Below are 456411 nucleotides of genomic sequence, written 5' to 3'. Positions count from 1 at the left end.
TCGTCTAGTCCAGGTAGGTGCCGGCGAAGGCCCCGTCGAAGCCGAGCGCGGCGAGGCCCTGCTCGACGCTGGGGTAGGTCGTTCCGTCCGGGACGGCGATCAGGGCATCGAAGTCGGCTCGGCTGATCTCGGGTTCGAGCCACTGGTTGCTGCAGCGGCAGCAGACCCAGACGTTCCGTCCGTGGTTGATGAGTAGCCAGTCGCGCCGGGCACGGCAGGCCGTGCACATCACCGGGATACCACGAAGGGCCAGGGCACTCGGGTGGCTGAGGCAGCGCGTCGCGCCGGGGCCGCTGGGCGGCTGCGTCTCGTACTCGAGTTGCAGCAGGGGATCGGTGCGGGCGGGGAGGACGGGCAGCACGGGTGTCGGCTCTGCGGGGCGGTCGGTGGTTCTGAGCACGAGCGTCATCTCCCGGTCGAGGTGCTTCTGTTTCCATCCGTAACAGCCGGTGGAGCTGCTTGTCCAGGGGTTTCTCGAAGGCCGGCGGGCCGGTCACACGGCCCGCCGGACCCTCGTCATCGGCGCGGTGGGCGGTTGCGTGGGTCGGAGGCGGTGGGGCGAGCTGCTGCCGTGGGTGCCGTCCGGTTGTTGGTGCGACTGGCCGGGGCCCTCGTCTGGCTGGTGCCGGCCTGCGGGCGGCGCGTCGCTTCACCCGGGTGAGCGGGAAGCTGGGCAAGGCGGCGCAGTCGCCAGACAAGCACGTCGTTCACGTCGTCAGCCGTGTCGAGTTCGCGCATGTCGATGGCCTGCTGGAGGAGGGCCTTGGGGTCGTGGCCTGCGTGCTCGGCCTGGGCAAGTGTGGCGGTCAGGGCATCGGTCGTGGACGAGCTGTCTGCTCGCATCACCCCGTCGGGTAGTGCTGCGCGGATGGTGGCTTGGTGGGCGCGGCGTTCGGATTCCGGTAGAGCGCGACCTTGGTCGTGTAGCGCCTGCATGGGAGTGGCAGCGGCCTGTCGGTAGGCGGCTCGCAGATGCTCGGCGGTCTGTCGGGAAGCGTGAGCCTGCTGGGCGTGTCCACGGGCGGAGTGCCAGCGGGCGGCGGCGATCGTGACCAGGACCAGGGTGGAGAGGAGCATGGCGGTGGTGCCACCGTCCTCGCCACGTCCGAGGGCGCTGCCAGCCTGGATGATGCCCCGGGCCGCCGAGCGGATCGCCCGCGTGTCGGCATGCTCCGCTCGGACGTGGCTGCGGGTGGCACGCTCGAAGGATCGGGCGGCGGCGCCCAGCTCGGCGCGGGTGGCGGCCGGGGAGGTCTGTGTCACCGCGTCCAGGAGTTCGCCGATCCCCACCAGTTGACCTGCGGCTTCGTCGTCGTCGCTGTCGAGCAGGACGGCGGCGCGCTCGGCGATACCGGTGGCGTTGCGTCGTTCCCGGGCGGGCGGGGACCAGTCCGGTCGGCCGCTGGTCGCTGCCGGGTGCGTCGTCTGGTCAGCGGTGCCGTCGGCCAGGCGGCGGCGGATCTTGGGGAGTGAGAGGTCGGGGGCCAGCTTGGATCCGGGGTACCAGATCGGTGCGCCGTCGCGGTTGCGGTCACCGGGAAGCGCGACGTTGTAGCCGATGGCGTCGCCAGACGGGGCGTTTCGGACCTTCACACGGAGGCCCGCCTCGCGGAGCCTGGTGAAGAACTCCTCTTCGGTGGCCGCCCCGGCGAGGGCTTGGCGCACAGCTTCGCGGAGGCTCTCGCGGGGGGCCTCGGGCCGACTGGTGCGCTCGGCCTTGAAACGCTCCGCGCTGGTGGGGGACTTCGCTCCGGTGCCGTCGCCGGGCCTGAGCTGGCGGAACCCCATCTCCTTCTCGATGCGGCGGCATTCGGCCTGGGCCTTCTTGAAGTCGTAGTTCATCCTCGGACGGCGCAGGTCGCCTCGGACCATAGTGGCCAGGATGTGGATGTGGTCGTCGGCGTGCCGTACGGCGACCCAGCGGCACCCGTCGGGATCGCCTTCGGGGGCGAGGTTGACGGCGTGGACCAGGCGGCGGGCGACGGTGTTCCATTCGGCGTCGGTCAGGTGTCGGTCGCCGGGGTCGGTGCGGACCGAGCAGTGCCAGACGTGCTGGGCAGGTGCCGTGGCGCCGGCCTGCTTGACCCGCAGGTCCAGCGCTGCGGACAGGCGGGCGAGGGTGACCTTGGGGTCGGGGTCGGGGCTGGTGTCTCGTCCGGGGTCGGGGGCGAAGCCGTCCCAGCTCCCGACGAGGTGCGCGTCGGTGTGTTCGTCGCGTTTGCCAGGGCCGTACAGGTAGACGAGCAGGCCGTGGGTTCGTGAGCCGCGTCGGATCTTGGGGACCATCAGAGTCGCTTCTTCACCAGGGTGTCGGCCACGTCGTCAATGCGGGCTAGGAGTCGGGTCAGGGTTGTGAGGGCGTGTTCGAGTTCGCCGGGCCTGGGCTGCCCCCCGGCGTTGTGGACGTAGGCGATCTGGTTGATGTTGTTGCCGACCCGTGAGAGGGCGGTGCGCAGGGCGGCCAGCTCGTCGATGGCGGCGTCGAGCTGTTCGTTGGTGTGCAGGGTGGTGGAACCGCGGGCGGCGGCGAGGCCGGCGGCGGCGAGGAATCGGGCGACGGTGACGCTGCGCTGCGCGGCGGCGACGGCGATCTCGGCTTTCTCGTCGTCGGAGAGGCGGGTGGTTATCTTGCGGGTGCGCTCGGTCGGGTTGCGGCTGCGGCGGCGCGGCTTGCGCTCGGGGAAGGGGGACGTGCTTGGGCTCGGCTGCTCGCGGTCGCTGTGGCGGTCTGCTTCTCCCCCCGCGTCTGGCACCCCCTGGTGCCGGGCGTCTGGCTGGTCCCCGAGCGCCCTCGCTCGGGGACCAGCCAGACTTCCCCCGCCCCCCTGGGCGAGGGCAAGTGCGTACGACGGGCCGTAGGACCGTCGTACGCGACAACTTGCTCCGCCAGGAGCCGTCGTGGGGTCACGCTGCTGTCCGGCGGTGGTGACCACCGGATCGTTGGCCGTCACCGACTCGTCTCCGGATTCTCCTGCCGCAGTTCGCGGACGAGTTCCTCGATCCAGTCCATGGCCAGGACCGGGTGGTGGAGGGTCCAGGGCCGACTTTCGCGGGTTCGCTGCACGGTCCAGGTGTTGTCGGGGGCGGACTGGGCCCGGTACAGGTGGCCGCGCTGGTGCAGGACGGTCAGCCAGGAGTTGATCTCGGTGGGTGTGGCCGGGTGGGTGCGCATGGGGTTGCTCTCCGCTTCGTGTCGGAAGGATGTGGGGCGCGTGTCCGGGGGCGGGTGACCGGCCGTGGTGTCCGGCTCGGTCACCCGCCTCGTGCTGTCCTGTCAGTTCCGGCCGAAGGTGACCGGCTGTCCGTGCTGAGCGCGGAGCTGAGCCATCAGGGTGGTCAGGGTGTCGCTGGACAGCGGTATCTGCTGACCCCGGATCGCCTGGGCGACCACCTTCCGGGTCAGCTTGTCCTCGGCCCTGACCGCTGACCGGGCGATCTTCAGCAGTTCCTCGGTGTCCGGGTCACTCCGCCGGTCAGTGGCCGTCCGGGGGTCCCGGTCAGTGACCGGCGGCGGAGTGACCGGCCGGTCGGTGTCCGGCGCGTGGCCGTCCGGGTTGCCGGTGACCGGCTCGGTGCCGACCGCGCGGTCAGTGACCGGCGGCGCAGCGTCCGGCTGTCCGGGCAGGTCAGGGGCCTCGTGCGGCTGTTCGCGGTCACCGGTGACCGGGCTGCTGTCCGTCGGGGCGCTGTCCTCGGTCAGTGACCGAGGACTCGGGGCCTGCTTGTTCAGGACCGGTCGGGGCCGGTCGGTCAGGGCAGTGACCGACTGCCCGGCGCTGACCTGACCGGGCTGCGGCTGCTGCTGACCGAGCCGGTCAGCCCGGGTGACCGCGATGCCCTCGGGCCGGTCAGCCTGACCGAGGTGACCGGCCTGACCGAGGTCCTCCCGGTCACTCTCCTTGACCGGGCCCCGGGCGATCAGGATGTACAGGTGGACCGCTCCGGCCAGCGCGAGGGGGGCGATGGTGGACAGCACTGCGACCACCATGTCTCCGAGTCGGAGACCGGTGCCGGCGACCGCTTCGTCGTTGAGCCGGACCGCGTGTAGGGCGTTGGCCCAGATGCTGGCGGCGGTGGCCGTGCCGAAGAGGGCCCAGACGTAGAGCCGGGCGCGCAGGGGCGCGTCGCGCAGGACCAGGAGTGCCCGGATGCCGTAGGCGATGAAGCCGTCGATCACCAGGGGGAAGAGGTAGGTCAGGAAACCGCGGACGTGGATGGCGACGGCCATCTGCTGGAGGGCGTCGTACGACAGGGCGCACCCCGCGCCGCCCAGGGCGATGACGACCGCGCGGTCCCAGCCGGTGATGTGCGCCGTCTTCGGCGCGCTCGCGGTGCTCACGCCGCCGTCCCGAAGTCGTCGCGGCCCAGGTGCTCGCCGTCGGTCTCGGGGGGCGAGGTGGTCTTCGTGGTCTGCTCCAGGTCTCGGTTGCGCAGGGCGCGGCGGGTCTCGCGGTAGAGCTTCTGGGCGTGCTCCTCGGTGATCTTCAGGAGCCAGGCCAGGCGCTGCTCGGTCACCCCGTGGCGGTAGGCGGCGTGGACGACCGCGCGGCGCTCGGCCTTGGTGAGGTGGACGTCCCGTCCGGCGATGGTGGCGTTGACGCGGCTGTAGTCGAGGCGGTTGGCGAGCTTCTCGTGCAGCGGCCCGCGCTCCTCTTCGGTCAGTCCGCCCCGGATGCCGTCGGTGTCGCCGCTCTCCAGGGCGGCGTCCAGGCAGACGCGGCGGACAGGGCACTGGCCGCAGAGCGACTTCGCGGCGGTGATCTTGTCGGTCTCGTCGGGCTCCGGGAAGAAGATTTCGGGGTCCACCGGGTTGTACTCGGTGCTCTGGCAGACGGCCTGGTCCTGCCAGGTCTGGTCGCCGAGCGACCGGTGGCGGGCAGGGCTGATCGTCGTGGTGGTCATGCGGGTTGCTCCGATCGCTCTCCACGCGCAGGGGCGTCGGCGGAGAGGTGCGCTGGGTCGGGAGGTGCATGGGGCGGCGCGCGGAGGGCGCGGCCCGGCGTGGTGGCCTGCGGCGGATCAGGCTGCGGCGCGGTGGCGTCTGCGGTCGACCGGCTCGAACTCGACCCGTGTGGTCATCTGCGCAAGGCGGGAGGCGATGCGGTCGCCGACGTAGGCCCGGAGGTCCTTGATCGCCAGGTTGGTGGTGATCAGGGTCGGGAGTTCGTAGTTGTACCGGCGGTTGATCAGCCGGTATGTCACTTCCTCGACCCACTCGCTGGCCTTGGCCGCGCCGAGGTCGTCGATGATCAGGAGCGGGCAGCGGCTGACGGCCGCCAGCTCCCGCTCGCTGTCCACCCCGGGCCGGGGCCGCAGGTCGGCGTACAGGTCGGCGGCGGTGGTCGCGCGCCAGCGCACGCCGACTCCGCCCTGTACCAGTCGCCTGACCGCCCCGTACGCCTGGTGCGTCTTGCCCGCGCCGACGACTCCGGCCATCAGCAGGCTGGGGCCGGTGGTGACCTGTCGCCGGGCTCCCACGCTGGGGGCGATGGCTGCCTCGGCGACGTCCCGGGCCCAGGCCAGGACCTGGGGGTGGTCGGCGACAGCGGCCTGGTAGCGCGGCGGCATCCCCGCCAGCAGGGCATCCAGCGGAGAGAACGGCTCGGGCTCGTCGACCACTGCGGCGACGGCGGCCGGGTCGATGTTGCGGGCGGCCAGGATCCGGGCCATCCGGTCCAGGGTGCCCTCGCTGCCGATGGTCTGCGGTTCGCGGGTACGGGTGCGCATCACAGCTCCTCGGCGTAGGCGGCGGCAGCGTTGGCCGGGTTGGTCCACGCCTGGTGAGCGGGCACGTTAGGCCGGATTCCCGGCCGCGCCAAACCGCCCGAGCGTGCGTTCATGGCCTCGTTGACCATGCTGGTCAGGACGCTCGGGTGCTTGGGGTTGGCCGCGAAGTTCTGCAGCCCGCCCCGGATGTGCTCCGGGGCGATGCCCTCGCCCAGGAGCTTCTTGGCGATCCGCCCGAGGTGCCCGATCACGTCGCTGGGCGGACGCTCGTCGCAGGCAGCGATGTACTCGCCGACGAGTTGGTTGGCCGAGACCGTGGCTGCGGGCGCTGTGCGCCCCGTAGGGATAGAAGATCCAGGATCCAAGATCCTAGATCCAGGCGCCGAGCCCTCTCCGAGGTTTCGGGGAAGGTTCGGGGAAGCCTCGGAGAATGCCGCCTGACCTGCGCTTTTCGGGTCAGGGGGGCTAGGAGTGCCGGCCATGTCGTCGAAGGCGTCCTGCTGGACGGTGTGAGCCCGGTCGGCGTTGGCGTGAGGTGTCACGAGGGGCTGCGCGGGCAGATCGAGGGCTCGGGGAGCGTTCGGCGAAGCCTCGGCGAGCCCTCGCGTAGGGGTGGGCGACTCCTCGGCCCGCTTGGTGCAGGTCCCCTTGCAGGGCGCGCACCGGTCGGCACCGTGGTGCTGCGGGCAGGTGGGCAGTCGGGACTGGCTCGGCTTGTCGATCTTCTGGTGCGCGGACCAGGTCACGATGTGGAGGTACCGACGGCCGTCACAGCCGGTGTACCGGCAGATCAGGCCAGCGGTCGCGAGCTGGTGGAGGTCGTCTTCGACGTGGACCGAGGTGTGCTCGGCGCGCAGGGGCCAGAGCAGCCCGGCGATGATCGCGGCGTTGTCGCGGTGGCGGCCGTGGTCGTCGGCCTGGGTGAGCAGGCCGAAGAAGGTGCGCTCTGCCTCGACGCTCACTTCGGCGAGCGACTCGGAGACGAATGCCTCCGGCTTGATCGTTCGGATTCGCGCCATGTCAGCGGCCCCGACCGGCGGCGATCAAGTCGCTGCGGGTGAGGGTCGCGAGGGCCAGGTCGAAGGTGTGCGGCCGGGTCCAGTCCATCTCCGGCCAGACCCGCAGGATCCAGCGGGCTGCGACCCTCGCGGTCGTCCGCCCCAGCTCCAGGGTCTCCCCGGCCGCGTCCTTGACGATGGCGTGCGGGTGGGGCCACGCCTCCTTCGGGTCGTTCAGGCTGACCCGGATGGTGGCCGCGCCCGGAATCATGTCGGCGAGCTGGGCGGCGAGGCGGCGCTTTCGGTCAGCGTCCGGGCAGGCCGGGGTTCCGCTCGGCATGGCGAGCATGCGATACTCCGTTGTTCGTAGGAGTGCGGTGCGGCGGTTTTCGTGCAAGAAGCCCCGCCGCCCGCGTGATGTGAATTGGCGCCCCTCGGGGTGCCGGCCCGGCGCTTGGGAGTTGGTAGCTCCCGGGCGCCGGTTTGCTTTGCTGCGCTACGTCACGGACCGTGCGCTCGCATTCGCACCACCCCCTCCCCCCTGCCTTCCACCTGCTCGTTTCGCCCCTCCCCGGGCCGCTGCCCGGCGGGGGACCACGAACATACGTAGACACCCGCGGACAAGTCCATCCCTGGCGCTAACCCGTCGTACAAGGGTGGCGACGGCCGGTATCGAGGACGCTGCCCCAGCGATCGGTCGACAACAACTGGGTACCGAACGCGTGGGGACGTTGCGCGAGTGGCCGCAACAACGCAACATGCATAGAGGTCTCCCAGGGGCTGGCACACTTGAGGGTCGGGGCCGATCAACAGGTGCGATACAGGAACGTACGTTAGTTATGCGGATGTATCAAGCCTGGATTACAGTTGCCCTAGACGCCGCCCCGACCCGCCCGACCGCCCCGCCGCAGGAGTTCATGTGCCCCCACGTCAGTTCGACGGCAGTCGCGTGCGTGCTGTCCGCCGGGGCAGGGACCTTGGCCAGAAGGAGTTGGGGGCCGAGGTAGGCGTCAGCGGCCCCGCCGTCGCGCGGTGGGAGAGCGGTCAGGATTTCCCCAAGGGCGAGAAGCTCCCCGCGATTGCAGCGGCGCTCGGACAGCCGCTGGACGTTCTCTTCCCTCACGATGGCCCGCCGGACCTGCAGCTCCTGCGGTGCGACGCCGGCCTTAGCGTGGCGCAGGCTGCTGCGGTCATCGACGCGAGCCGCACACCAGTCAGCAACGCCGAATCCGGTCGGCGCAGACTCGCCGACGCCTACGTGCAGCCGCTCGCAGTGGCGTACGGGGTGACCGAAGCGGAATTGCTGGCCGCCCAGGACTGCTCGTTCGGCCTTCGTCCCAGGACTTCGCGTGACGAGCAGGCATCCGCGCCCCGCACGATCGGAGAGAAGATCAACTATCTCCTGCGGCACGGGTACGTGAGCCAAGAGGCGCCCTCTGACGAGGCAATCGCGCGGGCCGTCAATGCACACGCAGGCAGAACGGCCGTCACCACGGACGACATCGTCGCCCTTCGCACGGGTGCCGCAACCGAGGCTTCCGACGCAGTGCGGGCCGGCCTAGCCGAGGCGCTTCAGGTCGACACCGCCCTCTTCCAGGACGATGCCGAGGTCAACCCTGCGGCCCGCGAGCTCCTGGAAGCGATCCGCTTCCTTGGCTCGATTCACCGAGGCCAGATCCTTGGCCTGGCTGCCCGCGGCAACGGGAGCGGCCTGTCGGCCGAGATGATGGCCAACATCAACAACCTCGTCGGAGAGCTGAAGCACAAGCTGCCAGAGGTGCAGGACGGGGATTGACGGCACCCGGCAGCTCGCGTACCCGAGACGCTTCTGCTGCGGCCTGCTGTCCGAGCGTGGAGCAGGTCGGCACGCTGCGCTACAGGCAAACAGGAGCCGACACGGCGAAGGGACTATGGCGTCACCCCATGATCAGGGTGACGCCATAGTCCCTTCGCTGTGTCGGTGGCCTCTTCTCAGAGGACCGGGCATGCGCTCGGCCGATACCTGGCTAGGACGCCGCGAGGTCCACGCCAAGAAGCTCAGAGAGAACCGTGACCGTCTGCTTGGGGTCCTTGTTGTGCACTCCGGCGAGGCCGAGCTGCTCCGCTGCATGAACGTACGCTTCGGTGTCATCGACGAAGATGCACTGCTCGGCGGGCATATCCATGAGCTTGAGCGTGACCTCGAAGAGGCTCGGGTCAGGCTTGCGCATCAGGTGCTGCTCGGAGATCACCACGACGTCGTACAGCGTCTCCAGCTCGTAGCCCTGATACAGGTCCCACGGGGCCAGTCCAACGCTGTTCGACAGGATGCCCACCTTGATCCCGGCTCGCCGCGACGCCGCAGCCGCGTTGATCAGTAGCGGCTCAGGGCGCAGGTCGCCGAAGATGCGACCCATCAGGTTGTCGGGGGCCACCCCCAGCATCTTGCCGGCGAAGTCGTTCCACTGGTCCTGGGAAACCGCTCCTCGCTCAAGGTCGCTCGTGATCCGGACGCCTTCGTCGTCCTTGTACAGGGCCGTGAGGCACGCGCCCTGTGGAAGACCCTCACGCCTCTCGAAGGCGAGCACAGCGGGCAGCAGGGGGGTGGTGAGCACGCCTCCGAAATCGAGGATGAGGCCGGTGCGGTTGGACATGCGGGAACTCCATTGCTGAGATTTCGGACGTCCATCCAGACCGGACAGCGCCACGGACTCGCCTGCATAGGTGGCAGCAGTACTGTGCGCCACGAGGCCGAAGTCCATTCATCAATTACTGGGCGGAGCAGGGCCTATCAGTCCGCTCAACCCACGGTACCAGCCCAGTTCGTGCAGCCAAGAGTGCCGAATCTCACTCGCGGAGCCCTCGCTCAAGATCAATATGAAGATCACCCCCGAGCATCCGATGGCGAGCCTCTGCTGGCTATTGATCCACTTTGGAATCCACTCCTGTGGACTGCTGGAGAAGCCTCTGCGCCTGATCCGTCGTGATGCGCGAGTAGGCGGTGCTGACTCTTACTAGCCATGCCGCTTCGCTGTCGGTATCAACGAACGGCTTATCTCTCAGGGGCGCAGCGGCCTGCGGACAGACTTGCATGGTGTCAGCGGCCAGAAGGGCAGCCTTAATCCAATACGCTTCCGCCGCCGGGTCAGGGTCAGAATGCGAAGCGGTAATGTCTTCTGCGGCGAACATCAGGTTTCGCGGAGCATAATGCCGGAGCTTTTCGCAAGCGTCAGCGATATCCTGAGTCCATCGGTCTAGGCGGACGTCGATTGGGACCCGTATGTGCATGAGTTCAGCTAGGCGCCGCCCAGGCGGGTACAGGCTTGTCCCGGGAAAAGCCCGCACCAGGTCAATCCAGAGCGGATAAGTCCTGTTAAGGGTCTGCCATGTCTTCCATCGGGCCACTGCCGCACGGGTGGTTGGAATGCTCGCCCCTGCGGCAACGATCAGAAAAAGCACGTCCATCCATATTGATGTGACGTCCACGAGGAACTGAACCGTCGAGGGGCGCAGAGGGAAGGCAACCGCGACCCAAAGGATGGCGATACGTGCGACGGTATGAATCAACCCCATCCACATCGAGATTCCCATCAAACCCAGCCCGACGCGCATGCTCGTACTTTCGGCCTGCCGCGCCGCCCTCGTCCACTGATAACCACAGACTGCTGTCGTGATGAGCGGGAAGAAGTAGAAGACGGTCATGTAAACCGCGACTCCCCATTCTCCCGCATGGTCGATGAGGAAATTCTCACTGGGCTTGTCGCGATGCACCACGGTGAAGAATAGGACCGTGAGTAGAATTACGCCTATCGCCCCCGCCTTATACGAGGCGCGGGCTATCCAGCGCGAGACCGCTACGTGTCGAGGCACGACCGCCTCGGCGCTCTTTCCGTAGCTGGTGGCGACGTATGTCAGGGCTGCCATGATCGCTGCAGTACTGGCAAAGTGCCGAAGTAGAGCGCTCAGATCCACCACAGGAACGAGGTCGACAGCATTCATTGCCGCCGGCGTGTAGAGACATAGGGCTACGGCAAATCCCGCGTAGCCGCCCCACAAAGCCCTGCGGTGAGAGTCACCATATCGAACCGCAGGGAATCTCCAGATAGCGATAAGGGTCATGACTGCCGCAGTCAGGTACTGAAAGTATTCGAACACGGAACCAGTGGGTCTCTACGCGGGCTGCATTTTGTCGACCCGCAAGGTCGGTTGAGTGCAGACTTGACTGCCGATAAGGGTTACAAGGCGCAGCAAAGCCTAGGTCAGAAATTGAACCTAGGTGCTCGCCAGGCGATCGCGACTAAACTCGACGCCGTGGAGGAGCAACGGGATGAGCAAGAGAGTTCTCCAGCAGGCTTACCATGTCATCTCCCGTGAACGACTGACGGCGGGCCAATCGCTTTATCAGCGAGGCCGACATCTCGGCTTGCTTTTCCTCGGGACTATCGAAATTCACTCGCCCCTGGACTAGCGTCGACGGAAAACGCCGAAGGACTTCCTGGCGGATTCTTTCAGGCACGTACCGCTCGATCTCGGCAGCCGTCAAACAAGTCCCGTGGTCCAGCCACTCGTGTACCAGCTCATGGAGAATGATGTGCTCGGTCTGATTTCGACTCGACCGCCGACGGTAAAGAATGATCGTGAACTCCGGCGCTTTGACCCGAAGGCCGCACGCTGCGCCGAGACCTCCGTCGGGGTCGTCCAGTGGCACAAGCCGGATCTGGCGGCCCAACAGGACTTCCATATTCCGCACCAGAGCCTCAACGCTGAAAGGTGTGGGAATAGGGAGGCCCGCGAGCAGCCTCTCGCATTCCTTCACGAAGGCGCGCTGTGAAGGGCCTCGACGCCAACGCATAGTCGCTCCCTAGAGATTCCGCCGATATTCGCCGCCAGCTCAATCCCGATACTCGTACGCGAGGCGCTGGTAGCCAGGAGCTTGCGTCTTGGGTGCGTGGTGGTTGGCCAGCACACCTGTCTGCGCCTAACCCTACAAGCAGGAAACCGTGATCCACATGGGAGGGATGTGTAGCGAAGGTCACCTAGGTGCGATAGGCCACAAAGTGGGCACCAAGATCGAAATTGGCCGACCGCCCTTAAGCGATCTTCAAATGGCTCCGGGACGAGACCCCCGACCACTCTGTTTTGTCAGGTGCATTTAACCGGACTTTGTCAGGTCCATTTCGGTCGCTGCGCGCGCGCCTATTGAAAGGATCGGGTCTGGGTCCGCGCACCTCAACCGCCTTTCTGAATACAACTCAACTCCTTTGTTGGTTGGGCCGCCGGGGTTGTCAGACCGACGGGATACAGTCAACGCATGGGCAGTGTCATGTACTTGAGGAGCGTCCCAGGCGCTGACGGGCACACCGATTGGCGCCGCTTCGAGGAAGTCGTGACCAGGAAGGTGGCAGACCTTGACTCGGCAGCGACGGTCACTCACAACGCACGCCTCAAAGGGCGGTTGAGCGGCATCGAGCGGCAGATCGACGTCTTGGTCACCGGAAGGCTGGCCGGAACGCAGATCAAGATCGTCTTCGAGTGCAAGCGCTATGAGAGGTCGGTAGGACTCGCGACGGTCGAGGAGTTCATCGGCAAGCTCCATGACCTCGAAGCAGATCGGGGCGCGTTGTGCGTCTTCGGCGGCATCACAGCTCCCGCCTTCTCACGCCTCGCTCACGCGGCGCATCCGCAAGTCGACCTCTACCTCTGGGAACGGCCGCGCCCCCGGTGGGAGGACCTGGACGAGGACTTCGAGGAGGCCATCCTCAGCCGGGACCCTGCCACGCGCCGGCTGCTCTACGGGAACCCCAAGACCGGCTTGTAGTCAGCGGCGGCGAGCACCGCGGCCGACTGCTGCTCGGGCCCAGGCTCGTGCAGTTCGATGCGCACGCAGTGCCGGCACCCCTCGGCGACGAGGACTGGCTCGAAGGCGGTCGTTGGTCTGGAGCGTCACCGACTGGGTGCCTCTGCACTGCGTTCTGGCGGGCCGCCGGGCGAGGTCGGCCTGTCGGTTTGAAGGCAGAGCCGGCATGCTCGGCTCTGCCTTCGGCTTCAATGGGGGCATGGACAGTGCAGTGGTCGGGTTAATCGGGACTGTCGTGGGCGCGGTCAGTGGCGTGCTGGGGACGCTGGCTACGACCCGCCTCGGTGGGACGGAACAGAGGCGCACGCAGCGCGGTCAGTCCGAGAGGGAAGGCAGATCGATCGCCTATTCAAACCTCGTCACTGAGTGCAGCCGCACCTATCGAGTCGGCTACGCCGCCCACGTGGCGGTTCAGGCAGTCCCAGGTGCTCAACGGTCTCCCCACCTTGCCGACAGCCTCGCTGGGTTCAGGCCGGCCGTCGATGCCGCCCTTGAAGCTGTGAGCCTCGTGAGGCTGCACGGCCCGGACAAGGTCGCCCGCGATGCGAACAACCTGGCCTCGGCCATGACTAGCTGGTGCCGCGAGGTGGAGGATCTGTACGACGGCCAAGGAGACGAGCAACGGGCAAGCGACGCCATCGAGTTGTACGAGGAGATGGAAGAGCGTTTCCTAGCGTCTGGGCGAGAGACGCTCAGTCGTGAATTGGTGCGTTAAGAATCGGCGGCCCGCCCTTACCTACCACCCGGGATGAGCCTCCCGGTGCGCTGGGCAAGGAGGTACGCGGCTCGCGCGAGATCGTCCGGGGTGTCGACTGCTACACCGTCGTCCAGGACATGGATCATCTGAACGGCGTGACCGTGTTCGACGAAGCGCAGCATCTCCACTCCCTCGGCACGCTCCAGGGGTCCCTGCTGGAGCTGTCGGAAGCGTTGGAGGGCTGGGCCGGTGAAGCCGTAGAGGCCCAGTTGGCGGAGGTACTTCGGGCGGTCGCCCTTCGGGTAGGGAATGGGCTGCCGCGAGAACATCAGGGCCTCGCCCTGGGCCGCGACGACGACCTTGACGACGTTGTGATCCAGGACGGAGCCGACGTCGACCAACTCGGTGAACGCGTTCACGGCGAGCGTGCCCGACGGCAGATGCTCCAGGGCCTCGGAGATCGCGTCGATGGCGGTCGGCGAGATGAACGGCTCGTCGCCCTGGACGTTGATGTACGCCTCGGCTTCCAGCCGCTCGGCGACCTCCGCGACGCGATCGGTGCCGGTGAGGTGTTCGCCAGTGCGGATACAGTCGATGCCCAGTTTGCGGCACGCCTCTTCGATGCGTTCGTCGTCGGTCGCTACGACGGCTCCGTCGAGACGTTTGGCCTCCTGGCAGCGCTCGTGGACGTGCCAGAACAACGGCTTGTCGCCGAGGAGGGCCAGTGGTTTGCCGGGGAAGCGTGAAGCGCCCCAGCGGCAGGGTATGACAGCGATGTGCCGGCGCGGTGTGGTGCCGGTCGGTTGGGCTGTGGTGGCGGCCACGGCGTCCTCCTGGTACTCAGGTACGGGTGGGGGCTTCAGGCGAGCTGGGCGAGCTTGGCGCGGACGGTGGGTGAAGCGGCGCTCGTGAACGGCCGCCATTCGTAGCCGCCGACCTCCTCTTCCTGGAGCGTCACCGCGTGGTCTGCGTCGAGGCGGAAGGCCCAGCGGAAGTCCACGTGGTGGTGGGCCGGTTCGTCCTTCCAGGGGTTCGCGTCGATGGCGTGCACGTCGATGTCGAGGGGGACGTCCTCGTAGCCCGAGAACGGGACGACGGCGCTGGGCGGGATGCCGGCCTCCTCGTGCAGTTCACGCAGGGCGGCGTCGCGCAGTTGCCGGTCATCGGATTCGTTGTGCCCGCCGGGCGCCAGAGTCTTCCCGGATGCCTTATGGACGATGTGGAGCATGCGCCGGTTGCCGTCGATGAGGATGGCGCTGCAGGTCACGTGGGCGGGGTACGTCTTGCGGCTCGTGGGGTCGTCCGAGGCGGCGAGCGCGACGAACAGCATTGCGAGGGAGTCGCGTTCGCCCGGGTGCCGGGCGAGGTATGCCTCGGTGACGGAGCGGATGTGGTGGACGGCGGGTGCCACTGCGGATCACCTTTCGAAGTGGTGGAGCCAGGTTCTGGCGATGGCGTTGCGGTCGGACGCCGGCATCTCGTGCAGTCCGGGCTGGAAGCGTGCGTGGCTGAGTGCGGCGCTGGCGGCGAGTATCTCGGCTTGGACAAGGTGGATGTACGCGCCGACAGCGGCGCCGTGCACGAAGTTGACGGCCCCGCCGTCGGCGAGCACGTAAAAGTAGTGGCCGGTGACCTCGTATCGCGTCAACTGGGGTCCAACTGGGATGCGTTCGTAGAGGTCGTGAATGCTGCCGAGTTCGAGTTCATCCTCGGAGGAGGTCACCGATCCGAGGTACGCCCCGTTGCGCAGGGCTGCAAAGTCTCCGTGCCGCAGCGCGAGATTGCCGGTGGCGCACAGGACGAGTTCCGCGTCCCGCACTGCCTCGGTGGTGGACGCGCTGGTGCGGAAGCCGAGGGAGTGCGCCTGGACTCGCTTGATCGGGTCGTTGTCGTAGACGGTGACGCGCAGGTCTTGGGCGCGCAGGGTCTGGGCGATGGCCCGGCCGATCTTGCCGAAGCCGATGACGCAGGCGTTGCGGCTCGTAAGGACGTCCCCGCGGGTACGCACGAGGGCATCGGTTGAGAAGACCACGGAGCGGCCGACGAGGTGGTCTTCGCAGTCCTTGAGCGGGGAGCGGGCCACGGACACGACCGGGCACGGTAGGGAGTCGAGCGCCGCGTACCGCTGGTGTCCGTTCTCGGTGTCCTCGACGACGCCGAGAACCCGGCCGGAGAACTTGTTCACGAGGGTGTGGAGGCTCGCCGCGAAGTAGCCGCCGATGTCCACCAAGACGACGTCCCTGCCGCCCACCGTGTCCTCCAGATAACCCAGGGCCTGGGTCTCGTCGGTGAACCGCTCCCGGGTGAGGTCGTGCACCGGGAAGCTACGGCGGACGGCGTCGAGGGTCGGCCGGTGGATCGACCGGGGCTTGGGCAGCACGGCGCCGACCGTGGACACGGCGGCCATGGCCCGCAGAAACGCGGGCCGCTCGGAGAGCAGATGCGTGATGACCAGCGTCGTGATCGCCTCGCCCGCGGGGAACTGCGCGGTGATCTGCCGGAAGAAGGCGTCCAGCCGCGCTCGCTCGGGACTTTCCATAGCGTCTCCTCTCGGGCTCCGGGTCGCGGGGCTATGCGGCTCGGCTGTAGTTGGGGAGCTGGGCGGCAAGGGCCTGCATATGAGCCCGCAGCCCGTTGTGGAGGTCGACGCGCGGCTGCCAGCCGAGGACGTCTCGGGCACGGCTGGGGTCGGCGCGGGTCAGGAGGACGTCACCATTGCGCGCGTGGTCCTGCTGGAGCTGGATGTCGCGGCCGGTGAGACTCGTGACGATGTTGATCACTTCCAGCAGCGACGCGTTCGACCCGCCGCCCACGTTGATCGCGCCGTTCGCCGTCGGTACGACGGCGGCGGCGATCGTGGCGGCGACCACGTCGTCGATGTAGGTGAAGTCGCGTCGCTGGTGGCCGTCTCCGTACAGACGGAGCGGCTGTCCGGTCAGGGCGGCCTGCAGGGCGCGGTGGGTGAACATGTCGGGGCGCTGGCGGGGGCCGTAGACGGTGAAGTACCGCAGGGCGACGACGCTGGGGCCGAGGGGGCGCTCGGCGTAGGCGAGGCAGAGCTGTTCCTCGGCCAGTTTGGTCACGGCGTACGGGGAGGCGGGCTTCGGCCGGTCGGCCTCGCCGCTCGCGCCGCCGTCGGTCGGGCCGTAGATGCTGGAGGAGGAGGCGACAACCAGTCGCGGGACGCCGAGGCTGGTGCAGGCTTCCAGGACCCGGTGGGTGGCCAGCACGTTGGACGCGACGTAGTCGCCGAACCGCGGCCCCCAGGACGGTCGTACGCCGGGGATTCCGGCGAGGTGGAAGACGGCGTCCGCGTCGATCAGGAGGGGTTCGACCGCGCAGTGGAGGAGGTCGGCGGTGACGTGGTGGTATCCGGAGAGTCCCCGCAGGGCGGCGAGGTTGGCGGCGGCCGTGGGGTCGGTGGACGGGTCGCGGCGGTCGACGCCGATCACGGTGGTGCCGGCCTCGACGAGGGCGCGGGCGAGGTGGGAGCCGATGAATCCGGCGGAGCCGGTCACCACGGCTCGGCGGGGTGCGGCGGCGGTCGGGGGCTGCTCGTGCTGCGGCACGGGAATCTCCAGAGAGGTGTGGTCGAAGAGGGCGAAGGTCAGGTGAGACGGGACAGGACGGTCCGGCCGTGCGCGCTCAGGGTGAGGTCGTTCTCCTTGTGGCCCTTGACCAGGGCGGTGGCCGCCTCGATGGCGCCGAAGGATTCCAGGAGGCGGCGCTCGGAGCCGTTCAGCGGGCGACCGTACCCGTCGAGGAAGGCGGTCCGGAGGTGGGGCGCGGCCTGCCAGCGCCGGAATTCGAGCCGGGCGAAGTCGCGAATGCGGGCGTCGCGTCGCATGTGCTCGAAGTCGTAGATGCCGAACGCGTCGCCGACCAGCCAGTTGCGCGGCTGGTAGTCGAGGTGGCAGACCGCGCTGTCCATGAGGCTGTTGTCCAGGATGGCCGCGTGGTGGTTCAGCAGGTTCCGCTCGGCGGTGTTGATCAGGTCGGCGTGAACAGCCTGGTCGATCCAGCCCTGGAGGCGCTGTGCCAGCGCGGCACCGACGGCGCCGCCCTGGGGCATGGAGGTGGCCCGGTGGAGCGCGCCGAGGACGTGGCCAGCCTCGTGATGGGCCAGCTCCTCCTCGGGTGAGCCCGGTGCCACGGTGTCCGCCCGATCGCCCGCGAGCGCCGTCAGCAGGAGGGTGCGGCTGGCGTCGTACCGGCCGACCAGCGTCGGGGCGTGGCCGCTCAGGTGGGTTCCCCACGTTCGGTAGGCGTGAAGCTCCCGCACATACCGGTCCTGCTCGGCGTGCTGCTTGGCGACGAAGTGCCGCCCACCGGCGTCCACCACCCGCACCACCCGGGGAGGAAGCAGCCGGTCCGGCACGATCTCGACCGCCCCGAGGAGGTCGTGCGCCAACTGGATTCGCGGGTCGTCTGTCACGGTGGTCACGAGGAAGCCTCCGGCGCGAGGTGTGCGGTGTCGTTGTGCCGGTCGAGCATCCAGCGGGTCTGTCCGAGCCGATTGTGGTGCTCCTGCCAACGGGTGATGGAAGCGTGGTTGACCGTGAAACCCGCGGGAGAACCGATCGGGATGTCCAACAGCAGCGTGTGGGCGGTGATCACGGTCTCGCCGTGAGCCGCGAAGAGGACGCGCTTCCCCCGGTGCTGGTCGATGATGTCGCGTAAGGAACTGCCGGCGCGTTCCAGGTAGCCGTTCCAGGTGTCGGAGCCAGCGGCCCACTGCTGGTCCGGGCGAGCGTGGGGGCCGCCGTCTGCTGCGGTCTTCACGGCGGTCCAGGGCTTGCCATCGGCGTCGCCGTGAACGGGGCCGTCAAGGCGTTCGTCGGTGGACATGGGTATTCGCAGTGCCTGGCTGATGATCTCGCCGGTCTGGATCAGCCGGATCCGCGGGCCCGTGTAGACGAGATCGAAGGGCTGCTGCTGGTGCTCGGTGGCCAAGCGGCGTGCCGCTGCCTCGACCTGGGCATACCCGAGGTTGGTCAGTCCGGTGCAGGTGTTCGGGCCCCCGACGAGGCCGTCGGCGTTGCACTGGGCCTGGCCGTGCCGTACGAAGACGAGTTCGGTGGTGATCATGGGGTTCCTCGGAGGTGGGAGCGGAGCGGCCAGCTGTAGCGGTAGCCGTTGCGCCCGACGTACGGGGCGGTCAGCACGGCGTGCAGAGCCAGGAAGTCGTCGAGGCGTTCGCGGTCCGTGCTGCCGAGCCGGGCGCCGTAGCGTCCGGCCGCCGCGTTGTACGCGAGCAGGGCGCCGTTGACGGCTTGGTCCGTGAGAGGCCCGTAGGTCAGGTGGAGCGTCGCGATGAGTTTGGCGAGGTCGTATCCCAGCGGGGCGAGGGACAAGTCGTCGGTGTCGACGGTGACGATGTCCCCTGTGCTGGTGATGATGAAGTTCCGGGGGTTGCTGTCCTTGTAGAAGGCCCATGGCCCCCGGGCGGTCTCCTCCAGCAGGCCGAGCATCGCGTGCAGAGCCGCCTTGTTCGGTAGGTAACCCTGCTCGTGGCGACGCCGGAGCGCGATCTGCCGGGGGCCGAGGTAGTCGTCGAACGTCGTGCCGTCCTGGAAGTGGTGCGGGATGCCGAGCGATGCGGGCTGCAGGTCGCTGGCCCAGGCGGCACCGTGTGCGTGGCCCAGCAGTTCGGCCATGCGCGGGAGGTCCTCGGGGCGTACGGGGCGGCCCTCGATCCGCTCGAACGTCAGGCTGTCGGGTCCGACGGTGTAGAGCGCAGGCTGCTGCAGCGGCTTGGCGTGTTCGTTGATCCACCGGTAGTGGCGCACCGCGCCCGCCGCGCGCTCCGGTGTCGCGTAGTGCTTGGTGAACTGCGGGAGGGTCATGGCCGGCGCCCTTCGTTCGGCTGGGCGACGACGAAGGTGATGCGGGACCGGGTGGTCAGCGGCTGGTCGGGAATGAATTCGTGCAGGGTCGCGGCTAGGGCCCCGGGGTTGCCGTAGAGGCCGGGCGCAAGGTCGTACTTGGGGTTGGTGGCCAGGTACTGGGCCGTGTGGTCGTGGCCGTCGAAGGTGAAGGAGTGCTCCTCGTCCAGGACGGCGATCACGTCGAGCGCGGAGGCGGCCAGGTCGGCGAGGTTGCCGCTGTGGGCTGCGGTGTAGAGGCTTTCGTGCTGGTCGGCCTGCGGGTCGAGGCCGGCGGAGGCGACGAGCCGGTCCATCTCCTGGTAGCTGTCGAGGTCCTTGGTGACGAGCACGGCCAGGCCGCCGGGTGCAAGGATCCTCGCGATTTGCGCGATGACGTCCTTGGGCTGGGGCGAGTGGTAGAGGCAGAACGCGGCGACGGCGACGTCGCACGATCCGGCGGGCAGCGGGAGGTCGTGGAAGTCGCCTTCGACGAACTCCACCGTGGTGTCGGGCAGCTCCTGTGCGCGCTCGCGGGCCTGGGCGAGGAGGGAGGGGGCGGCGTCCAGGCCGACGACGCGCTGCGGCCGGAGCTGCTCGGCGATGACGAGGCTGCTCGTGCCGCGTCCGCAGCCGATGTCGAGCACCACGCCGAGCCGGTCCGGTCGCGCGTGGTGGGTCTGCACGAGGCTGACGATCGTCTCGGGCACGGGGTGGCCGGAGGTCTTCGCGCGCATCAGGGCGCTGGTCCGCCCGGCCAGCCGGGCGGCGTGCCCGTACAGGTCCTGTTGCCGGGCGGGGTCCAGGAACGGGTTCGGTTCGGTCATGCCGCACCCCCGGTCCCGGGGTGCGGGCCGTTCAGGACTGCTCGGCGGCCACCTTCTGCAGCCAGCGGCGCGTCTGGCGCCGGTTGGCCAGCAGCACCACGTCCGCTCCGGAGCCGAACTCCTCGATCTTCGCCATCACGCGGGGCCGCATTTTGCGCCGGTACGTGGCGACGTACTTGATCACGCCCCAGTGGATGCGGTTGTGCACCCCGTTGCCCTTGTGCCCGGCACCGTGCCGGATCTGCCGGGAGAAGATCCCGTACAGGGCCGCCACGGTCGACACGTCCATCAGGACCACCGTGTCGCAGGCTTCGAGCCGCACCTGCAGCGTCGAGTTGTAGTTGCCGTCGATCACGCAGCGCGGCTGCGAGACCAGCTCGCGCTGCAGCTCGGTGAACTTGTCCATGGGCAGCGCGTTCCACTGGTCGTCGTAGAACGCGGCGTCCAAGTGCGTCACCGGGGCGTCGAGGATCCTGCCCAGTTCGCGGGCCACGTGGGATTTGCCGCTGCCTCCGCAGCCGACGATGGCGACCTTCTTCATGGTGCTCCAGCGTAGAGAGGTTCGGGTGTCCGGCGGGGCCATCCTCCCGGACCCGTCCGGATGATCCAGACGGCATGGCCTGTCGAGCGGTCGGCATCAGGCTGCTCCCCGCTCGGTCGCGGTGGCCGGGTCGAGGCCGTGTAGGACGGATTCCAGGGTGTCGACCTGCTTGGTCAGGCCGAACAGGCGCAGGCGGTCCACGCACGCGGCGATCAGGTCAGCGTGCTGCTGGGTGCCGGCGATCTCGCGGAGGTGGGAGAGGCGTTCGGTCACGTCGTCGCCGGAGCGCACGACCAGCTCCTTGGGGACGAACCGGTCGGCGAAGCGGATGTTCGCTGGGGCCAGCGGCAGGCATCCGGCGAGGACGGCTTCGAAGATGCGCTGGGTCATCTGCCCGACGGCGGCGTACCGCTCGGGCAGCATGAGCACCGTGGCCAGGGACCGGCCGTAGACGCCGGCGGCGGCCTCGAACGGGATCCGGCCCACGAACCGGATGTCGGGCCAGCGGTCGGTCTTCGTCCACTTCCCGGCGACCAGGTGCTCGACGTGGGCGGCGGCCGGGGCGAAGAAGCGGTCGAAGGAGTCGTCGCGGTCGTACTGGTTGCCCACGTAGCCGAGGACCAGATCTCGCGGCTGTGCCGCGAGGGCCACGGGGTCCGCCTGGGTGAGGAGGTCCTCGGCGACGGGGAAGAGCAGCGAGTGCGCGCCGAGGGTCGGGGCGAGGGCTGCTTCGCAGACGCGGGTGTGGGCGGTGCGGCGCCACACGCTCTCGGCTCGCAGGGTGCGGTCCTTGTCCCAGATCACGGTGGGTGTCTGGTGCCGCACGGTGTAGTGGTTGATGAGCTGGGCTTGGCGGTGCAGGTCGCATGTGTGGCCCTCGCTCCCGCACGTGGTGGTGTTACGGCCGGGGATCGCCCAGCGCCACTCCAGGAACAGGACGTCGAGGCACGGCAGCCCGTCGTCGAAGGTGTACGCGTCGTCGAGGTCCTCGCCGACTTCGAGGCGGTCGCGGTCGGCCTGCAGGAAGACGATGTCGTGACCGCGGGCGAGGAGGGCGTCGATGAAGGGGCGGCGGTGGCTGCGGCCTCCGTCCGGGGTATCGGTGACGCCGTTGCCGAGGAAGCCCCAGAAGCTGTATCCGATCTTCACTTGGTGATCCACCGCCCTTCGAGGAGCAAGGCGTCGAGCCCGGAGTTGGCCAGGCAGTCCAGGGCCATTCCCGGTGTCCCGCAGATCGGCTTGCCCTTGACGTTGAGGGAGGTGTTGATCAGCACGGGCACCCCGGTCCGGCGGCCGAAGGCGGTCAGTACCTCGTGCATGAACGGGTTCTGCGACCTGGTGACGGTCTGCAGGCGGGAGGTGCCGTTGGCGTGCACGATGGCCGGCACGCGCTCGCGCGTCGTGTCCGTCACGCCGGAGGCCATGGACATGTACGGCGCCTGCTGGCCGAGGGTGAAGAACTCGTCGGCGCGCTCGGCCGGGACCATGGGGGCGAAGGGCCGGAACGGTTCGCGGAACTTCACGGTGGCGTTGAGCCGCTCGACGACGCCGGGCTCCAGCGGGGAGGCGAGGATCGAGCGGTTACCCAGGGCGCGCGGCCCGGCCTCGACGGCCCCCTGGAACAGGCCGACGATCGTGCCGTGGGCGAGCTGGTCGGCGAGGAACTCCGCGGTTTCGATGCCCAGGGTCTTCTGGTGGAGGCCGGGCCAGGGGGCGAGGTCGAGGGGCTGGTCCTCGTAGGACGGGCCGAGGTAGCAGGTGCGGGCGACTCCGGCGAGCGGGCGCGGGCTGCGGACGTCGACGTGCACGGCGAGGGCGGCGCCGATCGCGGTACCAGCGTCACCGGGCGCGGGCGGCACGAACACCTCGTCGTAGATGCCGGCCTCGATAATCTTCCCGATGCTGACGCAGTTCGTGGCGACACCGCCCCCCACGCACAGGCGCGGGGAGCCGGTGAGGACGCGGGCTCGGCGGGCCAGGTGCACCATGACCTGCTCGGTCCGCTCCTGGAGGGCCGCCGCAAGGTCCTGGTGGACCTCGGCCAGAGGTTCGCTCGGGTGCCGCTCGGGGCAGGTCTCGGCGACGAAGCGGCCGGACGTCCGCTCGTATCCCGACGTGAGGGTGCGCGTGGGGAAGTAGGCCGGGTTGATGTGGAAGCCGGTCGCGGTCGTGCGGACGGCCTGGGCGAACAGGTGGCGGAAGCGGGCGGGGTCGCCGAGGGCGGCCAGCGCCATCACGGTGCCTTCCTCGTCGCCCCGGCGCCAGCCCAGGTGCTCGGTGACGGCGCCGTACACGTACCCGAGCGAGGCCGGGTCGTTGATCGCTTCCAGGGTCTGCGTGACAGGGCGGAGCGCGGTGTGCCCGTGGGCGATGGTGGTGGTCTGCCGCTCGCCGAGGCTGTCGACCACGAGCACGGCGGCCTCGTCCCAGCCCGAGGCGGCGAAGGCGGTGAGCTGGTGGGCGCGGTGGTGCAGGACCGGCACGACGCGGGCGGCGGGGAACTGTCGGCCGATCACACTCAGGCGGCGCTGGGTGCGCAGGGCCACCTTGGCGAATCCGTGGGCTCGGGCCAGGGCCCGGTCGCGCGTTGCCGGGGAGAGCGCCAGGCGCAGGGCGGCGGGCGATTCGGCGAGGTAGCGGGCGGGCTGGAAGTTGTAGGCGACGGCGTCCACGTCGGCGGCGGTGAGCTTGGCCTGGCCGAGCAGCCACTCGATGGCGCGGGCCGGGTAGAGCTTGGTGTGCTTCTGCTCGGAGAGGCGTTCCTCCTCGACGAAGCCGATCAGTTCGCCGTCCACCAGCAGGGCCGCCGACGAGTCGTGGGTGAACGAACACAGGCCGAGGACGACCGAAGGGGTGCGCTTCACGGCGGCCGTCACCTCGACCCGGCGGTCGCGACGGGCTTCGACGAGCGGCGCTCCAGCTCGCCGTACCAGGCGGTGAGGGCCTGGCCGAGAGGACCGTCGATCCCGTCGGCCGCCCGCCACGCCTGCTGGCGCTGCCCGTCCTTCCACAGCCGATAGCTGCGCAGCGTCTCCGCCATCGCGTCCCAGCCGGGGTGGCCGGTCACGTCGCGGGCCTCGACCTGGTCGAGCAGGCCGCCGAAGCCCGTCCACGGCGTTCGCAGGTCGGGCATGACCGGGCTCGCCACCAGCGAGGTCAACTCCTCGGCCCGCTCGACGTGCTCCTCGTAGACGTGCAGCGAGCCGACGTGCAGGTGGAACTCGCCCAGCTCCGCGTCGAGCCACCCGGCGACCAGCTCGTGCAGCACGGTGTAGAAGAACACGTCGTACGGCATGCCGATCCACACGTCCTGGCCGCGCATCATGGTCGCCATGTGCAGGCGGCCGGCCCGCAGGTGGAAGCGGAAGCCGAGGGTGCAGGGCACGTCCTTGTGCCCGGCGGCGTCCTGGGCCGGGTCGTAGAGCTGGATCAGAGCACGCCGCGAGTCGGGGTCCTCCTTGAGGATCTCCACGACGCGGGCCAGTTGATCTACCTTGCCGCCCCAGTTCCGCATCCTGGGCCCGTACGCACCGAGCAGTACCCCGTCGTCGGCGTACTGCCGCAGCCGCGTGTTGTAGTCGAATATCCACGGGGCGTCGGAGCCGGAAAGGTGCCAGACGGTCTCGGCGACCGCGAAGGCCGGGTTCACGATTCGGGCCGGGGGTGCATAGAGCAGGCGGGCGCGCGGTTGGGTGAGCAGCAAGTGGACGTCGCGGACTTCGCGGGTGGCCATGCCTCGGGGGCTGACCTGCTCGCCGGACTTGGCCAGCGTGATGGCGCCGGAGAACAGCTCGGCCATGCTGTCGGCGGTGAGGTGTGTCATCGGGCAGGAACTCCTTCGCCCTGGGGCGACGCAGAGGTCGCGCTCGGGGCATCGTGGTGGAGGTGGTCGGATGATCTGGCGCTGGTTTCGGCGCGCTGGGTGATGAGGCGAGCAACCTGGGCCGCGCTGTCACCGCGCCACCGGCACACCGCGTCCAGGGCCGTCTTCGCGACGGGCGTGCCCGGCTCACGCAGGGCGTCGAGCGCTTCGGCGACGTCACCGGCGTTGTGGCAACGGGTCGCGAGGCCGTGGCCGGCCAGGTCCAGCGTGCGTTCGCCCAGCGAGCCGATTTCGAGGACCGGGACGCCGAGCAGCACAGCCTCGATCCCGCACGTCGAGTACGCGCTCGCCAGCGCATCGGCCCCGGCGAGGCAGCCCCGAGCGCCGACCCGCGGGTCAGCCACGGCCACCGGCGGGCCGCCGTCGCGCTTCAGTAGCGCGGCGAAGGCATCGGCGCCCTGCGCCGGGTGCGGAGCGATGACGAGACCCCAGTCGCCTTCCGCCGCGCTCAGGCCCTCCAGGAGGAGGTCCGCCTGGTCCTTGAGGTGACCGGGGCTGAACGGCTGGCAGGCCCACACCGCGATCCGGGCGGGGGCACGGCGGTTGCCCGGCGCGAGCACCTTCTCCAGGTACCGCCGCTGTGCGTCACGGCCGAGGGCGGCCAGGGCATCGAAGCGGGGCTGTCCCAGCACGTGCACCTCGGCGTCAGGGTGGCGCACCCACGCTCGGGCCAGAGGAACGTCCCGTTCGCCCATGACGACGATGTCGCGGCTGTGCAGGGCCGGCCAGGCGACCGACTCTGCCGTCCATGCCCCGTGCTGGACGTGGACCGTGTTCGCGCCGTGCCGCTCGGCTGCGTGCGCGGCCAGCGCGCCCAGCGGGCTGGTGTCGTTGCTCAACAGGACGGTGTGCGGCTGGGTCGCGGCCAGGACGCCGTCGAGCCAGCGCTCTGCGCCGAGCATGGTCCGCCATGACGGCTGCGTGCACCCGCCGCTGGTTTCGAGGAGTACGGACAAGAGCATTACGAGCCGGGCGAGTTGGAGGCTGTGGCCCTTGACGCGGACGACATGCTCGTCGTCCGCCGGGTGTAGGTCCTCTGTGGTGCCGGAGAGGGTGAAGAGGTCGCTCGGCGCCGAGCGCAGGTCGATGCCCGTAGCCGTCGGTGCGGGGCACCGCTCAGCAGGGTCGGTGGCGAGGTCGAGCAGAAGGCTCGTACCTCCGTCGCGCCCCAGCTCGGCGAGCACCGGCATCAGGGTGGCGGCGTGGCGGGAAGTCCAGGACAGTGCCACGACGTCTCGCTGCTGCAGGTCCGCCGGGAGCGGGCTCGGCTCCGTGTTCGCCGTGCCGACACGGGCCCGGTTGCGTAACTGGGCGGAGCGGGTGGGGTTGTACGGGGCGTCCGCTCCGAGCAGGTAGGCGATGCCGGACCAGGTGACGGTGTACGCGAGGTACTCCCGTGAGCTGCTCGAACGCAGGCCGACGCGCCCCTCGTACGGGGCGAGAGCCAGGGGCCCCGGAGCCGACGCGAACGGTACCCAGGCATCGAGGGCCAGCAGCTTGCGCAGGATCTCGGCCACGAAGCGCCGCACGGGAACGTGCTGCACGTGAAGCCAGCCAGCTCCGCCGGGTGTGGACACGAACGGGGTGCCGTAGCGTTCCAGGGCGTCCATGACGTTCTCTACGAGGGCGCGCAGCTCCTTCCGGTCGATGGGGAGTGACTCCAGATCCCCGGTCCGGATGTAATCGGTCTTCACCTGGGCCAGGGCGGCGCTGCCGACGAGAGCCCATCGGGGCTGGCCTGCGAAGTCGGACCGGACCAAGCTCAGGCCACTGGTCGAGCGGGTGCTCACCCCAGGCTCCCCTCGACGAACGGCGTTCCGGGACGCAGGAGTTGCAGCAGCCCCCGTGGTGCGGCGACGGTCTCGGGTGCGGGAGAGGTGGGCTTCCCGTATCCCCACCCCGCGTGGACGTAGGCGACACCGGCGCGGGCCGCCGCTTCCTGGTCGACGGCCATGTCCCCCACGTACACGGCTGCGGCAGGGTCGACTCCGAGGTCGACCAGGGCCAGGAGGAGCGGGTCGGGGGCCGGCTTCGCCCGGCCCGCTCCAGCGGGGGTACGGACGGTGGCGAAGGGGCAGCCGAGGTGGGCGAGGAGCGGCGCGGCGCGATCGACGTGCTTCGACGTCACGACGCCCAGCCGCCAGTCGGCGGCCACGAAGGCGTGGAGCACTTCGACGATGCCGGTGAATTCGTGCGCGAGGTGTGCAGCGGCGACGGATTCCGTTTCATACGTCCGGCGGACCGCGTCGATGTCGGCGATGCCCAGCCGCTGCATGATGTCGCTGAACTCACGCCCGAGGTGACGCTCGTAGTCGGTGAACGGAAGGGTTACGCCGTGGTCCTCCTGGACCTTCCGCCACGCCTTCTGCATCACCGGGCGGGTGTCGAGCAGGACGCCGTCGAGGTCGAGGAGAAGAGCACGCTGCGCGCGCTCGGGTTGCCGGCGCTCGCCGACTTTACTTTCGGATGCGGCCGGAGCCGGTAGAGCTATCGGGGCGGGAACGGTCATGGTCGTCCTCCTCATCGGGGGCTAATGGCAGCGGGGCGGCGAGACTCAAAGGGCCGAGACCGGGTCGAGTTCGCACTCGGGGTACTGGCTGGGCCCGCCGGCCTCCTCGAACGCCGCATTCAGCAACGCCACGTGCATGCGGTCGCGGCGGTTTCTGGATTGCCGGGCGCGTCCGTGGCGGGTCAGGGCCCACGCCTTGAGGGCCACGGGGTCGTTCATGAAGTTCTTGGCGTTCTGCCGCAGCACGGCCGACGTGTACACCCCGAGGTTGAGTCCGGTGCGCCAGAACTCAAGCCACCACTGGCACATCAGCAGCGGACCGGACTCGTCCTCCTTGACGTGATCGGGGTGGTTCCGCACCCAGATCGGGTCCAGGTCCGGATGGGTCGTGGCGACTTCGAGCATGCGGCCGTGCGCCTTGTGCATCTCCAGCTCCAGGAGCTGTCGGTGCTGCAGGTGCCGCTGGGCGGTGTGCACGGCGGACGCGATGGCAACGGTGGCGGCCAGAGCGAGAACGGAACGGTTCATCTGCTACCTCACTTGCTCGTGGGTGGGGGTGTCCGTGACCGTCGTCATGCCGCGTCCTGCGGGTCGTCAGGCGAAACCGGAGGCGTCGGATTCCCGGCAGCGGGCAGGCGAGAGAGGCGGTGGAAGCGGGATAGGTCGAAGCCGCTCCCCCGAACCTCGCCAGCGGGCACGGCGAAGAGATCGATGCCGGCCTCGCTGGGTAGTTCCGGAGTGGCCTCATGGATGGCGAGCAGGGCCTCGCCTTGCTCGCGGTGCGGGAGCAGGCCCGGTGGCCCCTCGATGTGTTCCTCGAACGTCATAGCGTCCCCAGATCAGGTGGAGCGGTAGGCGATGGCGAACACGGCAAACATGGCGAGGACCAGGAGGACCTGGGCGCTGGCCTGTCTCCAGCCCCACCCCTTCGCGTCCATCCAGCGCAGCGGACGCCTTCAAGTCGGTACGGCAGACTCCTCGGGAATGACGAGATGTATGAACGCTTGGTATCGCTCGCCGAGGTGCCTGATCACGGCGTGGTACTCGTCGTCATCAGAGCTGATGTTGTGCCGATCGAGGACGATCACGCCGGTCGCGAATCCACCCGAGATCAGGCGCTCCACTTCGCCCCAGCCGGGGCGCTTCCAGGGAGGCGTGTAGACGCCACGGCTGTCACGCGCGCCAGAGAAGTAGCCCATCGCCGCAGGGACGGCCACGTCGTGGAGCCTGGCTCCTATCGCATAACCGTGCTGCTCAGCCTCGACCTGAAGGGTGTTCCAGTCCTCGTCGGGGCTGGCCCCCGCGCTCAGGACCAAGCTGTATGCCAACAACCGAAGTTGCCGATCACCGGCTCCACGAGCGTGTCGTTCGTTCGCCTCCCGACGAAACTGCTGACGGAGCCGACAGAGTTGTCCGCTGCGGGACGGGCGCACCAGCGGAGCGCCGTGGTGCCACCTTCGGATCGCTGCGTTGTCGACGTCCATCCAGTCGCTGGACACCGGCATCTCCAGCACCGCTTCGCGGTGGACCGTATGCGTCGGCGCGGCTGACGCATACGGTTTTTGATCGTGCGGCGACATGGGCATGCCTCCATATGTCGGGATCGGGTCAGGTGTTTGACTGCCATCACCGGAACCGCGGTCAACCGGGGAAGGCTCGCCTGGGAGAGCTGTCGGCGATCTGTGGGGGCCTGGCGGACGACTACTCCGTGTCGCGCCGATCGCTGGCCGTGCCACTCAGCCGTTGGCCGTACCAGTGGGACTCATCAGGCGACGCGGCTCGAATGGAACCGTCCGGGCGGTGGCGGGGCGTCGCCGCTATCTCCGCCTGCTCGTCGGCGCTCACCATGCGCACTCCGTCGAAGAGACGTTGTTCCCAGGAGGAAAGCTCCCTGCCGAGCCTGGGCGCCGGGCTGACTTCTTCTGTCTCGTCCACGGCTCAGATGCGCCCGACTCCTACGAGCACGCGGCCAATCAGGTTCGGATCGACTCGTGGTGCCCTCAGCTTCCCGGGGCCGGCTGTTGGAGGCCGGTCCGGAGAGCGCGCCGACCTCTCGTCTTCACCAACTCGGTTGGCGGGGTTGAGACCGATCTCGGCCCACACCACCTTGCCGGGCATACCGCGCGCCGGATAGTGACCCCAGCGCCTGCTCATCACTGCAACGATGAAGATGCCCCGGCCCCCCGTCGCCTCCACGCCGACCTGTTTCAGCACCGGTGGCCTCGTGTCGCGATCCCACACCGATACCCTCACCGCGTCGCCGAGGATCTCCAGTGTGAGTTCGAAGGTCTGCACCGTGTTCCGCACCGAGAACAGGGAGGTGTCCTCCTCACCCTCCTTGGGGTGCCGGACGGCGTTCGTGGCCAGCTCCGACACCAGAAGCTGCACGGTCTCGACGATGCCGGCGTGCACGCCCCAGCGGGACAGAACGTCTGCGGTGTGCAACCGCGCCAAGCCGACGGCGTTGGGGATGTCGGCCAACATGAGGCTGTTGCACGGGTGTGGTGCCTGGGACACGGTGTACCTCCCGAGTTGGGAGAGGAGCGCGGGGTGCGTTCGCTGGCTCTCGCTCGTTTCGTGATGGGACCGCCGAACCCGGGCTCGACGTTTGAGTAGCGACAGACGGCATCCCGGGCTCGCGCCGTCTCCGGATCCGCGGGACCGATGCCGACTGATCGCCGACTGCACGGTTGTCCCCGGGCCGGGTACGTCCATAAGAGAACCGCTCCAGCTCCCCGGTAAGAAGGGAGCACGGAGGATGTCTCTGGCCACACGGGTCGGCACGGTTGTTGAGGGGTTGTACGGATGACGAGCACAGAACGTGACCAGGAGAAGCAAGCGGCGACGGGGCGTTTCGAGGGCCGGCGAATTTTGGTGACGGGGGGTTCCAGGGGGCTGGGCGAGCACGTCGTGCGCCTACTGCTGTCGGAAGGAGCACGAGTGGCGACCTGTGCGCGGAAGCCCGAGCCACTGGAGGCGCTTCGTAGTTCACTCGATTCGCCCGACGCACTGTTCGCACGGCCTCTGGACGTCGCTGCGCCGGAACTGCTGGAACGGTTTGTGGACGATGCCGCGTCAGCGCTGGGGGGCCTGGACGGTGTGGTCGCTTGCGCGGGTGGCGCACGTGGTCGGGGTATCGCCGAGGCAACGGCTCAAGACTGGTCGGCAACGTGGGAGATGAACGTCGGCCATGTCGCGCGGCTGGTCGCCACGGGTGCACCGCACCTGCGGACTGCTGGTGGCGGCCCGATCGTCGTGGTGGCCTCGGTCTCCGGTTGGAAGCCGGGTCCACAGGCTCAGTACGGCTCGGCGAAGGCGGCCCAGATCCACATGGTGTCGTCGTTGGCGAGGGAGCTGGCCACAGACGGCATCCGCGTGAACGCGGTCTCGCCCGGGTCGATGCTCATCCCGGGCAAGCGATGGGATCGGATGCGCCAAGAGGACCCATCGGCCTTCGACCGGTTCCGCGCCGAGTTTCCCGGGGGCGAGCTGGTGCGTCCGGAGGAGGTTGCGGACGTGATCGCGTTCTTGCTTTCGGACGCGTCCCGGGCGGTGACGGGAGTCAATCTCCCTGTCGACAAGGGGCAGAACGCGCCGACTCCGGAAGGGTACTGACTCAGCGGGTCAGGCCGCAGTGCCGAGTATGGGCCTAGCCCGGAGTTCGAATTCGCGCACGATCGGCTCACCTCGGTGAGGAGCAAGTCGCGTGCGGAAGTCGCGCAGTGCCTGGACTGATCGCTCGCTGTGGACACCGCTGAGTAGATCCAGGGCGTTGCTGGCGGTGCCGACTGCCTCGTCCAGCCTGTCCTGCTGGAGGAACGCTGTGGCGAGTACCGAGCGGCTGATCGCCTGGCGGCGGCGCCGGTCGCTGTTTGCCTCCACCGACGCGCTCGCGAGGCGCTCGGCCTGGGCTGCCTCGCCGAGGTCACGGTGGACCAGGGCGGCCTCGGCTTCGAGATAGTGGTGGTCCAGGAAGCGGACCCACGGAGATTCCTCGGCCGGCCCCCGGCTGATCTCCAGGCCCCTGCCAGCCGCGTGTAGGGCAGCCGTGGCCTGTCGGGTGTCGCCGAGAGCGGCGTAACCGCGGGCGGCCATGGCGTGCAACCGCATGAGCCCCAGCGGGCTGCCCGACGACTTGGCGGTCGCGATGCCCGCTCGGGCGAGCGAAACGCCTTCAGCGGGGTTGCCGAGGCTGGTAGCGAGGTGGGACATGCCCGCCAGGATCTGTCCGCCGAGCACCCGGTCGCCGCCCTCGGCGCACAGCCTGAGTGCCTGGATCATGTACCGCTCAGCGAGCCCGTAGTCGGCGGTATCGTACGAACACCAGCCAGCGGTCGCCGCCATCTTCGCGGCCGACGTGTACAGGAGCCGACGCTGGTGGCTGGGCATGTTGCGCTGTTGCAGCATCGGTGCGAGCTGGGTGCTCAGGTAGTGCACGATGCTCGCTCGGACTCCTCCGCCGCCGAAGCGGTTGTCCATCTCGTCGAACATCTCGATCATCGCCTGGACCTGCTCGACGGGTCCTCCGTCGGCGACAGCAGCTAGGCGTGGGGCCTGATCGTCCTCAAGGAGCCAGAGGAGCCACTGCCGCTGGGGGTCCATGAGGGCCGTCGCGACGAACGGCACGGCCCCGAGCAGGCTGCGCCGCGAGATGTCGGTGGAGCCGAGCTCCGCGAGCGTGTGCAGTGTTTCACCCACGTCTTCACGGTACGTCAAGGCCCTTGCAACGACCGGACGCTGGCCATGCTCCGAGAACCCGATGTCGGCGGGCGCGATGGGGCGCCCTAAGAAACCGGCCAAGGCAGCGGCGATGAATTCCGGGGCACGATCACGAGGCGTCATACCCTGCAACCACCGGGTCACGGACGCCTTGTCGTAACGCGTGACCACGCCCTGCAGCGCGGCCAGTGCGTTGACCTTGCGGGCAAGGGCGGCATGCGAACGACCGGCCTCCGAGATCACAGCCGCCAGCGCGGCGTTGGTCCCGCCGGCCCCCCTTGCACTTCCCATGCGTCGATGATGCCTTGTCGATCACGCTCTGTCCCAGCCTTTCGACACAGGGGCATGAAAGAACAACCCCCGTACAACCGAACAACCCCGCTGCCCCCTCCTCGGGACCGAGGGCAGCACTGAGACTGGAAGGGCTGCGGGCCGACCGCCCCTCCCAGCGGGGACGCTGCTGGACGTCGCCGATGCCCTCAGCACCGGAGGGAGAACACCATGCAGCCAGTAGTCGTGTTGGACTGCTTCACCGTCGAACCGAGCGGTCTCGGCGTACCGCCGTACCTGTCGACCTACGTCCGGAACGCCTGGTCGGCACTGCGTCGGGCAAGGCCGGAGGCGGACGTCCGGTATGTGACCATCGACGATGTCCGCTGGTGTCTCGCGGGCGGAAGGCCCACCGTCGAACCGCCCCAGAGCGATCCGTTCACGTACTCGACCACCGTCAACCGGGACTCCGCCATTCAGCTTCTGCGGGATGCCGAGATCGTGGTCGTCATCGCCGGAGACGCCGTTCCCTCCGTCCATCTGCACGCTGTGAACGGGTCGTTCGCGGAGATCGCCCGCGCGCTCGCCTGTGCACGCGGCCGTCGGTACCTCCTCGGGCCGTTGTCCACCTACGCCCTGGCCGCTCCTGCGGAGTACGCCGGGCTGTTCGACGCCGTCCACACCCACACGGTGACGTCCGGCGACCTCCTGCTCGGTAGCCACCGCCCCGCCCCTTACGGACAGATGCAGCACGAGCGCGACTCCTTCACCGGCCTCGTCGAGCAGATGCCCTGGCGGCCGATCGCCGAGCTGGAGCTGTACCGCGGCTGCACCCGGCGCAAATTCTGCGACTTCTGCAACGAGCCAGCGAAGTCCCCTCTCGTCGCCTTCCGCGAGGTCGACGATGTCGTCGCCGAGGCCGCCCAGCTCTACGCCGCCGGCGTCCGGAACTTCCGACTCGGGCAGCAGACCTGCTTCTTCTCCTACCGCAACCGGCACGAAGACGCGATCCGCGCCCTGCTCGGCGGTATCCGGGAGCGCTGCCCCGAGCTGGAAGTGCTTCACATCGACAACGCGGACCCCCTCGCTGTGGCCGCACCGGTCGGCCTGCGCATCGCCAAGCTGGTGGCGGACTACTGCACCGAGGGCAACTGCGCGCCGATGGGCATCGAAAGCTTCGACCCGGTAGTCATCGCGAGGAACACCCTCACCTGCACGCCCGAGATTCTGACCCGTGCGGTCGAGCACGTGAACGAGGCGGGCGCAGCCCGTGGTCCCGGTGGTCTGCCGATGCTGCTTCCGGGCCTGAACCTGATCTACGGTCTGCCCGGCGAGACCCACGGCACCCACGTGGCAAATCTCCGGGGCCTGGCGGAGATTCTCGATGCCGGCCTTCTGTGCCATCGGACGAACGTCCGCCTGGCACGGGCCTTCCCCGGTACACCGCTGGCCGCGCTCGGCGAGCTGGAGCCCCTGCCCTCGGCGGAGCACTTCCCCTCCTGGAAGGCGGACATCGACTTCACCTGGGACCAGCCGATGAAGGAGCGGGTGTACCCGACCGGTCTGCGCGTGCCCGGCCTTCACAGCTACTTCATCGGGCAGGGCGGCACCTGGTGGCGACGGCTGGGCTCGTACTCGATCCAGATCGTCGAACGCGACGCGGCGGTGCCGCTCGGCACTACCGGCGACCTGGTGGTGACCGGCCACGCGCCTCGCATGATCTACGGAGAACGTGTTGCATCAGCTTCCTGACGGGACGCTCGCGACGTTGGCAGCCCTGGATGCGGCGGCGGATCGCACCATCCGTGCAGGGCTGCTGCTGCCCTGGGCCAACGTCGCCGTGGAGACCGAATTGACCCGCCTCGGCCTGCGCCACACGGTCTTCCACCATGCGCGGCTCGTGCCCGCGTCCAGGACGACGGCGATCGACGCCTCCTTCTGGCTCGGGCTGCGTGAAGCGTCAGCGCAGGCACTGGACTCCTTGTCCCACATTCCCCTCGATGCAGTGATGCTGGCGTGCACGTCAGCAGGCTTCACCGATGGTCCGCCGCTACCGGGCGGAGTGTTCACCGCTTTCGACGCCCTTCTGCGGGCTCTCGCCGAGGCAGCCGTGGTGCGCGTGGTATTGGTTACGCCCTACCCCGCCCTGGTGACCGAAGCGGAGTCGACAGCGTTTGCCGAGGCCGGCGTGGAGGTCTTGGCTCATGCGAGCCTGGGCCTGTCCGACGGCTATCCCGCGATCACCCCGGATCAGATCCTGTCCCTGGTAGGGCAGTTACCACAGGAAGCGATCGGGGCTGCCGGAGCGGTGGTCTTCTCGTGCACCGGATGGCACACCCTGCCGGTGATCGCTGAACTGGAGCACCGGTTCGGGAAGCCGGTTTTCTCGTCCAACCTCGCCATGGCACTTCTGGCAACCCGAGCCCGTGCTGGAGTCTGTTCATGACGATCGAGAGAGCGAAGGCGACCCCGTTTGAGATCCGGCGCGTCCACCGGCTGGTGGCCTGTGCCGCCGGTCTTCCGGATGTGCAGGCCGAGGTGGAGGCCAATCACGACGAGAACCGGTGGTGGCCGACGTCGATCAGCGATCCACGGGTACGGATGCTCGCTGCTGGCTGGTCCACCCGAGTCTCCTATCGAATGGTGGAGACGTACGCCCGAGTGATCGCCTCGGCGAACGTTCGTGGTTTCGAGAACCTCGTTGCCGCCTCCGACGCCGAGCTTGCAGCGCTTGTACGCCCCATCGGCCTGCCACAGACCCGGATCGACTATCTGCGCTCCCTCGCGGAGCTTCTCCGTGGCTGGGAGAAGGAGGGGACCGACCCGACTGGGGATGTAGCCGACTGCGATGCCTTGGTCCTGGACTTCGCCACGCGGGTGCGAGGTGCGTCCTACAAGGTCGCTCAGTGCGCACTGCTCACCGCCCGCGGGTATCACTGCGGCATCATCCCCGTGGATTCCGGCATGGTCACCAAGCTCGCACCCGCATTGGGCCTCGCCCTTCCGACGGGAGCCGTGGCACACGAACGTATGCGGCACGTCCTTGAAGCGGCCGTGCACGCCCGCTCAGCCGAGTTCCGCTCGCTGGCCACCGACAACGAGTACCAGGTGGCAATCCCCGAGGGGTCGGAGCCAACCTGGTTCGCGCACCTCGTCTTGATCTACTTCAAGCGCCTGTACCTGAACGGTCCCGCTCAGCAGCTCTGCCGTCGGCGACCGGTCTGCTCGAAGGTCGTCGACTGCGCACATCGTGCCCGCCGTGCCTGACCTTCTGGAGGACTCCGTGGAACGGCTTGACGTGATCGGCAACATCAGCCGGGACCGGACCCGCTACCCCGATCGCCGTGGTGGGTACCGGCTCGGTGGCGCGGCTCTGTTCCTGTCTCTGGCGGCGGCAAGGGCTGGCCGCCGGGCGGCTCCGGTCTGCGTTCTCGGGGACGATCTCGCTCATCTCCCGGAGTCGCCGGTGCTGGGCACGCTCGACTGGACGGCCCGCATCCAGGTCGAAGGAGCTTCCACCACCTTCGACTTGGAGTACGACTTGCATGGCGAGTTGGTGGGAGTAGGCACGGAGTACGGCGTGGCCGAGGGTCTGACCGAGCATGCACTCAGGCATGTGGACCAGCACCCGAGCGGCACCTACCACGTCTGCTGCCGCCGGCCTCTGGACGTGGCGGCAGTGCTCGACCGACTCGCCGCGTACGGGAGCGGCTTCAGCGTGGACTTTTTCCTGCCGAGCGCGGAGGACATGATCCGTGTCGCCGCTCCCTGGCTGCCGAAGGCGACCACGCTGTTCGTCAACGCCGCCGAGTACCAGCTCCTGAAGCAAGTGATCGACTCCGGTGCGCTCCCGGAGGTGGTCGTCACCGATGGCCCCCGGGCCGCAGTGGTTCACCGCTTCGGGCGTCAGGTCACCTCCGCCGTGCCTCCGCCGAGCCCGCCGCGCGAAGTCTCTGGTGCCGGAGACACCTTGGCCGGGACCTTTCTGGCCCATCGATCGCAGGGCGCGACGGCCGCCCAGGCACTGGCGGAGGCGACCTCAGCCGCAGGCCGGTACGTCGCGGCCCCGTCCCTTCCGATCCCCGCGCCCCGACGCGGCTGACCTCACGACTTGGGGGCCTCTCCCGGTGTCCGTCTACGTAGCCCACCGGCTCTTTGCCGCGCATGACCGCGCTCTCGCCGCCGACCTGGCCGATCGGCTCGCCGCGAAGGTCGGCCCCGATCGAGTCTTCCTGCCGTTCTGCGACACCGACGAGGAGGACCTGGTCGCCGAGGTCAAAGGCCGCCGCCTGTTCGAGCTGGACCGCGAACGCCTCGGCCGCCTCGACGCCATGATCGCCATACTGCATGGCCCGAGCCTTGACGACGGGGTCTGCATGGAGATTGGATACGCCGCTGCTTCGGGCGTCCCGGTCATCGTGCTCACCACCGACTTCCAGACCTACTCGCTGACCGAAGCCGGCCCTCGCCTCGAATTCCCCGACCCTCTCCTCCAAGCCGTGGCCACGCGCATCGTGCGCGTCACCCGGCTCGGACCGCCAACTCTGCCGTCGACCCCGCCGCAGTCCCGTTTCCCTGGCTTCCAAGCACGCAACATGGCCCAGACGAACACAGCACTCGATGCGGCCGTCGACGCGCTACTCGACCTCCCGGATCGCGCTCCCCGCCTGGTGGGGGCCCCTTCCGTGATCGGCGCACCCGTCTATGTCGAGGCGTCGCCCTACACGGCATGGGGACGAGATCACCTGGCCAAGGCATGCGTCGACGCCGGCCACACAGTGATGGTGCCCCAGCGCTTCACCGCATCGGACCCCGTAGCAGGGGCCCTGGCCGACCTGACCGCGGTGTGCTCGGCTGCTCGGCTACTGGCCGACGTCTCCGGGGCGGAAACACCACCCGGAACCGCCCTGCTCATAGGTGCGGCTGCGGCCAGCGGGGTACGGATCGCAGCGTTCCAACCGCGCCCGACGTTCACGCACGCCCATGGCCGCGAGCCGAACTGGCGGAACCTCATGATCCAGTACGCCGTCGACGCTCACCTCGACAACGGCGACGCAGTCCTGTCTTGGCTGGCCGCATGAACCTTGACAAGATCGTCGGTGAGTACCAGACCCTGGTCCTGGAAGGCTGCGACGGCGTCGGCAAGAGCACGCTCGGTGAGCGCCTATCGACAGACCACGGATTCGTCGTAGTGCACTCCCCGAAGACGCCCGACCATCTCGACCTGGCCACCCGCTACAGGAACATCCTCGCGGGCCCTGGACGGATCCTCTTCGACCGGTGCTTCATCAGTGAACTCGTCTACGGCCCCCTTCACCGGGGCCGGTCCCGGATCAACTGGAGCCAGGCGATCGACCTGGCCGAGAGCGTCATCGAGCGTTCCGGCGTGCTCATCCACCTGACCGCGCCGCCGGCCGTCATACGCCAGCGACTCCTTCAGCGCGACGGCGAGGCGGTCAGCCTGGAGGAGGTGTCCGCGCTGGTGACGGGGTACGACAGGGTCTTCTCCACCCTCGCTGACTACACTCGCGTGCTCACCATCGACACCACGGCTCTCGAACTCCCTTCGGCAGGGTGACGGCCTTCCGAAGCCAGCACACCGACCCGCTGCTCCCGCTAGGCTTCCAAGGCACCTGCTGTACCGCCGCTGGAGGAGTCTTGGAGATCGGGTCCGCCCAGAAGCTCGCCTGGGAAAACAAGACCCTCAAAGGGTTCAACACCACGGACGTCGCCTTGGAGTTCGGGCTTCTCAGCGCCGAGGTCGGCGAAGCCTTCACCGCCTGGCGCAAGGGGCTTCCCGATCTTGGGGAAGAACTAGCCGACGTCTTCCTCTACCTGACGGCCTTGGCCGAGATGAACGGCGTGGATCTGGACTCCGAGGTCGCCCGGAAGATCGAAAAGAACACGCGGCGTACGTACGAACGAAACGAGCACGGGGCTCAGATCCGAACGAGCGACGCCTAGCTAGACCAGGAGACAGTGCCCTCGCCGACAGCCCCTCTCGACGAGCTACTTCACGCTCTCGGCGCGCGTGATCCGGCCGAGGTCGTTCTGGATCTCATGCACTGAGTCGATCTCGGCGCCCAGAACGCGAACCGCCTCGGTGCGTCCCCCCGCCTCCTCCTCGTCCCGCATCCGGATGAGGTTGACTTTGTGGGCCTGGAGGCGCTTGTCGAGGGCCTCGGCGTGCGTCTCGATGAACTGCTCAGGTGTCATGGCCCCGACGATAGCAATCGGTCGAGACCTAGTACTGCAACGGTCTTTGTTCTGATGTGTGGGCAGTTTCTGGTGGTGTGTGGCCGCGTCGTTTGTAGTGGCTGATGCGGGCTTGGAATTGTCGGCGGCGGCGCCAGTGTGACCAGTGCAGGACGTGGTCGGCGAGGTGGGCGCGGGGCCGTGTCAGGCGGGTGGTCAGTCGCCGGATTTCGGGCAGGGTCAGGGGCATGAGCTGGGAGGATCCGTTTCTGCTTTCTCCGTATCGAGGGCGCGGGCCCGCAGGACGGTCAGGCAGGCGTGGGCGGCCATAGCGAGGGTGATGTGGCGGTGCCAGCCGGGGTAGCGGCGGACCTGGTAGTCGTCCAGGCCGCATTCCTGCTTCGCTGTTTGGAAGCACTCTTCAACAGCCCACCGGCTGCCGGCGACGCGGATCAGCTCATCGAGTGTGGTCTCGGCCGGGCAGTAGGCGATGTAGTAGGAGATCTCCTGGGGTCGGCTCACGCTGCGGCGGGCGATGACCCAGTGCCGGCGGTCTTCGCGATGCCAAGGACGGACTTCGACCCTCGCCCAGTCGTAGATCCGGGGCCCGTGGGCGCCGTTGCCGCACGAACGGCGTTTCCACTTCTGTCGGGGCAGTGAGGGAAACAGGTCGTGGACCGGGTGGTCCATAGCCCAGCGGGTGACGACGGTGTCGTGGCGGGTGGTGGCCATGACGTGGAAGACATCGGCCTGCTCGAGCTCGGTCCGCCAGCCTTTGGAGAAGCCGTAGGCGGCATCCGCCGTCACCCACCGGAACGGGATGTTGTCGGTGATCGCCCGGCGGACCATGGCCTTGGCGGTCACCACTTTCGTCTCGAAGGCGACCGTGTCCTCGATCCCCGCGGCCCGGCAGCGTTCCCGGTCATCGGTCCATGACGTGGGCAGATACAGGCGGCGGTCGATCAGCGTGCGACCGCGCGCGCCGGCATAGGCGAGGAAGACACCCACCTGGCAGTTCTCCGTCCGCCCGGCCGTTCCGGAGTACTGGCGCTGAACGCCGGCCGAGCGGACACCCTTCTTCAGGAAACCCGTGTCGTCCACGATCAGCACCGCTTCCGGGTCGCCGAGATGTTCCACGACGTAGTCGCGGACGTCATCGAGGACTTCATCGGCGTCCCAGTCACATCGGTTCAACAGTCGGTGCATGCGATCGGGGGCCGCGTGACCGGCCTCCTCCGCGAGCGTCCAGCCGTTCTTCCGCTCCAACGGAGCGATCAGCCCCTGCATATACGCCAGCGCCGACTCCCGCGGCTCCGACCGGGCGAATCGGTGCACGAACCGCTCATGCAACTCACCCAGACCCGCCGCCCACGACCTGACATCACCCAGTTCCCCACCCATAATCAGACCAACGACTGTCCTGGCCACCAGTCACGCCAAACGCCGTTGCAGTACTAGGGCTCCCCATTGATCAACAGCTCGCGTGAACGACGACGGCGGGCACCCGACCGACGGCCGGGTGCCCGCCGTCGCGCAGGTCCAGGTCGGCACATCGCTCGGTTAACGCCTCTAAGCGGCGAGGCCGTGATGCTCGCTTCTGTCGTCGCTCTGATCTCCACCTGCCTGCGGGCGCTCAAGGCCCAGCAACTTCAGCAGGTCGGCAGTCACCACCCGGTAGGCGTTGCCGAGGCGCAGCACCTTGACCGGATACTCCCCCTGCTTAGCGAGTCCGTATCCCGTTGATCGGCCGATCATCAGCGCTCGGTTTGAGGTGTCGAGGTCGATGACAACAGGAAGGGCAAGCAGCTCGTCGCCCGTCAGTCCTCGCGCCTCACGGGACGAATCCGATGCCGCCATGGTGCCCTCCTGAGAAAATCTAGTGTTGCCGTGACGTCGTAGAAGTATCACGAAGTTGCGGCAGCGCCTTTTGGTTGCCTAAAGTGTCACCATGACACCTGATCAATGGTCGACATCGTTCACCGGTCGGATCGCCCGGCGCCTGCGGGACTCACGTAAGGCCGCCGGCCTCACGATGGCCGAGGTCGCCCAGGGCTGTGCTGACCGCGGCGTGCCGGAGTTCACCGAGCACTCGATGAAAAATCTGGAGTCGGGACGCAAGACGAGCATCACTGTCGCGGAGGTCGTCGTGCTTGCCGACGTCCTCGGCGTCCCCCCGGTGACCCTCCTCTTCCCGCTCGGCTCCTCAGCCACGGTCGAGGTCCTGCCCGGTCGCGAAGTCTCTACGTGGGATGCGCTCGCATGGTTTACCGGCGAGTCGCCCTCGGCCGAACCCGCCCCCGAGGGCTCCGCTCGGGACCTTCTCGGCCTCTTCCGCCAGCACGGTGATCTGGTGGCTGCCGCGATGTCCTCCCACGCCTTGGCCAGGGAAAGGCGACGGGCGGCCAGCACCACCCTGGACCGTTCCCGCAGAGCCACCCTCCTGCAACGCGCCGAAGGCTACGAGGAGCACGCGTTCGAGGACTGCCAGGAACTACGCACGTTCCGTGGCCGGATGCGCGACCGCGAGCTGGCACCTCCGTCCCTGCCTGACGAGCTGGCCTTCGTCGACCAGCCCGAAACATCAACCCCCTCGGAGGACAGCGAGTGAAGAACGGCAACCTCATACGACGGTGCCGCTGCACGGACCCGAAGACCAACAAGGAATACGGCGCTTCCTGCCCCAAGCTCAAGTCTTCGCGCCGACACGGCACTTGGACCGCCGTCCAGGAACTCGAACCCAGCCAGAACGGCGACCGCAGGCGGTTCCGTCGTGGCGGCTTCGAGACGTCCACCAAGGCCCAGGAGGAGCTGGACAAGGTCCGTGCCCTCATGGCCATCCCCGAGGAGGACGACGCGTGGGGCAAAACCCAGATCAGCGACCTCCTGGAGAACTGCGTCAAGGACAAGGACCCCGTCCCGGACTACGACGAGACCCGCCGCCGCTTCAAGACGGGGCAGTCCCTGAACTCCAAGGTCACCGTGGCGGAGTGGCTCGATTCCTGGCTGGCGGGACGCAAGCGTCTGCGGCGCGGTGGAGCGGCCCGCTACGAGTGCGATATCCGCGTCCACCTGAAGCCGCACCTCGGGTATCTGCGCCTCGACAAGCTCCGCGTCCACCACATCGACTCGATGTTCGACGCGATCAACGAGCGCAACATCGAGGTCCAGGAACAGAACGCCCAGCGGCGCGTCGTACGCGACGATCTCAAGGCCACGCCGAACAAGGGTGCCGAGAACCGCGCACGCCGCCGTTGGCTGCGGGCCCAGCTCGACGCGATGCCTCCCTTCCGACGGATTACCGGCCTCAACACCCAGCCCCACATCCGGGACACCCTGCGTGCCGCACTGAACGTCGCCATCGCCCAGCAGGTGATGCCCGCCTTCAACCCGGCGGCGCACGTCGAGTTGCTACCGGGCACGAACCCGAAGGCCCTCGTCTGGAGCGACGAGCGCATTGCGCGCTGGAAGGAGACCGGCGAGAAGCCTTCGCCGGTCATGGTCTGGACCCCCGAGCAGACGGCCGCGTTCCTCGACTTCGTCGAGCAGGACCGGCTGTACGTGCTCTGGCGGCTCATCGCCTTCCGGGGGACACGACGCGGCGAAGGGTGCGGCGTCCGCTGGGAAGACCACTCGGCCAAGGCTCGCTCGCTTGCCATTGCCACCCAGCTCGTGCAGGACGGCTGGGAGGTCCACGAGGGCGCCCCCAAGACCGACAGCGGCATTCGGCTGATCGCCCTCGACGAGGAGACGAACCAGGACCTCCTGTCTCACAAGGCCCGCCAGCAACGGGAACGGGAGGCATGGGGCGAGGGGTGGCAGGACGCCGGCCGGATCTTCACCCAGGAGGATGGCTCCCTTCTTCACCCTGGCAAGGTCAGCGACCTTTTCGAGCGTCTGGTGGAAGCCGCTGGTCTCCCTCCGATCCGCCTCCACGATCTTCGCCACGTCGCAGCGACGCTGATGCTCGCTGCCGGGGTCGACATCAAGGTGGTCTCCGAAACGCTGGGCCACTCGGACACGCGGATCACCCGGGACATCTACCAGTCGGTCCTGGACGACCTCGCTCGTGACGCCGCCGAGAAGGTCGTACAGCTCGTCCCGCACGCCCGGAGGCCCTTGGCGGCGGTGAAGGACGGGAAGCCGACAGCCTCTCCCCGCCGGCCCAGGATGACGCCTCCTCGCAAGAGCGAAAAGGGCAAAGAGGAACGCTCCGCCTGATTCAGGCTGGAAGGAGCCCCGGTCAGCGGGAATCTGACCGGGGCTCCGGCATGTGATGAACGTCACGCACTAGGTGTAGTTGGCCGCGATTGATCGCACAGCGTGACCATCTTCCTCTTTAGGTGCCGCCGTTCCGAGCGGGCTTCCACAGCGGGGATGCCCCTGGTGACCACCGAGCAGCTTTGGGCGAGCCTGCCAGCGCACCGGCTTCCCGCAGACCCCGGCTTACCTCGCCCCCTCGCACTCCATCCACTGCCGCCACGGCCGAAGGTGCGGCCCAGCATCGGTGCAGCCGAACACGAAGAAGGCCGCTTGACGGCGACTCGGAGCCATGCCGGCGGCCCCCCTATATACGCCCACCCCAGGGCTCTGGACCTGACCGAAGCCCTCGCCGACGGCACGGTTGGACAACGGCTTGTAGGGATGGAACAACAAACGGACCGTTGGCCGACCGCTCTCGGCCACCGCCGATGCACGCCGTTTGCACGTTTGGCCACCGGTCGGCCACCGGGGGCCGCATTTCGGAACCTCTGGGCTGACACACCAACAGAAGTAAGGTCACGAAAAGGAAAAAACCCCAGGTCACGGCGAGTGAGTCCTGGGGTTGATCCGAGCCGCCTTCGGGATTCGAACCCGAGACCTACGCATTACGAGTGCGTTGCTCTGGCCAGCTGAGCTAAGGCGGCGCGCTGCGCGAACCATGATGCGATCAGCAGCCCGACCAAGTCTACACAGTTTCGAAGGGTGCTCCGCACGCCCCCTCAGTCGCCCGCTTCGTGCAGGTCAGAGGGGGCGTTGGCCGGTCAGGAGCACCGCTTGGCGTCCTTCGGGGGCGCGCCCTCCAGGAGGTAGACGTTGATCGCCGTGTCGATGCAGTCGCTGCCGCGGCCGTATGCCGTGTGGCCGTCGCCCTCGTAGGTGAGGAGGGTGCCGGAGTCCAGCTGGTCCGCGAGGGCGCGGGCCCACTTGTACGGGGTCGCCGGGTCGCGGGTGGTGCCGACCACGACGATCGGGGCCGCGCCCTTCGCCTCGATGCGGTGCGGTGTGCCGGTGGGCTTGACCGGCCAGTAGCCGCAGTTCAGGGAGGCCCAGGCGAGGCCCTCGCCGAAGACCTGGGAGGTCTTCTCGAAGGCGGGGAGGTCGGCGCGTACCTCGTCGGGACCGGTGAAGGCCGGGGGAAGGTCCAGGCAGTTCACGGCGGCGTTGGCGTACATCAGGTTCGCGTAGCTGCCGTCCTCGGAGCGCTCGTAGTACGTGTCGGCCAGCCCCAGCAGGCCCGCTCCGTCACCGCCCATCGCGGTGGTCAGGCCGTCGCGCAGCTGGGGCCAGGCGGACTCGTCGTACATCGCTGCGATCACGCCGGTGGTGGCGAGCGCCTCGCCGAGGGGGCGGCTCTGGCCGGTGGGGGCGGGCTTGGCGTCGAGCTCGTCGAAGAACGCCTTGAGCCGCTTGCCCGCCTCCTCGGACGTCCCCGTGCCCAGCGGGCAGTCCTTGCGCTTGACGCAGTCCGCGGCGAAGGACTGGAAGGCGAGCTCGAAGCCGCCGGTCTGGTCGCGGTTCATGTCGCGGGCGGGCAGCGACGGGTCCATCGCGCCGTCCAGCACCAGGCGGCCGGCGCGGGACGGGAAGAGCTCGGCGTACGTGGCGCCGAGGAAGGTCCCGTACGAGGCTCCGACGAAGTTCAGCTTCTTGTCGCCCAGGACCTCGCGCAGGACGTCCATGTCACGGGCCGAGTCGACCGTGGAGACATGCGGGAGGATCTTGGTCGAGCGCTTGTCGCAGCCCGCTGCGAAGTCCTTGTACGCGGTGACCAGTTCGCCGGTCTCCGACTGGTCGTCGGGCGTCTGGTCGATCTGGGTGTACGCGTCCATCTCCTTGCCCGTCAGGCATTCGACGGGCTCGCTGCGCGCCACGCCGCGCGGGTCGACGGCCACCATGTCGTACCGCGCGCGGACCGGCTCCGGGTAGCCGATGGCCGCGTACGCCTGGAGGTAGCCGATCGCGGAGCCGCCGGGGCCGCCCGGGTTGACCAGGAGCGAGCCGATCCGCTTGCCCGGACCCGTGGCCTTCTTGCGGGACACCGCCAGCTTGATGTCCCCCTCGGCGGGCTTCGCGTAGTCGAGCGGGGCCTTCATCGTGGCGCACTGGAAGCCGGCCACACCGCAGTCGCGCCAGCTCAGCTTCTGCGCGTAGTACGCCTTGAGCTCGGCCGGAACCGCCTTCTGCGGCACCGACGCCGAAGCCTTCGGCGACGAAGTCCCCGACGAGCAGCCGGAGATGAGCAGGCCCGCGGTGGCGAGCGCGGTGGCGGAGTAACGGAGCAGGCGCCTGATGTCCATCCTCGGAGCGTAGTCCGACCATGACGGAATGTGGCGAGGGGGCCTCGTACGAGTGAGCCGGTGAACCCAAGGTCAACGCCCCCTCGGCACTGGTGGCCGACACCGGTGGCCGGCACTTCCCCCCAACGCCGGTGGCCGGCCGGCGAGCCCGCGTGGAGTTACCCATCCTGGCCCGCGCCTTACGGAGCCCCGCCGCGCAGCACCTCGCCCCGCAGCACACCGCCCCGCAGCACCCCGCCGCGGAGCCTCGCCGCGCAGCACCCCCGCCACAGCCCGCGGCCACGCCCCGGCCCGGACGCCCGCGCCGTACCCCCCGCCCTCAGCCCGCCCGCAACGCCACCGTCATCGCCTCCACCGCGAGCAGCGGCGCCACGTTGCGGTCCAGCGCCTGGCGGCAGGCGATGATCGACTCGATTCGGCGCAGGGTGCGCTCGGCGGTCGAGCTCTGCGCGACGCGGTCCAAGGAATCCCGTACGTCCTCGTTGGCGAGGGCGACCCGCGAGCCGAGCTGGAGCGCCAGCACATCGCGGTAGAAACCGGTCAGGTCCGTGAGGGCGAGATCGAGCGTGTCGCGCTGTGTACGGGTCGAGCGGCGCTTCTGGCGGTCGGCCAACTCCTTCATCGCGCCGGCAGTGCCGCGCGGCATCCGGCCGCCCGCCGACGCGCCCAGCGCCGCCTTCAGGCCCTCGGTCTCCTTGACGTCCACGTCCTCGGCGACCTGCTTGGCGTCCTCCCCGGCCACATCGACCAGCTCCTGGGCCGCCTTGAGGCAACCGCCGATGTCGGCCACCCGCATCGGCAGCTTGAGGACGACGGCACGGCGGGCCCGCGCACGCTCGTCGGTGGCCAGGCGGCGGGCGCGGCCGATGTGACCCTGGGTGGCGCGGGCGGCCGTCGCCGCGGCCTCGGGGTCGATACCGTCACGCCGGATCAGCACATCGGTGACGGCCGCGACCGAGGGCGTGCTGAGCGTGAGATGGCGGCAGCGCGAACGGATCGTGGGGAGCACATCCTCCAGGGACGGCGCGCACAGCAGCCAGACCGTGCGGGGAGCGGGCTCCTCGATCGCCTTCAGCAGTACATTGCCCGCACCCTCCGTGAGGCGGTCCGCGTCCTCCAGGACGATGACCTGCCAGCGGCCGACCGCCGGGGAGAGCTGCGCGCGCCTGACCAGGTCGCGGGTCTCCTTCACGCCGATGGAGAGCAGGTCGGTGCGGACGATCTCGGCATCGGAGTGGGTGCCGATGAGCGTCGTGTGACAACCGTCGCAGAATCCGCAGCCCGGGGCGGCGCCCAGTGCGCGGTCCGGGCTCACGCACTGGAGGGCGGCGGCGAAAGCGCGGGCGGCGGTGGAGCGCCCGGAGCCCGGGGGGCCGGTGAACAGCCAGGCGTGCGTCATCTTCGACGCGAGCGGTGCCTGGAGGACCCCCGTCCGGTCCTGCACGGAGGTCACGAGCGCGTCGGCGTCCCGGGCGGCGGCGGCAAGCTGCGTCTGGACACGCTCCTGCCCGACCAGGTCGTCCCATACCGTCATCGTGCTGCCGCCTTCGCCCCGCGCCGGTGCGCGCTCGCCCAGTGGTGTCCCGTGATGCCGACCGTACGCCGACCGTTCGCAAGGCCGGCTCCGGCTGCCGGCTTCCGTCGCCAGCTTTCGTTGTCGGTTCCCATTGTGGGCGACGGGACTGACAGTCGTCGCCCACGGCCGTCGCCGCGACGTACGAACGGCTCACCCGGGACGCACAGAAGCGCCGGGCGAGCCTGAGAAATCAAGCCCGCCCGGCGCTTCGGATCCGGTTCCCGCTACCCCTACCGGCGGCCCTTGCCCTTGCCGCGCCTGCCGTCGCCCTCGTCGTCACCGTCGTGATCGCCGAGCAACTCGTCGGCCAAGGACGGCAGATCGTCGAGCGGAGTCTCCTCCGCCCAGTCCGACCGCCGACGCGTACGAGGCGTCGGAGCGGACGCCGGGCGCCCGCTCTCCGGGTCGAACTGCGGCAGTTCGCGCGTGCGGTCGTTGCCCTCCTGGGCGGCGCCCGGCGCGTCCTGCTCGTCCCGGAAGAAGCCCTGCGGCATCCGGTCCGACGGCTCGTCGGTGGGCCGTGCGTCCCGTACGGGCGGCAGCACGGCGGTCTCGTCGGCCGACCGAGCCGATCCGGCTGCCCCAGAGGACCCGGCCGAACCGGACGAGCGGGGAGCACTGTCCCGTACGGGCGGCAGCACAGCCGTCTCGTCCATCGCACCCGCCGCACCCGAAACGTCCGGGACCCGCGGCAGCACCGTGGTCTCGTCGTTCCCGGACGGCGCGGCTGTGGCCGGCGCCTTGTTGGAACGCGTCCTACTCGCGGGAGCCCTGCCGGACGGCGCCTTGCCCGAGCGCCCCCGGTCGGCCGGGGCCGTGTCCGCGGGCCCACTCTCCGCACGCGTACTCTCCGCCGACGCACGTCCCTCCGGCGCCTTGTCCGCAGGCGCCCAGTCGGCCGGGGCCGTGTCCGCAGGCGTCCTGTCCGCCGGAGTCACATCCGCAGGTGCCGCCTCCTGCTTGCTCAGATCGAGCTGCGGGGTCGGCACGGTCAGCGTCATGTCGTCGGCCCGGACGGCCGGCATCGGGACGACCGGCGTCGTCAGCGTCCTCTCGCTGTCGCTGAGATCAGGAGCCGGAGCCGGAGCCGGAGCAGGCGGCGGGGTCGGTGCCTTCGCCGCCTCGGCTGCGGCTGCAGCCGTCGCCGCTGCCGCGGATGCCGCCGCTGCCGACTCCGCGAGGCGACGCGCCTCCTCCGCCCGCAGCAGCGCCTCTTCCGCCCTGCGCTGCTTCTCGCGGCGGCGCTCCTCCGCCTCGGCCCGGAGCCTGGCCTCTTCCTCGGCCTGCTTGCGCAGCCTGTCCTGCTCGGCGGCCCGTGCCTTCGCCTCGGCCTCGCGGCGCAGGCGCTCCTCCTCCGCGAGTCGGCGGGCCTCCTCGGCGCGCAGCCTGTCCTCCTCCGCCTGCCGTTCGATCTCGCGCTGCCGCGCCTCTTCGATCTCGCGGCGCTTGCGCGCCTCCTCCTCGGCACGGAGCTTGGCGAGCTGCTCCTGGCGCTCGCGCTCCAGTCGCTCCTCCTCGGCCTTGCGCGCGGCCTCTTCCTCGGCCTTGCGGCGCGCCTCTTCTTCGGCGGCCTTGCGCGCCTCCTCCTGGGCCTTCACCTCGGCCTCGGAGAGCGGCAGCAGCTGGTCGAGACGGTGACGTACGACCGTGCTGACCGACTCCGGCTCCTGGCCGGCGTCCACCACCAGGTAGCGCGCCGGGGCGGCAGCGGCCAGCGTCAGGAAACCGTGCCGCACGCGCGCGTGGAACTCGGGCGGCTCCGACTCCAGTCGGTCCGGCGCCTCCGTGAACCGCTCCCGCGCGGTCTCCGGGGACACATCGAGCAGCACCGTCAGATGCGGTACGAGTCCGTCGGTCGCCCAGCGCGAGATACGGGCGATCTCGGTCGGCGACAGGTCACGGCCCGCGCCCTGGTAGGCCACGGACGAGTCGACGTAGCGGTCGGTGATCACGATGGCGCCGCGTTCCAGCGCGGGGCGCACGACGGAATCGACGTGCTCGGCGCGGTCGGCGGCATACAGCAACGCCTCGGCCCGGTTCGACAGACCGGCGCTCGACACGTCGAGCAGAATCGACCGCAGCCGCTTGCCGATGGGCGTCGCGCCGGGCTCGCGTGTGACGACCACCTCGTGGCCCTTGTTGCGGATCCACTCGGCGAGCACTTCCACCTGGGTGGACTTGCCGGCCCCGTCGCCGCCCTCCATGGCGATGAAGAAACCGGTGGCGGCGGGCGCCTGGTGCGGGTCGCCGCCGCGCAGCGCCTCACGCAGGTCGCGGCGCAGGGTCACGCCCTGCCGGTCGTCCGTCTTGGCGAGGACGATGGCCGCGACGGGCAGCAGCAGCGCGCCGATGAGCATCAGGGTGAAGGCCGCGCCGCCGTGTGCGAAGACGAATTCGCCGCTCGCCAGACGCCGCGGCCCGATGGCGGCGGCCAGCAGCGGGGCCGCGACCGCGCCGAGGGCCATGGAGACACCCACGACGGCCTGCAGGTGCTCGGTCGTACGCGCCCGCCGGAAGTCCTCGGTCTCCTGGTCTATCAGGGTGTGCCCGGTGTTCGCGGCGACTCCGGCGGAGAATCCGGCGAGCACGCCGATGAAGAGCACGGTCGCCGTGTCGGGCACCAGGCCCATGCCGAGCAGCGCGACGCCGGTGACGGCGATCGCCAGGGACAGCAGCCTGCGCCGCGACAGCGTGGGCAGTACCTTCTCCGCCGTGCGGATGCCGATGACCGTGCTGCCCGTCAGCGCCAGGAAGAGCAGGGCGAAGGTGACAGGGCCACCGCCCAGGTCGATGGCGTGCAGTACGGCGACGGCGGCTGCGGCGGCGACGGCCCCGGCGACAGCGGCGCAGGCCAGGACGGTGAGCGGAATCGCTCCCGTACGTCCCCGGTCGATGCCGGTGCCGGTCTTGGGGCGGCGCAGACCCTCCAGCGGGGAGCGCGCGCGGGGCGTCTGCACGCCGGGTAGCTCAAGGAAGTACAGCGTCGATACGGACGCCGCGAAGAGGCCTGCGGCGACGTACGAGCCGAGGGCCGCCTGGTGCAGCGAGAACCAGTCGATGCCGATGCCCAGCAGATTGCCGATCAGCGTCGCGAGCAGAAGCACGGCGCCGGCGGCGGGCAGGGCGACGAAGCTGGTGCGCAGGGAGAGCCGGCGCAGCGCGTCGAGGTGGTCCGGCAACGGCCGTATGGCCGCGCCCTCGGCGGGCGGGCCGGGCACCAGCGCGGGGGCCGCGCCGTCCTTGCAGACGGTCCAGAAGCGCTCGGCGACGCCCGCGACGAAGACGGTGATCAGGAGGAGTGCCTGGGCCCTGTCCGGGGTCCAGTCGATCCACAAGGGTGCGACGACGAACAGGGCGAGCCGCAGCCCGTCCGCACCGATCATGGTCCAGCGTCGGTCGAGCGGTCCCGAGGGTGCGGTCAGTGAGGAGACCGGGCCCAGGAGTACTGCTCCGAAAAGGAATGTGGCAAGGATCCGAGCCCCGAACACCGCGGCGACCGCAAACGCCGCACCGCGGTAACCACCGCCGAACGACCCTTCCGAGATCGCCACCTGAAGCGACAGCAGCAGAAGCACGAGGAGGGCGAGGGCATCGCCGATATTGCCGACGAGCTGCGCGCTCCACAACCGCCGGAGCGGTGGGATGCGCAACAGGGCTCGTACGGCTCGCTCGCGTGAGTCTGCGGCTAGTGCGTCGGAGGTGGGGCTCACGACCGTTGGCTGCTCGGCTCGCGTCATCCGCCCAGCCTATCCGGAGCCCACCGGTCCCCGGAGGCCGCGCCCGAACATGCGTCTGCATGCACGGTCGTACGGTCCGGGCACGGGAGGACATACGGGTCTGCGGAGAGCCGTCTCACTCGTCGGAGGAAGCCTCCGACGCCGCCGCCTTCGATGCCGTCGCCTTCTTGGCCGGGGCCTTCTTCGCCGCCGTCTTCTTGGCCGCCGTCTTCTTGGCCGCCGTCTTCTTCGCCGCCGTCGCCGTGGTCGCCTTCTTCGCGGCGGCCTTCTTGGCCGGCGCCTTCTTCACGGCCTTCTTCTTCGACGGGCCCTTGGCGCGCTTCTCGGCGAGGAGCTCGTAGCCCCGCTCGGGGGTGATCTCCTCGACACTGTCGTCGGTCCGCAGCGTCGCGTTGGTCTCGCCGTCCGTGACGTACGCACCGAAGCGTCCGTCCTTGACGACCACCGGGCGCTCGCTGACCGGGTCGGTGCCCAGTTCCCGCAGGGGCGGCTTGGCGGCTGCCCGGCCCCGCTGCTTGGGCTGGGCGTAGATCGCCAGCGCCTCGTCCAGCGTGATCGAGAAGAGCTGGTCCTCGGTCTCCAGGGAGCGCGAGTCGGTGCCCTTCTTGAGGTACGGGCCGTACCTGCCGTTCTGCGCGGTGATCTCGACACCCTCGGCGTCCACGCCGACGACGCGCGGCAGCGACATCAGCTTGAGCGCGTCCGCCAGCGTCACCGTGTCCAGGGACATCGACTTGAACAGCGATGCCGTGCGCGGCTTGATCGCGTTCTTGCCGGTCTTGGGGGTGCCCTCGGGCAAGATCTCCGTGACGTACGGGCCGTAGCGCCCGTCCTTCGCCACGATCTGACGGCCCGTCTCCGGGTCGGCGCCCAGCTCGAAGTCGCCGCTCGGCTTGGCCAGCAGCTCCTCCGCGTACTCGACGGTCAGCTCGTCGGGCGCCAGGTCTTCCTGCACGTCGGCGCGCTGGTGGTCCTCCGCGCCCTTCTCGCCGCGCTCCACGTACGGGCCGTAGCGGCCGACGCGCAGCACGATGCCGTCGCCCACCGGGAACGAGGAGATCTCGCGGGCGTCGATCGCACCGAGGTCGGTGACGAGCGCCTTGAGACCGGCGAGGTGGTCGCCCTCGCCGTTGACAGCGGCGGTCGCGGTGGCGGCGCCGCCTCCGGCGCCCACGCCGACGCCGACGCCGGCGCCCGCGTTCGTACCGTCACCCTCACCGAAGTAGAAACGCCTCAGCCACGGAACGGACTGGGCCTCACCGCGCGCGATGCGGTCGAGGTCGTCCTCCATCCGCGCCGTGAAGTCGTAGTCGACGAGCCGGCCGAAGTGTGTCTCCAGCAGGTTGACCACGGCGAACGAAAGGAAGGACGGCACGAGGGCCGTGCCCTTCTTGAAGACGTAACCGCGGTCGAGGATCGTGCCGAGAATCGAGGCGTACGTCGACGGGCGGCCGATCTCGCGCTCTTCGAGCTCCTTGACCAGCGAGGCCTCGGTGTAGCGGGCCGGCGGCTTGGTGGCGTGCCCGTCGACCGAGATCTCCTCGGAGGAGAGCGCGTCGCCCTGCTCGACCTGCGGCAGCCTGCGCTCGCGGTCGTCCAGCTCCGCGTTCGGGTCGTCGGCGCCTTCCACGTAGGCCTTCATGAAGCCGTGGAAAGTGATCGTCTTGCCGGAGGCGGAGAACTCGGCGTTGCGGCCGTCGGAGGCCTGGCCGCCGATCTTCACCGTCACGCTGTTGCCGACGGCGTCCTTCATCTGGGAGGCGACCGTGCGCTTCCAGATCAGCTCGTAGAGCCGGAACTGGTCACCGCTGAGGCCGGCCTCGGCAGGCGTGCGGAAACGATCACCCGAAGGGCGGATCGCCTCGTGCGCCTCCTGCGCGTTCTTGACCTTCTTGGCGTACGTACGCGGCTTCTCCGGCAGGTAGTCGGCGCCGTACAGCTGCGTCACCTGGGCGCGGGCCGCCGAGATCGCGGTGTCGGAGAGCGTCGTGGAGTCCGTACGCATGTAGGTGATGAAGCCGTTCTCGTACAGCTTCTGCGCGACCTGCATGGTGGCCTTGGCCCCGAAGCCCAACTTGCGGGAGGCCTCCTGCTGGAGGGTCGTCGTACGGAACGGGGCGTACGGCGAGCGGCGGTAAGGCTTCGACTCGACGGAGCGCACGGCGAACGAGGTGTCGGCGAGGGCGGCGGCCAGCGCTCGCGCGTTGGCCTCGTCGAGGTGCAGGACCTCACTCTTGAGCTTGCCCACGGAGCTGAAGTCGCGGCCTTGGGCGATACGCCTGCCGTCGACCGTCGTCAGGCGGGCGACCAGAGTGGACGGATCGGAGGCGTCACCGATGCGTCCCGTGGAGAACGTGCCGGTCAGGTCCCAGTACTCAGCAGAACGAAACGCGATGCGCTCGCGTTCCCGCTCGACGACGAGGCGGGTGGCGACCGACTGGACGCGGCCTGCCGAAAGCTTCGGCATGACCTTCTTCCACAGGACCGGCGAGACCTCGTAGCCGTAGAGACGGTCGAGGATCCTGCGGGTTTCCTGGGCGTCGACCATGCGCTTGTTGAGCTCGCGCGGGTTGGCGACGGCGGCCTTGATCGCGTCCTTGGTGATCTCGTGGAAGACCATCCGATGGACCGGGACCTTGGGCTTCAGGACCTCTTGGAGGTGCCACGCGATGGCTTCGCCCTCGCGGTCCTCATCGGTGGCGAGGAAGAGTTCGTCGGACTCCGCGAGGAGTTCCTTGAGCTTCCTGACCTGGGCCTTCTTATCGGCATTGACGACGTAGATGGGCTGGAAGTCATTGTCGACATCGACGCCCAGGCGGCGCACCTCGCCGGTGTACTTGTCGGGCACCTCGGCGGCGCCGTTCGGGAGGTCGCGGATGTGCCCGACGCTCGCCTCGACGATATAACCGGGGCCGAGGTAGCCCTTGATCGTCTTCGCCTTGGCGGGCGACTCGACGATGACGAGTCGGCGGCCGCCGTGTGCGGTCTCGCTGGTCGGGGACAACTTGGCTCTTCTCTCCGGTCGACACTCGGTGGTCCGTACGTGACGCTGCGGAGTGTGACGGTACAACCCGCCCCCGTGTCAAACGGTAAAAGCCCGCAACGGCCACTCGAACGGTAACCCGACTCCCGGCATTCCTGCCGCCCGGACCGGCCGACCGGTTCTGCGGCGCCCCCTCGGAGAGCCTGTGGAGAGCTTGTGTGGACCTCTTCCGGTCAGATCCGGCCGAAACACCACACACCGAGGCCGACGAAAACCACTCCGAACAGGGCCGCGAGCGTGAAGGAGGCCACAGGGCTCACTCCGTACGCGACCGGCGCACGATGCAGCGCACGCGCCCCCGTCCACCACAGCAGACCGGCCCCGAACAGGGCAAACGCCGTACCCGCGAAAATCGCCGGTCCGTTCTCCATCCCCGCACCCCTCACCGCTCAGCGCTTCTGTTTCCCGAACGGTGAGGCTGGCACTCCGGGACCACCGCCCGGCGTCAGGGGAGCGAACTGCCGGTGAACGGCGCAAGGGCGGCGCGAGGGGGCACGCGAGCGCACGGCAGTGGGGCAGGGGATCGGGAGTGGACGGACGGACGGGACCGACAGGCGGGGGTGCGGGAGCGGGCGGCGGCGGCGCGGGCCGGGACCGACAAGGTCGGCGCGCCGACCTGCGAAGGAGCCTGTCCCGCGCCCTGCCTCCTACGCTCCGTGCCCCAGCGGCCCCAAGGTGCTTCCCAGCGGTTCGAGGAAGCCCTGCTCGACCAGCAGCCTGATCGCTTCAGGCGTACGGTCGCGCAGCAGCACCGGGTCCTCGCCGAGGAGTTGGCCGATGGCGTCGAGGATGCGGCCGGCGCTCAGCGAGCCGTCCGAGACCCCCGCGAAGCCCGCGCCGACCGTGTCCACCTTCGTCGCGCGTCGCATGCCGCGGTTCTGACGCAGCACCACGTACTCCGGGTCCTCGGCGCCCGGCAGCCCGATCTGCTCCTGGACGACCTCGTCCGCGAGCTTGAAGTGGTCGGCGAGCAGGGCCGCGTCGTCGTGGGTGCGCAGATAGTCCTGGCGCTCGAAGTGGGCCCGCACGACCGGGCCGAGGGGCTGCTCGACGGGGTGCGGCCACTCCTCGATCGTGATTGACGGGACCTCGGCCCCGGACTTGCGCAGCGCGATCCAACCGAAGCCGACACCCTTGGTCTTGCGGGCCTCGAACTCGTCGAGCCAGGCCTCGTAGCGCGCCGCGTACTGGGCCGGGTCGGTGCGGTGGTCACCGCCGTCGCGCAGCCACAATTCGGCGTACTGCGTGATGTCCTGCACATCGCGCTGCACGATCCACGCGTCGCACCCGCGCGGCACCCAGGACCGCAGCCGCTCCTGCCAGTCCTCGCCCTCCACGTGCTGCCAGTTGGCGAGGAACTGCGCGTATCCCCCCTCGTTCAGCCGCTCCCCCGCCTGCTGAACGAGCGTGCGGCACAGATCGTCCCCGCCCATCCCGCCGTCGCGGTACGTCAGCCGGGCGCCCGGCGAGATCACGAAGGGCGGGTTGGACACGATCAGGTCGTACGTGTCCTCGCCCACCGGGTCGTACAGCGAGCCCTCCCGCAGATCGGCCCCGGGCGCCCCGGAGAGCGCCAGGGTGAGCCGGGTGAAGTGCAGGGCGCGCGGGTTCAGGTCGGTGGCGGTGACCCGGGTGGCGTGCTGCGCGGCGTGCAACGCCTGGATGCCGGATCCCGTGCCGAGGTCCAGGGCGCTGGAGACGGGTGTACGGACGGTGATTCCGGCGAGCGTGGTGGACGCGCCGCCGACCCCGAGGACCACGCCTTCGTCACGGGTCCCCGCGCCTCCGGCGCCGCCGACCGCGCGGCCGAGGTCGGAGACGATGAACCAGTCCTGGCCCTCGTCCCCGCCGTACGGCCGTACGTCCACGGTGGCCAGCACGCCGTCCCGCGCGCCGTCGGCCTCGCGCACCAGCCAGCCGTCGGCCAGGCACTGCTCCAGGGGCAGCGCGGCGCCGGCCAGGGCGGGCGGCACCGGCTGCTGGAGCAGGAAGAGCCTGACGAGCGTTTCGAGCGGGCTGTCACCCCGGGTGGCCCGCAGCGCGGGCACGGTCTCGCTGCGCGCCAGGGCGGCGTACGCGGGCGCGCCGAGCAGGTCGAGCAGCCCGTCGGCGGTGAAGGAGGCGGCGATGAGCGCCTCTCGGAGGCGGGCGGAGCTCTCGGGCGCGGGAAGGCTGGGCTTACTCACCCGCCCATTGTCACCGCTGGCGCCGACAAAAGCCGCGCGGCCCGGCACCCTCTCGGGGATACCGGGCCACGCGGCCACTTTGTGTGCGTGCCGTGAAGCACGCCGTGGCGCACGCCGTCGTGGCGGCCGGCGCACGCCGTCATGGCACGCGCCGTACGACTCCGCGGCTACGCCTTGGCGGGCTGCGAGGACGCGCCGGCCTTCCGGCAACCGGGCTGCTTCGACATCGCGGTGCCGACTTCGCCGGACTGGAGCTTCTGCAGTGCGTCGTCGCCACTCTTGCTGATCTTGTTCAGCTCGTCCGCGATGCCCTTGAGGCCGTCCGCGAACTTCGCCTGGTCCTTGGTGTCGAGCGCGTCGACCTTCTTCTTCAGACCGGCGTAGGACGCCGAGGAGGCGTTGAGCTCCTTGGCCGCCTCCTGCTGCGTCTTGTCGCCCCCGTCGACGGGCGGGGCGCCCGCCTTGTCCACGGCGCCGCCCATCGCCTTGTAGGCGTCCGAAATCTGCTGGAAGGCAGCGGAGTCCGTCTTCTGGACGTCCGCGGGCTTGCTGTTGTCCGCGGTCTGCTTCTGGATCGAGGTGTTCGCGTCCGAGATCTTCTTCAACTGGGGCTGCACCTGGTCGCAGACCGACTTCGCCCAGTCGTTCACCTTGTCGTCACTGTCGTCACTGCTGCAGCCGGACAGTGCCATTGTCAGTACCGCACCGCCGGACAGCGCGGCCGCAAGCTTCTTGTTCACCGGATGGGTCCCTTCCAAGGCTCTCGGCCCCGGAACATACACGCCGAACGGGCTACAACCGCATGCCGTACGTCCGTTTCATCATGTATTGAAGCCATTTGCACCAAGGGAGAGACAACTCACGACGCCACTCGGCGGCCACCGTCGGCGCGGAAGTGGGCGGGCGCCGCGCCAAAGCGCGCCGCCCGCCCACTTTTTGAGCAGGTGTTACCGGTGTGGTCGCCGGTGTTACGAGACCGCCCTGGAGGAAGCCACCGGGGGGTCCGCGGGCTTGGGCACCCGCCCCGGTCCGCTGCCGGAGTTGTCGTCGTCACCCACGGCGATTCCGCGCCGCTTGGAGATGTACACCGCACCGACGATGACGACGATGGCGACGGTCGCCACCAGCGCCCGCAGCACGGCGCTGGCGTCGTCGCCGTAACTGAATTGGACGACCGCGGGGGCGATGAGCAGCGCCACCAGGTTCATCACCTTCAGCAGCGGGTTGATCGCCGGACCCGCGGTGTCCTTGAACGGGTCGCCGACCGTGTCGCCGATGACGGTCGCGGCGTGGGCGTCGCTGCCCTTGCCGCCGTGATGACCGTCCTCGACGAGTTTCTTCGCGTTGTCCCACGCGCCGCCCGAGTTGGCGAGGAAGACGGCCATCAGCGTGCCGGTGCCGATGGCGCCCGCGAGGAACGAACCGAGCGCGCCGACGCCGAGCGAGAAACCGACCGCGATCGGCGTCAGCACGGCGAGCAGACCCGGTGTGGTCAGCTCGCGCAGCGCGTCCTTGGTGCAGATGTCGACGACGCGGCCGTACTCGGGTTTCTCCGTGTAGTCCATGATCCCGGGGTGCTCGCGGAACTGCCGCCGCACCTCGTAGACCACCGCGCCCGCCGACCGGGACACCGCGCTGATCGCCAGCCCCGAGAAGAGGAAGACGACCGCGGCGCCCAGCATCAGCCCGACGAGGTTGTTGGGCTGCGAGATGTCCATCTGCAGGCCCAGCTCGCCGGCTCTGGCGCCGACCTCGTCGCGCGCCGTCGCGATGGCGTCCTTGTATGAGCCGAAGAGCGCCGCCGCCGCCAGCACGGCGGTGGCGATGGCGATGCCCTTGGTGATGGCCTTGGTCGTGTTGCCGACGGCGTCCAGGTCGGTGAGCACCTGCGCGCCCGCGCCCTGCACGTCCCCGGACATCTCCGCGATGCCCTGGGCGTTGTCGGACACCGGGCCGAAGGTGTCCATGGCGACGATGACACCGACGGTGGTGAGCAGCCCGGTGCCGGCCAGGGCCACCGCGAAGAGGGCGAGCATGACCGACGTCCCGCCGAGCAGGAACGCCCCGTACACGCCCAGGCCGATCAACAGCGCGGTGTAAACAGCGGATTCCAGGCCGATGGCGACCCCGGCGAGTACGACGGTGGCCGGGCCGGTGAGCGACGATTTGCCGATGTCCCGGACGGGCCGCCGGGTTGTCTCGGTGAAGTACCCGGTGAGCTGCTGGATCAGCGCGGCCAGCACGATGCCGATGGCGACGGCGACGAGTGCGAACACCCGTGGATCACCGCTGTGCGCCTGGACGACGGCGTCGGTGACGCCGTCCAGTTCGGCGTACGAGGACGGCAGGTAGACGAAGACGGCCACCGCCACCAGGACCAGGGAGACCGCCGCGGAGATGAAGAATCCGCGGTTGATCGCGGTCATGCCGCTGCGGTCGCTGCGCCGCGGGGCGACCGCGAAGATGCCGATCATCGCGGTGAGCACGCCGATCGCCGGGACGATCAGCGGGAACGCCAGACCGGCGTCGCCGAAGGCCACCTTGCCCAGGATGAGCGCGGCGACGAGCGTCACCGCGTACGACTCGAACAGGTCGGCCGCCATGCCCGCGCAGTCGCCGACGTTGTCGCCCACATTGTCGGCGATGGTCGCGGCATTGCGCGGATCATCCTCCGGAATGCCCTGTTCGACCTTGCCGACCAGGTCGGCGCCGACGTCGGCGGCCTTGGTGAAGATGCCGCCGCCGACCCTCATGAACATCGCGATGAGTGCGGCGCCGAGCCCGAAGCCCTCCAGCACCTTGGGCGCGTCGGCCGCGTAGACGAGGACCACGCAGGAGGCACCGAGCAGGCCGAGGCCCACCGTGAACATGCCGACCACGCCGCCCGTACGAAAAGCGATCTTCATCGCTTTGTGCGAAACCGCCGTCAGATCCTTTTCCGGCTCGCCCTCCGCCGGAGTGGCTTCACGCGCGGCGGCTGCCACACGCACATTGCTTCGTACGGCGAGACGCATTCCGATGTAACCGGTCGCCGCCGAGAAACCGGCACCGACCAGGAAGAACACCGAACGTCCGGCACGCTGCGACCAGTTGTCGGCCGGGAGCAGCAAGAGCAGAAAGAACACCGCGACGGCGAAAATGCCGAGGGTGCGCAACTGCCGGGCAAGATAGGCATTCGCGCCCTCCTGCACGGCTGCCGCGATTTCCTTCATCTTGTCGGTGCCCTCGCCGGCCGCCAGCACCTGGCGTGTCAGCACCTGGGCCACGACCAGTGCCGTCAGTGCCACCACGGCGATGACGATCACGATGATCCGGTTCCCGTCGGTCAGCACCGCTGCCGCGAGAGTTGAGGGGTGATCTAGCTGATGTGAGGTGAAGAGCCCCGCCATTCGTCCTCCTTGACGCTCAGAGCTCAAGATGTGGACGGATTGTAGGTAGCGGAACCTGATCAAAACAGGGTGCCGCAATCCGAATTGACCTTCGGTTGCTCATCAGCAAATGATCGTCTTCCCGAAAACCCTCCGAAGACGGTAACGGGGCCAACGCATTCATGATTCCGGAATGATCTACCTGCGAAGATCCAAAAAGAGGGGCGAAGATCCAGAAAAAGAAAAAAGGCCCTGCTCAGCAGGGCCTCACGGAAGAGAATAACGGAATTGATCAAGCGTGGCGGAGAGGCGAGATCAGGGAAGTACGATCGCCGGTGTCTTCGGCCACGTCATGCGGATGACACCACCGGACTCGTCCGAGGTGACCTCCACATCGTCGACAAGTCCACTGATGACCGCCAACCCCATCTCGTCCTCACCGTCGGATTCGACGTCGGAACCGACGCCGGAACCCTCCGGACCGGCAGCGCCGCCCGCCCCGGGAACATCCCCGGAAGCAGCAGCGCCGCCCGAAGCGGGCACCTCGTCCCCGACCTCGATGGAGAACGCCTTCTCCTCCTCGGTCAGCACGACCCGGACCGGAGCCGAGATGCCATTACTGCGATGGAGTCCCACCGCACGGGAGCACGCTTCGCCGACCGCGAGGCGGACTTCGTCCAGCACCGCCTCATCCACCCCGGCCCTGCGCGCCACAGCAGCCGCCACAAGACGTGCCGTCCTGACGTGCTCGGGCTGGGCGCTGAAGCGGAGTTCAACGGTGGCCATGCGATCCCCCTCGGACGTACGAGCGTGCTTCGCAAGGGCCCGGGCCATCAGCCCGGTACCCCTGCCTTTTCTTCCGGGTCCTGCCGGAAACCGTCAGTCTGTAGCTGCGACGGCTTCGTCGACCGAGGTGTGGATGGGGAACACCTTGGTCAGACCGGTGATTCGGAAGATCTTCAAAATGCGCTCCTGGTTGCAGACCAGGCGCAGCGAGCCCTCATGGGCACGCACTCGCTTCAAGCCACCCACGAGCACGCCGAGCCCGGTGGAGTCGAGGAAGTCCACGCCCTCCATGTCGACAACCAGGTGATAACTGCCGTCGTTCACCAACTCGACCAACTGCTCGCGCAGCTTGGGCGCGGTATACACATCAATCTCGCCACCGACCTCGACGACCGTACGGTCGCCACCAGGTCCGGAAACATTGCGAGTCGACAGGGACAGGTCCACGGATCCTCCAGCACCTTGCTATCGAGCGGCCGCCCCCCTGAGGTCTCCCCGGCGGAGCCAGAGGACGGAACGCCAGCCGCGATGGCATTCAATCACTTACCAGCAGGCATGTACGACGCCTTGGGACCATTGTCCTTCATGCCGGTGACACACTCGATGCCGATGGCCAAGAAACACCACCCCAGTCGACCGCCGGAGAGCACGGGCCCGCGCCCCTCCCCCCGTACGGTCCTCGACCGGCTCGCCGCAGGCGGGAGCCGGGACACGCGCATCACTCATACGGAGCACTTGCCCCCGAGAGCGGGTCGTCATGCAGTCTGGCCCGACCGCATCCGTGCGGAAGTTGTCGCGGCCATCCAGTCCGCCGGGATCGAACATCCCTGGACACACCAGGCGGACGCCGCCGAGCACGCCCTGGACGGCGAATCCGTCGTCATCGCCACCGGGACCGCGTCGGGCAAGTCCCTGGCCTACCTCGCCCCCGTCCTGTCCGCCCTCCTCGACGGCTCCGAGGCCCCCAACGGGCGCGGCACCACCGCCCTGTACCTCGCCCCGACCAAAGCCCTCGCCGCGGACCAGCGCCGCGCCGTGAAGGCCCTCGCGACCCCCCTCGGCAAAGCCGTACGCCCCGCGGTCTACGACGGCGACACCCCCGTCGAAGAGCGCGAATGGGTACGTCAGTACGCCAACTACGTCCTGACCAACCCGGACATGCTGCACCGCGGGATACTCCCCTCCCACCCCCGCTGGGCCTCCTTCCTGCGCGCCCTGCGCTTCGTCGTCATCGACGAGTGCCACACCTACCGCGGCGTCTTCGGCTCGCACGTCGCCCAGGTCCTGCGCCGGCTGCGCCGCCTGTGCGCCCGCTACGGCGCGAATCCCGTCTTCCTCCTCGCCTCCGCCACCTCCGCGGAACCCGCCGTCGCCGCGGGCCGGCTCACCGGCCTCCCCGTCCAAGAGGTCTCCGACGACGCCTCCCCGAGGGGCGAGCTGGTCTTCGCCCTCTGGGAACCGCCACTCACCGAACTGCACGGCGAGAAGGGCGCGCCGGTACGACGTACCGCCACGGCAGAGACCGCGGACCTGCTCACCGACCTGACCGTGCAGGGCGTGCGATCCGTGGCTTTCGTACGCTCCCGGCGCGGCGCCGAGCTCGTCGCCCTCATCGCCCAGGAACGCCTGGCCGCGGTGGACCGCTCGCTCCCGGGACGCGTCGCCGCCTACCGCGGCGGCTACCTCCCCGAGGAGCGCCGCGCCCTGGAACGCGCCCTGCACTCCGGCCAGCTCCTCGGCCTCGCCGCGACCACCGCCCTCGAACTCGGCATCGACGTCTCGGGCCTGGACGCCGTGATCATCGCCGGATACCCCGGCACCCGCGCCTCGCTCTGGCAGCAGGCGGGGCGGGCCGGGCGCTCGGGCGAGGGCGCCCTGGCGATCCTCGTCGCCCGCGACGACCCCCTGGACACCTACCTCGTCCACCACCCCGAGGCGCTGTTCCGGCAGCCGGTGGAATCCACCGTCCTCGACCCGGACAACCCCTACGTCCTCGCCCCCCACCTGTGCGCCGCCGCCTCCGAGCTCCCGCTCACCGAAGCCGACCTGGACCTCTTCGGCCCGGCCACCGCCGAGCTCATGCCGCAGCTGGAGGCCGCCGCCCTGCTGCGCCGCCGCGGCAAGTCCTGGTACTGGACCCGCCGCGAACGGGCCGTCGACCTCACAGACATCCGGGGCGAGAGCGGCCGTCCCGTCCAGATCGTCGAGGCGGAGACCGGCCGGCTGCTGGGCACGGTCGACGCGTCCGCCGCGCACACCTCCGTCCACGACGGCGCCGTCCATCTCCACCAGGGCCGCACCTACCTGGTGAAGCACCTGGACCTGGACGACCCCCACGGCGCCGTCGCCCTGGTCGAGGAGGCCAACCCGCCGTACTCCACGACCGCACGAGACACCACCGCCATCGCCGTCCTGGAGACCGAAACCGAAATCCCCTGGGGAGCGGGACGGCTCTGCTACGGCTCCGTCGAAGTCACCAACCAGGTCGTCTCCTTCCTGCGCCGCAAACTCATCACCGGCGAAGTGCTCGGTGAGACCAAGCTCGACCTCCCTCCCCGCACCCTGCGCACCCGTGCGGTGTGGTGGACCGTCACCCAGGACCAGCTCGACGCCGCCCGCGTCAACCCGGAGCACCTGGGCGGAGCACTGCACGCCGCCGAACACGCCTCCATCGGGATGCTCCCCCTCTTCGCCACCTGCGACCGCTGGGACATCGGCGGCGTCTCCGTCCCGCTCCACCCGGACACCCTGCTGCCGACGGTCTTCGTGTACGACGGCCACCCCGGCGGCGCGGGCTTCGCCGAGCGGGCCTTCCACACCGCCCGCGAGTGGCTGACCGCCACCCGCGAAGCGATCGCCTCCTGCGAGTGCGAGGCGGGCTGCCCCTCCTGCATCCAGTCCCCGAAATGCGGCAACGGCAACGACCCCCTGAACAAGCGCGCCGCGGTCCGCCTGCTCACCACCCTCATCGCCGATGCACCCGGCGCCCCGGAGGTGCCAGAGGTGCCAGAGGTGCCGGGCGCCGTGGCTGCGCCCGTGGGGCGGGCCCCGGCGGGCGGGCCGGGTGCACTGGATGGATCGGGGGAGCCAGGAGCGCCGGGTTCCTCGGAGGTGCCGGGAGCGCCGGGAGCGTCAGAGGTGCCGGACGTGCGGGGCGCCGTGGCTGCGCCCTCGGGGCGGGGTCCGGCGAAGGGGCCGGATGCCTCGGTAGGGCGGGTAACTCCGGAGACGCGGGACTCGGCGGGGCCTCCGGAGGGCTCTGAGGAGCGGGACCCGGCGGGAACGCCGGACGCGCGGGGCCCGGCCGGCGTTCCGAAGCGACGGCGGGGTGCCGGGGCCCCGTCGGAGCCACTGCAGGCCCCTGAGGCGCCTCCGGAGTGAGGTCGGCAGCCACGGGGCCCGCAGGGCCCGCGCGGGCCCTGACCGCCACGCTGTACGGCCCCACGCCCACCTCCGCCGTCACGTCGGAGATCTCCCCACGCACCACACAGCGCACCAGACGGGCTTCCTGAGCGGCTGCCACGCCCGCCGCCTCGCCGCAGGCCGCGGTCTGCCCGTGTATCCACTGCCCGGCCGCCGCCAGGGCCGCCAGGTCCGCGGCGCCGCCCGCCCGGTGACGGGCCAGCGTCGCCTGCCCCACGGCCAGCACCCCCGCGAAGACCACACCGAGCACGGCGACGGCCACAACCGCCCACACCGTGGCCGACCCCCGATCACCCCCATCCCGTATCCGGCTGCCGCCCCCGGCGCCCCCTTGCCCAGCGGGCCCCGGCCCAGCGCCGTCGACCACATCCCCGCCCGTCGCCCCGCACCTCCCACCGTCCCCTCGGGGGCTCCTCACGCCGCCACCCCCACGGTCTCCTCGGCCAGCGCGACCGCTTCCGCACGCAGCCTCAGCGACAGCCCGCCGAGGCCCGGTGCGGGTGCTTCCACCGCCACCCGCACCTGATCGCCCTCCCTGTCGATCGTGACGACCGCCCCGCGCGGCGCCGCCTGCCTGGCCGCCGCCACCGACGCGCCCTGCGGCTCCTGCCGGGCGACCGCCCGCGCCCCGGCCCTCGCCGCGTCCACGCACTGGATCTGCGCCGAAGTCGCCATCAGCGCCCAGACGAGCGCCATGGTGAACAGCACCAGCGTCGGCACCACCACGGCCGCCTCGGCCGTCACATAGCCAGCGTCAGCCCGCGCGTGCCCTTTCCAGCCGGCCTTGTCCGCCCATGCGCCCCCGTCCCGGCAGGGCCTCGGCTCGGTCTCAGAACGGCACATTGAGCGCCCTCCCGACCACCGACTCCAGGGCCGCCTTCACCACATCGCTCGTGACGACTTTGTAGAGCACCGCCGCGAAGGCACAGGCCGCGATCGTTATCTTGGGTAACTGATCTTGTTCTGTGATGTGAGGCAAGTGGAGTTATTCCTACTTGCCTTCACAGTATCCAAGGGGTTCAAGGCACATTGATCTCATCCACCTCTCCAGGCCGGCGCTACCGTTCAGAACGTGCGGTCTCTGCGGACGGCACCACGTCCAGGGTCGTCGTCAATGAGTCCTTCGAGTTGCATAGCGAGGCGTGCGCGTACTTGGTCGGGCTTCGGGGTGCTGGCCGTTCGTTCAACACCGAGCGGACGTATGCGGGCCGTATCGCCCTGTATCTGACGTACTGCGCGGACCACGGCGTCGACTGGACGCGGCCGAGCCTGCCTCAACTCCTGGCCATGATGCGGTGGCTGGTCGATGAGCCGTTGCCTCCGAAGGGCCGCAGGGTGGCAACGGAGGCCCGCTACCGTGAGGAGAGAACGGCCAACGCGATCATGGGGACTGTCGGCGAGCTGCTGACCTGGTGCTCCTTGCAGGGCTGGGTGCCCGTGACGGTCGTCAGTCAGCTGATCCAGCCGAAGTACCTCCACTACACGCCTCCCGGCTTCGATGCGGGCGAGGACGGCCAGAACCGGAACGTGAAGGGCCGGAGGATCAAGTTCCGGGTGGCGGTGCCGGGTTACGAGTGGCTGTCGGACGACGAGATCCATCGCTTGATCGGCTTCACCACGCATGCCCGTGACCGGTTCCTCGTCTCGCTGCTGGCGGTCACCGGGATGCGGATCGGCGAGGCGCTGGGGCTGCGGCGGGAGGACATGCACTTCCTGCCCGACTCCACCTCGCTGGGGTGCCGGGTCGAGGGGCCGCACGTGCACGTACGGCGGCGGCGCAACAGCAACGACGCCTACGCCAAGTCCCCGGAGCCGCGCTGGATTCCGGTCGAGGCCGACACCGTCGGGGCGTACGCGGAGTACCGGTACGAGCGGGACGAGGTGGCTGAGGCCGTCGCCTGCGACATGGTGTTCGTCAATCTTTTCCGCGCCCCGCTGGGCGAGCCGATGAAGTACCCGAGCACATACGAGCTGTTCAAGCGGCTTGCCGAACGCGCCGGATTCCGGGCCCGTCCGCACATGCTGCGGCACTCCGCGATCACGCGCTGGGTGCGCTCGGGAGTGGCACGGGATGTGTGCCAGGACATGGCCGGTCACGTCTCGCCGTCCTCGATGGACCCGTACACCCACACCACGGACCAGGACAAGCGCGATGCCGTCGAATTGGTGGCAGCCAAGCGGAAGGAAGCCCGCCAGTGACGGCGATGGGCAAGGTCGTACCCCTGCGCCAGCCCCGCCCCGCCTCTCCGGAGGCCGCCGGGGCCGGGATGGGGCCCGAGGTGCTCCGGGGGTGGACGGCGTGGCTGGCCGGGCAGATCGACTCTGCCTGGCGGCCGAAGGAGTGGGACGGCCTCGCGGGGCTGTTCACCGGGGACGTCGATAATCCGGGCACGGTGGTCTACCGGTGCGGGACGGCGGCCTGCGCGAGCATGGCCCGGACCCGTGGCCTGTGCACCACGTGTGAGAAGGCGCTGAAGGCCAGCCCACTGGGGGTGAAGGAGTTCAAGGCGGTCTTCGTTCCGGAGCGCAACCGGGTGATCGCCGGGCAACTGGCCCGGTGCGCTGTTGGCGAATGCCCGCGGGAGTCGGTTCTGTGGGGGCTGTGCAATGCGCATTCCTCGCTCCGCCGCGAGGACATGCTGCGTACGCCCGGCACCGAGCTGGGCGTGTGGGTCGCCCGCCAGAAGCCGTACGGTCCGGCTCCGGCGTGCTCGGTGGGCGGCTGTCGCTACGACGCGCGGGCGACCCGCGGGCTGTGCTCCTTGCACACCCGACGCTGGAACAAGCACCTGGCCGGCCTGCCTCGGGCGGTACCCGGACCGGCGGTGGACTCCGCGTGGCTGGAACGGCAGGCCCCGTTCCTGAACTTCCACCAGTTCTCGCTCGCGCCCTTGCATCCGGTGGCGCGTCTGGAGATGCTCTACGCGCTCCAGCAGCGCGACGGGCGGGGCCAGAAGATCGACCCGTTGGCCGTGCGTCAGGCGGTCGCCCACCTGGCGGACGCGGTGGAGTGCCTCGCGACCGCGTCCGGCGGCCGGCTGCCGCGCAAGACCCAGGCGAACGTGGACGCGCTGGTGCGTGAGAGCCACCGCATCGTCACCGGCGCGTTCGACCGGTTTCAGGGCGTCGACCCGGCGACGCGGCCGGTGCTAGACCTGTCCGAACTGGGGGTGCGGGCCGTGCGGGGCGGGCGGACGTACCGGCCCGGTGATGTGGACGTGTCCGCGCTGCGGCAGCCCTGGCTGCGGAACATCCTGGTGTCCTGGATCAGCGAGACGAAGCCGACAACGGCGGAAGTGCGCCGGGGCAACCGGGCCTGCCAGGCCGCCGCCCGGGCGCTGGACATGCAGCCCGGCGGCGGCCGGGATCCCGCCGCGTTGTCGTTCGCGGACATGAACGCCGTGGTCGACACCTTCCGCCACCTGTTCAAGCTGGACGGCACCGGCCCCATGTCGTCCACGGCCCAGAGCGGCCTGCTGTCCTGCTTCTTCAAGGTCCTCGACTACAGCCGGGCCGCCGGCCACCTGGACGGCATGTCCGCCGGCTTCGCCCGGCACAGCAGCCATGTCATCAAGCGCGAGGAAACCGCTGAGGACGAGGCGGGCCGGGCCCTGCCCGAGTCGGTCATCGCCCAACTCGACTCGCACACACACCTGTTGGGTGAGGGCATCACCTACGGCAGGATGACCGCCGCCCAGATCAACGCCATGGCCACCACCGTCTACGAACTGCTGCGGGACACCGGCCGCCGCCCGTATGAGATCGCCCAGCTGCGGACCACGTGCCTGGAGTACGAGGACGGAGACTGGTCGCTGATCTGGGACAACCGCAAGGGCCGTCGCAACGGCCGCAGACTGCCCATCACCGCCGAGAGTGCCCAGGGCGTCAAGGCATGGCTCACGGTGCGCGAATCGCTCGATCTGCCCACCGGCAGTGCCGCGTTCCTCTTCCCCCCGACCGGGGAGAACGGGATCGTCCGCCACCTGGTGTCCGAGCAGGTGGCGGGCTTCATCCGGTCCTGGGCCGACCGTGTCCCGGTCGTCCTGGCCGAGGAGCTGGGCCCGGACGGGGAGCGACTGCCCTTCGACCGGTCGCTGATCTTCCCGTACGCGCTGCGGCATTCCTTCTGCCAGCGGCACGCGGACGCCGGGATCCCGCCTGATGTGCTGCGGGATTTGATGGATCATCGGTCGATGGCGACGACGCAGGGCTATTACAAGGTCTCGCTCAAGCGGAAGCGGGCGGCGGTCAATGTGATGCGCTTGCACACCGTGGACCGGGTCGGGCGGGCCGCCCCGATGGCCTCGGCCACGGCCTATCAGGCGCGGTCGGTGGGGACGCCGTTCGGCAACTGCACGGAGCCCTCCAACGTGAAGGCCGGCGGCAAGGCCTGCCCGATCCGCTTCCAGTGCGCCGCCTGCCCCTCCTACCGCCCCGACCCGTCCTATCTGCCCGCCATCGAGGACCACGTCCGCACGTTGAAGGCCGACCGCGAGATGGCGGTGATGATGGACGTGGATCCCTTCGTGGTCCGTAACCTTGATGACCAGATCGGTTCCTTCCAGGGGGTCGTGGCCACGATGCGGTCACTGATGGAGGCGATGGGAGTGGACGAGCGGGGCGAGATCGAGGAGGCCGCCGCCGTCCTGCGCAAGGTGCGGGCTGTGGCGGGCACGGGGTCCGTCTCGCTGCCCATGCCCGTCTTCCCGGCCGCCCGCGATGGGGAGAGCGCGTGACGCCGGCCAAGCGCACGCCCGGCGACGTACTGCGCGAGTCCCGCAAGAAGGACAGTGCCGCCAAACGCGCCAAAGTCCTCAGCACCCTGGACGCGATGCGGGCCCGCGGCGAGACGGTCACCTTCCTCGGCGTCGCCCGCACCGCCGGGGTCTCCAACTGGCTGGTGTACTCCGCGGGCATGCGCGAGCACATCGAGGCCGCCATCGCGGGCCAGTCCAAGACCGGGCGCCGCACCCGGCAGGCCGGGGGGCAGGCGTCTTCGGCGAGCCTGGCCACCGACCTCGAACTGCTTCGAGCCGACAACAAGGCCCTGCGCGAGGAACGTGACCGCCTGAAGAAGGCAGTGCAGCGCGGTCTGGGCGCGCAACTGGACCAGGCGGGCACCAAGGAGCTGACCGAACGCGTGGGCGAGCTCCTGACCGCGGTGGAACAGCTCGTGGCCGAGCGCGACGAGGCACGCGGCGAACGGGACGCCCTGCGACGCCAGCTCACCGAGTCCGAGGACGACCTGGTGGCCGCCCGCGAGGCGGGCAAGCGGCTCCTGCGGCAGGTCAACCGCCCGACATGAGACGGCGGCCGGCACCGGGATGAACCCGGTGCCGGCCGCCGCAGCGGGTCATGCGGTCCTACCTTGTTCGTGGGTTGGACGGGCCGTCGTAAGGTCCAGAGACCCAGAGACGCCGGGTATGGCTTTCATGCGGTTGCCCTTGATGGTTCTAGCCACCTGGCCGCCCGGCGTCTCACGACGACTCGGCCGCTGATTAGGAGCTGCGAACGCTTTCGAGCGGATCGCTGAGTAGGACCACGCCGGCGAGGTCGTTCGGGGGAACAGCGCACCATCCAACGACCGGAGGAACTGGTGGCCCAGATCTGGGCGGGTACGGATATCGGCAAGACCCATCACCACTGCGTGGTCCTGGACGCCGAAGGCAAGCGACTGCTGTCGCGCCGTGTGCTGAACGACGAGCCGGAGTTGCTGGCCCTGCTCGCCGACGTGCTGGCCCTCGACGAGGACGTGGTCTGGGCGGTCGACGTCGCCGACGGCATGGCCGCCTTGTGGATCAGTGTGCTGCTCAATCACAACCAGCACCTCGTCTACATACCCGGCCTCGCGGTCAACCGGGCCTCGGCCGGCTACCGGGGCATGGGCAAGACCGACGCCAAAGACGCCACCGTCATCGCCGACCAGGCCCGGATGCGCCGGGACCTGACCGTCCTGCGGCCGGATGATGAGCGCGCCATCGAGCTGCGGGTCCTCACCAACCGCCGGGCCGACCTGAATGCCGACCGCACTCGCCGGATCAACCGGCTTCGCGGCCAACTCACCAGCATCTTCCCGGCCTTGGAGCGAGCCCTTGACCTGGGCAACGTCGGACCGCTGATCCTGCTGACCGGCTACCAGACCCCGGCCGCCCTGCGTAGGACTGGCGGGAAACGGCTGGTGACCTGGCTGCGTAATCGCAGCGTGCGAAGTCCCGAAGCCCTGGCCGAGGCCGCGCTGGAGGCCGCCGAGCGCCAGCACACCGCCGTTCCCGGGGAGAAGGTCACCGCGCAGGTGATCCACACCCTGGCCAGGGAGGTGATGGGCCTCAACGAGCAGATCACCGAGATCGACAAGCTCATTGCGGCCCGGTTTCGCGACCACGAGCTCGCCGAGGTGATCTCCAGCATGCCCGGTATCGGCCCCCTGCTGGGCGCCGAGTTCCTCGCGGCCACCGCCGGGGATATGAGTCGATACGGCACGGCCGACCGCCTGGCCAGCCTCGCCGGCGTCGCACCCGTCCCCCGGGATTCCGGCAACATCAGTGGCAACCTGCACCGCCCCAGGCGCTACCACCGCGGGCTGCAACGGGTCTTCTACACCTCCGCGCTGATCAGCATCCGCAACTGCGACCAGTCGCGCCGCTTCTACGAACGCAAACGCGCCGAAGGCAAGCGGCACACCCAGGCCGTCCTGGCCCTGGCCCGCCGACGCGTGAACGTTCTGTGGGCCCTCATTCGTGACGGAAAGTGCTACCAAAGCAACCTCTCCGTCACGGCCGCGGCTTGACAACATCATTAGGAGGTGGCGGAGGACGTCTGCGTGGACACCTCGGCCAGCTGGGCTTCGAGGTCGGCGATCCGCTGGGCCTGCGTGTTGATCTTTCCTTGCTGCCGGTACACCTGCTGGCCGAGTTCCTCCACGCCGCTGACGGCCGCGATGCAGCCGCCGACCGTCGTGGCCATCTGCCCGAACGCCTGCGGCGCGATGCCGTGGGCGTTGTGGGCCTCGAAGGTGCAGGACCGTTCCATGTCGCTCATCGCGGACAGGGCCTTGCGGGTTGAGAAGACCGCGTCGCGTGCGCTGAACTCGTCGCCCCGGCCGGACAGGCTGAGCCGGGTCACGCTCGCGCGGCGCCGCAGCGGGTCACGGGAGGTCATGAACTGCTCCAGGCGGTGGCCCATCAAGGAGGCCGCGACCCGGGCCTTGGGCAGCGCACGCCGCAGCCGGCTGCCGTCCGCGATGCCCACCCCGCGGGCGATGTCGGCGTAACTCACCTCGCGGCCCGCGTTGTGCACCAGCCACACCAGGACCTCGACCGCGTCCTGTTCCAGCTGGCTGGGGGCTTTCACCTCGTCGCGCACGCTCACCCCAGCTTCTCGCTCTCGTCCATGAACGCCCGCAGCGCTTCGTCGTTCAACGCGGGGTGGTGGCTGGCGGCCAGGTCGCGGATGAACGCGATGGCCGCCTGCGAGGCGGTGCACAACTCGGTGATGGCCTGGCTGCGGTCGTCCGTGAAGTGGACCGTGTGGTGTTGCAGCAGGGCCAGGGCCCGCAGCGTGCCGAGGCGTACGTCCGTCAGCTCGTTGAATACCTTCAGGGCCACGTCCGCCTCGGCGGGCGACTGTGCGGCGCTTCGCACGGCCGCCGCGACCTGATCGACGTCCACCTCGGTGACGTCTTGGGGCGACCACGTGTCCGCGCCGTCCGTACGGTCGCACTCCCGGGCGGGCTCCTCGGCCGTGACACGGGCCGCGTCGCGGACTGTGTGGTCCCGCGCGGCTTCGCGGCGGTCGCATTCCTCGATGGCCTCCCGGGCGGCGGCCTGGGCACCGGGGTCGGCCAGGATCGTCGCCCTGAGTGCGGTGGGGTGCTGGGCCATGAAGACCGGAGCCGTGGGCTTGACGCCCGCCCGTTCCGACTCCAATTCGATCGCGCTGCGTCGCTCACCCGCCGCCATGCTGGCCTCATAGCTGCGGTAGTACCCGTGCTCACCGAAGAAGGGGACCTCCTCCTCGTCCGGCAGCTCGACATGCAGGCCAGGCGCCAGATCGCAGGCCGACGGGACGATGCCGTCGGCGGCGGCACGGTCCCACGCCTCGTAGAAGGCCATGACGCGCTTCGCGCTGGTGCGTGTGCGGCGGGCGAACTCCCGTGCACTGATACGGCGGTAAACGTTTCGGTCGAAACATTTGGACTGCTGTTCGATCGTCTTCCCGCGGCCTTCATCGGGTTCGACGCGGCGGGCGACCAGGCGTGCGCGGGCCCAACCGCCCTTGCGGTCGTGGGTGCTGAACTCCTCGACGTCGGCGGACAGGCTCTCGTCGTTGTCCTCGGTGACCGGCTCCATCACACGGCCGCCGGTACGCGAGACTCGGCCCGGTCGCGACCGGCGCCCGTGGACACACCGAGCCTGACCTGGATCCAGGACACCAGCAGCTCGACCTTCACAAGCGTGTCCTTGACCGCGTTGAGCTGCTCGGCGGAAAGCTCGACCTGATCGGGGTAGCGGTGCATGAAACCGACCGTCTGGTCGCCCAGACGCACCAGGTCCCGCGCCACGAAGGCGCCCTTGCCCGTCGGCGGACCGCAGGTGATGTACCGGTTCCGGTCACGCTCGACACGGCGCTGATCCTCGATGGTCCGGCGGGCGGCCCCCCGCAGCTCGGCGTCCTTCTCCAGCAGACCGCAGACGATCTTCTCGCGGTCGGGATGATTCCCCAGCGCGCCCAGGTACTCCGCGAGCGAGGGACCCGCACCTCCGGACGCGCCCAGCAAGTCCCCAAGGGCCGGCGCGGTGCCCAGGACCCGCTGGTACTGGGCCATACCGACCCGGTCACCGCCCGCAGTCTGCGTTTCCTTCAGCAGCGCGCGCAGTTTCCGGTAACCCTCGTCCACCGCAACGCCCCCGGACCCCGTCCGGGCGCCCTCACGCAGCACGCTGTAACTGACATGGATGCCGCTGGCGGCCACCGCCTTGCGTACCAGCGGCGTGCACAACCGGGCCGTCTGCCGGTAGTCGCGGCCCGTCCGCGCGCTCAGGCAAATGTCGTCGCAGTACGCGTCGAGGACGCCCTCGCCGGCCCCCGCGGTCACGCTCAGCAGCTTGTCACCGATCGCGAGACGGTTGACACGTCCGCCGACCACCAGGCCACGGCCCTCAGCGACATCCTGATCTGAATAGCTCATACGAAATCCTCACCGTAACCAACTCGATGAACACGCAGTGTAATCAGATGGTCGCGGGTCGCGTTCGCGTCAACTCGCCGTTGTGATCACGGGGTTGATGGCCAAGGCCCCTGAGCGGCACCGTTGTGGCACAGCTCCCGCGGCAGAATCACCCGTGAGGGTGGAAGCCGTACCGGCCGCGGGCCCGGGGCGGGCGCGCACGTCAGCGTGTTCGCGGCGCGGGAAGCGCCGGCGGGGCATCCTGACCGTCATGGACGAGACGCACGAGCTCACCGAGGACGAGATCAACGACCTGCTCGGCGATGACGAGAGGGATGCCGGATGGGGTGGCGATGATGACTACGAGTGGGTGCGCTGATCAGCGGCCCGCCGTGGCCGCCGCGTACAGCGCGTCCACGTCGCCGGTGTAGACGAGGGCGTTCTCGTCGGGTGCCGGGGCCTCGAAGCGGTCGAAGAAGTCCTGGAGCGCGGAGGGGGTGACGGTGAGCGCGTTGGCGTCGGCGCGCTGGTTGCGCTCGTTCAGGCGCCGCAGGAGTTCGTCCCTCTCGACCGGCAGGTAGACCAGCAGCCAGTCGCCGCCCGCCTGCTCCACGGTCTTCTTCCAGCCGTCGCGGGCGTCGCGCAGCCACAGGCCGTGGTCGAGGACGACGTCGTGGCCGGCGGCGAGCTGGTCGGCCAACCGCCGGCGGACGTCGTCGACGATGGGGCCCTCCCGCTCGAAGTATTCGTGCTCGGGGTAGTCGACGCCGTACCGGCCGTGGAGGCGGTGGACCTGTTCGTCGACCGACAGGCGGACCATCCCGCGCTCGGCGAGGGAGCGGGCGAGCACGGTCTTGCCCGAGCCGGTGATGCCGACCAGCAGCACGGCGAGCGGTGCGAACGTGCTCACGGTCATCCCTTCGACGGACGGCGTCCTTCCCTTCCATTGTGGCTCTGCCCGGCCCTTCCCGTGCCGGTTTACCGGCGGGTGCCGGTGGGGGTCGCGGGCGGGCGCCACGCGGTGGTGACCGCTTCGGCTTCACGGCTCCACCCCTCGGGCAGCCGGTCCACGCTCACGTGGCGGAACGTGAGGCGGGGGTCGGAGACGTCGATGCGGCCGGCGAACTTCTCGACGTGTTCCAGCAGGCGGCTGGCCTCGTCCCGTACCGCCGGGGTGTGCTCGTTCCAGTCGCCGGCCGTGAACTTCGCGACGCGTCGTCGCAGGTCCTCCAGCACGCCCGCGTGCCATTTGAAGTGGTTCACGCAGGCCAGCGCGGTGGGGTCGGGCTTGTGTCCGGGGGCCCGGTGGTTCCCGGAGGCGACCGGGACGCCGGAGCGGGCCAGGACGATTTTGCGGGGGTCGCCGCGCAGGAGGCGGTGGGTGAGGTGGCCGCCCAGCGGATACGTGCGGTCCAGGCCGGTCTCGGGCCGCCAGGAGGTCAGGCGGCCGTCCGGGGCGGTGCGGTCGAGCATCAGGCCGCCGACCACGCACCGTCCGGCGTGCTCGGCGGCGGCGATCACCTCACCCAGCGGTGCGGGGTAGGTCTGGAACTCGTCTACGTCGGCGAGCAGGTGCCAGCCGGGCCCGGCCTGCTCGCGCAGGGCGTCGCGCAGGCCGGTGTTGGTGTGCTCGTGCCACGGGCCGGTGCTGACCTGGGCGGGCGTGATGCCCAGCTCGTGGGACGCGGCCCGCAGCTGGTGGCGCCGGTCGTCGGGGACGTGGTCGGGGAAGTGGAAGGCGAGCTGGAAGCGTTCGACGCCCAGGCGGCGGTAATGGGCGGTGAAGGCGGTCAGCAGGGCCGGTTCGACGGGGCCGATCACAGCGATCAGCGCCGGAGGCACGGGCAGCATCGTCAGGACTCCTTGGCCGGCAGTTCGGCGTACGCGTGGATGAGGAAGGCGGTCTGGTCGGCCGCCGGGGCCATACCGACTGCCGCGGCGGCGTCGGCACCCGGCCGGGGCAGCGGCTGCCGGGTGAGGGCCCGCAGGGCGTCGGCGAGGGCGGCGGGGTCCTCGGCGGTGAACAGGCGGGCCCACGCCTGCCGGGACAGCCGGGCGGACAACTGCGGATCATGGGCGGAGACCAGCAGGGGGACGCCGTGGCGTACGGCGCCCATCACCAGCCCCGACTCCTTGCCCACTCCCGTCCGGCGGGCGACCAGCGAGGCGTCACAGGCCGCGTACACGGCGCGGAGCCGGGTCTCGCTCGCCGTGCCGGGCGTGTGGTGGACAGTGACCTGCGGCAGTCCTCGCCACCGGTGAAGGACCGCGGCGTCGACAGGGTCGCCGGCGACGAACACGTGCAACGGCCCGTCCAGAAGGGCGAGGGCGGCATCCACGGTGTCCAGGTCCTTGTACGGCCACCAGCCGCCGACCAGGCACACCGCCGTGTCGTCGGCGGTGAGACCGGTGGCGGTCCGGGCCGCCGTGCGTTCGGTGTCGGTGATCCGGTTGCCGTCGTCGACGGCGAAGGCCCGCACCACCCCCGGCAGGCCGGGGAAGGCGGGGGCGGCCTGGTCGCGGACGACGGCCGTCGGGTAGAGCGCCAGCACGCGCCGCTCGCCGCGGCGGGCCAGGCGGCCGATCAGGCGTACTGCCGTGTCCTCGGTGGTGACGGCCTCGTGGACGAACCGCAGGTGAGGCTGCCCGCCGAGGAGGGCGGCGGCACCGTGCAGGGCCTCGCTCGCGCTGAGCACGACCACGGCGGCCGGCTCCGGTGCGATCCGCCGGGCGGTACGCAGGCACGCGGCCTCGGTCAGGCAGCGGGCCAGCAGCGTGACCTGGTGCGGTGCCCGGCGCAGGACGGTCGGCCAGCGCCGTGAGGCGAACACCCGCCGCCCGACCGCCGCGGTCACAGCTACGGCGTTCGCGACCCCGGAGAGCACCCGGGCGGCCGGACCGGACGGACCGCAGACCCGCGCTCCGGCCTGGGCCAGTTCCGCGCGGGCTTCGGCCGGTACCCCGTAGGGGGCGATCACCACGGAGCCTGGCCGGGTCGCGGCGAGCGTGCACAGGGTGCGCTGGTGGTGCCCGCCGAGCCGGTGCGCGAACGGCTCGACGAGCACCAGCGGGCCGGACCTCATCCGGCGACCGCCTGGTCACCGTGGACGGCGGCGAACCGGTCCAGCAGCCATCCGGGATCGTTGAGCCGCCCGAACTCCTCCGGCCGGCGGGCGGCCTGGCGGGCGAAGTCGATCCCCTCCCGGGCCCCGGCCACCGCGTACGGGGCGAACTCGCCGTCGCCTCCGGCCGTCCAGGCGGCCATCCGCTCGGCGGCTTCGGCCTCCTCCATGCCGTACTCGCTGCCGCGCGCGAGCATCGCGCACTCCCTGAAACCGGCCTTCCACGCGTGGTAGGGGCTCTGGTTGATCCGGGTGGTGCCCGCGACCTGGGCGGCGAACTCGGCACGGCCGGGCAGCGCGGCCAGCACGTCGACCGCGTCTCCGAGCTCGCGCAGGGCAGAACGGCGGATCAGCTTGAGGCCGCCGTAGCCGTAGACCAGGCCGTTGAGCGGGTTGACGGCCCTCCACACCCGCATCGAGACGCCCTCGTCCAGCGGCGCGATGTCACGCACGGCGAACTCGGTGGCGATGACGAAGTCCCCGTCGGCGAGGAGGAACTGCTCGGCGTCGACGACTTCGGCGGCCAGCCGGTACGCGCGGCGCATCCCGTGCACCCCGTGCAGCCGCTTCACCTTCAGCCCCAGCACCCGCTGGAGGCGGGCGTGAAGCTTGTCGGCGAGCGGTTCGTCGTAGGAGAGCATCACCGCGTCGAAGCCGGTCACGCGATCGCCTCCAGGTAGCGGGCGGCCACCAGGGCCGGGGTGAAGTCGGCGGTGGAGGCGAACGCCCGCTTGGCGTGCACCGCGTAGAACTCGGCGTCCTCGGCGAGCCGGCGGGCGAGGGCAACCGCTTCGGCGTCGGTGTCGAACAACAGCTCCGGGTCGATGTGCTCGGCCAGCCAGCCCAGGCGCGGGGCGATGACGGGCAGGCCCATGCCCTGGCAGTCGATGACGCTCATCGACCAGGGGCAGCCCGCACGGAACGGTGCGATACCGAAGTGTGCGTCGGCCAGCAGGTCCCGGTAGCGGACGCGGTCGCCGCGGTCGGTGACGATCTCGACGCCGGGCAGCACGGCGAGCTCGTCGCGGTGCCGTTCGGGACTGGAGTCCAGAGCGGTGCGGCCGGCCCGGCGGTCGCCGAACAGGTCCATGACCCGCAGCCGCACCGCGGGCCCGGTCATCTGCCGGGCGACGTCGACGAAGCGGGCGGTGCCGTAGTGCGCGTACAGCCGGTGGTTGTAGACGCCGACCGCCGCGGTGCCGCTCTCGCGCGGCGGGGCGTCGGCGGGGTCGCGCACCAGGCGCTCGTCGCGCGGTGCGGGAACGATCCGCAGCTTCTCGCCGAGGTCGACACTCATGCGGGAGGCCGCCGCGCTGGTCCAGGAGGCGGCGGTGGAGGAGTGGGTCAGGACCCGGTCGCAGGCGGCGAGACCTGCGGCGAACGCCAGCAGAACGCTCTGCCCGAGTCCGGCGTCGTCCAGGGAGGGGTCCACCCTCAGCTGCTGGTCGCCGGTGAAGGAGAACGGCAGGTAGTGGCAGTACCCCACAAGCCTCGCGTCCGACCCTGCCTCCAGCAGCGCGGTCCGTACTGCGGGGGCGGCCTCGATCTGGTTGGCGACCACCACCTCGGGACGCACCTCGCGGATCAGCGCGACCAGCTGGTCCAGGTCGGAGGTGAAACGGGCCCGGTACTTCGTGCCCGGCACAGCCGTGCGCTGGAAGCCGGCCCGCCCGTCACCGGCCGGAGCCGGGGCGGCGACGGTGACCTCGGCGCCCGCGTCCGCCAGCGCCGGGGCGAGCAGGTCCGCGAAGATCCACCCCGAATCGGCGGCCAGCCGGTCGGGGTTGGAGATGTTGAGCAGGTACAGCACGCGCATCGCCGTGGTCCTTCCCAAAGGGGCCCGCAGGGGATCGAGGCGGGCCGGATAAGGGAAGGAAACCGGGGGCAGAGAGCGTGACGGAATGATGAACTGGGATCACTCACGGTTCATTCATCTTCATCAACCAGCTTGTCGAGCGGGGGCTTTGATGGACGAGCAGTCCGATGCCAGCACCTTGGAGCAGGCGGTCGACGCGTTCGCGGCCGAGGTGGCGTACTGGCGCGAGGTCCGCGGCATGTCCAAGAAGACTCTGGCCGCCGCCATGGGCTACACCCCCTCCTACGTCAGCCACATGGAGGCCGGGCGGCACAAGCCGTCCGAGGACTTCGCCCGGGTCGCCGACGAGGCGCTGAACGCGGGCAAAGCGATCTGGAAACGCTGGTGCGAATACGAGGCGGCCAAGGTCCGGGCCAAGAGCCCGGCCGCCCCGCCGGCCCCCAGGCGGGCCGAGCAGCCGTACGCGTCCGGGTCCGCGCTGGTCGTCGAGCACGACCAGGCCCGCCTGGACTACGACGGCACCGCCTACCGGCTCACCATGCGCCGCCGCTTGCGCAACACCGGCAACGAGCCGGTGACGCGCTACCTGATCCGCATCTCGGTCGACCGCTACCCCGGCGAACCGGAGCGGTCCAACGCCCACTACCGCATCCACCCGCTGACCTGGGATGAACTCGCGCTCACGGCAACCTGCCGGGGCGAGACGATGCGCTGGGAGGCCAAGCACGACCGGGACGCCTTCAAGGAAATCTGGCTGCTGTTCGAGAACGGCCAGGGCCGCTTCCCGCTCTACCCCGGCGAGTCGGTATGGATCGAGTACGCGTACTCGGTCGGGGACGAGAAGTGGGGCCGCTGGTTCCAGCGGGCCGTACGGCTGCCGACCGAGCACTTGGAGGTCGCTCTCGTTTTCCCCGCGGCGCTCGACCCGGTGGTGTGGGGTACCGAGACCTCCATGACGGCCGAGGCATCGCCGCTGCGGACCGCCCCGATCCGCAGCGAGGAGGACGGGATGCGCGTGTTCACCTGGACAACCTCCGCCCCCGCCCTGCACGCCCGCTACCGTCTCGAATGGCGCTTCCGCGCCCGCAATGAAACCGACGCGACACAGGGAGAGTTCAGGTGACCGTGGTGCAGCCCAGCCAGCGGATGCGCGAGATCGGCGTGGTCCAGTACGGCGCCCCCGTCCTGGCCGAGCCGGCCCGCCCCTTCGACCTGCCCGCCGAACGCGAAGACGCCGAACACGCCGTCGAGATGCTGTTCGCCTCGATGGAACGCATCGGGCAAGTCCACCCCTTCGCCAAGGGCATGGGCCTGGCCGCCCCGCAGATCGGCACCGGCCGCGCGGCGGCCACCGTCCAGCCACCCGGCCGAGACACCCCGACGATCGTGCTCCTCAACCCGCGCATCACCGCGCGCTCCGAGGAAGCCGATGAGCAGTACGAAGGGTGCCTGTCCTTCTTCGACGTCCGCGGCATGGTCCCCCGCCCGCTGACGATCACGGTAGAAACCACCGCACTCGACGGCACCAAAGTCACCACGGTGTACGAACGCGGCCTCGCCCGGCTGATTCATCACGAGATCGACCACCTCGACGGACTCCTCTACACGGCCCGGATGCGGCCCGGCGTCGAGCCGATCCCGGTTGAGGAGTACCGGCAGACCGGCCGTACGTGGGCGTACGAGCAGTAGGGCCTCACGCGCCGAACCGATCTCCGGCGCGGGAGGACAAGACCGTGACGGTCCCACCCCGGTCTGTCTCTCCGGCTCCTGTTCGTACCGAACGGGCCCGGCTCGCCGGGGGTGCTCGCGCCGAGCAGCGGGGCGCCGTCCTTCAGCCTGTGGAAGTCGGAGAACAGCGCACCACCGTACGACGGAACCCCAGATGCCCGGCAGAATCCGTCCGCCGGTCACCACTCCGGGAGCGTCTCGCTGTCGTCGACGACGTGTCCCTGAGCAGTCAGCCACCGCTTCACGGCGGCGCGGGCAATGGCCGTACGGGTGATCTCTTCGTCGCCGCCCTTGTCCTCCAGTCGCTTCGCGATCGCGGTGAGCTCAGCTTCCGTGGCGAACTTGAGCAGCCACGTCGGGCCCAGGCCCGTCAGCCGGTCTTCGTGCTCCCAGTCCCGTTGCTGACGCGCGATCTCGTCAGCGATGGCAGGAAGATTCCGTTCCGCGGCTTTCACTTCCCAGTGCCGGAAGTACGCCTCAAGCATCCGATGCACGGTCGTCTCGTCGTCGGGATCCAACGGCATGTTGCCGCCGTGCACCGCCTCGACCTCCTGCAACGCTGTCCGGCGAACGTCATGGGCGTGCCCGGCCGCCTCCACGATCCTTCGCTTCTCGTCTTCCGTGAACTCGGCGTCGTCGAGCTTGTCGTCGGGCACGGCGTGCGCGTGGTCGATGCCCGCCAGGAGGTCAGCCAAGGCGTCCGCGAGCCGAGTGACTTCCTGGCGCAGCGCGTCAGGTGTGAGGGAAGCCGCCGCGCGCTGGCGACTGCTCTCCAGCATCGTGCGCGCTCGTTGCGCGGCGGCCAGGAGCCTCTGCGTGTCCTGAGAGGCATCGTCGCTGTAGGTCATTGTTGCCCCCGTGGGCGAAGTCGGCCGGGATCGGTTTCCTTCCCCAAGGATCCCCTGTGCGGGGCAAGCTCCGGACGAGATGCATGTTCACCCGCTGGCGCCCCCGCCACTGACCGACCGCCGGAATAGCGGAGGACCCCGGCAGCCATGCCCCCGCCGGGGTCCTCCGCTGCGGCCCCGGTCACCCCCGGGGCCCTCTTCGTTCAAGATCAATCTTGCTGGTAGCCGCTGTACCTGGGGAGAGGGTGGTCGCGTACGTATCGCTCATACGCCTCCTGGTCGAGCACCTTCGCCACCCGCTGGCTCGCCTCGGCGAAGGACGTCAGCGCCTTCGTCGGGAGCCAGTCACGTGCATCGCCTTCCAGCACGTCCAGGACGAGGCCGGCCCCGCTCATAGCGAGCCAGGCCGCCTGCATCAACGCGCCCTCGCTCCGCCCCTGTGGGACGTCGACGAACATCGCCCCCTCACCGAACACCCTGTCCTGTGACGTCGGCCCCGCCTTGAATAGCTCGCCCAGCAACTGCTGGGCTTCCAGTACCTTGCCCCTCGCCTCGGCCAGTCCGGCGAGCACAGCAGCGGAGTCCGCGTGTGCCTGGTCAGTGGCGATGCAGCCCGTATCACTCGTCACGCCAAGATCAACGACCCATCACGCCTTCGGTCGTGGTCCCAAGATCATTCCTTAGCTCCAACGGCTCACCAGCGCCAGACGTGCCTCACTTGACTGAACGGCTATCAGCCAGTTGACCTCACCTTTTGACTTGACACACTAGATAAGGCCCCTCCCCACCGCGTACTCGGAGGAAGTCGCTGCTTAACGACTGTGTCGCTTTCCCTGAGGTGCGCCTCAACGAGAACTCGCAAGTCTGTTGCATTTCTTCATGTCGGATACCTACGCTCCGGCCCATGCAATGGATCAGCTTCTCCCCGACAGGCTGGGAGTCCTGGGACTTGTCCCGGCAACCCCTCATACGTGATCAGATGCCGGTCCTGATCGACGACGATCTCCGGTTCGAGGACGGCCCCGGCTCCCCCCGCCCCACGGTCTACGTGAACAAATGGCTGGGCGAGATGCCTCTCAACGGTGCGCCTGCCGTGCGGACTTGGGAGAACGGCGCCGGGTGCCTGTGCGAGTGGATGACGTTCCTCAAGGACCGCGGTGTCCACCTCTTCGGTAGCCGGGACGATCTCCGCGCCGCCTTGAGTATGTACGCCGAGTACCGCCTGGCCGGCTCGCTGAAGATGCGATGGGACCACACCACGTGGAACCTCCACATGGGGATCTTGTCGAACTTCTACGGCTGGGCCCGCGATGAAGGGATCGCCCCTTCCGTGCCGTTCACCTACCGGATGGGCAAGCGCATGGCCCACGGAGTGATGGTCGACGTGGAGGTCAACCAGGCGAAGCTGCGACAGCCGAGGTCGCACACCACGATCAAGTATCTCGAGTGGAACTTCACTGAGTTGTTCGAGTATGCGCTGGCTGGCCTGGGGCCCGGTGGAGAGCCGGACACGCGCTACCGGAGAGTCCGTGAAGGGGCCCGGAACGCGGCGATGGGCAAGCTGGTGCGGTCCAGCGGACTGCGCAAGCAGGAGTTCACGTACCTGACGATCTACGAGGTGCCGCCGCTTCCCCGCCATCCGACGCCGGTCCCGGTGCTGTTCCCGCTGGCCCATGCGATCACCAAGGGCAAGAAGGCCCGGACATCGTGGATCCACTATGACGTGCTCGCTGAGATGCACCAGTACATCGAGTTGGACCGTGCCGCGTCCGCGGAGGGGTACAAGTGGCGCCCACCGTCAAAGCTCGGCCCTGCGTTGCTGGTTGAGGAGCCGGATTGGGAAGGCGCGATCCTCAATGGGAAGCGAAGGTCCTGGAGGCAGTTGACCCCACAGGAGAGGCTGCGGCTGGTCACGCCAGAGGGCCAGTCGCCGCTGGTGGGCCTGCAGTCCACAGGGCAGCCCTTCGTCGACTGGGCGACGGTCTTCCGCCGTACGTCCGCACGGATCCGTGAGCGGTACGAGCCGCGGTTCCCGACCGTGGGGCCCCACCGGGTACGCCACACCATGGCGATGCGCACGCTGGAGCAGTTGGTGGCGGGCTACTACCAACAGGCAGCGGCCTTGGTGAAGGACGCAGGCGACGACGCCGCGATGGCCCTCTACCTGCGCAAACACGAACCGATGTTGATCCTGAGAGACCTGCTCGGACATACGAGTGTCACGTCGACGGAGCTTTACATCGCCCGCTTGGACGTCACCCGGATCTACCGCGAGGCGTACAAGGACACGGCTGTTGGGCCGGACCCGGCGGCAGCTGCCGAGGTCGCCGCTGAATTCGCAGATGAGGACGAAGACTGATGCCCGCGACGGTGATTGACGAACCGCTGTCCATACGCTGCTGGTTCAAGGACGGGACCGAGTGGACATTCCCGCTGGCCGGCTTGCCCAACGAGCGGCTTGCGCACGACCTCGCCGTGGGTATGGCCGCGAACGTGCATCCGCATGGGGGCGTCGGGGCGAGAGAAACGGCCACCAACTACGCGGTTGCGGTGCGGCAGACGGTCAAGAAACTGGCGAAGGAAGGATTCACCGGTTCGGCGGCCGATCTGACGCGGCCGCTGCTGAATCGGTACTTCCTGGCAAACACGTACGACCGTGAACGCGATGTGCGTCTGATCCTGAAGGGCTTCGACCTGGAGACCGGCCGCCTCAAGCCGGAGGTCCGCGCGTCTCTCAAGGGGAAGGCAGTACAGCAGCAGAGGCGGAGCAAGCCGTATCGCGCCTACTCCGACGGCGAGTGGGAGCGGATGGAATCGTCGCTGCGGCAGGCGGCGGAACAGAGCTGGCGAGACCACAAGAGGCTGCTCCGGCTTGCGGAGAGTGGACGCGATCCGCGAGTGAGCGGGCAGCACAACGAGGAGGACGTCGCCTGGCTGCTGTTGAGGATGGGCCCGATGCGCTTCCACAGCGAGTACCGCGAGTACATCCGTGGCCACCTCCGTTACAGGGACGGCGATGAGGCCGCCGAAACGGTAAAGCAGGTTCGCGAGGGTCTCTTCCCCAGCCAGGCCGTCCAGCACACGTACGCGATCCTGCTCGGCCTGTACTGCGGGATCGTCCCGGATGGCATCGATGACCTGGGCCTTGACGGAGTGGACTGGGCAGGCGACGCCACCGTCTTGCTGACCTACATGAAGGGCCGCACGGCGCGGGAGAGTCTCAACATCCCCTCCCGCGCCGTTCGTCTGCTGGAACGGTGGCTGGATCACTCAGCCACGTTGCGGCGTTTCGCGGGCGATGCTCTGCGGGGACATCTATGGATTGCCCACGCCTCCTTCTCCAGCGACAAGGTCACGGGGCCTCCGGCAACGGGGAAAACCCAGCGCCAACTCATCGCGGATCTCGATCTGTTGGATGATGACGGTCGAGTGCTGGTGATCAATCGCGGTCGGATCCGCGCTACCTACGAGGAGCGTTTGTCACGACGGGGCTGGACGGGGCGGGCCACCATTGACCCGAATCACACCGCTCGCACGGAGGGAGATCACTACGTCACGCCGACCGATCCCGCTGCACTGGACGCGGTGGAATCCATCATCGAGGACGGCCAAACCCTCGTCTTGCGCAAAGCGAAGCCGCCCATCGTTCTGTCCTCCGAGCAGGCCGCGGAACTGGCCGAAGGGTTCCCCAATGAGGTTCAGCAGCTGGGACTGGATGCCGCTGCGATTGCCGAACTTGTAGGCGGTGAACGCGATGTGTTCACCGCGGCATGCAGCGACCAGCTCGCTGGCCTGCACGGTCCCGCGGGAAAGCCCTGCCCGGCTCGCCCCTGGGTCTGCCTGCTGTGTCCCCTGGCCGTGTTCCTGCCTCGGCACAGCGCGAATCTGCTGCGGCTGGATGCCTTCTTCCTGCGCCAGTTCCGGCAAATGCCCACCGAGCACTACCTGCGGGTCTTCGGCCCGTACGCCCAGCGCCTGAGTGAGGAGATCCTGCCCAAGTTCTCCGCGGAGGCGAAGGAAGAGGCCGAACTCGAAGTCGCTGGTGACGACACCGAGCTCCCCCTGCGGCCCGAGGAGGCCACCGTATGATGCCCCTTCCTATGCCCGCCGCCCTGCCCCAGCGCCGCGGTGGCAGCTCCGCTTTCGCGGGCTGTGACGTGTGCCTGACCGCCGGCCTGCGAGTCCGGCCGGACGCTGCGGTCCCGTTCTTTGACTGGGACACGTGGGACCTCAGCTGCCTCGCCGACACCCACCGCATGGTCAAGGACTACGAGCTCGTCTGGGAGTTCAAGGTGATCCTCAATCCAGCCTGGCGGGTGGTGGCCAAGGAAGTGGTGCTTGCCTTGATGACACCGCAGCACGAGGCAGTCCTGGAGTGCCCCTTCGCTTTGCGCCGTGTCCAGAACCCTCGCACCTGCTACCGCCGTCTGCAGGGACTCACCAGCTGGTTCAACTGGCTCACCAAACGCGGTGTCGCCGCCTTGGGCGAGGTGACCCAGGAGATGTGCGAGTTGTACCTGGAGGAACGTTCATGGAGCATTCCCAAGCCGCATGAGCCGAGCCGCCGACTGCTGCCAGAAACCATCCGCGAGCACGTCTTCTGCATGAAGCTCGTGGCCTGGTACGACGATCTGCTGTCGACCGACGGCTACGGCCCGGGCTTCGTACCTTGGCCGGGCAAGACGGCGGCACAGGTGGTTGGTCGGATGCCGGTCCGTGGCGAGAACAAGGTTCAGCCGGTCCCGGACGGGATGCTGCAGCCTTTGCTGGAGACCTGCCTCTACCTCGTCAACACCGTGGGCCCGCATGTGGCGGATCTTCTGGAGGACTACCGGGCCAAGACCGCGCCGGGTGAGATACCGGATAGGGCCAACTTGAGTCACGCACCACTGATCCGCAAGCTCCTCGACGAAATCCGGGCCAGTGGACAGCCCCTGCCGGAGCTCAGCGAGAAGCAACTGGCCCAACGCCGCGCGCTGTTCGGGGAGGACGCGCTGGAGCGGATGGCCTGGGGCCACATGAGCCGTCTGATCGGTGCCCAGCGCATGTCCTGGGAGCTGCGCTGGCTCCTGCGGCCTGAGGTGCTGGAGTTGGCTGCTGAGGTGGGTTTCCAGCAGCCCTGGGGCCGTCATGCCGCCGTGATCCCTCGCTCCGATGACGGTGTGCTTGTCCCGTGGACAGTGCCGCTGGCCGAGGAGGAGCTTCGTATCATGGCCGACTACGTGCGGACGGCCTGTCTCACGGTGATTTCCGCGTTGACTGGTATGCGTTCCAGTGAACTGCACGAACTCTCTGTCGGCTGCCGCCGTACCGAGAAGCCCTTGACCGGCAAAGACGTCCGGTTCCGGGTCGCGGGACGTCTGATCAAGTTCCAGAAGTTCGGCGGTGTCCCGGATGAGTGGGTGGTCATCGAGCAGGTGGATTCGGCCGTCGCGCTGGCCGAACGTCTGGTGGACCGCCCTGAAGGGGAAGCCCTGTTCGACAGCATCGAGCTGAACAGTCGGCTGAGTAATCTTCGTATCTGGCTGGAGAAGAGCGGGACCCGCGAGCGATGGGGGCTGCCCGTCATCCCGAAGGGGCCTGTCTCCGCGCGGAGCCTGCGTCGTACGCTTTCCCTGGCCATCGCCCAGCGGCCCGGCGGGCTCCTGGCGGCGAAGGTGGCTCTGAAGCACATTTCTGTGGCCACGACGGAGGGGTACGCCGCGACTCCCGGCGGCTCTCAGCGGCTGTTCCTGGCCGAGGTCGAGGAGGCCGAGGAGGAGACCCGCTTGGAGCTGACGGTCGAGGCATTCCGCGAGGCTCAGGCGGGCCTTCTGCCGGCCGGGCCCGGTGCCCGGTATCTGATCGAAGCCTTCCACCACGTGGATGCCGAGCTCAAGGAGGCCGCCCGCAGCGACCCGAAGGTCCTCGCTGACGACAGGCATCTGGAGAGCCTTCTGCGCAAGGTCGCCAAGACGCTTCACGTCGGGGCGGCCAACTTCTGCTGGTTCCGAGACCCGTCCAAGGCCCTGTGCCTCAAGCTGGCCGGCACCCCGGACGCCAAGCGCCCGCTGGTGGGCATGTGTGACTCGGCCCGCTGCCCGCAGGCCACCCACCACCTCCGCCACCGGTCGGTGTGGCTCGGGCAGATCACCACGATCGACGTTTTCGTCGAGAGCCCTCGGGTGGGCAAGGGCGAGAAGATGCGGCTCGTACCCGAACGCGACCGTGCCGTGCGCGTTGTCGCCGAGATCGATGCTGCCGCCCCCGCGGCATCCATGGGAGAGGACTGAGATGGCCCGCCTCACCAAGGACGACAAGGCCCGCAACGAGGCCGCGATCCGTGCCGCCATGGAACACGTGCTGGCCGGGAACCTGCCGCCCGGCGGCAAGTGCGACCTCAAGACGCTCGCCGCCCTGGCGAACGTCACCCGCACCGGCTTCTACCCCAAGAAGGCCCGGGACGGCTCTGAACGACCTGGCGCCTACCAGCACCTTGCCGAGGAGTTCGAGCGGCGGGTGAAGCAGCTGCAGGACGCCGGAGAGATCGTCGACCCGCGGGCCGCGCAGATCGAGCGGCTCAAAACGCAGAACGCCGAACTGCGGGAGCGGGTGGCCAAGCGGGACGAGGAGCTGCTCAAGCTAACCGAGTTCAGGGCCCTGGCGATCTCCCGGCTGGCCGCCCAGCACGACGAGATCGAACGCCTGCGCAAGCAGGTCACCAGCGGCGAGAACGTCCGCCGGCTCCCGTCGGCCGGAACCGCACCGTACGGATCGTGCAGTTAAGGTGCGGGTGCCCCGGCGAAAGCCGGGGCACCCGCGCCTCAGCAGAAGGCTGCGGGCGGAGAATTCGTGGGCACCACTGCCGAGATGGGCGGGTCGCCCCATGCCGGGCGGACGCCTGCCTCGTGCTTGATCACCAGCTGATGGTCAGGTGGGTGTCGGGCCGGGTGACGCGGGCACCGGACACGAGCTGGTCGCCGGGGGTTGCGGCGGGGTAGGCGGTGATGACGGGCTGGGCGGGTCGCGTCTGGCTCCAGCGGTGCAGGAGGTCGTTGACCTGGCCGGTGAGCTTGCCGCTGTCCGGGCCGTGCGTGATGATGCCCAGTTCGTCCGCGTCGTCGCTGACCGGCCGTACGGCGAGGTAGGCGATCGTGCCGCCTTCGTACAGGCCCGCACCGGCCCACCGCAGCGCGGGGTCGGCCACGCCGAGCGTGCGGGCGGCGGTTCCGACGGACAGACGGCCGAAGCTGAGGCCGCTGTTGATCGTGGCGAGCCAGAGGTCGAGGTGGGCTGCGGGTTCGTCGTGACGGACCCCGATCCCGGTCCACTGCTGGTGCGCGGGGTGGGCGAGAGCCGTGGCGAGCGCGGCCTCGTCGGGCAGGTCGTCGGCGTCGAGTTTGAGGATGACGTCATCGGCGAGACGGACGTGGCGTTCGCCCATCTCCGATGCCCCGCGCATGGGCACGAACCCGCACACCGCCGCATTCGTGCTGAGCATCCGGGCGTCGTCGGTGCGGTCGAAGGCGAGCGAGCGGGTCAGGCCGCTGCCGTGCAGCCGGAGCGGGACGACGATGCGCCCGCCGACGGCGAGCTGCTGCCACCAGGCAGCGGAGATGTCCCACGCTCCGGCGGTGACGATGATCCTGTCGAACGTCGTGCCGTGCGGGTCGCCGAGCGCTCCGTCGCCGCAGACCACCGTGACCTTGTCGTATCCGGCGTCGGCCAGGTGGGCGCGGGCGCCGTCGGCCAGGTCGTCGTCGAGCTCGATGGTCACGACCTCACCGGCCGGGCCGACCAGCTCTGTCAGAAGGGCGGCGTTGATGCCGGTGGCCGCTCCGATTTCCAGAACACGCTGCCCGGGGGCGGCTTCGAGCTGTTCGAGCATGGTGGCCACGATGGTGGGGCTGGACGCGGAGGAGACGGCGGTGCCGTCGTCGGCGCGCTTGGTCACCACCGGCTTGGGCGCGTACGCCGCCGGCAGATCCACCCCGGGCAGGAACAGGTGCCGGGGCACGGTGCGGAAGGCGTCCTTGACCGCCGTGGTGCGGAAGACGCCGAGGCTGTCGATCTTGGCGATGAGGGCCGCACGCAGTGCCTGCGGATCGACGGTCGTTTTGTCGGTGGTGTCCATGTTCACTGGCCTGACTGTAGTGGGCTGGGTGGGGTCGGTTCTGTCGTTGTGCGGGACCGCGTCGGGTACGGGTTCGCGGTGGAAGATGACCCGGCTGGCGGCGGTGGCCATGACCGCCTGGTACGGGGCGGAGATGCCGAGCCGGTTGAAGGCGAACAGCAGATGGTCGGTGAGGACGGCCCGCAGCCCGCGGGTGAGGTGCCCGTGGTGGGCCAGGTCGGCGAGGGCGCGTCCGGCGTCCTCGAAGCCTGCGGGCCAGGCGGGCGTGAGAGTCAGCGGACTGCCGGGGCTGTCTGCTTTGGCGGTGAGGAGGGTCTGCACCGCGGCGAGGGTCGCCGCCGAGGGCTCCGGGCTGCCGTCTGGGCTGCGGTGTTCGGCGAGGGCAGCCCAGATGTCGCCCTGCTCGTAGAAGTCCTGTCCGGCGGCGAGCATCATCCGGGTGGCCAGCCGCATCCCGAGCTCGCGGCGGTGGTCGCCGCCTTCGGGCGGGCGGGCGAGGTGGCGAAGGATGTGGCTGCTGTCGGTGTGGAAGAGACTGTGCGCGATGGTCATCGCCTGGGCTCCGCCGAAGCGGCGGGTCTCCGGCTCGTATGGGACGCCATCGGCGTACGCGCGGATCGCGGCGCGGTCGGTGAGCGTCCTGGTGAGCCGCGCGAGGAAGGCGGTGGTGGCTTCGCCCGGGCCGTCTGCGGGCAGGACGCGCAGCCGCCATGATTCACGCTTTCGGATGAACCACCAGGAGGCGATGTCTCCGGTCTCTTCGGCCTCGGTCAGCAGGGGCCCGAGGTGGGTGGTGGCCATCTGTTCGGCGGCCTGCCAGGTCTCGCACCACAGGTTCACCTGACGCCACTTGTCGGTGTCCGCTTCGCTTGTCATCACGCTTCCGTTCGCTGTCGGTGGTGTTCAGCCAAGGAGGAGGCAGGACTGCCAGCCGCCGGTCGTGCCGGTGGCGATGCTGTGCAGGGTCAGGGCAATGCCGGCGGTGCCTTCGATCAGGCCGGGCAGTGCTCCGGGCGGGGTGTCGCGGGCGTGGTCGAGGAGGGTGCCCAGCAGGCCCGGGACGCGGTCGGCGAGGTCGGGGGTGGACGCGTCGGCGGCGGCATGCCAGGCCGTGGCGAGGAGCCCGGCCCAGCCGTGGCAGAGGGCGGGATCAACGATGCGGGCGAGCTGGACGGGGTCGTCCAGGCAGCGGACCAGGGCTTCCTCGGCCGCCCGCTGGCGGACGGCATCGCCCGTCGCGAGGGCGGCAAGTTGCTGAGCGCGGGCCTGGCCGGGGGTGCCGTAGCACCAGGAGGGCCGCGCCGGCCGGTCCCGGTGCGGCCGGCCGTCGCGAAGCTCGTCGAGCGTGATCCGTTCAGGCCACCACGGGCCCGCCGGGGCCTGCTGCCGCCACGTGTCCAGCCATCGGCAGATGGTCTCGACGGCCTCGTGTTGTCCGTCGACGCTCACCCCATTGCGCATCGAGATCGCCATGAAGGCCAGGGGCCCGGCGATGCCGTGGGCCATGCCGAAATCGGCTTGCCCGGCCGCGAAGGCGGGATCGTCCGACCCGGTGGGGACGTCGCCTGTCCACCAGCCCGGTGCGTCCGGCCCCGCCGGGTCATCGGCCGTAACCGGCCTGGTGAGCCGGACCAGATAGGTGAGGACCCGGCGGACGAGGTCACCGCCGGGGTCGCGGTGCAGCAGGTAGGCACCCAGCCCGGTCAGCCCTCGGACCAGGTCGAACTCGTACAGTGCCGGGCGGCGCTGGGCGTCCAGGCGGGCGTGGGCGGCCCTGAGCCGGGTGTCGGTGAGGTCGGCGATGGCCGTGTCCAGGCTGGCCATGGTGTTCGGAGACCGGCCGGGGGCGGCAGCGTGGAGGGCGAAGGCGACGGCGGGGGCGCCGAACCACAGGCCCGCACCGGGACCGGCGCTGAGATCGTCGCGGGTGGCGCGGGCCAGCCACGCACGCATCTCCTCTTCACCGCCGAGGCCGCGTTGGGCGCGCAGGCCGTGCAGGACGGCGACTCCGGCGGCGCCCTTGGACAGCGACTGGTCACGCCAGCGCGGGCTGTCAGGGCTGTAGTCGTCGCCGTATTCGACCGGTGGGGGCAGGGCCAGGGCGGCACTCAGCTCCTCGGCCACCGCCGCCGCTGCCTCGTGCAGTCCGCTCTCCTCCAGCAGGGTCACCGGCCGCCTCCTTCGTCGTCGGCGGTCCGTGCGGCATGGGCCAGGGCGACCGAACGCGCCAGCTTGTGCGCCATCGCCTCGGCCTGCGGGTCGATCCCGTGGGCGCGGACGTGGTGCATGTGCAGCAGCGAGCCGAGCACCGACTCCGGCGTGACGCGGGTGGTTTCGGGGGTGAGGCGGGCGGTGTAGCGGGAGGCCGCTGTAGCGCGGGCAGCCCAGGCCGCAGCGACAGCCGCCCCGCCCGCCAGGCCCAACAGCCCGCTGTCGGCGAGACGGAGTGTCTGGCGGCGCACGTCGCGGTCCTGCCCGGGTGCACCGGCTGCGAGATCAGGGTGGCCGGTCAGCCAGCGCATCCCCGCTGCCCGGCCGCCGCTCACGGCGCCTGCCAGGTCGACCAAGCTGGCGGCGGTCAGGGCCTGCGGGTGGATCTCCCGGCTGGCGGACAGGCATCTCAGCTGGGCCACGACGGCCGCGGAGTCAGCGGCGAACAGCTCCTCGGCAGCCTCCATGGCCGGCCCGGTCCCGTACCGGCCGGTCTCCGGGCGGTAGGCGTCGAAGGTGATCTTCCCGGCCAGGCCGTGCTGCCGCAGCCCGGCCGCCCAGGCCGCCATTCGTCCGGCGGCCCGCTCGCCGTCCGGGTCGTGAAGACGGAGCCGCAGGTGAGGGGCGGGGTGGCGGTAGCGTGCGAACCACCACTGCGGCGGTGTCTGCCACCGCTGAAGCAGGGTGGGCACATGGGTGGTGAGGATCGTGTCGAACACGTCGGGGTGCCCGTACAGCTGCACGAACACCACCCCGGCCCCGTGGTCCTGGCCGGTGATCGGCAGCGGTGCCGAGCCGGTCAGGAACACCGGCGCGGGCTCGGGCGGCGCGGTGGCGGCCAGCGGGATCACGATCTCGTGGGCCCGGCCGTCGAGCCAGCCGTGGTCCGCGGCGGTGGGCGCCTCGGCGAGGGTGACCGGGCCAGTGGCCGTCTCCAGGTGAGCCCGTAACACCGAGCGGTCCATGGACTCGTCCAGGTCCAGCCGCATGCGGCGGTCACCGGCGCCCACCGCGATGCCGGCAGGCAGCCGTCGCTGTTCACGCACCGTCTCCAGGGCCGAAGACCACGCGGGCATCGGGACGTCGGGGCCGGGGAGGTCGGCCGGATCAAGGCGCCACTGGGCAGGGGCGAGGATGCTGCGGCCGTAGCGCACACGGGGCAGAAACGGCAGGCAGCCGGCCGTGCCCCAGTCGAAGGAGGTAACCGCCGGGTGAACGGAGCGCGGGATCTCGAACAGCAGCCGGGCCAGAGGCGGCATGGTGTGCCGTGCCCCAGCGTGCGGCAGCATCGGCTCCACCACCCGCCCTCGGGTGCGCGAGACGACGTACAACCGCGTCGAGTCGGCGGTGACGGCGAGATCCGCCACCGGAATGTGCCCGTCTGCGGGCTCGCGGTGCTCGGCCAGGGGGATCACGTCGGGCAGTACGGGCGGGACGCGCAGAACGTTCTCGATGCGCGGATGCCGCGGCGGGAAGGACAGTTGGGCTGCCAGCGCACCGTGCACGCCGGGCGGTAGCGCGGCGTACAGGCCGGTCATCCGCTGCCGGTCGGCTTCCTCCAGCAGGTCGAGAAACCGGCCGGTGTTGGCGGCGATCCGCCCGAAGCCGCACACACCCAGGCTGAACGCGCCCTCGGCGAGCGCGGCCGGCGAGGCGGCGCGGACGTCGACCCACAGATCCACCGCCGACACCGGCCGCCTCGCGTCCCTGTTCCCGGCAGTGAGCGTGTCGAGGGCCTTCTGATCGAGGACGACTTCGTCGGCGCCGTCGAGCGCGGCCTGCTGAGCCAGGGCGAGCAGGGCCTCGTCCCGCGGCGAAGTCTCCATGACCTCCGGGTGCGGCTTGCTGAAGTGGCGGGGGAAGCCGAGCCCTGTGACGGGATTGGCCAATTCCGTCACCGGTACCAGAGTGCCGGTCCCGTACCGGCCGACGAAGCTGCCGTGATACTCGCGCCACGACCGGCTCGTACTGGGGACCGGGCTGAGCCGGATGAGAGCTTGGGCCGCTACGGCGGCCTCGGCCGCCACCTGCTGCGGCAGCACCAGAGCGCCCCCGAGCCGCAGGTCAACCGTCAGGGGCTGCTCAACGGCAGCGCATAGCGCCCGCATCCTCCGTGCGGCCTCACGCCGGCCCCATCCGCCGACCGGGGACCCTGCGTCATCGACCCTGTGTAACTGCGCGTGGATCGTGTGCAGTTCGTGGACCAGGGGCTGCACCTCGGGCAGGTGGGAGGTGTCCGTCCCGTGTAGCCGGTCCAAGAGGTGGGCAAGGGCTTCCGTGACGGTCGAGGGGGCACGCAGGCTGCTGATCAGCACACCTCGCGCCACCAGTTCACCGATCATCGCCTCCAGGGCCGGGTGGGCGGCGCCGGGGTGTTCGGCGACGACCTTGTCGATCAGGTCACTGACCCGGACCGGGGATAGCGCCGTGTGCCGGATCGTCCGCACGACGGGGATCAGCCGCACCGACACCTCGTCCTGCGGCCCGCGCGAAGGAGCACCGGTGTGCGGCTGCCAGGGCACGATCAGCCGGTCACCTCGCTCGACAGCCAGATCGTTCATCACGACCGGCAGCCGCCGCAGCAGGGCCGGGCATGCTTCGAGGCGGGCGGTGATCTCAGCGACCCACACCGCATCGGCCCGGGTCCGTGTCCGTGTCCGATGACGTTCGCTCCACCGCGGTGTGGGGTGCGGGGCGAAGTGCGCCGCGCTGACGCCGGCGAAGGTCCCGAAGGGGGTGGCACGGCCGCGCATGCGGAGCAGATACCGGGCCAGCGCCATCGCCATGCGCCGGGCCTGCGCTACGGCGGTCGGCCGTCCGGTGAGCATCGCCTCGATCTGCTCGGCCAGCACCGGGCTGGCGAGCGCGACGGCCTCGGCCACCGTGCCGTCCGTCCACACCTGTGCCAGCCACCCCGACCACTGCCCGCCCTCCGTGTTCACGCCGGGCCACGGCGGCAGCAGCATGTCTGCGCGGTGGACGCTCGCCCGCAGCATCGCCGCGTCGACGGGCCGGTAGTACGGCGTGCGCTCGGCTGCCTTCACCCTCGTGCCTCCCGGATGGCCGGATATCGCAGGGAAATGACGTGCGGGGGCCGGCTCCGGCAGGCGAACCTGCCGGAGCCGACCCCCTTTGCTCCCAGGTCAGCAGTCGCCGCCCTTGAGGGTGTCGCAGCCGTCGTCGGTGCTGCTGAGCAGTGCCGCCGCGACGGGCCCGGCGGTGACGACCGTGACGCTCAGATCGAGGTCGACCGGGGCTCCGTCGCCTGCGGCCTGCGGACGCCGGTCCGTGGTGAAGGTGTTCATGGCAAGTCCTCCTACTCATAGGGGTATTGCTCATTGCGGTGGTGCCGATGGCCTGGCTCCGCCGCGCGGATCGTAGGTGTTCGCCTACGCCCCACGGGTGGTTCCTGGCCATCCCCCGCGCACGGCACCATGCCGCAGGCGGAGGGTGGTGCGGCCTGCCCGGCCCGGCCGAGGGGCTCGCGGGCCGGGCAGGCCAGCTCGGAGGTCAGCCCGCAGGGGGCTGCGGCGGTGTGCCGCGCAGGATCTGGCTGACGGGGATGGTGCTGGTCGGGTCGGACAGCGCCGTCACGGCGGCCTCCAGCCGCTGCGGGTCGGCGCCCAGTTTCTGGACCGCCGCCGCATGGAGAGTCTGGGCCAGGCGGGTCTGCAGGAGGGCTTCGTGGCGGTGGATGGCCATCTCGACGGCCAGTGCTTCCAGCGAGCCGATCTCCTTGCGCCGTGTGGTCTGCCGGGGCGGGTCGCCGAAGGTCATCCACACCACAACCGCACGCTTGGCGGGGTCGAACTCGACCCTGAACGGCAGCTGCCCGGGGGCCGGTTCAGGCACAGTTCCTCCTGGTGGGATGAGGCAGGCGGCAGCGGATCTGCTTACCGAGGGGGGTCGGCTCCACGCTCCAGCCGGGCGCCAGGACGTCCAGGATCCACAGGCCCCGCCCGGACTCGGACTGGTCGTTGCCCGGCGGCAGATCGCGCCGGTCGGGCATCGCGGCCGGCTCGGGATCGTGGACCTGCACCAGTACCTCGTCGGGCTGCGCGGCCACCTGAACCACGACCGGCGTGAACGGGCCGCACAGCCGTACCGCGTTCCCGACCAGCTCGCTGGCCACCAGCCGGGCCGCGTCCGCGACCTCTTCGTCCATCCCGGCCCCGCAGACCTCCTTGAACACCCGCGCACGCATCTCGCGCAGGTGCTCGGCGCTGGCACTCATGTGCAGGACGAACCCGTCCGACCGTATGACCAGGTAGAACCCGCACTCGGCCAGCTCCGGCGGGAACCGCGGTGGTGGATCGGACGGTCCCGGCAGGACCTGTACGTCGTGCATGTCGTGTGCTCCCCAGTGACTTGAGCGGGCGCCGCTCCGGGTCACCGGTGGGCTCCGCAAAATTCGGGTCGGCACGTCGGCCGTCCGGAGGGACAACCCCGGCAGTCGGCGCACGGCAGCGGCATATGCCACGAAGCGCGATGACTCGCTTACGCTTCGCTACCGTGTCGCCAGCATGCCCCGCGCAACTCGATTGGGCAACATGCCCAGTTGAGATTCCCCAGATTGGTTGTCCTTGGCCCCTGGCGCGGGTCACACTGTCGCTATGGCCTGGAAGAGGAATCCCGCCCCCAAGTCCGTCTACCGACGCCAACTATCAGCCCAGCTCAAGGAGTTGCACGATCGGTCCGGCAAGACGCTGGCCGAGGTCGGGCAGGTCATCGAGGTCAACCAGGGTTCACTCAGCCGCATCATGAACGGCGACCGCGGCACCTCCCCGATCCTGGTGAAGGCGATGCTCGACTGCTACGGCGTCACCGACCCCGCGGTCCGGGAGGACATCCTGGACCTGGTCCGGGCAGATCAGGCACAGAAGCAGAAGTGGTGGCGCAAGTACTCCGCGGTCATCAACACCACGCAGTACGGCGGCTACCTCGAGCTGGAACAGAGCGCGAACACGCTGCGCAGCTACGAGCCGCTACTGATCCCCGGACTGCTGCAGACGCCCGAGTACGCTCGCCAGGTCATCACCGCGATGCGCGTGGACCTGGACGCCAAACAGGTCGAGGCCCTGGTCGACGTGCGAATGAAGCGCCAGGCACTGCTGGCCCGCGAGGACGCCCCCAAACTGTGGGCGATCATCGACGAGGCCGCCCTGCGGCGCATCAGCGGGGCGCCGGCCGTCCTCAAGGGCCAGGTCGAACATCTGCTGGATCTCGAGCCCCGTACGAACATCACGCTGCAGCTTCTACCGTTCGACGCCGCGTTTCACCCCGGCTTGTACGGCTCGTTCATGCTCATGGGTTTCCCCGAGCCCAATCCGGACGTGGTGTGGGTGGAGAATCTGACCAACTCGGTGTACTTCGAGGGATCAGAGGATGTGGGGCGCTACACCGAGGTCTTCGACCATCTGCGGGCCACGGCCCTCGGCCCGCCCGAGACCCGCAGCCGCATCAAGAGCATGATCAAGGAGCTGTAAGTGAGCAACACCAAGCCCAACCCCGCCGAGCTGGACTTCTCCGGCGTCACCTGGGAGAAGAGCCCGTTCAGCGGGGGCAACGACAACTGCGTCGAGTTCGGCGTGATCGGCGACCTGGTCGCCGTGCGCGACTCCAAGCGTCCCGAGCAGACCCCGCTCGTCTACACGCGGGGCGAGATCGCGGCGATGGTGGCCGGCGCCAAGGCGGGCGCCTTCGACCACCTCGCCTGACCTGCAGCGGCCGAGACATCAGATGGCCGCAGGGGAAAGACGGCGGCCGACCCCAGCGTTAGTGGGGTCGGCCGCCTTCGTCATCTTCGCAGACCTCGGCAATCGGGCAGGTGAACGCCCACTCCCCAGGCTGAATCCCGCCACAGCCCCGGTCACGAGCCCGAAACCGTCTCCTCCATGCCGTCCACAGCCTCTGCGTCGCGGCCCCACAACTGCTGGCCCAGAAAGTACATACAGGTCATCCCTGCGAAGCAGGCGGCGGCCCAGAAGAACCCCAGCGTCACGCTGCTGCCGTCGGCGCCGCGGTCGCGGCTGTAGAGGACACCGTGGAGGGCGACGTACGCGCCGACCAGCCACATGGTCAGCCTGGCCTTCGGAGGTCTGCGGCGGCCGTCGAGGCCGCTCGGCCGGTCCTTCCAGGCCAGCAACGGCAGCAGGTTCACCCCGGTCACGAATACCCCGTAACACCCGGCGACCAGTGCGTTGTCGATGAACCGACGGCCCATCGTGAAGCCGACGGCCGCCGCGATCGCCAGGTAGCTCACGGCAGCGACACCGAGCCCCGCGACGATCCACTTCCGGCCCTCGTCCCGCTGTACCGCCTGGTGCTTTGCGTCTCCCACGCTCTCTCCATCCACCGTGAACCCGCGATGCGCACAGCGCACCCTGGCAGCCCAAGCCGAGAAGAATCACCGCGCATCAGCATCGCTTCTCGGACAGTTCCCCACCGCGTCCTTTCAACAGCGGGCCGTGCCCTGCCATTCTGAACGGTCATCAACGGGGGCAGCGCGACCGCGAAGCCCGGGGCGTAGACGCAGGGGGAGTGAGGGCCAGAATGCCGGTGGTAGAGGCGTGCCTTTGGGGCCTCTTGGGTGCAGCCCTGATCGAAGGACTGGACCTCTACACAGCCATCCACACCACCGACGGCTGGCCGTGGAAGAAGAAGGGACAGCCGGCCCTCGCCCCGTACCTGGCGGCGCTGGTGATCAGACTCGGCGTGGGCACGGGCCTGACGGCCGCGTTCGCCGCCTCCCAACAGGTCGCCGGGGCACTCGCCGCCGTGACCGTCGGAATCGCGGCCCCCAAAATCCTTCAGCAACTGGCCAAGCAGGGCCTAGCCCATCAAGCTATAGATGCTCCTCCTGCCTCGGCGCCACAGGTAGACCCGGGACAGGGAGCGGGAACGCAGCCGGCCGGCTCCGGCCCAGATCAACGAGGAGGACAGGTCGGTGCGCTCTGACTCGTTCACTGCCCAGGTACTCGGCAACCTCGCCCGCACAGCGCCGCCATTCCCGGCAGGAGAAACACCGGCTCCCGCGCGCTCGTCCGGATCGGCTGCCCGTCCTTTCCGCTCCTGGCTGCTACACGCTCTGGCGTTCACGCCGGTGAGCGACGACACCTCTCACCGCGATGAAATGCGTGTCTCTCCGAGAAGCACGGGCCGACCGGCCATGGCGCACGCCCGAACAGCCGGCCCCAAGGTTCCATCCCCCAAGACGAAGACGCCCCGTCAGGAAGCCTCCACCCCACCATCAGCTGCGGACCTGCTTGCCATGGCCCACCGCACCCTGCAATCGGCAAGCGGCCTGAATGACCCACTCCAGCAGTACGCGCTCACCCACCGCGCGGCGCTTCATGCCGCAGCCGCCGTGGTGACCGCCAGGCAACGCCCGGAGCACCGGCTCGGACGCCGCGCACGAGTCCGAGGCTCATGGGATCTGCTGCCCGAGGTCGCTCCAGAGTTCGCCAAATACGGCGTGTACTTCGAGAAGACCACGGTCAAGATGATCCGCGCTGAGGCAGGCATTGCCGGCGCCGTCGACATCCACGAGCTCACAGAATTGCGTGGCATCACTGCCGAGTTCGTGCGCAAGGTGGAAGCACTCGACGAAGTCAAGACGACCGGCACACAGACAGGCAACGGAGACGGTGCCGCAACTATGCGCCGGACCAGCTGAACCGGGAGACCTGAACGGCAGAAGCTAACTGGTCAGCGGGTTGACGGTGTGTTCCGCCCCAACCAGGAGCCCGGCAAGGCGTAGGGTTCGCGAATGAACTGGTGGACTCTCGTGGCCGCTGTCATCGCAGCGGTGGCCTCCACTGCCGTGGCCCGCTGGGGATGGATCGACCGCCCGCAGCATGGCTGGAACGTCCGCAGAACGGCTGACTCCCATGAGGACGTGCCGAAGTCGGAAGCGGGCAAGACCACCTACAAGCGCCCCCGGACGACGTTCACCGTGCGGGCCGTGGGTACAGCCGTCGTCCACAACGTGGAAGTCAGAGTTCATGGAGCCCCCGTCGGAAGCGGCAGGCTGTATCAGGCCACGATGAGTGCCGGTTCGGAGCCGATCGTCTTCGACGCCTATCTCCCAAAGTCGGAGGACTCGAAGGTCTATATCGAAATCGTCTGGACACGCCTGCGTCCGTACCGAGCGTTCGGGCAGCGCTTTGAAGCCAGGAGCCTGGAGTGGCAGAACTGGCAGTGGAACTGGACAAGCATCCGCTTCAAGGTCAATGGAAAGTGGACCGCCTTCCCCGCACGCACGACAGGCGACTGGGTCAGCAGGAACACACGGCCACGTGTTGAGATCCCGGAAGGGCAGTAGCGCGGGACGAGGCACTCCTCTGCGGCAGAGCGACCGCGTATAGTCAGACCCCGCAAACCACACCGTGACTTGCATCACAGCAGGGTCTCGGAAAGGAACACGATGGCTCGTCGTAACGCGACACAACGCCGAGGCTCAGCCTCCGCGTAAAGCGACACGACCTGCGTGGGACACAGTGTTTGCAGCGACTTAGAAGGTCGTCATCCCCGCGTCCGCACTCTTGGCCCTGATCGCCGCCGTACGCAGCCGCAGCCGCATCGACGCCCGCGCCCAGATACGTGCCATCCCCGTCATCCCAACCCCCTGGTCATTTCCGCTGTCGCGATTCATTTCGGTCGCCCTTCGGTCGTCTTCTCGACGCCTGGAGCGCTCATCGACAGGAGCGCTCATTTCATTGGCCGTTCATCAGGCCGCCCGCCAGTCCGATCACCACCGGCACCACCCCTGTCACCAGGAAGGCCGGCAGGAAGCAGAGCCCCACGGGGCCGACCATCAGCACCCCGGCCCGCCCCGCCCGAGCCGCCGCCTCCCGCGACCGCTCGGCGCGAAGGCCGTCGGCCAGCCGGGACACCGGCTCCGCGGCCGGAGCCCCGGTGGCACCCGCCCGCTCCAGACAGCGGGCCAACCCCGAGGCGCCCGGTATCGCACCCAGCCGCCCCCACGCGGCCGCCGGTTCACCTCCGAGCCTCAGCTCCGCCGCGGCCCGTGCCAGCCGGTCACCGACCGGACCGCCGAGCGACTCCCCGACCGCCTCGGCCGCCTCGCGCGGACCGGCGCCGGCGGAGATACAGGCCGCCAGAAGGTCTGCGGCGAGGGGCAGTTGGCGCACATCGACGGTCGGCCCGTCACCGCCGGATGGCTTGCGTGCGCGCTGCCACCGCACCACCCCGTACGCCGCAGCCGCCCCGAGCACGGCGCCGACCATGCCACCGACCAACACAAGGCCGGTGACCACGGCGCCCAGTGGCGGCGCCCAGCGCTTCACCCACGCACCGAGCTCCGGTCGTCTCCACCACTGCTGCCGCCTATCCGCGGACCCGCTCGCCCGCACCGCCAGCAGCGACGCGAGCCGCCTGCGCGACAACCGCTTCCGCCGCCGCCCCGCCCACCCGAGCACCAGCCACGCCCCGGTGGCCACGAGCGACACCACCAGCCCCAGCCTGGGCACAACTTCCGCGCTCACGAGCCCTCCCCCCGCCGCACGATTCGCCCGGCCCACCACAGCCCGGCGCCCTCCAACAGCCCGCCGAGCAAGAGGCACCCGAGCCCGGCCGGGGTGTGCAGCAGCACCCTCAGCGGCTGCGCCCCCAGAGCGCTGCCGATCAGCAACCCGGCCACCGGAAGCAGCGCCAGAAGCGCCACCGTCGCCCACGCCCCGGCCAACTGGGCGCGCAGGTCGGCCCGCTGATCCCGCTCCGCTCGCAACGCGCTCTCCAGCCGGTCCAGCCCGGCCGCGAGGCCCGCCCCGCCGTCCACCGCCACCCGCCAGCAGGCGGCGATACCCACGAGCCCTTCGGCCCCCGGTTCCCGCGACGCCCTCCGCAGCGCCTCCGGCACGTCCCCACCGAACCGCGCCGCCGCCATCACCTCGGCCTCCGCCGCGCCCAGACCGCCCGTACCGCCGGCTGCGAACAGGGCCTGCCCCGGCTGCCGACCCGCCCGCAGCTCTCCCGCCACCGCCCCGCACAGGGCGATGACTTCATCGGCCCGCCGCTCGCGCTCCCGCCGCAGCGCCCCGGCCCGCAGCCGGCGCCCCACCAGCGGCACCGCCACCGCACCCGCGATCAGCGGCAGCAACGACTCGGCCAGTACGGCGACCAGCACCGCCATCGGGACACACAGCCACTCCTGCCGGAATCGCCTCCGCACCAGGGCCGACCATCTCTTCCACCACGCCGAGACGCCTCCCTCGGCATTCCCGGAACCCACCGCGCCGCCCGCGAACATCAGCCGGGCACGCCGCTCGGTCTGCTCCCGTCCCGCCATCAGCCAGGCCAACGCCGCGCACACCGCGGCCGCGTACACCGGACCCGCTCCGATCCCGGTCACAGCGCACCGCCCAGCAGCGAGCGCAGCCGACCCCAGCCGCGCTCCCGGGCGAAGGCGTCCGCGCGCCACCGCAGCGCGGGCACCGTCACCACGAGGCCCGCCGCGTCCCGCTCCAGCACATGCACCTCGGCGAGCCGCCGCAACCCGCCCCGATCCCGCACGAGATGGACCACCACCGCCAGCGCGGCCCCCAACTGGCTGTGCAGCGCGGCCCGGTCGAGCCCTGCCATGGCACCGAGCGCCTCCAGCCGCGCCGGAACATCCGCGGCAGCGTTGGCGTGCACCGTTCCGCAACCGCCCGAGTGCCTTGCCTAACCCTTCACGCGGTTGGGCAACCGTTGCGCTCCAGGGGTCAGCATGAGACAGCCCACCTGCGTCATCTACGTCCGGCTCAGCCGTGACAGCGACGCGTCTACATCCGTCGCAAGCCAAACCGCAGCCTGTGAGGAGTACGCAGCCCGTAACGGGTGGCGCGTGCTGTTCATCGCTGATGACGTGGACGTGTCCGGTGCGTCCCGCCTTGAGAACCGCAAGGGCATGGCCCGCGCTCTCGCTGCGCTCGACGAAGCCAACTACGTCATAGCGGCCAAACTGGACCGGTACGCGCGCAGCGTTCTGGAGTTCTCCCGCTTGCTCCGCGCCACCGACGACTGCGACGCAACCTTGGTGACCGCTGACGGGGCACTCAACCCCGACACGTCACGGTTCATGGTCAACCTTCTGTCTAGCTTCGCGGAGTACGAGCGCGACGTAATCAAGGCGCGTATCACCGCGTCGAAGAAGCACCTTCGCACTGTGGGCCGGTGGCTCGGCGGGGCGGCACCATACGGCTACAAGCTCATCAAGCGCGACGGCGGAACCTACCTCGACATCGACCCGGAAGCGGCGGCCACCCTTCGCGACTGCGCCGAGAAACTGACCCAACACGGCGCATCCATGACCAGCCTTATGCGAGACCTCAATTCCCGTGGTGTGCCCTCTCCTGCCGACCATTCCCGAAAGCGAGACGGCCGAAAGACGCGCAACACCAAATGGAGCACCACCACCCTGCGGGACGTAATGATCACCCCCGCCGCCCGTGGGTATCTCGTGCAAGCCGCACAGGGCAAGCCCCGCAGTGCGCTCTACCACGTGCCTGTGTTGGACGCTAAGGGCGAGCCTCACCGCGTAGGTCCGGAGCTGTTCGACGCCGACACATGGACCACCGTCCGTGAAGCCATCGATCGGCGCTCAGTCGGCAGGGGAAAAACCCGCACGGGTAAGGCACTGCTCTTGCACGTTGCCGCCTGCTCTGAATGCTCGGGGCCGATGTACCACCAAAAGCGCATGGTGAAGGGGCTTGACTACTCGACCTACGTTTGCCCAAAGGGCGTTGGCAGGGACGGCATTCATACATCCAACGTCATTCAGGCGAGCGGCCTTGACGGACAGGTGGAATCCGAGTTCCTCGCACGCTTCGGCCGCTTCCACCTCATGACCGAGGTAGCCACCGGCGGGGAAGACGTGAGCCGCGAGATACACGAGACCGAGCAGGCGCTAGACAACCTCAGCGGAAATCTTGCTTCACTGCCTGCCGGGGGCCGCGCCGCCCAAACCGTCATCGGTCAGATTGCCGCACTCGAAGAGAAGCTAGAGACGCTACTCAAGGTCGATGCCGTACCGCTCCGAACCGAGTGGGTGCGCTCCGACCGAACCATTACCGATGAGTGGGCAGCGCGAGACACCGAGGGGCGGAACGCCATGCTTCGGGAGTTCGGCGCGGTGGCCACCGTTACCCCGCTGGCAAAGAGTGCGGAGCGGCGATTCAGCGTGGGCCGGTCCGGCGTCACGGTTGAGGGTCCGGCATGGGTCCAGGACGATCCTGCGGCAGCGGAACTTACCGCTATCGGTGCCGTCGAGAGTGAACACCAGAAGGCCGCATAGGCCCATCTGAGCCCCTACTACGGCCCGTCACTGGAAACCCTCCGGTGGCGGGCCGTTCGTGCGTCTAGGGGCCATCTAGCGACCACGAGGAACACGACGTGTCCATTGCGGAAGTTGGGCAAGCGCCCGCCTTGCATCCGTCAGCGCGGATGTGCGGTGGAACGGTGGTTCTAGTGCTTTTTTGGATTACCCAGTGAAAAACACAAGGAAACCTAGAAAAGCGCTAGAACCACCGTTCCACCGCACCGCGACCGGCGTCACCCAATGGCGCTGACGGGCATCCGAAAACGGAGCAACTCCCACGCTCTAGTACTGGAGACAGGGGTGGTGTCGTGGGTGACCGGTGAGCCGTTGAGGATTCCTCCGGCCCGGTCGCCCTGCCGTCCCTGCGCGCGCTTGACGGAGCGCCCAACGAACCAAAGCCCGAATTCTTCGCTGAGCAACCGCCGTCACGGTTGAGCGAGGGATTCGGGCTTTTCACATATCCAGATCACCGACTCACGTGAGTCGGTGATCATGGGTTTCATTCCCATTAAGGGGCCCCTGTGAATCATGCCGAGATCGCAACCGTCGCAATGGAGCGACGGGAGGACGCAGAAAACAAGCTGCGCAGATTCTCCGAGCAGACAGAAAAGCGCTCACTTACGCCGACCGAGAAACGGCAGGAAACCGAGCTACTGGACGAGGTAGCCGAACACGACGCCACAGCAAAGCGACACATTGCCGCCGCTGCCACGGAGGAAAAGGCGTCGCTCATTGCGACTCCCCTTCGAGAGATCGGCACCTCTCGCACCCTGACAAGAGAGACGGATAGCCGTATGAAAACCACCCCTGGCGAGCTAATGGCGCGCTCGCTTGAATCGTCGCGTGGTATCACGACTACCGGCACGGGAAAGGCGTTGACTCCCGCGCAGTACGCGAAGAATTTCGTGGATCTGCTGGCAGCCAAGTCGGTAGTCATGAACTCCGGCGTGACCCGCGTGGACACTGACGCAGAATCGTACGTATTCCCGGTCATCAAGAGCGATTTCACGGCCGGATTCGTCTCCGAGCTTGAGAGCTTGCCCACCGGGGGCTTCGGAATGGATGGCCTTAAGGTCATCCCCAAGAAGCTTGCCGCTGCGGACATGATCAGCAACGAGCTAGTGCAGGATTCCGCGAGTGCCGCCCTCAACCCGCTGGCGACTTCCCTACTCCGCTCCGCGGCTCTTGGTTTCGACCGTGAGTCTCTGGTGGGCGACGGGGTCAGCGGAAAGGGGTTCGTGGGACTGACTAAGACGCCGGGCATTCAGACGTTCGCTGTTACTGGCCCGCTTGCCGACCTAGACCCGTTCATCAAGGCATTCGGTCTACTGGAATCGGCAAATGCCGTCCCTACCGCAATCGTCATGACACCCGGCAAGTGGGCCACGCTCATGGCGCTGCGGGAGCATACGGGCTCTCTGAAGCCGCTACTGAGCGAGAGTGCCGGTTCCCCGACTGCCGGTATCCAGCGGTCAATCCTTGGCGTCCCGGTATGGCTCTCGCCCTACCTCGCTCCCGCTGACATTCTCGTCTATGAAGCTGCGCAGGTTTACGCGGTGTGGCGACGTGATGCCGCTTTCGAAACGTCCTCCGATTCCGGGTTCTTCTCGGATGGTGTCGGCATTCGGGCCATTGGTCGGGCTGCAATTGCCGTGCCGAACTCTCAGGCCGTCGTCAAAATCACCATTTCCGCCTAACCGAACGGGAGTTCAGCAATGACTAGCACCACGAATGAGACCATGATCCCGGTCCGCATGATTGGCCACATGGCCTACGGGCCTACGGATGAGAACGGGCGTCCGGCCCACGTTCTGAACATTGGCGAAGTCCATAGGGTGCCTGCGGTTGAGGCCCGTTGGTTCATGGTCAACGACCTTGCAGAACTGGTCTAGCCGGAATGTTCATTCAGCTCACTGCCGGGGTGCGTATTGACCGTGCCCCGGCAGGGGCGGGAATGCGTGTCAAGTGCCCCGCCGATATCGGGGAATACCTGGTTGGCCAGGAGTGGGGGCACCCGGTTGCCGGGGCTCACATGGTGAACGGCCGTCCCATGCTCGCTGCCAGAGTGCGGACACTGCCCGGCACATCCGTGCCGTTGGAGGACTGGCCCGAATTCATGCGGCCTTACTGGCTTCGTCCCAACGGGCGTGTTGTCCGACTGAGCAGCGACCGGCTATTCGTTCCCGTGCTCTGTACCCGTTGTCAGTCGATTTCCTACCGGCCAAAGGACACGCTACCCGAAGGGGCATGCCCCATAAGCAGGGGTGACGGGTGGTCAGTTACCTGTTCCGTTTGCAGCAAGAGGGAGGGCTGACCGTGGCTCTGAGAAAGCGATGCCTTGAATGCCGCATGTGGGCTGAGCCTGGCGAGTCCCGATGTGCGGGGCATCTGTTCGTCCGGCGTCGGCAACGTCGCATCGGGCGAACGGGCGTCAGTCTGAGAGTGCGTCAGATGCTCAACGCAAAGGGGTACGGATACTGCACCAGGTGCGGCGGGACTCTGCCCGCTGACGGGCTTGAGGTGGACCACATCAAGGCACTGAGCAACGGCGGCAAGGATGAGATCGCGAACATCCAACTCCTGTGCAGGCGTTGCCACTTGAGTAAGACCAAGGATGACCGGCGCGGCAACCGCTGACAGAGGCAGGGTGCGTCCGAAGTCGGTGCCGGTGTTGCCACCAGCGATCCGATCCAGCTCTCCTGTTGCGTCCGTCCCGGACACAGGAATTCCAGAGTGTCCGCCAAATCCGAAAGGAAGTCGATTGAAGAGACGTTGCACCCACGCCCCTTGCCGCGCGGAACTGCCCGCCGACGCTGACCGGCGCACCCGGTATTGCAGCGACGCTCACAGGAAGGCGGCAGCACGTGCCCGCAAGGCCACCGCCGACACCGACGCCACGAAGCCCGCTGCTGCCCCTGAGGGCGACGGGGAACGGTACGAGGAGCTTCGGGCCGTCTGGGGTTCCCTGGTGGCTCAGATTGCCAGTGACGGGGTTCTCGTGCCTGGCAGCGCAGGGGCACCAGTCGCCCATCCGGCGCTTCGCTTCCTGGCACAACTGGACTCCGCCCTGTCCGCCCATGAGCGCGCGACCGACACGGGGGAAGCGGACCCGCTCACGGTCATGAGAGACGCCGCCCGAAGGGCTGTTGAGGAGTCCCGCCGTGTCTGACGCCTACACCGTGGCAGTGATGCGCCACATGCCCGACGAGCACGGCGTATCGCTGTACCACCGCCAACGCCGCTGGGCTGACGGATTGCCCTCGCTCAGCGATGAACTCCGGGACCTGGCCTGCCTGTTGGCGGACGAAGAGCCGCGCAAGATCGGCTCTCACCCGGCGTGGCCGCTCTTCAAGGAGCTGTTCCAAGCCGAAGCCGGTACGGCCCCGGACCCCTTCGCCCTGGGGGTTGTCTGCGAATGTCCGCAGCATTTTTGAAACGAACCCCTGCCCGGCACCTACTCGCTTCGCTGCGGGTGGGTACCGGGCATTCTTGCGTCACCTCACGCTACGTTGCGTCCCCAGTCGGCAAGCCGGTGCTTTAGACCCGCAATGTCCGAATTCCTTAGGCTCCGGCCGGCGGAAATCATGGCTACGTTGCGTGATGATAGGCAAACGAAAACCCCGCCGCTCCAGCGAGGGAGGTGACGGGGTCGCGTTCGGTGCGATTAAACGGGAAGCTGTCCGCCCTTTAGCGCGCCTACGAAGTCCGCGAAGGAGTCGGCGGGGAAGATTAGGGCGGGGCCATAGGGGTTCTTGGAGTCACGGACGGGAACGACGCCTTGGAAGCCGTCTGCTACCTCGACACAATTCCCGTTCTCCGAGCCACTGTATGACGACTTACGCCACGTCGTGAGTGCCGACGCGTCGGGGATAGGGTTAGCTTTCATCGGCGTACTCTTTCAGGTAACTGCGAATCAGGTCGAGTGATTCATTTTCCGGAAGAGCCTTAGAACGCGCCACATCGAAGCGCTGGACAAGCTCAACGACTCCTTTTGCTGAGTCTACTGCCTCCCCCGATGCGAAGCTCTCCACCAGGGCGACAGTGGACCCACCTTTGAGCGTCAACAAGGTCAGACTGCCTCCCATCAGCGGGTGCACGGCCTGTTTGAAGGGGAGAACTTGGATGGTAATGCTCGGGTTTTCTGCCATTTGCAACATATGTTCAAGCTGCTGACGCATTGTCTTCTTGCTGGCCGTAGGCCGCTTCAGCGCCGCCTCATCCATGATCGCCCAATAGAGTGGCGCGTCCTGGTTCTCAAAGATACGCTGCCGGTTGATTCGGGCTGACACACGAGCATCCAATTCATTCATTGCCTCACCGGCTAGGTCTTCCCGGAATAGCTCCCGTGCATAGTCTTCGGTGTTGAGGAGGCCGGGAATCACGCTGCTCGTGAATACTTGAATCCGGATCGCGTCACTCTCTTTGGCCACAAACTCGCGACTGTAATTAGCGATCAAACTGTCCTGTGCCATGTCGAGCAATTCAATAAAAAGCCCATCCGTATTGAAATGCTCATCGAAGGCTTGGGCCAAGGCTTCGGAGGGAAGCTGTTCGCCGCGCTCAACCCTACTGATGTACGTGTGCGGATATCCCACCTTCTCAGCAAGCGCCCGCTGTGACATTCCTGCCTGCTCGCGCAGGCGACGGAGACGCCGACCGAGCATGGTTCGAGGAGTCGCCTTGTCGTCTTCGTCATGCAGTTCCATAGATCGAACACACCTTCAAGTCTCTGTCCACAGACGGGGTTTGGTGACAGGCGGAACGTGTGCTCAACGTACCCCGTCGGCAATGGTGTGAGCGGGAAGAGGCAAAGGTCGGCGACGGAGCGAAGGGCACTGGGGATCATGACGAACGAGCTACCGAAGCGGTTACCCCGTGTCGGCACGGCCGACCTTGAAGAGGCCGTCACCCGGCGCGAGTTCTTCCGGCTGACACCGGAGGACTACCCGCTTCCCCCGTGGCTGACGCTCCCCGCGTACGCCGCACCGGCCAGGGTGCCGGAAACGCCAACTCCGCGCCGTACGTTGCGTGTTGAGGCGGGTCTACTGCGGAGGTTGTGCAGTGAGTGACACCACGGCCGTACCGGCGCTTCACAGCCCCGCCCTTGAGCCCGTACCGGTGGACGGTTGCGATGTGTGCGGGGCTCTGGTCCGGCAGCGTGAGACGGCCCGAACCATGGGAAGCCCCGTCACGGTCCAGAGCTGCAACGAAGAGCTTGCGAACCACCCTCACCGAAGGGCGGACCGGGCATGAGCGTTCAACACCCGGTTGCGAAGCCCCCGCGTAGCGTCCGGTTCAAGCCTGCCTTTGCCACGCCGGAAGAAATCCGCGTTGGCGCAGTCATCTTCGATCGTGACTACGAAATGCCGGGCACCGTGCGGGAAGTGGACGCGCCATTCATCGAAATGAGCCGTCCGACCGGTCTCGCGTGGCGCGTCCACTTCCGAAGACTCCGACCGGCGACCGATTGGGAGCAGCGGCAACTAGTGGCGGTCGGCAGGCTGCACAAGCAACGGCAGAAGGGCAAGTCATGACCACGAAGACGCGACCCGACGAGACGACGGATTGGGCAGCGGGCACGGTCGGAGAAGACGTGATGACCGTGCACAAGCTCACCGGCCCGCTACAGGACTCACGGCGCACAGATGAGTTGAAGTCGGTATGCGGCGCTGGAAAAGCCAGCGACGAGAAGACCGTATGGACTCGCGCCGTGAACTGCCCCCGCTGCCTCTCCGCCTCATGACGGTGACCGTGCCGGATCAGACCCTTGATATCCGGCCCCGGACACCGACCACGGGAGACGGCAACCGCTGGGTCGTGGGTGACTGTTGGCTCTACTGCCGCCGACTGGACACCGTGGTTCTGTGGATTGGTCCGGCTAGCACGCCGTTCGGACATGCGCAGATGTTCGCGTGTGAGCCGTGCATCAAGGAACTGACCTACAAGGCTCAGGCACAACTTCGGCGACGCGACCTAGGAAATCTCGCGTCCCGCCAATGACTCCCGTCCCTGCCGGACGTACTGAATTCGAGGCTCCCCCGTACTCGATTCGGAATCCTGGCAGGGACGGGGCTAAGCCCCGCCCCGGTTGGTCAACCCTGGACAGGTCGAGTGGCCGGGGCGGGTCAGTAAGTGCCATGACATCAAAGCGAAAGGACACCGGTTATGAAGCCGTGGATTCTGAGCGAGTGTGACCACAACTGGCAACAGTGGAGCGGCAAGACCCGCTGTACGAAGTGCGGCCAGACGCAGGGCTGACAACCGAGCAAGGGGGAGGGGGCCGGTCGGCCGGTTCCCCTCCCTACCAGGGATTGAGGAGCAAATGAGCGAGCGCGTCCAGTGGGAAGAACTGCCGTCCGAACTCCGCGATGCCGTCGAAGTACATACCGGCCCCGTGATCACGTCGGAGAACGTGGCCGAAGGGCTGAACTGTTCGTTGGCGCTGATCGTGCGCACCCGGAACAACGGACCGCTATTCCTCAAGGGCGTTCGCACGTCCGACGCTGCCGGAATGGTTGGCCTGCGCTGTGAGGAACAGATCAATGAAACGGTCGCCGGTATCAGTCCCACCGTTCGCTATCGCTTCGAACTGGGCGGCTGGTTCTGCCTGGCGTTCATCTACGTCGACGGCCGACACGCAGACTTCAGCCCCGGTACCAAAGACCTGGCAGCCGTCGCCTTCACCATGAGCCGGATGCATGACCTACGAATTCTGCATACTCCCATCCCGCAACTCTCAACCAGGTTCGCGGCGTTCCTGCATCCCGGCGAAGCGGTCGCCCTCAAGGGCTCGCATCTTCTCCACACCGACACCAACCCTCACAACGTCATGATCGGAAACTACGGTGGTGACGCGTATTTGGTGGACTGGGCCATGCCCGCAATTGGTCCCGCATGGGTGGACCCGGCATATCTGGCCACATGGTTGATGAGCTACGGGCAGCCGCCTTCTGACGCGCTGGGCTGGCTGGGCGGATTCACCAGTTGGCGGCAGGCAGACCCAAAAGCCGTTGAGACCTTCGTGAACGTCACGTGCCGACACTGGACGGCCACCATTGGCGAAAAAGGCGCAGAGCCAAGCAATGCGCGATTCCGCCACTTGCTCGACTTCCCGCACGAGGCACCCGGCAGGCGTCCAGCTCCCCGCCGCAGACAGCCCCGCACCTGACCAACCCCTACCGGCCCCGCCGTGCACTGCCCCCGTGGCGTGTGGGCGGGGCTTGCTGCTGGCCCCCATCTCCGTGCATGATTTGGCCAGGCACTCGCCCTCGTGCCCGGTGTTGAGCGCCGCCAGCAGCTCGGTCACCTCAGGCCCACGCACCTCACCGACCACCAGCCGGTCGGGCCGCATCCGCAGCGCCTGGCGCACCAGGTCCTGCAGGGTGACCTGCCCGGCGCCCTCCTGGTTCGCGGGCCGGGACTCCAGGCGCACCACGTGTGGATGGTCGGGCTTCAACTCTGCCGAGTCCTCGGCCAGGACGATCCGTTCGCGCTCCCCCACCAGGCCCAGCAAGGACGAGAGCAGCGTCGTCTTGCCCGAGCCCGTGCCCCCACTGATCAGGTACGAGAGGCGGGCATCGATCAGCGCCCGCAGCACCCGGTCACCGCCGGGCGGCACCGTGCCCGCCGCGACCAGCTCCTCCAGCGAGAACGCCTTGAGCCGTACCACCCGAAGCGACAGGCACGTCGAGCCGACCGCCACCGGCGGCAGCACGGCATGCATCCGCGTCCCGTCCGGCAGTCGCGCGTCCACCCACGGCCGCGCGTCGTCCAACCGCCGCCCCGCCACCGCCGCGAGCCGCTGCGCCAGCCTGCGCACCGCCGCCGCGTCGGTGAAGCGAACCGCTGTGAGTTCGAGGCCGATGCCCCGGTCCACCCACACCCGGTCCGGGGCGGACACCAGCACATCCGTCACCGACGGGTCGGCCAACAGCGGTTCCAGCACCCCCGTGCCCACCAGCTCACAGCGCAACTCCTCGGCCGCACCCAGCACTTCCGCGTCGCCGAGCAGCCGCCCCTGCGCCCGCAGCGCGGCGGCCACCCTGGCGGGAGTCGGCTCGGCCCCACTCTCCGCCAGCCGCTGCCGCACGGCGTCCAGCAGCTCGGCGCTCATGAGACACCGCCGCCGGCGAGGACGCGGCCCCAGAACTCCGCACAGAACCGGGCCAACGGCCCACGCGCGCTGCCACCGGGCGGTGTCCCGCCCGTCTGCGCCTCCAGCAGCCCTGCCTCCACGGGCAGTTCACCGGCAAGCGGGAGCCCCAGCAGCCGTGCCACCTGCTCCTCGTCGAGCCCCGAGGCGTACGGCCCGCGCACCACCGCCCGCAGGTCCCGCAGCACCATGCCCACGGTCGACGCCACCCGGCTCGCCGCAGCCACGGCCCGCAGCTCCGCCGGCACCACCAGCAGCCCGAGGTCCAGCTGCGCCAACGCCTCCGCGACGGCCTCGTCGACCCGGCGCGGCAGATCCACGACCACCACCCCGCCCCGCCTGCGCGCAGCGGCCAGCACCGCCCGCATTGCCTCAGGAGGGATCACCACCCGGTCGCCCCGGTCCCAACTCAGCACCCTCAACGCGTGCAGTTCGGGCAGTGACTCCTCCAGCGCCGCACTGCCGACCCGTCCCCGGGACTCGGCGAAATCCGGCCATCGCATGCCCTCTGCGGCCTCCCCGCCGAGCAGCACGTCGAGGCCGCCGCCGAGCGGGTCCCCGTCGATGAGCATCGTGCGCTGTCCGGTGCGGGCGGCGGCCACCGCGAGCGCGCACGCCAGCGTCGAAGCCCCGGCCCCGCCCCGCCCGCCGATGACCCCCACGGTCAGCGCCTGGCGCCCCACGCCCTCGGCCACGTCGGCGATCCGCTCGACGAGCCAGGACTCCGCGTCGGGCAGTCGCAGCACATGGTCGGCGCCGATCTCCACGGCCCGCCGCCAGACATTCGGATCGTCCTGGTCCTTCCCCACGAGCATCACGCCGCGTCTGCGGGCGGCCCCGCTTCCGAGCACCGCGGCACGCACCCGCTCGGCCGCGTCGTCACCGACCAGGATCAGCGGCGCGCTCTCCCAACTGCCGGTGCGCGCGGGCACCGCGTGGTGGACTTCCGGCTCGGCGCCGGCCGCGGCGCACAGCCGCAGCAAGTCGTCGAGCAGGTCCATGTCCTCGGTGACGATCAACGGCCGGCTCTGCCGCCCTTCGGCAGCCGGCAACCGGTCGGATGTGATGGATCCAGCCATGCTCTCCGCCCCCTCTCACAGCGATTCCTCGCGTCCATGAACTTCGTGGACGGAATCACCGTGGAGGGATCTGGAAAATCGTGTGGATCTTGCTGAAAAACTGTGGACAACCAACGCCTTGTGAATATCCCAGTCACCTATTCCGGCGACTTCCGGAGAGCGGCGGAACCACTACGGAGCGTGACGAGTTTCAGGAGGGAAGGGCGGCGCCGTCGAGGCCCGCGAGGCAGGGAAGCGATCAGAACCGGAGGAGGAAAATGCATCCGGACATGCGACGACCCCCGTCGGGGGGGAGAACGGGGGTCGTCTCCTCGGCCGACTCGGGGGGGGAGGAGTCGGACCGGGGTAGCACGGTCGCGAACGATCCGTGACTTCCATGGTGTACCCGAGAGCCTTCTCAGGCAAACCCACGCGCCACAGCCTACGCCGAATGGTGGGCGCCTATGCTCGCCTCGTGGAAAACCACTCCTTGCCTCGAACAGCCGCCTTCTTCGACCTCGACAAGACCGTGATTGCGAAGTCGAGCACGCTGACCTTCAGCAAGTCCTTCTATCAAGGCGGACTGATCAACCGCCGCGACGTTCTGCGCACCGCCTATGTGCAGTTCGTCTTCCTGGCCGGCGGCGCCGACCACGACCAGATGGAGCGCATGCGCGAATATCTCTCCGCGCTCTGCAAGGGCTGGAACGTCCAGCAGGTCCGGGAGCTGGTCGCCGAGACCCTGCACGACCTGATCGACCCGATCATCTACGACGAGGCCGCCTCGCTCATCGAGGAGCACCACACCGCGGGACGCGATGTGGTCATCGTCTCCACCTCGGGCGCGGAGGTCGTCGAGCCCATCGGCGAGCTCCTCGGCGCCGACCGCGTGGTGGCGACCCGGATGATCGTCGGCAGTGACGGCTGCTTCACGGGCGAGGTGGAGTACTACGCGTACGGCCCCACCAAGGCCGAGGCGATCAAGGAGCTGGCCAAGTCCGAGGGGTACGACCTGACGCGCTGTTTCGCCTACAGCGATTCGGCCACCGACATCCCGATGCTCGAGTCGGTCGGCCACCCCTACGCGGTCAATCCGGACCGCTCGTTGCGCCGTGAGGCGGTCGCTCGCGAATGGCCGATTCTCGTCTTCAACCGGCCGGTTCCTCTCAAGAAGCGGCTGCCCGCTTTCTCCCTGCCGCCCCGCCCGGCTCTCCTCGCGGCAGCCGCCGTGGGCGCGGCCGCGGCTACAGCGGGCTTGGTCTGGTACGCCGGTCGGCGCGCCCGTCGGCAATCCGTATCAACGTCCGAAGCTTTTGCCCGCATTTGAACCCAAAAGTAAAGAAGTGCGGCCAGGGGTTCCGCTTACCCCGCGACAGGAGTAGAAAGGATTCAACGGCCCGCGAGACCAAGGACATCCGAGAGGATCACCTTTAACGCAGTTCGGCCCCACGGACCGCGCACAGATGTTGAGCACCCACGCGACGTCGACCCGTCGATTACGGGCCAGCCGCACCAGGTAACGGGCCAAGTCCCGACCTGATGGGCAAAAATACGAGGACGCTTGGTAACTCGACGGATGTGCCAGCGGCGGTACCAGGACTGGTACCGCCGCAACCCTTGCACTGAGCCTTCCTGACGCATCCGCCCGCTCCGGACCAATGGGAGCGCACTTACGCCGCTCCGCGCTGAAGCGCCTCACAGACGGCCGTCGACTCCCTGGCCCCCAGCTCCACGGCGCGCCCGCAGTGCGCGATCCACGCCGCCATGCCCGCGGGCGTCCCCGACACATAGCCGTCCAGCGCCGCGACATACGCCGCACGCCCCAGCTCCGCGTGACCCACTTCCAGCGGGCAGACCGACTTCGGGTCCAGGCCACTGCCGATCAGCACGATGCGGCCGGCGGTCCGCGCCACCAGACCGTTGTGCGAGCCGAACGGGCGCAGCGCCAGCAGTTCGCCCTCCACAACGGCCGCCGTTACCAGGGCAGGCGCGGAGCCGCCTGCGACCACCAGCTCGGACAAGCCCTCAAGCCGCCCCGCCACCTCGTCCGCACCGGGCACCGCGAGCTCGATCAGCGGCTCGTCGACCGGCTCGCCCGCGAGCCGCGGACGGCCCACCAGCTCGTCGGACACATCCGCACCACCGGCCGCGACCAAATGCAGCCGGGCCAGCACCCGCAGCGGCGACTGCCGCCAGACGGAAAGCAGTTGACCGGCCTCGGCCGTCAGCCGCAGCGCCCCGCCGACCGTGCGCGACTCGGCGTCCTGACTGAAGTCGGTGCGTCTGCGCACCTCCTCCAGCGCCCAGTCCGCGCCCGAGAGGGCCGCCGAGCCGCGCGCTCCGCGCAGGGCCGCCTCCGCGGTGATCTCGTTGCTGCGGCGCCTCATGACCCGGTGCCCGTAGACCTGGTCCACGGCCTTGCGCACGGAGTCGACGGCTTCGGGCACACCGGGCAGCGCGCCCAACGCCTCCAACGGATCAGCTTTCGTACTCATAAGTAAGGAGCCTACGCACACCCGGCACCCACCCCACCTTGGAGTGGTCTTCTTCACTCCCCGTGCACACCAAGAGCAATCATGCGATTACCCTTGGTGAACATGAAGATCGCTTTCGTAGGGAAGGGTGGCAGCGGCAAGACCACGCTGTCTTCGCTGTTCATCCGTCACCTCACCGCCAACGAGGCCACGGTCGTCGCCGTGGATGCCGACATCAACCAGCACCTGGGCGCCGCGCTGGGTCTCGACGAGGCCCAGGCCGCCGCACTGCCCGCCATGGGGGCGTATCTGCCCCTCATCAAGAACTATCTGCGCGGCACCAACCCCCGCATCGCCTCCGCCGAGACGATGATCAAGACGACCCCGCCCGGCGAGGGTTCGAGGCTGCTGCGGGTGGCCGAGGACAACCCGGTGTACGACGCGTGCGCCCGCCCCGTCCAGCTGGACGACGGCGAGATCCGGCTGATGGCGACCGGGCCCTTCACCGAGTCCGACCTGGGCGTCGCCTGCTACCACTCCAAGGTCGGCGCGGTCGAGCTGTGCCTCAACCACCTCGTCGACGGTCCGGAGGAGTACGTCGTCGTGGACATGACGGCCGGCTCCGACTCCTTCGCGTCCGGCATGTTCACCCGCTTCGACATGACCTTCCTGGTGGCCGAGCCGACCCGCAAGGGTGTCTCCGTCTACCGCCAGTACAAGGAGTACGCCAGGGACTACGGCGTGGCCCTCAAAGTCGTGGGCAACAAGGTGCAGGGCCAGGACGACATCGACTTCCTGCGCGAGGAAGTCGGCGACGACCTCCTCGTCACCGTCGGCGCCTCCGACTGGGTCCGCAGGATGGAGAAGGGCCGCCCGGCCGCCTTCGAGCTCCTGGAGGCGGACAACCGCCTGGCCCTCCAGGCCCTGCAGAACGCGGCGGAGGACTCGTACGCGCAACGCGACTGGCAGCGCTACACCCGGCAGATGGTGCAGTTCCATCTGAAGAACGCGGAGAGCTGGGGAAACGCGAAGACGGGCGCCGACCTGGCTGCGCAGGTCGACCCCGCCTTCGTACTCGACGAGCGCTTCTCGGAGGTCGGCGCTCCTCAGCCGGCCTGACCAAGAAGCCTGCGCCTCCCGGCCGGGACTGCCGGGAGGCCGCGGCCCCCGGCCGGCTTGGCCGGGAAGTCAGCACGCCCCGGTCGGCCCGGCCGAGAAGTCAGCGGCCCTCCGCCGGCTTGGCCGGAGCTGTCGCCTTCGCCGGTGCGGCTGCCCCGGTGGGCGGGGCGACCGCGGGCCGGGGGGCGAGGAAGGCGGGCCAGCCTTCCTTCGGCGCCTGGCCCACGTCGAGGGTGCCCATCTTGTCCAGCACCTTCGGGTCCTGCACGTCCAGCCAGTCGGCGACCTGCTTGAAGGACACACAGCGCACGTCACGCTGCACGCAGACCGTCTTGATCGTCTCCTCGATGGCGCGCATGTACGTGCCGCCGTTCCAGGATTCGAAGTGGTTGCCGATGATCAGCGGGGCGCGGTTTCCGGTGTACGAGCGGCCGAAGGCCTTGAGCAGGCCGTCGCGCATCTGGTCACCCCAGTACGCGTGCTGCGAGGGATCGCCCTTGACCGTTCCCGACTGATTGACCATGAAGTTGTAGTCCATCGAGAGCGTTTCGAAGGCCCGTCCCGGCACAGGTACGAGCTGGAGCGGCATGTCCCACAGGCCCTGGGTCTTCTTGGGCCAGACCTGCTTGCCGACGCCGCTGGAGTCGTAGCGGAAGCCCAGCGCCTTTCCGGCCTTCATCATGTTCTTCTGCCCTTCCAGGCAGGGCGTGCGGGCTCCGACGAGCTCCTTGTCGTAGTCGAAGGGCAGCGGCTTGGCCTTCGACAGGCCCGAGTTGGTCTTCCAGCGCTTCACGAAGGCCTTGGCCTGCGAGATCTCGCTCTTCCACTCCTCGGTGGACCAGGTGCCGACGCCACCTTCCTTACCGCAGAAGTGGCCGTTGAAGTGCGTGCCGATCTCGTTGCCGTCCAGCCAGGCGCCGCGGAGGTGTTCCACGGTGTCCTTGATGCCCTCGGCATCGTTGAAACCGATGTCGGACCGGCCCGAGGAGTGCTTCGGCGGATCGTAGAGATGTCTCTTCTCCTCCGGGAGGAGATAGACGCCGCTGAGGAAGTACGTCATCGTCGCGTCGTACTTCTTGGCGACCTTGCGGAAGTGGGAGAAGAGCTGCTGGCTGTCCTCGCCCGCACCGTCCCACGAGAACACCACGAACTGCGGGGGCTTCTGCCCGGCCTTCAGTCGCTGCGGCTTGAGCAGATGGGGCTGGGCTCCGGTGAACGCGGTCGAGCCGTCACCGATCAGACGCACCGCGTTCTTGGGCGCCGCCGCCGGAACGTGCTTCTTCGCTCCGTGGGCCCCCTTCTTGGCAGCGGGAGCATCGGGCCCGGAACCGAAAACAGATCCCGAGCAGCCGGCCAGCGCCGCGGCCATGGTCATGGCGACGACGCCGACAGCGATCCTCTTCGTGGCGGCCATCATCCGCCCACCCTCTTCCTCAGGTCTCCTGCGTTGATGCGCTGATTTGCCGGCACGGCACGGAACTGCCGAGATGGCGCGGCAAACCTCGCATGCCTCAGCAGAGCGAAAGGTATGACAAGCCGCACAAAATGCCTATTCACTGGAACGGGTGAATGATTGACCCATTTGACCCGTAAATCACCCTTGTCTCTTTACTCTGCATTACGATTCGTTTACCGAGAGTTGAAACTCCCGCCGCTGCACGCCGTGACCCACGGCCGCGACCCCACGTCCCGCGACCGCGCCGCCCCGGAGGAGACGGGAACCTATGTCTGCCTGCGTCCCCACTCGCAACGACCACACTTCTCGCGCCACTCGCGCATCGCTCGTGTCCCGATTCCAGCGCCCGCACGGCCCGCCGTCCGCGGGCCCCCCGTCCGAAGGCACCCCGCCCGGTGGTCGCCGCTTCCGTATCGCCGGAGCGGATCTGTCCGCATCAATCGCCGTCTTCCTGATCGCACTGCCGCTCTCCCTGGGCATCGCCCTGGCCACCGGCGCACCGCTCCAGGCGGGCCTGGTCGCAGCCGCCGTCGGGGGCATCGTCGCCGGTCGGCTCGGCGGTTCCCCGCTCCAGGTCAGCGGGCCCGCCGCCGGGCTCACGGTGGTCACCGCCGAGCTGATCCAGCGGTACGGCTGGCGCACCACCTGCGCCATCACCGTGCTCGCCGGCGTCACCCAACTCGTGCTGGCCGCCGTGCGCGTGGCCCGGTCCGCCCTCGCCGTCAGCCCGGCGATCGTGCACGGCATGCTGGCCGGCATCGGCGCCACGATCGCCCTCGCCCAACTGCACATCGTCCTGGGCGGCACCCCGCAGAGCTCCGCGGTGGCCAATGTGCGTGGCCTGCCTGCCCAGTTGGCCGATCTGCATCCGGTCGCCCTGTCCGTGAGCGCCCTGACGGTCGCGGTGCTGCTGCTCTGGCCGCGCATTCCCGGTCGTACGGGCCGGATCGTGCGGAAGATTCCGGCCGCCCTGGCCGCGGTGGCCGCGGCGACCGCCGTCGCGGCGTTCGCCGGGCTGAGCCTGCCGCGCGTCGACCTGCCGTCCTGGCGCAGCCACGCCCTGCCCGAGCTGCCCGAGGGCCCGGTCCTCGGCATCCTCGCCGCCGTCCTCACCGTCACCCTGGTGGGAAGCGTCGAGTCGCTGCTGTCCGCCGTCGCCGTCGACAAGCTGGTTTCCGCCCGCAAAGAGCCGCGGATCAGGATCCCGCGGACCAATCTCGACCGGGAGCTGGTCGGGCAGGGCGCTGCGAACATCGTCTCCGGCGCGCTCGGTGGGCTGCCCATCACCGGAGTCGCCGTCCGCAGCGCCGCGAATGTGTCGGCGGGCGGGATCACCCGCAACTCGACGATGCTGCACGGCCTGTGGATCGTGGTCGCGGCCCTGCTCCTGGTGCCCGTCCTCGATCTGATCCCGCTGGCCGCGCTCGCCGCGCTGGTGATGTTCGTCGGCATCCAGATGGTGAACATCACCCACCTGCGCAGCGTGACGCGCCACCGGGAGATGCTCGTCTACGTGGTCACGATGCTCGCCGTGGTGCTCGCCGGGGTGCTCGAAGGTGTGGTGATCGGCGTCGCGGTGGCAGTCGCCGTGGCACTGCACCGGCTGGCCAAGACCCGCATCACCGCCGAGATCTCGGCGGACGGGGTCCACCATGTGCGGGCGCGCGGGCAGTTGACGTTCCTCGCCGTGCCCCGGCTGAGCCGCACACTGAATCAGGTGCCCCAAGGGGCGCACGCGGTCGTCGAATTGGACGGGTCGTTCATGGACCACGCGGCGTTCGAGGCTCTCCAGGACTGGCAGGACGCGCATGTCGCCCAGGGCGGCCGGGTCGAGGTCGCCGGGCGTTCGGGCAACCGGTTCGCTGGCCCGGTCTCCGTCGCGCACACCTGCTGCCGGCCCTGGACGCCTTGGCGCAACCACCACTGTGACGATCACGGCACCGCGCCGGCCGATGAATCGGGCCGGCCCGTGATCCGGTCGGCCGCCGATTCCGCCCTCGACGCGGACCGGCACGACAGCCCCACCCGGTCCACCCAGGCCACGCGGGCCACCCAGTCCGACCACCCCGTCCGCTCCGTCGCACCAAGACGGGCGAGCGGCGGTCAACTGGCCAGCGGACTCAGCGCCTTCCAGCGCAATACGGCGCCGCTGGTCCGCGAGGAGCTGGCCCGGCTGGCGCGCGAGGGCCAGCGGCCCTCGCAGCTCTTCATCACCTGCGCCGACTCCCGACTGGTCACCAGCATGATCACATCCAGCGGCCCCGGCGACCTCTTCACCGTACGCAACGTGGGAAATCTGGTGCCCCCACCGGGCGCGGCGGGTGCGGACGACTCGGTCGCCGCAGCCATCGAGTACGCCGTGGACGTGCTGAAGGTGGCGTCCATCACCATCTGCGGACACTCCGGCTGCGGAGCGATGCAGGCCCTGATCAATACGCCGCCGGACGGCCCGCAGACACCCCTGCGCCGCTGGCTGCGGCACGGGCTGCCCAGCCTGGAGCGGATGAAGAGTCGTCACCACTCCTGGGCACGGATCTCCGGGAGGCTGCCCACCGACGCGATCGAGCAGCTCTGCCTGACCAATGTGGTGCAGCAGTTGGAGCATCTACGCAGCCATGAAGCGGTGCGGCGGGGGCTCGCCGAAGGCACGCTCGAACTGCACGGCATGTACTTCCATGTCGGCGAGGCCCAGGCGTATCTCCTGGAGGACGGCGCGCTGGTCGGCGACAGCGCGGAGGTCTTCGACCGGATCGGCCCCTCGGCGTACGACGACGAAGGCCTGCCCCCGGGGGAGCTCGAAGGGCCGCCCGAAGGCTCGTTCGAAGAGTCACGCGCCTGAAGTTTCCGAGGTCCGAAGGCCCAGGTCCGAAGCTCTGGTCAGGAGGTCCCGGGGCTCCGGAAGGCCCGGGAACCCGGAGGAGAGCCGCGCGTCCGAACCGAATCGCTCGGCTCTCCGTGGGACGCGACCGGACCGGGCCGCTCCGCCATCCGGGAGACCGGTCTGAATCTGAACCGGACCGCTCTCCCGTCCGTGAAACCGTATGGCCCCTCCCCGCGCGACCCGCCGGGAGGGGCCGTACGCACATCGTGAATCAGCCGCCGGACCGGCCCACCACAGCTCACAGGTCTAAACCAATTCCCGGAAGGGCCTTGTCACCCGGGCACGAGACTGATGAGCTAGGGCACGGGACACATCGGACGCCCTGGGAAAGGGAGATGTCGTGAGCAACGAAAGCCTGGCCAACCTTCTGAAGGAGGAGCGCCGCTTCGCTCCGCCTGCTGAGCTGGCCGCGAACGCCAATGTGACGGCGGAGGCGTACGAACAGGCCGAGGCGGACAGGCTGGGTTTCTGGGCCGAGCAGGCCCGGCGGCTCACTTGGGCCACCGAGCCGACCGAGACACTCGACTGGTCGAACCCGCCGTTCGCGAAGTGGTTCGCAGACGGCAAACTCAACGTCGCGTACAACTGCGTGGACCGCCACGTCGAGGCGGGCAACGGCGACCGCGTCGCCATCCACTTCGAGGGCGAGCCCGGCGACAGCCGCGCGATCACCTACGCCGAGCTCAAGGACGAGGTCTCGCGCGCCGCGAACGCCCTCACCGAGCTGGGCGTACGCAAGGGCGACCGCGTCGCCGTCTATCTGCCGATGATCCCCGAGGCAGCCGTGGCCATGCTGGCCTGCGCCCGGATCGGCGCCGCGCACTCGGTCGTCTTCGGCGGCTTCTCGGCCGACGCCGTCGCGTCCCGCATCCAGGACGCCGACGCCAAGCTGGTCATCACCTCGGACGGCGGCTACCGGCGCGGCAAGCCCACCGCGCTCAAGCCCGCCATCGACGAGGCCGTCGCCAAGTGTCCGCAGGTCGAGCACGTGCTCGTGGTGCGGCGTACGGGCCAGGATACCGCGTGGGACGCCGGCCGGGACGTGTGGTGGGACGAGATCGTCGCCCGGCAGTCCGCCGAGCACACCCCCGAGGCGTTCGACGCGGAGCACCCGCTCTTCATCCTGTACACCTCCGGTACGACGGGGAAGCCCAAGGGCATCCTGCACACCTCGGGTGGTTACCTCACCCAGGCCGCGTACACACACAACGCCGTCTTCGACCTCAAGCCGGAGACCGACGTCTACTGGTGCACGGCCGACATCGGCTGGGTGACCGGACACTCGTACATCGTCTACGGACCGCTGGCCAACGGCGCGACGCAGGTCATGTACGAGGGCACGCCCGACACCCCCCACCAGGGACGCTTCTGGGAGATCGTCCAGAAGTACGGCGTCACGATCCTCTACACGGCGCCGACGGCGATCCGCACGTTCATGAAGTGGGGGGACGACATCCCCGCCAAGTTCGACCTGTCCTCGCTGCGGGTGCTCGGCTCGGTGGGTGAGCCGATCAACCCCGAGGCGTGGATCTGGTACCGGGAGAACATCGGCGCCGGGACGTGCCCGGTCGTCGACACCTGGTGGCAGACGGAGACCGGCGCGATGATGATCTCGCCGCTGCCCGGTGTCACCTCGACCAAGCCCGGATCGGCGCAGCGCGGCCTGCCCGGCATCTCGGCCACCGTCGTCGACGACGACGGCAACGAGGTCCCGAACGGCGGCGGCGGATATCTGGTCCTGACCGAGCCGTGGCCCGCCATGCTCCGTACGATCTGGGGCGACGACCAGCGGTTCATCGACACCTACTGGTCGCGCTTCCAGGGCAAGTACTTCGCGGGCGACGGCGCCAAGAAGGACGACGACGGCGACATCTGGCTGCTCGGCCGGGTCGACGACGTGATGCTGGTGTCCGGACACAACATCTCGACCACCGAGGTCGAGTCGGCGCTCGTCGCCCACCCGAAGGTCGCCGAGGCGGCGGTCGTGGGCGCGGCGGACGCGACCACCGGTCAGGCGATCGTCGCGTTCGTAATCCTGCGCGGTACGGCCAGCGTGGACGACGGTCTGGTCGCGGAGCTGCGCAATCATGTCGGCACCACGCTCGGCCCGATCGCCAAGCCCAAGCGCGTCCTCCCGGTGGCCGAGCTGCCCAAGACCCGCTCCGGCAAGATCATGCGCAGGCTGCTCCGCGACGTCGCGGAGAACCGCCAGCTGGGCGACGTCACCACGCTCACCGACTCCTCGGTCATGGACCTGATCCAGACCCAGCTGCCGAGCGCCTCCAGCGAGGACTGACCCCGCCGGCACCCGAAGCAGGGCGGAAAGGGCACCCGCGCTCCGCGCGCAGGGTGCCCTTTCCGCTCGTAAGGTGAAGATCACCGGATCCGCCCTCGCGCACCACCGGTAGGGTGATGACCGCGTCACGGACGCGTCAAAACTTGATAGGTGCGCCGGGAAGTCTGGTCGGCAATGTGCTTCATGCTGCCCACCGACCGGAGGTTTCCACCCGTGGCCGCGCCCAGCCCTACCCGCAAGTTCCTCGGACGTCTCCCGCTCCCCGAGCGCACCTACGTCGCGAACGCGCTGCGCACCGAGACCGTCGGCGGCGTACTCCTGCTGATCGCCGCCGTCGCCGCTCTGATCTGGGCCAATACGCCGCTGAGCAGCAGTTACGAGTCCGTACGCGCCTTCCACATCGGCCCCTCGTCGCTGGGCCTGAACCTGTCCGTCCAGCACTGGGCCGCCGACGGCCTGCTCGCCGTCTTCTTCTTCGTCGCCGGCATCGAGCTCAAGCGCGAACTGGTCGCGGGCGAGCTGCGCGACCCGAAGGCCGCCGCGCTCCCGGTGATCGCCGCGATCTCCGGCATGGCCGTGCCCGCCCTGGTCTACGTCACGGTGAACGCCATCGGCGGCGGCTCGATGAGCGGCTGGGCCGTCCCGACGGCCACCGACATCGCGTTCGCGCTCGCCGTCCTCGCGGTCATCGGCACCTCGCTGCCGTCCGCGCTGCGCGCCTTCCTGCTGACCCTGGCCGTCGTCGACGATCTCTTCGCCATCCTGATCATCGCGGTCTTCTTCACCAGCGACATCAACTTCGCGGCGCTCGGCGGCGCGGCCGTCGGCCTCGCCGTCTTCTGGGTGCTGCTCCGCAAGAACGTGCGCGGCTGGTACGTGTACGTCCCGCTCGCCCTGGTGATCTGGGGGCTGATGTACAACAGCGGCGTGCACGCCACGATCGCCGGTGTCGCGATGGGGCTGATGCTCCGCTGCTCGCGCCGGGAGGGCGAGCAGCACTCCCCCGGCGAGCACATCGAGCACCTTGTACGTCCCCTCTCCGCGGGTCTCGCCGTGCCCCTGTTCGCGCTGTTCTCCGCCGGGGTCGCCCTTTCCGGCGGTGCGCTCGGCGATGTGTTCACCCGGCCCGAGACCCTCGGTGTGGTCCTGGGTCTGGTGGTGGGCAAGGCCGTCGGCATCTTCGGCGGCACCTGGCTGGCGGCCCGCTTCACCAGGGCCAAGCTCAACGACGATCTGGCCTGGCCGGATGTGTTCGCCGTCGCCACGCTCGCCGGCATCGGCTTCACCGTGTCGCTGCTCATCGGCGAGCTCGCGTTCGGCGGGGACGCCGTGCTGACCGGAGAGGTGAAGGCGGCCGTGCTGGTCGGCTCGCTGATCGCCGCCGTTTTTTCCGCGATTCTGCTCAAGCTGCGGGTACGCAGGTACCGTGCGCTGTTCGACGAGGAGGAGCGCGACGACGACGGGGACGGCATTCCGGACATCTACGAGCAGGACCAGCCGGAGTACCACCTGCGCATGGCCGCGATCTACGAACAGAAGGCCGCCGTCCACCGCAAGCTCGCCGAAGACCACGGGGCAGCGAGCAACGACAGCGGCAGTCCGGCATGATCTGAGGGTCTGACACCAGATGCGTAGACGTTGATGTGAAAAAGACGAATAAGAAGAAGGAAGAGGGAGTGAGCGATGAGCGACCCCGTCCGCACCGCTGACAGCGCCGACCGGAGCCTCGGTCAACTGGTCGCCACGGCGACCGCCGAGATGTCCGCTCTGATGCACGACGAGATCGCGCTGGCCAAGGCCGAGCTGCGGCAGGACGCCAAGCGTGTCGGCATCGGTGGCGGCGCCATCGGCATCGCAGGGGTGTTCGCACTCTTCTCCCTGCCGGTGCTCAGCTTCGCGGCGGCGTACGGCATCCACAACCTGGGGCTGGGGCTCGCCTGGTCCTTCCTGATCGTGGGCGGAGCGTTTCTGCTGCTCGCGGGGTTGCTGGCGCTGCTGGCCGTCCGCAAGTTCAAGAAGGTCAAGCCGCCGGAGAAGACCATCGCCTCGGCCAAGGAGACGGCGGCCGTACTCCAGAGCGTCAAGCCTCACCCCCGCCAGGTCGGTGACAAGGCCGCGGTTGTGGCACGCTCGTCCACATGACGGCCCCTGAATCCGGATCCGGACCATCCACCTCCGCCGTACGCATCGATGGTCCGTGGACCCACCGCGACGTGGCGGCCAATGGCGCGCGCTTCCATATCGCGGAGGTCGGCGAGGGACCGTTGGTGCTGCTGGTGCACGGCTTCCCGCAGTTCTGGTGGACGTGGCGGCACCAGCTGACCGCGCTCGCCGACGCGGGCTTCCGGGCCGTCGCCATGGACCTGCGGGGCGTGGGCGGCAGCGACCGTACGCCGCGCGGGTACGACCCGGCGAACCTCGCGCTGGACATCACCGGTGTGGTGCGGTCGCTGGGTGAGCCGGACGCGGCGCTGGTCGGGCACGACCTGGGCGGCTATCTGGCGTGGACCGCGGCCGTGATGCGGCCCAAGCTGGTGCGTCGGCTCGTGGTCTCCTCGATGCCGCACCCCCGCCGCTGGCGCTCGGCGATGCTCTCCGACGTCTCGCAGTCGCGGGCCGGATCGTACGTATGGGGATCCCAGCGGCCGTGGGTGCCCGAGCGTCAGCTCATGGCGGACGACTCGGCGCTGGTGGGCCGGCTGATCCGCGACTGGTCGGGGCCGCGGCTGCCGGACGACGAGGACATCGACGTCTACCGGCGGGCCATGTCCATCCCGTCGACGGCGCACTGTGCGATCGAGCCGTACCGGTGGATGGTGCGGTCGATGGCGCGGCCTGACGGCATCCTGTTCAACCGCAGGATGAAGCGGCCCGTGCAGGTGCCGACGCTGCATCTGCACGGCTCACTGGACCCGGTGATGCGTACCCGCAGCGCGGCGGGCTCCGGGCAGTACGTCGAAGCTCCTTACCGCTGGCGGCTGTTCGACGGGCTGGGGCACTTCCCGCACGAGGAGGACCCGACGGCCTTCTCGACGGAGCTGGTGAACTGGCTCAAGGACCCCGAGCCCGACCGCTGACCGACCGTCACCCCAATGGCTCGCCCCGCGCGACGCCCGCTGCCGCAGTATTTGAACGCTTGTCCTACGAACAGCCAATTGCCCGGCGCATAGGCCAAATTGGTGCGCCTGAAGCGATTACCGACCTTGGGGCACGGGCAAAGGTCGAGGTATGGGCTGGACGCACGACTACGGTGACGCAACACGCAACCGCCGCTCAGCAATGACGCTGAGCGTTCACGGAAGGGGCGGTTCTCCCGGTCAGAGCCATGATCTCCGTCTCGGAATTCCGCACATCCTCCGCCGCCGGGCCCGCTGGGTCTCGGCGCGACTGCGCCATCCTCATCCTCGCGACTGACGGCCGCGGCGGAAGCCGTTCACCGCGGACCCACGGGCGTTACTTGAGGTAGTCGAGCCCGGGGTGCACGCCGCGGTATCCGTCGAGGAGCCTGCGCGCCACCCCGACCGAGTCGACGAGCGGGTGCAGGGCGAACGCCTTCACCGCCGCCCGCGCCGACCCGCTCTCGCCCGCGTCGAGCACACACCGCTCCACCGCCTTGACGGCGGCCACCAGGCCCGCCTCGTGGCCGGTCAGCGGCGCGACGGGGAGGGGCCGGGCGCCGCCCGCGCCGACCAGGCACGGGACCTCGATGACGGCTGCCTCGTCGAGCACCGCGAGCGTGGAGCCGTTGCGGACGTTCAGGATGAGCGTGGCGGCCTCGTCGCGGGCGATGGCCCGCATCAGGGCCAGCGCGACGTACTCGTACCCGCCGGACTCCAGGTCGTCGGCGGCCCTCTCGCCCGCGCCCGCCGCCTCCCTGTTCTCCGCCATGTACGTGGCTTCGCGCTCGGCGCGCGTACGGTCCCAGGCGGACCAGGCCGCCGGTGCGCCGCCCGCCATCTCGGCGTAGAAGCGCGCCTGCTGGTCGCGGAGGAACGCGCCGCGGGTCTGCTTCGCCTCGCGGTAGGCGGTGACCGCCTCGCGGTTGAAGTAGTAGTAGTGCAGATACTCGTTGGGTACGGACTCGAGCGAGCGGAGCCAGTCGGCGCCGAAGAGCCTGCCCTCCTCGAAGGAGGTCAGCACGCTGTCGTCGGTGAACAGCCGCGGCAGCAGGTTCACCTCGGGGGCGTCCTGCGCGTACACGCCGCGCAGCCAGCCCAGGTGGTTGAGCCCCACGTAGTCCAGCCGGGCCCGCGCCGGATCGGCGCCGAGCACCCGGGCTACCCGGCGGCCCAGGCCCACGGGCGAGTCACAGATCCCGATGACGCGCTCGCCGAGGTGGGCGGCCATGGCCTCGGTGACCAGGCCCGCCGGGTTGGTGAAGTTGATGACCCAGGCGTCCGGGGCGAGCCGGGCGACCCGCCGTGCGATGTCGACGGCCACCGGGACGGTCCGCAGTCCGTAGGCGATACCGCCCGCGCCGACCGTCTCCTGTCCCAGGACGCCCTCGGCCAGGGCGATGCGCTCGTCGGCCGCGCGGCCCGCCAGGCCGCCGACGCGGATCGCGGAGAAGACGAAATCGGCGCCGCGCAGGGCCTCGTCAAGGTCGGTGGTGACGGTCACGGCCGGCGCGTCGGCCACGCCGTCGGCCACGCCGTCGGCCTGGTCGCGCAGGACCCGGGCAATGGCGGTCAGCCTGGCGGTGTCCAGGTCGTGGAGGGTGACGTGGGTGACGCGGCCCTCGGCGCGGTCGCGCAGGAGAGCCCCGTACACCAGGGGAACGCGGAATCCGCCGCCGCCCAGAATCGTCAGACGCATGTCGTTGTCCGGCCTCTCAGAGCGCGCATCCCTGGCTGTCGACCTGCTGGTTGGCCCCGAGGCCGGCGCGGACGTCCTCGCGGACCTCGTCGGCCGTCAGTGCGTAACCGGTGTCGGCGTCGTCGAGCGACTTGGCGAAGATCACGCCGTACACCTTGCCCTCGGGCGTGAGCAGCGGGCCGCCCGAGTTGCCCTGGCGGACCGTCGCGAAGAGCGAGTAGACGTCTCGGCGGACCGTGCCGCGGTGGTAGATGTCCGGCCCGTTGGCGTTGATCCGGCCACGGACGCGGGCGGAGCGCACGTCGTATCCGCCGTTCTCCGGGAAGCCCGCGACGATCGCGCTGTCACCGCTGCGGGCGTCCGCCCCAGTGTCGGCGAATTCGAGCGCGGGGGCCCTGAGGTTCGGCACGTCCAGGACGGCGATGTCGCGCTCCCAGTCGTAGAGCACCACCTTCGCGTCGTACAGCCGGCCCTCGCCGCCTATCTGGACGGTGGGCTCGTCCACCCCACCGACCACATGGGCGTTGGTCATCACGCGGCGGTTGGAGAAGACGAATCCGGTGCCTTCGAGGACCTTGCCGCAGCTCTGCGCGGTGCCGACGACCTTGACGATGGACCGCTTGGCGCGGGCCGCGACGGGGCTGCCCGCGAGCGCCGGGTCCGGGGCCTCGACCTCGGTGATCGGCTCGTTGGAGAAGGGGCTGAAGACCTGCGGGAAGCCGTTCTGCGCGAGGACGGAGCTGAAGTCCGTGAACCAGGTGCTCGCCTGGTCGGGCATCACCCGCGAGACCCCCAGGAGCACCTTGGAACTGCGCACCTCCTTGCCGACGGTGGGCAACGAGGTGCCCGCCAGCGCGGAGCCGATCAGCCAGGCGACCAGCAGCATCGCGACGACGTTGACCAGCGCGCCGCCGGTGGCGTCCAGGGCGCGCGCCGGTGACCAGGTGATGTGTCTGCGGAGCTTGTTGCCCAGGTGGGTGGTGAACGCCTGGCCCACCGAGGCGAACACGATCACGATCACGACCGCGACGACGGCGGCCGTGGAGCTGACCTCTGATCCGTCGGTCAACTGGTCCCACAGGAAGGGCAGCAGGTAGACCGCGACGATGCCGCCGCCGAGGAAACCGATCACCGACAGAATGCCGACGACGAACCCCTGGCGGTAGCCGACGATCGCGAACCACACCGCGGCGACCAGCAGCAAGATGTCCATGACATTCACGTGGGCCACCCTGTCATGCGTGCCAGTCGAGCGGGACTTGCCTGGAGCGGTCCCAAGGACGCTCCCAGCCCGCGAAGTGAAGGATCTTGTCGATGACCCCCGCGGTGAATCCCCAGACCAGCGCTGATCCGACCGCGAAGGCGGGACCAGTGTGTCCACGCGGGTGCACGCTCGTCACGCGGTTCCGTGGATCAGTGAGATGTGCCACGGGGACGGTGAAGACGCTGGCGGTCTCGGCGAGGTCGACGGCGCCGACCGGGCTCGGCTCGCGCCACCAGCCGAGGACGGGCGTCACGACGAAGCTGCTGACCGGGATGTAGAGCCGGGGCAGTACGCCGAAGATCTGGACGCCGGACGGATCGAGCCCGGTCTCCTCCTCGGCCTCGCGCAGCGCGGCCCGCAGCGGTCCCGTCGTCTGCGGGTCGCCGTCGGCCGGGTCGAGCGCGCCGCCCGGGAAGGCCGGCTGCCCCGCGTGCGAGCGCAGGGTGCCCGCACGCTCCATGAGCAGCAGCTCGGGCTGCCCGTCCGTGCCCTCGCCGAAGAGGACCAGCACGGCCGACTGGCGGCCACTGCCGCTCTCCGGCGGCAAAAACCGGCTGAGCTGCTCGGGCCGTACGTCTCTGGCGACCCGCGCCACCGGCTCCAGCCACTCGGGCAGCCCTCGGCTCGTCACGGTGATGTCGGGCAGTCCGGCACCTTCGGCCGGCCTGCCGTCACAGGTCTCACTCGCACGCGTCATGGGCACCCCCGTCTGTCACAACGCCCACCCGGGGCTTGATGGTTCCGCCCGGTCCTGTGGTTCTGCCAGGTCACGCGGTCCACCGGGGCGCGTCCGGTGCCGCCCGCCGCACTGCCCGCTGCCGTCACCCGGCGGCGCCCAGCGCGGGCGCCGGCTTGCCGGGATAGTCCGGCGGGGGCTTCAGGCGCTGCCCCGGGTGGCCCCCCATCTCGTACTTGAGGAGCTTGCGTGCCTTCTCCGGGTCTGTCTCGCCCTCGCCGTACGAAGGGCACAGCGGCGCGATGGGGCAGGCGCCGCAGGCGGGCTTGCGGGAGTGGCAGATCCGGCGGCCGTGGAAGACGACGCGGTGCGAGAGCATCGTCCACTCGCTCTTCGGGAAGATCGCGGCGATGTCGGCCTCGACCTTCACCGGGTCGTCCTGCTCGGTCCACTTCCAGCGGCGCACGAGCCTGCCGAAGTGGGTGTCGACGGTGATCCCGGGGACGCCGAAGGCATTGCCCAGCACCACATTGGCCGTCTTGCGGCCGACTCCCGGCAGCGTGACCAGGTCCGCGAGGCGGCCGGGCACCTCGCCGCCGAAGTTGTCCCTCAGGGCAGCGGACAGGCCGAGCAGGGAGCGGGCCTTGGCGCGGAAGAAGCCCGTCGGCCGGATGATCGCCTCCAGCTCCTCCGGGGCCGCGGCGGCCATGTCCTCCGGCGTCGGATACCTGGCGAAGAGCGCGGGGGTGGTCTGGTTGACCCTCAGGTCGGTGGTCTGGGCGGAGAGCACCGTGGCGACGAGGAGCTCGAAGGGATTCTCGAAGTCGAGCTCGGGGTGCGCGTACGGATATATCTCGGCCAGCTCGCGATTGATCCGGCGGGCCCGGCGGACCATGGCGAGGTGCGACTCGTGCTTGGTGACCGACTCGGGCCTGGTGACCGACTCGGGCTTGGTAGCCTTGTCACCCTTGGGCGATTTGGGGGTTTTAGAAGGTTTTTCGGGCGAGGCCGGAGGCTGTTCGCCCACAGCGGAATTATTACTTGCGGTCACCTGTCTAGCCCCCTTGGCCTGCGCTCTCACCGGCGTTTTGGACACCCGGCCAGCCTAAAGCCCCACACTGACATCCGACCCGGCCACCGCCAATTGCCAACCCAATCGGCCCCCTGCCGCACGGGCACGGACACATGTACGTCAAGCTTGTGACTGATCGCACTGTTTTACCGTCCGGCATCATGGAGACCACCGGTCCCCTGAGCAGGTCGACAAGGAGAGAACTCGTGGACGACGTTCTGCGGCGCGCCCCGCTCTTCGCGGCGCTCGATGACGAGCAGGCCGCGGAGCTCCGCGCCTCAATGAGTGAGGTGACGCTCGCTCGCGGCGACGCCCTCTTTCACGAGGGCGACCCCGGCGACCGCCTGTACGTGGTGACCGAAGGAAAGGTGAAGCTCCACCGCACCTCCCCGGACGGCCGCGAGAACATGCTGGCCGTCCTCGGACCCGGCGAGCTGATCGGCGAGCTGTCGCTCTTCGACCCGGGCCCGCGCACCGCCACCGCCAGCGCACTGACCGAGGTCAAGCTGCTCGGCCTCGGCCACGGCGACCTCCAGCCCTGGCTGAACGCCCGCCCCGAGGTGGCCACGGCGCTGCTGCGCGCGGTCGCCCGCCGGCTGCGCAAGACCAACGACCAGATGTCCGACCTGGTCTTCTCCGACGTGCCCGGCCGCGTGGCCCGTGCGCTCCTCGACCTGTCGCGCCGCTTCGGCGTCCAGTCGGAGGAGGGCATCCACGTGGTGCACGACCTGACGCAGGAAGAGCTCGCCCAGCTGGTCGGCGCCTCCCGCGAAACGGTCAACAAGGCGCTCGCGGACTTCGCGGGCCGCGGCTGGCTGCGCCTGGAGGCGCGCGCCGTGATCCTGCTGGACGTCGAGCGACTGGCCAAGCGCTCGCGCTGACGCCCGCTGTACGCACGCTGAAGACAGGCGTGCGCGGCTGTGTGAAGGGGCCCCCGCCGAGCGGGGGCCCCTTCCGCGTCCCTCAGGCCGTTTCCGTACCCCTCAGGGGCCCTTCCGCGCCGTCCACGGCCCTGGCGGCGCCCCTTCCGGCCTCGCGTCGAGCCGTGTCCCTCAGGGCGCCGGACAGACCGTGTCCCTCAGGCCTCAGATCAGGCCGTGCTCCCGCAGGTACTCCAGCTGCGCCCGCGTCGAGAGCTCGGCCGCGGGCCACAGCGAGCGGTCCACGTCCGCGTACACGTGCGCCACCACGTCGGGCGCGCTCACGTACCCGTTCTCGACGGCCGTCTCGACCTGCGCGAGGCGGTTCGCACGGTGCGCCAGGTAGAACTCGACCGCCCCCTGCGCGTCTTCGAGCACCGGCCCGTGCCCCGGCAGGACCGTGCGCACCCCGTCGTCGACCGCCAGCGAGCGCAGCCGCCGCAGCGAGTCCAGGTAGTCGCCGAGCCGCCCGTCCGGGTGCGCCACCAGCGTCGTACCGCGCCCGAGGATCGTGTCGCCCGTCAGCACCGCCCGGTCGGCCGGCAGGTGGAAGCAGAGCGAGTCGGCGGTGTGCCCCGGCGTCGGTACGACGCGCAGCTCCAGGCCGCCGGTGGTGATGACGTCGCCCGCGCCGAGCCCTTCGTCGCCGAGCCGCAGCGCCGGATCCAGGGCCCGTACGGACGAGCGCGTCAGCTCGGCGAAGCGGGCCGCGCCCTCCGCGTGGTCCGGGTGCCCGTGCGTCAGGAGGGTCAGCGCGACACGCTTGCCCGCCTGTTCGGCCGTGGTGATCACGGCCCGCAGGTGTGCTTCGTCCAGCGGGCCGGGGTCGACGACGACCGCCAGGTCCGAGCCCGGCTCCGAGACGATCCAGGTGTTGGTGCCGTCCAGCGTCATCGCGGAGGGATTGGGGGCCAGTACGTTGACCGCACGGTCGGTGGCCCGCCCGGAGAACACCGCGCCGCGCGGCCGGCCCGGCAGGGCCGCTGCCTCGGTCATGAGCCACCGCCCGCCGGGATGTACTTCGTGAACTCGTCGTGGCCCGGCCAGCTGAGAATCACCTGATCGCCCTCCAGACGCGCCCGCGCGAGCACCGGCGCCATGTCCTGGTCCGAGGCGCCCGCGAGCGCCTCGGCGGCCGTACGGTACGGCTGGAGCCGCCGCAGCGTCGAGACCGTCGGCGGCATCATCAGCAATTCACCCCGGTCGTAGCCAGCGGCGGCCTCGGCCGGCACGATCCACACCGTCCGGTCGGCCTCCGTCGAGGCGTTGCGGGTCCGCTGTCCGGCCGGCAGCGCGGCCACGAAGAACCACGTGTCGTACCGCTTCGGCTCGAACTCCGGGGTGATCCAGCGCGCCCACGCGCCCAGCAGGTCCGAGCGCAGCACCAGCGAGCGGCGCTGCAGGAAGTCGGCGAAGGACAGCTCGCGGGCCACCAGGGCCCGGCGGTCCGCCTCCCACTCCTCGCCCGTGGTGTCGTCGACGACCGTGTCGGCCGTCGGGCCGGCGAGCAGCACGCCCGCCTCCTCGTACGTCTCCCGCACCGCCGCGCACACGATGGCCTGCGCGGACGCGGGGTCCACCCCGAGCCGCAGCGCCCAGTCGTCCAGCGAAGGACCGGCCCAGCCCACCTGGTGATCGTCGTCGCGCGGGTCCACACCGCCCCCCGGGTACGCGTACGCGCCTCCGGCGAAAGCCATGGAGGCGCGTCTGCGCAGCATGTGGACGGCGGGTCCCGGCGTGCCGTCCCGCAGCAGCATCACGGTCGCGGCCCGCCGGGGGGTCGCAGCCGTGAGCTCACCGTTCGCCAGGGCGCGGATACGGTCGGGCCATTCGGGTGGATACCACTGACCATTGGACATGGCCGGATGCTACGACCAACCGCGACGATGTTCGAGAGTCACCCGGGCGGAACGAACCCGGCGGCGGGGGTGTCAGTCCTGAACGAGCTCGACCTGGATCTCGACCTCGACCGGAGCGTCCAGCGGAAGCACGGCCACGCCGACCGCGCTGCGCGCGTGGACGCCCTTGTCGCCGAGCACCTCGCCCAGCAGCTCGCTCGCGCCGTTGAGGACGGCGGGCTGGCCGGTGAAGTCCGCGGCGGACGCGATGAAGCCGACGACCTTCACGACACGCGCGACGCGGTCCAGGTCACCGACGACCGACTTGACGGCCGCCAGGGCGTTCAGCGCGCAGATCCGCGCCAGGTCCTTGGCCTCCTCGGGGGTCACTTCCGCGCCGACCTTGCCGGTGCACGGAAGCTTGCCCCCCACCATCGGGAGCTGGCCCGAGGTGTAGACGTACACACCGGAGCGCACCGCGGGCTGGTAGGTCGCCAGCGGCGGTACGACCTCGGGGAGCGTCAGGCCGAGCTCGGCGAGCCTCGCCTCGACCGTTCCGGCGGCGGCGCCGCTCATGCGTGCTTCTCCCGCTTCAGGTAGGCCACCAGCTGCTCGGGGTTGTTGGGTCCGGGAACGACCTGGACGAGCTCCCAGCCGTCCTCGCCCCAGGTGTCCAGAATCTGCTTCGTCGCGTGCACGAGAAGAGGCACAGTCGCGTATTCCCACTTGGTCATATGCCGACTGTAGTACCTGCCACAGGCAGTCCCCTGCGTAGCCCGTGGCCCGACTGGTTAGGCTCAAAGACGTGAGCAGGCTCCAGGTCGTCAGCGGCAAGGGCGGTACCGGAAAGACCACGGTGGCCGCCGCACTCGCGCTCGCCCTCGCGACGGAGGGCAAACGCACTCTTCTGGTGGAGGTCGAAGGCAGACAGGGCATCGCGCAGCTCTTCGAGACGGAAGCGCTCCCCTACGAGGAACGGAAGATCGCGGTCGCTCCGGGCGGCGGGGAGGTGTACGCCCTCGCGATAGACGCCGAACGCGCGCTTCTCGACTACCTCCAGATGTTCTACAAGCTGGGCGGAGCGGGCCGGGCCCTCAAGAAGCTCGGCGCGATCGACTTCGCGACCACCATCGCCCCGGGTGTCAGGGACGTCCTGCTGACCGGCAAGGCGTGCGAGGCGGTCCGGCGCCGGGACAAGAAGAACCAGTACGCGTACGACCACGTCGTGATGGACGCGCCGCCCACCGGCCGCATCACGCGCTTTTTGAACGTGAACGACGAGGTGGCCGGCCTCGCCAAGTTCGGCCCGATACACAATCAGGCGCAGGCCGTGATGCGCGTCCTGAAGTCGCCGGAGACGCAGGTCCACCTGGTGACCCTCCTGGAGGAGATGCCCGTCCAGGAGACCGTGGACGGCATCAGGGAGCTGCGCGCCGCCGAGCTGCCGCTGGGCAACGTCATCGTGAACATGGTCCGCCCGCACCTCCTCGACGAGGAGGCCCTGCGTTCGGCGGCCGGCGAGCAGCGCACGGCGGTCGCCAGGGCCCTCTCGGAGGCCGGCCTGGGCAGCGCGCGCCGCGGCGGCCTCGCCGAGCGCCTGGTCGACCCGCTGCTCGAACAGGCGGCGGAGCACGCACAGCGCGTCGAGCTGGAGCGCGAGCAGCGCGCGGTACTGGCCGGGCTGGATCTGACGGCGTACGAACTGCCGCTCATCGGGGCGGGTCTGGATCTCGCGGGGCTCTACCGGCTGTCGAAGGAACTACGCGCCCACCTGGCGGGTACGCATCCGTCCGGGAGCGATCCGTCCGGTTCGGGTCCGCCCGGCTCAGGTCGGCCCGTGAACCGCCTGTCCGGGATCCATCAGTCTGGGGGGACTTCATGACCGTGGACACCACCATGGACCCGGCGCCCGTGCTGGGCGTCGACGCGCTGCTCGACAACCCGACGACCCGCATCATCGTGTGCTGCGGCTCCGGTGGCGTCGGCAAGACCACGACGGCGGCGGCCCTGGGGGTGCGGGCGGCGGAGCGCGGCCGGAAGGTCGTGGTCCTCACCATCGACCCGGCGCGCCGCCTCGCCCAGTCCATGGGCATCGACGCGCTCGACAACACCCCGCGCCGGGTGAAGGGCGTGGACGAGTCGGCCGGGGGCGAACTCTGCGCCATGATGCTCGACATGAAGCGGACCTTCGACGAGATCGTCGAGGCGCACGCGGACGGCGACCGGGCCCGCGCGATCCTGGAGAACCCCTTCTACCAGTCCCTGTCGGCCGGATTCGCGGGCACGCAGGAGTACATGGCGATGGAGAAACTGGGTCAGCTGCGCGCCCGCGACGAGTGGGACCTGATCATTGTCGACACCCCGCCGAGCCGCTCCGCGCTGGACTTCCTGGACGCGCCCAAGCGGCTCGGGTCGTTCCTGGACGGCAAGTTCATCCGGATCCTGATGGCGCCCGCGAAGGTGGGCGGCCGGGCCGGGATGAAGTTCCTCAACGTCGGCATGGCGATGATGACCGGGACGCTCAGCAAGGTCATGGGGGGTCAACTGCTGCGCGACGTACAGACTTTCGTGGCGGCCATGGACACCATGTTCGGCGGCTTCCGCACCCGTGCGGACGCGACGTACCAGCTGCTCCAGGCGCCCGGCACGGCCTTCCTCGTGGTCGCCGCCCCGGAACGGGACGCGCTGCGCGAGGCGGCGTACTTCGTCGAGCGGCTGTCGGCGGACAAAATGCCGTTCGCCGGGCTGGTACTGAACCGGGTCCACGGCAGCGGCGCCCCTCAGCTCTCCGCCGAGCGGGCCCTCGCCGCCGCGGAAAATCTTGACGAGGGCCGCATTGTGGATCAGAGGGCCGGGAATGCTGGAGTTCGTGACTCCTCGGCCGCCTCTCCCACTGCCGGGGCCACACCGGGCGCACCGACTCCGGATCCCTCACCGGAGAGCCCCCAGCAAGGCAGCAGCACCCCGCACGACGCCACCCAGCAGGATCACGACGTCGACACGCAGGACGGCGCTCGTCTCGGCGTCGAGACGGCCGAGACCCCTGAGGCTCAGCGGGTCCACAGCGTTGAGCAGTTGACCGCGGGGCTGCTGCATCTGCATGCCGAGCGGATGCATGTGCTCGCGCGCGAACAGCGAACGCGCGACCGCTTCACCGCGCTCCACCCCGAGGTGGCGGTGGCCGAAGTACCCGCTCTGCCGGGCGATGTGCACGACCTCGCGGGATTGCGGGACATCGGCGACCGGCTCGCTGCCGGCCCCGATCGTCCTGCCCCTGCGGCCTAGCGCTCCCAGGCCGGGTTCACTTGGTGCGTTCCGTCCAGTCCGCCTATCCCACCGCTGCGTACGCCATGTACGCCCCGTCCACATCGTCCTCGGGCAAAATGCCCGTGCTTCGCTCGTACTCGGTGCGCGCCGTCTCCAGCAATCGGCGCCAGGAGGTGACGGTGGGACGCCTGCGCAGCAATGCGCGGCGCTCCCGCTCGGTCATTCCCCCCCACACGCCGAACTCGACGCGGTTGTCCAGCGCGTCGGCCAGGCACTCGGTCCGCACCGGACATCCGGTGCACACCGCCTTGGCCCTGTTCTGCGCTGCACCTTGTACGAACAGTTCATCCGGATCGGTAGTGCGGCAGGCTGCCTGCGCACTCCAGTCGGTTACCCAGCCCATCCCGGCGCCGTCCTCTCCCGAATCGAGGCTCCCCCACGGCGACAGCGGCATATTCACCGCTGCCAGTTGAGGACGTTACGGAAGGTGGGCACAGCGCAACACCCCCTTCGGGCCCAATCTTGAATGGCCCGAACGGACTATGCGTAAGCGGCAGATCACCCGACGGAGTGAGCGAAGGGCATACGCGACCTACCCGGCAAACCGGGGCGGATAGGCTGGAGCACAACGGGCGCCAGGTGACGCATGAGGCGGATTCGGACAGAGATCCGGCAGATTCGGGGCTGACGGATTTACTGTCCGGGGCTTGATACCAAACCGCACTGCTGTGACAGTTGAGAGCAGCTTAGGGCAGAGCCTTCATGTGTGTCCGGCAAATGAGAACGTAGGCTGCGCTCATGCCAATGAAGCGCTCGGGCGGGGGTCTCACCGGGACCCAGCAGGCCGCCAAATTCCTCGGTGTCGCCGTGCTCTCCGGAGCTGTGCTGGCGGGCATCGCCCTGCCGGCGGCCGGAGCGCTGGGCCTCGCGGCCAAGGGCACGGTCGAGGGATTCGACGAGATCCCCGCCAATCTCAAGACACCGCCGCTCAGCCAGCGCACCAGCATCCTCGATGTGCGGGGCGATCCGATCGCGACGGTCTACTCGCGCGACCGCACCGTGGTCGACCTCAAGGACATCACCCCGTACATGCAGAAGGCCGTCGTCGCGATCGAGGACGCACGGTTCTACGAGCACGGGGCGATCGACCTGAAGGGCGTACTGCGCGCGGCCAACCGCAACGCGCAGTCGGGCGGCGTCTCGCAGGGCGCGTCGACCCTCACCCAGCAGTACGTCAAGAACGTCTTCGTCGAGGAGGCCGGTGACGACCCCAACAAGGTCGCCGAGGCCACCCAGCAGACGCTCGGCCGCAAGGTCCGCGAGCTCAAGTACGCGATCCAGGTCGAGGAAGAACTGGGCAAGAAGAAGATCCTTGAGAACTACCTCAACATCACTTTCTTCGGGCAGCAGGCGTACGGCGTCGAGTCGGCCTCCAAGCGCTACTTCAGCAAGTCCGCCAAGGACCTCAAGCTGGAGGAGGCCGCGCTGCTGGCCGGCATCGTCCAGTCGCCGAGCCGCTACGACCCGGTCAATGACACCGAGGAAGCGACGAAGCGGCGCAACACCGTGCTCCAGCGCATGGCCGACGTCCGCGACGTCTCGCAGGCCGAGGCCGACCGCGCGAAGGCGGCCCCGCTGAAGCTGAAGGTCAGCAAGCCCAAGAACGGCTGCATCACCGCCGTCAGCGGCGCGGGCTTCTTCTGTGACTACGTACGCGAGGTCTTCCACTCCGACCCGGCCTTCGGGAAGACGAAGGAGGAGCGGGCCAAGATCTGGAACAAGGGCGGCCTGAAGATCCGCACGACGCTCGACCCGCAGGCGCAGCAGTCGGTGCAGGCCTCGATAAAGGATCACGTCTACCAGTCGGACAAGGTCGCGACGGCGGTCACGCTGGTCGAGCCCGGCAGCGGCAAGGTCCTCGGGATGGGACAGTCCAGGCCGTACGGCTTCGGCAGCACCGAGACCACGATCAACTTCTCCGCGAACAAGAACATGGGCGGGTCGGCCTACGGCTTCCCGACCGGTTCGACGTTCAAGCCCTTCGTGGCCGCGGCGGCCATAGAGCAGGGCATCCCGGCGAACAAGTCGTACTCGGCGCCGTACGAGATGGACTATCCGACGGTGAAGACCTGCAGCAGCAAGCCCTGGGTGAACCTCGGCGGCGAGCGGGTGCCCAACGAGTCCGAGTCCGAGGTGGGCCCGTACCCGCTGAAGGAGGCGATGGCCCTCTCGGTCAACACCTACTTCATCCAGATGATCGAGGACATCGGCATCTGCCCGGTCACGAAGATGGCCGCCAAGCTGGGCGTGGTCCAGGCCGACGGCAAGAACCTCAAGGAGGTGCCCGCGATCTCCCTGGGCACCGAGGGCATGTCGCCGCTGACCATGGCCGGCGCGTACGCGACCTTCGCCAACCGGGGCACGTACTGCACCCCGATCTTCATCGAGGAGATCAACACGGCGGACGGCAAGAAGCTGCCGGTGCCGAAGACCAAGTGCAGCCGTGCGATGTCCGAGAAGACCGCGGACACCATCAACACCCTGCTCAAGGGCGTGATCGACTCCGGTACGGGCCAGCAGGCCGGGCTCACCAGCCGTGACAACGCGGGCAAGACGGGTACGACCGACGGTCGGCACAACGCCTGGTTCGTCGGCTACACGCCGAACCTGGCCGGTGCGGTCTGGGTCGGCGCGGCCGGCGCCAGTCAGGTCCCGATGGAGAACATCACCATCGGTGGCGTCTACCACGACAAGGTGTACGGCGGTCAGGTCCCGGGACCGATCTGGAAGGACGCCATGAGCGGCGCCCTGGACGGGAAGCCCTCGCCCGGCTTCAACTCGGTCAGCATCCCCAAGCCCGAGGGCGACAAGAGGGACAAGGGCGATGACGACGGGGACGACGGCGGCGGCCAGGACGACGGCAAGCCCGGCGACAGCGGCGGGGGCGACGCGGGCGGCGACAACCCCTGGCCGGACATCTCCCTCCCGCCGGGCCTGATCGGCGGCGGCGACGGGGGTCGCGGAGGCGGCGGGAATGGCGGAAACGGCGGGAACGGCGGGAACGGCGGGAACGGCGGCGACGGCGGGAACGGCGGCGACGGCGGGAACTGGCCCTAGCGGCTGGAGGTCGGCGTAGAGCTGTGAAAAGAGGGGCGCACCCACCGATCGGTGGGTGCGCCCCTCTTTCGTACTTCGGGCGCTTCGGTCGCCGGCCTCAGCCCGCGAGGAGCTTCTTCACGACGACGGCCACCCGGCCGCCCTCGGCGCGGCCCGCCACCTTCGGGTTCACGATCTTCATGACCGCACCCATCGCGCGGGGGCCCTCGGCGCCGGCCGCCTTCGCCTCTTCGACGGCCTGTCCGACGATCGTGGTCAGCTCGTCGTCGCTCAGCTGCTGCGGCAGGTAGGCATCGAGGAACTGGCCCTCCGCCTTCTCCCGCTCGGCCGACTCGGTCCGGCCGCCCTGGGCGAAGGCTTCGGCCGCCTCGCGGCGCTTCTTCGCCTCCCTGGCGATGACCTTCTGCACCTCGTCGTCGGAGAGCTCGCGCGACGTCTTGCCGCTGACCTCTTCCTTGGTGATCGCGGTGAGGGTCAACCGGAGCGTCGACGAGGCCAGCTCGTCACGCGCCTTCATGGCGGTGATGAGGTCTTCATGCAGCTTGGACTTGAGCGTCATGGGGGCCAGTGTGGCAGGTACGTACGCGTGCGTGCCCACCGATTTCCTGTTACCGGCCGGTCTGCGACGATGGGCGCATGCGCGCTCGTTACGGAGTTCCCCTGAAAGTCACCGCAGGAATTACGGCCGTTGGCGCGGTGGGTCTCGCCTACGCCGCCGGCTTCGAGGCCCGTTCGTTCCGGCTCCGCCGGGTCAGCATTCCCGTACTGCCACCGGGGGCCCGGCCGCTGCGGGTGCTCCAGGTCTCCGACATCCACATGGTGAGCGGACAGCGCAAGAAGCAGCGCTGGCTCCAGTCGCTGGCCGGGCTGCGCCCCGACTTCGTCGTGAACACCGGCGACAACCTGTCCGACCCGCAGGGCGTGCCCGAGGTCATGGACGCGCTGGGCCCGCTGATGGAGTACCCGGGCGTCTACGTCTTCGGCTCGAACGACTACTACGGGCCCAAGCCCCGCAACCCCGCGCGCTACCTCGTCGAGAAGACCCGCGGCCAGCACGGCCTGAACGGCAACGCGCCCGCGGTCGGCGTCGTCCACAACCCGTGGGAGGACCTGCGCGACGGCTTCGACGCGGCAGGCTGGCTGAACCTCACGAACACCCGGGGCCGGCTCAAGCTCGACGGCATGGAAATCGCCTTCACGGGCGTCGACGACCCGCACATCAAGCGGGACCGCTACGCGAAGGTGGCGGGCGGCCCGGAGGCCGGGGCGGACGTCTCGATCGGCGTCGTGCACGCCCCGTACCTGCGCAGCCTGGACGCGTTCACGGCCGACGGCTACCCCCTGATCCTGGCGGGCCACACCCACGGCGGCCAGCTGTGCATCCCCTTCTACGGGGCCCTGGTCACGAACTGCGACCTGGACACGGACCGGGTCAAGGGCCTGTCCGCACACGAGGCGAACGGCAAGCGCTCGTACCTCCACGTCTCGGCGGGCTGCGGCACGAACCGCTACACCCCGGTCCGCTTCGCCTGCCCACCGGAGGCGACGCTGCTCACGCTGACGGCGCGGGACGAGCACGAGTGACACCGTGAGCGGGCAGGTGCGTGACGGGCGGACGGGGTGCGGTGGCAGCGACGGCCTCGCCCCGGCGTCGCAACGTCAGCCACGCCCAACCGGCGAGGGGGCCCCGGAAACCGGATTTCGCCTCCGGCGTCGCGTCCGCTAAAGTAATCGATGTCGCCGCGACGCGCGCGACAATCGGGGTGTAGCGCAGCTTGGCAGCGCGCTTCGTTCGGGACGAAGAGGTCGTGGGTTCAAATCCCGCCACCCCGACTTCGTAAGAGCAGGTCAGGGCCGGTTTCCCTTCGGGGAGACCGGCCCTGTCTGCGTTCCAACGGGGTGTGGGGTGTCAACTGGGTGTGATCTTGAACGGCCGTTTCACGCGTCGGCGGCGCGGTGTTGCAACAGCCGGTCCAGGACTGGCACAGAGGAGCGCGGGGCGAGCGCGAGGCGCGCGTCGAGGGATTCCTCCCAGACCTCGGTGAGCTGGTCCATCAGCGTGGCCCGCATGGTGTCGGTGACGTGGCTGTAGCGCGCACCGACCGATCCGTCCTCGTGCCCCATGCGGTCGTCCATGAGCACCTTCGGTGTGCCCAGCTCCTCCATCAGCGTGCGGTGCCCGTGCCGGAGGCCGTGCCTCGTCAGCCGGTCCTTGATCGGCAGCCAGCACGCCTCTGCCCGACCGGACGCACCGCGGCCCCGTACGGGCACCCCGGGCCACGGCCTGCCGGTCACCGGCACCGGGTGGGCGTCATGGGGCGCCTTCTTCGGGTACCAGCCGGTCGCGGCCGGGGTGAAGATCCACGCGGCGTGACCGGATCGCCTCCAGTGGGCGGCCTCCCGGGCCGGGCCGACCTGCCGGACGAACCCCACCTCGGCGACCGCCTTCTCCACCCGGGCTCGCGTCGCCTCGGCCACCCTCTCCGGGCGGTTGAGCACGTTGGACACCGTGCCGGTGGAGACCTTGGCCAACTCCGCGACCTGGCGCAGGGTGGGCCCCGGTTGCCGGGTGCCGCCCACCCCCCGGCCGCTGTAAACGTAGGTGAAGCCGTGGCAGGGGCAGGGCCGCGGCTGCGTACGGGCGACATGGTCGCCGACGAGATGGGACAGGAACGCTGGCGAGTCGATGGTGCGGTAGCTGTCGTCCTTGGGCGGGCAGCGCGACAGTTCGCCCGTGTCCAGCTCGTAGAGCTGCCACTCGATCGTGAAGGCGCGTGAGTCCGGCCGGGCGAACTGCGTCTCCAGGCCCACCAGTTCGCCCCACCGCTGACCGGTGTACGTCTTGTGGACGTGGGCCACGAACTCGTCGTCCCTGCCGGACAGGAGGGACGCGCGCTCCGCGATGAGCAGGGAGCCGAGCATGGTGGTGATCTGCTTCTCCGGGCCGCGACGCCGACCGCGGCCGTGCCGACGGCCCCGGCCGCGTCGGCGCTCCGCGACGTTCTTGTCCGCGTGGCCGGCATCGACTGCGTCGGCCAGGAGTCGGTGAAGAAGAGAGCGGTACGTGCGGACGCTGCTCACGGCGAACTGCCGTTGTTGGTCCTTCTCCCAGGCGTTCACCATGGGCTCGGTGATGTCCCGGATCACCTTGTCCCCGAAGGTCGGCAGTAAGTGGGCCAGGCTCCGGGGGTAGTTCTGCATGGTGGAGTCCGCGAGGGCCAGGGCGTCCATCTGCTCCTGGGCGAACTTCCCGAAGGTGACCAGCGCGGCGGCGGCGGCCTGCTCGGGCGGGACCCAACGGCCCTTCTTCGCCTCCTCGAAGGCGTCCGCCTCTGCCTTCTCGGCCGCCTTCTGTGCGGTGGTCTTCGTCGGGTAGCGGACGGCGCGGCCGTCCGCGTCGACCACAATGCCCTGTGCTTTGCGGTCCGGCCTCTGGAAGCAGGCCCGGTAGTAGGTCTTCCCGCGAGCTATGCGCTTCTCTGCGTATGCCACGCCCTCACCCTCCCGTTGTTCATGTCACGAAGGCGTCGAGCACCTGGCGGGCTGTGTATCTCTCCTGCGCCAGGGCTGCGGTGATCGCCTCTTCTTCCTCGACCGTGAAGCGTTCGGCGTTCAGGAACAGCAGGGCGTCTTGCCGATCGTGGTCGATCCAGGCGACGACGCCCCAGGGGGCTCCTGATACGCGGTGCGCGCGACGGCAAGGCTTCGCCATTCGTACTCCCAACCGAAATCGGTGGGTCGCCAACCGATCAGCACATTTAACACTCAAGCAACAAACAGGAGTCAAAGGTCTGTGACAAGTGACGTAAAAGAACCCGAAAGTGGCAATCCGTTCGGGTGTGCGATTAATCCTCGGTTGTGACGTCGATCTTGAGGGACCGGAGGGCGGCAAGCAGGTCCTCGGGAGCGGTCCCGTCCTCGCCGCGAATCACGATCGTCGCTCGCACCTTGCCGTTCGGCGTCGTCACCTCGGCGATCCGTGAGGCCAGTAGCGGACCCTCCCTGAGCGACTGCTGCACGAGCACTGACAGGTCGGAGGCGGGCGGTTCGGGTGCCGTCTCTGGGCTCGGCGCGGCCGGCTGCTCGTCCTCGCGGGACACGGGGTCGCCGCCAGCGAGCACCAGGTCGACGGACTTCTCGGTCCACCCGACGAGGCGCGCGTACGCGAGAACGGTGGGGGTCACCCGGGTGATCGCGCCTCGATCGATGTTGTAGAGAGCACCGCGCTTCACTCCGATCGACTCCGCGACGTCCTGCTGCTCCATGCCACGTTCGGCCCGTGCTGTCTTCAGCATCTCGCCGAGTCGGGGCCAGTCTCTGCTCATAGCTCCCATCATGCCGCACGCACGTGCAACAGCAAGGGCGCGCACCCAGCGCAAATGGGCGCATCCGTTGCACTTCATGTCTGAAAAGTGAGCGCCGGAATCAGGCCACCGGACGGGTGAATGCTCAGAGACTGAACGCAGAAGTAGCCCAGATGTCTTGCATCTATGATCACCGCATGTCTAGTCTCTGAACGTGACACCGAACGGCACGGCAATCCAGGCCCTGCGTCAGGTTCAGTCTTTGAGCCTCCGGCGCTTGGCACGCATGGCGAAGACGTCAGCCAGCCAGCTCTCCCGCATCGAACGCGGGAGAGCCGGGGCCGGGGACGACCTGATCTATCGCCTCGCGAAGGCCCTGGACGTGCCCGTGGACGACATCACCCGAGGAGAAGTCGTGTCGACCAAGGAGCTGGCCCCCGTCGGGGCCGACGAGAAGTCCCCCAACGGGATGACGAAGAAGAAGCCCGTCGAACGTGTGGTGCCGTACCCCGGCACCCCGGAGGGCGCGGTCTTCCACTACACCCCCGAGGAAGCGGCCGGGTTCCTGCCCTGGTCCGCGCTCCAGCTCAAGCGCAAGGCGTACGCCCGCGAGATCCCGTTCAACGACGGGGGCGCCCGGGTGACCTTCACCGGTCTCGACATCCGCGAGATCAGCCAGATGACGGCAGTTCGCCCGCTGGCCGAAACGGTCCCGGTCCAGAAGCGCGCTTCCTGACCGACGCCGCCGGGGGACGACGGGCCATGCCCGGCCTTGATCGCCGCCCCCAGCGTCGCCGGAACCTCAACCACTCATCGAAATCGAGGAACCGTGAGCAAGAACTGTAGCCCCCAGCACGACGCGCGTAACTGCCGTCTGTGCGCCCCGCTGCGGCACCCGTCCCAGCTCCGGACGCGCCGCGCCCTGGCTGCCTTCCCCCGCCAGTCCGCCGAGTCGGCGGCCGGCGAGCGCGAGAACGGCGGCAACGCATGACGACCACTTCGAAGCCGCCGGTCTACAACGACCACGCGACGGCCGCCGAGCACGCCCGCGCCGTCCCCGGCAAGTGGGTCCTCCTGGGCAACTACCAGTCGGAGACGGGAGCGGACGCGACCGCGCGGCAGATCCGCCGGGGCGCGAAGTCCGCCTACCTGCCCGCTGGCGCCTTCCAGGCAAGCATCCGCCACGACACCGGCATCAGCATCTGGGTCCGCTTCGTCGGCGACCCGGCCGCCCCGGCCGTCCCCCTGTGTGACCGGCGGCCGATCGGGCTCGTCGCGTCGCAGCGCGTGGAGCTGAGCGAGAACCCCCAGCGGTTCCGGACCTCCCTGTCCCGCACGCTCACCGCGATCGACCGGGGCGAGGACCTGGCCACCGCGGGATGGACCGCCGTGGACCCGGTCCACACGGCCGCCGAGATCGAAGCCCTGGCCGGCCTGCGCCGCCTCCACGCCCCCCGTAAGGACTCGAAGTGACGACGATGATCACGCCTCCGCTGTTCAACCTCCCCGGTGAGGTCGCTCCCCGAGGTCTGGCCGACGCGCCTACGGCTCAGCTCCTGCTCTCCTCCGAGGTTTCGCGGGAGGAGTGGTTGCAGCTCCGTCGCTCCGGTATCGGCGGCTCGGATGTCGCCGGAATCCTCGGTCTGGCCGGGAAGTACACGGGCCCGCGCCACGTCTTCGAGGAGAAGCACGGCCGGTCGACGTTCAAGGGCAACGAAGCCGCCGAGATCGGAAGCGAGATCGAGGACTTCATTGCCCACATGTTCACGAAGCGGTCGGGGGTCCGGACCGCCGAGGCGCCGGGGACGCTCGTCCACGTCGACCGGTTGTGGCAGCGAGTGAACGTCGACCGCTTCACGTTCGAGCGGCCGGGCCCGGCCTCCGGCCTGCTGGAGTGCAAGAACCGCTCCGAGTACCAGGCCGATCAGTGGGAGGACGGGGCTGTCCCCGACGCCCCCGCGATCCAGTGCCACTGGGGTATGGCCGTCGGCGGCTGGGACCACGGCTTCGTGGCCGCGCTCGTCGGCGGCAACAAGCTCAGGTGGAGCCGCCTGGAGCGCGACGAGGAAATGATCGAGCACCTGGTCGACTACTGCGGGCGCTGGTACGAGCGCCACGTGGTCGAGGGGATCGAGCCCCCGGCCGACGGCCTGGAGGCGACCACCGACCTGCTGGCCAAGTTGTGGTCTGTCAAGGCCGAGACCATCGCCGAGATCGACGTGGCGAAGGCCAAAGCGCTGCGCGCCCGGCACGCCGACGTCAAGGCCCGCGAGAAGGCCATCAAGGACGAACTGCGTCTCGTGGAGAACGAGATGAAGCTGCTCACCGCCGACAGCGAGATCGCGAAGGCGGGCGGCCAGTCGGCCTGGACGTGGAAGGGCAACGGGACCTTCGCGTCGAAGCAGTTCGCCGACGCCCACCCCGACCTGGTCGAGCAGTACACGCACATGGTGCCCGCCCTCGACGTCGACCGCCTTAAGGCCGAACAGCCCGTCACGTACGCCGCGTTCCGCGCACGCCGCCTCATCGTCCCCGCGAAGGGAATCTGATCATGTCTCTGTCCACTCTCAAGGATCGCGTGCGCGCGGCGACCACCGACCAGCCGGCCACCGACGCCACCGTGTCGGGTCTCGCCGACGACGCGAAGGGGACCACCCCGGAGCAGCTGCACACGTCGGCTCAGGCCGAGGGCGACGACGTCGCCGACCAGGCCCTGGTCTGGCTGGAGCAGTACGGCAACGACTTCACGCGGGCCCTGCCGTCGCACATCGACGTGAAGGCTTTCCTGTCCGCCGTGCGGGCCGCCCTGCCGGGCCTGGTCCACTGCACCCCGGCGTCCCTGCGCCAGGCGCTCCTGACGTGCGCCCGGTTCGGCCTCGTCCCCGACGGCCGCCACGCGGTCATCAAGCGCGAGGGCAAGACGGCGGTGTTCGTGCCGATGGCCCAGGGCTACGTCGAGCTGATGTACCGCTCGGGCCGGGTCGGTTCGGTGCACGTCGGGATGATCCACGAGGCCGACGAGTGGAACTACGAGCCCAGCGCTCCGGCGCCGCTCGACTTCACACACAAACCGGCGGTGACGCTGTCGAAGAAGGACCGCGGTCCGGTGATCCTCGCGTACGCCTTCGCCTGGCTGGAGTCGGGTGCCCGCTCCCAGGTGATCGTGCTGAGCCGGGAGGACGCCGAGGAGATCCGCGACGAGTACAGCTCGGCGTACCGGCGGGCCAAGGAGTCCGGGGCGGATGACTCGTTCTGGCACACGGACTTCACGAAGATGTGGGCCAAGAGCGCGCTGCGCCGCCTGCACAAGGTCGTCCCGATGTCCGCCGAGATGATCGCCCTTCTCAAGGCCGACGATGCCGGGGACGCCGGTGAGGTTCAGGTCGTGCACGCCCCGGCCGAGGAGGTGCACCTCCAGGCCGAGGAGATGCACCTCCAGGCCGAGACGGACGAGGCCCACGAGCGGGCCGAGGAGTCGCAGGACCCGCAGGAGGTCCGGACCCGGCCGCTGCCGCGTAAGCGGTCGCAGCCCCGCCGGACGACCCGCAAGGGCCGCAAGGGGGCCCGTCGGTGACCTGGACCTCCAGGCCCCTGTGCGGGCTCGACCTGGAGACCACGGGGGTTAACCCCGAGGTCGACCGGATCGTTTCGGCCGCCGTCGCCCTGTGCGACGGCGGCCGGCCCGCCCGGGTCAGCCAGTGGCTCGCTGACCCCGGGGTTCCGATCCCGCCGGGCGCCACCGCGGTGCACGGCATCACCACCGAGGCGGCCCGCAGTGCGGGCCGCCCGGCCGCCGTGGTCGTCGCCGAGGTAGTCGCCGCCCTGGTCGAAGCCGTCGAGGCCGGGATGCCGCTGGTCGCGATGAACGCGCCGTTCGACCTGACGATGCTGGAGCGCGAGGCCGAGCGGTACGACGTCCGCTCGTTGTTCTCCGCCTCGGTGCCGCTCGTTCTGGACCCGCGGATTCTGGACAAGCACGTCGACCGGTACCGGCGCGGCTCGCGCCGCCTCGAGGACCTGTGTCGGACGTACGGCGTGGTCCACGGCGGCGCCCACGACGCCGGGGCCGACGCGGTCGCCGCGTGCGAGGTCACCGCGGCCATCGCCGACGAGTACCCGTGGATCGGCAAGACGCCGCTCGGGGAGCTGCACGAGCAGCAAGTCCGGTGGGCGGCCGACCAACAGGCCGGTCTGCGCGAGCACTTCGCGGCCACGCCCGGCAAGGAGTACCGCGCCGCCTCGGTCCGTACGGACTGGCCGCTCGTCCCCCCGATGAAGTCCGAGGGGTGGGGCCAGTGATGCGTCACCTGCTCTCTGGCGGTCTGGCGGTCCTCGCCGCCGCCGGGGCCCTGGTGCCGGTGGTGCGGGCCCTGCGCTCGCACTCCCGGCCCCCGGGCCCGGCCGACGCCTCGTTCCGGCGCGGCCCGCTGTTCGCCTGGTGCCCGGCCGAAGGCCGCGAGACGCCGCACACGCTCGACGCCGGCGTTCGCCGGTGCCGCTCCTGCAAGACCTCGACCCCGACAGCGACGTCAGGAGAGACCCATGGATGAGTCGTTCGGCCCGGAGTATGTCCGGCCTGCTCAGCCCGACTGTTCGCGCTGCGGGTGCTGCACTGCGGCGCTCTGCGAGAAGGGCCGGAACAGCCTGCTGCGGTGCTCCGGGCACACCAGCGACGAGACCCGTCCCATGGTGCTGGAATGCCCGTGCTCGGGGGAGTCCACGAAGCACACCGCGTCGTGGCGGATGGCTCAGGTCCGTGTGACCCGGCTCGCGTCCGAGCTGCCGATCGTGGCCGAGGCGGAGGCGCTGCTGCGGGCGTTGGCCGGGGGCAGTACGAGCGAGGACGCCGAGGGTGTGTTCCCGCAGTTGCAGCTTCGCGGCCTGGCCCGCCTGGTGAGCGGGATTCCCGCGATCTCCCCGCTGGGCTTCACGTACCTCGCGGCCCGGGACGACGTCCGGGCGGGCGCTGTGGTGCGGGTCGTGGACATCGACAAGGTGGCGCGCACGGCCCGGGTCGAGGTCGTCGCGTGGCGGCCGGACGAGCCGGTGACGGTGCTGCTCGACCAGATCGTCAGCGACAGCGGCCTGGATGTCGACTCGCTGCCCGGCAGGTGGCTGTCCGCTGAGGCGAACTGCCACGCGGACACGGCTGACCGGCTGGTGCTGACCGGGTTCCGTGCGGATGCCCCGCTCCCGGCCGGCTGGATGCGCGTGGGCGGTGACCAGGGATGAGCGAGTCCGCGAAGGTACCCGAGCAGAGGTCCGACGAGCCGCCTGCAGAAGCCCTGACGGTCAGGGCTTCAAGCCTCCTGCCCGCCGGGGACCGGGACTTGGACCGTGAGCGTGCGCGGCTTCTCGCGTCCGTGCTCGCGCCGGGCACCACTGACTTCCTGGCGATGTGCTTCGACGGCGACCCGGCGAGCAAGGCCCGCCCGCGTTTCGGCAACGGGAGGGCGTACAAGACCGACGAGGACACCGAGGCGGAGCGTCGCACCGGTTGGAACCTTCGTCGGCACTTCCGGCAGCCGTGGACGGGGAACCTCGCGCTCGGGTGCGTGTTCTTCCGGCCGGACCGGCGGCAGATCGATGACGACAACATGATCAAGCACCTGTGCGACGCCGGGAACGGCATCGCGTGGTTTGACGATGCGCAGATCACCGCCAAGTACGGCGTGGTCGAACTCGACAGGGAGCATCCGCGCACGCTCGTGGTCGTCGCGCGGCACGTCTCCTCGATGGACCGCTCGGACGTCGCCAAGCCCCGCCCAACGAAGCGGAGGCGGCTGTGACGTCCGAGGAGATCGCCGACGCTCTCGACTCCGCCGGCGAGCACACGCGGGGCGCGCTGGTACCCGTCAGGGCTCGGCCCTCGCCGGCCACCTCGTGGGAGGACGCGTTCGCGCAGCGGACCGTGGCCGTCGAGGGCGGTCACGTCCACTGGTCCGGCGCGATCGGCAACCGGGGCACGCCGGTGGTCGCGTGGCGGAGCCAGGTGGAGACGGCCTACCGGCTGGCGTTCCGCTGGCACCACGGCCGGGAGCCGGAGGGCAATGTCCGGCCGACGTGCGGCTACCCGTGCTGCGTGGCGGGCGGTCACCTCGCCGACCGGCGTCTCCGCGAAGGGGGCGCGGCGTGATGTACGGCGCGACGTGGGACAACGGCGTCGACCTGGTCGCGGTCGAGCGTGCCGCCCTGTGCCGGGGCGTCTGCCCGGACCTCAACGAGGACGAGCAGCGGCGCGCGGTCCGCGTCATGACGGAGGCCGGGAAGTCGGCGGGCGTGATCGCCGGACGGCTCGGGATGTCCGACCGGACCGTGGCCCGCTGGCGCGACGAGATGGGGCACTCGTCATGACGTGGCTCAACGTCTTCTTCGCGTACATCCAGGTGGTCGACGCGGTGATCACGACCGCCGACGTGTGGTTCCCGACGCTCGTCGGCGGGGCCGCCCTGGGGTGGGGCGTTCACCGCCTTCCCCGTCGCGGCCGGCACCGCCGGACACGGCGCCCGGACACGTCCGGACAGGACGCGCACACCCCGCCGGACATAGGGGCCCAGGTGACCATCCCCCAGCACTGACCTGCACGGACACCGTCCGGACACGTCCGACGGGACGTGTCCGGAGGTGTCCGGCGACCACGCCGAAGCAAGGAGCAGACCGATGCCGCGCATCCCTCGTCCGACCGACCACACCAGCCTGCCCCGACCTCGTCACTGGAGTGATGACGCGGCTTGCGGCGGGATCGAGACCGCCGTGTTCTTCCCCGTCGGGAAGGGCGGCGTGCCCGCCTCCGTGGATGCCGCCTACGCCAAGTCGTTCTGCTTGGGCTGCCCCGTCCGCCCCGACTGTCTCGGGCACGCCCTGAGCCAGCGTGAGGACTTCGGCGTGTGGGGCGGGCTGGACGAGGACGAGCGGGCGGAACTGCTCCGCCAGGCCCGCCGCGCCGCCGAGAAGCAGCGCCGTCAGGAACGGGAGCGGGCCAGTGCCTCCTCGGCGGCGTAAAGCCGCTGCCGGAAGCCGGGCGCCGGTCCTGCCCCCGGGCGGGCTCCTCGACTGGTCGGCCTCCTGGCACTTCGCGCAGGACGCGCGCCCGTGCCGGTACTGCGGAGCGCCGACGCACCTGCGGGACTCCAAGAAGATCCCCGCCGACAAGGTGTGCGCCGAGGCGGCACTGGCCGACATCGACCACATCGTCCAGGTCTACAGCGGCCAAGGGCAGCTGTGACCCGGGCACGGCCGAAACGCCCCCGCATGAGGCGGGCTGAGTCGCTTCGGTCGCTCGTGACCACCGCGGCCGAGCTGGATGCTCGCGCCGCCGACACCACCACCCGACGAAGGGAATCCCTACCGATGAGCACTGACCAGATGGCTACCGCGGCCCCGGAACGACGCGGCCCTCGAGAGGAGTTGCAGCGGCGCCCCAGGCGGCGCGGCGAGGCCCGTGACCAGCTCCGGGCGACGCTGGCCGACGCCTACAACGGCGGCGCGTCGATCCGCACCCTGGCCGCCGAGCACGACCTGTCGTACGGCCTGACGCGGGCGCTGCTGCTGGAGGCCAAGGTCGAGCTTCGCTCGCGCCGGCGTCGCCCGAAGGCGAGCGAGAAGTGACCGCCGACCAACGGCGATTCGCCGTGACCGTAACGGCCGGGGTGTTCCTCCTGGCGCTGCTCGTGGTGCTCCTCAGCGCGTGCGGCGCGGCCGAGGACGATGACGACGACGGGTGCGGGTGGTTCGCCCTCGCGGCCGTGGCCAAGCCGGGCCCGCCCGCGCCTCGCCCTGCCGCTCCCGCGCCGAAGGCCCCGGCGCCCGCACGCAAGGCCCCGTCGCTGGAGAAGCGTCTCCCCGCCGCTCCCCAGCAGCCGACCCGCCCGACCGTCGACGCGCCCCCGGCGCTGGCCCCGTCGGTGAAGAAGCCGACGCCGACGCCGTCCTCGACCGCCAGCAAGAAGCCGAAGCGCCACCGCGGCATCGACGTCGACCTCTGCGACTGACCACCACCAGGCCCATGGCCCGGGGCCGACCGGCCCCGGGCCTCCGGCAGTTCCCACGGAAGGAGACTCCGGATGCCCAGGCACGCCATCTGTATGGACTGCCACCGCGAGGTGTTGTGGACGCTCACCGACGCCGGGAAGCGCCTCGCCGTCGACCCGGAACCGGACGACACGGGGAACAGCGCGGTCTACCGGGACGGGACGGGCACCTACCGGTCCCGGCGCCCTTCCGAGGAACTGCCGCGCATGGCCTGGGAGAAGCTGCACGTCCCGCATGTGGCAACGTGCTCGGCCCGGCGTCGCGGGCCCGCTCCGGCGCGGCCGGGGACGCCGCCGCCCGGTGTGTCCGACCTGGCCGCGTACCGCCGGAGGGGCCGGTCATGAGGCCCCGGACATGCCGAAGAGGCCGCCTCGGTCCGGGGCGGCCTGTGGCGTGCCAGGGGTCAGGCGTCCTGCTTCTCGATCCGCACCGCGGTCTCACCGAGGGCAGCGAGGGCTCGTTCGTAGAACTCCATCGGAACGATGGCCGCCGCTCGCTTGCCCCTGCTGGTCAGCACGGTCACCTCGCCGCTGTAGCGGGCGCGGCCGACCGCCTCGGCGAAGGAGTTGCGCACGTCCGCGATGCGCTCCTCGTGCTCATTCCTGGTGCTGGTGTCGGTCATGGCTCCACTGTACGTCATGGACATCCCCATATGTACATGAGCGCCATAAGGGCTATGATGGCTCTCATGATCACGGAACGTCCACGACGGGCGGATTACGGGCACAGGCGGCGCTCTGACCTGCGCTGCACGCATGACCTGATGCACCGGTTGACCTGCGACGAGTACGAGGCCATGCGGGACCGCGCCCAAGAGCGGTGCGAGATCTGCAACCGGCCGGACCGCGAAACACCACGCGGTGAACTCGTCATCGACCACTTCCAGGGCGGTGGTGCCTGGTTCGTCCGGGGCCTCCTGTGCGACCGGTGCAACTCCGTGATGCAGCGGCACGACGGCACTGCCCCGTGGGGGCCCGCCTCCCGGCCGTTCGCGGCCAAGGCGCGGGCGTACCACCTGAACGCCTTCGGCGCTCCCAGCAAGGAGACGTTGCAGCTCGCGGACGCGGCGATCCATAGCCGCTTGGAACGCCGAGCTGGGCTGACCCGCTCCATCTGACCCCCACCCCGAAGCACGACCGAGAAGAGACACCATGAGCGACGCGGCAGCAGCCCCGCAGGCGGTGAGGGCCCAATGAGCCTGTATCCGATCCTGTGGGCCGCCGACCACGCGCCGGTGTGCGACGCCGAGGAGCGGGCGATCCTCGTCGCCCTGGTCATCAAGGGCGACTTTGACGGCTGCAACTGCTTCCGCTCGTACAAGACGCTGGCCGACAAGGCCATGGTCGACGCGAAGACGGCTGGCCGCCGGTGCCGTGACATGGAGAAGCGAGGTCTGCTCAAGCGGCAGACGGCGCACCAGTCGAAGGCGTGGCAGGCGATCCCGAAGGAGCAGCGGCCGGTCATCTGGGAGGTCATGATCCCGGCCGAGTGGTGGAGCCCCGCTCAGCTCGCCGAAATCAACGAGCAGCGTGCGGGCCTCGGTCGGCCGCCGCTGACCCCCGCGAACCGGCCCGCTCTGGCCCCGGCACCGCCCAAGAAGACCCGCACTGACAAGGGCACGAAGCGGCCGAAGAAGGTCACCCAGGTGGAGGACCCCGGGACTTGTAGTCCTGGGGGTGACCCAGGGACTACTAGTCCCCACCCCCAGGACTTGCAGTCCCCACCCCCGGGACTTGTAGTCCCACAACCTTCTGAGTCACCTTCCGAGTCACCATCCGAGAACAACCGCGCTGTGGCTGACGCCGTAGGCCAAGGTGCAGGTGGTTTCGCGTCTGCGGGCGCGGACGACGGCGCGGCTGGTGAAACCGGCGAGGCCGGTAGCGGCTCCGCCGCGTCGGAACCGAATCTCCCTCCCCAGCGCACACGTTCACCGCGACCGGCCACGACGAAGACCCGGCCCCGCATGGAGACCGCCGGATTCGAGATGGTGCGGGCCGCGCTCCCGGCCGCTGTTGCTGCTCCTGGCACGAAGCTGTTCCCCGGGCTCCACCGGGCGATCAACGACCTGCTGGACGGCAACGCGGCGGGCATCCCGCGCCGGACCCCGGAGCAGGTCATCGCCCGGCTGAACCGGCGCTGGTACGGCGAGCACGCCGAGACCCGGGCGGCGGCCGACTACCGCGGCTGCGACCGGTGCACAGCCTCCGGCTGCTCTGCTCCCCGCCGGGGCCTCGAGAACCCGGAGGGTTGCGACCGGATCAAGAACCGGAACTCGTGGCTCGCCGCCGCGATCCTGAACCAGGACTGCCCCGACCCGGCGTGCGAGGACGGCCAGATCATCGGCGGTGGCGACTGCCGGGCCTGCAAGGAGCGCCACCAGGAGCGCCGGGAGGCCGCCCGCGCGGTCGCCGAGGCTGCTGCCGTCTGGGAGGCCAACGGGCAGGCCCACGACGCCGCTCAGGCTGCCGTGGATGCCTGGACCGAGGCGGAGGCCGCCGAGGAGCACCACCTCCGGGCGACCCTCGCCGAGTCCGGCATGTACGGCGTGATGCTCGACCACCACGTTCAGCGGCACATGCGCGGCTGGCGTAACCCCAAGCCTGCCTCCCGCGCTGCTCAGGGCGGCTCCCACGAGCGACAGGCGGCCACCGTATGAACCCCGACTTCCTTCCTCCGCTGGGCGCGTGCCTGCGGGCTTTGGGCGAGTTCGCCGCCCGGCACGAGGTGAACGACTCGACCCTGGCGGCCATCGCCGCCGAGCTGGACCGTGGCCGCGCCCTGGTCCGCTCCGCCCAGGGCAACGCGCGGGCGAACCACTGCGTGAAGCACCCCGGCGGGCCGGTCGACCCGACCGCCGACAACGGGTGCCTGCTGTGCGGCACCGGCCAGCGGCGGCCGGCCCGCCCGGTCCCCGAAGACTTCGTGCCCGGTGAGGTCCTGCGGGTCCTCCAGGTGCACGGCCAGGACGCGGCCACCCAACGATTCGGAGCGCAGGCGGTCACCCGCGCGCTCGTCCTCGGCGGCCGTCACCCCTCCACCAAGCAGCTCGCCGCCCCGGCGGCCGAGCCGTACGACGAAGGAGAGATCTGAATGCCCACCAGGCAGTTCACCCGCGCCCAGCTCGCGGACCTTGGCGTCCCGCCGGACGACCCGCAGGACATCGAGTACAGCGAGACCGTGCTCGCCGACGAGCCGGTGACAACGCTCAAGTACTCGATGCAGCGTCGCTGTGTCTTCCGCACCGACGACGACAAGACCTACGCCGTCACGTACGAGGGACAGCTCGACGCAGGTGACTACGAGGTCGGCCCGCCCCCGGACGATCACGGCTGGTACAGCGACACCGTCGAGGCCGAGGAGGTCGAGCAGCGCCACGAGATCGTTCGGCTGTGGAAGCCCGTCGCCGACGAGCCGAACCCGGACGTGGAGACCCGGACGGTCCTGGAGCACCTGGTCGCCATGTACGCGGAAGGCGGCGTCCCTACCCGCCTCGCCCGCCAGTACGCGGCCGACTGGCTGGACGCCCACGCCGACGAGCTGACGACCATGTTCGGCGACGACACGGCGGGTGCCTGATGGCGGCCCCGACGATCGACTGGCCCGAGCTGGACACCATCGCCGAGGGCTACTACGCGATCCCGGACCCCGACGACGCGGGCACCATGACGTACTGGCGGCGGGTGCGCACCGAGCGGAAGAACTCGCTCAAGGCGTGGCCGGCGAAAGCCTGGTTCGGCCCGGAGATCCCCCGGCGCTCCGACGTACCCACCGACCGCGACGAGCGGGACCTGTTCGTCGCGGCCTGGTCCGCGTCGCGCCGCGCGTACATGGACCGGGTCGTCACCGCGATCGGCGCCGCCCCGGAGGTCGCCGCCCGCTGCTTCGCCGCCCTCCGCGTCCGCTGCTGGTGCTGCGGGCGGACCCTGCGCGACGAGACGTCGAAGACCCTCGGCATCGGCCCGGAGTGCCGCACCGGCATGGACCCGGCGGTCCTCGCCCGGTACTGCACCCCGGAGGTCGGCCGGCTCCACGCCGAGCACCTGGCGGCCGTCGCCGGAGCGACCGAGTGACCGGGCAGTCCAAGCCGCGCGGCGCGTACACCGCGACGGCGTGCCGGGCCTGCCGGACACCGAAGCCGTCCCGCTGGTACCTGTGCGGCGCTTGCTGGGCCGCTCTGCCCGAACCCGCCCGTAGGGCCCTGAACAGGCGCGATGGTGGAGCTCTGGCCCGGCTGCGCGAGCTGCGCGCCCACATCGACGCTGAACAGCCCCTGGAAGAACTGGAGATCACCTCATGACGTGGAACAGCCGCATCGCCGTCGCCGAAGCGTTGGACGAGGCCGGGTGGACCGGCGACACCCTCGACCCGCGCGGCCTCCTCAAGCACCAGTCCGGTGCGGTGTGGGCGATCGTGAACGAGTTCAGGGCCTGCGGCACTGGACCTCCCGGACGCCGGGCCGTCCGTCGCGTTCCCCAGGAAGATCCCGGACGCCGTGGTGATCGCCGCGTGCCTCGCCGCGTCCGGTCAGCTCGACCCCGCCCAAGACCGCGTCGAGCTGGAGGAGCGCAGCACCTGGCTGGGCTGCCTGGAGTCGGCCGGCGTCGACAACTGGCCGGACGTCGACGTCGCCCGCGAGATGCGCGACGAGCGGGAGGCCAGCCGGTGAGCACGCCCGATCCGTTCCTGGACCACGCCGAGACGCGCACCGCGGCGGTCGTGATGCTCCTCGGCGAGTGCACGACGGCCACCGAGACGAACTCGGTACAGCGGGTCGCGCTCCGCGCCGGGTTCATGTGGCGCTGCCACAACTGCAAGGCGAACCACTACCTGACCGGCCCGCCGTGCTCCTGCGGCGCCGAGCGCCCCGACGGCCTCCCCGGGTGACCGAGCAGCACGAAACGCCCACCCCCCCCGTCGGACCCGGGGGGCGGGCGCCCACACCACCGTACGACTGGAAGGACCCGCCAACATGCCCGCCCCGGACCCGCAGATCATCCTCGAAGCGCTGTCGCACGGAGCCACCGGCGACCACCAGCGCGGCTTGGACATGCTCCAGCCCATGGTCGACGCCGGACCCCGCTCGACGTTCGCGCTCCTCGGCTCCCTCGCCGAGATGGCGTCCAAGGAGGCCCGCGACACCTACGGCCCCGACACCTTCTACGGGATGGCGGTCGAGACCCCCGACGGTCGGGCCAGCGCCGATGTCCTGCCGCCGCCGGTCCGGTTCGCGACCCAGTTCATCACCGCGTGGGCCAACCGCGACCAGGACACCGCGCACGCCCTGTTCCTGGCCGCCGCCAAGTCCGCCGAGCAGAACGGCACCGACGAACTCAGCGACGGCATCACCGCGGTGTACGCCATGGCGGCCGTCGCCGCCGAGCATGTCGTGCTGGAGCAGCGCCGCCTCCGCGAGGAAGGCGACATCCGGTGACCGCGGCCCGCGCCGTAATGGTCGCGACGTACGGCGTGACGTACCTCGTCGCGATCTACGCCGGTGCGTCCGCCCTCGACTCCGGGGACACCCTCTACGCGGCCGGTCTGTTCGGGACGTCGCTGGGGCTGCTCCTCGGCATACACCGCGAGGCGCGGCACGCCGCCCGCCTGATCCGCATGGTCGCCACGTACCGGCACGGAGCCCCGTACGCCGGGCCCGTGGAGGACCTGGTCGCGATCGAGCGCGCGACCGCCATCCCGCCCAACTGCCGCTGCGAGAGCTGGTGGACAACCCTCGGCGGCCACCACGACCCGCAGTGCCCCGCCCTCGTCAGGAAGGACTCGCAGTGAACCAGCCCGCACCCGCCCCGGCCCCGCCGCCAGGACGGGACGCCCGCCTCGCACAGCTCGCGGCCGTCGTCTGCGACCAGGACCGGGGCGAGAACCCGTTCGGCTGGTCCGAGCTGCCGCCGCCCGACCACGCCCCGGTGAGCACGGCATGGTGACCGGCTCGTACGGCGACCCGCTGCGGTGGGACGAGGTCCCGGCCTCCCTCACCGCGGCGGTCGTCGCCGACCTCCTCGGCTGCGGCTGGTCCGGCGTCCACTCCACCGAGCACGGCGTCGTCGTCCCGCTCGACCGCCGGGCCTTCGGCCTGCCCGACCCGGCCGCCCGAGGTGAGCACCTGTACGTGCTGTGGGGCGGCCACCGGCCCGAGTGGTCCTGGTCCACCGCTCACCCGGACGCGCCCGCCGGCGGAACACTGGCGCTGCTCCTCGCCCCGCCCGACCAACCCGCGTACATCTCCGCGCAGATCATCCGCGTGCTGCGCACCGGCCGCGCCCTGCCCTAACCCGAAGGGACCAATCCGTGAAGGTGAACGAGCCGCCCGTCCTGGATACGCACTGGGAGGGCTACGAACTCGCCGCCGATGCCACCCACCGGTATCTGTGGATCTGGCAGGGCTTCAACATCCGGCTGATCGCCCTGCCGAAGAACGAAGACGGTGACTGGGCCTACGACCACGGGTGGTGTTACCCGAAGGACCCGCAGGTCGTCGCGGACAGCGTCGCCGCCTGGGACCCCGACGTCCAGGACGAGCCGATGGGTTGGCATAAGCGGCCCACGGACCCGGCCCGGCGTGCTCCGCGCCGCGACGAGGACCCGCAGTACAACCGGGACCGCTGCGTCCACGGCTGCTACGTCGAAGACGGCTGCCGGACGGTCAACTGCCGCGACGTCATCGAACACGAGCGCAGTCGCGGAGCAGCACCCCGCTGAACCCCCTACCATCCCCGGCTCACCACGCGAGGGGCGGCGGCCCTTCGCGTGGTTCAGCCGCCGCCCACCGAAGGACCGCAGATGACCCAGACTGACACCACCGGCCCCGCGACCGCCGAGCAGCCCGCCGTACAGCTGCCGCCGTTCTCCGGCGACGAGACCGTGTGCGCGATGTGCTCGAACCTCGAAGCGTTCACCGCCTACCGGCCGGCGTGCTTGGACGTCATTGAGGAGTTCAACAACCGTCTGGTGCGGCGCGGGCCGCTCCCCAAGCGGCTGGAACGGCGCTGCCAGCGCTGCGACTTCCAGTGGGACGAAGCGCTCAACCCGGCGCCCGGCGTCCGCATCGCGTCCGTCCACGAGATCGCGTACGCCCTGGAGCAGTCCCACGCCGGGTGGGCGCTCGACCTCTCCCCGGAGTGCGCCCAGTACATGGCGCACCGGCTGACCGAGATGCTTCACCTCCTGGTCCGCCTCGACCACCCGATGTGGCTGCCGCGCCCCACCCGCCCACTCCTCGTCACCCCGGAGACCGCTGCGGTCATCCGCGAGGACAACAGCGGCTTCACGTCAGCCGTGCCGCTCGTCATCCACGACCAGGCGCAGCCGCCCATGGGCCCTACCGCGTACGGCCGGGCGGCCGACTCGTGACCGACCCCGGACAGCGTCCGGACATGTCCCCGGACAGTCCGCCCGCGTCCGGCGGACATGTCCGGACAGGCCGGATCGTCGGCGAGACGTCCGACTGCGGACCTCTCCCCACCAGGCCGGACACCGTCCGGACACGTCCGGACAACGCGTGTCCGGACACGGACGCCGGTGTCCGGGTCGAGTACCGCGCCCGCGTTCCCCGCCGCCTCCTGAGCGTCGCCATTGCCGAGGCATTCGCCGCCATCGTGCACGAGACCGGGCCGCTCGAACCCGAACCGCCGGAGCCGGCCCCGGCCGCGCCCGACCGCCGCGCCGAGGTCGCCGAAGCGATCAGCACGGCCTTCGACCTGCCCCCCGATCTCCTCCGGAAGGACCCGCGCACATGACCCCCGAGCAGGCCAGCGCCCGCGCCGCGCTCATGCTGATCGGCCGCCTCGTCCGGCTCCGCGGCCTCACCGTCGAGGAGGCCGTCACCGCGGTCGCCCAGCGCCGCCGCCGCGAGACCGGCCCCCACACGGATCTCGTCATCGCCGAGGCCCACGCCGTCATGGCCGAAGCGCTCGCCCCGGTCCGCGCGATGCTGGAGGCGTTCCGGCCGATGGCCCAGGCCGCGACCGCAGCCATGGCCGAACTCGCCCGCGCCATGCGCCCCGTCGCCCAGCAGGCCACCGCGGCCCGCCGAGATCGGCCGGCGTGGGCGACGCCGTACGGACCGCCACCCCGCCGGCGCGCGAAGCACACACCCCGAACCATGCCTCGTTAGGATGGCAACCCCCTTGGAGGTAACCGGTGTTCAAAGACGTACGAATCGTGATGGTCTTCGCGGACGCCCCGGAGATCTCAGCGCGCTGGTGGGGCCAGGTCCTCGACGCCCCCGTGAAAACGGACGTCAGCAATACCGGGGCCGTCTACGCCTGGGTGCAGGCCGGCAGCATCGAGCTCGGGTTCCACCCTGCCGACACCGAGCGGAACGCGCCCGGCGGAAGCCCCGTCGTGTACTGGGGTGTTGATGACTTGGACCAGGCCCGGGATCACCTCCTCGGCGCAGGCTGCGATCACCACCGCGGCCCCCTGCTCATCGAGCCCGGACGGCGTATCGCGCAGCTCCGCGACCCGTTCGGAACGATCATCGGCATCGAGGGCCCGTAGCTCTCGAACATGCCGGTGCCCCCGCTGACCCTCAGCGGGGGCACCAGCATGTTCACCCTCAGCCGGTCAGGCCGTGCAAGCTCTCCAGCCCTGTCGCCACGGCGTACGCCCGCAAGGCGTCCCGCAACGACCCGGCCGTCCACCGGCCACCCCGAGCCGTGGTGGCATCGAGATACAGCTCCAGCACCTCATCAGGGGCCAAGTCGTGGCCGCCCTGCCGCAGGACCGCCGGCAGCGTGACGACGTCGATCAGTCCCGTCACGTCCGGGCGCACGGTCTCGATGTCGAACAGCACCACCTCGCCCCCGGCCCGCAACCGCAGATGATCCGGCTTGAGGTCGAGATGCCCCAGCGGCACCAGACCGAGCCCGTACGCGTCCACGTGCATGGCCACCACATCGCCCCACGCCACCGCATCCACGATCCACGCGGGCGCAGGGGCCAGCAGCCGCCGACCCAGCGAGAAACCGGCCAGCGTCTCCGTGGCGTACTGCGGCAGCCGCAGCGATGCCGTGTGCACCGCGGCCACCCGCTCAACGAGGACCCCCGCCATCCCGGGATCGCCCCAGTCAGCGGGCTCAGGCAGATATTCCAGCAGCAGCGACAACAGCCGCTCGCTCTCCGCGTACAACTGCGGGACCGGCGCCGTACCCGTCAGCAGCTCATACGCCAGCGTCTCCCCGGCGAACCCGGCCGGATCAGCGTGCAGCTTGAGGACCCGCAGCCCCGACGCGTCGCTGACCACGAACACGGCGGCGGTGTACCGCGAGCTGACCAGCCGCAGCCGCCCGTTCCACCCGGGGTGCTCGGCCTCCAGCGCCTTACGGGCACGATTCAGCAGGGTCCCGCGGGCCGTAGGCATCGGGGTGGCCAGCCACCCGTCAGGGCGGATACGCGCCAGACCGGCCAGCGCCTCGGCGGCCGTGGCCGGCGCGGCCGTCACCGGGTGCCCGCAGGCAAAGCGACGTCACCGGCCAGGTGAGCGTACGACCGTGCCGCCAGGTCCGGCCGCTGGTGCTCGCCATAGATCCCGAAGAACGCATACACCAGGCTGTCCAGCGGCGGCCCGATGTGCCAGCACTCCATAGATCCGCCAGCGACGTCCCACACCTGGAGACGACCCTCCAGCAGCGCCACGTAGTCCTGGAAGAACACCTCAGCGCCGAACGGGTACTGCGCCATGGCCTCGTCGCGGGTCGTCGCCGGGACCGGAGCGAACGAGGCCGTGGTGACGTCCCATGCGAACTGGAGCAAGTGGCCCCCGGGCCCATCCTTGAGTCGCAGCACCGCGCGGTCCCGGCCGAGCGGCCCGGACAGGTACTCATGAATGCTGCACGCCAGGATGCCGCTGCTCGTCGCCAGCAGCTCCCTGCCCAACCGCGGCAGCTCGGCCATGACCACGTCGAGCGCCTGGTCCCAGTCTGCGGGCTCGTCGGCCAGCGGGGAGAGCACGACGTGCCCGGGGTCGGCGACGAACCCGGCGTGCGCGACGAGCTGCTCATGCTCGAACTTCCCGTCGATCTGCACCCAGTCCACCCGGTCGCTCGTCAACTCCTCGGAGGGGGAGGCCGGGACGGACAGACGGTTGCCGGGGCGCGGCCCGTGCACGACGAACAGGTGCTGGAGCCGGTTCGCCGTCGCCGCCATCTCGAAGTGGTCGGAGTACAGGAACGGCCCGTGCGGCGACGCGGGCGGCACGAACCCGTTCCCGCACAGCGCCACGTCCGCGACACCGTCCAACGGCGCGAGGACTTCCAGAAGCAGTTGGTTCAAGACACTCAGACCGGTCTTGTGCCGGGTACCGTCCAGGCCAGGCAGGAGGTTCACCGACGAGGCCGGCATCCCCGGCGGGACGATCTGCGAATTGTTCGACAGCACCGCCATCCGCGGCATCGGCTGGACACCCTCGGCGACGTGCTGGAGGTACAGATCGGACACATCGGCGTCGACCGCGATGAACACCGAGGAGCCGTCGCCGACCCGGATGCAAGGCTGGACGACGCGGTCCTCCCAGAACAGCGTCTTCGCGCCCGCCGGATACAGATTCACGCGCAGGTCGCCCAGCTCGATCGGGCTGGTGTGATCAATCCGGTGCACGGTGAACCCGAGGCGGGTGATCGCAACCTCGACGGGCTCAGGCAGCAGCGGCCCGGTGAAGACCGGCGTGTCCCGGTCCAGCAGCGCCAGCGACGGCAAGTGGAAGTGGTCCAGGTGCTCATGGGTCAGGACCACCGCGTCCACCTGGGGCATCGCGTTGGTGTCGACGGTGCGCGGCGGCCACACCCGGCACTCGGCCCGCCCCGGCAGGCCGAAGGCCGGCGCGAGGACCGGGTCAACCAGAATGCTGCGACCCCCACCCTGGACGAGCCAGGTCTGATGGCCGAGGAACGTCAACTGCAACCGTGTGTCCATGGGAAGCCTCCCGGGTCGGATGTGGGGCGGGCAGGCCGCCGGGGGCGGGCGGGTCGACCCCAGCCCGCCCCCGGCGGAGTCCATCAGTGGTGGTACGTGTGCGGAGCTGCGGTGAGCGCGCCGGTGTTGACGAGGCGGTTCACCTTCGCCTGGAGCGTGGCGATCGTCTTCGGGTCCAGCGCGACCCGCGTCGACGGAACCGCGCTGGGGATGCTGGTGTCGCTCATGAGCCATACCTCCGAAACTGGCCGCCCCCGCGCCCGCGGCCGGGCGTAGGTGGGCGGTGTGCTGCTAAGCCGTGCGGCAGGAGACCCGGGGAGCTACTTGGGCTCCCGCCGCCCGGCCTGACAACCAGTCAACCGCCGTACCCGCTACGGCGGTACGGTGGCGGGCAGGCCAACGGGTATATCGGGTATACGGGCAGGTGCTCATGACCACGCGTACACCAAATCAGCAGCTCAAAGACCTCGTCGACGAGTCCGGCCTGACTTACCAAGCGGTAGCGAAGGCCGTCCGCTCGGTCGCTGCCGAGAACGGCGTGACCTTACGGACCAACAAGTCCACCATCGAGCACTGGATTTCCGGCACGGTCCCGGCCGCCGACACCGACCGGTATCTGGCCGTGGCCCTGTCCCGCCGCGTGGGCCGCATCCTCACCCCCGTGGACCTGGGCTTCGCCGAGCCCGAGGAAGATGACAGCCTGGGGCTGTCACTGGGGGCCGACCCACTCGACTCCCTGCTGCCGATGTGGAGGTCCGAGCTGAACCGCCGCCGCTTTCTCACCACCAGCGCGTACTCCGTAGCCGCGTCCGCATTGCCGCTGTCGTACGCGCAGGAGATCGCCGACCGCACCGCCGCCGCCCTCACCGGCCAGGTCACCGGCATGGCCGAGGTCGCCGCCGTCCGCGACATGATCCGGGCGTTCTCCGAGATGGACGAGCGCCACGGCGGACAGCATGGCCGCACCGCGCTGGTCACCTACCTCCGCGACGACGTCGCCCCGCTGGTACGGGGCCGCTTCCGCACCGACGATGTCCGCCGACAGATGCTGTCCGCCGCCAGTCGCGGCGTGCACCTCCTCGGTTGGAAGTCCTACGACGCCGGACAACAGGGCCTCGCACAGCGGTACTACCTCCAGTCCTACGCACTCGCCGCAGAGTCCGAGGTGACCGGGCACGACGGGTTCGTGATGCGGACCATGGCCATGCAGGGCCTCAAGATCCACCATCCCGAGCACTGCCGGGCGCTCGCCGAGACCGGCCTCGACCGCGCCAAGGGCCGGGTCGACGCCCCGACCGAAGCCCTGTTCCGGATCGTCCACGCGCACACCCTCGCCAAGGCCGGCCAGCGCCACCCCGCCCTTGCCGAAGCCAACCGGGCCCGCGCCCTCCTGGAAGCCGACCCCGGCGACGAGCCCGCATTCTGGGCCCTGGCCTGGGGGCCTCCAGCGCCGTCGCTGTACTCACGGGCCGCGAAGGTCCACGAAACCCTCGGCGACCACCAGGCCGCCGCCGAGCAATACGCCCGCGCCGCCGCCTCCCGCCCCGGCATGTACGCCCGGATCGTCGCCCTGGACCTGGTGGCCAGCGCCGAGATGCAACTCAAGCAAGGCGGCATCGAGCAGGCGTGCGCAACTTGGGGAAAGTCCATGGACCACATGGACGGCGTCCACTCCGTCCGCACCCGTAAGGCCGTCACCAGGATGCGCGCCGACCTCGCCCGCTTCCGTGCCCGGGGGGTGCGCTGCGCCGCTGAACTGGACGCGCGCGCACGAGACTTCCTTACCTCGGCACCAGCCTGACCAGCACGGACAGTGTCCGGACACGACGACGGCCCCCTCCAGCACGAAGCGGACAGGGGGCGGTCGTCGTGCCGGTCAGCTCGCGACCTGCCGCTTCCAGTTGGAGCCGTGCTTCGGCGTCCCGTGGACGTTGCACTTCGCCAAGCCCTGCTCGAGCGCTGCCCGTTCCACGGCCCGTGCCTCTGCGCGCGACGGATGCCAGACCCATTCGTACGCGACGACCTCCGGCCACCACCAGCGGTGCCGGTGCTCGTCGGACCAACGGTGCACAGGGTCCTTGCTCACGCCGATGTAGAGCAGATCGCCGTCCCGGTTGAACAGCCGGTAGACCGCGACGTCATCGGGGCCGACCTGGTGGACGATCGTCCCCCGGGCTGTCTCAGTCGTCGGCCTGATTGCGGCCGGTGTCTCCGTCATCGTCATCCCTGACCTTCCGCGGCCGGGTCTTGCCTGACCCGGAGTATCCGCGCTCGATGTCTTGGACGGTCGAGGCGGAGACACCGATCTTCACCGCGAGCTTCCGCACCGAGACCTCGTCCCGCCGCTGCCCGAGGACGTAGTCCCGCCGAATATCGCTGAGTTCCTTGATCTTCGGGCCATACGCCCGCAGGAACGTGCTGATCTCGCGGGCTCGAACCTCCTCGTCCTCAATGCCCTTGAGGGCTTCCAGGGCGTCAAACACGCGCTGTGCCACCTCCCCGCCGCCTGTCGGTTCTTCGGCCATCCGGTTCCAATCCGCCAAGGCCGCTTGCCTGAATGTATGGGACTCCCATACAGTCGAGCAAGCAACACCACGTTGCTACAAGTCGGCCCCCGGTCGGGGCCTAGACAACGCCGACCGGGGGCCACGCCAACACCTGCCTACCAGGAGCTGACGCATGGCACAGATTACTGATCAGACCGAGGTGACCGTCCAGTCGGACGCGATCCCCTTCGACACCGCTGAGGTCTTGGCCGCAGTCGCGGACCACCTGAGCGCCACCAGCCCCGACGACGTGCTGGAGCAGCACTCGCTGCTCATCAGCTTCGGCGCCGAGGCGTACAAGCTGAAGGACCGCAGCCTCAGCACAGGCGCTCAGGCGCTCGCCAAGGCGGCCCTCGCGGTCGCTCCGGAGCGGATCGACGGCATCACACGAGGCCAGTACGCCGGCGAGCTGCTGCGCCTGGTGGTCGACGCCGGTCACGACTGGCCCGACGGCGACAACGATCCGGCCATCCCGCGCATCACCGGCATCCCCGGCCAGCGCAAGGACCCGAAGCCGTCCGTCCCGACGCAGCCGAAGGGCGGGAACGCCTGATGCCCAAGCAGACCCCGAAGTGCTGCGGGCGCACCATGCGCCCGGACGGCCGACAGTTCGTGTGCTCGAAGTGCAAGGGCTGGAACGACTCCGGCATCACGCCCGCCGTCCTGCTCGCCGCCTTCACGGCAGCCGGGGAGGCGAGGGCCTGATGTCCAACACGACCCCCGTCGACCAGGACGCGAACGCGACCACCGCCGAGCTGCTGGCCCGCGCCGCACAGGACCGCCAGGCCCAGCAGGCGGCCGAGGCCGCCGGTAAGAACCCGCCGGAGGTGCGCTGATGGGCGCCTTCGACTGGCTCAAGGGCGGCAGCGACCGCCAGCTCGCCACCAGCGACTACTCGGGCCGTGAGTCCGCCAGCGACAAGGCAGCGAAGAAGAAGCAGGTCAAAGGACGGATCGCCCGATCGATCGACGTCCGTGACGCCGCCCGCGCCGGTCAGGCGTGGGAGGACGCAGACCGCCGCCGCGAGCGCAACAGGCGCTAGCGGCGGCAGACAGGCCGGCCCGCCCCCCTTCCTCCGGGGCGGGTCGGCCATCCCCGTCTCGCCACACGAGAGGCAAAGCGATGGACCAGGCCCCCGAGCACCGCGCACCGCGCACCGCGCAGGAGCACGCGCTCCCTGCGCAGCGAGGCTGCGTTCCGGACCCGGCTGGCCGAGCTGGGCGCGACGTTGGTTGAGCCCGAGTGGCTGGGCAACAAGGTCTCGCACCGCGTCCGGTGTGCCGCTGGCCACAACTGCACGCCGACCCCCAGCAACGCGGCGCGCGCGGGCATCTGCCGGGAGTGCACGGGAAGCAGTCCCAGGATCGCCGAAGAGAAATTCGGCGCCCTACTTGCCGAGATCGGCGCCACGCTCCTGGAACCCGCATGGCTCGGCACCCAGGCCGCGCACCGCGCGCTCTGCCCGGTTGGCCACAAGTGCACGTACACGCTGGCCTGGCTGGTACGCGGAAGCGGCTGTAGGACATGCGGCCTGGCCAACGTGAACGCGAGCAAGCGGACGAGGGCAAAGGAGGAGTTCCGCTCCCGCTTGGCAGACGTCGGCGCGACGCTGCTCGAACCCGCGTGGCTTGGCGCACTGGCTCCCCATCGTGTCCGCTGCGCAGCCGGGCACGACGTGACGAAGATGCCTGCCAGCGTTCAGCAGGGCCAGGGCGTCTGTCGGGTCTGTGCTGGCAGGGATTCAGCAGCAGCTGAGGCTACGTTCCGGGCTCGCCTGGAGGAGCTGGGCGCAACCTTGCTGGAACCGCAGTGGCTCGGCAACAGGACGCCTCACCGCGTGATCTGCATCGACGGGCACGAATGCCGTCCGCTGCCGTACAACACGCGCAGGTGGGGTGTCTGCCTGCGGTGTGGCGGGTGGAACTCGAACGCCTTCTACGTCCTCACGAACGAGGACGCCGGCCTGTTGAAGCTCGGCATCACGACGGGCGACGGACGGCAGCGTCTGAACCGCCACGCCGCCGACGGCTTCACCACGGTGCACCGCTACCTCACCGGGCTCCCGCTCGACGGAGGCGCCCGGGACCTGGAGCGCGTAGCCCTGGCCGCCCTCCGCGAGGCCGGAGAGCGCCCGGTCCGTGGGCGGGAGTACTTCCCCGCGAGCGTGCAGCCCCTCGTCCTCGACTTCGCCGACAACTACCCGACAGGCAACGGCAGCGACACACAGAAGGTCTCGGCATGAACAACCAGAACCCCACCCCCGAGCAGCCACGCATCCCCGGAGTCCGCTACCGGAAGGTGCAGCGCGAGCGCTACGTCGACGTCGAGTTCAGGGGCCAGGTGAAGCGGCGGAAAGAGAAGTACCACGAGTGGGTACCGGTGCCGCCGGTCAACCTCGACCGCCTGTACCTGCGCGCAGTCATCGCCATCGCCGTCTCCCTGACCCTCATCGCGGTCGTGTGGTCGACAACCGCGATCGGACGCCTGCTCAGCGGCATGGTCCCCGGCCATGAAGGCGCCGGATACATCGCCGCCCTCGCCTTTGAAGTGCCCTGGGTCGCCTGCCTGATGGTCCAGTGGATCCTCCGCGACCAGCCAGAGCGAGCCAAGGCGGCACTGATCGCCGGATGGGTCGGCCTCGGCGTCGTCGTCACCGCGGTGGTCATCGACGGCTTCGAGCTCAACATGCCCAAGGTCGGCGCGGTCGCCGCCTGCGTGTCCGTCTTGGCGAAGGGCCTGTGGTGGATCGTCCTCCGCCTGGTCCACGTTCCCCTCGACGAGGAGCACGCCGGATGGCTGGAGGCTAGCCGCCAGGATCTCGCCGTCACGCGCGTGATGCTGGGCGAGCAGAGCCGATTGACCGCCACCGAGGCGTGGATGGCTCAGGTCTACGGCACCGACTCCAGCGCAATCGCAGTAACCGGGCGGGCCCCGCTGTCCGAGCTTCCCGCCGTGTCCGGACACGTCCCGGACATGCCCGCGCCGGTGTCCGCGCAGGTCATCCCTCCGGCCGCGCCTGCCGCTCCCCCGGCCGCGCCGGTCCCGGCCCCGGTGCCGCCCGTTGTCCCCGCGGTCCCCGCGGTCCCCGCGCCGGTCAACGCTCCGGTGGACTCGGGAAGTTCAGTCCCTTCGGTCCCTCCGGTCGAGCCTGAGCAGCCTGCCGCGCCGCAGCCGCCCGTCCCGCCGGTGACGCAGATCAACCGCTCGCCGATCGCTGAGATCTGCCGGGCGGAGATCAAGGGCGACCCGAAGGTGAGCGACGCCGACCTGGTCGACGCGGTCAAGAAGGCCGGCCACCCTGACCGCCCGAATTTGGCCGACACCGTCCGGCGCACCGCGCTCCGGATCGACCCCAAGCGGAAGGCATCATGACGCTCGTCCTCGTTCTCGCCGTGGCCGCTGCCGTCGCCTGGTACGTCCAGGATCGGCAGCGGCCCGGCGCGGGCTCCTCGGCCGCCGCTCAGGCCCGCCGCCTCCGCAGTCCACTGGTCCGCCTCGCCGACCTGGTCGGCATCCAGACCGCGCGCGGTCGCCGGGCGCAGCAGTGGGCCGCCGGGGCGGTGGGGGAGAAGGCCACCGCGGCCCGCCTCAAGCCACTGGTCCGGGAAGGCTGGACGGTCCTCCACGACCGCGCCCTCCCGACCGGCAACGCCAATGTTGATCACTTGCTGGTGAGCCCGTCCGGAGTCGTGATCGTGCTCGACAGCAAGAAGTGGTCCGCGCGCTGGCCGCTCAAGGTCAAGTCCGGTCGGCTCATGCACGGCGACCGCGACGTGAGCGAACGGTTGAACGGCGTCCGGCACGAGGCCCGCGCGGTCTCCGCAGCCCTCGAATGTCCGGTAATCCCGCTCGTCTCCATGGAAGGTCCGGCGGAAAGTCCGGACCAGCGAGGGGAGTGGGTGTTCGATTCCATTCGGATCGTTCCGGCTCACCGAATCGTGCCCGTCCTCCGCGCCGCCGGCCGCCGCCACCGCGCGACCGGCGCCCACCCCGGCCCCCGCGCCGCCGCCCTCTTCAAGCCGTACCGAAGGAAGTGACCTGTGGACCTTCGCCCCCGCACCCTGCTCCAGCGCCTCAACGACGCCGTCACCCCCGACGACCCGGCCGACGACGAGCCGGACGACCAGGACCCCGAGCCCGACCCCGCCCCGACGGTCCCAGCCCAGCCCCAGGCACTGCGAGTCGGCGACCGCGCCCCCAACTGGTGGGACCCGAAGCCGGTCATCGTCGCTGACGACCCCGACGACGACGATGCGGCCCGGCGTCGCGCTGCGGCCGGATCCATCAAGTGGATCAACGGTGTCCCCCACCACGTCCCCCCGCCGGAACCGGTCAAGGACTGCGAGCACCCCAACCCCCACGCGGTCCGCGCCCAGCCTTCCGACCAGCTCGTCGCCTACTGGTGCGAGGACTGCGAGACGCAGCTCCCCGTACCCGACGACTACGACGAGCTGGACGACGTCGAGAAGGAAGACAACGAGGACGGCGAGGACGAGGAAGGAGAGGACGGGGTCCCGGCCGCGATCCGCCGCCGCTGGAGCCTGCGCGGGTCCGGACAGAAGACCTACGCCCGACCCGGCTACCTCAAGGCGAAGCCCGCCCCGAAGCAGTCCCTCGTGGGCTGGTGGACCGGCCGGTCCACCCAGTCCCGCTGGCTCCTCTACAACGGTGCCGCCCTCGCCGGCGGATTCGCGCTCGGCGTCCCCCAGTTCTTCACTGCCGAGGTCGCCTACCTGGATGCCACGTACGACTCGTGGACCGAGTTCTACGTCGTCATCTGGTACGGCGTCGCGCTCGGCATCTGGATGTGGGACTACCGCACGCGCCGCTGGCTCCCGCCCTTCGCGCTCGTCGCCCGCATCCCCCTGATCTCCATGATCGTCGGCTCGCTGCTCTACGGCACCCCCAGCCTCCCCGCCTGACCTCACCCCGCGAAGGAACCCCCGCAATGAACTCGCTGCTCGGCACCCTCGGCCCGGTCGGCCTGGCCGTCGTCCTGACCGTGGTGCTCATCGTCGGCACCCAGGGCGACGGAGAGGCCAAGGCGCTCAGCTGGGGCTGGTGCCTCTTCCTGTCCATCCTCGCGGGAGCGTCCTACGCCGCCGGCGGCTGGCCGTTCACCCTCGTACGCGGCCTCGTCAACGACCTGGTCGAGATCGTGAACAGCTTCATCCCCGGCCTGACGCTCCCCGCCATCGGCCTGTGCATGGTCGCGATCATCCTGTGGAAGAAGCTCAGCCGTCGCGGCGTGTGCATGATGGGCATCCCATTCTGGTACGTCGCTTCCAGCGCCGACGGCGGCCTCGGCATCCTCGCGGAGAAGATCGCCGCCGTAGCCCAGCAGCTCGCGTCATGAGCGCCGCCCACTTGCACGCGGTTCCCGACCCCGAGCCCGACGAGGAGCCGAGCCCGGAGGAGTGGCCCGCACCCGTCCCGGCCGTCGTCGCCCCGCCCGCCCCGGCCGGCGACGAGCCGGAGGACCCCACCGCCGACGACGTCGCCGAAGACGACGACGAGGACCTGGACGACGAGGAACCGGGGGAGCAGCCCGGAAGCTGGATCCCGGACCTGCGGCCGTACTACGACGTGCGCCCACTGGCCGAGCTGGGCCCGCTCGCCGTCGAGGCCGGGCGCACCGCGGGCCCCCCACTGCTCCGGGGGCTCCGCCGGGGGTCCCGATGGACCCTGATCGGACTCGGCCGACTCGTCGTCACGCTGGCGCGGATGAGCGCCTGGTACTGGAGCGGGCTGCGCGTGCTCCTGGCCCTCCTCCTCGGCTGGCTGTCCGGGAGCTACGGCAAACGAGGCAGCGTCGGGGCCCGACTCTGCGGCGCCGGGTTCGCCGCGTACGGCACGGTCAGCACCGCCGCCACCTTCCCGATCGCCCCGTGGGTGATCGGCGGCGCCCTGCTCGCCTCGGTCGTCCTGGCCGCCACGGGCCGGATCACCCTTCCCAAGAGCAAGCCTGCGAAGAAGGAAGAGAAGGGCGAGAAGAAGGCCACCGGCAAGGCAGCCGAGCAGAAGACCGGCAAGCCCACCGTGGGCAAGGTGGAGGTCGAGAAGGAGGACGCGCCCGCCCTTGCCCGGGGTGGTCTGCTGACCCGGTTCACGCGCCGCGCCAAAGCCTCCGCCGTGACCCCGGAAGACGGGTCCCCGGACGCCTCCGACGAGGCCGGGGAAGAGGCCCCGGAAGAGGCTGAGGGGACCCCCGAGGAGGACCCCCTGACCGCCCTCATTCGAGAGCAGATCGGCACCGAGAACGGGGTGCATTTGCAGGACCTCCGGCCGGCCATGCGGGAGGCTCTGCCGGGCCTCTCCGAGGCCACCGACGAGGAGCTGCGCCAGGCCCTCACCGGGGCCGGCTGGGACCCCTCCCGTAAGTTCCGCGCGAGGGGCGCCGCCGGGCGCGCCGGAGTGCACCGGAATCAGCTACCGCCACGGCTCTCCCCCGGAAGTGGCCCAGGGCCTCTCTCCGAACCCCTCTCCACCGCCGGAGACCGGCCCCGACCTGCGAACTCTTCGGAAGCGGAGAGCGGCGGAGAGTGGACCGAAGAGGACCTGGAGAGGGGATGGCGGTACGTGCAGGATCACAAACGAGGCCCCGCCGCGTGGATCATCCAGCAGTATGGCGGTGATCTGAAGTGAGGGCGGGAGTCGGGATGAGCCTCCAGTACCGATGCGGCCAGTGCCGCACGACGTCGCCGCCGGTGCTCACGCGCGCCGGAGTGGACGAGGAACGGCGCAAGCACCGTTTCCTCTTCCACGGCGGGCACGTCCCCGATGGGGAAAAGATCATCGAACCAGAGCCGTTCCGGTTCACCGACATCCCGCTCGGCCAGTGGATCGTCGGCACGCTGATGATCCTCGTCGTCGTGATCGGGATCGCCTACCGGATGTCGTAGACCCCCGGCCCGCCTCCCCCGTCGGGCCGGGCAAGACCGAGGGCCGCACACGGTGATCGTGTGCGGCCCTCGGTGCGTTCGGAAGGGGTACGCTCCCCCGCCCAGAGTGCAGGTCGAAGGGTGGCGTCATGGCGGGTACGACGGCGTTCGTGTGGGCGCTCCTCGGCGGCTGCGTCGTGGCCTTGGTCGCGGTGATTGCCCGAGCGAAGGTGGAGATCGCGCGGATCCAGGCGACGGCCGGGGACCCGAACCGGCGGAGCTGACCCGCCGGGTTAGCTCTCGTCGGCGGCCGGCTTGCGCTGACGGAGACCCGGCACCTTGTACTCCTTGGCGATGCCGGTGACGGTCGCCTCGGTCCATGGCACGTGCTGAGCGAGCGCACCGTGGGAGACGTGCGCCGTGCGCAGTTCCTCGGCGACGGCCGCGCGGGCGGCGTGGCGCAGCTCCTCTTCCTTGGCGACGACGTCCTCCCACGCCTTGATGGCGGCCAGCATCGTCTCGCTGGGCTGGTAGTCGGCGTGCGTGTTGCGGGGTCCGGTTCGGCTCATGCCCCGAGTGTTCCATGAACGGGTTTCGGTAAACGGGAGCGGGGACGTAAATTTTCCGGAACTCATTACGGTTAACTGGTTTCCCAAAATTCAATCCGGGAATGATGATGTTGTAACCACTCATCACCCACCAGTAACCGAAAGGCCGCACCGTGACCGACCTCCCCACCCGCACCCACGCGGGACGCCCGGCCGCCGCCATCCCGAAGGCCCACCCGGCCCAGGTTGGCAACGGCCGCACCGTCCACCAGGTCGCCAACCACCAGCTCACGGGCGGCACGCTGTGTGGCCGCACCGCGAGCCGTCTCCTGACCGACGCGGAGGCCGCGAAGAAGAACGTGTGCACCCGGTGTGCGAAGGCCGCCGCCCGGGACCAAGTTCGGCTCATGCCCGACCAGGCCCGCACCAAGGTGGCCGTGGTGTACCCGCAGGCACAGGACTTCCGGTCCTGCCACAACGCGGCCGGCCTCTTCCTCGGGTACACCTTCCAGTCCGCGCCCACCCGCTCCGCCCGCTTCGGGTGGATCACCAACGCAGGGACCTTCTCCAAGAGCCTGGAGTTCCACCGGTCCGGCGCCGAGGAACTGCTGCCCAGCGCGATCCTGGACGACGAGCGCACAGAGCTGCGCCGAGCCACCCTCCGGGACGAAGCCGCCGCCCGCCTCGCCGGCCGCCCGCAGGTCGGACCGTTCAAGACCGGGGACCTCGTCGTGTGCGCGGACAGGGTGACCTTCAGTGTCCAGGACGTTGCACCGGCCGTCACCGGCGAGCCGGACCGCGTGATCGTGGACAGCGGCGCTCAGCGGATCACCGGGAACTGCCTCCCCGCCGAGACGGCGTCGGCCCGCCAGGTCCTGGAGGGCGTGATTGTCCAGCACGACGGAGCCACAGAAGGCAGCTCCCCTCGGCACGCCGGACACCCGGACGTGGCCGCCGCCCGCCGCGCCCTGGACGGCCTGGCTGTCGCCCGCCTCACCGACCGGCACGACATTGCTGAGCCGGCCGAGGAGGAGCGGGAGGTTCGCGGCTACGTGATCGAGCCGCGCGGCCAGGGCCGGGTGGCTCTGTACTGGATGGAAGGCGGCAAGCTGATCCGCCGCGACACCCCGCTCCACGGCGCCGCGATCGACTGCCTGGAGGACCGGATGCGCCGACAGGGCTGGGACACGGAGCCCCTGCGCCGCTCCTCGCAGTGCCTCTTCGCCCACGTGCCCCAGGACCAGCGGCAGGGCTGACCGGCCCGGCCCGCCCACCGTCACGACACCTGCAAGCGGCCGACGGCCACCAGTTAGCCGCGCCCGAACGCCCCCACCACGAAGGATCAGCATGAACAGGAACCCCACGTCCGACGCCATGGCGACCACCTTCCGGGCGGCCCGCGACGGCGCCCGGACGGCCGCGAAGGCCGCCGCGCACGTCGCGTGCCTCTACCTGATCGAGGCCAACGGCGGCCACGGCACCATCCACGAGACGCGGAAGGGCGAAGGCCCCGACTCCTGGTGCCAGATGACAGCGCCCGGGGTCAACGCCCGCATCCGGGCCGAGTCGTTCGGGGACCGCGCCCACGTCACCTTCCGCGGCCTGGACGAGGCCACGTACGAACGGCTCCGCGCCGGGGCCGAGGCCCGCAACGCCTGCTACCACGACGAGAACTGTGAGTGCGACGACGCCCCGTGGCCGGGCCTGAGTGAACTGACCCTGCCCGGCACGAGCGAGGTCGGGTTCCGCAACTGCGACGTGCGCGGCCAGGTGACCCGGGGCGCGTCCTCTTCCCGGCTCGACCTGACGCTGGACGACGAGCCGGTGAGCGAGGTCGCCGCCCTGATCCGCCTGGTCCGCGCCGACTGCTGAGACCCACACCCCGACGCCCCGCTCTCCCCTGGTGGACGGCGGGGCTTCTTGCTGCTCGGAGGCGTTCAGCGGTGAACGGTGACTGTTTCCCGTGGCCTGCGCTCTTTGCCAACCCTTTGCGGATCTATTTTTCCAAAACAGGTTATCCCAAATGGATTCAGGAAATGATGAAGTTGTAACCACTTACCACCCCACCCGGAAGGCTCCGCAATGACCGACAGCCCCGACCCCACCTACGCCGAGCGTCTGACGTCCTCCTCCCCCCTGGCCGGCGCGGCCCTCGCCTTCGGCGACCTGGTCGAGGACGTCGACCAGCGGCGCGCGGCGATCCGCGTGCACCGCTTCGACAGCACCGAGGACGCCAAGGCCGCCGCAGGCCGCGACGAGCTGAGCGACGGTGACGTGATCGTGGTCGAGTCCGAGCGGGTGACCGGCTTCATGGTCGTCGTCCTCCCGGCGGCCGTCACCGAGGAGCGCGGCGCCCTGTACCGCCTCAGCAGCCCCGCCCACGACTACGCGGGCGGCTCGTACATCGACAGTGCGGTGGTCGCCGAGCGCGAGGGCCGCGCCCTCGGATTCCTCCTGCACGACGAGACCCCGCAGGAGCGCATCCGGTCCATGCACAAGCTCATGAACGACTCCGGCGCCCGGGTGCGCACCAACCCGGACCCCACCAACCCTGAGTGGAAAGCCGCCCTGGACCGGCTGACGATCGCGCACAACTACCTCAAGGAGCACGACGCGGCGTACGCCGAGGTCGTTAACGACCTCGTCCTGCGGACCACCGAGTGGTGGGTCACCGGCGACCGCGCGACCCGGCCGGGCTACAGCCGAGCCTGACCCCGCCGCCCCACCCGACACGAGCACCAGGAGAACGGCATGTACGAGGTCACCATCGAGCACCCCGGCATCGAGGAGCGGTTGTTTACATGCTCCGGAGGCGGCGAACTGCGCACCCTGGTCTACGGCGTGGCGCGCGCCCAGGGCCACACGGCGCAGAACGACAGCGACCTGATCGCCGAGATCGGCGCGGTCCGCTCGCGCGCCGACATCGAGGGCATCGGCCTGATCGAGGTCCACGACGTCACGGTCAAGGTGAAGCCCGCCGTGGAGATCGACTACGTATGCGAGGGCCACGCGGACCTGTACGTCGGCCTCGGCGAGTCCGTCTACTGCGACGGGACGTGCCGACCGCGGCCCCGCTTCGACCGTGAGGCGCTGGTGGCGCTGTCGCTCGACCTGGACGACGCCGACCTGGACGAGTCCGGCGGCTGCGGCGCGTGCGGCCTGGAGGCCGGGCAGATGTGCGTGGGCTGCGGGCTCTGCAACTGCGACCGGCACGACGTGTGCAAGCGGCCGGCCAGCAAGCCGGACGTCGCCCGGCAGTAGGCCCTCCGGGCCACGACGCCCCGCCCTCCCCCAGTGGAGGGCGGGGCTTTCTGCTGCTCAGAGGCGCTCGGCGGTGTTCGATGCTGAACGGTGACCGCCCCCGTGGCCTGCGCTCTTTGCCAATCCTTTGCGGATCAACTTTCCCAAAATGGATTATCCAAAATAGATTCAGGACATGATGAAGTTGTAACCACTCATCACCCACCAAAGGACGCGGCCATGAGCGCACCGACCAGCACCGATCACCCCGCCCGGTGCCTCAAGTGCCGTCGAATCCTGCGCCGCCCCTCCCCGGACGGCTACGGCCCCAAGTGCCGCGCCAAGTTCCGCAAGGCGGCGCGCACCGCTCCCCCGGCCGCCTACCAGCCGTGGCAGATCGCCAAGGCGATGGAGCTCCTGGAGTTCGGCGGCCTGGTTCCCCTCCGCGCGAACCGGATCTTCCTCACCGTCTCCGACGACGGCAGCGAGGTGTACCGCACCGCGGCCACCGGTCAGTGCAACTGCCCGGCCGGACTGCGCTCCGTCCGCTGCTACCACGGCGCGGCAGCTCACCTCGTCAACGCCTGATCCCCGAGAGGACCCCGAGATGAACAAGCACTCCAAGGCCGCCACCCGCGCCCGACTCCTCGCCGGCGTCATCCGAGGACGTGCCGAGACCCACCCCGAGGGCGCCGCCCTGCGCACCGTCGCCCGCAACCTCACGCGGGCCGCGAAGGTACTGCGCGAGTCCCCGGAGACCGGCTACCTGCCCGACGCGGCCGATCAGGCCCTGTGGTGCGCCCGCATGGCCGCCGTACGCGCCGACACCGGCATCCCGAGCGCGGTCCTCGACTACGTCTCGGCCCCGATCACCGGCTGGTCGACGCAGCTCCCCGAACTGCTCCCCGCCGACCCCGAGCACGTCCGCCAGGAGAACGAGCTGCGCGCCCGGAACCTCGACCTGAGCGGCCACCTGGACAGCCGCGACGAGGACGTGGTCAGCGCCGTTCTCGTCGCCCTGATCGCCGTGCACACCGAGTACGAGCACCTGGCGGCGAACGTCGCCCTCCACGGCCGCGCGGACACGCCTCCGACCACGTACCGGCCGCACACCGGCCGCCGGACGGCCGCCCACCTGCCGGGCCACCTGACCGTGTTCGACGGATGCCTCATCCTCGCCGAGCTGGAAGTGCCGTACGGCATCACCCCCGGCGAGATCTGGCAGCTCATCGCGACCGCCCAGCCCACCCACGCGTGACCCTCAACGAGGAGGACCAGCCCATGTTCCGCGAGAGCATCGCCCACGCAGGCGGCACTACCGAGGGCACCGCCAGCGAATCGCACGCCCTGCTGACCCTCCGCCGGGCCGCCCGGCGCGGCTACGCGATCGAGGCCACCCGGGACGGCGGCGCGCTCATCACCTGGACCCGCCGGGAGATCCGGGGCGGCATCGTCCACCGCTCGATCACCTTCATCCCGCAGATGCCGGTCGGCACCCTGACCGAAGCGGTGATCCGCGACCTGACGGACATCAGCGAGCTGCGCCCGGTGGAGTACACGGAGAACGACTACGGGCGCCGGATCATCCTCGCCGGGCTCACCGAGATCAGCCCGATGGCCACCGCGGCTCTGCGCGCCCGCAAGCTCGTGACCGCCGACGAGCGCGGCAAGGTCCGGCTGACCCTCACCGCGCGGCTCGGCCTGCTGGCCGCCGCGCACCGTACGACGACCACCGAGCCCGACGGCTGGACCCGGGCGTCCGACAGCCGGCTCGTCACGGTCGGGCTGAACCGCCCCGGCCGCCGTGCCGGGATGGTCCGCCAGTCGGCCAGTGCGGCCTCCTGCTCGTGCGGCCAGTTCCGCGCCTTCGGCGGCGACCGCGCCGAGGCCCGGACCCTGGCGCGCGGCCACCAGCACGACGTGGGCGCTGCCTTCGTCGCCGGGCTCTCCGTCGGCTTCACCGACGCGGTCACGGCCGAGCCCACGGCGCGCGAGGTCGGCCTTGAGGACCGCCGGTACTGGGCGGACGCGTACGACCGTGAGTAGGCCAGCGGACCAGTGTCCGGGCCGTGTGTCCGGACACTGGTCCGCGTCCGGCGGACAGTGTCCGGACGAGCGCTGACCTGCGGTTTCACGGACATCACCCCGGTACCTCAGCGGGAGATCAGCGTTAGGCATAGTGCCCACCCACTATACCTCTCGGACATGTCCGGACAGTGTCCGTGACGGTGTCCGGACAGCCCAGAAGGAGCCTCAGCGGATGAAGAAGCTGCCCCCTCCCAAGACCCCGACCGTGGCTATCGCGCGCGTCCTGCGCGGCCTCGGCCTCACCCAGGGGCGCGGCTGTGACTTCCGCGTCGAAGGCGAGTGCCGCAACGGCGAGCGGATCGGCACGTACGTCCTGACGCTCTCCCGGAACGCGGATGAGACGATCGCCGCCCACGCGGACGAGATCGAGCGCCTGGTCCAGGAGGCCGGGTTCACCTTCCGCGTCTCGGTGCGCTACCCCAGCGGCACCCGCCCGATGACCAGAGTGGCCAATTACGGCTCCCCCGTCCGCGAGACCCCGCCCGTACCAGAGCCGCCGGCGACCGCCCCGGAGCCGCAGGAGCCCCCGGCGGCCGAGCCGGAGCACGAGCCCGCCCCGGCCGAGCTGCCCCCGGCCGGGTCCGTCGCGAGCAAGTTCCTCGAGGGAGCCCGCGAGCGGGCAGGGGAGAAGCAACAGGTGCAGGCGCTCGGCTGGTCCGACCGTCAGGCGTACCTCGTCGCCTCGGCGGCCACCGCGGCACTGAGCTACGACCGCAACGGTGTCCTGCGCGACCGGCCCCGCCCCGGCTGGCCCGGAATCCCAGTCGATGAAGCCCGACTCGGCCCGCTGGTGAAGGCCGGACTCCTCGTCATCACCGAGCCGTTCGGCCCCGGCTACAAGCGCGTCAGCATCACCGCCGACGGCCGGGACTCCCTGTTCCTCTGGCGGCGCTACCAGCCGAGCCCGGCCGTGAAGGACCGCAAGACGGAACGCGAACCGCTCCGCCCGCTCATCGGCGGCGAGGAAGCCACCCGCCGAGGCCGCGCCTTCGCCGAGGACCAGCGGAAGCGGGAGGTGCAGCGCGAGGCGACGTACGCGGCGATGGACGAGCCGCACGAGTGGGAGGACCGGGACGAGCGGCTGTGGAAGGTGTGGGCCACGGTGCAGGACATCACGTACCGCCTCGGCCGACCCCGCCCCCGAGGCTGGGTGCCCACCCCGGAAGAGATCGCCGAGCACCGCCTCGACCCGGATGCGGTCGCCGAGCTGCGCGCCGAGGCCAGCCATCCGGCACCGAAGCCGGAACTGCCCAAGACGTCCCGGGTGCGCCCGCTGGAGCTGCCACCGCTCCCGGCCGCGCCGGACGAGGCCGAACAGCTCGACCTGTTCGGCGAAGCGGCGTGAACCGCGCGAGCGGAGCGCCTACCGTGATGAGTGATCTGAATGGAGCCGGCAATGAGCGGACCCACACGAATGGACATGGCTCGCAGGATGAGCGGCGGGTACGGAACCGGCGAGGGCGCGGTCGGCCTGGTCGACCGGAGCGACGGGCCGGGCGCACCGTGCGACATGTGACCGACGCGGTCCTGTACTTCGTGGACTCGGCGGAGGCGGACATGCACTACGCGTGCCTGGAGCACACCGGGGCGGTCGCGTACTCGGTGGCGGTCACCTCGACCCGCGGCCCGGACGTCCCCACCTCGGAGCAGGGAGTGGACGACCGCCGATGGCGGAAGTAGCCCCGTACGAGGAGCGCCCGCCTGCCGCCCTCTCCGGGCAGCAGGCGGGCGCTCCTCGTTCCCCCAGAGGGTCAGTCGGTGGCAGCCGCCTTGGTCGCTGCCACCCGCCTGTTCTTGGTGGCCCGGTGGCCAGCGGCGATGTCGTGAACCCGCTGCGGAGTGACCTCCAGCGGGCCGGACAGGGTCTTGGCGCTGTGCTGCGGCATATCGAGAAGCGCGCGGGCGGTCAGCTGCCTCTGCTGGCGAATCCAGGCGGCCAGGTCCGGCACGGCATTGAGGGCGCGACCAAGGGCTTGCGCCCGCTCGACAGTCGGCTCGCCGGCCAGCTCGGCGAGGGCGGCGAAGGGTGCGGGAAGTTCGACGCGATCCATGCCAGCAGCTTAGGGGGTGGACACTATGACGCGCCTCACGCACGGTGCGGCGCGTTGACTCCGCAGGGCTCTGACCTGCGAAAACTTTCCTAATTTCTTTGCGTCACCCCGGTACCCCCAGGGAGATACCGCGTTAGTCATAGTGTCCACCCACTAACACACACCACCCCGCAAGGAGCCACCATGGACGCCAAGATCGCCCTCAAGCGCCTCACCACCCGCGCCACCTCCGCCTTCGAAGAGGCGAGCAGCGCCCGCAAGAGCCTGACCGAAGCCCTCACCGCCCAGGGCGCCTACCTGGACGGTCGGATCGACGCCGTACTGGTCGCCGAGGGCAAGGCGAAGCCCTGGGTGGAACTCCTCAAGCGCATCGACCGCCACGGCGTCCGCGAGGGCCTGGCCAAGCAGCGCGCGGAGTCCACGGAGGTCCTGCTCCAGTGCGGGTTCTCGATGAGCACGAGCCCGGTCTCCAACGCGGCCCGGATGGCCGACCAGGACGGCCTGCGCCGCTTCCTCAACGCGACCGACACGATCGAGATCGACGCGGACGAGACCCCGGCCCTCGCCGGCTGACTGGCAGCCACCCCCGGGCGGGGCCATCCGGGCCCCGCCCGCCCTCTTGAGCGAAAGCGAGACCACCCATGAGCGCGATCACCTTCGAAGACCTGGTGCACACCGCCCTCCAGCTCCCGACGGCCAGCACCGACGGGGAGTGCGGGACGTGCGGCGCGGAGAGCGGCGAGCCCTGCACCCTCAGCTGCGACGACCGGGGCGCGCAGGCCAGGAAAGAGGTCCGGGCCTTCCTGATCCACCCCCCGGGAGCCCAGTTCGAGGAGGTGCTGAAGGACGCGCGGGAGCGCGAGGAGCGGGACGACGAGACGCCGGGGTTCTTCTGGGCCTGGTGGGCGGTGGATGACGAGGCCGAGAGGCGCGGCACCAGCCGCGCGGCCTTCTGACCTGCGATTTTTCCGCGATTCCCTGCGATCCACCCGGTACCCCAAGAGCGTTCGGAAGTTAGTCATAGTGTCCACCCACTAACACCCCTTCCTAGGAGTCCGCGATGGCCGTTGACCTCAACACCCGGCGCTTCCAGATCCGCTACTCGTACGCCACGGACGCGCGCAACGGCCGCGAGGTGAACACGACCTACCTCAACAACGGCGAGGAGCACCTGCCCCCCCCAGGAGGCGGCGGCGGCCATCGCCCGCGCCTTCCGCCACGAGGGCCCGTTCGCGGACATCGAGATCTGGCAGGAGACCGAGCAGGCGCGCGACAGCCGCCTGGCCAGCAGGCGCCGGGAGGCCGCGCTCGACGCGATCGGCATGGGCTGGGACATGGGCGGCGCGAACTGACCAACACGACCAACCGGGCGGGGCCTGCGGGCCCCGCCCTCCACCACCCGAACCAGGAGGTACGCCAGATGGCAACCATCACGATCACTCACACCCGCGCGGAGGGCACGCTCCTTGAAGGCTCCCGGAAGGGAGACGGCATCTTCGAGATCGTGCGCGATCACGGGTTCTGGTTCTCGCGGAACGTGTCCGGCCTCTACATCCGGCGCTCGCAGGACAAGGAAGCGCAGATGTGGCGGATCAACGCGGCGGCCGACTCCCTCCGCGAGGCCGGCCACGAGGTGACGGTCGAGATCAAGGAAGAGGTCCGGCGGTCCTTCGCGGAAGCCGAGGCCGAGCGCGTGGAGCGCGCCGAGGACAGGGTCGAGCGGTTCAGCGACCGCGCGGGCCGGGCCGTCGCCTCGGCTAACGCCCGGCGAGCGTCAGCCGACCAGATCTCGAAGCGGTTCGAGTTCGGGCAGCCGATCTTGGTCGGCCATCACAGCGAGGGCCGCGCCCGCCGCGACGCAGCGCGAATCGACACGAACATGCGGCGGTCGTTCGAGGAGCGCGACCGGGCCGGGTACTGGGCGAACCGGTCCGGGGCGTCCGAGAACTACGAGCAGCACCGGAACGACCCGCAGCGCACCTTGCGGCGCCTGGAGCGGCTGCGCGCCGACCTGCGACAGCAGGAGCGCCACCACGCGGAAGGAGTCGAGAAGGGCTGGACGTCGGTCGACCGGCACGCCCGGAACATGCAGGACCTGACCGAGGAGATCGCTCACTGGGAGGCGCTGATCGAGAAGGCCAAGGCCGACGGCGTGAAGCTCTGGGGCCCGGACGACTTCGTGCCCGGCGACTACGTGCTCTACCTCGGCTCCTGGTACGCGGTAGCCCGGGTCAACACCAAGACGCTGTCCGTCGCCTGGAACCTCCGGCTCGCCCACAAGCCGGTCATGACCCTGGAAGACGCCGTCTACAACGGGCGGGTCTCAACGCACAGCGCCGACTACACCAAGGTGCAGGGCCGATGCCCGGAAGAGGCGATGAACGCCTTCCTCGCGGACAAGAAGGTGCCCGGCACGAAGTTGGCGCGCGCAGCCTCGGAGGCGGCACCGGCCCCCGCCATCCGCGAGGCACAGGCCATGGCGAAGAAGGCGAAGGCGAAGAAGGCCAAGAGGCGCAGCGACCCGAAGATCCCGAAGCGGGTCAAGGTCGAGTGCCGGTGGGATGCCACCGAGGCCAAGCTGACGTGGCTCAACGGGCGCAGCGAGCCGCACAAGGACCACGAGCCGGTGATGCTCACCGCGCCGGACGGGGTGAAGTTCACCGATTCGGTGACGTCGCCCGCACTCCTGGACATGGTGACCACGCACCTGGCCGGGTGCGGCTACACGTACGGAGAGGGCTTGGGTTGGAGCGGTTCCCCGGGGCGCGGCATCGTGCGCGCCATCGAGCCCAAGGGTGTCGAGAAGCTGGAGGCCCCTGCGGCCGACGAGCAGCCGGCGCCCGAGCCCCCGGCCGAGGAGCCCGCCATCGAGGAGGAGCCCCCGGCGGCCGAGCCGGAGCCCGAACCCGCTCCGGAGCCCGAGGAGCCGAAGGTCTGGGGCCGGTCCGACTTCAAGAGCGGCGACTACGTCGAGGCCCTGGGCCGCTGGCGCAAGGTCCTGCGGTCCAACCCGAGGAGCGTGTCGGTACCCGGCGACCCCTACCTCATCCAGTGGGACATGGTGACCGGCCGCAGGAGCGCGGCCGAGATGGCCGAGGCCGAGGAGGACCAGGCGCCGGTCGAGGCGACTCCCGAAGGGGCAGAGGAAAAGCCGGAGGGGGCCGAAAAAACTGCCCCTGACCTGCGAATCCTTCCGGACAACCCGGTACCCCAGGGGCCTTCGGAAGTTAGTCATAGTGTCCACCCACTAAACCCCACACCGCACAGCGAGAGGCCGGACACCATGACCGACACCGCCACCACCGCCACCGCCACCGGCGAGGTCGCCGAGACGGCCCCCGCGAAGAAGGCCACCCGGACCAAGGCCGTCGCGAAGAGGGCCCCGGCCGCGAAGAAGGTGAAGGTGATCGAGCCCTCGAAGGTCACCAAGCGCCGCGAGGTCATCGCCGAGAAGGCCGTCGAGCCCAAGGCCAAGGCGGACACTCAGAAGGTCATCCCGATCGACCGGATCGACCGCGACCCGAACCAGCCGCGCGAGCTGTTCGACCAGGCCAAGCTGATGGAACTGGCGGGCTCCATGCGCGAGCTGGGCCAGCTCCAGCCGATCAGCGTCCGGTACGACACGGGCGCCCGGCGGTACACGATCATCATGGGCGAGCGCAGGTGGCGCGCGGCCAAGATGGCCGGGCTCACCGAGATGACCGCCCTCGTCCTGCACGGCGCGGTCGCCGGCTCCCGCGAACTCCTCGCCAAGCAGGTCGCCGAGAACGTCGGCCGCGCGGACATGACGCCCATGGAAGAGGCGAAGTCCTTCAAGGACCTGGAGACGGCCGGGTACACGATCGAAGAGATCGGCCGGATGTGCGGCAAGTCCCCGGCATACGTCGGGTGGCGGATCGACCTCCTCAAGCTGTGCGACTCCGCGCAGGACGCCCTCGCCAAGGGCCTCCTCGGCATCAACCTCGCCTGGTACGCGGCGCAGCTCAGCGACCAGAACCAGATGCGGTTCCTCAGCCGGTACACCCAGGGCGGGTTCAACAGCGACCGGGACGCCGAGGCATTCGTGAAGGCGTGCCGCACCGAGGAGGAGCGCCGCGAGTCCCAGGGATCGTTCTTCGTGCTGAGCGAGGAGACCCCGGCCAAGAAGGGCGACGTCCAGGAATCGATCCTCGGCGACCACGACGTGCCCGAGGAGGAGCGCGAGCGCATCATCTCCGAGCGGTCGAAGCTGACGAAGAAGATCGAGCGCCTGTCGGTCGCGGGCGAGATCCTGGCCGAGCTGGCAACCGCGGACCCGGAGGAGCTGGCCCTCCTGCTGGCCGGAGCTGCCGGAGGCGTCGAGGTCCACAGCAAGCGCATGGCCCACCTGCGCAAGCTGACCGGGCAGGTCATCCACACCCTGACGAAGGCCCAGGCCATCGCCTCGGTGCGAGCCGGTGGAATCGCGATCAACCCGGACGCGGTCGTCCCGGCGGAGACCGAGGACACCTCGGAGGTCGAGGCCGCCGCCTGACCTCCCTTCGGCAGGCCCGGACCTTAGTGCCCAGACACTAAAGTCCGGGCGGGAGGGCCAGCGCGCCCCTCAGCGCAGCACGCGGCGCACCCCTCCCCCACTCCCGCCCCGCCCATCGCGGCGGCCACAGCGGAACCCACAACCTCACCACCCCCGGCCCACCGGCACGGGCACCACCACCCACCCGACAGCGCCCCAAGGAGCCCTCATGCGATTCCCGACCGACGTCCTGGCGGTCCTCACAGACCCGCGCACCGTCATCCGTGGCGACCTGGTCCGCATCCCGTTCGAGATCGACCGCGTGGTCTACGAGCAGGTGAACACGGCCCTCAAGGAGATGAGCGGCAAGTGGGACGGCCGCAAGGCCATCCGGGCCCACGTCTTCCCGTACCGGATTGAGGAGTTCATGCGCCAGTGCCTCGCGGCCGGCGAGTACCCGACCAAGTACGAGCAGGGCTGGTTCCCGACCCCGCCGAGCCTGGTCATGCAGATCTGCGACCTGGCCGGGATCTACGCCGGGATGACCGTGCTGGAACCCTCGGCCGGCTCGGGCGCCATGACGTCCGAGATCGCCCGCCGCGGCGGCCTGGTCGACAGCGTCGAGCTGGACGCCCACCGGGTCGAGCTGCTGCACAGGCAGGGCGATTCCCGGAAGGTGATCGCCGGGAACTTCCTGGACCTCGACCCGCTGGACTACGCGGAAGGGTTCGACCGGGTGGTGATGAACCCGCCGTTCTCCAACGGGCTCGACCACATCAAGCACGCGATCGGGTTCATGGCAGACGACGGCATCCTCGTCTCGGTCATGTCCGCAGGGCTGACGTGGTGGAGCGACAAGGCCACCGTGGAGTTCCGCGCGATGGTCGAGGAGGTCGGCGGCGAGATCGAGGCCCTGCCCGACGACTCGTTCGCCGCGTGCGGCACCTCGGTCAAGACGTGCCTGGTGTACGTCCCGGGGTACGCCGGCGGACCGCTGCGGACCCACGACTGGCACCAGCGGCAGCCGAAGCAGCTCGACCTCTTCGACTTCGCCGCATAGGGCTCCGACCTGCAACTTTCCCCGATTCCGCTGGTCGCACCCGGTACCCCAAGTGGGATCACGCGTTAATCATAGTGTCCACCCACTATGTCCTACCTTCCACCAGGAAAGGCTCCCACCATGAGCGACCAGGCCACCCCCAACAAGGACATCCTCACCTCCATCCAGGCAGGGGACGTCTTCCTCCTCACCAGGGAGGAAATGAGGCTCCTCCTCCCCTGGATCCACACCACCCTCCAGGGCCAGCCCAAGGAGGAGCACAACTCCGACCTGTGCCAGCTCTTCACCCGGATTCTCAGGCTCTCCAACAGGCTCTACGGCACCGAGCGCGGCAACAAGGAGACCTGCATCTGCTACGGCTAACCCCCCACTCCGGCCGGGCCTACGGGCCCGGAGTGCACCTCAACCGAAAGGGACCTCACGTGAACCCCAAGCTCGCTACCTGCTCGTACGTCGAGTTCAGGCCCGGCATGGGCACCGCGGTCAGGAGCACGGTCGGCGCGACGCGCTGGCCACTGCCCTACCCGCTCGCCGGCCACGCCCGGCTGATCACCCCCACGCGGGACATGCTCAAGATCCAGTCGCGGGACGCCTACGAGTTCAGCTACCGCCGGATGCTCAACGGCAACGGCATCGAGGCCGTCCGGCGCGAACTGCTCAGCATCGCGGGCGTGGTCGACCTCGACTCTCCGCTCGTCCTCCTCTGCTTCGACCAGCTCGGGAAGCTGACGCCCCCCGACAACTGGTGCCACCGCTCGATGATCGCCGCGTGGTGGACCGAGCAGACCGGCGAAGAGGTCCCCGAGCTGGGAGCGACGAACGCGCCGACTCCGGCACCCACGCTGTTCGACTTCTGATCCCAGCCCGGCCGGGCGGGGGCGGGAATCCCCGCCCGGCCGAGCACCCAACCGAACTCACCTCACAGAGCAAGGAATCCACCATGGCCCGCGCCCGCGAGACCATCCAGACCCGAGTTTGCATTGACGACACGTTCGGCCCGTTCGACTGCCAGCTCGACCCCACCAACCGGTGGAACGGCTTCCTGAGCCCCAACTTCACCCTGGACGTCAGCCGGGAGCTGTCCGCCCAGACTCTCCGCATGGCCGACGAGTACGGCTACGACTGCGTCGACACGATCCACGTGATCGAGGGCCGCGCGGACAGCCAGGACACGGTCCACCTGATCGAGAGCGGGCTGACCCGCGAGGTGAACGAAGACGGTGACCGTGAGCCCGTCGCGATCGCCGTACGCGTCCCCTGGCGCTCCCTGGACCGTGGCGCGACCGCCACGATCTCCGACGTCACTCCGGCCGCCCGCAAGGCGGCCCGCAAGAGCAAGGCCACCGGCCGGGGCGCGGCCCGCGCGGTCATCGTCCACATCAGCTGGATGTACCTGAGCGAGGGCAGCGACACGGCCGCCCGCATCGTCCGGCCCGGCCGGGACGGCCTGTACTCCATCGGCGGCTGGGAATGGTGCTGGGGCTTCGCCTCCTGGTGGTGCGTGTGCGGTGAGGGCATGGACTGGCACGAGACCGAGTGCCTGTGCGGCATGACCCGCGACGCGAACCCGAAGACTCCTCTGGGCGTGGCCACCTGGGCGGCCGGTGCCACGCTGCGGCGCTTGGCCCCCGAGGCGACGTCGGCCCTGGTCGACCTTCACGACGACTACGCCCGACTGATCGCGGTCTTCGCCGGTGACACCGAGATCGACACGGCCGACGACACCGGCCCCTTCGACACCGAAACCCTCGGCGAGGCCGACCAGATCCTGCGCCAGGGCCTCGCCGAGGCCGGGCCCGGCGCCCCGGACGCGGCCGGCTGGCAGCACGTCCCGGACGAGAAGACCGACCAGCTCTACCGGATCACCTTCCCCGCCCCGCGCCCGTAGCGGAACGGCCCGGGACGCGGCGCCCTGAGCGCCCGCCCCGGGCCCCCTCCTCCACCCCACCCAGAGCGAACGAGGACGTCACATGACCAACCAGGCCCCCAAGAGCCCGGCTTACCCCCTGCCCGACGGCCGCACGATCAGCACGGCCGCCCACGAGGCCCTGAACGCCCACTTCGCGGCGGTCACCCGGCTCGGTCGCGTGATGGCCGTCGTCACCGCGGCTGCCGTGCGAGACGTCCTCACGGACAACGACCACGAAGCCGGGTTCGACGCCGCGCACGCCGAGCTGGTCGAAGCGGTCGACGGCTCCCTGCACGCCACGGGCCGGTACTGGACGGCGGACGGCACGGAGACCTCGTTCACCGAGGCCATCGGCGAAGCGGACGCCGGGATGGGCGTGTTTGGGATGAATGAGTGGGTGCCCTACCTGGGCTACGAGAACTCGGACGTCTGGAAGCCGCTCGTCACCACGCTGCCCGACCGCGACGGTCAGCCGGCCTACCGCTTCGACCTGGCCAAGGCGGCGGCCCTGCCGCTCGACTGACCACGCTTCACCTGGCCCCGGGGCGGGCGAGGGCGGGAATCCCCGCCCACCCCGGGGTCGACCCATGCGCACCGACCGAAACGACTCACGGAGAATGATCGAAGCTCTCGTCTCCTGCAACGACACCGACCGGTACCCGGCACTGATCGACCCCGCCGAGCACCGCGACGGGTTCGTGAAGCCCTGGTTCGACCTGGAGACCGTCCAGCGGATCGCGGACGACACCCAGGCCCACGCCGCCCGGTTCAGCCACGGCTCGGTGGACACGGTCCACGTCCTCATCGGCCAGGTCGACGTCGTCACGGTCCACGCGGTGGTGCTGAACATCTGCTGGATGCACCTGGGCGGCGAGAAGCACCAAGAGGCGGTGGAGGTCGTCCAGCCCGACGCGGCCGGCCGGTACGCGATCGGCGGGTTCGAATGGTGCTGGTACCAGCTGGACGAGGACCTGAACCCGGTCATCCCGCCCCAGGTGAAGCGGGAGCCGCTGCCGCCCTTCCCCTAGCAGAGGGCCGCCTGACCTGCACTTTTCCTTGAAATCCCCGGGGTCAACCCGGTACCTCACGGAGCGTCCCGCGTTAGTCATAGTGTCCACCCACTAAGCAACACCCCACCGGCCAGGTGAGCGGGGGCGGGAATCCCCGCTCGCCCGGCCAGCACCCGACAGCCTCACGAGGAGATCGCGCATGGCCTACATCGACTCCACCACCATCGGCTGGGCGACCGGCTCGGCGTCCGCTTACAAGCACGACGGGTCGGAGCTGACCGTCATGAGTTGGTTCTGTGGCGCGGGCGGCGACACCCAGGGCGCGGACGCGGTCCCCAACGTGACAGTCACCAGGGCCGCGAACCACTGGGACGTGGCCCTCGCGACGCATGCCTGGAACAACCCGCTCTGCGAGGTCTGGAAGGGCGACATCCGCCGGGCCCCGGTCGACAAGTGGCCGGTGTGCGACATCTTCTGGGCGTCGCCCGAGTGCCCGAAGTGGTCGGCGGCCCGGGGCGTGAAGCGCGACTTCGACAAGACCCTTCAGGGCCAGATCGATTTCGATGAGCCCGAGTTCAAGAGCGACAAGGAGCGGCGGGCAGCCGAGGAGCGCTCGCGCGCCCTGATGGAAGAAGTCCCCATGTACCTGCGCGGCGTCATCGCCAGGGGCGGCCTGGTCAAAGCCGGCGTGGTTGAGAACGTCATCGACTGCCGCGACTGGGACGACTGGAACCGGTGGATGGCCGAGTTCGACAAGATGGGCTACGAGACCAAGGTGTGCGCGATCAACTCGATGCACGTCGACCCGCGCAGCCTCGACCACATCCCCCAGAGCCGGGACCGGCTCTACGTCGCCTACTGGCACAGGAGCCTGGGCCGCACCCCCCAGTGGGACAAGTGGATTCTGCGCCCCGAGGCGTTCTGCTTCGAGTGCGACGAGAAGGTGGAGGCCGTCCAGGTCTTCCGCAAGCCGGGCAAGGACATGGGCCGGTACCGCCAGAGCTACGACTACAAGTGCCCGCGCAAGACCTGCCGCGCGATTGTCGAGCCGATGGCGCTCTCGGCGGCTGCCGCGATCGACTGGTCGCTGCCCGGTACGCCGATCGGCGACCGGCAGAAGACCGACGACTGCCCCGAGGGCCTGGCCCCGGCCACGATCGCCCGCACCCGCGCCGGGTTCGCCCAGTACTGGGGATGGGGCGCGAAGCCGGTGGACGACGGCCAGGATTCGCTGTTCGGCGGGATGGGCGACGCCCCGCAGGCGGCTGTCACGCCTGGCCCGCTCCTCGTCCCGACCGGCGGGACCTGGAGGGACAAGGCGGTCACGCTCGACCGGCCGATGTCGACCCGCACGACGGTCGAGACCGACGGCATCGTGGTCCCGCCCATCCTCGTGCCCTGCGAGGGTCGCGACGGCAAGAAGCCGATGAGCCTGGACGACCCGCTGCGCACCCAGACGGCCCGCCTGGAGACGGCGTTGGCCTACCTGCCGCCCTTCATGATCCCGATGCGGGGCGGTGGCGACAAGGAGAAGGCCCGGCACATCAGCGCCCCGCTTCACACAGTGTCGGCCGGCGGGAATCACCACGGCCTGGTGACCGCGCCGGATCACCTGCTCGTCCCGTACTACGGCAACGGCCGGGCCCGGGAACTGAGCGAGCCGATCGGCGCCCTGCCGACCCGCGACCGGTACGCCCTGGTCAAGGGCGACTTCAACATCGATGACGTGCTGTTCCGGATGCTCCAGCCCCACGAGATCGCGCGGGCGATGGCCTTCCGGACGGGCTACAAGATCATGGGCTCCAAGCGGCACCAGGTGCGCCAGCTCGGCAACGCGGTCACCCCGGGGGTCGCCGAGAACCTGTACTGCGCGCTGGTCGAGGCGATCACGGGCGAGGAGCTGTCCCGATTCGCCGAGGGGCGCGGCCCGCTCTCCATGGCCCTGGCCGTCTGACCTGCAACTTTCCCGCGATTCCCTGGGGTACCCCCGGTACCCCAGGGCCTACCCCGCGTTAGTCATAGTGTCCACCCACTAAGTCCCACCCCGGAGGTAGCAGTGACCACCAAGCTCATCCCCACCCCCCTCGCGGAAGCCATCGCCAAGGAAGCCGCGCAGCACGAGGCCGACCCGATGCGCGAGGGCCAGGTGCTCCGCGTCCTGGTCGCGGCCGGATACACCCCGCAGGAGATCGCCGAGCTGGCCGGCTCCTCGTGGCACCGGGTCGACATGTGCCTGACGCTCCTCGACCTCATCGACGCGGGCAAGGGTGCCATGGCCGAAGGGGTCCTCCCGTTCAGCCTCGCCTGGTTCATCGCACGGCTGAGCGAGCCGAACCAGCAGCTGATGCTCAACCGCTGGCTGCGCGGTGACTTCCGGAACGTCAGCCACGCGGAGCGGTACGCGAGCGCGATCTGCGCCGACGAGCAGCCCCAGGTGAGCTTCTGACCGCCGGGAAAACTTCCCGAACCTATTTCCCTAAATTGGTTTCGCTAAATCGACTACGGAAAGAATGAAAGTAGATCCACTCACCACCCACCACCCCAACAGGGAGACCCGTATGAGCACCACGACCCACGCGATGCCCGAGCTGGAGATCGAGGACCAGGCCGCCTACTACCAGCTCCGGGTCGTCCAGGAGCCCGGCAAGCCCGAGTCCATCAGGGAGGAAGTCCTGTCCGGATTCCAGGTCCGGGCGGCCATCCGCAGGGACCTGCTGACCGGCCTGAACAAGGTCGAGCAGAACGGCCCGACCGAGATCACCATGCGCCGGACCGGAGAGAGCTGCACCTACTCGAAGGTCTGCTAGCTCGGCGCGGCCGGTGGGGCGCGTAAGCGAGGGAATCCCACCGGCCGCCATACGCAGCCCAGCACCGAAGGGCCTCACAACCCGACCAGGCGCGTGAGGCCCACCGTACCGCCCGTTCAGATCACTGGAGGAACGCGTGAGCACCAACACCACCAACGAGACCCGCGAGTTCATCATCATCGGCCAGGAGCGCGGCGCGAGCTACTGCCTGTGGGACGTGGCCCCCGCCCCGGCCGACGCCACGAAGCGCGCCATGGCGCTTGAGGAGATCGAGGTCGACGCGCACGACGCGTTCGGCACGGTCCACACCCAGTACGCGACCAGCGCCCGTGAGGCCGTCGACCGCCTGGTGATCTCCCTGCGCGAGATGTCCGGGATCGGCTCGTACGCCCTGGCCGACGACAGCCAGCTCGACAACTACACGGCCGAGCCCGCCCCCCAGCCGGCCACCGCCGAGCCCGAGCCATTCGGCCGCGCGCACACCCTCTCGGCCACCCGCGACAGCGGCTACCGGGTCAAGGCGAGCACCACGCCCGGCCTGCCTCTCTTCCACGTGAACGGTCTGCCCGTCCAGTCCCCGAACGAGACCAGGGACCGTGTGCGCGCGGGCGTGATCAACAGTGGCTTGGACTGGCCGATGGCGAACGTGCTCGTGCGGATCAGCCCGATCACCGGCAAGGACGGGAGCAGCGTCGGCACCAGCGGCCTGGACCTCGCCATCGCGTGCAGCGTCCTGGCCGCAGCCGGACAGCTCTCCGGCGAGTGCCTGGCCGGAGCCGCCATCGTCGGTGAACTCGGCCTCGACGGTGCGGTGCGCGTCCCGTACGACCTGACGAACACGATCCGCACGATCGCGGCAGACGGCGCGACGACCGTCCTCGTCCCGTCCGCAGCCGTGGACGACGTGGCCACCGCGGGCGTCCGCGTGATCGGCGTCAGCTCCCTGGACGAGGCCCTGGCGGTCCTGACCGGCCACTGGCACCACCCCGAGGGCTGCGCCCACTGCGGCGACGACTGCGACCCGCACCGGCCGTGCACCCCGGCCACCCTGTGCCCGGCCTGCGAGGACGACAGCCCCGCTCCGTTCTAACCGCGGGCGCCGGGCGGCCCCGCACAGGCCGCCCGGCGCTCCCCTCCGACCACCACCCGACATGCAACGGAAGGGCAGCACCACCATGAGCGCCACCACTGATCAAGTCCAGTTCGCCGCGTACGCCCCGGGCCGGTTCGCCGAGCACCTGCCGTTCGCCCAGCGTGGCTACCTCTTCACCCTCCCCGGCGACTTCCCCGAGGAGACCCCCGCGCACACCAACGTGACCGACTGGGAGATGGCGGTTTACCGCGCGCACGGCGAATGGGAGGTGAGGGACATCAACGGCAACCGGAAGGTCTGGGGGATCGGCCCCAGCCGCCGAGTCGCGGTCGGCATGGCGTTCCAGGCGGTCGCCCGGAAGCGCCGCTACCGCGCGGCCGACATCGCCGACCGGCGCGCCGCGGCCGGCCTGGAGACCGTCCCCCCGTACATGGTCGAGGTCACCGCCGGTGTGACCCTCGTCCTCACCCCGCAGGCGGTCGCCCACCTGTTCCGGATCGAGGCCACCGACTTCGGTCACCCGGCCCGGTACCACGTGACCGACCCGGACGGCGGCGGCGCGTACGCCATCACGGCCGGTGAGGGCGTCGAGCTGCGGACCCTGGAGGTCGGTCTGCTGCACGTCCGGTGCGGCTGCGACCCCGAAGCGACCCGCTTCGAGAACGAGGCCGACGCCCTGGCCTACATCCGCGAGGAACTGAGCACCTGGGCGATGTGCGAGAACTCGCCCGGCGCCCCGGCCGAGGCCGACGCCCAGCCCGATGAGGACGACGACCCGGACATCATGGAGCGGCGTAAGGAACGCGCACTCCAGGCCACATGGGACGGCCTGACCGACAACTACGAGCGGTCCTACCAGGACGCCCAGACGGCCCGGGAGCAGATGACCCGGGCGGGCGTCGCCATGATCGGCCAGGTCATCCGGGGCCAACTGCCCGCCGCGACCGGCATGTCCGTACGGGCCGAGGACCTGGCCCTCACCGCGGTCCACGGCGACGGTGACCGGCTCTGGGCCGAGAACGGCGGGGAGCTGCCCGGCGAGACGGTGCACAACGTGAACGCCTACCTGACCGACGTCCTCACCTTCGGCCGGGACGAGGAGGCCCTGACCGATCTGGGGTGGGCCGAGGACGAGCACCTGAGCGGCGTGTTCACCATCGCCTTCCCGCCCGCCCCGTAGGCACAGACCCCAGTGGGGGCCGCGACCGTCACCCGGTCGCGGCCCCACTGGCGTTCCGGCGCCCACCGCGGCCCCGGGGCAAGGGCGCCCAAGGCCGTCTAAGCCGATCATGGCCCCCAGCTCCCTACCCTCCAAGCGGCCCGAACGAGGCGACCACAGCCCCGGCCAAGACCTCCCCGAGACCGGATTCACGCTCCACCCTCGTCACCCCGGGCGGCATTCCCCCAGGTCACAGCGATGAACGACCGTCGGAGTGATCACTGCGGGTGTGTGTATCATCCCTCTCCGCGATCGACCGTCCTGAGCAGCGGCGCGGTCGGTCGCGGCAGGCGCCGGTGGTGACAACGCAGCACACCCGCTCTCCGGGCGGGAGGTCCAGGTGCGAATCCTGGCCGGCGCTCTACCTCACCGCCTCACCTTCCCCGGGGGCCCGGATGTTCCATGGATCGATTCCCGCGCCCCTCCGGTCGATCATCTACGAGCACGCCGGGACCTGGCCCGGTGAGGACATCTACGTCGGGTGCTCCGGGAACTTCACGATCGAGCGGGTGCTGCACGCCCGGTTCGGCAACGAGCGGCGCGTCCACGGCAACGACATCCAGGCGTACTCGTGCGCCCTGGGCTGGTTCCTCGCCGGTGACCCACTGCCGTTCACCCTGCGCGACGACCACGAAGAGGCCCTGGGCTGGCTGCGCCCGCACCTGGAGGACCGGGCCGACCTGATGGCGACGCTGATGCTCGGCACCCGCTTCCTCCAGTACGTCGGCAAGGAAGGCCCGTACTACCGGCGGATGCTGGACGCGACGCGCGAGCAGTGGCCGAAGATGCACGACAAGACCGCCACGAAGCTCCGCGGCCTCGAGACGAAGCTCGGCAGCTTCTACGCCGGCGACGTCCGCGACTACCTCGACCACCAGGTGCCCGAGGACGCGCCGGTGGTGATGTTCCCGCCGTTCTACGCCGCCGACTACCAGGCGCAGTTCGCGAGCATCGACGCCGCTTTCGACTGGCCTCCGCCCTCGTTCGATGAGCTGACCGAGGACGGCAAGGAACGGATCATCGAGCAGGTCCAGGACCGGCCGAACTGGGTCCTGGGCCTGCACATCGAACGCCCGGAGCTACGGACCCGGCTCGCCGGTGTCGTCCAGACCGCGAACCGCGGCCTGCCGATCTACGTGTACGCGGCGGCCGGGCCCCGGCGCATCGTGGGGCCCCGCCAGCCCACCGAGCCGATCCGGATGCCGAAGATCGGCGCGGATGACGAGCTGGGCAGCAAGATGACAATTCACATCCTGACGGGCGGCCAGTTCGCGGCGATCCGCTCACAGTTCATGTCGAAGTCGATCAAGCCGGGGAACCCGCTGATCGCCTGCGGCGTAGCGGTCGACGGGAAGATCATCGGCGCGTTCGCGTACCTCCCGCCCAAGTTCGACCCGAACACCGCCTACCTGATGTCGGACTTCCCGGTGTCGTGGACCCGCTACCGGCGCCTGGCGAAGCTGATCGTGATGGCCGCCTCCACGAAGGAAGCACAGCTCCTCGTCCAGCGGTCCCTGTCGAAGCGGATCAACGGCTGGGCGACCACGGCGTTCACCGACCGGCCGAACTCGGCGAAGTACGGCCGGGGCATCCCCGGTGTGAAGCTCCACAAGCGCACCGAGGCGAGCAGCAAGGACCCCGGGGACGGCGTCCACCGCTATCAGCTCCAGTACGGCGGGCCCCTCGGTACGTACGACCTCGCCGAGGCCCTGGACCTGTGGAAGCGCAAGCACGGTAAGGACATGCGATGACGACCCCTCCCAACCTCCGGCCCCGCCTCGTCCGGCGGAACCCGGCGGACCTCCAGCTCCTCCCGGTCAACGCCCGGTTCATGCGGAAGGAGGAGTACGACCGGCTGGTCACCAACGTGAAGCGCGACGGCTGCCTCACCAGCGTGCCCCTCGTCTACGGCGGCGGCGAGTACGACGAGGGCCGCGAACTCGTCCTCTCCGGGAACCACCGCACCATGGCGGCCGTGGACGCCGGCGTCGAAGAGATCGACGTCATGCTCATCGAGGAACACCTGACCTCGCAGCAGCTCATCGCGATCCAGCTGTCCCACAACAGCATCGGCGGCGAGGACGACCCCGCCACGTTGAAGCAGCTGTACGAGCAGCTTGATGACGTCGACTGGCGGGCCTACTCCGGCCTGGACGACGAACAGCTCCAGCTCCTCGCCGAGGTCAGCCCCGAGGGCCTGTCGGAAGCCAACCTCGACTTCGCGACCGTGAGCCTGATCTTCCTGCCGCCCGAACTGGAGGCCGCCCGCGTCGCCTTCGACCAGGCCCGCCTCGGCCAGAACGAATCGTGGCTCGCCGCGCGCGCCGACTACGAACAGGTCCTCGACACGCTCGCGTCCACGCACGCCGCCCACAAGGTCGGCAACGTCGCCACCGCGCTCCACGCCATCCTCGCCATCGTGGAGAACCACCTCACCGACCTCCAAGAGGGCTACACCGCCCCGGACGGCACCCCGCAGCACTCCGGCACCGTCGGCCTGGAGACCGTCCTCGGAGCCCGACACCTCCCCGCCACGGCAGCCGTCACGATCAACAAGGCCATCGCAGCGGCAGAGGGGCGCGACGAGATCCCCCAGGGGCAGGGCTGGCGCCTTCTTGAGCGTCTGGCAGGGGAGTACCTGTCCGGCGACAACCACGTCAGCACCAGCCTGGACGCAGCCCCGTGACCACCAACGCACCGATCACCCTCGACCCGTCCCTGGACCCCTGGGAGCGCCAGCCCGGAGAGTCAGCCCGCAAACATGGACAACTCGCCACCTACCGGGACCTCGGTAGGGCCCGCACCCTTGCTAAGGCTGCGCAGAGCCTGACACTCGCGCACGGGCACGTGAGGAACGTCGCCGTCGAGTTCCGGTGGCGCGAGCGCGTCGAGGCGTACGACCGGCACCTGGACCGGCTGTACGAGGCCACCTGGCTGGAGGAACGCCGCAAGGCCGCCGAGTCGGACGCGAAGATCCTGGGCGCGGCGATCGGCAAGCTGGCCCAACGCCTGGGCACCCTGCGCGCCGAGGAGCTGTCCCCCGGCGACTTCATCCGGCTGATGGACGTGGCCATGCGGCACCGGCGCGTCCTGTTCGGCGATCCCACGGAGACGATCGCCGTCACCGGCCAGGGCGGCAACCCCTTGGCGGTGCAGCTCGCGGAGTTCGCGCAGATGCCCGAGGAGCAGCGCCGCGTACGCCTCGCCGACCTCGCCGCCTCCGTGAACCGGCGGCTGCGCGCGGTCGACGGCGGCGACGACGAAGACGACGAACCAGGGCCCGGCGACGAGGGAAGCGGCGAGGAGTGATGACGCACCAGGCTGCCGGCGCGCTGGACCACCTTGACGACGCGGCGGTGCTCCAGCATCTCGAAGCTGCCAACAGGTCCATGAGCGGCGACCTGCTGCGGGACCCGGTCACGCTCGCCCGGGGCTTGGACCGCACGTACCGGATGCGCCCGCACCTGCGGGTGATCGGGGAGGCCCTGGGCGACGTCGGGCGCGGCCTGTGCCCTCGGCTGATGATCTTCACGCCGCCGCAGGTCGGCAAGAGCACGACCGTGGCCGAGTGGTTCCCGTTCTGGTGGCTGTGCCTGTTCCCCACGGACCGGGCTGCGATCACCTCGTACGGCGACGACCTGGCGCTCCGGCGCGGCAAGACGATCCGCGGCTACGTCGAGGAGTACGGCGACGAGTACGACCTGCACATGCAGCCCGGGTCTGGGGCGATGCAGGACTGGCAGGTCACCCAGGGCGGCGGCGTCCGCTCGGTGTCCGTCGGCAAGGGCCTGACCGGCTTCGACGTGAACTTGCTGATCATCGACGACCCGCACAAGGACCGGGCTGACGCCGAGTCGGAAGCGTCACGGCGGGCGCTGCACGACTGGTACTCATCGACCGCGCTCAAGCGCCTCCAGCCGGACCGCAACGCCGTCGTCGGGATCCAGACCAGGTGGCACCCGGACGACTGGGCGGGCCGGCGCCTGGCCGAAGAGGGGCGGATCGAGGAGGGCGGCCGGTGGCGGGTCATCCACCTCCCCGCGGTCGCCGACTCGAAGTTCGGGACCGATCCGCTCGGCCGCCAGCCCGGTGACCCGCTCCCGCACCCGAAGATCCCGACCCGCGACCGGCGTCTGCTCAAGGCGTGGTGGGCGGACATGAAGCGCACGTCGATCGTGAGGGACTGGCACAGCCTCGCCCAGGGCGACCCGCAGCCCGCCGAGGGTGCGTTGGTGTCCGAGGAGCTGCTGCGGATGCTGCGGGACACGGTCACGAAGGTCGAGCCGCAGAAGATCGCCGTGGCCATCGACCCGTCCGGTGGCGGCCGTGACGTCGCCGGCGTCATCGGCGGCTTCTTCGGCGACGACCAGCGGGTGTGGATCACCCATGACCGGTCGGCGGCGATGTCGTCGGCCGACTGGTCCACCGCGGCCTGCCGCCTCGCCGTCGAGACCAACGCGGCGGTGATCTACGTCGAGTGGAACTACGGCCGCGACATGTGCGTGCTGGCCATCGAGACGTCGTGGAAGAAGCTCGTGGACGAGGGCGAGATCCCGGCCGACGTCCTCATGCCGCAGATCGCCCCCGTACGGGCCAAGCAAGGCAAGCTGCTGCGCGCCGAGCCGGTGGCTCAGCAGATGGTCCAGGACAAGGTGCGGCTGCGCGGGGTGTTCACCGACCTGGAACGGGAGTGGGCGACGTGGATGTCGACCGACCCGGAGAGCCCCGGCCGGATCGACGCCTCGTGCATCCTCGTGTACGGCCTGCTCCCCGAGGCGAACAAGGGCGCCATCGTCCACGCCCCGCTGCCGCAGTCCCCGACGTCCTCGGCGTCCCGTCAGCCCCCGTCGTCCGCCGGGATGTACGGCCGGCGCATCGGGAAGTGAAAGCGCCTCGTCGCGCTCACCGCCCGTGGGACACTGCCGAAATGGACACTCTTGACGGCGACGCGGCGCTCCGCGAGCACCTGGCGCGCAACCCGGAAGCCCAGCACGCGGCCCTGCACGATCCCCCGTACGCGGCCGAAGTCCACCGGCTGCGTACGGTCCTGGGCCACCTCGATGCCGCCCTGGCCGACGAGGGCATGTCCAGCGAGGCGCGGCATCGGGTCGGGGCGCGTCTCGTCACCGACTGCCTGGGAACCGACGAAGCGAACGCCCGGATGCGCGACCGCGCCCGAGCCGTGCAGGACCTCATCGCGGGCGGCGTCGTCCACGTGCGGGGCGACTGGTAGCCGCCCCTGACCTCAAAGGTTGCATGGCCGGGGGCCGGCCCCGTCACACTGGCCGGGTGATGAAGCTGCCGCGCGTGCACTGCCCGAAATGCGAGCGCCCTGTAGCCGCCCGCCCGATCCCCGGGCACCTGACGAAGGGCGCCGTCTGGCGGCACGACGCCCCCACGCTGCGCCGGGACACCGACGGGCGACTCCTGTCGTGCGGCGGGTCGCTGGAGGTCGTGGAGCTGCCCACCCCGGGCGTCCAGCTCACGTTCGACGTCGAAGCGCCCGAGGTCGAGCCGCTGGACGCGATGGCCCTGTTCTGACCCCGGCATGTTTTTGATCTGAAAACCGGGCCTGACCTGCACAGATTCCGCCGGACCCCACCGTTCCAGATGGCTTATCATCCCCGCCAGACTCGGCCGGATGATCTGCCATCGGGGTACGGAAATGATCAGTCTCGTAGTACTCGTCTTCCTCGCGCTCGCCGGATACCGCGGCACGCAGCTCGTCGTCCATGACTCGATCCTCGATCCGGTGCGCCACCGGATCGACGCCTGGCAGCAGCGCCGCCCGACGTCCGCGTTCCGGGAAGCTGTCGTGACGCTGATCTCGTGCGTCTACTGCACCGGCTGGTGGGTGTGCGGGGCGCTGCTCCTGACCTGGCTCCTCGTCACCGACACCTGGCACGGCACCCCGGTCCTCGTCCACGGCGTCGAGTGGCTGGCCGTCGCCGGCGCCGCCGCTCTCCTCAACCGCTGGGACGACTCCCGCAAGGACGACGCCTGATGACGCGTCGTGCCATCACGGCATCAGCGTCCAGGTACACCGCCCGCAAGATCCGTGGCCGGGGCGCGGGAGACCAGTCGTGGCAGGGCCGCGCCTACGACATGTACCACCAGATCCCCGAGGTGCGGTTCGCCGCCTCCTGGATCGGCAACGCCATGTCCGGGGCCCGCCTGTTCGCCGGCCGCCGCGCCGACGACGGCACGATCGAGCCCGCTCCCACCGGCCACCGGGCGCACGAGATCGTCTCGCAGATCGCGGGCGGCCCCGACGGCCAGTCGAAGATGCTCGGCTCCTTCGGCCGGCACCTGACCGTCCCCGGCGAGGGCTGGATCGTCGTACGCCCCAACGACCAAGTCCTGTCCCCGTACAGCCCCGAGGACGGGCACGACTGGCGCGTCCTGTCGGTGAAGGAGGTCAAGCAGCAGTCCGGGAAGCTGATGGCCGAGATCGACGGCGAAGACGTCCCGATCCCCGAAGGCGACCCCGAAGGCATGGACCCCGAGGGGCCCGTGGCGATCCGCGTGTGGGAACCCGACCCCGAGCGTGCCATCGAAGCCGACAGCCCCGTCCGCTCCAGCATGGAACTGCTGGAGGAACTGCTGCTCCTCAACGCGGCCGTAAAGGCCATCGCCCGATCCCGCATCACCGGCCGAGGGCTGCTCCTCGTCCCCAAGGGCACGCGCTTCCCGACGAACAACACCCAGGGCGGCGCGGAAGACGACCTGCTCGAAGTGTTCATGCAGATCGCCGAGACCGCGATCCGCGACCCCGAGTCGGCCGCCGCGACGGTGCCGATCATCCTCGAAGTGCCCGCCGACGTCATCGCCGAGTTCAAGCACCTCAAGTTCGAGAGCGAATTCGATGACCTGGCCATCAAGCTGCGGGAAGAGGCCATCCGCCGCTTCGCGACCGGCCTGGAGATCCCCGCCGAGATCCTGCTCGGCCTCGGCGACGTCAACCACTGGGGCGCCTGGGCGTTGACCTCGGAGGCGATCCGCCTCGGCATCGAACCGAAGCTCGCCACGGTGTCGTACGCCCTCACACAGCAGTGGCTGCGCCCCATCCTCGAAGCCGAGAACGATCCCGACTGGCACCGCTGGCTCGTCTGGTACGACACCAGCCCCCTGCGCGTGCGCACCAACCGCTCGGAGACCGCCCTCCAGGCCCACGACCGAGGTGTCATCTCGGACGCCGCGCTGCGCCGCGAGACCGGATTCGATCAGTCCGACGCCCCCGACGCGGCAGAAGTCGCCCGCCGCAACCCGCCCCCGGCGGACACCGGCGACGACGAGAACACCAACGAGGACACACCGCCCACCCCGCCCGAACTGCCCGTGGACGAGTCCGAAGGCCCACCGGACACCCTCGCCGCCTCGGCCGGCCCCGGCGACGGCCTCCTCGCCGCCGCTGACGGCCTGATCTGGGGTGCACTGACCGCAGCCGGGGACAAGCTGCGCAAGACCCCCGCCTGCCCCCGCAGCGAACGCGCCAAGTCCCGCGAGATCGAATCGGCACGCCTGCACACGCTCCTGCCGGTCGACGCCACCCAGGTCGAGCAATGGCGCCTCCTCGATGGCGCCTGGTCCCGGGCCGGTGAGATCGCCGGACGCTACGGCCTCGACCCCGAGTGCCTGACCGCATCCCTCGACAGCTACGCCCGCGAGCTGATCGCCGCCGGAGTCGAGCACGAATACCGGCTCGTGCCCACCGTGCTCACCTCCTGTGTCGGGACAGCGGCATGACACCCCCGCCCGGCCGGTACAGCGCCGAGATAGAGGACACCAGCGGGCTCGCCCTGCACCCCGGAACGACGCGGGAAGCGTGGTGCGGTGACTGCCGAGCGTGGACCAGCATCACCGCTGACCTGCTCCTGCTCACCTCAGAAGGTGTCGCCACAGCGGGCGCCCTGACGTGGTGTGAGATCTGTGAGGACCCGACCAGCCCGCTCCCGGCAAGGAGGATCGACCGTGCCGGACCGTAACCGCCAGCTCGACCAGGCCGAACGCGACTTCGCCGAAGCCGTCGCCCTGGCCCTCACCGAGACCGCCGACGAGTTCGCCGACGCCGTCCAGGCCGCGACCGAGCTGGTCGCCGCCCGCTTCTCCGTCGGCCGGATCGCCCGCGTGTGGGGCAACCGCACCCGCAGCCTGGTGCGCCGCCTCCTGGGCACCGCCGAGACCGCAGCCACCGCGGCGGCCGAGGACGTCGGCGGTGAACTCCCCGAAGGCTGGGACGACCTCCCCGACCGATACGACGACGGCACCCTCCCCGAGGGCCTGGGCCAGTACGTCGAAACGACCGAGCACCTACTACGCGCGGTCGGCGACCGCCTGGCCGACGCCGCCCGCGCCGAACTCGCGGCCGGCGTCGAAGCCGGAGAGGACATCGGCCAGCTCCGTGCCCGGCTGCGCGCCGCCTTCACCCGCGAGGGCGCCCACCTGGGCCCCGTGCGGGAGCAGCGCATCGCCCAGACCGAGGCGTCCCGCGCGTGGAACACGTCCACCCTCGCCGCCGCGCAGGCCGTGACCGGCCCCGACCGGCCCCTGGTGAAGCAGTGGGTCACCCGGCACGACTCGAAGGTCCGCACCGCCCACGACCAGGCGGACGGTCAGATCCGGCTCTTGGCCGAGCCGTTCGATGTCGGCGGCGTCGAGATGGCCACCCCCGGTGACCCGTCGGCCCCGGCCGCCCTCGTCATCAGCTGCCGCTGCCGCCTTGCGGTCGCACCCGAGCTGCGGGCCGCAGCCAACGAAGCGAAGGATGCACCGCGCACCGACGCCTTGGATTCTGAGGAGAACGCCGTGGAAGCTCAGTCCGTGACCGCCGCTGGCGGCCATACGGGCGCGATGATCGCCCTGATGCCCAGCGAGGAGGACGCCGAGCGCCTGGCCCTCCACGCCAGCGGCTCCGAACCGGCCCACGAGCTGCACCTGACCCTCTTCTACCTGGGTGAGGGCGCGGACTGGGACGAGGAGCACCGCGCCGACCTGATCGCCGCCCTCCGCTCCCGCGCCCCGGACCTCGGCGAACCGATCCTCGCGCGGGCGTTCGGTGCGAACCAGTGGAACGCCGATGGTGAGGACCCGTGTTGGGTGTGGTCCGTCGGCGACGACCGCGACAGCTCCCCGGACACCCCGAGGCTCGAGACAGCCCGCTGGGCGGCGACGTACGCGCTGGAGGAGATGCGTCGGCAGCCCGACCTGCCGACGCAGCATTCGCCGTGGCAGTCGCACGTGTGCGCCGCGTATACCCGCAGCCCGTCCCTACTGACCGCGATGAACCAGCGCCTCGGCCCGATCAAGTTCGACCGGCTGCGGGTCGCGTTCGCCGGCGAGCACACCGACATCCCGCTCGGCGGGGAAGAGGAGGCAACCACGATGGACGAAGACGAGTTCACGACCACCGGCCTGGCCGCCCGCGCCTGGTCGACGCCCGACGCAACGGCCCTGGCCTTCGAGGACACCGAGACCGGCGACGGCCGCGTGTTCCGGCCCGGGTCGCTGTACTGGTCCGGCGCCGGGCCGTGGCCGCTCCAGTACGCCGACGAAATGCTTATGGGCCACCAGGGCGCGGAACTCGCCGGGTCCATCCAGACCATCGGCCGCGCCGGTGACCGGATCACCGGGAGCGGGGTGCTCTACCCGGGTCTGGCGGCCGGCTCCGACGCCATCATGCTGCTGGAGGAGCAGGCGCCCCTCGGGATCTCCGTCGACCTGGACGACGTCAGCGTGGAGTTCGTGGACCGCTCCCCCCGCGAGGAGGAAGACGAGGGCGCGGTGCTGCTCCTCGCGTCGCTGCCGTCGGCGTCGCTGTTCCGCATGGATGACGGCTCCTGGTCGCTGACCTCGACCGCCACCACCGAGTGGACCGCTTCCGGTGACGCCCTGTCCCGCAAGGCATCCGGCGTGCAGCTCATCACCGACAAGAACGGCCGGGTGCCCGCAGACGCCATCCGGGCCGCCCTCGGCCACGCTGGCACCCTCACCGCGGCGGCCGGTGACCGCGACGACCAGGGCCAGGGCACCGTCGTGCACAGCGAGTCGTCCGGCGACCTCCTCATGCGGATCACCCGGGCCCGGCTGCGCGGCGCGACCCTGGTAGCGATGCCCGCTTACGACCAGGCGCGCATCGTGCTGGACGTCCAGCCTGACGAGCCTCCCGTCGAAGAGGATGACGAGTGGTGGGCGTCGGCCGCCCCGAGCGCGGCGCAGCAGAAGGTCGTGAACTTCGTACGGTCGGCCCCGGCCCCGGTCGGTGCCCGCGACGTCGCCCGAGGACTGCGCATCAAGATGGCGACCGCGCGCAACCACCTTGCGAAGGCGGCGAAGGCCGGTCACATCGTCCGCCTCGCACGCGGCCTGTATGTCGGCCCGTCCACCGACATGTCCGTGGTGGCCGCCGACGAACCCGACGTCGCCGCGGCGGACAGCGACGACGAGACGGCGTCCATGCGGGACCTGGTCGCCTCGGCGTGGACCGCGATGCAGGACACCGACCCGATGCCCGCCGCCTGGTTCCAGGAGCCCACCGCCGAGGATCTGCCGCCCGGCTCCGGCGGCGTGCACTACGCCGACGGCCGGGTCTACGGCTGGGTGGCACAGGCCGGGGAGCCGCACGCCGGATACCCGGGCCGCAAGCTCACGATCGAGTCGCTGGGCAAGCTCGACCTGACGCACTTCCTGCGGGCCCGCTTCAAGCTGGACGACGGCTCGTTCGTGAAGGCGGGCGCGTTCACCATGAACGTGGGCCACCACCGCGACGGCGCCGAGTGCGAAAGCGCAGCCTGTCAGTTCGATGATTCGCGGACGGTCGCGGGAATCGTGACGGTCAGCCAGAACGCGGGCGGACTGTGGTTCTCCGGCGCGGCCGGTCCCTGGCTCTCCGAGTGGGACCGTGCCGTCTTCCAGGCGACGCAGCCGAGCTACCACATGAAGCAGGGCCCCAAGGGTCAGTGGCAGCTCCGCGCGGTCCTCTCGGTGCCGGTGCCGGGGCACTCGTCGCCGCTCCTCGCCACCGCGGTGGCCGAGCGGTCGAACCTCGCCCTGGCGGCGTCGGCGGCCGGTGCGCTCCTCGCCCCGGACATGTCCGGACAGAGTCCGGACGTTGTCCCGGACAGTGCGGACAACTCGGCGGACACGTCGGCCCGAACCGTCTCTGAGCAGCGCGGACACCGTCCGGACAGCCTCGCGGACATGTCCGGACGTCGGCCCGTCGCGAACAAGGACGTCGACGCCATCGCGGCGGCGCTGCTCACCAGCGTGCCGTTCCTTGAAGTCCTCGTGACGGCCATGGACCGCCACCAGGAGCAGCAGGAAGCCGCCAAGGAGGAGGCCGCGCGGCTCGCCGCGTCGGTCATCGCTCCGGCCCGCGAGGAGATCGCGGCCGGCCACACCACCACCGCCACGGAAGGGGACGCCTGATGGATTGCGCCTGCAACAAGAAGAAGCAGCAGTTCGAGGTCGTCGCCAACGGCGGTGACGGGAAGGTCCTGTTCACCTCCGCGTCCCAGGCCACGGCGAAGGCGGTATCCAAGCGGTACGAGGGCAGCGTCGTCCGCGAGAAGGCCAAGGACGGCGAGGCAACCCCGGCCGCCGCCAAGTAGGCGCGGGTCACGGGCGCTGACGTCTGGCTATGCTAGGCGTCAGCGTCTGATGGTTTTGGGCCTGGACACTCCCGATCGATCACAGGAGTGCCAGGCCATGGCCGAATCTTTCGAGATCCCCGAGGACGTTTCCGCCCTCACCGACGATGAGCTGAACGAAGCTCTCGCCGGCGCCGTCGAGGCGTTCGACGCGAAGTCCCAGAGCACGACCGTCACGACCAAGGACCTCGAATCGCTGCGGTCCCTGGCGACGTGCGTCGACTCGATCCGCACCGAGATGGGCAGCCGCCGCGAGGCAGCCGAGCAGGCCGCCGCCGAAATCGACTCCCTCGCCGCCCAGGTACGCGGCAAGGACGCCGCAGCCGAAGCCGCCGAGACCGCTGAGACCGCCGAGGGCGAAGAGACCGCCGCCGCTGTTGAGGAGCCGGCCCCCGAGCCGGAGAAGGTCACGGCCGCCATCGCCACCCGCCCCGCGCTCAACCTGTCCGGCGTCCGCCGCCGCCAGCCCCGTGTCCTCCCGGAGCCGCCGGCCCCGGGCACCAGCATCACCGCGGCGGTCGACGTCCCCGGCTACGCCCCGGGCCAGCCGCTGAACTTCGACGGCATCACCGCGGGCATCATCAGCCGCGCGAATGCGCTCAAGACCGCTGGTGGCGGCGTGGGGCAGGTGATCAGCTACCGGCACCCGTACCCCGAGGACCTGATCGTCACCGACTCCAGCTCGGCCCCGGAGGGCACGACCGTCGCCCTCCACGCGTCCAGCCAGCGGCGCCTGCCGCAGCAGGACCTCGTCGCGTCCGGCGGCTGGTGCGCACCGTCCGAGACGGTCTACGAGCTGACCGACACGGCGTGCCCCGACATGCTGTGGGACGCCCCCGAGATCCAGCTCGCCCGAGGTGGCCTGCGCTACTACAAGCCGCTGAGCCTCGACGTCTCCTCGATGACGTGGGTGCACACCGAGGCCGACGACATCAGCGGTGCGACGAAGCCGTGCTTCCAGATTCCATGCCCGGCGCCCGTCGAGGTCCGCTGCGATGCGGTCGGAGTGTGTCTGGAGGCTGGCATTCTGACGCAGCGCCACTTTCCGGAGCTGGTCGGCTGGTACCTCCGCAACGCCATGGTGGCGCACGAGATCCGCGTGCGGACCGTGCTGTTCCAGGAGGCTGTCGCCGCGGCGACGCCGGTCGTCCTGCCCGCCACCTTTGGCGCGCTGTCCGCCGTCTACTCGGCGATCGCCCTCCAGGCCGCCGACATGATCGAGCGGCACTCCCTGTGCGAGACGACCGCGCTCGAAGTCGTCTTCCCCTGGTGGAGCAGGAATCTCTTCCTCGCCGACATCGCCCGCCAGAACGGCAAGGACGTCTGCGACATCGACCCTGGCTGCATCCAGGATGCTTTCGGCCGGCTCGGTGTCCGCGTGCAGTGGGCCCGCAGCCTCGCCCCCGCCGTCCCGACGGACATCGGCGGGCCGACCGCCGCGACTGACTGGCCTACGAGCATGCGGGTCCTGATGTACCCGGCCGGCTCGCTCCAGATCGGCCGTGGGGAGGAGGTCAACTTGGGCGTCATCCACGACTCGACCAAGTTCTCGACCAACGACTACACCGCCCTCTTCGCGGAGGAGTGTGTCGCGCTGGTCGACAGGTCGGTCGACACTCGCGTCATCACGATCCCGGTCTGCCCGTCCGGCGCCACTGGCGGCCATACGGCCCTCACCTGCCCGATCGCCTGACCCATCCCGCCCCCGGCGTGCCGGGCCCCTGACCTGAAACGGGCCCGGCACACCCCAGTTTGAGAATGGAGGCGAGCGATGGCGGGCATGAGGAAGCGCGTCGAGCCGATCCCGGGCGAACCCCTGCCCCACGGGATCCTCGGCGCCTGTGCCGACATCCAAGACGTCGATGACGTCCACGAACTCCTCGGCGTCGAGTGGCTCTCCCTGGGGTGCTGCCCGGTCAACGTCTGGCGCGACCCGTGCCTCAGCGACGAGTCACCCGGTGAAGAGTCCCCTGGCGCGCTGCTGAAGGAGTTCTGCCGCCCGACCAGCGAGCACGCTGACCCGATCACCGTCTACGCCGGGGCCGAGTGCTCCACCATGGGCTGGTCCTACGCGGAGGCCCGCACCCACGCCGAGGCGTCTCTCGCGCTCGGCGAACAGGCCGCCGTCGAGGCCGGGTTCTGGTCCGACACGCTCGCCATGACTGCGGCCGACCTCACCCCAGACGCCGGCCCGGTGGACATCGCCCAGGGCGTCGCCGCCCTGGAAGGCTGTCTGGCCGAGCAGTACGGCGGCCGGGGCGTCCTTCATGTCCCGGCCGGGGTCGCCGCGCTTCTCGGCTGCTGCAACCTCGTCCGCGAGGATCCGGCCAGCGGCAATCTGCGCACCCTGGTCGGAAATTGCGCGATCACCGGCGCGGGATACTCCGCCATGAACACGGGCCCCGGGAACCTGCCCGCCGACCCCGGCACGGCCTGGCTCTACATCACCGGCCCGGTCGTCATCCGCCGTGGCCCGACCATGACCGTGCCGGACCGGCCCAGTGCCTCCGTCAATACGCGCACTAACGACAGGCGCGTCCTCGTTGAGCGGACGTACGTCGTCGCTACGACCTGCTTCGTCTGCGCTATCCAGGTGGTGACTAGCCCGTGACCGACTTCATCCACGTCCAGCCGGCCCCCGAGCGTCGCGTCGACTTCGCCCGCTGGGCGGTCGCCCAGACCCCGAAGGTCCGCACCGTGAGCACGTCGGTGTTCGCCGTGCCCGACGGCCTGTTCACCGAAGTGCCCGAGCCCCTGATGATCGGTGCGACTGTGGACGGCCACCGCTACGTCTCGCCCGACGAGGACCAGGAGGCGGTGCTCCTCGGCGTGGCCACCCCTGAAGGCTTCACCGGCGGGTCGCTCCCGGAGCAGGAGACCACGGCAGGAGAGCCGTTGCCCGAGCTGCCCGAAGAGTCGTACGGCCCGGACTCGACCCCACTCGATGACGGGTCGGCGAGCGACCGAGGTGACTCGGAGCCCGAACGGGACGAAGAAGGCGAGTCGTTCGAGTGCGGGATCTGCGACCGCGACTTCACGACAACCCGTGGCAGGGATGCGCACCGGCGCCAGGCCCACCCGGAGGCGTGAGATGCCGGTCGAGCCCATCCCCTGCGCTGACGGCGGGGTCAGCAGCCAAGTCGCTGCCCCCGCCCGCTGTTGAGCATGCGCGTCCTGATAGTCGTCCCGTGCTGGGAGCCCCGTACGGGCGCCCTCGTCACGACCCGCGAGTACGTCCAGCACCTGGCCGCTGCCGGCCATGCTGTCGCGGTCGTGACCACCACGAAGGAACCCGGCGAACCGCGCACCGTGGACAGCGTGAAGGTGTGGCCGCTGCGGTACTGGCGGGCCGCCGCCCACCTCACACAGCCAGAAGTGCTCATCTCCCACCACGGGGACCGGCGCGCAGCGAAAATCACGGCACAGCTGCCCCGTGTGCCGCACCTGCTGATGGTGCACGGCATGTCCGAGAACCGGGACCTCGGACGGGCTGCCCTGGCCTGGTTCCCCTCCCGCGCATGCCGCGCCCACTACCCGGCCTACCACGGCCGTTCGATCGTGCTACCGCCGCCGATCAACCCGGACCGCTACCGCACCACCCCCGGCGCGCTGGTGACCCTGAACGGCTCGACGGCGGCGAAGGGCGCCGATGTGGTCGCCCAGGTCGCCGGCCTGATGCCCGGCAGCCGGTTCCTCGTCGTACGGACCCCACGACGTGACGACCCGCCGATGCCCGGCAATGTCGAGCTGGCCGACCGGACCGACCCCCGGCAGCTGTACACCCGCACCCGCATCCTGCTCATGCCCTCAGCCACGGAGTCCTACGGCCGCGCAGGCGTCGAGGCGATGCTGTCCGGCATCCCCGTCCTCGCCTCGCCTCTGCCCGGGATGCGGGAGGCACTCGGCAGCGCCGCGACGTACATCGCGCGGGAGGACACTTCCCGGTGGGTGCATGAAATCCGGCGCCTGTCCCAGCCAGCCGCCTACGCGGAAGCCTCCGCGCGAGCCTGCGCCCACACCGAGGCCCTGGACTACGCGGGCAGCCTCCGCAGCTTCGAGGAGGCGTGCGCGAGCCTGGTCCCGCGCCCCACCACCAGGCCCCGCCCCCAGCGCCGCCCCGCCACCACAGCCCGCGCGGTCATCCCCGCGATGCCGACGGCGGCGGCCGTCGTGGCATGGGTGCACTACGGGGTGCCCTACCGGCGCGCCGGGTCGGAGACGATGCTCCACACGATGATGCGGGCCCTACGCGACGCGGGCACCGACGTCCTGGTGGTGTGCTCCGAGATGCACGAGGCGCCCCCCGTCTGGGACGTTGACGGCGTCCCCTACGCCCAGCTCGATACGCCCCAGGCGGAAGCACTGATCCGCCGCATGCAGCCGACGACCCTGGTCACGCACCACCACTTCGCATCCCGCGCGGTCGCCCTGTCCAAGCACGTGGGCGCCCAGTCTGTGCTGCTGCTGCACAACGACCACGACCAGCCCGCCCTGAAACTCAGCCCGGACCTGTGCGTCTTCAACACCGAGTGGGTGCTGAAGTCCCTGGCCTTCCGCTACCCCCAGATCGACCCGGCCCGGTCGCTCGTGATCCACCCACCAGTGATCCCCGAAGAGCACCGAACCCCGATCACGGGCACCCACGTCACACTGGTCAATCTCAACCGGCACAAGGGCGTGGACACCTGGCGGGGAGCCGCCGGCCTTCTTCGCCGTCTGCCGTTCCTCGGCGTCATCGGTGCGCACGGAGAACAGATCCGCCGCCCGGTCCTGCCAAACATGAGGGTCATCGGCCAGACCTCGGACATGCGCGGCGACGTATGGGCCCGGACGCGGGTACTGCTGATGCCCAGCATCTACGAGAGTTTCGGCATGGCGGCCGTGGAAGCCCTCGCCTCCGGTATCCCGGTCATCGCCCACCCCACCCCCGGCCTCCGGGAAGCGCTCGGGGACGCCGGCCAGTTCATCGACCGGTCCAACGTCCACGCCTGGGCGGCAGCAATCCAGGACCTCCACCGCGACGGCCCTCACCGCGCCCGAGAATCCGCAGCGGCACGCGCCCGAAGCCAGATCCTCGCCGACCAGTCCCGCGCCGAACTGGCGGCGTGGGTCGATGCCGTCCGAGTCCTCGCCAGCGGCCGGACCCACACCGCCGCCCGGACAGTCCGCCAGCGGGTGCCGCCTCCCGAACGCGACGACGAGCAGCCGCCTGTCGAGTAGGCGACCCGCCGCCGCTACGCCAGCTCGCGGTGCAGCCCGGGACCTTCCCGACGGCACCGCACCCTGGCGTGAGCCCCGGAAGCACGCGGATGTGCACGGCTATGCTGTTGCTGTCGCCGCTGGTTGTGGGCCGGGCCGACCAACACGCCGGACTGTTGGAGGCCCACAGTGCCCTGTCCCCTGATCGCCAACGCGGACACCATCCGAGTCACCCGGGTCGACGGCTGTGGCCGCCCCGTCTGTGGCGTCGACAACGGATTCGTGTTCGACTGCTTCGCCACCCTCGGGATGAACCCCAACGTGGAGGAGGGCGAGGACGTCGAGTACAAGGCCGCGAACGGCCGGATCTGCGGATTCAAGCGCGGCTGCCCCTCGTTCCGAGGGTTCGACCTTGAGCTGTCGTTCTTCTCCGTCAGCCCCGAGTTCATCGAGATCACCACAGGTAACCCCGTCGTGTACGGCTTCAACGGCGAGCCGATCGGCTACGACGACTGCTCGGTGCAGTGCAACTCGGGCTTCGCGATCGAGCTGTGGGCGGAGGTCCTGGGCGCGGACGCCTGTGCCGCCGAGGGCGCGAGCGAAGGCGCGTGGATCTACTTCCTGCTGCCGTGGGTGTCCAACGGCCAGCTCGGCGACCTGGAGGTCGGCTCGGAGGCCGCGACGCTCACGCTGACAGGCAACACCCGGGCGGGCGGCGGCTGGGGCACCGGCCCGTACGACGTCATGCCGATCAACGCGGCCGGAACCGCCGGCCCGCTCCTCACTCCGCTCGGCGCGACTTGCCACCGCCGGACATTCGTCACGACGACCCCGCCGCCCGAGCCGGTCTGCGAGTACACCCCGGTCACCGGCGGCCTGTGCCTGGCGTCCTGACGATGGATGCGCCCGACCTGGTCGTCCCCGTGCGGGAGGTCGCCGTCAACGAGCAGCTTCGATATGCGCTGCGGACGTGGACGGCGAACCTTCCGCACCGGCGGGTGTGGATCGTGGGCTTCCGGCCCGCGTGGCTGCGGGACGTTGGGCACATCCCGACCCGGCAGGCCGGGACGAAGTACGCGAACACCACCGTCGCGGTGCGGGCCGCGTGCGAGCACCCGGAAGTGTCCGAACGGTTCCTGCTGATGAACGACGACTTTTTCGTCATGCAGCGGCAGGCGGACATGCCGGTGCTGAACCGCGGCCCGGTGCGGGAGGTGGAGACGTACTACGCGGCTCGGGCGTCCGGGCCGTACCTCGCCGGGATGCGTAAGACGCGGGAACTCCTCGCCGAGCTGGGGCACACTGACCCGCTGTCGTTCGAGCTGCACGTACCGCTGCCCGTCGACAAGACGGGGATGCTCAAGGCGCTGGACGTCGGGCGGCGCCTGGCAGTGGTGCACAAGCGGACCTTGTACGCCAACCTGGCCGACCTGCAAGGAGACCGGATCGAGGACGTGAAGGTCATGCACCGCGGTCCCCGGTTTCCGCACGGGCCGTTCCTGTCGACCATGCCGGATGCGTTCACACACGGCATGGTCGGCGGCCACATCCGGCAGGCGTACTTCCAGCCGAGCCCCTACGAGACGCCGGGGAGGCGCTGATGGCGCTCCAAATCGGCCCGTGCTCGGCGTGGCCCACCGAACTGTGCTGCGACATCCCGGAGGGCATGGAGGAGGAAGCGGTCGAGCGCTGGACCCGCGTGGCGTCGACCATCCTGTGGGGACTGTCCGGGCGCCGCTGGGGCCCGTGCCCGGTCACGGTGCGGCCCTGCCGCCGGTCGTGCCTGGAGTCCACGGTCGTCAGCTTCCAGGCCGGGGCCGGCACCGGGCCGTGGATTCCGTACATCGGCGTCGACGGGGCGTGGCGCAACGCCTCGACGTGCGGCTGCAAGTCGGACTGCTCATGCGGTGAGCTGTGCGAGGTGTACCTGCCGGGGCCGGTGTACGACATCGTCAGCGTGGACGTCGACGGGGAGGTCCTGGTCCCGGAGGCGTACCGGGTCGACGCCCCGGGCAAGCTCGTGCGGACCGACGGCGAGTGCTGGCCGGACTGCCAGGACATGGCCGCGCCGCCCGGGGAGTCGGGAACGTTCACCGTGACGTACCGGTGGGGTCTGCCGCTCGACGCTGCCGCTATCGCCGCTGTGTCCGAGCTGACGTGCCACCTGATGAAGGGGTGCGCGCCGGGCGGGTCCTGCGGCTGCAAGGCGAACCGCAACGTGACGAGGATGGTCCGCCAGGGCGTAGAGATGGAACTGCCCGACCCGACGCTGATCTACAGCGAGGGGCGGACCGGGCTGCCCATGGCTGACATGTGGTTGGCGATGGTGAACCCGTACCGGCTGACGAGCCCGAGCCGGGTGTACTCGCCGGACTTCAAGAGGCCGAGGATGCAGCAATGGCCCTGACCCCGCTGGCGATCCACGAGCTGACCGAGGCGGTCCTCGGCTGCGTGTGCGTCGCGCTGGACCGTACCGCGGACCAGGTCGACGGTCAGCCCGGCTGCCCGTCCTGCCGGGCCTGCGTCGTGCCGGGACAGCCGGCGTGGGACACCTGCGACGACCCGTGCAGCGAAGAGGCGTCCGGCGGGCAGCTCACCGTGTCCGTGGTCCGCATCTACCCGTCGACCGACGCCGACTTCCCCACGGAGGCCCGCGTCGTGCAAGGCGTACGCGGCTGCCTGCCGCCTCCGGTCACCGCGCTGGAGCTGCTGGTCACGCTGCTGCGCTGCGCCCCGACGTTCAGCGAAAACGGCTGCCCGCCCTCGTGCACCGACCTGGGCGCGGCGGCGCAGGCCCTCCACGTCGACATGGTCACGGTCTACAACGCGCTGCTGTGCTGCCTGCCCGGCACCGAGCAGCGGCGGCGCGGCCGGCGCTTCGTCATGGGCATCCAGCGCACCGTCGGCCCCGAGGGCGGCTGCGTCGGCCTGGAGCAGCGGGTCACCGTGGCACTCCCCGGCTGCGGTGTCTGTACTGACGACGAGGAGTCGCCGTGAAGATCAGCGAGTTGATCCCGCGCCTTCACCGGATGTGGGAGGAGGACGGCGACCTGGACGTCCGGGCGTACGACTACTCGGACATCACGCCGACCGATGTGGAGACCCCCGAGGTCGAGACGAACGCCCGGGGCGAGAAGTACGCCCTGCTGCGCCCATAGGGAGGTGCGATGCCTGTTGAGGTGAGGATCGACCCGGGCCGGATCGCCCGGACGCTGCGGCTGCGGAACGGCGTCGTCGCGCGCCGGCTCGCCGACCGGACGCAGCGGACCGCCCGGATCGCCGAGCGCGAGGCGCCCGGGACGATGGGCCGCTACATCACGTGGAAGGTCGAGAACGGGCCCCAGGGGCTCCAGGGCGTCATCGTCTGCGACCACCCGGCGACCCGGTTCGTCCTCGACGGCACCCGGCCGCACATCATCCGCCCGCGCCGCGCGAAGGTGCTGCGGTTCGAGGTCCGTGGCCGCGAGGTGTTCGCCGCCTACGTGCGGCACCCCGGGACGCGGGCGAACAACTTCCTGGCCCGCGCCCTGAGACAAGGCCGCTGACCAGGAAAGGCCGGGCCCCCACTGTCGGCGGCGGGGGCCCGGTCGCCCAGATCAGCGGTGTCGCGCGTGCTCTACCCTTCGCCGTACGCCGCTGGTTGTGGGCCGGGCATCCGCGCGGGAAGAGAAGGGCTTCACCGTGGCCAAGAAGCAGTTCGCGCTCAACACGACACCCCACGAGGCCGAGATCGGCGACGTGGTCTTGCAGTTCCAGCCCGAAGTCATGGGCGACCAGTTCCTGGACAACTACAGCCGGATTCAGGAGACGTCGAAGCGGCTGAACATCGACCTGACCGACATGAGCAGCGTCGACCTGTCGGCGGTCAAAGAGACGACTCAGTCGCTCCGGGTGTTCCTCGCGAACCTGATGCTGCCGGACTCGGCGGAGCAGTTCGCCCGCTGGGATGTCCGCGTCGGCCAGAAGGTCGTCAGCTCCCACCGCGAACCGGAAGCGGCCCACGAGGCGGCCGGCGCCCGGAAGAACGCGGAGGTCATCGACGCCGGGATGAGGCTGCCCGACCGCGTCCTGGTCGAGCTGCTGGAGTGGGTCGTTGAGCTGTACGGAGGCGGCCAGCGCCCTCCTACGTCGTCCAACGCCTCTGCGCCAGCATCGCCGAGTCCTGGGACGCCTGGGAAGGCGGGCTCGCGCTCCAGGGGGTCGATGTCCACGCGTGGCCGCTGAGGGTCATGCTCAGCGCCGCCGAGGCATCCATGGACGCGGCGGCCGAGGACGACAACGAGCGGGCGCGGAACCGGGCCAAGCTGTGGGCGCCGCCCAAGGGCTACGCCCAGCAGGGCCGCCGGATCAGGCCCCCTGCCATGAGGATGGACCAGGGCCAGGCGCTCGCCATGGCGGACCGGCTCGCGGCCGAAGACGCCCGCCTCGGCGTCGGGTAGCACTGCACCCCTGGGAGGGCATCCTCCCCACCAGCTAGTCTGGTCATCGCCGCTGGTTTTGGGCCGGGCAACCACCGCTTCGCGTGAGGTTGCCTTGGCCGAGGACGAGGACTATGGCGTCGGCCGCATCCGCATCGTCCTTGACGACGCCGATGCGGTCGCCGACGCGCGGGACCTCGGCATCCGCATTCAGCGGGCGCTCGACCGCAGCACCCGCACCGTCGGCACGGCAATCCGCCGGAACATCCAGAACGGCCTGAACCGTGCGGCCGTCAGCGTCACGGTCCTGCCGGACCTGAGCCGGTTCGACTCGGCGCTCCTGACCGGCCTGCGGTCGCTGGAGTCCATCAACCTCCCGGTTGCCCCCGATCTGACGGGGTTCCTCGAGCGCATCCGTGCCCTGCTCGCCGGCCAAGAGGTCTCGATCCGTGTTGTCCCGGATCTCGATGACCTGGACGCGCGGATTCGCGCCCACAACCCGCCGGACGTCACGGTCGGCGTCGACGTCGACACCAACCGGCTCTCGCGGTCCCTGGCCGGTCTCGGCGGCATCGCGGGGCGCGTCAGCGGAGCGCTGGGCGGGCTGCTGCGGATCGGCGCGATCGGCATTGCCGCCGCGGGTGCCGCGCAGGGCGTCATCGCCCTGGGCGCGGCTCTCGCCCCCGCCATCGGCATCATCGCCGCGTACCCGGCGGTCGTCCTCGGCTTCCAGGCAGCCCTCGGCGCACTGAAGCTCGCCCTGTCGGGCGTCCAGGAGGCGTTCGGCGCGGCGCTCACCGGCACCGCCGAGGAGTTCCAGAAGTCCCTCGAAGACCTGTCTCCGGCGGCGCAGTCCGCCGCGCGGGAGGTTCGGGCGCTCAAGCCCGCATTCGAGGGACTGCGCGAGTCGGTGCAAGACGCGTTCTTCTCGCAGCTTGAGGGCGAGATCACCGCAGTCGCCGGCGCGCTCAAGGGCCCGCTCCAGTCCGGGCTGACGAACATCGCGGCCGGGTGGGGGCGTGCCGCGCTCGGGGTCACGGGCTATCTCAAGGGCGCGCAGGGCGTCAGCAACATCACGAGCATCCTCGGCGCGGCTGACCAGGCCGTCGGCGGGCTGGCGCTCACCACAAACAAGCTGACGGCCGGGTTCCTCCAAGTTGCGGCCGTCGTCTCCGACCGGTTCGGCGCGGAGCTGGCGTCAGGGATCTCGGGCCTCGGTGAGCGGTTCGGGTCGTTCCTCCAGCGGATCGCCTCGGGCGGTGACGCGGTGCGCTGGGTCGACCAGGCGCTGAACGTCTTCGCGCAGCTCGGCGACATCATCGGGAACGTCGGCTCGATCATCTCCGGCGTCTTCGGGGCGGCGCAGGTGTCCGGCGGCGGGCTCCTCGGCAACATCCAGGAGATCACCCGGTCGTTCGCCGAGTTCGTCAACTCGGCTTCTGGCCAGACGGCGATCGCCGGTCTGTTCCAGACAGTCGCGACGATCGCGGCTCAGCTCGGTCCGATCCTCGCGGCCGTGGTCACCCAGGTCGGTGCCATCGCGCCCGCCCTCGGTCCCGTCTTCTCGACCCTGGGCCCCGCGATCGTCGGCCTGGTCAACGCGCTCGGTCCCGCGCTCGCTGCGATCGCTCCGAGTCTCCAGTCCGTCGCCGGTGCGCTGGCCGGCGCCTTCGCTGCGATCGGCCCGTCGCTGGGTCCGCTCGGTGCGTCGATCGCCGCCGTGATCGAGGCGCTGGCTCCGCTGCTGCCCCTGGTCGGTCAGCTGGTCAACGTCGTCGCAACGGCCCTGGCCCCCGTCCTCACGGCCCTGGCCGCCGCTTTTGCCCCGATTATTACCGCTTTGGTCGGCGCGCTTATGCCGATCTTGCCGCCGATCACCGCGGCCTTCGTATCGCTGGTCACCGCGCTGACCCCGCTGGCGACCGGAATCGGTCAGGCGCTCGCCCAACTGGTCACCTCGCTGGCCCCGCTGCTCAGCTCCCTGGCGGGCGTGCTCACCCAGGTGGCAGCCGCCTTGGTGCCGGTGATCCAGGCGCTCGTCGGCGCCCTGCTTCCCGTTCTGCCGCCGATCGTTGACGCCTTCAACGCGGTCGTCCAGGCGCTGCTGCCCCTGCTCCCGCCGATCGCCCAACTGGTCGCCGCGCTGGCTCCGTTGGTCGTACTCGCGATCCAGATGCTGGCCCCGCTGCTGTCGATCGCGGCCGGGTTCGCCTCGTGGCTGGTGATCAACGCCGTCGTCCCGGTCATCCAGGCCGTGGTCGGCGTCGTCGCCGGCCTGGTCACCGGGCTGGCCTCCGCAGTGACGTTCGTGGTCGGCCTGCCGGGCCGGATCATCGCCGCCCTCGGCTCCCTGGCGTCCACCATCGGGACGTTCTTCACGAATCTGTTCGTCTCGCTGGGAACGACCCTGGTCAACGGCTTCAACACCGTCGTCGGCTTCTTCACCCGGCTGCCAGGGATGATCTTGGCCGGTCTAGCCGCGCTGCCCGGCCTCCTGGTCGATCTCTTCGTGAACGCCGTCGCGGCTGTCGGAATCGCCCTGCTCACGGCCGTAGCCGCCGTGATCTACATCTTCACTGTGCTGCCGGGGCGGATCTACAGCGCCCTGTCGTCGCTCGGCTCCCGGATCGTCGCCGCCTTCACCGGCGCCTTCAACCGGGCGCGGTCGGCGATCACTTCGTTCCTGTCGTCGGCGGCGTCGTTCTTCTCGCAGCTGCCCGGCCGGATCGCCTCGGCGGTGGCCGCGCTGCCCGGACGGCTGCGGTCGGCGTTCACGTCGGCCGGCTCGTCCGCGCTGTCGGCGGCGCGCTCCTTCGGCTCGTCGGTCGTGTCGTTCTTCACCGGCCTGCCCGGCCGGATCGGGTCCGCGCTGAGTGCCGTGGGCTCCCGGATCGCCGGGGCCTTCCGGAGCGCGATCGGCTCCGCCCGGTCCGCTGTGTCCTCGCTGATCTCCAGCGTGGTCAGCCTGTTCTCGACGCTGCCGGGCCGGATCGTGGCGTCCCTGGGCAACATCGGCGCCCGGATCGTCTCGAGGATCAAGTCCGGTCTGCCGTCGGCGGTGCGGAACCTGCTGCCGTTCGCCAACGGCGGCATCGTCACCAGCGCGACGCCGGCGCTGATCGGTGAGGCGGGCAAGGAGGTGGTTCTGCCGCTCACCAGGCCGGCCCGGACGGTCGAGCTGGCGGAGAAGTCCGGCCTGCTCAAGCTCCTCGCCCAGCGCGGCGTGATTGGCCCCGCGGCCAAGGCGGCGCCGACGAGCGAGCGGCACGTTACGCACAACTGGAACATCACCACGAACGCGCAGGACCCCCGCGTCCTTGCCGAGCACCTGTACGGCCAACTCGCGCGAGCGACAGGGGTCTGACCGTGATCAATGACTACATGGACTTCGGGTGTACCGAGATCGTCAACTCGGCTCGGGCGTCGGCGTACGCGGCGGAGTCCTGCCTGCTGACCGGCTGCAACCCGTGCCCGGACCTCGCCGAGATCCTGGACGACCCCGAGTACGTGGACCCGGTGTCGGACCCGGCGCCGTGGTACGACCCGGCCGTCCCCGAGAGTGCGCGGTTCCTCGGGGTGATGGGCCTGGATGCCGTGGGCTTCTCACAGTCGACGCTTTCGAGAGACCCGGTGCAGCTCGTCGGCGACGGCGCGGCGCTGGGGGTGGCGCGCCGCTCGCACCGGGAGATCACGTACACGGTGCTGCTCCTGGTCCTGGACGAGTGCGCCCTCGCCTACGCGCTGGAGTGGCTTGCGTCGGCCCTCCGAGGCGCGCCGTGCGTGGGGGGCTGCAACGGCGAGGAGTTGGGCGTCTTCGCCTGTTGCCCGACCGGCGACGGTACCGGCGAGCTGCGCCACCTGTACGGCGTGGGGCTGCTCAGTGGCCCGCAGGTCACCTCGGTTCGGCACGAGCCGGAGGGGATCATCGCGCAGGCGACGTTCACGCTGGGCGCGTCCGTGCCGTGGATCTATCGGGAGCCGTTGCAGACGCTCACGGACTGGGTGACTCTCTCCAGTGGCACCTTGGTCACGCTGGACCCGGACGTGATCTACGGGGACTGCGTAGAGGCGACGCCCTGTCTGGAAGATCCGCTGTGTCCGCCGCCGCCTCTGCCGATCCGGGCCCCGGTGCCTGTGGATCCCTGTTACCCGACCGGCGCCGCTCAGTTCCGCCGGTCGGTCGTCGCTCTTTCCCCGCTGGATCAGCCGGAGTGGCTGGAGGCCGTGCCGGTCCTGGAACTGGTGACCGGCGGGAGCGCGCTGCGCCGCCTGGTGGTCCGTTTCTGGGCGAACCCACTTGGCGGCGACTGCATGGACGTCGCGGACCCGTGCGCGGCATGCACTGACATCCAGATTCCGTACCTCCCGGCCGGCTCGACGCTGACGGTGGACGGCCGTACGCAGACCGCCGAGGTGGAGTGCCCCCAGGGGGCGCTGGGGTCTTCGACGAGCGCGCCGATTCTGTACGGACCGCTCGGCCAGGCTTTCGAGTGGCCGGTGTTCTCGTGCCCGACCGGTGTGTGTATCGAGATCCTCTCGACGTCGGCGACGACGGCCGCCGGCGCCCGCGCTCGGGTGCTCCTCGTTCCCCGATCGGATGTGGGCTGATGGCCGTCCTCGGTTGTGCCCAGGAGTACCGGGCCGTCATCCACTGGCGGGGCGGCTCCCTGCCGTTCAACTCCCCGACGGTGAGCGCGCTGACGTCGGTCACGTGGAACCGCACGGTCAACGACACCTCAGAGGCGGTCATCACGATCGCCAAGGGGATGGCTGGCGCCGACTGCTGCGAACAGCTCGGGCAAGTCGAGCCGTTCGCGCACGAGCTGTCGATCTACCGTGATAGCGAGTTGGTCTGGCAGGGGCCGGTGTTGCGCGTAACGGAGAGCCGGACCCGGTTCACGATCGAGGCCAGGGACGTCACCGAGTGGCTGGCGCGGATCGTGAACACCAACCTGCTGCGGTACCTGTCCACCAATCCGGCCGACCCGCGGCACGTCGGCCCGATCCAGGAGATCGCGGAGACGATCATCCGCCTGAACCTGGAGGGCGGCCTTTACGCGTCATCGCCGGACTGGCCACGGATGCTGAACTACATCGTCCGCGACGACGACAGCGTGGATGCCCGCTTCGAGAAGGACGGCACCGCGGACAACGAGATCTGGATCGTCCCCATCCTCCAGATCCTGAACGACGAGCTGGTGCCCCGCGGCTTGGAGTACACGACCGTGGGCCGGGGCCTGATCCTCGGGCGCCCGCAGACGACCGCCGACCCGGCACAGGCCCGCCTCACCCTCGACAGCTTCGCCGGCGACGTGGAGCTCGTGCGGGACGGTACGAACGCGGCCTCCCTGGTGTGGGTCACCAACCAGGATGACCACGACATCACGGGCAGCCAGTACGGGGTGTCCGGCGTCGTCAGCGGGTACTACGGGCGACTCGATCACCTCATCCGCACCCAGGCCGAGGGCCTGTCCGCCTACGACCTGTGGCAGATCGCCCGCGCCTCCTACGCCGGACGCAACCCGGTGCCGACGTCGCTCCGTATCCCGGAAGGCGCCGGCCTGGCGACGACCGCGCCAGTGTCGATCCGTCAGCTGGTGCCCGGCGTCCGCATCGACGTCGCGGCGACCGGCATGTGCATGGGCCTGTCGCAGCCTTACCGCTTGTCCGACGTCGATGTCGAGTGGCGCGCCAGCGGCGAGCGCGTCGGCGTCTCCCTCGTTCCCATCGGCGACCCCTTCGTAGGAGATCCACCGTGAGCCCAAGCCCACTTCCAGGACAGCGCGCGGCGCAGCCGACCGTCCGCGCGATGACGTCAGCTCAGCGGGCGCTCGGCAGGGCAGCCCAGGCCGGTGCCGGGGGGCTGGCCGGCCCCGTCGGCCTGGGGTGGGTCGACGGCCAGCACTTCGACATCGACCTGACGGCCCCACCGGGACGGCAGGCCCGGCTCGCGGAGCTGGCATGCGGGTGCACCGGTCGCTGCCGGGGCGAGTGCGCGAACAACGGCCGCCAAGACGACAGGGCCGAAACACAGGAGAGGCAGGGATAGGCATGGCCAGGTGCGGATGCCAGGGCGGTTGCTCCTGCGCCGTGGAGGGCGTGGGCGCGATCGAGGTCACGGGGAACGGCTCGTCGGGCGCTCCGTTCGCCGTGAGTGTCGACCTCGCCCAGCTCCTTCATGCCGGGCAGGGCATCGTGTTCAACCCGGTAACCGGGACGATCAGCGTCAAGCTGTCGACCAATCCGGGCAACGCGTCGACGTTCGGCACGGACGACGGCGTTTTCACATTCGGCGGCGGCAGCGGGGGGCCGATCGCCGTATGTACTGAGTACTTCCAGACCGACAGCGACGGGAAGCTCTGCCTCAAGCCCGGCTCGATGGGGTTGCGGGAGCGCCTCATCTACGCGCCCGGGTCGTACACCTTCACGCCTGCGGATTACCCGTGGCTGGTCCGCCTCCGGGTCCAGGTGCAAGGTGGCGGCGGAGGCGGCCAAGGTGCTACTGCACCCGCCAGCCAACTGATCGCCCGTCCTGGCGCGTCCGGTGGTGCCTACGCCGAGTCCATCCTGAGCGTCACGGATGTCCCGGCCCCGGTGCCCATCACGGTTGGCGTTGGCGGCGCTGGCGGGGCAGGCGCCACCAACGCCAACGGTGGCAACGGCGGTAACTCTTCCTTCGGCACGCTGGTGGTCGGCCCGGGCGGCGCCGGGGGCAGCAGTGGTTTCGCGGCCGGGACCGCGGTCGTCACATCCGGAAGCTCGGCCGGTGCGACCGGCGGCGTGGGCCAGATCGTCGTCAACGGTGGCGGCGGAGGCGGCTCCTTCCGCCTGTCGGCCGCCGAGTGCCTTTCCGGGGCAGGTGGGGACTCCCACTTGGGCATTGGCGGCTACCCGCGCCGTACCAACGGCTCCGGCACGTCGCCGAGCGGGTACGGATCGGGCGCTGGGGGGGCGGTCGCCACCAACAACTTCACTACGAACGGGACCAACGGCGCTCCGGGCATCGTGATCGTGGAGCTGTACGGATGACCCCGCCGACCGCCCCCGGCCAGAGGGCGCCGCCCCGTACGGACACGACGTGCCCGGACATCGTCCGGACAATGTCCGCCCAGGTCACAGCCCTACGGCTCGGAGCCCAGAAACGCGTCCGGACATGTCCGCAACCGATGTCCGGACAGTGTCCGGACACGCTGATCCCTCTCCGCTGGAGGTACCCATGTCTCAACCCAGTGCGGCCGTCGGCCGCATCGTGCACTACGTCTCGCACGGCACTCCCGTGCGCAGCGACGGCTCGCAAGCGTTCCCGCCGCAGTGCCGTGCCTCGCTCATCACCGAGGTCGACGCCGACGACCCCGGGCGCGTAGGGCTCGCCGTGCAGAACCCGACCGGCACGTTCTTCCACCCGCTCGCGGCCGGCGGGTCCGTGCTGGTCGACTGCGGCGCGCAGGTCGCCGGGTCCTGGCACTGGCCGGAGCGTGTGTGATGGCGCCGCCGCTCGCCGCTGAGCGCATCCTGTCCGCCCTGCGGGGAGAGGGCCTGACCGTCGTGGAGGTCGGGGCCTGGCGCACGCGGAACAGGAACCACAAGGGGCCGTGGGGGCCATCGCACGGGGTGATGATCCACCACACCGTGACGTCCGGGACGGCCCAGACGGTGCAGATCTGCCGCGACGGCTACACGGGCCTGCCGGGGCCGCTGTGCCACGGCGTGATCGCCAAGAGCGGCACGGTGCACCTGGTCGGCAACGGGCGCGCCAACCATGCCGGATTGGGTGACCCCGACGTCTTGCGCGCGGTGATCGCAGAGACCCGCCTGCCGAACGACGACGAAGCGAGCGTCGACGGGAATCGCCACTTCTACGGCTTCGAGTGCGAGAACCGCGGCGACGGCCGCGATCCTTGGCCCGACGTGCAGCTGGAGGCGATCGAGCGCGCGAGCGCGGCCCTGTGCAGGGCGCACGGCTGGGGCGCCGGCTCGGTCCTCGGCCATAAGGAGTGGCAGCCGGGCAAGCCGGACCCGCTGGGCTTCGCCATGGACGACATGCGGGCCCGGGTCGCGGACCGGCTGCCGGGCCTGCCCGGTCCGGTGCCGCTGCCCGAGCCGCAGCACCCGGTCGTGGACCTCTCGCTCCTGGTGGCCGCCGCCCGTACGGACCCGGGCAGGAAGGGCACGCCGGTCTCGTACCCGGGCGTGCGCATCGTGGAAGCAGCCCTCATCGATGAGGGACTGCTGGCGAAGCGGTACGGCGACGGGCACTTCGGTCTGGCGACGCTCACCGCGTACACCCTGTGGCAGGAGCGGCTTGGTTACCGCGGCCGTCGCCCGGGGCAGCCGGCCGACGGCACCCCCGGCATGACCAGCCTCACGGCGCTCGGCAAGAAGCACGCATTCGTCATCGCCGCCTAGAAAGGGCACCGCTCATGAACTCGACCACCCTCGACGCGGCCTACTGGTACGCGCTGTTGATCTCCTTCGTCCTGCCTGTCATCGTCGGCCTGGTCACCACCCGCGTGACGCACGCCGGGACGAAGGCCGTCCTCCTCCTGGCCCTCGTGGCCGTGGAGAGCTTCATCGTGGAACTCACGGCCGGCGGGCCCGGCTGGGACATCGGGAGCGCCCTCGTGCTCACGCTGGTGTCGTTCGTGATGGCCGTGGCCGCGCACTTCGGCCTGTGGAAGCCCACCGGGGTCACCCGCCGGGCACAGGACGCCTTCGCCAAGGCCGCGTAGGAGGAGGAACGCCATGACGTGGTTCGACACCCCGGCGCTGGAGACGGTCGTGATGTGGGGCGGCGCGTTCACCATCGTCGCGGGCGTGGTGGGGGCGCTGTGGCGGCTCGGCCGGGCGGCTTCCCGTACCGGCGCGCGCATGAACACCTTCATGGACGACTGGTACGGCGAGCCGAGCCGTCCTGGCGTCGTGGAGCGGCCCGGAATGATGCAGCGGGTCTCAGTGATGGAGGACCGTCTCCGGCGGGTGGAGCACGAGCTGTACCCGAACTCTGGCGATTCGCTGCGCGACGCCGTCGACCAGGCGAACCGTCGGCTGGCCCGCCTCTGCGGGTCGGAGTGCGACGACCCCGAGCACCAGCAGCCACCGCCCCCGCCTGCCGGGGAATGAGACCGGGCGTCCCGCTCCACGACTCCGGGAGCGGGCCGCCCGTTTTTCGCCATTTGCGTGCGTGCGCACCGGTCGGTGGTGCACCCTGGTAGTGCGCGCTGCTCCCCACTGGTCGCAGCGCGGGCCGCAGCCCCCCTTGCGGCGCCCGCTGAATGAGCCCGACCGAACTCATCCCCCCGAGCCCGGCCGGGCTCGTTCGTGTCGCGGCCCAACTGGCTTGAATGCGCCGTATGGTGGTGCCTGTCCATAAGGCTGATGCTGCGCTACGCGGACCCCGACGGAGACGCCCCGCTCACGGAACCCAGAGCGGGGCGTCTTCGTGTTCTCGGTCAGGCTTTCGCGGGTTGCCCTTCGAGTTCGAGGACCATCGCGGTGTAGAACGGCGCGTCCTCCCACGGGTGCGAGGTACCGACGCGCCGGTATCCCCACGCCACGTAGGCCGACTGCGCCGGGGCCGCTTCGGGCTCCGGACGGACGGTGAGTGTCACCCGCTCGACGTGCAGGCCCTCCAGAAGCGCCGAGTGGAGAGCGGCGGCAACACCGCGGCGACGCCACGGCTTACGGACCGCCAGCTCGAGAATCACCCACGTGCGGGCGCCGTCCTCGCTGATGAAGTCGGCCGCAAGGTCCTGGTCGATGTTCGTCCACCATCCCGTGTCGGGCGGGAGGAGGTAGCCGTACGTGAAACCGATGACCTCTTCGGCGTCGCGCGCGATGATCAGGCGCATTCCTTGCCGCTGCGCATGGATGAGGTAGTGCTCGATGAACTGGGCGACGTCGGCCGGGCCTTCGCTGTACGGAGGCTCGGCGTAGACCTCCTCGTAGGCCGGGAGAAATGCGTCGATCTGGTCAGCGGCCTCCTGGCCGTCGTACCGGTCGTACCTCACCTCGGACATCACGCCGCCCCCTTCGCTTGCGCGTATTCGGTCAGTTCCTCAGCAGTTTCCCGGGCAGAGACCGCGTCGACAGCTCGCAGTGAGCCAGCGACGTCCTCCAGGCGGCGCATGACCCGCCCGGACCCGACGGAGGAGCCCCGCTCATCACGAGCGGGGCTCCTCCGTGTTCGGAGACGGTCAGGCGTGGGCGAGCTGCCAGGTGCGCGCCTTGTCGTCCAGCTGGGTCGCCGCCCCGACACCGCGGCGCTCGAAGACGGTGAGCTGCCGCCGGATGCCGGTGACCTGCTTGAGCGCGCGGTCGGAGTACACCCCGTCGAAGTAGGCCAAGGCGCGGTCCCACGTAGCGCAAGCCTGCTCCAGATAGCCTTGCGCGGCCTGCTCCTTGCCCTGAGAGGACAGCGACAGGGCAGTGATGCGGGACAGGGTTCCGTTGTCGCTGCTGTAGCCGCGTCCGGCCGTCGCGTACTGCTTCTCTGCGTTGGGGTGGTCGCGGAGGCTGCGGAACGTCTTCGCGCTGTGGCTGGCTACCGCGGCCCGGGGCGATCCGAACAGGGTGAGCCAGTACGGAAGGACGTCATGTTCGCCCCGGATCGCGAGGTCCTGCGCACGGCGGACCTCGGCGACTGCCTCGGCGCCGCGCCCTGCGCCGGCGAGGGCGCGGGCGCGGCAGATGACGAACATGGACAGGAGACCGGGCTCGGCACGGTTCTTGGCCAGGTCGAGCGCGGCGTCGGCAAGGTCGATCGTGTGCTCTGGCTGGTGGATGTCCATGCCGTTGTGGGCCATGATCCGCAGGACCCACGCCTCGTGGAGCGGGTTGTCGGCCTCGCGGGTCAGGCCGAGGGCCTGGAGGTAGTAGCGCTGGGCGAGACCGTGCTCGCCGGCGTCGTACGCCTTCCACCCTGAGAGGAAGGTGAGGGCGGCGGCTGCGGTGAGCGCTTCGGCGTGAACGGATTCCTTGGCGAAGCGGCCTCGGGTGAGGTCAGCGACGTCGGAGCGGAGGTACTGGACGACCGCTGACCGGCCGTGCCGTCCCCCTTGACGCTCGTCGATGGCGGTGAACGCCTTGAGCATGGTGCGGACGGTGTCGATGTCGGATTCCCCAACCATCTGACCAGAGGCGGTGATTGCGCGTGCCTGCACTTCGGCGGCCTGCGCGAGGCCGAGCGGCAAGGCTGCCGCTGCCACGCTGTAGGCCGCTCCCGTCAGAAACTTTCGGCGGTTGATGTCGGCCTCCCCGATTCGCCGTACGATGTCTACTGGATCGGGTCCGATGCCCAACCCAAGCCGGGCATCGGCTCGATCCGATCCTTGTCCGGGGTCCTCCCAGCCGAAATCGGCCGGTGTGAGGTGCCGCCCGAGGCGGCGGGACAGGGCTTCGGCAATGTAGACGGCGGTACTCGGGGCGGGTGGCCGGCCCCCCATCCAGTGAGTGACGGCGGACTTGTTCGTCCGCAGGATTTCGCTTGCCTCGGCCGCTACTCGGCGGATGTCTGCGGCGAGCTGTTCATGCGTCAGGCCCGCTTCATCTACGGCAAGTCGAAAGCTTTCATTGCGTGCGCGAGAAGTAGTCACCGTGCGTGCACCCTCCCAAGCAGGGCGTTAAACCCGGTAAACGCATCGGGCGTTGACCGGCGCTGTCCATCCCACGGTAGCGCCGGTTGCATGACGTGTGTCACACGACAATGCACACATGCCGCTTGGGGGCATCGGGTGGAAGATCGTACGAAGGGTCAGGGCGCGTCAACCGGCGCGTTGACGACTCGATCTGAACGACAGTTGGCCTCTGGTCACTGGCTTCTGTCGGCCGCGCCGATACAGGCGCAGGTGCGGACGGAGTGGGAGACGAACGGGGTGGCTTGGCTGCGGCCGGGCGCGCTGTTCACCGCGGTGCTCATCCCCGCGAGCGTCATCCACGTCGCTGTCGGCCTGCCCGGCCCGAAGGAGTGCGCCCCGCACATCGCCGAGGTCCTGGACGAGGGGCCGGTGTTCTTCCAGCGTGGAGGTTTCGGCCCGGACGACACGTACACGGCCCTACTCCCGGCGGGGGCGGCCCGGTACTGGTTCATGAGTCGGACGGTCGTGCACACGCCGCACGCGCTGCTTCTCGTCCCGGCGCCGGACGTCCGCGAACCGGCCGAGACCGGCCCGTGGTGGGTCGTTCCGCTCGAAGGCCCCGGGCTGCTCTGCCCGGCCGACCGGCTGGCGGCTCTCGTCGGCTTCGGCCTCAGCCGCACCGGCCGCGCGCGGGGGGCTCTCGATGCCTGAGACACTGCGCGGTCCCGCGACCCGAACGAGGTCGCCGGAATCACCCGACACGGTCGGTGATGTCGCTCGCCGACCCAAGAGGATCGGCGTACGCATGTCGATGATCGAGACGACTTATGCCGGAAACCCCGCCTACACCGAGACCCTGCCGAGGCTCCCTGAGTCCGCGTGCCGCGCGCGACACCTGGTGACCTCGGCACTCGTCATATGGGGTCTGGAAGAGGCCGAGGACGCCGCGGTCCTCGTCATGAGCGAGCTGGTGTCCAACGCGGTCGCCCACGCCCGGCGTGACTTGATCCGGGTCACGGTGACGCGGCAGGGCCCGCGCCACGTCCAGGTGTCCGTGGTCGACCACTCCCAGCTAGCTCCGAAGCCCCGGCCCGCCGGCGACGGCGACGAGGACGGGCGAGGCCTGGCCCTCATCGCCGCGCTGACCGACGGCCGGTGGGGCGTCGACCCGCTGCGGTGGGGGAAACGGGTGTGGGCGGACCTGGTCGCGCCACCGGCCCCGAAGGGGCTGTCGTGAACCACCGGACTGGTCAGATCTTGTACGTGCTGGCCCTGCTCGGGCTCCTCGGCGCCCTCTACTTCGGCATCTTCGAGGGGTCGGTGTCCGGTGGCTGAGAGCTGGGTCGTCGGCCGGTGCTGGCGCTGCGACGCCGAAGACGTGCTGGTGATGTGGCTCGGGCCTGTCCAGAGCCAGGACCAGGGGCACGGCCCTTTCCATGCCTGTGAGCCGTGCATTCGGCGTCTCGAAGCGCTGGTAGCGGCCTACAACGACCCCAGCCGCCAATGCGGCTGACGCAGACTCCCGCCCCCGGCCGTGCTGCTTCGCGCGTCCGACCGGGGTGCGGGCATCACCCCGTTCCACACCTGGAAGAACCGACTGCGCCCGCCCGCCGGGTGCTCTCCTCCGACCACCCGACCGAAGGAAGACACCGATGCATGAGCTGATCGCCAGTCCGTTCCTGGGGCAGCATGTTCTCGTCCGCCCTGGAAGCCCGGGAGGGCTGCTACTGCCGGAGGCCAGCTACGAGGAGCTGGGCGCCGCGACGGACGCCGCTATCCCGGCCTGGTTGGCCGATGCCGCCCGCGAGCAGTGGGGCACCGATATCACCGGTCGGCCCTTGTCCGACCTGCTGCTCGTGCGGCAGCCGTCGAGTTGGGGTTACGGCAAGGCGTCGTGGGAGATCAACCTCGGGTGCAACTACCAGTGCAAGCACTGCTACCTGGGCATCAAGGTCAACTCGGGGATGCCGCTCGCCGACAAGCTGCGCTGCCTCGACATCATGGCCGAGGCCGGTGTGCTGTGGCTCCAGGTCACCGGCGGTGAGGCCACGGTCGACAAGGACTTCATGCCCTCGTACCGGCACGCCTGGGACCACGGCATGATGATCACGCTCTCCACGAACGGCTCCCTTCTGTGGCGGGAGAACCTGCTCACGATGCTCCGGGAGCGCCCGCCTTACCGGGTGACGGTTTCCATGTACGGGGCGACGAAGCGGAGCTACGACGAGCTCACGCAGCGCGACGGGGCGTGGGACCTGTTCATGCAGGGCATGGGCGCCGCCCGCCGGGAGAAGCTCCCGCTGCGGATGAGCATCATCGTGACCGAGGACAACGCCGACGAAGAACAGGCGATGATCGGCCTCTGCGAACAGTGGGGCGTGGACTACGCGGTCTTCACGAACATGACGCCCACGATCTACGGCGGCGGTGAAGTCCTCACCGCGCAGTCCAAGGAGCACCTGCGGCTGCGCAAGAAGTTCGAGGGGTGCAACGCCGGCCACACGTTCTTCCACATGGACCCGCACGGCTTCGCGACGATCTGCAAGATCGGCCGCGACGACCAGATCAGTCTCCCCGACGAGGGGATCGACGGTCTCGCACGGCTCGGCGGCATCGCTGACCGTCTCATGCTTCGCACCGGTGGCTGCTCTGGCTGCCAGCTCTCGGGGGCCTGCACCGTGTGCAGGCCCCTGGCCAAGCACTACCAGGAGGCGAAGGCTCCGCTGGAAAGTTACTGCCAACACGGCATGAAGAAAGCAGGCTGACCATGACCGCTGTCGCTGTCGAGATCTCTCCCAGGCGTCCCCTCCCTGGGGAAGTGCCGACGCAGGGTCTGCCGTACCTCACGCGGCCCGTCGAGCGGCCCACCGCCCCGATCGTCACCATCACGTCCGTCGCCGACCTGGACGACGTGATGGAGGCGGCGAAGTGCTCGTGCGCTGCGGGAGACGACAACCCCCACTGACCGATCTGCACCTGATCCGGTCATGAACGTGCAGGCCCCGGTGTTCGCACACCGGGGCCTGTGTCGTGTGTGTAGCGTGCGGCCATGCATTTGAACTGGGACTGGATGCGACCCGTGATGCCCGTGCCGTTCGTGCCGACGCTCGGCCCGGTGCACCCCGCCAGCCCGCTCCCGGACCTGTTCGCTGCTGCGGCCGGCGTCGCGGGCAGCGGGGAGTTCCTGCCGTACGACAAGGATCGGCGCTGGTCGCGCACCAAGGCTGAGCGAATCCTCGTCGGTGCTGTGCGCCACGACGAGCGGTCGACGCTCCTGCCGACGTTGTCGGACCGGGGCCGGGGCGCGGTGAAGGTCCACGTGTACGGCGCGGAGCCCGACGTCCTGGCCGACGCGGCTGAGCTCGCCCGCGAGCTTGCTGCCGTGCACCAGGCCGGGGCTGCGCGCGTCCTGTGGTTCCTGGGCCCGGACGAGCCGGAGCAGTCCGCCGCCGCGGTGGGCACGCGGGTCCAGTGGAAGGACTTCACCGGCCCCGGCCCGGAGGCTCCCGCGGCCGTCGGCGTGCGACCGTACGACGAGCAGTCGGACAGTGTGAAGGCGACGTTCGCCGGGTTCGCCGAAGACATGAAGGCCGACGGTCTGGCCTTCCTTCACGAGCAGATGTGCGCGGGCACGGTGGGGCCGGTCCTCACCGTCGCGCACGACGGGCATGTGGCCGGCGCCATCGGCCCCATGGAGACGATGACCGACGAGGCCGGGCGGACACGGCTACTGCCGCAGTACTTCGCCGTCCTGCCGGAGTACCGCGGCCACGGCTACGGCCGCGCGCTGTGGCGGGCGGCGATGTCGTGGGGCCGTGCGAGCGGGGCCGCCTACCAGCTGCTCCAGACCGAGGTCGGCGGAGCTTCCGACCGGCTCTGTCAGGGCGAGGGCCTGGCTTCCCTCGGGTTCGTCTGCACCCGGTCCGCGTGACTCGTTCCGGGTGTGGGCCGCTACCACATAGGGGTCACCACCTGCGCATACGTCTCCCGTACTTCTGCCGTTTCTGGGTGTGAACCGGGTGTGATCTTGAAGGAGTGAGAGGCGTGCGAGAGGTATCCCATCGGTCACTGAGAGGTGACATCGCGGAGGGGGTGCCTTGAACTCACGGCCCTGACCTGCACGTTCGTGGTGCTACATTGCAGGTCAGACGGTCGCGGCTCCTGATCTGTTACGGAGCTTCCCTAATTCGGGACGAAGAGGTCGTGGGTTCAAATCCCGCCACCCCGACAGCTAAAACACCAGGTCAGGCCCGGTACTGAGAAATCAGTACCGGGCCTGATTTGCTGTGCGGACCCGTTTTGGGAGCCGTTTGGGAGCCGACTCCGAGAAGCGGCTCCCCTGGCGGCTCCCAGCGAGTGCCGTCCGCCGCCGAGAGCACTTGCCGCCATGTACGCCCAGGAAGAGTCACCCCAAGGCTTGTCCTGCGGAGGCCGTAGACGGTACGACGATCGCCATGCACCCTTGGTCTCCATTAAATGACCGGCAGCTCGCACTCCTCACCCGCGTCGGGGACGGAGCCGCTCCCGTCACGTCGGACAGTCCCGAGCTCGCGCTTACCGCCCGCGCGCTCAAGGAACGGCACCTGATCACTATGCCCAAGCAGGGTGGGAAGTGGCAGGCGGAGATCACCGACGCGGGACGCTTCTACCTGGAGCACGGCCATCACCCGGACCGGCCGGATCCGGCTCAGCGCAAGCAGCGGTCGACGGGCCCCGAGGCAGGTGCACGAACGGCCCCTGCACCGCAGAAGCAGGCCGCACCCACGTCCACGACGAAGCTGGCGCCGCACCATGCAGCGAAGTCCCCGCGGCCATCGTCGGCGGAAGTTGGAGCCGCTTTGATCGTGGAGGTACAGGAGGCCGGGCGGTTCCTCCGGATCCCGAACCCCAGCGGCGAGGAGCGGGCGCGCTACCGCAGGGCGTTCGACGCCGCCCGGCAGTGTGCCCCTGAGGGATACCACCTGAAGTACAGCGGTCGGGCGAAGGGGGACTTCTTCCTCGGCCTGCTCAGGGTGACCGGCGAGGACGAAACCGAGTGGAACCGGATCCGGCTGGCGCGCAGCCGTGTGATCACCGATGTCGAGGACGTGATCGCCGCAGTCACCGCAGACCACAGCGCCTTCGAGGTCTCGGAAGAGGTCCTCCCCCGGGTCCTCTCACTACTCCGGCTCCTCGCTGAGCAAGCCCTCACACGCCACGGCGAGATCGCCGTGTCCAAGAAGCGCAGGCAGCCGAGGCCACTGCTCACCGTCCACGGCAGGACGTACGAGGTCAGCTTCCGAGAGCGGCAGAAGCAGGTCCGGTACGTCCCCCAGCAGCCCGGCCGCCGTACGTACGACTGGCAGCGTGTCGCCCCGGCCCACAAGTCCGAGCCGTCCGGCGAACTGGAGCTGCTGGTCAGCCAGCAATCGGGCTACAGCTACGGCTGGAAGAAGGAATGGGCCGACACTGCCAAGAAGCCGTTGGAGGAGCAAATCGGTTCGGTGTTCCGGGCGCTGAAGGCGCGCGCGGAGGAGCAGGAACGGGCTCGACTGGAGCATGAAGCGGAACAGCAGCGCCTGCGAGAGGAACGAGAGCAGCAGGAGGCCGAGCGCCGGCGCCTGGGAACGGAGCGGGAAGAGCGCGAGCGGCGGGAGTGGGAGGCCGCTGTCAGCGTGGCTTCGATCAAAGCGGTTCACGCGGTACGGGCCGAGCACTTCGGTACGGCCCTGGAAACGTGGCAGGCTGCGGGGGAGATCCGGACGTTCTGTGCGGCTCTGGATGAAGCCGCCGCCGCGCCGGAGGACGCGCTCGAAGCCGAGAGCTTACGAGAGTGGTCGGCGTGGGGGAAGTCGGAGGCCGACCGGCTCGACCCCACCATGAACGGCAAGGGCCTGGCTTATCGCAACTTCCATGCGGAGCCGACGGGAGATCAGCTGCGGCCATTCCTCGACGGCTGGCACCCGCGCCGGCCGGAGAAGGAGAAGCCTGCAGCACAGCCTGCGCCGCCCAAGCCGGAGCCGGATCCGTGGCGAGGTGTCATCGACGTACGTCAGGATCAAGGCTGGCGATATGGACGCCAAGGTCGCGCTCAATGGTGGAGGCGATGACGCCGTGCCCACGGTCGCGCAGGCCCTTGACTGCCTTCTCTACCAGCTGCCCCAGTCTCATGACCTCGGCACGAAGTGCAACCAACTCGTCGTAGCGGTCGGCCTTGTCGTCGCCGCACCACGCCCGGACGGTCCGTAGGACGACTGCCTCCATGTCCAACTTGTGGTCGTCCCGGCGGTGATAGGAGTACCAGGAGGACTGCTCGCGCTCCTGCTCAATCACCTGTTGCTTTCGGTCCACTTCCGGGAGAATTTCGTCGGCGAGGCTGCCGGCCACATGGCGTGCGATGCGCTCGGTGACCGGCCACCCGGCCAAGCACATGCCGGCGCCGTTCTCGTGGACCATGGCGTCGCCGCGGAGTTCGGCGGCGTCCATGCCAAGGAGCGATGCTGTCTTGTCCAGGTGGCTCAGCTCCAAGACCCCTGCGTCCGCTACCCCTCGGCGCAGGCGGAGCCTGTTCTTCGGACGGAAGAAGCCGAGAATCATGCGCGCGGCCTCGAAGTCGGTGCTGCCGCGTACGTGGCGTGACGCCTCGGCCAGGGTCGACTCTGCCGCGTCATCCGCGCGGAATGCATCGACGTCAGTCCACAGTGCGACGAGAGAGCCGGGTGCGACCCACTCCTGCAGACCCGCCTCGTCGCCTTCGAGAAACCGCAGGTGGATCCAACCTGACCTGCCAGAACCGCCCACTCGAACGATCTCCACCTGACGGACCGCGCTGCCCAGCTCTTTCGGCCTCGCCCGGTATGCCCAGTGCTCGCCAATCTCCATATGCCTATTGAGCCAGGTCGGTTGACCTCATCGCCGGGCGTTTGCCGTAAATGCCGGAGCGAGCTGACCGCACTAGGTTGACACTGCCCCATCGAGACACCCGTGCTCCTGCACGGCTGTGGCACGGCCGGACCCTCTCGATGCGAACTACGGGCACGACGGTCGCTGAGGGCTGCGGAGCTGGCTGGGCGGCTTCTACTGGGTGGCCGAGGTCAGCCTTGGGCGCGTTGGTTGCTGTACTTCGCTGCTGTACAACCCAGTTGCCGCCCGCCCCCGGGCTTGGGCAACTACCAGCAGGACAAGCGGTGGCCTGACTACGATTGTTCTCATGACCGAGGAGACGATCATCGCCCTACGCAACTACGACTACCTGGTACGCAATAACGGCTTGGATGACGTGGAGCTTGCGTGGGAGTCGGACACTCTGATCCGTGGAGAAGGAGGTTACGACATCGGTCTTTTGACCGAGCGCGGTTTCACTCCAGCGACTCGCTGACTGGGGCACGCTTCACCTACACCCACCACTCATCCCAGCCCTCATCCCGTCTGCCTTCGACCCACACCCGTGGAGCAGGCGTGATTCAGGGCGTCAAGGTGGAGCGCGCCACTGTACGAACGACCTTGACGCCCTGGGGCGCGTCTGTTCGGCTCCGCCTGGATCGAAGGCGGACGGGATGGGAGCCCACAACGCTCGCCACGAATCCGCCGGCACTCGCCCACGGCGCCCCGTCCATCCCGGAGTCTGAGCGCCCCCGCCGAAGGCATACCTTTGGCCCGCGGATGTGCCGCCCGCCGAGCTGGCCGGGCGCCTCACCGCCCGTACCGCCCGATGAAGCCGGCATGGGTACGGGCGCGAGAGGCACTGTCAGGCGTCGGCGCCGCCGAAGCGGGTGCGGTACGCCTCCAGGTCCTCCTCCGCGATCTTCGCGAAGAGGACCGGCGGAACGGTGAACGCTGTACCGGCCGGGACAGCGTCCAGGGACTTGGCCTGCTCGGCGGTCACCCAGGTCGCGGTGTCGCCCTCCAGCGCGAAGGCACCGCGCATGGCGGCGGCCGAGGCCGGGATGAGCGGCTCGGAGACGACCGCGTAGAGGTGGATGAGGTTCATCGCCGTACGCAGAGTCAGGGCCGCGCCCTCCGGGACGGTCTTGATCTCCAGCCAGGGGGCCTTCTCCTCCAGGTAGGAGTTACCTGCCGACCACAGGGCGCGCAGCGCCGCTCCGGCCTTGCGGTACTGGAGGGCCTCCATCTGCTCCTCATACTCACCGAGCAGCCGGGCGATCTCCTCGCCCAGCTTCGCCTCCGCCTCGCCAGCCGCGTTGCCCGCAGGCACCTCGTCGCCGAACCGCTTGCGGGAGAAGGACAGCACGCGGTTGACGAAGTTGCCGAGGGTGTCGGCCAGGTCCTTGTTGACCGTGGCGGCGAAGTGCTCCCAAGTGAACGACGAGTCGTCGGACTCGGGGGCGTTGGCGATCAGGAAGTAGCGCCAGTAGTCGGCCGGCAACGTCTCCAGTGCGGCGTCCGTGAAGATGCCCCGCTTCTGGGAGGTGGAGAACTTGCCGCCGTAGTACGTCAGCCAGTTGAAGCCCTTGACGACGTCGACCTTCTTCCACGGCTCGCGGACGCCGAGCTCCGTGGCCGGGAACATCACCGTGTGGAACGGGACGTTGTCCTTGGCCATGAACTGCGTGTAGCGAACGGTGTCGTCGGCCTCGTACCACCACGACTTCCAGTCGCGGGTCTCGCCGTCGGAGGCGGCGTCCGCCCACTCCTTCGTCGCGGCGATGTACTCGATCGGGGCGTCGAACCATACGTAGAAGACCTTGCCGTCGGCCGCGAGTTCCGGCCAGGTGTCGGCCGGGACCGGTACGCCCCAGTCCAGGTCGCGGGTAATGGCGCGGTCGTGGAGGCCCTCGGTAAGCCATTTGCGGGCGATGGACGAGGAAAGCTGCGGCCACTGATCCTCGTGCTGGGCGACCCATGCCTCGACTTCGTGCTGGAGCTTGGACTGCAGCAGGAACAGGTGCGTGGTCTCGCGGACCTCCAGCTCGGTGGAGCCGCTGATGGCCGAGCGGGGGTCGATCAAATCGGTCGGGTCGAGAACGCGAGTGCAGTTCTCGCACTGGTCGCCACGGGCCTTGTCGTAGCCGCAGTGCGGGCAGGTGCCCTCGACGTACCGGTCCGGCAGGAAACGTCCGTCAACGGGCGAGTACACCTGACGGATAGCCCGCTCCTCGATGAAACCGTTCTTGTGGAGCTGACGCGCGAAATGCTGCGTGATCTCAACGTTCTGCTGCGAGGAACTGCGGCCGAAGTAGTCGAAGGCCAGCTGGAAACCGTCGTACACGGCCTTCTGAGCGTTGTGGGCCTGCGCGCAGAACTCGGCCACCTCCAGTCCAGCCGCCTTGGCCGCCAGCTCCGCCGGCGTCCCGTGCTCGTCGGTCGCGCAGATGTAGAGAACGTCGTGACCACGCTGGCGGAGGTACCGGGAGTACACATCCGCCGGAAGCATCGACCCCACCATGTTGCCCAGGTGCTTGATCCCGTTGATGTAGGGAAGCGCGCTGGTTACCAGGTGTCGAGCCATCCTTGGATGCTCCATTTCGTACGTAAGTCGTCGGTGGCAGTGCCGCGGCGGGCCCAGGTCGGGAGGGTGCAGCGGGCGCGACGATCAGGTCGCTCAACCGTGTCACGCGTGGTGACGGTCGGATCTGCAAGCCGCCGCAATCGTATGGCACCCGGGTGCCACCCCGGCGAGCCGTTTATCCTCGGCCGAGCCCGTGCGGAACGCGCTCGACCGTCCGAGACAGGCGGCCAAGCGAGTCTCGGACGGCCGAGGCGGTCCTCATATTAGGGCCCGTATGTCCGAGGTTGCGCACTCTTTGTCCTCACCCGAGGCCGAAGGGGCGATCCCCATGATCCGAGAACCCACTTCCAGCAGTGCCGTGCGGCCCAGAACGGCTGCACCCTGCGAACAGCGAAGTCCGGGCGCCTCTCACCGCCCAGACTTCACCTCGGCCTGTGTTACCGGCGTACACGCAGAAGGGCATCGAGCACGTGCACGGGCGAGGTGGGACACATCGCCAGGCGGGCAGCGAGCGCTGCCTCCCACTGCTCTGTCAGGCCGACCATGAGGCGCTTGCGCATGCCAGGGGTGACGTGGGCATAGCGCGCCGAGACGGAGCCATCGATATGTCCCATGCGCTGGTCCATGAGGACCTTCTCGGCGCCCAGGTCCTCCATCACGGTCCTATGGGTGTGGCGCAGGCCGTGAGGCGTGAGGCCCTTGGCAATCGGGAGCCAGCAGGCATCGGCTCGTTGGGCGGCGCCGCGTCCTCGCGCGGGGACTCCTGGCCACGGGTCGCCGAGTAGCGGCACGGGGCGCGCCTCCTGCGGGGCCTTCTTCGGATACCAGCCCGATACAGCCGGGGTGAACAGCCAGGTCGCGAAACCGTTCCTGCGCCAGTGGGCCGCAGGTTCCACCACCGCGCCGCCTCGTACGAACCCGAGGTCCGCGATGGCCTCTTCCACCCGTATTCGCGTCGAATCGGCGACGCGATCGGGGTGGTTAAGGACGTTGGACACTGTCCCTGTGGAGACTGCGGCACGGCGTGCGACGTCGACGAGTTTCGCGCCCTGGTGGCCGCCCGTACGAGCCGTGCCCTGTCCGCGGAAGACGTAGGTCCTGCCGTGGCAGGGGCAGGGCGTCGGCTTCGTGCGGGCGACATGGTTGCTGACCAGGGCGGACAGCCAGTCCATCGAGTCGAGGGTGCGATAGCTGTCGTCCTTGGGCGGGCAGCGCACCATCTCACCCGAGTCGAGCTCGTACAGCTGCCACTCCACGCGGACAGAGCCGGGACGGGAGAACTCGGTCTCCAGGCCCACGATTTCGCCCCAGCGCATGCCGGTGTATCCCTTGAGGACGACGGCGACGAACTCGTCATCGCGACCTGACAGCAGGGCTGCCCGTTCGGCGGTCAGCAGGATGCCGAGCGGGTCGGTGACGACCTTCTCCGGGCCTCGGTCACGGGAGCGGCCCGCGCGCTTGCCCCGCCCGCGCCGCCTGGTCGCCGGGTTCGACGTGATCAGCCCTTCGTCGATCGCGTCCTCGAAGATCAGGTGGAACGTGGAGCGCCAGGTCTTGACGCTGGAGGCCGCGTACAGGGCCCTTTCCTTCTTCTCCCACCGTTCGACGTCCGAGCGCAGGATGCCTGCGAGCGCATGATCCTCGAAGTCGGGGAGGAGATGCTCCTCAATGTGGCGCTTGTAGTTCTGCATGGTCGAGGCGGCCAGATCCTGGGCCTCGTACCAGCGGCTCGCGTACTCGCCGAACGTCTCCTGCCCCAGCGCGGGGTCGCGCCAGTCACCGCGGCGGTACTTGTTCTCGGCCTCGCCCGCCGAGCGTTGGGCCTCGCCCTTGGTGGCGAACTTGATCGCCTTGCCATGCTCGTCGACGACCGTGAGGTGCTTGCCGGGAGCGGTCTTGTATCGGGCACGCCAGTAACCTCCGCGCTTCTCCGCGAAACCCAAGTGCGTTTCCTTCCTCTTCGGTGCGGCGTTCTACGCGGCGGTGTCGAACTCGGCTCGGTTGGATCGGCGCGGCGGCCTGGCGCGCAGGCGGCCTGACAGCGAAACCGACTCGGGTGCACTGGACCGTCGAGCAGGTGCCGCGGGCGGGGCACCAGGGGCCGGCGGTCGCGCAGCGACGGTCGGCCGCTCCTCGTGGAGGCGGATGATCTCGGCGAGATGGGCGGCGGTGAAGCGGTAGGCACGGCCCACGCGAGCGAATGGGATCTGGCGACGACGGGCCCGGTCCTTGACCCACCAGGCGGAGCAGCCGAGCACGGCGGCAACCTCGTCGGGGCGGTAGAGGCGGGGCAGCGCTACCTCGGTGCCGGTCTGCTCAGCCACGCGGTACCGCCTCCTTCGCGGTACGGAGACGGAGGGGCATCAGGGCAGGGGGAATGGCCTCTCGGCGCAAGGAAGTTCCTTCTCTGGCGCGGCCGTGCGGATACGGACACGCCGGTCTTGGCGGTTCAGGTACGGGCGAGGTGATGTACGTAGCGGCTGCCGGGTGTTGGCCCAATGGTCCTGAGTTAGCTGCCCGGGGTGCGATGATCTTGGGGTGGAGCGGATTGAGGGTGTGGCCGCGGGGCGGCTGACGGATGACGTGTCGATCGGGTTGCTGGCGGCGGTGTTCCCGGAGGAGGCCGTGCGGGCGGCGATCGATGAGGCGGGGGCGCGTGAGGAGCGAACGCGGTCGTTGCCGGCGAAGTTGATGATGTATTTGTCGCTGGCGTTGTGGTTGGAGCCGGGCAAGGGGTACGTGCGCACCCTGCGGGGCCTGCTGGAGGGGCTGCGGTGGTCGCGGGGCGGCTGGGGCGAATACCGGGTGCCCAGTGACGGGGCGATCTCGCTGGCCCGTTACCGGTTGGGTGAGGCGCCGTTGCGGAACCTGTTCGACGAGGTCGCAGCCCCGGTGGCCGATGAGCGCACCCCGGAGGCGTTCTGGCGGGGGCTGCGGTTGATGGCGGTGGACGGCACGGTCTTCGATGTGCCCTCGGGGAAGCGGAACGAGGCGGCGTTCGCGGTTCCGGCCGGTGGAAGCCGGCCGCAGGTCCGCCTGGTGGCGCTGGCCGAGTGCGGCACGCTGGCCCTGACCGGGGCGGCCTTCGACTCCATCGCGGTCGGTGAACGCACCCTGTTCACCCGCCTGTTGGACCGGTTGGCGCCCGGCATGCTGCTGCTGGCCGACCGCGGCTTCCCCTCGTTCGGCCTGTACCGGGCTGCCGCCGCGACGGGCGCACAACTGCTGTGGCGCGTCTCGGCTTCCTTCACCCTGCCCGTCAAGAAACGGCTGGCCGACGGCACGTACCTGTCCGAACTGCGCGGCGAGCGGAAGTCGCAGCGGGTCACGGTACGAGTCATCGAGTACTCCGTCGCCGACGACGGCGGAATCAGCGAGGTCTTCTGCCTCATCACCACCCTGCTGGACCCTGAGCACGCGCCCGCTTTGGAGCTGGCCCGCAACTACGCCGAACGCTGGTCGGTGGAAGTGCTCTTCAAACTGCTCAAGGTCGACCTGCGGCAAAGTGGCGGCATCCTGCGCTCGGGCAAACCCGAGGGAGTACGACAAGAACTGTGGGCGCTACTCTGCGTCTACCAGGCCCTGCGCACCCTGATCGCCAGGGCCGCCGTGATCGCGGGCATCGACCCCGCCCGCATCAGCTTTCCGCCCGTCCTGGACGCCGTCAAAAGCTCCCTCAGGACGGCTTTTTCCCCCTGACCAGCTCGCGAAGGCCCTGCACTTCCTCATAGCCGACCTCCCCGGCATGCACATCCGAGACCGCCCCACCCGCACCACGCCCCGCACCACGAAACGCCCCCATCTCAGCTACCAAACCCGCAGCTCAACCGACCCCGGAACCCGCCGCGTCACCCGCACCATCGTGCTCCACACACTGACACCCGACCCGATCTAACTCATGGCCATTGGGTGTTGGCCCACCCGGGGAGCGCTGTTGGGGCTCGTTCCGCTAACTCGTCTCGACGAGCAGGGCGAGCGGCGAGAGGCCGAGGGCGGCTGCGATGGCGACGAGGTCGTCGATGTCGCAGCGGCGCTGTCTGCATTCGATGCGGGACAACATCGTGATGGTCATGGGGCGGCCGAGCGCGGTGACCCTTTCGGCCAGCTGGCGCTGGGCGAATCCGCGCGTTGTGCGGGCACGGGTAATGGCGCGGGCGGTCAGCACACCGGCCGGACCAATTCCCAGAGGGGTTTCAGGCATGGGTCAGTTGTAGCTCTGCATTGGCGGTTTGGGTAACCGGCGATCTGCTGCTATGTTCCGCGTCTTTTTTGTCAGATCTGCTTCCCAAGCCCCCCGCGAGCGACGCAACATAGCCCAGAATTCGCGGATGACCAAACCGCTGGGTGCCCTCATCCTGGTAGCACCCACATGGAGCTTGACGTGGGCCTCTTGCATCGCCCGGTCGCATCGTCTTCCGCTCTGGCTACCCCAAAGTCGATTTACCAGTTGCCCCTTTTGTGCCAACTATTGGGTCAGCCGCTAATTCGGGTCTATCGTTTTATGGGGGCTGCGTGCGACGCGTTCGCCGAGAGCTGTGCGCTTTCTCGACGGAATGCTGGACTTGCACGGAGAGGGTGTGGCTGTCTTGGCCATGCGCCCTGAACCACGGAAGTGGCGAGGGCATAGAAAAAGCCCCCGGCGGGCCAACGCCGGGGGCCAGGAAGTCCCCTACCGAAATCGCCCGTACCTGAACGATCAAGACGGTGGCGGTAACAACGCCACCGAGTGAGGAACCCTCTATGCCCCAACAAGCTACCTCCCTCACGGCCGTAGTCGCATCCTCGTCGCCGAACTCCCCCGCTGCGCCAGCGAACGCGGGGCGATAGACATGGCGCGGATACGCACCATCAAGCCGGAAGCCTTCATCTCCGAGTCGCTCGCCGCGGTGAGCGTCCATGCCGAGCGGACGTTCTTCGGCCTGCTCACGCAGGCAGACGACCACGGCCGCTTCCGCGACCAGGCCGCCGTCATCACCGGCGCCCTGTGGTCCCTGCGCCCCGAGCACGGCCCGCTGGAGGTCGAGGACGACCTCACGCAACTCGACGGTGCGGGTCTGATCTGCCGGTACGAAGGCAACGACGGCAAGCGGTACTTGCACATCGTCGCCTGGGCCCGCCACCAGAAGATCAACCGGCCCAGCGGCAGCCGCTGCCCGGCCTGCCCGCGCCACCAAGGGGGCCGATCCGACGAGGCGGCCTCGCCTGTTCACGGGGTCCTCCGTGAGCAGACTGTGAGCCCTCACGGTGGAGGCCCTAAGGCGTCACGCGAACGCAGCGAGCCCTGCGTGAACCAGGAAACCACAGGTCAGGGCAATTTCCGTGAGTCCTCACCACAACGCGGGGAGACTGCGGTGAGCAATCAGGGTCCGGATCTAGGACCTAGGATCCTGGATCTAGGATCACCTCCGGTGGGGAGCGCAAGCGCCCCCGCGCCGCAGGCTGACTCGGGTTCGGTCTCGGCCAAGAGTTTGGTCGGCGAGTACGTCGCCTCATGCGAGCACCGACCGCCCAGCGACGTGCTCGGCCACCTCGGCCGGGTGCTCAGCAAACTGCTCGGCGAGGGCGTCGCACCTGACCATATCCGCGCGGGGATGGACCGCATGCGTGCCAAGAGCCTGTCCGTGAGCCTGCTGCCGAGCCTGGTCAACGAGGCCATGAACGCACCTCGGGCAGCTGCCGCCCCGCACCGAGCGTGGACCAACCCGGCACCCGGTGACGTCGAGGCGGCCTACGGGGGCCAGCTGTGACCACAGCCACCACCAGCCGGGAACCACAGCGCATCAGCACCCTGGCCGCCCGCCTCGGCACGATCCTCGCCGATCGGGGCATCGATCCAACTACGTCACCTGCCGAGGCCCCTTCGGAGCGGGTGACAGCGCTGGAACTGGCCGAGGCCCGCATCCCGCCCCGCTACCGCCACGCCCTCGCCGGCCACCAGCAGGTAGCCGCCTGGGTCGACGAGGTGGCCCTCGCCGCACGGCCCGGCCCGAGCGGCACTCGGGGCATCGCACTCGGGCCGTCGCTGCTGATCGCCGGGCCCACCGGCACCGGTAAAACGCACCAGGCGTACGGCGCGGTGCGGTCGCTGCTGACCGCCGGGGTGCGGCTGCGGTGGGAGGCAGCCACCACGGCCGATCTGTACGCCCGCTTGCGCCCACGCCCCGGCCACGACGCCGAGCGCGACCTCGCCACCCTCAGCAACTGTCCGCTGCTGATCCTGGACGACCTCGGCGCAGCCAAGCAGTCGGAGTGGACCGAGGAGATCACGTACCGGCTGATCAACCGCCGTTACACCGACCTGCTCCCCACCCTCCTCACAACCAATCTGCCGACCGCCGCGCTGCGCGACGCCGTCGGCGACCGCGTCGCCTCCCGTCTCGCCGAGATGACCACCACCGTCGTCCTCACCGGCGCTGACCGCAGACGCCAGCTCGCCGTCTGACCGCACGGCGCCGCCCCAGCTCACCTTCACCACGCCGCCCGCCCGCGCCCACGCCTGCCCACACGGCGCGGCGGGCCCTCTGGAGACCCCTGTATGACGCAACTCGCCCTGCCCGCACTCGGGCACTGGAACGCGATAACTATCGCGCTCGCCGCCCTCCTGGCCGCATGCACAGTGCTGCTGGTCAGCTGGCTGATCTACCGAAGCACTCCCCGGAACCACGCCAAGCGACAGCCCGGAACGCCCGCAGTCAGGGTCGCCGCACTGGCCGCGGTCGGATGTACCGCCTACAGCGCCGACACCAGCTGGCGGTTCGCCGCCCACTACCTGGACATGAACGGCACCACCGAACGCACTGCGATGTTCGCCGCCGCCGAACTCGCCCTCTTCGCCACGGCACTGCTGGCGCGGCAGAATCTGCACGGCCCCAAGCAAGCACCCGGCCTGCCGGGCATCCTGACCTGGGTGATCACCGCTGTGCAGGTGATACCCGCGTACGCCGAGTCGGGTGTGGTCGGCGGCACGGTGCGGGCCTTCGTGGGCCCGGTCATGGCCGCACTGCTCTGGCATCAGGCCATGGGCATCGAACTGCGCATCCGCACGCCCGAGGCCGCTTCCCACAGCGTCCTCGCCCGGGTAGGTCGCGAAGTACGCGAACGCCTCCTCTCACGCCTTGGGATCGCCGAACGTGATCGAGATGCCGCGCAGATCAGCCGAGACCGTGCCACCCGCAAGGCCGTCGCCCTGGCCGCGCACCTTGCGGAGCGAACCCAGAAACAGCGCGTCAGCTGGCGAGGCCGGCGAACCGCACGACAGCTTTCACGCGCCGTCGCCCAAGCCTCTGTGGGAATCGACCAGCGCCAGCGCGAAGTGCTGCTGCACCAGCTCGCTGTCCGCCGTCACGCAACAGCGCTGGCCACGATCGAACTGCCATCGCCTTGGACTGCTGTCACTCCGCACGAGGGCACCACGCGCCATGTCGGGACAACTCCCCCGCGCAGCCGATCAGGTGCCGACTGCACCTCGAAGAGCGAGGAGGCCACGGAACACCCCGGCCCTGACCTCCGTCCCGAGTCCCTGCCTCTTCGATCCGTGCAGAACCAACTCCCCCTGCACGATTCGGCTCCCATTCCCGAGACCACCGAGTCGCGCTCCGAAGAAGACGTCCCTGCGACGCAACGCTACGGCCGCCCTCCCGGGGCCGAAATGGACGAGCTACTCGCCATCGGCCGCGAGGCCACTGCAGTGCACGGAACGGCCACCCGCGCCGTGCTGCGGAACGCCATCCGCAAGGCCGAACTCACCATCTCCGAGGACCGGCTCACCGAACTCAAAGGGTTCCTAGCGGCTGAGCAAGCGGCCAAGACCAGCGCCCCAACGGACTGACCGGATATCCGGTCAGTCACGAACACCGGCACAGGATCTGCGGACCATCAACTCCGCCTGTCCACAAGCCCCCCTGTCGTGCCGCTTCACCAGGCACGGCCCTCCCCCGCGATTGCCTCTCGCCCGGCAGAGAGGCGGGGCTCCTACCCACGCGCCAGCCTGATTCGCCCATTCGCTCTCCCCCAGGAGCTCCTCTCCATGCAGGATTCGTGCACCAAATGCCCGGACCACCACAACAAGACACAAGCCACCCCAGCCCCAAACGCAGCAAGTTGTCCGGTAAGGAGTCCTTACCCGGCCTCCGCCCCAGGGGAGGCGGAGGCACCCGGCGCCGAGGCGGCACCGGAGTCGGCCGGCCCGGGGGTGCCGACCGAGGGAGGAACCAGCGACCCGTCGCCGCTCGTCCCGCACAAGTCCGTGCCGCGTCGTCGACTGCGTGATCGTCAGCTGCGTGAGCGCCGCGTCCACCCCCGCTACAACGACCACGAGTTCGACCTCGTCCAGCAAGCTGCCGCCGTCAGCCAGATGACGCCCGGCGGCTACGTCGCCGAGAGCTCGCTGGCCGCCGCACGCGCCGAAGACCCCACCGCCGCCGTGGCCGACTACCGCGCCACCGTAAAGGCACTGCTCGCCGCCAACGGGCAACTCGGCCGGGTCGGCAACAACCTCAACCAGCTCACCGGGCACCTGAACAAGGACGCGGACATGCCCGCAGCCGACACCGTCCTGCGGATCCTCCACCGCGTCGAGGCATCCGTAGAAGCACTGGACACTGCCGTCGCCCGGGTAATGGAGGGGCGGTGACCCGGTGATACCCAAGATCATCCTCGGGCAGGGCGGCACCCGCGGACTGATCCGCTACCTCTACGGCAAGGGACAGGCCAACGAGCACGTCGATCCGCACCTGGTGGCCTCCTGGAACGACTTCGCCCCCGACCCCGGCCGCACCCCGCACCGCGACCCCAAGGAGGTGGAGAAACAGCTCGCCGCGCAGCTCGACCAGCCCGTGCGGATGCTGGGCGACCGCGCACCGACCACCACGTTCTGGCACTGCCCCGTCCGCGCCGCCCCCGAGGACCCCATCCTCACCGACGCCCAGTGGGCCGAGGTCGCCCGCAGGATCGTGGCCGCCGCCGGCGTCGCCCCCGACGGCGACGAGCAAGCCTGCCGGTGGGTGGCCGTACGCCACGCGGATGACCACATCCACATCGCCGCCACCCTGGTACGCCAGGACGGACGCCGCCCCCAGCGCAACCACGACAAACGAGCCGTGCAAAAGGAAGCCCGCCAGATCGAAGCCCACTACGGGCTCAGGCGGTTGAAAGCAGGCGACGGCACCGCCGCCAAGCGCCCGACCAGCAAGGAGCATTTCAAGTCCAAGCGCCTCGGCCAGGACACCACGGCCCGCGAAGTCCTCCGCCTGCGTGTGCGCCGGGCGGTCGCCGCCGCGGACAACGAGGCAGAGTTCTTCGCGCTGCTGGAGGCGACCGGCGTGACCGTGCGCCTCAAACGCGGGCCCTCCGGCGACGCACTCGGCTGCAACTTCGCGCTGCCCGGCAACACCAACGAGAACGGCGAGCCCGTCTGGTTCGCCGGATCCACCCTCTCCCCCGACCTCTCCCTGCCCAAGATCCGCGAACGCCTCACCACCAGCGTCCCCGAGCCTGTCACCGCCCGGCCGGGCAACCCGTGGCACCACGCCACCTCCGCCACCGAACGCATCCCCCACCACCTCTCCACCGACGACGACCACACCGCCCAAGGCCAGCTCGTCGCTCTCGGCGCGACGCTCGATCTACTGCCCCTCACCGCGCCGACCGCAGCCAGGGCCGAACTGCAACAGGCCGCCAGCGCCTTCGAGCGCGCCACCCGCTCCCGCGTCACCGCCGACCTCACCAGCACCCGCGTCCTGCGCCGCAGCATCCAGACCATCTGGCGCGACCGCCCCCAGGACAAGGACGGCGCCGGATTCGCCATGCTCCTGGACGCCGCATTCACCGCGGTCGCCTTCGCAGCCCACTGGCACCGTACCCGCCAGAACGCCCAGCAACAGGAAGCCGCCGAGCAGACCCTCCTCCATCTGCGAGCCGCCTACGGACAGGTCGCCGAGCCGGTCCTGGCCAACCTCGCGCGACGCACTCCCGCCCAGCAGACGAAGCACCGCCTCGCCCACCACGTCCAGCAAGCGACACCGGAATACGCCGAACGCATCCTCAACGACCCGGCCTGGGACGCACTCGCCACCGTGCTCGCCGAAGCAGAGGCCGCCGGGCACAACGCGACCATCGTCCTCGACCAAGCCCTCGGCCAGCGCCCTCTGGACGACGCCAACAACCCCGCCCGCGCACTGACCTGGCGCATCCACCGCCTCAGCCAACGTCACACACCCGGCCCCCGCGCCGAGGCAGCCAGGGCACGAAGCGCCACACAACGGATCGGTGTTCCAGCCCATGCGACGGCTGTAAATCCTCCTCCGCAGCGGTCAGCGGCTCGGCGGCGCTGATTACAAACGGCCGCAACATAGACGACGATCGCCGGTTAGCCAAACCGGCGATCGTCCGGAGAGTTGGTGCCTCAACCCCCCTCCGGAAGGACCCCCTGTATGGCCACGACCGAAGTACGACCCCGTGCGATCGTTCTCCTCAGCGACGTAGACCCCTCCCGCAGCGACGGGCCCGAGCATCTGTACCACCGCGATGGCCGCCCGTTGACCACCTCCGAATACGACCTGTTCACCACGTGCACCCGGGCGGAGATAGAGATCGCAGTCGCGTACATGCAGCCGATAGGCGACTGGATGAGCGAACGCTACAAGGTGCAGAAGGCCCTCATCAGCCTGTACATGAAGTACGCGCACCAGTTGCCCGATGCCTTCCCGGACAGCGCCAGCGTCTACGACCTCATGACCGACGAGGACTACGCGGAGTTCGAGCGCCTGGTCGAGATCCTCAGCCCCGACGACGGCTTCGAAGAGCACATCGGGCACGAACAGGACTGACTGACCCCTTCAAGGGGGATTTCAGGACTCCGTCTGTCATACGCCCCCGCAGTGCCACGCGCCCCATCCACGTGAGCCCAGGCCCCGCACGTGCCGCAGGCCCGACCGGAAACACGGTCGGGCCTGCGGCATACACGGATGTTCAAGTGGGCACAGGCGCTTTCGCCACGGCATTCTCCACGAGGGCAACGACCAGCGCGGACGGATCCGAGAACTCCACACGGGCGAGCCGCGATCGACCACCCGAAGCACATGGAGCGGAAGCGCTCAGCTGGAAGGGGCACGCAGGAGCTGATCCCGCGTGCTCTCCGGCAGCACTCGACGTAGTACCGGCGTGGTGGAGCTGAGCGAGGTCGCGAACGCGGCGACCAGGCTGTGCGGAACGCTGGCACTGAACGACGCAGCCCACAGATACGGGACCTCCATGGCCGGCTCGGCCCATGCCTGCCAGCCCATCGGCCCGTGCTCCTCCGCCTCGGCTGTCAGGGCGCGGGGGTCGGTGTCCTGGATGAAGGGCGGCACCTCGTCGAGGCTGACGCGAGCGGTGAAGGTGGGGTGCATGGCCGCCGCATGGGGCTGTTCTGCGTCGCGGAACCAGCCGTGCGCGGTAACCGCATCGAGGACCGCCTCGGGACCGGTGGACGCAGCCGAGGGCTGGGCGCAGGCGTCGAGTGCGAGGAGAAAGTCGGCGATGACCTCACCTGGGACACCTCGGGTGAAATAGGCCGACCAGTCCGCGAGCGGACTGGTCGCGTCCGAGCGGGCAGAGACCTGCCACGCGATCGGCAGCCCACCGAGGTAGAACGGCTCGTCCGACAACACCCACTGCGCCCATCGACGAGCATCGGGACTGATGTGCAGAACCGTGCTGCGCAGCACCTGAAGGTCCTCCAGCGGCCCATCGAGCACACGCCGTCCTCGAACGGTTGTCAGGCTCGTCCAGCCGCAGCCGGCGAGGTTGTCCGCGACGGCATCATAGAGACGACCGTCGTCGCCGGCCAAGTGTCGGGGGCCGACCCAATATGCGGGAAGGGCGCCGGTCGCGAAAGACGGATCGAACGGGAAATGCGGATTCAGGAACGCCTCCAAGGGCATGGGATTCGATCTTCTGCTCGACGCCGGAATGGGCGGGGTGGCGACGGCGACGCGGAGAGACATCGACGGTGAGAATTCGGCCTACTGGAGCCGCTGCCGGGCCCGGAACTCCGTGCATGAAGATCTCTGGGGCGGTCTTTTACGTTGACATGCAGTTCCCCCTCGTCGCCAGTCTTTCCGCGGGATTTCCTGTCTGCCCCGGGCGAACTGGCTCAGGTTCGGGAAAGTACCGCCCCAGTTCGGCGGGTCACCCGCCCAAGCTGGATCGGATACATAAGCGCTTGCCCACCCAGCCTGCGACACCGAGGGCTGGGCTCAGGCTCACGGATCCGGGAGGGTACGACAATCGCTGCCGGCCCCACGACGCTCTGCCGTACGAGGGGCTGGAAATACCAACGGCGGCGCCCACTACGAGTGGGCGCCGCCGTTACAAATCCTCAGCTGTCGACGCGGGCGACCTTCCGACCAACCTTGAGGTACAGGTCGGCGCCCTCACTGCTGTCGACCTCAGCGAGTACGGCGGCGAGGGTCTGCTGCACCGAGGCTTCGGTGAGCGTCGTGGTGTGCTGCTCACCGTCGCTGGTCTCGCTGATCAGGCGGAGGCCGTTCTGCTTGGCGATCCGGCGGACAGCGGAGGAGCTGGGGGCGAAGTCCAGGGCCTGGCTGACCAGCTGGCCCAGCGTGGTCTCGGCGTGTTCCTTGAGGGAGACGACCGGGAGGTTCTGGGTATCACCGAAGGAGCGCTTGGAAAAGCGGGCGGTGAACTCCGCTCGTGCTGCCTCGGCGGCCTCCAGGCCGTGGAGCGCGGCCACGACCTCGCTGGCGAGGATGCGTTTGACGGCCATGGGGTGCGCGGTGCCGTCCGCCAGCCGCTTGGTGACCAGCTGGATCTCGTCGTCCGTCCACTCCGTCAGCAGCTTGAGATAGGGCTCGGTGACGTGGTCGGGGATGGACATCAGCCGACCGTAGATCTCGTCCGGGGCGGCGGAGAGTCCCACGTAGTTGCCCTTGGACTTGCTCATTTTGGCACCGGTGCCGTCGGTGCCCTCGATCAGCGGGGTGGTGATGACGACCTCGGGAGTCTGCTCCCTGATCTCCATGACCTTCCGGCACATCTGAAGGTTGAGGAGCTGGTCGACGCCGCCGAGTTCGACGTCGGCGGTGATCGCGACCGAATCCAGTGCCATGACCACGGAGTACACGAACTCGGCGACCGACAGGCCGTCGCCGGAAGCAAGTCGACTTCGGAAGTCCTCGCGCTGGAGGGACATGGACACCGGTACGCGGGCGAGGATCTCGACCAGTTCGGGGAGGCTGACCTTGTTGAGCCACTCGCCGTTGAAGCGCAGGTCGGCCCGTTCGAAGTCGATGAACGGTGCGACCTGCGCCTGGTAGCCGGAAAGGTTGGACGCGATGTCGGAGTCGGTGAGCGGAGGCCGGTCAGAGGAGCGTCCGGACGGGTCGCCGATCTTCGCGGTCACGTCGCCGATGATGAACACGACGTGATGGCCCATGCGCTGGAACCGGCTCGCGATGATGATCGGTACCGAGTGACCGAGGTGCACATCAGGCGAGGTCGGGTCGATGCCGTACTTCACGATGAACGGCCGGCCCGCAGCCTGCGCGGCAGTGATCTTGTCGGCGAGCGTGGAGGCCGACGGGATCACATTGATGGCGCGGCCTTCGACCAGAGCGGCCTGCTCCTGGGGGGAGAGGTCCGACAGATCCAGGGAGCGCCGCGTATACGTCTCTTCCAGGAGCCGGGCGACCGTATAGTCCGCAGCCAGGTCCGATCCGGTGAGGATCTGCATGGTGCGGGTCACGGATTCGCTGAGGCGGCTCATGATGCCTGTTCGCTCCTGGATTGGATCACTGGCGGGGCCAGTAGAGATGGGAAGCGGCGATTTTATCACCGCTGATCACGGCCTTGTATTTGACTGATCACTTTCGGTATTTCCACCCGCGCTGGTGTCCACCTCTCGGAGCGGTGCTTGCGGATGGCCGGTCACCGCACTGGCGAGCGCTCTGAGCCAGGGGCCGGGCGGTCCGCAAGATCGGATGGTGCCGATCAGCATGGCGGCGAGCGGGCGCGGACAGCCGTGACGGTCCCCGGTTTGTACGTGAGCCTCGACGCGGTGTCCTGCGGCTTGGGCGTGGAAGCGTCGGGACATCCGGCGGAGGACGGTCGCAGTGGCCCAGGCCGGGGGCGCCGCGGTCATGGTGCTCAGTCGGTGGGCGAGTTCGGTGCAGACGTCGGCCCGGTAGTGCTGGGAGACGCCGGGGGTGCGGCGGTCGGTCATGTTGTGCGCGTGGACGCGGTAGTGGACCAGCGGTACGGGAAGAACGCAGCCGTGGCCCGCCTGGCGCAGGGCGTGGAAGAAGATCTCGTTGGTGACGGGCAGGAGGGTGAGTACTGCTTCCCGATGTACGAGCAGGGTGCTGGTGTTTCCGCCGGGATGAGGATCGGCAACGAGGGGCTGTCCGGCCGCGTCGACGACGTACTCCCAGTGCTCTATGTAGAGGCGGTCGCCTGTGATCGCCTCGGCGCAGGTACGGAGCTTGGCGGGGTGGAACCAGTCGTCGGCGTCGAGCGGTGCCACCCAATCGCCGTCGCTGAGCAGGAAGGCGTCTGTCAAGGAGGGGCCGAACCCGCGGGAGTCGCGGCGGACGATCCGGGCGCGACCCTGGTAGCGGCGGCACACCTCCTCCGTCTCGTCGGTGGAACCGTCGTCGATGACGACGATCTCGTGCAGGAGGTAGTCGCCGGGTTCCTGGTCGAGGCAGCTGGTGATGGCGCGGTCGAGATAGCGGCCGTAGTTGTGGCACAGGATGACGCACGAGATCCGGGGCGGAGTGGTCATCGGCCGGCTCCGTAGACCTCGGCGTAGGCGGCGAGTATTGCCTTGTGTTCCTGAGCGCGGTGGTCCAGGAAGGCGCGGTCGAGTGGCCGAGGAATTGAGCCTGCGCGGGAGCGGGCGTTCTCCACGGCCGCCAGGAAGCGTTCGCCGAAAAGGTTCGGATGCCCTGTCGTCCAGTCGAACCACTCCGGCTCGGCAACGAGCTGCTCGTGCTGCCGGTACTGCTCCGAGAGGTGGCCGGTACGCGAGCACACGGGGAGCAGGTTCAGGTCGAAGGCGAGTTCCAGCTGTCCGGAGTGGCTGCCCCAGAGGTAGGGCAGCAACAGGATGTCCGAGGCGAGGCCCGCGTCGGTGACATCGTCGTCCGTGGGATAGGGGCGCATGGACAGACGGATGCGTGAGTCGTGGCGGGCCGTCTCCAGCAGGAGAGGGACCGGACTGCCCGGGGTGAAGTCTGCTGGGCTGAAAGCGCGCAGCAGGAGCAGGAGACTGCTGTCGGGGTCGATGGTGCCGAGGCTCCAGTTGACGACGGGTGAGAGCTGGTCGCGGCTGGGGCGCGAGGCGCCGAACATGAGGAATCGTGCTGGCGCGACGGCGTGTTCGCGTTCTCGCCCACGCAGCGCGTCGGGAGGTACGACGTAGCCGTGCGGAATGACGGTCCCTGGCGGGGTCGCATTGAGGAGACCGGCCATCTCGGTGCGGGAGCCCTCGGTCAGGAAGACCCAGTGGACGTCTGCGCTGAGGAGGAGCCGCAGGCGTTCGGCGAAGGCCGATGCTTCGCCGTGCATGGAGTGGGTGTCATGGGCAGTGAAGACGACGCGGACTCCGGATTCTGCGCATGCGTCCAGGAGTCGTTCCAGAGCAGCCGCCTCCTCGATGTCGATGTGGTGGAGGTGGAGCACGTCGAGCCAGGTGAGCGGGGCCTGGGCGAGGAGCCAGGTGGCAGTCACAGCGGCGGGGACGGTAACGCCCGGGCTGATGTCCGTGCCGTTGAGGATGCGGAAATCAGGACCGCGCAGTTTGCGTGCGTACGGGGTGCGGGCCGGGAGATGAACGACGCGCAGCCCTCGGCTCGGTGAGGTGGTCGTGGTCACGGGCGCTCCTTCCCGACGCCGACGAGGACCAGCTGCGTGGACAGCCCGTTGGACACGTCGTCGCTTCGGGTGAGCCCCGCGTAGTGGATCTCGAAACCGGAAGCGCGCAGCAGGGCCTGGAACTCGTCGCCGGCCCACTCCCTGACATGGCTGGGGTTCCGGGGCGGGCCGGGAGTTTCATAGCCACTGCGGAACTCCCGCGCCGGGGTGGAGAAGACCGCGCCGCGGCTTCCGGCGGCGAGCAGTCCGCGAACCAGGGCCATGAGCGGGCGCGGGTCGAGTACGTGTTCCACCACGTCGGAGCAGACCACAAGGGATCGCTTGATGACGTCTGGGTCGAGGGGAAGATCGCGGGTGGTCTCCAGGTCCGCCTCGATCCACTCGCCGAAGCGGTGGTTGGCCCGGCACCAAGCGAGGTTCTCACCGACGTCGACCCCGACGAAGTTCCATTCGGCGTGCGTGGAGGCGAGTGCTGCGAGCTTGCCGGCACGGCCGCATCCGATGTCGATCAGTGCGTCGCAGCCGAGCTGTTCGGCGCGGACGGCGGCGTAGGGGTAGACGTCGGGCTGCCAGACGGTGGCTTCGTCGGACTCGTCTGCGAAGTACTCCACACTGTCGCGGCTTCGGTACCCGGCCCGGATGAAGTACGAGGCGGCGTCGCCGACCGGTCGCGTGGAGAGTATGGGTGCGGTACGCATGTCAGGGCTCCGTCCGTCACTTCGGCCAGTGGGAGAAGATGCTGAGCAGGCGTTCGACGAGTTCCTCGCGCAGCACTTGCCACTCGGGGGAGCCGCTCCTGCGGGCCGCAGCAGCGCGGTCGTAAGAGGTGCCGTCCACCTCGGGCAGACACGCATACATCTGAAGCAGGGCCGATCCCTCGTCCTCACGGGACGTGTCCCTGTCGGCCGTGATGAGTGCCCGGAGGTCGTCGGCCGGCATTGACGCGTCGAGACCGGAGCCGGGGATGCTCTTGCTCATCTTCGGCAGCCCCCCGAGGCCGGGGATCATCTTGGTGTAGATGCCGGACAGGTGGTGGGCGGGCAGGCCCCAGCGTGCGGCCCCGCGTCGAGCGAGGGTCACGTACTTGTGCTCGTCGACGCCGAGCGAGACCAGGACGTGCCGGCCCTCGGTCAGCAGCTGTACGAAGTCGGCGGACATGAGGAGCGTGGCCTGCTTCATGCCGTAGGTGAGGCCGTCGAAGACGCCGTGGCTGCGGTAGAGACCGGAGAGGTCCTCCTCCGCCCATTGGAAGTCCTCGTCTTCTAGGTGGCGGGAGAGGAGGAAGGCAGTGGCCAGGACATCGGTGTGGCCCTCCTGGCGACGAAGTACGCCGCGCTGCTCGTCGAAGCCGAGGCGGCGGACGAACTCTTCGTACTGATCGGCGGTGCGGCGCACCTGGTCCAGCGGGGTACGGCGGGCGTTGTACGAGTCAAGGTCGCCGAGCACGATCTGCACGTCGAGGCCCTGCTGCTGGAGCTTGACGGCGCGCAGGATCTGGAAAACGGTGCCGGCGTGCGGCGGGCCGCCGAGGCCGACGCCCGTGGTGACGATGGCGGGCTTGCCGACCGCCACAGCCTCGGCGAAGTCGAGGGCGCCGGTGTGACACATCCACTTGGTGCGGAGGTCATCCGGGCTCAGCCCAGCCAGTTCGAAGTCGATGGCGCCCAGACCGAGACGCTCGTACCGGTGCTGGTCGATGACGTTGTCGTAGTAAGCCGTGTCGAACTTCATGCGGACGTCTCCCGGGGTGTGGTCGGCGTGGAACAGAAGGGATCGGCCTCGCGGAGGGCGAAGGCTTGGCGGACGAGCGGCTCGAAGCCGTCGGTCAGGAGGTTGCCGAGCTCGGCGTTGCGGGGGGCGGCGACGCTGCCCAGGTCGGCGGTGACCGTGCCATCGCCCAGAACCCAGACGCGGAAGGGATAGGCGTCGTCCGGCTCACGGGTGGGCTGCGCGTAGACCGGCAGGTCCGGAACGACGTCGCGGACGTCGTTCACCGCCTGGACGAAGTCTTCGCGACTGAATTCGTAGATGCCGGCCTTGCGGGAATTCGCCCGGCCGATCGGCCTGTACTGGGAGATCAGCCAGTATTCGACCGGGGTGACTCGGGCGTAGTCGGCGATCTGCCGGCCGAGACGTAGGAGTCCTGCGAGGGAGGCAGCCGTGGTGAAGGTGTTGAAGGCCAGCCGCCGGCGGTCGGCGACGAGCATGGTCATGTTGGCCTGGAACCGGTCGAAGTAGCCCTGGCCGCGGAACCAATCAGCGATCTCCGCATCAGGGCCGTCGACGGCCAGGGAGTAAACGGTGACGTTCTCACGCAAGCCGGGGTAGCGGTCCTTGAGGAGAAGACCGTTGGTATGCAGGTTCGTGTCGAAGCCGCTGCTGTGGGCGTGCTGGAGGGCGGGCTCAAGGTGGTTGTCGTACGGCATCACCGGGTCACCGCCGGTGAAGACGATCCGGTGCGCCGAGGATTCGCTTCGGATCCGGTCGACGACCCGGGCGATGACTGCGGGCGTAGTGGTGACCCGGTTTCGCTCCCGGTAGCAGAAGCGGCACACGCCAGGGGAGGTGACGGTGGGGGCCAGGTCCCAGGCATTGCAGTCGGTGTTGAGGACCAGGTGGACGATGCCCAGTTCGTCGCGGGTCAGCATGAGATTTCCGCCGTGCGTGACATCCGGGCGGACGTGCCCACATGCCGAGGCGTCGGCAGGAGTGCCTCAACCGTGTGCGGGGAGCCACCGGTGAGCCGGACGAAGCGCCGCAAGGTGCCGAGGGCCGCGTCGGTGCGCATGATGCTCTGCGCGGAGGCGAGCCCGGCCTGCAGGTTCGGTGCGGCCCGACCGGCCACCATGAGCAGGGCCGCGTTGAGGGCTACGGCGTTGCGGGCCGCTGAGCTGCCGTGCCCGGCCAGAACGCTGACAGCAGCGGCGACGTTCAAGTGGGGATCGGGCCGCTGGGCGATCGAGCACAGGTCTCCCGACATGGCTGCCGCAGCGAGGCTTACGTCCCGGCAGAGGGACGGATCGGCGCGGCCGTCACGGATGCGGCTGGTGCGCACCGTTGCGCCGGGCAGAAGTTCGTCGACGTGCATGGCAGCGTCGGTGGACGAATTGATGACGGTCACGTCCGCCAGCCCGAGCCGGGAGAGGAGCTGAGCGGAGACGTCGACGGCGGGGTGCGAGAGCCCGTACACGTACGAGGAGCAGACGACCGGGCTGAGGAGAGCGGGGAAGGCGAGGCTGAGCGCGTGCACGGCGTGGAACCGCCCGCCGTAGCGACTGTCGAACTTGGGCACCCGGTGCTCGATGGAGAAGAAACCGAACCCGCACTCGGCGGCGATGCCGACCATCTCGTCGTGCGGCACCGCGTCACAAGCTGCGCCCACCAGCTCCATGAAGTCCCGCGAGCCGGTCTTGGAAGAGGCGCTGCGCGAGCCGAGTTTGGCTATGTGAGCGCCACCAGTGGCGGCGACGAAAGCGGCGGCCGAGCTGAGATTGAAGGTCTTGAAAGTCTTCTTTCCACTGCCGGTGTAACCCACGAGCCGCACGCCTACAGGTGGCAGGCAGTATTCCCAGCCGTCCCGGTCCAGGCAAGTGGCGGCTCGGACGGCGGCTTCGACTTCGGCGATTTTCGGGCCGCGTAAGAGCAGGCCGGTCAGGACGCTCCCCAACATCACGTCTCGCGTATGGCCGGCGGGAAGGCCGAGGACGCCGAGGACGCCTTCATGGACATCGCGGGGATCGATATCTCCAGGCGAATTGATCTTGTGGACGATTGATGGAATCTGCAGGACCACGGTGAGCACTCCAGTCGGATCGGATCGGTCAGGAGTCGACAGTGAGCAGGGCCTTCAGCGGTCGGTGCCTATCCGTGCCACGGAGATCGGACAACGCTCGCAGCAGGTCCAGAAATGGGTAGCGATCTTGGGTGAGCCGGTCGGCCCACGCGCCACCACCAGTCAGGAGGGTCAGAGCGTCACGGAAGTCGTCCCCGCCGTTCGCGCGGCAGTACGAGTAGGAGCCGCGAACGGTGATCGACCGGCGGAACACATCACGAAGCGGAAGAGACAGCGCGACCTGCGGCGCGTAAGCGGTCTGTACGACGACGGTGCCGCCGTCCCGGACGCACGACAGGGCCTGACGCAACGGGGCATCATCCTGTCCGGAGGCGGCGTCCACCACGGCGTCACACGGCGGCAGTGTGCCTTGGTGCACGGTGACGGGAACGTCACCGAGGGCCTGGCCCAGTTGGTCGCGACGCTCGACGGACCGAGCGGTGATGTGTACGTCCCACCCGGCCCGAACGGCACAGACTGCCGTGCACACGGCGACGGCGCCGGTCCCGATGAGGCCCAATCGGCGCGGGCGCATGGGCAGGCCGCAGCGCACACCGTGCAAGGCCACCGCCATGGCGTCGGCCAGTACCCCGTGCGCCGGGTCGCGTAGAGCAGGGAGCCGGACGACGCTGGAGGACGGCACGCGGACCGCCTCGGCGAGCCCACCCGGAAGATCCCAGCCGACACGGCGCAACCGCTGGCAGAGGTGCACGTGGCCATCGGCGCATGCGCCGCACGACCGGCAACCAATCAGCGGGTCGACGCAGACCCAGTCGACGGTCCGGGCGACAGTGCCGACGATCTCGTGCCCGGGAAACCACGGACTCGGTACCGGGCCGCGCCATGACGGGTAGAGCTTGGGAAGGTCGCTCCCACAGAGCCCTGCGTACCGGACGCTGATCAGCGTGGTGCCGTCGGTATCGGAGGATCTCGGAGCAGCCGCCAGGCGCAATGAGCTCCCGTGCATGGTCCAGGCGCGTACCGGGTTCATCGGTCCCGCCTCGCGGTCAGCGCGGCCGGCACGGCCTCCACGGCCGTCACACAGCCTCCGCGCCAGGACGCCTCCCCGAAGACGAGGCTGTCCGGGCCACCCCGGCGCGCCACGCGCAGCGCTCGCAGTCCGGCCCGCTCCGCACCATTGAGCTCATCGCCGCCCCCGTCCCCGCAGTAGACACTGCTCTGAGCGGGGGCCCCGACCTGCTCCAACGCCCGTGCGTAGAGCCCGGGATCCGGCTTGATCGCACCTTCTTCGCAACTGAATATCGCCGTGGGAAAGTAGGGTGCCCACTGCGTCCTCCCCCAGCATTCGGCAATCTCCGGAGAGGCGTCGCTGAGCAGCGCCAGCCGGACTCCGCCCCGCTGGAGCGTGTCCAGCGCCAGGAGTACGGAGCGGTCTGCCCGCAACCGAGCCCTGGCCAGGCGTCGAAGAACCCCTTCCACGTCGCTCACGCGTGCGCTGGTCGCGCCACACCGTGTCACCAGATAGGCGGCGACTTGTCCGACCGACTGAAGTTGGCCGTCATGACGTGCACGCCAGCTGAAGCCCAGGACCGAGTCGACCATGGCAACGCCGACATCCATGGCGGCCGCGAACTCACCTACAGCGGAACGACGTTCGGCTTCGCTGGGCGCCGGTACGAGCGTGCCGAACAGATCGAAGATCACAGCTTCGCACCCGTACGCCGCAGCATGGGTGCGGTCAGTGCGGTCGTTGCTCGTACGAGGTGCGGTGGACACGACGCCTCCCAGTCATCACGTAAGCCGGACCGTCAACTCGGCGAAGATGAAGACGGGTTAATTGGGTTGCTGTGACCGTAGAGGCGTCCTGCGAGCGCACCCCGGAAAATCCTTCCGGGGTCGTCCGAGTCAGGACGGAGAGGATCTGGCCATGCGCGGAATCAGTGACACCTTGACCATCGGCGAGCGGGTCGCGTGGTACCGGCGACGGCGCGGCCTGTCCCAAGACGTACTGGCCGGGCTCGTGGGCAGGACCACGGACTGGCTGAGCAAAGCGGAGAACAACCGCATCGAGCTCGACCGGCTATCCGTCATTCAGGCCCTCGCCGATGCCCTCGGAGTGTCGGTCGGAGACTTGCTGGGTGAACCGACGCTCGTGGACTGGGGCGCCGACACTGGTCGGCGCGCCCTACCCGCCCTACGGGCCGCCCTCATGGACTACCGCATGCTTACCCCTTTATTCGCCCTCGGCTGGCAGGAGGGCGAGCCGATCGAGCTCGGGGAGCTTCGCCAAGACATAGCCGCCTCCATGGACGGCTACCAGTCCGCCCGGTACGGGTGGGTGGCCGACCGCCTCCCCGGTTTGCTGGCAAGCGCAGTCGCCGCCACCCGCTCCCATCAGGGCACAGGTCACGACGAGGCCCAACGCCTCCTGGCGCTCGCCTACCAGGCAACGGCCCAGGTCCTGGGGAAAGTAGGAGAGGCCGAGCTCGCCTGGATGGCTGCGGACCGCGGGTTGGCCGCCGCTCAGCAGAGCGGGGATCTCGCTGTGACCGGGTCGCTGCTGAGGTCGGTGATGCACTGTCTCAACTCAACCGGCCGGTTCGATGCGGCCCTGAACCTGCTGGAGGACGCCGAGACGCTGCTCCGGCCGATGGAGTCGGAATCCTCCCGGCAGCAGGTGTCCGTGTACGGCGCGCTGCACTTGGCCGGCGCGATGGCGGCAGCCCGCGCCGGAGACCGAAGTGCCGTACGCGACATCCTGAGCCGAGCCGATCAGGCCGCTCAGCGTCTCGGCACGGACGGCAATGAACTCTGGACCGCGTTCGGCCCCACCAATGTCGCCATCCACACGGTGGCCACCGCCGGCGAGCTGGGCGACCACCAGATCGCTGCCGACCTCGGCCGACGCGTGGACACCACTGGCCTCCCCGTCGAGCGGCAGGTACGCCACGACCTCGAAGTCGCCCGAGCCCTCGCCGCTCGCAACCGGGGAGACGAAGCCCTGGAGATACTGCTCCGGGCCGAGTCCATCGCACCCGAGCAGATCCGGCACCACACCATGAGCCGGGAGCTGGTTCTGCGCTGGATACGCAACTCCCGAGCTCGACCTGGCAGCAACCTCACCGCGCTCGCCCACCGGCTCCACGTCGTGACCTGAACAGCACCGGCTGCTCGGAGACGAATCGATAGGGTGCCCTGCATGGACCGCAGCGAATTCCTGGCAGGCAAGGCCACACCCCTCATGGCGGCCGGAGCACTGTTCTTCAACGAGGCCGGACACGTGCTACTGGTCGAGCCGACCTACAAGGACTATCGCGACATCCCAGGCGGGTACGTCGAGCAGGGGGAATCGCCGCTCCAGACGTGCGTCCGCGAGTTGCGCGAAGAACTCGACATCGCCCCGCCGATAGGCCGACTCCTCGCGATGGACTGGGCCCCGTCGGACACGGAGGGCGACAAGATCCTCTACCTGTTCGACGGCGGAGTGCTGGACCAAGCCGCACTGGATCGCATGATCTTCAAGGACGGCGAGATCAAGGCGGTCGCCTTCCACCCGGTCTCTGAGATCGCGAAACTGACCATCCCGCGCCTGGCCCGCCGGATCGAGCAGGCCGTCCGAGCGCGGGAGCGCGACGAGACGGTTTACCTGGAGCACGGGGCGTTCCCGGGAGCTGACAGCATCCAGTAGAGGCGCGTACACACTCCCTTGCGACCAGCCTCCGGCCTTTACATCGCTTGGCTGGCCACGGCGAGCATCCTCCTCGATTGTGTCCCGCCGGGGGCGCGGGATCAGGCGTTGCGTGCCCCCGGTACGACATCCTGGATGCGCGCGAGAAACTCATCCCGGACAGCGGCGACACCCGAGTCGGACAAGCAGCGCACCGTCGTCCTCGGCGATCTCGCAGCGGTTGAAGCTGCGGACAACCGCCCGGAGGCGGCATGCCGGTACGCCGTCCAAGCCCTCGACCAGCTCGCCATCACCTGGTACGCCACGGGTATGGACCGCATCCGCGAGGTCCGGCACACTCTCGCTCCGTGGCAGAACGAGCGGTGCGTACGGGACCTCGACGATCGTCTCTACAACTGGGGTACGACGATCAGCGCTCTTCAGCGTTGAACTTGGCGATCTTCTCCGGCAGCTCCGCGAGCGAGTCGATGCGCATCGTAGTGATCGAGTCCGCATCCGGATCACGCTGCTGAATCGTGCCCCACGGCCCGCGCCGAATCAGGGCCGTCAGAAGCCGCGCCTGAACGGCCGGGCGGATGTCGTTGTCGAGCCGGTCACCGACGTACAGGATCTCGCCCGGCTCGGCAGGCGTTGCCTCGATTACGTGCTCGAAGAACTTCACGTCCGGCTTCGACGCTCCCCAGTCGTCACTGGTGGCAATCAGGTCGGAGGGAAGGTCCAGCCCCCGCAGCAGGCCGCCGGCCCGCACGGTCTGATTCCCCGCGATGCCCACCCACAGCCCAACCTCCCGCAGTGCGGCCAGCGTGGGCCGCACGTCCGGATACAGATCATCCTCGCCGAACCATTCCGGCTTCCCGGCCGCCGCACGCTTCTCGCGCTCTTCGGTCAGGTCGAACTCCGGCCGGAACTCCTGAAACGTCTCGCGATAGTCGCGCCCCTGCGCGATGACCGCTCCGAACATTGCCGCGAAGGTATGCCGCGCAACACCGTTGCGTTTGCGTCTAGAGTCGCAGGTCAAGCCCTGGGGAATGGCGCAACGGGACGTCCTGATAGATCAGCTTGTGTCGAGCAAGAAGATCATCGGGCGTCCCGTTGCAGGAGAAGTCTGTCATCACGCGTACGGTCGAGGCGGCCGGGGGTGTGTACGCGCCGGGTCACTTGGGCGAGTTGACCCAGATCGTGGACTTCGTGCTGGTGGACGCGGTGATTGAGGAGACCGGGTCACGGGAGAGGCGACTGCGGCTGCTGCCGTCCCGGGTCGTGGTCTACTTCGTCCTCGCGCTGGCTCTGTTCGAGGACTGTTCCTATCGGGGTGTGTGGGGCAAGCTGACGGCGGGGCTGGAGGGACTGCCGTTGGTGCGTCCGGCGGTCTCCTCGCTGTCCAGGGCCCGGCGGCGGATAGGGGCGGCGCCGCTGCGGCGGCTGTTCGAGGTTCTCGCCGGACCCGTCGCCCATCTCGGGCAGGCCGGTTCGTTCTATCGAGGGCTTCGGACCGTGGCCGTGGACGGCACCTTGCTGCACGTACCGGATGAGGAGGCGCTCACCTGGCGCTATCCCAAACGAGCGGGCGAGAGTGTGGAGTTCGGCTACCCGCTGCTGCGACTCGTGGTCCTGGTCGAGTGTGGCACCCGTGCCGTGCTGGCCGCTGCGTTCGGCCCCGAGAGTGACGGCGAACTCACCTACGCGGGACGCCTGTTGAGTGTGCTGGACCGCACGATGCTCCTGCTGGCCGATGCCGGCTTCGATGCGAACGAGTTCGTCCGGGACGTCCAGGCCACCGGCGCCCAGTTCCTGGTGCGCTCCTCCGCCCGCCGGATACCCACCCCCTTCCGGCACCTGGGCGACGGCTCCTACCTGGCCCGGATCGGCTACGGCGTCCTGCCCGTCATGCTGACCGTCCGCGTCATCGAGGCGTCCGTCACCGTGACCCTGGCCGATGGCACCGTCCGCACCGAGCAGTGGCGCCTGCTCACCACTCTCCTCGACCCGGCCGCCCACCCAGCCGCCGGGCTCGTGGATCTCTACCACGAGCGGTGGCAGTCGGAGACGACGTATTTCTCGATCAAGGCAACGATGCTGGACGGCCGTGTCCTGCGCTCCCGCAGCCTGACCGGCCTCGACCAGGAGGTCTACGCCCTGCTCACCACCTACCAGGCCCTGATCCGCGCCGCCGCCGACACCGCCTGCACCCGGCCCGGCCTGGACATGGACCGCATCAGCTTCACCGTCCTGCAGACCACCGCCGCCGACACCGTCACCACCGCGACCGCAATCCTGCCCCCGGCGGGTCCCGCCGAGCTCATCGGCACCATCGGCCGGGCCGTCCTCGACGCTCTTCACCCCGCCCGCCACCGACACCGCGTCAAGGCCCGCACCCGCAAGAACCCCACCAGCAAGTACGGACCGAACGCCGGACAACACCCCACGACCAGCCAGCACTACACCGTCCACACCACCGTCACGTTCTTCGAACACGGGCTTGCGAACCGCTCACGGAGGTAAACGCAACGGTGTTGGTATGCCGCGGCACCCCCAGCCAGTCCGCCCAGGTCCCGTACTCCCGGGTCTCGTCAATAAGACACTCGCCCACGTCGAACACCACCGCACGAATCATGTTCCGCAGGTTAGTCTCCGGAGTGCCTGGGGCGCGGTCAGTTCGGCTGGCAGCTTCTCTTCCAGAACGCTGCTGATTGCAGGCCATGGGACCGCAGACCAGGGCGGTCAGGCCAGCTTCCCCGGACCCGAGTCGGATGCCAGCGGTTCGAACGCAACGATGGTCGCAGGATCAAGGCCACGGTCGACGCAAGGTTCCTGACCGGAAACGCCCTGATACGGACGTAACCAGCTCCGCGGGCTCGTGACCTCCCGAATATGACCGCAGTAGAGCCGCACCCGCCAGGTCATCTCCTCCACGGGAGGCCCCGGTTCACGGAGCAGCTCCATGACGGTCTCCAATTGTTCGTCACTCATGCGCGGGGCCTTGGCGACCTGCTCCGCGACCCACGCCGCGACACCCACGGCTTCTTGTTGTCGACGGTGATCCGCCCGAGACAATTGGTAGCGCTCCAAGGGGACCCCGCAGCACTCATGATCGGCGCTCATGTAGCGAGGCTACGGACCACGCGCAGTCGAACTCAGCCACGCTGCCCTCGACCACCCCTGAGGGTGACGAGCAGCCCTTCAGCCTCGGAGATGAACGCACGACCACGTCACAACGCCCTACGGCACTACCCGGCGCTTGCACGGTTGGACAGGCACGCGACAGCGAACATCAGTGCCTCTATCCGCAGCCAGTACGCCCCCTTCGCTTGCTGCGGAACGCCACGATGTCTTTGGAACAGCGGCCGAATACCCCGGCGCCGTGACCGCAAGACCAGCGGCCCTCCAGCGCTTCCCGGCCGGTCCGGACAAGACACCTGGAGGCTGCCATGGTCAGTGCCATCCCTCCGCTACCGGTGCGTCTCCCGCGCATGGCCGGCCGCCATGCGCGGGAGGCGCCTCCTGGTCCGTACACGCGCGTCTCGCCGCCGACCCTGAACGGTTCCGCATGATCTGCGAGGAACGCCCAACCCGACCGACCCTGAAGAGCCCTGGACTCAGGACGAAGCGCTGCGCGCACGGAATCTCATGCCCCTACACCCCAAACGCCCGAGGAGCGGATCGATAAGGTCAAACACATCCTGCGCGACACCGCCGAGTACGCGGAAGCGCTCGCTCGGCTGACGGAAGGGACCGAGGTGATCGACGCTGCAGTCGAGAACCCGCGCTTCTGACGCCAATCGCCAGCGCGGGAAGAAACTCGAGGAACAGGCCAACGAGGCCCGCGCGTTCGCAGGGCTGTCCGAACCCTCTCCGAGGGTCGAAAGGCCCATGGCCCCCTCCGCACAGCAACCTCCCGCCGGCGATTACCGGGAGGCCCCGTCAGCGGTTCTCAAGATCCTCGGAGTCGCAACCAGCTTCTGCGTGTCCATGGAGCGCACCGCCGTCTTACGCACCTGTGCACAGCTCGGACGAGCCGAGCGCCTCCAAAATGCAACTCACACGCCTCCCTCCAAAGCGGGAGTAGAGCGGGTTGAGCACATCGAAGCTGAGAGTGGCCGACAAAGCTGTTGACGACGCCAACGCATAGCTCATGGGATTTCAACGCGACTGCGTGTACGGTGGAGGTATGAAGGAATTGACTACCCCGGCTTCCGAATCACTGATCACCGGTGCAGAGATTGCCAGGCTGGCGGGGGTGACGCGTGCCGCTGTCTCCAACTGGAGACGGCGGTACAGCGACTTCCCGGCACCCGCCGACGGCGGAGCGAGCACGCCCCTCTTCTCGCTGGCCGAGGTCCGTTCCTGGCTGGCCAAGCAGCAGAAAGGCAACGACCTTTCGGACAATGTCCGCCTGTGGCAAGCGCTGCGGGGGGCCTTCGGCAACGACATAGTCGCGGGCATCGCGGGCGTTGCCCGCTTCCTCGCACACGATGACGCCTCCGCGCTGGATGACAGCCTTACTGAGCTGGCGGCGAGGCTGGCGGCCAAGGAGTCAGCCGCCGACACCATCGACCAGCTGGTCGAGCGTTTCCTGGACTCCTCGCGGCGTGCCGGTTCCGACCAAGTCACGTCGTCGCGGCTCGTCAAGGCCGTAGCCCACTTCGCGGGGCCACTACGCGACGACTTCGTCATTTTGGATCCGGCCTGCGGTATCGGGACGCTCCTCCTCTCCGTCGGACCGGCCGAAGGACCGGTGCGACGAGGCCAGGAGATCGATCCAGCAGCTGGAGAACTAGCCCAGGCGCGAGCCGAGCTCGCCGGATCGCGGGACACCGTCGTCGAGACCGGGGATTCCCTCCGCGAGGACCTCTGGCCTCAGCTGCGGGCCGACCTCGTCCTGTGCGACCCCCCTGCCGCCGGCCCCGACTGGGGTCGGGAGGAGCTGCTCCTCGACGCCCGTTGGGAACTGGGTACACCTTCCAAGGCGGAGGGGGATCTGGCCTGGCTGCAACACTGCTACGCCCACACGGCACCCGGTGGCCGCGCGCTCGTCGTTATGCCCGCTTCCGTGGCCCACCGCAAGGCCGGCAGACGCATCCGGGCCGAGATCGTCCGCCGAGGCATCCTGACGGATGTCGTCGCACTACCGCCCGGCATGGTGGCGACGCACGCTCAGCCGGTGCACCTGTGGACACTGCGCCGCCCAAGTGGTTCCTCCGGCAGTGCTGCTTCGGTTCGGATGGTGGACCTCACCGCCAATGCGCCCGATGGCCTCATGGAGCCGAGAGCCGAGCAGATCGTCGACGTACCGCTGATCGATCTCCTCAACGACTCCGTCGACCTCACGCCGAGCACCCATGTGAGCGCTTCACGAGAGGACTTCCCCGCCGAGTACCGGGCCCTGCAGGGGAGCATCGAAGTGCGGCTCAAGCAGTTGACCGCTTTGCTGCCCACGCTTGTCGCGGGCGAAGGACCCGGGACCCTGGACGGCGCGACCATCAGTCTGGCCGATCTCTCCCGCGCCGGGCTCGTCGACATCGCCGAGACTGAACCAACGTCCACCAGCGATCAGTTGGACACCGAGTATCTACAAGGGTTCTTGCGTAGCACGTCTAACAACCGTCGCTCGACGAGCAGCAGTGGCTCCTATCGACTCGATGTCAAAGGGGCGCGCATCCCGCAGATGGCCGTGGAGGCACAACGCCGTTATGGTGCCGCCTTCCACGCGCTCAAAGAATTCGAGAAACACATCGGCGAAGTGGCCCGACTGGCAGAGCAAGCCAGCGCTCTTGCCCGTGACGGCCTCACCAACGGGGCCCTTCTGCCTCCTGGGGTAGATGATTGAGGGGCCCCTCGGCCTACCGCGTCGTAACCGTGCCTTCGGCCATCGAGTGAGCAATGTCCGCGATCGCAGCTAGCAGCGCTTGTGGCGGCTGATCCAGGGCCAGAGCATGCTGGTGGATGCGGATTCCCGCATGCCGCACCCGGTGCGTCGCGCTCGGCTCGTAGCCTCTCGCATAGACGAGGTGGCCGTCGGAGAGGCCGAGCGCCGTGCAGTAGGCAAGCATCTGATAGAGATCCGCGTCCGGGAACCCTTCGGGCTTCTCCGCCTTATATTTGGCGTCCGCGACGGCTCGTGGGCCCCCGTGGTCCCCGTACCAGACCAGATCCGGACGCATCCGAACTGCACCAGCCTCGTCGAGGTATACGCCCCGCGCCTGTAGGGCGCTGCGCCCACCATATTCCGCCAGCGCCTCGCGAAGAGCGGTGCAGACGAAGTCCTCAAAGATCTTGTGCGTGTCGAAGAGGTACCCGTCGATGGTGATCCGGCCGTCCAGGTGCTCGACGGACAAGCCACGCAGCACCTTCTCGGCCAGCCGTAGCGCCGGCTGGTAGCGGAGGTTGAGCCGGCTCGCCCTCCACTGCGGCAGATCACGGCTGCCGGGGATCAACGACTGCGCCTCCAGCAACCGACCACGGTGGTGGCGCAGCCGACGGCGTACGCTGTCGGGCACCCTGGGCAGGGTCAGCAGCCGCTCCGTGGCAGCGCGCAGCAGCCGATTCTCCGCGATGTCGGTGCCGTAGTCGTCGTAGGCGACCTCGACCGGGAATGGCCGCCCATGGTGCCGCCGGACCTGATCCGCCTCCCTGATACGTCCGCGAACAACCGGCGCGGCCTCTTCCGTGTGCCGGTATCCCTGCAGCACTCCCTGCCGCAGGGCACGTTCGAGAGATCTCTCGAATCCCTGCGCCAGCGCGGGAAGCAGCTCGTCCTGCACGGCAATGCTCACCTCCCCGTCCCGGTGGATGTGGGGGTTGGATGCGTAGCCGATGAGGAAGAACAGCCGCGCCACCGGCACCTTGGGGGCGATGCGGAGAGTGACGGGATCGTGCGCCGGTGACCTCAGGGTCACTGCGCCAACCTTGCCGCCGGCGCGTAGCCGCCAGCAGCCCGACCTATAGGGATCGGGGGTGGCCTCGACGATCCTGGAGGCAGCGAGCGAACGCCCGACTTCGTCCGGAAGAGGCACGGTGACGGGTGGTCCGTACTCGGTCAACTCAACGGTCTTCACGACGAGGACGCGTACGATTCGCCGTCGCCGATCGACCGGGCCAGGGCGTCGAGGCCGTACCGCTTCTCGATGTCGAAGGACTCCCCGTAGTGATGCTCCTCCAGCAGCGGCAGGATCTTGGTCCGCCAAGTGCGTTCCAGACCGCCCTGCCGGTGCACCCCCTTCTTCATCAGGTAGGAGGGGCCGATACGGAAGTCCGCCTCTTCGATACGGGAGTTGAGCGCGTCCAGAAGGTCCGCCGCCCGGGTGTCGAACCCCTCCCGGTCGAGCCAGCGCCGTAGCAGGCCACTGGTGGGCTCGGTGCGGGGTGACAGCTCGACGAAAGCGAAGCGCCTGCGCATCGCCGCGTCCACCAGGGCGATCGACCGGTCGGCGGTGTTCATCGTGCCGATGACGAAGAGGTTCGGCGGGAGCGCGAAGTCGTCGCCCGAGTATGTGAGTCGGACCGACTTGTTGCGGTACTCCAGGAGGAAGTACAGCTCGCCGAAGACCTTGGCCAGGTTGGCCCGGTTGATCTCGTCGATGATCAGGAAGTGCGGGATGTGCCGGTTGCCCTCGCGGGACGCCAGGTCGGCGAGTTCGCGCAGCGGGCCGGCGGTGAGGCGAAAGGCGACTTCCCTGGTGTCCGGGTCCTCGCGAGGGCGGAACCCCTCGAAGAAGTCCTCGTAGGCGTAAGAGGGGTGGAACTGAACGAGCTTCACCTGCTCGGGCCCACCGCCGAGGTATTCCGCCAGTTTGAGGGCCATGTACGTCTTGCCGGTTCCGGGCGGGCCATAGAGGATCACCTGCCGTTCGTCCCACAGCAGGTCGCGGATCTCCCGCAGCCAGGCCACGTCGTGCACCAGCAGCTCGTCGGCGAGGTGCTGTTCCGGCACGGGGAGTTCCAGCTCTCGGCGGGCCGTGAGGGCGGGTGTCGTGCCGCTGGGGTCGTGCTCTATCGCGTCGGCCTCGTCGGCCAGCTCCTCGTCGGAGAGGCCGAGCCCCTCGATGAGCGGCTGGACCGTGGTGAGGTCCACGACGTCGTGCTGGACGGACAGCCGCTGCTGGATCTCCTCGGGCAGCACGTCGTACGGGTGGCCGGTGCTCTGCCACTCGACGGGCCGCCGCAGATTGGACCTGCCGTTGTCGGAGACGGTCTGCTCGGCGGGGCCGGTGACCTCACCGACGTAGAACCGTCCGCCGGAGAGTGTGCACACGGTGTCGCCGGGCTTCATCCGGGACAGGAACGCGTGCAGCTCCTCGACGAGTTCCAGCTTCTGGTTGTACGTGGCCGTGGCGCCCCAGTCCTCCTCGACAACAGAGCGCAGGCGCTCCTTGCTGGCCCCCTGGCCGATCCCCTGGCGCAGGCGAGGGGCGGCGAGAGAGACCCGCTCCTCGGGAAGCCACAGCTTCTGGACGAGATCGGCCCCGGATACGTTGGAGCCCCGTACGAGCCAGGCCCTGGCAGGGCCCGACCAGACCCCCTCCATGAAGTCCGAGAGCGGCGCCCCCGCTTCCGTTTTCCAGTCGACCCAGCCGTTGCGCGGCGCCCCGACCAGCACGCCCGCGGCGAAGGACGGGGACCCGCAGTCGGCGTCCTGGGCCAGCTCCAGCCACCCGGGCCAGCGGGTGGACGGGCACAGCACACCCGTCTTCTTCATCACCTCCCGCACCCTGGCCGTGCCGGAGAAGTGTTTGGAGAAGGACGGCATCTCGCGGTCCCGGGCGGGCGAGCCTGCCAGGATGCGGAACTTCCGGCTTCCGTTGGTCCCCACCTCGTCGAGCAATACGCCTCGTGCCCGATCGACCCCGCTCGCCCCCGGCAGTCGCAGCAGGAACTGCGGCGGCTCCCCCGAGCCGGGAGTCCCGCCTTCGGTCTCGGTCATGTCCGCTCCCCCATTCCGGGCGGCACAGGCATTGCCACCTTTCCCAATAAACCTATTTTTGCGAGTAGTTAAGCGCATAATCTCCCGCCAGGGGAGCGCGGTGTGCCACCCCACGGGCGGAGGGACACAGTCGCCGCCGTGACCATCATGGATCAGCTCACATTGCGACGGGACGGCACGACGCCGAAGGACTACGCGGCCACATGTTCCGGTGCACAGTCCAGGGGTTCGGCAGGGGTGTGGCTAGTGCAGTTGACCGGCCGGCCCGGTCTGACGATCCACGACACACGGTGGGACAACGGGGAGCGTGATCTCGTCCTGTATCAACCCGCCGTCGTGCCGGAGATGCCTGCTCCGCTGTCCAATCTGCACAACCGGCGGCGTGCCGGTATCCATAAGTCGGGGTTGCGTGACGGCGAGCTGCGGATCATGGGTTGGGTCGCTGCCCCCGGTGACCGCCCAAGCTTCAAGAAGACGTTCACCACTGCCGACTTCGTCGACTTGTGCGGTCTCGACGATCTGCGTGAGTTGACCGCTCGCCCCAGGGTGGTGCTCGACGTGGCCTTCGAGCGGCCGGTCCTGCTGCTCATCGAACTGGACGAGCCGCAGGACACGGATTCCGTTCAGCACGCTCTCTTCTTCCCGCAGGACGATGACGAAACGCCGGTCGTGTTCTTCCTGCTCAGTCGGGTTGCGCCGACACTGCGTCATATCGGCTGGCTGCCGGATCTCGTCCGGTCGTAGCCGTAGACCAATGCCGGGAAGCTTGGCTTGATCATCTCGTGTGGCTGTCGGGCTCCGCGGTGGTCGGCGGGGTTGTGTCGAGTGGGATGATTTCGATCCCGTATCCGGTGATTTTTGTGCTGCGGCTGGCCGGCCCGGCGGGTTTCGAGGGGAAGATGGAGCTGGGGCGTTTCACGGTCCGGGGGCAGACCCGCAGGCGTCGCTCGGCCGATCGCAGGTTCGCCAGCAGCGACGTGGTCATCTCGGCGAGGTGGGTGCCGATCCGCGCCGTGGTGCGGATCACGGTGTCCCGGGCGACGGTCAGGGCGACAGTGAAGGAGAGCCGGTCGGCATCGAGCCCGTGGCCGGCGGCGGTGGAACTGATCGTGCGGCGGATCGCCTGGTGGGTGACGAGATACGCCCAGATCTCCTGGTTGACCAGCGCGGGTGTCTTCGATCTCAGGACGGCGCGTGCCCCGCGCTGAGTGATCTTCAAGTCCCGGAATTCGAGCTCGGATTCCCACCGCTGGGAATACAGTGCGGCCAGTTCACCGGCGGGGAAGGCCGCAGGGTCGAGCAAGGTGGTGATGAGCCGGTAGGGCTCATGGCGTCGTGACCCGTCGGCGGCCTCGATGACGACCACCATCTCGATCACCCGGATCCGTACCGACCGGGGCCGCCCCGCCAGGGCTTTCGTGATGTTCTTGTGCGCGTGCCGGGTCGCGAGCCAGGAGCCGTCGGGCAGGACCTCGTCGGGGACCAGCCGCACCGCCGCCGAGATCCGCCACAACAGATCCGCCCCGCCGGCGGCGGCATCGACCCACAGCAGCCAGCCCGGGAATCCCCGGTCGGCCAGGACCAGCATCCCGGGGCGCATCCGGTCCAGCAGGCGCCGTGTCAGGTCCTGCTCACAGACCCGGCGGATGTCGAACGCCACCCCGAGCAGCGCCCGGGTCCCGCACTCGATCAGCGCGACCAGGCGGACCTGGGGGAACGCGGCGATCCGCCGCTGATTGCGGGTCCGGCCGAACACCGCGTTCACCGCGGTGTTCGGCGACCTCGAGAAACGTGCCGTCCACCGAGGCCAGCCGAAGCCCCCGCCAGAACACCCCCGGCATCGCGACCGTGCCGACCGGCCCGGCGATCCGCTCGAACAGTAACCGGAACGGCTCCGGGCCCAGCGTGACGCGGCGCTGCCGCAGCGCCGAGGAGGAGACCAGCTGGCCCCGCGCGGCCAGCCGCGCCGTCCCACCGGCCAGCTTCGACAGCACCGACCGGTAGCCGTCTCTCGGGAACAGCGTCAACGCGAGCACGAAGAACACACACGTCACCGCGCAGAGTTTGCCGTCACTACGCCGGTCCCCGCGGCCGGAAGCCGCCAGCACATCCGTGACCATCCGCCGTGTCACAACCTGGCGCAACACACCCAGCTGCCCCGTCTGTCCCGCGCTCGCACGCGACGACCCCTCTATGCCAGACTCCCCAGACAACGAAGCTCCTGTTCCGAACAAGTCGATCGTGGTAGATCGCTCGTTCTACAGGAGCTTCGCTGCATCCAGCGCCCGCACACGAGATGATCAAGCCAAGCTTCCCGGCATTGAGCCGTAGACGACGCGGACGGCTCCTTATACGTTCACGGGCTGCCGACGACCGGAGGTTCGGCCCGCCGTCCCTGCGGCGGGCAGGGCTTCGGTACGGGGCGGCCCGCCCGCAGGTCCCCCGCCGGGAACACGGCGGGAGTCGCGGTCAGTGCCGTGGTCCGGCCGGCCGGGGGAACCGGAGCCGGGATGACCACGGCCGCCGTGGCCGTGGGCGCCCCGTCGAGTCCGTCCAGCAGGGCGTTCACCTCCAGCAGACGCGCCTGGATCTCGGCGGGCATGGGAGGCAGATCGGGTACGCGGTGGTGGCAGACAGCACTGAGCGCGGACCAGGTGAGGCGCCAGCGCCGGGCGGTCCCCCGGTCCGTGTACGCCTCCAGGCACAACATGCGGTGCTTGGCGGTGCGCGTCATGGCAGGGGTCACACCTTTCCAGAAGTCGTCCAGCCGCTGGTCGAGAGCGAGACGCAACAGCATGGCGGCGGCGCGGGCCCGTGTCCCGGGGCTGAGCGATTCCGCCGTGCCCGCCGGAGGCCGCAGCAGGGCTTCGGCGGAGGAGACGAGCTCGCGGGCGTTGTCCGTCATCGGGCACCACCCTGCGACATGCCCGTTCCGCGGCCGCGCCGGATCGCCGTGGCCAGCCTCTCCGTACGCGCCACGAGCTGCTTGCGGTCGTCCACGGTCGGCAGTCCCGGGTGGTGGGAGCTCGCGTTGAGCTCGTTGATCAGCGCCCATCCCCCGGCGTACAGGCTCTCGACGACCGGCTGCGACTCTCCGGAGGAATCTCCGAGCAAGGCCAGGGCCACGAACTCCTTGGTCCGTTCCAGCGGGGCGATACGCTCCTCGATCTCCGCGAGGCCAAGGCCGTGATCGTCCCGCAGCGTCCGGCGTGCGGCCTCCGTGCAGGCGATTTCAAGGGCGAGCCGGCACATGGCCGGGATCACCCGGTCGGCGACGCGCTGGGGCAGATGCTGGTCGTAGGAGACGTCACGTGCCTCCCCGAACGCCTGCTTGGCGGGATCGCTCCGCTTCTCGACGGTGACGACCGAGTCATTCTCGCGGGAGATGTGGAGGATCGTCGCCTCGATGCCGAGGTGGGCGATGGCCTGCTCCAGGCGGGTGTCGTGGGTGAAGACGACCACCTGCCGGTGGCGGGCGCAGTCGTTCAGGACGGCGGCCAGCCCTTCCACCTTCTGCGTGTCCATCGACTGCACCGGGTCGTCGATGACGAGGAAGCCGAACGGGCTGTCGTCGTGCGTCGCGCGCGGGATGAACAGCGACAGGGCGAGCGAGTGCAGTTCGCCCTGGCTCATCACGCTGTACGCGGGTGCCTCCTGGTCGTCCACGGAGACACCGAGCTGTACGCTCCCCCGCGCGGCCGTGCCCTTCAGCGCGATGGACCCGAGCGACACGCTGCTGCTTTCGCAGAGCTTGTTCCACACGTCCTGCGACTGCTTCTCGAACTTCGCCATCCGTTCTTTCCTCAGCTCGTCCGTCTGTGTCCTGAGCCAGGAACGGGCCGCTTCGGCCTCCTTGCGCCGGTCCTTCGCCTCCGCGGCCTTCTCCGTCGCGTCGAGCCACTCGGCGAGCCGAACGGCTGCGGGCCGCCAGGCGGTGTTGCGGTCGGTGAGCTTGCGGGCGGCCTCCTCGCCGACCTGTCGGCAGGCCGCGTCCAGCGTCGGGGCGACGCGTTCGACGCGGTTCGCCAGCTCGTCGGGGTCGGTCAGGCTGCGGCACAGGGCCCATTCGCGCCAGAGGCCCGCCAGTTCCGACTCCTCGTCGCGCAGCAGGTCGGGGACCGGCTGCACCAGGTCGAGAACCGCACGCCGCGCGCCACCGAGCGTCCGCCGGGCCGCTTCGGCCCCGGCCGCCTCCGACTGAAGCCGCTCGATCTGCGCCCGTGCGCCGTCCGCCCAGGCCCGGTCCAGACGGTCCGCGGCGCCGCAGACGGGGCACTCGGCGCCCTGGGAGCGGCGGCGGTGTTCGAGGGCGCTCTCCAGAAGCCCGGCGAGGCGCCGTGCATCCTCGGCGTTGGAGTGCCGTGCGTCTTCGGCTGCGGCAGCGGCCTCCCGCAGCCGCGCCAGCGCCCCGGAGACCTCCCGCTCGTCGGGGCCGGACAGGGAGGCGAGCGCCCGGAGGCGGACGTCCGCACCGGAGGCGGTGACCACGTCGCGGTCCAGCAGGGCGCGGACGGCGGCCGCATCGGAGGTACCTCCGCCGAGTGCCCGAGCAGCCTCGACGGCACGCTGGTCGTCGAGTCCGGCAAGAGCATCGGTGGCCGCGGTCTTCAGGTCGCGGGGCCGGGTCTCGACGTCCTTGCACGCCTTGACGCGGGCCGCGAGCAGGTCGTCGATGTCGCCGAGCTGGCCGAGCCCGACGAACCGGGCCAGGGTGTTGTGCAGGGCGCTGAGCGTCCCGTCAACCATCGAGCCCAGCTCGCTGTACGGCAGGAACGGGCGGTAGAGGGAGAGCGTCGAGGCGTCGATGCTCTCCTCCAGCTTCTGCTCAGTACCGTCCGCCCGCTCCACCGTCGTGCGCGCCTCGTCCACCTTCGCGCCGTACCACGTGCGGCGCACGGTGACCGGGTCGCCGGTGTCGTCCAGGGTGAGTCCCACGGAGACGGCCGGGACCGTGGAGTCGTGCAGGTTGCGCCAGCCTTCCTTCCACACCGCCGTACGGGCCTTGCCGTTGCTGCCGTCCCAGCGAGCGTTGAGTCCCGTCAGCGCCATCTCGGCGGCTTCCGCGAAGCTCGACTTGCCGGTGCCGTTGCTCCCCGCGACGACGGTCAGCCCGGGGCCGGGCGGCAGGTAGAGCGTGGTCTCGGGACCGACCCCCCGCCAGCCCGCCGCAGTGATGGAGCGCAGGTACACGGGCCCGGCGCGTCCGGTCTTCTCCGGGATCGTCCCGGGAAGCATCCCGCGCAGCAGGGCGGCTGCCCCGGGGGCCAGTTCGGACGCGCTGAGGCGGTCGTTGAGCAGCTGATACAGAGGTGTGTCGTCGGTCATGGCGGTGCTCCTTGCACGATCGGGCGGTGAGCGCGACCTGAGAGCCACGCCGTTCACCCTTGGATCATCCATCCAGTACGTTGGCGTTGTCAACAGATATTTTCCATATCCACTAACTCGAATACGTGTACGGTGTTTTCGTGTGCGCACGGGCTACCGGTCTGCCCGCGGAACCGGTGGACACAGCTCGACCGAAGCGACCTACAACGAGAGGGGCCAAGAAGTGCAGCTGACCGGACCGAACAGGACGCAAGACCTCGCCGGCGACGAACGGCATGGGGAGCAGCCCGAGTTGGAGCAGGATCCGCTGGAGGCAGCGCGTACACACGTTCACGCCCTGCTCCACCACACCCGCATGCTGGCGGGTGAGCCCGGCGATGTCCTGGACCTGGCGCTGCGGACGGCGCAGCGCGCCTTCGAGGAGATCGGCGCGTGCAACACGCGGCTCGACATGGCTTCGGAGCGCGGGAAAGCCATCGCGCGTGAACTCGAAGACCGCCTCACCGAAGGGGACTCGGCCGCCGTACCCGCCCTCCTCGACGAACTCGACCACCTTGCGGCCGGGGTCGCGGCTTCCGAGACGGAACGGCGGGTCGTGCTGCGCATCCTGGGCACGGAGGAGTCCGGGGAAGAGGACGCGCGGACGCCGCCGGACGTCCACGACCCCGTGCCCGTGCTTGCGGCGGCCGACCTCCCCCGGATCCCCTCCCTGTACGACGCTGAGCAGCCCGGTTACGGCTCGCTGACGGAGATGATGGCCGTACGGGAACGGACCGCCGCCCAGCGCACCGACGCGCACGCCCGCCGCTCGGCCGTCGTCACCGAGCACATGACGGAGATCGTCACGCGGCTGGCCGACGTCTCGTTCTCCGACCCGGGACTGAACGAAGAAGCGATCGCCGAGCTGCGCCGCGCCCACGCGCTGTGGCTCGCCTGTACGGACGAGCGGCGGCGGGACAACAGCTGATCCCGTCGGCCGCTGCCCGCCCTCGACCGACGGGTGTTTCGGTGGCGCCTCCGAACACCACGACGTCGAGGGCGACGGTGGAACGACTGCGCGGGGGCAGGCCGCCGTCCGCTCAGACCGCTAACTCAAGCCGCTCGCTCGGGCACCACGTCCCGCGCCGTCTGCTGCCTCTCGCGTGAGAGGCAGCACCGCGTAGACGACCTTGCCGCCCGAGGGGTGACGGTACGAGTCCCAGCGCTCGCTCAACAGCGTCACCATTCCCCGTGACCGAGTACCGCACCCAACGGGAAACGCCTACATCGCGGTCGCAGGGCAGGAGCAGACCTACTTCACGGACACGCATGACGCCCTGCGGACCCTGATCCGAGACCTCAAGGTTGGCAAGATCGACCACGTCTTGACACCCGGACCGCGCTCGTCAAGCAGGCTCGTGCTCGGCGGGGTGACGCGGGCCGTGGCCGGGCGGCGGGGTGAGCGTGGAGGTGTAGTTCTCGCCGTCCGCGAGGGGCGTGGTGAGGCTTACGCCGGCTGCGGCCATGCGGTCGTACTCGGCGAGGACCAGGTCCTTGGTGCGGTAGTGGCCGTACTTGGCGATCTCGTTGTGCTTCAGGCCGCCCTTGGGCTCCGTCTGGAAGGTCTCCAGGATGTAGTCCGCATCTTCGCGGCTGATCCCGTAGAGGTGAAAGAAGTACGCGTCCAACTCGGCGCGGATCTGAGCTCGGCGGGTTTCGTCCCAGCGGAAGGGCTCGCCCGTATCACCGAGGTCCCGGGCGAGAGAACCCATGTCAAGCGCCGAGTAGAGGAGTTCAAGCACTCTCGGTGTAAGGAATCGCGCGTGCGGCTCAAATGTAGCTGGATTCGGTACCGGCAACTGCTTCCAGATGAAGAGCCCCATGCTGGTGCTGCCGATTTTTTGCCGACCTGCATAGTCAAAGACAAGAGAACTCTGGGCGGCGATCAACGCGGCAACCAGGACTGGCGACACATCGGGCAGCATCAACGGGAACTTGTGTCCAACAGCGGAAATCGGCAGAAATGCTGCGATTGCCGTGCGCTCGTCCGTTGCTCGACAGACGTCGCGCCACCCACAGAGCCAGTTCCGCTCCCAGCCAAGTTCCCTGCGCCTCAGGCCGACTCCAGAAATTTCGGCCTCCTTGCCCTTCCGAACAGTTGGAATGAGTCCTTCATCCGCGATCCAGTACCGCGGCATGGCTGTCACTGACGCGTCCTGCTTCTCCGTAAGGCTGAGGCGCCTGCGGTCCTCGTTGCCCGTGCCGTAGTAGCTGTTCCAGCGGTGGTCGAAGTGGTGAGCCATCTTGCCCTCGTACAGCGGCAGCATCCGCTTCCCGTCCTGCACGAACACATTGCCACGCAGTTCCCAGCCCTCCCCTTCCAGCTCCTCATGGGTACGGAAGAGATCCGAATCGTCGGTCATGTCAAAGAGCCGCTTGAAGGAGATCCCCCACGGATTGCCACCCCGCTCCGTCTCATTCCATAGCACCGGAATACGCTGGTAGATCGCCGCCGTTAGATCCGCGTCCCTCCGCGTCCGGAAGATCGGCAGCGTCCCTGTATTGGGATTGATGAGGGCAATCTCCTCGGGGCTGAGCGCGAACACCCGCTCCGCATCATCCAAGTCCGCCGGGTCCTCCAGGAAGAACGCGAAGCGGGCCGCAGGCTCCCGCAGGTCCTTGCCAGCCAACGAGAGCAGACAGAACTTATAGCTGGCGTGCACCCCCACGAAAAGCGGCTTTCGGTTCTCGAAGTCGTACAGCGCCGCCACCGCGCCCCGCCGGGTGAAGTCGCTGAACAGATACTGCGCTCCCGCGCCGGTCGCGATGGCCGTCGGGAGGATGCAGCCGAAGCGGCTCCTGGGCGCGGCGATCGTCGCGAAGCGCTCCGCGAACAGTTGGTCCGTCTGGAGGGAGTTGACCCCCTTGGCTGTCAGCCCCTTCGCGCACAGCGGGAACGCCCCCGAGCCCCCTGCGAACAGGAACGTGGACTTCACCGTCCGCCGCGCCGTCCGGTAGCGCCTGCCCGCCTCCGGGTTCCCGGCCTCCTCGTTCTCGGCCTCCCACTCGGCGATCCGCGTACGCCGCGCCGTACCTGCGATCGCTGCGATCGACGGCTCGACCACGCTGAAGTACTTCTTGTCCTCGAAGTCGACTTTGTCCCACGGCGGGTTGCCCACCACACAAGAGAAACCGCCCGCCCACCCCGTAGCCGGGTCCACCGCGTCGTCCCCGTCGACCCTCTCCGGAACCGTGAAGACCTCCGGGAATTCCAAGTGCCAGTGGAAGAAGCGGTACAGGTCCCGCAGCTCGTCGATCTCGTCGTGGGTCGCCTTCGAAGCGGACCGGGCCTCGGAGTCCCGCAGGGCCTGGAACACCTCGTGGGTGACGGGGGCCGGGGCATCCTTGGTCTTGCGCCACATGAACGCGGCGCACCAGGCGTCGGCAAGGTGCCGTGCGTGGACGTACTCCTTCTCGTCCCGCCACTTCTCGTACGCCGCCTGCTGGGCGTGCACCTGCCGCAGGTTGCCCGACGGGGCCGTGATGATCCGGCGGAGGCCAGAGGCGAAGGCGGTGTTGGAGACCTTCGTCTCCACGACCACCTCGAAGAGGCCACTCTGGCCCTTGCGTTCTAGGTCGTTCTGCTTCTCCAGGAACCTGGCGTACTTCTCGTCGTCGCCCTCGACGGCCTTGAACGCCTTGTTCGGGATGCCGCCGAGCATCAGCGTGGGGGTCGTGCCCACCAGGCCGTTCCCGTGCTTGATGTGCGCGTCCAGGAAGCCCAGCGCCTTGCCCGGCTCCAGGGCCTCCAGCCACAGCGAGACCTTGGCCAGTTCGACCGCCATCGGGTTGAGGTCCACGCCGTAGACGCAGCGGGCGACGACCTCGTGCAGGGCGGTGCGTACGGCGACGGGGGGCGGCTCCGGGTTGCTCTCCCGTACCGCCGCCACCCGCTTGGCGATGCGGCGGGCCGCCGCGACGAGGAAGTGGCCCGAACCGCAGGCCGGGTCGCAGACCGTCAGCGACAACAGCTCGCGGACGATCGCTCCCGACGGGTCCGGCTCGCCCGCCGCCGTGGCGGCCTGCTCCCCGCGCTTCTGGGCATCGTCTATCACCGGATCGAGCGTGGAGTCGAGCAGGGTCTCGATGAGCGAGCTGGGGGTGTAGTAGGAGCCGGTCTTCTTGCGGTCGTTGCCGAGCCGGTTGACCAGTTCGAAGGAGCGCTCAGTGGCGCTGTGCTTGGGGACCAGTTCCAGGAGGGACTCGTAGATGGAGCCGAGCTCCTCGGAGCCCATGTTGCGGTAGTCCACCGGACGCCAGCGCGCGGTCTTCTCGTCGCGCACACGGGCGAGATGGCGCACCGCCTCCAGGAGTGAGGCGTTGGACAGGGTGCAGTTACGCAGGGGAGCATCGGCCGGGGCGTCGTCGAATAGTCCGCCGAGGCCGGGCAGGCCCAGCTCGGGCCGACCGTCCTCACGGCCCAGGGCGTCCAGGACGATGCGCAGGGCGGCGTACTGGTCGGCGTGCGCGGTGCCCTGACGACGCAGCGCGTGGCGGCGCAGGCGGGCGGAGCTGAAGTACTTGGCGTACCGCTTGCGGGCGTCGTCGCTCGCGTCGGGGTGGTGGAGAGCTTCGCGATCCTCGGCGACGAAGAGGAAGATCATCCGATAGGCGAGACGCAGCAGCGCTTCGTGGAAGCGGTCGGCGTCCAGGCTGTCGCGCAGGTCCGCGTTGGCCGGGTGGCGCAGGAAGCCCGTACCGAGGGTGGTGATGGCCCGCTGGACGCCGTCGCGGTGGTGGTCGAGCGCCCGGGTGCCCGAGGCGATCGCCTCCGTACGCCAATGCTCCAACCAGCAAGCGGACGGCACCCCCGCTTCTCCGGTCTCGAAGCGGGAAACGTGCAGCAGCCGGTAGAGCAGGACGAACTCACTGAACAGTTCGCCGTCGAAGATGGCTTCGAGGTCGAACTCGACATACGAGGCGGTGGCCAGGGCATTCGAGTCGCGCAGCAGGCGTAGCTGCCGGCCGTTGGTGAGGATGCCCCACAGGTGGGCTTCGCGCCGGTTCAGGCACTCCTGGAGGAGGGAGTGCGGGGGTACGGTGCCCGCGCCGCCGGGCCGTTTGTCGAGCAGGGCGTTCCAGGCCGCCATGTGCGCGGGCACGTGCTGCCAGTGGTGGCTGATGGGGAACACGCGCTCCGGGTCGCTGTCGGCGCGGTACGCGCCGGTCGCGACCGTGGTGAGCCGGCCGAAGCCCAGCTCGTTGAAGAGCGGCTCCAGCCATTGGTCGACGGCGAGGCCGGTCGGGTCGGCGGGCAGCTCGGCCTCGGCACTGACGGGCAGTTTCTCGCGGAGCTCGCGCCAGACGCCCTTGAGATAGTCCCAGTGGCGCTCGGCCTCGTCGCGGACGGACCGGCGGGGACCGATCACGTGGTAGTCGGCGGGGCCGGAGCCCGGAACGTCCTTGCCCTCCTTGCTCTCCGAGATACGGACGAGCATGTCGGCGGGGAGCAGGCCACCGACGGTGTGCACGGCGGAGAAGACCTGGTTGCGGGTGGTGGCGGACATCAGGCCCCCTCTCCGTCTGCGGTGATCGGGGGCAGGTAGACGTAGGCACCTAGGACGTCGGCGGGCTGCTGGGCTGCCACCTTCAGGCCCTGCACGATTTCGTCGGACGCGCGCCTGACCCGCCGGTGGGACTCGTGCAGCTCTGCGGCGAGTTCGTCGCCGTAGTCTGTCAAGTGCCCCTGTACGGAACCCAGTTGTTCGAGGGTGCGGCGCATCGTCCGTTCCTGGAAGTAGTCGTCCGTGTTCTCCGCGGCCTCAGCGGTCAGCAGGGCGAGAGCCTGCTTCTCGGGGAGCCAGACCGGGTTCTTCGTCGAGCCCTGGTAGGCGAGGAGGCGGGCGTCCTCGGCGACGATCCTGCGGCTGCCCTGCCGGGAGGGCAGGGTGAGGTGGAAGCGGTAACGGACCAGGAGCAGCGTCGTAGGAACGGTCACGGCCTTCGTGGACCCCACTCCGCAGCGCCGGGCGGGGCGACGGCCCACCGCCTCGGCGTCGAGGGCCGCGTCAAGGACGTGGGCCGCGACCGCTCCGACGACGGGGTCGGTACGGACGAGGGCGGCTTCGCCCCGGGCCACCGCCGCCGTGGTGCGGAACGGGATGGGCCGCCCGGACTCGACCGCCTCGGCGCCCGCGACGGGGGCGAGGGCGTCGCGCAGTCCGGCGGGGACGCCACTGACCTCGGCAGTGAAGTCGCCCGATCCGTCGCCGGCTTCGACGACGTGCGCTTCGAGGGCGGTCAGTGCGTGCCGGACGAAGCCGCTCACCTCGTCCGCACGGCCGAGGGTGTCGCGGATTGCGGCGACCTCGCGGGCGACCTCCTCGGGGTGGATGGCACGTTGGGCGAAGCGGGAGCGGGAGGTCGTCTCGCGTTCCGCGGCGGAGTTCCACTCGCTCTCCAGCGCGGCGGCCCTCGCATCCACCGTCTTCAGTTCCTCGACGGCGAACAGCCCTTCCTGCTGGGGCTGTTGGCCGCGCATCAGGAGCCATTCGACGATGGCGTCGGTCACGCCGGAGGACGCCTCGTCGGGGACGGAGACCGAGATGCCGAGGTCCTTGCGGATCTGGCGGTGCTTGGCGATGAGGACTTCGAGGACCTTGCCGTCGATGCCGTTGTCGATGCCGTAGAGGGTGATGACGCGGACCTTGTCGCGCTTCTGCCCGTACCGGTCCACGCGGCCTTCGCGCTGCTCGTGGCGGGTGGGGTTCCAGGCCAGGTCGTAGTGGACGACGGCATCGAAGTGGTGCTGGAGGTTGACGCCTTCGGAGAGGCAGTCCGTGGCGATGAGGACGCGGCGGGCAGCGGGGTCGTCTCCCGCGAGTGTCGCCAACTCCTCGATGCGGGTGAGGCGCTGCTGCGGGGAGAGGGTGCCGGTGACGGCCTTGACGACCGTCTTGGAGCCGAGCTTCTTCTCCAGGTGCTCGGCGACGTACTCGGCGGTGGGGATGTACCGGCAGAAGACGATCGGGTGGTAGCCGTCCTTCAGGAGCGCCTTGAGGTGCCGGACAAGGGCCGCGAGCTTGAGGTCGTCTGCCGGGCCCTCCAGCGCGGCGGCCCGCTCGGCGAGGTCGGCCAGCCGGGCTCCGGCGCCGTCGGTCTCCGCGCCGGGAGCCGCGTCCAGGCCCTCCAGGGCATCGCTGTCCGCGGAGTCACGGGTCAGCGGGGCGGCGAGCCGGTCGGCCTCCTCGGCGCTGGCGGCGACGGCCGCGACCGAGCGGGTCGAGAGGGTCTGGGAGGCAGCCCTGGGCGAGGAGACCAGGGAGCGCAGCAGCGCGATCGCGGACCACCAGGCGATACGCGCCTCGCGCCGGCCCTGCTCGCCCGCCGCCTGGACGCGCTCGCTCGCATAGGCGATGGCGTCGTCGAGCAGCGCCCGGTAGGCCGGGGACAGCTTGTACTTCTCGTCCTTGGACTCACGGTCGGACGGGAAAACGGTCTCTTCGGCCAGGCTGCTGTCGGGGAGCCCGCTCTCTTTGGTGAGGTACTGGCGTACGTCGGCACGCTTGCGCTGCACGAAGTGCTGGGCGAGGAGCCGCCGTCCGCGGTCCGTCTCCAGATCCACGTCGGCCAGCTCTGGACGTACCAGGCCGAGGAGATTGCGGAAACCGGCTTCCTTACCGCTGTGCGGGGTCGCGGTGACCAGCAGCAGGTGTCGGTCGGTGTCCTCCGCGATGCGCCGCAGAAGCTCGTAACGGAGCTGGTTCTGGGTCGAGACGGTGTCGTCGGCGGCGACGCAGGTATGGGCCTCGTCGACGATGACGAGGTCGGGGCAGTGCCGTACGAAGTCGTCCCGGTGCCGGGTGGATTTGATGTAGTCCGTGGAGACGATGACGTGCGGGTACCGGTCGAACAGGGACTGGCCGAGGTCCAGGCCGCGTTCCAGGCGGGAGACTGTGGAGGCGAGGACGAGTTCGGCGTCGATGCCGAACTTGGTCCGCAGCTCCTCCTGCCACTGCTCGGCCAGAGCGGGCGAACAGAGCACGGCCAGGCCCTTGGCCTCACCCTGGGCGAGGAGTTCCTTCGCGATCAGGCCCGCTTCGATGGTCTTGCCGATACCGACGTCGTCAGAGATCAGCATCCGTACGGTCTGCTGCCGCAGAGCCATCAGCAAAGGGACGAGCTGGTAGGCGCGGGGCTCCACGGCGATGCCGGCGAGGGAGCGGAACGGTCCGGCGCCGGATCGGAAGCCGATCCGCAGGGAGGAGCGCAGCAGCCCGGCCGCCCGCTGATCGCCAAGGTCGGCCGGGGGTGGGGGCGCGAATTGAGCGTCCCGTACCTGCTCGAACGCGGGGAAGACGGCCGAAATATCGTCGTCGGAGCCGCCCAGGGGACGCAGCACCAGCAGGTCGGGCTCGCTGTCGGGAAGGACGACCCAATCGCGGCCACGGGCGGTGACCAGGGAGCCGGGGGTGGGTGTGTACGTCATTGGGGCTTCCTCGCGAAGGTGTCAGCCGGTTCCACGGCCGGGCGGAGCGGAAAGTGCGGGCGCGCCGTCATGAGGATGGGCCGAGGCCGAAGTAACGGGCGTGCTCGGCGGCGATGGCGTCCCAGTCGCTTCCTTCCGGGAAACGGATGACGTCCCACCGGGCGAGGTACAGCCGCTCCTCGGCTTCCTCGTCCCGCGCCGCGTCTTCCTCGCCGTCCGCGCTGCCGAGGAAAACGGCGAGGTTGACCCCGGGCATCCGGTAGACGAAGTCGGGACGGGCGTCGGCCTCGGGGACCGTGGTCCCCGCCTCGTCGGGCAGCCGGAGGCCATGCTCCCTGAGCCAGGTCAGGAACTCCGTCTCCACCGAGGTGGCCGGCGCGGCCTCACTGGTGATCGCGGCGGGGACGGACGCCGCCACCAGCCTGCGGTGCTGATCCGTGGTCGTTTCGCCGCGCCTCTCGCTCGTCACCTCGGCAGAGGCAAGTCGCAGCAGCAGAGCAACGATCAGGCGGCGGTCGATCACGCCGTGGTGGAGCTGGTTGCCGTAGGTCAGCAGGCACTCGTAGCAGCCTCGCGCACAGGGCCGGTCAGGGTGGGGGCCCTCCTCGTCCTCGCCGTCCCCGTCGAAGTGGCAGATGGCGAGAGCCTGCCGGGCCGCCTTGGCCAGAGCCCGCGGTTCGGCCTGGAGTCGGCGTAGGACGCCCGCGCCTCCCTCGGCGGCCTCGGTGAACAACAGCCGGTCGTGCGGTCCGTCGGCCGGCGGCAGCAGCTCGCTGGTCAGCTCGGAGTCCTCCAGCTCGAAGGCGGTCTCGATGCCGCGCTCCAGGGCGTACATCACCGTCAGCGCGACCGGTTCAGGCAGCGGCTCGTCAAGGGTGACGACGAGGATGTTGCGGCGGTCCTCTACGAACGGGATGACCCGCTTTTTGCGGCGCTTCTCCTTGCCGTCCTCGTCGATGACAGGCAACTCGCCGGAGTCACCGGAGGCGTCGGAGGCGTCCCGCTCGTTCATCCAACGCCCGTCAGCCGGGTCGAGCCAGTAGCCGGGCGGTTCGTTGTCCTTGGCACGCAGCCTGCCGACGTTGGTGATCCGGACGGTGGCGGAGTCGCCGTAGGTGAGCGTGGCGAGCAGACCGGCGGAGTCGGCGACCCGGGCGTCCTGCCGCCCCCTGCGCGTGCCGTGCCGCCGGAAGCGGTACGACGTCTCCAGCCGGAAACCGGCTCGGCGGCGCTTGTCCACGGACAGTGGGACATCCGGGTGAGCGGACAGTTCAGGTCCTCGTGTGCGGACAGCTGATCTCCCTGTCCGGTATGACTATTTGTCCCTCGGTCGGGCTCAGGCCAACGGGGTGACACCCTGGCCTGTGGTGGCTTGGGTGAGCCGAAGCGAGGAGCCCTCGGTGAGGATGATGTGGGCGTGGTGCAGGAGCCGGTCGACGGCCGCGGTCGCCAGGGTTTTGGGCATGATCGAATCGAATCCCGAGGGGTGCAGGTTCGAGGTCACGATCACCGAGCGGCGCTCGTATGCGGCGTCGATGACACGGTAAAACGCTTCGGCGGCGGCCTGTCCGGACGGGAGCATGCCGATGTCGTCGACGACGATCAAATCGCACCGGGTGATCTTCGCGATGGCCTTGGTGACGGTGTTGTCGACGGTGGCCCGCCCCAGGTGGGTGGTCAGCGATTCCAGGGTGAACCAGGCGACCTGCATCCCGGCGTCGATGGCCTTGTGGGCCAGGGCCTCCGCCAGGTGGCTCTTGCCCGTCCCCGACGGCCCGGTGACAGCCAAATTCTCCGCGCGGCCGATCCATTCCAGGGTCATCAGTGCGTGCTGGGTGGGCAGCGGGATCGAGGAGTCGGCTTCCTTCCAGGACTCGAAGGTCTTGCCGGAGGGCAGGCCGGCCTGGCGGTGGTGGTTGCGGCGGGTGGCCTCGTTGCGGCCGTGGGCCTCGGCCTCCAGCAGGATCCGCACGACCTCGGCGGGGTCCCAGCGTTGGGCCCGGGCGGTGGCCAGTACGTCGGGGGCCGCCGCGCGGAGGTAGGGGAACCGCATCCTTCGCAGCACCGCGTCCAGCTCGGCCGGGATCGGCGGCGCGAGAGGCGCGGGCGGGACCGGGGACGGGGCGGGGATCAGCTCGGGCGGATCGATGACGGCTGTGGTGGCCATGGGCAACTGCCTTTCCTTGCTGGATGGTTCGGGACTGTCCGTTCCCGGGCCGCTTCGCGGCCCGGGAACGGGGGATCAGGTGGCGGGGCGGCCGAAGTCGGACCAGGCGCCGGTGCCGGGCTGCGCGGAGTGTGCCTCGTCGGCGACGACCAGGTCGGCGGGGCGGGCGGCCTCTTTGCGGTGCTGGACGATGGACATCAGGTCGCCCTCGGCGAAGCGCCGGTTGATGGCCGCCAGTCCGAGTGAGAGGTCGACTTCGGCGGTGCCGACCAGGGCGGCGAGCTCGACGGCGCCCGCCATCTTGACCCGGATCCGGGTGGTTCCGGCCGCGGCGGCCTCGATCAGCCAGGACTTCGCCCCGGGGCCCAGTGCCAGGAAGGCTTCCTCGGCGTCGTTGCCGGGCTTGACCTTGGGCGGGCGCGGGGACCCGTCCATCTCCTGGGGGTGGTCGGGGTAGTGGGCGGTGTCGATGACCGGACGCCCGGGCAGGGCGATCTGGTGCCGGGCGACCTCGGCCAGGCCGGCCGGGCCCTGCATCCACTCGGGGCGGTGGGCGAGCTGGGACAGGTCGCAGACCACGACGAGCTCGTCGCCGTCGACGCGCACCCACGCTTCCTGGCCGACCAGTCCGGGCGGGGTCGAGTAGCGCACCGACCCGAAGCGCACCGTCTGGTCCCGCAGCACCTGCCTCGACTCGCCCAGTGCGAGGGTGTGCGGGCCGGCGGGCAGCGCGTGCAGGCGGGTGCGCTCGATGTCGAGCATGGTGGAAGGGGCCCGGCCGGTCTCACGGTGGACCCGGTTGTTGACCTGTTGGCAGAAGATCGCGCAGGCCCCGCGCAGTTCGGCGAACGAGTCGTAGGCGGGCCGCAGGTTGGCGTCGGTGGGCACCAGGTCGGCCTTCGCGACGCGGACCGTGGCCTCGCTGCCGCCCTTCGATTCGGGGTCGAACGGCACACACGTATGTACTTGAAGGCCGTAGTGCCGTCCCGCGGCCACGATTTGGGGGTGGCGGACCGCGACACCGGCGACCCTGTCGATGGTCACCGTCTTCTCGTTGTCGGTCAGCGCATAGGTCGGCACTCCGCCGATCGCCCGCAGCATCGAGTCGACGCAGGAGATCAGCGTGGGCAGGGTCCGGTCCCAGACCGGGATCACCACCCGGAACCTGGACCAGGCCAGCCATGCGCAGAACAGCAGTGTCACGCGGGGCGCACCGCCGCCGGGACCAGGGACTTTCGGGCCCCATCCCCAGTCGAATTGGACCCACAGCCCCGGCTCGGTGATCCATGGGCGATACGTTCTGCGGTGCCCTGCGTCCCAGCGGCCCTTGGCGACCGCCACCGCCCGGCGCGTGGTGCGTTCATCGCCGGTGAACCCCAGCAGCACCAGGCGCTCGTGGAGCTTGTCCGCGCGGGCCTTGCCTTGCGAACGTTCCACCCATTCCTCGATCTTGGGAAGGAACGGGTCGATCAGCTTCGGCCGCATCACCGGTGCGTCAGATGGCTGACCGGTGTCCCTCATCCGTGCGTACCTGCGGACGGTCTTCGGGTCGACCCCGGCCAGTTGGGCAGCCGAATGCGCACACCCGGTGGCGTCCAGGGCCTCGTAGATTTCCATGATCTCCCTGCAAGACTTCTTCACGGTCCCTCCGGCGCGGTCCAGCTCGTTGTCCTCACACCAGCGAGCAAACCCCCGGAGGGATCACCAGTTCGGTACCTGGGTTCGAAAACACACGAACGGCCGTACCGACAGGGAGATCAGCTGTCCGCCAAGCGGGATCCAAAATGTCCGCCTACAAGGATCTTGCGCTGTCCGCTCTCAGCGCTCCTCCTCGTCGGAGGAGATGCGCTCCCGGCGCTGGGTGTAGACGGTGTGCAGGTGCAGCAGACCGTAGGTGGGCGCACCCAGCGGCTTATCGCACATATCGCACTTGTCCCGGCGCTGCTCGGGTTCGTCGAGGTAGCCGCAGTGGACGCAGCGGCGGGCCTCACTGGTGGAGATGTCGCCGGAGGCGTCGGGCGGCAGCTGGATGCGGGTGACCTGATAGCGGGCGCCCTCGTGGTAGATGAGCGCGCCGGGGCCGAACTCGCGGATCGCGAGGAAGCGGGGCCTCTGGAGGTAGTCGCCGTCTCCCTGACGGCCTCCCCGGGTGGGGATGAAGGCAGCCAGCGGCAGCCGGGGGAAGGAGTAGCCGGGCAGGAAGCCCTCCGACGCCAGGTAGCGGTAGGGGTTGAAGTCGGACAGGACGGAGCGGTTGTCCGGGCTCTCGTTTTTGAGCAGGTTGAGCTGGGTCTCGGCCTGCGTGCGGCGGCGGAACGCCTGCCGCCGGTCGCCCTCGGTCAGGGTGTGGTCGAGAACCCGTTTGTTCTGGACGTACTGGTCGACGAGGGCCGCCCTGTATAGGTCGCGCCAGCGGTCGAAGGCCCGGTCGAAGTTGCGCGGGGCCTTGCGCACGGCGTCCTCGATCCACCGCTCGTCCCACCAGGTCGTGTCACCGAACTGGGGCAGCAGCGGGCCGAGGATGCGCCGGGCGGCGTCCACCGTGCGGGCCTGTGCGCCGGGCTCGTGGGAGACGGCCCGGATGTCGTCGTCGAGAGCGAGGCCAGGAGCCGGTCTGCCGGAGGTCTCGTCGTGGGCGATGTCGAGGGTCTGCGGGATTGCCCGCCCCAGTGTGAGCCCGGCCTCGGAGAGCCAGATGGCCTGGAGGTGCGAGCGGACCAGGTCCTCGTTGGCCAGGTCCAGGCGCGGCGGGGCCACGGCACCGGCCACCATGCGGGCGGAGCGACGGAAGTAGTACTGGTCATGGCTGTTGCCGGTGGCGCAGTAGGTAGTGACGAGGGCAGGTTGGCCGCTTCGCCCGGCACGGCCGCTGCGCTGGGCGTAATTGGCCGGGGTGGGAGGGACATTGCGCATCATGACGGCGTTGAGCGAGGAGATGTCGACGCCCAGCTCCATCGTCGGGGAGCAGTAGAGCAGCTTGAGTTCGGCTTTGCTGAAGGCTTCCTCCCGCTTCTGCCGGTCCTCGGGGTCGACCTGCGCGGTGTGCTCGCGCGCGAACAAACCGGACAGGCCGTCGGCCGTTTCGCGGTAGAGCTCACGGAAGAAGGCGTTGACGCGCGGGCCGTCGCCACTTGCGTACGTACGGGTGAGGGGATCATGGGCACCGGTTTCGCCCGTGCCGGCCCGCCAGATGATGGAGGCAGCCGACACCCGGTAGCCGGTGACGGTCGTCGACGGCTTGCGGAAGCGCCCGGCCCCCTGCGGGGCCACGGACACCTCGGCCACGAGCCCGGCGTTCTTGAGGACCTTCAGCAGATCCTCGATGACCGTCTGGAGATCGGTATTGTCCAGGCCCTCACGGAAACCACGATGCGTGCGACGCAAGTACTTGCCGTACTTGCCACGTGCCGACAAGAACAGCCCCGCGCGGTCCATCCCCGGCTTCGAGGACTGGGGATAGGCCGTGGCGACCTTGGGCGTGTCGCTCTTGGAGAGCACCCACGGGTCGACCAGCCTCTCCTCGCTGGCGCCCTGTAGCGAGTCGAAGTCGTCACGGAAGTACTGAACGTCGATGGCGAGCGACCGGCGCATCTCGTCGAGCAGGGCCTTCATGATCTCGGCCCGCAATGAGGCGTCGGCCTCACGCAAGGTGGGGTGCGCCCGCTCCCAGCGCTCCTGGCGTTCGGCGACCCACTGAAGGTCGGCGTAGTCGATCTCCAGGAGTCCTGTCTGTTCCAGGTTCGGCATGGTGACGCGCCAGCCGCGCTCCAGGTCGAGGTAGAGCCGGAAGGCGATCACATCCCGGAGGGTCCTGGCCGCGGCGGCGGCCAGCCGCGGGGGGAGGTCGGACTCGCCCGTGTACACGACGGGTTCCAGGGCGAGGGCGTTGGAGACCCGGGAGGTCAGCTCCTCGTGCTGGATACCGTCCGGGCCCGCAGCGACGGCGGCCCGGTACAGCGCTCCGCGCAATTCGGTGACCTGAACGAAGTCGTTGAAGTGGCCGGCCTGGAGGGAGGCGTCCTGCCGGTTGTCGACGAATGTGAGGAGCTTGCGTGCCGCCTTGGGGAGCGCCGCCTCCGGCACGCTGTCCAGCGAGCGCACGATGGATGCGGAGATCAGCGAGGTCGCCGAGGACCGGCCCTCCTGGTCCAAGGTGGCGAGCTTGGCGAAGTCCTTGCCGCGCGTCTGCTCGTAGGACACCGAGCAGTGCAGGCAGAACAGGAACGGGGCGGGGATGAACGCCGCGTGCAGTTCGCCCTTGGACTCGGTTCCATAAGGATCGACGGTGACCGCCCGCGGGAGCCGGTCCCGGTAGGACTTCTTGACGACCTCCTGGCCCCTGTCGTCGATCTCCAGCCAGGACTCGGGCAGCCGGCGGTCAGCGATGGCCTCTTCGGGGGTGTGGGGCCAAGGAGAGCTGTCCACATAGCGGTCCGTGTCGAGGTAAAGATAGCCGTCACCGGCACGGCCCCCGGTGGCGGCAGTGTCGCGGCGCGGCTCGTAGCGGACCACACCATCCTTCTCCGTACGCCACACGGTGAGGTACTCCTGACCGCACTCACGGCAGAAGGCGAGCGGCACCAGGACGTGTCCATCGGTGCCCGGCCGTACCCGCTGGTAGTCACGGGTGGGGTAGCGGTCTTCCTTGCTCTCCAGGGTGACGTAGACAGTGTCGCCCTTGGACAGGAACTGGTGGAGCCGGAATGCGAACAGGGGGCGTTCAGTGACGGGGTGGTACGCCCGCGAGCCCGCTTCCAGCGTGGCCCGAAGGGCGTCCACGCACTGCTTCTCCGACACCCCGCTCTGCCCCGCGAGTTCGGCGGCGGCTTCCTCGATCTTCCGCGGCTTCTGGCGCACGAGCTGCCCTGTGGCATCGTCGGTGCCGAGGCCGAAGTACGTCTCGATCCAGCGCGCGAGGGGATCGGTCACGAGGTCGGCGTAGGCGCGCGGGACACCGGTCTCGGTGAGCCGCTCGGCGGGTACGACGGTCGGGGTCTCGCCGGTGGCGCGGACCAGGGTCTCGCCGATGATGTGCTCGGGGCTGACCTTTGTGCCGAAGAGCTTGGTCGCCATATCGGCCACCTCGTTCTTCTGCTCCTCCAGGCTGCCTTCGGTCGACATCGTCGCGGAGGTGCCGATGCACTGCACGTCGTCGGCGCGGCAGGCGTCGCGCACCCGGCGGATCAGCAGGGCGACGTCTGCGCCCTGCCGACCCCGGTAGGTGTGCAGTTCGTCGAAGACAAGGAACTGCAGTCCTTCGGCCATAGCCACGAGGCTGTCGCGGTCGTCGGGCCGGGTGAGCATCAGCTCCAGCATCACGTAGTTGGTGAGCAAGATGTCCGGCGGATTCTTGCGGATCTGCCGGCGGGTCTCGTTGTCCTCCTGGCCCGTGTAGCGGGCGAAGGTGACCAGCTCGTTGCCGGCACCGTAACCGTTGCGCAGATACTTCTCCAGCTCCTTGAGCTGGCTGTTGGCGAGGGCGTTCATCGGGTAGACGATGATGGCCCGTACCCGCTTGGGCGCGTCGGGCCCGGCCTGCTGCCGCTCCTTGAGGACCCGGTCGACGATCGGGACCATGTAAGCGAGAGACTTGCCGGACCCGGTGCCGGTGGTCAGGACGTAGGACACACCGGCTGCAGCCGCATCGATCGCCGCACGCTGGTGACGGTGCAGGGTGAGCGGGCGGCCTTCGCACGCGGTGGAGTGCTCGGACTTCCCCGCCTGGAAGATCTTCGCGCACTCGTCGTGCAGGACCTTCTGCGCGGCGAGTTCCGCAACCGTGCCGGCGGAGGCGAAGAAGGGGTTGAGCGACAGCCAGGGGTTGGGCCACTGCGACTTGTCGTCGAGGTCTTTCTTGACGAAATCCTTGATGCCCTGGTCGCGGATCACCGTGCCGCCCTCAGTGAATGAGCGGTAATCCTTGATGAGTTGTTCGTGCACGCCGAAGACGTCCATGCCGGAGCCGGACAGCGAGCGCTTCGCGGGCTCCGGTGACGCCGCCGCCAGAAGCCGCGGCTCGGTGACCGAAGCGGCCTCGTTGGCCGGCCGCAGCAGCCACTTGACCGGGTCGAAGTCCTGCCAGACGGGAAGAGCGCTGCCCTCCGCCACGAAAGGAAGCAGCGCTTCTCGGACGGCGACCGCGTCAGCAGGGCGGTCGGCGGGGTTCTTCGCAAGGAGACGGTCCACAAGGCGGGCCAGCGCCTCCGGCACATCCGAACGGAGCAGACGTACCGGCGTCGGCTCCTGATTGACGTGTTTGTCGCGGAAATCGAAGGCGGTGTTGCCCATGAAGGGCGGGTTCCCCAGGAGCATCTCGTGCAGCATGCACCCAAGGGCATACAGATCGGCGGCCTGGGTAACGAGGCTGCCCTCAAACTGTTCCGGCGCCATGTAGCGGGCCGTACCGACCGTCACTCCTGCGCTGGTCAGCTTGGCGCCGTCGGGGTCGTCGACAATCCGGCCGATACCGAAGTCGAGGACTTTGACCGTGCCACCACGGGTGAGCATCACGTTGCGGGGCTTGAGGTCCCGGTGGACCACGCCGGCAGCGTGAGCGGCGGCCAGGGCGTCGGCCATCTGTGCCCCGATGGCGGCGACCCAAGGCACCGGCAGCTGCCCCTCTTCCGCCACGAGGTCGGTGAGTGGATGCCCGTCCAGGAATTCCATGACCAGGAAGGGAAGGTCGCCGTTGGTCTCGTCCACCCCGCCGTCGATCGTGCGGGGCAGGTTGGGATGGCTCAGCAGATGCATGATGCGCACCTCGCGCGCGAACCGCTCCACCGCCTTCGGATCGGTGCGGGTCTCCACCAGCGTGCCCGAGCGGCGGCGGCGGATGAGCTTGAGGGCGACGACGCGGTCAGGAGAGTTCTCGGCCTCGTCCATGTCCTCGGCGCGGTGAACCTCACCCATGTTTCCCGAGTCGACGAAGCTCAGCAGGCGGAACCGCCCTGCGACCGTCTCGGAACCTTCGCTCATGCTGCTGCCTCCCCGTGCGGCCCCGCCGAGAGGGCACGCGTCTTTCCCCATGTGGCGGGCGTGCTCATCGTGACAGACGGGAACACCCATGGAAGAAATGTACACGAAGATCCAAGCGTGAACAATTCTTACGTGTTAGCGTTGTCAACTTATCAGTTGTTGGCGTGGCCTGCCCGGCTCCACGGTCAACCCATATGACCGAAGGTGCACGGTGAGACGAGCTCAGGCCAGCAAGACCCCCTCCCACGCATGTGCCACAGCGTGGGAGGGGGCTGACGAAACTCCGGAGCACAGCGTCCATGACCGGATGGCGATGGACCGCGCGGCCTTCGTCGTTAGTGTGCTCGCGAAGGCAGATCATGACAGCTGAAATGGGGAGACGAAATGGGCGAACTGGCCAAAGTCGTGGCGGGACTTGAGGAAGAGGTCGAGGACATCCGCGAGATCGTGGAGCGGCTCGACACCGAGATCGCTGCCCGCATGGAGGAGATCGAGGGCATCGGCAGCGAGGTTTTCGACCTCCATGGCAACCTCGACGAGCAGATCGCCGAACACGACTACATGGCCGTCGAGCAGTCCGTCACCTCTCTGCGAGGACTGGTGGACATGGAGACAGTCCTTCCGGCCATGGACGCCGTGCTGCTCCTCACCGCTCTGCGTGACGACGAGCCCGTACCCGATCTCACCCTGCCCCTGTCATCGTTCCACGACGACGATTCCTGGGATCATCCTCGGCTCTCGCAGGAGGACTTGGACCGCGCGTTCAAGGCCGCGATGGTGCGGGCTGATCAGCACTGGGAGGAGATCTGGGGTGACCACTCTTGGGAGGACCTGACCGAACGGGACTCTCACCGGGCCGAGGACCGCGCCGATTCCGAGCTGGAAGGAATCAAAGCCCGGGCCCGCCGGGCCGGGGCCCACATCATAGAACTCATCGACTACATCGGTGACACGCTGTGGCCCGATCTCGTGAAAGCAGTGGAAGCCGGCACCCGCGTGCGGTCCGGGCGCTGGCAGCCGCGTGCGCTGCCACACGGCAAGCCGAGCCCGCCTACAAACTCTACGAGGTCAACCTGTCAGTCCAGTACGGGTCGTCGCCGGGCTCACTCGGTGCCATGGGTGAATCTCTGGGCGACTTCGAAGCGTGGTTGACGTCGACGAAGGCCGAGTGAAAGGCGCGGATCTCGCCTGCGTCCAAGTTTCCTACTGAAGCGTTGGGGACCGGAGAACAGGGCCGTCACCTCCGCGTGCTCGGGAAGCATTTCGAGCTATGTCCCGACGACAATCGAATGCTCCACGTAGCCTCGCAAACATGGAGCCACCAGCACCCGGCACACCGCCAGAAACCGGCGACGACGAGACCCGCAGGCGGCTGGACGCGTACGCCTACCTGAGCGCGCCAGAGCGGCTGGAGCACATCGCGATCATGAGGGTCTTCTGCGGAACGCTCCTGGCAGACCTGGCTGTTCAGGACGTCTTGGCGAAGCTGCGCGAGTCCGGCGGACCAGGGATGAAGCTCGACGCAGACACTCTCACAGCCCGGCTTGAGCAACTGGAACGGTGGGGCAACCTACTGCGCGGCAGCCACACGGTCAAGGCGTCCAGCATCACCGAGTACCAGCGTTCCCGCGCCCGCTACCAGCTGTCGAGGCTGGGTGAACGTATTCAGCGGGACGCCGATGGAGTGCTTGCCGAGGCCGATGCAGCCCGTGAGGTGAGCAACGAACTCCTGGCCCTGGTCGAGCGCGGCCTCCGGGAGCTCGCCGAGCTGGCATCCGAGCCGGGTGGTATAGCCCCGCAGGACGGGCTGGAGCGGATCAGCACGCTGTTCGTTCAGTTCGCCGAGTTCGCGGACTCGGTACGGGACTTCTACGCCTACCTCGGCCAGGTACTCGCCCGGTACGACCTGGACAGCTCCGAGTACCAGGGCTTCAAGGAACTGCTCCTGGACTACGTCGAGGCCATCACGGAGGACGTGGCCTTTCGCGCGCCCAGGATCTCGGCGGCACTGGACACGCTGTGGCCGCACCTTCCGGCCCTGCTGGATCGGCTGGATGCGCATGCGCAGGGTCTCTCCGGACTCTCCCCGCAGAGCGAAGGCCGCTCGGAGATCCGGGTGCAGCGAAGCCGGGGGCGCGAGCTTGCGGACTGGGAGGGGCTGCGCGGCTGGTTCAGCGACACCGACGGGCAGGGCAGCCAGGTCGATCAACTACGGGACGCCACCCTTCGGGCCCTCCAATCACTGCTGGCCAACGCCAAGCGGATGCTGCGCTCGGCCACCGGGGAGATGTCGCGCCGCCGGGACCTGCTGCGGTTGGCCCGGTGGTTCGACGAGGCCGCGCCGCAGGACGCGCACGACGTCGCCGTCGCCGCCTTCGGGCTGTACGGTGCCCGCCACCTGGGCATACCGCCCGCCACCGACGAGGTGGTGCCCGCCTACACCAGCTGGTGGACCGGGCCAGTAGTCGAGGTCCCGGTCGCGCTGCGCGAGAGGGGCAGCCGCGCGCAGCGGGGCCGGACGGCGACGGTGGAGGACCACTCCGCGCAGAAGCACCGGCTCCGGGAGGCCGCGCGTGAGCGGGCGGCGGCCCGGAAAGCGGCGACGGACGAGCTGCGCAGCGCGTCCGGTCGTTTCAATGACGTACGGCTTACTTCGGCAGCGCTGAGCCTCCTCCTGGAGCTGCTGGCCACGGCGCTCGGGAACGCGCAGCTCAGGCGGCGCGAGGTGCCGGGCTTCGGCCTGGACGCAGCGTGGAGCGAGGACGCCGACCTGGGCATCCGGCTCACCGTGCACCGAACGGCGGGTGCCCGGACGCTCCTCCACTCCGCCGACGGGGACCTGCTCCTGGACGACCTGGAGCTGGTCATCGACCGGATCTCCGCCGCGACCGACAGCGAGGCGGAGGTGAGCGTGTCATGACCCTCCCCTCGGCGCACGACGTGGCCTTGGCAACCGAACGCCGCACGGCAGCGAGGCTCTTGCTCGCCCACCCTCTGGTCACGTCGGTCGGCCCCCATGCCGACCTCTTTCCGCTGGTCCGCCGGCACGCCGACTGGCTGGGCAAACGGTTCCAGCAGGTGCTCGGCTACCGCCTCCTCGTTGACAGCTCCTACGCCCGGTTGTTCAAGGCCGGGTTGGGAGAGCGGGCGGGGCATCGGCTCGTGCGGTCCACCGGCACTCCCTTCAGCCCGCACACGTACGCCTGTCTCGCGCTGGCTCTGTCGGTGCTGGTGACCGCGCCCGAGCAGATGCTGCTGTCGCAGCTGGTAGCCGATATCCGGGCCGCGGCAGCCGACGCGGACGTCGAACTGGAAGAGACGGGGCGGGCGGCCGGAAGACGGACCCTGGTCGCGGCTCTGCGCCAGCTGGTCGAGTGGGGCGTACTCATCGAGACGCACGGCCACGTGGGCGCCATCACCCAGGAAGCCGGCGGCGAGGCTTTGATCACGGTGGACCGGGAGCTGGCCCGCGTCGTCGTGGCCGGGCCGCTCGCCCAGTCCCGGGACGGGGCCGATCTGGTCCGGCGAGCGGCGGACCCCGGGTTCGGAGGACCTCGTACTTACGTGCGCCGGATGCTCGTCGAAACACCCGTCGTCATCTCGACGAGCTGACCGACGCCGAGCGCGACTGGCTTCGCACCCGGCAGCGCCGGGAGGCCCAGGCGTTCCTCGAACTCCTTGGCCTGGAGACGGAGATCCGCGCCGAGGGAGTGGCGCTGGTCGACCCCGAGGAAGAGCTGACCGATCTCCACCTCCCCGGCACGGGTACCGTCGCCCAGGCCGCGTTGCTGCTGGTGGAACGGCTGGTGGAACGGCTCCGTCCACCCGATCCCGGGCATCCGGCGACTGGCGGCGTACTCGTCGTCGGAGTGGCTGTTCCGGACCGCCTGGTGGATGAACTGCTGGCTGACCTGGTCTCCGAGTACGGAGGCCGCAGCAACTGGCAGCGCGGCTACCTGGAAGATCTCCCAGCTCTGCGGGAAGCCGTGCTGGACCTGCTGTCCCGCATGCGGCTGCTGGCCCCCTCCGGTCCGCTGCGCGCCGAGGGACACGGGCTGCCGGAGAGGTACGCCGAAGAGCTGCCGGAAGGCCGCCAAGTGACCGACGTCCGCGGAGCCCGGCCCGGCGGCGAAGGCTGGGTATTGCTCGCCGCGGCGGCCCGCTACGCCACCCGCGTCACCGTGCGTACGACCCGCGCGAACCGCGAAGTTACCGACTTGCAGCAGGAGTTGCCGCTATGACCACCGAAGCGCGTGGCCTCATCCCGCTGCCACGTTCTGGCCCGTCGACGTCGACAGCGGCTACCCGCTTCCGGCTGCATCGCGCGGGCATCCAGAACGTCTGGCAGTACGACGAGCAAGAGTTCGCCTTCGGTGACGGACGGCTGCTGCTTCGCGGCAAGAACGGCGCCGGCAAGTCCAAGGCCCTGGAGATGCTGCTCCCTTACCTGCTGGACGGCGACTCCAGGGCACTGGACGCGACCGGTACCGGGCGGACGACGCTGGCCTGGCTGATGCTGGATGGATTCGAGCAGACCAACCGCCTCGGCTACCTGTGGGTGGAGTTCCGCGGCACGGCCGAGGACGGTGACCACCGCTATCTCACGCTCGGCGCCGCCGTCCGCGCCTCGAAGTCGACGCAGAAGGCAGTACCGACCTTCTTCGTCACCCCACTACGGGTCGGTGAGGACCTGCCCCTGGTAGAAGCGGGCAAGCCGCTCCCCGTCGACCGGCTCAAGGAGATCGTCGGCTCCGACAATGCAACCGACCGAGCGGTGGGCCATCGTGCCCGCGTGGCGCGGGACCTCTTCGGTATCACCGACGCGACGCGCTACCGCAACCTCACCCAGCTCCTCCACCGGCTGCGACGTCCCACGGTCGGGGATCGCATCGAGCACGGGGGCCTGGCCGTCCTACTGAGCGAGACTCTGCCCGGCCTCGACGAGGACGTGGTCGAGAAGGTGGCGCGCAACCTCCACGACCTGGACGCCGTACGAGACGAACTCGGCCGCCTGGAACGCACCGACGCGGCGCTGCGCACCTTCCTCGCCGACTACCGCCGCTACCTCTCCGGGGTCCTGCGCACCGCGGCCCGGAACGTGAGCCGGGAACTGAACGCCCTATCCCAACGACGCCGTACGGCCGGGGACGCGGCGCAGCGAACGGGCGACCTGAAGAGGCGGGAGGAGGAGTCGGAGGGCGGGCTGGAAACTCTCCGCGAGGAGGAACAGACCGCCCGGACGGAGCTTGCCGCTCTGCACGCGAGTCACGCCTACCGCAGCCTGCGCGAACTGTCGGAACGCCGCAGCACCGTGGAGGCCCTGCACACCACGGCCCTGACCGCCTTCACTGCCCTGCACAGCGCGCACGAGGCGGAAGAGGGCGCCGCGGAACGACTGGCCGAGGGTGTCGAAGACCTGGGAAGCCGACTCACCGAGCTGGGGACCGAACACCGAGAGCTGCTGACCCAGGCGGAGAAGGCAGGGCTTCCCGCCGGACATCTCGGCGATGCGGTGGCTCTGCCGCGCATGGTCCGGTCCCAGGCGACGCAGAACGAGCTGACCAACCCGGACGGGGAACCGCAGACCGTATCCCATCGTGCGGTGGTTCGCGTGGACACGGCCACCACAGAGGTCGGGTTGCGGTTCTGGCAGGGGCAACTGGAGGATGCCGAAGCAGTCGTAAGGAACAGATCACGGATGGTTCAGGAGGTAACTCGTCTCTCCTCGCAGGCTGACGAGGCCCGGATCAGGGCAGCGCAGGCCGACTCCGAGCAGGAACGGCTGGAGGAGGAGACGGAGGACGCCGCCGGCCGTCTCGAAGAGAGCCTCCAGAAAGTCGCAGAGGAGAGTCGTGGGTATGGCGATGAGGTCGGCGCGTGGGTAGAGAGCACGCGGACCGCAGCGGGGCCCGGCTGCCCTCCCCTGGATGCCATCCTCGCTGAAGTAACCAGCGAGACATCCTCAGAAGCCCCGTTTTCGGAGCGCACGCTGCCGCCCGACATCGACACCCGCGCGCGGCAGACGGCACATGCCGCACTGGAGCCGTACGCGGATGAACTCACCCGGCACCGCGACGCGCAGGCGCTCGACGTCAGCCGGCTCGGCGAGGAGATCGACCGTCTGTCGGAGGAGAGGCAGGACTGGGAGCGGCGTACGGATCCCGAGCCCCCGGCCCCGTACCACCGCGCCACCGAAAGAAATGCGGCTGGTGGAGCGCCCTTCTACCGGCTGGTGGACTTCGCGGAGCACGTGACCTCCGCCGACCGCGCCGGCCTGGAGGCCGCACTGGAGGCAAGCGGCATCCTCGACGCCTGGGTCAGCGCGGACGGGGCCCTTCTCGACCCGCTCACCCGGGACACGCTTCTCCAGCCGGGCCCTGAACTGCTGGGAGCACAGACTCTCGCCTCGGCCCTGCGACCGGCCCCGCAGCCGGAGTGCGGCATCAGGGCCGAGCATGTGGAGCGCCTGCTGGCCACCATCGCGCTCGTACCGGCCTCGGAGACCGCCGCCGCCAGCGCCGTCCACTTCGACGGAAGCTGGCGGCTGGGCGCCTTGCGCGGCCAGCACCATAAGGGCGTCACCGAGTATGTGGGTGCAACCGTACGAGCCGAGACCCGGCGGCGCGCCCTCGCTGAGCTGTCGGACCGGCTCACGCAGACAGAACAGCGGCTGACGGACGTCCGTGCCGAACTCGCCGCGACCGATTCCATACGGAGGGCCCTCGCTCTCGCAGAGCGCGACTTTCCCCGAGCCCTGCAGCTCTCCGACGCCTGGGGCAGGACCACTTCGGACGAGAAGACGCTGCGAGACCTGACCGCCAAGGCGACCCGTGCGGCACAGCTGGCCGAGGCAGCCCGTGCTCTCGCCGTTTCGGCGCGCACCGAGGCGAACGCCACCGCGACTGCCCATGACCTCCCCACCGACGCCACCGCCCTGGACCGCGTACGCACTGCACTGGCGGCCCTGCTCAGCGGCATCGGTCACTTGCGCAGAGCGGTCAACGGCACGGTCGGACGGCTCGGTGGCAGCCGGGCGGACGACGGGCGGTACGAGCGTTCCCGAGAGGGACGCGTGGAGGCGGAAGGAAGCTACCGGCTTCGCCTCGACCAACTGCGCACCGCGCAACAGGATCTGCGAACCCGCGAGGCGGCTGTCGGATCGTCCGAGGAAGAGATCCTCACCCGCGAACAGGACGCCAAGCAACGCATCGCGAACGCCGCCGGCGCCATCCCGGCAGCAGAGCGCACCCACAGCGAACTCCGCGATCTGCGCGTGCGTGCGGAAGAGGAGGAGAAGCGCCTGCGCGAGGAGCTGGCGGACCAGGAGACGACGGTCATCGACACCGGACGCGCCCTCCGCGAGGCCCTCGACCGTCCGGAGGTGGTCAACGGGGCGGGTCTGGACCGGTCCTCTCTGCCCGACCACGTTTCCGACAACCCCGGCTCGGACGTCCGCGACCGTCTGCGGGCGCTGCGCTCACTGGCCGACACCGTGGAACAGGCCCTCGGCCGTTCGAGGGGAGAGGTGTCGGACAGCGCCCTGCTCAACCGCCACACGGAGCTGCGCGACCAGCTGGCGGGCGGATACGACGCGCAGCTTGAGGAGCGCGACGGCATCAAGGTGTGCCGCCTGCTCGACGACCACGGGTCCCACGATGTCGCGGTCGTGGGCGAGCGCATCGCCGTGCAGTCAGCGGAGGCGCGAGGGCGGCTCACCGAGCGCGAGAGCGAGGTGTTCCAGCGGTTCCTGACCGGCGAGCTCGGCGATCATCTCTCGACGCAAGTCATCACCGCGGCCAATCTGGTCGCAGCTCTCAACGACACCCTGAAGACCGTACGGACCTCACACGGTCTCGGTGTGGAACTCCTGTGGAAGCTCGACGAGGACGTGGACGCGGACGTGCGGGCGGCCGTTGAGCTGCTGCGCAGCCCGTCGAGCCTCCGGACGCGCGAGCAGGCCGAGCAGCTGCGCGAGGTGCTGCAGCGCCGTATTGAGGACGCCCGCCGTGCCGACCCTTCGGCCGGCTACACGGCCCATCTCCGCACGGCGCTGGACTACCGCGCATGGTTCCGTTTCCACACCTTCGTGGTCGATGACGCGGCCCCAGGGCGCAAGCGGAGGCTGACCGGCCGCACCGGACTGAGCCAGGGAGAACAGCGCGTGCTCTCGTACCTCGTGCTCTTCGCAGCCGCTGCCGCACATTTCACCAGCCTTGCTGATTCGGCCCCGCACGCACCGCGGTTGATCCTCCTGGACGACGCCTTCGCGAAGGTCGACGAACCCACCCACGGGCGACTGGGCCGCATCCTCGTCGACCTCGATCTCGACTTCGTCCTCACGAGCGAGCGGCTGATGGGCAACTGGGCCGAGGTCCCGTCCCTGCACATCTACGAGTGCCTACGCGACCCCCATGTGCGCGGGGTGGCCACGTTGCACTACACCTGGAACGGTCGGCACCGGCGTCTGGTATCCGTATGAGCGGGCTGCCCTCCGCAACGCACGACTGGCTGACGGGACCCGGGCTCACCCGGCTCTGGGAGGGGGTACGTAAACGCCTGGAGAGCAACGGCGTACAGGCCACGGGGTCGCTCCGGTTGACCGCGATGAACGCCCAGGAGCGCAACGACCTGTCTCTCCTGCTGGGGAAACCCCTCACAGGTACCACCGTGACCATACGGCTCGACATGCTCGACGCACGGCTACGCGCCTCGGCCGCCGGACTCGGTCTCAGGAAGACCCTGGAGGAACTCGGCCCGCCACTCACCGACCGCCGTGCCGCCCGCGCAGACGTGGCGGCACGGCGGGAGCAGGTGTGGTCGTCCTTCGCTTCGTCGCTGGACACCTCCCCGCTCGCTGATCAGGAATGGCCCCGGCAGTGGTACGACCTGTTGCGCCGTGCCGGCGTTCCGAGAGGAGTGACGCCCGAAACGGCGATATGGACACTCCAGCAGGCGGTCCAAGTCCTCACCGCTCTCCTCGGCCCCGAGCGGGGCGGCGCACTCGGCCGAGGAGAACTCGCCGCCATGGCGACCGGCTCCGCGCACGGCCTGGACGACGGCACCTGGCTTGCACGCCTCGTCCAACGCGGCCTCGCCCTCGCCCATGGCGCCGAGATGCCCGACGACGCGGCCGGTCGCCGCGCCCTGTGGCGACTGGTATCCGTCACGCCGGACGAGGTCTCCAGCACGGTGCTGACGTACGGGCTGCGGCCCGACGGCGAGGGCTGGCGGGAGCGTGCCCTGCGGGTGTGGACGATCACGTAATTCGGCTCTGTCGCTGATCTTGTGACGGGGTGGTCAGGGTGTGAGGAGCACCCGCTTGCGGAGGAAGTCGAGGTTGGCTCGTCCGTATCCTTGCCTTTTGAGGAATTTCACTCGTGTGACCTGGCCTTCGACCTGGCCTGAGCTCCAGGGGGTGGACAGGCCGGCGGTGACGGCGTCCTGGTCCCGGCGCAGGCCGTTGACCAGGGAGTGCAGGGCGGGCAGGTTGTCGGCGAGGACGCGTTCCATCCAGGCTGGCAGCTGGTCGCCGCGCAAGTCGCTCATCATGGCGGCGAAGTCGCGGACATGGTCGGTGACGGCGTCGAGTTCGGGGCAGTCGGCCCGGATCTCTTTGAGGTCGGCGGCGTCCACGGCTGCCAGGTTTCCGGGGGCGGTCATGATCCAGCGGACGATGCGGCGGGGCCGCGGAGCTGGACGGGGCACTGGCGGCGCGGTGGTGGAGGTCTTGAACGGGCGGAGGTAGCGGCGGACGGTCTGGATGCTTCCGGTGAACCCCCGGGCGACGATTTCCTGGTGGAGCTGGGCACTGTCGCGACAGCCCTCGTTCCATCGCTGGTGGAGGTAGGGCGTGTGCTCGTCCAGGAGGGTGGACCGGTTTGTCGCCTTGACCAGCAGTTCGTCGATGCTGGTGGCCCGGGCGAAGCGGCGCACGGTTTTGCGGCTCAGCCGCAGTGTCCGGCAGATCCCCTCCAGCGTGCTGCCGCCGTCCAGGAGTTCCCGCACTGCGGTGTAGCGTTCCCTGGTCCGGGTCACCAGACGGCGTTCGCGTCCGCAGACATCGAGCATCGCGTCAACCGGGGGCGGCGTCTGCCAGATGTCGTCGCTGGGCGGCGGCTTGGCCGGTACGGTGTTCTCGAACGCGGCCCGGGCGCAGGCGTGGTGGGCGGATACGGTCTTCTCCACCGCCTCGCCGAGGTTGTGCCACAAATGCCAGGCGTCTGCGACCTGGACCGCCTGCGGGGCGCCGCTGCGGGTGCCCTCGGCATACGCTCCGGCCCTGTCCCGGCACACGATCTCTATTTCCGGGTGGTTGCTCAGCCATGCGGCCAGTGGCTCGGCCTCACGGCCGGGCAGCACGTCGACCGGGCGCCGGGTCTCCAGGTCCACCAAGATCGTGGCGTACGTCGCACCCCTGCGGAGCGCGAAATCGTCGACACCGAGCACACGGATCTCTCCGACAGGCTCTTCCGGCACCGCACGGACCAGACGTAACAGAGTGTCCTTGGCGACGTCCAAGCCCAATACCCCGGCCAGGCGGGCCCCCGCGCGGCCGGCCAGCGCGAGAGCGATCGAGGTCAACTGGCCGCGCAGCAGCGGCGTATAGCGGGCATGCGGGCTGGTCAGCCCCGCGATCTGCTCAGCGAACGTCACCGCCCGGCACCCGGGGTTCAGGCACTTGAACCGCCGCACCAGCAACTCGATCACCACCCCGGCGCCGCTGGCCGCCGCGTCCGCGAGCCGCCGTACGTACCGTCCGTGCACCCGGCCCGACGCGCTACCGCAGTGCGGACACACCCCGCCCGACGACCGAGCACGCGCATGCATCGAGACCACACCGGACAACGACCGCTCGACCACCTCGACCACAACACCGGCCAGATGAGGGAACAACACCCCGAAACTCCGTGAAGTACACCTGGCTCATGATCACAGCCGCCACTGACACCACCCGCCCCGTCACAAGATCAGCGACAGAGCCGAATTTCGGGCTCTGTCGCTGATCTTGTGACGGGGTGGTCAGGGTGTGAGGAGCACCCGCTTGCGGAGGAAGTCGAGGTTGGCTCGTCCGTATCCTTGCCTTTTGAGGAATTTCACTCGTGTGACCTGGCCTTCGACCTGGCCTGAGCTCCAGGGGGTGGACAGGCCGGCGGTGACGGCGTCCTGGTCCCGGCGCAGGCCGTTGACCAGGGAGTGCAGGGCGGGCAGGTTGTCGGCGAGGACGCGTTCCATCCAGGCTGGCAGCTGGTCGCCGCGCAAGTCGCTCATCATGGCGGCGAAGTCGCGGACATGGTCGGTGACGGCGTCGAGTTCGGGGCAGTCGGCCCGGATCTCTTTGAGGTCGGCGGCGTCCACGGCTGCCAGGTTTCCGGGGGCGGTCATGATCCAGCGGACGATGCGGCGGGGCCGCGGAGCTGGACGGGGCACTGGCGGCGCGGTGGTGGAGGTCTTGAACGGGCGGAGGTAGCGGCGGACGGTCTGGATGCTTCCGGTGAACCCCCGGGCGACGATTTCCTGGTGGAGCTGGGCACTGTCGCGACAGCCCTCGTTCCATCGCTGGTGGAGGTAGGGCGTGTGCTCGTCCAGGAGGGTGGACCGGTTTGTCGCCTTGACCAGCAGTTCGTCGATGCTGGTGGCCCGGGCGAAGCGGCGCACGGTTTTGCGGCTCAGCCGCAGTGTCCGGCAGATCCCCTCCAGCGTGCTGCCGCCGTCCAGGAGTTCCCGCACTGCGGTGTAGCGTTCCCTGGTCCGGGTCACCAGACGGCGTTCGCGTCCGCAGACATCGAGCATCGCGTCAACCGGGGGCGGCGTCTGCCAGATGTCGTCGCTGGGCGGCGGCTTGGCCGGTACGGTGTTCTCGAACGCGGCCCGGGCGCAGGCGTGGTGGGCGGATACGGTCTTCTCCACCGCCTCGCCGAGGTTGTGCCACAAATGCCAGGCGTCTGCGACCTGGACCGCCTGCGGGGCGCCGCTGCGGGTGCCCTCGGCATACGCTCCGGCCCTGTCCCGGCACACGATCTCTATTTCCGGGTGGTTGCTCAGCCATGCGGCCAGTGGCTCGGCCTCACGGCCGGGCAGCACGTCGACCGGGCGCCGGGTCTCCAGGTCCACCAAGATCGTGGCGTACGTCGCACCCCTGCGGAGCGCGAAATCGTCGACACCGAGCACACGGATCTCTCCGACAGGCTCTTCCGGCACCGCACGGACCAGACGTAACAGAGTGTCCTTGGCGACGTCCAAGCCCAATACCCCGGCCAGGCGGGCCCCCGCGCGGCCGGCCAGCGCGAGAGCGATCGAGGTCAACTGGCCGCGCAGCAGCGGCGTATAGCGGGCATGCGGGCTGGTCAGCCCCGCGATCTGCTCAGCGAACGTCACCGCCCGGCACCCGGGGTTCAGGCACTTGAACCGCCGCACCAGCAACTCGATCACCACCCCGGCGCCGCTGGCCGCCGCGTCCGCGAGCCGCCGTACGTACCGTCCGTGCACCCGGCCCGACGCGCTACCGCAGTGCGGACACACCCCGCCCGACGACCGAGCACGCGCATGCATCGAGACCACACCGGACAACGACCGCTCGACCACCTCGACCACAACACCGGCCAGATGAGGGAACAACACCCCGAAACTCCGTGAAGTACACCTGGCTCATGATCACAGCCGCCACTGACACCACCCGCCCCGTCACAAGATCAGCGACAGAGCCGAATTTCGTGATCGCTCACAGCGGGAGCGGGCCGACCATTACGCCGAAGTTCACGTCACACCACGCGACCTGCATGACCTTCGGCTGCGACTGCCCGCCGAAACACTCATCCACATCTGTGAGAATCCGCGCGTGGTGGAAGCCGCGGCGGACGCGGCCTGCGTCCAGCCCCTGGTATGCACGTCCGGCAGCGCCGCCACCGTGGTCTTCACGCTTCTCAATGCCCTCGCCGCCACCGGTTGCCGCTTCGCGTACCACGGCGACTTCGACTGGCCGGGGATCGCTCTGGCCAATCGGGTCATCCGCCGCTACGAAGCCCAGCCGTGGCGCATGGGCACTGCGGATTACGAGCACCTGGCCGCTCGCAGCCAGGCTGAGGGCATCCCTCAACTGGCGCTCGACGGCGAGCCCGTCAACGCGGACTGGGACCCGGATCTCGCCCCTGCCATGGCCGCCCTCGGCGTCGCGCTCCACGAGGAGGCGACCCTCGAACTCCTGGTGGACGACCTGTCACGCCAGACGTAGAGCGACATCGGCGTCATGCCGAACTCGCGTAGGTTGTCAGTCCTTTTCGGCATGATTGACACCCACACCTGATACATCGCCGCGCCCGGGTGGCTCCGACCAGAGGATCACGTCACGGGTACGGTGTCGACGATTGGAGTCCGATGGCCGCGGCGGAATCACGCTCGTCTCTTCCTTTCGATTTCCTGCGTACGGTCATCGCGCAGGTGTCCGGCGATTCCTCGCCTACGCGCATGGCTGTCGAGGCGATACGCACGGCACCCCCGGGCACGGATCGGGACAGCCTCGCCATGTCCCTGCTTGCGGGACCGCTCGCAAAGTCGGCGCCCGAGTGGCTGTTGGCCATGGCGGTGGAGAGCGATCTCAATCGCGAACCGCGCCCGCACATGACGACCGATCGCATCGACTTGACCCGCGTCGCCCTGTCGCACCAAGCCTGCCCGGACGCATACAGGGCGCACGTCCTGCAGAAGTGCACTGAGGCGCGACTCGGTGCACTCGGCCGGAAAGAGGGTGGCGTAGCGCTCATCCAAGCCGTCGTCGCTGAGCTCCATCGCCGCTCGAAAACGCGCCTGACCATCACCCCCGAGCTGCTGACGGATTCGACGCCTGCCCAGGTCGTTCTTGGTGAACACGACCTGCATGAGGCCGTGTTCGTTGCGGCCCTCGGCTGCCTCCCGCTCGGACCGGACAAGCATGACGGCGAAGAAGACGTCGATGCGTGGATGGAGCGCCACCGCGCCGCATCCGACGCATGGGAGAGCATGTGGGACGGCGTCCTCCGGTCCCAGACCGAGCATCACCGCCGCCTGCTGGCCTGGTCCGCGAGGCACCCTGCCGCCGATCGCGTGGTGCGTGAGCACTTGCTCGGCTCCTTGCCGTGGCACGTAGAACCAGCCTTGTTGGAGGAAGTCGCGGCACACAATCTGGAGTCCTTCGAGCGTGCGGTCCTCGTCACCCGGATTTCCCGATCCTGCCGGGACGGACTGACGCCCGCGCAGGCACGGGAGCGCTACACCGACGAGCTGGCGGCCGCGTCCCAGGAGGAGCGGGACTACGTGGAACGATTTTTCGACGAGGAGATGCAGTCCGAGTACATCCAGACCGTTCTCTGCCGCTCCGCCGTCGACTGGGTGGAGCGGGCAGGAAGCCAAACCTGGCGGTTCCTCCTCAACCCCGGCGAAGCCCAGCGTTACGGCCAGCCCCGAGAATGGCTGGCGTCCCAGGAACTCGTCGCCGCCCTCGGCACTCGGTTCGCAACCATCTGCCTTTCCGCTCTGAACCTCTGGGAACCGGAACCCGCTTCGCGCTATCGGGCCGTGCGCGACCTCGGCTGGTTGCACGCACTACTCGTACATCTCCCCAAAGTCCCGGAGGAGGCGCAGCAGAAGGCCCGTCTCGTAGTTGAGGACACCAGGCGGTCCCTGTCTACCCAGTCCGGTGCACACGGCTACCCCTCCAGCCATTCCGCGTGGGAGAAGAACCAACGGGCCAAGGAACTGATTGCCAACATCATGCCGCTCGTCACGGATCCCGTCCCTGGCTTGCCGGGCCGACGCACGGCCTCCCTCGGCGACCCGCAAAGCATCCGGTTCAAACAGCTTGCCGACGCCGACGAGGCCGTTCTCGTCGCCTACCTGGACCGGCACACGGGAAACGACGCGCTCGTTGAGGAGGCCCTGCTCTCCTTCGCCGCCCGCTCCTACCGAAAGACCCTCACCTTCGACGACGTGCTGGCCCGCCACTCCGCCCCACAGCAGATACTGCTCGATCTCACGCTGCACCCCCTCCCTGCCACCCTTGGGTGAGACATCCCGTTATGCCGGGTTAGTCTGAGAGGGTGCGAACAGGAGTACCACCCCCATGACCAGTACGAACCCCGCTGCCGACCCGGCCCCGAAGCCGAAGCGCCGTACCTTCTCGCCCGAGTACAAGGTGCGGATGGTCACCGAATACGACGCCGCCGAGGCACCTGGTGAGCGCGGTGCGATCCTGCGCCGCGAGCGGCTGTACCACTCGCACATCCAGGAGTGGCGCCAGGCCCGGGACGCCGGCGCCCTGGAGAAGCTCGTCGACCGGCGGACCAGCCCGGCCCGGCCCAAGAAGTCCGCGGACGCGGTCGAGAACGACCGGCTACGCCGCAAGATCGCCCGACTGGAGAAGGAGGTGGAAAAGCGCGACGCCGCGCTGGAAGTGCTGGGAAAAGCACACAAGCTCTTGGAAATGATCTCCGAGAGCGCGGACTGAAACACGCCGTCGAACCCCAGCTCGCCCAGGCCGTCGACGCGCTGAAAGGCTACGTCGGCATCGTGGCGGCCTGCCGGCTGACCGGACGCTCGCGCGCCACCCACCACCGGTTCCTGCACCCGGCCGAGCCGAAGCCGAAACAGCCCCGCCCCACTCCGGTATCTGCCCTGAGCGCCGAAGAACGCGATCGTGTCCTGCGGCTGATGAACAGCGCCCCCTACGCCGAACTGGCCCCGGCCCAGATCTGGGCGCGTGAACTGGACGCCGGCCGCTACCACTGCTCGGTCCGCACCATGTACCGAATCCTTCAGCAGTTCGGGCAGAGCGGCGAACGCCGCCGCCAGGCCGCCCACCCGGCCAAGACCGTCCCCGAACTCGTCGCAACCGCACCCTCGCAGGTCTTGACCTGGGACATCACCAAGCTGGCCGGGCCCGGGAAGGGCGTCTGGTATCACGCCTACGTGATCATTGACATCTTCAGCCGGTACATCGTCGGCCACACCGTCGAGATAGCCGAATCGGCCGACCGGGCCGAGGAGTTGATCCGCGAGACCATCGAACGCGGCGGCATCGTGCCCGAGACCGTCCACGCGGACCGCGGCACCTCGATGACCTCCAAGAAGGTCTCCCAACTACTGATCGACCTCGGCGTCACCCGCAGTCACTCGCGCCCCAAAGTCAGCAACGACAACCCCTACATCGAGTCGTACTTCCGCACCACGAAGTACACCTCCGACTATCCCGAACGGTTCGACTCCCTCACCCACGCCCGCGACTGGTTCGACGCCTTCATCGCGTACTGCCGAGTAGCCGAGGGGGATCTCACCCCTCGGCTCTCACAGAGTGAAGTAGGCCGCCGACGAGGTGCCCGTGGCTCGGGTCCTTTTCCGACGGCCCCTTCCCGAACCGGACAGGCGGCTTTCACCGCATCCGGCTCTCCAGCGGTCATTTCCGGGTGGTGGCTGTGGCCCGTCCCGCGTGGATGGCCTGGTGGCAGCGGTCGCAGACCACGAGGGTCTTGCGCTTGCGCATGGCCATCAGGTGTGCCCACGGCGGCCGTTCCGGCCGTCCTGGCTTGTTGAGATCGGCGAGTTTGCGGACGTGGTGGACCTGTAGTCCGGTACGTCCCTCGCACATCTCGCACTGCCCGGCGAGGAGCCGGTGGATCAGCTCGTTGCGTCGGGCAGTGGCCATGACGGGTCGGAGGTCGGCAATGACGGCGGTGCGCTGTCGCTTGAGCGGGGTCCCGCCGAAGCGGGCGATCAACGGCTTCCTGCTCTTGTCCCGCTGCACTGTGACCTGGAAGCAGGTTCGCCGGCCGTCAGGGGTGTCGATGGTCGCCTTGTATCTGCGGGCCATCTTCGCGACGGTCGACTTGTGCTTCCCTGCCAGGGTCTTGAGCATCGAGGTCTCCATGACCCAGCGCAGCGGTGCCAGGCGGAAAACGTCCTGGGCAAGCAGGTAGTACTGGACGAACCCGCGATACTCGGACCCGTACTTGGCGACGATGGTGAAGTCTTCGTCGTGCAGTAGTGGACCGCGCAGGGCGGGTTTTCCCTTGCTCATGTAGCGGGCGCACCTGTTCCGGATAACGTCCCTGGGCACGAACAGGCCGATCGCGCCGTTGACCGCCCGACGGTTCCGGGTGATCTTCGTGTCGGCGTGTTGGGCTCTGATCTCGTAGCCGAGGAAGTGCGCCGCCTGGCTGGTGGCGTGGGTGATCAAGGTCTTGGGCTCGGACAGCTCCAGCTTGAGTTCATCGTGCAGGAACGCCCTGATCCTGGCCTTGATCTCCTCGGCTTCGCGCCTGGGACCCGCGAACCCGAGCAGGAAATCGTCGCAGTACCTTACGTATCGCAGCCGCCGGTATCCAGGATCGTTCGGGTCCTGACTCGGCAGGGTGCGGCGTTCACGCCGCAGCGCGCGCACCGCCTCCCGGTCGCCATGCCGCCTGGCCCTCACGATCCGGTTGGTGACGTTCTGATACGCGGGGTGCTTGCCCCGACGCCTGCCCCGGTCGTAGTCCGGTATCAACTGCTGTTCAACGAACCGGTCGAACCGGTCCAGGTAGATATTCGACATGACGGGTGAGGCGATCCCGCCCTGCGGACAGCCGCTGAGCGTGTCGTGCCACCGCCAGTCCTCCAAGTACCCGGCCTTGAGCATCCGGTCGATCAGCTGTAGGAACCGGCCGTCGTGGATCTTCTCCGCCAGCGTCGAGAGCAGGATCTGGTGATCAAAGCTCCCGAAGCAGTCGGCGATGTCGCCCTCGATGAACCAGTGCGTTCCCTTCCATACCTCCACCACCTCGCTCAGCGCGGTGTGGCAGCCCCGCTGGGGGCGGAAACCGTGGGAGTGGTCGCTGAACGTCGGCTCGTAGTACGCCTCAAGCAACAGACGCACCACCTCGGCGACCAGCTTGTCACTCCAGGGTGGCATGCCTAACGGCCGCTTCCCGGTCTTCTTCGGGATGTAGACCCTCCTGGCCGGGGACCACCGGTAGGACTCCGCACGCAGAGCACCGATGATCCGATCGATCTTGGCCAGGGACATGCCGTCCACGGTCTCGCTGGTGACCCCTGGCGTCATCGCACCCTTGTTGGCGTAGATGCGCCCGTAGGCCAGCAGGAACAACTCCTTATTGAACAGCTGCCGGTACAGCCTTTCCAACGGCAGTCCTCGCCTGCCGCGCTCCCGGATGATGCCCAGCACGGTTTCAGCGTTCTGCATTTCGCATCCCTCCCCGCCCGGACAACTTGATCACCTGTGCCCCTTCGCCCTGCGGTCCGGCTTTCCCGGCCTCCTTGGCAGGTCGTTACCCCTGCGACTACTACGGGCACTCCGTCGCCGTAGGGCTCGCGCCCCGTAGGCGATCCCGCGGTACGTCTTCGTTGTACGTATCGAGCACGACGTAGGCCGCCCACTCATCCCCTTGACCGCCCTCGCTGGGCGGCGATCCACGCCGTGGAGGTTGTCCAGGCCCACGGTTCCGGCCCGGACACAGCGCGGCGTCGGTTACAGGCGTCGTTCCGACGGTGCGTCACTTTCACTCTGGGGATTGGACTTCAAGCAATCCAGCCTTGGCCATATCGCGCGGGTCTCGCGGCACGACGCCCTGAACGCCTCCGAGACGTCCACCGCTTCCCTGACATGCTGTTTTCCCCTTCAGCTTTCACATCCAGGTAGGTCAGGCGACCCAAGAACCTCCCTCCAAGTTCCTCCCGACTGCGTCGGGGATACAACGAAGCGCCTCACGGCGCACTCCGTGCGTAACAGTCTCCCGTTACACGGCTCTTGTCGCTCTGATCACCAGCCCGAGGCGGCTCTTGCGGTGTGACGCCAGTGCGCGAACATCCGCGGGTATCGCTGGGCGATCTCCCGCAGCTTCGCAAGCGCCTTCCGCTTCGCTGCGAACCGTTTGTACTTCTGGCGGATCCACCGCACCAGGTAGGCGTTGATGCGCTGAAGGAGAGGATCGAGCTCCATCGGGCGGAACCGCCCGAAGTAGTTGATCCAGCCCGCCACGACCGGATTGATGCGCCGGGCGAGCTCGGAGAAGGACAGATCTGAGCGTGTGTGCAGGTGCCAGGAACGGACCTGCGCGCTCATTTTCTTCAGGGCGTCCTTGCTGACCGCCGGGTCGAACGACAGGAAAAGCCTGCCGTGCTTGTCCCGGTTCTTGCGAGCGCGGAAGGTGTATCCGAGGAACGTGAACGCCGTGTGCTCGTAGGCCCCTTGGCGTTTTCCGTCCTTGCAGTACACGATCCGGGTCTTGGCCGGGTGCAGTCGCAGTCCGACCTCCTCCATCCTGTCCGTGAGCGCGGCCAGCACGTGCCGGGCCTGACGCTCAGAGACGCAGTGGATCACCGCGTCGTCCGCATACCGTTCGAACGTGACGGTCGGGAACTCCCGCTCCAACCACAGGTCGAACGCGTAGTGCATGAACAGGTTCGCCAAAACGGGAGAAACCGGGGCACCTTGCGGAGTTCCCCTCTCCCGGATCAGCGGGCTGCCGTCGGGCAGTTGAAGCGGGGCTGCGAGCCACCGCTTAACATACAAAATCACCCATACGGCGTTGGTGTGAGCTTCCACCGCCTTGACGAGCAGGTCCCAGGGCACGCTGTCGAAGAACTTCTGGACATCGAGGTCGATCACCCAGTCCTTCTTCCAGCACCGTTTCCTGCACTGCTCAATCGCGTCCAGCGCAGACCGTCCCGGACGGTATCCGAAAGAGTCCGGATGGAACACAGGCTCCACCCGTCGCATCAGATGCCGAGCCACTACAGTTTGCGCCACGCGGTCGGCGACCGTCGGAATGCCGAGAATTCTCGTGCCGCCACCCTTCGGCTTTGGAATCTCCACCATGCGCACCGGAGGTGGAAAGTAGGAGCCCGACGACATTCGATTCCAAACCCGGTAGAGGTTACTCTCCAGGTTCATCTCGAAGTTCTCGATGCTCTTCTCGTCCACTCCGGGAGCACCCTTATTCGCCCTGACTTCCTCCCACGCCTCCTTCACTTCCCACTTCGAAATATCAAACGACTTGGCTTGTGACTTCAACTGGTCCATCGGACTCCTCCCGGAGAACTTCCGGTTGATGCGATCAACACAGTCACGAACGACCCGGCCCCTTCGCTCCACCCCCGTTACAGGGGTCTCAGCACTACTACGAGCCGGTCCGCCAGCGCATCCCGCTTCGGTACTCGATCCCTTGCGGTGACTGCCGCTTGGGACACTCCCTCTCGCCGGCAACGGGGCCGGGCGGTATCAAGATGCGCCTTCTCCTGTTCCATGCGGAAGCCGCAGATCGGACTCACATCGCCTACATGCCGGACACCACCTGGCCAGTAGACGGGTATCCGCCAGGCTCATCCCGGAGTTGGTTGCACACCCCGGTTTCGATGTCATCTAAGTCATTACGACACGTCCGCAGCGATTCGCTTGCGCTTGTCTTCCCGATCCCCACCTGACGCCTCTTACGACGCCTTTTCCTCATCGCTCACCACAACAGTATTCAGCTGCCGCAGCATGAGGTGGTTTGGAGCCTCCCCCCGCAGGGCGGCTCCGAAGGGCCCAAAATTCCTTCATCTTCCGCACAGCATCGCGAAATTGACTTCACCTACATAAAGTCACTTCCACGTTCAGGACACAAACAACCACGAGCATCGGCACTCCGGGATCGGCTACCACACGCCCGCCTCCGCCCACTTCGGCACCGCCGAGCAGGTCCGCGACCAGCGAGCCGTCACCCTCACCGAGGCATACGACAAACACCCCGAACGCTTCGCCCGCCGCCCCAGACCACCCGAGATACCTCAGAAAGCGTGGATCAACGACCCCGCAAAACGCAGGGAACCCGAACCACAAGCCTCATAGCCACACAAACGTCTCATTTGACTTGACACGCACCGACCTGCGCAGGCGCCTGGGCGGCGGACCCGAACTGCGCGGAAGCTGGGCCGAGATCATGCTGGCCCGGCCCGAGTGCCCTCCGGAGCTGCTCCGGCTGCTGCCTGCCTGGTCAGCGCTGAAGGCCCGCGGCCCGCGCTACGACACCACTCATCCCGCAGTCGCTGCCTACGTCACAGAGGCGCTCGGAGACAGTGACGCGGCGTGGCAGCGGTTCACGGCGAGCCCCATGTCGCACGCCGGTCCGGGCGCCTGGCATCGGCTCGGCGACCTCCTCGACGCGGCAGTCGAGGGGGCCGCGTGGCCGACGCCTCCGCCAGGACGATGACCGCAGCCACGTCGACCAGTCTCAGCTTCGTGGACATGAACCCCGAACGCCTCGCCAAGTACGTGGAGGACGTCAATGGCAGGGTCCGGGCGACTGGCTCCCTGGGAGCCATCGGGGAGCCAACCCGCTCCCCAACCCCCTTCGAGACCACCCGAGACCACGCCGGTCCGACGCCGTGAGCAGGGCAAATGTCATCGGTGCTGGCAAGATCAGTAACCGACCCTCATTCGGGACGAAGAGGTCGTGGGTTCAAATCCCGCCACCCCGACAGCTGTAATACCAGGTCAGGGGCTTGATCCACTTAGTGGATCAGGCCCCTGACTCGTTCCTGGGACCATCTTGGGAGCCGACTGCGGGAGGCAGTTCCCTGATGGGGCGCTGGAGGCCAACCCTGGAGGCCCCTCCGCCTCACATGTCCCTTGCGCGGCGCGCTCGACTTATGCCGCTGGGCGGGTGAGAGCCAGAGCGGCCCGTCTCTTGACGTTACCAATCAGTAGTGTCAATGCCGCCTTCCGGGCTGACTGAGGAAGGGTCTGGCTCTCTCCGACGGACCAAGGCCCTACCTGCCCTGCGGTGACCGCTGGCAGGACCGCGTGGCTGCTGCGGTATGTCTCCAAGCTCAGTTGTCCGGCTGATCCTCGAAGTCGGACGGGGTAGGCGTCGGCGGAGCATCCTCCTCCCGGAGCAGTTCCATCACGCCGATCGCGTCTTCGTCCTGCGCAAGGTCGGCGTCGCCGTACTTCGGACCATCGGTCAGGTCGCCGGCTGACTTCTCGATCAACAAGCGTTCGCGATACGCGTCGCGCGCCGAAACAGCGATTCGATCGATGAGCATGTAGCTCAGCCCTGCGCCGACAGCCATGCCCGCGATGGGCACGAACTGCCCGAGCTTTCTCTTCGGTAGCTGCTGCGCGAACTTCGCCGCGAAGGTCTGGGCGATCTTGGTGAGCACCTTCTCGTTCAACTTGGCCCAAGGAGCGTTCCTTACAAGCAACTGGGTGAGTTGAGACAGCCCGGCGTACGCGGCCGTCTTCGCCGATGTGCCCGTGGACATTTCTAGAGCAATCACTGACATCACGAAGAGTTCCTCTTCGGGATCGTTTGGGTGGTAGCCGTAGTAGAGAGCTGTGGCGGCGACCGTTCGAGTGGCAAGGCCGAGCATCATCGCGGTGTCGGCGACCATCGCCCCGGCTACGGTTCCGATACCGGGTGCGGCGCCCGCGCCCGCGCCCGCGATTGTTCCGGCGCCGGCGAGCGCCTCTCCCCCTGTTACGACTGCAGCGGACCCGAGGCCAGTTGCCGCTGCGGAGAGGGCGTGGCCGTACCGAACCAAGTTGTGCCTTGTGACCTCATCGAGGACCCGCAGGTCGAGCTCACGGATCTCGTCCAACCCTGCGATGTCATGTCCCGCACGTCGATACTGCTTAACGACACGTTTCTCGCTCACTGTCCGGCCCGCGGTGCCTCCCACAGCCTTGCCAAGGCCCTTTGCGGCTCCACCGTTGGCGGCAGCCACTTTTTGTCGGCACCCGGGGCGCTCCTAGCCTTCTGTCCGAGCGAAGCGAGTCGGTCCCGGGCCTGCTGCGGAAGGAAGGTCCTCGCCTGCTTGTTGAGGGAAGCCGCCTTTCGCTCCTGGAGTCGGTCCCACTCTCGTAGTTCATAAGCAGAGAGAGTCATGTCGACGCCTCGGTATCAGAGTGCTTGGAAGCAGTTCCGGGTGATCGCGGCCAGAGGTCTGCGCCGCTGGACCAGGAAATCCTTGGAGCTTCCCTCCGTGACCTCGGCCAGATTCGCCGGGTCTTTGCGGTCAGAGGTGTAACCCCCGGCCTCCAAGCGCTAGTTAGCGCCGGCGAGCCTCCCGGAGAGGAACATCATGAAGCAGAATACGCGTCCGGCGAGGTCCGTGGGGAGTTCGAGGGACATCCTTGGGCTGTGGATCCGCGGGGGTGGTGAAGGCACCAAGTGGCTTGATCCGCATTGACGGACATTCGAGATCAGGGGTTCAGCCCCGGGAGGACGTCCATCATGGAGAGCATGGGGAAGAAGAAGCCTCGCCGGTCGTTCACCCCGGAGTTCAAGGATGAGATCCTCGGGCTATGCCCCTCTGGCCATACCGCCTTACTTACTTCGCCGCTTCGGGTCGCACGCATGTGCGCACTATTCAAACTGGCCGAATCCTGCCAGTGATCAAGCCGTCCAGGCAGCATCTCTCCACGGGCGCTTCAGATGCCGCCCGTCTCAGCACATAGGACGCGATCTAAGCTCAGCACGAGTCGTCGTTGGCCTCGCTCGGTGCCATGAGCGAGCTTCTGGGCGACTGCGAGGCGTGGTTGACGTTGCCGAAGGCCGAGTGGAAGCCGCAGGTCTCGCCTGCGTCCACGTTTCGTGCTGAAGCGTTGGCGATCGGGGGGCTGGGTCGTCACCTCCGCATGCACGGGGAGCATTTCGAGCTATGTCACAACGGCAGTGGATTGCTCCACGTAACCTCGCAGACATGGAGGAACCCGCACCCGGCACGCAGCCGGAATCCGACGACGCGCCTTCGGCTCCCGACGCCGACGAGACCCGCCGTCGCCTGGACGCGTACGCGTACCTCAGCGCGCCGGAGCGGCTGGAGTACCTCGCCATCATGCGGGTCTTCTGCGGCACGCTCCTGGCTGACCTGGCCGTCCCGGACGTCATGGCGAAGCTGTGTGAGGGGGGCGGGGCGGCCGCCGGGCTCGACGCCGACCCCCTCACGGCGCGGTTGGAGCAGCTGGTGAAGTGGGGGAACCTGCTGCGCGGCAGCCACACGGTGAAGGCATCCAGCATCACGGAGTACCAGCGTTCGCGGGCCCGCTACCAGCTGTCGCGGCTGGGCGAGCGCGTCCAGCGGGACGCCGACGGGGTGCTGGCCGAGGCCGACGCCGCCCGTGAGGTGAGCAACGAACTGCTGGCCCTGGTCGAGCGGGGGCTGCGGGAGCTGGCCGAACTGGTCGCCGAGCCGGGCGGCATCGCCCCGCAGGACGGGCTGGAGCGGGTCAGCACGTTGTTCGTACAGTTCGCCGGGTTCGCGGACTCCGTCCGGGACTTCTACGCCTATCTCGGCCAGGTGCTCGCCCGGTACGACCTGGACAGCGGCGAGTACCAGGGCTTCAAGGAACTCCTCCTGGACTACGTCGAGGCCATCACGGAGGACGTGTCCTTTCGCGCGCCCCGCATCTCGGCAGCCCTGGACGCGCTCTGGCCCCACCTCCCGGGCCTGCTGGAGCAGCTGGACGCTCACGCGCAGGGGCTCGCCGCGCTGCCGGCGCGGAGCGAGGACCGTACGGAGACCCGCGTGCAGCGCAGCCGGGGTCGCGAACTCGCGGACTGGGAGGGGCTGCGGGGTTGGTTCAGGGACACCGACGGGCAGGGCAGCCAGGTCGACCAGCTGCGCGACGCCACCCTGCGGGCCCTTCAGTCGCTGCTGGCCAACGCCAAGCGGATGCTGCGCTCGGCCACCGGGGAGATGTCGCGGCGCCGGGACCTGTTGCGGCTGGCCCGGTGGTTCGACGAGGCCGCGCCGCAGGACGCGCACGACATCGCCGTCGCCGCCTTCGGCCTGTACGGCGCCCGCCACCTGGGCATAGCGCCCGCCGCCGATGAGGTGGTGCCCGCCTACACCAGCTGGTGGACGGGACCTGTGGTGGAGGTGCCGGTCGCGCTGCGCGAGAGGGGAAGCCGCGCCCAACGAGGCCGGACGGCGTCAGTGGAGGACCATTCCGCGCAGAAGGAACGGCTGCGGGAGGCGGCGCGTCAGCGGGCCGCGGACAGAAGTGCCGCGGCGGACGAGCTGTGCAGCGCGTCCGCCCGTTTTGACGGCGTACGGCTCACTTCGGCGGCGCTCAGCCTGCTGCTGGAACTGCTGGCAACGGCGCTCGGGAACGCGCAGCTCAGGCGGCGCGCCGAGGCGGACGGGCGGGAGGAGCGGAGCTTCGGGCTGGACGCGGCGTGGAGCGAGGACGCCGATCTGGGCGTCCGGCTCACCGTGCACCGTACGGCGGGAGCGCGCACGTTTCTCCGCTCGGCCGACGGGGATCTGCTGCTGGACGACCTGGAGCTGGTCGTCCACAGGACGGCCGGTACGGCGGATGGCGGCGCCGACGAAACCGAGCCGGCCAGGAGCGAAGCACCTCCCAATCGGTCACGCGGCGCACACCCCGACGGGGCAGAGATGAGCGTGTCATGACGCTTCCCTCCGCCCACGACGTGGCTCTGGCCACCGAACGCCGCACCGCGGCAAGGCTGTTGCTCGCCCACCCGCTGGTCACGTCGGACGGCCCGCACGCCGATCTCTTCCCGCTGGTCCGCAGGCACGCCGACTGGCTGAGCGGGCGGTTCCAGCAGGTGCTCGGCTACCGCCTCCTGGTCGACAGCTCCTACGCCCGGCTGTTCAAGGCCGGACTCGGAGCCCGGTCGGGGCACCGGCTCGTACGGTCCACCGGCACACCCTTCACACCGCGTACCTACGCCTGCCTGGCGCTGGCCCTGTCGGTGCTGGTCACCGCGCCGGAGCAGATGCTGCTGTCGCAGCTCGTCGCCGACATCCGGGCCGCGGCGGCCGACGCGAACGTCGAGCTGGAGGAGACCGGACGGGCGGCCGGGAAGCGGACGCTGGTCGCGGCCCTGCGGCAGCTCGTTGAGTGGGGCGTCCTGATCGAGACCCACGGCCACGTGGGCGTCATCGCCCAGGAGGCCGACGGAGAAGCGCTGATCACGGTCGACCGGGAGCTCGCCCGCGCCATCGTGGCCGGACCGCTCGCCCAGTCGCGGGACGGCGCCGACCTGGTCCGGCGGGCGGCGGACCCGGGGTTCGGAGGGCCGCGTACCTACGTACGCCGGATGCTCGTCGAGACCCCTGTCGTCCATCTCGACGAACTGACCGACACCGAACGCGACTGGCTCCGCACCCGCCAGCGCCGGGAGGCCCAGGCGTTCCTCGAACTCCTGGGCCTGGAGACGGAGATCCGCGGCGAGGGAGTGGCCCTGGTCGACCCCGAGGAGGAGCTGACCGATCTCCACCTGCCCGGGACGGGGACCTTCGCCCAGGCCGCGTTGCTGCTGGTGGAACGACTGGTGGAGCGGCTCCGCCCGGCCGAGCCCGGACATCCCGCGACCGGAGGTGTTCTCGTCGTCGGGGTCGCCGTTCCGGACGGTGTGGTGGATGAGCTTCTGGCCGAGCTGGTCGCCGAGTACGGGCAACGCGGTAACTGGCAGCGCGGTTACCTCGAAGACCCCGACGCCCTGCGCGAAGCCGTGCTGGACCTGCTCTCCCGTATGCGCTTGATCGCCCCCGCCGGCCCGCTGCGATCCGAGGGCGAGGGACTGCCGGAGGAGTACGCCGACGAGCTGCCGGAGGGCCGTCAGGTCACCGACGTCCGTGCGGCCAGGCCCAGCGGCGGCGAGGGCTGGGTCCTGCTCGCCTCGGCAGCCCGATACGCCACCCGCGTCACCGTACGGACAGCCGGCGAGCGGCCCGGTTCCACCGATGCACAGCAGGAGTTGCCGCTATGACCGCCGATGCCCGTGGTCTCGTTCCGCTTCCGCGTTCAGGTCACGCGCCGACGGCGAGCACCCGCTTCCGGCTGCACCGCGCGGGCATCCAGAACGTCTGGCAGTACGACGAGCAGGAGTTCGCCTTCGGAGACGGGCGGTTGCTGCTGCGCGGCAAGAACGGGGCGGGCAAGTCCAAGGCACTGGAGATGCTGCTCCCGTACCTCCTGGACGGCGACTCCCGGGCCCTCGATGCCACCGGCACCGGGCGGACGACGCTCGCCTGGCTGATGCTGGACGGCTTCGAGCAGACCAACCGCCTCGGCTATCTGTGGGTGGAGTTCCGGGGGACGGACGAGGCCGGCGACCACCGCTATCTGACGCTCGGCGCCGCGATCCGTGCCTCGAAGTCGGCGCAGAAGGCAGTGCCGACCTTCTTCGTCACCCCCCTGCGCGTCGGCGAGGACCTGCCCCTGGTCGAGGCGGGCAAACCCCTCGCAGTCGACCGGCTCAAGGAGATCGTCGGCTCCGGCAACACGACGGACCGAGCGGTCGAACACCGTGCCCGCGTGGCCCGGGACCTCTTCGGGATCACGGACGCGACGCGTTACCGCAACCTCACCCAGCTCCTGCACCGGCTGCGGCGGCCCACGGTCGGGGACCGCATCGAGCACGGCGGTCTGGCCGTCCTGCTGAGTGAGACCCTGCCCGGACTCGACGAGGACGTGGTCGAGAAGGTAGCGCGCAACCTCCACGATCTGGACACCGTGCGGGCTGAACTGGGGCGCCTGGAACGTACCGACGCGGCCCTGCGCGCCTTCCTCGCCGACTACCGCCGCTACCTCGCCGGGGTCCTGCGCTCCTCGGCCCGGGACGTGAGCCGGGAATTGGGCACCCTCTCCGAGCGCCGCCGGAACGCCGGGGACGCCGCGCAGCACACGAGCGTCCTGAAGGAACGCGAGAAGGAATCGAAGGAGGGGCTGAGGACACTCCGCGAGGAGGAGGAGTCCGCCCGGACGGAACTTGCCGCTCTGCACGACAGCCACGCCTACCGCAGCCTGCGCGAGCTGTCGGAGCGCCGCAGCACGGTGGAGGCCCTGCACACCACGGCCATGACCGCCTTCTCCGCGTTGCGCGGCGCGCACGAAGCGGAGGAGAGCGCGGCCGAACGGCTGGAGGAGGGCGTCGAGGACGTGGGCGCCCGACTCACCGAACTGGCCACCGAGCAACGCGAACTGCTGGTCCAGGCGGAGAGAGCGGGGCTTCCCGCCGGACATCTCGGCAACGCGGTCGCCCTGCCGCGTACGGTCCACTCCCCGTCGGCGCTGACGGAACTGACCAGCCCGGACGGCGAACCGCAGACCGTACAGCACCGGCCGGTGGTGCTCGTGGACACGGCCACGACGGAGGCCGGGCTGCGGTCATGGCAGGGGCAGCTGGGAGCAGCCGAGACCGTCGTACGGAACCGGCAGCGGATGGTCCAGGAGGTAGCCAGGCTCTCCTCGCGGGCCGACGAGGCGCGTGGCAGCGCGGTGCGGGCCGACGGGGAGCGGGAACGGCTGGAGGGCGAGGCCGAGGAAGCCGCTGACCGTCTCGAAGTCAGTCGTCAGAAGGTCGTGGAGGAGAGCCGGGGGTACGCCGACGAGGTCGCCGTGTGGGTGCGGGAGACGCGGACCGCAGCAGGACCCGAGTGCCCGCCGCTGGATGCCGTCCTCGCGGAAGTGGCCTGCACGGCCGACCACGCCGCGCCGTTCTCCGACCGTACCCTCCCGGCCGGTATCGACACCCACGCGCGGCAGACGGCACACGCGGCCCTGGAGCCCTACGCGGACGCCCTCACCCGGCACCGCGACACCCTGGCTCTCGGCGTCGGCCGACTCAGCGAGGAGATCGACCGTCTGACCGAGGAGAAGCGGGCCTGGGAACATCGCACGGACCCCGAGCCTCCGGCCCCGTACCACCGCAGCGCGGCAAGAAACCCGGCCGACGGCACACCCTTCTACCGGTTGGTGGACTTCGCCGAGCACCTGACCTCCGCCGAACGGGCCGGTCTGGAGGCGGCACTGGAGGCGAGCGGAATCCTCGACGCGTGGGTCAGCACGGGCAGCGCCCTCCTCGCCCCGCTCGCCGGGGACACCCTTCTCCACGGGGCCCCGGCCCACGAACCGCTGCCAGTGGCACAGACCCTCGCCTCAGCCCTCCGTCCGGTCACGCAGCCGGACAGCGGCATCACCTCCGAGCAGGTGGAGCGCCTGCTGTCAGCCATCGCGCTCGCACCGGCCTCAGGGACCACTGCCGCGAGCACGGTCCACTTCGACGGAAGCTGGCGGCTGGGAGCCCTTCGAGGGCAGCACCACAAGAGCGCCGCCGAGTATGTGGGCGCAGCGGTGCGGGCCGAGACCCGGCGACGCGCACTGGCCGAGCTGGAAGACCGGCTCGGGCAGACGGAACGACAGCTGGCCGAAGCCCGTACCGAGCTCGCCGCAGCCGATTCCCGGCGACGGGCCGTCACGGGCGCGGAACGCGACTTCCCTCGGGCGCAGCGGCTCTCCGACGCCTGGAACGCGCATGCTTCGGAGGAGAGGACAGCGCGAACACTTTCCGCCAAGGCGGCCGATGCGGCGCGCCGGGCGGAGGGGGCCCGTGCTCTGGCCGTCTCGACGCGCTCCGAGGCGGACGCCACCGCGACCGCCCACGACCTGCCCACCGACGCCGTCGCACTGGACCGCGTACGCACCGCGCTGGCCTCCCTGCTCACCGGCGTCGGTCACCTGCGCAGGGCGGTCAACGGTACGGTCGCCCGGCTCGGCGGAAGTCAGGCGGACGACCGGCGGTACGCGCAAGCCCGCGAGAAGCGGACGGAGGCGGAAGAAGGCTACCGGCTTCGCCACCGGCAACTACACACCGCGCAGCAGGATCTCCGGACCAGGGAGGCCACCGTCGGATCATCCGAGGAGAAGATCCTCGCCGACGAACAGATGGCCAAGGACCGTATCGCGAACGCCGTGGGGGCCATCCCGGCGAGAGAGCGCGACCACAACGGACTGCGCGACCAACGTGTGCGGGCGGAGGAGAAAGAGGAACGCCTACGCGAGGAACTGGCGGACCAGGAAACAGCCGTGATCGAGACCGGCCGCGCTCTGCGCGGTGCTCTCAGCCGTCCGGAAGTCGTCATCGGGGCGGGACTGGACCGTTCGTCCCTCCCCAGTCAGGTACCGGACGACCCGGGTTCCAACGCACGCGATCGCCTGCGCGCACTGCGGGCACTGGCGGAAGCGGTGGACCAGAGTCTCGGTCGTAACCGGGAAGAGGTGTCCGACAGCCTTCTCCTCAAACGACACACAACGCTGCGCGACCAACTGGCGGGCGGCTACGACGCACAGCTCGACGAACACGATGGCATCAAGGTGTGCCGCCTGCTCGACGACCACGGTTCGCACGACGTCGCGGTCGTGGGCGAGCGGATCGCCGTGGAGGCCGCGGAGGCGCGAGGAAGGCTCACCGAACGCGAGAGCGACGTGTTTCAGCGCTTCCTGACCGGCGAGCTCGGCGACCACCTCTCCACGCAGGTCATCACGGCGGCCAACCTGATCTCGGCACTCAACGACACACTGAAGACCGTACGGACCTCGCACGGCCTCGGCGTGGAACTCCTCTGGAAACTCAACGATGACGCCGACGCCGACGTACGGTTGGCCGTCGAACTGCTGCGCAGTCCGTCGAGCCTCCGGACACGCGAGCAGACCGAACAACTCCGCGACGTACTGCAACGCCGGATCGAGGATGCCCGCCGCACCGATCCGTCGGCCGGCTACACCGCCCACCTCCGCACCGCGCTGGACTACCGCTCCTGGTTCACCTTCCATACTTTCGTGGTCGAGGACGCCGCCCCCGGGCGCAGAAGGAAGCTGACCGGCCGCACCGGCCTGAGCCAGGGAGAGCAGCGCGTGCTCTCGTACCTCGTGCTCTTCGCAGCCGCTGCCGCCCACTTCACCAGCCTCGCCGACTCGGCCCCGCACGCGCCCCGGCTGATCCTCCTGGACGACGCCTTCGCCAAGGTCGACGAACCCACGCACGGGCGCCTGGGCCGTATCCTGGTCGATCTGGACCTCGACTTCGTTCTCACGAGCGAGCGCCTGATGGGTAATTGGGCCGAGGTGCCCTCCCTGCACATCTACGAGTGCCTGCGCGACCCTCATGTACGCGGAGTGGCCACGTTGCACTACACGTGGAACGGTCGCCACCGGCGGCTGGCGTCGGTATGAGCGACCTCCCGCCCGCCACGCGTGACTGGCTGGCAGGTCCCGCTCTCGCACGGCTCTGGAGTGGCGCGCGTAAACGCCTGGAGAGCAACGGGGTGCAGTCCACCGGCTCCCTCCGGCTGACAGCGGTGAGCACCCAGGAACGGACCGACCTGTCGCTCCTGCTGGGCAGGCCCCTCACGGGCACGGCTGTGACCGTGAGGCTCGACGCGCTCGACGAACGCCTGAGGACCTCGGCCGCAGGGCTCGGGCTCAGGCAGGTCCTGGAGGAACTCGGTCCTCCGCTCGTCGATCGCCGTGCGGCCCGCGACGAGAACGCGGCAGAGCGGCAGCGCGTCTGGGCCGCGCTCGCCTCATCCCTCGACGCGTCGCCGCTGGCCGGGCTGGAGTGGACGAGGCAGTGGTCGGATGTGCTGCGCCGTACCGGCGTCCCGAAAGGCGTGACACCGGAAGCAGCAGTACGGACGCTTCAGCAGGCGGTCCAGGTACTCAGCGTGCTGCTCGACCCGAAACGTACCGACGCACGGGGACGCGGCGAGCTGGCCGCTTCGGCGACGGGTTCGGCGCACGGTCTGGACGACGGTTCCTGGCTCGCCCGCCTCGTCCAGCGCGGCATCGCCCTGGCCCACGGCACGGACCTTCCCGGCGACGCGGCCGGCCGACGGGCACTGTGGCGGCTGGTCTCGGTCACACCGGACGAGGTCTCCAGCACCGTGCTGACGTACGGCCTCCGTCCCCTCGGCGAGGACTGGCGTGCGAGGTCACTGCGGGAGCGGGCCGATCACCATTCGGAGACCCACCTGACATCCCGGGACCTGCTCGACGTGCGGCTTCACCTGCCCGCCGGAACCACCGTCCACATCTGTGAGAACCCACGTGTGGTGGAGGCCGCAGCGGACGCGGGCTGTTCCCAAACCGTTGTCTGCACATCCGGCAGCGCGGCGACGGTTGTCCTCACCCTTCTCGACACTCTCGCCTCCACCGGGTGCCGTTTCGCCTACCACGGGGACTTCGACTGGCCGGGCATCGCTCTGGCGAACCGGATCATGCGCCGTTACGCAGCTCAGCCGTGGCGCATGGGCGCCTACGACTACGAGCGCCTGGCCACTCGCAGCCGGGCCGAGGGAATCCCTCGGCTGCCGCTGGCTGGTCAACCCGTCAGCGCCGTCTGGGACGCGGGTCTCGCCCCTGCCATGGCAGCGCTCGGGGTGGCGCTCCATGAGGAGGCGACGCTTGACCTGCTGGTGGACGATCTGTCGGGTACCCCGTAAGGGAAACGGAGTGGCCGGCCTGGCCCGGTCCCGCTCGCGTTGCCGATTCCTGGGAGCCATCTGGGAGCCAACCCGCTCCCCAACCCCCTTCGAGACCACTCAAGACCACTCAAGACCACGACAGACCGACCCTCTGCTCGCCGGTGAGTTGCCGCGTACGCGTCGTTCCCCACCGCGCGTCGGTCATGAGGACTCCAAGTCGTCGGGCAGCAACCGGAACGCGGCGTGACCGGTCAGCGGTTGGATCATCCGGAAGCCCTTGTCGGACGTGAACAGCGCATCCGTCTCGTATGCCTTGGCGAGCGCGACGTTCATGGCGTCCGTGATGCCGATGCCCTCGCCGCTGCGCGCACCCTTGTACGCTTCGGCAACCGCAACGGCTGTGCCCAAGTGCGGGCCCACGTCAGGGATGACGAATCGGTTCAGTGAGTGCTGGTTGGTCAGGAACGCCATCGCTTGAAGCGCGTACTTGGATGACTTGGCGCGAGCGGTGATCAGATAGTCCAGCTCGGCAAGAACCATCGGCGAGACGATGAACTGCCGGACGAGCGGAAGCGCGGCCCTATGACGCGCGTGTTCCGACTGCTTGGGGCGCAGCAGGTTGTACAGCGCGTTCGTGTCGGCGATGGCGATGGGAATGCTCACGCGCCGCCCATTGCGCGCAGGGTGTCGTTCATGTCCTCGACGCTGAGGTCGTCGTCGTCGAAGTCGAGGTCGGGGAGCTCGATGTCACCGATCGGTGTCGCAGGGTAGGCGGGGACGTATCTGCCCACCGGCATGATGCGAGCGACGGCCTGGCCGTTGCGCGTTACGGTGACTTCCTCGCCGCGCGCCACTTCGTCGAGCAGCCTCGACGAGTGCTGGTTGAGTTCGCGTGCGGTAGCTTCCATGTAGTACAGCGTACTACCCCTGTAGAGCAGGGGTCCCAAGGAGCCAAGTTCGGCTGGCGCCCCTCCGGACGCTGGCCCCCCTCGCCCGATCGGCGGGCCCCGGTCTTCGCCTTCGCTTTCGCCTTCTGTTCTCTACGCGCTCTGTTCGAACGTGCCGGTTCGAGTCTGGTGCCGGGCGCTGACAATGCGCCCGAGCTTGTCAGTGGGACCGCGCAGAATGGGGGCATGACTGAGAACACTGGGCCTGCGCAGGCCGCCGCCGGATCCGTGCCCGACTGGGAGCAGCGGTTTCGGGCGCCTCGCGTTTCGCTGCCCGACTGGGCCGAGGACGCGCCCGACCGTGCGCTGTTCGTTTCCAATGCCACCGGGACGTACGAGCTGTACGCGTGGGATCGCGCCACCGGTGCGCAGCGGCAGGTCACCGACCGGCCGAACGGGACCACCGACGGGGTGCTGACGCCGGACGGGGAAGCGATCTGGTGGTTCAGCGATACCGACGGGGACGAGTTCGGGGTGTGGATGCGCCAGCCCTTCGGGGGTGGCGCCGACGAGCCCGCGACCCCGGGGCTCGAAGCGTCGTACTCCGGTGGGCTCGCGCTCGGGCGGGACGGGACCTCCGTCGTGGGGCGGTCCACCGATGAGGACGGGTCCACCATCTATGTCGTGCCGGCCGGCGGCGGGGTCGCGCCCGTCGAGATCTACCGGCATCGGGAGTCCGCCGGCGTCGGGGATCTGTCGCACGACGGGACGCTGATCGCCATCGAGCACACCGAGCACGGGGACGCCATGCACTCCGCGCTGCGGGTCGTGCGGACGGACGGGACCGCCGTGGCCGAGCTGGACGACACCAAGGGCGGCGAGGTCGAGCTCGGCCTTGAGGTGCTCGGTTTCGCGCCCGTCGACGGCGACACCAGGCTCCTCGTCGGGCACCAGCGGCGTGGTCGCTGGGAGCCCATGGTGTGGGACGTCGCCACGGGCGAGCAGCGCGAGCTGGGGATCGAACTGCCCGGCGACGTATCGGCCGAGTGGTATCCGGACGGGTCCGCGCTGCTCATCGCGCACAGCTTCGAGGCGCGCAGTGAGCTGCGGCGCTACGACCTCGCCACGCGTCAGCTCGTGGAGGTCGACACCCCCGCCGGGACCGTGTCGGGTGCCACCGCGCGGCCCGACGGGTCGGTCGAATACCTGTGGTCGTCCGCGGCGCTGCCGTCCGTCGTGCGGTCGACCTCCGGGGACGTCGTGCTCGATCCGCCGGGGACGAAGGCGCCGGCGTCCGTGCCGGTCGAGGACGCTTGGGTCGAGGGGCCCGGCGGGCGGATCCACGCGCTCGTGCAGAAGCCTGCGGATGGCTCCGGGCCGTTCCCGACCGTCTTCGAGATCCACGGTGGGCCGACCTGGCACGACAGCGACGCGTTCGCTTCCGGGCCCGCGGCCTGGGTCGACCACGGGTTCGCGGTCGTACGGGTCAACTACCGGGGTTCGACCGGGTACGGGCGCGACTGGACCGACGCGCTCAAGCACCGGGTCGGCCTGATCGAGCTAGAGGACATCGACGCCGTTCGTGAATGGGCGGTGTCGTCCGGGCTGGCGGATCCGGAGAAGCTGGTGCTGGCCGGTGGCTCCTGGGGCGGGTATCTGACCCTGCTCGGGCTCGGCACGCAGCCGGACGCGTGGGCGGTGGGGCTGGCCGCGGTGCCGGTCGCCGACTACGTCACGGCGTACCACGACGAGATGGAAGCCCTCAAGGCGATGGACCGCACTTTGCTGGGCGGGACGCCGGAGGAGGTGCCCGAACGGTTCGAGGCGTCTTCGCCGCTGACGTACGTCGATGCGGTGCGGGCGCCGGTCTATATCTCGGCGGGCGTCAACGATCCGCGCTGCCCGATCCAGCAGGTCGAGAATTACGTCGACCGGCTCGCGGAGCGGGGCGCGACGCACGAGGTGTACCGGTACGACGCGGGGCACGGGTCGCTTGTGGTGGAGGAGCGGATCAAGCAGGTCCGGCTGGAGCTGGACTTCGCACAGCGTCACTTGGGGTGAGGGGGCGGCGGGTGCGGGGCGGTGCGTGCGTGAGCTGTCCGGTGCGGTGGGTCGGGGGGAGTTGTCCGGTGCGGGGCGTGGGTGGGTGAGGTGCGGGCCCTGCGGGGCTTGTCCCCTACCCGCCCCTTCCCGAACCGGGGCTCCGCCCCAGGCCCCGGTCCTCAAACGCCGGACGGCTGAATGGGGGCGGGGTGGGGAACGCGGGGGCCGCCCCACGCCCCAGTCCCGGTCCTCAAACGCCGGACGGGCTGAAGTGGGCCGGGTGGGCAACGCGGGGGCCGCTCCAGTGCGTTGAGTGGGTGGCTGGCCCGCGGGGGGTGCGGTGAGGGCGGCGACAGTGGCCTCCGGCGCGTGCGTGGGTTGCCCGCGACCTTCAGCGCGGTGCGTGGGTTGCCCGCCGCGGCCTCCAGTCCGGTGAGTGGGCTGCCCGCGACCTCCAGCGCGCCTCCAGCGGCTCCGACCCCCTAGGCCCCAGGGCCCGGCATCGCTGGGCGCGGCCCTCAACCGGGGGCCGCCCGACGCCGGGCCCCGGCCGCCACCACCACCCGGATCGAGTCCGCAGCGCCGCCAAGGGCGGGCCCGGACCGGTGCCGGAATATGCACCCGCACCGGTACGAAGGGCCCCGCCTCGCCCCGGCCCGGAGTGCACAGCCCCGGGATCGCCCCGGCGCGGCGCGGCGTGCACAGCCCCGCCCCGGCCCGGCGATCCCGGACCTGCCCGGAGCGCCCGGCCCCCGAGGAGGGCGGACCCCGGCCCGGCGCGGAGTGCCCAGACCCGGCCCCTCGCCCAGAGAGCCCGGATCGCTCCCGAGGCGGGAGCCAAGCCCCCGTCCCGCACAGCCGGCCGAGGGGCCCGCCCGTTCGGCGATCAGCGCCCTTCCCGCACGCCTCTCAACTCCGCTTTTCCGACGCGCGTCAAGGCCGTATCGAGCAGGTCGCCAGTAGGCAGAAATTAACGCCCTGCGTATTGCTCGGGCCCGATGAATCCGGCGCTCCGCCGACCGTGCAGCGCGCCAGTAGGCAAAAATTCATGCCCTGTGTGTTGCGAAGCGCGCCCATCCTGTTCGTGTTCGCGGGTGCCTCGTTCGCCCGGGTCGAATGCGTCGCCTCACCTGCGCGGGAGGCCGAACCGTGGGTTGGGGTGCCGGCTGCCGTGGCTGTCGGTACTGCCGTCAGGAACAGGGTTCCGACCATTGCGGCGGCGGCACCCCAGCGCGTAACAGACACAGGAATTTTCATGTGTTCTCCGAGTCTCGTGGAAGCGTTCATGGAAAGCACTGCGGAAAGTGTTGCGAAAGCCGGTGAGCGGCCGGCGGAAGGCTCACGGAGATCCTCTTCGTGCGAGTCGTGACATGGGGTCGTGTTTCTGCCGCCGGTCGCAGGTCGTTCGGCGCCGGAGTCGGGACGGCTTGGTCTGGGGCGGGAGTTGTGTCTTGTGTCACATGGGCAATCCGCTGCCCCTGCGACTCCGAACCTCCTGTGGACAGCGCAGGAAGCGATGTCGGCATCGGAGGCTTGACGGTGGATCTGTACGCCAGGGGAAGTGCGGCGAGGTGTGGCGAGGTTCGCGGACACGCAGGGAATTGGCCATCCCATTGGGTCTGGAATCGGCCCCACCGGGCGCCGGACGTGATCTGACGGCGTAATTCCAGACCGACCCAGCACGATCCGGTCCGACAGTCCGGACGGGCGCGCCGATCGCGCACTCGCCGGTTACTCCTCGGATACTCGCCGGTAATTTCTTTCCGGCACGCGGCCGTTCGAACCCAATCCGACGCGAGGCCGCCGACGCCGCGCCCCGGCGCAGAGGTGAAATACACGTGACCGACGCCCAGCTCCCCTCCGGAACTCCGCACACATATCCTCTGACGGCCGCTCAGCGGGGAATCTGGTTCGCCCAGAAACTCGATCCCGCCGACCCCTCGTTCAACATCGCCGAATACGCGGATGTGCACGGCCGTTTGGAGCATTCCCTCCTGCTGAGAGCCGTTGAGCACGTCGGTGCGGAGATGGAAGCGTTGCGGGTCACATTCGGTGAGCTGGCCGGAATTCCGTTCCAGCGGGTCCACGACCAGGCGCGCATCGGTCTGCCGTTCGTCGATCTGTCCGGGCACGCGGATCCCCACGGCGAGGCGCTGCGGCTGATGGACACGCAGCTGGCGCGGCCCGCCGATCCCGCCGCCGGGCCGCTCGTCGCGATGACGTTGTACCGGCTGGCCGCCGACCGGCATCTCTTTCACCAGCAGGTGCACCACCTCGCCATCGACGGGTACGGCGCGGTGCTCGCGCTCGCCCGGATAGCCGACGTCTACTCGCAGTTGGTCGCCGACCCGGCGAGCGTCGTCGTACTCCGCCCCACTCCCCTCGCGCCGCTGCTCGACGAGGAGCGCGCCTACCAGGAGTCCGGGCAGTACGCCGCCGACCAGGCCTTCTGGTCCGAACACCTCACCGCATCGCCGCCCGTTACCCCGTTGAGCGAAGCGGATACGCACGCTCCCGGGTACGGATTCCACTCGGCCCGCCGGGAGTTCGACGCGGCGCAGACCGCCCGGCTGCGCGGTGCGGCCAAGTCCGCCGGCGTTGCCTGGCCCACCTTCTTCATGGCCGCCATGGCCGTCTACCTGCACCGCAGCCGTGGCGTCGGCGAGGTCGTGCTCGGGTTGCCGGTCACCGGCCGCCGTACCCCGCTCGCCCGCTCCACGCCCGGGATGCTGTCCAACATCCTGCCGATGCGCCTGGAGCTCTCGCCGTCCGACCGGGTCGCCGATGTGGCGAAGCGCGCGTCGGCGCAGGCCCGGAAGGTGCTGCGGCACCAGCGCTACCCGTCCGAGAGCCTGCGCCGCGACCGTGGGCTCGGCGGGGTGCGGGACGCGCTGGCCGGTCCGTCCGTCAATGTGCTGGCCTTCGACGACTCGCTGAGCTTCGGCCCGCACGCGGCGACGCTGCACAATCTGTCGGTCGGGCCGGTCGACGACCTCGCCGTCGCCGTGCACGCGTCGTACGCGGACGGCGGGCTGCGCATCGATCTGCTCGGCAATCCCGCCCGGTACACCCCCGACGAACTGGCCGCCCACCACGAGCGGTTCTGCCGCCTGGTCGAGGCGTTCGCCGCCGATCCGACCGGTCGCATCGGTACCCTGCGGCTCGTTCCCTACGAGGAGCACCGGCGGCTCATCGGGCTCGGCTCCGGGGACCCCGCCCACGGGGACCGGGCCGCGGCACCGGGCAGCACGCTGCCCGAGCAGCTGACCCGGCAGGCCCGCCGGACGCCGGACGAGGCCGCCGTGGTGTCCGGGGACACCCGGCTGACGTTCGCTCGGCTCGACGAGCGGGTCAGCGCGCTCGCCGCCGAACTCGCCCTGCACGGGTCCGGGCCCGGCGCCCGGGTGGCCGTCTGCCTGCCGCGCTCCACCGATCTCGTGGTCGCGATGCTCGCGGTCATGCGGACCGGCGCCGCGTATGTGCCGGTCGACCCGTCGTACCCCGTCGACCGCATCGCGTACATGATCGAGGACTCCCGGCCCGCCGTCCTCGTCGCGACCGCCGACACCGCCGCGCGCATGTCCGCCGGGCCGGAACTACCGCTGGTGGACCCCTCCGCCGTACGGACAACGGACGCCACGCACCCCTCCGCCGTACGGACAACGGACGGGGCGGAGCCCGCGCCTCCCGTCGTCTCCCCCGCCCCCCACGACGCCGCCTACGTCATCTACACCTCCGGTTCGACCGGCCGGCCCAAGGGCGTCGTCGTCGAGCACCGGTCACTCAGCAACCTGCTTGAGCACCACCGCCGCGAGACCCACGCCCAGGCCGAGAAGTCGCTGGGGCGCAGGCTGCGGGTCGCGCTCACCGCCGCGACCTCCTTCGACGCGTCCTGGGACCCCGTGCTGTGGATGGTCGCCGGGCACGAGCTGCACATCGTCGGCGACGACACCCGCCGTGATCCGCAGGCGCTCGTCGAGTACCTGGTGGACACGCGCATCGACGCCATCGAGACCACGCCCACTTATCTGCGGCAGATGCTGACCGCCGGGCTGCTCAGCGCCCCCGGTCATCGGCCGCGCGTGATCGCGCTCGGCGGGGAGCCGGTCGACGAGGCGCTGTGGAACGAACTCGCCGCGTTCCCCGACCTGTTGGTGTTCAACTTCTACGGGCCCACCGAGACCACCGTCGACGCGGTGACCGCCCGGATCAGTGGCTCGACGCCCGTCATCGGCCGTCCCGTCGCCGGTGCGCAGGCGTACGTACTCGATCCCGCCCTGCACCCGTTGCCGCAGGGTGCGACGGGTGAGCTCTACCTCTCCGGCGAGGGTGTCGCCCGGGGGTACGCGGGGCGGGCAGGGCTCACGGCTGAGCGGTTCCTGCCGGATCCGTTCGGGCCGCCCGGCACCCGGATGTACCGCACCGGGGACCTGGCGCGCTGGAGCGCCGCCGGGGCGCTGGAGTTCTTCGGCCGCAGCGACCGACAGATCAAGGTCCGCGGTTTCCGCGTGGAGACCGCCGAGATCGAGGCCGCCCTGCGCGCCCTGCCGAACATCGACGGGGCCGCCGTCGCCCTGTCCCCCGCACCCGACGGGGTGGAGCGGCTCGCCGCCTACCTGGTGGCCGACCCCACGGGCGAGGCGCCCGACCCCGCGCTGGTGCGCGACGCGCTGGCCGGATCGCTGCCCGAGCACATGGTGCCGACGGCCTACGTGACGGTGCCGAGCCTGCCGCTGACCCCCAACGGCAAGCTGGACACCGACCGGTTGCCGCGCGCCGAGCCGATCGCCGCTTCGGTCGGCGCCGAGCCGCGCACGCCCGAAGAGGCCCTGATGTGCGCGGTGTTCGCCGAGTGCCTCGGCCTGGCGCGCGTCGGCCGCGACGACAGCTTCTTCGCGCTCGGCGGGCATTCGCTGCTCGCGACCCGGCTGGTCGGCCGGATCCGCGACCGCTTCGGCGCCGAGATCCCGATCCGGGCGCTGTTCGAGACGCCGACCCCGGCCGCGCTGGCCGGGCTGCTCGGTGCGGCGGCGCCCGCCAGGGCCGGCGTCACCGCTGCTGTTCCGCGTCCTGGGCGCGTGCCGCTGTCGTTCGCCCAGCAACGGCTGTGGCTGCTCGACAAGATGGGGGACGCGGGTGCTTCGTACCAGCTGCCGATCGCCCTGCGGCTGTCCGGGGCGCTCGACCGCGCCGCCCTCGCGCACGCGCTGCGTGACCTGGTGGGGCGGCACGAGAGCCTGCGGACCCTGTTCGCCGAGGACGAGGACGGGCCGTATCAGCGAGTCGTCCCGGCCGGCGCCGCAGAGCCCGTGCTGATCGTGAAGGAACCGGGAACCGCCGTGCGGCCGGACGTCACCGGCTTTGCCCTCGACCGGGATCTGCCGCTGCGCGCCGCGCTGTTCCCCGTCGACCCCCACACTCATGTGCTGCTGCTGACTTTGCATCACATCGCGGCCGACGGTTGGTCGATGGGACCGTTGATGCGCGATCTCTCCGACGCGTACGCCGCGCGTCGTCATGGTGGCGCGCCCGCCTGGGAGCCGCTGCCGGTGCAGTACGCCGACTACGCGCTGTGGCAGCGCGCCCTGTTGGGCGACCCGCGCGAGGAGGGCAGCCTCGCCCGGGGGCAGCTGGCCCACTGGGCCGCCACCCTCGACGGGCTCCCGCCGGAGTCGGCGTTCCCCGCCGACCGGCCGCGCCCCGCCCGTCCGTCCGGCCGGGGCGGGGCCGTCCCGCTGCACATCGACGCACCCGCGCACCGGGCGCTCGTCCGGCTGGCCGCCGCTTCCGGCGCGAGCAGCTTCATGGTGCTGCACGCGGCGCTGACCGCCCTGATGGCTCGGCTCGGCGCGGGTGACGACATCGCGGTCGGCACCCCGGTCGCGGGCCGCACCGACGAGAAGCTCGCCGACATGGTCGGGTTCTTCGTGAACACGCTCGTGCTGCGGGTGGACGCGTCCGCCGACCCCACCTTCAGTGAGCTGGTGCGCCGGGCCCGGCGCACGGACCTCGCGGCGTACGCGCACCAAGAAGTGCCCTTCGACCGGATCGTGGAAGAGCTCGGCCCGTCCCGCTCGATGTCCCGGCACCCGCTGTTCCAGGTGATGCTGAGCCTGAACAACAACAGCGTGCCGCACGCCTCGCTCGACGGGCTCACCGTCCGCCACGACCCCTCCGTGGGCCGCACCGGTGCCAAGTTCGACCTGACCTGGGACCTGGTGGAGCACCACGACGGCGCGGGCGCGCCCACCGGAATCAGCGGCGAGCTGGAGTTCAGCGAGGACTTGTTCGACCGCAGTACCGCCGGCCGCTTCGCCGAACACTTCGGCCGCCTGCTCGCCGCGCTCCTGGCCCAGCCCGAACTGCCGTTCACCGACGCCGGGTTCCTCAGTGCCGAGCAGCGCCGCGCCGCGCTCGACGAACTGCCCCGGGGCTCGCTCGTGCCGTCGTCGGAGGCCGGGCTCGTCCCCGCGACCGCCGACGGGCCCGACTGGACCCTCACCGACGTCTTCACCACCCGCGCCGTCGTCACCCCGGGCCGCACCGCCGTGGTGGCCTCCGACGGCCGTCTGACCTTCGGGGACCTCCTTGAGCGCAGCGAGCAACTGGCCTCCCTGATCGTGGAGTCCGGGGTTTCGCGCGGCGACCGGGTCGCGGTCGCGCTGCCCCGGACCTCGCTGCACATCGTCGCGCTGCTCGCGGTGCTGCGCGCCGGAGCGGTGTATGTGCCGCTGGACCAGTCCCACCCCCGTGGCCGCAACCAGCTGATCCTGGACAGCGCGGCCCCGCGGCTCGTGCTGACCACCGAGGCGGCGCGGGATTCGCTGCCGCCCCTGAGCGACGTCCTGCTGCTGGACGCCGCCGGACGGCTCCCGTCGGCCGCCGACACGCGCGCACCGCTGCCGGGGCCGCGTCCCCGTGACGCCGCGTATGTGCTCTACACCTCCGGGTCCACCGGCCGCCCCAAGGGCGTCGTCGTCGAACACCGGTCGCTGGCCAACCTGTTCAGCAGCCATCAGGAGCGGCTGATGGCGCCCGCCGAGGCGGAGAACAACGGGCTGCCGCTGCGGGTGGCGCTGACCGCCGCCGCGACCTTCGACGCGTCCTGGGACCCGCTGCTGTGGATGATCGCGGGCCACGAGCTGCACCTGGTCGACCACGAGACGCGCCGCGACCCGGAGGCGCTGACCGCGTTCCTGCACCAGCGTGCGATCGACGTCGTCGAGACCACGCCGTCCTTTGTCGAGCAGCTCAGGGCCTGCGGCCTGTTCGCACCCGGCCGACCGCGCCCCCGGGTCCTCGCCCTCGGCGGCGAGGCCGTCAACGAGTCGCTGTGGAACGAGCTGGGCGCGCTGCGCGATGTCGCCGTGTGGAACCTTTACGGGCCCACCGAGGCCACCGTCGACAGCGTCATGGGCCGGATCGGCGCGGGCACCCGCCCGCACCTGGGTCACCCCGTGTCGCACACCCGCGCCAGGGTCCTCGACGCGCGCCTGGGGCCCGTCGCCCCCGGCGCCACCGGTGAGCTCTACCTCTCGGGCGCCGGTCTGGCCCGTGGGTACGAGGGCAGCCCGCCCGGCACCGCCGCGCGTTTCCTGCCCGACCCGTACGGCCCGACGGGCTCCCGCATGTACCGCACCGGTGACCTCGTCCGGCTGCGCGAGGGGCGGCTCGAATACGTGGGGCGCGCCGACGGGCAGATCAAGGTCCGGGGCTTTCGCGTGGAGACCGGCGAGGTCGAGGCCGAGCTGATCCGGCACACCGGCGTGGCGCAGGCGGCCGTGGCCGTACGGCCCGACGCGTCCGGCGCCGGGCGGCTCGTCGCGTGGGCCGTGGCCTGCGACGGTCAGGAGCTGTCGGCCCGCGCCCTGCGCGCCTTCGCCGCCGACCGGCTGCCCGAGTACATGGTGCCGTCCGTCGTCGTCCCGGTGGCGGAGCTGCCGCTGACCGTGCACGGCAAGGTGGACTTCGACGCGCTGCCGCTGACCACCGGTCCCGAGCGGATCGTCGTGGATCCGCCGCACTCCGCGCAGGAGGAGATCCTGTGCGCGCTGTTCGCGGAGAGCCTCGGGCACGAACACGTCGCCAGGAGCGACGACTTCTTCGAACTCGGCGGCCACTCACTGCTCGCCACCCGGCTCATCGGCCGCATCAGGTCGGCGTTCGGCGTGGAGCTGCCGGTCCGCGCCCTGTTCGAGTCGACCACACCCGCGGCCCTCGCCGAGCGCCTCGGCGAGGCGGGCGCGGCCAGGCCCGCGCTGCGGCGCGCCACCCGTCCAAAGCGCCCGCCGCTGTCCGCCGCCCAGCGCCGGCTGTGGTTCCTGCACCGGATGGATCCGGACGACGCGGCGTACCACATCCCCATCGCCGTCGAGCTGACCGGCGGCCTGGACCGCGAAGCGCTGCACTGCGCGCTCGCCGATGTGGTGGCCCGGCACGAGAGCCTGCGCACCCTGATCCAGGAGAGCGGCGAGGAGCCGTACCAGGCGGTGCTCGCACCGGGGGACGCACGCCCCGGGCTGCCGCTCACCCGGGTCGCCGAGGTATCACTGCCCGGAGCGCTGCGTGACGCTGCGACGCGGCCCTTCGACCTGACGGGTGAAATACCCCTGCGCGCCGAGCTGTTCGCGCTCGCCGACGACCGGCACGTGCTGCTCCTCACCGTGCACCACATCGCCGCGGACGGGTGGTCCATGGGGCCACTGGCGCAGGATCTGGCCGGCGCGTACACCGCGCGTACCGCGGGCCGGGCGCCCAACTGGGCTCCGCTGCCCGTCCAGTACGCCGACTACGCGCTGTGGCAGCGCGCACTGCTGAGCCACCCCGACGGCACCGGCCATGTCGACGGCCGCGATTCGCTGGCCGACCGCCAACTCGCCTACTGGGCGGCGCAGATGACGGGCGCCCCGGAGGAGACGCCGCTGCCTGCCGACCGGCCCAGGCCCACCGGGTCCACCGCGTCCACCGGCCGGGGCGGCACGGTGTCCCTGGCTCTCCCGGCGGACGTCACCGAGGCCGTGTCGCGGCTGGCCAAGTCGTCCGCGACCAGCACCTTCATGGTGCTGCACGCCGCCCTGGCCGTACTCCTCGACCGGGTCGGGGCCGGGGACGACATCACCGTCGGCACCCCGGTCGCCGGGCGCACCGACGAGGCGCTCGACGGGCTCGTCGGGTTCTTCGTCAACACCCTTGCCCTGCGCGTCAGTACGGCGGGCGGGCCGACGTTCCGGGAGCTGCTGGCCCGGGTGCGGGAGACCGACCTCGCCGCCTACGCCCACCAGGAGCTGCCCTTCGAGCGGCTCGTGGAGGAGCTGCAGCCCGCCCGCTCCCTCACCCGCCACCCCCTCTTCCAGGTCATGCTCACCCTGAACAACACCCAGGCCCCGCGCCTCGATCTGCCGGGGCTGCACGCGCGGCTCGACGGGGTGGGCACCGGGGGCGCGAAGTTCGACCTGTCGTTCAGCTTCACCGAGCGCCCGGACGGCGCGGGCACGGGCCGGGTCCTGGAAGGGACCCTGGAATTCAGCCGGGACCTGTTCGACACCGGCACCGCGCAGCGCCTCGCGGACTGGTTCGGCCGCCTCGCCGCGCGGGCCGTCATCGACCCGGACTCCCCGGTGCACGCCCTGGCGCTGCTCGACGGGGACGAGGAGGCCGCCCTGGTGGCGCTCGGCGACGGCGGTCCCGGCTCCGGCGCCCCGGCGACCGTCCTCGACCGGTTCGCCGAGACGGTCACCGAGGCCCGCAGCGGTGACATCGCGGTCACCGCCCCCGACGGCCGGCTGTCCTTCCCGGAACTGGACGTACGGTCCGACCGCATCGCCGCTCTCCTCGCCTCCTCGGGCGTCGGCCGCGGCGACCGGGTCGCGGTCCTGCTGCCCCGCTCCACCGACTCGATCGCGGCCCTGCTCGGCGTGCTCAAGGCGGGCGCGGTCCACGCCCCGGTGGACACGAGCCTCCCGGCGGGCCGGATCGGGGCCGTCCTGGACGACGCCCGCCCCACGCTGGTCCTGGCCACCCGCGCCACCGCGCCGGACGGCTACCCCCATCTCCTGCTGGACAACGGCGAAACCGCGCGCTCCCTCGGCCTCCCGGCCGTCGCGCCGCCGCGCCCGGCGCCCGGGGACGCCGCGTACCTCATCCACACCTCGGGCTCCACGGGCCGCCCCAAGGGCGTCCTGGTCGGCCACGGTTCGCTGGCCCGGCTGCTCGCCCACCACCGCCGCCATGTCTTCGCACACGCCGTGCGCGACACCGGCAGGGCCCGGCTCTCGGTCGCGCTGACCGCCGCGCTCTCCTTCGACGCGGCCTGGGACCCGGTGCTGTGGATGATCGACGGCCACCAGCTGCACCTCGTGGACGACCTGACCCGGCGCGACCCCGAGGCCCTGGTGGAGAGCGTGCGCGCCCGGCGCCTCGATGTGCTGGAGACGACCCCGACACACGCCGGTCAGCTGCTCGCCTCCGGCCTGCTCACCTCCGGCGCGCACCGCCCGGCCGTCCTGATCCTCGGCGGCGAGGCCGTGCCGCCCGCCTTGTGGACCGAGCTGAACTCCACGCCCGGCGTGCGCTGCTGGAACTTCTACGGGCCCACCGAGGCCACTGTCGACACCCTGACTGCGCCCCTCGCGGCCACCGCCCGCCCGGTCCTCGGCGACCCGGTGGCGGGCACCCGTACGTACCTCCTCGACGGGCGGCTGCGCCCCACCCCGCCCGGCGTGACCGGTGACCTGTACCTGGCCGGCGACAGTCTCGCCCTGGGGTATCCGGGCAGGCCGGGCGAGACGGCCGGGGTCTTCCTGCCCGACCCGCACGGCCCGACCGGCTCGCGGATGTACCGCACCGGCGACCGCGCCCGCCGCACGGCCGCGGGCGACCTGGAATTCGCGGGGCGCTCCGACGGCCAGCTCAAGATCCGCGGCTTCCGCGTCGAACCCGACGAGATCGCCGCGGTGCTCCGGGCCCACCCCCTGACGGCCGAGGCGGCCGTGACGGCGCACGAGGGCGCCGACGGACCCGAGCTCGCCGCCTACGTCGTACCCGCCGAGGGATTCCCGCCGGACGGGCTCGACTCCGTACGCGAGTACGCCGCGCGCCAACTGCCGTCCTACATGGTCCCGTCGGGCTGGGTGACGCTGGAGCGGATCCCGCTGACCCCCAACGGCAAGCTCGACCGCGCCGCGCTGCCGCCGCCCGCGCCGCGCTCGGCGGGGGACGCGACGGGGCGCGCCCCGCGCAATCCGCGCGAGGACGTCCTGTGCTCGCTCTTCGCCGAGATCCTGGGCCTGGAGCGGGTCTCCGTCGACGACGACTTCTTCGCACTCGGCGGCCACTCCATGCTCGCGACCCGGCTCATCGGCCGGGTGCGCGCCGCACTGGGCGTGGAGGTCAGCATCCGGGCCCTCTTCGAGGCCCCGACCGTCGCCGCCCTGGCGGAGCGCATCGCGGACGGCGGCGAGGACAACTCCCTCGCCACGCTCCTGCCGCTGCGCACGGCCGGAAGCAACCCACCGCTGTTCTGCGTCCACCCGGCGGGCGGGCTCGCCTGGTCGTACGCCGGTCTGCTGCCGCACCTCGGCGAGAACCAGCCGCTGTACGGGCTCCAGACCCCGAACCTGGACGGCACCTCGGACTTCCCCGACCGCATCGAGTCGATGGCCGCGATCTACGTGGCCGAGCTGCGCACGGTCCAACCGCACGGCCCGTACCACCTGTTCGGCTGGTCCTTCGGCGGCAACCTCGTCCAGGAGATGGCGGTGCAGCTCCAGGAGGCGGGCGAGGAGGTCGCACTGCTGGCCGTGGTCGACGCGTTCCCGTTGGCGCCACTCGACGATCTGGACAGCGCCTCGCGCGACACGGTCTTCCGGGCCCTGCTGTCCAACCTCGGGGTCGACGCGGCGGCGCTGGACGGCGCCGCGAGCGTCGACGCGACGGCCGTACGCGACGAGTTCCAGCGGATCGGCTCCCCGCTCGGCTCGCTCGAACCGGCCACGATCGACGCCATGGTGGACAACTTCGCCGGTCAGGCCCGGCTGATGCGGGCCTACACCCCACGGACGTTCCACGGACAGGTGCTCTTCTTCACCGCCACCGAGGGCCGCCCCGACGACACCTTCGGACTCGACCTGTGGGCGCCGTACATCTCGGGGCCCATCGAGAACCACGACGTGGCGTGCACGCACGCCCAGATGATGCAGCCGACCGCCCGCGAGCAGATCGGTACCACCGTGGCCGCGTCCCTGCGCGCCATCCACCGCACCGCACGAGGAGATCTGTCATGACCAACCCCTTCGACGACCCGCGCACCGAACACCGCGTGGTCGTCAACTCCGAGGAACAGCACGCCCTTTGGCCTTCGTTCGCCGACATACCCGCGGGCTGGGACCAGGTCTTCGGACCGGCCGATCAGAGCGCGTGCCTGGAATACGTGGACCGCAACTGGACGGACATCACGCCCAGGAGCGCGCGCGTGCACGTCGGATGAGCGGGCGACGGCGTGCGTCCGACCGGCGCGAGACGGGGAGCCCGGCCCGGCCGGGCTCCCCCGCCATCCGCGCCGAGGGGCTCACCAAGAGGTTCGGCGACAAGCAGGCCCTGGACGGCGTGGACTTGGAGGCACCGCCCGGCACCGTGCTGGGCGTCCTGGGGCCCAATGGGGCCGGTAAGACGACCACCGTGCGCATCCTGTCGACCCTGCTGCGGCCGGACGCCGGCCAGGCCTGGGTGGCCGGGTTCGATGTCCTGCGCGATCCCGAGGGCGTACGCGGCAGGCTGGGCCTGTCCGGGCAGTACGCGGCGGTCGACGAGAAACTCACCGGGCGGGAGAACCTCTACCTGGTCGCCCGCCTGTACGGCATGGGGCGCTCGACCGCCCGGCGCAGGGCCGACGAACTCCTCGCCAGGTTCAGCCTGGAGGAGGCCGCCCACCGGCCCAGCGGGACCTTCTCCGGCGGCATGCGGCGGCGCCTCGACCTGGCCGGGGCCCTGGTGGCCCGGCCCGCGGTCGTCGTACTCGACGAGCCCACCACCGGCCTCGACCCGCGAGGCAGAGCCGACACCTGGAGCTGCATCCAGGAACTGGTGGCGGAGGGCACGACCGTCCTGCTCACCACCCAATACCTTGAGGAGGCCGACCAGTTGGCGGACAGCATCAGCGTCATCGACCAGGGCAGGGTCATCGCCCACGGCACCTCCGCGCAGCTGAAGGCGCGGGTGGGCGGCGAGCGGCTCAGCCTCACCGTGCCGGACCCGGCCGCCCGGTCGACGGCGTACGAGATCATGGGCGCGCTCGGCCCGCACACCCCCGAGCCGGACCCGCGCACCGGCCGCCTCTCGGTCACCACGGAGCACGGCGCGCGGACCCTCGAATACGCGCTGGGCTTCCTGCGCCAGGCCGGGATCGCGGTGCACGACGTGGAGCTGGCGCCGCCCACCCTCGACGACGCGTTCCTCGCGCTGACGGGGCAGGTGGCGAAGGGGTCGGTGGCGGACGCTGCCGCGCCCGAGCCGACCGTGCCCGGCCCGGTCACGCCCGCACCGGCTGTGGCGGAAGTCGAGACCACCGCGAGGCTGCGGGTCACCGCGCCCGCACCGCCACCTTCCGTACCCGCGCCCGCACCGTCGACACCTCCGTCCTCACCCGCCCCCGTGGAGGCATCGTGACGTCCGTGCGGCGGGTCGCGCGGGACTCCACGATCATCGCGTGGCGCAATCTGCTGAATCTGCGCCGTACCCCGGGGTCGGTGATCGCCGCCCTCGTCCAGCCGGTGATGTTCGTCCTGCTGCTCGCCTATGTCTTCGGCGGCAGCCTGGGCGGCGCCGACTACCGCACGTTCCTGATGGGCGGCATCTTCGCGCAGGCCGTCACCTTCAACGCCGCCTTCACCGCGCTGGGGCTCGCCCACGACATGGACAAGGGGATCGTGGACCGGTTCCGTTCGCTGCCCATGCCGCGCATGGCGGTGATCCTCGGGCGGACGCTGTCGGACCTGATGATGAGCGTGGTCACGCTGACCGTGACGTCCTTGTGCGGGCTCCTCGTGGGGTGGCGCATCGGTACGTCCTTCGGCGAGGCGGCGGCCGGCTATCTGCTCATCCTGCTCTTCGCGTTCGCCATGTCGTGGGTGGGAGCGGCCATCGGTCTGATGGCCCGCAGCGTCGAGGTGGCCCAGAGCGCCGGGCTGATCTGGCTCTTCCCGGTCACGTTCATCTCGTCCGCGTTCGTCTCGACCGCCTCCATGCCGGGCCCGCTGCGTACGGTCGCCGAGTGGAACCCGGTGTCGGCCACGGCGTCGGCGGTGCGCGAACTGTTCGGCAATCCGCCGCCCGGCGGCATCGCGGTCGGTGACGCGTGGCCCGTCGTGCACGCCATCCCGTACGCGCTGCTGTGCGCGTGCGTGATCATCGGCGGGTTCATGCTGCTGGCCCTGCGGAGGTTCCGGCAGATCACCATCGGATGAGCACGACCCCGGCGGGCCGGTGGCGGAGGCGGGGACCGTACCTTGGTGGGGTGTACCGGTTCCTGCTGACGCCCCGCTGGTGGGGTCTCCACCTCTTCGTCGTGCTGGCCATCCCCTTCTGTGTCCTGATGGGTTCCTGGCAGCTCGGCCGGTTCGAAGACCGCGTCGAGTCCCACCGGGCCGAGGAGGCGAAGCCGGATCCGGGCAAGCAGCGCGCCGTACCGCTCGACGAGCTGCTGCCCGTCGACACCGAAACGTCCGGGCGGCACGCCACGGCGACCGGGCGGTACGCGGAGCAGTTCGTCGTGCCCGGCCGGAAGCTGGACGACAGGCTCGGCTCCTACGTACTGACGCTGCTGCGCACCGACGACGGCAAGGCGCTGCCCGTCGTACGCGGCTGGCTGCCGTCAGGTGCCAAGGCCCCAGCCGCGCCTCCGGGCGAGGTCACCGTGAGCGGCGCGCTCCAGGCCTCCGAGAACGCGAGCACCGACGGGGTCGACGCGGAGGGCGGCCTGCCCAAGGGCCAGTTGGGGATGATCAGCGCGGCTTCGCTGGTGAACCTCGTGCCGTACGACATGTACGACGCCTGGGTCACCCTCAGCGAGGGCGACGCCGGGCTCCGGCCCGTCCCCGCGGTGGCTCCGCAGGGCAGCGGCCTGGACCTCAAGGCCTTCCAGAACCTGGGCTACACCGGCGAGTGGTTCGTCTTCGCGGGCTTCGTGGTCTTCATGTGGTTCCGGCTGGTCCGGCGCGAGGCCGAGGCCGTACGGGACCTCGCTCTCGGCATCCTGCCGGAGGAGGTCGGCCCGGTGAACGCGGAAGCGACCCCCGGCGCCGAGACCCCCGGCGCCGAGAAGGAAAGCGCCGAGAGCGGCGCGGTCGGCGGCGGCAAGAGCGCCTGAGGCGCGGCGGCCCGGGGCACGAGCGCCGGAGCACCGGGCGCCGGGGCCACCGGGTTTGAGAGGCCCGAGTACGGTCGCGACCGCCCCGTCTGCTCCCCTCCGGGTCCCCGTCCCGCTACGACGCTTCCAGCACGCCCGTGCGGTAGATCGTGCCCGCGCACGCGTTCGGGATGTTCGCCGCGGCTCCCGGCGCACCCGATTCCGGCGTGTGGGTCACCGCGATACTGCCGTCCTCCGTGGTTCCGTCGCCCTCGCCGAGCTGCGTCTCCGCGCCGCTCTGGCCCGAGTCGCCACTGCCAGTGCCGGTGCCGGTGCCGCCGTTGCCCGTGCCCTCGGTCGTTCCGGCGGTGCCGTCCGAGGGTGAGGGGTCGGGCGAGGGGTTGGCCGACGGGCAGCTTCCCGTCGGCACCCAGGCGAACTTGACCTCGTACGCCATGTCCGGCGCGAGGACCAGGCGGGTCGCCTCCTGCGAGGGGTCGGGCAGCCCTGCCGCCGCGTCGCCCGAGGTGTGCTCGACCACGTCGATCCGGCCGGAGTCGGCCGCGCCCAGCGCCTGGAAGTTCACCGATCCGGTGCCCGCGACCGTGCAGTCCTGGCCCGACACATTGGCGATCCGGAAGGTCCCGTAGACCTTGCCGTCGGCGTCCGGGGCACCCGTGCCCGCGGAGACGCCCAGCTGGTTCGGCTCGCAGGTCGGCGACGACACGGACACCGTCCCCGAGGAGCCGACGTCACCCGCGCCTCCGGCGCTCGTGCCGGCGCCGGGTGAGTTCTCGCTCGGGTCCTTGTCCTGGTCGGGCTTCTTCGACTCGTCTTTGGAGGTCGGCTTGCCCGAGGGCTCGCTCTCCACCTTCCTGCCGTCCGGCGTGCGCGTCTCGGCGCCCGTGCCGCCCTGGGTGTCCTGCCCGTGGCCCGCCACGGCGGGGCGCTCGTCGGCCGCTCCGTCGGACTTCGCCACGTGCACGAAGGCCGGGATCGCGGTGCCGACGAAGAGAGCCGCGGCGGCCATCCCGACGATGACCTGGCGCCGCCGGACGCGTCGGGCCGGGACGGCCCTGCGCAGGTGCTCCAGGGCGTCCTCGGAGGGCTCAAGCTCCTGCACGGCGCTGCGCATCATCCGGCGCAGCGCGAGCTCGTCCGCGCCGTGCGTGCCGGTGTCGCCTTCCGCGCCGGGTGCGGGGGTGCCCGTGCCGTGCGCGGGGGTGCCCGCCGGATGCGCCCGGTCGTCGGTGCCGGGGGTGTCCGGCCCGTTGTTCAGCATCGCGTTCCCAGTCAGGTCTCTCAGCAGCCTGTCCGGCCAGTCAGTCTCGTCCGGGCCCTCGGAGTCCGGGCCGGTCGCTTCCCGGTCCGCGGGCTCCACCCGAGTGGGTTCGTCCGGTCCGTCCGGGCCACGCTGCCCGAATCGTTCCTGCTCGCTCATGCCATGGCCTCCATGACGACGCGCAGCGCCGCGATGCCCCGCGAACCGTACGCCTTCACCGAGCCCAGTGATATGCCCAGCGTCTCGGCGACCTGGGCCTCGGTCATGTCCGCGAAGTACCGCAGCGACAGCACTTCCCGCTGGCGGCGCTGGAGGCCGCGCATCGCCTTGATCAGGGCGTCGCGCTCCAGCTGGTCGTACGCCCCCTCCTCCGCGCTCGCCATGTCCGGCATCGGCTTGGAGAGCAGCTTCAGGCCGAGTATGCGGCGGCGCAGTGCGGAGCGGGACAGGTTGACCACGGTCTGGCGCAGGTAGGCCAGGGTCTTCTCGGGGTCACGCACCCGGTTGCGCGCCGCGTGCACGCGGATGAACGCCTCCTGGACGACGTCCTCGCAGGACGCGGTGTCGTCGAGGAGCAGGGCCGCGAGACCCAGCAGGGACCGGTAGTGCGCACGGTAGGTCTCGGTGAGGTGATCGACTGTTGTGCCCGCTGCCATGACGTCTTCAGCGCCCTCGCGCGAGGACGCGATGGCCGAAGGGCGCGCGGCCGGCATGGGTGCGATCACCGGCATGCCACCGGGTGCACGGGGCCTCCGGAGCGGCAGCACTGTCGCGCCACGTCCCGGGACTGCTGTGATGTCGAGTACCTCTGCCACGCCTGTTGGACACGCTTCCCCCCGACAGGGTTGTACGCGAGAGACACCGCATTTGATGGTGAGACAAATGCCCGCATGCGCACCAACCCTTCCTGAATGCCCTATTTATGCGCCGATCCGCAGGGCGATCACGAAGACGCTCTCCCCCAACTGCCCGGTTGCAGCAAGGGGGAGAGCGAATAATCGAACACAACAACATCCCAGTTCAAGTGGTACAGACCTGCGACTTGATCACAAACTATTCACAGGTCGCACAAATTCCTCCGCTTACGACGCCCGCGGTTCGGCGGCGACCAGCTCGGCGATCTGGGCCGTGTTCAGCGCGGCACCCTTACGGAGATTGTCCCCGCACACGAAGAGTTCGAGCGCCATGGGGTCGTCCAGCGACCGCCGCACGCGTCCCACCCAGGTCGGGTCCGTACCCACGACATCGGCCGGTGTGGGGAACTCCCCCGCCGCCGGGTTGTCGAACAGCACCACACCCGGCGCGGTCGCCAGGATCTCGTGCGCCCGCTCGACCGTCACCTCGCGCTCGAAGCGCGCGTGCACCGCCAGCGAGTGCGTCGTGATCACCGGGACCCGGACGCAGGTGACGGACACCCGCAGATCGGGCCGGTCCAGGATCTTGCGGGACTCGGCGCGGACCTTGAGCTCCTCCGACGACCAGCCGTCCTCCGCCAGCGCCCCGGCCCACGGCACCACATTGAGGGCCATCGGCGCCGGGAACGGCCCGGTGTCGTCGCCCACCGCCCGGCGTACGTCGCCGGGTCTGGTGCCGAGCTCGGTGCCGGCGACGAGCGACAGCTGCGTGCGCAACGCGTCGACTCCGCCGCGGCCGGCGCCGCTCACCGCCTGGTACGACGCCACGACCAGCTCGGTCAGGCCGAACTCGGCGTGCAGCGCGCCCATCGCCACGATCATCGACAGCGTCGTGCAGTTGGGGCTCGCGACGATCCCGCGCGGGCGGGCCCGCACACAGTGCGGATTGACTTCCGGGACGACCAGCGGCACTTCCGGGTCCATCCGGAAAGCGGCGGAGTTGTCCACCACGACGGCGCCCTTGGCGGCGGCGATCGGCGCCCACCGCAGGGCCACTTCGTCGGGCACGTCGAACATCGCGACGTCGACGCCCTCCAGGCCTTCCTCGGAGAGCGCCATGACCTCGGCCTCCACCCCGCGCACGACCAGCTTGCGGCCGGCCGAGCGGGGGGAGGCGAAGAGTCTGATCTCGCCCCAGACATCGGCGTGCTGGGACAGGATTTCGAGCATGACGGCGCCGACGGCCCCGGTCGCTCCGACGACCGCGAGTGTCGGCTTGCCGGTCACCTGCCGGAGCCTCCGTAGACGACTGCCTCGTCCGACTCGCTGTCCAGGCCGAAGGCGGTGTGCACGGCACGCACGGCCTCGTTGACGTCCTCACCGCGGGTGACCACCGAGATGCGGATCTCGGAGGTCGAGATCAGCTCGATGTTCACACCGGCTGCGGAGAGCGCCTCGAAGAAGCCCGCCGTGACGCCCGGGTTGGTCTTCATACCCGCGCCGACCAGCGAGATCTTGCCGATCTGGTCGTCGTAGCGCAGCGACTCGAACCCGATGACCCCCTTCGCCTTCTCCAGGGCGTCGATGGCCTTGCGGCCCTCGGTCTTGGGGAGGGTGAAGGAAATGTCGGTCAGCCCGGTCGTCGCGGCCGACACGTTCTGCACGACCATGTCGATGTTGATCTCGGCGTCGGCGATGGCGCGGAAGATCGCCGCCGCCTCGCCCGGCTTGTCCGGGACCCCGACGACCGTGACCTTGGCCTCGGAGACGTCGTGGGCGACTCCGGAGATGATGGCCTGCTCCACCTGCTGGTCCCCTTGCGGCTCGTTGCTTACCCAGGTCCCGCGCAGCCCCGAGAAGGACGACCGCACGTGAATCGGGATGTTGTATCGGCGTGCGTATTCGACGCACCGGTGCAGCAGCACCTTGGAGCCGGACGCGGCAAGCTCCAGCATGTCCTCGGAGGAGATCCACTCGATCTTCCGGGCCTTCTTCACGACCCGGGGGTCGGCGGTGAAGACGCCGTCGACGTCGGTGTAGATCTCGCAGACCTCGGCGTTGAGCGCCGCTGCCAGTGCCACGGCGGTCGTGTCCGAGCCGCCCCGGCCGAGGGTCGTGATGTCCTTCTTGTCCTGGGACACACCCTGGAACCCGGCGACGATGGCGATGTTGCCCTCGTCGAGGGCGGTGCGGATCCGGCCCGGCGTGACATCGATGATGCGCGCTTTGTTGTGGACCGAGTCGGTGATGACACCTGCCTGGCTGCCGGTGAACGACTGGGCCTCGTGGCCCAGACTCCGGATCGCCATCGCCAGCAGCGACATCGAGATCCGCTCACCCGCGGTCAGCAACATGTCGAATTCACGCCCGGCAGGGATCGGGGATACCTGCTCGGCGAGATCGATCAACTCGTCCGTCGTGTCGCCCATCGCCGAAACCACGACAACGACCTGGTGGCCGTTCTTCTTGGCATCGACGATTCGCTTGGCGACGCGCTTGATGCCTTCGGCATCGGCAACGGAGGAGCCTCCGTACTTCTGCACGACAAGGCCCACGTGCGCTCCTCGTTAGTCATTACTGCGGTCGGGTCAGTTTACCGAGCGGACCGGGGCCGCCCCGGCCATATCGCATCCTGAGACATAACGCTCACGATGCGACCAGGGGGACCACCCGTGCCCGCTCGGTGGGGATGCCTGCCCGCAGGGACGCAGGGTAGTCGGAACGTGTGGTGGGTCACAGGGTGCGCCCGGTCTGCCTCAGCCCGCGTAGTCCTTGAGCTTCTCGGTCTCCAGCGTGATCCCGACCGGGGCCGGGAGCTCGACGACCACGCCGAAAGGGCGGGTCGTGGAGCTGCGGTACATGCCCTTCTCGGGCTCCGTGTGGACGGTGATCGAGCAGGCTTCGCGGTCGATGAGGAGGTAGACGGGGATGCCTGCCTCTGCGTAACCCGCGGGCTTCTCCACACGATCACGGCGGTTGGTGTCCGAGTCGTTCGAGGTGACCTCGACCGCCATCAGTACGCCGTTGGGCTCTGCCCATTCGCCCTGGCCCACGAAGGTCTCCCGAGGGGCGAGCGAGCCGTCCGGCCGAGCCCGGCCCTGGCGATATGCATCGACCTTCAGGCCTTGCTCGGGATAGAGACGCAGATCCGGGCGCTGCTGCATGCACTGTTCCAGCAGCCACATGACAATCTCGCCATGGTTACCATCCGGCACGGGCTTGACCTGTACCTTCCCATTCACGAACTCCAGCCGCACCGTCTCGGGCGCTCGACCGGCAAGTTCCTCGAAATCCTTGATCGACATCTGGGGCCGGTCACTGGTCATGGGGGTCATGGCGTCGCCTCCTCCCCTCCATGGTGCCCCGGCCCTCACCTCCCGCACGCTCATTCCGCCTCCCGGAGCAGCTTTGCCTCGCCGAGGTCCGCAGCCAGACGGTGGGCCGACTCACCGTGGGTGGGGCGCGGGAGGAGGCGTGGCCTCAGGCCACCCGCCGCGCGCGCTTCGGCGGCTCGGCGGGCCACGTCGACCTGTGCGGGGGCGGCGCGGAAGGTGGCGGGGACGGCTGCCCTGGCCTTCGCCTCCTCCTCCGCGTCGTACGCCACCATCTCCCGGCGGCACTCCGGGCAGATGCCCCCGATCAGCGGCACCACCGTCTCGGGCTCGTCGCAGCCCATGCAGACGATCACCGCACGGGTGATGCGGGTCGGTGCGGCGCTCCCACCGGTGGATTCCTCGGACGGCATCTTCTTCTCCAATCGACTTCGGGCGATCGCGCCCGGACTGTGCATGGGGTTCGGCAGCCCGTCGGTCAGGGCGTGCGTGAGCTGGTCCGTCGTCGCACCCCGCGCCAGCCAGTCCGCCGCGAGACCTTCCAACTCGGCGCACTCGGCCGCGGACAGGGTCATACGTGGGTCGGTACGGCCCAGGCGGGCCAGCGTGCGGTGCGCGAGGGAGCGCTCGGCGGGGGCGGGTTGCGGGGCAGTGGGTCGCGTGGCGTTGGGTTGCGGAGCGGCCGGGGCGGGCTCACCGGCGACCCGCCGCTCCAGCTCCGTCAGGTCAATCCCGTGCAGTCCGCCCACGAACGACTTCCACCAGCCGTCGTCCCTCGCCGTCCGCGAGAAGTACGTCCGCGTCACCCAACGGAAGGTGTTGTCCTCCAGCGCAAGGTGTTCCTTCACCCGGCGCAGATGCCCGGCGTCGGAGAGGAAGTTCAGCGCCTTGCCGCAGGCCTGCTGGCCGAAGTCGGCGATGTTCGCGGCGAGGGGCTTGTACCCGATCGCGGCGCCGTCGGGCAGCCGGTCGATGTACGCCGCGACGGCGGCCTCACGCGGGCGCAGGTGTACGAAGTCCGCCTCGCCGCGCGGTTTCTGGTCGGAGGCGCTGCGTTTTCCATAGCCGGTCTTGGCCGAGGGGTGTGCGCGCGCGGGCAGGGCAGCACTAAAGTTGGCGTCAGCCACGATCGACTCGCATTCGATCCGTAGGTCAGGCCTCGGTTCGGTGTTGGTGCACCGGCCGGGGCCGTTCTTTGTTGTGAACCTAGACCGCCGCCACGCTGCGGCGCAAGCCGATCACGGAAAGTCATCTCGGCTTGTCAGCGCGAGACTTGAGGGGTCAGGGGAGGGCGGGTGGTTTCCACTGAACCGCCCACTCCTTGGGGAAGGGCTCGGGCCCCGAGGCCCGGAACCCGAAGCTTGAGCTCCGGGCCGACCTGCGGCTTCAGCCGCGCGCGGCGTACGCGACGAACGCGGCCCAGGACGCGGCGAGGAGCGTCAGCTCAGGGCCGGCGGTCAGCTTGGAGTCGCGGACATGGATGGCGGCGGGGCAGGAGGTGGACACCTCTACGCAAGCGCCGCCCTCGTCATCGCTGTAGCTGGACTTGAACCACGTCAGCTGCGCGCTCATGCTCATCCACCATCCGCTCACTCAAGGAAACGGGCCGACTCAGCAGGGCTGAGGGCTACTGCGCGGATCATGCTAAGCCGCTCGGAATATAGGCTGACTACGTTCGCGTCGGAGGTCAGCTGACTTACTGACGGAGCCTCAGTGAAGGCGAAGCGTTCGTGATCCCGAGTCTCCACCAAGATCATGGGGCCGAGAAACCCGCTAGGAATCGCCCGATCGAACGGCAGCACCTGGACTGAAACGTTGGTCCGCATCCCCAGCTCCAGAATATGGAGTTTCTGCTCCTGATCCACCTGCGGACTACGCAATGCCGCTTCGTACACTACAAAACTCAATGCCACCGGCGGCTTCTTCGCGAAGATCGCCTGGCGCTCCACTCGGGCCGCGATCCGCCCCTCGACCGTCTCCTCATCAAGTGGCGGATAGCGGTTGCCGATCAGAGCACGAGCGTACGCCTCGGTCTGCAACAACCCGGGAATCAGGGCCACTTCGTACCACCACAGGCTCATCGCCTCTTGCTCCTGCAGCATAAAGTCCTGCGCCCGCGCCGGGAACTTCTCCCGCTTCAGGTACTCCTTCGCCGCGCTCAACTTGCCGTTCGCACTGAACAGCGCATCCGCCGTGTCGAGCAGCCGGGGCGTCGGCATGCGTACGCCCTGCTCCATGGACTTCACCGTCGCCGACGAATAATTCGCCGCCGCGCCCAGCTCCTCGCGGGTCACGCCCGACTGCGTACGCCAGCGCAGCACTTGGTTTCCGCAGTAGCGCCACGTGCCCGGCGGCTGGGGGTCCTGGAGAGACACAGCCCGTACCTCCTCCGGATACACCGGACTGTGTATCCACTTGGTCACTCCCGAGCGTAACCATCCGACCACCACGCTGTAACCATGAACGACGCGATGCGCATCACCTCGAAGCGGTTCGCCCGCGCGGCCCTGTCCGTGCCCGCCGCCCGCGCCTTCGCGCGCGAGGTTCTACGGGAGGCGGGCGGCCGGGGCCTGGACGACGTACTTCTCTGCGTCTCGGAACTGGCGACGAACGCCGTCCGGCACGGGGTTCCCGTGGGCGGGGCGTTCCTGCTCAAGGTCGGGGCGGACGAGCGGTGCGTACGGGTCGAATGCCATGACGCGGGCCGCCGGCTCCCCCGAGTCCGGCACCCCGACCACGACGAGCAGGGCGGGCGCGGGCTGCTGCTGGTCGACGCGGTGGCGTCGCGGTGGGGCGTCGGGGAGCGGCCGTTCGGCAAGTACGTGTGGTTCGAGCTGGACACGGGACCGGGCGAGGACACCTGGCTCAACCAACTGGCCGACGAGGCCGAGGCGGAGGGCGCTGCGGGCGCCGTCTCCCTCCGAGGGATGGCCGCACGGCTCCGTTCGCCCCACAGCTGACCTCATAGGACGCGCTACGCACAAAGCCGGGCGGCCCGCCCTCTCGGGTGGCCGCCCGGCTCAGGTGACTGTGCTGCTCAGGTCGCCGTGCTGCTCGTGCGCAGGCCCAGCGGGCCCGCGATCTCCTCCAGCATGACCTTGCCCGCTTCCTCCGCGAGGTCGCTCTCCGCGATGGCCTCGTCCGTGTCCAGGCCGTCCAGCTCCTGGAGCGGCTGGTCGAGGCGGACGTGGGCGAGGAGGGACTGGAGGGCGCGCAGGGTCGCCGAGGCGGTGGAGCCCCAGTTGGAGAAGTACGAGAACTGCCACCACCACAGGGCTTCGCTGGTGCGGCCCGCGCGGTAGTGCGCGAGGCCGTGGCGGAGGTCGGTGACGATGTCCGCGAGGTCGTCGGAGATACGGCAGGCCACGGGGGGCTTGCGCGGCTCGTACGGGTCGAAGACCTCGTTGTAGACGTCGATCGGGTCGAGCATGACGGCGAACCGCTCGCGCAGGTCGTCGACGTCCGGCTCCGCACCGAGGTCCGGCTCGTACCGCTCATCGGGAACGATGTCTTCGTGCGCACCCAACCGGCCGCCCGCGAGGAGGAGTTGGGAGACCTCCAGCAGAAGGAACGGGACGGCGCTGTTCGGCTCGTTGCCCTTCGCCACTTCCGTGACGACGACAATGAAGCTCTCGATCTGGTCGGCGATCTGGACCGCGAAGTTGTCCGGATCCTGTGCGACCGCGTGCAGCGTGGCGTCAGACATCGAGCAATCGTCTCCCCTCGAAGGCACGGCCCAGCGTGACCTCGTCGGCGTACTCAAGATCTCCCCCGACGGGGAGTCCACTGGCGAGCCGGGTCACACGCAGACCCATCGGCTTGATCATCCGTGCCAGGTAGGTGGCCGTGGCCTCCCCCTCCAGGTTCGGATCGGTGGCCAGGATCAGTTCGGTGACCGCACCGTCCGCGAGGCGCGTCAGCAGCTCACGGATCCGCAGGTCGTCGGGGCCCACGCCCTCGATGGGGCTGATGGCGCCGCCGAGCACGTGGTACTTCCCGCGGAATTCCCGTGTCCGCTCGACCGCGACCACGTCCTTGGGCTCCTCGACGACGCAGATGACCGACGGGTCACGGCGCGGGTCGCGGCAGATGCCGCACCGCTCCTCCTGTGCCACGTTTCCGCACACCGCGCAGAAGCGGACCTTGTCCTTGACCTCAAGGAGGGCATGGGCAAGGCGGCGGACATCGGTCGGCTCGGCCTGGAGGATGTGGAAGGCGATCCGCTGCGCGCTCTTGGGACCGACGCCGGGCAGCCTGCCCAACTCGTCGATGAGGTCCTGGACCACGCCTTCGTACAACGGATTGCCTTCCTAGTCCTGCTGGTCGCGCACGTCATGCTTGGTTCGTACGGTAGTTGCTGCGGGGCCGTCTCAGAAGGGCAGGCCCGGCATGCCGCCCAGCCCCTGGGCCAGCGGGCCCAGCTTCTGCTGCTGAAGATCCTGCGCGTTCTCGTTCGCGGCCTGGACCGCGGCGACGATCAGATCCGCGAGGGTCTCGGTGTCCTCCGGGTCCACCGCCTTCGGGTCGATCACCAGACCACGCAGCTCACCGGAACCGTTGACGGTGGCCTTGACGAGACCGCCGCCCGCCTGTCCTTCGACCTCGGTGCGCGCGAGCTCCTCCTGCGCCACCGCGAGGTCCTGCTGCATCTTCTGGGCCTGCTGGAGGAGCTGCTGCATATCGGGCTGGCCACCACCGGGAATCAAGGTCACTCCTGGCATTTCGACGACGACATTTCGGTAGGGCGAGCCTACGTGTTCGACGGGCACCGTGCCCCATGCCGTTCGAAGCGACTCTTTCGGGTGAGACGCGAAAACCGGCATCGGCCTCCTATACCTGATCACGCCCTGTTTCCCGACGGACATCCCTGGATCCCGTCCCCACCGCCCACCATTCGGCGGTAGGAAGTGGGGAAGCATGCGCACCAGTGGGCCCAGCGCGCCTTGCGCGTCCAGTGCGCCCCGTGCGTCTGCCGCGCCCCGTGCGCCTTCAGTGCACACGCGAGCACCGCACGTCACGTAACGCAGTGTCGGGAACAGCCAGAGCGCAGAGGAGTACCGGTGAGCCAGCCGGAGATGCAGCCCGAGGGGCCGGCCCGGAAGGAGGCCTGGGAAGCCGAGCGGCCGTACGACGAGGACGATCTGACCGGGAGGCCCTTCCCTCTCGGCGACTGGGGTGAGCCGGCGGAGCGCCTCGACGAGCTCTACCGGTGGGTCGAGCAGGGCGCGCTGCGCACCGCCGACTGGTACCTGGCCGACCGCGCGTGGAAGCGGCGCGGGGCCCGGGTACTGCGGGGCGGGACGGCTGTCGGCGTGATCACCGGCGCGGCGCTGCCGCTGCTCGACGTGACCGGGGCGCTGAGCGGGGTCGCCGGGTGGGGTTACGTGTCGCTGCTCCTCGGAGCGGCCTGCACGGCCTGCGACCGGTACTTCGGGCTGACGTCGGGGTGGATGCGGGACGTGGCCACCGCGCAGGCCGTGCAGCGGCGCCTGCAGGCGCTCCAGTTCGACTGGGCCTCGGAGAGCGTGCGCGAGGTGCTCGGGCCCACCGACGGGACGGCGAGCGAGGCGGCGGAGCGGTGCCTCATCGTGCTGCGGCGGTTCTCCGACGACGTGACGGAGCTGGTGCGCTCGGAGACGGCGGACTGGATGGTGGAGTTCCGGTCCGGACCCTCGCCGCTGGCGGTGCAGTCGCTGGGCGCGCCCGGCGGTACGGGGGGCGGCGGGCGCCCGGACGGGCCGGTGCCGCCGGGCCGCTACGCGCTGCCGCCCGGGACCCGGCCGAACATGCCGCGCCAACGGCCACCGGAGACACCGCGCTGAGTCCTCGCGGGCGTCGTGCGGGCGCCGGAGCGGGCCTGCGGGCGCCGGAGCGGGCAGCAGGTGCGCGCCGGGCCGTGCCGGGGGTCTGGCGGCGCGGAGGCGTGCGGGCCCCACGCGCCCCCGTGCGGCGGTCCGCGCGCCGGGGGCGGATGGGTGGCGTGAGCCGGTCCGCGATGCGCGGCCCCCGGAGCCGGCTCAGCTGAAGATGATCATTGACCCCTGGCCGAGGCTTCTGGTGGCCGCCGCGTGCAGACCCAGCCAGACATGACGCTCCCGGGCGAAGGGGTTGTCGTCGGCCGGCTGCGGGCCGGCCGGCTCCTCCAGCGTCGTGGGGCGCTCGGGCGGGCGCGGTGGCGACGGCGGGTTCGCCGGGTCTATCCCGATCGACCTGGCCACCACCTCCAGCTCGCGCAGCAGACCCTGGGTGGAGCCCAGGGGGCCGCCGCCCGCCAGCAGCTCCTCGTTGGACAGCGGCGCGGTGTAGTCCACCGGGACATACGCGCCCGCGTGGTCGTAGTGCCAGACCAGGTGCGACTGCTGGGCCGTCGACTCGAACATCTCCAGGAGCTGTTCGTAGTCACCGCCCAGCGCGTCGACCGGGCTCACCTCCAGGCCGCAGAGCTGCAGGAGGTACGCGCGGCGCAGGAAGTGCAGGGCGTCGTAGTCGAAGCCCGCCACCGGGGCGACATCGCCCGAGAGGCCCGGCATGTAGGCGAAGACGGGAACGGTCGGCAGGCCCGCTTCGGTGAGGGCCTTGTCGTACGTAGCGATCTCTTCGGCGAAAGGATTGTCGGGGCTGTGGCACAGCACATCGACGAGGGGGACCAGCCACAGGTCACAGGCCACGTACGGCTCGCTCTCCACTGGATTCGTGCGACGGTCAGGGCAGCGTAATGCCACGGACACGCTGCGCACAGTTCGCGGGTCAACTGCGCCCGCGCACATCCCATACCCAGACTCCGCCCACGGGCTCCCCGTCGCGCCCCAGCAACTTCGCCACGGCGGTGTACAGCGCCTCCGCGTTGTCCTGCGGGACGAGCACCACGATGCCCGCCTTCCAGTACTCCAGGTCGGCCCGTGCCTGCGCCTGCCAATTGGGGCCGATGGGCGGGATCTTGGCGCCGTAACGGATGTCACGCAGCAGAGTCGACGTGTGGCGCGAGGGCGCGCCGTATATGCCGATGCGCTCCTCGCCCCACGGCCCGTTGAAGTAACCGCCGGGCACCGGGAAGTCGCGGCCGGTCGTCGCGGACTGCCAGCGCAGGGCCTCCGCGTTGCCGGGGTCCGGGAGCGGGACGGGGACCAGGGATTCGCCCTCGCCCAGGTACGACTTCCACATGCCGTCGGCGATGAACGGCGGTATCTCGGGGCGGTCCCGCGTCGGCATCGTCGTCGGCACGATGGGCAGCAGCGCGAGCGCCACCGCGACCAGACCGAGGGTGCGGCTCAGATCGGGCGCACGGCTCGGCCCGGCCGCCGCAACCGCGTCCGTGTCCGCAACCGCGTCGGTGTCCGCGGCCCGGGTCGCCCCCAGCTGATCCACCGCGAGGGCGATCAGGATGCCCAGCGCCGGGGCGCAGATCATCGCCACCCGCGACTCGATCACCGACTCGAAGAGCGGCTGATGGGCCAGCACCCGCCACGGCCCCGGCAGCACCAGATCGGTGTACGGGATACGGAACTTGGGGCCGAGCGAGAGCAGCCCGGCCGCGAGCACGGTGAAGGTGAGCGCCTTGACCAGGGCCAGGCGCCACAGGCTCAGCACGATCGCGAGGACCAGACCGGCCAGCGGCCAGCCGTAGAACGCGTTCTGCTCGGTGCGGTTCATGGCGAGCGGATCGGCCCGCGCCTCGTCACCGGCCAGCGCGCGCCCGGAGAACTCCAGGAAGGCGAGCGGACTGTTGCCGGCGTTGTCGCCGTGCAGCACGCTGTGATAGCTCTGCGGGCCGAAGAACTGCCAGTACAGCGGCACCGCGACCAGCGGCAGACACACCGCGGCGGCGATCCCGAGGCCCTTCAGCAAGGGCCGCCGGGCCGCCCGCGCGACGTCGGGGCGTGCGAGCGCGTACGACAGCGCGAAGAGCAGCATCCCCATCGCGGCGAGCAGCAGCGGCTCCTCGCCGAGGAAGATCTGGTACGTCGCGAAGAGGCCGAGGAGGACGCCGTCGCGTACGACCCTGCCGCCCTCGCAGAGCCGCAACGCACGGTCGACGATCACCGGGATCATGAACAGCACGGCGAAGTTGGGGTGGGCGTTGGCGTGCGAGATCATCGGCGGCGCGAAGGCGCACAGCCCCGCGCCGACCGCCGCCGCCCACCGGTTGTGGACGAGCCGCTTCGCGATCAGCCAGTACCAGGCGACCGCCGTCCCGGCGAGCCCCAGGGTCAGCACGAGCGCCCAGGTCGCGGTCGGCCCGAAGAGCAGGGTCACGGGGGCGAACGGCACGGACAGGCCGAGCATGACGGTGTTGGCCATCAGGTTCACACCGTCGGGGAAGTTCTGCACGGTCGTGAAGAGCGGGTTGCGCAGCTGCGCGACGTTGTCGGCGGTGACCGCGAAGAACCACTCCCACTGGTTCTGGTCCTGCCCCGAGTCTGCGAGATAGCGGTGGTCGAGGTCGGCCCACAGCCCCTTGTAGAGCAGGACGGAGCCGAGGAGGAAGAGACCGGCGACGGCAAGATCGGCTCGCCTGACCCGTACCCTCCGTGCGGCGCGCGCCTTGAGCCGTACGAGCTCGAACAGCACCTTGCCGTAGTCGCCGGGCCGGACCTTGGACCCCTCCTGGTGCGACCACCGCACCGGGACCTCGGCCACCGGCCAACCCTCCCGCCGGAAGAACCGCAGGATCTCCACGTCGATGCCCCAGCCGTCGAGGCGGGAGTCGGCGAACGCGGCGCGCGCCTTGTCCCCGTCGAACAGCTTGAAGCCGCACTGCGTGTCCTTGATGCCGGGCACGGCGACGGCCCGTATGAGCCGGTTGCCCAGGCGCCCGAGCCACTCCCGTACGCGCCGCTGATGCACCTCTATGGCCGAGTCGGGGTGCGCGCGCGAACCGATCGCGGCGGTCAACGCCTCGTCCGCCAGCTGCTTGTCGAGCCCGTCCAGCTCCTCGATGGGGGTCGCCAGATCGGCGTCGGTGACCAGCACCCGCGCGCCGTACGAGGCGAGGACACCGAGCCGCAGGGCGTGCCCCTTGCCGCGGTTGCCGTCGCCCGCGACGAGGTGGATGCGCGGCTCGTCGGCCGCCGCGGCGAGAACGGCGTCGGCGGTCCCGTCGGTCGAGCCGTCGTCGACGACGATCAGCTCCCAGGTGCCCCAGCGGCCCGGATCGGCGCGCAGATGCGCGCAGATCGCGTCCAGTGTGGGCCCCAGCCGCTGTTCCTCGTTGTACGCGGGCACGACGACGGTCAGATCAACACTCACCGCGACGGACGCTCCAGGTCCGCGGGGCTCCCGGGCCGGACCGGGTCTCCCAGGCACTCCAGGTGTTCCGCCCAGGCCAGGGCGGACGCGTGGTACGCGCCGATCGCCCCGCGCACCTCCTCGGAGTCCCCCCGGGTGACCGCTTCCACGACCTCCGGATAGCCGCTCCACAGCCGCTCCCCGGCCTTCGGGTCGACGCGCAGGTACGGAACGGAGAACACCCAGCAGCGGACGCGCAGTTGGTGCAGGAACTCCGAGATGAAGGGGTTGCCGATGAGCGTCCCCAACTCCCTCCAGAACCGCAGGTCGTACCCGATGAGGATGTCCAGATCCCCGGCCCGGGCCGCCCGCGCGGCCTCGTCGGCCCGCCGCCGGACCGACACCAGCACCTCGACGCGCGCCCGGCCGAGGGCGCCCGCGGCGAGCTTGCGGAAGAATCCGTCGATGATCAGGGAGCGCGCCTCGACCATGCCGCGGAAGTCGTCGACGGAGATCTCACAGACGCGGAAACCGCGGTGCTGATCGGAGTCGAGCAGACTCTGCGCGGCGAGATCGACCAGCGCTTCCCTGACGGGCGTCGCGGAGACGCCGTACTGCTCGGCGATCTGCTTGACGGTGAATTCCTGCCCCGGCCGCAAGCGCCCCGCAAGCACCTCGTCACGCAGTGCGTCGGCTATCTGCTGCCGCAGGGTGTTGCGGGTCACAGGTCCGCTCGCGGGCATGGCGTATTTCCCCTTCGTCTGACTTCGGACACCTTAGGCGCTGTCCGAAGCGGGCCGGAGAGCCGACGGCGCGAGAGGAGCGCACAGGGGGCGCGCGAAGGGGCGCGGAGTGCGGTCGGCGGGACGCCGGGCGGGGGCGGGGCCACCCGGCGACGCGTGACAGGGGCGCCCCGGCGTCGGTGCCACCCGTGGCGGGGCCCGGTGCGTCCGCGTCCGCGGTGGTAAAGCGCCCGGCCGTGATCGGGGTACGGTGGCTACGCACCAGAGGTTCTCTCTCCGGTGTCACGCCCCCGGGTCGTCGCACACCGCGGGGGCATTTTCATGCCCTGCCGCGGCCGGGTGCGCGCTACACCGTGTGCTCGTCCGCCACCGAGAGCGCCACGTCCAGGGCCGCCAGACCCTCCTTCGCCTCCGCCTCTGTGACGTTGCAGGGCGGGACCACGTGCGTGCGGTTCATGTTGATGAAGGGCCACAGGCCGTTCTTCTTGCAGGCCGCGCCGAAGGCCGCCATCGGGGCGTTCGCCTCGCCCGACGCGTTGTACGGGACCAGCGGCTCGCGGGTCTCCCTGTCGCGTACGAGCTCCAGCGCCCAGAACATGCCCGTGCCGCGGATCTCGCCGATGCTCGGGTGGCGCTCCGCGAGGTCGCGCAGCCCCGGGGCGATCACCGTGTCGCCGATGTGCGCGGCGTTCTCGACGATGCGCTCCTCGTCCATCGCCCGGATCGTCGCGACGGCCGCCGCGCAGGCCAACGGGTGGCCCGAGTAGGTGAGGCCGCCGGGGTAGGGGCGGGTCGAGAAGGTCTCGGCGATCTCGGCCGAGATGGCCACGCCGCCCAGCGGCACGTAACCCGAGTTCACGCCCTTCGCGAAGGTCATCAGGTCGGGCACGACGTCGTAGTGCTCGGCGGCGAACCACTTGCCCGTGCGGCCGAAGCCCGCCATGACCTCGTCGAGGACGAAGACGATGCCGTACCGGTCGCAGAGCTCACGGACACCCGCGAGGTAGCCGGGCGGCGGCGTCATGATGCCCGCCGTGCCCGGGATCGTTTCGAGCACGATCGCCGCGACGGACCGCGGGCCCTCGAAGGCGATGGTGTCTTCCAGGTGCTGGAGCGCGCGGGCGCACTCCTCCGCCTCGGTCCCGGCGTAGAACGCCGAGCGGTAGAGGTACGGCGCCCAGAAGTGGACGGTGCCCGACGTGCCGTTGTCGGACGCCCAGCGGCGCGGGTCGCCGGTCAGGTTGATCGCGGTGGAGGTGCCGCCGTGGTACGAGCGGTACGCGGCCAGAACCTTGTTGCGGCCCGTGTGCAGACGGGCCATGCGGACGGCGTTCTCGATGGCCTCGGCGCCACCATTGGTGAAGAAGATCTTGTCGAGGTCGCCGGGGGTCCGCTCGGCGATGAGGCGTGCGGCCTCGGAGCGGGACTCGACGGCGAAGGCGGGCGCGAAGGTGGTGAGCTTCCCGGCCTGCTCCTGGATCGCGGCGACGACCTTCGGGTGCTGGTAGCCGATGTTGGTGAAGACAAGACCACTGGTGAAATCGAGGTACCGGTTGCCCTCGTAGTCCCAGAAGTACGAACCCTCGGCGCCGGCGACGGCGAGCGGATCGATCAGGCCCTGGGCGGACCAGGAGTGGAACACGTGCGCGCGGTCTGCGGCCTTCACGGCCGCGCCGGCCTGGGGATCGACATGAGGGGTCATACCCCCAAGCGTAGAGACGCGCCGGTGGAAGCCGACATGGCCACCTTGTATGGACTGCGCCACTTTCGTCGGCAGGGTGTCGAGGAGCCGAGGGCGGATTCATTGACAGAATGCTGTCGATTCGACAGTATGTTGTCAATGAACTTCGGGACGTACTTCGAAACGAGGAGCTCACCATGGCCGCCAAGACCGTGTACCTCGCCGTTTACCCCACCTTCGCCGACTGGGAGACGGGCCACACCACCGCCCACCTCACCCAGCACGGCTACACCGTCAAGACCGTCGGCGCGACCACCGAGCCCATCACCACCATGGGCGGCCTGCGCATCCAGCCCGACCTCACGCTCGACGACGTACGGGCCGAGGACGACGACACCGCCCTGCTGATCCTCACCGGCGCGCAGCTGTGGGACACCGGCGACGAGCTCGCCCCCTTCGCCCGCGTCGCGCGCACCTTCCTCGACGCGGGAGTGCCGGTCGCCGCGATCTGCGGGGCGACGGCCGGGCTGGCGCGCGAAGGGCTGCTGGACGACCGGACGCACACCAGCGCCATCTCCTTCTATCTCGACGCCACCGGTTACAAGGGCGGCGAGCACTACCGCGAGTCCGACGCCGTCACCGACCACGACCTGATCACGGCCGGGCCGACCGAGCCCGTCGCGTTCGCCCGCGAGGTCTTCGCGCGGCTCGGGGTGTACGAGGGCGAGAAGCTCGACGCGTGGTACCGGCTGTTCCACGACTCGGACGCCTCCGCCTACGAGGTGCTGGAGTCGTGAAAGAAGTGCGGGAGGAGCGGGCGCGGCAGGAGGAGCGGGTGGGGCAGGACATGCTCAGCCGCACCGCGCTCGGCGTCTTCCGGCTCAATGGCCAATTCCTCGGTGTGTCCGAGCAGTTGGCCAAGCCGGGCGGCCTCACCGCCGCCCGCTGGCAGGTCCTCGGCGCCGTACTGCGCGAGCCGCTGCCCGTCGCCGGGATCGCCCGCGTCATGGGCATCACCCGTCAGAGCGTGCAGCGGATCGCCGATCTGCTGGTGGCCACCGGGCTCGCCGCGTACGCGCCCAACCCCGCCCACCGCCGCGCCAAACTGCTGCGTCCCACCGAGGCCGGCCTGGACGCGGTGCGGAGGATCGGTCCCGGCCATGCGGAGCTGGCGGCGCGGCTCGGCGGAGAGCTGGGCGCGGAAGGGCTCGCGGAAACCATGCGGGTGCTGGAGCGATTGTCCAAAGCACTGGACGCGGTCACGGAACTGCCGGAGCCCGCGCAGGCGTCGGACACTACGGAAGCACAGGACCTCAGTCACCGTCCGGAGTTTCCCGCAAGGCCGTGAATGTCCTACCAGCGCACTATCCTTCGGTCCGTTGGGGGACGCATCGGGGGAGGACAGCGCTGCCATGGAAAAGCTGGGGCCGGAAGATCCACACCAGATCGGCGCATACCGGCTGTTGGCGCGGCTCGGCGCGGGCGGTATGGGCCAGGTCTTCCTGGCCCGCTCCGGCCGGGGCCGTACCGTCGCCGTCAAGCTGGTGCGCCAGGAGCTCGCCGAGCAGGAGGAGTTCCGCAGCCGCTTCCGCCAGGAGGTGGCCGCGGCCAGGCGCGTCGGCGGCCGGTGGACCGCGCCGGTCCTCGACGCCGACACCGAGGCCACCATCCCGTGGGTCGCGACGGGTTACGTCGCCGGGCCCAGCCTCCAGTCGGTCGTCTCGTCCGGATCCGGCTCCGCGGCCGGAGGCGGGGCCGCCGCGGGGCACGGGCCGCTGCCCGAGCGCTCCGTCCACATCCTGGGGGCCGGTCTCGCGAACGCGCTCAAGGACATCCACGGCGCCGGCCTCATCCACCGCGACCTCAAGCCGTCCAACATCCTGATCACCATCGACGGGCCGCGCGTCATCGACTTCGGCATCGCGCGGGCGCTGGAAACGGTCACGGACGCCAGGCTGACCAGGGTCGGCGCCCTGGTCGGCTCCCCCGGCTTCATGGCCCCCGAGCAGGTGCGCGGCGAGCCGATCACGCCCGCGTGCGACATCTTCTGCCTGGGCTCCGTGCTGGCGTACGCGGCGACGGGCCGACTGCCGTTCGGCACGGCCGACAGCGGTGTGCACGCGCTGCTGTTCCGGATCGCGACCCAGCCCCCGGAGCTCGGCGACATACCGGACGGGCTGCGGGACCTGATCAGGGACTGCCTGCTCCAGGACCCGACGGCACGCCCCACCCCGGACCAGATCCTGGAGCGCACCCGCGGAGCCGACGGGGAGCCCTGGCTGCCGGGCGCGCTGGTGGCCCAGCTCGGCAGCCACGCGATCCAGTTGCTGGAGCTGGAGTCGGAGAGCCCGGCGCCGGGCAGCGAGAACGGCGCGGCGCCCGCCGCCCCGCCCGGCGGTGTGCACGCCCTGCCGACGATCATCACGAGGCCGACAGTGACGCCGCCCCCCGCAGTGGGCCCGAATCCGGGCGGCCCCCCGGCGCCACCGGCGTCGGCCCCTGCACCGCCGTACGCCTCGTACGGCTACCCACAAGCCCAGCAGCCCCACCCGTACCACACCCCGCCCGGCGGGTACGGCGCCCACGCGCCGCTGTACGCCTACCAGCCGACCGCGCCCGAGCCCGCGCCCCGCACCGGCCGCTCCACCGCCGCGCTGGTCACGGTGGCGCTGCTGGTCGCACTCGGCGCGGGCGGGTCCGTGTACGCCTTCATGAACACCGGCGACGACGAGCCGCGCGCCGGCTCCGTCAGCAACCAGCCGACCGCGTCCGCGAACGGCCCCACGGACGACGGCAGGAACGCGGCGTCGCCCCCGTCACCCAGCGACTCGCCCACGCAGGCCACCAAGGGGGGCTCCATACCCGAGGAGTACCTGGGCACCTGGGACGGCGCCATCGGAGGCACCGGCCAGGACACCCGCCGCATCGTCCTCCAGCAGGGCGAGATCGGCGACACGGTCCTCTCCCTCACCGCCGACGGCCCGCTGGCGGTCGGCACGTACCACTGCGTGTTCCAGGCGGAGTTGACCGCGCCCCCGAGCGGCGGCGCGCCCCTGAAGATCGGCCCGTCCCGGGTCACGGTCGGCGAGCCCATGCCGTCCTGCAAGCCCGGCAAACCGACCGAGCTGACCCTGCGGCCGGACGGAACGCTGCGCCGGACGACCACCGCCACCGGGGAGTCGGTCACCTACACGAAGTCGGACTGACCCGGCACGGCCGGCGGGGGTAAGCGAAGGGGCCACGGCGCGCATGCGCGCCGTGGCCCCTTCGCTTGTTCACCTGCTCACCGGCTCACCGGCTCACCGGCTCGCTGCTAGATGAACGAGTTGATCTGGATCGTCTCGGTGCGGCCGGGGCCGACACCGATCGCCGAGATCGGCGCGCCGGACATGTCCTCCAGCGCCTTCACGTAGTCCTGCGCGTTCTTCGGCAGGTCGTCGAAGGTCTTCGCCTTGGTGATGTCCTCGGACCAGCCGGGCAGGTTCTCGTAGATCGGCTTCGCGTGGTGGAAGTCGGTCTGGTTGTACGGGAGCTCCTCGACGCGCTTGCCGTCGATCTCGTACGCCACACACACCGGGATCTCGTCCCAGCCGGTCAGCACGTCCAGCTTCGTGAGGAAGAAGTCCGTGAGGCCGTTGACCCGCGTCGCGTAACGCGCGATCGGCGCGTCGAACCAGCCGCAGCGACGGTCACGACCGGTGGTCACACCGCGCTCGCCACCGATGCGGCGCAGCGCCTCGCCGTCCGCGTCGAACAGCTCGGTCGGGAACGGCCCGGCGCCCACACGCGTCGTATAGGCCTTGAGGATGCCGATGACGCGGCTGATCTTTGTCGGGCCCACGCCCGTACCCGTGCAGGCACCGCCCGCGGTCGGGTTCGACGACGTCACGAAGGGGTACGTGCCGTGATCGACATCCAGCAGCGTGCCCTGGCCCCCCTCGAAGAGGACGACCTTGTCCTCGTCGAGCGCGTTGTTGAGGAGCAGCGTGGTGTCGGCGACGTAACCCTTGATCTGCTCGCCGTAGCCGAGAAGCTCCTCGACGATCTGGGCGGCGTCGATCGCGCGACGGTTGTACAGCTTCGCCAGGATCTGGTTCTTGCCGTCGAGCGCGGCCTCCACCTTCTGCTGGAGGATCGACTCGTCGTAGAGGTCCTGAACGCGGATCCCGACGCGGTTGATCTTGTCGGCGTAGGCCGGACCGATTCCGCGGCCCGTCGTGCCGATCTTCCGCTTGCCGAGGAAGCGTTCCGTCACCTTGTCCACAGTCGTGTGGTACGACGTGATCAGATGCGCGTTTCCGCTGATCAGAAGCTTGGACGTGTCGACACCACGCGCGTTCAGGCCGCTCAGCTCGGAGAGCAGGACCGCCGGGTCGATGACGACACCGTTACCAATGACCGGCGTGCATTCCGGCGTGAGGATTCCGGAAGGGAGGAGATGCAGCGCATACTTCTGGTCGCCGACGACGACCGTGTGGCCGGCGTTGTTGCCGCCCTGATAGCGCACTACATAGTCCACGGATCCACCGAGCAGGTCGGTGGCCTTTCCCTTGCCTTCGTCACCCCACTGAGCACCGAGCAGCACAAGTGCGGGCACAGGCGTACACCCCTTCCGGGCGGGGCATGTCCAAGGTCAGGGGCGTACGTACGGCGTACACCTGATACTGAGCAGTTGGACCGGGTGCCCCGGAATAGACCAAGCCCCTGGCGCAATAGCGCAAGGGGCTCTTGCACAAAGATGCTACCCGAGGAAGGACCGAGGTGTCGGCTCCAGAGCCCACCGCGAACACCGCGCATCCGCTGCTGGTGCTCATCGACCCGGTCGCCCGGCGTACGGACGGCGAGTCTGTACGTATCGCCAAGGACGTACTGAGCGCCGGAGCATCCGCCAAAATCTGCCTCCCCGAGGGGCCCGAGGAGTTCGCGCGGGCCCTTGCCCGCCGGGGCAGCAGGCGGCCCGTGGTGGTCGGCGACGACCGGGCGCTGCTGCGCACGGTCGCCCTGCTGCACCGGGAGAGAGAGCTCGGCGCCGGGGAGCTTTCGCTGGTACCGGTGGGGGCGGGGCTCGATCTCGCCCGGTCGCTCGGCGTGCCGACGAGTGCGGTGGCGGCGGCCCGCGCGGTCCTCGAAGGGGCCGCGCACCGGCTCGATCTGCTGGTCGACGAGAGCGACGGGGTGGTCCTCGGCGATCTGCGCATCCCGGCGCCGATGGCCGTGACGCCCCCCGTGCCCTCGGTCTGGCACGCCTGCCGCTCGCTGGTGCGGACCCTGGTCGGGCCCGCGCCGCCCGCCCCGCTGTCCGTCATGCGGACGTACCGGCTGCGGGTGGAGGCGGACGGGGTGCTGCTGCACGATCTGGACCGGCCGGTCGAGGGGATCTCGGTGTTCTCCCGCGCGGGCCGGGCCCAGGTGGTGATCCGGCCGCAGGGCGGTGAGCCGGTACGGGTGGACGCCCTGACGGTGACCGTGTCCGGCCCGGACTTCCGCTACCGGGCGGACGCGCTGGTGACGGGCCCGGTGCGGACCCGGACCTGGACGGTACGGCCGGGGGCATGGTCGCTGACCCTGCCGTTGCCCTTGCCCCTGCCCGCGGTCTGAACGGCACGACGGGCGCGGACCTCGCACCGTGGGGCCGTGCCCGTGCCCGTGCCTGTGCTCGTGCCTGCGCCCGTGCTCGTGCCTGCGCCCGTCGGGTCGGGCGGGTCGAGGTCCGATCGAGCGCGGCGGGGCTCAATCCACCGCGGCCGGCCCACTGCGGCACCTCAGAGCTCCACCCGTAGCTCCTTCAGGCCGCGGATCACGAAGTTCGCCGTGCGCTCCGGCTCGGCGGCCAGCCGCAGATCGGGCGCCCTGCGCAGCAACTCGCCGAAGGAAGCGTGGAGTTCGAGGCGGGCCAGCGGGGCTCCGAGGCAGTAGTGGATGCCCGCCCCCAGGGTCACGTGCGGGTTGTCCTTCCGGCCCAGGTCGAGCCGGTCCGGGCGGTCGAACACCGCCGGATCACGATTGGCCGAGCCGAAGAGGAGGGCCACCTCGGAACCGCGTGGGATCTCGATGCCGCCGACCTCGATGTCGTCGAGCACCCAGCGCTCGAAGAGCTGCAACGGCGTGTCGTAGCGCATCAACTCCTCCACGGCTGTGGGCAACAGTCCCTCCGGATCGGCCCGCAGCGCGGCCAGCTGACCGGGGTTGCTCAGCAGCGTCCACCAGCCGCCCGCGGTCGTGTTGACCGTCGCCTCGTGCCCCGCGTTCAGCAGCAGCACGCAGGTGGAAATCAGCTCCTGCTCACTGAGCCGCTCGCCCCGGTCGTGCGCGGCGATCAGTGCCGAGATCAGGTCGTCCCCCGGGCCCTTGCGCCGCTCGGCGATCAGCTCCCGCAAATACGCCGTGAATTCGACCGAAGCACGGACCGCGCGCTCGGCCACCGCCGCGGGCGGATTCAGCTCGTACATCCCGCAGATGTCCGCCGACCAGGGCCGCAGCAGCGGGCGGTCGGCGGGCGGGATGCCGAGCATCTCGGCGATGACGGCGACGGGCAGCGGTTCGGCGACCATGGCCAACAGGTCACCACCACCGGCCGCACAGAGCTCGTCGACCAGCTCGGCGGCCAACCGACTCACGGTGGGAGCGAGTTGCTCGACGGTACGCGGAGTGAACGCCTTCGAGACGAGGCGCCGGATGCGGGGGTGGTCCGGCGGCTCCAGATCGAGCATGCCGTTGTCGTTGAGGGTGTGAAAGGGCTCGTGCTCGGCGAGCGGCGGCGTACGCCCGAACTCCTCGTGCGTGAAGCGATGCAGATACGAACGCCCGAGGCGGCGGTCGCGCAACAGCGCGGACACATCGGCATGCCGGGGTATGAGCCACTGCCGGGTCGGCGCGTTGTAGTGAGCGCGGCCCTGGGCCCGGAGCTGGGCGAAGGCGGGGTACGGATCGGCGACGAACGCGGACGACGAAGGGTCGAAAAGAGCGGCCATGCGGGGACGCTACGCGCTGTGCGGGGACGCGGGAAGGGCGTGGGGCGGGGCGCCGGGTGTGGGTGTGGGTGTGGGTGTGGGTGTGGGTGTGGGTGTGGGTGTGGGTGTGGGTGTGGGGAGCGCCGGGGGCGAGGAGCGCCGGGGGCGGGTCGGCGGGGGTGCGGGTTGCCTGCGGCGCGGCCCCCTACCCGCCCCCTCCCGAAACTGGGGCTCCGCCCCAGACCCCGGTCCTCAAACGCCGGACGACTGACATGGCCGGGTGGAGAACGGGCGGCGGCGTCACGCCCCGGTGCCGGCCCGCCAACGCCGGACGGGCTGAAGGGGCAGGGTGCGAGAACGCCGGGGCCGTCCCGCGCCCCAGTCCCGCGCCCTCAGACTCGCAGCATCCGGAACACTTTCAGCCCGTCCGGCGATTGAGGACACGCCCGAAGGGCGTCCGGGGGTCTGGGGGCTTGCCCCCCAGTTTCGGGAAGGGGCGGGTAGGGGACTCAGCCCCGCGCAGCGGCTCCGGGCCGGCCCGCGCCGGTGCCTCAGGGCTCGTTCGGAGAGCGGCGGCGCCGGGCGCCCGGCAGGCACTCCGGGGCCCGACTCAGGACGGCGTCACCAGTCGCGCCTCGTACGCGAACACCGCCGCCTGCGTCCGGTCCCGCAGGCCCAGTTTCACCAGGACCCGGCTCACATGGGTCTTGATCGTCGACTCCGCCACGACCAGGTGCGAGGCGATCTCCGCGTTCGACAGGCCCTGCGCGATCAGCACCAGGACCTCGGTCTCGCGCTCCGTCAGCTCGCCGACCTGGGACAGCGCGGGCGGGCGCGGCGTCTCGGCGAGCTTGGAGAACTCCGCGATCAGCCGCTTGGTGACCGTCGGGGCAAGCAGCGCCTCACCGGCCGCCACCACCCGCACCCCCTCGGCCAGCTGCCGCGCCGACGCGTCCTTCAGCAGGAAGCCCGAGGCACCGGCCCGCAGCGCCTGGTAGACGTACTCGTCGAGGTCGAAGGTGGTCAGGACCAGCACCTTCGCGTCCGCGTCGGCCGCCACGATCTCCCGTGTCGCGTCGATGCCGTTCAGCTCCGGCATGCGGATGTCCATCAGGACGACGTCCGGGCGCAGGGCGGCGACCTGGGAGACGGCCTCACGGCCGTTCACCGCCTCGCCGACGACCTCGATCTCCGGCATCGCGTTCAGCAGGACGGTGAAACCCTCGCGGACCATGACCTGGTCGTCGACGATCAGTACACGAATGGTCATGCGACGGGCTCCTGCTCGGCGGGCGCCGCGGGGGCGACGGGGATGAAGGCGGCGACCTCGTACCCGCCCTCATGGGTCGGCTCCGCGGTCATCTCACCGTTCAGCATCGTCACACGCTCCCGCATGCCCGTGATGCCGTGCCCGGCCCCGGGCGACGGCTTGACCAGGCCACGGGCCGGCGTATTGACGATCCGCAGGCCCAGCCCCCCGAGGACGTACGACACCTCGACCTTCGCGGACGCGCCCGGCGCGTGCCGCAGGGCGTTGCTCAGGGCCTCCTGGATGATCCGGTACGCCGACAGCTCGACCCCCTGCGGAAGCTCACGCACCGCGCCCACGACGGTCTTCTCGATGGTCAGCCCGGCCTCTCGCACGTTCTCGACGAGCCCGTCGAGCTCGGCGAGCGTGGGCTGCGGGGCGTCCGGAGCCTGGTAGTCCTCGGCCCGTACGACGCCGAGCACCCGGCGCAGCTCGGTCAGCGCGGCCACCGCGTTCTCGCGGATCGTGACGAAGGCCTTCTCCAGCTCCGGCGGCGGATTCTCCACCCGGTACGGGGCCGCCTCCGCCTGGATCGCCACCACCGACATGTGGTGGGCGACGACATCGTGCAGCTCACGCGCGATGGTGGTGCGCTCCTCCAGGAGCGTGCGCCTGTCGCGCTCCACGGCGGTGACCGACTGCTGCGCGGTGACCTCCTGCTTCGCCCGGAGGCGGATCTGGAGCGCGGTCACCGCGAGCAGCGCGAACGCCGAGACGAAGAGCATCATGCCGGTGGCGTCCGAGCCCCCGTAGCTGGTGCCCGGCAGCAGGAACCCGAAGGCTGCCGTGAGGATCCACATCCAGCCCGCCGTACGCGGCCGGGTCCGCGCCGCCACCACGACCATCACCACGAGGTGGCCGAGGAAGGCGCTCTCGGTCCACGGCTCAGGGCCGCTCCCGATCAGGCCGCTCGACAGCACGGCACCGAGGATCGACAGCCACCAGGCCAGGGCCGGGCGGAACAGCGTCATCACGATCGGCACGGCCGAGACGAGGCCCACCATCAGCAGGGTGGCGTCCCCGGCGAAGTCGGAGTAGCCGGTGGTGGCCGCCACCATCATCGTGAGCAGCGCGAACCCCACCACCACGGCGTGCGGCGTCCAGGTCCCGTACTCGCGCACCCGGGCGGGAAACTTGCGGACGATGGTGTTGTCCAGCGGAAGCCGTGGAAGCGGGCGGTAGTCGAAGGGCTTCTGGAACAGGTCCTGGCGCAGTCCACCCAGCGCCCCTATCGCCAGGCGAAGCTCGGGGCTGCGGTTCTTTGTCTCGGTCACGTGCAGAACGGTAGGCGCAAGGACGAACGGGGTCGTCCGCCCCGGTGGGGAACTTCCCACGTCCGTCCCAGGTACTACGGGCCTCCCACCAGGGCTCCCGTCTGACGCATGGCAGCGCTCGCACCCGTACGTCAGCGCCGACGTAGGGCAGTGCGCGCACCCGTACGTCAGCGCCGGAAAGCGTCCCCGTGCTCCGCCGCCCACTCGGCGTACGTACGCACCGACTCGCCCCCGCGGAGCAGCTCCGCGACCACCTGGCGGCCGACGTTGCCTGTTGCTCCGGTTACGAGAAATGTCATTTCGGGCTCCTTCTGCTCGGCTGGACAAGCCCACCGCAGGAACCCTTGCGGACAGCATCTGTCCGCGTCACCGGGCGGCTCACGCACCAGGCCGCGTCAGTACGCGAGCTGCTCGATCTCCTCCGCGACCACCGCGCACGCGTCCGCCGACGGATCGATCAGCGGAAAGTGCCCGACGTCCTCAAGGAGCGTCAGCCCGACCGTCTCCCCCGCCTTCGCCGCCGCATCGGTGTACGCCTCGGCGACGGCCTGCGGTACGACAATGTCGGTGCGGCCCTGCACGATGACGGTGGCGATCCCGGTCGGCAGCAACGCCGCCGGGTCCGCGTACGGCCTGCGCTCGTCGAACCGCTCACTGCCGCCGACCAGTTGATCGACCGCTCCGGTGCACACGCCCAACTCCCGGGCGACCGTGAAGTCCGCGATCGGCGCGAGCGCCACCACCCCGCGCAGCGCGGGCGCGGCCGGCAGGTGCCAGGGCGAGTCGGCGGGCAACTCGTGGCGGGCCGCGGCCCACAGCGCGAGGTGGCCGCCGGCCGAGTGGCCGGTGACGACGATGCGCCGCGAATCGGCCCCGGGGATCGCCTCCCGTACGAGACCGGGCATCAGGTCCATCGCCGCGGCCACGTCGTCGAACGTCTCCGGCCAGCGCCCCGCGACCGGGCCCGCCCCACCCTGCCCCGGCAGCCCGCTGCCGCGCCGGTACTCGACGTTGGCGACGGCGAAGCCCCGGCGGGCCAGGAAATCCACGAACGGCGTCGTGTGCTGCCGGTCGTACTCGGCCCGCCAGGCGCCGCCGTGCAACACGACGACCAGCGGCGCCCCGGCCCGGCCGCTGCGTGGCGAGTAAAAATCGACCACTTGGTCGGGGTGTGCGCCGTACGCGACCGTTGTATCCGGTGCGACGACCGGGTGGGAGAAGGCCGACTCGGCCTCAGCAGCGTCCCGTTCGGCTGCGGGGTCCGGCATGCGGGGACCAACCCTTCGGTGCGTACGGCCAATTGATCTAGGTAGCGGACCGGACGTTATCAGCCGTCACACCCGTCCCCGAGCCAGCACCTACACCAATACTTCCGCCAGCACCCGCGCCGCACGCTCCGCGTCCGCGAAGCCCACGTACAGCGGCGTGAATCCGAAACGCAGCACGTCGGGGCGGCGGAAGTCGCCGACCACGCCGCGTGCGATCAGCTCCCGCATCACCTCTGCCGCGTCCGTGCCCGCCGCGCACCGCAGCGAGACCTGGCTGCCACGCTCCGCGTGCGCGGCCGGGGTCACCGACGAGACCCGGTTCGCGGGCACGTACGTGTCCACGCATTCCAGGAAAAAATCCGTCAGCGCGAGTGACTTCTCCCGTACCGCTTCGATGGACACACCGTCCCAGACGTCGAGCGCGGCCTCCAGCGCGAGCAGGGAAAGGATGTCGGGAGTGCCGACCCTGCCGCGCGCCGCCCCGTCCGCCGGGGCGTAGCCGGGGGTCATGCCGAAGGGGTCGGCGTGCGAGTTCCAGCCGGGCAACGGGGAGTCGAACGCCGCCTGGTGGCGCTCGGCGACGTAGATGTACGCGGGCGAGCCCGGCCCGCCGTTCAAATATTTGTAGGTGCAGCCGACCGCGAGATCCACCCCGTGCGCGTCGAGCCCGACCGGCAGCGCGCCCGCGCTGTGGCACAGGTCCCAGACGACGAGCGCCCCGGCCTCGTGCACGGCGGCGGTCAGCCCCGGCAGGTCGTGCAGCCGGCCCGTGCGGTAGTCGGCGTGGTTGACGAGAACGGCGGCGGTGCGCGGGCCGAGCGCACCCGGCAGATCCGCCGGGTCGACGGGGCGCAGCCGCTTGCCGGTCATCCGGGCCGCCGACTCGGCGAGGTAGCCGTCGGTGGGGAAGGTCGTCGCGTCGACGAGGATCTCGTCCCTGGCCGGGTCCGCGATCCGCGTCGCGCCCACCACCGCCTTAAAGACGTTGACGCTGGTGGAGTCGCCCACCACGACCTGGCCGGGACCGGCGCCGATGAGCGGCGCGATGCGGTCACCGATCCGCTCGGGCGCGGTCCACCAGCCGCTCTCGTCCCAGGAGCGGATGCGCAGCTCGCCCCACTCACGGGTGATGACGTCGGCTATCCGGCCGGGCACATGCCGGGGCAGCGCGCCCAGCGAGTTGCCGTCCAGGTAGACGGTGGCGTCGTCGAGGGCGCACAGCTCGCGCCGCTTGGCGAGCTCGTCGGCGGTGTCCAGAGCCGCGGCCCTCGCCCGATGGTCCACCGGTGGGGAGTCGGTCGTCGGCTCAGACATGGCTGCGCGCCGTCCACAGCTCGGGGAAGACGTTCTTACGGGCCCGCTTCTCCAGCCAGGCCACCCCGGCGGAGCCGCCCGTGCCGACCTTGGAGCCCATGGCCCGCCGGGTCGCCACCAGGTGGTCGTTGCGCCAGCGCCACACCAGCTCGCCGACATCGGTCAACGCCTCGCCGAAGCGGACCAGTTCACCGTTCTGGTCGCCGCCGTACACCTGGGACCAGATCGCCTCGATCTCGGGCGAGGGCTCGTACTTCTGCGAGAGGTCGCGCTCCAGCACGGCGGCCGGCACCGGCAGGCCGCGCCGGGCGAGGAACCGCAGGGCCTCGTCGTACAGGCCGGGCTCCTGCAGTGCCTTCTCCAGCTCGGCGTGCACCCGCGGTGCGCCCCGGTGCGGGACGAGCATCGACGCGGACTTGTCGCCGAGGATGAACTCCATCCGCCGGTACATCGCGGACTGGAAGCCGGAGCCCTCACCGAGCGCGCTGCGGTACGAGTTGAACTGCGTGGGGGTGAGGTGGGCGAGCGGGCGCCACGAGGCGTTCAGCGCCTCCAGCTCACGCATGGAGCGCTTCAGCGCCGCCATCGCGACCGGCAGGTCGTCCTCGCGCAGCGCTCCGGTCGCGGTCTCCCACTCATGGACGATGACGGTGAACCACAGCTCCATGACCTGGGTGGTGACCAGGAAGACCATCTCTCCGGGATCGTCGGAGAGGGTGTGCTGGAGGTGGGTGAGGACGTCCGCCTGAACGTAGTCCTCGTACGGAGTCGTGCCCGCGAAATCCAGGTTCGGAGTGTCCGGACCGGCTTCGGGGGCATCGGGGGTGTGCGACATTCCTGTCTCCTCGACACGAACTTGCAGGTAGCGGTCCGCCCCGTCCGTATTGCTCCGGAGGGCCCCGGTCCCCTGCCGGAAGCATAAACCGAGGACCGTTCGGCCGTCCGACCGGTGACCCACCCGCGGCAAGGCGGGAGGCCCGTATCCGGGCGCGGATCGCGCTCGGATACGGGCCTCCCGCCCGAAGACACCTGCTCAGCCGAGGGTGTCCGCCGCCTCCTGCGAGGAGTCCCGCAGGAAGGACGAGCAGCGCTCGTACTCCTCCTGCTCACCGATCGACTGCGCGGCGCGGGCCAGCGCGTGCAGCGCGCGCAGGAAACCACGGTTCGGCTCGTGCTCCCACGGCACGGGCCCGTGCCCCTTCCAACCGACGCGGCGCAGTCCGTCGAGGCCGCGGTGGTACCCGGTGCGGGCGTACGCGTAGGACTCGACGACCCGCCCGTTCTCGTACGCCTCGTCGGCGAGCTGGGCCCAGGCGAGCGAGGAGTACGGGTATTTCGCGGCGACGTCGGACGGCGCGGCGCCGTTCGCGAGCAGCCCGCGCGGCTCGGGATCGTCGGGCAGGTGGGCCGGGGGCGGGCCCCCGAGAAGGTCTTTGTGGATGGCCATGAGTTCCAGTGTCACAGGTCCCCCGCGCAATGTGTGATCAGAGCGGTGCCCGCCTTCCGTGTGCGGGGCCCTGTCGGGCTCCTCCAGGGGCGGCGCGGCCACCGCGCAGTTCACCCGGCTGCGCGGCACACACGCCCCCGGCCGCGGATTGCGCACCGTCAGCCACGCGATCAGCGCGCCCAGCACCAGCACCCCGGCGCACATCGGCATCGCCCGCCGGAACGTCGCGCCGAACTCCGCCGCCGAGCGATACGCGTCCGGGCCCATCCCGGCCAGCAGCGGCAGCGCCGCCACCGCGATCAGACCCGCCGCGCGGGCCGCCGCGTTGTTGATCCCACTGGCCAGGCCCGCCCTGCCCGTATCGACGGAGGCCAGCACCGTGGCGGTCAGCGGGGCCACCAGGGTGACCATGCCCGCGCCCATCACCACGATCGCGGGCAGCACGTCCGTGACGTACGAAGCCCCCTCCCCCACCCGCAGCATCAGCAGCATCCCGGCGGCGCACAACAGCGGGCCGACGGTGAGCGGCAGACGCGGCCCGATGCGCTGCGCCAGCTCGCCCGAGCGCGCGGACAGGAACAGCATCAGCACGGTGGTGGGGAGCAGCGCCGTGCCCGCCTGGAGCGCGGAGTAGCCGACGACGACCTGGAGTTGCAGGGCGGTGAGGAAGAAGAAGCCGCTGAACGCCGCGTACACGCACAGCGTGACCACGTTGATGGCGGTGAACTGCCGGGACGCGAAGAGTGTGAGCGGCATCATCGGGTCGGCCCGGGTCTTCTCGGCATACAGGAACACCCCGCCGAGGACGACCCCGAGGACCGCCGAGCCGATCACCACGACGGAGGCCCCGCCCGCCGGTGCCTCGATCAGCGCGTACGTCACGCATCCGAGCGCGACGGCCGCCAGCGCGGCGCCCAGCACGTCGAAGCGGCCGTGCGCCCGCGGATCGCGCGACTCGGGTACGTGCTTGAGGGCGACCGGGACGCAGAGCGCGGCCAGCGGCACATTGATCAGGAACACCCAGCGCCAGCCGGGGCCGTCGACCAGCCACCCGCCGAGGAAGGGCCCGACGGCCGCCCCGACGCCGCCGAGCCCGGACCACACACCGACCGCGCGGGCCCGGTCGTCGGGGTGGAAAGAGGCCTGGATGAGCGCGAGGGAGCCCGGCGTGAGCAGCGCGCCGCCGACTCCCTGGAGGGCGCGGGCGGCGATCAGGGTCTCGGCGTTCGGCGCGAGCCCGCACAGCAGCGAGGCCACCGCGAACCACACCACCCCGATCACGAAGATCTTCCGGCGCCCGAACCGGTCCCCGAGCGCCCCGCCGAGCAGGATCAGCCCCGCCAGGGTCAGCATGTACGCGTTGACGGTCCACTGCAGGACCGCCATGTCGGCGTCCAGGTCCCGGCCGATGCGGGGCAGGGCGACATTGACGACGGTGGAGTCCAGCATCGCCATGCCGGAGCCGAGGACGGTCGTCAGCACCACCCAGCGCCCGGTGCGGGTACCCAGCCTGATGTCCATGACCAGGATCATCCTCGACGGGGGCGCCCCGCGCAGGGCGGAAACACACTCGGGCCCGCCCCTGGGAAAAAGGGGCGGGCCCGGGTGCGAACAGTTACCGCTACTTCAGCTTGGTGCCCGTGGAGCGCAGGTTCGCGCAGGCCTCGGTGACGCGCTTGGCCATCGACGCCTCGCCGAGCTTGCCCCACGTACGCGGGTCGTACGTCTTCTTCGAGCCGACCTCGCCGTCGACCTTCAGGACACCGTCGTAGTTGCGGAACATGTGGTCCGCGACCGGGCGGGTGAAGGCGTACTGGGTGTCGGTGTCGAGGTTCATCTTCACGACGCCGTTCTCCAGCGCGGTGGCGATCTCCTCGGCGGAGGAGCCCGAGCCGCCGTGGAAGACGAAGTCGAAGGGCTGGCTGCCGGCGCTCTGGCCGTGCTTCGCGCTGACGCCCGCCTGGAGGTCCTTCAGCAGCTCGGGACGGAGAACGACGTTGCCCGGCTTGTAGACGCCGTGCACGTTGCCGAAGGACGCGGCCAGGAGGTAGCGGCCCTTCTCGCCCAGACCGAGCGCCTCGGCGGTACGCAGCGCGTCGTCGACGGTGGTGTAGAGCTCGTCGTTGATCTCGTGCGTGACGCCGTCCTCCTCACCGCCGGTCGGGGTGATCTCGACCTCCAGGATGATCTTCGCGGCGGCGGCCTTCGCGAGCAGCTCCTGGCCGATGGCCAGGTTGTCCGCGAGGGTCTCGGCGGAGCCGTCCCACATGTGGGACTGGAAGAGCGGGTTGAGGCCCTTGGCCACGCGCTCGGCGGAGACCTCGATGAGCGGGCGGACGTAGGTGTCCAGCTTGTCCTTGGGGCAGTGGTCCGTGTGCAGCGCGATCGTGACCGGGTACTTCGCGGCGACGATGTGCGCGAACTCGGCCAGCGCGACGGCGCCGGTCACCATGTCCTTGGAGTACTGGCCGCCCAGGAACTCAGCGCCGCCGGTGGAGATCTGGATGATGCCGTCGCTCTCGGCGTCCGCGAATCCGCGCAGCGCCGCGTGCAAGGTCTGGGTCGAGGTCACGTTGATGGCCGGGTAGGCGAACTTGCCTGCCTTCGCCCGGTCGAGCATCTCGTTGTAGACCTCGGGGGTTGCGATGGGCATCTGTCCGCTCCTAATGATGTGCGGGTGTGCGTACTGGTCCCTGACCTGGGGGCGACGTCATCGTCGCCCCCATCTTTCCAGACTCTCGCCCGTCCTCCACCCCGCGTGCCCCGCAGGCATGCGGATGGGGTCGGCTGTTTCACGTGAAACAGCCGACCCCATCCGGAAACCGCAGCTCAGGCCAGGTTGAGATCGGTCAGCTGGTATGCCGTGAAGTACGGCAGACCCGCGTCCGCGATGGCGCCCGAGGCGCCGCGGTCGACGATCGTCGCCACGGCGACGACCTCGCCGCCCGCCTCACGGACCGCCTCGACGGCGGTCAGGGGCGAGCCGCCGGTGGTCGAGGTGTCCTCGACGACCAGGCAGCGACGGCCCTTGACGTCCGCGCCCTCGATACGGCGCTGCATGCCGTGCGCCTTCTGCGCCTTCCGTACGACGAAGGCGTCGAGGCGCGCCCCGCGCGCGGCGCTGGCGTGCAGCATCGAGGTCGCGACCGGGTCGGCGCCCAGCGTCAGACCGCCGACACAGTCGAAGTCGAGGTCGGCCGCCAGATCCAGCATCACCTGGCCGACCAGCGGCGCGGCTACGCCGTCCAGCGTGATCCGGCGCAGGTCGATGTAGTAGTCGGCCTCGATCCCCGAGGAGAGGGTCACCCTGCCGTGCACCACGGCCTTGTCCTTGATCTGCTGGAGCAGCTCAGCACGTACGTCAGTCATGGGCTTCAGCTTAGAGCCGCCGCCAACTCCAGGTGGTCGCCGCTCACAGCCGACGCCAGCTCCAGGTGGTCGCGATCTCCAGCGGCTCGATGGGGGTGACGAGCTGCGGGGCGGTGTTGAGGCCGTTGGGCGGGCCCGACTGTGGCTCGACGCAGACCGCCTCGGCCTGCTCGTCATAGATCACGACCCACTCGGCGCGGCTCGCGATCTTCAGCTCCAGCGCCCCGGGCCAGGTCAGCGTGACGTCCACGCCGTCCGGCATCCCGAAGCAGTCGTCCCAGGGGCCGGGCCCCGGCTCGATGCGGCGCCCGGTCGGGAGATGGTCGTCGCCACGCTCCTCCTGCCACCCGGCCGCGAAGTCGAGCCGCACGTCCTCGCTGCCCTCTCCGCCGAGGTTGCGCCGGAACCAGGGGTGCCAGCCGGCCTGCGCCGGGAAGGAGTCGCCGTACGTCTCGATCCCCATGGCCAGGGTGAGTGAGTCCTCGGTCAGCTCGAAGGTCTGGGTGACCCGGCCGGGGTACGGCCACGGCTCGGCGAGGTCGTAGGTGAACGCGGCCTCGCTCTTGTCGGCGCGGGCGGTACGCCAGACGGTGTTCCGGCCCGTGCCGTGGATCGCGTGGGGCGGCGAGTCGATCGGCAGCTGGTGCAGCGTCGGCCCGTCGCGGAACTTCCCGTACGCCGTCCGGCCGCACCACGGCACCATCGGGAAACAGCCGTAGTGCTCGCCCTGCCGCAGCAGCTCGGTGCCGCCGATGCGAAGGCCGGCGATGCGGCAGCCGTTGCCCTGAGCGATGGTCAGTTCGGTGTCGCCCGCGGTCAGTCGCGTCTCTTGGGTACTCACGATCCGACCCTAACCGCAGGGCCCCGTAAACCGCAGGGCCGGTAAACCGCAGGGCCGGTAAACCGCGGGGCCCGTACCCGCGGAGCCCTTAACCACGGGACCGGTGACCACGGGACCGGTAACCACGGAGCCCCGGAGCCGTCCGGCGCTTGCGGCGAAAGGGGCTGCGGGGCGGCCTGGCGGCTGCCGGACGGCCGAAGGCCCCCGCGACGCCACGGAGATCACCGCGGATTCGACCGTGAGCGGACCCGACCGTGAGCGGAACCCGGCCATGAGCGGACCCGGCCATGATCCGCCGGACAGCCAATGATCCGCCGGGCAGGCGCTACTGCCTGCGGCGCAGCGCGCGCCCGACCACGACCGCCGAGGCCAGCGCGAGCGCGGCGGCCGGGGCGACCCAGCGCAGGGTGGCCGTGGCCGACGAGGACTGCGGGGCGGGCACCGGCGCGTAACGCCCGCGCGGCGGCGCGTGGTCGACCTCCTCCGCGCTGCGGCCGATCATCGTCCGCCGGGCGTGCGCGGCCTCGGCCGCGGGAGGCCCGTCCGGAGCCGGCACGCCGGGCAGGTCGGACACCGCGTCGAGCGACGGCGGCTCCACCCCCGTCTCGAAGCCCGCCGGGCGGTCGTCGCCGGGGACGGGCGCGTCGACGTCGGAGGCGGGCACGTCGTCGTCCCCGACCGGGTCCGCCCGCTCCGCCGGATCCGTGCCACCGGCCGCACCGGCCGCGTCGCCGGGACCCGCAGCAGCGGCCGGCCCGGAGATTCCAGCCGCGCCGGCCGTCCCGGAGGGGTTCACCGGCTCGGGGCCGGCCTCCCCGGGATCGGCCGCCAGCCGCGCCGCGAAGCGGTCGAGCAGCCGGTGGGCGGACGCCAGCGTCGCCGCCGCGTCGAGCTCCGCGATGCGGCCCTCACCGCTCGCGGTGCCCGTGAACGTCAGCCCCGTACCACCGGCGGCCACCCCGTCCGCGCCGACGCCGCCGACCGCGTCGGGCGTCAGCCGCAGCGTCAGGGCCAGCTTCACCGCGCCCGTGCCGCGCGCCTCAACGCCCTCACCCTCGACGGCGAAGCTGCCGTCGGGCTGCTCGGCGACGCGCACCGTTCCGCGATAGGTGATCGTGTGACCGCCGATGCGGATCTTCAGCCGCCCCGAAAGCGGGCCCGATGCCTCGTCGGCGTCCTGCTGGAGGCCGGGCACGCAGCGCGCGACGCGGGCAGGGTCCCCCAGCGTCTGTCGGAGGGTCTCTGCCGGAACCGGAACGAACACCTCATGCTCCATGGGAACCGAGCCTACTCACGCCCGCCCGTTATGTACTCGACTCCGCACGGAACAGGCCGATCAGTCGCGACGGACGCCTCGGGACGGACCCATTTGTCCCACGGGTGGCCGAGCCACGGACACTCCGCGGGTGCTCAGCACGGCAGGGCACGCTCCGGGCGCACCGCAGGCGCTCAGTAGCGCGGATGCACCAGCGTCGAAGGCGGCACCGCACCCCGCACCCGCTCCCCCTGCGCCGAGCGTGCCGCCTCCACCAGCACCCACGGCGACAGCGACCGCAGCTGGGGCACGTCCCCCGCGAGGCCGAGCCCCGGAGCGGTGCGGTGCCCGGCCAGGACGAAGCCCCAGTCGCGCGGGGCCGCCCCCGAGCCGGAGACACGATCGGGCCCCGCGGTGAACCCCGTGAGGCGGCCGGCCGCCCGGTACGGCCTGGTCCGCAGCCCCGCGGAGCGCATCGTCGCGTCGACCGTCCAGAACACCCGGGGCCGCGTCGCGAGCGGCCCCGGGTGCACCACCAGCCGCCCGTTGTCCGCCAGCACCCGGGAGGCGAGCCCGTAGAACTCCTGGGAGTACAGCTTGGTGCTCGGTGTGATGCCCGGATCGGGCAGGTCCGAGATCACCACGTCGTACGGGCGACGGCCGGACGGGCCCTCCTCGCGCAGCCACTGGAACGCGTCCGCGGTGGCGACCCGCAGCCTCGGGTCGCGGTGGACGCCCCCGTTCAGCGCGGCCAGCGCCGGGTCGGTGCGGGCCAGCCGGACGACCTCCGGGTCGAGCTCGACCACGGTCACCGAATCGACGTCTCGGTAACGCAGCACCTCGCGGGCCGCGAGCCCGTCCCCGCCGCCCAGGATCAACACCCGCGCGTGCGGACCGCGCATCGCGGGGTGGACCAGCGCCTCGTGGTACCGGAACTCGTCACGGGCGCTGACCCGCAGCCGCCCGTCGAGGAAGATATCGAGCGGCCCGTGCTCACCGCCCGTCAGCACGACCTCCTGCACCCCCGTCTGTACGGCGACCCGCACCCCGTCCCCGTACACCGCACGGCGCGCCGCGCGCTCGAAGTCGCCGACGAGGGCGGTGGCCGTGGCGAGCAGCACGAGCACCCCCAGGTTCACGGCGACGAGCAGCCAGCGGTTGCGGGGCGTCAGGTCGTCCCGGAAGAGCCACAGGACGAGCGCCCCGCCGGCCACCGTGTTCACCGCGCCCGTGAGCAGCGCGCCGGTGAGCTGCCCGAACAGCGGCAGCAGCAGGAACGGGAAAGCGAGGCCGCCGACCAGCGCGCCCACGTAGTCCGCGGCGAAGAGGTCGGCGACGTCACCGCTCGTGTCCCGGCTCTCGCCGCGCCGCGCCACGCGCTGGATGAGGGTCATCAGCAGCGGGATCTCGGCGCCGATGAGCACGCCGATCCCCAGCGAGAACGCGACCAGCACATACCGCGCCCCGCCCACCCAGGCGAACGTCGCGTACAGCACCAGCGCGGACGTGCCGCCGACCAGCGCCAGCGCCGCCTCGACCAGACCGAAGCCGACCGCCGCCCGGCACCGCAGCCGTTTGGCGAGGAGCGAGCCGATGCCCATCGCGAAGACCATCACGGAGAGCACGACGGACGCCTGAGTGACCGAGTCGCCGATCAAGTACGAGGCGAGGGCGACCAGTTCGAGCTCGTACACCAGTCCGCACGCGGCGCAGACGAAGACCACGGCGAGCACCAGGAAGCGACCCGCCCGGGGACCCACGGGGAGGGCGGCGGGCGGGGCCGGAGCGGCAGGCGGCACGACGTGTCCCGGCGCGCCCCCCGGCTCCGGCGGCGGGGGGCCACCAGGGACGACGCGTACAGGCGGACCGATCACAATGGGAACGCTACGTCACAATGGACGCACCGCCCGTCACCCACAAGGGTGCAACTACACCGCCGCAGGCATACGTACGCCAACTCTGGACCGGGTCACGACCAAACGTCCCTCCTGTGGATAGGCGTGCCAGGTGCGCCACCGCACCTGGCCCTCGTGCCACTGCGCCAGCAGCGCGGTGAACGCGTGCGGGCTGCCGGGGAAAGTGCCGGCCAGGCCGTTGGGATGGTCGGCGACGAGCGCGAGCAACTCCTGCGCGCGGCCGGCGAACTGGCCCCGCGAGAGCGTCTCGACGCGCGCCGCGAACTCGTACTCCCACTCGCCGAGCCGCTTGGCGACACCCAGCGGCAGCGGCGTACTGCTGCCGGGCATGCAGGCGACCGTTTCCGAACAGGTGCCGCCCTCCTCTTCGAGGATCACTTGATGGGACGCGCCCAGCAGCCTCAACTGGAGCGATGAACCGCCCAGTTCGAGATCGAGCACGGCCAGGGCGGGCAGCGGCTCGCGCCCCAGCGCCCAGGCCAGGTCGGCGGCTTGGGTGTCGGTGTAGGCAGTCTTCAGTGTGGTGAGCATGTGTGGCTCCGCAAACAGGCGTTTGGAAGGGTGGACCGGGGTCACCCAGGAGGAGAGGTGAGGGAGTGTTCGGGGGACCGCCTGCTCGGGTCCACATGAGGTCCGAGGGCTGTGGTGCTCAACGGCGAGGGAATCATGAAGTGCGCGGTGTCCACCGCGTTTTTACCCAACTTGACTAGGTTTCCATCCCCCCGGGGGCCACACAGTTCAACTGTTCAACCAGGAGGCGCCCGACAGGATTTCTCCCGCCGGGCGCCACCAGGTGATGCGTGGAACAACTGTCCGGTGTCAGCTGCCTCCGCCGCCACCGCAGGACGAACTGCTGCCACCACAGCTGCTGCTGCTGCCGCCACCGCAGGACGAACTGCTGCCACCACAGCTGCTGCTGCCGCCGCCGCAGGACGAGCTGCTGCCGCCGTCGCCGCCACCGCTCCACCAGCCGCCGTCCGATCCCCCGCCGCCACCGTGACGGCGGCGGCCGTTGCTGTTCCTGTTGCCGCCGAATGTCCGCATCAGGCCGATCGACGCGATCACGATCGCGATGACGGCACAAAAGATCAGTCCCATGGTTCACCCCGTTCTTTCGTCCCCGTGAGCGAGGCGATCAGGCACTCGCTTCCAACGTGACAGGGGGATTCCCCCGCCCGTCCGGGCCCAAAGCAGACTTGAGCAACTCCAGAGGTTCGGCACAGGATGGCCGTCATGACGAGGCCGACAGCACATCGACAGCGCCCACTGCTCAACCGCCGGCTGGCGGAGTTCGCCACGACGATCTTCGCCGAGATGTCGGCGCTGGCCGTGAGCACCGGATCCATCAACCTCGGTCAGGGCTTCCCCGACACCGACGGCCCCGAGGAGATCAGGGAGGCCGCGGTGCGCGCCCTGCGCGACGGCCGCGGCAACCAGTACCCGCCGGGCCCCGGCGTCCCCGAGCTGCGCGCCGCCGTCGCGGACCACCAGCAGCGCCGGTACGGCCTGGCGTACGACCCCGACACCGAGGTCCTCGTCACCGCGGGCGCCACCGAGGCCATCGCGGCCTCGCTGCTGGCCCTGGTGGAGCCCGGCGACGAGGTCATCGCCCTGGAGCCGTACTACGACTCGTACGCGGCCTGCATCGCCATGGCGGGCGGCGCCCGTGTCCCCGTCACCCTGCGCCCGCACGACGGCACGTACCACCTCGACCTGGACGAGCTCCGCGCCGCGGTCACCCCGCGCACCCGGCTGATCCTCCTCAACACCCCGCACAATCCGACCGGGACCGTCCTGACCCGCGAGGAACTCGCCGCCGTGGCCGCGCTGGCCGTCGAACGCGATCTGCTCGTCGTGTGCGACGAGGTGTACGAGCACCTGGTCTTCGACGGCGAGCACATCCCACTCGCGTCCTTCCCCGGGATGCGCGAGCGCACGGTCACCATCGGTTCGGCCGGCAAGACGTTCTCCTTCACGGGATGGAAGGTCGGCTGGATCACCGCGTCGCCGGAGCTGGTCGCGACGGTGCGCTCGGCGAAGCAGTTCCTGACGTACGTGTCCGCCGGGCCCTTCCAGTACGCCGTCGCGGAGGCGCTGCGGCTGCCCGACGCGTACTTCACCGGGCTGCGGGACGATCTGCGGGCGAAGCGCGATCTGCTCAGTGACGGTCTCGCGGAGGCGGGCTTCGAGGTGTACCGGCCCGCCGGTACGTACTTCGTCACCACCGACATCCGGCCGCTCGGCGAGGACGACGGATTCGCCTTCTGCCGGGCGCTGCCGGAGCGGTGCGGGGTGGTCGCGATTCCCAACGCGGTCTTCTACGACCACCGGGACCAGGGCGCGCCCTTCGTGCGCTTCGCGTTCTGCAAGCGGGTGGACGTCCTCCAGGACGCGGTGACCCGGCTGAAGACCCTCTCGGGGTGAACCGGCAGGGGTGCGGGTGTCCGGGCGCCGATCCCGCCCCGCGCCCCGGCGGCCGAGTGGGTGCCCCGGCGGGAATCTTGCACCCACTCGGCGCGTCCCGGTCGCGTGCTCCGGCGGCGGCGCTCATCGTCGGGGTGTCCGCCCCCGCGCGCGCCCGGAGGTTCAGCACACCGTGTCCGTCGACACCGCACCGAGACCCACCGCCCGGCCCGCCCCCCGCAGCTGCGCACCGGCCGTACGCGGCGCCCTGCGCCGTGCGGCGCCCGCGCTCGGTCTGTTCGCCGCCGCCCGGCTGACCGGGCTGCTGGCAGTGGCGCTGTGGGCCTGGCACCTGGGCAAGAACCCCCTCACGCTCCTCGGCCACTCCTGGGACTCCCGGTGGTACAACGGCATCGCGGCCCACGGCTACGGGCAGACCACGCTCACCTACGCCGACGGCACGATCCAGAGCGACCTGGCGTTCTTCCCGCTCTACCCCGGGCTCGTACGGGCCGTCACCACCGTCCTGCCCGTCTCCGGCGGCGCGGCCGGGCTGCTGGTCTCCTGGGCCGGGGCCGCCGCCGCCGCCTGGGCGATCCACCTCATCGGCGAGCGGCTGTACGGCCGCCCCACCGCCGCACTCCTGGTCCTCCTGTGGGGCCTGCTGCCGCACTCGGTCGTCCTGACCATGGCGTACACCGAGCCGGTGCTCACCGCCTTCGCGGCCTGGTCGCTGTACGCCGTGCTCAGCGGCCGGTGGCTCTGGGCGGGCACCCTGGCCACGCTCGCCGGACTGGCCAGGCCCAACGGGATCGCGGTCGCCGCGGCGGTGTGCGCGGCCGGCGCGTACGAGCTGTGGAAGCGGCGCGGCCGGATGCCGTGGCGCATCTGGGCGGGCGCCGCGCTCGCACCGCTCGGCTGGGCCGGGTTCGTGCTGTGGGTGGGCGCGCGCAAGGGCGATCCGCTGGGCGGCTACTTCGCCGTGCAGGCCGGCTGGACCTCGCGCTTCGACTTCGGGCTGGGCTCCCTGCGCTTCGTACACGAACTGCTGCGAAAGCCGGAGAACCTGCCGTTCCCGATGGTCTTGATGATCGTCGCCGCGTCACTCGTGCTCTTCGCACTGCTCGTGCTGGACCGCCCGCCGCTGCCGCTGCTCGTCTACACCGGGGTGCTGCTGCTGATCACGGTCGGCGGCTCCGGCTACTTCGAGTCCAAGGCGCGCTTCCTGCTGCCCGCGTTCCCGCTGCTGCTGCCACTGGCCCACGCACTGACAAAAGCCCGGCCGAGGGCCGCGATCGTGGTGATCGCCGCCCTCGCCGGGCTCTCGCTCTGCTACGGGACCTATCTGGTGACGATGGCCCCGGTGCCCGTGTGACGAATCAGGCCTACCTGTCGGGCCTACCGATCAGGCCTGGTCCTCGCCCGTGCCTTCGTCCTCGGCCGAGTCGACGTCCTTCTCCAGGCCGAGCTGCTCGACGAGCCACTTGTCGAACTCGATCGAGGCCCGCACCCAGCTGACCGTCGAGGACACGAAGTGCTCCAGGCTGACGCCGGTGCCGATCAGCATCTGCGCCTCGCCGATGAGGCGGACGGTGCCGTCGTCGTGGGTGTGGCTGTAGACCTTCGGCCACAGGGTGCGGCGGTTCCAGTCGTCGATCAGCTCAAGGAGCTGGATCTTCTCTTCGATCTGGTGCGGCCTGTCGTAGAAGGTCCGCACCGAGAAGACCTGCTGGTCGTCCTCGCCACGGAACATGAAGTACGTGCGGAATTCCTCCCACGGAGCGGCGAGGTCACCCTCGTCGTCCAGGACGTACTTCAGTTCCATCTGGTCGAGAAGCTGCTTGACCAGCTCCTGGTCCGGAACGACGGGGCCCCCTGTCGTTCCTTCGGCCTGCGGGTCGGGCTGGCCCCCGAAATTAGGAATCGAGGAGGGGTCGATGCTCACCGTGAATTTCCCTTCGTACGGTTCCGACCATCCTCTCCCATGCCGGGCGGGGGCTGGCAACCCCCGCCCGGCGCGATCCGCTGCGGGCGGACACGATCCGGTCGGGGGCCGGACTCCGGCTCCTACTGGGCGGCGCCGACGATCAGGCCGTCGCCGACCCGGTCGACCCGGACCGTGTCGCCGTCCCTGACCTCTCCCGCCAGGATCTCCCGCGCCAGCTGGTCGCCGATCGCCGTCTGGATGAGGCGGCGCAGCGGCCTGGCGCCGTACGCCGGGTCCATGCCCTCCTCCGCCAGCCAGGCCAGCGCCGCGGGCGAGACGTCGAGGGTGAGGCGCCGCTCGGCCAGGCGCTTGGCGAGACGGCCGATCTGGAGCTCGGCGATGTGCGCCAGCTCGTCCTTCGACAGCGCCGAGAAGACCACCAGGTCGTCGAGCCGGTTGAGGAACTCCGGCTTGAAGGAGGCCCGCACCAGATCCATGACCTGCTGCTTCTTGACCTCTTCGCTGCTCAGCGGGTCGACCAGATACTGACTGCCGAGGTTCGACGTCAGGACCAGGATGGCGTTGCGGAAGTCCACCGTCCGTCCCTGGCCGTCGGTGAGGCGGCCGTCGTCGAGGACCTGGAGCAGGATGTCGAAGACCTCGGGGTGCGCCTTCTCCACCTCGTCGAGGAGCACGACGCTGTACGGGCGGCGGCGGACGGCCTCCGTGAGCTGGCCGCCCTCCTCGTAGCCGACATAGCCGGGAGGCGCTCCCACCAGCCGCGCCACGCTGTGCTTCTCGCCGTACTCGCTCATGTCGATACGGACCATGGCCCGCTCGTCGTCGAAGAGGAAGTCGGCGAGCGCCTTGGCCAGTTCGGTCTTGCCGACGCCGGTCGGGCCGAGGAAGAGGAACGAGCCGGTCGGCCGGTCGGGGTCGGCGATCCCGGCGCGGGTGCGGCGTACCGCGTCGGACACCGCGCGGACCGCCTCGCTCTGGCCGACGAGCCGCCTGCCCAGCTCGTCCTCCATCCGCAGCAGCTTCTGCGTCTCGCCCTCCAGGAGGCGCCCGGCGGGGATGCCGGTCCAGGACCCGACCACATCGGCGATGTCGTCGGAGCCGACCTCCTCCTTGACCATGGTGTCGGTACGGACCTCCGCCTCGGCGGCGGCAGCCTCCTCCAGCTCGCGCTCCAGGCCCGGGATCTCGCCGTAGAGCAGCTTGGACGCGGTGTCGAAGTCGCCGTCGCGCTGGGCGCGTTCGGCCTGGCCGCGCAGCTCGTCGAGCCGCTCCTTCAGCTCACCGACCCGGTTGAGGCCCTGCTTCTCCTTCTCCCAGCGGGCGTTGAGGCCGCGCAGCTCCTCCTCGCGGTCGGCGAGGTCGCGCCGCAGCTTCTCCAGGCGGTGCTTGCTCGCCGCGTCGGACTCGTTCTTGAGGGCGAGCTCCTCCATGCGCAACCGGTCGACGGAGCGCTGGAGTTCGTCGATCTCGACGGGCGAGGAGTCGATCTCCATGCGCAACCGGGACGCGGCCTCGTCGACGAGGTCGATGGCCTTGTCGGGCAGGAAGCGCGAGGTGATGTACCGGTCGGAGAGCGTGGCGGCGGCGACCAGCGCGGCGTCCGCGATCTGCACCTTGTGGTGCGCCTCGTAACGCCCCTTGAGGCCGCGCAGGATCGCGATGGTGTCCTCGACGCTGGGCTCGGCGACCAGCACCTGCTGGAAGCGGCGCTCCAGGGCGGGGTCCTTCTCGATCCGCTCGCGGTACTCGTCGAGGGTCGTCGCACCGACCATGCGCAGCTCGCCGCGGGCCAGCATCGGCTTGAGCATGTTGCCCGCGTCCATGGCGGAGTCGCCGCCGGCGCCCGCGCCCACGACGGTGTGCAGCTCGTCGATGAACGTGATGACCTGCCCGTCGCTCTCCTTGATCTCGGACAGGACGGTCTTGAGCCGCTCCTCGAACTCGCCGCGGTACTTGGCGCCCGCGACCATCGCGCTGAGGTCCAGCGACACCAGCCGCTTGTTCTTGAGGGACTCCGGTACGTCGCCCTTGACGATGCGCTGGGCGAGGCCCTCGACGACGGCCGTCTTGCCGACGCCGGGCTCGCCGATGAGCACCGGGTTGTTCTTGGTGCGGCGCGACAGCACCTGCACGACGCGCCTGATCTCCTGGTCCCGGCCGATGACCGGGTCGAGCTTGCCCTCGCGCGCGGCGGCCGTGAAGTCGGTGCCGAACTTCTCCAGGGCCTTGTACTGACCCTCCGGGTCGGGTGTGGTCACCCGGCGCCCTCCCCTGATCTTCTCGAACGTCTCCAGGAGCCGCTTCGCCCCGGCCCCCTCCTGGGACAGTACGTCCCCGGCCCGGCCGCCCTTGGCGGCGATGCCGATGAGCAGGTGCTCGGTGGAGAGGTAGTCGTCGCCCAGCTCCTTCGCGCGCTGCGAGGCGTCGGCGATGACGGCCAGCAGCTCGCGGTTGGGCTGCGGCGGCGCGACGGTGGATCCCGTCACGCTGGGCAGCGCGGCGATGATCCGCTCCGCCCCGGACCGTACGACCGCCTGGTCCGCCTCGACGGCCGCCAGCAGGTCGATGATGTTGGCGTTGTCCTCACCTTCGAGCAGCGCCAGCAGCAGATGCGCGGGGGTCAGATCCGCGTGTCCGCCCTGCACGGCGCGATTGCTCGCCGCGTTGATCGCGTCCCGGCTCTTGTTCGTCAGCTCCGCATCCACGTGCGCTCTCTCCTCCTTCGCGGGGTGGCGTTCAGTCCCCCTGCGACGCCCCCTGCATGACACACCGAACGTGCACAAAGTTGAGTCTATTCCACTCAAGCCTGGGAAGGCACGCATCCCCCGCACTAGGCTTCCGGTATGGCCGAAGACGTCCGCAATCCCAGCCCCGAGTACCTCGCCTTCTGGCGCGAGTACCACCTCTGCACCTTGACGACCCCCCGCCCCGACGGCTCGCCGCACGTCGTGCCGGTCGGGGTGACCTACGACCCGGAGGCCGGGCTCGCCCGCGTCATCGCCAACAGGCACAGCACGAAGGTGGCGAACGTGCGGGCCGCGGGGGCGGCGGGCGCGCCGGTCGCCGTCTGCCAGGCGAAGGGCCGCCACTGGGCGACGCTGGAGGGGCGCGCGACGGTCCGTACGGAGCCGGAGCTGATCGCCGACGCGGTACGCCGCTACTCCGAGCGCTACGGGCGCACCCCGGCGCCCAACCCGGACCGCGTCCTGATCGAGATCACGCTGAACCGGGCGATGGGCCGCGCACCCGACCCGGCCTGAGCGCGGGGCCCGGGCGCGGGGCCGCCGCCCCTGTCCGGGCACAGCACAGCGGCGCCATCGTGTTCAGGTTCACGATGACGCCGCTGTGTGGGGGAAGTGCCTGGGCGATTGGGTAAAGAAGGGGGAATCGCGTCAGGCACTGCGGGGGGTGGCGGTGCTGGCTTCTGGTTCGATCAGCTGGTGGTCACGCTGGTCGAGATTGACGAAAACCATGCCGTAGCGCACGGCACAGCGAACAGGTTGCGGAGCTCCTCGGGGCCGGCGAAGGCACCGGTAGGCGCGGACGTCCTCATCGTCCTCTTCGCGTACGACCACGATCGGTTCGCCGAACAGAGTGACCATCAACGAGTCGCCACGGTAGGGAATCGCCGTGGCCAGATCGATGAAGTGCCATCCCGACCGGTAGGCCGTGGCCATCTCGCGTCTGAAGGTGCGGTCGTCCGGAGGCACGGTCATGCGCCTGCGTTTGCCGGCGCGACGCCCCAGCTGATGTCACCGGGCGTACCCTCGACATTCCAGCTGATGTCACCAGGCGCGGACGCTGCCTCGACGCCCCAGCTGATGTCACCGGGCGGCGCCGCCTGAGAACTCCAGCTGATGTCGCCGGCACCGAGCGTGCCGTAGGCCAAGGCCGCGACGAAAGCGGTGGCAAGCACCGAGCGAAGCATTCGCTTATACATGGTCGGCTTCGTCCTCACTTGTGGATTCATCTCCCCCGCCTCTAAGACGATGTCTCACCTGGGCACGCGAACACCACCGGCACGATGCATCATGTTCCTGCACGTTCAGGAACCTGGGGGGTGGAGATATGGCCAGAAGTGATACAAAACAGACACATCCTCACGGGATCACAGAACTATGCGACGCAGGGGGACGTCTTTACGCCAGTGCGCTGCGCTCCGGACGCATAGCCCGCGCCGAGGTGGAACCGGCGCCCTGCCTGATGGACTTCGCACTTCTGCACCCCGACCCCGACGACTCCGACTGGCTCCGCCCAGTTCCACCGTCCGCCGCACTCGCCCAGCGACTCCACCCCATAGAACGCGAAATCCAGGAGCGCAGGCGGCGCTCCGTCGAACTGGCCGACTCTTTCGAGCCTTTCATGGACATCAGCGCGCAGGACCCACCGACCACCCACGCCATCACGGTGCTGGAAGGGGTCAACCGGATCAATGCGGCGCTCGATCTCGCCACCGCCGAATGCCGCACCGAGGTCCTCACCGTCCAGCCCGGAGGCGGCCGAAGCGAGGACCGTCTCAGCGAAGGCCTCGAACGCGCCCTCTCCGTGGTCGATCGCGGAGTCGGCATGCGCACTCTCTACCAGCACACCGTCCGGCACAGCCAGGGCACGCTCGCCTACGCGGAGCGGCTGGCCGCGGGCAAGGTCGAGATCCGGACCCTCGAAGAGCTCATCGAGCGCCTGATCATCTTCGACCGGACGGTCGCCTTCATCCCCGCCCGCAACGACCGCCAGGTCGCCCTGGAGCTCCGCCACCCCGGACTGATCGAGTACCTCGTCAAGGTCTTCGAACAGCTCTGGAGCCGCGCCGCGCCACTCCTCGACGAGCTCCAGTACGATCCGACGCCCAAAGGCATCAGCGGCGTCCAGCGCTCCATCGCCCAGCTCCTCGTCGAGGGCCACGTCGACGACTCCATCGCCCGGCGCCTCGGGATGAACGTGCGCACCTGCCGCACCCACATCGCCAAGCTGAACGCCGCACTCGGCAGTGGCAGCCGCGCCCAACTCGGTTACCTCATCGCCCGGTCGGGCATCCTGAACCAGGATCACCACCTGCGCACCCCGCCGGAGTGAGCACCACCGGGGCGGTCGCCGGAGCCGGCACCCCGAACATTGGCTTGAACGCTCCCTGACTCCGCGCCGACCGTGCTCGACCGTGTCGCGCGCCCGGCGGCACGCGAAAGGCCCCCTCCGTCACGGAGAGGGCCTTCCACGCACTTGCCGGACCCGGGAACTACTCGGACGACCGCTTGGGCCGCCACACCACCAACGCGCTCGCCTGCTGCACGTCCTGGTACGGGACCAGGTCGCGCCGGTACGACGCGTGCACCTGCGCCTCGCGCTGCTGCATGGCCGACGCGGCGCCCTCCACCGCGGCCGAGAGCTCGGCGACGCGCTGCTGGAGCGCGGTCACCTGGTTCTCCAGCTCGATGATGCGCTTGATGCCGGCCAGGTTGATGCCCTCGTCCTGCGACAACTGCTGCACGGTTCTGAGCAGTTCGATGTCGTGGGCCGAGTAGCGCCTGCCCCGCCCCGGCGTGCGGTCGGGCGAGACCAGGCCGAGGCGGTCGTACTGCCTGAGGGTCTGCGGGTGCAGGCCGGAGAGCTGGGCCGCGACCGAGATGACGTACACCGGTGTCTGGTCGGTCAGCTGGTACGGATTACGTCGTCGGCGCGGATCCATCTCATGCTCCCTTCGCGGCCTGGAACAGCTCCGCCCGCGGGTCCTCCCCCGCGGTCGCCTCACGGTAGGACTCCAGCGCCTCCCGGGCCTTGTCGTCAAGGTCCTTGGGCACCGCGACCTCCACGGTGACCAGAAGGTCGCCGCGGGTGCCGTCCTTGCGCATCGCGCCCTTGCCCCGGGCGCGCATGGTGCGCCCGTTGGGCGTGCCCGCGGGCAGCTTCAGTGTGACCGGGGGCCCGCCGAGGGTCGGCACCTTCACCTCGCCGCCGAGCGCCGCCTCCACGTAGGTGACGGGCACGGTGATGGTGAGGTTGTCGTCCTTGCGGCCGAACACGGGGTGGCTGCCCACGTGCACAACGACGTACAGGTCGCCCGCGTGGCCGCCCCGCTCGCCCGCCGTGCCCTTGCCGCGCAGCCGGATCCGCTGGCCGTCAGACACACCCGCCGGGATACGGACCTGCATGGTCCGCGACGACTTGGCGCGCCCGCTACCCTTGCAGACGTCGCAGGGGTCCTGGGCGATGAGCCCACGGCCCCGGCAGTCCACGCACGGGTCGGTGAGCGAGAATCCGCCACCGCCGCCGCGCGACACCTGTCCCGTACCGACGCAGGTCGGGCACACGCGGGGCGTGCCGTTCTTGTCGCCGGTGCCGGAACACGCCTTGCAGGGCGCCTGGCTGGACATGCGCAGCGGGACCGTGGCCCCGTCCACCGCCTCGGTGAAGCTGAGCGTCACCTCGGACTCGATGTCCTGACCCCGGCGCGGCTGGACACGCGTGCCGGGTCCGCCCCGGTTGAACAGCCCGCCGAACACGTCCCCGAGTCCACCGCCGAAGCCACCGGCGCCGGCCTGTGTGCCGCCCTGTGCGCCGCCTCCGAAGAGGTCGCCCAGGTCGAAGTTGAACGAGCCGCCGCCCGCTCCGGGTCCGGTGCGCAGACCACCGTTGCCGAAGAGGGCGCGCGCCTCGTCGTACTCCTTGCGCCGCTTGGTGTCGCCGAGGATGTCGTTCGCCTCGGAGATCTCCTTGAAGCGGTCCTCGGCCTTGGCGTCGCCCTTGTTGGCGTCCGGGTGGAACTCGCGGGCGAGCTTCCGGTACGCCTTCTTGATCTCGGCCTCGGTGGCGTCCTTGGGGACGCCGAGAACCTTGTAGTAGTCCTTCTCGACGAAGTCCTTCGTGCTCATCCCCGACGTCCCTCCTTCCTGCTTTTCCTACTGCTCGCGCTGTTGCCGCTGATGACGTCAGCCCTCGTCCGGGCCACCGCTCTCCTCGTCCGATGCCTGTGCCGACGAATCCGCCTCGTCCGACTTGCCCGCGCCCGGCTGGGGCTCGGCCACCGCGACCCGCGCGGGACGGATCGTCCGCTCGCCGATCCGGTACCCGGGCTGCAGGATCGCGACGCACGTCGTCTCGGTGACATCCGGCGCGTACGAGTGCATCAGCGCTTCGTGGATGGTCGGGTCGAAGGGCTCGCCCTCCTTACCGAACTGCTGCAGGCCCATCTTGGCGACGGCCGTCTCCAGCGATTCGGCCACCGACTTGAAGCCGCCGAGCAGCTCGCCGTGCTCCCTGGCCCGGCCGACGTCGTCGAGGGTCGGGAGGAGCTCGGTCAGGAGGCTCGCGACGGCGATCTCCTTGACCGTGACCCGGTCCCGCTCCACGCGGCGGCGGTAGTTCTGGTACTCCGCCTGCAGCCGCTGCAGGTCCGCGGTGCGCTCGGTGAGCGCCATGCGTACCTGATCGAGCTGCGCGGTCAGAGCTACGTCCTGCTGTACGTCCCCGGCCGGGGCCGCCGGGCCGGACTCCTTCTCGGAATCCGGCTCGGCGGCCTTCGGCGTGGCGTCCTCGGGGGTGGCGCCGGAGGGGACGTCGGGCTTCTCGTCGAAGCCCGGAGTCTCCTCCGTCATGCCGTGCCGCCCTCCGTGCCCTTGGTGAACTTGGTGTCCTTCTCGTCGTCGACGATCTCGGCGTCGACCACGTCGTCATCGGCCTTGGCCTGCTCGCCGGCGGCGTCGCCACCGGCCTCGCCGCCCGCGGCCTGAGCGCCCTCGGCGTTGGCGTACATGGCCTGGCCCAGCTTCTGGGAGACGGCCGCGACCTTCTCCGTCGCCGTGCGGATCTCGGCGGTGTTGTCGCCGTCGCCGGACTCCTTGAGCTTTTCCTTCAGCTCGGTGATCGAGGTCTCGACCTCGGTCTTCACGTCACCCGGAACCTTGTCCTCGTTGTCCTTGAGGAACTTCTCCGTCTGGTAGACGAGCTGCTCGGCCTGGTTGCGCGTCTCGGCGGCCTCGCGGCGCTTGTGGTCCTCGTCCGCGTACTGCTCGGCCTCTTCGCGCATCCGGTTGACCTCGTCCTTCGGCAGCGAGGAGCCACCGGTGACGGTCATCTTCTGCTCCTTGCCGGTGCCGAGGTCCTTGGCTCCGACGTGCATGATGCCGTTGGCGTCGATGTCGAAGGCGACCTCGATCTGCGGGACACCACGCGGGGCCGGCGGCAGACCGGTGAGCTCGAACATTCCGAGCTTCTTGTTGTACGCCGCGATCTCGCGCTCGCCCTGGTAGACCTGGATCTGCACGGACGGCTGGTTGTCCTCGGCCGTCGTGAAGATCTCGGAGCGCTTGGTCGGGATCGTCGTGTTGCGCTCGATGAGCTTCGTCATGATGCCGCCCTTGGTCTCAATACCAAGCGACAGCGGCGTGACGTCGAGGAGCAGAACGTCCTTGACCTCGCCCTTGAGGACACCGGCCTGCAGCGAGGCGCCGATGGCGACGACCTCGTCCGGGTTCACACCCTTGTTGGCGTCCTGGCCGCCGGTGAGCTCCTTGACGAGCTCGGCCACGGCGGGCATCCGGGTCGAGCCACCGACGAGAACGACGTGGTCGATCTCGGAGAGCTGGATGCCCGCGTCCTTGATGACGTTCTGGAACGGGCTCTTGCAGCGCTCCAGGAGGTCGGACGTGAGCTGTTGGAACTGCGAGCGCGTGAGCTTCTCGTCCAGGTGCAGCGGGCCCTCGGCGGACGCCGTGATGTACGGCAGGTTGATCGAGGTCTCCGTGGAGGAGGACAGCTCGATCTTGGCCTTCTCGGCCGCTTCGCGCAGGCGCTGGAGCGCCATCTTGTCCTTGGAGAGGTCCACGCCGTGACCGGAGTGGAACTGCTTCACCAGGTAGTCCATGACGCGCTGGTCCCAGTCGTCACCACCGAGGTGGTTGTCACCGTTGGTGGCCTTCACCTCGACGACGCCGTCGCCGATTTCCAGCAGCGAGACGTCGAAGGTGCCGCCACCGAGGTCGAAGACGAGGATGGTCTGGTCGTCCTTGTCGAGACCGTAGGCCAGTGCCGCGGCCGTGGGCTCGTTCACGATGCGAAGGACGTTCAGGCCCGCGATCTCGCCGGCCTCCTTCGTCGCCTGGCGCTCGGAGTCGTTGAAGTACGCCGGGACGGTGATGACCGCGTCGGCCACCTTCTCGCCCAGGTAGGACTCGGCGTCGCGCTTGAGCTTCTGCAGGATGAAGGCGCTCATCTGCTGCGGGTTGAAGTTCTTCCCGTCCAGCTCGATGCTCCAGTCGGTGCCCATGTGGCGCTTGACCGACCGGATCGTCCTGTCAACGTTGGTCACTGCCTGGCGCTTCGCAACCTCGCCTACCAGCACTTCACCGTTCTTCGCGAAAGCGACGACGGACGGCGTGGTCCTGGCGCCTTCGGCGTTGGTGATGACGGTGGGCTCGCCGCCCTCCAGAACGCTGACGACGGAGTTCGTAGTGCCCAGGTCGATGCCGACCGCACGTGCCATTTCATTTCCTCCAGCTGACTTGAGTGGAACAGGCTCAAGGATGCATCACCGATCCGCGTGCGTCAACAGACCTGAGTCGAGCCGACTCAAGTCTTATGCCGCTCTTACGGGCAAGCAGGCCCCGCGGCGGCTTTACGCGGCCCCGGCGGGGCGGCCGAGACTCGCGCCAAAAGCCATGAAAAGGTGCATCTCATGGCAAACGCGCCCCGCATGCCTCACCTGCCCGCCCAGCGGATCCTCGACCTCACGGCCGACCGACTCCTCGCGAGCCGGACGCCCGCCAAGCGGATCCTCGACCTCGCGCTCGACCGGCTCCCCGTGCCCCACCCGTCCGCCAAGCGGGTCTTCGACCTGACGGCCGGCCCGCTCCTGCTGCTCGCCGCGGCCCCGGTACTGCTCCTCGCCGCCGCGGCCTCCGCCGTGACCTCCCCCGGCCCGGTCCTGGTCCGCAAGACCCGCGCGGGCCTGGCGGGCCGCCCCTTCGAGATGCTCTCGCTGCGCACGGCCCCGGGCACCCCGGTCGGCCGGCTGCTGCGGCGCAGCCGGATCGACGTACTGCCACGGCTCCTCCAGGTGATGCGCGGCGAGATGTCCCTGGTCGGCCCCTGCGCGCTGCCGCCGGGCCACCCCGAAGGCGCCCTCGTGGGGCGGCAGTTGATGCGGCCGGGCCTCACCGGGCTGTGGCAGGTCGGCGGGCGCTCCGACCTGCCGTGGGACGAGATGGGCGTGCTCGACGCGCACTATCTCGACCACCACTGGATCGGCCTCGATCTGAAGATCCTCGCCCGTACGGTCCCGGCCGCACTGGCCATGTGTCGCTGAGGGTTCCCTCAGCGACACAGATCACCGCGTGCGCGGCTACAGTGCGGCGGAATAAGTGGGTACGCTCAGCACGAACTGGATAAGTTACCGCTTAGTAATCCCACCGAATCCCCACCCTCGCAGGCCCGAGGAGCCCCCAAATGCAACTCGCCGCGATCATCGTGTCGTTGATTCTGACCGTGGTCGGCGTCGCGCTCATCAGCCGAGCCGTCGCGCAGATCTACCGGTTCGTCAAGCTGGGCCAGCCGGTACCCGCGGGCAGCCGCACCGACAACCCGAAGCAGCGCACGATCACCCTGGCCAAGGAGTTCCTCGGCCACTCCCGGATGAACCGGTGGGGGATCGTCGGCTTCGCGCACTGGTTCGTCGCCATCGGCTTCCTGACGCTGCCGCCGACCCTCCTGCAGGCGTACGGCCAGCTGTTCCAGGCCGACTGGGTGCTGCCGATCATCGGCGGCTTCCTGCCGTTCGAGATGTACATCGAGTTCATCGGCCTGATGACGGTGGTGGGCATCGTCATCCTGATGGCGATCCGACTGCTCAACCTGCCCTCACGGGCCGGCCGCAAGTCGCGGTTCGCGGGCTCCAAGGCCTGGCAGGCGTACTTCGTCGAGTACATCATCCTGACGATCGGCCTGGCGATCCTGGCCCTGCGCGGCCTGGAAGGCGCGATCCACCACGTCGAGAGCTACGACGCCGCGTACTTCGTGTCGTACCCGCTGGTGCTCGCCTTCAAGGGACTGAGCGTCTCCACACTCCAGACGCTGATCTACTTCACCGCGATGATCAAGATCGGCACCTCGCTGATCTGGATGATCACGGTCGCCCTCAACACCAACATGGGTGTCGCCTGGCACCGCTTCCTCGCCTTCCCGAACATCTGGTTCAAGCGCGAGGCGAGCGGCGACGTCGCGCTGGGCGCGCTGCGGCCGATGACCTCGGGCGGCAAGGAGATCGACTTCGAGGACCCGGGCGACGACGACATCTTCGGTGTCTCGCAGGTCGAGCAGTTCTCCTGGAAGGGCATCCTCGACTTCTCCACGTGCACCGAGTGCGGTCGCTGCCAGTCGCAGTGCCCCGCCTGGAACACCGGCAAGCCGCTCTCCCCGAAGCTCCTGATCATGTCGCTGCGCGACCACGCGCACGCCAAGGCCCCGTACCTGCTGGCCGGTGGCGGCAAGGACGCCGAGGGCAACGAGAAGGCGACCGAGGAGCAGCTGGCGAACGTACCCGCCGCGGCCCTCGCCGAGGCCGAGCGCCCGCTGATCGGCACGCTCGAAGAGAACGGCGTCATCGACCCGGACGTCCTGTGGTCCTGCACGAGCTGCGGCGCGTGCGTGGAGCAGTGCCCGGTCGACATCGAGCACATCGACCACATCGTCGACATGCGCCGCTACCAGGTGATGATCGAGAGCTCGTTCCCGTCCGAGGCCGGCACGATGCTCAAGAACCTGGAGAAGAAGGGCAACCCCTGGGGGCTCGCCAAGAAGGCGCGGGTGGAGTGGACCAAGGAGGTCGACTTCGAGGTCCCGATCGTCGGCAAGGACCTGGAGGACCTCGGCGAGGTCGAGTACCTCTACTGGGTCGGCTGCGCCGGCGCCCTTGAGGACCGGGCGAAGAAGACCACCAAGGCCTTCGCCGAGCTGCTGCACATCGCGGGCGTCAAGTTCGCGATCATGGGCGGCGACGAGAAGTGCACCGGCGACTCGGCCCGCCGACTCGGCAACGAGCCGCTGTTCCAGCAGCTGGGCCAGGAGAACGTCGCCATGCTGAACATGGCGTACGGCGAGGACGACGACGAGCCGGAGACGAAGAAGCCCAAGTCGTCGAAGAAGATCGTCGCGACCTGCCCGCACTGCTTCAACACGATCGCGAACGAGTACCCGCAGCTGGGCGGCGAGTTCGAGGTCATCCACCACACGCAGTTGCTCCAGCACCTCATCGACGAGGGCAAGCTGGTCCCGGTGACCCCGGTCGAGGGCCTGATCACGTACCACGACCCCTGCTACCTGGGCCGTCACAACAAGGTCTACACCCCGCCGCGCGAGATCATGTCCGCCGTCCCGGGCCTGCGCCAGCAGGAAATGCACCGGCACAAGGAGCGCGGCTTCTGCTGCGGCGCCGGTGGCGCGCGGATGTGGATGGAGGAGCGCATCGGCAAGCGCATCAACAACGAGCGCGTGGACGAGGCGCTTTCGCTGAACCCGGACATCGTCTCCACGGCCTGCCCGTTCTGCCTGGTCATGCTGACCGACTCGGTCAACGGCAAGAAGAACGACGGCAAGGCGAAGGAATCGCTCCAGGTCGTGGATGTGGCGCAGCTGCTCCTCGACTCGGTGCGGACGCCGGCCGAGCCCGCGGGCGAGGTGGAGCCGGCGGACGCCCCGGAGCCGGAGCCGGTGAAGTAACCGGCGCGCACGCCGCGGTGAGCGGCCGAATCTGCCTCGGGGGCAGGTCCGGCCGCTTTCTCGTACGTACGGGAGGCTTTCGGCGGGTCGGCCGGGCCCCGGAGGGCGTCGCCGCACCCACTCTCCCTGATCGGCCTGCGATCGCGATCGGTCCGTTGCCTTAACGCAACGGTTAAACGCGAGCATCATGTGACAGCTGATGGCTCGTGCCACAGACAGCCACAGGAAGCTACGGACGGGGTGGATCGTGCGAATAGGGATCGCTGCGACAGCGGTGAGCTGTGCGGTACTGCTCCTGGCGGGCTGCGGGCCCGCCGACCCGGAAGCGGCCCCCGCCGGCGGCAAGAACGGTGACGCCGATCCCTCCACCGCGGCCCTCGCGAACAAGGCCGCCGCGCACCCGGTCCCCCGAGGCCGCGGCAGCCGCGTCCCCGAGGACTTCAACGGCGACGGCCACCGCGACCTCGTCCTGAACGACCTGGTCAAGGCCGCCCGGGACCGCCTCGGCGACGACGCGGGCATCGGCATCGTCTACGGCTCCAAGTCCCCCGACGTCCTCGATCCCGCCGTACGGCAGCTCCTCACCCCCGCCCGCAACGCGGCCCCCACCGCCGGCACCCTGCCCGCCGCCTTCGACGCCGAGACCTCCTGCGACCTGGACAAGGACGGCTTCGCGGACCTGGTGGTCACCACCGACCCGCCGTTCAACGGCACGGGCAGGCCGCCCGTACCGCTCCAGATCCTCTTCGGCGGCCCGGCCGGCCTCAACGGCAAAGCGGTCAAGCTCCGCATCCCCGAAGTCGCCCGCTACGGCAACGAATGGCCCGACCACCCCGTCTGCGGAGACTTCGACGGCGACGGCAGCCAGGACCTGGCCGTGACCGCCGGCGGCGGCCGGCTCAGTTACCTGCGCGGCCCCTTCACGCGGACGGGCGCCCCACGCGCCGCCGGCGCCGCCCGTCCGGGCGTGGGCCCCGTCCTGGCCGCCCCCGAGCCGAAGGCCGACGTCAACGGCGACGGCTACGACGACCTCGTCTCCACCACCCGCGCACACGCGCCCGGCACGGCCGGCCGGGGCAAGCTCCTGCTCGGCGGCCCGACCGGCCCCGGCCGCGCGGGCGGCACGTACACCTACAAGGCCGTACGGCCGCTCCGGGCGGCCGACCTCCCGGCGGGCGACGGGCAGATCACGACGGATGTCCTGCGGTACGCCGACTTCGACGGCGACAAGCGGCCGGACACCGTGCTGCGGACGCACCGGGACGAGGCGTCGGACCAGGTCGTCCTGCACTCCGCGAAGGGCGGGGGAGCCCCGCTCCTCACCTTCTCCACGGCGTCCTTCGGCTGACGCCCGCACCGCGGCCTCCCCCACTCCCCGCACCCTGGGGACAACCCCCCGGGGTGCCCCTAGGGGATGTCACAGCTCGGCAGCAAAGGGGGCCCTGATCCGGCAGGCCAGTCACCAGGACCCTCAGGACCAGGTACGTTCGATTACGTGGCTGGATTCAGGATCGGACGCGGCCGGGACAACCGCACCCCGCGACAACAACCGCAGCGGCAGCAGCAACAGCCGTACGGGCAGCAGCAGGCGGCACCGCCGCCGCAGCAGCCGTACGGCCAGCAGCAGTGGCCGCAGGCACCGCAGTACGGCGGGCAGCAGGACGAGCCCGAATACTTCGGCGACCCGTACCAGGGCGGCCGGCAGGCGCCGCCCCCGCACGGCGGCCAGGGGGGTGACCCGTACGCCAACAACAACCCGGGCCATACCCAGGCGTTCAGCGTCAACGAGGACCCCTACGGCGACGGCAGCACCTACCGGGGCGGCGACACCCATACCAACGCGCCGCCTGCGGGCCCTCGGCTGCGCTGGAAGCAGTTGCTGAGCGGCATCGTGATGCGCCCGGGGGCGACGTTCATGCAGATGCGCGACTACCCCGTGTGGGGACCCGCGCTGGTCGTGACGTTCATCTACGGACTGCTCGCGGTCTTCGGCTTCGACACCGCACGCGAAGACGTCATCAACGCGACGCTGTCCAACGCCATCCCGATCGTGCTGTCGACCGGCGTCGCCTTCATCATCTGCGGGCTGGTCCTGGGCGCGGTCACCCATACCCTCGCCCGCCAGCTCGGCGGCACCGGCTCCTGGCAGCCGACCATCGGCCTGTCGATGCTGATCATGTCGATCACGGACGCGCCGAGGCTGCTCTTCGCGATGTTCCTCGGCGGCGAGAACGCCCTGGTGCAGGTGCTCGGTTGGGCCACCTGGGTCGCGGCGGGCGCCCTGTTCACCTCGATGGTGAGCAAGTCGCACGACCTGCCGTGGCCGAAGGCGCTGGGCGCGTCGGCGATCCAGCTGATCGCGCTGCTGTCACTGATCAAGCTGGGCACGATCTGACGAAACCGTTGACGAGACAGGAGGGCCCCGGCGCGCAGTCCGCGCCGGGGCCCTCCTGTCATGCGTCGGTGATTCGCCGCGCCTCAGGCGTCCAGAACCTGCCCGCTGCGCCGCACGACGGGCTTCTGCACGCTCCAAGGCAAATGAAGTCAATGAGGGTAGTAGTCTTGCCCGATACCGAAACACCAGGTCGCAGGCAGGGGAGCCCCCGATCATGGCACGCAAAGTAGGGATCTACACCCGCATCTCACGAGATGACGAGGGGGAGGCACTCGGCGTTGGCCGCCAGCGCACAGACTGCGAGCGGCTCGCGGATCTGCGCACCTGGCAGCCGGTGAAGGTCTACGAGGACAACGACGTGTCAGCGTTCAAGCGCCACGTGGTCCGCGACGAGTTCGAGCTCATGCTGAAGGATCTACGAGCCGGGCTGATCGATGGCGTCGTGTCGTACGACCTTGACCGGCTGGCACGACAGCCGCGCGACCTGGAACGGCTGATCGAGATCTTTGACGAACGTCCACGGCTGGAGTTCGCGACCGTCACCAACGACGTGAACCTCGGCAGCGCGGACGGACGGACCATGGCGCGGATCATGGTGGCGTTCGCGAACAAGTCGTCCCACGACACGTCACGCCGGATCAAGCGCAAGCACCTGGAGTTGGCTCAGCAGGGCAAGGCGAACGGAGGCCCGGCGCCTTATGGCTGGCAGAAGGACGACCGAAACAGGATCGACCCCGTCGCAGCCGCCCACATCCGCGAGTCCCAGAAGGAAGTACTGGCCGGGGTACGCATCGGCACGATTCGGCAACGCTGGCACGCCCAGGGCATCGGCAACCCGCGCGAGGGCACCAAGCGAATGGCTCACCACCACATCGAGCACATCCTCACCAGTCCCCGCCTGTGCGGCTACCGCACGTATCACGGTGAGATCCTGCTCGGCGACGACGGACAGCCGGTCAAGGGTGAGTGGGACCCCATCAACACGGTCGAGGAGTGGGAGGCCGTTTCCGCAGCCGTCGCCGAGCGCAAGCAAGGCCGACGGGAGGGCGACACGCTTGCGCGCAAGTACCTACTCTCAGGAATCGCACGGTGCGGGTTGTGCAAGAGCAAGATCCGGGGGCAGATCAACCGGCTCTGGAAACCCGGTTCCAAGGCCACGAAGTACACCTACCAGTGCTCTCAGGTCAATGGTGGATGCGGCAAGATCGGCCGGGTCGGCGAGCCCGTTGACAGGCTCATTGCGCGACTCGCCCTCGCCGAGCAGCGGGAGAAGGCCGCTACGTCAGTCGTGCCCACAGATGCCCGGTGGCCCAGGGAACAGGAGTTGGAGGGCACTCTCACCGATATCGTCCAGCTCATCGAGGCTGAGAGGGCCAAGACGATCACGGTGTCCTCACTGTTGCAGTTGCTCCCCGGCAAGGAGCGAGAGCGCGACGCGTTGAAGTTGGAGCGCGCCCGCTTCTACAAGGAGCAGAAGCAGGCGGAGGCCAAGGGAAACACGGCCGACTTGACCATGGATGAATTCTTCGCGCTGCCCATCGAGCGGCAACGTGAGATCGTCCTGCACAGCATCACAGCCGTGCTCATTCACCCCGCAGGCCGGGGCAAGCGCAAGTTCGATCCTGACTTGATCGATCCGATTTGGCGTTGATCACGCAGGGAGCCCCGGTCGGTTTCGGCCGGGGCTCCTTTGCGTCCAGTGCCGGACCAGGCAACGTTTGCCCTGTTGTGATGTGACGCGCCGTCCGGGTGCTGTGCCGGGAGGCGTGTGACGGTCACCCTGTTCGGGTGGCGATACGAGTGCAGGTCCGTGAGATCGATGATGACGAGGGGCGGCGGCTGCTGCGGATCATCCGCAGGGGCACCGGGTCGGTGGTGACCTGGCGGCGGGCCCAGATGGTGCTGCTGTCCGCGCAGGGCATGCCGGTGGCGAGGATCGCAGAGGTGTCGTTCACCAGCGACGACCGCGTCCGGGACGTGATCCACAACTTCAACACCGACGGCTTCGACTCGCTGTATCCGAAGTACTCCGGTGGTCGGCCGAAGACGTTCACTCTGCCTGAACGCCGCGAGATCAAGAAAATCGCCAAGTCCAAGCCCACCGAGCATGACCTGCCGTTCTCGACCTGGAGTCTGACCAAGCTGGCGGATTTCCTGGTCGCGGAGGGGGTGGTCGACGACATCAGCCACGAGGGCCTGCGCATTCTGCTCCGCGAGGAAGGCGTCTCTTTTCAACGCCTGAAGACCTGGAAGACCTCGCGTGATCCGGATTACGCGGCCAAGAAGGCCCGCGTCGAGCACCTCTATGCGATCGCCGACGGCGAGGTCATACCCGAGGACGGCGAACCCGAAGTCATCTTCTGCATGGACGAGTTCGGCCCCTCAATCTGATGCCGCACCCGGGCCGACAGTGGGCCGAACGCGGAGGCAAGCACAAGGATCCCGACCGTGAGCCCCGCCGGCGGCGCCGGGCGACCTACAACCGCTACGGCGGCGTGCGGCACCTGTTCGCCGCCCTGGACCTGACCAAGGACAAGCTCTACGGCCACATCAAGCCGGTCAAGCGGCGGACGCAGTTCCTGGAGTTCTGCCGCTACCTGCGCACGCTCTACCCGCGAGAGGTCCGGATCGCGATCGTCAGTGACAACTTCTCCCCGCATCTGACCACGAAGAAGTGCCAGCGGGTCGGCACCTGGGCTGCGGCGCACAACGTCGAGATGGCCTACACCCCGACCAACAGCTCCTGGCTCAACCGCATTGAGGCCCAGTTCACGGCCCTGCGCTACTTCACCCTCGACGGCACGGACCACGCCGACCACAAAGAACAGGGCAGCATGATCCGCCGCTACATCATCTGGCGAAACCGTCACGCCGACGACCAACGCCTACGCGCCGTCGTCGACAGGGCAAACGTTGCCTGATCCGGCACTAGTGCTGCTCCGCGCAAGTTCGTGGAGGGGTGTTGATCAGGAGGTCTTGAGCGGGGTGCCGTCGTAGGTCCAGCGGTAGGGCTTGGCCTTCTCGTTGTGCGCGATGACGTAGTGGTCCATCTTGTCGATCAGGTCGTCGCGGCTGGAGAAGTCGCCGTGCCGCAGGACCCGGCGGGTCAGGGCGGAGAAGAACAGTTCCACCTGGTTGAGCCAGGATGCGTGCGGCGGGGTGAAGTGCACGCGCCAGCGCGGATGAGCTTGGAACCACTTCCGGGTGTGTTTGGCGGTGTGGGAGGAGCCGTTGTCCAGCACCACGTGGATCTCCTTTCCGGGCTCGATGACCGCATCGAGCCGGGCAAGGAAGGCGGTGAAGGTGACCGCGTTGTTCCGGACGATCGGCTCGCTCAGCACCTCGCCGGTGCGTATGTCCATGGCCGCCACTATGGAGGCGGTGCCGTGCCGGCGGTATTCGAACTCCTCGCGGACATCCCGGCCCGGTGCGGCCGGGACGCCGGGGTGCCTGCGGGAGCGGGCGGCGATCGCGGTCTTCTCGTCGATGGACAGAACCACCGCTCCCTCGGGCGGATTGCGGTAGAGGCTGCACACATCGGCGACCCGCTCCCAGAAGTCGGGGCTGTCACGGCGGGTGAGCCAGCCACGCACCCGGTGCGGCTTGAGGTCCAGGTCAGCCAGAATCCGGCCGGTTTGAGAGGCGGATATCTTCGCGAACACGGTGCCCGCCACCTGGGCGGCGATCGTGCGGTGTGACCAGGTCGACTCCGGATGAGGCGGGGCACTGGTGGCCGCTGCCACGATCGCGACCCGCACCTCGCTCCCGTAGGTACGAGGGCGCCCCGAACGTTGCGCGTCCAGCAGGCCCTGAAGTCCGCCCGCCGCGAACCGGCCCCGCCATTTACGGACCGTGTTCACCGAAATCCCCAGCTCACGGGCGATGCTCCCGTTGGTCAGCCCGTCCGCCGCGGCGAGCACGATCCGCGCCCGCAGGGCCTGACGCACCTGTGCTGTCACCGACGACGCCGCCCGCACCAGCCGATCCCGTACCCCTTCGTCGTCGTCCAGCACGATTGCGACTGCCTCCGCTACCAGCACCGATCCCCTCGCCTCCCCTGCGATCTGCCGGTGATCATGGCGCATCGCGGGGAAGGGCGTGCAGGATGGGTCCCGTGCCGAAGAACCCGCCGGAATCGATGCAGCACTCCCTGCGTCAGCGCCTGAACGACCACGCCCGCAACCGCTGGCCCCAGCTCGCCGGAGTGAAGGTCCGTTACCGGGCCGGATTCGCCTACGTGGAGGGTGAGTTGACGGACGGCGAGTGCCTGCCACTGTGCCGCCTGCGCTTCACCGGCGTCCTGCACACGTGGGGCTTCGCCCTCTACCTCGCCAGCCGAGACGGCTACGAAGACAACATCCTGCCCAGCGGCCTCCCCGCAGGCTCACCCGAAGAAGCCCTCGACTGCGCCTGCCACCTCTACCTCGACACCTGAACACCCCTCCACGAACTTGCGCGGAGCAGCACTAGCTCCTGCCTTGAAGCAGCAGGGGAGTGGGGAGTGTCATGAATCAGGTGTGGGTCTCCCCGAAGGAGTGAGCCTGATGAGTACGACGACTGATCACCTGATCGAGGGCGTCGACGGCGTGTCGCTTGCCGAGGTCGGCGATGGCGCTCAGGGTGCCGACGTGAAGTCGATGCCGGTATCGCACAACGGTCTGTCCAGCGAGCTGCTGGAGGAGCTGGCCGCGCTCGCGGCCGAGAAGGTCCGCGGAGAGGGACTGCGGCTGATGGGCGAGGGCGGCCTGTTGCCGGAGCTGGCCCAGCACCTGATGCAGTCCGCTCTGGAAGCCGAGATGGACGAGCATCTGGCCGTGGAGGCCGGCCGGGTCGGTGGACGCGGGTCGCGCTCGGGTGGCAACACCCGTAACGGGTACCGGGCCAAGAAGGTGATGACGGAGGTCGGTGCTGTCACGGTGCAGGTCCCCAGAGACCGGCTGGGTACCTTCCAGCCCCGGATGCTGCCCAAGTACGCCCGCCGCACCGGGGCGTTGGACGACCTGGTGCTCTCGCTGACCGCGAAGGGACTGACCTCCGGTGAAATCGTCTCCCATCTCGCCCAGACGTACGGGATGACGACGACAAAGGAGACCATCTCCACGATCACCGACAAGGCCCTGGAATCGATGGCAGAGTGGCGCACGAGGCCGCTGGACTCGGTCTACCCGGTCATCTTCATCGACGCCGTGCACGTGAAGATCCGGGACGGCTCTGTCGCCAACCGGCCCATCTACGTGGCCGTCGCGGTCACCGCCGACGGCTATCGCGAGATCCTCGGGCTGTGGGCCGGGGACGGCGGCGAGGGCGCCAAATACTGGCAGACGGTGCTGACCGAGATCAAGAACAGAGGCGTCCGTGACGTGCTGATGCTGGTCTGCGACGGGCTCAGCGCCCTGCCTGACGCAGTGAACGCAGTCTGGCCCCAGACCGTGGTCCAGACCTGCGTGGTGCACCTCCTGCGTGCCAGCCTGCGTTATGCCTCGCGCCGCGACTGGGCCGAAGTCGCCCGCGACCTCAAGCCCGTCTACACCGCCGTCAACGAGGACGAGGCCCGGACACGGCTGACGGACTTCGACGACAAGTGGGGCAAGCGCTACCCCTCGATCGCCGGGACCTGGGAGCGGGCCTGGAGCGAGTTCGTGCCCTTCCTCGGCCTTCCCGACGCCATCCGGCAGGTCGTCTACACCACCAACGCGATCGAGTCCCTCAACGCCCGCTACCGGCGCGCGGCCCAGGCCTGCGGACACTTCCCCAACGAGACCGCCGCCCTCAAGCGCCTCTACCTCGCCACCCTCGCCCTGGACCCCACCGGCCGCGGCCGCCAGCGCTGGAACAACCGCTGGAAGTCGGCGTTGAACGAGTTCGACGTCCTCTTCGACGGCCGCCTCACCGCCGGACGGGTGTAGACCGAACAGCCCACCGAAAAACCTGTAGGCCAAACAGACGAACCACACCTGAATCCTGATAGACCCCAGGGCGCGGCGTATCCACTCTTCGTCGCGTTCGGGGGCACCGGCGAGGTGCCGACGCAACCACGCCGCCTCGGTTGTCTCATCGGGTGTGACGTGGTTCCGTGCCCCACCATCGATGTTGCCGCTCAGCCTCTCCCGGACGGGTGCGATCACGGTCGTCACTGCCAGACCTCTCCTTCTGTCTTGGCGCGTTCGGTTTGGTCGCGGGCTTGAGCGATGTCGTGGCGGATTTGAGCGGCGAGGAGTTCTTCGCCTGGTCGGTAGCCGGAGGTGAGGTATTGCCAGGAGGATTCGGTGACCAGGACGGTGTTTTCGTCCGGGGCGGGGAGGCCGGCACGGGCGCGGGATTGCTCGGCTTGGGCAGTGCGCCAGGTGCGGCGGACGTCGCGCAGTGCGCCGAGGGTGGTGGAGTAGGCGCGGGATTTGGTGGAGAAGTGGCCGCGGAAGCCGAGCATGTGGGCCCACTTCCAGAGCTTGAGTTCCGCGAATTCCGGCAGGTGGCCCAGCGCCCACGCGGTGCGGATCATCTGCCGTACGTGCTGCCGAACCGGGAGATCTTTGAGCGGTTCGGCCTGCCCGGTACCGTCGCAGTCGGTGCACAGATCGCGGAAAGTGTCGGGGCCGCGCAGGTAGCCGCGTCCGCCGCAGGGGTGGCAGACCAGGGAGCGGTCAACGGTGCCGGAGCCCTCCGCGCTCTTGGTGGCGTACTTGGCGACGTAGGCCGCGACTTTCTGGTCTGAGAGGTCGCCGTCACCGAAGGCGGTGATCTCGCGGACGTCGATCCTTGCGCCCCACCGAATCTTGCGTTCGCCGACGGCATCGGAGGCGACGGTGAGGAAGGTCTTCTGCGCCGTCTTCTTGATCGCGTGCGTCAGTGCTTCGACGGTGGCCCAGTCCGGCGGGGACTGGCTGCTGCCGTCGGGACCGTCGAGGCGGATCACGGCGTGGAAGTGAACCAGCCCGCGATTCTGGTACTCGGCAACCTTGGCGAAGGAGATCCGCAGCGCCGCGTTCAGGGCCTTCTGGGTCATGCGCAGGTGGGCGGCGAGTTCGCGGCGGAGGTAGGTGGTGAAGCGGGCCCACAGCGCCCCGGCATGGGCGTTCCAGAGCACCGCCCCGGTGTAGTCGTACTCCTTCGGCTTCAATGGCATCCCCAACACGGCGGCATCTTCGGCGTGATGGGTGCCACAGCGGCAGCGCGGGTGGTCGCCTCGGCCGGTGGGGCGGTTGTGGACGGGGCCGAAGGAGGGGGCGGTGAGGGTGGCGAAGACGCGGGGGTGGGTGCGGACGGTTGCGGGGACGGTTTTGCCGCCGGAGAGTCCGGCTTTGATCAGGTGGTAGGTGTCGGCGGCGTAGAGGCGGGAGCAGGCCGGGCAGCGTGAGGAGCGGCGGTTGCCGCACGCGGTCAGGAGCCGCCCGGTGGGTTCATCGGCAGTGGAGTAGGAGCGCAGAACAGTCTTGGCCGTCTGGTCGGTGGTGGCGGTCCAGCCGACGAGGTTGACGGGGCGGGTGCAGCCGCGCAGGTTGCGGACCTGTTCGGTGACGCGGTCGAAGTCGGTGAGGTCGGCCAGCTCCACCAGGTCCCGCACGGCAGGGCTGATCACGTGGCGCAGGTCGAGGCGGCGGGCCATCTTGCGGGGTCCTTTCGGGGGGATGAGGGTGGGTGGGCCTCCGGGCAGCAACCGGCTTTGGCGAAAAGGCCGGTTGCTGCCCGGAGGCATGGCGGATCGGGCCCGGTCGGGCAGGGGTGATGGGACGTGTGGGGAGTGCCGGCCGGGGGTCAGGCCGACAGAGCGGTGTGCAGGGCGTTGGCCATGGGGAGGCCGACGCCGAGGCGCCGCTTGAGCTGGGCGGCGGTGATGTTCTCGCCGTGCTCCGTGTGGTGGGAGGCGGCGATGGAGCGGGCTTCGTCGAGAAGCGGCTCAGGGACCTTCACCGCAGGTGCGGCAGCAATCGGCGCGGCCGGGGCGGGAGCCGGGACGGTTACGGGTACCGGCGCGTCCTTCACGGCGGGGGTCGGGGCAGGGGCCGAGTCGGGAGCCGTCTCGACCGGGGCCGGGGCTGGGGCGGGTGCTGTGTTGGCGGTGGCCACGGTGTGGAAGTGGCGCAGGAGGCCGGGGCCGACGGTGCCCCAGCCGAGGAGGAGGAGTGGGGCGACGGCGTCCACGGCGGCGCGTCCGTAGTGTCCGGCGGCGATGGGCTCCGCGATGTTGAGGGCCAGGGTCAGCAGCCCGGAGACGTGCATCAGCCGGGTGGCCGCTTTCATCTCCTCGGACGGGACGCCGCGCAGGGAGAGGTAGCGCAGGGCGACCAGGAGGCCGACTACCGACAGGTCGACCATCGGGGCGATCAGCGGTGCGATGGGGCCGGGGACGCCGAGGCGTAGGGCCAGGGCCCAGACGTTGCCGAAGGAGAAGACGAACGCCAGGGCGGCGATAACGACCATGACCACGGTCACCGTGCGCTGAGTGATCCGGTCCTCTTTCATGAGTGTTCACCTCCCTTCAAGTGACTTGTGCGTGCACGGGTGTTGGGGTCAGGCCGCGTTGGGTTCGTCTCCGAAGAGGACGGACACGTCGTCGGCCTTGGACAGACTGAGGCCCGTGTGGGCGATAAGGAGATCCATGGGGTTGCGGGTGAGATGGGCGGTGTCCTCCGCAATGCGGGCAGCGTCCGCGTCCGCGACGTAGGGGGTCCTGATGCGGGTGAAGCCGGGGCGTGACTGGTGACTCATCGAGGCGACGCCGACATAGGCGGGGTTCTGGAGGTTGATCGGGTTGGCGTCGTCCCAGTTGCGGATGTCCTCCCCCAGCGCGGCCACAGCGGCCTCAGCGGTCTTCTGCGCGAAGGACAAGCCGATGGGGCACACGTCGCGGATGAAGGTGGGGATGGCGTCACCGGTGGACTTCTGGGTGGCCAGGATGACGAGGATGCCCACCGACCGGCCCTTCTTTACCAGGTCTTCCACGAGCCGGGCGTTCTCCGCCGCCAGCGCCGCGAGCTTCTTGGTCTTGGGGTCGTTGCCCTTGTAGTCGCGGAAGTAGGTGTGGACTTCGTCCATGACCGCCACCACCAGCGGCCACTTCTCGGACGGGCCGACCTCCCACATGCTCTTGACGCCCAGCACGCTGCGGATCGAGGACGAGCGGGCCCGGCGCAGCTCCACCAAGCGGTTCAACTCCCCGTTGGCTTCTTCGAGGTCGTCCCCGACGAAGGCGAACATGCGCTTGACCAGGTCCGCGTAGTCCCCCTCGTGCGCCTTGGACACCTTGCCGTCGAAGCCGACGAACTGCACGGCGGGCGAAGGCGCCCAGTCGCAGATCAGGCGGTTGATGAGGGAGGTTTTGCCGTAACCCGGAAGGCCGGCCACGGTCACGCCCGGTACCTGGGAGAGGTCCACCGCCACGGGCTGGGCGTACTCGTCCACCCCGAGATCCCATACGGCAGCCTTCTTCGGCACCGCGCCAGTGGGAACGTGTTCGGTCCGGGTGGTGAGCGGGTCCACGCGCACGCCCCGGATGATGACCTGTCCGGGGCCGTCCGGGAGCACCGAAACCCGCTCACAGCGCCACGCGTCCGCCAGGTAGGGGGCGGCCTTCTGGAACTCCTCCAGGCTCACCTTGGGCAGGCAGTTGGCCCGCGCCACGATCCCGAACCGGTCCGGCTGCACCTTCAGGGCCGGGATCAGTACCCGTGGTTTCGGCGTCTTGCCCTCAGCGGTGGAGAACGCCGCCAGCGCGGTCGGGGTCTTGTCGGTGACCGACAGACCGGCCATCGGGGCGAGGCGCTTCCAGGTCCGGCGCACTCGCACAGCTTGGCGGATACTGGCCCGCATCATCGGGTCCGCCATCGCGTAGCGGACGATCCAGACCACCGCCCAGACGGCGATGAGGGTCAGGGCCGCTACCACCACCAGGGGGGCGTAGCCGTTCAATTCCTGCACGGTCATTCGTTTTCCTTGGGTTCGTAGAGGAAGGCCGCCAGGGCCATTTCGAGGTCAGACCAGTCCCAGATGTTGGTCACCGGCGGGTAGCCGTGGCCGACGAGTACGGCGGCCACGGCGTTCACCGCGCATTCGGTGAACCGGGAGTCCGGGCCCACACGGGGCACCGGGTAGGCCCGACAGGTCGTCATGCAGTACTGCGGATCGAGACAGACATGCGACCCGCCGGGGCCGTTCACGCGGAAGGCTTCTTGGCAGCCTCGGCCGCAGCCGGGATCAGGAGTTCCAGGGACGCCGCCCGGTAGGCGATGCCGTCCGACAGGGAGCCGTTAAAGATCCGGGCCCACGGGGTGGCGAACAGCTCGACGGGCCGCACCGGCAGACCCGGCTTGAGACCGTCCGGCAGGCCGTCCGCCGCAACGGTGATCTTCATGGCCTCCGCCCGGTCCTCCTCCATCAGGAACACCGTCACCGTGAAGAGCCGCTGGTTCGTCTCACGGTCGAGAGCGAACTGCGTCTTCTCCTGATCGGCGTACTTCGGGATCGGCAGCGTGCCGACCATGAACGACGTGGACTCCAGCAGGCCAACGCGAATACGCGCCATGGGTGTTACTTCCTTACTTCGTCCGGACCGCTTGTTCGGCCCGGATCACAACCGTGCCACATCAGTGCGTGTTGCGCAACAGTTGAGTCATGGAGTGATGCACTACAGGGGGCGACCAGGTGGCGCGAGTGTGTCGCCACGTAGCGGGTGCGCCCGTATCCTGCGGGCATGACACTGGACTTTGAGGCCGACGACCGGCCCCCATACCTCCAGGCCGCCGAACTCCTCCGGGAAGAGATCACGTCCGGCCGCCTCAAGCCCGGCGACAAGCTGCCTTCGTCGCGGACCCTGCAAGAGCGCTACGGCATCGCCAGCTCCACCGTGCAGAACGCCCTACGGCTGCTGAAAAGCGAAGGGCACATCTACTCGGTGCAGGGCCGGGGCAGCTTCGTGAAGACAGCCGCCCCGGACGACGAAGAGGCCGGCACGGCGGGGGCCGATGAGTTCGACCCCGCACCGGGCCCCCTGCGCAGCGAGGAGTACAACGTGCTGATGGCCGGGATAAAGGCACTCACCGAGCAGGTTGCCGCGCTGAAGGAACTCGTTCTGAGTGAGCGGCAAGCGCACCTGCCCGACGACTCGACCGAGCACCAGAAGTAACACCGCCCGCTCTCGTCGCAGCGAACAGCTCATACAGCCCGGCCACTTCGGCACACAGCGCCGTCAGCGCATCCTCTACCGCCGCGGCTTCCTGCCTGTTCATGACTTCCCCGTTCATGTCGTGCCGCACTTCGTCTTCATCCATCAAGCACGCCGGGTATTGCCCAGCGCTTGCCCACGTCGCTCCGAGGGCTTGCCCATCTCATCCGGCAGACCGGACACCCCCGCCGGGCAAGCCCCGCAGGCCCCGCCGGGCAAGCCGCACCCCAGCCGCGCAAGCCACCCCGCGCCACCCGGCACGTACGGCCTTTCCGCAGCCTCACGGACCACCCGAGCCCGGACAACGGCCCATCCCGCCTGACGGGACGAGGCTTCCGACCCTCCCGCCCAGCGGTGAAACCAACCGCCCACGCATCCCGCCACACGAACCGCTCCACTCCCTCACCTCCCGGTCTTTCCATGGTCTGGAGAAACGCCGGTTTGGCTAACCGGCGATCGTGCGCTAGGGCCTCCACCAGCACCCGAACGGCAGGCCGAGTTTTCCGCCCACCCAGGAAAGGGGGGCGAGAAAGGCCCGGATGTGACACCGCACCCCCCGCAACCTTTGTGACGCCCATCACACCCCCTCCGATTTTCGCCTCTCACCAGGACCAAGCTCATTTCGGAGGCCGATTCAGACATCGGCCCGATTCTTTTTTCTGACGGCACGTCACATACGCCCCGCCACCCCCGGCACTGAACACAGCAGGGGATTCATCTGCTACAGGTGTCGGAATTCGCCAGGGTGTGACACTTGTGCTGTAGATCACATTCGGGGCCTTTCTGTGTCAGCGCCGGAGTCATCAGGTCACCCGAGGCGGACACCTCCCCCTGTGGACAACTTCCGAGCCACGGCGAAGCCCGATCCGCAGGCACCCAAGAGGCGGTCGCGCAGCCCAACTCCCCTGTCCCATCTCGGGCCGGAGCCGATTCGAGCGCACACCTGCCGCGCCGGGGAAAACTCCGCCTGACCCATGAGGACGATCTTGCAATGGCGGACCTGTGGATAATTTCCGACGATCCGCGAGACAGAACGGCGTAATCCTGCATAGATCAGCCCATACGGGAATTGGGCGGCAGGCGCGAGGAGGCAGCGCCGGAATGCTCCGCAGCACCGGGCCAGGACGGAGCGGCAGCAGAGCTGTTCAGAGTTTCTTTACTGGATCAAGGCGGCCCGCTACGCGGGCCGCGCGCGCTGGCGGCCCAAGGCCGCCGACGCTCCATGTCTCCGCCACCGCTCCGGCGGCCCCGTCCACTCAGCGCGCAAGGCCAGAGGAGCGATCCGACAGAGCCCAGGAAGCAAAGCCGACCATCCCGCAGCAGGCACCACCAGGCCCCAGCCCACGACAGCGACCTACGCAGGCTCCACGACCAGGCGCACAGTTCAGGTGGCCAGCACCAAGCAGAATCCGCGGTGGCCTCAGGCAGCCGAAAGCCCCGAACACCACGCGGCCGGGCAGGCAAAGCGCAGTATTCGGGGCCGTCAGTTGTCCACCCGACCTCCGAGGGAAAGCGCGCCGGGCAGGCGTTGTGCACGCACCAGCATTAACGACGGACCGAGCGATCCGACACGCAGCGCCAACAAAGGAGTTGACCGGCCGAGAGCCCTCGGGCCCCGTGACGTCGCTCTCTCCATCTGCCCAAGCCAAAAGCAAGCAGGGTGGCACAGGTCCGCCGTGGCGCGGGTGGGCCACGTGACGGGCAATCTTCACAGCGCGGGAGCGTCGTGGCTGACGGGTGGGGGTGCCCGTCAGGGCAGGGACGAAGCCTGCCCAGGTTGCCGGGAAGCGTATGGCCCCCTGTCCACGCCCGACCCCAGCCCGAACAGGACACCGGCCAAAGCCCGCTCCAGCCGGCCGCGCGGTCGAGTGCGGCATCGAGGATGCGGACGAGACACCACTCGAAGGGTTTTGCCCTCGACCACTGGCGTCCGGGAATATGGCCCGCATGGCCTCCTTGAAGCAGTTCGACCCCGCATCCGGGACCCGCGACTTCCTCGCCGCCGAGTACGAAAGGCGCGAGCGCGCTTTCGCGACCATCCGCACCGTGTTCGCCCTCTACGGCTTCCAGCCGCTCCAGACCCCAGCATTCGAGCGGCTGGACGTGCTCACCGGCAAGTACGGAGACGAGGGCGACAAGCTGATCTTCAAGATTCTCCGGCGTGGCGAGCACGAAGCCACAGGAGAGGCTGATCTCGCCTTGCGCTACGACCTCACCGTTCCCTTGGCCCGCGCGGCAGCGGCCTACGGCAGTCAGCTCCCCTCGCCGTACAAGCGCTACGCCATCGCCCCGGTATGGCGAGCGGACCGGCCGGGCAAGGGGCGGTTCCGCGAATTCGTCCAGTGCGACCTGGACATCGTGGGCTCATCCTCACCTCTGTCCGACGCCGAGGTGGTCCTGGCGCTGCACGACGCGCTCGACGCACTCGGCGTGCCGGAGTTCCGCTTTCTGGTGAACTCCCGGCACGCCCTGTTCGGCCTGCTAGAGGCGTACGAGGTTCCGGACGAGCTCGGTTCCGGTGCCCTGATCACGCTCGACAAGCTCGACAAGCTCTCTCCGGAAGCCGTTGTAGGAGAGCTGGTAGCCAGTCGCCGCCTGTCACAGGAGATGGCTCAGGGCTTGGTCGACGATCTCACCGCACCCGATGCCGTCGAGCGTGTCCGGGCCCGGCTGAAGTCCAGCGAAACCGGTCAGGCTGGCTTGGCCGAGGTGGACCAACTACTGGAACTGACCAAGGACACGATCCCGTCCGAGCGGATCGGTTTCACGCCAAACCTCGTGCGCGGACTCGACTACTACACCGGCATCATCTTCGAGGTAGTCGCCCCCGGCGTGCCCGGGTCGATCGCATCCGGAGGTCGGTACGACAGCCTTATCGGGCGTCTGGGAGGCAAGGACTCCCCTGCCTGCGGCGGATCGCTGGGCATCGAACGCATCCTGCCCTTGCTCTCACAGGCGGAGGAAGCCCCGTACGCGCAGATCGACGTGGCCGTCACGGTCATGGGTGAGGAGCAGGCCGCCGACAGCTTCGGATTGGCGGCCCAAATCCGCCGTGCCGGAGTTCGCACAGGTGTCTATCTCGGGTCAAGTGGGAAGTTCGCCAAACAGATGAAGTGGGCCAGCGACCAGGGGGCCCGTTTTTGCGTGATCTACGGCGCAACGGAACGCGAAGCCGGTACGGTCACGCTGCGGGACATGGACAGCGGCGAACAGGTCCAGGTCCCGTTCGATGAGGCCGCCGAAGACCTCTTCCGGCGGTGCGCACCATCCAGTTGACGCGCAGCGGACCCGTTCCGCTGCCGACTAGTTCCGAGGAGGAACGGATGGGAACGCAAGGCGATCGCATTTTCCAGATCACGGCCGAACAGGGGTTTCCGGACCCCTGGCTCAGCTTCGGGGACTCACTCTGTGACGAGGCAGCCCTCAGCACGGAACTGACCCGCGCCATCAGCAAGGCACGCAAGGAACCCACCGACGAGACGCACGCCGAGGTCTCTCACGTGTTCGACGCGAAGAAGGCGAACCTTCGTCGCTGCGCGGGCATCCTCGACCAGGTACTCAGCGACTATGACGCATCCGGCATGTGGGACGTCCTGAACGAGCGAGCCACCAGGCTGGACGTTCAGGACGTGCTGGAGACGTGGGGCCGAACTCAAGCTCTCCACCCGTTCCCCGTCGTGCTCCGCAGCCTCGAATTCAACTGGGGCTACATGAAGGAGCACGGCGTCCGGGCGTTCTACGAGATGACGCACGGCTACGTGTCGCGGCTCCAGGACAACACCGCACGGTGGCATGAAGCCTGGCAGGGCGAGGCCGAAACCGGGGTCGTGGACCGCATCACGTCCATCGAATGCGACCTGGCCAGCATCGAAGCACCGATGCACTGCGACGTGTGCAAGAAGACGATCACAGCGCTGCTCTACCTCGACGAGTAAGCCGCGGTGAATCAGTGGGCATGGAGGAGGCCCCCGCTCCGGCACTCGACCTGTCCAGGGTTCGCCAGCCGGAACGGGGGCCTCTGTGCCCGCTCTGGCCACGCGGCGGGGGAACCGGGTGAGCCCCACCCCGCCGGGTAACGGGGTCTTCCTGGGGGCTCCCGCGACCAGAGCGGGGGCTTATGGGTGCGCGAGCGTCGCGCCGATCACGAAGCCGCACGAGCCGCTGATAGCGATGATCAGCAGAGGGCCGGCGAACCGGCACACGTAGGCCGCTAAACGCCTCACGATTCAACCTCCTGATACGGGTTGCCCCGGCCGGGTTCCACCCGCCAGTAGGTCTCAGTCATCAGCTTGAATCCCCGGTGATGCGGGTTGCTGCCAGTGTGATCAAGCGCCCAAGTCTGCTGCGGAGAACCGTCGTTGTCGGCAGCAGCCGACATGTCGTGGCACGTCATGCACATGATTTGGAAGATCGCGACCGGCACGCCTTCCCGGTTGTCCGCACCGAGCCGCCATTCGGCATAGGCGTGCACCTCACGAACGCTCACAGCCGCCCCAGCCCCAGCCCCCATCGACTGTCCCGGTTGGCCTCAGCGACGCGGGGCACCAGGCGCTCACAGCTGGTCGGACGACGGAATGATGCCGTCTGCCACTCGTCACCATCGGGAGCCTTGAGAGTGAGCAGGGCTCCGTCCCACCCCGTCACGGTCCCCACACGTCCCGTCCGCGCGTCCGTGGTCAACTCCCCTTCCCTCGGGACGTACGGGGGGTCTGAGGGCTCTCCAGCGATCATGCGAGCCACCTCCTGAACGGCTCCGCGTAGGTCCGGGGTACCTGCTCCGGGGCCATCCGCCAGAAACCACCGGCCTCTACCAGAGCGGCCATGTCCGCTACGTCGTCAGCTGTTCCACCTACTCGGGCCACATAGTCCGCCATGATCGCCGCCGCCTTCCGCTCGTGCGCTCTCAGTAGTTACCTACTCACACCCTGACCCTGGCGGCGGTACTCTGAACAGGGCAGACGTTCATACAACTCGCCGTATGAAGAAGGGCGTTGCGCGGTGGCACACCCGAACGAAAGAGACCTGGACGGGACAGCCAATCCGAGGAAGTTCTTCGGGTCGGAGCTGCGTCGGCTACGCGAGGCCGCAGGGCTGAAACAGGGGCCACTGGGGAAGCTCGTCTTCGTATCGCCGCAGTACATCAGCCACCTTGAGACAGCGTTCCGAACGCCTAACGATCTCGAATTCGTACAGCGACTGGACGACGCCTTGAGCGCAGACGGACACCTGGTCAGGGTGTACCGCATGGCCGAGCGCACAGAGGAGGAGTCGCAGCTAGCCGACTACTTCGCAGCCGTCGCCGCTCTTGAACCGACCGCGCAGCGCATCGACTGGTACGGAGCCGCACTGATCCCCGGCTTGATCCAGACACAGGAATACGCGGAGGAAATCACGCGCGCATCCGGCCCCTTCCGTACGAACGAAGAGATAGCAGAGTTGGTGGCCGCTCGTATCAAGCGGGCCGATACCCTCCACAACCCCACCGGGCCGAAGCTCCTGGTCATCTTGGACGAGGCGGCGTTGCGCCGTCCCATCGGAGGGCCCAAGGTCATGCGCGGCCAGCTGTCGCACGTCAGCGACGTGATCCGGGCACGCCGCGCAGTCGTGCAGGTTCTGCCGTACAGCGCTGGCGCCCACCCTCTGCTGTCAGGGCAGCTCATCATCATGCGCTTCGCAGACACTCCCCCGCTCGCCTACATCGAGGGCCCACACGGAGGGCAAGTCATGGACAAGCAGGAGACGCTAGATGCCTGCATGTTGTCCTACGATCTGGCCAGGGCCTCCGCACTGTCGCCGGAAGCGTCCCTAACCCTGCTTGAATCGGTGACGGAGGAGTACACCAGATGAGCACCACCCCCGACCTTTCCCGCGCACGGTGGCGTAAGTCGACCTACAGCGACGGGAACGGCGGCGCTTGTGTCGAAGTGGCGGACGACTTCACCGGCATCGTCCCCGTGCGAGACAGCAAGGCCCCCGAAGGCCCCGCCCTGATCTTCCCCGCCGCATCATGGGCAGCCTTCGTCAACGATCTACGGGCCGACCGCTAGCCCCGATTACGCCCACGGCGCTGCCCCGCCCGATACACCGTGCGGGGCAGCATCGCGTGCGGAAATGCCAGGTCAGCCGAGTTTCAGAGAGCTTCGCGCGATGGCGTGACGGGTGTGCCAGACTTACGGCATGGAGGCAACACAGACCAGGGGAAGTTGATCCACTCGTCGGTGCGCTTCCACACGTACTCGCACTTCACCAGCGAGTGCGCCTTCTCGTAGACGACCGCGCTGCGGACCTCGGCGACATGGTCGAGACAGAAGTCGTGCACGAGCTTCAGCGTCTTGCCGGTGTCGGCGACGTCGTCGGCGATCAGCACCTTCTTGTTGCTGAAGTCGATCACGTTCGGCATGGGGGCCAGCATGACGGGCATCTCCAGCGTGGTCCCGACGCCGGTGTAGAACTCCACGTTCACGAGGTGGATGTTCTTCACGTCCAGCGCGTACGCGAGCCCACCGGCGACGAAAACCCCGCCGCGGGCGATGCTGAGCACGATGTCGGGCTCGTACCCGTCGTCGGCGATGGTCTGCGCGAGCTCGCGCACCGCGATCCCGAACCGGTCGTACGTAAGGTTCTCTCGTACGTCTGCGTCACTCATACCCGGTATCACACCTGTGTCCGATGAAAATTGAGGAAGGACCGCGAGGCCGTCGGCCCGCGCTGCCCCTGGTAACGCGACCCGTACCGCTCGGAGCCGTACGGGAACTCGGCGGCCGAACTCAGCTGGAACATGCAGAGCTGCCCGATCTTCATCCCGGGCCACAGCTTGATCGGCAGAGTCGCCACATTCGAGAGCTCCAGGGTGACGTGACCGGAGAACCCCGGGTCGATGAACCCCGCGGTCGAATGCGTCACGAGCCCCAGCCGCCCGAGCGAGCTCTTGCCCTCCAGGCGCGAGGCCAGGTCGTCGGGCAGCGTGATCATTTCGTACGTCGACGCGAGGACGAACTCACCCGGGTGCAGGATGAACGCCTCGTCGCCCTCGGGCTCGACCTGCCGGGTCAGGTCGGTCTGCTCCACGGCAGGGTCGATGTGGGGGTAGCGGTGGTTCTCGAACACCCGGAAGTAGCGGTCGAGGCGCACATCGATGCTGGAGGGCTGCACCATCGATGCGTCGTAAGGATCAATCCGTACGCGTCCGGCATCGATCTCGGCCCGGATGTCCTTGTCTGAGAGAAGCACGCACCGAGGATACGCGGGGCGCACGGGCCCGCCCCAATCGGACAGCCCCCGCGCGCCTCCCACACGCAGCGCTACCGCTGCTCGGACCCCACGGGCACGGCATGCCTCAGCCGCGCGCAGCGCGGACATCGGATGAGCCGTCCTGGGCCGATCCGCCCCGCGCCGAGCTGCTGCAGCGGAAACGATGTGGTGCTGAACACGTGCCCTTCGGCACAGCGGACGACGGTGGGCTCCATCAAGTCCTCAAGTCCCTTCCCAAAAAACGTGGCCAAGAAAGCCACATTAGGGGATGAACAGGACGCCACAACAAGCGGCACTCCGACCCGCACGCTACGCCCACACCCCACTCCCCCGCACACCCGGTGGACACCCGGAGCCGCCCTGCGGTGAATGCACCGGAAGGCCGGGATGGGGTAGAGTGTGCGATGGTGCAGCACCGGTCAACGGGCTGCCGCGCGGGTGTAGTTTAGTGGTAGAACATGAGCTTCCCAAGCTCAGAGTGCGGGTTCGATTCCCGTCACCCGCTCCATATGAAAGCCCCAGGTCAGAGGCCTGGGGCTTGTTTGTCGTCTAGACCTTTCTGGGTCGCCGTGCCATTTGCGTGCCATAACTGCCCTTACGGCACGTCAGATTGGACACCGGGCGGCACCTGGAGAGCCGAGCCGTGTGCCTTTCGCCTGCGTCTCCTGACCCGGTACGACCTGTGTCAGGTCAGGGCGGTGATGACCTCTCTTGCCGCCCGTTCGCCCTCGGTCGCGCCGCCTTCCATGAAGCCCTGGAAGTCATAGCTGCAGTGCTCGCCACCGATGTGGATACGGCCCTGTGCGGTTCCCTCGTACTTGGCGTACTTGTGAAGGTAGCCGGTCGGCCAGTACGAGTACGCGCCGAGGGAGTACGGGTAGCGGTGCCAGGCCGAGAGTTGCGCGCGCCCGGTCCAGGCGGCTTTCGTGCCGGGGAAGAAGGCGTCGATACCCGTGAGCATCCGGCCCGCGAGTGCGCGTACGTAGGGGTCGGAATCGGTGGCGAAGGGGCTTGCCGGAGTGAGCGAGCCGGCCAGGCTGCCGCCGCCGTACTGGAGCAGGATGCCCGCGTTGCCCGGTTGGACCTTGGTGGTGTCCCAGGTCTGCTGGACGTCGGTGTCGGTGAAGCAGTCTCCCGCGGAGACCCCCGGCCAGGTGCCGGTGCCGCGCCAGGGGCGGCTGGTGAACTGCATGTTGAGCTTGGTGCAGTAGCCCATCCGGGCGTCGCGCAGCAGGTTCTTCATCAGCGGGTCGAAGCCGGCCCCGGTGAGGTCGATCCGCTGGAGGATCGGCAGTGGCAGGCACAGGATGGTGTGGTCGGCGACGACGGTCCGGGTGGCGCCCGCGTCGTTGAATGTCAGGGTCTGCGTGCCGTCGGCGGCGACGCGTACGGCGGTCAGCTCTCGGCCCATCACGATCGAGCCGGCGGGCAGGGCCTGGGCGATGGCGTTCGGGAGCTGATCGTTGCCGCCGGTGATGTGGTAGCGCTCGTTGGACAGGCCCCAGACGTTGAAGTTGCCGGGGTTGGGCTGGTAGCCCATCAGCAGAACCAGCGCGAGCGCGGATTGCTGATCGGTGTCGGCGCCGTACTCGACGTTGTACGCGACGTCGATGAAACGGCCGAGCTGCGAGCCGTGACCGCCGGGAATCCTGGTCTCGATCCACTGGTACAGGGTCATGTTGTCGAGGGCGGTCCCCGCAGGGGTGGCCGAGTTCCAGGAGACCTCGCCCGCCTCCTGAAGGTCACGGCGCAGAGCCTGGTAGACGGCCTTGAAGTCCTCGTCGGCCTGTACGCGGGGGTAGTAGGTGCCGTTGAACCAGAGGACTTCCTCGGCTCCGTTGGGTCCGCCACCGAGAAAGTCCTCGGTGGGCAGGCCGAAGCGACGGCACAGCTCCAGGATCTTCTTGTGGCTGGTGTCGATCAGCTCGCCGCCGATCTCGGAGGTCTGCCCGTACGCCCACAGTGAGCGCTGGCTCCACATCCGGCCGCCGACACGGCTCGGGTTGGCCTCGTAGAGCGTGCAGTTCACCCCGGCGTCCTTGAGGGTGAGGGCGGCGGTCAGCCCAGAGATTCCGGCGCCGACGATCGCCACGCGGGCGGCGGCGACAGGCTTCTTGTCGGGGGTGACTTCGACCGCGTAGGCAGTCGCGCCTGCCGACGAGGCGAGGGGGGCACCGAGGCCCAGGGCGGCGGCCCGGCCGAGGAGTTGGCGGCGCGTGGAGCCGCGGACCTCGGCGACGGGCAGGTCGAGCCGGCGGGCGGCGGCGTGTTCGGCGGCGAGCTGCCGGAGCGCGTGCATCAGTGGTGAACGGGCCATGGCGGTGGCTCCTTCTCAGATGGTGGCGACGGAGGGGGCGGGGGCGTCGGTGCGCTGGGCGGCGTCTTCCAGGACGACGCGGCCGATGATCTCGTAGCGCTCGGGGGCCTTGAACTTCAGCCACAGGCCGAGTCCCAGCCCGCCGAAGAACACCACCCCGACGATCCACGGGATCAGCGTGAAGAAGAACGAGTCGGCGGCGAGTCCGGCCGCGGTCTTCATGTTGACCAGCAGCAGGACGACCACGGCCGCCATGGCGATCCCGCCGATCAGCGGAGCCGTGAAGGTGCGGAACCAGTGCCGGTCCTCGGGGTGGTTCTTGCGGAAGTAGCCGATCACGGCGAACGAGCACAGGGTCTGGACGATGAGGATCGCCATCGTGCCGAGGATCGCGAGCAGCGTGTAGAGGTGGATGTACGGGTCCTGGCCCGTCAGCCAGAACAGTGCGACCAAGGCGGTGGCGATGGCCGTCTGGACCAGGGACGAGACGTACGGGGACCCGTGCTTGGCGTGGGTGCGGCCGAGTCCGGGGTGCAGAAATCCCTCGCGGCCGATGGCGTACAGGTAGCGGGCGGCGCACTGGTGGAAGGCCATGCCGCAGGCGAAGGAGCCGGTGAGCAGCAGCCATTGGAAGGCGTCGACGGCCCAGGCGCCGATGAAAGTCTGGGTGGGCGCGAAGAACAGGTCGAGGGGGCTGGCGGAGGCGGACAGTTCCACGGACTTGGTGAGGCCGTTGCCGGCGATGGTCATCCAGGAGACGTAGATGTAGAAGAGGCCGACGCCGACGACGGAGATCAGGGTCGCCTTGGGGATGACTCGTTTCGGGTCGCGGGACTCCTCGCCGTACATGGCGGTGGATTCGAAGCCGACCCAGGACCAGAAGGCGAAGAAGAGGCCGAGTCCGGCGGAGGTGCCGGTGAAGGCGTTCTTCGGGTTGAGGGGTTCGGTCGGGATGCCGTCCGGGCCGCCGCCCGCGATGAGCACGGCGGTTGCGACGGCGAAGAGGACGGCGATCTCGGCGACGAGCATCACGCCGAGGGCCTTGGCCGTGAGGTTGATGTCGAAGTGGGCGAGGGCGGCGGTGATCGCCAGCATGGCGGCCGCGTAGACGATCCATGGCAGGTCGATGCCGAGCTGATCGTGGACGGTGGTCTTGGTGAAGTAGGAGAAGACGCCGACGATCGATGCCTCGAAGACGATGTACGCGAGGACCGCGAGCATCCCGGAGGCCATGCCCGCGATCCGGCCGAGGCCGTGCGAGATGTACCCGTAGAAGGCGCCGGCGGCGGTGATCCGTTTGGCCATGGCCACGTAGCCGACGGCGAAGATGGTGAGCACGACGGTCGCGAAGAGGTAACCGGCCGGGGCGCCGATGCCGTTGCCGAAGCCGACGGCTATGGGGAGGTTGCCGGTCATCGCGGTGATGGGGGCAGCGGTGGCCACGGCCATGAACACGACGCCGGCCAGGCCGACGGAGTTGGCCTTGAGCCGCTGGACCTGGGGTGTGCCGGACGTGCCTGGCTGCGTGCTGGTCGTATCCGCGCTGACGGCCCTGCGGCCGCCCGCGCCGGTCTCCGTGCTCATGGCTCCTCGTTCCTGTCGTGAGGCGCCCACTCTCACAGCACGTGACGCACGCCACAATCGGCATATGGTCCGGTAATTGCCCTGCGCAGCAGACGAGTTGTCGGCCCGGCTGGGGACACTTCGGCCTCCGTAACCGCCCGGTGATTTACTCGGAACAGAACGGCCTGTATCTGCCCACAACAGGGATGGCCGGCCTGGAACGTGGTTCAGCGGGGGTTCCACCGCGACCACAGCCGGGTCCAGCCCCTTACGGTCGACAAGCCTGTTGCGCCCGCAACACCGCCCGGGCGCTGCCTGCGAGGCCTCGGAGAAGCGGGTCGGTCGAGCCGAGAAGCGGCTCGCAACGACGCGACCAGCCCCGGTTGCGGATGAGCTACTACCGCATCGTCCTGGCCGAGGGCCAGCACGACGATCTGGTCCAGTACCTCAATCACGGCCTTCTCATCAGCTTGTGGCCCACACTGCGCACGCTAATCAGCCGTGATGTCCGTGAAGTCTGGGAACGCTCCTTCGACGAGTTGGCTCACAGCGCCCAGGCCGCAGCGTGAACCTCACCGATCTGCACCGTCGCTTGCTTGCAGACGTGCTTGGCGTAGGCGGTGCATACCCTCTGGGCGCTCACCGGCGGCTACGCGGTCCAGGCGCACGGCCTGGTCGACCGGCTCAGCCAGAACCTCGACGTCGCGACCGAGAACCCCGATCGCATGGAGGACATTGCCGCTGTCGTGCGCATCGGCTTGGAGCAGCGCGGGTGGCAGGTCAGTGCAGTGGAATCAGACCCATTGTCCGCGCGCCCGATCGTCACCGATCCCACCAGCCGTGCAGAGTGTGAAGTCGACCGACGGCAGCGGTTCCGTCGGCGAGCTGATGCGCCAAGGACGGTCCTGACCGCCCCGCTCACCGCACCGGGAAGCCGAAGGAGTACCCCTGCTGCTTCAGCCAGGGCAGGATCTCGCGCAGAGCGGCCAGGGTCTGCGAGCGTTCCCCACCCGCGTCGTGGAAGAGGACCGTCGGCCCGTTGGCGATCTCGCTCTTGACGGTGGCCACCATGGCGGCCGCACCGGGGCGCTCGAAGTCTTTGGTGTCGACGTTCCAGCCCAGCGGTCGCATCCCCCGGGACGCGGCGAGCTGGCGGCTGTACGGAGTGAAAGCACCGCCCGGGGCCCGGTAATACTGCGGGCGGACGCCGCCGGACGCTTTGGTGATCATGCGTTCCGCATCCAGGATCTGCTTGGACTGGTAGGCCTCGGACTGGGTGTCCATGGCGGTGTCGTGCGAGACGGTGTGGTCGCACAGCCGGTGTCCGTCTGCCACGACCGCCTTGACCAGGTCCGGGTGTGCCTGGGCCTGCGTACCCACCATGCAGAACGTGGCCTTCACACCGCTGTCCTTCAGCAGTTGCAACACCTGCGGCGTCCAGACCGGGTCAGGTCCGTCGTCGATGGTGATGTTGACGCCCCGGGCGCCGCGGTCCGAGGCGTGCGCGATGTCCACCGCCACGGGCCGGACGTCCGGCACCGAGACACGCGCCTGCGGCTCCCGCCCTCCGGTGATGTCGGCCTGTGCGGTCCACACCGAGGTGGCAGCGGCCACCACTGTCACCCCGAGCGCCGCCGCGAAAAGGCGTCCGTGCCATCCCCTTCCCTTGTGCTTTGCCATGTCCGCCCGCCCCTTTGCCGTCTTCGCCGATGCCGTGCACCCATCAAGCCGATGCCGTGCACCCATCAAGTCGTACGAACACCCTTGCGCGCCAGCCCGGTTACCGTTCACGGACAGAACTGGAGGAGGTCGGCGACAAACGGAGGAGTTCCGCAACAGGCGCGGGGCGCAACCGCCTCGGCGAGGCACCGGCAAGGTCGACGGACGGGTCTTCTCTCCAGGCGGGCCGCTCAGGGGTTCCACAACGACGCCAGAAGAGGAGGGCACCGGTATGGCACCCACATGGGACTGGGAGAGCGGCGATGGGCTGCTGGGTGTCGACGACCCCGCCGACGTGGACGCGGCCTTCGAGCGGGGCGAGCGGCATCTCGGTACGGCGGTGATCGGGCTGGCGTTCCAGTGCTCGCTGGAGGAGGCGTCTCCCCGAATTGTCCGGGCGACGCGGTTGCCGGATCGCGCTCAGCGGGGGTACGCGTTCACGGCGGCGGGTACCGCGGCGCGGCTCAACGGTGAGTTGACGCCGGAGCTGTACGCCGCGCTGCGCGCCGAGGGGCCGGGAGGCTTCGCCGAGGACGCCATCAGGGACACCCTGACGTTCGTGCCGCTGTGGCGCCTGCCGCCCTGGTTCAAGTGGCAGATGGTGCGGACAACCGTGCTGGACAAGCTGGATTACTGGCGGACGCGGTCCGGGGACGCGATCGGGGATGCCTGGCGGGTGTTGCGCGGGCGCCGGCCCTGAGCGGGGCGCGGCGGCCCCGCGGGTGGGCAGGGGCGTCCCGGCGTACGCCTTTTTGGGCCGTCCCCCCGATACGCATCGGCACGGCGCGTGATCAGCTACTGCGATGGAAGCCATCATCGCCAGCGCGATAGCCGTCCTGGGCACGCTACTTGGCTCAGGGATCACCCTCGCGTTTCAGCAGCGCACCGTCGACAGGGGGCACGAGTTCCTACGCGGCGAGACACTGCGGCAGGAGCGGCTGGACGCCTACTCGACGTATGCCGGCGCCCTGGTGAACTATCGGCGTTGCCTGATTCATCTGTGGTTCTGTCTGCACGATCCGCCGCCCCAGGAGGATGCCGAGGGAGTGAAGATCCGGTCCTACGACCTTCGATCAGCCGCCCAGGAGGCCTTGTTCCGTGCGCAGATGCTCACCGAGGACGCGGCCCTGAGCCAGGCGGCGGAGGCCGTACTCGACAGCATCGCGCACCTGCACAAGGCGGACGGCCGGGCAGAGCTCGATGAACGTCGGACAGTCACCCGGGACGGCATCAGCGACCTGGTCGTCGCTGCCAAGCAGCACCTCTGAGTGCGAGCGGGAACGCAGCAGCGAGGGCCCGCACACCCGCTTCTCCGGCTGCTCGTGGGAAACCCCCTCCGCGTATGTCAGCGCCATGCCATACGCTGCCCTCCAGCAGCCGCGCCCCGCACGTGGACCGCACGTCAGCGGTCATGTCCGGGCGTTGCGCGGCGCTCTCAACACCCGGCCACCCACCGGGTTTCCTTGTGGGGGGAACACCATTGTGCGTACGCGCAGCATCTCGACCGCGACAGCGCTCGCGGTCCTTTTCAGTTCGGCGGCGCTGAGCGTCGCCGCGGCCGGGTCGGCTTCGGCCGCATCCGCCACCGTCGCCACACCCGGCGGCATCGTCGCGGACGGCGCCCTGAAGCGTGTCTTCGTCGGCGACCGCCCTGGGCGCCGGGCTTCTCCATGGCTTCGCCCGTGCCGCGTGCCTGCGCGTCGGCCTCGCGCATCGGCCCGCTCTACGCGGCCTCACCCGAGGTGGCCGCCGCCCTGGTGGGCGCGCTCGCGGCCACCGCACCCGGTGAGCCGGTGGCGATCGACGTGCCCGACAACAACACGGCGGCCGTGCGTCTGGTGGAACGGCTGGGACTGACACCGTCGTTCGAGACGGCGCGCATGTACACGGGGACCGCGCCGGAGATCGACCGGGTCGGCCTGTTCGGCGTGACAAGTCTTGAACTGGGCTGACCGCGTGGCGACTTCAGGGCATGAGCGCCTGGTGCGGGGGTCCGGGGCAGGGCGCCCCGGGCCCCCGGTTCAACTACGCGTCGCCGCTGCCGTACGGGCGCGTGATCGCTTCCATGCCGTGGCCTGCGGGGTCCATGAAGTAGACGCCCCGACCGCCGTCGTTGTGGTTGATCTCACCGGGCTGCTTGCGGTGCGGATCGGCGAAGTACTCCGTGCCGGATTCCTTGATCCGCCGGAAGATCCCGTCGAACTCCTCCTCGCTGACGAGGAAGGCGTAGTGCTGCGTGACGATGGACTCCGGCGGAATGCTGCCGAAGTCCAGGGTGACGCCGTTGCTCAGCTCGACGGGGACGAACGGGCCCGCTTGGGCGCCGGCTTCGAGTCCCAGAATGTGCGCCAGAAAATCGGCGGACACCCGGTTGTCCCGGGCGTGAACGATCGTGTGGTTCAACGCGATTGACACTGTGGAATGCCTCCGTAAGGCAAACTCACGGGCTACCTCCATGCCTCACCCGGACGGTGACCGACACGCGATGCCGTAGCCGCCGATCCTAGGGCGGACTTCCGCCGCTGTCACGCCGTTTCCTGACACCACACCAGGCGCCCGAGCACGCGGCTCCCGATCCCGGTACGGCACGGCGCGACGTACCGTTCGCCCATGTCCGAGTTCATACAACAACTGCCCGCGCTGATCGGCGTGATCGTCGGCTCCCTCGGCTCGTACCTGGCCATCTCGCACGGCGACCGGGCCCGCTTCCGCCGCGAGCAGGCGGCCCGCTGGGAGGAGCGGCGGCTGTCGGCCTACGCCGACTACGCCAGGACGCTGAAGAAGACCGTGACCCTGACGTACCGGGTCGCCGCGCACCTCGGCAACGACCCCCATCCGCACCCCTTGTCGCCCGAAGAGGCCGCGCCCCTGCTGGCCGAGGCCGCCATCGCGCGTGACCCGTCCGGGGAGTTGCTGTTGCTGCTCGGCACCCCGGACGTCGTGGACGGCGGGCGCGAGTGGGTCATGGTCGTCATCGGCATGGAGCGGTTCCTGCGGGACCGGACCCGCGACCCGGCGGCCTGGTCGGCGATGCTCGCCGAGCAGCGTGCCGCGCGGGAGCACTACTACGCGGCGGTCCGGCGCGACCTGGCGCTCCCGCCGGGGCACGCGGGGCAGGCGTTGATCCCGCGGCCGTCCGGGTGAGCAGCCCGGCGGGCGTAGATCCAGCCGAATCCCCCGCGATGAGCGCGCCGTCCCGGTGAGCACCCCGGCAGGCGTGGCCCGGCCCGGTCGTCCTCGACAACACGCCGTGTTCGGGCCGGGTCGCCGAGCCCGCCGTCCGGGCCCCCGGCACCCGGGTGTGCGTGAGGTCGACGAGCGGCTGTTCGGCGACCGGCGGGGCGACCTGCCCATGCTTTTCAAGGCCGACGGAGTCACCTTCACCCGTAATCGATGACGGGCCGTTCCGAGCGGCTGTTTCGAGAATATTCACGGGAGTCCGAAAAGGCGCTCCTGACGGGTGTGGAAAACGACGCTAGCTTTCTCCCGGCGCGCAAGGGAGAAAAGGACATGTCGTTGAATATTTCAGCATTGCGGAAGAAATTCGTGGCCGAAATATCCGGCAGTCCGCGCGATCTTCTGACCGAGCGCGGAGGCCATTACCTGCAGAAGGCCCTTGCCGCCCACGCGGTGCTGGTGATCCGCGGGCTGGAGCTCGATCCGGCCGAACACCTCGGGCTGACCCGGTTCCTTGGCCGACCCGAGACCGTCACCGACCTGCTCAACCAGCACCCGGACAGCGACGAGATCCTCGTCGTGGACAACTGCGGGGCAGCGCCGGTGGTGGGCAACCAGTACTGGCACTCGGACCGTTCGTTCCTGGCCCGCCCGACCCGGCACACCCTCCTGCGCGCCGCCGTGGTGCCGGACCGCGGCGGCGACACGCTGTTCGCCGACATGACCGGGGCCTACGCACAGGCCCCGCCGTCCTGGCGGGAAGCGCTGTGCACCGCCGCCGGAGTGCACACGTACGACCGGCTCGCCCTCCTGCGTTCCACGATCCACCGGCGGCCCGTCGAATCGGGGTACGCCGAGAAATACCCGGCCGTGCGCCATCCGCTGGTACGGGTCCATCCGGAAAGCGGGGATCCGGCCTTCTACCTCAATGAGTTGTGCGCCACGGGCATAGAAGCGCCCGACGGCGCCTTCATCGGAATTCCGTTGGAAAAGCTCAACGCGTATGCCACGGAAGAACGTTTCGTCTACCGCCACCGCTGGCAGGCCGGTGATCTGCTCATCTGGGACAACGCCCGGGTCATGCACCGGGCCGACGAGCTGCCCCCCGGGCTGGCCCGCGTCCTGCACCGCACCACCACGTCCGGTTGCCGCCCCCGGTTCGCCAGACACCTCGGCGCCACCGCGGGCACCTGAGCCGGGTCGGCCGACAACGCCTCCACCACGGGCCGACCGCGACACCCCTGGGACGCCCGGTCCTCGACCGCATCGAGCTGCTGGTACCGACCCGGTGAGCGGGTGTCGGCGGCCCGGTCACCGCCGCCGGACCGGTCACCGCCGTCGCGGGAGTCGCGGCACGTGCGACGTTCCGGGTAATCCGGTTGAGCGGACTTGCCCGTAGGACGGCTACGAACGGGCGCACCCGGGGGACGAATGGCTCATGCCTGCCACGCGCCCCGTCCCGCGCGCGGTGCGCCGGGGCGTGCTGATGGCGCTGCTGGTGCTCACCGCGGTCTTCGCCGTGGCGCTGTCCGCGGGCGGGACCGGCGCCGGAGCGGTGGAGCCCCGGACGCTGTCCGCCGCCGAAAGCATGGGCGGCGGCGCCGGCGAGAGCCAGCCGTCGGACACCGCCGACAGCGAGTCGCGGGCGCCGGGCGGCGGTGCCAGGAGCCGGAAGGTGCGGGCGCTGGTGCGCAACGCCGCGCATCCCTGCCCACGTACGCCCTCCGGGGGACTGTCCGCCCGCGCCGGATCCGGCCCGGCTCCCGCGCCGCCGCGCACCGTCCGCTGCGCGGTCCTCCGCTGCGTGGTCCTTCGCTGCTGAGCGGGCCCGGCACGCCCCCCGCGTGCCGAAGCCGTCTCCGCCGTGCACAGGCAGCCGCACGCCCCCTGCGTGCCGCGGCCTCACGGCCGGCACGGCGACGCCCCCCGGACCGCACACAGCGAAGGAAGTTCCGCATGCCCATCGACCCGTACGCCGCCCTGAACGCCATGGTGCGCGCCGAAGTGGCCCGCTCCCACGAGCCCGTCATGGACCAGCCCGCCGATCGACGCCCCCGCGACGACGGCGACGCCTCCCCGGAAGGGCCGTCGGCCACCGACGCATCCGCGACCCGAAACCGCGACTGATAGTTTCTACATAGCTGTAGAAGTAAGTGGCTGTCCGCGCCGGGCTACGTGCGGCGCGGACAGCCACCACACATACGCCTGTACACATACGGAGTTGAACTTCATGGCCCTGTGGGACCGCTTCAAGGAATCCGCCGCGACGATGCAGACCCAGCTCGAAGCGAAGAAGAACGACCTCAAGAGCGGCTCGTTCCGTGACGCGAGCATGGCCATGTGCGCCCTGGTCGCCGCCGCCGACGGCAGCATCGACGCGGCCGAGCGCCAGCGGGTCGCTCAACTCATCGCCACCAACGACGTGTTGAAGAACTTCCCGGCCGACGACCTGCAGCGCCGCTTCAACGCGTACCTGGACAAGCTCACCGCGGACTTCGCGTTCGGCAAGGTCAGCGTCCTCCAGGACGTCGCCAAGGCGAAGAAGAAGCCCGCCGAGGCCCGCGCGGTCATCCAGATCGGCATCATCATCGGCGGCGCCGACGGCGACTTCGACAAGACCGAGCAGGCCCTCGTACGGGAGGCCTGTTTCACGCTGGACCTGCCGCCGCACGAGTTCGACCTGTAGTCACGGCCGAGGGCGGTGGCGCCCGGGTCACCCGTCGCGCCGCCGCCCGATCCGCGGCCTTCCCGCCCCTCAGTCGGGCCCGGAGGCACGGAGTAGGGCAATGGGTACGCAAAGAAGCCGGTCGGTTTGCGAGTTTTCGGCCGCCGTGCCCAGAAATTCGCACGGCTGCTGCCGCTCGCGGCCAGCGAGGACTTCGTCGCCGTCGGCGCGGAGATCGGCGTCATCCTGCTGCTGCTCCTGCTCGGCCTGGAGTACAGCGCGTCCGAGCTGGTCACCAGCCCCGCCCTGCTCCTGGCGGTCGTCACCACCCTCACCAAGATCCTCACCGGCTGGTACGCGGCCCGCCCGCCGGTCACGAGGAGATCACTCCGACCCCCTCGACGAACGACCCCCAGCAGGGCGCCTGACCGACGCCGGGGACGGCGCCCGGGGCAGGATTCGAGGGTTCCTCAAGTCGGTTGAGTGTGCGTATGGTTGACGGCGCAGGCCTCCGGTTCGGTACGCACATATCGGGCACCGGGGGTCTGCATTCGTGTGCGGAGCGGATACGCGGCCGACCTCGCGGGTGTACGAAACCCGAGGTCGGGGGGCTGGGTCCGCACCCTCAGCCTTTAGGGTTCCGGCATGTCAGAACACTTGGCCCCCGACCGAACGGCCGGCCCCCCGCCGCCCTCGGCGACGTCCGGGCGGGACCGAGCACGCGACGCCCTGAGAGCCGCTGCCCCGGCCCTCCTCTGGTACGCGGCGGCCCGGCTGACCGGGATGCTGATCCTCGCCGTGGCCACGCGACTGACCGGCAAGGACGCGCTCCACCTGCTGAGCAGCCGGTGGGATTCGGTCTGGTACCAGCGGGTCGCGGCCGACTGGTACGGCTACCAGGTCCGGCTGCCCGACGGCAGTGTCCATGCCGATCTGGCGTTCTTCCCGCTGCTGCCCGCCCTGGAGCGCGGCCTGTCCGAGATCCTGCGCATCAGCGTCGCGAACACCGGGCTGACCGTCGCCTGGACCGCGTCCCTGGTGGCCGCCTGGGGCATCTACGCGGTCGGGGCCCGGCTGCGGGACCACCGCACCGGGGTGATCCTGGCCGTGCTGTGGGGGGTGTACCCGACCGCCTTCGTCCAGTCGATGGCGTACACCGAAACCCTATTCACCGCCGCCGCGGCCTGGCTGCTCTACTGTGCGGTCACCGACCGGTGGATCATCGCGGGAACCCTCGCCACGGTGGCCGGCCTCACCCGCCCCTCGGCGGCGGCACTGATCGCCGCGCTCGGCATCACGGCGGTGGTGACGCTGGTACGGGACCTCCGCGCGCCGGCCCCCCTCGGCCAGGTCCTGCGCCTGCGGTGGCGCATGATCGCGGGCACCCTGCTGGCCCCGGTGGGGTGGCTCGGGTACGTGATCTTCGTCGGCATCCGCAGGCAGGACCCCTTCGCGTACTTCACCGTCCAGGGCGACTGGGGCAACCACATCGACGGCGGGGCGGCGCTGGCGGGCTTCGTGTGGAAGAACCTCACCGGCTCTGTGCCCCTGGCCGGCCTCGGCCTGTGCGCGGCGCTGGCGCTGCTCGGCTGGGTGGTGTGGCTGTGCGTCCGCCAACGCCAGCCCCTGCCGGTGTTGGCCTACACGATCGCCCTGGTCCTGCTCTCCCTCATCGGCTCCGGCTACTTCGGCTCCCGCCCCCGCCTGATGATGCCCGCGTTCCCCCTGCTGCTCCCGGCGGCGGTGGCGCTGGCGCGTTGGCGTCCGGTACGGGCCCACTGGACGCTGGCCCTGCTCGCCGTGGCGTCGGGCGCGTACGGGACGCTCACCCTGCTGGGATCCGGCCCGCCGTAGTGGCCGTACCGCGTCCTGCGGCTACGCGGCGCGGGGTGCTCGGAGGTCGAAGGCGGCGCGGCCGTGGCGGGCGCCGTTGATCTGGAGCTCGATCGCGTGCTCGCCGGGGTAGTAGCGGCGGGTCGTGATCTCGCGGAACGAATGGTCCCGGGAGATGTCGAGGGTCTCGTCCACGCCCAGGACCTTGGTGGCGAGCTTGAAGGTCTTGGTGCTCTGCTGCCCGTTCGCGCGCAGATGGTGGACGACGTAGTCGATGGCCAACCGCACAGGCTGTGCGGCTGTGTTGGTGATCGACGCGGTGAAGTGAAGGGTGCCGCCGTAGGGGACGGTGTCCTCGGCGAGCGTGGGCCCGTCGATGTCGAGCGCCGGGTCCGCGACGAATCCCATGAGCGCGAGCGCGCCGGGGTGCCCCTGCTTGATCAGCGAGCGCAACGCGTGCCGGACGAGACGCGGGGTGGTCTCGTCCGGGGCGGCGAGCCAGGCCCCGGCGGTCTCGACGACCAGGTCGGAGTGGTTCCGGCTGAGGTCGTTGAGGTGGTTGGCCACGGAACGGCGTACGTATTCGCTGTCGTCGCGGTACAGGGCGTCGAGAATCGGCAGGGTGGCACGCGGCTCGGCCAGGAGCGTCGGCACCCGCGTGGCCCAGGGCAGGAACGGCCGCGTCCCCTCGCTGGCGAGGCGGCGGACGTCATGATCCTGATGCCGGGCCCACGGGGTGATCCGCTCCAGGGCCCGCCGGGAGTCGTGGCGCAGCAGGGGCCGCAGGGCGAACTCGGACGTGAGCCGCCCGGTGAGCTCCGCGAGCAGGTCGAGCGCGTCGTCGAAGGCCGCGTCGGTCCCCTCCGCGATGCCCTTGTGCGCGACGGCGCTCGTCACCGGCCAGATCAGCCACCCGGTGAACGACGGCACGCCGAGCGCGGCGGCCCTCATGGTCGCCGCGAAGTCGGCGTACGCCCCGGGCAGGTCCTCCAGCATCGCGTCCCGGAGCAGGTCGGACCGCTCCCGCAAGGGCAACGGCCCCAGGCTGCGCCCGGCGGACCGCAACGCGGGAAACTCGGCCCCGGGCGCGACGGCCCGCAGCGCGTGGAGCAGGGTGTCGGCGGTGGCGGGGCCGATGAGTTCGTCGGCGAAGGGCATGGGGGCTCCGGGATTCGTTTACGGCAACGGGCGCGGGTGGGACGGGGCGTACCGCCGAGCTTGCATCAGGTGACAGCGGGCGGCGAAGGCCGTGTGTTCCTGGGGGTGTCACACCTCGGAAGTCCCCTGCGGCGGCGTCGGCCTTGAACGCTCAGTCCTCGGCAAAGGGCAGCAGGTCGATCTCCTGCAAGGTGTCCCCCATGTCCAGGCGGTCGGCCAGCCCGGCCAGCAGTGCGTAATGAGCGCGGCTGAGAGACAGGCCGACGTACTCAATGACGTGACACAGGTTGTCGAGGGCCAATTCCTCCTCGGCGTGACGCGACAACTCCAGCGTCGAACTCAAGGTTCCCGGCCTCATCCCGGGAGCGTTGCGCGCGGCAATTTCCCGCACGAGAGAGCCGAACTGCGCCCGCCACACGTCGTCCGCCCGCGGCTCTGCCATGGCCCACCCCCTTCTCGGCCCGATCCTAGCCATCGGCGGCGAGGACATCCCGCCAGGCGATTCGGGGTGGTGCCGGAGTCGTTACGGGTGCGTCCGTACGACAGGGGCCGCACCGGGTTTCGTCACCGTGCGGGCGGAACGCGTGGTCGGGGCCCGGCCCCGCGCAGATGACCAGCGGCTGAGGCGTACGCGCCGGGGGCAGCGCCGCGTACCCCGGGGTCGGCGCCGCCGGAGTGGTGGCGGGCGCGGGGGCCTTTTCCCGGAGGCGGTGGCGGAGGAAACCCACGGCGGAGCGAATGCCCTCCTGGGGCGGACCGGCGGTGAGCGCGTGGCGCAGCTCGCCGGGGGTGAGGCCTCGGCTCAGCCACTGCGCCGCGGCGGCGGCGAGGCCGCGGGCTTCGCGGGCGCCGAGGTAGAGGTCCCGGTTGTGGTGGCGCAGGCCGAGCAGGACCCCTTCGGCTTCGGCCAGTTCATCGGCTTGACCGGGATCGGATCGATCGGGATCCGACGGGTCCGGCTCGGGGAGAGGGGGATCGGACCGATCCGCCGGGATGCCGTCTTGGGGAGGGAGGTGGGGAGTGGTCTTCTCCACCGTCTTCACCTCCGGAGGAGAGCCACCGACCACCCGACGAGTCGGCCCACCGACCGTCGGAGACTGCGCACTCGGTGACAGCCTGGGCGACAGCAGCCCGCCCCGGCAGCGGGACGCCTCCTCACGCGTGAGGGTGACGTTGGTGACGACCTGCTCGGTGAACCAGCGGCCCCCCTCGCGCTGCTCACGCCAGTGGTGCAAGAAGCCGCAGGCGGTGAGGGATTCCTTGGCGCGCTGGTAGGCGCGGCCAGTGATGTTCAGCTTGGCCGCGTGTTCGCTGAGGGATTTGTGCGTTTCGCTCTCCGGAAGTCCCTGCACATGAATGAGCAGGACTTTGGCATCGGAGTTCAGGCGAGGGTGCCGCACGAGGTCGTTCGAAACCTTCGTGAAGCGACAAGTGGGCGCGTTAACATGACGAAGCATCTCGGTGGCTCCTGCTTAAGCCTCTGTGGTGAAGGCCCTCGGAGTGGTGTTGGTAGCACCGCCGGGGGCCGCTCCGTGTGACGGATCGCACGCGGAGAGTGATGACGCGGATACGGTACCGCACCAACTGAGGTGCCTGTGCCCGGCTTTGGGAATCCACCGATCGGCACCTTCCCGGCATGGCCGGAGTAGCGTTTTGGGTATCCCATTCAGGACGGAGCCCGTTATGTCGCATCCGAACGACAGCTCATCCGAATCCCCACTCACCTTCGGACAGCGCGTTCGACGCGCGCGGGAGCGCCGAGGGCTCACCCGCGCAGTCGTCGGTGGGCTGGTCGGCCGGTCCGCCGAGTGGGTCAAGGCCATCGAGACCGACAGGCTGCACATGCCTCGCCTGCCCCTGCTGTTGCGCATGGCCGACGTACTCGGCGTGGACCTGACGGCCTTCACCGGGGACGAGCGGCTCGCCGTCGCCACCTATTCCAAGGCCACGCACATGGACCTGCCCGTGGTTAAGGACGCCCTCACCGCCTACCACTTCCGCTCGCCCGAGGAGAGCGAGGAACCGCAGTCGGCGGACACCCTGCTCGGGCGCGTGCAGCACGGATGGCAGCTGTGGCACGCGCCCGGCGACCACCGCTCCCGCATCGCGACCATCGTGCCGCGCCTGCTGAGTGACCTCCAGTACGCAGCACGGGAGTTGGAGGGCGCGGAGCGACGACGGGTACTGGTCGGGCTCGCCGAGACGTACCACCTCGTACAGCTGTACCTGTCGTTCCAGCCCGCCGGTGAACTGGTCATGCTCACCGGCGACCGGGCCATGAGCGCGGCCCAGGATGCCGACAGCCCCCGTGCCATCGCGGGTGCGGCCTGGTACATGAACCACGTCTTCCGAGACGCCGGCGAGGCCCACGAGGCGCGAGTGGACCTCGCGATGAAGGCCGCTGAGCTGCTCCGCAACACGGACAGCTCGCACGAGGAGCTTGCTCGTTGGGGTTTGCTCCAGCTCGCTGCCGCGCTGTCGTACGCGAAGGTCGGCCGGTCCGGGGAGGCGTGGCGGCACTGGGACCACGCGAGTGACGCCGCAGGCCGACTGGGCGAGGGTTACTCCCATCCCTGGCTCATCTTCGGCCCCGGCATGGTCGACGCATACCGGCTGACCATGCACAACGACCTGGTGCAGTCCAGGAGCGCGATCGAGGTCGCGACGAACATCGACCTGGCGCCGATGCCGTCGGCGACACGGCGCTCGTTCCACCACGTGGAGGCAGCGCGGGCCTACAGCATGGAGGGCGAAAAGCTGGCGGTGGTGCACCTGTTGAGGAAGGCGCACGAGGAGTCGCCGGAGACGGTTCGCTACAACCTCTTCGCGCGCACGGCGCTGCCCGACCTGGTCGCGAACGGACCCGCCATCGTCCGGGCCGATGCCCAGTTCCTAGCCGAGGAGTTGGGCGTACCGGCCTAGGCGACAGGTACGGACCGTACCCCCTGACGAGGGGGTACGAACTGTGCCCGCCATCCCCCACCCACACCCCTACGGTCGCCATATCTGCTGGTCAAAGCCGACCCCGGGGGACGCACATGTACACCCGACCCACCACCACCGCCACCGCCGACTGGCTGGCCCGCGCGCTTCGGATTCCTTCGCTCGCGCACGCCGAGTGGGCCGCGCGCGGGGTCGCGCTGCTCCCTCTCGGCCACCGCTACGACGCCGTCCGCATCCCCGCCGAGGTGCTGCTATCCGCGCACCCCGAGCCGCTTCCCGACGCCCTCGGCCCGGTCGTCCTCGACCCGTACGCCCTGCGCTTCTACGCTCTCGTGCCACCCGGCACGACCCACACCTGGCGCTCGCCACTGGCCCGTTGCCTGGGCCGGGGCGCGTGGATAGGCGTACCGCACGTGGAACGTACGCAACCGCCCGGGCTGCACTGGATCGCGCCGATGGAGACGGCCGGTGACCTCTGCTCACCAGCCATGCTGAGCGACTTGCTCTCCAAGGGACGCGATCAGCCGGTCAGTCCGTGAGATCGACCCGTACCGTCAGCAGGTTCGTGCCGAACGCCCTGACCGCACCGCTGTTGAAGCGCGGCAGCGTCCTCAGCCGCGCGCGGGCGTCGTCCTGCGGCAGCGGGTGCGCCGTGCCGGTGTGCCAGCGGCCGTTGATCCGGACGCGGACCTGCTGGTCGGCCTGGAGGTTGCGTACGTAGTGCGACTTGTCGCCGTACTCGGAGACGAACCAGAATTCGTTTCCGATCCGGCGCCCACCGAGCGGGGTGCGTCTCGGCAGCCCGGAAGTGCGCCCGGTCGTCTCCAGGAGCGTCTGGCTGGGCGAGCGTCTGGCAAGGGGGTTGAGGACGCGGCGCTGGAGCGCGGTGACGGCCCGGAACTTGATCTCGTGCAAGCGCGACATGCGCGTTTCTCCCGTTCGGCAGGGGTGTATCAGGGGTGGTAGAGCGCGTGGGCCAGGGCGGAGTCGACCGGTTCGCCCTCGGTCAGGTGCAGGAAGTGGTCCAGCTGCCAGGTCTGGGTGCGGCCGGCCTGGCGGTTGGCCGTCATGGTCCAGGGTGGGTAGACGCGGAACGCCCGCTTTCCACCTGAGCCGTTCCGGGCCAGGATGCCGCGCTCGCGGAGCACCTGCCGGGAGAAGACGAACTGGCCGAAGTGGCCTATGCCTTCGTCGTCTTCACGGGTGCTGATGACGAAGAGATCGACGGGGTCTTCGACGTCGAAGGGCTGGATCGGGCCGTCCGGAGACCTCTTCCACACCGTGGCGAACTGGCCGACCTTCGTCGGGGTCGTCTTCGCCGCCCGGAACCGCACGGACAGGCCGTCCAGGATGAAGACGTACGCCCCGTACTCCGCGCTCTCCGCCTCCGGTTCCGGCCGTGAGCAGGCGAATCCGCTCGGGTCGTACAACAGGGCCTTCGCCGCGAGGAGATCGGGGTGGATTGGGCCCGCGTACGGCCACGGCTCGGGGCCGGTGGCGTGGGGCTCCGGAACATCCCCGTGCTGCGTCGTCATTCCCTCATGATGCGTCCTGCGCGCTGCGCCGCCGCAGGGTTGGCTCCGGGGGCCGGTGGGGCAGAAGCCGCGCTCCAGAGGAACCGAACGGCTGCGCGATGGTGTCGTGCTCTTTGTACCGCAGCCATCAAACGGGGGTTTCACCATGGCTAAACGTCATCTTCGCGCCGTAGCCGTATGCGCCGTCGCAGTCGTCGCACTGACCGGCGCCAGGGGCTCGCGCGGCGGCAGTTGCGACAGCGACTCGGGCAGTTCGGGGTCCAGCTCCAGCTCGGGCGGCCACAGCAGCAACAACGGGAGCTCGGACAACGACAGCTCCACCACATCCGGGGGCTCGACCGGTGAGGCGGGCAACGTCAGCCGCCCGGCGCCCGCAGCGGGCGACGTGAAGATCGAAGACTGTGTGTTCAAGGAGTCCGAGCTGAAGCTCGTCGCCAAGCTGCGCGTCACGAACACGAACAGCACGAGCAAGACGTACGACTACCGCATCGAGATCGCCTTCAAGGACGCGGCCGGGACCACGATCTCGACCGCACCCGCCGGGGCGAAGCTCGCATCGGGTGCGAGCACGACCACCGAGGCCATCACCTCGCACTACGACCCGGAGCACAAAGAGGTCGTCGCACGCTGCGAGGTCACCACGGCGACCAAGAGCTGAGGGGCGCGGCGCGTGGAGGCCGGGCAGCCTCATTCCCGCGTGTAGAAGACGTAGAACGAAGCGGCGGCCACCGCGGCGCCGAGTGCGGCGCCCACCGTGACGGACCACAGAACGCTGGTGCCGCCGAGGCTGTGCAGGAAGCCCATCGCGACGCCGAACAGCGCTCCATAGGCACCGGCGCGCAGCTCGCGCTTCAGGGCACCGCCGTTGCGCACCAGCAGCGCGCCGAGTGCGGTCGCGATCAGCCCGCACAGCACTCCGAGAAGGACGTTCCACCCGGTCAAGGTGGAGCCGCCGCGGGCCATGAAGGCCACGTAGATCCCGTAGAGCACGCCCAGGACAAGGGGTACGCCCAGGGCCGCCGAAAGGCGGTGGGGCCGTACCGCACGGCCCGATCGACCCGTCCGGCCCGGCGTCGCCACATGTGCAGCCATCGCAGTCTCCTTCCGCCACACGCGCCCCCACCTCACCAGGTCACACCCGCGATGCCCGCTCGGCAAGTGGATCTAGAGGCGATCCGACGAAAACGGCACCGGGCCCGGCACCGAGGCCAAGGCCGGAATCCGAGCCGAATCCACGGCCAGAACCAGAGCCGGAACCAGAGCCGAAACCAGGGCCGATACCAGGATCGGATCCGACACTGGCCCAAGTGCAGCAGCCCCGCTCGCGCCCGTCCCCCGCCCGGCCTTCCCTGGTGGAATGCGCACCTTCCTCTCGACGGCCCTGATCGCCCTCGTGGCCGTCCTCGTCCCGCTGAGTGCGCTCGCCGTGTGGGCGGACCGCGAGATCGGGAACACCGACCGCTTCGTATCGGCGACGGCGCCGCTGGCCGCCGACACCGACGTACGGAGGGCGGTGTCCGAGCGGGTCACGGACGAGGCCATGAAGCAGATCGACCTCGGCCCGCTCCAGGGCGGCGCGGCGCAGCTGCTCAACGACGCCGTCACGTCCTACACCGCGACCGGGGGCTTCCAGAAGGTGTGGAACACGGTCACCAGGACCACCCATCAGGCACTCCTCGACGCGCTGAACAACGACAGCGGCGACAGCGTGACGATCGACCTGGCGCCCGTTACCGCGCAGGTCAAGCAGCAACTGACCGACAACGGGCTGCCGTTCGCGGACCAGATCCCGGTGGAACACACCGACATCACGGTGCTGGAGTCCGACCGCCTCGGCACCTGGCGCGATGTCTTCCACGCACTGGGGATCGCCGGCATCTGGCTCCCGATCGCCACACTGCTGCTCACGGCGATAGCCCTCGTCCTGGCGGTACGCCGCCTCCGCGCCCTCACGGCCCTGGGCCTGGCGCTGGTGGTGGGCGCGATCCTGCTCGGCATCACGGTCGCGGTGGCCCGCGGCATCGCTCTGGGCGACCTCCCCCAGGACGTGGACCGCCCGGCGGCGGGCGCGGTCTACGACGCGCTGACGGCCACGCTCCGCACGACGGCGTGGGTGGTGCTGGCGGTGGGCCTCGTACTGGCCGCAGCAGCCTGGCTCACGGCCCGATCGCGCACCCGCCGGGCCACCGCACGCCCCGCGCGCACCAAACTCCGCTGACCGGCCCGTACGCGTAAAGCACCGCGCCTGCGCGCGGCAACGGTCGCGAGCCCCTGAGCCCCGCCCCACGGCGAACCGCACCGCACCGCACCGCACCGCACCGCACCGCACCGCACCGCACCGCACCGCAAGAGGGGTTTCGCCCCCTCCGAATGGCCGAACCTCTCTCGTGCGGGGGAGCCCGCGGGCCCACCCTGGTCTGCATGAAGACCACTCGTACCGCCTCCGCCGCCGTCTCGCTCTTCGCGCTGCTCGCACTGACCGCCACCGGGTGCAGCGAGGAGGACACCAACAAGGCGAAGGACACGGCCGCGTCCGCCACCGCGAAGGCCGGGGACGCCGTCGCATCCGCGACCGCCGCCGCGTCCGACAAGATGGCCGAGGTCAAGGACGGCACGGATGCCAAGGGCGAAGTGAAGGCCGGGGCCACCAAGGCCTCCGGGGACCGGACCAGCGCGCAGGTCACCGTCGACAACGGGACCGATGAAACGCACGACTACACGATCACGGTGAACTTCCGGGACGCGGCCGGCGGCAATCTGCTCGACGCCGTCGTGGTGCGCGTCAAGGATGTCGCGCCCGGCAAGTCCACGGATGCCACCGCCCGCAGCAATCGCACCCTCAAGGGCAACATCAAGGCGGAGATCGGCGCCGCGCTGCGCCACTAGCGGGGCGATCGCGGTCGGTCCGGGCGAATAATCGACCGAATCAGACATTCCAGTGCGGGGTGCGGCAGGATTCGACCAGCACTCGGAGCCCAGCACTCGGTGCCCGCCACTCGGTACTCATGACTCGGAGCCCGGGACTCGGAGCCACCGGGGAGAGGACCGCCGAGAACGGAACGGAGCCCGGTCTCTTGGACGTCCAGCCCAGTCCGACCCCGCACCCGCCGCCCACCGTCCAACAGTTCACCGCCACCGCATCGCCCTGGCGGCGGGTCACGGCGTGCTGCGCCGGGCTGCTGCTCGGCGGGGTCAGCGTCGTGGTCGGGTGCCGCGCGGCCGATGTCGACGGCATCACGCCCGTGCCGCAGCTCCTCGCCTTCCTGCCCTGGCTGCTGGTCCCCGCCGGCCTCGCGCTGGTCCTGGCCGGCGTCGCGCGGTGGCGCGTCGGAGTGCTCTGGGCCCTGGTCGCGCTCGCCGTGACGGGCTGGTTCGTGCAGCCGTACGGGGCGCAATCCTCGCCCGGCCGGGGGCCGGTCGTCGCCGAGCTGCGCGTCCTGACCGCCAACGTCGAATTCGGCGGCGCCACAACGGACTTGGTCGAGGCGATCCGGCGGGAGAAGCCGGAGCTGGTCTACGTCCAGGAGTGCGAGTACACCTGCTCGTCCGCGCTCGCGCGCGAGATCCCGAAGGCCCTCTACCCGTACCGCAGGGTCGTCGACTCGGGCGGCGCCGAGGGCTCCGCGATCCTCAGCACCCTCCCGCTGCGCCCGGCCCCCGGCATCGCGTCGACCCTCGCGATGCCGGGCGCGGTGGCCCGGATCGGCGACCGCGACGTGCGGCTCCAACTCGCGCACCCGCTGCCGCCGGTCCCCGGTGGCGTCGACAGCTGGCGCACCGAACTCGCCGCGCTGCGCGCGTATGCGGCCGACATCAAGCACCAACCGGCCATCGTGGCAGGCGACTTCAACGCCTCCCAGGACCACGCCGCGTTCCGCGCCATCCTCGACGCGGGCGGTCTGCGGGACAGTGCGGCGGTCGGCGGAGCGTTCCGTACGCCGTCCTGGCCGTCGGGCGCCTCGCGCATCGGGACCCAGATCGACCATGTGCTGACCACCGACGACTTCTCCATACGGTCGGCCCGTTTCCTCACGCTCAGCAACACCGACCACCGGGCCCTGCTCGTCGAACTGGAGCTGCACAGGGGCTAGAGGTGTGCTGGGGTGGGTGGCGTGGGGCGGGACGTACGACTGATCCGACACCGGACATCCGACGGAGGCGAGCGCGCCCATGGACAACGCCAACCAGGAGATTCTCGACCACATCACCGATCTGGTCGGCATGGAACGCGAGCTGCGCGAGCGCTCCACCGGGAAGCTGGGCCTCGACGAGACCGAGCGGGCCCGGCTGGCCGCCGTGGAGATCCAGCTGGACCAGTGCTGGGACCTGCTGCGCCGCCGCGAGGCCAAGGCGGAGTTCGGCGGGGATCCGGACGACGTGCGGACGCGGTCCGCGGCCCAGGTCGAGAATTACGAGAACTGATCGTTGGGGGACCCGCGATCTGAGATCCCGGTCGCGACTCCCGAATCTCTGAGCAGGGATCCCGGATCCCAAATGTTATCCACAGGGTGTGGATAACATTTGGGATGGAGCCGCCCCCGGCACCCCGAGCCGATTCGTTGCCACAGCAGACCGGTGGGACTTGCGTCAACGGCCCAATTTCGATCTTTTAGGGGCATGGCGGAGCAGCGGGACAGCGAAAACAGTGGCGGCAGGGCGGCGGTCCGGCTCGCGCCGCCCGAGTGGCTGACCCAGGGGCTGCGGCCCCAGCGGGCCGCCGTCCCCTGGGCCGCCGTCGTGCGGGCCGGGGTCGCGATGGCCGCGCCGCTCGCCGTCGGGTTCGCCGTCGACCGGCCGACGTACGGCGCGCTCGTGTCCATGGGCGCCCTGGCCGGCGTCATCGGCGACACCGCCGACGCGTACCGCATGCGCATCTTCAACATCGCGATCCCGCAGCTCTTCGGCGCCCTCGGAGTGACCCTGGGCACGCTGGTGTACGGGCACGGGTGGCTCGCCGTCGGGGTGTTGACCCTCGTCGCGCTCGTCTCCGGCATGATCTCGACGATCGGCGCGGTCGCCTCCGTGTCCGGGCTGCTGCTCCTGCTGCAGGCCGTCGTCGGCGCCGGACTGCCGATGCCCGACCCCTGGTGGACGGCGCCGCTGCTGCTCACCGTGGGCGGGCTGCTCGTCCTCCTGCTGACGCTGATCGCCTGGCCTCTGCGGGGCGGTGTGCCCGAACGGGACGCCGTCGCCGAGACCTACCGCGCCGCCGCCGACCTGCTGGAGGCGGCGGGCAGCGACGGGTACGACAACAAGCGCCAGGCCGTCACCCTGTCCCTCAACACGGCGTACGACCTGATCCTCGCCCGGCGCGCCCTCGACCACGGCCGCAGCAGTCCGCTCGTTCGGCTGCTGGCGCAGCTCAACGCCCTGGTCCCGCTCGTCGAGTCCGCCCCCGCGGCGCACCTGCACCACCGGGCGCTTGCCCCCGAAGTGCCTGCGGCCGTGCGGGAGTTGGCGGACTCCGTCGCGAAGGGACGGACCGGCAGCCCGGCGCTCGATCTGCCCGAGCCCGCCACGCAGGCCACCCGCGCCGTCGACCATGCGCTGCGGCACGCCGCCAATGTCGTCCTCGACCCCGACGCCGACGTGGCGAACATCGACGACCGGCTCGGCCGCCCCGCCGCCCTCGGCGTACGCGCACGGCGCGCCACCCGCAACGTCCTGCTGTCGGAGGGTTCCTGGCGCTACGGGCTGCGGCTCGCCCTGTGCATCGGGCTGGCCCAGGCCCTCGTCTCACTCATCGACGTGCCCCGCTCCTACTGGGTCGCGCTGACCGTGCTGTTCGTCCTCAAGCCCGACTTCGGTTCGGTCTTCTCCCGCGCCGTCCAGCGCGCGTTCGGGACCGCGCTCGGCCTGGTGGTGGCGGCGGCCGTGCTGTCGCAGCTGGACCGCGGCTGGTGGGACGTACCGGTGATGCTCGTGCTCGCCGCGCTCATCCCGGCCTTCACCGCGAAGGGATACGCGTTCCAGACGGCCGCCATCACCCCCGTCATCCTGCTGCTGTCCGACCTCCTGAACCACCAGGGCTTCGGACTGGTCCTGCCGCGCCTGTTCGACAGCCTCATCGGCTGCGCGATCGCGCTCGTCGCGGGCTACCTGCTGTGGCCCGAGAGCTGGCGCACCCGGGTCGGCGCCCGGCTCGCGGACACGGTCGCCGACACGGCGGGCTACCTGGAATGCGCCTTCGGACCCGACTGGGACCAGGCCGAATGGCGGCGGCAGCGGCGCCGGCTCTACCGGGACCTGTCGCTCGTACGCACCGAGTTCCAGCGGGCCCTGACCGAGCCGCCGCCCGCCGGGGCGCAGGCCGCCGCGTGGTGGCCGCTGGTCGTCGCCACCGAACGGATCGTGGACGCCACAACTGCGGCGCGGGTCCGCGTCAATCACGGCGCGGAGCCGCCGGAGAAGCGCGAAGTGGCCTTCTTGGCAAGGGAGTTGCGGGAGCTGGCGGAGGGCATGCGAGCCAGTGACACGCTGGTGGAGGTACGTACCGACCTGAGCGGCGACGAGGACAGCGTCCTCTCGCCGCTGCACCAGGAGGTCGCGGCGGCGCGCGCGGTCGCTTCACCCGTGCGACCGCGAGGGTAGGGCGGCGCGGGCGGACGCCCCCGCCGTCCGCCGCCCCCGCCGGTCAGGGACCCTGCAGGCGCTCCATCTCGCGCCGGTCGCGCTTGGTCGGGCGGCCCGCTCCCCGCTCACGTACCGCCACGGGCGCGACGAACTCGCGGGGCGGGGGCGGCGGGCTGTGGTCGACGTAGCACTCCGCCGCGACCGCAGGACCGACCCGCTTGCGGACGATCCTGGACACGACCACGATCCGCTCGCGCCCGGCGTGGAACACCCTGACCCGGTCCCCCACACTCACCGCGTACGCCGGCTTGACGCGCTCGTCGTCGACCCGGACGTGGCCCGCCCGGCAGGCGGACGCGGCCTGGGAGCGGGTCTTGGTGAGCCGTACGGACCAGATCCAGACGTCCATCCGTACGGTTCCCTCGTCGTCAGAAGCCATGGGTCGAGAGTAGAGGCCGCGCGCCGCGACCACACCCCGATACCCGGGCTCCCCCGCTGCCCGCGCCTGGCGCCTACACGCCGATGTCGCGGCCGTCCCTGCGCCAGACCGCGACGACCGACGGGCGCACGATCCGGCCGGGGCCGTCCGGCCACACCGACGCGGGCTTCTCGACGCTCGCGCCGTCGATCTCGCCCGGGTGCTGCACGGACACGAGCACCCGGCGGTCCTGAATGAGCGGTCCGCAGGTCTCGGCGCCCTTGGGCACCGTCAGGAACTGCTTCAGCTCACCGCGCCGCTCACCGCGCGTCGCGACACCGAAGAGGCCGTCGTGCGAGCCGAGCTGGTTGCCGTCCGTGGAGATCCACAGGTTGCCGTGCGGGTCGAAGGCGACATTGTCCGGGCAGGAGATCGGGCTGACCTTCTCCTTGGGGAAGCCGGCGAAGTACGTCGACGGGTCGTCCGGGTCGCCCGCGACCAGGAACAGCCGCCAGGCGAAGCCGTCGGCGGACGGGTCGTCCCAGTGCTCGGCGAGCTCCAGGATCTGGCCGTGCTTGTTGAGGTTGCGCGGGTTGGCCTCGTCCGCTCCGGCCTTGCCCGCCTTGCCGCGGTCGGTGTTGTTCGTCAGCGCGATGTACACCCGGCCGGTGCGCGGGGACGGCTCGACGTCCTCGGGGCGGTCCATCTTGGTGGCGCCGACCTTGTCACCCGCGAGGCGCGTGAAGACGTACACCTCGTCGGCCGTCATCCCGGGCACGTGCGACACCTCGCCGGTGGCCAGCGGGATCCACTGGCCGCTGCCGTCGAACTCGCCGTCCTTGGGGAGCTTGCCCGTGCCGTCGATCTCGGCGGCCGGTGAGTCGCCGGTGAGCTTGGCGACGTACAGCGTGCCCTCGTCGAGGAGCGTCAGGTTGTGCTCACGGGCGGCGCGCGAGCTGCCCTTCTTCATCCGCTTCGACGAGACGAACTTGTAGAAGTAGTCGAAACGCTCGTCGTCGCCCATGTAGACGACGGGACGGCCGTCGTCGGTCAGGCGCGGCTGCGCGGCCTCGTGCTTGAAGCGGCCGAGCGCGGTGCGCTTGCGGGGCGTGGAGTCCGGGTCGTACGGGTCGAGCTCGACGACCCAGCCCTGGCGGTGCGGCTCGTTCGGCTCCTGCTTAACGTCGAAGCGCTTGTCGAAGAGCTCCCACTTGCGCTCGGTGGCGCCGGTGCCGATGCCGTAGCGCTTGTCGGTGACGCTGGAGCCGTTGGCGAAGTACTGGTTGAAGTTCTCCTCGCCGTGCAGGGTCGTGCCCCACGGGGTGGTGCCGCCCGCGCAGTTGTTGAGCGTGCCGAGGACCCTGGTGCCGGTCGGGTCGACGGACGTCTTCAGGAGCGCGCTGCCCGCGGCGGGGCCCGTCAGCCTGAAGGGGGATGTGGTGTGCAGACGGCGGTTGAGGTGGTGGCGGGTGACCGGCGTCAGCTTGCCCGACCCGCGCTCCTCCTGGACGACGACGACCGAGAGACCGTGCGCGGCCCAGGCGGTCTCGACCTGCTCGCGGGTCGGCTTGGCCGGGTCGTACCCCTTGAACATCAGGATCTCGTCCGTGTACTCGTGGTTGGCCACGAGCACCTGACGGCCGTGCTCCCCCTTCAGGGGCAGCAGGGACAGGAAGTCGTTGTTGTAACCGAACTGGCCGGCCTGCGCCTTGGCGGACTGCTTGTCCGCGTCGAAGGCGGGCGCGCCGCGCAGGATCGGCTCGCCCCAGCGGATGACGACGCTCTGCGCGTAGCCGACGGGGACGGTGACCGCGTCGGCGGTGTTGGGTGCGACGGGCGCGAAGCGCAGCCCGCGCGCACCGTCGCTCTTGCCGTGCCTCGCGGCACCCTTGGCGCGCTCGCCGTCCTCGGCGAGGCCGGCCGCCGTGGCCTGCGGGGCGCCCGGCCCCGCGACGAGCGCCGAACCGGCGGCGCCTGCGACGGTCACGACCGCGGCGGCGCGCATCATCGACCGCCTCGACAGGGCGCCGGCTATCACGTCGCCCGCGTATTCGTTGTCGCTGGTGTTGGGGGCCTCCTGGAAACAGGCGTCTCCGCAGCGGTAACGGCAGGTGAGCGCGGAGCGCGCACCCGAGTGCGACGAACCGAGCAACGGCAGCAGATTGCGCACGAACCCTCCAAATGGGCTGTATGGGCTGTGTCTCGGCGCAGCCTGCGCCGACATCACCGACAGCGTGTCGGGATGCTTCGGCGGTGACGTTAGGCGCATATGCCCGTGATCCGGCGGCCTACGGGTGAACACCGGGTGAATGCGGCACGGCCGCGCGGAAGTTGCCCGCACGGCTACGATCGGTGACCATGCGCGACGAACCGACCGTGGCCCTCCGGGGCCTGCCGCTCGCCTCGCTCGGCGACCGCCGGGACGCGGTGGCGGGGCCGTGTGCCCCGCCGGACCGGTCCGGGCGGAATCCGGACGCGGGGCGGGACACGGTCGAGAGCGGCGGAATCCCGGAAGTCCTGGACGCGCACCGCCTGTTGGCGGTACGGGTCGCCGGGGCCGGGCCCTTCGCCCCGGGGCCGTTGACGGCGACCGGCCGGCGGGGGTGTTCACGGACGCGAGCCGGTCCCGGCCGGAGCCGGTTCGGCCGCCCGGATGACCCTCCCGGAGATCGGCGCCCGGGGCCGCTAACCTTACGTGTCCGCCCTGGCCAAGGATTATTTTCCGCCAGTACGGATATCCACCGCCCAACTCATGCGAAAGGCCTCGCCCATGGGCATTCGGAGCTTGCTGCGCAAGGTGTTTGGAAACGGCCGAGCGGAGCCCGACGAGCCGACGGCGGCCACAGTGCCGCCCCAGACCGAGCGTACGCAGCCCGCGGAGACAGCAGCCGCGGAGTCGGCCGTCTCGGTGCCCGCACCGGCCAGGGCCGAAGCGGTCAAGCACAGTACGGACAGCACGGACCGGTCGGCGGCGTCGACGAAGACCTCGGAGTCGTCCGGCTCGTCGAAGTCGTCGAAGTCGTCTGAGGCCGGCATCGCGGCGGATCTGGTGGCCGAGGCGTTCGACAAGCCGTCGGCGCGCCAGCAGCCGGCCGCGGAGAAGAGCGTCCCGGCCCAGGCCAAGTCCGAGGACGAGAAGCCGGGCGCGGCCCCCGTCCCGTCCCAGGCGCGGACGGAAGTGACGGCGAACGAGAAGCCGGCCGTCGCGGCCGAGGACACCAAGGCCGAGGAAACGAAGGTCGAGGAAACGAAGGTCGAGGACACGAAGTCCGTCGAGGCGCCGGCCGTCGCGGAGGCCACCCCGGAAACGGCCTCGGAGACAGTCCCGGAGACGACGTCGGCGACGACCCCGGCGGAGCCGGTCGAGGCCGTCGAGGCCGCGGCCCCGGTCGCACCCGTGGCCGAGCCTGTCGTCGTGACGCCGGAGGAGACCCCGGCGGAGGCCGTACCGGCCGCCGTCAAGGCTCCCCGGAAGCCGAGGACGAAGACGCCGAAGGCGCCCAAGGTGGTGGCGGACGAGACCCCCGCCCCCGTGGCAGCCGCCGAGCCCGAGGCCACGGCGCCCGTGGTGGAGACCGCGGCCGTGACCGAGGCCGTGGAGCCCAAGGCAGCCGCCGAGCCCGCAGTGGTTGACGTCGTCGAGCCCCATGTCGACGCCGAGCCCGTCGCGGCGACGCGGCCCAAGGCCCGGATCAAGCCCCAGCCGGTCGCCGCGGCCCCGGCCGTCGAGGCGAAGGCCACGGAGCCCGTGGCCGACGCAACCGTCCCGGAGACGGGCACGGAGCCGGTGCCCGCGGAGCCCGCGGGCACCGCCACTGCCGAGGGTGAGGGCGAGCCCGCGACGGCCGCCGTGCCCGAAGCCGCTCCGGCGACCCGGCCCAAGGCCCGGATCAAGCCGCAGAAGGCCGCCGCCACCCAGGAGGCCGCCGAGCCCGAAGCCGAGCCCGTCGCCGTCGCCACCCCGGCCGAGCCGGTCGCGCCCGTCGCCGAGCCGGCCGCCGTCGCTCCCGTCACCACCGAGGCCGCTTCGGTTCCCGTCGACGGGGTGCCCGCGCACTCGCTCGCACGGGTCACGTCCCGCGCCCCCGGCCTCGCCGAGCACTACACGGCCGCCGGTGCCGTGCTCGCCGAGCAGGGGATCGCGGGGGCCCGTGCCACCGTGTACCTCGTACTCGACCGCTCCGGGTCCATGCGGTCGTACTACAAGGACGGCAGCGCCCAGCACCTCGCCGAGCAGGCTCTCGGCCTGGCCGCGCACCTCGACGGTGACGCGGACGCGACCGTCCCCGTGGTGTTCTTCTCGACCGACATCGACGGAACCGGCGAGATCACTCTCGACGCGTACGAGGGCCGGATCGACGAACTGCACGCAGGACTCGCTCGTATGGGGCGTACGAACTACCACCGCGCCGTCCAAGAGGTCGTCGCGCACTACGAGAAGTCCGAGGCGACCGGGCCCGCGCTGGTGATCTTCCAGACGGACGGCGCCCCGGAGTCGAGGGCCGCCGCGGGCATCGCGCTGACCGAGGCCGCGCGGCTGCCGCTGTTCTGGCAGTTCGTCGCCTTCGGTGAGCGCGAGGCCAAGGGCTTCGACTACCTGCGCAAGCTGAACGTGGACAACGCCGCGTTCTTCCACGCGGGCCCGGTGCCGCGCGAGATCGCGGACGCCGAGCTGTACGGGGCGGTCCTGGCCGGGCTCCCCGCCTGGCTGGCCACCGTCGCCCAGGCCGACCAGGCCTGACCCACCACCGCGCCCCGGCGGGCGCGAGCGCACCAGCGGCTCCGGCAACCCCCAGGGGTGCCGGAGCCGCTGCGCGAGGCCTGTTCCCCACCCGTCCCTTCCCGCAACGGGGGCTCAAGCGCCGGGCGGGCTCAGATACCTCGGCCCGGGTGGGGGAACAGCGCCGCAGGCACCCGGGGGACCCGCACCGTGACCACCAGCCCGCCGTGCGCTGCGTGGCGAGCGGGGTCCGCAGCTCGTGCGAGGCGTTCGCGATGAACCGCTGCCGGCTGTCGAACGCCCCCTGCAGGCGCCCGAGCAGCGCGTCCAGCGTGTCCCCGAGCTCCCTGAGCTCGTCGTCGGGGCCGCTCCGTACCGTCCAGGGCGTCGGGTACGCGCTGTGACGCCACACGGGGGCGCCCTCGGGCCCGGGTCCACGATCCGTACCCGCATCGCCCCCGCCCCCGCTTATCCGTGTGAAGCCACCCTCGGATGGCCGTTAGGATTTCGACCATGGCGGCCACTGGATCCGAGAAGCAGGCGGCGAGGACGTTCTACGTCTCGACCCCGATTTACTACGTCAACGACGCTCCTCACCTGGGGCACGCCTATACGACCGTCGCAGGTGACGTGCTCACGCGCTGGCACCGCCAGCGCGGCGAGAAGGTGTGGTACCTCACCGGCACGGACGAGCACGGTCAGAAGATCATGCGCACGGCCGAGGCCAACGGGGTCACTCCGCAGGAGTGGTGCGACAAGCTCGTCGACGAGGCCTGGAAGCCCCTCTGGGAGCACCTGAACATCAGACACGACGACTTCATCCGTACGACGGAGAAGCGGCACACCGACCGTGTGCAGGAGTTCGTGCAGGACCTCTTCGACAAGGGCGAGATCTACAAGGGCGGCTACGAGGGCCCGTACTGCGTGGGCTGCGAGGAGTACAAGCTCCCCGGCGATCTGATCGACGGCACGGGAGAGTTCACCGGCCAGAAGCTGTGCCCGATCCACAAGAAGCCGGTGGAACTCCTCAAGGAGGAGAACTACTTCTTCAAGCTCAGCGAGTACGGCCCCAAGCTCCTTGAGTTCTACGAGGCGAACCCGGGCTTCATCCAGCCGGAGTCGGCCCGCAACGAGGTCCTGAACTTCGTGAAGCAGGGCCTCCAGGACCTGTCGATCTCCCGCTCCACCTTCGACTGGGGTGTCCCGGTCCCGTGGGACGCCAAGCACGTCATCTACGTGTGGATCGACGCCCTGCTGAACTACGCCACGGCGGTCGGTTACGGCGCGGACCAGGCGAAGTTCGACGAGACGTTCCCCGCCAGCGTCCACCTGGTCGGCAAGGACATCCTGCGCTTCCACGCGATCATCTGGCCCGCGATGCTGATGGCGAACGGCCTGCCGCTGCCCGGCAGGGTCGCCGCCAACGGCTGGCTGATGGTCGGCGGCGAGAAGATGTCCAAGTCGAACCTGACCGGCATCAAGCCGCAGGACCTGACCTCGCACTTCGGCATCGACGCGTACCGCTGGTACTTCCTGCGCGCCATCGCCTTCGGCCAGGACGGCTCGTTCTCCTGGGAGGACTTCACCGCCAGGTACACCTCGGAGCTGGCCAACGACTACGGCAACCTGGCGTCCCGCGTCGCCGCCATGGTCGGCAAGTACTTCGAGGGCACGCTGCCCGCTTCGGCCGCCGACGGCGACGCCGAGCAGGCGGTCAAGGACGGTCTGACGAAGGCCGTCACCGAGGCCGACCTGAAGATCGGCGAGGAGCTGGACTTCCAGGGCGGCATCCTCGCGGTGTTCGAGTTCGTCAAGCAGGTCAACGGCTACATCACGGAGCAGGAGCCGTGGAAGGTGGCCAAGGACACGTCGGACGAGGGCCGGGCCCGCCTCGCGACGATCCTCTACACGGCCGCCGAGTCGCTGCGCGCCATGGCCGTCCTGCTGAACCCGGTCATGCCGGAGACCTCGCAGAAGCTGTGGGACTCCCTCGGCGCGGACGCGGCGCTGGGCGCACTGACCGACCAGCGGGTGCAGGACGCGGCCGACTGGGGCCGCCTCCCGGCCGGCGCGACGATCACCAAGGGCGCGGTGCTGTTCCCGCGGCTGGAAGAGCCGAAGAAGGCGTAACGCGTGAGGAAGGGGGCCGGGGACCTGTACGGGTCCCCGGCCCCCTTCCTCGTACGTACTGGCCTCAGTGCACCCAGTCCTTGAGCGGCTCGGTGTCCAGCTCGATGCCGACCGGGTCGGGCAAGGCCACCGACTTCCCGAACGGCACCGTCGTCACCAGTTCGTACCGCACTCCGTCGGGCCGGGAGTGGACCTTGACCTCGCAGGCGTCGCGGTCGATGAGCAGATACACGGGAAGGCCGGACTCGGCGTACGCGCGCGGCTTCTCCACCCGGTCCCGCTGATCGGTGTCGGCGTCACCTGAGGCGACCTCGACGACCATGAGGACTTCGTCGGCGCTCGCCCACTCACCCTGACCGACAAAGGTGCCGCTCGTCGCGAGTGAACCGGCGGGGCGGGCATTGCCCTTGCGGTACGTCTCGATCCGAAGGCCCTGGTCGGGGTAGAGCCACCAGTTCGTGTCGGCCTGGATGCACAAGCGGGAAAGCCACTCGATGATCCGCCCGTGACCGCCGCCCGGCACAGCCTTGATCCCCACCCTCCCGTTGACGAACTCCAGCCGCAGCGCCTCATTCGTCCGTATGGCGTGGCGGGCAAGCTCTTCGAATTCGTCCTGGGTCAAGACGCTGGACCGCCCCTCGACAACGCTCATGGCGGCCTCCTCCCGAAATCGGTGACGGTCACCACGCTACGGGCACGGAGCCCTGCGCAGCAGGCCGTTTCACCCCCACGAGAGGGAGGCCGGCCCGCCCGCTCAGCGCGCCAGCGACGCCGCGTCGCCCATCACCACCACCGGCTGCTTCGCCGGGTCGACCCTGCGAAGCAGCGCCTTCATCGCGTCCTCCGTCAGCGAGACGCAGCCCTGCGTCGGGCCCTCGTGGTCGACGTGCAGCCAGATGCCGCCGCCCCGGTCCTCGCCGAGCGGACGGGCCCGGTCCAGCGGGGTGGTGCCCGGCTTGCGGTTGTAGTCGATGGCGATGACGTAGTCGAAGGAACCGGCGAGCGGTTCACCGAGCGCGCCCGTGCCGTCCGCCGTGAAGGCGGGGCTCTCGTCGTACGTGAGCTTCGTGCCCGGGTCCGACAGCAGACCGCCCGCGCCGGTCAGGCCGAACACCCCGGTCGGGGAGCGCAGGTCGTCCCGGTAGTGCTCGTCCGTCCAACCGTGCAGCGCGTTGTGCACGGGCCAGGACGGCCCCGGCCGCCACGGTCCGCCCTGGGCGTCGCGTTCGTACAGCACCGCGCTGCCCTTGTTCTCGTCGCGGCCCTCGCCGGTGACCACGAGCGCCTGCCGGGCGCCGTCCGGGACCTGGCCGCGGGTCCTGGGGCCGAGGCCGGGGAGTTCGACGAGGGGGCGGGGCGCCGAGCGGCCGGCGGCGGTGGCGCCGGGTCCGTTGGCGTCCGGGGGCGGTGACTGCCGGGTCGCCGGCGGGGCGCCACCGCTCTGGCAGCCGGAGAGCGCGATGCCCGCGGCGAGCAGCAGGGCGCCGAGGGCGCGGGGGTGCGTGCGGCGGCGTACGGCCGTCATCGGGCGGGCCTTTCTCGTTGCAGCATGCTGTCCGAGCCATCCTGTTCGGTCTCCCACAACCGTGGAACGCGGTGCGGCGCGGATCAGGTTGCCGCGCGGACAGGAACTGCCGGAGTGAAACACCCGCGGCATGGAAGAAGGGCCCGGAACCTGTTCGGTTCCGGGCCCTTTGTCCTTATGTGCCGGGACGATCGACGGATCTGCTCCGCGGACCTACTTGTCGGCCACCGGCTTGCGCAGCTGGATGTTGAGCTCCCGCAGGCGGGTCTCCTCCAGCGTCGTGGGCGCGCCCATCATCAGGTCCTGCGCGTTCTGGTTGAGCGGGAAGGCGATCGTCTCGCGGATGTTCGGCTCGTCGGCCAGCAGCATCACGATGCGGTCCACGCCCGGGGCGATGCCGCCGTGCGGCGGGGCGCCGAGGCGGAACGCGCGCAGCATGCCCGCGAACTCCCTCTCGACGGTCTCGGGCGCGTAGCCGGCGATCTCGAAGGCCTTGAGCATCAGGTCGGGCTCGTGGTTACGAATGGCGCCCGACGACAGCTCGATGCCGTTGCAGACGATGTCGTACTGGTACGCCAGGATGTCCAGCGGGTCCTTCTCCTCCAGGTCGGCGAGGCCGCCCTGGGGCATCGAGAAGGGGTTGTGCGAGAAGTCGATCCGGCCCGTCTCCTCGTCCTTCTCGTACATCGGGAAGTCGACGATCCAGCAGAACCGGAACACGCCCCCCTCGAAGTGACCGGCGCGCTTGGCGGCCTCGACCCGGACCGCCGACATGATCTTGGAGACCTCGTCGAACTCGCCGGCGCCGAAGAAGACCGCGTGGCCGGGCTCCAGGCCCAGCTTGGCGGTGAGCGCCTTGACGTCGTCCTCGGTGAGGAACTTCGCGATCGGGCCCGCGAGCGCGCCCTCTTCGCCGACGCGCACCCAGGCGAGGCCCTTGGCGCCGTGCTCGACGGCGTACTCACCCAGACCGTCGAAGAACTTGCGGGACTGGCCCGCGGTGTCCGGCACGGCCAGCGCGCGCACGTGCTTGCCGGCGAACGCCTTGAAACCGCTGTCGGCGAAGACGTCGGAGACGTCGACGAGCTCCAGCTTGGCGCGCAGGTCCGGCTTGTCGTTGCCGTACTTGACCATCGACTCGCGGAACGGGATGCGCGGGAACGGCGAGGTGACCGGGGCGCCGTTGCCGAACTCGGTGAAGAGCTCGGTCATCAGCTTCTCGATCGGCTGGAAGACGTCCTCCTGCTCGACGAAGCTCATCTCGACGTCGAGCTGGTAGAACTCGCCCGGCGAACGGTCGGCGCGGGCGTCCTCGTCACGGAAACACGGCGCGATCTGGAAGTAGCGGTCGAAGCCGGAGATCATCAGCAGCTGCTTGAACTGCTGCGGGGCCTGCGGCAGCGCGTAGAACTTGCCCGGGTTCAGCCGGGAGGGCACCACGAAGTCACGGGCGCCCTCGGGGGACGTCGCCGTGAGGATCGGGGTCGCCATCTCGTTGAAGCCGAGCGCCACCATCTTGGAGCGGATCGCGGCGATGACCGACGAGCGCAGCATGATGTTGCGGTGCATGCGCTCGCGGCGCAGGTCGAGGAAGCGGTACTCCAGGCGCCGCTCCTCGTTGACGCCGTCCTCGGCGTTGATGGTGAAGGGCAGCGGGGCCGCGGCGCCGAGCACCTCGACCTCGGTGACCTCGACCTCGATGTCGCCGGTGCCCAGCTCCGCGTTGACGTTGTCGGCGCCGCGCGCGGAGACCTTGCCGTCGATACGGACGACGGTCTCCTTGGTGATGGAGCTCAGGGCCTCGTTGGCCGGGGTGCCGGGGCGGGCGACGAGCTGCACCAGACCGTAGTGGTCGCGCAGATCGATGAAGAGGATGCCGCCCAGGTCTCGACGATTGTGCAGCCAGCCGCTCAGCCGGACGTCGGCGCCGACGTCAGAGGCGCGGAGCTCGCCGCACGTGTGGGACCTGTACCGATGCATCGTCGTTCATCCAGCCTTCGGGATTCGGGATCGTCTGGGCCCCCCAAGGTTACCGGTGCGCGCAGCCCATTTTTCTGGGGTTTCCCGGCGGCCCCGTCCGGGGGCGGTTTCCCGGAGGGTGGACCTCGGACGGCCGGTCCGGCCGCGACCTGTAAAGATGATGCAATGCGCACCGAGGACCTCCTGGCCGCCATCGCGACGGGACTGTGGCGCTGGGACAACGCTTCGGGGACGGTCACCCTCGACGCGGAGGCGGCCCGGCTCCTCGGCCTGCCCGCCGAGCCCACGACACTCGCGGAATCGGCCGTACGGTCCCGTTTCCACCCGGTCGACTGGAACGAGATCAACGGGGTGGTGAATCTCGCGGTCGCCGAGGGCACCCTCGCCGAGGCCCGGCTGCGGATCATGGACGAGGAAGGACGGCTGCTGCGTACGGTACGCAGCCGCTCCAAGCCCGTGGTCGACGGCGACAACTACACGCTGTTCGGCACCCTTCAGGAGGTCGCCGAGCAGCAGCCGGGATCCGCCGCCCGCACCCCCGTCACCGGCGACTGGCGGCGCTCCCGGGAGGCGTTCCTGCTCGACGCGGGCCGCGCGCTCGCCGAGGCCCGGTCGACCGCGGAGGTGCTGCGGGTCGCGGCCTCGCTGTCCATGCCGGGGTTCTCCCCGGACGGCCTCGCGGTGTTCGGCGCCGGGGGCGGCCGGATCAGGATCATCGGGCACCACGGGCACAACGCGGGCGACATGGGCCCGTTCTCCGACATGCCGCTGGACATGGACTACCCGGCGGCGGAGGTGGTCCGTACGGGACGGGCCATCTATCTGCCGTCGCCCGAGGAGTACCGGCGCCGCTACCCGGCCAGCTGGTCGCTCGCGCAGCGCTTCGAACGCCGCTCCTGGGCGTTCCTGCCGCTGATCGTCGCGGGCCGCACGATGGGCGCCTGGATGGCGGGGTTCGCCCACCCGGTGGGCTTCACCCCCGACGAGCGGTCCGTGCTGACGACGGTCGCGCGCATGCTGGCGCAGGCCCTGGCGCGGGCCGGCATCGCGGAGTCCGAGCGCGAGCTGTCGCAGGGCCTCCAGCGGGCGATGATGCCGACGCTGGGCCCGGAGATCCCCGGCATGAAGGTGGCGGCACGCTATGTGCCGACCGGTGGCGGGCTGCAGGTCGGCGGCGACTGGTACGACATGATTCCGCTGCCCAACGGGCGAATAGCGCTGGTCATCGGCGATGTACAGGGCCATGACGTGCACGCGGCCGGGCTGATGGGACAGCTGCGGATCGCGCTGCGCGCGTACGCGTCCGAGGGGCACCGCCCGGACGCCGTGCTGTCCCGGGCCTCCCGCTTCCTGCACGGCATCACCGGTACGTACGCGCCCGACGACCACATCAGCCCGCGCTTCGCGACCTGCCTGTACATCGAGGCCGACCCCGCCACGGGCATCCTCGACATCGCCCGCGCGGGCCACCCCGACCCGGCGGTCCGCATGGCCGACGGGACGGTGCTGGTACGGCCCACCGCGGGCGGGCTGCCGCTGGGCATCGACCCCGACACGGACTACCCCACGACGCGGCTCGTCCTGGAACCGGGCGAGACGATCATGATCTGTACGGACGGGCTCATCGAGACCGGCGGCCACGACCTCGACACGGGCTGGGCCAGGCTGCGGGCCATCTTGGAGGGCCACGCCGGGGACAACCTGGAGAAGCTCGCCGACACCCTCGTCGCCGCCGTGCACGGCCCCTCGTCGCACTACACCACGGGCCCGGTCGGGGAACGCCGCGAGGACGACATCGCGCTGCTGCTGCTCTGCCGCGAGGCGCTCGACGACAGCCTGGAGCCCGGCACCCTCCCGTCGGTCGGCGACCGGGGCCGGCGCACCGCGCTGACCGTCGCCCAGGCCGAGCCGGAGCGCATCGCCGGGGTCCGCCTGCAGGTGCGCGATCTGCTGCACGACTGGACGGGCTCCGAGCAGGTCGACTCGGCCGTGCTGATGGTCTCCGAGATGGTCACCAACGTCCTGGTCCACACGGACGGCGACGCACTGCTGGTCGCGGAGGTGACCGGCAGGCCCCGGCGGCTGCGCGTCGAGGTCGCGGACGCCAGCGACGAGCTGCCGCACCGGCGTCGCCCCGGCGAGATGGCGTCCAGCGGGCGCGGTCTGATGCTGATGGAAATGCTCGCGGACGCGTGGGGCGTGGACCCCAGGGGCGAGGGCAAGTCGATCTGGTTCGAGCTCTACGAGGTCGAGGGCCCGGACACCGGCGCGGAGGCCGCCCCGGGGGCGGGCCCGGCGGCGTAGCGCAGCCGGATCTCGGCGATCACCCCGACGGCCGCCGCTGTCAACGGCACCGCGAGCAGCATGCCGAGGATCCCGGCCACGGTGGCGCCCGCGGCGATGGCCAGCATGACGACGGCGGGGTGCATCTGGACCGTACGGCTCTGGATCACCGGCTGGAGGATGTGCCCTTCGAGGACCTGTACGGCCAGTACGATCCCCAGCGCCCACAGTGCGATCACGAAGCCGCGGTCGGCGAGCGCGACGAGGATCGCCACCGTCCCGGAGATGAACGCGCCGAGGTACGGGATGTACGCGCCCACGAACACCAGCGCCCCGAGCCCGACCGCGCCGGGCACCCGCAGGATCAGCAGCCCGACGGTGATGCACAGGGCGTCGATGAGCGCGATGAAGGTGGTCCCGCGCATGAAGCCCTCGACGGCCTCGAAGGCCCGGCGGGCGACCGCCTCCACGGTGTCGGCCGTGCTGCTCGGCGCGAGGGAGCGCAGCGCGCCGACGGCCCGGTCGGAGTCCCGCAGGAAGAAGAAGATCAGCAGCAGCGCGAGGACCGCGGTGGCGACCACGCCGCCGACGATGCCGATCCCGGTGAGCACTCCGGAGGCGGCGGACCCGCCGAACTTGGAGACCAGGTCCTTGAGGCTGGACGACATGTCGTCCAGCGAGGTGCCCTTGGCACCCAGCTTCCCGGCGACGTCGGTGGTGGCCTGCTTGACCGAGGCGATGATCTGGTCGCCGCTGTCGATCAGCGCGCCGACCACGATGTATCCGGCGCCCCCGACGACGGCGACCACGGCGGCGCAGGTCAGTCCGGCGGCCAGCGAACGCTGCACCTTCATCTTGACGAGCCGCCGGTGCAGGGGTCCGAGCAGCGCGGTGCCGAGGATGGCGAGCAGCACCGGCGTGACGGCGGCCTTGAGGGTGACGCACAACCAGATCCCGACCCCGGCGACCCCGGTGACGAGCAGCGCGACGACGCACCAAGCGGCGACGCGTCGGGCGGGCTCGGGGAGCAGAGGTGGTTTCTGATTGACCGTCACCAGTCCACCCGACCACGGGAAGGGGACGGGTGCGCGCGGGCCGGGCCACGTGGGTGACGCGGGGGGCGCGGACACCTCGCTCGGCCCGCGGGGCCGGACTCCGGCCGTCGGGGGCGGGCGCGGCGGACGAAAGGCCGGGGTGCCCCCTCGGGTGGAGGGGACACCCGGCCTTTCGGGGGCCGACGGCGGGATCCACCCGCAGGGGCCGGGCGGGCGGGCG

At 69.7% G+C, this 456411-nt stretch carries 423 protein-coding genes, 4 tRNA genes and 14 pseudogenes; 240 read left to right on the top strand and 201 right to left on the bottom strand.

The window, feature by feature from the left end:
- Positions 1-4 precede the first annotated feature (4 nt).
- From ACLLJJ_RS21000 to ACLLJJ_RS20960, 9 genes are all read right to left on the bottom strand, one after another.
- Positions 5-409: a hypothetical protein gene (locus ACLLJJ_RS21000; RefSeq protein ID WP_434593807.1), complete on the bottom strand. Its 405-nt coding sequence runs from the start codon at positions 407-409 to the stop codon at positions 5-7.
- Positions 410-516: 107 nt separating this feature from the next.
- A complete protein-coding gene (locus ACLLJJ_RS20995) occupies positions 517-2286 on the bottom strand; it encodes a relaxase/mobilization nuclease domain-containing protein (protein WP_434593804.1) in 1770 nt (589 codons plus the stop codon).
- Positions 2286-2753, bottom strand: a complete 468-nt coding sequence (locus tag ACLLJJ_RS20990; protein WP_434593802.1) for a MobC family plasmid mobilization relaxosome protein — start codon at positions 2751-2753, stop codon at positions 2286-2288. Before ACLLJJ_RS20990 ends, ACLLJJ_RS20995 begins: the two co-directional genes overlap by 1 nt.
- A 194-nt stretch (positions 2754-2947) precedes the next feature.
- Positions 2948-3172 carry a hypothetical protein gene (locus ACLLJJ_RS20985; RefSeq protein ID WP_434593800.1) on the bottom strand — a complete coding sequence of 75 codons (225 nt, stop codon included), beginning with the start codon at positions 3170-3172 and terminating at the stop codon, positions 2948-2950.
- A gap of 102 nt (positions 3173-3274) precedes the next feature.
- Entirely contained in the window at positions 3275-4339 is a 1065-nt protein-coding gene (locus tag ACLLJJ_RS20980; protein WP_434593797.1) for a DUF2637 domain-containing protein, read from the bottom strand.
- Complete coding sequence (locus ACLLJJ_RS20975; protein ID WP_434593795.1) at positions 4336-4902, bottom strand: WhiB family transcriptional regulator; 567 nt, start codon at positions 4900-4902, stop codon at positions 4336-4338. The genes ACLLJJ_RS20980 and ACLLJJ_RS20975 overlap by 4 nt, the downstream gene beginning before the upstream one ends.
- Before the next feature lie 117 nt (positions 4903-5019).
- Positions 5020-5727 (bottom strand): ATP-binding protein, encoded by a 708-nt coding sequence (locus ACLLJJ_RS20970; protein ID WP_434593792.1) that lies wholly within the window; start codon positions 5725-5727, stop codon positions 5020-5022.
- Positions 5727-6746, bottom strand: coding sequence for a hypothetical protein (locus tag ACLLJJ_RS20965; RefSeq protein WP_434593791.1), 1020 nt, complete (start codon positions 6744-6746; stop codon positions 5727-5729). Before ACLLJJ_RS20965 ends, ACLLJJ_RS20970 begins: the two co-directional genes overlap by 1 nt.
- A 1-nt stretch (position 6747) precedes the next feature.
- Entirely contained in the window at positions 6748-7074 is a 327-nt protein-coding gene (locus ACLLJJ_RS20960) for a transcriptional regulator (RefSeq protein ID WP_434593788.1), read from the bottom strand.
- A 570-nt stretch (positions 7075-7644) separates the two neighbouring features.
- On the opposite strand from ACLLJJ_RS20960, the gene ACLLJJ_RS20955 reads away from it, so the two are divergent.
- The gene (locus ACLLJJ_RS20955) at positions 7645-8520 is read left to right on the top strand and encodes a helix-turn-helix domain-containing protein (protein WP_434593786.1); all 876 of its coding nucleotides are present in this window, start codon (positions 7645-7647) and stop codon (positions 8518-8520) included.
- A 211-nt stretch (positions 8521-8731) separates the two neighbouring features.
- Here the strand turns inward: ACLLJJ_RS20955 and ACLLJJ_RS20950 are convergent, their stop codons facing one another.
- The 3 genes from ACLLJJ_RS20950 to ACLLJJ_RS20940 all read right to left on the bottom strand — a co-directional run bounded on the left by ACLLJJ_RS20950 (position 8732) and on the right by ACLLJJ_RS20940 (position 11445).
- On the bottom strand, positions 8732-9358 hold the full coding sequence (locus tag ACLLJJ_RS20950) for an HAD-IA family hydrolase (protein ID WP_434600473.1): 627 nt from the start codon (positions 9356-9358) through the stop codon (positions 8732-8734).
- Positions 9359-9623: 265 nt separating this feature from the next.
- Positions 9624-10859, bottom strand: coding sequence for an MAB_1171c family putative transporter (locus tag ACLLJJ_RS20945; RefSeq protein ID WP_434593784.1), 1236 nt, complete (start codon positions 10857-10859; stop codon positions 9624-9626).
- Between the two features lie 142 nt (positions 10860-11001).
- Positions 11002-11445: a hypothetical protein gene (locus ACLLJJ_RS20940; RefSeq protein ID WP_434593782.1), complete on the bottom strand. Its 444-nt coding sequence runs from the start codon at positions 11443-11445 to the stop codon at positions 11002-11004.
- Positions 11446-12015: 570 nt separating this feature from the next.
- On the opposite strand from ACLLJJ_RS20940, the gene ACLLJJ_RS20935 reads away from it, so the two are divergent.
- Together ACLLJJ_RS20935 and ACLLJJ_RS20930 are read left to right on the top strand one after the other, a co-directional pair.
- On the top strand, positions 12016-12522 hold the full coding sequence (locus ACLLJJ_RS20935; protein WP_434593780.1) for a restriction endonuclease: 507 nt from the start codon (positions 12016-12018) through the stop codon (positions 12520-12522).
- 238 nt (positions 12523-12760) lie between these two features.
- Complete coding sequence (locus ACLLJJ_RS20930; RefSeq protein ID WP_434593777.1) at positions 12761-13276, top strand: hypothetical protein; 516 nt, start codon at positions 12761-12763, stop codon at positions 13274-13276.
- A gap of 17 nt (positions 13277-13293) precedes the next feature.
- Here ACLLJJ_RS20930 and ACLLJJ_RS20925 read toward each other — a convergent pair whose 3' ends face one another.
- The 19 genes from ACLLJJ_RS20925 to ACLLJJ_RS20835 all read right to left on the bottom strand — a co-directional run bounded on the left by ACLLJJ_RS20925 (position 13294) and on the right by ACLLJJ_RS20835 (position 29366).
- Positions 13294-14082, bottom strand: a complete 789-nt coding sequence (locus ACLLJJ_RS20925) for a 3-deoxy-manno-octulosonate cytidylyltransferase (RefSeq protein ID WP_434593774.1) — start codon at positions 14080-14082, stop codon at positions 13294-13296.
- Positions 14083-14117: 35 nt separating this feature from the next.
- The gene (locus tag ACLLJJ_RS20920) at positions 14118-14669 is read right to left on the bottom strand and encodes an NUDIX hydrolase (protein ID WP_434593772.1); all 552 of its coding nucleotides are present in this window, start codon (positions 14667-14669) and stop codon (positions 14118-14120) included.
- A gap of 6 nt (positions 14670-14675) precedes the next feature.
- The gene (locus ACLLJJ_RS20915) at positions 14676-15797 is read right to left on the bottom strand and encodes an adenosylhomocysteinase (RefSeq protein ID WP_365204015.1); all 1122 of its coding nucleotides are present in this window, start codon (positions 15795-15797) and stop codon (positions 14676-14678) included.
- 31 nt (positions 15798-15828) lie between these two features.
- The gene (locus tag ACLLJJ_RS20910; RefSeq protein ID WP_434593769.1) at positions 15829-16827 is read right to left on the bottom strand and encodes an NAD-dependent epimerase/dehydratase family protein; all 999 of its coding nucleotides are present in this window, start codon (positions 16825-16827) and stop codon (positions 15829-15831) included.
- A gap of 38 nt (positions 16828-16865) precedes the next feature.
- Entirely contained in the window at positions 16866-17702 is an 837-nt protein-coding gene (locus ACLLJJ_RS20905) for an aminoglycoside phosphotransferase (RefSeq protein WP_365204017.1), read from the bottom strand.
- On the bottom strand, positions 17699-18346 hold the full coding sequence (locus tag ACLLJJ_RS20900; RefSeq protein ID WP_434593767.1) for a histidine phosphatase family protein: 648 nt from the start codon (positions 18344-18346) through the stop codon (positions 17699-17701). Before ACLLJJ_RS20900 ends, ACLLJJ_RS20905 begins: the two co-directional genes overlap by 4 nt.
- Positions 18343-19104 (bottom strand): phosphotransferase, encoded by a 762-nt coding sequence (locus ACLLJJ_RS20895; protein ID WP_434593764.1) that lies wholly within the window; start codon positions 19102-19104, stop codon positions 18343-18345. The genes ACLLJJ_RS20900 and ACLLJJ_RS20895 overlap by 4 nt, the downstream gene beginning before the upstream one ends.
- Complete coding sequence (locus tag ACLLJJ_RS20890) at positions 19101-19949, bottom strand: class I SAM-dependent methyltransferase (RefSeq protein WP_434593761.1); 849 nt, start codon at positions 19947-19949, stop codon at positions 19101-19103. The genes ACLLJJ_RS20895 and ACLLJJ_RS20890 overlap by 4 nt, the downstream gene beginning before the upstream one ends.
- A 31-nt stretch (positions 19950-19980) precedes the next feature.
- Positions 19981-20490, bottom strand: coding sequence for a topology modulation protein (locus ACLLJJ_RS20885; RefSeq protein WP_434593758.1), 510 nt, complete (start codon positions 20488-20490; stop codon positions 19981-19983).
- A 96-nt stretch (positions 20491-20586) separates the two neighbouring features.
- Complete coding sequence (locus ACLLJJ_RS20880) at positions 20587-21639, bottom strand: glycosyltransferase family protein (protein WP_434593755.1); 1053 nt, start codon at positions 21637-21639, stop codon at positions 20587-20589.
- Positions 21636-23354 (bottom strand): carbamoyltransferase family protein, encoded by a 1719-nt coding sequence (locus ACLLJJ_RS20875; RefSeq protein WP_434593752.1) that lies wholly within the window; start codon positions 23352-23354, stop codon positions 21636-21638. Before ACLLJJ_RS20875 ends, ACLLJJ_RS20880 begins: the two co-directional genes overlap by 4 nt.
- Before the next feature lie 8 nt (positions 23355-23362).
- On the bottom strand, positions 23363-24313 hold the full coding sequence (locus tag ACLLJJ_RS20870; protein WP_434593749.1) for a thymidylate synthase: 951 nt from the start codon (positions 24311-24313) through the stop codon (positions 23363-23365).
- Complete coding sequence (locus ACLLJJ_RS20865) at positions 24310-26163, bottom strand: hypothetical protein (RefSeq protein ID WP_434593746.1); 1854 nt, start codon at positions 26161-26163, stop codon at positions 24310-24312. The genes ACLLJJ_RS20870 and ACLLJJ_RS20865 overlap by 4 nt, the downstream gene beginning before the upstream one ends.
- The gene (locus ACLLJJ_RS20860; RefSeq protein ID WP_434593743.1) at positions 26160-26882 is read right to left on the bottom strand and encodes an HAD family hydrolase; all 723 of its coding nucleotides are present in this window, start codon (positions 26880-26882) and stop codon (positions 26160-26162) included. The genes ACLLJJ_RS20865 and ACLLJJ_RS20860 overlap by 4 nt, the downstream gene beginning before the upstream one ends.
- A gap of 45 nt (positions 26883-26927) precedes the next feature.
- Positions 26928-27410 (bottom strand): DUF6082 family protein, encoded by a 483-nt coding sequence (locus ACLLJJ_RS20855; RefSeq protein ID WP_365204027.1) that lies wholly within the window; start codon positions 27408-27410, stop codon positions 26928-26930.
- A 44-nt stretch (positions 27411-27454) separates the two neighbouring features.
- Positions 27455-27709: a hypothetical protein gene (locus ACLLJJ_RS20850; protein WP_434593739.1), complete on the bottom strand. Its 255-nt coding sequence runs from the start codon at positions 27707-27709 to the stop codon at positions 27455-27457.
- A 129-nt stretch (positions 27710-27838) separates the two neighbouring features.
- On the bottom strand, positions 27839-28462 hold the full coding sequence (locus ACLLJJ_RS20845) for a hypothetical protein (protein WP_434593736.1): 624 nt from the start codon (positions 28460-28462) through the stop codon (positions 27839-27841).
- 121 nt (positions 28463-28583) lie between these two features.
- Positions 28584-28817: a hypothetical protein gene (locus ACLLJJ_RS20840; protein WP_434593732.1), complete on the bottom strand. Its 234-nt coding sequence runs from the start codon at positions 28815-28817 to the stop codon at positions 28584-28586.
- Between the two features lie 3 nt (positions 28818-28820).
- Positions 28821-29366: an ATP-binding protein gene (locus ACLLJJ_RS20835; RefSeq protein WP_365204030.1), complete on the bottom strand. Its 546-nt coding sequence runs from the start codon at positions 29364-29366 to the stop codon at positions 28821-28823.
- Positions 29367-29687: 321 nt separating this feature from the next.
- Between ACLLJJ_RS20835 and ACLLJJ_RS20830 the strand changes: the two genes are divergently transcribed.
- A complete protein-coding gene (locus ACLLJJ_RS20830; RefSeq protein ID WP_434593728.1) occupies positions 29688-30497 on the top strand; it encodes an SDR family NAD(P)-dependent oxidoreductase in 810 nt (269 codons plus the stop codon).
- 9 nt (positions 30498-30506) lie between these two features.
- Here ACLLJJ_RS20830 and ACLLJJ_RS20825 read toward each other — a convergent pair whose 3' ends face one another.
- Entirely contained in the window at positions 30507-31892 is a 1386-nt protein-coding gene (locus ACLLJJ_RS20825; protein ID WP_434593726.1) for a hypothetical protein, read from the bottom strand.
- 210 nt (positions 31893-32102) lie between these two features.
- On the opposite strand from ACLLJJ_RS20825, the gene ACLLJJ_RS20820 reads away from it, so the two are divergent.
- The 7 genes from ACLLJJ_RS20820 (at position 32103) to ACLLJJ_RS20790 (ending at position 37835) form a co-directional block, all read left to right on the top strand.
- The gene (locus ACLLJJ_RS20820; protein ID WP_434593724.1) at positions 32103-33623 is read left to right on the top strand and encodes a radical SAM protein; all 1521 of its coding nucleotides are present in this window, start codon (positions 32103-32105) and stop codon (positions 33621-33623) included.
- Positions 33604-34317, top strand: coding sequence for a hypothetical protein (locus ACLLJJ_RS20815; RefSeq protein WP_434593721.1), 714 nt, complete (start codon positions 33604-33606; stop codon positions 34315-34317). Before ACLLJJ_RS20820 ends, ACLLJJ_RS20815 begins: the two co-directional genes overlap by 20 nt.
- The gene (locus ACLLJJ_RS20810) at positions 34314-35138 is read left to right on the top strand and encodes a hypothetical protein (protein WP_434593718.1); all 825 of its coding nucleotides are present in this window, start codon (positions 34314-34316) and stop codon (positions 35136-35138) included. The genes ACLLJJ_RS20815 and ACLLJJ_RS20810 overlap by 4 nt, the downstream gene beginning before the upstream one ends.
- Complete coding sequence (locus ACLLJJ_RS20805; protein ID WP_434593715.1) at positions 35131-35973, top strand: PfkB family carbohydrate kinase; 843 nt, start codon at positions 35131-35133, stop codon at positions 35971-35973. Before ACLLJJ_RS20810 ends, ACLLJJ_RS20805 begins: the two co-directional genes overlap by 8 nt.
- Before the next feature lie 25 nt (positions 35974-35998).
- Positions 35999-36952 carry a nucleoside 2-deoxyribosyltransferase gene (locus tag ACLLJJ_RS20800; RefSeq protein ID WP_365204037.1) on the top strand — a complete coding sequence of 318 codons (954 nt, stop codon included), beginning with the start codon at positions 35999-36001 and terminating at the stop codon, positions 36950-36952.
- A complete protein-coding gene (locus ACLLJJ_RS20795) occupies positions 36949-37449 on the top strand; it encodes a hypothetical protein (RefSeq protein WP_365204038.1) in 501 nt (166 codons plus the stop codon). Before ACLLJJ_RS20800 ends, ACLLJJ_RS20795 begins: the two co-directional genes overlap by 4 nt.
- A gap of 80 nt (positions 37450-37529) precedes the next feature.
- Entirely contained in the window at positions 37530-37835 is a 306-nt protein-coding gene (locus ACLLJJ_RS20790) for a MazG-like family protein (protein ID WP_365204039.1), read from the top strand.
- A gap of 45 nt (positions 37836-37880) precedes the next feature.
- On the opposite strand, the gene ACLLJJ_RS20785 is transcribed toward ACLLJJ_RS20790, so the two are convergent.
- The 3 genes from ACLLJJ_RS20785 to ACLLJJ_RS20775 form a co-directional block, all read right to left on the bottom strand.
- Entirely contained in the window at positions 37881-38087 is a 207-nt protein-coding gene (locus tag ACLLJJ_RS20785; RefSeq protein ID WP_365202907.1) for a hypothetical protein, read from the bottom strand.
- A gap of 219 nt (positions 38088-38306) precedes the next feature.
- The gene (locus ACLLJJ_RS20780) at positions 38307-39467 is read right to left on the bottom strand and encodes an IS701 family transposase (RefSeq protein ID WP_434593710.1); all 1161 of its coding nucleotides are present in this window, start codon (positions 39465-39467) and stop codon (positions 38307-38309) included.
- Positions 39468-39635: 168 nt separating this feature from the next.
- Positions 39636-39923 carry a hypothetical protein gene (locus ACLLJJ_RS20775; RefSeq protein ID WP_434593707.1) on the bottom strand — a complete coding sequence of 96 codons (288 nt, stop codon included), beginning with the start codon at positions 39921-39923 and terminating at the stop codon, positions 39636-39638.
- A gap of 91 nt (positions 39924-40014) precedes the next feature.
- Here ACLLJJ_RS20775 and ACLLJJ_RS20770 point away from each other — a divergent pair, with 91 nt between their 5' ends.
- Positions 40015-40674 (top strand): helix-turn-helix domain-containing protein, encoded by a 660-nt coding sequence (locus ACLLJJ_RS20770; protein ID WP_365202904.1) that lies wholly within the window; start codon positions 40015-40017, stop codon positions 40672-40674.
- Positions 40671-42284 carry a tyrosine-type recombinase/integrase gene (locus ACLLJJ_RS20765; RefSeq protein ID WP_434593703.1) on the top strand — a complete coding sequence of 538 codons (1614 nt, stop codon included), beginning with the start codon at positions 40671-40673 and terminating at the stop codon, positions 42282-42284. Before ACLLJJ_RS20770 ends, ACLLJJ_RS20765 begins: the two co-directional genes overlap by 4 nt.
- A gap of 612 nt (positions 42285-42896) precedes the next feature.
- Here the strand turns inward: ACLLJJ_RS20765 and ACLLJJ_RS20760 are convergent.
- From ACLLJJ_RS20760 to bldG, 11 genes are all read right to left on the bottom strand, one after another.
- A tRNA-Thr gene (locus tag ACLLJJ_RS20760) sits at positions 42897-42970 on the bottom strand.
- Between the two features lie 117 nt (positions 42971-43087).
- On the bottom strand, positions 43088-44623 hold the full coding sequence (locus ACLLJJ_RS20755) for an alpha/beta hydrolase (protein WP_434593700.1): 1536 nt from the start codon (positions 44621-44623) through the stop codon (positions 43088-43090).
- Between the two features lie 319 nt (positions 44624-44942).
- A complete protein-coding gene (locus ACLLJJ_RS20750; RefSeq protein ID WP_434593697.1) occupies positions 44943-46157 on the bottom strand; it encodes a DNA polymerase III subunit delta' in 1215 nt (404 codons plus the stop codon).
- Positions 46158-46429: 272 nt separating this feature from the next.
- Entirely contained in the window at positions 46430-49936 is a 3507-nt protein-coding gene (gene tmk, locus ACLLJJ_RS20745; RefSeq protein ID WP_434593694.1) for a dTMP kinase, read from the bottom strand.
- Positions 49937-50051: 115 nt separating this feature from the next.
- Positions 50052-52940, bottom strand: a complete 2889-nt coding sequence (gene topA / locus ACLLJJ_RS20740; protein WP_434593692.1) for a type I DNA topoisomerase — start codon at positions 52938-52940, stop codon at positions 50052-50054.
- Between the two features lie 212 nt (positions 52941-53152).
- On the bottom strand, positions 53153-53350 hold the full coding sequence (locus ACLLJJ_RS20735) for a hypothetical protein (protein WP_434593689.1): 198 nt from the start codon (positions 53348-53350) through the stop codon (positions 53153-53155).
- A 276-nt stretch (positions 53351-53626) separates the two neighbouring features.
- Positions 53627-55165 (bottom strand): DUF7059 domain-containing protein, encoded by a 1539-nt coding sequence (locus ACLLJJ_RS20730; RefSeq protein ID WP_434593686.1) that lies wholly within the window; start codon positions 55163-55165, stop codon positions 53627-53629.
- A gap of 167 nt (positions 55166-55332) precedes the next feature.
- Positions 55333-55905 (bottom strand): small secreted protein, encoded by a 573-nt coding sequence (locus tag ACLLJJ_RS20725; RefSeq protein WP_434593683.1) that lies wholly within the window; start codon positions 55903-55905, stop codon positions 55333-55335.
- 228 nt (positions 55906-56133) lie between these two features.
- Positions 56134-58554 carry a sodium-translocating pyrophosphatase gene (locus ACLLJJ_RS20720; protein ID WP_434593680.1) on the bottom strand — a complete coding sequence of 807 codons (2421 nt, stop codon included), beginning with the start codon at positions 58552-58554 and terminating at the stop codon, positions 56134-56136.
- A gap of 294 nt (positions 58555-58848) precedes the next feature.
- Positions 58849-59319, bottom strand: coding sequence for an ATP-binding protein (locus tag ACLLJJ_RS20715; RefSeq protein WP_434593678.1), 471 nt, complete (start codon positions 59317-59319; stop codon positions 58849-58851).
- 93 nt (positions 59320-59412) lie between these two features.
- A complete protein-coding gene (gene bldG / locus ACLLJJ_RS20710; protein WP_093799810.1) occupies positions 59413-59766 on the bottom strand; it encodes an anti-sigma factor antagonist BldG in 354 nt (117 codons plus the stop codon).
- A 156-nt stretch (positions 59767-59922) separates the two neighbouring features.
- Here bldG and ACLLJJ_RS20705 point away from each other — a divergent pair, with 156 nt between their 5' ends.
- Entirely contained in the window at positions 59923-62700 is a 2778-nt protein-coding gene (locus ACLLJJ_RS20705) for a DEAD/DEAH box helicase (protein WP_434600472.1), read from the top strand.
- Between the two features lie 82 nt (positions 62701-62782).
- Here the strand turns inward: ACLLJJ_RS20705 and ACLLJJ_RS20700 are convergent.
- The 3 genes and pseudogenes from ACLLJJ_RS20700 to ACLLJJ_RS20690 all read right to left on the bottom strand — a co-directional run.
- Positions 62783-62983 (bottom strand): annotated as a pseudogene (locus ACLLJJ_RS20700) (Rv3654c family TadE-like protein); the annotation flags it as partial.
- 173 nt (positions 62984-63156) lie between these two features.
- Entirely contained in the window at positions 63157-63486 is a 330-nt protein-coding gene (locus ACLLJJ_RS20695; protein WP_434593675.1) for a TadE family type IV pilus minor pilin, read from the bottom strand.
- 85 nt (positions 63487-63571) lie between these two features.
- Positions 63572-63682: pseudogene (locus ACLLJJ_RS20690) on the bottom strand (DUF4244 domain-containing protein); the annotation flags it as partial.
- A 188-nt stretch (positions 63683-63870) separates the two neighbouring features.
- Between ACLLJJ_RS20690 and ACLLJJ_RS20685 the strand changes: the two are divergent.
- From ACLLJJ_RS20685 to ACLLJJ_RS20670, 4 genes are all read left to right on the top strand, one after another.
- Positions 63871-64941 carry a tyrosine-type recombinase/integrase gene (locus ACLLJJ_RS20685; protein ID WP_434593672.1) on the top strand — a complete coding sequence of 357 codons (1071 nt, stop codon included), beginning with the start codon at positions 63871-63873 and terminating at the stop codon, positions 64939-64941.
- A 5-nt stretch (positions 64942-64946) separates the two neighbouring features.
- On the top strand, positions 64947-67478 hold the full coding sequence (locus ACLLJJ_RS20680; protein WP_434600471.1) for a tyrosine-type recombinase/integrase: 2532 nt from the start codon (positions 64947-64949) through the stop codon (positions 67476-67478).
- The gene (locus ACLLJJ_RS20675) at positions 67475-68047 is read left to right on the top strand and encodes a DUF6262 family protein (RefSeq protein ID WP_434593669.1); all 573 of its coding nucleotides are present in this window, start codon (positions 67475-67477) and stop codon (positions 68045-68047) included. Before ACLLJJ_RS20680 ends, ACLLJJ_RS20675 begins: the two co-directional genes overlap by 4 nt.
- Before the next feature lie 291 nt (positions 68048-68338).
- Positions 68339-69529, top strand: coding sequence for an IS110 family transposase (locus tag ACLLJJ_RS20670; protein WP_434593667.1), 1191 nt, complete (start codon positions 68339-68341; stop codon positions 69527-69529).
- Positions 69530-69537: 8 nt separating this feature from the next.
- Here ACLLJJ_RS20670 and ACLLJJ_RS20665 read toward each other — a convergent pair whose 3' ends face one another.
- From ACLLJJ_RS20665 to ACLLJJ_RS20630, 8 genes are all read right to left on the bottom strand, one after another.
- The gene (locus ACLLJJ_RS20665; protein WP_434593664.1) at positions 69538-70110 is read right to left on the bottom strand and encodes a hypothetical protein; all 573 of its coding nucleotides are present in this window, start codon (positions 70108-70110) and stop codon (positions 69538-69540) included.
- Positions 70107-71090 carry a hypothetical protein gene (locus ACLLJJ_RS20660; RefSeq protein WP_434600470.1) on the bottom strand — a complete coding sequence of 328 codons (984 nt, stop codon included), beginning with the start codon at positions 71088-71090 and terminating at the stop codon, positions 70107-70109. Before ACLLJJ_RS20660 ends, ACLLJJ_RS20665 begins: the two co-directional genes overlap by 4 nt.
- The gene (locus ACLLJJ_RS20655; protein WP_434593662.1) at positions 71090-71929 is read right to left on the bottom strand and encodes a hypothetical protein; all 840 of its coding nucleotides are present in this window, start codon (positions 71927-71929) and stop codon (positions 71090-71092) included. Before ACLLJJ_RS20655 ends, ACLLJJ_RS20660 begins: the two co-directional genes overlap by 1 nt.
- Before the next feature lie 358 nt (positions 71930-72287).
- Positions 72288-72818 carry an AAA family ATPase gene (locus ACLLJJ_RS20650; protein ID WP_434593659.1) on the bottom strand — a complete coding sequence of 177 codons (531 nt, stop codon included), beginning with the start codon at positions 72816-72818 and terminating at the stop codon, positions 72288-72290.
- A 68-nt stretch (positions 72819-72886) separates the two neighbouring features.
- Positions 72887-73759 (bottom strand): glycosyltransferase family 2 protein, encoded by an 873-nt coding sequence (locus tag ACLLJJ_RS20645; protein ID WP_434593657.1) that lies wholly within the window; start codon positions 73757-73759, stop codon positions 72887-72889.
- A 2-nt stretch (positions 73760-73761) separates the two neighbouring features.
- Positions 73762-74991, bottom strand: coding sequence for a hypothetical protein (locus ACLLJJ_RS20640; protein WP_434593655.1), 1230 nt, complete (start codon positions 74989-74991; stop codon positions 73762-73764).
- A complete protein-coding gene (locus ACLLJJ_RS20635; RefSeq protein WP_434593652.1) occupies positions 74988-75692 on the bottom strand; it encodes a hypothetical protein in 705 nt (234 codons plus the stop codon). Before ACLLJJ_RS20635 ends, ACLLJJ_RS20640 begins: the two co-directional genes overlap by 4 nt.
- Complete coding sequence (locus ACLLJJ_RS20630) at positions 75689-76846, bottom strand: glycosyltransferase (protein ID WP_434593650.1); 1158 nt, start codon at positions 76844-76846, stop codon at positions 75689-75691. Before ACLLJJ_RS20630 ends, ACLLJJ_RS20635 begins: the two co-directional genes overlap by 4 nt.
- A 151-nt stretch (positions 76847-76997) precedes the next feature.
- On the opposite strand from ACLLJJ_RS20630, the gene ACLLJJ_RS20625 reads away from it, so the two are divergent.
- Together ACLLJJ_RS20625 and ACLLJJ_RS20620 are read left to right on the top strand one after the other, a co-directional pair.
- Positions 76998-77969, top strand: a complete 972-nt coding sequence (locus ACLLJJ_RS20625; RefSeq protein ID WP_434593647.1) for a helix-turn-helix domain-containing protein — start codon at positions 76998-77000, stop codon at positions 77967-77969.
- On the top strand, positions 77966-78535 hold the full coding sequence (locus ACLLJJ_RS20620) for a peptide deformylase (protein WP_434593644.1): 570 nt from the start codon (positions 77966-77968) through the stop codon (positions 78533-78535). The genes ACLLJJ_RS20625 and ACLLJJ_RS20620 overlap by 4 nt, the downstream gene beginning before the upstream one ends.
- A gap of 218 nt (positions 78536-78753) precedes the next feature.
- Here the strand turns inward: ACLLJJ_RS20620 and ACLLJJ_RS20615 are convergent, their stop codons facing one another.
- Both ACLLJJ_RS20615 and ACLLJJ_RS20610 read right to left on the bottom strand, forming a co-directional pair.
- Positions 78754-79422 (bottom strand): hypothetical protein, encoded by a 669-nt coding sequence (locus ACLLJJ_RS20615; RefSeq protein WP_434593642.1) that lies wholly within the window; start codon positions 79420-79422, stop codon positions 78754-78756.
- 209 nt (positions 79423-79631) lie between these two features.
- Complete coding sequence (locus ACLLJJ_RS20610; protein ID WP_434593639.1) at positions 79632-80051, bottom strand: hypothetical protein; 420 nt, start codon at positions 80049-80051, stop codon at positions 79632-79634.
- A gap of 275 nt (positions 80052-80326) precedes the next feature.
- On the opposite strand from ACLLJJ_RS20610, the gene ACLLJJ_RS20605 reads away from it, so the two are divergent.
- Genes ACLLJJ_RS20605 through ACLLJJ_RS20590 form a run of 4 tightly spaced genes read left to right on the top strand, consistent with a single transcriptional unit; the run spans position 80327 to position 86187 of the window.
- Complete coding sequence (locus tag ACLLJJ_RS20605; RefSeq protein ID WP_434593637.1) at positions 80327-81781, top strand: site-specific integrase; 1455 nt, start codon at positions 80327-80329, stop codon at positions 81779-81781.
- A complete protein-coding gene (locus ACLLJJ_RS20600) occupies positions 81781-83511 on the top strand; it encodes a hypothetical protein (protein ID WP_434593634.1) in 1731 nt (576 codons plus the stop codon). The genes ACLLJJ_RS20605 and ACLLJJ_RS20600 overlap by 1 nt, the downstream gene beginning before the upstream one ends.
- Positions 83508-85694 (top strand): integrase, encoded by a 2187-nt coding sequence (locus ACLLJJ_RS20595; RefSeq protein ID WP_434593631.1) that lies wholly within the window; start codon positions 83508-83510, stop codon positions 85692-85694. The genes ACLLJJ_RS20600 and ACLLJJ_RS20595 overlap by 4 nt, the downstream gene beginning before the upstream one ends.
- A gap of 1 nt (position 85695) precedes the next feature.
- Entirely contained in the window at positions 85696-86187 is a 492-nt protein-coding gene (locus tag ACLLJJ_RS20590; RefSeq protein WP_434593628.1) for a hypothetical protein, read from the top strand.
- Between the two features lie 130 nt (positions 86188-86317).
- Here ACLLJJ_RS20590 and fxlM read toward each other — a convergent pair whose 3' ends face one another.
- The 6 genes from fxlM to ACLLJJ_RS20560 all read right to left on the bottom strand — a co-directional run bounded on the left by fxlM (position 86318) and on the right by ACLLJJ_RS20560 (position 94094).
- Positions 86318-88411: a methyltransferase, FxLD system gene (gene fxlM / locus ACLLJJ_RS20585; protein WP_434593625.1), complete on the bottom strand. Its 2094-nt coding sequence runs from the start codon at positions 88409-88411 to the stop codon at positions 86318-86320.
- A gap of 27 nt (positions 88412-88438) precedes the next feature.
- Positions 88439-89704, bottom strand: a complete 1266-nt coding sequence (locus ACLLJJ_RS20580) for a lanthionine synthetase C family protein (RefSeq protein ID WP_434593622.1) — start codon at positions 89702-89704, stop codon at positions 88439-88441.
- Positions 89701-92790 carry a lantibiotic dehydratase gene (locus ACLLJJ_RS20575; RefSeq protein WP_434593620.1) on the bottom strand — a complete coding sequence of 1030 codons (3090 nt, stop codon included), beginning with the start codon at positions 92788-92790 and terminating at the stop codon, positions 89701-89703. Before ACLLJJ_RS20575 ends, ACLLJJ_RS20580 begins: the two co-directional genes overlap by 4 nt.
- A 99-nt stretch (positions 92791-92889) precedes the next feature.
- On the bottom strand, positions 92890-93051 hold the full coding sequence (locus ACLLJJ_RS20570) for a hypothetical protein (RefSeq protein WP_434593617.1): 162 nt from the start codon (positions 93049-93051) through the stop codon (positions 92890-92892).
- 205 nt (positions 93052-93256) lie between these two features.
- Positions 93257-93598 carry a hypothetical protein gene (locus tag ACLLJJ_RS20565; protein WP_434593614.1) on the bottom strand — a complete coding sequence of 114 codons (342 nt, stop codon included), beginning with the start codon at positions 93596-93598 and terminating at the stop codon, positions 93257-93259.
- A complete protein-coding gene (locus ACLLJJ_RS20560) occupies positions 93591-94094 on the bottom strand; it encodes an ATP-binding protein (protein ID WP_434593611.1) in 504 nt (167 codons plus the stop codon). The genes ACLLJJ_RS20565 and ACLLJJ_RS20560 overlap by 8 nt, the downstream gene beginning before the upstream one ends.
- 265 nt (positions 94095-94359) lie before the next feature.
- On the opposite strand from ACLLJJ_RS20560, the gene ACLLJJ_RS20555 reads away from it, so the two are divergent.
- Together ACLLJJ_RS20555 and ACLLJJ_RS20550 are read left to right on the top strand one after the other, a co-directional pair.
- On the top strand, positions 94360-95232 hold the full coding sequence (locus tag ACLLJJ_RS20555) for a helix-turn-helix domain-containing protein (RefSeq protein ID WP_434593608.1): 873 nt from the start codon (positions 94360-94362) through the stop codon (positions 95230-95232).
- Positions 95233-95463 carry a DUF397 domain-containing protein gene (locus tag ACLLJJ_RS20550; protein ID WP_434593605.1) on the top strand — a complete coding sequence of 77 codons (231 nt, stop codon included), beginning with the start codon at positions 95233-95235 and terminating at the stop codon, positions 95461-95463.
- Between the two features lie 152 nt (positions 95464-95615).
- Here the strand turns inward: ACLLJJ_RS20550 and ACLLJJ_RS20545 are convergent, their stop codons facing one another.
- Complete coding sequence (locus tag ACLLJJ_RS20545; RefSeq protein ID WP_434593602.1) at positions 95616-96086, bottom strand: hypothetical protein; 471 nt, start codon at positions 96084-96086, stop codon at positions 95616-95618.
- A gap of 245 nt (positions 96087-96331) precedes the next feature.
- On the opposite strand from ACLLJJ_RS20545, the gene ACLLJJ_RS20540 reads away from it, so the two are divergent.
- The 3 genes from ACLLJJ_RS20540 to ACLLJJ_RS20530 all read left to right on the top strand — a co-directional run bounded on the left by ACLLJJ_RS20540 (position 96332) and on the right by ACLLJJ_RS20530 (position 98069).
- Positions 96332-96703 (top strand): hypothetical protein, encoded by a 372-nt coding sequence (locus ACLLJJ_RS20540; RefSeq protein WP_434593600.1) that lies wholly within the window; start codon positions 96332-96334, stop codon positions 96701-96703.
- A 145-nt stretch (positions 96704-96848) separates the two neighbouring features.
- Positions 96849-97421, top strand: a complete 573-nt coding sequence (locus tag ACLLJJ_RS20535) for an SAV_6107 family HEPN domain-containing protein (protein WP_434593597.1) — start codon at positions 96849-96851, stop codon at positions 97419-97421.
- 111 nt (positions 97422-97532) lie between these two features.
- Complete coding sequence (locus ACLLJJ_RS20530) at positions 97533-98069, top strand: hypothetical protein (RefSeq protein WP_434593594.1); 537 nt, start codon at positions 97533-97535, stop codon at positions 98067-98069.
- Positions 98070-98460: 391 nt separating this feature from the next.
- Here ACLLJJ_RS20530 and ACLLJJ_RS20525 read toward each other — a convergent pair whose 3' ends face one another.
- The 3 genes and pseudogenes from ACLLJJ_RS20525 to ACLLJJ_RS20515 all read right to left on the bottom strand — a co-directional run.
- The gene (locus ACLLJJ_RS20525) at positions 98461-99252 is read right to left on the bottom strand and encodes a type II secretion system F family protein (protein WP_434593591.1); all 792 of its coding nucleotides are present in this window, start codon (positions 99250-99252) and stop codon (positions 98461-98463) included.
- Complete coding sequence (locus ACLLJJ_RS20520) at positions 99249-100109, bottom strand: type II secretion system F family protein (protein ID WP_434600469.1); 861 nt, start codon at positions 100107-100109, stop codon at positions 99249-99251. The genes ACLLJJ_RS20525 and ACLLJJ_RS20520 overlap by 4 nt, the downstream gene beginning before the upstream one ends.
- Positions 100110-100114: 5 nt before the next feature.
- Positions 100115-100423 (bottom strand): annotated as a pseudogene (locus ACLLJJ_RS20515) (ATPase, T2SS/T4P/T4SS family); the annotation flags it as partial.
- Positions 100424-100475: 52 nt separating this feature from the next.
- Here ACLLJJ_RS20515 and ACLLJJ_RS20510 point away from each other — a divergent pair.
- The 4 genes from ACLLJJ_RS20510 (at position 100476) to ACLLJJ_RS20495 (ending at position 105499) form a co-directional block, all read left to right on the top strand.
- Positions 100476-102041 carry a recombinase family protein gene (locus ACLLJJ_RS20510; RefSeq protein WP_434593589.1) on the top strand — a complete coding sequence of 522 codons (1566 nt, stop codon included), beginning with the start codon at positions 100476-100478 and terminating at the stop codon, positions 102039-102041.
- A gap of 545 nt (positions 102042-102586) precedes the next feature.
- Positions 102587-103762: a phage major capsid protein gene (locus tag ACLLJJ_RS20505; protein WP_434593586.1), complete on the top strand. Its 1176-nt coding sequence runs from the start codon at positions 102587-102589 to the stop codon at positions 103760-103762.
- 754 nt (positions 103763-104516) lie between these two features.
- A complete protein-coding gene (locus ACLLJJ_RS20500; protein WP_434593583.1) occupies positions 104517-104702 on the top strand; it encodes an HNH endonuclease in 186 nt (61 codons plus the stop codon).
- A gap of 524 nt (positions 104703-105226) precedes the next feature.
- Complete coding sequence (locus ACLLJJ_RS20495) at positions 105227-105499, top strand: hypothetical protein (protein WP_434593581.1); 273 nt, start codon at positions 105227-105229, stop codon at positions 105497-105499.
- A gap of 230 nt (positions 105500-105729) precedes the next feature.
- On the opposite strand, the gene ACLLJJ_RS20490 is transcribed toward ACLLJJ_RS20495, so the two are convergent.
- Positions 105730-105951 carry a DUF397 domain-containing protein gene (locus tag ACLLJJ_RS20490; protein WP_434593578.1) on the bottom strand — a complete coding sequence of 74 codons (222 nt, stop codon included), beginning with the start codon at positions 105949-105951 and terminating at the stop codon, positions 105730-105732.
- Positions 105941-106771 carry a helix-turn-helix domain-containing protein gene (locus ACLLJJ_RS20485; RefSeq protein WP_434593575.1) on the bottom strand — a complete coding sequence of 277 codons (831 nt, stop codon included), beginning with the start codon at positions 106769-106771 and terminating at the stop codon, positions 105941-105943. Before ACLLJJ_RS20485 ends, ACLLJJ_RS20490 begins: the two co-directional genes overlap by 11 nt.
- 543 nt (positions 106772-107314) lie before the next feature.
- Between ACLLJJ_RS20485 and ACLLJJ_RS20480 the strand changes: the two genes are divergently transcribed.
- The gene (locus ACLLJJ_RS20480; protein ID WP_434593572.1) at positions 107315-107599 is read left to right on the top strand and encodes a hypothetical protein; all 285 of its coding nucleotides are present in this window, start codon (positions 107315-107317) and stop codon (positions 107597-107599) included.
- 938 nt (positions 107600-108537) lie between these two features.
- On the opposite strand, the gene ACLLJJ_RS20475 is transcribed toward ACLLJJ_RS20480, so the two are convergent.
- A complete protein-coding gene (locus tag ACLLJJ_RS20475) occupies positions 108538-108765 on the bottom strand; it encodes a hypothetical protein (protein WP_434593570.1) in 228 nt (75 codons plus the stop codon).
- On the opposite strand from ACLLJJ_RS20475, the gene ACLLJJ_RS20470 reads away from it, so the two are divergent.
- Positions 108751-109233 carry a phosphotransferase gene (locus ACLLJJ_RS20470; RefSeq protein WP_434600468.1) on the top strand — a complete coding sequence of 161 codons (483 nt, stop codon included), beginning with the start codon at positions 108751-108753 and terminating at the stop codon, positions 109231-109233. The two genes, ACLLJJ_RS20475 and ACLLJJ_RS20470, sit on opposite strands and share 15 nt — an antisense overlap.
- Positions 109234-109323: 90 nt before the next feature.
- Here the strand turns inward: ACLLJJ_RS20470 and ACLLJJ_RS20465 are convergent.
- Positions 109324-110178 (bottom strand): annotated as a pseudogene (locus ACLLJJ_RS20465) (TadA family conjugal transfer-associated ATPase); the annotation flags it as partial.
- A complete protein-coding gene (ssd, locus tag ACLLJJ_RS20460; RefSeq protein ID WP_434593567.1) occupies positions 110175-111296 on the bottom strand; it encodes a septum site-determining protein Ssd in 1122 nt (373 codons plus the stop codon). The gene ssd and the pseudogene ACLLJJ_RS20465, both read right to left, overlap by 4 nt.
- A 430-nt stretch (positions 111297-111726) precedes the next feature.
- Between ssd and ACLLJJ_RS20455 the strand changes: the two genes are divergently transcribed.
- Positions 111727-112602 carry an HAD family hydrolase gene (locus ACLLJJ_RS20455; protein ID WP_434593565.1) on the top strand — a complete coding sequence of 292 codons (876 nt, stop codon included), beginning with the start codon at positions 111727-111729 and terminating at the stop codon, positions 112600-112602.
- Positions 112603-112945: 343 nt separating this feature from the next.
- Here ACLLJJ_RS20455 and ACLLJJ_RS20450 read toward each other — a convergent pair whose 3' ends face one another.
- On the bottom strand, positions 112946-113770 hold the full coding sequence (locus ACLLJJ_RS20450) for an oxidoreductase (protein ID WP_434593562.1): 825 nt from the start codon (positions 113768-113770) through the stop codon (positions 112946-112948).
- Between the two features lie 102 nt (positions 113771-113872).
- Here ACLLJJ_RS20450 and ACLLJJ_RS20445 point away from each other — a divergent pair, with 102 nt between their 5' ends.
- Positions 113873-114868, top strand: a complete 996-nt coding sequence (locus ACLLJJ_RS20445; protein WP_434593559.1) for an ATP-binding protein — start codon at positions 113873-113875, stop codon at positions 114866-114868.
- A 100-nt stretch (positions 114869-114968) separates the two neighbouring features.
- Here the strand turns inward: ACLLJJ_RS20445 and ACLLJJ_RS20440 are convergent, their stop codons facing one another.
- On the bottom strand, positions 114969-116285 hold the full coding sequence (locus ACLLJJ_RS20440; protein WP_434593556.1) for a hypothetical protein: 1317 nt from the start codon (positions 116283-116285) through the stop codon (positions 114969-114971).
- Positions 116286-116592: 307 nt separating this feature from the next.
- Between ACLLJJ_RS20440 and ACLLJJ_RS20435 the strand changes: the two genes are divergently transcribed.
- From ACLLJJ_RS20435 to ACLLJJ_RS20410, 6 genes are all read left to right on the top strand, one after another.
- Complete coding sequence (locus ACLLJJ_RS20435; RefSeq protein WP_434593553.1) at positions 116593-119163, top strand: bifunctional SulP family inorganic anion transporter/carbonic anhydrase; 2571 nt, start codon at positions 116593-116595, stop codon at positions 119161-119163.
- A 382-nt stretch (positions 119164-119545) separates the two neighbouring features.
- A complete protein-coding gene (gene acs, locus ACLLJJ_RS20430; RefSeq protein ID WP_434593549.1) occupies positions 119546-121501 on the top strand; it encodes an acetate--CoA ligase in 1956 nt (651 codons plus the stop codon).
- A gap of 213 nt (positions 121502-121714) precedes the next feature.
- Positions 121715-123109: a Na+/H+ antiporter NhaA gene (nhaA, locus tag ACLLJJ_RS20425; protein WP_434593546.1), complete on the top strand. Its 1395-nt coding sequence runs from the start codon at positions 121715-121717 to the stop codon at positions 123107-123109.
- A gap of 75 nt (positions 123110-123184) precedes the next feature.
- On the top strand, positions 123185-123643 hold the full coding sequence (locus ACLLJJ_RS20420) for a phage holin family protein (RefSeq protein ID WP_434593543.1): 459 nt from the start codon (positions 123185-123187) through the stop codon (positions 123641-123643).
- Positions 123640-124578 carry an alpha/beta fold hydrolase gene (locus ACLLJJ_RS20415; protein ID WP_434593540.1) on the top strand — a complete coding sequence of 313 codons (939 nt, stop codon included), beginning with the start codon at positions 123640-123642 and terminating at the stop codon, positions 124576-124578. Before ACLLJJ_RS20420 ends, ACLLJJ_RS20415 begins: the two co-directional genes overlap by 4 nt.
- Positions 124579-124729: 151 nt before the next feature.
- Positions 124730-124915 (top strand): hypothetical protein, encoded by a 186-nt coding sequence (locus ACLLJJ_RS20410; protein ID WP_434593538.1) that lies wholly within the window; start codon positions 124730-124732, stop codon positions 124913-124915.
- A 39-nt stretch (positions 124916-124954) separates the two neighbouring features.
- Here the strand turns inward: ACLLJJ_RS20410 and ACLLJJ_RS20405 are convergent, their stop codons facing one another.
- The 4 genes from ACLLJJ_RS20405 to nth all read right to left on the bottom strand — a co-directional run bounded on the left by ACLLJJ_RS20405 (position 124955) and on the right by nth (position 129283).
- Complete coding sequence (locus ACLLJJ_RS20405; protein ID WP_434593535.1) at positions 124955-126316, bottom strand: 6-phospho-beta-glucosidase; 1362 nt, start codon at positions 126314-126316, stop codon at positions 124955-124957.
- A 16-nt stretch (positions 126317-126332) separates the two neighbouring features.
- Positions 126333-127538: a MarP family serine protease gene (locus ACLLJJ_RS20400; protein WP_434593532.1), complete on the bottom strand. Its 1206-nt coding sequence runs from the start codon at positions 127536-127538 to the stop codon at positions 126333-126335.
- Positions 127539-127551: 13 nt separating this feature from the next.
- The gene (locus tag ACLLJJ_RS20395) at positions 127552-128277 is read right to left on the bottom strand and encodes an NUDIX hydrolase (protein ID WP_434593529.1); all 726 of its coding nucleotides are present in this window, start codon (positions 128275-128277) and stop codon (positions 127552-127554) included.
- Between the two features lie 124 nt (positions 128278-128401).
- Positions 128402-129283 carry an endonuclease III gene (gene nth / locus ACLLJJ_RS20390; protein ID WP_434593526.1) on the bottom strand — a complete coding sequence of 294 codons (882 nt, stop codon included), beginning with the start codon at positions 129281-129283 and terminating at the stop codon, positions 128402-128404.
- A gap of 251 nt (positions 129284-129534) precedes the next feature.
- Here nth and ACLLJJ_RS20385 point away from each other — a divergent pair, with 251 nt between their 5' ends.
- Entirely contained in the window at positions 129535-130209 is a 675-nt protein-coding gene (locus ACLLJJ_RS20385; protein WP_031090867.1) for a Crp/Fnr family transcriptional regulator, read from the top strand.
- A 204-nt stretch (positions 130210-130413) separates the two neighbouring features.
- Here the strand turns inward: ACLLJJ_RS20385 and ACLLJJ_RS20380 are convergent, their stop codons facing one another.
- The 4 genes from ACLLJJ_RS20380 to ACLLJJ_RS20365 all read right to left on the bottom strand — a co-directional run bounded on the left by ACLLJJ_RS20380 (position 130414) and on the right by ACLLJJ_RS20365 (position 132820).
- A complete protein-coding gene (locus ACLLJJ_RS20380) occupies positions 130414-131244 on the bottom strand; it encodes an MBL fold metallo-hydrolase (protein ID WP_434593522.1) in 831 nt (276 codons plus the stop codon).
- Positions 131241-132107 (bottom strand): NUDIX hydrolase, encoded by an 867-nt coding sequence (locus ACLLJJ_RS20375; RefSeq protein ID WP_434593519.1) that lies wholly within the window; start codon positions 132105-132107, stop codon positions 131241-131243. Before ACLLJJ_RS20375 ends, ACLLJJ_RS20380 begins: the two co-directional genes overlap by 4 nt.
- A gap of 72 nt (positions 132108-132179) precedes the next feature.
- On the bottom strand, positions 132180-132662 hold the full coding sequence (locus ACLLJJ_RS20370; RefSeq protein ID WP_434593516.1) for a RidA family protein: 483 nt from the start codon (positions 132660-132662) through the stop codon (positions 132180-132182).
- Positions 132659-132820 (bottom strand): DUF4177 domain-containing protein, encoded by a 162-nt coding sequence (locus ACLLJJ_RS20365; protein ID WP_283516419.1) that lies wholly within the window; start codon positions 132818-132820, stop codon positions 132659-132661. The genes ACLLJJ_RS20370 and ACLLJJ_RS20365 overlap by 4 nt, the downstream gene beginning before the upstream one ends.
- Positions 132821-132891: 71 nt before the next feature.
- Here ACLLJJ_RS20365 and ACLLJJ_RS20360 point away from each other — a divergent pair, with 71 nt between their 5' ends.
- Positions 132892-133968, top strand: a complete 1077-nt coding sequence (locus ACLLJJ_RS20360) for an ArsA-related P-loop ATPase (RefSeq protein WP_434593512.1) — start codon at positions 132892-132894, stop codon at positions 133966-133968.
- Positions 133965-135371, top strand: a complete 1407-nt coding sequence (locus tag ACLLJJ_RS20355; protein WP_434593509.1) for an ArsA family ATPase — start codon at positions 133965-133967, stop codon at positions 135369-135371. The genes ACLLJJ_RS20360 and ACLLJJ_RS20355 overlap by 4 nt, the downstream gene beginning before the upstream one ends.
- A gap of 43 nt (positions 135372-135414) precedes the next feature.
- Here ACLLJJ_RS20355 and ACLLJJ_RS20350 read toward each other — a convergent pair whose 3' ends face one another.
- The gene (locus ACLLJJ_RS20350; RefSeq protein WP_283516416.1) at positions 135415-135756 is read right to left on the bottom strand and encodes a WhiB family transcriptional regulator; all 342 of its coding nucleotides are present in this window, start codon (positions 135754-135756) and stop codon (positions 135415-135417) included.
- A gap of 395 nt (positions 135757-136151) precedes the next feature.
- On the opposite strand from ACLLJJ_RS20350, the gene ACLLJJ_RS20345 reads away from it, so the two are divergent.
- On the top strand, positions 136152-138470 hold the full coding sequence (locus ACLLJJ_RS20345; protein ID WP_434593506.1) for a transglycosylase domain-containing protein: 2319 nt from the start codon (positions 136152-136154) through the stop codon (positions 138468-138470).
- A 97-nt stretch (positions 138471-138567) separates the two neighbouring features.
- Here ACLLJJ_RS20345 and ACLLJJ_RS20340 read toward each other — a convergent pair whose 3' ends face one another.
- Positions 138568-139029 (bottom strand): GatB/YqeY domain-containing protein, encoded by a 462-nt coding sequence (locus ACLLJJ_RS20340; RefSeq protein WP_434593503.1) that lies wholly within the window; start codon positions 139027-139029, stop codon positions 138568-138570.
- Positions 139030-139106: 77 nt separating this feature from the next.
- Here ACLLJJ_RS20340 and ACLLJJ_RS20335 point away from each other — a divergent pair, with 77 nt between their 5' ends.
- Complete coding sequence (locus ACLLJJ_RS20335; RefSeq protein ID WP_434593500.1) at positions 139107-140054, top strand: metallophosphoesterase; 948 nt, start codon at positions 139107-139109, stop codon at positions 140052-140054.
- Between the two features lie 175 nt (positions 140055-140229).
- A tRNA-Pro gene (locus ACLLJJ_RS20330) sits at positions 140230-140303 on the top strand.
- Positions 140304-140408: 105 nt separating this feature from the next.
- Here the strand turns inward: ACLLJJ_RS20330 and ACLLJJ_RS20325 are convergent.
- From ACLLJJ_RS20325 to ACLLJJ_RS20315, 3 genes are all read right to left on the bottom strand, one after another.
- A complete protein-coding gene (locus tag ACLLJJ_RS20325) occupies positions 140409-141962 on the bottom strand; it encodes a LacI family DNA-binding transcriptional regulator (RefSeq protein ID WP_434593497.1) in 1554 nt (517 codons plus the stop codon).
- 19 nt (positions 141963-141981) lie between these two features.
- Positions 141982-142182: a hypothetical protein gene (locus ACLLJJ_RS20320; RefSeq protein WP_434593494.1), complete on the bottom strand. Its 201-nt coding sequence runs from the start codon at positions 142180-142182 to the stop codon at positions 141982-141984.
- A 133-nt stretch (positions 142183-142315) separates the two neighbouring features.
- On the bottom strand, positions 142316-142795 hold the full coding sequence (locus tag ACLLJJ_RS20315) for a helix-turn-helix transcriptional regulator (protein WP_434593491.1): 480 nt from the start codon (positions 142793-142795) through the stop codon (positions 142316-142318).
- Positions 142796-142988: 193 nt separating this feature from the next.
- On the opposite strand from ACLLJJ_RS20315, the gene ACLLJJ_RS20310 reads away from it, so the two are divergent.
- From ACLLJJ_RS20310 to ACLLJJ_RS20230, 17 genes are all read left to right on the top strand, one after another.
- Positions 142989-143510 (top strand): helix-turn-helix domain-containing protein, encoded by a 522-nt coding sequence (locus tag ACLLJJ_RS20310; RefSeq protein ID WP_434593488.1) that lies wholly within the window; start codon positions 142989-142991, stop codon positions 143508-143510.
- Between the two features lie 93 nt (positions 143511-143603).
- Positions 143604-143765: a hypothetical protein gene (locus ACLLJJ_RS20305; RefSeq protein WP_434593485.1), complete on the top strand. Its 162-nt coding sequence runs from the start codon at positions 143604-143606 to the stop codon at positions 143763-143765.
- A complete protein-coding gene (locus ACLLJJ_RS20300; RefSeq protein ID WP_434593482.1) occupies positions 143762-144247 on the top strand; it encodes a hypothetical protein in 486 nt (161 codons plus the stop codon). Before ACLLJJ_RS20305 ends, ACLLJJ_RS20300 begins: the two co-directional genes overlap by 4 nt.
- 5 nt (positions 144248-144252) lie before the next feature.
- Positions 144253-145323: a YqaJ viral recombinase family protein gene (locus ACLLJJ_RS20295; RefSeq protein ID WP_434600467.1), complete on the top strand. Its 1071-nt coding sequence runs from the start codon at positions 144253-144255 to the stop codon at positions 145321-145323.
- Between the two features lie 2 nt (positions 145324-145325).
- Entirely contained in the window at positions 145326-146348 is a 1023-nt protein-coding gene (locus ACLLJJ_RS20290; protein ID WP_434593479.1) for a recombinase RecT, read from the top strand.
- Positions 146345-147073, top strand: coding sequence for an exonuclease domain-containing protein (locus ACLLJJ_RS20285; protein WP_434593476.1), 729 nt, complete (start codon positions 146345-146347; stop codon positions 147071-147073). The genes ACLLJJ_RS20290 and ACLLJJ_RS20285 overlap by 4 nt, the downstream gene beginning before the upstream one ends.
- The gene (locus ACLLJJ_RS20280) at positions 147073-147324 is read left to right on the top strand and encodes a hypothetical protein (RefSeq protein ID WP_434593473.1); all 252 of its coding nucleotides are present in this window, start codon (positions 147073-147075) and stop codon (positions 147322-147324) included. The genes ACLLJJ_RS20285 and ACLLJJ_RS20280 overlap by 1 nt, the downstream gene beginning before the upstream one ends.
- Positions 147317-148006, top strand: a complete 690-nt coding sequence (locus ACLLJJ_RS20275; protein ID WP_434593470.1) for a hypothetical protein — start codon at positions 147317-147319, stop codon at positions 148004-148006. Before ACLLJJ_RS20280 ends, ACLLJJ_RS20275 begins: the two co-directional genes overlap by 8 nt.
- Complete coding sequence (locus ACLLJJ_RS20270) at positions 148003-148563, top strand: RusA family crossover junction endodeoxyribonuclease (RefSeq protein ID WP_434593468.1); 561 nt, start codon at positions 148003-148005, stop codon at positions 148561-148563. The genes ACLLJJ_RS20275 and ACLLJJ_RS20270 overlap by 4 nt, the downstream gene beginning before the upstream one ends.
- Positions 148560-148910 (top strand): hypothetical protein, encoded by a 351-nt coding sequence (locus ACLLJJ_RS20265; protein ID WP_434593466.1) that lies wholly within the window; start codon positions 148560-148562, stop codon positions 148908-148910. The genes ACLLJJ_RS20270 and ACLLJJ_RS20265 overlap by 4 nt, the downstream gene beginning before the upstream one ends.
- On the top strand, positions 148910-149128 hold the full coding sequence (locus ACLLJJ_RS20260) for a helix-turn-helix domain-containing protein (protein ID WP_434593464.1): 219 nt from the start codon (positions 148910-148912) through the stop codon (positions 149126-149128). The genes ACLLJJ_RS20265 and ACLLJJ_RS20260 overlap by 1 nt, the downstream gene beginning before the upstream one ends.
- Positions 149125-149352 carry a hypothetical protein gene (locus ACLLJJ_RS20255; RefSeq protein WP_434593462.1) on the top strand — a complete coding sequence of 76 codons (228 nt, stop codon included), beginning with the start codon at positions 149125-149127 and terminating at the stop codon, positions 149350-149352. The genes ACLLJJ_RS20260 and ACLLJJ_RS20255 overlap by 4 nt, the downstream gene beginning before the upstream one ends.
- An 82-nt stretch (positions 149353-149434) precedes the next feature.
- Complete coding sequence (locus tag ACLLJJ_RS20250; protein WP_434593459.1) at positions 149435-149776, top strand: WhiB family transcriptional regulator; 342 nt, start codon at positions 149435-149437, stop codon at positions 149774-149776.
- On the top strand, positions 149757-149999 hold the full coding sequence (locus tag ACLLJJ_RS20245) for a hypothetical protein (RefSeq protein WP_434593456.1): 243 nt from the start codon (positions 149757-149759) through the stop codon (positions 149997-149999). The genes ACLLJJ_RS20250 and ACLLJJ_RS20245 overlap by 20 nt, the downstream gene beginning before the upstream one ends.
- A gap of 125 nt (positions 150000-150124) precedes the next feature.
- Entirely contained in the window at positions 150125-150382 is a 258-nt protein-coding gene (locus ACLLJJ_RS20240; protein WP_434593453.1) for a helix-turn-helix domain-containing protein, read from the top strand.
- Positions 150379-150765, top strand: coding sequence for a hypothetical protein (locus ACLLJJ_RS20235; protein WP_434593450.1), 387 nt, complete (start codon positions 150379-150381; stop codon positions 150763-150765). Before ACLLJJ_RS20240 ends, ACLLJJ_RS20235 begins: the two co-directional genes overlap by 4 nt.
- 72 nt (positions 150766-150837) lie before the next feature.
- Entirely contained in the window at positions 150838-151149 is a 312-nt protein-coding gene (locus tag ACLLJJ_RS20230; protein WP_434593447.1) for a hypothetical protein, read from the top strand.
- Between the two features lie 59 nt (positions 151150-151208).
- Here ACLLJJ_RS20230 and ACLLJJ_RS20225 read toward each other — a convergent pair whose 3' ends face one another.
- Positions 151209-151427 (bottom strand): type II toxin-antitoxin system prevent-host-death family antitoxin, encoded by a 219-nt coding sequence (locus ACLLJJ_RS20225; RefSeq protein ID WP_434593444.1) that lies wholly within the window; start codon positions 151425-151427, stop codon positions 151209-151211.
- Between the two features lie 141 nt (positions 151428-151568).
- Here ACLLJJ_RS20225 and ACLLJJ_RS20220 point away from each other — a divergent pair, with 141 nt between their 5' ends.
- The 17 genes from ACLLJJ_RS20220 (at position 151569) to ACLLJJ_RS20140 (ending at position 159319) form a co-directional block, all read left to right on the top strand.
- The gene (locus tag ACLLJJ_RS20220; RefSeq protein ID WP_434593441.1) at positions 151569-151922 is read left to right on the top strand and encodes an endonuclease domain-containing protein; all 354 of its coding nucleotides are present in this window, start codon (positions 151569-151571) and stop codon (positions 151920-151922) included.
- A gap of 75 nt (positions 151923-151997) precedes the next feature.
- Complete coding sequence (locus ACLLJJ_RS20215) at positions 151998-153461, top strand: hypothetical protein (protein ID WP_434593438.1); 1464 nt, start codon at positions 151998-152000, stop codon at positions 153459-153461.
- Positions 153458-153895, top strand: a complete 438-nt coding sequence (locus ACLLJJ_RS20210) for a hypothetical protein (RefSeq protein ID WP_434593435.1) — start codon at positions 153458-153460, stop codon at positions 153893-153895. Before ACLLJJ_RS20215 ends, ACLLJJ_RS20210 begins: the two co-directional genes overlap by 4 nt.
- Complete coding sequence (locus tag ACLLJJ_RS20205; protein ID WP_434593432.1) at positions 153896-154381, top strand: hypothetical protein; 486 nt, start codon at positions 153896-153898, stop codon at positions 154379-154381.
- The gene (locus ACLLJJ_RS20200; RefSeq protein WP_434593429.1) at positions 154381-154875 is read left to right on the top strand and encodes a DUF6011 domain-containing protein; all 495 of its coding nucleotides are present in this window, start codon (positions 154381-154383) and stop codon (positions 154873-154875) included. Before ACLLJJ_RS20205 ends, ACLLJJ_RS20200 begins: the two co-directional genes overlap by 1 nt.
- Positions 154872-155102 carry a hypothetical protein gene (locus ACLLJJ_RS20195; RefSeq protein WP_434593426.1) on the top strand — a complete coding sequence of 77 codons (231 nt, stop codon included), beginning with the start codon at positions 154872-154874 and terminating at the stop codon, positions 155100-155102. Before ACLLJJ_RS20200 ends, ACLLJJ_RS20195 begins: the two co-directional genes overlap by 4 nt.
- Before the next feature lie 195 nt (positions 155103-155297).
- Positions 155298-155471, top strand: coding sequence for a hypothetical protein (locus ACLLJJ_RS20190; RefSeq protein WP_434593423.1), 174 nt, complete (start codon positions 155298-155300; stop codon positions 155469-155471).
- Entirely contained in the window at positions 155468-155689 is a 222-nt protein-coding gene (locus ACLLJJ_RS20185; protein ID WP_434593420.1) for a hypothetical protein, read from the top strand. Before ACLLJJ_RS20190 ends, ACLLJJ_RS20185 begins: the two co-directional genes overlap by 4 nt.
- 85 nt (positions 155690-155774) lie before the next feature.
- On the top strand, positions 155775-156236 hold the full coding sequence (locus tag ACLLJJ_RS20180; RefSeq protein WP_434593417.1) for a hypothetical protein: 462 nt from the start codon (positions 155775-155777) through the stop codon (positions 156234-156236).
- Positions 156233-156589 (top strand): hypothetical protein, encoded by a 357-nt coding sequence (locus tag ACLLJJ_RS20175; RefSeq protein ID WP_434593415.1) that lies wholly within the window; start codon positions 156233-156235, stop codon positions 156587-156589. Before ACLLJJ_RS20180 ends, ACLLJJ_RS20175 begins: the two co-directional genes overlap by 4 nt.
- A complete protein-coding gene (locus ACLLJJ_RS20170; RefSeq protein WP_434593412.1) occupies positions 156586-156744 on the top strand; it encodes a hypothetical protein in 159 nt (52 codons plus the stop codon). The genes ACLLJJ_RS20175 and ACLLJJ_RS20170 overlap by 4 nt, the downstream gene beginning before the upstream one ends.
- Positions 156738-157091, top strand: a complete 354-nt coding sequence (locus ACLLJJ_RS20165; protein ID WP_434593409.1) for a hypothetical protein — start codon at positions 156738-156740, stop codon at positions 157089-157091. The genes ACLLJJ_RS20170 and ACLLJJ_RS20165 overlap by 7 nt, the downstream gene beginning before the upstream one ends.
- Positions 157092-157108: 17 nt before the next feature.
- On the top strand, positions 157109-157519 hold the full coding sequence (locus ACLLJJ_RS20160; RefSeq protein ID WP_434593407.1) for a hypothetical protein: 411 nt from the start codon (positions 157109-157111) through the stop codon (positions 157517-157519).
- Positions 157520-157600: 81 nt separating this feature from the next.
- Positions 157601-158170 (top strand): hypothetical protein, encoded by a 570-nt coding sequence (locus tag ACLLJJ_RS20155; protein WP_434593404.1) that lies wholly within the window; start codon positions 157601-157603, stop codon positions 158168-158170.
- A gap of 23 nt (positions 158171-158193) precedes the next feature.
- Positions 158194-158556 (top strand): hypothetical protein, encoded by a 363-nt coding sequence (locus ACLLJJ_RS20150; protein WP_434593401.1) that lies wholly within the window; start codon positions 158194-158196, stop codon positions 158554-158556.
- Positions 158553-158933, top strand: a complete 381-nt coding sequence (locus ACLLJJ_RS20145; RefSeq protein WP_434593399.1) for a hypothetical protein — start codon at positions 158553-158555, stop codon at positions 158931-158933. The genes ACLLJJ_RS20150 and ACLLJJ_RS20145 overlap by 4 nt, the downstream gene beginning before the upstream one ends.
- A gap of 26 nt (positions 158934-158959) precedes the next feature.
- Positions 158960-159319 (top strand): VOC family protein, encoded by a 360-nt coding sequence (locus ACLLJJ_RS20140; protein WP_434593397.1) that lies wholly within the window; start codon positions 158960-158962, stop codon positions 159317-159319.
- A 58-nt stretch (positions 159320-159377) separates the two neighbouring features.
- Here ACLLJJ_RS20140 and ACLLJJ_RS20135 read toward each other — a convergent pair whose 3' ends face one another.
- From ACLLJJ_RS20135 to ACLLJJ_RS20125, 3 genes are all read right to left on the bottom strand, one after another.
- Positions 159378-160262 (bottom strand): hypothetical protein, encoded by an 885-nt coding sequence (locus ACLLJJ_RS20135; RefSeq protein ID WP_434593395.1) that lies wholly within the window; start codon positions 160260-160262, stop codon positions 159378-159380.
- Positions 160259-161731 carry an MBL fold metallo-hydrolase gene (locus tag ACLLJJ_RS20130; RefSeq protein ID WP_434593394.1) on the bottom strand — a complete coding sequence of 491 codons (1473 nt, stop codon included), beginning with the start codon at positions 161729-161731 and terminating at the stop codon, positions 160259-160261. Before ACLLJJ_RS20130 ends, ACLLJJ_RS20135 begins: the two co-directional genes overlap by 4 nt.
- Positions 161732-161814: 83 nt before the next feature.
- Positions 161815-161958: a hypothetical protein gene (locus ACLLJJ_RS20125; RefSeq protein WP_434593392.1), complete on the bottom strand. Its 144-nt coding sequence runs from the start codon at positions 161956-161958 to the stop codon at positions 161815-161817.
- A gap of 203 nt (positions 161959-162161) precedes the next feature.
- On the opposite strand from ACLLJJ_RS20125, the gene ACLLJJ_RS20120 reads away from it, so the two are divergent.
- The gene (locus tag ACLLJJ_RS20120; RefSeq protein WP_434593390.1) at positions 162162-163532 is read left to right on the top strand and encodes a hypothetical protein; all 1371 of its coding nucleotides are present in this window, start codon (positions 162162-162164) and stop codon (positions 163530-163532) included.
- Positions 163533-163607: 75 nt separating this feature from the next.
- Here the strand turns inward: ACLLJJ_RS20120 and ACLLJJ_RS20115 are convergent, their stop codons facing one another.
- Positions 163608-163949 (bottom strand): GIY-YIG nuclease family protein, encoded by a 342-nt coding sequence (locus tag ACLLJJ_RS20115; protein ID WP_434593387.1) that lies wholly within the window; start codon positions 163947-163949, stop codon positions 163608-163610.
- A complete protein-coding gene (locus tag ACLLJJ_RS20110; protein ID WP_434593385.1) occupies positions 163912-164214 on the bottom strand; it encodes a hypothetical protein in 303 nt (100 codons plus the stop codon). Before ACLLJJ_RS20110 ends, ACLLJJ_RS20115 begins: the two co-directional genes overlap by 38 nt.
- Before the next feature lie 196 nt (positions 164215-164410).
- Here ACLLJJ_RS20110 and ACLLJJ_RS20105 point away from each other — a divergent pair, with 196 nt between their 5' ends.
- The 12 genes from ACLLJJ_RS20105 (at position 164411) to ACLLJJ_RS20050 (ending at position 171442) form a co-directional block, all read left to right on the top strand.
- Complete coding sequence (locus tag ACLLJJ_RS20105; RefSeq protein ID WP_434593382.1) at positions 164411-164830, top strand: hypothetical protein; 420 nt, start codon at positions 164411-164413, stop codon at positions 164828-164830.
- Positions 164830-164982, top strand: a complete 153-nt coding sequence (locus ACLLJJ_RS20100) for a hypothetical protein (RefSeq protein WP_434593379.1) — start codon at positions 164830-164832, stop codon at positions 164980-164982. The genes ACLLJJ_RS20105 and ACLLJJ_RS20100 overlap by 1 nt, the downstream gene beginning before the upstream one ends.
- Complete coding sequence (locus tag ACLLJJ_RS20095; RefSeq protein WP_434593376.1) at positions 164982-165113, top strand: hypothetical protein; 132 nt, start codon at positions 164982-164984, stop codon at positions 165111-165113. The genes ACLLJJ_RS20100 and ACLLJJ_RS20095 overlap by 1 nt, the downstream gene beginning before the upstream one ends.
- Positions 165113-165319, top strand: a complete 207-nt coding sequence (locus ACLLJJ_RS20090; RefSeq protein ID WP_434593373.1) for a hypothetical protein — start codon at positions 165113-165115, stop codon at positions 165317-165319. The genes ACLLJJ_RS20095 and ACLLJJ_RS20090 overlap by 1 nt, the downstream gene beginning before the upstream one ends.
- A gap of 753 nt (positions 165320-166072) precedes the next feature.
- The gene (locus tag ACLLJJ_RS20085) at positions 166073-166519 is read left to right on the top strand and encodes a hypothetical protein (protein ID WP_434593371.1); all 447 of its coding nucleotides are present in this window, start codon (positions 166073-166075) and stop codon (positions 166517-166519) included.
- Positions 166516-167649, top strand: a complete 1134-nt coding sequence (locus ACLLJJ_RS20080) for a hypothetical protein (RefSeq protein WP_434593369.1) — start codon at positions 166516-166518, stop codon at positions 167647-167649. The genes ACLLJJ_RS20085 and ACLLJJ_RS20080 overlap by 4 nt, the downstream gene beginning before the upstream one ends.
- Entirely contained in the window at positions 167646-168314 is a 669-nt protein-coding gene (locus ACLLJJ_RS20075) for a nuclease-related domain-containing protein (RefSeq protein WP_434593367.1), read from the top strand. Before ACLLJJ_RS20080 ends, ACLLJJ_RS20075 begins: the two co-directional genes overlap by 4 nt.
- A 3-nt stretch (positions 168315-168317) precedes the next feature.
- Positions 168318-169199 (top strand): hypothetical protein, encoded by an 882-nt coding sequence (locus ACLLJJ_RS20070; protein WP_434593364.1) that lies wholly within the window; start codon positions 168318-168320, stop codon positions 169197-169199.
- A 26-nt stretch (positions 169200-169225) separates the two neighbouring features.
- Positions 169226-169633, top strand: a complete 408-nt coding sequence (locus ACLLJJ_RS20065; protein WP_434593362.1) for a hypothetical protein — start codon at positions 169226-169228, stop codon at positions 169631-169633.
- Positions 169630-170922 (top strand): hypothetical protein, encoded by a 1293-nt coding sequence (locus ACLLJJ_RS20060; protein ID WP_434593359.1) that lies wholly within the window; start codon positions 169630-169632, stop codon positions 170920-170922. Before ACLLJJ_RS20065 ends, ACLLJJ_RS20060 begins: the two co-directional genes overlap by 4 nt.
- A gap of 14 nt (positions 170923-170936) precedes the next feature.
- Entirely contained in the window at positions 170937-171179 is a 243-nt protein-coding gene (locus tag ACLLJJ_RS20055; protein ID WP_434593357.1) for a hypothetical protein, read from the top strand.
- Positions 171180-171307: 128 nt separating this feature from the next.
- Positions 171308-171442, top strand: a complete 135-nt coding sequence (locus ACLLJJ_RS20050) for a hypothetical protein (protein WP_434593354.1) — start codon at positions 171308-171310, stop codon at positions 171440-171442.
- A 9-nt stretch (positions 171443-171451) separates the two neighbouring features.
- Here the strand turns inward: ACLLJJ_RS20050 and ACLLJJ_RS20045 are convergent, their stop codons facing one another.
- Positions 171452-171727 carry a hypothetical protein gene (locus ACLLJJ_RS20045; protein WP_434593352.1) on the bottom strand — a complete coding sequence of 92 codons (276 nt, stop codon included), beginning with the start codon at positions 171725-171727 and terminating at the stop codon, positions 171452-171454.
- A 152-nt stretch (positions 171728-171879) separates the two neighbouring features.
- Here ACLLJJ_RS20045 and ACLLJJ_RS20040 point away from each other — a divergent pair, with 152 nt between their 5' ends.
- From ACLLJJ_RS20040 to ACLLJJ_RS20000, 9 genes are all read left to right on the top strand, one after another.
- Complete coding sequence (locus ACLLJJ_RS20040; RefSeq protein ID WP_434593350.1) at positions 171880-172962, top strand: hypothetical protein; 1083 nt, start codon at positions 171880-171882, stop codon at positions 172960-172962.
- A 91-nt stretch (positions 172963-173053) separates the two neighbouring features.
- Positions 173054-173578, top strand: coding sequence for a hypothetical protein (locus ACLLJJ_RS20035; protein WP_434593347.1), 525 nt, complete (start codon positions 173054-173056; stop codon positions 173576-173578).
- A gap of 210 nt (positions 173579-173788) precedes the next feature.
- Positions 173789-174418, top strand: a complete 630-nt coding sequence (locus ACLLJJ_RS20030) for a hypothetical protein (RefSeq protein ID WP_434593344.1) — start codon at positions 173789-173791, stop codon at positions 174416-174418.
- Between the two features lie 39 nt (positions 174419-174457).
- A complete protein-coding gene (locus tag ACLLJJ_RS20025) occupies positions 174458-174967 on the top strand; it encodes a hypothetical protein (protein ID WP_434593341.1) in 510 nt (169 codons plus the stop codon).
- A 219-nt stretch (positions 174968-175186) separates the two neighbouring features.
- The gene (locus ACLLJJ_RS20020) at positions 175187-175534 is read left to right on the top strand and encodes a hypothetical protein (protein ID WP_434593338.1); all 348 of its coding nucleotides are present in this window, start codon (positions 175187-175189) and stop codon (positions 175532-175534) included.
- 19 nt (positions 175535-175553) lie between these two features.
- Complete coding sequence (locus ACLLJJ_RS20015) at positions 175554-176204, top strand: hypothetical protein (protein WP_434593335.1); 651 nt, start codon at positions 175554-175556, stop codon at positions 176202-176204.
- Between the two features lie 23 nt (positions 176205-176227).
- Positions 176228-176992: a hypothetical protein gene (locus ACLLJJ_RS20010; RefSeq protein ID WP_434593332.1), complete on the top strand. Its 765-nt coding sequence runs from the start codon at positions 176228-176230 to the stop codon at positions 176990-176992.
- 214 nt (positions 176993-177206) lie between these two features.
- Positions 177207-178379, top strand: a complete 1173-nt coding sequence (locus tag ACLLJJ_RS20005; protein WP_434593331.1) for a hypothetical protein — start codon at positions 177207-177209, stop codon at positions 178377-178379.
- 167 nt (positions 178380-178546) lie between these two features.
- Positions 178547-178714 (top strand): hypothetical protein, encoded by a 168-nt coding sequence (locus ACLLJJ_RS20000; RefSeq protein WP_434593329.1) that lies wholly within the window; start codon positions 178547-178549, stop codon positions 178712-178714.
- A 71-nt stretch (positions 178715-178785) separates the two neighbouring features.
- Here ACLLJJ_RS20000 and ACLLJJ_RS19995 read toward each other — a convergent pair whose 3' ends face one another.
- The gene (locus ACLLJJ_RS19995) at positions 178786-179085 is read right to left on the bottom strand and encodes a sigma-70 family RNA polymerase sigma factor (RefSeq protein ID WP_434593327.1); all 300 of its coding nucleotides are present in this window, start codon (positions 179083-179085) and stop codon (positions 178786-178788) included.
- A gap of 183 nt (positions 179086-179268) precedes the next feature.
- On the opposite strand from ACLLJJ_RS19995, the gene ACLLJJ_RS19990 reads away from it, so the two are divergent.
- The 46 genes from ACLLJJ_RS19990 (at position 179269) to ACLLJJ_RS19765 (ending at position 223057) form a co-directional block, all read left to right on the top strand.
- Complete coding sequence (locus ACLLJJ_RS19990) at positions 179269-179658, top strand: hypothetical protein (RefSeq protein ID WP_434593324.1); 390 nt, start codon at positions 179269-179271, stop codon at positions 179656-179658.
- A gap of 68 nt (positions 179659-179726) precedes the next feature.
- A complete protein-coding gene (locus tag ACLLJJ_RS19985) occupies positions 179727-180041 on the top strand; it encodes a hypothetical protein (RefSeq protein ID WP_434593321.1) in 315 nt (104 codons plus the stop codon).
- A gap of 464 nt (positions 180042-180505) precedes the next feature.
- Positions 180506-183598: a ParB/RepB/Spo0J family partition protein gene (locus ACLLJJ_RS19980; RefSeq protein WP_434593318.1), complete on the top strand. Its 3093-nt coding sequence runs from the start codon at positions 180506-180508 to the stop codon at positions 183596-183598.
- A gap of 208 nt (positions 183599-183806) precedes the next feature.
- On the top strand, positions 183807-184637 hold the full coding sequence (locus tag ACLLJJ_RS19975) for a class I SAM-dependent methyltransferase (protein ID WP_434593317.1): 831 nt from the start codon (positions 183807-183809) through the stop codon (positions 184635-184637).
- 120 nt (positions 184638-184757) lie between these two features.
- The gene (locus ACLLJJ_RS19970) at positions 184758-185000 is read left to right on the top strand and encodes a hypothetical protein (protein WP_434593314.1); all 243 of its coding nucleotides are present in this window, start codon (positions 184758-184760) and stop codon (positions 184998-185000) included.
- A gap of 59 nt (positions 185001-185059) precedes the next feature.
- Positions 185060-185494 (top strand): hypothetical protein, encoded by a 435-nt coding sequence (locus ACLLJJ_RS19965; RefSeq protein ID WP_434593312.1) that lies wholly within the window; start codon positions 185060-185062, stop codon positions 185492-185494.
- Positions 185495-185577: 83 nt separating this feature from the next.
- Positions 185578-186525 (top strand): hypothetical protein, encoded by a 948-nt coding sequence (locus tag ACLLJJ_RS19960; RefSeq protein WP_434593311.1) that lies wholly within the window; start codon positions 185578-185580, stop codon positions 186523-186525.
- Positions 186526-186607: 82 nt separating this feature from the next.
- Positions 186608-187069 carry a hypothetical protein gene (locus tag ACLLJJ_RS19955; RefSeq protein WP_434593308.1) on the top strand — a complete coding sequence of 154 codons (462 nt, stop codon included), beginning with the start codon at positions 186608-186610 and terminating at the stop codon, positions 187067-187069.
- Between the two features lie 94 nt (positions 187070-187163).
- On the top strand, positions 187164-187574 hold the full coding sequence (locus ACLLJJ_RS19950; RefSeq protein ID WP_434593306.1) for a hypothetical protein: 411 nt from the start codon (positions 187164-187166) through the stop codon (positions 187572-187574).
- A 181-nt stretch (positions 187575-187755) separates the two neighbouring features.
- A complete protein-coding gene (locus ACLLJJ_RS19945) occupies positions 187756-189510 on the top strand; it encodes a DNA cytosine methyltransferase (protein ID WP_434593305.1) in 1755 nt (584 codons plus the stop codon).
- Between the two features lie 102 nt (positions 189511-189612).
- Positions 189613-190002: a hypothetical protein gene (locus ACLLJJ_RS19940; protein WP_434593302.1), complete on the top strand. Its 390-nt coding sequence runs from the start codon at positions 189613-189615 to the stop codon at positions 190000-190002.
- Positions 190003-190114: 112 nt separating this feature from the next.
- The gene (locus ACLLJJ_RS19935; RefSeq protein ID WP_434593300.1) at positions 190115-190363 is read left to right on the top strand and encodes a hypothetical protein; all 249 of its coding nucleotides are present in this window, start codon (positions 190115-190117) and stop codon (positions 190361-190363) included.
- A gap of 136 nt (positions 190364-190499) precedes the next feature.
- Complete coding sequence (locus ACLLJJ_RS19930) at positions 190500-191453, top strand: magnesium chelatase domain-containing protein (protein WP_434593299.1); 954 nt, start codon at positions 190500-190502, stop codon at positions 191451-191453.
- A gap of 85 nt (positions 191454-191538) precedes the next feature.
- Positions 191539-192636: a hypothetical protein gene (locus ACLLJJ_RS19925; RefSeq protein ID WP_434593296.1), complete on the top strand. Its 1098-nt coding sequence runs from the start codon at positions 191539-191541 to the stop codon at positions 192634-192636.
- Between the two features lie 329 nt (positions 192637-192965).
- Positions 192966-193036 (top strand) — tRNA-Gly (locus tag ACLLJJ_RS19920).
- Positions 193037-193070: 34 nt separating this feature from the next.
- Positions 193071-194426: a putative antirestriction adenine methyltransferase gene (locus tag ACLLJJ_RS19915; protein WP_434593294.1), complete on the top strand. Its 1356-nt coding sequence runs from the start codon at positions 193071-193073 to the stop codon at positions 194424-194426.
- On the top strand, positions 194423-195361 hold the full coding sequence (locus ACLLJJ_RS19910; protein WP_434593292.1) for a ParB N-terminal domain-containing protein: 939 nt from the start codon (positions 194423-194425) through the stop codon (positions 195359-195361). The genes ACLLJJ_RS19915 and ACLLJJ_RS19910 overlap by 4 nt, the downstream gene beginning before the upstream one ends.
- Complete coding sequence (locus tag ACLLJJ_RS19905; protein ID WP_434593290.1) at positions 195358-195984, top strand: hypothetical protein; 627 nt, start codon at positions 195358-195360, stop codon at positions 195982-195984. The genes ACLLJJ_RS19910 and ACLLJJ_RS19905 overlap by 4 nt, the downstream gene beginning before the upstream one ends.
- Positions 195984-197561, top strand: coding sequence for a terminase large subunit domain-containing protein (locus tag ACLLJJ_RS19900; protein ID WP_434593288.1), 1578 nt, complete (start codon positions 195984-195986; stop codon positions 197559-197561). The genes ACLLJJ_RS19905 and ACLLJJ_RS19900 overlap by 1 nt, the downstream gene beginning before the upstream one ends.
- Positions 197562-197602: 41 nt before the next feature.
- Entirely contained in the window at positions 197603-197908 is a 306-nt protein-coding gene (locus tag ACLLJJ_RS19895; protein ID WP_434593285.1) for a hypothetical protein, read from the top strand.
- Positions 197909-197967: 59 nt separating this feature from the next.
- Positions 197968-198216 carry a hypothetical protein gene (locus ACLLJJ_RS19890; protein ID WP_434593283.1) on the top strand — a complete coding sequence of 83 codons (249 nt, stop codon included), beginning with the start codon at positions 197968-197970 and terminating at the stop codon, positions 198214-198216.
- Positions 198217-198340: 124 nt separating this feature from the next.
- A complete protein-coding gene (locus tag ACLLJJ_RS19885; protein WP_434593280.1) occupies positions 198341-198679 on the top strand; it encodes a DUF1360 domain-containing protein in 339 nt (112 codons plus the stop codon).
- The gene (locus ACLLJJ_RS19880; RefSeq protein ID WP_434593277.1) at positions 198679-200421 is read left to right on the top strand and encodes a hypothetical protein; all 1743 of its coding nucleotides are present in this window, start codon (positions 198679-198681) and stop codon (positions 200419-200421) included. Before ACLLJJ_RS19885 ends, ACLLJJ_RS19880 begins: the two co-directional genes overlap by 1 nt.
- Positions 200422-200646: 225 nt before the next feature.
- Entirely contained in the window at positions 200647-204099 is a 3453-nt protein-coding gene (locus tag ACLLJJ_RS19875) for a phage minor head protein (protein ID WP_434593275.1), read from the top strand.
- Positions 204099-204281 (top strand): hypothetical protein, encoded by a 183-nt coding sequence (locus tag ACLLJJ_RS19870; protein WP_434593272.1) that lies wholly within the window; start codon positions 204099-204101, stop codon positions 204279-204281. The genes ACLLJJ_RS19875 and ACLLJJ_RS19870 overlap by 1 nt, the downstream gene beginning before the upstream one ends.
- A gap of 97 nt (positions 204282-204378) precedes the next feature.
- Positions 204379-206013 carry a major capsid protein gene (locus ACLLJJ_RS19865; protein WP_434593269.1) on the top strand — a complete coding sequence of 545 codons (1635 nt, stop codon included), beginning with the start codon at positions 204379-204381 and terminating at the stop codon, positions 206011-206013.
- A gap of 78 nt (positions 206014-206091) precedes the next feature.
- The gene (locus ACLLJJ_RS19860) at positions 206092-206931 is read left to right on the top strand and encodes a cupin (RefSeq protein WP_434593267.1); all 840 of its coding nucleotides are present in this window, start codon (positions 206092-206094) and stop codon (positions 206929-206931) included.
- Positions 206928-207410 (top strand): hypothetical protein, encoded by a 483-nt coding sequence (locus ACLLJJ_RS19855; protein ID WP_434593264.1) that lies wholly within the window; start codon positions 206928-206930, stop codon positions 207408-207410. Before ACLLJJ_RS19860 ends, ACLLJJ_RS19855 begins: the two co-directional genes overlap by 4 nt.
- A 75-nt stretch (positions 207411-207485) precedes the next feature.
- A complete protein-coding gene (locus tag ACLLJJ_RS19850; protein WP_434593262.1) occupies positions 207486-209540 on the top strand; it encodes a glycosyltransferase in 2055 nt (684 codons plus the stop codon).
- A 168-nt stretch (positions 209541-209708) separates the two neighbouring features.
- On the top strand, positions 209709-210413 hold the full coding sequence (locus ACLLJJ_RS19845; protein WP_434593259.1) for a hypothetical protein: 705 nt from the start codon (positions 209709-209711) through the stop codon (positions 210411-210413).
- Positions 210414-210415: 2 nt separating this feature from the next.
- Positions 210416-211120 (top strand): hypothetical protein, encoded by a 705-nt coding sequence (locus ACLLJJ_RS19840; RefSeq protein ID WP_434593257.1) that lies wholly within the window; start codon positions 210416-210418, stop codon positions 211118-211120.
- Complete coding sequence (locus ACLLJJ_RS19835; protein WP_434593254.1) at positions 211120-211926, top strand: hypothetical protein; 807 nt, start codon at positions 211120-211122, stop codon at positions 211924-211926. The genes ACLLJJ_RS19840 and ACLLJJ_RS19835 overlap by 1 nt, the downstream gene beginning before the upstream one ends.
- Entirely contained in the window at positions 211917-212516 is a 600-nt protein-coding gene (locus tag ACLLJJ_RS19830; protein WP_434593252.1) for a hypothetical protein, read from the top strand. Before ACLLJJ_RS19835 ends, ACLLJJ_RS19830 begins: the two co-directional genes overlap by 10 nt.
- On the top strand, positions 212513-212677 hold the full coding sequence (locus tag ACLLJJ_RS19825; protein WP_434593249.1) for a hypothetical protein: 165 nt from the start codon (positions 212513-212515) through the stop codon (positions 212675-212677). Before ACLLJJ_RS19830 ends, ACLLJJ_RS19825 begins: the two co-directional genes overlap by 4 nt.
- Positions 212678-212686: 9 nt before the next feature.
- Positions 212687-213064 (top strand): hypothetical protein, encoded by a 378-nt coding sequence (locus tag ACLLJJ_RS19820; protein WP_434593247.1) that lies wholly within the window; start codon positions 212687-212689, stop codon positions 213062-213064.
- Between the two features lie 97 nt (positions 213065-213161).
- Positions 213162-213743: a hypothetical protein gene (locus ACLLJJ_RS19815; RefSeq protein WP_434593244.1), complete on the top strand. Its 582-nt coding sequence runs from the start codon at positions 213162-213164 to the stop codon at positions 213741-213743.
- Positions 213744-213748: 5 nt separating this feature from the next.
- Positions 213749-213958 carry a hypothetical protein gene (locus tag ACLLJJ_RS19810; RefSeq protein ID WP_434593242.1) on the top strand — a complete coding sequence of 70 codons (210 nt, stop codon included), beginning with the start codon at positions 213749-213751 and terminating at the stop codon, positions 213956-213958.
- Between the two features lie 94 nt (positions 213959-214052).
- Positions 214053-217301: a phage tail protein gene (locus ACLLJJ_RS19805; RefSeq protein WP_434593240.1), complete on the top strand. Its 3249-nt coding sequence runs from the start codon at positions 214053-214055 to the stop codon at positions 217299-217301.
- Positions 217302-217303: 2 nt separating this feature from the next.
- Positions 217304-218545, top strand: coding sequence for a hypothetical protein (locus tag ACLLJJ_RS19800; protein WP_434593238.1), 1242 nt, complete (start codon positions 217304-217306; stop codon positions 218543-218545).
- Positions 218545-219696 carry a hypothetical protein gene (locus ACLLJJ_RS19795; protein ID WP_434593235.1) on the top strand — a complete coding sequence of 384 codons (1152 nt, stop codon included), beginning with the start codon at positions 218545-218547 and terminating at the stop codon, positions 219694-219696. The genes ACLLJJ_RS19800 and ACLLJJ_RS19795 overlap by 1 nt, the downstream gene beginning before the upstream one ends.
- A 50-nt stretch (positions 219697-219746) precedes the next feature.
- Positions 219747-219986 (top strand): hypothetical protein, encoded by a 240-nt coding sequence (locus tag ACLLJJ_RS19790; RefSeq protein ID WP_434593232.1) that lies wholly within the window; start codon positions 219747-219749, stop codon positions 219984-219986.
- A gap of 2 nt (positions 219987-219988) precedes the next feature.
- The gene (locus tag ACLLJJ_RS19785) at positions 219989-220966 is read left to right on the top strand and encodes a hypothetical protein (RefSeq protein ID WP_434593229.1); all 978 of its coding nucleotides are present in this window, start codon (positions 219989-219991) and stop codon (positions 220964-220966) included.
- Between the two features lie 187 nt (positions 220967-221153).
- Positions 221154-221420 (top strand): hypothetical protein, encoded by a 267-nt coding sequence (locus tag ACLLJJ_RS19780; protein ID WP_434593227.1) that lies wholly within the window; start codon positions 221154-221156, stop codon positions 221418-221420.
- The gene (locus ACLLJJ_RS19775; protein WP_434593225.1) at positions 221420-222343 is read left to right on the top strand and encodes an N-acetylmuramoyl-L-alanine amidase; all 924 of its coding nucleotides are present in this window, start codon (positions 221420-221422) and stop codon (positions 222341-222343) included. Before ACLLJJ_RS19780 ends, ACLLJJ_RS19775 begins: the two co-directional genes overlap by 1 nt.
- Before the next feature lie 14 nt (positions 222344-222357).
- Positions 222358-222666 (top strand): hypothetical protein, encoded by a 309-nt coding sequence (locus ACLLJJ_RS19770; RefSeq protein ID WP_434593222.1) that lies wholly within the window; start codon positions 222358-222360, stop codon positions 222664-222666.
- A gap of 13 nt (positions 222667-222679) precedes the next feature.
- Complete coding sequence (locus ACLLJJ_RS19765; protein ID WP_434593219.1) at positions 222680-223057, top strand: hypothetical protein; 378 nt, start codon at positions 222680-222682, stop codon at positions 223055-223057.
- 329 nt (positions 223058-223386) lie between these two features.
- On the opposite strand, the gene ACLLJJ_RS19760 is transcribed toward ACLLJJ_RS19765, so the two are convergent.
- A complete protein-coding gene (locus ACLLJJ_RS19760; protein ID WP_434593217.1) occupies positions 223387-223953 on the bottom strand; it encodes a GNAT family N-acetyltransferase in 567 nt (188 codons plus the stop codon).
- A 177-nt stretch (positions 223954-224130) separates the two neighbouring features.
- Positions 224131-225141, bottom strand: a complete 1011-nt coding sequence (locus tag ACLLJJ_RS19755; RefSeq protein WP_434593215.1) for a hypothetical protein — start codon at positions 225139-225141, stop codon at positions 224131-224133.
- A gap of 639 nt (positions 225142-225780) precedes the next feature.
- Between ACLLJJ_RS19755 and ACLLJJ_RS19750 the strand changes: the two genes are divergently transcribed.
- The 6 genes from ACLLJJ_RS19750 to ACLLJJ_RS19725 all read left to right on the top strand — a co-directional run bounded on the left by ACLLJJ_RS19750 (position 225781) and on the right by ACLLJJ_RS19725 (position 231599).
- On the top strand, positions 225781-226221 hold the full coding sequence (locus tag ACLLJJ_RS19750) for a hypothetical protein (RefSeq protein ID WP_434593214.1): 441 nt from the start codon (positions 225781-225783) through the stop codon (positions 226219-226221).
- Positions 226222-226315: 94 nt separating this feature from the next.
- On the top strand, positions 226316-226747 hold the full coding sequence (locus tag ACLLJJ_RS19745; RefSeq protein ID WP_434593211.1) for an ATP-binding protein: 432 nt from the start codon (positions 226316-226318) through the stop codon (positions 226745-226747).
- Positions 226748-227162: 415 nt separating this feature from the next.
- On the top strand, positions 227163-228275 hold the full coding sequence (locus ACLLJJ_RS19740) for a radical SAM protein (protein ID WP_434593209.1): 1113 nt from the start codon (positions 227163-227165) through the stop codon (positions 228273-228275).
- A gap of 2 nt (positions 228276-228277) precedes the next feature.
- Positions 228278-228475 (top strand): hypothetical protein, encoded by a 198-nt coding sequence (locus ACLLJJ_RS19735; RefSeq protein WP_434593206.1) that lies wholly within the window; start codon positions 228278-228280, stop codon positions 228473-228475.
- Positions 228476-228559: 84 nt separating this feature from the next.
- Positions 228560-229441, top strand: a complete 882-nt coding sequence (locus ACLLJJ_RS19730; protein ID WP_434593204.1) for a GNAT family N-acetyltransferase — start codon at positions 228560-228562, stop codon at positions 229439-229441.
- A 523-nt stretch (positions 229442-229964) separates the two neighbouring features.
- Complete coding sequence (locus ACLLJJ_RS19725) at positions 229965-231599, top strand: PE-PGRS family protein (protein ID WP_434593202.1); 1635 nt, start codon at positions 229965-229967, stop codon at positions 231597-231599.
- Here ACLLJJ_RS19725 and ACLLJJ_RS19720 read toward each other — a convergent pair.
- On the bottom strand, positions 231529-232371 hold the full coding sequence (locus tag ACLLJJ_RS19720) for a PE-PGRS family protein (RefSeq protein ID WP_434593201.1): 843 nt from the start codon (positions 232369-232371) through the stop codon (positions 231529-231531). The two genes, ACLLJJ_RS19725 and ACLLJJ_RS19720, sit on opposite strands and share 71 nt — an antisense overlap.
- 328 nt (positions 232372-232699) lie before the next feature.
- On the opposite strand from ACLLJJ_RS19720, the gene ACLLJJ_RS19715 reads away from it, so the two are divergent.
- Positions 232700-232867, top strand: coding sequence for a hypothetical protein (locus ACLLJJ_RS19715; RefSeq protein WP_434593198.1), 168 nt, complete (start codon positions 232700-232702; stop codon positions 232865-232867).
- 369 nt (positions 232868-233236) lie between these two features.
- Here the strand turns inward: ACLLJJ_RS19715 and metG (ACLLJJ_RS19710) are convergent, their stop codons facing one another.
- The 3 genes from metG (ACLLJJ_RS19710) to ACLLJJ_RS19700 all read right to left on the bottom strand — a co-directional run bounded on the left by metG (ACLLJJ_RS19710) (position 233237) and on the right by ACLLJJ_RS19700 (position 237282).
- Positions 233237-234958, bottom strand: a complete 1722-nt coding sequence (gene metG / locus ACLLJJ_RS19710) for a methionine--tRNA ligase (protein ID WP_434593195.1) — start codon at positions 234956-234958, stop codon at positions 233237-233239.
- Positions 234959-235395: 437 nt separating this feature from the next.
- Positions 235396-236901, bottom strand: a complete 1506-nt coding sequence (locus ACLLJJ_RS19705) for a LacI family DNA-binding transcriptional regulator (RefSeq protein WP_434593192.1) — start codon at positions 236899-236901, stop codon at positions 235396-235398.
- A 30-nt stretch (positions 236902-236931) separates the two neighbouring features.
- A complete protein-coding gene (locus ACLLJJ_RS19700) occupies positions 236932-237282 on the bottom strand; it encodes a helix-turn-helix domain-containing protein (protein ID WP_434593189.1) in 351 nt (116 codons plus the stop codon).
- 214 nt (positions 237283-237496) lie between these two features.
- Here ACLLJJ_RS19700 and ACLLJJ_RS19695 point away from each other — a divergent pair, with 214 nt between their 5' ends.
- Positions 237497-238657 (top strand): IS4 family transposase, encoded by a 1161-nt coding sequence (locus tag ACLLJJ_RS19695; protein ID WP_185297178.1) that lies wholly within the window; start codon positions 237497-237499, stop codon positions 238655-238657.
- Between the two features lie 250 nt (positions 238658-238907).
- Here the strand turns inward: ACLLJJ_RS19695 and ACLLJJ_RS19690 are convergent, their stop codons facing one another.
- Positions 238908-239159, bottom strand: coding sequence for a helix-turn-helix domain-containing protein (locus tag ACLLJJ_RS19690; RefSeq protein WP_434593187.1), 252 nt, complete (start codon positions 239157-239159; stop codon positions 238908-238910).
- 628 nt (positions 239160-239787) lie between these two features.
- On the opposite strand from ACLLJJ_RS19690, the gene ACLLJJ_RS19685 reads away from it, so the two are divergent.
- From ACLLJJ_RS19685 to ACLLJJ_RS19660, 6 genes are all read left to right on the top strand, one after another.
- Positions 239788-240705, top strand: coding sequence for a hypothetical protein (locus ACLLJJ_RS19685; protein WP_434593185.1), 918 nt, complete (start codon positions 239788-239790; stop codon positions 240703-240705).
- Entirely contained in the window at positions 240702-241400 is a 699-nt protein-coding gene (locus tag ACLLJJ_RS19680; protein WP_434593183.1) for an ATP-binding protein, read from the top strand. The genes ACLLJJ_RS19685 and ACLLJJ_RS19680 overlap by 4 nt, the downstream gene beginning before the upstream one ends.
- 93 nt (positions 241401-241493) lie before the next feature.
- Positions 241494-242786, top strand: coding sequence for a hypothetical protein (locus ACLLJJ_RS19675; protein ID WP_434593181.1), 1293 nt, complete (start codon positions 241494-241496; stop codon positions 242784-242786).
- 363 nt (positions 242787-243149) lie between these two features.
- Positions 243150-243590 (top strand): plasmid mobilization protein, encoded by a 441-nt coding sequence (locus tag ACLLJJ_RS19670; RefSeq protein WP_434593178.1) that lies wholly within the window; start codon positions 243150-243152, stop codon positions 243588-243590.
- 4 nt (positions 243591-243594) lie between these two features.
- Entirely contained in the window at positions 243595-245289 is a 1695-nt protein-coding gene (locus tag ACLLJJ_RS19665) for a relaxase/mobilization nuclease domain-containing protein (protein WP_434593176.1), read from the top strand.
- Between the two features lie 99 nt (positions 245290-245388).
- Entirely contained in the window at positions 245389-245784 is a 396-nt protein-coding gene (locus ACLLJJ_RS19660) for a hypothetical protein (protein ID WP_434593173.1), read from the top strand.
- A gap of 267 nt (positions 245785-246051) precedes the next feature.
- On the opposite strand, the gene ACLLJJ_RS19655 is transcribed toward ACLLJJ_RS19660, so the two are convergent.
- The 10 genes from ACLLJJ_RS19655 to ACLLJJ_RS19610 all read right to left on the bottom strand — a co-directional run bounded on the left by ACLLJJ_RS19655 (position 246052) and on the right by ACLLJJ_RS19610 (position 256400).
- A complete protein-coding gene (locus ACLLJJ_RS19655; RefSeq protein WP_434593170.1) occupies positions 246052-246873 on the bottom strand; it encodes a DUF317 domain-containing protein in 822 nt (273 codons plus the stop codon).
- 443 nt (positions 246874-247316) lie between these two features.
- Positions 247317-248723 (bottom strand): tyrosine--tRNA ligase, encoded by a 1407-nt coding sequence (gene tyrS / locus ACLLJJ_RS19650; protein ID WP_434593167.1) that lies wholly within the window; start codon positions 248721-248723, stop codon positions 247317-247319.
- Between the two features lie 75 nt (positions 248724-248798).
- The gene (locus tag ACLLJJ_RS19645) at positions 248799-249740 is read right to left on the bottom strand and encodes a glycosyltransferase family 2 protein (protein WP_434593164.1); all 942 of its coding nucleotides are present in this window, start codon (positions 249738-249740) and stop codon (positions 248799-248801) included.
- Positions 249737-250831 (bottom strand): hypothetical protein, encoded by a 1095-nt coding sequence (locus ACLLJJ_RS19640; RefSeq protein ID WP_434593161.1) that lies wholly within the window; start codon positions 250829-250831, stop codon positions 249737-249739. The genes ACLLJJ_RS19645 and ACLLJJ_RS19640 overlap by 4 nt, the downstream gene beginning before the upstream one ends.
- On the bottom strand, positions 250828-251529 hold the full coding sequence (locus tag ACLLJJ_RS19635) for a class I SAM-dependent methyltransferase (RefSeq protein ID WP_434593158.1): 702 nt from the start codon (positions 251527-251529) through the stop codon (positions 250828-250830). The genes ACLLJJ_RS19640 and ACLLJJ_RS19635 overlap by 4 nt, the downstream gene beginning before the upstream one ends.
- A 16-nt stretch (positions 251530-251545) precedes the next feature.
- Complete coding sequence (locus ACLLJJ_RS19630; protein ID WP_434593155.1) at positions 251546-252562, bottom strand: hypothetical protein; 1017 nt, start codon at positions 252560-252562, stop codon at positions 251546-251548.
- Positions 252559-253479: a radical SAM protein gene (locus ACLLJJ_RS19625; RefSeq protein WP_434593152.1), complete on the bottom strand. Its 921-nt coding sequence runs from the start codon at positions 253477-253479 to the stop codon at positions 252559-252561. Before ACLLJJ_RS19625 ends, ACLLJJ_RS19630 begins: the two co-directional genes overlap by 4 nt.
- Positions 253473-254624: a hypothetical protein gene (locus tag ACLLJJ_RS19620; RefSeq protein WP_434593149.1), complete on the bottom strand. Its 1152-nt coding sequence runs from the start codon at positions 254622-254624 to the stop codon at positions 253473-253475. The genes ACLLJJ_RS19625 and ACLLJJ_RS19620 overlap by 7 nt, the downstream gene beginning before the upstream one ends.
- A 28-nt stretch (positions 254625-254652) precedes the next feature.
- Positions 254653-255630, bottom strand: a complete 978-nt coding sequence (locus ACLLJJ_RS19615; protein ID WP_434600466.1) for an alcohol dehydrogenase catalytic domain-containing protein — start codon at positions 255628-255630, stop codon at positions 254653-254655.
- 20 nt (positions 255631-255650) lie between these two features.
- On the bottom strand, positions 255651-256400 hold the full coding sequence (locus ACLLJJ_RS19610; RefSeq protein ID WP_434593146.1) for an HAD family hydrolase: 750 nt from the start codon (positions 256398-256400) through the stop codon (positions 255651-255653).
- 151 nt (positions 256401-256551) lie between these two features.
- Between ACLLJJ_RS19610 and ACLLJJ_RS19605 the strand changes: the two genes are divergently transcribed.
- The 3 genes and pseudogenes from ACLLJJ_RS19605 to ACLLJJ_RS19595 form a co-directional block, all read left to right on the top strand.
- A complete protein-coding gene (locus ACLLJJ_RS19605) occupies positions 256552-257781 on the top strand; it encodes a helix-turn-helix domain-containing protein (RefSeq protein WP_434593143.1) in 1230 nt (409 codons plus the stop codon).
- Positions 257782-257823: 42 nt separating this feature from the next.
- Complete coding sequence (locus ACLLJJ_RS19600; protein ID WP_434593141.1) at positions 257824-258312, top strand: NUDIX domain-containing protein; 489 nt, start codon at positions 257824-257826, stop codon at positions 258310-258312.
- Between the two features lie 177 nt (positions 258313-258489).
- Positions 258490-258741 (top strand): annotated as a pseudogene (locus tag ACLLJJ_RS19595) (transcriptional regulator); the annotation flags it as partial.
- On the opposite strand, the pseudogene ACLLJJ_RS19590 reads toward ACLLJJ_RS19595, so the two are convergent.
- Positions 258722-259300, bottom strand: a pseudogene (locus tag ACLLJJ_RS19590) (HAD family hydrolase); the annotation flags it as partial. The pseudogenes ACLLJJ_RS19595 and ACLLJJ_RS19590 sit on opposite strands and share 20 nt — an antisense overlap.
- Positions 259301-259452: 152 nt before the next feature.
- Here ACLLJJ_RS19590 and ACLLJJ_RS19585 point away from each other — a divergent pair.
- Positions 259453-260814 carry an IS4 family transposase gene (locus ACLLJJ_RS19585; protein WP_434600465.1) on the top strand — a complete coding sequence of 454 codons (1362 nt, stop codon included), beginning with the start codon at positions 259453-259455 and terminating at the stop codon, positions 260812-260814.
- Here ACLLJJ_RS19585 and ACLLJJ_RS19580 read toward each other — a convergent pair.
- Positions 260804-260926 (bottom strand): annotated as a pseudogene (locus ACLLJJ_RS19580) (haloacid dehalogenase); the annotation flags it as partial. The gene ACLLJJ_RS19585 and the pseudogene ACLLJJ_RS19580 sit on opposite strands and share 11 nt — an antisense overlap.
- A gap of 107 nt (positions 260927-261033) precedes the next feature.
- The gene (locus ACLLJJ_RS19575; RefSeq protein ID WP_434593138.1) at positions 261034-261414 is read right to left on the bottom strand and encodes a hypothetical protein; all 381 of its coding nucleotides are present in this window, start codon (positions 261412-261414) and stop codon (positions 261034-261036) included.
- A 1066-nt stretch (positions 261415-262480) separates the two neighbouring features.
- On the opposite strand from ACLLJJ_RS19575, the gene ACLLJJ_RS19570 reads away from it, so the two are divergent.
- Complete coding sequence (locus ACLLJJ_RS19570) at positions 262481-264139, top strand: N-6 DNA methylase (protein WP_434600464.1); 1659 nt, start codon at positions 262481-262483, stop codon at positions 264137-264139.
- 13 nt (positions 264140-264152) lie between these two features.
- On the opposite strand, the gene ACLLJJ_RS19565 is transcribed toward ACLLJJ_RS19570, so the two are convergent.
- Positions 264153-265367 carry an McrC family protein gene (locus ACLLJJ_RS19565; protein WP_434593135.1) on the bottom strand — a complete coding sequence of 405 codons (1215 nt, stop codon included), beginning with the start codon at positions 265365-265367 and terminating at the stop codon, positions 264153-264155.
- The gene (locus ACLLJJ_RS19560; RefSeq protein ID WP_434593132.1) at positions 265364-267232 is read right to left on the bottom strand and encodes a DUF4357 domain-containing protein; all 1869 of its coding nucleotides are present in this window, start codon (positions 267230-267232) and stop codon (positions 265364-265366) included. Before ACLLJJ_RS19560 ends, ACLLJJ_RS19565 begins: the two co-directional genes overlap by 4 nt.
- Positions 267233-267379: 147 nt before the next feature.
- Here ACLLJJ_RS19560 and ACLLJJ_RS19555 point away from each other — a divergent pair, with 147 nt between their 5' ends.
- The gene (locus ACLLJJ_RS19555; RefSeq protein WP_434600463.1) at positions 267380-267976 is read left to right on the top strand and encodes a hypothetical protein; all 597 of its coding nucleotides are present in this window, start codon (positions 267380-267382) and stop codon (positions 267974-267976) included.
- 31 nt (positions 267977-268007) lie between these two features.
- Here the strand turns inward: ACLLJJ_RS19555 and ACLLJJ_RS19550 are convergent, their stop codons facing one another.
- Entirely contained in the window at positions 268008-268997 is a 990-nt protein-coding gene (locus ACLLJJ_RS19550; protein WP_434593129.1) for an IS4 family transposase, read from the bottom strand.
- A gap of 26 nt (positions 268998-269023) precedes the next feature.
- Here ACLLJJ_RS19550 and ACLLJJ_RS19545 point away from each other — a divergent pair, with 26 nt between their 5' ends.
- Positions 269024-269236, top strand: coding sequence for a hypothetical protein (locus ACLLJJ_RS19545; RefSeq protein ID WP_434600694.1), 213 nt, complete (start codon positions 269024-269026; stop codon positions 269234-269236).
- On the opposite strand, the pseudogene ACLLJJ_RS19540 reads toward ACLLJJ_RS19545, so the two are convergent.
- From ACLLJJ_RS19540 to ACLLJJ_RS19530, 3 genes and pseudogenes are all read right to left on the bottom strand, one after another.
- A pseudogene (locus ACLLJJ_RS19540) lies at positions 269164-269352 on the bottom strand (transposase domain-containing protein); the annotation flags it as partial. The gene ACLLJJ_RS19545 and the pseudogene ACLLJJ_RS19540 sit on opposite strands and share 73 nt — an antisense overlap.
- Before the next feature lie 236 nt (positions 269353-269588).
- Complete coding sequence (locus ACLLJJ_RS19535) at positions 269589-270137, bottom strand: hypothetical protein (RefSeq protein WP_434593126.1); 549 nt, start codon at positions 270135-270137, stop codon at positions 269589-269591.
- Positions 270134-272557, bottom strand: coding sequence for an AAA family ATPase (locus ACLLJJ_RS19530; RefSeq protein WP_434593124.1), 2424 nt, complete (start codon positions 272555-272557; stop codon positions 270134-270136). The genes ACLLJJ_RS19535 and ACLLJJ_RS19530 overlap by 4 nt, the downstream gene beginning before the upstream one ends.
- A gap of 223 nt (positions 272558-272780) precedes the next feature.
- On the opposite strand from ACLLJJ_RS19530, the gene ACLLJJ_RS19525 reads away from it, so the two are divergent.
- Entirely contained in the window at positions 272781-273524 is a 744-nt protein-coding gene (locus tag ACLLJJ_RS19525) for a hypothetical protein (RefSeq protein WP_434593121.1), read from the top strand.
- Positions 273525-273942: 418 nt separating this feature from the next.
- On the opposite strand, the gene ACLLJJ_RS19520 is transcribed toward ACLLJJ_RS19525, so the two are convergent.
- The 6 genes from ACLLJJ_RS19520 to ACLLJJ_RS19495 all read right to left on the bottom strand — a co-directional run bounded on the left by ACLLJJ_RS19520 (position 273943) and on the right by ACLLJJ_RS19495 (position 290166).
- The gene (locus tag ACLLJJ_RS19520; protein WP_434593119.1) at positions 273943-278103 is read right to left on the bottom strand and encodes an Eco57I restriction-modification methylase domain-containing protein; all 4161 of its coding nucleotides are present in this window, start codon (positions 278101-278103) and stop codon (positions 273943-273945) included.
- The gene (locus tag ACLLJJ_RS19515; protein ID WP_434593116.1) at positions 278103-281024 is read right to left on the bottom strand and encodes a helicase-related protein; all 2922 of its coding nucleotides are present in this window, start codon (positions 281022-281024) and stop codon (positions 278103-278105) included. The genes ACLLJJ_RS19520 and ACLLJJ_RS19515 overlap by 1 nt, the downstream gene beginning before the upstream one ends.
- Positions 281025-281091: 67 nt before the next feature.
- Positions 281092-282264, bottom strand: a complete 1173-nt coding sequence (locus tag ACLLJJ_RS19510) for a DUF1998 domain-containing protein (protein WP_434593113.1) — start codon at positions 282262-282264, stop codon at positions 281092-281094.
- A gap of 96 nt (positions 282265-282360) precedes the next feature.
- Positions 282361-283191 (bottom strand): IS21-like element helper ATPase IstB, encoded by an 831-nt coding sequence (gene istB, locus ACLLJJ_RS19505; protein ID WP_267719259.1) that lies wholly within the window; start codon positions 283189-283191, stop codon positions 282361-282363.
- 75 nt (positions 283192-283266) lie between these two features.
- On the bottom strand, positions 283267-284808 hold the full coding sequence (gene istA, locus ACLLJJ_RS19500) for an IS21 family transposase (RefSeq protein ID WP_283472000.1): 1542 nt from the start codon (positions 284806-284808) through the stop codon (positions 283267-283269).
- Between the two features lie 201 nt (positions 284809-285009).
- Positions 285010-290166 carry a protein kinase domain-containing protein gene (locus tag ACLLJJ_RS19495; RefSeq protein ID WP_434593109.1) on the bottom strand — a complete coding sequence of 1719 codons (5157 nt, stop codon included), beginning with the start codon at positions 290164-290166 and terminating at the stop codon, positions 285010-285012.
- Between the two features lie 384 nt (positions 290167-290550).
- On the opposite strand from ACLLJJ_RS19495, the gene ACLLJJ_RS19490 reads away from it, so the two are divergent.
- The 5 genes and pseudogenes from ACLLJJ_RS19490 to ACLLJJ_RS19470 all read left to right on the top strand — a co-directional run bounded on the left by ACLLJJ_RS19490 (position 290551) and on the right by ACLLJJ_RS19470 (position 299430).
- On the top strand, positions 290551-291318 hold the full coding sequence (locus ACLLJJ_RS19490) for a hypothetical protein (protein WP_434593106.1): 768 nt from the start codon (positions 290551-290553) through the stop codon (positions 291316-291318).
- Positions 291319-291478: 160 nt separating this feature from the next.
- Positions 291479-293086, top strand: coding sequence for a TIGR02677 family protein (locus tag ACLLJJ_RS19485; RefSeq protein WP_434593103.1), 1608 nt, complete (start codon positions 291479-291481; stop codon positions 293084-293086).
- Positions 293083-294407: pseudogene (locus ACLLJJ_RS19480) on the top strand (TIGR02678 family protein). Before ACLLJJ_RS19485 ends, ACLLJJ_RS19480 begins: the two are co-directional and overlap by 4 nt.
- Positions 294404-298645, top strand: a complete 4242-nt coding sequence (locus ACLLJJ_RS19475) for a TIGR02680 family protein (protein ID WP_434593101.1) — start codon at positions 294404-294406, stop codon at positions 298643-298645. The pseudogene ACLLJJ_RS19480 and the gene ACLLJJ_RS19475 overlap by 4 nt, the downstream one beginning before the upstream one ends.
- Entirely contained in the window at positions 298642-299430 is a 789-nt protein-coding gene (locus ACLLJJ_RS19470; RefSeq protein WP_434593098.1) for a TIGR02679 domain-containing protein, read from the top strand. The genes ACLLJJ_RS19475 and ACLLJJ_RS19470 overlap by 4 nt, the downstream gene beginning before the upstream one ends.
- A 33-nt stretch (positions 299431-299463) precedes the next feature.
- Here ACLLJJ_RS19470 and ACLLJJ_RS19465 read toward each other — a convergent pair whose 3' ends face one another.
- Together ACLLJJ_RS19465 and ACLLJJ_RS19460 are read right to left on the bottom strand one after the other, a co-directional pair.
- Complete coding sequence (locus tag ACLLJJ_RS19465; protein WP_434588078.1) at positions 299464-301062, bottom strand: ISL3 family transposase; 1599 nt, start codon at positions 301060-301062, stop codon at positions 299464-299466.
- Between the two features lie 123 nt (positions 301063-301185).
- Entirely contained in the window at positions 301186-302784 is a 1599-nt protein-coding gene (locus tag ACLLJJ_RS19460; protein ID WP_434588078.1) for an ISL3 family transposase, read from the bottom strand.
- Positions 302785-302854: 70 nt separating this feature from the next.
- Between ACLLJJ_RS19460 and ACLLJJ_RS19455 the strand changes: the two genes are divergently transcribed.
- The 4 genes and pseudogenes from ACLLJJ_RS19455 to ACLLJJ_RS19440 form a co-directional block, all read left to right on the top strand.
- Positions 302855-303394, top strand: a complete 540-nt coding sequence (locus ACLLJJ_RS19455) for a DUF2399 domain-containing protein (protein ID WP_434600462.1) — start codon at positions 302855-302857, stop codon at positions 303392-303394.
- A 143-nt stretch (positions 303395-303537) separates the two neighbouring features.
- Positions 303538-305202: a hypothetical protein gene (locus ACLLJJ_RS19450; protein ID WP_434593095.1), complete on the top strand. Its 1665-nt coding sequence runs from the start codon at positions 303538-303540 to the stop codon at positions 305200-305202.
- A 55-nt stretch (positions 305203-305257) separates the two neighbouring features.
- Positions 305258-305641, top strand: a complete 384-nt coding sequence (locus tag ACLLJJ_RS19445) for a hypothetical protein (RefSeq protein ID WP_434593092.1) — start codon at positions 305258-305260, stop codon at positions 305639-305641.
- A 203-nt stretch (positions 305642-305844) separates the two neighbouring features.
- Positions 305845-306303: pseudogene (locus ACLLJJ_RS19440) on the top strand (transposase); the annotation flags it as partial.
- Positions 306304-306586: 283 nt separating this feature from the next.
- On the opposite strand, the gene ACLLJJ_RS19435 reads toward ACLLJJ_RS19440, so the two are convergent.
- On the bottom strand, positions 306587-308371 hold the full coding sequence (locus tag ACLLJJ_RS19435; protein ID WP_434593089.1) for a reverse transcriptase domain-containing protein: 1785 nt from the start codon (positions 308369-308371) through the stop codon (positions 306587-306589).
- A gap of 576 nt (positions 308372-308947) precedes the next feature.
- Complete coding sequence (gene ltrA, locus ACLLJJ_RS19430; RefSeq protein ID WP_434593086.1) at positions 308948-310210, bottom strand: group II intron reverse transcriptase/maturase; 1263 nt, start codon at positions 310208-310210, stop codon at positions 308948-308950.
- Positions 310211-311039: 829 nt separating this feature from the next.
- On the opposite strand from ltrA, the gene ACLLJJ_RS19425 reads away from it, so the two are divergent.
- Positions 311040-311378, top strand: coding sequence for a hypothetical protein (locus ACLLJJ_RS19425; RefSeq protein ID WP_434593083.1), 339 nt, complete (start codon positions 311040-311042; stop codon positions 311376-311378).
- Between the two features lie 619 nt (positions 311379-311997).
- Here the strand turns inward: ACLLJJ_RS19425 and ACLLJJ_RS19420 are convergent.
- Positions 311998-312894, bottom strand: coding sequence for an EcsC family protein (locus tag ACLLJJ_RS19420; RefSeq protein ID WP_434593081.1), 897 nt, complete (start codon positions 312892-312894; stop codon positions 311998-312000).
- 978 nt (positions 312895-313872) lie between these two features.
- Between ACLLJJ_RS19420 and ACLLJJ_RS19415 the strand changes: the two genes are divergently transcribed.
- Genes ACLLJJ_RS19415 through ACLLJJ_RS19400 form a run of 4 tightly spaced genes read left to right on the top strand, consistent with a single transcriptional unit; the run spans position 313873 to position 322425 of the window.
- Complete coding sequence (locus ACLLJJ_RS19415) at positions 313873-315588, top strand: TIGR02677 family protein (protein ID WP_434593079.1); 1716 nt, start codon at positions 313873-313875, stop codon at positions 315586-315588.
- Positions 315585-316913, top strand: coding sequence for a TIGR02678 family protein (locus ACLLJJ_RS19410; protein ID WP_434593076.1), 1329 nt, complete (start codon positions 315585-315587; stop codon positions 316911-316913). Before ACLLJJ_RS19415 ends, ACLLJJ_RS19410 begins: the two co-directional genes overlap by 4 nt.
- Positions 316910-321157 (top strand): TIGR02680 family protein, encoded by a 4248-nt coding sequence (locus ACLLJJ_RS19405; protein WP_434593073.1) that lies wholly within the window; start codon positions 316910-316912, stop codon positions 321155-321157. The genes ACLLJJ_RS19410 and ACLLJJ_RS19405 overlap by 4 nt, the downstream gene beginning before the upstream one ends.
- A complete protein-coding gene (locus ACLLJJ_RS19400) occupies positions 321154-322425 on the top strand; it encodes a TIGR02679 family protein (RefSeq protein WP_434593070.1) in 1272 nt (423 codons plus the stop codon). Before ACLLJJ_RS19405 ends, ACLLJJ_RS19400 begins: the two co-directional genes overlap by 4 nt.
- A gap of 183 nt (positions 322426-322608) precedes the next feature.
- Here ACLLJJ_RS19400 and ACLLJJ_RS19395 read toward each other — a convergent pair whose 3' ends face one another.
- Positions 322609-323070 carry a PIN domain-containing protein gene (locus ACLLJJ_RS19395; RefSeq protein WP_434593067.1) on the bottom strand — a complete coding sequence of 154 codons (462 nt, stop codon included), beginning with the start codon at positions 323068-323070 and terminating at the stop codon, positions 322609-322611.
- Positions 323067-323315 carry a type II toxin-antitoxin system Phd/YefM family antitoxin gene (locus ACLLJJ_RS19390; RefSeq protein WP_434593064.1) on the bottom strand — a complete coding sequence of 83 codons (249 nt, stop codon included), beginning with the start codon at positions 323313-323315 and terminating at the stop codon, positions 323067-323069. Before ACLLJJ_RS19390 ends, ACLLJJ_RS19395 begins: the two co-directional genes overlap by 4 nt.
- 225 nt (positions 323316-323540) lie before the next feature.
- Here ACLLJJ_RS19390 and ACLLJJ_RS19385 point away from each other — a divergent pair, with 225 nt between their 5' ends.
- The 6 genes from ACLLJJ_RS19385 to ACLLJJ_RS19360 all read left to right on the top strand — a co-directional run bounded on the left by ACLLJJ_RS19385 (position 323541) and on the right by ACLLJJ_RS19360 (position 340698).
- Positions 323541-325355, top strand: a complete 1815-nt coding sequence (locus ACLLJJ_RS19385; RefSeq protein ID WP_434593061.1) for a S9 family peptidase — start codon at positions 323541-323543, stop codon at positions 325353-325355.
- Positions 325356-327175: 1820 nt separating this feature from the next.
- The gene (locus ACLLJJ_RS19380) at positions 327176-337618 is read left to right on the top strand and encodes an amino acid adenylation domain-containing protein (protein ID WP_434593059.1); all 10443 of its coding nucleotides are present in this window, start codon (positions 327176-327178) and stop codon (positions 337616-337618) included.
- Complete coding sequence (locus ACLLJJ_RS19375; RefSeq protein WP_434593056.1) at positions 337615-337821, top strand: MbtH family protein; 207 nt, start codon at positions 337615-337617, stop codon at positions 337819-337821. Before ACLLJJ_RS19380 ends, ACLLJJ_RS19375 begins: the two co-directional genes overlap by 4 nt.
- Entirely contained in the window at positions 337818-338999 is a 1182-nt protein-coding gene (locus tag ACLLJJ_RS19370; RefSeq protein ID WP_434593054.1) for an ATP-binding cassette domain-containing protein, read from the top strand. The genes ACLLJJ_RS19375 and ACLLJJ_RS19370 overlap by 4 nt, the downstream gene beginning before the upstream one ends.
- Complete coding sequence (locus ACLLJJ_RS19365; protein WP_434593052.1) at positions 338996-339796, top strand: ABC transporter permease; 801 nt, start codon at positions 338996-338998, stop codon at positions 339794-339796. Before ACLLJJ_RS19370 ends, ACLLJJ_RS19365 begins: the two co-directional genes overlap by 4 nt.
- 50 nt (positions 339797-339846) lie before the next feature.
- Positions 339847-340698 carry an SURF1 family protein gene (locus ACLLJJ_RS19360; protein WP_434593049.1) on the top strand — a complete coding sequence of 284 codons (852 nt, stop codon included), beginning with the start codon at positions 339847-339849 and terminating at the stop codon, positions 340696-340698.
- Positions 340699-340813: 115 nt separating this feature from the next.
- Here ACLLJJ_RS19360 and ACLLJJ_RS19355 read toward each other — a convergent pair whose 3' ends face one another.
- The 8 genes from ACLLJJ_RS19355 to ACLLJJ_RS19320 form a co-directional block, all read right to left on the bottom strand.
- Positions 340814-342118, bottom strand: a complete 1305-nt coding sequence (locus tag ACLLJJ_RS19355; RefSeq protein WP_434593048.1) for a hypothetical protein — start codon at positions 342116-342118, stop codon at positions 340814-340816.
- Positions 342115-342774 (bottom strand): SigE family RNA polymerase sigma factor, encoded by a 660-nt coding sequence (locus tag ACLLJJ_RS19350; protein WP_434593046.1) that lies wholly within the window; start codon positions 342772-342774, stop codon positions 342115-342117. Before ACLLJJ_RS19350 ends, ACLLJJ_RS19355 begins: the two co-directional genes overlap by 4 nt.
- A gap of 267 nt (positions 342775-343041) precedes the next feature.
- Positions 343042-344100 carry an aspartate-semialdehyde dehydrogenase gene (locus ACLLJJ_RS19345; RefSeq protein ID WP_434593043.1) on the bottom strand — a complete coding sequence of 353 codons (1059 nt, stop codon included), beginning with the start codon at positions 344098-344100 and terminating at the stop codon, positions 343042-343044.
- Complete coding sequence (locus tag ACLLJJ_RS19340; protein ID WP_434593040.1) at positions 344097-345368, bottom strand: aspartate kinase; 1272 nt, start codon at positions 345366-345368, stop codon at positions 344097-344099. Before ACLLJJ_RS19340 ends, ACLLJJ_RS19345 begins: the two co-directional genes overlap by 4 nt.
- A 201-nt stretch (positions 345369-345569) precedes the next feature.
- Positions 345570-346148: a Uma2 family endonuclease gene (locus tag ACLLJJ_RS19335; protein ID WP_434593037.1), complete on the bottom strand. Its 579-nt coding sequence runs from the start codon at positions 346146-346148 to the stop codon at positions 345570-345572.
- A gap of 50 nt (positions 346149-346198) precedes the next feature.
- Entirely contained in the window at positions 346199-347272 is a 1074-nt protein-coding gene (locus tag ACLLJJ_RS19330; RefSeq protein WP_434593035.1) for a hypothetical protein, read from the bottom strand.
- A gap of 259 nt (positions 347273-347531) precedes the next feature.
- On the bottom strand, positions 347532-347717 hold the full coding sequence (locus ACLLJJ_RS19325; protein WP_434593032.1) for a DUF397 domain-containing protein: 186 nt from the start codon (positions 347715-347717) through the stop codon (positions 347532-347534).
- A 17-nt stretch (positions 347718-347734) separates the two neighbouring features.
- Positions 347735-348439 (bottom strand): DUF5753 domain-containing protein, encoded by a 705-nt coding sequence (locus ACLLJJ_RS19320; RefSeq protein WP_434593030.1) that lies wholly within the window; start codon positions 348437-348439, stop codon positions 347735-347737.
- A gap of 165 nt (positions 348440-348604) precedes the next feature.
- On the opposite strand from ACLLJJ_RS19320, the gene ACLLJJ_RS19315 reads away from it, so the two are divergent.
- A complete protein-coding gene (locus ACLLJJ_RS19315) occupies positions 348605-349105 on the top strand; it encodes an ATP-binding protein (RefSeq protein WP_434593028.1) in 501 nt (166 codons plus the stop codon).
- A 77-nt stretch (positions 349106-349182) separates the two neighbouring features.
- Here ACLLJJ_RS19315 and ACLLJJ_RS19310 read toward each other — a convergent pair whose 3' ends face one another.
- The 3 genes from ACLLJJ_RS19310 to ACLLJJ_RS19300 form a co-directional block, all read right to left on the bottom strand.
- Complete coding sequence (locus ACLLJJ_RS19310; RefSeq protein ID WP_434593025.1) at positions 349183-349851, bottom strand: DUF5063 domain-containing protein; 669 nt, start codon at positions 349849-349851, stop codon at positions 349183-349185.
- Positions 349844-350443: a recombination mediator RecR gene (gene recR, locus ACLLJJ_RS19305; protein ID WP_283516368.1), complete on the bottom strand. Its 600-nt coding sequence runs from the start codon at positions 350441-350443 to the stop codon at positions 349844-349846. The genes ACLLJJ_RS19310 and recR overlap by 8 nt, the downstream gene beginning before the upstream one ends.
- A gap of 72 nt (positions 350444-350515) precedes the next feature.
- Complete coding sequence (locus tag ACLLJJ_RS19300; RefSeq protein ID WP_434600461.1) at positions 350516-350851, bottom strand: YbaB/EbfC family nucleoid-associated protein; 336 nt, start codon at positions 350849-350851, stop codon at positions 350516-350518.
- Between the two features lie 354 nt (positions 350852-351205).
- On the opposite strand from ACLLJJ_RS19300, the gene ACLLJJ_RS19295 reads away from it, so the two are divergent.
- Positions 351206-351967: an SLATT domain-containing protein gene (locus ACLLJJ_RS19295; RefSeq protein ID WP_434593022.1), complete on the top strand. Its 762-nt coding sequence runs from the start codon at positions 351206-351208 to the stop codon at positions 351965-351967.
- 195 nt (positions 351968-352162) lie between these two features.
- Here ACLLJJ_RS19295 and ACLLJJ_RS19290 read toward each other — a convergent pair whose 3' ends face one another.
- From ACLLJJ_RS19290 to ACLLJJ_RS19275, 4 genes are all read right to left on the bottom strand, one after another.
- Complete coding sequence (locus ACLLJJ_RS19290; protein ID WP_434600460.1) at positions 352163-352813, bottom strand: hypothetical protein; 651 nt, start codon at positions 352811-352813, stop codon at positions 352163-352165.
- A 79-nt stretch (positions 352814-352892) separates the two neighbouring features.
- Complete coding sequence (locus tag ACLLJJ_RS19285; RefSeq protein ID WP_434593019.1) at positions 352893-355391, bottom strand: glycosyltransferase; 2499 nt, start codon at positions 355389-355391, stop codon at positions 352893-352895.
- Positions 355388-356113, bottom strand: a complete 726-nt coding sequence (locus tag ACLLJJ_RS19280) for a GntR family transcriptional regulator (RefSeq protein ID WP_434593017.1) — start codon at positions 356111-356113, stop codon at positions 355388-355390. The genes ACLLJJ_RS19285 and ACLLJJ_RS19280 overlap by 4 nt, the downstream gene beginning before the upstream one ends.
- 346 nt (positions 356114-356459) lie before the next feature.
- Positions 356460-357815 carry an aspartate aminotransferase family protein gene (locus tag ACLLJJ_RS19275; RefSeq protein WP_434593015.1) on the bottom strand — a complete coding sequence of 452 codons (1356 nt, stop codon included), beginning with the start codon at positions 357813-357815 and terminating at the stop codon, positions 356460-356462.
- A 176-nt stretch (positions 357816-357991) separates the two neighbouring features.
- On the opposite strand from ACLLJJ_RS19275, the gene ACLLJJ_RS19270 reads away from it, so the two are divergent.
- From ACLLJJ_RS19270 to ACLLJJ_RS19260, 3 genes are all read left to right on the top strand, one after another.
- Positions 357992-358591, top strand: coding sequence for a DJ-1/PfpI family protein (locus ACLLJJ_RS19270; protein ID WP_434593013.1), 600 nt, complete (start codon positions 357992-357994; stop codon positions 358589-358591).
- Positions 358592-358641: 50 nt separating this feature from the next.
- Positions 358642-359142, top strand: coding sequence for a MarR family winged helix-turn-helix transcriptional regulator (locus ACLLJJ_RS19265; RefSeq protein WP_434600459.1), 501 nt, complete (start codon positions 358642-358644; stop codon positions 359140-359142).
- A gap of 64 nt (positions 359143-359206) precedes the next feature.
- Positions 359207-361000, top strand: a complete 1794-nt coding sequence (locus ACLLJJ_RS19260; protein ID WP_434593011.1) for a serine/threonine-protein kinase — start codon at positions 359207-359209, stop codon at positions 360998-361000.
- A gap of 107 nt (positions 361001-361107) precedes the next feature.
- On the opposite strand, the gene ACLLJJ_RS19255 is transcribed toward ACLLJJ_RS19260, so the two are convergent.
- Positions 361108-362391, bottom strand: coding sequence for an adenylosuccinate synthase (locus ACLLJJ_RS19255; RefSeq protein WP_283516361.1), 1284 nt, complete (start codon positions 362389-362391; stop codon positions 361108-361110).
- A gap of 164 nt (positions 362392-362555) precedes the next feature.
- On the opposite strand from ACLLJJ_RS19255, the gene ACLLJJ_RS19250 reads away from it, so the two are divergent.
- On the top strand, positions 362556-363392 hold the full coding sequence (locus tag ACLLJJ_RS19250; RefSeq protein WP_434593008.1) for a diacylglycerol kinase family protein: 837 nt from the start codon (positions 362556-362558) through the stop codon (positions 363390-363392).
- A 164-nt stretch (positions 363393-363556) separates the two neighbouring features.
- On the opposite strand, the gene ACLLJJ_RS19245 is transcribed toward ACLLJJ_RS19250, so the two are convergent.
- The 15 genes from ACLLJJ_RS19245 to ACLLJJ_RS19175 form a co-directional block, all read right to left on the bottom strand.
- Positions 363557-364765: a cytochrome P450 gene (locus ACLLJJ_RS19245; RefSeq protein ID WP_434593006.1), complete on the bottom strand. Its 1209-nt coding sequence runs from the start codon at positions 364763-364765 to the stop codon at positions 363557-363559.
- Between the two features lie 589 nt (positions 364766-365354).
- Positions 365355-366014: a response regulator gene (locus ACLLJJ_RS19240; RefSeq protein WP_434593004.1), complete on the bottom strand. Its 660-nt coding sequence runs from the start codon at positions 366012-366014 to the stop codon at positions 365355-365357.
- Positions 366011-367333 carry a sensor histidine kinase gene (locus ACLLJJ_RS19235; RefSeq protein ID WP_434600458.1) on the bottom strand — a complete coding sequence of 441 codons (1323 nt, stop codon included), beginning with the start codon at positions 367331-367333 and terminating at the stop codon, positions 366011-366013. The genes ACLLJJ_RS19240 and ACLLJJ_RS19235 overlap by 4 nt, the downstream gene beginning before the upstream one ends.
- Before the next feature lie 161 nt (positions 367334-367494).
- Positions 367495-367626: a hypothetical protein gene (locus ACLLJJ_RS19230; RefSeq protein WP_434593001.1), complete on the bottom strand. Its 132-nt coding sequence runs from the start codon at positions 367624-367626 to the stop codon at positions 367495-367497.
- 96 nt (positions 367627-367722) lie between these two features.
- A complete protein-coding gene (locus ACLLJJ_RS19225) occupies positions 367723-368595 on the bottom strand; it encodes an alpha/beta hydrolase (RefSeq protein ID WP_434592999.1) in 873 nt (290 codons plus the stop codon).
- Positions 368596-368685: 90 nt separating this feature from the next.
- Positions 368686-369909: a kynureninase gene (gene kynU, locus ACLLJJ_RS19220; protein WP_434592997.1), complete on the bottom strand. Its 1224-nt coding sequence runs from the start codon at positions 369907-369909 to the stop codon at positions 368686-368688.
- Positions 369902-370744: a tryptophan 2,3-dioxygenase family protein gene (locus ACLLJJ_RS19215; RefSeq protein ID WP_434592994.1), complete on the bottom strand. Its 843-nt coding sequence runs from the start codon at positions 370742-370744 to the stop codon at positions 369902-369904. The genes kynU and ACLLJJ_RS19215 overlap by 8 nt, the downstream gene beginning before the upstream one ends.
- Positions 370745-370942: 198 nt before the next feature.
- Entirely contained in the window at positions 370943-372877 is a 1935-nt protein-coding gene (locus ACLLJJ_RS19210) for a DHA2 family efflux MFS transporter permease subunit (RefSeq protein WP_434592991.1), read from the bottom strand.
- Between the two features lie 100 nt (positions 372878-372977).
- Positions 372978-374009 (bottom strand): class II fructose-bisphosphate aldolase, encoded by a 1032-nt coding sequence (fbaA, locus tag ACLLJJ_RS19205; RefSeq protein WP_434592989.1) that lies wholly within the window; start codon positions 374007-374009, stop codon positions 372978-372980.
- 176 nt (positions 374010-374185) lie between these two features.
- Positions 374186-374725, bottom strand: a complete 540-nt coding sequence (gene pyrE / locus ACLLJJ_RS19200; protein ID WP_434592987.1) for an orotate phosphoribosyltransferase — start codon at positions 374723-374725, stop codon at positions 374186-374188.
- Positions 374726-374768: 43 nt separating this feature from the next.
- Positions 374769-375566 (bottom strand): aldose 1-epimerase, encoded by a 798-nt coding sequence (locus ACLLJJ_RS19195; protein WP_434592984.1) that lies wholly within the window; start codon positions 375564-375566, stop codon positions 374769-374771.
- A 325-nt stretch (positions 375567-375891) separates the two neighbouring features.
- Positions 375892-376842 carry an SRPBCC domain-containing protein gene (locus ACLLJJ_RS19190; protein ID WP_434592981.1) on the bottom strand — a complete coding sequence of 317 codons (951 nt, stop codon included), beginning with the start codon at positions 376840-376842 and terminating at the stop codon, positions 375892-375894.
- Positions 376843-377015: 173 nt separating this feature from the next.
- Positions 377016-378620, bottom strand: coding sequence for a polyamine aminopropyltransferase (locus ACLLJJ_RS19185; protein ID WP_434592978.1), 1605 nt, complete (start codon positions 378618-378620; stop codon positions 377016-377018).
- A gap of 129 nt (positions 378621-378749) precedes the next feature.
- Entirely contained in the window at positions 378750-379268 is a 519-nt protein-coding gene (locus tag ACLLJJ_RS19180; RefSeq protein WP_434592975.1) for a DUF2617 family protein, read from the bottom strand.
- 288 nt (positions 379269-379556) lie between these two features.
- The gene (locus ACLLJJ_RS19175; protein WP_434592972.1) at positions 379557-379835 is read right to left on the bottom strand and encodes a hypothetical protein; all 279 of its coding nucleotides are present in this window, start codon (positions 379833-379835) and stop codon (positions 379557-379559) included.
- Positions 379836-379961: 126 nt separating this feature from the next.
- On the opposite strand from ACLLJJ_RS19175, the gene ACLLJJ_RS19170 reads away from it, so the two are divergent.
- Together ACLLJJ_RS19170 and ACLLJJ_RS19165 are read left to right on the top strand one after the other, a co-directional pair.
- Positions 379962-381161, top strand: a complete 1200-nt coding sequence (locus tag ACLLJJ_RS19170; RefSeq protein ID WP_434592969.1) for a pyridoxal phosphate-dependent aminotransferase — start codon at positions 379962-379964, stop codon at positions 381159-381161.
- 172 nt (positions 381162-381333) lie between these two features.
- Complete coding sequence (locus ACLLJJ_RS19165) at positions 381334-382515, top strand: hypothetical protein (protein WP_434592967.1); 1182 nt, start codon at positions 381334-381336, stop codon at positions 382513-382515.
- Between the two features lie 30 nt (positions 382516-382545).
- Here ACLLJJ_RS19165 and ACLLJJ_RS19160 read toward each other — a convergent pair whose 3' ends face one another.
- Both ACLLJJ_RS19160 and clpB read right to left on the bottom strand, forming a co-directional pair.
- Complete coding sequence (locus ACLLJJ_RS19160) at positions 382546-383085, bottom strand: YbjN domain-containing protein (RefSeq protein WP_434592963.1); 540 nt, start codon at positions 383083-383085, stop codon at positions 382546-382548.
- Positions 383086-383207: 122 nt separating this feature from the next.
- Positions 383208-385793: an ATP-dependent chaperone ClpB gene (gene clpB / locus ACLLJJ_RS19155; RefSeq protein ID WP_434592960.1), complete on the bottom strand. Its 2586-nt coding sequence runs from the start codon at positions 385791-385793 to the stop codon at positions 383208-383210.
- 138 nt (positions 385794-385931) lie between these two features.
- On the opposite strand from clpB, the gene ACLLJJ_RS19150 reads away from it, so the two are divergent.
- Positions 385932-386348, top strand: coding sequence for a pyridoxamine 5'-phosphate oxidase family protein (locus ACLLJJ_RS19150; protein WP_434592957.1), 417 nt, complete (start codon positions 385932-385934; stop codon positions 386346-386348).
- A gap of 132 nt (positions 386349-386480) precedes the next feature.
- Here the strand turns inward: ACLLJJ_RS19150 and ACLLJJ_RS19145 are convergent, their stop codons facing one another.
- Both ACLLJJ_RS19145 and ACLLJJ_RS19140 read right to left on the bottom strand, forming a co-directional pair.
- Positions 386481-386804 (bottom strand): (2Fe-2S)-binding protein, encoded by a 324-nt coding sequence (locus ACLLJJ_RS19145; protein WP_283522583.1) that lies wholly within the window; start codon positions 386802-386804, stop codon positions 386481-386483.
- Positions 386801-387004 (bottom strand): hypothetical protein, encoded by a 204-nt coding sequence (locus tag ACLLJJ_RS19140; protein ID WP_434592953.1) that lies wholly within the window; start codon positions 387002-387004, stop codon positions 386801-386803. The genes ACLLJJ_RS19145 and ACLLJJ_RS19140 overlap by 4 nt, the downstream gene beginning before the upstream one ends.
- A gap of 152 nt (positions 387005-387156) precedes the next feature.
- Between ACLLJJ_RS19140 and ACLLJJ_RS19135 the strand changes: the two genes are divergently transcribed.
- Positions 387157-388161, top strand: a complete 1005-nt coding sequence (locus ACLLJJ_RS19135; RefSeq protein WP_434592950.1) for a helix-turn-helix transcriptional regulator — start codon at positions 387157-387159, stop codon at positions 388159-388161.
- Positions 388162-388321: 160 nt separating this feature from the next.
- Here ACLLJJ_RS19135 and ACLLJJ_RS19130 read toward each other — a convergent pair whose 3' ends face one another.
- Genes ACLLJJ_RS19130 through dnaK form a run of 4 tightly spaced genes read right to left on the bottom strand, consistent with a single transcriptional unit; the run spans position 388322 to position 392563 of the window.
- Positions 388322-388771: a heat shock protein transcriptional repressor HspR gene (locus ACLLJJ_RS19130; RefSeq protein WP_434592948.1), complete on the bottom strand. Its 450-nt coding sequence runs from the start codon at positions 388769-388771 to the stop codon at positions 388322-388324.
- A gap of 1 nt (position 388772) precedes the next feature.
- Complete coding sequence (gene dnaJ, locus ACLLJJ_RS19125) at positions 388773-389954, bottom strand: molecular chaperone DnaJ (protein ID WP_434592946.1); 1182 nt, start codon at positions 389952-389954, stop codon at positions 388773-388775.
- Between the two features lie 57 nt (positions 389955-390011).
- Positions 390012-390677 (bottom strand): nucleotide exchange factor GrpE, encoded by a 666-nt coding sequence (gene grpE, locus ACLLJJ_RS19120; RefSeq protein ID WP_434592945.1) that lies wholly within the window; start codon positions 390675-390677, stop codon positions 390012-390014.
- On the bottom strand, positions 390674-392563 hold the full coding sequence (dnaK, locus tag ACLLJJ_RS19115; protein ID WP_434592942.1) for a molecular chaperone DnaK: 1890 nt from the start codon (positions 392561-392563) through the stop codon (positions 390674-390676). Before dnaK ends, grpE begins: the two co-directional genes overlap by 4 nt.
- Positions 392564-392755: 192 nt before the next feature.
- Between dnaK and ACLLJJ_RS19110 the strand changes: the two genes are divergently transcribed.
- From ACLLJJ_RS19110 to ACLLJJ_RS19085, 6 genes and pseudogenes are all read left to right on the top strand, one after another.
- On the top strand, positions 392756-393385 hold the full coding sequence (locus ACLLJJ_RS19110; protein ID WP_434592941.1) for a sugar transferase: 630 nt from the start codon (positions 392756-392758) through the stop codon (positions 393383-393385).
- Positions 393386-393525: 140 nt separating this feature from the next.
- Positions 393526-395793 (top strand): heterodisulfide reductase-related iron-sulfur binding cluster, encoded by a 2268-nt coding sequence (locus tag ACLLJJ_RS19105; RefSeq protein WP_434592939.1) that lies wholly within the window; start codon positions 393526-393528, stop codon positions 395791-395793.
- A 199-nt stretch (positions 395794-395992) separates the two neighbouring features.
- Positions 395993-397141: an FG-GAP repeat domain-containing protein gene (locus ACLLJJ_RS19100; RefSeq protein WP_434592937.1), complete on the top strand. Its 1149-nt coding sequence runs from the start codon at positions 395993-395995 to the stop codon at positions 397139-397141.
- Positions 397142-397288: 147 nt separating this feature from the next.
- Positions 397289-398188, top strand: coding sequence for a Yip1 family protein (locus tag ACLLJJ_RS19095; RefSeq protein ID WP_434592935.1), 900 nt, complete (start codon positions 397289-397291; stop codon positions 398186-398188).
- A gap of 214 nt (positions 398189-398402) precedes the next feature.
- On the top strand, positions 398403-399839 hold the full coding sequence (locus tag ACLLJJ_RS19090; protein WP_434592933.1) for a recombinase family protein: 1437 nt from the start codon (positions 398403-398405) through the stop codon (positions 399837-399839).
- A 137-nt stretch (positions 399840-399976) separates the two neighbouring features.
- Positions 399977-401109, top strand: a pseudogene (locus tag ACLLJJ_RS19085) (IS630 family transposase).
- Between the two features lie 45 nt (positions 401110-401154).
- Here the strand turns inward: ACLLJJ_RS19085 and ACLLJJ_RS19080 are convergent.
- A complete protein-coding gene (locus ACLLJJ_RS19080; protein ID WP_434592930.1) occupies positions 401155-402201 on the bottom strand; it encodes an IS630 family transposase in 1047 nt (348 codons plus the stop codon).
- A 101-nt stretch (positions 402202-402302) separates the two neighbouring features.
- On the opposite strand from ACLLJJ_RS19080, the gene ACLLJJ_RS19075 reads away from it, so the two are divergent.
- Together ACLLJJ_RS19075 and ACLLJJ_RS19070 are read left to right on the top strand one after the other, a co-directional pair.
- On the top strand, positions 402303-402623 hold the full coding sequence (locus ACLLJJ_RS19075; RefSeq protein ID WP_434592928.1) for a hypothetical protein: 321 nt from the start codon (positions 402303-402305) through the stop codon (positions 402621-402623).
- Positions 402624-402825: 202 nt separating this feature from the next.
- Positions 402826-404094 carry an IS256 family transposase gene (locus tag ACLLJJ_RS19070; RefSeq protein ID WP_434600457.1) on the top strand — a complete coding sequence of 423 codons (1269 nt, stop codon included), beginning with the start codon at positions 402826-402828 and terminating at the stop codon, positions 404092-404094.
- A gap of 224 nt (positions 404095-404318) precedes the next feature.
- On the opposite strand, the gene ACLLJJ_RS19065 is transcribed toward ACLLJJ_RS19070, so the two are convergent.
- The 5 genes from ACLLJJ_RS19065 to ACLLJJ_RS19045 all read right to left on the bottom strand — a co-directional run bounded on the left by ACLLJJ_RS19065 (position 404319) and on the right by ACLLJJ_RS19045 (position 408707).
- On the bottom strand, positions 404319-405791 hold the full coding sequence (locus tag ACLLJJ_RS19065) for a replication initiator (RefSeq protein WP_434592926.1): 1473 nt from the start codon (positions 405789-405791) through the stop codon (positions 404319-404321).
- Positions 405792-405940: 149 nt separating this feature from the next.
- Positions 405941-406648: a DUF2637 domain-containing protein gene (locus ACLLJJ_RS19060; RefSeq protein WP_434592925.1), complete on the bottom strand. Its 708-nt coding sequence runs from the start codon at positions 406646-406648 to the stop codon at positions 405941-405943.
- 48 nt (positions 406649-406696) lie between these two features.
- A complete protein-coding gene (locus ACLLJJ_RS19055) occupies positions 406697-408109 on the bottom strand; it encodes an FtsK/SpoIIIE domain-containing protein (protein WP_434592923.1) in 1413 nt (470 codons plus the stop codon).
- A complete protein-coding gene (locus ACLLJJ_RS19050) occupies positions 408106-408294 on the bottom strand; it encodes a hypothetical protein (protein ID WP_434592921.1) in 189 nt (62 codons plus the stop codon). Before ACLLJJ_RS19050 ends, ACLLJJ_RS19055 begins: the two co-directional genes overlap by 4 nt.
- A 44-nt stretch (positions 408295-408338) precedes the next feature.
- Positions 408339-408707, bottom strand: a complete 369-nt coding sequence (locus tag ACLLJJ_RS19045) for a hypothetical protein (protein ID WP_434592919.1) — start codon at positions 408705-408707, stop codon at positions 408339-408341.
- A gap of 168 nt (positions 408708-408875) precedes the next feature.
- Here ACLLJJ_RS19045 and ACLLJJ_RS19040 point away from each other — a divergent pair, with 168 nt between their 5' ends.
- From ACLLJJ_RS19040 to ACLLJJ_RS19030, 3 genes are all read left to right on the top strand, one after another.
- A complete protein-coding gene (locus tag ACLLJJ_RS19040; RefSeq protein WP_434592916.1) occupies positions 408876-409307 on the top strand; it encodes a GntR family transcriptional regulator in 432 nt (143 codons plus the stop codon).
- 1986 nt (positions 409308-411293) lie between these two features.
- Complete coding sequence (gene hisS / locus ACLLJJ_RS19035) at positions 411294-412622, top strand: histidine--tRNA ligase (RefSeq protein ID WP_434592913.1); 1329 nt, start codon at positions 411294-411296, stop codon at positions 412620-412622.
- Positions 412623-412669: 47 nt separating this feature from the next.
- Positions 412670-413281, top strand: a complete 612-nt coding sequence (locus tag ACLLJJ_RS19030; protein ID WP_434592910.1) for a hypothetical protein — start codon at positions 412670-412672, stop codon at positions 413279-413281.
- A gap of 284 nt (positions 413282-413565) precedes the next feature.
- Here the strand turns inward: ACLLJJ_RS19030 and ACLLJJ_RS19025 are convergent, their stop codons facing one another.
- Positions 413566-413832 carry a hypothetical protein gene (locus tag ACLLJJ_RS19025; protein WP_434592908.1) on the bottom strand — a complete coding sequence of 89 codons (267 nt, stop codon included), beginning with the start codon at positions 413830-413832 and terminating at the stop codon, positions 413566-413568.
- A 512-nt stretch (positions 413833-414344) separates the two neighbouring features.
- On the opposite strand from ACLLJJ_RS19025, the gene ACLLJJ_RS19020 reads away from it, so the two are divergent.
- Both ACLLJJ_RS19020 and ACLLJJ_RS19015 read left to right on the top strand, forming a co-directional pair.
- Positions 414345-415193, top strand: coding sequence for a helix-turn-helix domain-containing protein (locus ACLLJJ_RS19020; RefSeq protein ID WP_434592906.1), 849 nt, complete (start codon positions 414345-414347; stop codon positions 415191-415193).
- Positions 415190-415393 (top strand): DUF397 domain-containing protein, encoded by a 204-nt coding sequence (locus ACLLJJ_RS19015; protein ID WP_434592903.1) that lies wholly within the window; start codon positions 415190-415192, stop codon positions 415391-415393. Before ACLLJJ_RS19020 ends, ACLLJJ_RS19015 begins: the two co-directional genes overlap by 4 nt.
- An 83-nt stretch (positions 415394-415476) precedes the next feature.
- Here ACLLJJ_RS19015 and ACLLJJ_RS19010 read toward each other — a convergent pair whose 3' ends face one another.
- Positions 415477-415992, bottom strand: coding sequence for a phosphoribosyltransferase (locus ACLLJJ_RS19010; RefSeq protein WP_434592901.1), 516 nt, complete (start codon positions 415990-415992; stop codon positions 415477-415479).
- 8 nt (positions 415993-416000) lie between these two features.
- On the bottom strand, positions 416001-416576 hold the full coding sequence (gene dcd / locus ACLLJJ_RS19005) for a dCTP deaminase (RefSeq protein ID WP_434592898.1): 576 nt from the start codon (positions 416574-416576) through the stop codon (positions 416001-416003).
- 455 nt (positions 416577-417031) lie between these two features.
- Between dcd and ACLLJJ_RS19000 the strand changes: the two genes are divergently transcribed.
- Positions 417032-417105: transfer RNA gene (locus tag ACLLJJ_RS19000), tRNA-Gly, on the top strand.
- 177 nt (positions 417106-417282) lie between these two features.
- On the opposite strand, the gene ACLLJJ_RS18995 is transcribed toward ACLLJJ_RS19000, so the two are convergent.
- Positions 417283-418914: a flavin monoamine oxidase family protein gene (locus ACLLJJ_RS18995; RefSeq protein ID WP_434592896.1), complete on the bottom strand. Its 1632-nt coding sequence runs from the start codon at positions 418912-418914 to the stop codon at positions 417283-417285.
- Between the two features lie 15 nt (positions 418915-418929).
- Positions 418930-420498: an APC family permease gene (locus ACLLJJ_RS18990; protein WP_434592893.1), complete on the bottom strand. Its 1569-nt coding sequence runs from the start codon at positions 420496-420498 to the stop codon at positions 418930-418932.
- Positions 420499-420683: 185 nt separating this feature from the next.
- Here ACLLJJ_RS18990 and ACLLJJ_RS18985 point away from each other — a divergent pair, with 185 nt between their 5' ends.
- Both ACLLJJ_RS18985 and ACLLJJ_RS18980 read left to right on the top strand, forming a co-directional pair.
- Positions 420684-421046, top strand: coding sequence for a hypothetical protein (locus ACLLJJ_RS18985; RefSeq protein ID WP_434592890.1), 363 nt, complete (start codon positions 420684-420686; stop codon positions 421044-421046).
- Positions 421043-421337: pseudogene (locus tag ACLLJJ_RS18980) on the top strand (hypothetical protein); the annotation flags it as partial. The gene ACLLJJ_RS18985 and the pseudogene ACLLJJ_RS18980, both read left to right, overlap by 4 nt.
- A gap of 58 nt (positions 421338-421395) precedes the next feature.
- Here ACLLJJ_RS18980 and ACLLJJ_RS18975 read toward each other — a convergent pair.
- Positions 421396-422157, bottom strand: a complete 762-nt coding sequence (locus ACLLJJ_RS18975; protein WP_434592888.1) for a polysaccharide deacetylase family protein — start codon at positions 422155-422157, stop codon at positions 421396-421398.
- Positions 422158-422428: 271 nt separating this feature from the next.
- Between ACLLJJ_RS18975 and ACLLJJ_RS18970 the strand changes: the two genes are divergently transcribed.
- The 3 genes and pseudogenes from ACLLJJ_RS18970 to ACLLJJ_RS18960 all read left to right on the top strand — a co-directional run.
- On the top strand, positions 422429-422896 hold the full coding sequence (locus tag ACLLJJ_RS18970) for a hypothetical protein (protein ID WP_434592885.1): 468 nt from the start codon (positions 422429-422431) through the stop codon (positions 422894-422896).
- A 103-nt stretch (positions 422897-422999) separates the two neighbouring features.
- A complete protein-coding gene (locus ACLLJJ_RS18965) occupies positions 423000-423464 on the top strand; it encodes a hypothetical protein (protein WP_434592882.1) in 465 nt (154 codons plus the stop codon).
- A 414-nt stretch (positions 423465-423878) separates the two neighbouring features.
- Positions 423879-424148, top strand: a pseudogene (locus ACLLJJ_RS18960) (GNAT family N-acetyltransferase); the annotation flags it as partial.
- 73 nt (positions 424149-424221) lie between these two features.
- On the opposite strand, the gene ACLLJJ_RS18955 reads toward ACLLJJ_RS18960, so the two are convergent.
- Positions 424222-424611: a VOC family protein gene (locus ACLLJJ_RS18955; protein WP_434592880.1), complete on the bottom strand. Its 390-nt coding sequence runs from the start codon at positions 424609-424611 to the stop codon at positions 424222-424224.
- Between the two features lie 195 nt (positions 424612-424806).
- Between ACLLJJ_RS18955 and ACLLJJ_RS18950 the strand changes: the two genes are divergently transcribed.
- From ACLLJJ_RS18950 to ACLLJJ_RS18920, 7 genes are all read left to right on the top strand, one after another.
- Positions 424807-425340 carry a hypothetical protein gene (locus ACLLJJ_RS18950; RefSeq protein WP_434592878.1) on the top strand — a complete coding sequence of 178 codons (534 nt, stop codon included), beginning with the start codon at positions 424807-424809 and terminating at the stop codon, positions 425338-425340.
- A 249-nt stretch (positions 425341-425589) separates the two neighbouring features.
- Positions 425590-426567 carry a TauD/TfdA dioxygenase family protein gene (locus ACLLJJ_RS18945; protein WP_434592876.1) on the top strand — a complete coding sequence of 326 codons (978 nt, stop codon included), beginning with the start codon at positions 425590-425592 and terminating at the stop codon, positions 426565-426567.
- Between the two features lie 244 nt (positions 426568-426811).
- Complete coding sequence (locus ACLLJJ_RS18940) at positions 426812-427195, top strand: hypothetical protein (protein ID WP_434592874.1); 384 nt, start codon at positions 426812-426814, stop codon at positions 427193-427195.
- 134 nt (positions 427196-427329) lie between these two features.
- Complete coding sequence (locus ACLLJJ_RS18935; RefSeq protein WP_434592872.1) at positions 427330-427500, top strand: hypothetical protein; 171 nt, start codon at positions 427330-427332, stop codon at positions 427498-427500.
- 103 nt (positions 427501-427603) lie between these two features.
- Positions 427604-428059 carry a tellurite resistance TerB family protein gene (locus tag ACLLJJ_RS18930; RefSeq protein ID WP_283517148.1) on the top strand — a complete coding sequence of 152 codons (456 nt, stop codon included), beginning with the start codon at positions 427604-427606 and terminating at the stop codon, positions 428057-428059.
- A 126-nt stretch (positions 428060-428185) separates the two neighbouring features.
- Complete coding sequence (locus ACLLJJ_RS18925; RefSeq protein WP_434600693.1) at positions 428186-428521, top strand: hypothetical protein; 336 nt, start codon at positions 428186-428188, stop codon at positions 428519-428521.
- Positions 428522-428683: 162 nt separating this feature from the next.
- The gene (locus ACLLJJ_RS18920; protein WP_434592869.1) at positions 428684-429892 is read left to right on the top strand and encodes a hypothetical protein; all 1209 of its coding nucleotides are present in this window, start codon (positions 428684-428686) and stop codon (positions 429890-429892) included.
- 21 nt (positions 429893-429913) lie between these two features.
- Here ACLLJJ_RS18920 and ACLLJJ_RS18915 read toward each other — a convergent pair whose 3' ends face one another.
- The 3 genes from ACLLJJ_RS18915 to ACLLJJ_RS18905 form a co-directional block, all read right to left on the bottom strand.
- Positions 429914-431029 carry a DNA alkylation repair protein gene (locus tag ACLLJJ_RS18915; RefSeq protein WP_434592866.1) on the bottom strand — a complete coding sequence of 372 codons (1116 nt, stop codon included), beginning with the start codon at positions 431027-431029 and terminating at the stop codon, positions 429914-429916.
- A gap of 151 nt (positions 431030-431180) precedes the next feature.
- Positions 431181-431471, bottom strand: a complete 291-nt coding sequence (locus tag ACLLJJ_RS18910) for a hypothetical protein (RefSeq protein WP_434592864.1) — start codon at positions 431469-431471, stop codon at positions 431181-431183.
- Positions 431472-431496: 25 nt separating this feature from the next.
- Positions 431497-432429, bottom strand: coding sequence for a hypothetical protein (locus ACLLJJ_RS18905; RefSeq protein ID WP_434592861.1), 933 nt, complete (start codon positions 432427-432429; stop codon positions 431497-431499).
- Between the two features lie 283 nt (positions 432430-432712).
- Between ACLLJJ_RS18905 and ACLLJJ_RS18900 the strand changes: the two genes are divergently transcribed.
- Together ACLLJJ_RS18900 and ACLLJJ_RS18895 are read left to right on the top strand one after the other, a co-directional pair.
- Positions 432713-433951, top strand: coding sequence for a helix-turn-helix domain-containing protein (locus tag ACLLJJ_RS18900; protein ID WP_434592858.1), 1239 nt, complete (start codon positions 432713-432715; stop codon positions 433949-433951).
- 116 nt (positions 433952-434067) lie between these two features.
- Positions 434068-434511 (top strand): hypothetical protein, encoded by a 444-nt coding sequence (locus ACLLJJ_RS18895; RefSeq protein ID WP_434592857.1) that lies wholly within the window; start codon positions 434068-434070, stop codon positions 434509-434511.
- Here the strand turns inward: ACLLJJ_RS18895 and ACLLJJ_RS18890 are convergent.
- A complete protein-coding gene (locus ACLLJJ_RS18890; protein ID WP_434592854.1) occupies positions 434501-434896 on the bottom strand; it encodes a nitroreductase/quinone reductase family protein in 396 nt (131 codons plus the stop codon). The genes ACLLJJ_RS18895 and ACLLJJ_RS18890 overlap by 11 nt on opposite strands.
- 29 nt (positions 434897-434925) lie before the next feature.
- Positions 434926-435507: a MepB family protein gene (locus ACLLJJ_RS18885; protein ID WP_434592851.1), complete on the bottom strand. Its 582-nt coding sequence runs from the start codon at positions 435505-435507 to the stop codon at positions 434926-434928.
- Positions 435508-435652: 145 nt separating this feature from the next.
- Here ACLLJJ_RS18885 and ACLLJJ_RS18880 point away from each other — a divergent pair, with 145 nt between their 5' ends.
- Positions 435653-436165 (top strand): hypothetical protein, encoded by a 513-nt coding sequence (locus ACLLJJ_RS18880; protein ID WP_434592849.1) that lies wholly within the window; start codon positions 435653-435655, stop codon positions 436163-436165.
- A gap of 29 nt (positions 436166-436194) precedes the next feature.
- Here ACLLJJ_RS18880 and ACLLJJ_RS18875 read toward each other — a convergent pair whose 3' ends face one another.
- A complete protein-coding gene (locus ACLLJJ_RS18875) occupies positions 436195-436599 on the bottom strand; it encodes a hypothetical protein (RefSeq protein ID WP_434592847.1) in 405 nt (134 codons plus the stop codon).
- Between the two features lie 265 nt (positions 436600-436864).
- On the opposite strand from ACLLJJ_RS18875, the gene ACLLJJ_RS18870 reads away from it, so the two are divergent.
- The 5 genes from ACLLJJ_RS18870 to ACLLJJ_RS18850 all read left to right on the top strand — a co-directional run bounded on the left by ACLLJJ_RS18870 (position 436865) and on the right by ACLLJJ_RS18850 (position 442098).
- Entirely contained in the window at positions 436865-437725 is an 861-nt protein-coding gene (locus ACLLJJ_RS18870; RefSeq protein ID WP_434592845.1) for a hypothetical protein, read from the top strand.
- Positions 437726-437928: 203 nt separating this feature from the next.
- On the top strand, positions 437929-438393 hold the full coding sequence (locus ACLLJJ_RS18865) for a hypothetical protein (RefSeq protein WP_434592842.1): 465 nt from the start codon (positions 437929-437931) through the stop codon (positions 438391-438393).
- A gap of 188 nt (positions 438394-438581) precedes the next feature.
- Complete coding sequence (locus tag ACLLJJ_RS18860) at positions 438582-439598, top strand: endonuclease/exonuclease/phosphatase family protein (protein ID WP_434592839.1); 1017 nt, start codon at positions 438582-438584, stop codon at positions 439596-439598.
- A gap of 79 nt (positions 439599-439677) precedes the next feature.
- On the top strand, positions 439678-439929 hold the full coding sequence (locus tag ACLLJJ_RS18855; RefSeq protein WP_434592837.1) for a DUF2630 family protein: 252 nt from the start codon (positions 439678-439680) through the stop codon (positions 439927-439929).
- Between the two features lie 195 nt (positions 439930-440124).
- Complete coding sequence (locus ACLLJJ_RS18850) at positions 440125-442098, top strand: FUSC family protein (RefSeq protein WP_434592835.1); 1974 nt, start codon at positions 440125-440127, stop codon at positions 442096-442098.
- Between the two features lie 43 nt (positions 442099-442141).
- Here ACLLJJ_RS18850 and ACLLJJ_RS18845 read toward each other — a convergent pair whose 3' ends face one another.
- Positions 442142-442519, bottom strand: a complete 378-nt coding sequence (locus ACLLJJ_RS18845; RefSeq protein WP_283516863.1) for an RNA-binding S4 domain-containing protein — start codon at positions 442517-442519, stop codon at positions 442142-442144.
- A 73-nt stretch (positions 442520-442592) separates the two neighbouring features.
- Positions 442593-444668, bottom strand: a complete 2076-nt coding sequence (locus tag ACLLJJ_RS18840; protein ID WP_434592831.1) for a PhoX family protein — start codon at positions 444666-444668, stop codon at positions 442593-442595.
- Positions 444669-445268: 600 nt separating this feature from the next.
- Here ACLLJJ_RS18840 and ACLLJJ_RS18835 point away from each other — a divergent pair.
- Positions 445269-447239: a VWA domain-containing protein gene (locus ACLLJJ_RS18835; RefSeq protein WP_434592829.1), complete on the top strand. Its 1971-nt coding sequence runs from the start codon at positions 445269-445271 to the stop codon at positions 447237-447239.
- A 202-nt stretch (positions 447240-447441) separates the two neighbouring features.
- Here ACLLJJ_RS18835 and ACLLJJ_RS18830 read toward each other — a convergent pair.
- Positions 447442-447588: pseudogene (locus ACLLJJ_RS18830) on the bottom strand (histidine kinase dimerization/phospho-acceptor domain-containing protein); the annotation flags it as partial.
- Between the two features lie 143 nt (positions 447589-447731).
- On the opposite strand from ACLLJJ_RS18830, the gene metG (ACLLJJ_RS18825) reads away from it, so the two are divergent.
- The gene (gene metG / locus ACLLJJ_RS18825; RefSeq protein ID WP_434592827.1) at positions 447732-449348 is read left to right on the top strand and encodes a methionine--tRNA ligase; all 1617 of its coding nucleotides are present in this window, start codon (positions 447732-447734) and stop codon (positions 449346-449348) included.
- A gap of 64 nt (positions 449349-449412) precedes the next feature.
- Here the strand turns inward: metG (ACLLJJ_RS18825) and ACLLJJ_RS18820 are convergent, their stop codons facing one another.
- The 3 genes from ACLLJJ_RS18820 to aspS all read right to left on the bottom strand — a co-directional run bounded on the left by ACLLJJ_RS18820 (position 449413) and on the right by aspS (position 452853).
- Positions 449413-450000, bottom strand: coding sequence for a Uma2 family endonuclease (locus ACLLJJ_RS18820; protein ID WP_434592824.1), 588 nt, complete (start codon positions 449998-450000; stop codon positions 449413-449415).
- Between the two features lie 102 nt (positions 450001-450102).
- Entirely contained in the window at positions 450103-450873 is a 771-nt protein-coding gene (locus ACLLJJ_RS18815) for a L,D-transpeptidase family protein (RefSeq protein WP_434592821.1), read from the bottom strand.
- 213 nt (positions 450874-451086) lie between these two features.
- Entirely contained in the window at positions 451087-452853 is a 1767-nt protein-coding gene (gene aspS, locus ACLLJJ_RS18810) for an aspartate--tRNA ligase (protein ID WP_434592818.1), read from the bottom strand.
- Positions 452854-453018: 165 nt separating this feature from the next.
- Between aspS and ACLLJJ_RS18805 the strand changes: the two genes are divergently transcribed.
- Positions 453019-455157: a SpoIIE family protein phosphatase gene (locus ACLLJJ_RS18805; RefSeq protein ID WP_434592816.1), complete on the top strand. Its 2139-nt coding sequence runs from the start codon at positions 453019-453021 to the stop codon at positions 455155-455157.
- Here the strand turns inward: ACLLJJ_RS18805 and ACLLJJ_RS18800 are convergent.
- Complete coding sequence (locus ACLLJJ_RS18800; protein WP_434592813.1) at positions 455094-456191, bottom strand: AI-2E family transporter; 1098 nt, start codon at positions 456189-456191, stop codon at positions 455094-455096. The two genes, ACLLJJ_RS18805 and ACLLJJ_RS18800, sit on opposite strands and share 64 nt — an antisense overlap.
- Between the last annotated feature and the right edge of the window lie 220 nt (positions 456192-456411).

Source organism: Streptomyces sp. A5-4, assembly GCF_051131715.1.
Lineage (GTDB): Bacteria > Actinomycetota > Actinomycetes > Streptomycetales > Streptomycetaceae > Streptomyces.
The sequence above is the reverse complement of the archived record's forward strand: the minus strand, read 5'-3'. Positions and strand labels throughout refer to the sequence as shown.

Excerpts from the sequence above, each read along its gene's own strand:
- ACLLJJ_RS21000 (WP_434593807.1), bottom strand. The coding sequence starts at position 409 with ATGACGCTCGTGCTCAGAACCACCGACCGCCCCGCAGAGCCGACACCC.
- ACLLJJ_RS20995 (WP_434593804.1), bottom strand. The coding sequence starts at position 2,286 with ATGGTCCCCAAGATCCGACGCGGCTCACGAACCCACGGCCTGCTCGTC.
- ACLLJJ_RS20985 (WP_434593800.1), bottom strand. The coding sequence starts at position 3,172 with ATGCGCACCCACCCGGCCACACCCACCGAGATCAACTCCTGGCTGACC.
- ACLLJJ_RS20975 (WP_434593795.1), bottom strand. The coding sequence starts at position 4,902 with ATGACCACCACGACGATCAGCCCTGCCCGCCACCGGTCGCTCGGCGAC.
- ACLLJJ_RS20970 (WP_434593792.1), bottom strand. The coding sequence starts at position 5,727 with ATGCGCACCCGTACCCGCGAACCGCAGACCATCGGCAGCGAGGGCACC.
- ACLLJJ_RS20965 (WP_434593791.1), bottom strand. The coding sequence starts at position 6,746 with ATGGCGCGAATCCGAACGATCAAGCCGGAGGCATTCGTCTCCGAGTCG.
- ACLLJJ_RS20960 (WP_434593788.1), bottom strand. The coding sequence starts at position 7,074 with ATGCTCGCCATGCCGAGCGGAACCCCGGCCTGCCCGGACGCTGACCGA.
- ACLLJJ_RS20950 (WP_434600473.1), bottom strand. The coding sequence starts at position 9,358 with ATGTCCAACCGCACCGGCCTCATCCTCGATTTCGGAGGCGTGCTCACC.
- ACLLJJ_RS20940 (WP_434593782.1), bottom strand. The coding sequence starts at position 11,445 with ATGGAAGTCCTGTTGGGCCGCCAGATCCGGCTTGTGCCACTGGACGAC.
- ACLLJJ_RS20935 (WP_434593780.1), top strand. The coding sequence starts at position 12,016 with ATGGGCAGTGTCATGTACTTGAGGAGCGTCCCAGGCGCTGACGGGCAC.
- ACLLJJ_RS20930 (WP_434593777.1), top strand. The coding sequence starts at position 12,761 with ATGGACAGTGCAGTGGTCGGGTTAATCGGGACTGTCGTGGGCGCGGTC.
- ACLLJJ_RS20915 (WP_365204015.1), bottom strand. The coding sequence starts at position 15,797 with ATGGAAAGTCCCGAGCGAGCGCGGCTGGACGCCTTCTTCCGGCAGATC.
- ACLLJJ_RS20900 (WP_434593767.1), bottom strand. The coding sequence starts at position 18,346 with ATGATCACCACCGAACTCGTCTTCGTACGGCACGGCCAGGCCCAGTGC.
- ACLLJJ_RS20895 (WP_434593764.1), bottom strand. The coding sequence starts at position 19,104 with ATGACCCTCCCGCAGTTCACCAAGCACTACGCGACACCGGAGCGCGCG.
- ACLLJJ_RS20890 (WP_434593761.1), bottom strand. The coding sequence starts at position 19,949 with ATGACCGAACCGAACCCGTTCCTGGACCCCGCCCGGCAACAGGACCTG.
- ACLLJJ_RS20885 (WP_434593758.1), bottom strand. The coding sequence starts at position 20,490 with ATGAAGAAGGTCGCCATCGTCGGCTGCGGAGGCAGCGGCAAATCCCAC.
- ACLLJJ_RS20870 (WP_434593749.1), bottom strand. The coding sequence starts at position 24,313 with ATGACACACCTCACCGCCGACAGCATGGCCGAGCTGTTCTCCGGCGCC.
- ACLLJJ_RS20860 (WP_434593743.1), bottom strand. The coding sequence starts at position 26,882 with ATGACCGTTCCCGCCCCGATAGCTCTACCGGCTCCGGCCGCATCCGAA.
- ACLLJJ_RS20855 (WP_365204027.1), bottom strand. The coding sequence starts at position 27,410 with ATGAACCGTTCCGTTCTCGCTCTGGCCGCCACCGTTGCCATCGCGTCC.
- ACLLJJ_RS20850 (WP_434593739.1), bottom strand. The coding sequence starts at position 27,709 with ATGACGTTCGAGGAACACATCGAGGGGCCACCGGGCCTGCTCCCGCAC.
- ACLLJJ_RS20845 (WP_434593736.1), bottom strand. The coding sequence starts at position 28,462 with ATGTCGCCGCACGATCAAAAACCGTATGCGTCAGCCGCGCCGACGCAT.
- ACLLJJ_RS20835 (WP_365204030.1), bottom strand. The coding sequence starts at position 29,366 with ATGTTGGCCGACATCCCCAACGCCGTCGGCTTGGCGCGGTTGCACACC.
- ACLLJJ_RS20830 (WP_434593728.1), top strand. The coding sequence starts at position 29,688 with ATGACGAGCACAGAACGTGACCAGGAGAAGCAAGCGGCGACGGGGCGT.
- ACLLJJ_RS20825 (WP_434593726.1), bottom strand. The coding sequence starts at position 31,892 with ATGGGAAGTGCAAGGGGGGCCGGCGGGACCAACGCCGCGCTGGCGGCT.
- ACLLJJ_RS20820 (WP_434593724.1), top strand. The coding sequence starts at position 32,103 with ATGCAGCCAGTAGTCGTGTTGGACTGCTTCACCGTCGAACCGAGCGGT.
- ACLLJJ_RS20810 (WP_434593718.1), top strand. The coding sequence starts at position 34,314 with ATGACGATCGAGAGAGCGAAGGCGACCCCGTTTGAGATCCGGCGCGTC.
- ACLLJJ_RS20795 (WP_365204038.1), top strand. The coding sequence starts at position 36,949 with ATGAACCTTGACAAGATCGTCGGTGAGTACCAGACCCTGGTCCTGGAA.
- ACLLJJ_RS20785 (WP_365202907.1), bottom strand. The coding sequence starts at position 38,087 with ATGACACCTGAGCAGTTCATCGAGACGCACGCCGAGGCCCTCGACAAG.
- ACLLJJ_RS20780 (WP_434593710.1), bottom strand. The coding sequence starts at position 39,467 with ATGGGTGGGGAACTGGGTGATGTCAGGTCGTGGGCGGCGGGTCTGGGT.
- ACLLJJ_RS20775 (WP_434593707.1), bottom strand. The coding sequence starts at position 39,923 with ATGGCGGCATCGGATTCGTCCCGTGAGGCGCGAGGACTGACGGGCGAC.
- ACLLJJ_RS20770 (WP_365202904.1), top strand. The coding sequence starts at position 40,015 with ATGACACCTGATCAATGGTCGACATCGTTCACCGGTCGGATCGCCCGG.
- ACLLJJ_RS20755 (WP_434593700.1), bottom strand. The coding sequence starts at position 44,623 with ATGGACATCAGGCGCCTGCTCCGTTACTCCGCCACCGCGCTCGCCACC.
- ACLLJJ_RS20750 (WP_434593697.1), bottom strand. The coding sequence starts at position 46,157 with ATGACGGTATGGGACGACCTGGTCGGGCAGGAGCGTGTCCAGACGCAG.
- tmk (WP_434593694.1), bottom strand. The coding sequence starts at position 49,936 with ATGACGCGAGCCGAGCAGCCAACGGTCGTGAGCCCCACCTCCGACGCA.
- ACLLJJ_RS20735 (WP_434593689.1), bottom strand. The coding sequence starts at position 53,350 with ATGGAGAACGGACCGGCGATTTTCGCGGGTACGGCGTTTGCCCTGTTC.
- ACLLJJ_RS20720 (WP_434593680.1), bottom strand. The coding sequence starts at position 58,554 with ATGGCGGGGCTCTTCACCTCACATCAGCTAGATCACCCCTCAACTCTC.
- ACLLJJ_RS20715 (WP_434593678.1), bottom strand. The coding sequence starts at position 59,319 with ATGGCCACCGTTGAACTCCGCTTCAGCGCCCAGCCCGAGCACGTCAGG.
- ACLLJJ_RS20705 (WP_434600472.1), top strand. The coding sequence starts at position 59,923 with ATGCCGATGGCCAAGAAACACCACCCCAGTCGACCGCCGGAGAGCACG.
- ACLLJJ_RS20680 (WP_434600471.1), top strand. The coding sequence starts at position 64,947 with ATGGGCAAGGTCGTACCCCTGCGCCAGCCCCGCCCCGCCTCTCCGGAG.
- ACLLJJ_RS20660 (WP_434600470.1), bottom strand. The coding sequence starts at position 71,090 with ATGGAGCCGGTCACCGAGGACAACGACGAGAGCCTGTCCGCCGACGTC.
- ACLLJJ_RS20655 (WP_434593662.1), bottom strand. The coding sequence starts at position 71,929 with ATGAGCTATTCAGATCAGGATGTCGCTGAGGGCCGTGGCCTGGTGGTC.
- ACLLJJ_RS20645 (WP_434593657.1), bottom strand. The coding sequence starts at position 73,759 with ATGCTGCCCGTGCCTCCGGCGCTGATCGCTGTGATCGGCCCCGTCGAA.
- ACLLJJ_RS20640 (WP_434593655.1), bottom strand. The coding sequence starts at position 74,991 with ATGAGGTCCGGCCCGCTGGTGCTCGTCGAGCCGTTCGCGCACCGGCTC.
- ACLLJJ_RS20630 (WP_434593650.1), bottom strand. The coding sequence starts at position 76,846 with ATGCGCGTGCTGTACCTGCTCAACATCTCCAACCCCGACCGGCTGGCC.
- ACLLJJ_RS20625 (WP_434593647.1), top strand. The coding sequence starts at position 76,998 with ATGGACGAGCAGTCCGATGCCAGCACCTTGGAGCAGGCGGTCGACGCG.
- ACLLJJ_RS20615 (WP_434593642.1), bottom strand. The coding sequence starts at position 79,422 with ATGACCTACAGCGACGATGCCTCTCAGGACACGCAGAGGCTCCTGGCC.
- ACLLJJ_RS20605 (WP_434593637.1), top strand. The coding sequence starts at position 80,327 with ATGCAATGGATCAGCTTCTCCCCGACAGGCTGGGAGTCCTGGGACTTG.
- ACLLJJ_RS20600 (WP_434593634.1), top strand. The coding sequence starts at position 81,781 with ATGCCCGCGACGGTGATTGACGAACCGCTGTCCATACGCTGCTGGTTC.
- ACLLJJ_RS20595 (WP_434593631.1), top strand. The coding sequence starts at position 83,508 with ATGATGCCCCTTCCTATGCCCGCCGCCCTGCCCCAGCGCCGCGGTGGC.
- ACLLJJ_RS20590 (WP_434593628.1), top strand. The coding sequence starts at position 85,696 with ATGGCCCGCCTCACCAAGGACGACAAGGCCCGCAACGAGGCCGCGATC.
- fxlM (WP_434593625.1), bottom strand. The coding sequence starts at position 88,411 with ATGACAAGCGAAGCGGACACCGACAAGTGGCGTCAGGTGAACCTGTGG.
- ACLLJJ_RS20570 (WP_434593617.1), bottom strand. The coding sequence starts at position 93,051 with ATGAACACCTTCACCACGGACCGGCGTCCGCAGGCCGCAGGCGACGGA.
- ACLLJJ_RS20560 (WP_434593611.1), bottom strand. The coding sequence starts at position 94,094 with ATGCACGACGTACAGGTCCTGCCGGGACCGTCCGATCCACCACCGCGG.
- ACLLJJ_RS20555 (WP_434593608.1), top strand. The coding sequence starts at position 94,360 with ATGGCCTGGAAGAGGAATCCCGCCCCCAAGTCCGTCTACCGACGCCAA.
- ACLLJJ_RS20510 (WP_434593589.1), top strand. The coding sequence starts at position 100,476 with ATGAGACAGCCCACCTGCGTCATCTACGTCCGGCTCAGCCGTGACAGC.
- ACLLJJ_RS20500 (WP_434593583.1), top strand. The coding sequence starts at position 104,517 with ATGCTCAACGCAAAGGGGTACGGATACTGCACCAGGTGCGGCGGGACT.
- ACLLJJ_RS20490 (WP_434593578.1), bottom strand. The coding sequence starts at position 105,951 with ATGAAAGCTAACCCTATCCCCGACGCGTCGGCACTCACGACGTGGCGT.
- ACLLJJ_RS20485 (WP_434593575.1), bottom strand. The coding sequence starts at position 106,771 with ATGGAACTGCATGACGAAGACGACAAGGCGACTCCTCGAACCATGCTC.
- ACLLJJ_RS20480 (WP_434593572.1), top strand. The coding sequence starts at position 107,315 with ATGAGCGTTCAACACCCGGTTGCGAAGCCCCCGCGTAGCGTCCGGTTC.
- ACLLJJ_RS20470 (WP_434600468.1), top strand. The coding sequence starts at position 108,751 with ATGAGCCGGATGCATGACCTACGAATTCTGCATACTCCCATCCCGCAA.
- ACLLJJ_RS20475 (WP_434593570.1), bottom strand. The coding sequence starts at position 108,765 with ATGCATCCGGCTCATGGTGAAGGCGACGGCTGCCAGGTCTTTGGTACC.
- ssd (WP_434593567.1), bottom strand. The coding sequence starts at position 111,296 with ATGGCTGGATCCATCACATCCGACCGGTTGCCGGCTGCCGAAGGGCGG.
- ACLLJJ_RS20455 (WP_434593565.1), top strand. The coding sequence starts at position 111,727 with ATGGTGGGCGCCTATGCTCGCCTCGTGGAAAACCACTCCTTGCCTCGA.
- ACLLJJ_RS20450 (WP_434593562.1), bottom strand. The coding sequence starts at position 113,770 with ATGAGTACGAAAGCTGATCCGTTGGAGGCGTTGGGCGCGCTGCCCGGT.
- ACLLJJ_RS20445 (WP_434593559.1), top strand. The coding sequence starts at position 113,873 with ATGAAGATCGCTTTCGTAGGGAAGGGTGGCAGCGGCAAGACCACGCTG.
- ACLLJJ_RS20440 (WP_434593556.1), bottom strand. The coding sequence starts at position 116,285 with ATGATGGCCGCCACGAAGAGGATCGCTGTCGGCGTCGTCGCCATGACC.
- ACLLJJ_RS20435 (WP_434593553.1), top strand. The coding sequence starts at position 116,593 with ATGTCTGCCTGCGTCCCCACTCGCAACGACCACACTTCTCGCGCCACT.
- ACLLJJ_RS20420 (WP_434593543.1), top strand. The coding sequence starts at position 123,185 with ATGAGCGACCCCGTCCGCACCGCTGACAGCGCCGACCGGAGCCTCGGT.
- ACLLJJ_RS20415 (WP_434593540.1), top strand. The coding sequence starts at position 123,640 with ATGACGGCCCCTGAATCCGGATCCGGACCATCCACCTCCGCCGTACGC.
- ACLLJJ_RS20410 (WP_434593538.1), top strand. The coding sequence starts at position 124,730 with ATGGGCTGGACGCACGACTACGGTGACGCAACACGCAACCGCCGCTCA.
- ACLLJJ_RS20405 (WP_434593535.1), bottom strand. The coding sequence starts at position 126,316 with ATGCGTCTGACGATTCTGGGCGGCGGCGGATTCCGCGTTCCCCTGGTG.
- ACLLJJ_RS20395 (WP_434593529.1), bottom strand. The coding sequence starts at position 128,277 with ATGACGCGTGCGAGTGAGACCTGTGACGGCAGGCCGGCCGAAGGTGCC.
- ACLLJJ_RS20380 (WP_434593522.1), bottom strand. The coding sequence starts at position 131,244 with ATGACCGAGGCAGCGGCCCTGCCGGGCCGGCCGCGCGGCGCGGTGTTC.
- ACLLJJ_RS20375 (WP_434593519.1), bottom strand. The coding sequence starts at position 132,107 with ATGTCCAATGGTCAGTGGTATCCACCCGAATGGCCCGACCGTATCCGC.
- ACLLJJ_RS20370 (WP_434593516.1), bottom strand. The coding sequence starts at position 132,662 with ATGAGCGGCGCCGCCGCCGGAACGGTCGAGGCGAGGCTCGCCGAGCTC.
- ACLLJJ_RS20365 (WP_283516419.1), bottom strand. The coding sequence starts at position 132,820 with ATGACCAAGTGGGAATACGCGACTGTGCCTCTTCTCGTGCACGCGACG.
- ACLLJJ_RS20355 (WP_434593509.1), top strand. The coding sequence starts at position 133,965 with ATGACCGTGGACACCACCATGGACCCGGCGCCCGTGCTGGGCGTCGAC.
- ACLLJJ_RS20350 (WP_283516416.1), bottom strand. The coding sequence starts at position 135,756 with ATGGGCTGGGTAACCGACTGGAGTGCGCAGGCAGCCTGCCGCACTACC.
- ACLLJJ_RS20345 (WP_434593506.1), top strand. The coding sequence starts at position 136,152 with ATGCCAATGAAGCGCTCGGGCGGGGGTCTCACCGGGACCCAGCAGGCC.
- ACLLJJ_RS20340 (WP_434593503.1), bottom strand. The coding sequence starts at position 139,029 with ATGACGCTCAAGTCCAAGCTGCATGAAGACCTCATCACCGCCATGAAG.
- ACLLJJ_RS20335 (WP_434593500.1), top strand. The coding sequence starts at position 139,107 with ATGCGCGCTCGTTACGGAGTTCCCCTGAAAGTCACCGCAGGAATTACG.
- ACLLJJ_RS20320 (WP_434593494.1), bottom strand. The coding sequence starts at position 142,182 with ATGGCGAAGCCTTGCCGTCGCGCGCACCGCGTATCAGGAGCCCCCTGG.
- ACLLJJ_RS20315 (WP_434593491.1), bottom strand. The coding sequence starts at position 142,795 with ATGAGCAGAGACTGGCCCCGACTCGGCGAGATGCTGAAGACAGCACGG.
- ACLLJJ_RS20300 (WP_434593482.1), top strand. The coding sequence starts at position 143,762 with ATGACGACCACTTCGAAGCCGCCGGTCTACAACGACCACGCGACGGCC.
- ACLLJJ_RS20295 (WP_434600467.1), top strand. The coding sequence starts at position 144,253 with ATGATCACGCCTCCGCTGTTCAACCTCCCCGGTGAGGTCGCTCCCCGA.
- ACLLJJ_RS20290 (WP_434593479.1), top strand. The coding sequence starts at position 145,326 with ATGTCTCTGTCCACTCTCAAGGATCGCGTGCGCGCGGCGACCACCGAC.
- ACLLJJ_RS20280 (WP_434593473.1), top strand. The coding sequence starts at position 147,073 with ATGCGTCACCTGCTCTCTGGCGGTCTGGCGGTCCTCGCCGCCGCCGGG.
- ACLLJJ_RS20275 (WP_434593470.1), top strand. The coding sequence starts at position 147,317 with ATGGATGAGTCGTTCGGCCCGGAGTATGTCCGGCCTGCTCAGCCCGAC.
- ACLLJJ_RS20270 (WP_434593468.1), top strand. The coding sequence starts at position 148,003 with ATGAGCGAGTCCGCGAAGGTACCCGAGCAGAGGTCCGACGAGCCGCCT.
- ACLLJJ_RS20260 (WP_434593464.1), top strand. The coding sequence starts at position 148,910 with ATGTACGGCGCGACGTGGGACAACGGCGTCGACCTGGTCGCGGTCGAG.
- ACLLJJ_RS20255 (WP_434593462.1), top strand. The coding sequence starts at position 149,125 with ATGACGTGGCTCAACGTCTTCTTCGCGTACATCCAGGTGGTCGACGCG.
- ACLLJJ_RS20250 (WP_434593459.1), top strand. The coding sequence starts at position 149,435 with ATGCCGCGCATCCCTCGTCCGACCGACCACACCAGCCTGCCCCGACCT.
- ACLLJJ_RS20240 (WP_434593453.1), top strand. The coding sequence starts at position 150,125 with ATGAGCACTGACCAGATGGCTACCGCGGCCCCGGAACGACGCGGCCCT.
- ACLLJJ_RS20230 (WP_434593447.1), top strand. The coding sequence starts at position 150,838 with ATGCCCAGGCACGCCATCTGTATGGACTGCCACCGCGAGGTGTTGTGG.
- ACLLJJ_RS20225 (WP_434593444.1), bottom strand. The coding sequence starts at position 151,427 with ATGACCGACACCAGCACCAGGAATGAGCACGAGGAGCGCATCGCGGAC.
- ACLLJJ_RS20220 (WP_434593441.1), top strand. The coding sequence starts at position 151,569 with ATGCACCGGTTGACCTGCGACGAGTACGAGGCCATGCGGGACCGCGCC.
- ACLLJJ_RS20215 (WP_434593438.1), top strand. The coding sequence starts at position 151,998 with ATGAGCCTGTATCCGATCCTGTGGGCCGCCGACCACGCGCCGGTGTGC.
- ACLLJJ_RS20210 (WP_434593435.1), top strand. The coding sequence starts at position 153,458 with ATGAACCCCGACTTCCTTCCTCCGCTGGGCGCGTGCCTGCGGGCTTTG.
- ACLLJJ_RS20205 (WP_434593432.1), top strand. The coding sequence starts at position 153,896 with ATGCCCACCAGGCAGTTCACCCGCGCCCAGCTCGCGGACCTTGGCGTC.
- ACLLJJ_RS20200 (WP_434593429.1), top strand. The coding sequence starts at position 154,381 with ATGGCGGCCCCGACGATCGACTGGCCCGAGCTGGACACCATCGCCGAG.
- ACLLJJ_RS20180 (WP_434593417.1), top strand. The coding sequence starts at position 155,775 with ATGCCCGCCCCGGACCCGCAGATCATCCTCGAAGCGCTGTCGCACGGA.
- ACLLJJ_RS20165 (WP_434593409.1), top strand. The coding sequence starts at position 156,738 with ATGGTGACCGGCTCGTACGGCGACCCGCTGCGGTGGGACGAGGTCCCG.
- ACLLJJ_RS20155 (WP_434593404.1), top strand. The coding sequence starts at position 157,601 with ATGACCCAGACTGACACCACCGGCCCCGCGACCGCCGAGCAGCCCGCC.
- ACLLJJ_RS20150 (WP_434593401.1), top strand. The coding sequence starts at position 158,194 with ATGTCCCCGGACAGTCCGCCCGCGTCCGGCGGACATGTCCGGACAGGC.
- ACLLJJ_RS20145 (WP_434593399.1), top strand. The coding sequence starts at position 158,553 with ATGACCCCCGAGCAGGCCAGCGCCCGCGCCGCGCTCATGCTGATCGGC.
- ACLLJJ_RS20130 (WP_434593394.1), bottom strand. The coding sequence starts at position 161,731 with ATGGACACACGGTTGCAGTTGACGTTCCTCGGCCATCAGACCTGGCTC.
- ACLLJJ_RS20125 (WP_434593392.1), bottom strand. The coding sequence starts at position 161,958 with ATGAGCGACACCAGCATCCCCAGCGCGGTTCCGTCGACGCGGGTCGCG.
- ACLLJJ_RS20120 (WP_434593390.1), top strand. The coding sequence starts at position 162,162 with ATGACCACGCGTACACCAAATCAGCAGCTCAAAGACCTCGTCGACGAG.
- ACLLJJ_RS20115 (WP_434593387.1), bottom strand. The coding sequence starts at position 163,949 with ATGACGGAGACACCGGCCGCAATCAGGCCGACGACTGAGACAGCCCGG.
- ACLLJJ_RS20105 (WP_434593382.1), top strand. The coding sequence starts at position 164,411 with ATGGCACAGATTACTGATCAGACCGAGGTGACCGTCCAGTCGGACGCG.
- ACLLJJ_RS20100 (WP_434593379.1), top strand. The coding sequence starts at position 164,830 with ATGCCCAAGCAGACCCCGAAGTGCTGCGGGCGCACCATGCGCCCGGAC.
- ACLLJJ_RS20095 (WP_434593376.1), top strand. The coding sequence starts at position 164,982 with ATGTCCAACACGACCCCCGTCGACCAGGACGCGAACGCGACCACCGCC.
- ACLLJJ_RS20090 (WP_434593373.1), top strand. The coding sequence starts at position 165,113 with ATGGGCGCCTTCGACTGGCTCAAGGGCGGCAGCGACCGCCAGCTCGCC.
- ACLLJJ_RS20080 (WP_434593369.1), top strand. The coding sequence starts at position 166,516 with ATGAACAACCAGAACCCCACCCCCGAGCAGCCACGCATCCCCGGAGTC.
- ACLLJJ_RS20075 (WP_434593367.1), top strand. The coding sequence starts at position 167,646 with ATGACGCTCGTCCTCGTTCTCGCCGTGGCCGCTGCCGTCGCCTGGTAC.
- ACLLJJ_RS20065 (WP_434593362.1), top strand. The coding sequence starts at position 169,226 with ATGAACTCGCTGCTCGGCACCCTCGGCCCGGTCGGCCTGGCCGTCGTC.
- ACLLJJ_RS20060 (WP_434593359.1), top strand. The coding sequence starts at position 169,630 with ATGAGCGCCGCCCACTTGCACGCGGTTCCCGACCCCGAGCCCGACGAG.
- ACLLJJ_RS20055 (WP_434593357.1), top strand. The coding sequence starts at position 170,937 with ATGAGCCTCCAGTACCGATGCGGCCAGTGCCGCACGACGTCGCCGCCG.
- ACLLJJ_RS20050 (WP_434593354.1), top strand. The coding sequence starts at position 171,308 with ATGGCGGGTACGACGGCGTTCGTGTGGGCGCTCCTCGGCGGCTGCGTC.
- ACLLJJ_RS20045 (WP_434593352.1), bottom strand. The coding sequence starts at position 171,727 with ATGAGCCGAACCGGACCCCGCAACACGCACGCCGACTACCAGCCCAGC.
- ACLLJJ_RS20035 (WP_434593347.1), top strand. The coding sequence starts at position 173,054 with ATGAACAGGAACCCCACGTCCGACGCCATGGCGACCACCTTCCGGGCG.
- ACLLJJ_RS20030 (WP_434593344.1), top strand. The coding sequence starts at position 173,789 with ATGACCGACAGCCCCGACCCCACCTACGCCGAGCGTCTGACGTCCTCC.
- ACLLJJ_RS20025 (WP_434593341.1), top strand. The coding sequence starts at position 174,458 with ATGTACGAGGTCACCATCGAGCACCCCGGCATCGAGGAGCGGTTGTTT.
- ACLLJJ_RS20020 (WP_434593338.1), top strand. The coding sequence starts at position 175,187 with ATGAGCGCACCGACCAGCACCGATCACCCCGCCCGGTGCCTCAAGTGC.
- ACLLJJ_RS20015 (WP_434593335.1), top strand. The coding sequence starts at position 175,554 with ATGAACAAGCACTCCAAGGCCGCCACCCGCGCCCGACTCCTCGCCGGC.
- ACLLJJ_RS20010 (WP_434593332.1), top strand. The coding sequence starts at position 176,228 with ATGTTCCGCGAGAGCATCGCCCACGCAGGCGGCACTACCGAGGGCACC.
- ACLLJJ_RS20005 (WP_434593331.1), top strand. The coding sequence starts at position 177,207 with ATGAAGAAGCTGCCCCCTCCCAAGACCCCGACCGTGGCTATCGCGCGC.
- ACLLJJ_RS19995 (WP_434593327.1), bottom strand. The coding sequence starts at position 179,085 with ATGGATCGCGTCGAACTTCCCGCACCCTTCGCCGCCCTCGCCGAGCTG.
- ACLLJJ_RS19990 (WP_434593324.1), top strand. The coding sequence starts at position 179,269 with ATGGACGCCAAGATCGCCCTCAAGCGCCTCACCACCCGCGCCACCTCC.
- ACLLJJ_RS19985 (WP_434593321.1), top strand. The coding sequence starts at position 179,727 with ATGAGCGCGATCACCTTCGAAGACCTGGTGCACACCGCCCTCCAGCTC.
- ACLLJJ_RS19980 (WP_434593318.1), top strand. The coding sequence starts at position 180,506 with ATGGCAACCATCACGATCACTCACACCCGCGCGGAGGGCACGCTCCTT.
- ACLLJJ_RS19975 (WP_434593317.1), top strand. The coding sequence starts at position 183,807 with ATGCGATTCCCGACCGACGTCCTGGCGGTCCTCACAGACCCGCGCACC.
- ACLLJJ_RS19970 (WP_434593314.1), top strand. The coding sequence starts at position 184,758 with ATGAGCGACCAGGCCACCCCCAACAAGGACATCCTCACCTCCATCCAG.
- ACLLJJ_RS19960 (WP_434593311.1), top strand. The coding sequence starts at position 185,578 with ATGGCCCGCGCCCGCGAGACCATCCAGACCCGAGTTTGCATTGACGAC.
- ACLLJJ_RS19955 (WP_434593308.1), top strand. The coding sequence starts at position 186,608 with ATGACCAACCAGGCCCCCAAGAGCCCGGCTTACCCCCTGCCCGACGGC.
- ACLLJJ_RS19950 (WP_434593306.1), top strand. The coding sequence starts at position 187,164 with ATGATCGAAGCTCTCGTCTCCTGCAACGACACCGACCGGTACCCGGCA.
- ACLLJJ_RS19945 (WP_434593305.1), top strand. The coding sequence starts at position 187,756 with ATGGCCTACATCGACTCCACCACCATCGGCTGGGCGACCGGCTCGGCG.
- ACLLJJ_RS19935 (WP_434593300.1), top strand. The coding sequence starts at position 190,115 with ATGAGCACCACGACCCACGCGATGCCCGAGCTGGAGATCGAGGACCAG.
- ACLLJJ_RS19925 (WP_434593296.1), top strand. The coding sequence starts at position 191,539 with ATGAGCGCCACCACTGATCAAGTCCAGTTCGCCGCGTACGCCCCGGGC.
- ACLLJJ_RS19915 (WP_434593294.1), top strand. The coding sequence starts at position 193,071 with ATGTTCCATGGATCGATTCCCGCGCCCCTCCGGTCGATCATCTACGAG.
- ACLLJJ_RS19910 (WP_434593292.1), top strand. The coding sequence starts at position 194,423 with ATGACGACCCCTCCCAACCTCCGGCCCCGCCTCGTCCGGCGGAACCCG.
- ACLLJJ_RS19900 (WP_434593288.1), top strand. The coding sequence starts at position 195,984 with ATGACGCACCAGGCTGCCGGCGCGCTGGACCACCTTGACGACGCGGCG.
- ACLLJJ_RS19895 (WP_434593285.1), top strand. The coding sequence starts at position 197,603 with ATGGACACTCTTGACGGCGACGCGGCGCTCCGCGAGCACCTGGCGCGC.
- ACLLJJ_RS19890 (WP_434593283.1), top strand. The coding sequence starts at position 197,968 with ATGAAGCTGCCGCGCGTGCACTGCCCGAAATGCGAGCGCCCTGTAGCC.
- ACLLJJ_RS19885 (WP_434593280.1), top strand. The coding sequence starts at position 198,341 with ATGATCAGTCTCGTAGTACTCGTCTTCCTCGCGCTCGCCGGATACCGC.
- ACLLJJ_RS19880 (WP_434593277.1), top strand. The coding sequence starts at position 198,679 with ATGACGCGTCGTGCCATCACGGCATCAGCGTCCAGGTACACCGCCCGC.
- ACLLJJ_RS19870 (WP_434593272.1), top strand. The coding sequence starts at position 204,099 with ATGGATTGCGCCTGCAACAAGAAGAAGCAGCAGTTCGAGGTCGTCGCC.
- ACLLJJ_RS19865 (WP_434593269.1), top strand. The coding sequence starts at position 204,379 with ATGGCCGAATCTTTCGAGATCCCCGAGGACGTTTCCGCCCTCACCGAC.
- ACLLJJ_RS19860 (WP_434593267.1), top strand. The coding sequence starts at position 206,092 with ATGGCGGGCATGAGGAAGCGCGTCGAGCCGATCCCGGGCGAACCCCTG.
- ACLLJJ_RS19850 (WP_434593262.1), top strand. The coding sequence starts at position 207,486 with ATGCGCGTCCTGATAGTCGTCCCGTGCTGGGAGCCCCGTACGGGCGCC.
- ACLLJJ_RS19840 (WP_434593257.1), top strand. The coding sequence starts at position 210,416 with ATGGATGCGCCCGACCTGGTCGTCCCCGTGCGGGAGGTCGCCGTCAAC.
- ACLLJJ_RS19835 (WP_434593254.1), top strand. The coding sequence starts at position 211,120 with ATGGCGCTCCAAATCGGCCCGTGCTCGGCGTGGCCCACCGAACTGTGC.
- ACLLJJ_RS19830 (WP_434593252.1), top strand. The coding sequence starts at position 211,917 with ATGGCCCTGACCCCGCTGGCGATCCACGAGCTGACCGAGGCGGTCCTC.
- ACLLJJ_RS19820 (WP_434593247.1), top strand. The coding sequence starts at position 212,687 with ATGCCTGTTGAGGTGAGGATCGACCCGGGCCGGATCGCCCGGACGCTG.
- ACLLJJ_RS19810 (WP_434593242.1), top strand. The coding sequence starts at position 213,749 with ATGCTCAGCGCCGCCGAGGCATCCATGGACGCGGCGGCCGAGGACGAC.
- ACLLJJ_RS19795 (WP_434593235.1), top strand. The coding sequence starts at position 218,545 with ATGGCCGTCCTCGGTTGTGCCCAGGAGTACCGGGCCGTCATCCACTGG.
- ACLLJJ_RS19790 (WP_434593232.1), top strand. The coding sequence starts at position 219,747 with ATGACGTCAGCTCAGCGGGCGCTCGGCAGGGCAGCCCAGGCCGGTGCC.
- ACLLJJ_RS19785 (WP_434593229.1), top strand. The coding sequence starts at position 219,989 with ATGGCCAGGTGCGGATGCCAGGGCGGTTGCTCCTGCGCCGTGGAGGGC.
- ACLLJJ_RS19780 (WP_434593227.1), top strand. The coding sequence starts at position 221,154 with ATGTCTCAACCCAGTGCGGCCGTCGGCCGCATCGTGCACTACGTCTCG.
- ACLLJJ_RS19775 (WP_434593225.1), top strand. The coding sequence starts at position 221,420 with ATGGCGCCGCCGCTCGCCGCTGAGCGCATCCTGTCCGCCCTGCGGGGA.
- ACLLJJ_RS19770 (WP_434593222.1), top strand. The coding sequence starts at position 222,358 with ATGAACTCGACCACCCTCGACGCGGCCTACTGGTACGCGCTGTTGATC.
- ACLLJJ_RS19765 (WP_434593219.1), top strand. The coding sequence starts at position 222,680 with ATGACGTGGTTCGACACCCCGGCGCTGGAGACGGTCGTGATGTGGGGC.
- ACLLJJ_RS19760 (WP_434593217.1), bottom strand. The coding sequence starts at position 223,953 with ATGTCCGAGGTGAGGTACGACCGGTACGACGGCCAGGAGGCCGCTGAC.
- ACLLJJ_RS19745 (WP_434593211.1), top strand. The coding sequence starts at position 226,316 with ATGTCGATGATCGAGACGACTTATGCCGGAAACCCCGCCTACACCGAG.
- ACLLJJ_RS19740 (WP_434593209.1), top strand. The coding sequence starts at position 227,163 with ATGCATGAGCTGATCGCCAGTCCGTTCCTGGGGCAGCATGTTCTCGTC.
- ACLLJJ_RS19735 (WP_434593206.1), top strand. The coding sequence starts at position 228,278 with ATGACCGCTGTCGCTGTCGAGATCTCTCCCAGGCGTCCCCTCCCTGGG.
- ACLLJJ_RS19730 (WP_434593204.1), top strand. The coding sequence starts at position 228,560 with ATGCATTTGAACTGGGACTGGATGCGACCCGTGATGCCCGTGCCGTTC.
- ACLLJJ_RS19725 (WP_434593202.1), top strand. The coding sequence starts at position 229,965 with ATGCACCCTTGGTCTCCATTAAATGACCGGCAGCTCGCACTCCTCACC.
- ACLLJJ_RS19720 (WP_434593201.1), bottom strand. The coding sequence starts at position 232,371 with ATGGAGATTGGCGAGCACTGGGCATACCGGGCGAGGCCGAAAGAGCTG.
- ACLLJJ_RS19715 (WP_434593198.1), top strand. The coding sequence starts at position 232,700 with ATGACCGAGGAGACGATCATCGCCCTACGCAACTACGACTACCTGGTA.
- metG (WP_434593195.1), bottom strand. The coding sequence starts at position 234,958 with ATGGCTCGACACCTGGTAACCAGCGCGCTTCCCTACATCAACGGGATC.
- ACLLJJ_RS19690 (WP_434593187.1), bottom strand. The coding sequence starts at position 239,159 with ATGCCTGAAACCCCTCTGGGAATTGGTCCGGCCGGTGTGCTGACCGCC.
- ACLLJJ_RS19685 (WP_434593185.1), top strand. The coding sequence starts at position 239,788 with ATGGCGCGGATACGCACCATCAAGCCGGAAGCCTTCATCTCCGAGTCG.
- ACLLJJ_RS19675 (WP_434593181.1), top strand. The coding sequence starts at position 241,494 with ATGACGCAACTCGCCCTGCCCGCACTCGGGCACTGGAACGCGATAACT.
- ACLLJJ_RS19660 (WP_434593173.1), top strand. The coding sequence starts at position 245,389 with ATGGCCACGACCGAAGTACGACCCCGTGCGATCGTTCTCCTCAGCGAC.
- tyrS (WP_434593167.1), bottom strand. The coding sequence starts at position 248,723 with ATGAGCCGCCTCAGCGAATCCGTGACCCGCACCATGCAGATCCTCACC.
- ACLLJJ_RS19645 (WP_434593164.1), bottom strand. The coding sequence starts at position 249,740 with ATGACCACTCCGCCCCGGATCTCGTGCGTCATCCTGTGCCACAACTAC.
- ACLLJJ_RS19635 (WP_434593158.1), bottom strand. The coding sequence starts at position 251,529 with ATGCGTACCGCACCCATACTCTCCACGCGACCGGTCGGCGACGCCGCC.
- ACLLJJ_RS19630 (WP_434593155.1), bottom strand. The coding sequence starts at position 252,562 with ATGAAGTTCGACACGGCTTACTACGACAACGTCATCGACCAGCACCGG.
- ACLLJJ_RS19625 (WP_434593152.1), bottom strand. The coding sequence starts at position 253,479 with ATGCTGACCCGCGACGAACTGGGCATCGTCCACCTGGTCCTCAACACC.
- ACLLJJ_RS19615 (WP_434600466.1), bottom strand. The coding sequence starts at position 255,630 with ATGCACGGGAGCTCATTGCGCCTGGCGGCTGCTCCGAGATCCTCCGAT.
- ACLLJJ_RS19605 (WP_434593143.1), top strand. The coding sequence starts at position 256,552 with ATGCGCGGAATCAGTGACACCTTGACCATCGGCGAGCGGGTCGCGTGG.
- ACLLJJ_RS19600 (WP_434593141.1), top strand. The coding sequence starts at position 257,824 with ATGGACCGCAGCGAATTCCTGGCAGGCAAGGCCACACCCCTCATGGCG.
- ACLLJJ_RS19575 (WP_434593138.1), bottom strand. The coding sequence starts at position 261,414 with ATGAGCGCCGATCATGAGTGCTGCGGGGTCCCCTTGGAGCGCTACCAA.
- ACLLJJ_RS19570 (WP_434600464.1), top strand. The coding sequence starts at position 262,481 with ATGAAGGAATTGACTACCCCGGCTTCCGAATCACTGATCACCGGTGCA.
- ACLLJJ_RS19560 (WP_434593132.1), bottom strand. The coding sequence starts at position 267,232 with ATGACCGAGACCGAAGGCGGGACTCCCGGCTCGGGGGAGCCGCCGCAG.
- ACLLJJ_RS19555 (WP_434600463.1), top strand. The coding sequence starts at position 267,380 with ATGGATCAGCTCACATTGCGACGGGACGGCACGACGCCGAAGGACTAC.
- ACLLJJ_RS19535 (WP_434593126.1), bottom strand. The coding sequence starts at position 270,137 with ATGACGGACAACGCCCGCGAGCTCGTCTCCTCCGCCGAAGCCCTGCTG.
- ACLLJJ_RS19530 (WP_434593124.1), bottom strand. The coding sequence starts at position 272,557 with ATGACCGACGACACACCTCTGTATCAGCTGCTCAACGACCGCCTCAGC.
- ACLLJJ_RS19520 (WP_434593119.1), bottom strand. The coding sequence starts at position 278,103 with ATGTCCGCCACCACCCGCAACCAGGTCTTCTCCGCCGTGCACACCGTC.
- ACLLJJ_RS19515 (WP_434593116.1), bottom strand. The coding sequence starts at position 281,024 with ATGACGTACACACCCACCCCCGGCTCCCTGGTCACCGCCCGTGGCCGC.
- istB (WP_267719259.1), bottom strand. The coding sequence starts at position 283,191 with ATGGCCACCACAGCCGTCATCGATCCGCCCGAGCTGATCCCCGCCCCG.
- istA (WP_283472000.1), bottom strand. The coding sequence starts at position 284,808 with ATGGAAATCTACGAGGCCCTGGACGCCACCGGGTGTGCGCATTCGGCT.
- ACLLJJ_RS19495 (WP_434593109.1), bottom strand. The coding sequence starts at position 290,166 with ATGAGCGAAGGTTCCGAGACGGTCGCAGGGCGGTTCCGCCTGCTGAGC.
- ACLLJJ_RS19490 (WP_434593106.1), top strand. The coding sequence starts at position 290,551 with ATGGGCGAACTGGCCAAAGTCGTGGCGGGACTTGAGGAAGAGGTCGAG.
- ACLLJJ_RS19485 (WP_434593103.1), top strand. The coding sequence starts at position 291,479 with ATGGAGCCACCAGCACCCGGCACACCGCCAGAAACCGGCGACGACGAG.
- ACLLJJ_RS19475 (WP_434593101.1), top strand. The coding sequence starts at position 294,404 with ATGACCACCGAAGCGCGTGGCCTCATCCCGCTGCCACGTTCTGGCCCG.
- ACLLJJ_RS19470 (WP_434593098.1), top strand. The coding sequence starts at position 298,642 with ATGAGCGGGCTGCCCTCCGCAACGCACGACTGGCTGACGGGACCCGGG.
- ACLLJJ_RS19450 (WP_434593095.1), top strand. The coding sequence starts at position 303,538 with ATGGCCGCGGCGGAATCACGCTCGTCTCTTCCTTTCGATTTCCTGCGT.
- ACLLJJ_RS19445 (WP_434593092.1), top strand. The coding sequence starts at position 305,258 with ATGACCAGTACGAACCCCGCTGCCGACCCGGCCCCGAAGCCGAAGCGC.
- ACLLJJ_RS19435 (WP_434593089.1), bottom strand. The coding sequence starts at position 308,371 with ATGCAGAACGCTGAAACCGTGCTGGGCATCATCCGGGAGCGCGGCAGG.
- ltrA (WP_434593086.1), bottom strand. The coding sequence starts at position 310,210 with ATGGACCAGTTGAAGTCACAAGCCAAGTCGTTTGATATTTCGAAGTGG.
- ACLLJJ_RS19415 (WP_434593079.1), top strand. The coding sequence starts at position 313,873 with ATGGAGGAACCCGCACCCGGCACGCAGCCGGAATCCGACGACGCGCCT.
- ACLLJJ_RS19410 (WP_434593076.1), top strand. The coding sequence starts at position 315,585 with ATGACGCTTCCCTCCGCCCACGACGTGGCTCTGGCCACCGAACGCCGC.
- ACLLJJ_RS19405 (WP_434593073.1), top strand. The coding sequence starts at position 316,910 with ATGACCGCCGATGCCCGTGGTCTCGTTCCGCTTCCGCGTTCAGGTCAC.
- ACLLJJ_RS19400 (WP_434593070.1), top strand. The coding sequence starts at position 321,154 with ATGAGCGACCTCCCGCCCGCCACGCGTGACTGGCTGGCAGGTCCCGCT.
- ACLLJJ_RS19390 (WP_434593064.1), bottom strand. The coding sequence starts at position 323,315 with ATGGAAGCTACCGCACGCGAACTCAACCAGCACTCGTCGAGGCTGCTC.
- ACLLJJ_RS19385 (WP_434593061.1), top strand. The coding sequence starts at position 323,541 with ATGACTGAGAACACTGGGCCTGCGCAGGCCGCCGCCGGATCCGTGCCC.
- ACLLJJ_RS19375 (WP_434593056.1), top strand. The coding sequence starts at position 337,615 with ATGACCAACCCCTTCGACGACCCGCGCACCGAACACCGCGTGGTCGTC.
- ACLLJJ_RS19370 (WP_434593054.1), top strand. The coding sequence starts at position 337,818 with ATGAGCGGGCGACGGCGTGCGTCCGACCGGCGCGAGACGGGGAGCCCG.
- ACLLJJ_RS19355 (WP_434593048.1), bottom strand. The coding sequence starts at position 342,118 with ATGAGCGAGCAGGAACGATTCGGGCAGCGTGGCCCGGACGGACCGGAC.
- ACLLJJ_RS19335 (WP_434593037.1), bottom strand. The coding sequence starts at position 346,148 with ATGACCCCCATGACCAGTGACCGGCCCCAGATGTCGATCAAGGATTTC.
- ACLLJJ_RS19325 (WP_434593032.1), bottom strand. The coding sequence starts at position 347,717 with ATGAGCGCGCAGCTGACGTGGTTCAAGTCCAGCTACAGCGATGACGAG.
- ACLLJJ_RS19315 (WP_434593028.1), top strand. The coding sequence starts at position 348,605 with ATGAACGACGCGATGCGCATCACCTCGAAGCGGTTCGCCCGCGCGGCC.
- ACLLJJ_RS19310 (WP_434593025.1), bottom strand. The coding sequence starts at position 349,851 with ATGTCTGACGCCACGCTGCACGCGGTCGCACAGGATCCGGACAACTTC.
- ACLLJJ_RS19280 (WP_434593017.1), bottom strand. The coding sequence starts at position 356,113 with ATGCCCGCGAGCGGACCTGTGACCCGCAACACCCTGCGGCAGCAGATA.
- ACLLJJ_RS19275 (WP_434593015.1), bottom strand. The coding sequence starts at position 357,815 with ATGACCCCTCATGTCGATCCCCAGGCCGGCGCGGCCGTGAAGGCCGCA.
- ACLLJJ_RS19270 (WP_434593013.1), top strand. The coding sequence starts at position 357,992 with ATGGCCGCCAAGACCGTGTACCTCGCCGTTTACCCCACCTTCGCCGAC.
- ACLLJJ_RS19265 (WP_434600459.1), top strand. The coding sequence starts at position 358,642 with ATGCTCAGCCGCACCGCGCTCGGCGTCTTCCGGCTCAATGGCCAATTC.
- ACLLJJ_RS19260 (WP_434593011.1), top strand. The coding sequence starts at position 359,207 with ATGGAAAAGCTGGGGCCGGAAGATCCACACCAGATCGGCGCATACCGG.
- ACLLJJ_RS19245 (WP_434593006.1), bottom strand. The coding sequence starts at position 364,765 with ATGGCCGCTCTTTTCGACCCTTCGTCGTCCGCGTTCGTCGCCGATCCG.
- ACLLJJ_RS19240 (WP_434593004.1), bottom strand. The coding sequence starts at position 366,014 with ATGACCATTCGTGTACTGATCGTCGACGACCAGGTCATGGTCCGCGAG.
- ACLLJJ_RS19230 (WP_434593001.1), bottom strand. The coding sequence starts at position 367,626 with ATGACATTTCTCGTAACCGGAGCAACAGGCAACGTCGGCCGCCAGGTG.
- ACLLJJ_RS19225 (WP_434592999.1), bottom strand. The coding sequence starts at position 368,595 with ATGCCGGACCCCGCAGCCGAACGGGACGCTGCTGAGGCCGAGTCGGCC.
- kynU (WP_434592997.1), bottom strand. The coding sequence starts at position 369,909 with ATGTCTGAGCCGACGACCGACTCCCCACCGGTGGACCATCGGGCGAGG.
- ACLLJJ_RS19215 (WP_434592994.1), bottom strand. The coding sequence starts at position 370,744 with ATGTCGCACACCCCCGATGCCCCCGAAGCCGGTCCGGACACTCCGAAC.
- ACLLJJ_RS19210 (WP_434592991.1), bottom strand. The coding sequence starts at position 372,877 with ATGGACATCAGGCTGGGTACCCGCACCGGGCGCTGGGTGGTGCTGACG.
- fbaA (WP_434592989.1), bottom strand. The coding sequence starts at position 374,009 with ATGCCCATCGCAACCCCCGAGGTCTACAACGAGATGCTCGACCGGGCG.
- pyrE (WP_434592987.1), bottom strand. The coding sequence starts at position 374,725 with ATGACTGACGTACGTGCTGAGCTGCTCCAGCAGATCAAGGACAAGGCC.
- ACLLJJ_RS19190 (WP_434592981.1), bottom strand. The coding sequence starts at position 376,842 with ATGGAGCATGAGGTGTTCGTTCCGGTTCCGGCAGAGACCCTCCGACAG.
- ACLLJJ_RS19180 (WP_434592975.1), bottom strand. The coding sequence starts at position 379,268 with ATGCTCACCACACTGAAGACTGCCTACACCGACACCCAAGCCGCCGAC.
- ACLLJJ_RS19175 (WP_434592972.1), bottom strand. The coding sequence starts at position 379,835 with ATGGGACTGATCTTTTGTGCCGTCATCGCGATCGTGATCGCGTCGATC.
- ACLLJJ_RS19170 (WP_434592969.1), top strand. The coding sequence starts at position 379,962 with ATGGCCGTCATGACGAGGCCGACAGCACATCGACAGCGCCCACTGCTC.
- ACLLJJ_RS19150 (WP_434592957.1), top strand. The coding sequence starts at position 385,932 with ATGGCCGAAGACGTCCGCAATCCCAGCCCCGAGTACCTCGCCTTCTGG.
- ACLLJJ_RS19145 (WP_283522583.1), bottom strand. The coding sequence starts at position 386,804 with ATGACCGTGCCTCCGGACGACCGCACCTTCAGACGCGAGATGGCCACG.
- ACLLJJ_RS19135 (WP_434592950.1), top strand. The coding sequence starts at position 387,157 with ATGGCCAGAAGTGATACAAAACAGACACATCCTCACGGGATCACAGAA.
- ACLLJJ_RS19130 (WP_434592948.1), bottom strand. The coding sequence starts at position 388,771 with ATGGATCCGCGCCGACGACGTAATCCGTACCAGCTGACCGACCAGACA.
- dnaJ (WP_434592946.1), bottom strand. The coding sequence starts at position 389,954 with ATGAGCACGAAGGACTTCGTCGAGAAGGACTACTACAAGGTTCTCGGC.
- grpE (WP_434592945.1), bottom strand. The coding sequence starts at position 390,677 with ATGACGGAGGAGACTCCGGGCTTCGACGAGAAGCCCGACGTCCCCTCC.
- dnaK (WP_434592942.1), bottom strand. The coding sequence starts at position 392,563 with ATGGCACGTGCGGTCGGCATCGACCTGGGCACTACGAACTCCGTCGTC.
- ACLLJJ_RS19110 (WP_434592941.1), top strand. The coding sequence starts at position 392,756 with ATGGCAAACGCGCCCCGCATGCCTCACCTGCCCGCCCAGCGGATCCTC.
- ACLLJJ_RS19105 (WP_434592939.1), top strand. The coding sequence starts at position 393,526 with ATGCAACTCGCCGCGATCATCGTGTCGTTGATTCTGACCGTGGTCGGC.
- ACLLJJ_RS19100 (WP_434592937.1), top strand. The coding sequence starts at position 395,993 with ATGGCTCGTGCCACAGACAGCCACAGGAAGCTACGGACGGGGTGGATC.
- ACLLJJ_RS19090 (WP_434592933.1), top strand. The coding sequence starts at position 398,403 with ATGGCACGCAAAGTAGGGATCTACACCCGCATCTCACGAGATGACGAG.
- ACLLJJ_RS19070 (WP_434600457.1), top strand. The coding sequence starts at position 402,826 with ATGCCGGTATCGCACAACGGTCTGTCCAGCGAGCTGCTGGAGGAGCTG.
- ACLLJJ_RS19065 (WP_434592926.1), bottom strand. The coding sequence starts at position 405,791 with ATGGCCCGCCGCCTCGACCTGCGCCACGTGATCAGCCCTGCCGTGCGG.
- ACLLJJ_RS19060 (WP_434592925.1), bottom strand. The coding sequence starts at position 406,648 with ATGAAAGAGGACCGGATCACTCAGCGCACGGTGACCGTGGTCATGGTC.
- ACLLJJ_RS19055 (WP_434592923.1), bottom strand. The coding sequence starts at position 408,109 with ATGACCGTGCAGGAATTGAACGGCTACGCCCCCCTGGTGGTGGTAGCG.
- ACLLJJ_RS19050 (WP_434592921.1), bottom strand. The coding sequence starts at position 408,294 with ATGACGACCTGTCGGGCCTACCCGGTGCCCCGTGTGGGCCCGGACTCC.
- ACLLJJ_RS19045 (WP_434592919.1), bottom strand. The coding sequence starts at position 408,707 with ATGGCGCGTATTCGCGTTGGCCTGCTGGAGTCCACGTCGTTCATGGTC.
- ACLLJJ_RS19040 (WP_434592916.1), top strand. The coding sequence starts at position 408,876 with ATGACACTGGACTTTGAGGCCGACGACCGGCCCCCATACCTCCAGGCC.
- hisS (WP_434592913.1), top strand. The coding sequence starts at position 411,294 with ATGGCCTCCTTGAAGCAGTTCGACCCCGCATCCGGGACCCGCGACTTC.
- ACLLJJ_RS19030 (WP_434592910.1), top strand. The coding sequence starts at position 412,670 with ATGGGAACGCAAGGCGATCGCATTTTCCAGATCACGGCCGAACAGGGG.
- ACLLJJ_RS19015 (WP_434592903.1), top strand. The coding sequence starts at position 415,190 with ATGAGCACCACCCCCGACCTTTCCCGCGCACGGTGGCGTAAGTCGACC.
- ACLLJJ_RS19010 (WP_434592901.1), bottom strand. The coding sequence starts at position 415,992 with ATGAGTGACGCAGACGTACGAGAGAACCTTACGTACGACCGGTTCGGG.
- ACLLJJ_RS18995 (WP_434592896.1), bottom strand. The coding sequence starts at position 418,914 with ATGGCCCGTTCACCACTGATGCACGCGCTCCGGCAGCTCGCCGCCGAA.
- ACLLJJ_RS18990 (WP_434592893.1), bottom strand. The coding sequence starts at position 420,498 with ATGAGCACGGAGACCGGCGCGGGCGGCCGCAGGGCCGTCAGCGCGGAT.
- ACLLJJ_RS18985 (WP_434592890.1), top strand. The coding sequence starts at position 420,684 with ATGGCCGGCCTGGAACGTGGTTCAGCGGGGGTTCCACCGCGACCACAG.
- ACLLJJ_RS18975 (WP_434592888.1), bottom strand. The coding sequence starts at position 422,157 with ATGGCAAAGCACAAGGGAAGGGGATGGCACGGACGCCTTTTCGCGGCG.
- ACLLJJ_RS18970 (WP_434592885.1), top strand. The coding sequence starts at position 422,429 with ATGGCACCCACATGGGACTGGGAGAGCGGCGATGGGCTGCTGGGTGTC.
- ACLLJJ_RS18965 (WP_434592882.1), top strand. The coding sequence starts at position 423,000 with ATGGAAGCCATCATCGCCAGCGCGATAGCCGTCCTGGGCACGCTACTT.
- ACLLJJ_RS18950 (WP_434592878.1), top strand. The coding sequence starts at position 424,807 with ATGTCCGAGTTCATACAACAACTGCCCGCGCTGATCGGCGTGATCGTC.
- ACLLJJ_RS18945 (WP_434592876.1), top strand. The coding sequence starts at position 425,590 with ATGACGGGCCGTTCCGAGCGGCTGTTTCGAGAATATTCACGGGAGTCC.
- ACLLJJ_RS18940 (WP_434592874.1), top strand. The coding sequence starts at position 426,812 with ATGCCTGCCACGCGCCCCGTCCCGCGCGCGGTGCGCCGGGGCGTGCTG.
- ACLLJJ_RS18935 (WP_434592872.1), top strand. The coding sequence starts at position 427,330 with ATGCCCATCGACCCGTACGCCGCCCTGAACGCCATGGTGCGCGCCGAA.
- ACLLJJ_RS18930 (WP_283517148.1), top strand. The coding sequence starts at position 427,604 with ATGGCCCTGTGGGACCGCTTCAAGGAATCCGCCGCGACGATGCAGACC.
- ACLLJJ_RS18920 (WP_434592869.1), top strand. The coding sequence starts at position 428,684 with ATGTCAGAACACTTGGCCCCCGACCGAACGGCCGGCCCCCCGCCGCCC.
- ACLLJJ_RS18915 (WP_434592866.1), bottom strand. The coding sequence starts at position 431,029 with ATGCCCTTCGCCGACGAACTCATCGGCCCCGCCACCGCCGACACCCTG.
- ACLLJJ_RS18910 (WP_434592864.1), bottom strand. The coding sequence starts at position 431,471 with ATGGCAGAGCCGCGGGCGGACGACGTGTGGCGGGCGCAGTTCGGCTCT.
- ACLLJJ_RS18900 (WP_434592858.1), top strand. The coding sequence starts at position 432,713 with ATGTCGCATCCGAACGACAGCTCATCCGAATCCCCACTCACCTTCGGA.
- ACLLJJ_RS18895 (WP_434592857.1), top strand. The coding sequence starts at position 434,068 with ATGTACACCCGACCCACCACCACCGCCACCGCCGACTGGCTGGCCCGC.
- ACLLJJ_RS18890 (WP_434592854.1), bottom strand. The coding sequence starts at position 434,896 with ATGTCGCGCTTGCACGAGATCAAGTTCCGGGCCGTCACCGCGCTCCAG.
- ACLLJJ_RS18885 (WP_434592851.1), bottom strand. The coding sequence starts at position 435,507 with ATGACGACGCAGCACGGGGATGTTCCGGAGCCCCACGCCACCGGCCCC.
- ACLLJJ_RS18880 (WP_434592849.1), top strand. The coding sequence starts at position 435,653 with ATGGCTAAACGTCATCTTCGCGCCGTAGCCGTATGCGCCGTCGCAGTC.
- ACLLJJ_RS18875 (WP_434592847.1), bottom strand. The coding sequence starts at position 436,599 with ATGGCTGCACATGTGGCGACGCCGGGCCGGACGGGTCGATCGGGCCGT.
- ACLLJJ_RS18870 (WP_434592845.1), top strand. The coding sequence starts at position 436,865 with ATGCGCACCTTCCTCTCGACGGCCCTGATCGCCCTCGTGGCCGTCCTC.
- ACLLJJ_RS18865 (WP_434592842.1), top strand. The coding sequence starts at position 437,929 with ATGAAGACCACTCGTACCGCCTCCGCCGCCGTCTCGCTCTTCGCGCTG.
- ACLLJJ_RS18855 (WP_434592837.1), top strand. The coding sequence starts at position 439,678 with ATGGACAACGCCAACCAGGAGATTCTCGACCACATCACCGATCTGGTC.
- ACLLJJ_RS18850 (WP_434592835.1), top strand. The coding sequence starts at position 440,125 with ATGGCGGAGCAGCGGGACAGCGAAAACAGTGGCGGCAGGGCGGCGGTC.
- ACLLJJ_RS18845 (WP_283516863.1), bottom strand. The coding sequence starts at position 442,519 with ATGGCTTCTGACGACGAGGGAACCGTACGGATGGACGTCTGGATCTGG.
- ACLLJJ_RS18835 (WP_434592829.1), top strand. The coding sequence starts at position 445,269 with ATGGGCATTCGGAGCTTGCTGCGCAAGGTGTTTGGAAACGGCCGAGCG.
- metG (WP_434592827.1), top strand. The coding sequence starts at position 447,732 with ATGGCGGCCACTGGATCCGAGAAGCAGGCGGCGAGGACGTTCTACGTC.
- ACLLJJ_RS18820 (WP_434592824.1), bottom strand. The coding sequence starts at position 450,000 with ATGAGCGTTGTCGAGGGGCGGTCCAGCGTCTTGACCCAGGACGAATTC.
- ACLLJJ_RS18815 (WP_434592821.1), bottom strand. The coding sequence starts at position 450,873 with ATGACGGCCGTACGCCGCCGCACGCACCCCCGCGCCCTCGGCGCCCTG.
- aspS (WP_434592818.1), bottom strand. The coding sequence starts at position 452,853 with ATGCATCGGTACAGGTCCCACACGTGCGGCGAGCTCCGCGCCTCTGAC.
- ACLLJJ_RS18805 (WP_434592816.1), top strand. The coding sequence starts at position 453,019 with ATGCGCACCGAGGACCTCCTGGCCGCCATCGCGACGGGACTGTGGCGC.